The organism is Flavobacterium commune (genome assembly GCF_001857965.1).
Taxonomy (GTDB): domain Bacteria; phylum Bacteroidota; class Bacteroidia; order Flavobacteriales; family Flavobacteriaceae; genus Flavobacterium; species Flavobacterium commune.
This window is the reverse complement of record NZ_CP017774.1, coordinates 115,343-576,715: the sequence shown is the minus strand read 5'-3', so window position 1 is coordinate 576,715 and position 461,373 is coordinate 115,343. Positions and strand designations below refer to the sequence as shown.

Here is a 461,373-nt window from a genome sequence, read left to right as displayed (position 1 = left end):
AGGTCAACGGTTCGACTCCGTTATTCTCCACAATCTTTAAGAAGATAGAATAAAGAAAAAAGAATATAGACTAAATCTATTCTCTATTATCTGTATTGTCTATTCTAAAAAGAAAAAGTTCATTGACATATTGAGATAAAAAATATTAAAAAGTAGAAAGCGTTTTCTATTATTTATAATAGGAAACAAATAAAACGGTCTTGTTTTAATTAACAAGATTGGTACAATAAGCAAAATAAGGGCGTATGGGGGATGCCTAGGCTCTCAGAGGCGATGAAAGGCGTGATAAGCTGCGAAAAGCTACGGGGATCTGCACACAAGATTTGATCCGTAGATACCTGAATGGGGCAACCCACTATGTTGAAGACATAGTACACCGATAGGTGGGCAAACCCGCTGAACTGAAACATCTAAGTAGGCGGAGGAGAAGAAAACAAAAGTGATTCCGTAAGTAGTGGCGAGCGAACGCGGATTAGCCCAAACCAATGTTGTTACGGCAATGTTGGGGTTGTAGGACCACGAGATTTTATGCATGAAGAATTAGAATCTACTGGAAAGTAGAGCCAAAGAGAGTGATAGCCTCGTATAAGTAATGATTGTAATAGATAGTGGTATCCTGAGTAGGGCGGGGCACGTGAAACCCTGTCTGAATTTGGCGGGACCATCCGCTAAGGCTAAATACTCCTGAGAGACCGATAGTGAACCAGTACTGTGAAGGAAAGGTGAAAAGAACCGTGAATAACGGAGTGAAATAGATCCTGAAACCATACGCTTACAAGCGGTCGGAGCCCTTTTGTGGGGTGACGGCGTGCCTTTTGCATAATGAGCCTACGAGTTAACGTTGCTGGCAAGGATAAGTACTTCAGGTATGGATCCGTAGCGAAAGCGAGTCTGAATAGGGCGCTTTAGTCAGTAGTGTTAGACGCGAAACCGTGTGATCTACCCATGGGCAGGTTGAAGCTGTGGTAACACACAGTGGAGGACCGAACCGGTTGACGTTGAAAAGTCTTCGGATGACCTGTGGGTAGGGGTGAAAGGCCAATCAAACTCGGAAATAGCTCGTACTCCCCGAAATGCATTTAGGTGCAGCGCTAGATATAAGTTATATAGAGGTAGAGCTACTGATTGGATGCGGGGGCTTCACCGCCTACCAATTCCTGACAAACTCCGAATGCTATATAATGTTCTCTAGCAGTGAGGGCTTGGGTGCTAAGGTCCAAGTCCGAGAGGGAAAGAACCCAGACCATCAGCTAAGGTCCCCAAATATATGTTAAGTTGAAAGAACGCGGTTTGTCTGCCCAGACAGCTAGGATGTTGGCTTGGAAGCAGCCATTCATTTAAAGAGTGCGTAACAGCTCACTAGTCGAGCGGACGAGCATGGATAATAATCGGGCATAAACATATTACCGAAGCTATGGATTTTGCGTAAGCAAAGTGGTAGGGGAGCATTCCAGCAGGGTTGAAGGTGTATCGTAAGGTATGCTGGACTGGCTGGAAAAGAAAATGTAGGCATAAGTAACGATAATGCGGGCGAGAAACCCGCACACCGAAAGACTAAGGTTTCCACAGCTATGCTAATCAGCTGTGGGTTAGTCGGGACCTAAGGCGAACCCGAAAGGGACAGTCGATGGACCACGGGTTAATATTCCCGTACTACTGTTAACTGTGATGGGGTGACGGAGTGATGAAAGCGCCGCGAACTGACGGAATAGTTCGTTAAAGTACCTAGCTATATTCTCTATAGGCAAATCCGTAGAGAATGGTGAAATACGATAGTACACGGAGACTTCGGTTGAAGTGATAGTGCGCCTAAGGGCTTCCAAGAAAAACCTCTAAACTTCAGGTTAATAGTACCCGTACCGCAAACCGACACAGGTAGTCGAGATGAGAATTCTAAGGTGCTCGAGAGATTCATGGCTAAGGAATTAGGCAAAATAGACCCGTAACTTCGGGAGAAGGGTCGCCCGCCGTAAGGCGGGCCGCAGTGAAGAGGTCCAGGCGACTGTTTATCAAAAACACAGGGCTCTGCAAAATCGTAAGATGAAGTATAGGGCCTGACACCTGCCCGGTGCTGGAAGGTTAAGAGGAGATGTTATCTTCGGAGAAGCATTGAATTGAAGCCCCAGTAAACGGCGGCCGTAACTATAACGGTCCTAAGGTAGCGAAATTCCTTGTCGGGTAAGTTCCGACCTGCACGAATGGTGTAACGATCTGGACACTGTCTCAGCCATGAGCTCGGTGAAATTGTAGTAACGGTGAAGATGCCGTTTACCCGCAGTGGGACGAAAAGACCCTGTGCACCTTTACTATAGCTTAGTATTGACCTTGGATAAATGATGTGTAGGATAGGTTGGAGACTGTGAAGTGGCGTCGCCAGGCGTTGTGGAGTCATTGTTGAAATACAACCCTTTGTTTATCTGAGGCCTAACCCCCAACCGGGGGGACATTGCTTGGTGGGTAGTTTGACTGGGGTGGTCGCCTCCAAAAGAGTAACGGAGGCTTCTAAAGGTTCCCTCAGTACGCTTGGTAACCGTGCGAAGAGTGCAATGGCATAAGGGAGCTTGACTGAGAGACATACAGGTCGATCAGGTACGAAAGTAGAGCATAGTGATCCGGTGGTTCCGCATGGAAGGGCCATCGCTCAAAGGATAAAAGGTACGCCGGGGATAACAGGCTGATCTCCCCCAAGAGCTCATATCGACGGGGGGGTTTGGCACCTCGATGTCGGCTCGTCACATCCTGGGGCTGGAGAAGGTCCCAAGGGTTGGGCTGTTCGCCCATTAAAGTGGCACGCGAGCTGGGTTCAGAACGTCGTGAGACAGTTCGGTCTCTATCTACTGTGGGCGCAAGAAATTTGAGTGGATCTGATTCTAGTACGAGAGGACCGAATTGGACTAACCTCTAGTGTATCTGTTGTCACGCCAGTGGCACTGCAGAGTAGCTACGTTGGGAAGGGATAAGCGCTGAAAGCATATAAGCGCGAAACCCACCACAAGATGAGATTTCTTTTAAAGGTCGTGGGAGATGACCACGTTGATAGGCTATAGGTGTAAAGGCAGTAATGTCATAGCCGAGTAGTACTAATAACCTGTAAGCTTATGTACATCCGCTTGTCCCGATGTAAATCGGGACAGCAAACTTTCTAATGACAATTTAAATTATTTATCTCAGTATGTTAAGATATTTGCTCGACGCGAGCAGTTATGAGTTTTGAGTTATAAGTTAAGAGTTTAAAAACTGCAAACTATAAACTGTGAACTGAAAACTAACAACCTTAAGGTGGTTATTGCGGCGGGGCTCACCTCTTCCCATCCCGAACAGAGTAGTTAAGCCCGCCTGCGCAGATGGTACTGCAGTTTTGTGGGAGAGTATGTCGTCGCCTTTCTTTGAAAACCCCGATTCTAATGAAACGGGGTTTTTTATTCTTATTTTGCTTTTACTTATTTTTAAGTAAGATTAGGTACCTTAGCTCAGATGGTAGAGCAATGGACTGAAAATCCATGTGTCCCTGGTTCGATCCCTGGAGGTACCACATTAATGCTCGGATGGTGAAATTGGTAGACACGCTGGACTTAAAATCCAGTGAACAGCAATGTTCGTGCGGGTTCAAGTCCCGCTCTGAGTACTAAAAGCTTCAATTGGCTATGCTGATTGAAGTTTTTTTTTGGATTTTATGTAGGATTTGAGTTCGCGTTAGGGATGGAAGCGGTATCCTTTTGTGAGTGAAATTTATATTCCGGATAAGAACCAAAATTACCCGAACAAAAGATAAAGCGGACAGCCCGACCCGTAGGGTAACGCTAAAAAGAATAAAATTTTTATTTAAAAGTGTTTCCTACTCCTAAATCAGTTCGGTTGATTTTTTGTATTGTGCCATCTTCGTTAAAAAATAGGTTTTCAGCACATACCTGACGTTGTTTTTCGCCACATTCTGATTTGTTTTCTAGCCATCTGTGATAAAATAAAACCCATTTTCCTTTGTATTCTACAATAGAATGATGATTATTACTTTCGCCTTCTTGATCCATAATAATTCCTTGGTATTTCCAAGGACCTTTAGGAGATTTAGCAGTATAATAAGTTAGGATTCTGTTTTCTTCAGGCATGGTATAATAGTAAATTCCGTTTCTCTTAAAGACCCAAGGGCCTTCTCTTTTAGGTTTGTAACCTCCCAATCCATTTTATACATTTCGCCTTTTACGCTGAGTAAATCGTTATTCATTTCAGCAACTAAATAATCGCCACCACCATTAAAATAAATATAGCCTTTACCATCATCATCTATAAAAAGGCAAGGATCATTAGCATAAGGAGTTGTCCATAAAGGTTTTCCAATGGCATCTTTAAATGGACCAGTTGGAGAATCACTCACGGCAATACCAATTCCCATCCATTTGGTGCTGTTTTTTGGATTAACTCTATCTTTAAAACCTGTTCCAACCGGAAAACAGAAATAGTATTTACCATTTTTATAAGCACAGTCCGGTGCCCAGGCAAAATTGTCGGCCCAGCTAAGGTCTTTAACAGAAAAAATGACTCCGTGGTCAGTCCAATTGACTAAATAACTGGAAGAAAACGCATACCAGTCTTTCATGAAAAAATCGGTTTGACATTCTTCGTCATGTGAGGTGTACACATACATTTTTCCATCTTTCCACACGTGGGCTGAAGGATCGGCAGTGAATATATTACTGCCAAAGTTGAGCGGATTTTGGGAGTAGCTATTAGTGCTTAAAATTGTAATAAGTAGTGGGACTACAATTGAAAATACTTTTGTTTTATTCATATTTTTTTGTGGTTCATTGGTTGATTTGTAAATATACTTGATTTATTGTATGAAAATTAAGTCTGTTAGTTAACTTATTGATTAATGAAGTGGATTTTTTGCAAAAAAAAACCTCCCTTCAATAAAGTGAGGTTCATAAAATGATGAGATTGTAATTATTTTGTCTTAACCATATTGTATTTTTCGCTACTGCTTTTACCTGATTGTAATCCGGAGATTTGAGTTGTTAAACTGGTTTTGGATGTTTTTTTATAGCTGATTTTTTGAGGATAATCGTTTTTAAGATTTTCAAAAATTAGTTCGTTTTCAATATCTTCATTTAGTTGAAAACGAATAGGTTTGTTATCGTTTTGACCTATTATGGTTGTGGTATAATTTAAATTTTCTCCTTTTTGTTCCAGAATGATACTTTCGTTATGAATGGTGTCTTTGTCTTTTATAAAGAGTGATTTGGCTTTAAATGTGCTGTCGTTTACTTTTTCCCAATTTTCAGAAAGTGTACCAAGATTAGTTTTGTTTTCCCAATTTCCGATAAGCCAATCGGCTTTTTTTATTAAATCTTTTTCGGCATTATTGTTTTTTTTACAAGCCGAAGCAATCAAGAGTATTGATAGTAATAAAGTTATTTTTTGCATAATTAAATTGAATTGATTTTGTATCAAATTCAGAGTAAAATTAGTAAAAATACCAATAGGATTTCAAGAATGTTATTTAGCCATTTTTAACATTCTATACCCGTTTAAAAGGCTTATTTTTGCCCTCCAAATTGAAAGGGGCACAAATTAATGATTTTAGACTATTTTAATAATTTACGTCAATCGCCAAAAGGGTATCGATTGGCAACAACCGCATTTTTCTTCATTTCTGGTTTTGGATATTCTTCATGGGCATCGCGAATTCCTGCTATTAAAGCTCAATTGCATTTATCGGAAGCTGAATTTGGAGCTGTTTTATTTGCTTTTCCAATTGGGTTAATGCTTACGATGCCGTTTACGAAAAGAATTCTGAATCTTTTCAGTAGTCGTTATTGTATGTTGTCAGGAGCTGTTTTGTTTAATATTATTTTGACATTACCTGGTTTTGTGGCATATGTGTGGCAGTTGGTTCTTATTCTTTTGATTTTTGGAGCTTCACGAAATATTTTGAATTTGTCGATGAATGCACAGGCGCTGGAAGTGCAACGCTTGTATCCTAAATCGATTATGACCACTTTTCATGCTATTTGGAGTTTAGCCGGATTTGCAGGTGCAGGTTTGGGTTATGTTATGGTGACACAACATATTGATCCATCCTTTCATTTGTTAGGTATTGGAGTAGCTATGCTAGCGGTGGTGAGTTGTTTTTATCCGTTAACAATAGAGACTGAACCATCGAAAGAAGAAAGTAAGTTCTTTTCTATGCCCGATAAAAATCTGTTAAAGTTTGCCATTATTTGTTTTGTATCGATGGCTTGCGAAAACACTATGTATGATTGGAGTGGAATTTATTTTCAGAATGTATTGCATGCTTCGCAAAAGATTACAACTGCGGCTTTTGTCTTTTTTATGACTGCGGTTACCTTGGGACGTTTTTTAGGGGATTATGCGGTGATGCGTTTTGGAATCAAAAACATTCTGTTTTACAGCGCTATAATGATTAGCGTTGGTTTTTTGATTTGTTTTCTATTACCGTTTATTATTCCAACTATTATAGGTTTTATTCTAATAGGTGTTGGTGTTTCCTGTACTGTTCCATTGGTGTTTAGTATAGCCGGAAGATCAAAAAGTTTGAGTAGTGGTTCGGCATTGACTTCCATATCGACTATTGGTTATCTTGGTTTTTTAGTGGTTCCGCCGATGGTTGGTTTCATTTCGGAAGCTTTGAGTATGAAATGGGCTTTTTTGGTTATGGCACTTTTAGGGAGTGTTATGATTTTTATGGTAAATAAAATTTCGGAGGATAATTAATTCAGCTAAAACAGATTCCTAGCCCTGATGGAAGCGGCATCCTTTTTCTAGCTTTTTTTGCTAGAAAAAGATAGAGCGGACAGCAGGAAAAAGCTTCTGAAAAAATCTGAAATACTGAAACAAAATTGTGCAATCTTTTTTGTATTTTTGCACTCCAATTATAAGGAATACAACTATGTTAGACAGACTTCAAATAGTGAAACAACGTTTTGATGAGATTTCGGATTTAATTATCCAACCGGATGTTATTGCCGATCAAAAACGTTATGTGCAGTTGAATAAAGAATATAAAGATCTTAAGGCCTTGGCTGAAAAAAGAGATGAATATGTTCTTTTGATGGCTAATATTGACGAAGCAAATGAAATTATTGCTGACGGAAGTGATGCAGATATGACCGAAATGGCTAAAATGCAACTGGATGAGGCTAAAGAAAGATTGCCTATTCTTGAGGAAGAAATCAAATTTATGTTGATTCCTAAAGATCCTGAAGATGCTAAGAATGTTATGGTGGAAGTTCGTGCCGGAACGGGTGGGGATGAAGCTAGTATTTTTGCAGGTGATTTATTTAGAATGTACACCAAATATTGTGAAAGCCGTGGTTGGAGAACATCGGTTGTGGATATGAACGAGGGAACTTCAGGAGGATTTAAAGAGATTATTTTTGAAGTTACCGGAGAAGATGTTTATGGAACTTTGAAGTTTGAAGCGGGAGTTCACCGTGTACAACGTGTACCGCAAACAGAAACTCAGGGACGTGTACATACATCGGCTGCGACGGTTATGGTTTTACCGGAAGCTGAGGAATTTGATGTTCAAATTGATATGAATGATGTGCGTGTGGATTTCTTCTGTTCGTCAGGACCTGGAGGACAATCGGTAAATACGACTAAATCGGCGGTGCGTTTGACACACATCCCGACCGGATTAGTGGCACAATGTCAGGATCAGAAATCACAACACAAAAATAAAGATAAGGCTTTAAATGTATTGCGTTCTCGTTTGTACGAAATGGAATTGGCTAAAAAACAAGAAGAAGATGCTTCTAAAAGAACTTCTCAGGTAAGTTCCGGAGACCGTTCGGCAAAAATCAGAACTTATAATTATGCTCAGGGTCGTGTAACCGATCATAGAATTGGATTAACACTATACGATTTAGGAAATATCATGAATGGCGATATTCAGAAGATTGTAGATGAGTTACAATTAGTAAATAATACTGAAAAACTAAAAGAAGCCAGTGAGGTTTTCTAATAGTTTTCCGAGAGTTAATTAAAGATTATTTGTTAAGAAAAACATAATTTTTTTAATGGTATTAATAAGAAAAAGCACTTAATTTGCGTTATCAAATTAGGTGTTTTTTTTGCCCCCAATTTACTAACTAAAAATATTAAGTATGAAAAAGAGAATTTATCTTTCGTTGTTTGCTTTTGCAAGTTTATGCGCGGCAAATGCCCAGTCTTATTTAGGTTATGTTCATGATAATTATGCAGGTGTACAAGGTGTATTGTACAATCCTGCGTCTATTGTTGACTCTCGTTTTAAAACGGATATTAATTTGTTTTCAATTAGTTCTTCTGTTACTAACGACTTGTATGGCGTAAAGATTTTTGACGTTTTCAAAGACGGTTACGATTTTGATCTGGAGGCTAAAAAGAGTTTTAGTAACGCTAATAATGTGGCCTTTAATACAGATATTATGGGGCCATCTGTTATGTTTAACATCGCTCCAAAACATTCGTTAGCAATTTTTACAAGAGCAAGAGCTTTTATTAATGTTGTTGATGTAAACGGACAAGTAATTAATGATGTCACAAAAGATAATTCTTCTAGTTTTCCTGAGGCTCAGGTAGGAAGTTTTAACGGAGTTGGAAATTCATGGGGAGAATTAGGGCTTTCTTACGCTGCTGTTTTGTATCAAAGAGGTCAGCATTTCTTAAAAGGAGGTATTACTGCCAAGTATTTACAAGGTGTGGCTAATTATCATTTTAAGGGTACAAACATAACTATGGCGTATAATGATACCGGTTCGGATCTTACTAGTACCTATACTACATCTGGTAATGCTATTTACGGTTCAAGTCAGGATTTTTCACTTAGTTCAGATGTTGAAATTAATTCATCATCAAGAGGTTTTGGTGTTGATTTAGGTTTGGTTTACGAATGGAGACCGGAATACACTGCAGACAGGGCTGATATTAATGATTTGAAAGAAGTAAATAAATACAAGTTGCGTTTTGGTGTTTCGGTTACTGATATAGGTTCTATGAAATATGCAGATGGAGTTCGTAATGGTTATAATTTAGGAGGAGTATTTTCTCAGGATGATTTTGATGGTTATGATAGCTTTGATGATTTTATGGAAGGTGAATTTGGTCCAGGTACTACTGTTAACGGAGCAGTAAAATCTAATTTACCTACAGCTATTCATGCCGATGTGGACTGGAATATTCATAATAAATTCTATTTGAACGCTAATGCTGATTTTGGAGTAGTTAGCAAAACAAAATTAAATCAAAACAGTATTGCTAACCGTGTGAGTGTGACACCTCGTTACGAATCCAAATGGTTTAGTGCTTATGTTCCAATTTCGTATATGGATTATAGCAAACAGGCACAAGTGGGATTTGGTTTAAGAACAGGAGTGTTCTTCATTGGATCTGGTTCAATTCTATCTAATGCAGTTTCAAAAAGTTCAAGAGCTGCTGATATTCATTTAGGATTTAAGATTCCTGTATATCAAAAGAAAGCTAAAGATCAAGATGGAGACGGTATCTTAGATAAAGATGATGAATGTCCTACTGTAGCTGGTCCTGTTGAAAATAAAGGATGTCCATGGGGAGACAGAGACAATGATGGAATATTGGACAAAGATGATAAATGTCCGGACGTTGCCGGTCCTGCTGCTAATAATGGTTGTCCATGGGAAGATAAGGATAATGATGGTGTTTTAGACAAAGATGATAAATGTCCTACTGTTGCCGGTCCAAAAGAAAATGCAGGTTGCCCTTGGCCTGATACTGATGGAGATGGTGTTTTAGATAAAGACGATAAATGTCCAAAAGTAAAAGGAACTCTTGCTAATAATGGTTGTCCTGAAGTAACTACTGAAGTAATTAAAAAATTAAATGATTTCTCTAAATCTATTTTATTTGATTCTTCTAAAGCGACTATCAAACCAGAATCTAACAGTAAATTAGAAGAAATTGTAAAAGTGATGAACGAATACAGTAATGCTAATTTTAAATTAGAAGGACATACTGATAGTACTGGTAATGCTGCTAAAAACCTTCAATTATCTAAGGATAGAGCCGCTGCAGTAAAAGATTATTTAGTTGCTAAAGGTATTAGTGCTGACAGACTTTCGTCAGAAGGTTATGGAATCACTAAGCCAATTGCTTCTAACAAAACGGTAGAAGGAAGAGCTGAAAACCGTAGAGTTGAAATTATTCTGGTAAAATAATCATAGTTATTGCTATAAAAAAATGAGGCTTTCGGGCCTCATTTTTTTTTTTTTTTTGGGGAAAAAATTTAAAGTTTCTTTTTTAACAGAAATAAGAAGCTTTTTTATTCTAAAGTTTAAAACCGTAGGCCAGACGCAAAGCAACTTGACCTAATCCCTTATCGGGATTATCGTTTCTTAGGGCTGGAAAATCAGGTAAGTATTCGTAGCGAACACTTATATCAATGTATTTTGTGGCATATCCAATACCGGGACTTAACAATAAGGATTTGTCGTTGTAATCATTGGTTACTGCAAATGCAGCACCTGCTTCACCCATTAAATAGAATTTGTCTTTTAAAACAAAAGCCTTGAAACCTAATTTGGCAGGAATATAGCCCAAATCATTATTATCTCCTGTTACAAAAAGATTATTGAATCCGGTAGTGGCTGTAAGTGAATATTTTTTGGATAAATCATATTGTAAACGAACATCACCACCTACATTTAATTTATAAGGATCTTCAAATGGATAACCCACAGAAGCACCAATTCCTAATTTGAATTTTTGCTCGTAATTATCATTAGAAATGTCCTGTGCTAGAGCTTTAGTTGTACCAATTGTTAGCAAAGCCAGCATTGCTATTGTTTTAATTGATTTTATCATGATTGTTGTATTTGGGGTTACTTTTTATAGAATCGAAATAAAGAACTAGTTTTTCTTTCCTGTTTCGCTTTCAATTTTTGCTTTTCCATTGTGAAGAAATTGATGGGCATCATCTGAAACAGATTGGTATTTGGCATCTATTTTCTGAATCATCTTATCAAAGTCTTCTTTCATGTTATCTTTGAGTTCTCGCGATTTTTCTCTGATTTTTCTTCTGGTTTTTTTTCCGCTTTGCGGTGCAAACAGGATTCCTAAAATGGCTCCGGTTGCTAATCCGCCTATTACTCCTAATATTACTTTATTTGTTTTCATAATTATATCATTTAAGGGTTATTATTTAAAGTTGTTTTCCGCTAATAATTCGCATCAATACTGCAATAATTGCAATGACTAATAAAATGTGAATTAAGCTCCCTATACTATATACAAAGAAACCTAATGCCCAGAATACTACTAGCAATACAGCAGTTAGATAAAGTATATTTCCCATGATTGTATTTTTTAAATTAAACTTTTCTTAGAGTTTGAAACCTATGTACAAACTCAAAGCACTGTTTTTTGAGTCAGGAAAAGTATAGGTGTTTCCTCCAAAATTGCGTTCTTTTCCGATGGTTTGTAATCCATAATTGTAGCGAATTCCTAATGAAGTTGAGGCAAAATCAAAGCCAATTCCGGCTGCTAAACCATAATCCCATTTGTTTAAGTCATCGTTACTTATGTTTTCTTCAAAATCAAAAACACCAGTATTACTTTCATTTGTTGCATTTCCATCTATTAAATAGGCGGCATAAGGACCAAAATGAACATTAAAGTTAGGTGTAACATTTAATTTCAAGAGCACTGGCATTTCTAAATAATTTAGTTTTAGCCTTGTTGTTCCTGTAGCAAAGGCATTATCATAAATTAGTTCTGATCCTTTACGGGAATAGTTAAGCTCAGGTTGAATGGATACTGCTGACGAAACAGGTAAGTTGGCATACAAACCGGCATTGAAACTGGTTAGTATATTATTGTCATCAACATCTTCGGTGTAGAGATTGGTAAAATTAACACCTCCTTTAATTCCCATTGAAGGACTCAGTGATTGTGCTTTAGTAAAACTTACAAATGAAAAGCAAATCATTGCTGCTAAAAATAATCTTTTCATGATTTTATTTTTTTTGATTTATAAATAGATTTGAGAGTAGTTCCTAGGCTACATTACAAAGTTGCAATATCTTAGTATTAAAAGTGTTATAGGATATTTTGAGACTTTTATACAATTTCCATTTCGGTTTAAGTATGAAAAAACACCTCGTAAAAGGTGTTTGGATAATTGTATTTTATTATAAATAAAGCTTTACTGTTGATGTAGTTTTTGCTCTTTTTGAACAAGAGCAATATTATTTTGAATACTTGTAATACTTTCTGCAGCTACTGTTTTTAAAGCTTTGTTTTGAGTAGTTGTGGCAATTGTTTTGTACTGCTCTAATTCAGAAAGAAGTAAATCAGCGGTTTTTTTTAAGTATAAATAAGTGTTGGCTTCGCTGATAAAACTTTTTAAAGGTGTAGTATCATACAAGGTATTAGGAATGATGATAAAATTGTCTTTTGCAATTTTTTTTATTTTATTTTTTAGTAAAAGATGATCGTTTTCAACTTGTTTAAAAACAATATCACTACTGTTTTCTGCTTCCCGTTCTTGGGCTTTTTGAGTAATTGCCACTATTTTAAGGTTCGATTCGGCAATTTCAATCAAGACTTGTGCTTCTATTTTGGTATTTGTAGCACTCTTTTCAACTTTATTTTTTTTCTCACAAGATGTTACAATCAAACAACTGATGGAAAAAAGCATAAAGAATAAAATAATTTTATTACTTTTTAGAGTGCTCATTAGCTTGTTTTTATGCGAAATTAAATAAAATGACATCTATTTTAGTTATATGATTTTCTGATAATGTTATAGAATTGCAATTGCTTAAATGGGTAAATAAATCTCGAATTCAGCTCCCTGATTGACTTTTCCTTTTGCAAAAATGTAGCCTTTGTGGTTTTCGACAATTTTTTTACAAATAGCCAGTCCTACTCCGGTTCCGGGATATTCCTTTTTACCATGTAATCTATTGAAAAGCAAGAATATTTTTTCGGCATATTCCTGTTCAAATCCCAGTCCGTTGTCTTTGAAAGTAATTTTTAGGTATTCTTTTTTCGAATCGTCTTTTAATTTTGGAACTTTAAATGCTTTTACTTTTTTAGAATTAATATCCATAATAACTGCTTCATCGGTTTTTGAATATTTTAATGAATTACTTATAATATTAATAAAGAGTTGTTCCAGTTGGAACTGAATTCCCTGAATGCTGTGTAGTTTTTCGAAATGGATTACCGCTTTTTTCTCGGCTATATTTTCCGAAAGTTCGCTTAAGGCATTGGATACAACCTGATTTAAATCGACTTCTTCAAATCTTTTTTCTGAGCGATTGGTTCTGGAATATTGTAATAAGTCATCAATTAAAATGCGCATTCTGTTAGAAGCTTCCTGAATTTTTTCGAAATAACCCTTTGCTGTTTCCGACAATTGCTCTTTTTCCCGGTCTTCAATTCTGGAAATAAAAGTTTGAATTTTCCGAAGTGGTTCCTGTAAATCATGGCTGGCTACATGATTAAATTCAGTTAATTCCTTGTTGTTTTGTACTAATTCTTTATTTCTCAGCTCGATTAATTGGGTTTTGTTATAATCTTCGGTAATGTCCTGAGTGGTACCTATCATGTTTTTATTCCCCAATTTATCGATGAAAATTTTAGCTGTAGTTCTAAAATGACGAACTTCAAGCGTATCTTTTTTTAATATTCGATAATGGATAAGTGGCAGCATGGCTGATTCTTCGATTTCCTGAAAAGCAGCTGTAAAAATCTCTTTGTCATCAGGATGAATGAAGTTTAATAAATTTTCTAAATTAGCTTCAAAGGATTGCGGTTTACAACCCAGCAAACGAAATTTATTATCCGAAAAACTAAAGTTTTTGTCTTCGATATTAAGAACCCAGCTACCGTATTTCCCTAGTATTTCGGCTTGTTTACTCGATTCGTCAAATATTTTCAGTCTAATATTTTGAGTAACTAAGTCTTTGTAGTTTTTAATAATTCGCATATAACCCAAACCTAAAATCAGAATTGAAATTAAGAAAGTAGAAAATACAATTAAAGGTGTGTTAGAATTGTTGTATTTATAGAGTTTATCTTTGGTACTTAATAATTTATTTTCGGTACTGAGCATAGTGTCAATCTCATTTCTCAAGGAATCCATGACTATTTTTCCGTTTTTAAAATCGGTATTAAATTCGTCATTATTGGCAAAATTGTTTTTGAAATACGAAAAACGTTTGTCAACCAAATCGTAAATCCGAATGAGTTGTTGTTGCTTAACAGTGTCTGATTTTATGGTATTATTTAAGGACTGAAAAGTGAGATTTACATTTTTTCGGGCATTGATAAAAGGTTCTAAATAAGTAGAATCATTAGTAATAACATAGCCTCTATGCCCTGTTTCGGCATCTTTTATGTAGGATATAAGTTGACCTAATTCGATAGAAATGGCATAGGTATTCATAATCGAATCACTTATTTTATCCAATTCTTTAATGTGTCTGTAAGTGATAGACGCCAGAAAGATTAAGATAAAAAAGGCGATCAAAAATACGGATCGGATAAAGCCTATTGAATCGAATAATTTAGATTTAAACATAGTTTACATGCGTAATAAAAAATTATCTTTATTTAATCCCGAGGTGATATATTGCCAGTTCAAAGTCACTACTTCTGATAAAACTTCTTTTAGTTTTCCAAAATGATTTGGTTTTTTTATATAAATATTCGCTCCTAAAACAAAGGTGTTTTCGATATCTTCCTCAGAGGAAGAAGTCGAATAAATAGCAATTACAATATCTTTAAATTTGGGATTCGCTTTAATTTCTTTCAAACATTCTATGCCAGATTTTAGAGGCATATTTAAGTCTAAGAAAATAATATTAGGCAAAATCGTTTCGGGAGCATTAAGGAAATTCATCAAGGCCACGCCATCGTTTACCGTATTTACTACCGTATTGATTTTTAATTCCTCAAAAGCATCTGTAAAAAACAATCGGTCGTCTTCGTCATCATCGGCAAGAGTAATTAAGATAAAATCTTTTTGCATGGCTGTTTTTTTGGGGTTTAGTTGATATTTTGATTGTTAATTTCGCTGCGTTTTTTTAGTATTCTTTGAAAAGCCGAAGGTGTAATTCCGGTTGTGTTTTTAAATTGAGAACTCAAATGCGCTACACTTGAATAATTGAGTTTAAAAGCAATTTCGGTTAAGGTCAAATTATGGTGAGTAATGAGTTTTTTGACATATTCAATTTTTTGAAGAATGATAAAATTCTCAATCGAAGTGTAAGTAACTTCCGAAAAAAGATTAGAAAGGTATCCGTAACTATGGTTTAGTTTTTCAGCAAGATATACAGAACTTTTTACCGAAGGAATTTCGTCGTTGACTATCATTTCGATAATAGTTTCTTTGATTTTTTGTACAATTATATTTTTTTGATTTTCGATAATTTCAAATCCATATTCGTTTAATGTCGAATTTATTTTTTGATAAGTATCTGTATCAATGTTTTCTAAAAATAAAATTTCATTGGTATTAATAAGATTGTATTTGACGTTGAATACATCTAATTTCTCTTTTAAAATTTTCTTAATTAGAAAATGGCTGTCCGTTTTTAAAAATAATTTCAAGGCTATTATTTTAGGGTTTTAGTAAAAGTAATAAATAGCTTTATTAATTTATAGTTTTTCAAAGTTAGTTTTGCCTTAATTTACTTCTATTATAGAATTTTCAGAGAAACTTATACAATTCTTATATTAATTACAATTGGCTTTGTAACTTTGCGCTTTGAAAATAAAAATAAATGACTACACAACAGTTAATTGAACAAATCAGATTGAAAAAATCCTTCTTGTGCGTAGGATTAGATGTCGATTTGAATAAAATTCCTCAAAGTTTTTTAGAAAAAGAAGATCCTATTTTTGAATTCAATAAAGCAATAATTGATGCCACTCATGATTTGGCAGTTGCTTATAAACCCAATACTGCTTTTTTTGAAGCTTACGGTATAAAAGGATGGATTTCTTTGCAAAAAACGATTAATTATATCAACAATAATTATCCCGATATTTTTACCATTGCGGATGCTAAACGTGGCGATATTGGAAATACTTCATCCATGTATGCCAAAGCTTTTTTCGAAGATTTGAACTTTGATAGTATTACCGTTGCACCATATATGGGGAAAGATTCTGTAGAACCTTTTTTAGCTTTCGAAGACAAACATACTATTATGTTAGCCTTGACTTCTAACGAAGGTGCTTTTGATTTTCAAACCCTTGATGTTGATGGAACAGAACTATACAAACGCGTTTTAGAAACTTCTAAAACATGGAAGAATTCGGAGAATTTGATGTATGTAGTAGGAGCTACTAAAGCGGAGTATTTTACTGAGATAAGAAAAATTGTTCCCGATAGTTTCTTGTTAGTTCCGGGTGTTGGCGCGCAAGGAGGAAGTTTATCAGAAGTTTGTAAATACGGAATGAATGGCAATGTAGGATTACTAATTAATTCTTCAAGAGGAATTATTTATGCTTCTAAAGAAGCTGATTTTGCCGAGAAAGCAAGAGCTGAAGCTTTGAAAATGCAGCAGGAAATGGAAGCTATTTTGGAATCCAGAAAATAAAATTAGTTTCTAAATTGTATATAGAACCATTAAAGAGTATTGCTTTTTAATGGTTTTTTTAATTCAAATTTTAAATCGAATCAGTTGAAACAGTACTCATTAATCGACGATATTGGAACTCAGCATACTTTTGATAAAGTACCGCAACGGATTATTTCTTTAGTGCCTTCGCAAACGGAATTATTGGTTGATTTAGGATTGGAAGCTAAATTGGTTGGGATTACAAAATTTTGTATTCATCCAAAAGATTTACGAATTAAAAAACAAATTGTAGGCGGAACGAAAAAGGTAGATTATGATAAGATTAGAGCCTTAGCTCCCGATATTATTATTTGTAATAAAGAAGAAAACACTTTGGAAATAGTAGAAAATCTTCGTGAAATCTGTCACGTTTGGGTAACTGATATTATTAGCGTTGAAGATAATTTTAATATGATAAGCGATTTTGGAAATCTCTTTGATTGTGTTGCTGAAGCCGAAAATTGGAATAGAAAATTAGCTTTAGCTTTTAGTAATTTTAAAAGTTTTATAGCAACGAAGCCTGTGAAAAAAGTGGCTTATTTTATTTGGAAAAATCCTTATATGGTGGCGGGTTCAGGTAATTTTATTGATGAATTATTGCAATTAAATCATTTTGAAAACGCGTTTGCAAACCAACCAAGGTATCCTGAGATTGAACTCGAAAAATTAAATCCGGATGGAGATTTAAACTATGTTTTTTTGTCCTCAGAACCTTATCCTTTTAAAGAAAAAGATGCTTTAAAAATGGCAAATTACACTAATTCCGCAAAATGTATTTTTGTAGATGGTGAAATGTTTTCCTGGCACGGAAGCCGATTGTTAAAAGCTTTCGACTATTTTAAAGAATTACAACAAAAGTTATAATTCGCATTCTTCTAAAACTAATTCTTCCTGCTCATTTTTAGTTGCAGCAGTCTTTTTTTGTTTTATTTGAGTTAGAATTTTAAATTCTTCTTGTAGTTTTTCAATTTCACTCGTCTCTTTCAAAAGTCCATTCATAACAGTAAATTTTTCGCAAATTTACATTAAGACAATATTAAAAACCTAGTTTTTTAAGTTAAGTTTAGTAATTTAATGGAGTTTTGAGCTGAAAATTAAGAATAATACTAAACTTGTTGGAGAAGAAAAATGAGGTAACAATATTATTTTTAGAAAAAAGAACAAACTATATGTTTAAAAAAAGAAGTGCTAGTATTCAAAAATACTAGCACTTGTTTTAACTAACCAAAACCAAATATAATAAATAACCAGTTCATTACATTGCAAAGATGCCACATAACAGCGGGAAAAGCTGTTAAGGATATGTTATTACTTTGTTGGTTATAAGTTAAGATTTAAACATGTGTTTAACAAGTTTGATTAGCGTTTAAGAGAAAATAACGGTTTTGTTATTGTAAACCATTGTTTTACGTTCGGCATGCAGTTTTACAGCCCTTGCCAATACGCTGCGCTCCAAATCACGACCTTTTACAATAAAATCTTCGATGGAATGACTATGGGAAACTCTGGTAATGTCTTGTTCAATAATTGGTCCTTCATCCAATTCCTCAGTTACATAATGACTGGTAGCACCAATAATTTTTACTCCACGGGCAAAAGCCGAATGATAGGGCTTTGCTCCGGGAAATGCCGGTAAAAACGAGTGATGGATGTTGATGATTCTGTTTTTATACAACTCAATCAGTTTAGGTGTGATAATTTGCATGTATCGGGCTAATACAATAAAATTGACGTTGTATTCTTTCAACAAGGCTATTTGTTGTTTTTCACCTTCTTCTTTGATGTCTTTAGTGAAAGGAACATAATGAAACGGAATGTCAAAACGTTGTGCAACTCCTTTTAAATCCTCGTGATTACTAATAATTAACGGAATTTCAAGAGGTAATTCGCCGGCACTGTATCGTCCTAAAAGATCATATAAACAGTGGTCGTATTTAGAAATAAAAAGTGCCATTCTGGGTTTGTATTCCTGAGTATAAATTTCCCAGGACATATTGAATTTATCAGCCAGATTGGATTGGAAATCTTTTTTGATTAATTCTAAATCCCAGTTTTGAGTACTGAATTCACATTCTAAACGCATGAAAAATACATTTTCATTTTCGTCAACATGCTGATCCAGATAAATGATATTTCCTTCGATTCCTGCAATATAATTGGTTACAGAAGCGATAATTCCTTTCTGATCCTCGCAATGGATAAGTATTGTTATTTTTTGCATTTTATAATTATTTCATGATTTCAATAAAGTCTATTGAAATCAATTTTTATTGAAGTTCTAAAGGATTCAAAACTAAACTTATTTTTTAATAAAACAAATGCTGTTTCGCCTGTTTGTTTAGGTGCTTAACGCTTTTTATTTTTTGTCCTGTAAAGCAAAAACTCTTTGTAATAATGGCGATGTTCTGGCACTGATATTAGTTCGGATATTCTTTTCTTCAACCGCTACCATTTTAAAAACACCTTTCATAGCCTGATTGGTAACATAGTCAGTCAGGTCAGGATTTACCTTGCTTACTAACGGAATGCTATTGTATTTAGTGATGATGTTTTGCCATACTTTATCGGCACCAACTTTAGAAAAAGAGCTTTTTATAACAGGATTGAATTTTCCGTATAAAGAAGTAGAGGTAGTGTTTTGCAGGTAGCTTGTTGCTGAACTTTCATTTCCCATCAAAATCCCTCTTGCATCGGCAAAAGACATGTTTCTTACCGCATCAACAAAAATAGGTGTGGCTTCTTTTACCGCATCTTCGGCAGCGCGATTCAATACTTTTAATCCTTCATCGGCTAATGAATTGAGTCCAATTCTTCTCAACCCGGTATCAACCTTTCTTAACTCTTCCGGTAATAAGATTTTAACAGCTTCGTTTTTATAAAAACCATCTGTAGCGGTCAATTTGCTTACTTGTTTTGAAATTCCGTTATTCAAGGCTTCTTTTAATCCTCCCGAAATATCAATCATTCCAGTAGTTCCGGTTTGTGGCAGTTGACTTAAAACCTGTTGCATTTCGGCACAACTAATTAGAGTGAAGCAGATAAAGAATAATACGATTTTTTTCATAACTTTATGTGTATTTGATTTTGGTCAAAGATACACAAACATCGTTTTGTTTTGAAAAAGTGGCTTAATTCGTTCTGTATAAAACTAATTTTTGGGCTTAATTAATGAAATTGTAATTCAAATGAAAATCTACTATCCTAAAAATAAGATAAGAATTGTAACTGCAGCGGCTCTTTTTGACGGTCATGATGTGGCAATCAATATCATGCGTAGAATTATGCAAGCCAGTGGTGTGGAAGTAATTCATTTGGGACATAACAGAAGTGCAGCCGAAATAGTAAATACGGCCATTCAGGAAGATGTTAATGCCATTGCAATTACCTCTTACCAAGGAGGACATAATGAGTTTTTTAAATACATTTTTGATTTGCTTCAACAAAATGGGGCAACTCATATTAAGATATTTGGCGGTGGTGGCGGTGTTATTTTGCCTTCGGAAATTGCCGAATTGCAGGCTTATGGAATTACAGCGATTTATTCTCCTGATGATGGCAGAAAGATGGGATTGCAGGGAATGATTAATGATTTGCTCCAATATTCTGATTTCGCTATTGGGAATGTATTGCATGACGAAATAAGTCTACTTGAATCGAAAAGCGCATCAGCGATAGCAAGAATTATTTCGGCGGTCGAAAATTTTCCTGAAGTAGCTAAGCCTATTTTAGATTTGATTTCCAAAAAAAATGTCAACAGTAAAATCCCTGTTCTTGGAATTACAGGAACAGGAGGTGCCGGGAAATCTTCTTTGCTGGATGAGTTTGTTCGTCGTTTTTTGATTGATTTTCCGGAGAAAACCATCGGAATAATTTCCGTTGATCCATCCAAACGGAAAACAGGTGGCGCATTACTAGGCGATAGAATCCGAATGAATGCTATTAATAATTCCAGGGTTTACATGCGATCATTGGCTACCCGGGAATCCAACAGGGCTTTGTCAAAATCCATTCAGGATGCTATTCAGGTTTTAAAAGCGGCGCAATATGATATTATTATTGTTGAAACTTCAGGAATTGGTCAATCTGATACTGAGATTGTAGATTATGCCGATGTGACTTTGTATGTGATGACACCGGAGTTTGGAGCTGCTAGCCAACTTGAAAAAATCGATATGCTTGATTTTGCCGATGTGGTAGCGATCAATAAATTCGACAAACGAGGTGCTCTTGATGCATTGCGGGATGTGAAAAAACAATTTCAGCGCAATCATAATCTCTGGGATGCTGATGTAGATAATCTTCCAGTTTTTGGTACTATCGCATCACAGTTTAATGATTCGGGGATGAATAGATTGTATCAGGCGGTTATGCATACAATAGCCGAAAAAACAAAAGCCAATTTACATTCGACTTTTGAAGCTAAATCTGAGATTAGTGAGAAAGTTTATGTGATTCCTCCTCAAAGAACACGTTATCTGTCTGAAATTGTTGAAACGATTCGGGATTATGATGAAAACACAAAAAGCCAACAGGAAATTGCTCAAAAATTATATGGGATTTTTAAAACATTAGAGAGCGTTTGTGGTAAAGTACCGCTTGTCAATAAATCGGGAATTGAGGATGATTCCGTTTTTCCGACTGCTTTAGTGGAACACAATGACCAACGAATTTTTATAAATCTTTTATTGAATCAGTTTGAGAAGCTAAAAAAGGATTTAGAAGGGTATCATTGGGAAATTATTTCCAGCTGGAATGAAAAAATAAATAAATACAAAAATTCACTGTACACTTTTAAGGTTAGGGATAAAGAAATAAGCAGGACAACCTATACCGAGTCCTTATCTCATATTCAAATCCCCAAAGTTGTACTGCCTAAATATGAGGCTTGGGGAGATATTTTAAAGTGGTCTTTACAGGAAAATGTACCGGGGGAATTTCCTTTTACAGCCGGATTGTATCCTTTTAAAAGAGAAGGTGAAGATCCGTCCCGAATGTTTGCCGGAGAGGGTGGACCTGAACGAACGAACAGACGTTTTCATTATTTGAGTTCGGGATTTTTAGCCAAACGATTATCTACAGCTTTTGATAGTGTCACTTTATACGGTAACGATCCTGATATACGTCCCGATATTTATGGGAAAATAGGAAATGCAGGAGTTGCAGTTTGCTGTTTGGACGATGCTAAAAAATTATATTCCGGCTTTGATTTGCTTCATCCTATGACTTCTGTGAGTATGACTATTAATGGTCCGGCTCCCATTGTATTAGGTTTTTTTATGAATGCTGCAATTGATCAACAGTGCGAAATTTATATTAAAGCTAATCAATTAGAGAAAGAGGTCGAAGAGAAAATCAATCGCATTTTTGAAAATAAAGGGATTGAAAGACCACGTTATCAGGGTGATTTGCCGGAAGGGAATAATGGATTGGGATTAATGCTTCTGGGGGTAACGGGAGATGCTGTTTTGCCTTTGGAAGTGTATAACGAAATAAAAGCAAGGACTTTGTCACAAGTGCGTGGAACTGTTCAGGCTGATATTCTGAAAGAAGATCAGGCGCAAAATACCTGTATTTTTTCAACTGAGTTTGCCTTGCGATTGATGGGCGACGTACAAGAGTATTTTATAACTCATGATGTCCGAAACTTTTATTCGGTTTCAATTTCAGGTTATCATATTGCTGAAGCCGGAGCCAACCCCATTACCCAATTGGCTTTCACCTTAGCCAATGGATTTACTTATGTAGAATATTTCCTGAATCGCGGAATGGATATCAATGACTTTGGTCCTAATTTGTCTTTTTTCTTTTCCAATGGATTGGATCCTGAATATGCTGTAATTGGCAGGGTAGCGCGCAGAATTTGGGCGAAAGCCATGAAAAATAAATACCATGCCAATGAACGGGTTCAAATGTTGAAATACCACATTCAAACCTCAGGTCGTTCTCTTCATGCTCAGGAAGTTGATTTTAATGATATCCGAACTACTTTGCAGGCTTTATATGCCATTTATGACAATTGTAATTCTTTGCATACCAATGCTTACGATGAAGCCATCACTACACCCACCGAAGAATCAGTGCGCAGGGCAATGGCAATACAACTCATTATTAATAAAGAATTTGGATTAACTAAAAATGAAAATCCAATACAGGGTTCGTTTTTAATCGAAGCCTTGTCGGATTGGGTAGAAGTTGCAGTTATGGAGGAATTCGATAAAATTTCTGAGCGGGGAGGAGTTTTGGGAGCCATGGAAACCATGTATCAGCGATCTAAAATTCAGGAAGAAAGTCTGTATTATGAAAATTTAAAACATACCGGAGAACTGCCTATCATGGGAGTAAATACTTTTTTAAATACTAAAGGTTCGCCAACAATCATTCCTGCCGAAGTCATTAGGGCTACTGAGGAAGAAAAGCAATACCAGATTAAAATGCTGCACAATTTACAGCAACGAAATCAGGATAAGGTAAATGAACAATTGCAAGCCATAAAACATGCTGCGGTTAACAATGAGAATTTATTTAGTTATTTGATGGAAGCGACTAAAATATGTTCTTTAGGACAAATTACCTCGGCTTTGTTTGAGGTGGGAGGTCAGTATAGACGAAATATGTAAAAAAAATAGTTTGTTCTGAAAATAGCTCTTGATTATGTTTTAATTTATTGTTCTTTTATTATTATAAAAACGTATATTTGTTTAATGATATACTCAAATAGATGAACAATATAAAAAATGTTTTTAGTATAAAAGACCTTGAAAATCTTTCAGGTATTAAGGCGCATACCATTCGTATTTGGGAAAAAAGGTATCAGGTTCTTGAGCCTATGCGTACCGATACCAATATTCGTTTGTATGATTTAGTTAGTTTACAGAAACTGCTAAATATTACTTTTTTGCATGAGTATGGTTATAAAATTTCTAAAATTGCTAATTACTCAGAGGGAGAAATTCAGGCGTTGGTAAAGCAAATTATTTCAGCTAAAAATGCTAAGAATCATGCTATTAATGCTTTTAAAATGGCGATGATGAATTTTGATCAACAGCTTTTTTTAAACACTTACAATTGGTTAGCGGAAGAAAAGTCATTTAAAGAAATTTTTTATCAGGTATTTATTCCTCTTTTGGATGAAATTGGTTTGTTGTGGCAAACGGATACAATTTCACCTGCTCACGAGCATTTTATCAGCTATTTGATAAGGCAAAAAATCATTTTAAATTCCGAGAAGTTACAATTTTTAGAACCCAAAAAGCAAGACAAGGTTTTTGTGTTGTCACTTCCGTTGAATGAAATTCATGAATTAGGTTTAATGTATTTGCATTATGAAATACTTTTAGAAGGTTACAAAAGTATTTATTTAGGTGAGAGTATGCCAATCGATAGTTTGAAAGATTTGAAAAAACATTTTGATGCTATCGTATATGTTTCCTGCCTGACTGTAAAGCCTGACAGAGATCAGGTAAATGAGTATGTTCAGGAAATGGTAAACGAATTGTTAGATGAAAATACCGAGTTGTGGTTCACAGGACGTTTGGTTTCCTGTATTAATTCGGAAACACTTTTAGAGAAAGTGTCTGTTTTTAATTCTATGGCAGAATTAACATCAAGATTATAGTTTTGTTTAATATTTTTGTATATTTGTTAAACAAATGAAAAAGAAAATTACAATTATAGGCTCAGGGTTTTCCGCATTGTCTGCTGCTTGTTATTTGGCAAAAAGCGGACATGATGTTTTGGTTTTTGAAAAAAATGAATCCATTGGTGGTCGGGCAAGACAATTAAAAAAAGACGGTTTTACATTCGATATGGGACCCAGTTGGTATTGGATGCCGGATGTTTTTGAACGTTTTTTTGCCGATTTTGGAAAAAAGACAAGCGATTATTATGAGCTGGTAAAGTTGTCGCCAGCTTATAGGGTTTATTTTGGAATCAACGAGTTCATAGCTATAGCCGATAATCTGGACGAAATAGTTTCCACATTTGAAGCTATCGAAAAAGGAAGTGGAAGAGTGCTTCGTGAATTTATAGCCGAAGCCAAAAGTAATTATGATATTGCTATTAAAGATTTGGTGTATCGTCCGGGAGTTTCTCCACTAGAATTGGTCACTGTAGAAACCACTAAGAAAATCGGACAGTTTTTTAGCAACATCAGTCGGGATGTTCGCAAGAAATTCAAGAATGAAAGATTAATTCAAATATTAGAATTTCCCGTTTTGTTTCTTGGAGCCAAACCGTCTGATACGCCTTCTTTTTATAGTTTTATGAATTATGCCGACTTTGGTCTTGGAACCTGGCATCCAAAAACGGGAATGTTTGATGTGGTTCGGGCTATGGAAAGTTTAGCAACCGAATTAGGAGTGCAGTTTTTTGTCAATTCGAATATTGAAAAAATAATTGTCGAAAATAAAACAGCCATAGCTATCGTTGTCAATGGAGAAAGAATTGAATCTGATTTGGTTTTAAGTGGTGCCGATTACCATCACACCGAAAGCTTATTGGACAAAAAATATAGAATGTATTCGGAGCAATATTGGGAATCTCGTGTTTTTGCACCTTCGTCGTTGTTGTTTTATGTAGGTTTCAATAAAAAAATCGAAAACATTTCGCATCACGCCTTATTTTTTGACACTGATTTTTACCAGCACGCAAAAGATATTTATGACGAACCACAATGGCCAGTCGAACCGTTGTTTTATGCTAATTTTCCATCATTGACTGATAAAACGGCAGCACCGGACGGAATGGAGTCAGGGTTTTTCTTAGTGCCATTAGCACCGGGAATCAATGATACAGAAGCATTACGTTCAGCATATTTCGACAAAATTATAGATCGCTTTGAAAAGTTAACGCAGCAAAATATTAAAGAGAATATTATATTTAAGGAATCCTTTTGTAAGAACGATTTTGTAGAACAATACAATTCGTATAAAGGAAATGCTTACGGAATGGCGAATACTTTATTACAAACAGCTTTTTTAAGACCAAAACTAAAGAGTAAAAAAGTTCGTAACTTATATTTTACAGGACAATTAACCGTTCCTGGGCCTGGAGTTCCACCGGCATTAATTTCGGGAAAATTAGTGTCTGATTTGATAGATAAACAATTTCTAAAACAATATTTATGAAGCAATTATTTGACGATGTTTCTTTTAAATGCAGTAGGTTAGTGACTAAAAACTACAGTACTTCGTTTTCATTGGCGGTATATATGCTTTCGCCAAGCATCAGAGATGCTATTTACAGCATTTACGGATTTGTGCGTTTTGCAGACGAAATTGTCGATTCTTTTCATGGTTTTGACAAAGAAAATTTAATTAACGATTTCGAAAAAGAATATTACAAAGCCTATAATTCCGGCATAAGTTTGAATCCTATTTTGAATTCGTTCCAGCAAACGGTTAAGCAATATAATATTTCAGACGATTTGATTCAGGCTTTTTTGAAGAGCATGAAAATGGATTTAATCAAATTAGATTACAATTCTAAAGACGAATACGAAGAATACATTTACGGTTCAGCCGATGTGGTAGGCTTAATGTGTCTGAAAGTTTTTGTGTCCGGAAAAGAGCATAAATATGAGGAATTGAAAGACGAAGCTATGCGATTGGGCTCTGCTTTCCAAAAAGTAAATTTCCTTCGTGATTTAAAAGATGATAATTTGATTCTGAATCGGAATTATTTTCCGGGAGTCGATTTGAATTCTTTTGATGAAAATGCAAAAAAAGCCATCATTAATGAAATCAAAGAAGATTTCAGAATTGCCTATCAGGGAATTGTTAAATTGCCTATTGAAGCTAAATTTGGCGTTTACACGGCTTATGTGTATTATAAAAAGCTATTAAAAAAACTCGAAAACACACCATGTAAAGAGATTGGAAATGCCCGAATCCGGGTTTCTAATTATACTAAAGCTACGCTTTTAGCACAATCTTTCGTTACTTATAAGTTGCGACTGGTCGAATAAATAAACGATTTTAAACACTAAAAAATGATTTCATTTTTAATTACATTGGGCGTTTTTCTTTTTATGGAATGTGTCACCTGGCTCACGCACAAATACGTGATGCACGGGCTCATGTGGTATTTTCATGCCGATCATCACCAACCCAAGTACGAGCATATTTTTGAACGCAACGATATCTTTTTTGTCATTTTTGCCATTCCCAGTATCGTACTTTTTTACTTTGGTGTCGAGGGCGGAATCAACTATTTATTTTTCATCGGTCTGGGAATTACTATCTATGGTTTTTGTTATTTTATGATTCATGACGTTTTGATTCATCAGCGTTTCAAGTGGTTTAAAAACACTAAAAACAAATACCTGATTGGTTTACGCAAAGCCCATAAAGTACATCATAAACATTTGGGAAAAGAAGACGGAGAATGTTTCGGGATGCTTTTTGTACCATTTAAGTATTTTAAAATGTAGCATAATTAGGGCGTTACCTTTTTAAAAAACAAGAAAAATGTTTTTTAAAAAGGTCTGGCTATTCGTTACAATCTTTATGTTTTTAAAGAAAAAACATAAAGGATTTTCACTACTATCCCTAACGCAAACCTCACTTGGTCTAAAAAATAAACTCATGAAAGTATATTCTAAACAAACAGTTCAACATGTCAATGCTTCGATTGAAGAATGTTGGGCATTTTTTTCCAGTCCACGCAATCTGCAAAAAATAACTCCCAAAACTATGGGATTTCAAATCACTGATTTTGACGAAAAAAACATGTATGCCGGTCAAATCATTCAATACAAAGTTTCTCCGCTTTTGGGAATCAAATTACCTTGGGTTACTGAAATTACCATTGTTAAAGAAGGCAGTTATTTTATAGACGAACAACGTTTTGGGCCTTATGCTTTATGGCATCACAAACATTTTTTTGAACCGACTGAAAACGGCGTAAAAATGACCGATTTGGTTCATTATGCGTTGCCTTTTGGATTTCTTGGTCGTATGATGAATACTTTGGTTGTTAAACACAAACTCAAAGAAATATTTGAGTACAGGGAGAAAAAAGTTAACGAAATTTTCAATTCTAAATAATGGCAAAAACAGCGGTTTCTATTTTTTGGTTCAGACGTGATTTACGACTCGAAGATAACATTGGATTATTTCATGCTTTAAAATCTAATTTTCCGGTAATCCCATTATTTATTTTTGATGAAGCTATTCTGGATTCTTTACCTAAAGAAGATGCAAGGGTCGCTTTTATCCATGAATCACTTTCTAAAATAAATAGTCAACTTAATGAAATAGGAAGTTCTATTTTAATCAAAAAAGGAAAAACGGTAGTAGTTTGGAAGGAATTAATTAGTGAGTTCGATATAAAAGAAGTTTTTTTCAATAAAGATTACGAACCTTTTGCTATCAACCGCGACGAAGCCATTTGTCAATTATTAGAGACCAATAAAAGCATTAGCTATTCTTTTAAAGATCAGGTAATTTTTGAAGAAAAAGAAATCACAAAAGCTGATGGATTGCCCTATACGGTTTATACGCCTTATAAAAATAAATGGTTGGAGAAGTTTCAAACAATGACTCCGCTCAGGGAATATGATACTTCTGAGTTGTTTTCTAATTTTTATAAAAGCAATTTCAGTTTTCCTTCCTTGGAACAAATTGGTTTTGAAAAAAGCACAATAAGAGTAAAGCCATTTTCTCTCGATAATCTTAAGAATTATCAGGAAACCCGCGATTTTCCGGCGGTAGATTCCACTTCGTATTTGTCGCCACATTTGCGTTTTGGAACGGTAAGCATTCGAAAAATGGTCAATTTTGCAGCAAAAACAAATCAGGTTTTTTTGAGCGAATTGATTTGGCGTGAGTTTTTTATGCAAATTCTCTATCATTTTCCAAAAGTGGTGACCCAGAATTTTAAGTCCGATTATGATGGAATTCAATGGCGCAATAATGAGGAAGATTTTAAACGCTGGTGTGCCGGAAACACAGGTTATCCAATGGTCGATGCCGGAATGCGTCAGCTGAATGAAACAGGTTATATGCACAATCGTGTTCGTATGGTTGTTGCAAGTTTTTTGTGCAAACATTTGTTGATTCAATGGCAATGGGGCGAAGCTTATTTTGCCGAGAAATTATTGGATTATGATTTGTCGGCCAATGTGGGCAACTGGCAATGGGCAGCCGGAACAGGCTGTGATGCAGCCCCTTATTTCAGGGTTTTTAATCCTGATATTCAATTAAAAAAGTTTGACGAAAAAGGAATTTACATCCGTAAATGGATTCCTGAATTCGATTTGGGTTATGGCGAACCAATGGTCGATCATGCTATGGCAAGAGACAGAGCAGTTGCGACTTATAAGGCTGGAATTTTGAAGTAGTTAAAAAAAAATATAAAACCATTAAGGAATTAAGTTTCATTTAGTCTTTTGTGATTTAATTTCTTAAAGGTTAAAAAACTTATATGACTTTTTTGTTTTTATTTTGTTGTAAATCAAATTGTTGTTTTTTGTAGGTTTCAATTGTCCTTAGCTTTCGCAGTAGAGTGTCAAATGTTTGAAGAATACGCAAAAAGAAAAGCTGTTTGATCCGCCGCGGCGGAGAGTTCTTTTCTTTTAGTATTCGAAAACTAATTTGACCGACGAGGAAGCGTAAGACTTGATTTTTTTGTTTCTTTTTTGATCAAGCAAAGAAGAAAATTTGTAAACCAGATTTTGCTTTTAATAAAAACGTCATTGGTAACAAAGGAGGAACGACAAAAATGGGGTTATTTTATCAATCTTCGCAGCATTCCATTAAAAATAAACCCATGAAACGGTAAGACGGAATACCAATACAATTTTCCCCAAATGCCTCTGGGTCTAAAAGTCGCCGATTGATAAAGAGTGTTTCCAATGATTTTGAATTCCAGCCAGGCTTCACCTGGTAGTTTCATTTCGGCAAATAAAATTAATTTACCTTCTTCTTTATTGGCATACAAAACGCGCCAAAAATCCAATACATCTCCAGCGTGAATACTATGTTTATTGGTTCGTCCTCGTCTTAGTCCTACACCTCCAAATAATTTATCAATAAAACCTCTGATGTTCCACAGCCAATCCCCATAATACCAACCGGTTTCTCCACCAATAGACCAGATACGTTCAATAGTAAAATTCCGATTCACAATTTCCATTTTTCGTCTATCAATAAAACAATCTTTTTTAGGTACTTTCAGGTATTCCGAAATATTGTTGCTAAATCTTCCACTGATTAAGGAATCTTTCCAACTGGATGCTACTTGATCTTCTTCTACTTTTATCAAAGCTCTTGATAAAGCTTGCTCGTAAGTCATGGGTTGGACTCCTAATAAATCGTTGATTTTCGTATCTCGGCAAATCACTTTTACTTTCATGCTGCTGACTAAGGCTGTAGCGAGTTTGTACGAAGTTGAGGTAACAAAATACAACCAATAAGAAGATAATTTGGGAGTCATCACAGGAATTGTAAAAATCCATCTTTTTAGGTTTTTAGCTTTGGCAAAACCCAATAACATTTCTTTGTAGGTCAGAATATCAGGGCCGCCAATATCAAAACTCTGATGATAGGTTAGGGGATTCAGCAAGGATTTGGTCAGGAATTCCAAAACATCAGTTATAGCAATGGGCTGACATTTGGTATTGAGCCATTTTGGCGTAATCATTACAGGAAGTTTGTTTACTAAATCCCGAATAATTTCAAAAGAAGCACTGCCGGAACCCACAATAATTCCTGCTCTTAAGGTGGTTAATGCAAAAGTACCTGTGCCTAAAATAGTTTCCATATTTTTTCGGGAAGATAAATGTTTGGAGAGCGATTGGTCATTTACTATTCCGCTCAAATAAATTACTTGTTTGGCAGAAGTTTGATTGAGTCTTTCTACAAAATTTTTAGCCGAAATACTTTCTAACTCATCATAATTTGAAGCAGCACCCGACATGGAATGTATGAGATAATAAGCGGCATCAATATCGTTTGGGATGGCATTTAAACTTTGCTGATTTAGAAAATCAATTTCAATCACGCTGACGTTATTCTCAAATTCTTTGGGACAATAAAACCGGTTTTTATCTCTTACGCAACAAATAATCTCGTGTCCCTGCGCTACCAAAATAGGCAGGAGCCGTTTCCCGATGTAACCTGTTGCACCTGTTAAGAGAATTTTCATGGTTTTTAATTTAAAATTAGCTTAATTTATTAGAAACTAAACTGATAAATTCTTTTCTGGTTTTGTCTTTTTCAAAAGCACCCGTGAAAGAAGAAGTGGTGGTAACAGAATTTTGTTTTTGAATCCCTCGCATTTGCATGCACATATGTTGTGCTTCAATAACAACGGCAACACCAAGCGGGTTCAAGGCTTCCTGAATACAATTTTTAATTTGATCGGTCAACCGTTCCTGAACCTGCATTCTGCGGGCGTAGGCATCAACCACTCTTGGAATTTTACTCAGTCCTACAATTTTGCCATTCGGAATGTATGCTACATGAGCTTTTCCAAAAAAAGGCAACATATGGTGTTCACACATCGAATATACTTCGATGTCTTTTACCACAATCATTTGCTGGTGTTCTTCGGTAAATAAGGCTGATTTCAATATCTCTAACGGATCCAATCCGTAGCCATGAGTTAAATATTGCATGGCTTTGGCTACACGTTCCGGTGTTTTTTCTAGACCTTCTCTGGTTACATCTTCACCTAAATTATCAATGATTATTCTATAATTGTCTGCCAGTGATTCTGTTATTTCCGTATCGTATTGTTCGATTTTTTCGTAACTTTTCATTTCTTTTATCATGTTGTTTTGTATTTAAATTTTAAAAGTTACTATTCCATAATCCATTTCGAACACTTGCCCTGAAATAGATTTTGCTTTTTCTGAAATTAAAAAATCAGCCATATCGGCAACTTCTTCCGGTTTCAAATAGCTTTTCATCGGATGACGTTCTATCATGTTTTCTTTCATTCGATCATTTCTAAGAATATTAGCCGAGAGTGAAGTTTCAGTAATCGTAGGAGCAATGGCATTGATGCGTACTACTGAAGCCAATTCGGCTCCCAACGATTTTACCAGTCCTTCAACTCCTGATTTTGCCGTTGCAATACTGGCATGAAACGGCATTCCTAATTTGGCCGCCACTGTGCTAAATAAAAGAATCGATGGATGATTTCCTTTTTTCAATTGAGGCAAGTATTTCTGAATACATTTAACGGCTCCAATAACATTTATTTCAAAATCATTTCTAAAATCGTCTATGCTCAAACTGCCGATAGGTTTCAGGTTGATGGAACCGGGGCAATAGATTAAGGTGTCAATAGATTCAATTTCAGGAAGTACATCTTGTAATATGTCAATGCTGTAATGTTTAAGATTAGTATGTGTAGTATCAGGCGCATTTCTGCTGATGTTATAAATGAAATTAGTTGCTAGTTGTTGTTGCAGAATCGTATTTCCAATTCCTTTGCTGCCTCCTATGATGACGATGTTTTTCATGGTTGAAATACTTTTTTATCGAATTATCGTTTCGAAATTTTGTTGTTGTTAATTTGTCTCTGTCTGCTGCATTTAAAACGACCTTCATTGAAAATCCTCAGTTTTTCGTGTTTTGTTTTACGGCCTTGAACCCTTTCGCGCCACATTCTAAAACTAGAAGCTTTCATTTCGGTGCGCATCAGCTCGATAACTTCTTGTTCTTTTAGTCCGAATTGCAGTTGAATTGCTTCAAAAGTGGTTCGGTCTTCCCAGGCCATTTCTATAATACGGTCTTTGTCTAAATCAGTAAGTTCTTTTTTTGTAGTCACGATATTTTTTATTTGAATTTGAAATTTATTTTTGCTGTTGCAATTGGGACTTAATTATTATTCATTATCGCCAATATCCGCCATGGTGTGTAATTTCAGGATACGGAAACTTTCTTCTTTTACTAATGGATTCTTTTTCATTTTCCATAAAAAATCACTGGCAAATTTTCGTGTCCGTTCCATATCAACAATTGGTTTCGGATAGTTGATGCCTATTTCAAAATTGTTAAATTTTTGGTCTAAATAAGTCATTTTATAGGGTTCGTGTACAAATGCTGTTGGCAAATGACTTAACTCCGGTACCCATTTTTTTATAAATTCACCATCAGGATCGTGCTCGTAACTGTTTTTTATGGGATTGTAAATGCGTAACATATTGACTCCGGTTTCACCGGCCTGCATTTGCAACTGTGGAAAATGAATTCCGGGTTCAAAATCCAAGAACATTTGTGATAAATGTTGTGTCGCTTCCTGCCAGGGCTGCCATAAATTATGTGTGAAAAATGAAACTAACATGGCGCGCATTCTAAAGTTCAGATAACCGGTCTCATTCAGGCAGCGCATTGAAGCATCAATTAGCGGAAATCCTGTTTGTCCTGTTTTCCATGCTGAAATATAATCGGGTTTGATTTTCTTTTTTAGCAAATGAAAGCCTTTGTTGATACTTTCAAACTCCATGATTTCTTCCATTTCAAATTTTTGAATGAAATGTGCCTGCCAGGTAAGTCTGGATACAAAAGAATCGATTTGTTTTTTATGGCTGCAAGTCAATCTAAACGTTGCCACTTTTTGCAAAACTTGTCTGGATGATAGATTTCCCCAGGCAATGTAAGGAGATAATCTGCTGCAACTTCTTCTCGCTAATACAGGTTTTGAGATATGTGAACTATAATTGTAATAGCGTTCTTCAAGGAAATTTTCTAAATATTTATAGCCCATTGCACTGCCCCCTTTTTGGAAAACAGTATCTGGAATAGTTTCTAAATTCGTTTTTTCTAATGTCTTTTCGAGTTCATTTATTGCTTCCGAGGAGAGAAAATTTTCTGCTTTCGGATCAAAAATAAATAGGGGAGCGTTCATGTATTTTTCCCATTTAGAAACCCAATCGTTTCGGTCTTTCAATCCTCTGAAAATTCCATTGTTAATATTCTCGACCCAATTGATTTGATTGTTTTTACAAAATCGTTTGAAAGCTTTATCTCTTTCGTAAGTGATTTTTAAACCGGTTTCCTGATGCGAAAAAACAGTATCTATCTTGTAGAATTCCTGAAGCGTATTGAAAACAGCATTCACTTCTGAAGTTACTGCCAAAACATGGGTATTTGATTTTTTTAATTGTTTATTGATGTCAACAAGAGATTGTTTGATAAAATTCCAGTGCCTTGGGCTATAATGTGGATCATTTTCGAGTGATTTTTCAAATACATATAACAACAATGTAGGTTTACCTGACTGTACAGCATTAAAAATCGCTTCGTTATCCTGTAAACGAAGGTCTCTTTTAAACCAAACCACATTTATTTGTTCCTTTTGCATTTTTCACTACAATATTTGACTTCATCCCAAACTTTTTCCCATTTTTTCCGCCAATTAAAAGGTCGCTTGCAAACCAAACATATTTTTGACGGAAGATTTTCTTTTTTCATTATTTGTATTTTTCGAAAGCATTCACCACAATTTCTGCTTTCAAATCAAACATTAGGTTGTACAAACCAAAGAAGGTTCGGTTCATGTAAATAAAATGTTTCGAACCGCGATTCCCATTCATTTTTTTAAGATTGGTGTCTTTAGAAAAACGTTCACCCAATTGTGCTATGTTTTCAAAGAATACTTCATCCGAAAAATCGAAGGTTTCCGTTTGAAAGGGTTTAGTAAACAGCGATAACAAATCATAGAACATTTGCGTGAAATAGGCAATTTCTTCTTTGCTGTCATCGGTTCTAAGAATTTCCAATTCGAATAATTTTTCTCTAAAAAGCTTTTGGTTATCAATCACTTCCTTGTTGATTAACTCAAAGTACGGAATATAGAAATCAGTTGGAATTTGTTTCATACAACCAAAATCAAGAGCAACCAATTGGTTTTTGTCATTAATCAGAAAATTTCCGGGATGTGGATCGGCATGAACTTTTTTCAAAATGTGAATTTGATACATATAAAAATCCCATAAAGCCTGACCAATTTTATTGGCAATTTCAGGATCTGAATTTTTAAATTCCGATAAATGAACGCCAGTCATCCAATCCATCGTGATGATTTTCTCTGAAGAATATTCAGGATAATACTCCGGGAAAACCAGATTATCAATTTTTTTGCAAGCATCCACTACCTCCTGACTTTGTTTGAGTTCCAATAAATAATTGGTTTCCTCAATTAGTTTGTCTTCGACTTCTTTGAAATATTTATCAGAATCTTTTCCTTGTAGATTAAACATTCGGATAGCAATAGGTTTTACCAAAGCCAAATCGGACGAAATACTATTGGCAACACCCGGATATTGGATTTTTACCGCCAGTTTTTTGTTGTTTTTTACCGCCAAATGCACCTGACCAATACTCGCCGCATTAACCGAATTTGGATTGAACTCGTCAAAAATTTCATAAGGCGTTTTGCCAAAATTATTCTTGAAGGTTTTCAATACTAAAGGAGCCGAAAGGGGAGGAACTGAAAATTGGGACAAAGAAAATTTCTCAACATAAGCCTGTGGCAGGAAATTCTTGTCCATGCTTAGCATTTGGGCAACTTTTAAAGCGCTACCTTTTAAACTTTTTAGTCCATCATAAATATCTTCGGCATTTTCTTCATTGAGTTTATCGCGACTCAAATCAGAATTGACCATTTTTTCGCCGTAATATTTCAGGTAATTCACGCCTACTTTAGCTCCTGTTTGTACCAGTTTTGTAGCTCGCTCAATTTTTGAAGTTGGAATGTAGTCGATTGTTTTCATTATTTAGCTTGCATTTTTTCTTTAAAAATAAATTTCCCAAAATCGATAATGCTATTGATAGGTGCGGTATTCAGTAATTCGAAACTTAGTTTTACCGATTTTTCGATAAAAATGTCTGTTTTTTCAAAATTTGCTGATCCATCTTCGAGCCAAAATTTCAGTGTAAATAAAAATTGTATCCAAGCCGTTTCCTGAATAGCTTTTTCTTGAAAATTCTGAATTTTTTCTTGTTGAATTCGGAAGTCATCAGTAGTTATTTCTGCAATAAATTTTTTAAAGTGGGTTCTCAATCCTGAAAGTTTCATCAGGTTTTTTAACTGATTTTTGTCTTCATTCAAACTCATGCTTACATAACTTCTGTTAGCAGTGAGCAATTCGAAAAAAGTAAAATAAAAGCTCAGTAGTTTACTTTTCATATCGTATGATTCGTAATTACTGTCTTTGTGTAATAATTCGATGGTTTTTTCAAAAAACTGATTGTAAATTTCTTTTTCAATACTTTCTAAAGTTCCAAAAAATGAATAGAATTCTGTTTCTGTAAATCCATGATTTTTAGTGAATTGATATACTGATTTTGGTTTCTCATTGTTTTCTAAAGTAGCATCCATATACATGGAGACAATGGACTCTTTGCTTATTTTTGTTTTTTTAGTTGCCATGTTGCTTTCTGTTTTTTATTGGTTTATAAAGATACTAAAATGTTTAATGATTTTGTGTTAATGTTAAACAAAATATTTTTATCTTTGGTTAAGATGTAAAAACTATTGTAATGAAAAAGAATGTATTGATTACTGGCGGAACCGGATTTGTAGGCAGGCATTTGACTAATTTGCTGGTTGCAAATGGTTTTTCGGTATCTGTTTTGAGTAGAAGTAAAAGAGTAAATACTGCCAATGTTTTTTATTATAAGTGGGATGTGGAAAAGCAGTTTATTGAAGAAGAAGCGATTCAAAGGGCTGATTTTGTCATTCATTTGGCTGGAGCCAATATTGGTGAAAAACGCTGGACTAAAAAGCGCAAAGCAGAGATTTTATCCAGTAGAGAACAGGCCGCACAATTAATTTACAATTCATTATTAAAATGGAATAAGAATCTGGAAGCTTTTGTTTCGGCTTCGGCAGTGGGGATTTACGGAGCAATTAATGGTCGGGCAATTTGTAATGAAAATATGCAGCCTGCAAATGATTTTTTAGGATTGACTTGTCAAAAATGGGAAGCAGCAGCAAATCAATTTGAAAAACTAGGAATTCGTACCGTTAAAATTCGTACTGGTTTAGTTTTAGGAAAAGAGGATGGTTTTCTGAAAAAGTTAGTTCCTATTTTCAAATTAAGACTGGGTTCTGCTTTAGGTACAGGAAAGCAATATATGCCTTGGATTCATGTTGACGATTTGTGTCAAATTTACCTGGAAGTCATAAAAAATTCAATGTTCTCAGGAGCTTATAATGCTGCAATTACGGATGATACTACTAATGAATCATTTTCTAAAATATTGGCAAAAGTTTACGGATACAAAATTTGGTTGCCTAATGTGCCTGCAATGCTAATAAAAATAGCTCTGGGAGAAATGTCAAAACTGGTTCTAACAGGCAGAAGAGTTTCGAATGAAAAAATAAAACAATTGGGTTTTCAATTTCAGCATGAGGATTTAGAAACCGCAATCAAAGAGTGTTTGTTAAAATAAAATTACTTTAAATCGACGTTTAATGCTACGTTAACCGTTTTAGAAATTTTGTTTTTTACTATAAAAGGAATTTCAATTTTAAAATCCTCTGTGTTCAATGAGAAATGTGATTGAACAGCAATTGAATTAGTAGCCGTTTTATGAATTAATGCAAGAACTCTAATGTTTTTAGTCACGCCATGAATCTGGATTTTTCCTTTGATGTAATAACGCCCCGGAGTAGTATTGATTTTGTTGGCGGAAAATTTTTCAATCCCACCTTTAAAAACGGCTTTGGGATATTTTTTGCTTTCCATATAATTGGCATTAAAATGATCCTGCATCAAACTTCTTTCAAATTTGAAATCTTTGATGAATACAATAAAATGAATGTTATTGTTTTTTGTATTTAAAGTTCCAATAACCTGATTGTTTACCGCTTCAACAGCTTCGTAAAAAGGAACTGATGCTTCAAAAGTAATGTTTCCATTAGTTACTGTTTTTTTATCCTGAGCAACTATGGAAATACTGAAAATAAATAAAAATGCGAGTAGAAAATTTTTCATGGCAGCTTCATTTTTCTACTTAAAGTTAGAAAAAAAAGTCAAAAAATCCTAATAAAACTGCCGTGAAAATGAAGTAGAATAACGTTTTTTAATGCTTTTTATCTATTAATTTCAATCTATTAGATTATCATCTTTTTTTGCTCTTGCAATAATACTTTCCGGAAGTGCTTTTTTTGCTTTAGCACCCATTTTTTTGAGTTTTTCAACTCTGGTAATCAGGTTTCCGCTTCCTTCAACCAGTTTGTTCATGGCACCGCTGTATTCAATTTTGGTTTCATCGATTTTCTTTCCAATTTTGATTAAATCGGCTACAAAACCTTCAAATTTATCATACAAAGCTCCGGCCTGACGCGCAATTTCGAGTGCGTTTTCCTGTTGTTTTTGGTTAGTCCACATACTGTCAATAGTGCGCAAAGTGGCTAATAAAGTGGCAGGAGTTACAATTACAATATTCTTTTCGAATGCTTTATTGTATAAACTGGTGTCTTCGTTTAAAGCGATGGCAAAAGCGGGTTCGATAGGAATAAAAAGCAGTACAAAATCAGGACTTTCAATTTGGTACAAATCCTGATAATTTTTGTTGCCTAGTTGCTCCACGTGGCGTTTGATGGAATTGACATGCTCTTTTAAATAGCTGCTTTTTAAATCATCTTCCTCTTCATTGATGTATTTTTCATAAGCGGTCAACGAAACTTTAGAATCCACAATCATTTTTTTTCCATCGGGTAAATTAATCACGACATCAGGCATCACACGATTTCCATCTTCGGTAGCAAAACTTTGCTGTACTTCGTATTCACGCCCTTTTTCCAGACCTGATTTTTCCAGAACACGTTCTAAGACTAATTCGCCCCAGTTTCCTTGCATTTTACTGTCTCCTTTTAAGGCTTTAGTCAGGTTCAGGGTTTCTTTGCTCATTTGAATATTCATTTCGCGTAAGCCTAAAATTTGTTGGCGTAAAGCCGCATGATAATCGATGCTTTCTTTGTGGGTGTCTTCGACTTTCTTTTCGAATAACTGAATTTTATCCTGTAAAGGCGACAGGATATTTTTCATGTTTTCTTTGTTTTGTTCGGTAAATTTATTTGATTTCTCGTCTAATATTTTGTTGGCCAGATTTTCGAATTCTTTGGTGAATTTTTCCTGTAATTTCTCCACTTCGTCTTTTTGTTCTTTATTTCGTTCCCAAAGATTTTCAAAATCAACTTCTTTTTTCGAAAGCTGGATTGCCAAACTGTCTTTTTCGTTTCTGATGGCTTCTTTTTCCTGATTGATGATTGCTAATTGTTTTTCGAATTGCATTTTGTCATTCGAAAATTGCTCTTTCAATTGATTAATTTGCGAAGTTAGGGCAATTAGTTTTTCTTCTAAACTTGTTTTTTCGGACTGAAAACGGGCAGAAAAAATCAATTTTCCAATAAAAATTCCAATGGCGAGCGCAACAATAAAAGACAATAAAAAAGGAAACAAATCAGACATAGCTAAAGTTTATAAGTAGAGTAAGCAAAAATAGAGATTAATGCCGATTTTGAGCATTTTTTTATTCGAATCAAATTGTTTTTTTTTAAACTTTTCACGCAACCATTTTTAGAATGGCTTGTCTATTTAATAGTAAACAAAGTAGCGGTATGAGAAAAGTTAAGCATTTATTCTGGAGTGTTTTGATGCTCTTTCTTACTTTCTGTTCTTTGACAAATGACGGAAAGAATACTCAGGATAGTACTGCTATTGTGGGAACCTGGTATTGGCAGGAATCTAAAGGAGGAATTAGCGGAAAGGAAATAATAACGCCAAAAACCACAGGAGTAAATAAAAAATTAGTTTTTGCAGCCAATAAAAAAGTTACTGTTTTTACTAATGATATTGAAACAGGAAATTATACCTACAAAATAGCAAAAGGAAATAGTTTTTTAGACCATAAAGAGCATTATTTGCTGACTTTTAGTGAGATGAGTTATGTGATTCAGTATATAGACAAGCGGCGTTTGAGTATTCAGGATAATTTTGTTGATGGCTATGTTTTGACTTATACAAAGTAATTTTAAGTTATGAATGTTTAAATTTGTTAGCGTTGAACCGTTTTTAAGAGTTATTTTTTGAAAGAACCAATAGAGCATTATATAAGGCAATGTATTGAAAATGATAGAGGAGGACAACAGAAGATTTATCAGTTGTTTGCTCCTGTATTGTATGGTCTTTGCATCAAATACATGAAGAATGAAGAGGATGCCAAAGATGTTTTTCAGGAAGCATTTGTAATTGCTTTTCAAAAAATAAGTCAGTATCGGTTTGAAGGCAGTTTCGAAGGTTGGCTGAAACGTATTTTTATCAATAAACTGATAGAGACCCTCAATAAGAGAAAAAGGGAAATGCCTTTTTTGGATGTACTTCATCAGGAAGATTTTGTTGATGAAGAACAGGAGATAGATTCATTTTCGATACCCCAGGAAAAATTATTAGAATTCATTCAGCATTTACCCGATCAATACCGACTGGTTTTTAATCTTTATTTTTTCGAAAAAATGAAACACAAAGAAATTGCCAGTTTATTGAATATTTCCGAAGGAACTTCTAAATCCAATTTGAATCGGGCAAAAAGTAATTTACAAAAGAAAATATTAGCGTTAATGGCTTCAAAGGATGCTTAAAAATAGCAGTTATGAAAAAAGATAATATAGAAAAATTATTTTCTTCGTTAGAAGATTTTTCTAAAACTCCTCCGGATGATTTATGGAAAGGAATTGAGGAGAAATTAGATAATTCGAAAACTAAAAAGAGATTTCCTTTCTGGTGGTCTATAGCAGCAACTTTAGTTGTTGGATTAGGACTTTTGGCTACTTTTTATTCTCATCCTGATACCAATTCGATAACAATACCTGATGAATCTAAAAACGGAGTGGTCAATCAGTCAGGATCAACAAACGCTCAGGAAAAAGAGAATGTTGCGAATGAAGCAGAAGCAGCAAAGAATGATTTAGATAAGCCATTTTCAAATTCAAATGCGACTGTTGAAACTAAAACACAAGAGCCTGTAACTAACGCAAAATCATCTGTTATTAATTTGAATAATCGAAAAATAACCAATTCAAATACAGCGGCAGTAGCGGTAATTACAAACCCAAACACAGTTGTTTCAGCTAATAAAAATGCGGCTATACCTCAATCAAAAGAAATCAAAAGTGCTGAAAAAGTAGTTTTGACTCAGCCAAATCCAATTGCGGAACAAAATAAAAAGATAGTTGAAAAATTAGCTGTCGACGATAAAATAAAAGAAAAATCGGCAACAATTACAATTGAAGAAAAAGAAAATGCGTTGGCTGCAATAGAAAAAGAACTGCAAAAGAAAGACAAAACAGTTTCAACAACAGATAAGTGGTCGTTACAGCTTTTTGCAGGAATAAACAATTCGCAAAACATCAAGAATCAAAAATCTTTGGGAAATACAATTGAATCTCAAAGAGGACACAGCTATGGAGTGAAAACTAATTACAAACTCAATCGTCGCTGGGCGGTAAGCACTGGTTTGAAAGTGAGTGAATTGGGGCAGCAACTGGCTAATGTTTCTTATGTTAATTCGGCTAAAAGTTTGGTTAGTATTGCTAAAGAACCTATGAGTGCGCCTCAGTTAAAAGGTTCAATTGTTGCCAATACAAATTATTTGTTTATCCCAAAAACAGCCGATAATTCTAAAAATGTATTGAGTAGTAATAATTTTTACGAAACCGGAAATTTATCGCAACGCGTACAGTATCTGGAAATGCCAATAGAGATTTCTTATTCGATTTTAAACAAGGGAAAAACACATATTAATATGAATACCGGAGGCTTTGTGGGAAAAGCAATTTCTAATAAAGTCTTGCTCGACAATAGCTCCATAGGGGAAAATCAGGATATAAATGAGGTTGTTTTTGGAACGGTTTTGAGTAGTACTTTGCAATATGAATTATTCAAAAAGACAAAAGTTTTTGTAGAGCCCGGAATGAATTATTATACCCAGCCTGCGCAAAATCAAAATTTTAATCAATTCCAGTTGATTTTTAATTTTGGATTAAATGTGTCTTTTTAATTCGTTTTAAAATGGGTTAACACTGCGCTGATTTGTGTATTTTTGCGCAAATTTCATCTTTTAGCATGTCGCATCATCATTTTATTCTTCATAAACCCTATGGTTATTTGAGTCAGTTTATTTACGAATTGAAACGAAAAAAGAAATTATTAGGGGAATTACATGATTTTCCCGAAGGGACAATGGCTATTGGGCGATTAGACGAAGACTCCGAAGGTTTATTGTTGTTGACTACTGATGGAAAAATGAGTGAGTACATTCGTTCCCGAAAAGTCGATAAAGAATACTATGTTCAGGTGGATGGTATCATTACTCAGACAGCTATTGACGAAATAAAAAAAGGAGTCGAAATAGGTTTTAATGGAACTAAATACATTACAAAACCCTGCGAAGCCAGATTGATTCACAAAATCCCTAATTTTGGCGCAAGAGGTAAGAAAATCCGTGATGAACGTCATGGTCCTACTTCCTGGGCTTCGATAACAGTTAATGAGGGAAAATTTCGTCAGGTGCGAAAAATGACATCGGCTGTTGGTTTTCCTACTTTGCGTTTAGTGCGTGTGCGGATTGGCAATGTACATTTGAACAATTTGCAATCAGGAGAAGTGATTGAAGTTGAAAATTTCAATAGCAATGACAATAATCAAATAACAGAATAAACAAATCAATAATAATGCTTAACATCGTTTTAGTAGAACCTGAAATCCCTAATAATACTGGAAATATTGGTCGTTTGTGCGTAGGAACCGAAAGCCGTTTGCACCTGATTCATCCGTTTGGATTTGTAATCAACGATAAAAATTTGAAACGTTCCGGTTTAGATTATTGGGTGCATCTTGATGTTACCGAATATCAAAATGTAGCTGAATGGATGGCTCAGGTTTCTGATCAATCCCGTGTTTTCCTGATGAGTTCCCATGCTGAAAAATCTTATTTAGAAAATGAATTTCAGGATGGAGATTGGTTGGTTTTTGGTAAAGAAAGCGTTGGTTTGAGTCAAGAATTTCTGGAGTTATTCGATAAAAAGAATCAATTGACAATTCCGATGTCTTCTTTAATCCGAAGTTTTAATATTGCTAATTCGGTGGCTTTTGTGGTGGGAGAAGCGAAGAGACAGATTTCAGTAGGCAGAATTTAGATTTCAGAATACAGAAAATAGATTTTAGAATATAGAAAAAAGATTTCAAAACTAAGGACTAGGAACTACTAACTAAGGACTTAAAAAAAAACTAACTAATTATAAACTTTCCTTTTGTAGCATCAAAAACAATATGTTCGTCTTTGAACAAGGTATTGAAACTTCCTTTTGAAATAAAATTACAAGGTTCATCTTGGACTACAGTTTCAGGGGTCATGATAATCATTTCGTCACTCAGTTGAATCGCCATATCAATATCGTGGGTTGAAAATAAAATACATTTTTGAGTTTCCTGGGTAAGTTTTTTCAAGAGTTTAAATAAGGCTACTTTATGCAGTAAATCCAAATGGGTGGTGGGCTCGTCTAAAATAATCAGCGGAGTATCCTGTGCCAGCGCTCTTGCTACCAATACTTTTTGTAATTGTCCATCGCTGATTTCATAATGTCTTTTGGAAGCCAAATGTTCAATTTGCGTAAGCACTAAGGCGTGGTTTACTTTTTCAATATCTTCATCAGCTAAGGTGCCAATCCAGTTGGTATAAGGTTGTCTTCCTAAGGCGACTAATTCAAAAACGGTTAGATTACTTGGTGGTAATTTTTCGGTTAAGACAACGCTTAAGTTTTTGGCTAAAGCCAAAGCATTCATTTCGTGAATGTTTTTTCCGTTCAAGAAAACAGTTCCATTAATCGTTTTTTGAATTCCGGTAATGGTACGTAATAAGGTTGATTTTCCAATACCGTTAGCACCAACTAAAGCAATGAGTTTGCCTTTTTCTAAGGTCAAATCAATATTTGAAGCAATAACAGTCTGCTCTTTTTTATGAGTATAGCCAATGCTTATTTGCTTCGCTTGTAATATGATGTTGGAAGTACTCATTTTAATTATTCTACTAATGAAAATTGAGAATCGTATAAATTTTTATAATAACCGGATTCTTTGTTAATCAACTCTTGATGTGTTCCTTCTTCCACAATTAATCCTTTGTCCATAACCACAATTTTATCAGCATTGACAATGGTTGCCAGTCGGTGGGCAATAACAATCGAAGTTCTTCCTTTTGTGATCGTTTCGGTGGCACGCTGAATCAATTCTTCGGAATAGGTATCGATTGATGAGGTTGCTTCGTCCAAAATTAAAATACTTGGATTGCTTACATAAGCTCTTAAAAAAGCAATCAGTTGGCGTTGTCCTGAAGACAACATCACACCGCGTTCTTTTACGTCAAAATCATAATTATCAGGTAAACTCATAATAAAATTATGAACGCCTATTTCTTTTGCGGCAGCATACACTTTTTCTCTTGTAATTTCAGGATTGTTAAGCGTGATATTATTGTAAATGGTATCAGCAAATAAGAATACATCCTGCAAAACGATGGCGATTTGTTTTCTAAGGGAACTCAAAGTATAGTTTTCGATATTTTCGTTATCAATGCAAATTGTACCGCTTTTTATTTCGTAAAAACGATTCAATAAGTTGATAATAGTTGATTTTCCTGCTCCGGTTGAACCTACAATTGCAATTGTTTCGCCAGAGTTTACGCTTAAATCAATACCTTTTATTACTTCTTCATTTTCAATATAACTGAAACGAACGTCTTTAAATTGAATGTTTCCATCAAAAACAGGCGCTTCAATTTTCCCGGTATCCTGAATTTGATCTTGGGTATCAATAATTTCAAAAACACGATTGGCAGCAATCATTCCCAGTTGCATCTCGTTGAATTTATCCGCAATTTGGCGCAAAGGGTTGAATAACATCCCGATGAACATGGTATAAGAAAACAAATCTCCAAAAGTGGTAAAATTATCGCCATTCAGGATTTTGATTCCTCCGTACAACACAATAAATCCAAGTGTTAGTGACGAAATAATATCGGCAATAGGGAAGAAGATGGAGTTGTAAAGAATGGTTTTTATCCAGGCATTTTGATGTTTTTCGTTAATGTCTTTAAATTTTTCCGATTCAATTTCTTCACGGTTGAACAGTTGTACAATCTTCATTCCGGTAACGCGTTCCTGAACGAAAGTGTTCATGTTGGCAATTTGCGTTCGTACTTCTTCAAAAGCAACCTGCATTTTGCGTTGGAAAATTCGGGTAATAAAGACTAAAATTGGCATAGCAATAATCACAATCCAAGTCAGTTTCCAGTTCATGTAAAACATAAAAAGGAGTACCACGACCATTTTCATCAAGTCACTGATAATCATGAATAGACCTTGACTAAAAATACGTGCAATAGATTCAATATCAGAAACTGAACGGGTTACCAATTGGCCTACAGGAACCAAATCAAAATACTTCATTCGGAAACTCAAAATGTGTTTGAATAATTTAATGCGAATGTCTTTGACAATATCCTGTCCCAGCCAGTTTGCCCAATAGACAAAGTAAAATTGAGAAAATACCTCCAGTAAAAGTACAATTCCCATCAAGCTAACGTAAAATAAAAGTCCTTGAGCATCTTCGGTTTGGATATAATCATCAACTGTTCGTTTTAATAAATACGGGCGTAAAGCTGCAAAAACAGATAAGGAAATGGCAAAAATAACCACACCGTTATAACGCCATTGGTATGGCTTTGTGTATTGTAGTATTCGTTTGAATAATCGAGTGTCAAATGCTTTTGCTTTCATTTTTTTATTTTAGTCCTTTAGCTCTTAGTTTTTAGTACCTAGTCCTTAGTTTTTAGAATTTAAAACTAAGGACTAGGTACTAAGTACTAATTGTCTAAATAAGGATATTCAATTTTAGTTAAATACAATCCGTGAGCCGGTACCGAAAATCCCGCTTTTTCTCTGCTTTTACTTTCGATAATTGTATTAAAATCGGCTAATGTTATTTTGTGTAAACCAATATTAATCAAGGTTCCAACTATAGAGCGTACCATATTTCTCAAAAATCGATTGGCTGAAATGGTAAAAATTAGTTTGTTTCCTTCCTGTTTAGCTTCGCTCTGTTCGGCTCCGCCTCGAGTCCAGTAAGCTTCAAAAATAGTACAATCAAATGTGTTTACATCTGTTTTTACCTTAGAGAAACATTGAAAATCGGTGTGGTTAAGTAATAGTTTTGCTGCTTTATTCATCAAATCAACATCTAATTCTTGATGGAAATACCAACTTTGTTCTTGTGAAAAAGCGTCTTTAAAAACATTGATATGGTATTCATAAGTTCTTTTAGTCGCATCAAAACGACAGTGTGCTTCACTGTCAACAGGGAAAATTTGATAAATAACAATATCTTTAGGAAGATAAGAATTGAGTTTGTGAATTAATTTTGGAATGTCAAAAGCTGCTTCAAAATCAAAATGAGCGTACATTTCTCGGGCATGAACCCCGGTATCCGTGCGTCCGGCACCCATAAGGTTAATCTCGGAACTTAATAGAACCGAAAAAGCTTTATTCAGTGTTTCCTGTACCGAAGCGGCATTAGGCTGAATTTGCCAACCATGATATGGTGTTCCGTTATAGGCTAATTTTATAAAATATCTCAAGTTTTTAATCTCAAAGTTTAAGGATTTCAAAGGTACAAAAAAGTAACTAAGGTGCTTAGTGACTAAGATACTAAGTTTTTGTTAAGAGATGCCTGATGACGCATTTGATAACAGGACATTCGCTTTTAAAAAGTATTCGCTGCTGATTTTGTACCTAAAACTTTGAAATTATCTTTTTTTGAACCTAAGGAAAACCTAAGTACCTTAGCATCCGAGAATCTTAGACTCGAAGAAAATGAAAAAAATCCTTTTGCTTTCGGATACCCATAGTCATATTGATGATGCTATTTTAAAATATGTACAACAAGCCGATGAGGTTTGGCATGCGGGAGATATTGGTGATTTGGAGGTAACGGATACTATTAAAAAATTCAAGCCGTTGCGAGCTGTTTATGGTAATATTGATGATGCCCAGGCGCGTTTGGAATTTCCGTTACACAATCGTTTTATGTGCGAAGAAGTATCGGTTTGGATTACACATATTGGTGGTTATCCGGGTAAATACAATCCTAATATAAAAGCCGAAATAACGGCTAATCCACCACAATTGTTTATTTGTGGGCATTCGCACATTCTAAAAGTTATGTTTGATAAAAAACACAATCTTTTACACATGAATCCCGGAGCTTGTGGTAAAAGTGGTTTTCATCAAGTGCGTACCATGCTGCGTTTTGTAATTGAAGGTAATAAAATCAAAGATTTGGAAATTATCGAAATTGAAAAAAGAGTCTGATTAACTTTTGTAATCAATAGGAGCGATAATTTCAATTGTGGTTCCTTGATTGGGTTTAGAAATAATAGTAAACTTTCCTTCCATTGTGTTAATTCGGGCTTTAATTTGATTTAATCCAAATCCCTCTATGGTTTGGTATTGGTTGATTTCGAATCCTACGCCGTTGTCTTTTACTACAATATGCAGTTGTTTGTTGAGTTCTTTTAAATGCAGTTTTGCTTTATTAGCTTCGCTATGATTGGTAATGTTGTTTAATAATTCGCTAACAATAAAATACATTTTCATTTCGTAATCTTCATCATAGCGCGTTTCGTCCGAAACATCACTGGAATAATGAAAATGAATGGTTGAATTAGAATTCATTTCGCATAAATCATTTAAGGCATAAAATAAGCCAAAACGAGCCAATAAAGTTGGTAAGAGACGATGTGATAAATCTCTGATTTTGTAATGTGTTTGGATAAGGATAGCCTTTGTTTTTGTAATTTCCTCGCTATTGCTCTGGTTTTTTGTAGAAAAAATAGTCAGGTGCATGGCCGCCGAAGAAAGTAATGCGCTAATATTGTCATGCAAGAACGAAGCGATTTTTTTGCGCTCCATTTCTTGTCCGTTAATCGAAGCTGTAATGATGTTTTCCTGAATTTTACTTTCAATATCTTTGAGGTTGTTAGTTTGTTTCAGTTGTTTGTTTTGAAAATACAAATATGAAAAAACAATAAAAAGGAGTAATATCGTAATTATGATGATGCTGATAAATTTGTTTTTAGATTGTTTTTCTAATAAAATTTGGTGACTGGTTTTGTATTCTGTTTTAATGTTGTCAATTTCTCTTTTGTATTCATCAATTTCCAGATTGATTCCGGCAACATTAACTTTTTTTAATTTTTCTTCATCATTAAGTTTTGCGGTAAGTTCGTTGTAAGCATAAAGATTTTCATAGGCTTTTTTGAATTTTTTTATCTTGAATAAAAATTTAGAATATTCCTGATGAGCAAAAGATAAATCAGATTTTTCATTGCTTTTTTGTCCTAATTCGATGGCTTTTTCAAAATAATAATGTGCTTTTTGGGGATTGTTAGCGTGGGAGTAATACATACCGTTGAGCATATTTAGTGCCACAATAGTTGTTTCATCACCATGAATTCTATGGTGTTTATTGATGTATTTTAAGTAAGGAAGTCCTTTGTTGAATTTTCCAATGTCAAAATAAGCCCAGCTAATATTGAGTTTTGTGAAAAGAATTTCAGAGGAATCGGCAATTTTGCTGCTGTATTCTAATGATTTTTTATAATAATAAATTCCTTTGGCATATTCTTTTTTATCAAAACAATAAATGTTTCCCAAATTATTGTTGATCCAGTTTTTAAGATGATTATTGTTGGTTTTGTCAGCATAGATAAGTCCTTTTTTATAATAAAATAAAGCTTTTTCAAATTCGGCTAACTGGTCAAAATTAGCAGCAATGGTGTTGTAACATGCTGCGATTAAATTATTGTCTTTTAGTGCTATGGCTTGGCTTAAGGCTTGTCTGGAAAGAATTAATGATTTTTCGTAATTCTCGTTTTTCATTAATAGTGTAGCCTTTTGTGCTAAAGATTTTGTTTGTTTTTGCAAATTTTCTGCCTGTGAAAATAGGTTAGTCGTACTTAAAAAAAGTAGTAATAACAAGCTATAAATGCGTTTGTAAGGCATAGTGAAAAAGGAGAATGACTTTAAGGGTTGATGAGGTTGTGTTTCAAAGCAAATTTAACTAAGCCAACCATGTTTTTAGCTTTTAATTTTTTCATAATATTTTTGCGGTGGGTTTCTACGGTATTAGTGCTAATGAATAGTTGATCCGAGATTTCTTTTCCGCTATATTCCAATGCGATTAAAGTAATGATTTCTATTTCACGATTGCTTAATTGAAAATCAAGTTCGAGTTTGGTTTTGTTGAGTTTAGCATTATTTTTTGTAGCCGAAGAAAATATTTTTTCCCGCACCTGATCACAAAAATATTCTTCATTTTTATTGACGGTTTGTATGGCTTCCACAATGTTTTCGCATGCACATTGTTTAGTTAAATAACCACTGGCACCTAATTTCATAACTTCCTGAACGATTTTAACATCATCGTAAGCCGAAAGTACAATTACTTTGCATGGGTATCCTTTTTTAGCAAATTCTTTCAGTACTTCGATGCCATCTTTTTCGGGCATACTGATGTCTAAAACTAAAATATCGGTCGAGTTGTTCGTTACTTCTTCGTAAAGAACGGTTCCTTTTAAGGAAAAACCAACGACATTAAAGTAAGGAACAGCATTCAATAAAGTACGCATACCATTGATTAATACTTGATGATCGTCGGCTAAATGTATTCGTATTGGGGTTTCCATAGGTGATTTCTAATAAACCAAATGTATTGAAAAAAAAGACTACAAAAAAACCCGAATGTAAAATTCGGGTTTCCTTCGCACTAATAAATTAAAATTTATAGGTTTACCTCAATCGATCCACAGATTTTACAAGATCCTCATCCTTCTTGATCGCCTTATTAGCCAAAACTAATGCTACGATAGCAATGATAGGTAGAAACATCCCAATACCTTTCTCAGAAACTACAGGAGTTTCTCCAGATAAATTTAGTGAACGATATAAAAACAATCCTAATAAAATCAAATTTAATATGATATTCAATCTGTTAATCACAAATTGATTTTGTCTTTTCTTATAGGATAAAATGCTTAATACAGAAAGAGTGGTACTTAGTCCAAACAAAATAGCGTAAATCTGACTTTGCATAAAAAAGAAAGATTTGCCATTGCTCATAGTCCACAAAGGGAAAATAAAAGGCAAAACTCCTGTGATTACAAAGGCTAAAAGTAGATATAGGGTTTGAATTCGTTGTATCATTTGTATCAAAATTGCTCCACAAAAATATATTTTCTTTTTTTAAAATACTATTGTATGATTAAATTTTATTCGTATTATTGCAATATAATACCGTAAGCACTTCATACTGCGGTGGATTCAAAGTAAAAATACACCTATCTTTTTTTAAGATTCCCCAATTTAATTAAACTCATAGAACATTCATGTTTGATATTTCGGCATTAAAAGAAATGAAGCTTTCTGAGCTTCAACAAATAGCTAAGGCTGCTAAAACAATAAAATTTAACGGTGTAAAAAAAGATGCTCTTATTAGCAGTATTTTGGATTTTCAAAAATCTTTGGAAGCAACAGCTGTTGAGGAAAAAGTTAATCCTAAAACTGAAGATAAACCCAAGAGAGAGCGTATTGCTCCTGTTAAAAAGCAGGCTGCTCCTAAAATAGTTGCCAAGAATTCGTCAAAAAATCCAGAAGAATCAGTTGAAAATAATACTGAAAAACTTGATTTTCCTGTTGAAGATATAGCTGAAACAAAAGAAGAAAAAGGGGAAATAGCACAAGAGACAGCTGTTGAAAAAACAAAGGCAGTAAAATTTAATAAGGCTACTTACGAAAAGAAAATTGCTTTAAAAAAGAATAAAGAACAAAAAGAAACGGCAACTGAAAATTTGCTTGTTGAAGAAGTAAAACAGGAGGAATCAGCTACTGAAAATGAAGTTGTAGCTCCTGCTGCGCCACAAAAGAAAATAAATCCACACGAGCGTAAGCGAACTGACGAAGTAAATCAACAAAATAAGCAAAACCCGAATCAGAATCAAAACGGGAATCAAAATCCTAATTTTAAAAACAAGAAAAATAATTTTAGAGACGCTGATTTTGAATTCGACGGAATTATAGAAAGCGAAGGTGTTCTTGAAATGATGCCTGATGGTTACGGATTTTTGCGTTCTTCCGATTATAATTATTTGGCTTCTCCAGATGATATTTATTTGTCAACATCACAAATCAGATTGTTTGGTTTAAAAACAGGAGATACCGTAAAAGGTGTAGTAAGGCCTCCAAAAGAAGGAGAGAAATTTTTTCCTTTAGTGCGTGTGCTAAAAATTAACGGACACGATCCTCAGGTGGTTAGGGATCGAATTTCATTTGAGCATTTAACACCAATATTTCCATCAGAAAAATTCAAATTAGCCGAAAGAGACAGCAGTATTTCAACCCGAATTATCGATTTGTTTTCTCCAATAGGAAAAGGACAACGTGGTATGATTGTAGCCCAGCCTAAAACGGGTAAAACCATGTTGTTGAAAGAAATAGCAAACGCCATTGCGGCGAATCATCCTGAAGTATATCTTATCGTTTTATTGATTGATGAGCGACCTGAAGAGGTTACTGATATGCAGCGTTCGGTACGTGGTGAAGTAATAGCTTCAACATTTGACAGAGAGCCACAAGAACACGTTAAAATTGCAAATATCGTTCTTGAAAAATCAAAACGTTTGGTAGAATGTGGTCATGATGTAGTGATTTTGTTAGATTCGATTACACGTTTGGCCAGAGCTTATAATACAGTACAACCAGCCTCAGGAAAAGTATTGAGTGGGGGTGTAGATGCAAATGCTTTGCAAAAACCAAAACGTTTCTTTGGTGCTGCCCGTAATGTCGAAAAAGGTGGTTCGTTGAGTATTATTGCTACTGCATTGACAGAAACCGGTTCGAAAATGGATGAGGTTATCTTTGAAGAATTCAAAGGAACAGGTAATATGGAATTGCAATTGGATAGAAAAATTGCTAATAAACGAATTTTCCCTGCTATCGATTTGACTTCGTCAAGTACCCGAAGAGATGACTTGCTTCTTGATAAAGATACGCTACAAAGAATGTGGATTATGAGAAAATACCTTTCGGATATGAATCCAGTTGAAGCAATGGAATTTATAAACGATCGCTTTAAGAAAACCAGAAATAACGAGGAATTCCTGATTTCGATGAACGACTAGTTTTTCAGATTTCAGTCTAAAAAGTATAATAAAAAAGGGATTTCAAATTGAAATCCCTTTTCTATATCTGTAATCTAAATTCTGCTTTCTGCAGACTGAATTATGCTTTTCTTTCCAACAAAGCCATATAAAAACCGTCAAAACCAGATTCAGAGGCCAGAATTTTGTGGTCTTTAATGAAAGTGAATTGTTTTCCAATATCAGTAGTTAAAAAACGCTCTACTTGTTCTTGATTTTCAGAAGGAAGAATAGAACAGGTCGCATAAACCAGTTTTCCACCTGGTTTTACAATTTTAGAATAGCTTTCTAAAACTTCCGATTGTACTTTTCGAATATTGTCAATAAACTCCGGTTTCAATTTCCATTTAGCATCCGGATTTCTTTTTAAAACACCTAATCCGCTGCATGGAGCGTCAATCAGAACGCGGTCGGCTTTTTCATGCAGTTTTTTGATAACTTTGGTGGTGTCAATAATGCGATATTCAATGTTGAAAGCACTATTTCGTTTTGCTCTTAATTTTAATTGCTTTAGTTTACTTTCGTATAAATCCATAGCAATTAACTGCCCTTTGTTTTGCATTAAAGATGCAATATGTAAAGTCTTTCCACCCGCACCTGCGCAAGTATCAACAACTCTCATTCCTGGTTTTACATCCAGAAAAGCGGCTACTAACTGCGAATTGGCATCCTGAACTTCAAATAAACCTTGTTTGAAAGCATCGGTCATGAAAACATTAGCGCGTTCTTTTAAAACTAAAGCATCCGGTTGATCTTTTAGATATTCGGTTTCGATATCTAAATCCATCAAAATAGCTCTTAATGCTTCTTTAGTTGTTTTTAAAGTATTAGTTCTAAGAATTACTTTGGCAGGTTGGTTTTGAGCTGTGATTTCTTTAGCCCAAACTTTTTCTCCCAATTCTTTTACTCCCAATTCGTCCATCCAGTCTGGGATAGATTCTTTGAGCGGTCTGATTTTTGAAAGTTCATCAAAACGTCCTTTGATTTTTCGTTCAGGAGTTCCTTCCAGCTGACGCCAATCGGGAATTGGATAACCTCTTAAAACTGCCCAAACAGCAAACATTCTCCAAAGATTATCTCTGTCGAAAGGCTCTTTTACTTCGGCGATTTCGGAGTATAATCTTTTCCAACGAACAATTTCGTATATGGTTTCGGCTACAAATTTCCTGTCGGAACTTCCCCAACGCTTGTCTTTTTTTAATGCTCTTGCTACTACTTTATCGGCATATTCTCCTTCGTTAAATATCGCATTTAGAGAATCGATTGTAGTATATACTAAGTTTCTGTGTAATCTCATTTTTATTATTTGAGTTGCAAAGGTACTATTAAAAGATTTGAAAGTTAAATTAAAATTTCAATTCTGTTATTTCGTTTTATTTTAATTTTTCTTTGAAAAAGTCAATCGTTCTTGTCCAAGCCAAAGTAGCTGCTTTTTCATCATAACGAGGCGTGGTATTATTATGAAATCCGTGATTGACATTAGGGTAAATATAAGCTACGTTCGGAACTTTGTTTTTGTTTAAAATGGCTTCAAAGGCTGGCCAACCTTCGTTTACTCTAGTGTCTAAACCTGCATATTGTAATAACAAAGGAGTTTTGATTTGAGCGGCTTCTTCGGTTGTGGGTTGTCCACCATAAAAAGGGACAGCAGCGTTTAATGTTGGGATTTTTACCGCCATTAAATTAGCAATCCATCCGCCAAAACAAAAACCAACAACGCCGATATGTCCATTGCAATCAGGATGTGTTTTTAAATAATAGTAGGCTGCAATAAAATCTTCGAGCATTTCGTAACGGTCTCTTTTTTTCTGCATTTCTCTACCTTCGTCATCATTTCCGGGATAACCGCCTAATGGAGTTAAAGCGTCAGGCGCTAAGCTAATAAAGCCTTCAATTGCAGTGCGGCGTCCTACATCTTCAATATATGGATTCAAACCACGGTTTTCATGTACTACGATTACTCCTGATAATTTTTTATGGGTTTTGCCGGGTTTTGAAAGTAAACCTTTGATTTTTCCTCCACCTTTTGGAGAATTATAAGTGATGTAATCAGAGCTTATTCTGGGATCATCAGGTTGGATAGTGATTGAATTGACATAATCAGGCGTAATAAAACTCAATAGGGATGGCAGGGTGAGTGTGCCTACAGCAAATACAGAAAGTTTCTCAATAAATTGTCTGCGTTCAATTTTGTTGTGAGCGTAATCATCGTATAGGTCAAATATTTCCTGACTAATATCTTCTTTGGTTATTTTTTTCATGGTTGGATGAATTAATTTCAGAATAGCTTAAAAGTAATTATTTTTTCGATTGTTTTTAAAACAAAAAAAAACTCCTGAAAAACAGGAGCTTTTAGAAAATAACCGGAAAGGTTTTATAATTTGTATTTTAAACTAGCCATTATTTGACGAGGAGCAATTGGATTTACACTATAGTTTTCGTGAACTGTGTAATTCAACTCGTTAGTAATATTAGATAATCTACATAAGATTGAGATTTTTTTCCATTCGTAACCCACAGAAGCATCAACTGTGATATATCCTTTAACAGGGATTTCTCTGTCCCAAATTGCTAGAATTTGTTTGTTTTTTCCAGTTTCTGGGTCAATTTCAGTTTCTCCAGTATTTGGATTAATATAGTCTTCTAATCTGTATTGATTGTTCCAACCTCCAATTCTATCACCAATGTAGTTTCCTATAGCTCCTAAAGAAAGTCCTTTTAAAGTTCCTGTTGGGATAGTGTAGAAAAAGCTTAAATTGGCGGTATTTACAGGTGTTCTTGCTACACGATCTCCTTTAATAGCGTTTCCAACTGCTATAGGAGTATTTACATATCGCATATCATTGTAACTGTATCCTGCATTAATTTTAAATCCTTCAAATGGTTTTGCGGTAATATCGATTTCAATACCTTTACTTTTAGTTTCTCCGGCTAAAACTTTTAAGCTGGTATCAGTATTAGTAGTAACACCATCAGCTGCAAATGGAGAATTTTGTACTAAATTATTATTTGAAATTTGGTAAACGGTAACGTTTGTACTTAATATGCCTCTCCATAAATCAGTTTTAATACCAGCTTCATATTGGTCGATTATAGAAGGCTTAATTGGTTTTAAATCAACTGTTGTTCCAGTAGTATTTGGGTTAAATGAATTAGAGTAACTTGCGAATAATGAAATGTTTTTTGTTGGTTGCAATACTAATCCAACTTTTGGAGAAAAAGCGTTGTCTAAACGTTTTGGTGCAATAGTAGGAGTATTATCTTCAGGTTTTACTGTTTGAATTTTGTCTACAACTTTTTCTTTATATGTAGTCACTTCAGATTCTATCCAAGACCAACGAATTCCAGCTAAGATTTTAACATATTGATTTAATGAAATTAAATCTTGAAAATAAGTACCAAATCGTCGAGAGTCTGTGTTTAAAATTTGAGTTGCTCTTGAATTGTATGGCACAATTGTACTTTCAAGACTTGGATCATAAGTAAAAAGGTTGATCGTTTTAGCTTCAGTTGTTTGTATGTTACCAGCATTGTCATAAAAAGCAAAGGTATAGGCGGTTGCTAAGGAATTTTCCCAATCTGCTCCTGTGAAAATTTGATGTTTAATACTTCCTGTATTGAAAGTTCCTTGTAAACTTAATTGATTTCCAAAGATTCGTTCTTGATTTTTAGCTCTAGTAAGTCCTCTTTTCCAATCACCACGTATAGCATAAGTATCCAGATTGGATAATTGAGAAGTAGAAGTTTGACTTCTGTCATAATTTTGAAATGAACTATTAAAACTGAGTTTCCAATTTTTATTAAAATCATGGTTAAATAATACAGATGCACTAGCCGATTTTGTATTTCCATTTGACCAAAGTGCGCCAAAGTTAGCACTGCGATGGAAATTTAAAAATTCTTTACCAATAATTCCAGTACCAAAATCAGGAATCCAATCGGCACTTAAATAATCTCCTTGTACTGTAATATGTGTTTTCTCAGAGATGTTGAACAAGAATGAAGGGTTGAAATAGATGCGATCGTTTTTTATATAATTTCTAAAACTTTTTGAATTCTCGTAAGATCCTGTAAAACGATAAGCAATTGATTTATTTAACGGGCCATAAAAATCAATTGCAGGTTTATAAAAATCATAACTTCCGGCTTGCATTGTAATTTCGCCTCCTTTTGTGAATAAAGGAGTTTTTGTTACCAAATTTAAAATTCCTCCGGGTGTTACATTTCCATATAGCAGAGCCGATGCTCCTTTTAAAAATTCTACTCTTTCTAATGAGGAAACTTCAGGAATTGATCCAGAATTATAACGGAATCCGTTTTTTAGCATATTATTAGCTGACATGTCATAGCCTCTAGAAAAAAAAGATTCCTGAGCACCACCACGTGCGGAACTAACATAAACACCATTAGCGTTTTTAATGACTTCGCTTAAACGGATAGCTTGTTGTTGGCTTATGATTTCATTATCTATTACTTGAACACTTTGTGGTAAATCCATCGGTTTAATACCTGATCTTGAAGCCGAAACTGGTTTTTGTGGTTTGTTTCCGGTAACAACAATTTCCTTAAGAATTTGTCCTTTTTTATTTTTGATTGTATCGAAAGGAGATGAGATGGTTTCTTTTGAACTACTATAATCAGTTACAGAAGCTACTTCTTGTGCTTGAATACTCAGAGTGAATAGTATTGCTGTTAAGGGTAGTAAAACTCGTTTCATTTTGAACTTATTTGGATTTATTTAAAATAATGCCGCAAAAGTACAATCTGAATTTGGTTTCAGCAAGGATTATTTAGAATAAATAAAAACAAATAGTAACAAAATATTGGTAAATTGTATAATATTTGTTCTGCTATATTTTTTAAATCTAATTAAAAAATCATAAAGAAGAATTTTGTTTGCTTGTTTTTCAGTGATAATCAACATGTTGTGTTTTTTTTTTGCTATATATTTGGCTTATTTAGGAGTATTAAGATACTCTTTAAAGAAACTATAAAGAGTATTTAAACTAGAGGAAGTTTGTGGAATAGCATGTCCTTTTCCGTAGTTGATTAATGAAAATGTGGGAACACCTAAGTAGTCTAATTTGTCTTTTAGATGTGTAATTTGTTCCTGATAGTAAGGATCGTCATCAGTATTGTAAAAAAATAGTGTAGGGGCAGTTGCTTTGGTTTCAATCAAATAATAAGATCCCATAGATTCCCATAATTTTCGGTTATCGTCTAATTTTCCCCAAACCCAAGGACACCTTTGTTCCAGATTTTTATCACCATTATCCGGAGTGTTGTAAATAATTGTGTAATCAAAAACTCCGGGTCCAAGAGCAGCAGCTTGTACATCATCGGAAATATCAATATGAAATCCGGCGTTTTCCAGTTCTTTTACTTTTTTATCGCCTATAGCCATCGAGCCCGCTGTAGAACCTCTTGAAAAACCATAAATGCCTATTTTGTTTGAAAGTCCCATTTGTTTGCTAAAAAAGCGTAATGTTCGTATAGCTGATTTTACTTTTTGAGCCGCATCCGGATTGGTTTGAAATGATTTGTAGGCATCATTAGCACCGTTTATGGGTTTACCTTTTCCCCAAGGACAATATTTCGGATGATCGGCAATTGCCCAAGCCATGCCGTTAGCGGGAGCACCTTCGAGAAAAGAATCGTTAAAACCCGCAAATGAATAGGCGAGATTCACTCTTTGATCTTTGTATGCGTCTGTTAGCATTCCTTTGTTACTGTCATAAAACGCATGACTATTGCTGTATGAAAAAGATAAAATAGTAGGTACTTTGACTTTTGGATTGGCGGGATAAATAATGTCCATGTGTAAAGAGTCGCCAATTGTGTATTGTTCAGGCGTGTTGTAAACTTTAGGGTCATCAATACAATAGCTAACATCCCTGGCAATACGATACCCTTCGAATAAAACATAAGATTTGTACTGAGAGCAGTTTTTATAACCGCAAAAATTCCCGGCTGCTATAGAATCGTTAATCGCTATTATGTCTTCGTTTATTTTTAAAGCTTTGGCATTGCTGTTTTTGGAATAATCAAGTTCAATCACTCTATAGCCTTTAGATAACAACCAATTCACATCTTTTTTAATACTGTTTCTACCAATTTTTTTTACAGATAAATTTTTTAAGTAAACTACTGTCAGATAATTTCCGTTGTAGTCTTTAATCGGTTTTTTTGATTCAGTCGATAGGTATTCAATTTTTCCTCCGGTAACTTTACTGGTCCATTTTCCGGTAGTAGCCCATGAACTTATTGTTGCAATAAGACTGAGTAAAAAACTAAATAAATAATTTTTTGCTGAAAGAGTAGAAAAGGCGGCAGAAGTGGATTTCATTGTGTTTTGTTTCGAAAAACGGTTTTTTTTCTATTATGGAATTACAAAAATAACTTTTTATAGTTTGATTTGGATAGGCTTATTTAAATTTTAGTTCGATGATTTTCATAGATAACAATTTCCTAATGCAGACTCTTGCTTTAATTTGTATTTTTGTTAAATACTCAATTTATACCATGAAAAGAATATTTTTATTATTTACAACACTTGCAATTTTTAATGGAAATGCACAACAAAGACCTAAGTTGGTTGTTGGGATTGTTGTTGACCAAATGAAGACAGAATACCTTTATCGTTTTTCGGATGATTTTTCAGAGAATGGTTTTCGCCGTTTGATGAATGACGGTTATGTTTTTCATAATACACATTACAATTATATGCCTACTTATACAGGGCCGGGTCATGCTTCTGTTTATACAGGGACAACGCCGGCGGTTCACGGAATTGTTGGTAATACCTGGTTTGATAAATCCGTTGGTAAATCGAGATATTGTACTGAAGATGCTACGGTTTCTATTTTGGGAACAGGTGATTCGGATGAAGGGAAAATGTCTCCACTTAATTTGGAAAGCACTACAATAACTGACGAATTGCGTATGGCTACTAATTTTAAAGGAAAAGTTATTGGTATTAGTGTTAAAGATCGTGGTGCTATACTACCGGCCGGGCATTTTGCCAATTGGGCATTTTGGCTGAGCGATTCCGGAAATTTTATATCCAGTACTTTTTATGGGAAAGAATTACCAAAGTGGGTTGTTGATTTTAACGCTAAAAAGCATTATGAGGCCTATTTGAATAATGATTGGACTTTGTTGAAACCGGAATCAGTTTATGAGAAGAGTTTGTCTGATGATAATCCGTATGAAGGTCTTTTGTACGGGAGTGAAAAACCGGTTTTTCCGTATAACTTAAAAGAAATGTTTGCTGCAAAAGGAGCAAAAGTAATAAAATCAACTCCTTTTGGAAATGATATAGTAGCTGATTTTGCTAAAGAAACTATTACAAACGAGAATTTAGGAGTAGATAATGATACTGATTTTTTAGCAGTTAGTTTTTCTTCAACTGATTATATTGGACATTTAACAGGACCACGTTCCAGAGAAGTTCAGGACACTTATTTACGATTGGATCAAACTATTGCTGATTTTCTTGTTTTTTTAGATAAAAAAGTAGGTAAGGGAAATTATTTATTGTTTTTGACTTCCGATCATGCTGCTGCTGAAAATGTGAATTTCTTAAAAGACAATAAATATGCAGTAAATGCGGTTGATTATAAAAAGTTGACAACTCAATTACGCGATTTTTCTAAAACTACTTTCGGTGCCGATTTGGTTTTGAATTATTCAAATTTCAATTTGTTTTTCGATAAAAAGCAAATTCAGGAAAAAGGACTTTCTTTGGATAAAGTGAAATTGGCGTTCAAAGATTATTTGATGAATTTACCTCAAATAAAACGAGTTTATACTGAAGAAGAGATTTTGGCAGGAACAACTTCAGATTATTTTTTAACATATGTTACCAAAGGTTATGATCCAAAGCAAAATGGAGAATTGGTTATTCTTGATAAAGCGGGTTATATAGAGCATGAAGGAAAAGGAACTTCTCATGGAACTCCTTATAGTTATGATACCCATGTGCCATTGTTGTTTTACGGCTGGAATATTAAAAAAGGAGAATCTTTTGATAAAAAGGCAATTACCCAGATTGCACCGACAATTGCCCAAAAAATTAAAGTGACTTTCCCGAACGGAACAGAAGCAGATGTGCTAACAGAAGTTTTAGATAAATAGATGGTAAAAAAAAGGGACTTTTAATGAGTCCCTTTTTTTGGTTTTATTATTTAGCTAGTGCTACAGCAGCAGGTAATGGAATTTGATTTTTTAATAAATCTTCAAATGTTTCGTGCGCTCTGATTAAATGTCCTTCGCCATTAATCCATAATACTTCAGCTGGTTTGTATCTTGAATTGTAGTTAGAAGACATAGAGTAGCAATAAGCTCCTGCGTTTCTGAAACAAAGGATATCACCTTCGGCAATTTCCTGAATTCTACGGTTGCTTGCAAAAGTATCCGTTTCACAAATATATCCTACTACTGAGTAAAAACGCTCTTTTCCTTTTGGATTTGAAATGTTTTCAATATGGTGTGATGAACCGTAAAACATTGGACGGATTAAATGGTTGAATCCAGAATCAATTCCAGCAAAAACAGTAGAAGTAGTTTGTTTTACTACGTTTACTTTTGCTAAGAAGAAACCTGCTTCACTCACTAAAAATTTCCCAGGTTCGAAAATAAGTGTCAAATCTTTTCCATATTCAGCACAGAAAGCATTGAATCTTTTAGATAATTTTTTACCTAATTCCTCAATATCTGTTTCGATATCGTCTTTTTTGTAAGGAACTTTAAATCCACTTCCAAAATCTAAGAATTCAAGATTTTTGAAATTTCTTGCAGCATCAAATAAGATTTCAGCAGCATATAAGAATACTTCGATATCTAAAATATCAGAACCTGTGTGCATATGGATACCTGCAATGTTCATATTTGTGTTTTCAACAATGCGTACTAAATGCGGTAATTGGTGAACTGAAATACCAAATTTACTATCAATATGTCCTACTGAAATGTTTTCGTTTCCACCCGCCATAACGTGAGGATTGATACGGATACAAACCGGAACATGTGGGTGTTTTGCACCAAATTGCTCCAGAATAGATAGATTATCAATATTGATTTGAACACCTAAAGCGTGTACTTCTTCAATTTCTTCGAGAGAAACACCGTTTGGAGTAAAGAATATCTGATCAGGAGAATATCCTGCGTGAAGTCCTAATTGTACTTCCTGAATAGAAACTGCATCTAAACAAGATCCCAATTCTCTCAACAACTGAAGGATGGCAACGTTAGACAACGCCTTCATAGCATAATTGATACGTAGTTTTTCTACTTTAGAAAAAGCTTTCGTTAATCTCTCGTATTGTGATTTTATTTTTTCGGCATCATATACATATAATGGACTGCCAAATTGTTCAGCTAATTGAAGTAAGTCTTTTGATTGCATTGCTATTATTTTTACACAAATTTATTATTCTTTTATTGATACTACAATAGCTAAAAATATTTCTAACAAATTGTAACAAATTGTTTTAAAATAAACATACAACGTTGTAGTTAGTGTTTTTAACACAAAAGTAGATAAGATTATAAAACAAAAAAGGCTATCTGAAATTGCTTTCGGATAGCCTTTTTTAAGCTTATATAAGTATTACAATGGAGGTAAATCTCCACCTTCTTTAGTAGGAAGGTTTGTAGTTCCCATTAAGTATAAATCTACTTCTCTTGCAGCCTCACGACCTTCAGAAATAGCCCAAACAATTAATGATTGTCCTCTTCTCATATCTCCCGCAGTAAATACGTTTGGAACATTTGTTTGGTAATTGTTAGCTTTATAATTACTTCTGAAATCAGTTTCAAGACCTAATTGTTCAGCTAAAGTTTTCTCAGGACCTGTAAATCCTAGAGCTAATAAAGCTAAGTCACATGGCCAGATTTTTTCAGAACCTTCAATCTCGATTAATTGAGGAGCTTGTCCCGGAACCATTTTCCACTCTACGTTTACAGTTTTAAGGGCTGTCAATTTACCATTAGCATCCTTGATGAATTCTTTGGTATTGATTAACCAGTTTCTTTCAACACCTTCTTTGTGAGAAGAAGAAGTTTTTAACTGTAACGGCCAGTAAGGCCATGGAGTTGATTCGCTTCTTCCAACTGGTGGTTTTGGCATAATCTCGAAGTTAGTTACTGATTTAGCACCGTGACGGTTTGATGTACCCACACAGTCAGAACCTGTATCTCCACCACCAATTACGATTACGTCTTTTCCGGTAGCTAAAACCTGATTTTCAATTTTTTCTCCAAAAACAACTTTAGTTTGTTGAGTTAAGAAATCCATTGCCTGAACTACACCATCAGCATCAGCACCAGGAGTTGGTAAGCTTCTTCTTTGAGTAGCTCCACCACAAAGTACGATAGAATCAAATGCTTTCAAATCGTTGATGTCATAGTTTACCCCAACATTAGTATTTACTTTGAAAGTAATTCCTTCTGCTTCAAGGATGGCTACACGACGGTCGATAATTTCTTTTTCTAATTTGAAATTAGGAATTCCGTAACGCAATAATCCACCGATTGCATTATCTCTTTCAAAAACAGTTACAGTGTGTCCTGCTCTGTTTAATTGTTGTGCAGCTGCTAAACCTGCAGGTCCAGAACCAACAACAGCAACAGTTTTTCCTGTTCTTGTTTTAGGTGGCTGTGGTTTAATCCATCCTTCCTGGAAAGCGCGCTCCACAATATTTTTTTCTATGTTTTCAATAGAAATTGGCTCAGCAATAATTCCCAATACACATGCTTTTTCACATGGAGCAGGACATAAACGTCCTGTGAATTCAGGAAAATTATTTGTTGAATGTAGTATCCAAGAGGCTTTTTGCCATTCACCCTGATGTACCATGTGGTTGAAATCAGGGATTAAATTCCCTAATGGACATCCACTGTGGCAAAATGGAATACCACAATCCATACAACGTGATCCTTGTTTAGTAATTTCAGCTTCACTCAAAGGAACTGTAAATTCTTTATAATGTCCTACACGCTCTTGTACTGCTGTGTATGATTCATCTTGTCTTTCGAATTCTTTAAAACCTGTTACTTTTCCCATTGTGTTATGCTGTTAATTCTTCTACCATTTGTACCTCAGTTTCCAAACGCTTTAATGCTTTTTTGTATTCTGTAGGCATTACTTTTACAAAATTTTCTAAGCTTGTATTCCAATCATTTAATAATTCGATACCTTTTGTACTTTGAGTGTACTCAACATGTCTTGTTATTAAAGTTTTCAATTCATCAGCTTCGTTTCCTTCAACTGTTTCAAACTCGATGGTTTCAGTATTACATAAACCATTTTTGAATTTGTGCTCAGGATCGTAGATATAAGCGATACCACCACTCATACCTGCGGCAAAGTTTCTTCCTGTTTTACCAAGAACGACTACTTTTCCTCCAGTCATGTACTCACAACCGTGATCTCCCACACCTTCAACTACTGCTGTAGCACCTGAGTTACGAACTGCGAAACGCTCTCCTGCAATACCGTTGATGAAAGCTTCTCCTTCGATTGCTCCAAATAAACAAACGTTACCAACGATTATGTTTTCAGAGGCAACAAAAGTTGCTTTAGCTGGTTTCTTGATGATTAATTTAGCTCCGGATAATCCTTTTCCTAAATAGTCATTGGTGTTTCCTTCAACAGTAAAAGTCAATCCGTGTGCACTAAATGCTCCTAAACTTTGACCTGCAGAACCAGTGAAATTAATGTTTAAAGTATCTTCTGGTAAACCTAAGTGTCCGTATATTTTAGAAATCTCGTTACTAACAATAGCTCCCACTGAACGGTCGGTATTCTTAATAGGATAATCTAAAGTCATTTTTTCTTTTCTGTATAAAGCACGGTGAGAATCTTTCAAGATTTGGAAATCCATTACGTTGTCTAATCCGTGGTCTTGTTTCTCAGTGTTACGAACCGTCATGTATTTATACTGATCCGGTCTGTGTAGGATAGAAGATAAATCTAAACCTTTTGCTTTATAGTGTGTAATTGCTTTGTTAGAATTGATTTTGTGTGTTTGACCAATCATTTCCTCTAAAGTTCTGAATCCAAGTTGAGCCATGATACCTCTTAATTCTTCTGCAACATAGTAGAAGAAGTTAATTACGTGCTCAGGAGTTCCTTTAAAGTTTTTACGCAATTCTTTATCTTGAGTCGCAATACCTACTGGGCAAGTATTCAAGTGACATTTACGCATCATGATACATCCTGAAGCTACAAGTGGAGCGGTAGCAAAACCAAATTCTTCAGCACCTAATAAAGCAGCGATAGCTACGTCACGACCAGTTTTTAACTGTCCGTCACATTCTACAACGATACGGCTTCTTAGGTTGTTTAAGACTAAAGTTTGTTGTGCTTCAGCCAATCCAAGTTCCCAAGGAAGACCTGCGTGTTTCAATGAAGTTAATGGAGAAGCTCCAGTACCACCATCATAACCTGCAATTAATACAACGTCAGCTTTTGCTTTAGCAACACCTGCTGCAATTGTTCCAACACCAACTTCAGAAACCAGTTTCACGTTGATACGTGCTTCTCTGTTAGCGTTTTTCAAGTCGAAGATTAATTGAGCTAAATCCTCGATTGAGTAAATATCGTGGTGTGGCGGTGGCGAAATCAATCCTACGAAAGGAGTTGAGTTACGAGCCGATGCAATCCAAGGCAATACTTTTTCACCAGGTAATTGTCCACCTTCTCCAGGTTTTGCACCTTGAGCCATTTTAATTTGAATCTCTTTTGCACTAGACAAGTAGTGAGAAGTTACTCCAAAACGTCCAGAAGCTACTTGTTTGATAGCCGAGTTACGACTGTCACCGTTTACATCTGGTTGGAAACGAGTTCTGTCTTCTCCACCTTCACCTGAATTAGATTTTCCTCCAATACGGTTCATAGCGATAGCTAAGTTCTCGTGTGCTTCTCTGGAAATAGATCCGTATGACATCGCACCCGTTTTGAAACGTTTTACGATATCAGTCCATGGTTCTACTTCGTCTAATGGAATTGGATCTAAGTTGTCAAATTCAAATAAACCACGAATGGTCATTAAACTCTTAGCCTGATCGTTTACTGTTTTAGCATAAACATCATAACTAGCCTGGTCGCTTAAACGTACTGCTTGTTGCAATTTGGCAATAGTAGTAGGGTTGAACATGTGTCTTTCCCCGTTACGTCTCCATCTGTATTCACCTCCAATGTTTAATCCTAAACGGTTAGGAATTAATACATCCGGGTAAGCGTAGTTATATCTTTCGCTAATTTCTTTTTCAATTTCGTACAATCCGATACCTTCAATTCTTGAAGCAGTGTAAGGGAAGTATTTTTCAACAAATTTAGAGTTGAAACCAACAATTTCGAAAATTTGAGAACCTCTGTATGAGTGTAAAGTAGAGATTCCAATTTTGTTCATGATTTTTAAAAGACCTGAACCAATTGCTTTGTTGAAGTTGTCAACTGCTTTTTGTTCGCTAATTCCAGTGATGAAACCTTCCTGTACTTGTACACGAATGATTTCGTTAACCATATAAGGGTTGATAGCACTTGCTCCGTAACCAAATAAAGTTGCAAAATGGTGTGGCTCACGTGGTTCAGCTGATTCGATAATGATATCGAAGTAAGAACGCTTGCGCAAACGGTTCATTTGGTGGTGAACATAAGAACAAGCTAATAAAGCAGGGATTGGAGCAAATTCTTTATTTACACCTCTATCAGATAAGATAATGATGTTAGTTCCTCTGTCAACTGCTTTGCTGATTTGAGTGATAATGTCTTCTAAAGCATTTTCTAAACCATTTAAACCTTTTTCTTTTTTGTATAAGATTTCAATAGTTTCAGCTTTGAAATGATCGATATCAATATTTCTGATTTTTTCTAAGTCATCGTTAGAAATAACCGGATTTTGGATTCTTAATTTACGACATTGTTTGCTTGAAATATCAAAGATGTTTCTATCCTGTCCTAATGCTAAACTGATATCAGTTACAATTTCTTCACGGATACCATCCAAAGGTGGGTTAGTAACCTGAGCGAATAATTGTTTGAAATAGTTAGGGATTAATTGAGGTCTGTCTGACAATACAGCAAGAGGAGTATCGATACCCATTGAACCCAAAGCTTCTTTTCCAGCTTGAGCCATTGGTGTAATCATATCCTGAATATCCTCTAATGTATAGTTGAATAAACGCTCTCTTGTTTTTAAATCGATAGTTTCAATTGGACAAGCCTTAGTTGTAGTAGGAACGTCTTTAAGGTTTAAACGGTATTGTTTCAACCATTCCTGATAAGGTCTTTCAGAAACAATTTTGCTTTTGATTTCCTCATCATTGATGATACGTCCTTCGTTCATATCAACTAGGAACATTTTTCCTGGCTCTAATCTACCGTGGCTTTCTACATCTTCCGGATCAACAGTTACAACACCAATTTCTGATGCCATAATCAATTTACCACTCTTAGTTACAGTATAACGAGAAGGTCTTAAACCGTTACGGTCTAATAAAGCTCCTACGTAATCACCATCAGAGAAAGGTACAGAAGCTGGTCCGTCCCATGGCTCCATGATACAAGCATTGTATTCGTAGAATGCTTTTCTCTCGTCAGACATGGTTTTGTGTTTTTCCCATGCTTCAGGAATCATCATCATCATTACTTCAGGTAATGAACGTCCTGTATGTGTTAATAATTCAACAACCATATCCATAGAAGCAGAATCTGACTTACCTGGAAGAATGATTGGGAATAATTTTTCGATTTGTGGTCCAAAGACATCACTTTTCATGATTTCTTCACGAACACGCATTCTACTTACGTTACCTCTTAACGTATTGATCTCACCATTTTGACACATGTATCTAAAAGGTTGAGATAATTCCCATGTAGGCATTGTATTTGTAGAGAAACGTTGGTGAACTAACGCCAAACGAGTTACTAAATCCGTTTGTTGTAAGTCAGTATAATATGGCCCGATATCTTCAGGCATAATGATACCTTTATATATTAAGGTAGTAGTAGATAAACTAGGTACATAAAAATAAGAACTCTGTGAAACCTTAGAATTTGCAATTGCATGTTCTGTGATTTTACGAGCAGCATATAACTTTGCTTTGAAAGTAGTTTCGTCAATTGCTTCATTTTTACCAACAAAGATTTGCTCAATAGTAGGTTCAGAAGCAGCAGCGATTTCTCCTAATTGTGTAGAGTCAACAGGAACTTCTCTCCATCCAAGAACAGTAAGTCCTTGTGCTTTAATTTCTTTTTCAAATATGTCTTTGCAAAAAACGTATTGATTTTGGATTTTAGGTAAAAATACCATTCCAACAGCATATTCGCGTGGTGCAGGTAATTTGAAATCACAAACTCTATTGAAGTATTCGTGCGGAATGTCAATCAAAAGTCCAGCTCCATCTCCCGTTTTTCCATCAGCACTTACACCACCACGGTGCTCTAGTTTTACTAGGATTTCTAGTGCGTCATGAATAATTTGATTTGTTTTCTCACCTTTAAGGTTGCAGATAAAACCAGCTCCACAGTTTTCATGCTCGAATTCTGGCAAATAAAGGCCTTGTTCTTTAACTTTCATGCTTGATAATTTTTTTTACAAAAATAGATATTTCATTAAATATAATCCATCGATTTAGACTATTATGAGCTACTTTTACAGGAATAATAGAAAAATGTATTAATAATAACAATAATTGCATTATTTAAGCCATGTATTAGCAAATTGTTAATAATAGTTTGGTTTTAGCGTGTTATTTTGACAATTATTTCTGATTTTTTTAAATTCAATATTATAAAATTAAAGGTAAAAACGTCTGCTTGGTCGTTTTTATGCTGAGAAATCTTTTTTTTGATGAAAAAATAAAGGCAAAACCATCTTTTTTTAACTTTATTTATAAGATATTTTAAATCACTAAAAAGATTTTACTTTTAAGTTCGTTTTAGCTACTTTTGTCCGACTTATTTTCTGAAATACAATCAGATTCAGACAAATTCTATATTATGAACATACACGAATATCAAGGAAAAGAGATTTTAGCTAGCTATGGAGTTCGCGTTCAACGCGGAATCGTTGCTAATAGCCCAGTTGAAGCAGTTGCTGCTGCAAAACAATTAACTACCGAAACGGGAACGAGTTGGTATGTTGTAAAAGCCCAAATTCACGCTGGTGGACGTGGAAAAGGTGGTGGTGTGAAACTTGCCAAAGGAATTGACAAAGTGGAAGCTGTTGCAAGCGAAATTATCGGAATGCAATTAGTAACTCCTCAAACTTCTGCTGAGGGGAAAACCGTTCACAAAGTTTTAATTGCTGAGGATGTTTACTATCCTGGTGAATCTGAAACTTCTGAGTTTTATGTTTCTGTTTTATTGAACAGAGCTACAGGACGCAACATGATTATGTATTCTACTGAAGGTGGAATGGATATTGAAGAAGTTGCTGAGCATACGCCTCATTTAATTTTTACTGAAGAAATTGATCCAGCTGTTGGTTTGCAAGGTTTCCAGGCTAGAAGAATCGCTTTTAATTTAGGTGTTACTGGAAATGCTTTTAAAGAAATGGTGAAATTCATCGACTCTTTATATAAAGCATACATTGGTTCAGACGCTTCTATGTTTGAAATCAATCCGGTTTTAAAAACATCTGATAACAAAATTTTAGCGGTTGATGCTAAAGTAAATATTGACGATAACGCATTATACAGACAAAAAACGTATGCTGATATGCGTGATGTTCGTGAAGAAAATCCAATTGAAGTAGAAGCTAAAGAAGTAGGATTGAACTATGTGGATCTTGACGGTACTGTAGGATGTATGGTAAACGGAGCTGGTCTTGCAATGGCAACTATGGATTTAATTAAATATGCAGGTTTTGAACCAGCTAACTTCCTTGATGTAGGAGGAACTGCTGATGCTAAACGTGTGGAAACTGCTTTCCGTATTATCTTGAAAGATCCAAACGTAAAAGCAATTTTGATTAACATTTTTGGAGGAATCGTTCGTTGTGACCGTGTTGCTCAAGGTGTTGTTGATGCTTATAAAAACATGGGTGATGCTATTAAAGTGCCAATCATTGTTCGTTTGCAAGGTACAAATGCTGAAATTGCAAAAGAATTAATCGATAATTCAGGAATGCCAATTTTATCTGCAGTACAATTTCAGGAAGCTGCTGACCAAGTACAAGCTGCTCTTTCTTAATAAAAGAAGCTGGTTATATATTAGAAATCCTGTTCGCCGCGGCGAACAGGATTTTTTTTGTTTACTACATTCAGGTTTGGTGTTAATTCTTATATTAACTTAGTATTATCGGGCTAGTTGTAGTCTTTTTTTAGTGATTTGTTGTTTTTTATGAGATTAATGCAATTTTGAAGATATTTTTTTATAGGGCTTTCATTTTTAAGGCTGATAGTTTTTGTTACTGATAATAATTAAAAAAACAGTCTCTTTATCATTGAGTTAAGTAATTGTTTTTGTGGTTTTTATGTTGGGGTTCTGTAGTAATTTTGGACTGTAATTAAAAAACAAAGAAATCATGAAAAAATTATTTTTATCTGTTATTGTTACTTTATTGATGAGTACAGCTTTTGCTGCGGATAAGTCTCCAAATACAGCAAAAAATTTTGATGAGACTTATAAGGAATTAACTAAAATGTTGAATACTTATCCGAATTTTTCAGGATTAGACCATGAGGTTGTGGTAAAGGTACGAATTGCAATTAATGAAAAACATGAAATTGTGGTGATGAGCACTGACACAACTAACGATGATTTGAACTACTACATCAAGAATACCTTAAACTATCAAAAGCTATTTAGTGAAGAATTGCAGGCTGGTAGAGGACTTGTTTTCCTGGTTAAATTTGCCAAATAGTTTAAAGTAATTAAAAGATCAAAATCCCGGGCTTTAGTCCGGGATTTTTGTTTTTGGCTGTTTTTTTGTTGAATTATATTTAGTTATTGTGTTAAATTGGTTTGTTTTAGTGATTTTTTTCTTTGAATTTCTGTTTTTTGTGTGAATAGTAAAAATATAGTCCATTTTTTTTGTTGTGCTGTTATTTTTTATTCTTATAATTTTCTTAAATCGTAAATCGCACTGTATCAGTGAATTATTTGGTTTTTGAATGATTGCTTTTTTTACATTTACAATGAAATCGGATACAATTTAATTCTAATTAAAAACGAAGAAATCATGAAAAAATTAATTCTATCAGTTGTTGTTACTTTATTTTTAACAACAGCATTTGCAGCAAAGAAAACGCCTAACAATGAAACGGGAACTCTCGAAGCAACTTACAAAGAAATATCAAAATTGCTTAATAATTTCCCCTCCTTTAGTGGTTTGGATCAGGATGTTGTGGTAAAAGTGCGAATTGCAATTAACGAGAAAAATGAAATTGTGGTTATGAGCACTAACACTTCTGACGAAAGTTTGAACTATTACATCAAAAACACGCTGAACTATCAAAAGTTATCTGCAGTTGAATTAGGAGCAGGAAAGGGGCTTATTTTTTTAGTTAAGTTTACTAAGTAATGCAAAAGGGCAAAACGTAAAATCCCATCTGTGTTTGAAAACGAGATGGGATTTTTTATTTATAAAAGAATAAAAATCTAAGATTTTTTGTTCTTACCATTGTTAAATTTTACTTTTTCTACAACCTGAATTTTAGGAGTTGCTTTTTTAAAATTAGGCTTTTTCTTGAAGCCTGTTTTGCTTGTTTTTGCATCGCTTTTTGGTGCTTCTTTGTCTTTTATTGGAATTTCAGCCTTGTGTTTTGCTAAAACGTCTTTAGGGTTTTTAGGGTTTTCCTTGGTTCCGCGTAAGTGAATAACCAATCCATTTAAAAAATTGCGTAATACCTGATCGCCACATTCTACATAATTCGGATGTTTTTCGTCACGAAAAAAAGCACCTAATTCTGATTTGGAAATTCTAAAATCAACCAATTCTAATATTTCTACAATTTGGTCGTCACGCAACATCAAAGCTACGCGTAGTTTTTTAAAGATATCGTTGTTTGTCATCGTTGTATTTTTTACAAAGGTACATTATTATAGCATTGGCTACTCATCTTTGCTTTGGTATTGATTGAGGATTTCAATTATTTTATCCAAATCTTTCTTTTTATGATTGGCAGTGATGATAATCCGATTCAAATAATGGTCTTCTGATGTGTATTTGAAATTGGTGATGATTATTTTATGTGAAGCCAAAATAGTGTTGATATTCTCAATTTTTGGATAAATAACCGGATAATCTTTGTCGAAAAGAATGTTTTTACTTGGAAGTAATTTCGAATCGATATACGCTAAGTTTTTCTTTAATTTATGGTGTTGCTTCAGATACAAAGATTCAGCATCAGCCAGGGTTTTTACAAAGGCTGGATTCATGCCGGCACTGGCTACAAAAGTGTTGTTTTCTCTAATTTGCTGAATAAAATTATAATCGGAGGCAATTAGACCGCCTGATAATCCCATCGCTTTTCCTAATGAGGAAACCATGATTTTACGTTTGATATTGGACTGATTATTATTCGAAAAAATGCCACATCCATTAGTGCCTAAAATTCCCAACGAATGGGATTCATCAATAACTAAGGTAATTTCTTTGTGATTGGTGATTTCTTCTAAAAAAGAAAGTTCGACTGCTTTTACGGTATTGGTGGCAACGGCATCGGTCAGGATGGTAATTTTTTCCGGTTTTTCATCGAGTAAACGTGGGTTTAATTGATTATTGATAAAAAACGGAAGACTTTCGGCTTTTGAAATGGCAATATGAGTATCCGGGAAATGATAGAAGACATCTGTTTCTGATGCTAAGGTGTCAAGCACAATTTGTCCTGCCAACATTCCGGAGGAAACGGTAATTGCGGCTTTGGCTTTGATGAATTCAGTCAGAAAAGTTTCTCCTTTTTGGTAAGCAGTCAATTGGATATTGGCATTTCTGGAACTTCCGTAAGCTGAGCCCCAGCGGGCAATATTTTTACAGAGTGTCTTCTGGAATTTTTTATTTGGCGGTAAGCCTAAATAAGCTGTCCCGCCAAAATATAAATATTTTTCATTATCGATTTTTACAATACGATCCGGGAATTTAGTTACTTTCATCAATTGTTATTTTAAAACAACGCCTGTGCCATTTAGATGAGAATAGCCAATTTTTCCCTTTTCAATTTGTACTCCGCTGGCAATATCTTCTGTTAAAAGTAAGGCACCATCCATGTCAACATAATCCAATTGTGGTAATAAATGTGCGATAGCAGAAATTCCAACAGAAGATTCTGTCATGCAGCCTACCATGGTTTTTAATCCTAGTTTTTTGGCTTGTTGAATCATTCTTCGGGCAGGAGTCAAGCCTCCACATTTCACTAATTTGATATTTATCCCATGAAAATGATTGTAACATTTGGCAACATCTTGCTCAATAATACAACTTTCGTCAGCAATAATTGGTAAAACGGAATGTTTATAAACAATTTCGTGACCATTCCAGTCGTCTGCTTTTAGCGGTTGTTCGAGGAATTCAACGCCTAGTTTTTTTAATTCTATGGCGTTATTGAGTGTTTCTTCGATTTCCCAACCACAATTGGCATCAATTCTAAAAATAGCATCGGTATGTTCTCTAAGTGTTTTTACGATGGCAATATCTTCGCTGGTACCTAATTTTATTTTGTAGATAGGCCAGGGCAGTTCTTTCATTTTAGCCACCATTTTATCGATAGAATCAATTCCGATGGTATAATTAGTCAAAGGGTTTCTTTCGATGTTATAATCCCAAAGTTCATGCAGTTTTTTACCTTTTTTTCGGGCATACAAATCGGTGTAGGCCATATCCAGCGCACAAAGTGCAAACATATCATGCTTTAAGAAAGGATATACTTTTGTCCAGAATTCTTCGGGAGTTTCGTCAACAGAAGACTCTATTAGGGAACGTATTGCTTCTAAATCCTGTTTCATCATTGGTACACTAATGTTGTAATAAGGATTTGAAGTAGCTTCACCGTATCCTGAGAATCCGCCATTTTTTAATTGTACAATTAAGGAAGGCTGAATATCAATTGATTCTCTAGAGATTGTAAAGGTGTGCTTTAATTGTAGCTCGTATTCTCTTATGATCAATTCCATAATAGTCTCGTTTTATGATAAAATTAAGCTATATAAATGAAAAAAAAATGTCGGAAATGCAGAATTTTGATTTTCGGATTTTTTTAATCTCATTTTGAAGATATCATAAAAAAGTATATCGATAAAAACGGTTTGTTTAAAAAGTGGTTTTACTCTCTAAGTGTTTTTGTTCCTAAAAGTTAATTTTATGCTGTTTTTTGCTTTTTTATGTTGGAAAAAAAATGTGATTTTTCGATTAAATTGTTTAATCGAAGCTATTTTTTTGGGGTTTTATCATAAAAAATGATAAATTAGCTTAAATTATTTATGATATGGAAGCTTACGAAGAAAAAAAGAAATTGCTTTTAGAAATGATTGCCTTTGCAACAGTTGATGGTCAGTTGAGTAAAAAAGGCTATGATTTTTTATTTTTAATAGCTAACGAATTGAATTTTGAAAAAGGAGGGTTCATGGATTTATTGAGTCAGGAGATGCCTACTTTGCCGGATAACATGAAACTGAACCGAATCAAACAATTCTATCAGTTGCTTGTCTTTTTTCAAAATGACGGTGTGTTGTACAAACAAGATCCGGATTTAATTGTTCATATTGCCATAAGTATGGGATTAGATACCGATGCGATTAAAGTATTAATCAAAAAGGTAAAAAATGCTCCTAATACCATCATTTCAGATGATAATTTGTGGAAAATTTTTCAGGAAGAATAGACTTTTAAGCCAGTTGTTCCTGTAATTTCTTGATTTCATCACGCAATTTTGCGGCTTGCATAAAGTCCAGTTCTTTAGCGGCTTTTTCCATTGATTTTCGTTTTTCACGAATTAGTTTGTCGATTTCTGTTTTCGACAGGTATTGGTTTTCGGGTTCGGCCGCAGTAGGTATGGTATGTCCCAGTTCGTATTCTACCAAAGGATTTTTAGTAAAAGCACTGTCGATTTTCTTGTTCAATGCTTGCGGAACAATGTTATTGACAGTATTAAAATTAATCTGTTTGCTTCTTCTGTAATTGGTTTCGTCAATTGTTTTTTGCATGCTGTCGGTAATTTTATCCGCATACATAATCGCCTTTCCGTTCAGGTTTCGTGCAGCACGACCAACAGTTTGTGTCAGCGAACGATGAGAACGTAAAAATCCCTCCTTATCTGCATCCAAAATAGCAACCAAAGAAACTTCTGGTAAATCCAACCCTTCACGCAATAAGTTGACACCAATTAGCACATCAAAGATTCCTTTTCGTAAATCCTGCATGATTTCTATGCGTTCTAATGTATCTACATCCGAATGAATATAACGACAACGAATACTTACCTTAGTTAGATATTTGGCTAATTCTTCCGCCATTCTCTTGGTTAGAGTGGTTACTAAAACACGTTCGTCCAGTTCACAACGTTGCTGAATTTCTTCGATCAAATCGTCAATTTGATTCAAACTTGGACGAATTTCGATAACCGGATCCAATAATCCTGTAGGACGAATAATTTGTTCCACATAGACACCATCGCATTTTTGTAACTCATAATCAGCAGGTGTCGCCGAAACATAAATCACCTGATTTTGCATCGCTTCAAATTCGTCAAATTTTAACGGTCGGTTGTCCATGGCTGCGGGAAGTCTAAAGCCGTATTCCACCAAATTTTCTTTTCGGCTTCTGTCGCCTCCGTACATGGCGTGAACCTGAGAAAGTGTTACGTGACTTTCGTCAACGACCATCAGATAATCTTTTGGGAAATAATCCAACAAACAGAAAGGGCGTGTTCCGGCCTGTCTGCCGTCAAGATAACGAGAGTAATTTTCGATTCCGGAACAATAACCCAATTCCCGAATCATTTCTAAGTCAAAATTAGTTCTTTCTTCCAATCGTTTGGCTTCGAGATGTTTGCCTATTTCTTTGAAATAATCGACTTGTTTGACTAAATCCTGCTGGATTTCCCAAATAGCACCTTGCAACACATCTGGCGAAGTCACAAACATATTAGCCGGGTAAATGGTCAGTTTATCAAATCGTTCAATTACTTTCGAAGATTGAACATCAAAAGATTCTATTTCTTCGATTTCGTCACCAAAAAAGTGAATGCGATAGGCATCATCGGCATAACTTGGGAAAATTTCCACTGTATCGCCTTTAATTCTGAAATTCCCGGGTGTAAAATCGGCCTCGGTTCTGGAATATAAACTTTGTACTAAGGAGTGCAATAACTTGGTTCTCGAAATTTCCTGATCCCGTTCCAATGCAATTACGTTTTTCTGAAATTCCACGGGATTCCCGATACCGTACAAACAAGAAACCGAAGCTACCACCAGAATGTCTCTTCGTCCCGAAAGCAGCGAAGAAGTAGTGCTCAAACGCATCTTTTCCAGCTCTTCGTTGATGGATAAATCTTTTTCGATGAAAACGCCTGTAATAGGCATAAAAGCTTCAGGCTGGTAATAATCGTAATAAGAAACAAAATATTCTACGGCATTGTTGGGGAAGAACTGCTTGAATTCTGAGTACAATTGTGCTGCTAAAGTTTTGTTGTGCGCCAAAACCAGTGTAGGTCTTTGTACTTCCTGAATGACATTGGCCACCGTAAATGTTTTTCCCGAACCTGTAACACCTAAAAGTGTTTGGAATTGTTCGCCAGCTTCAATCCCTTGAGCTAATTTTTCAATTGCCTGAGGCTGGTCTCCTTTGGGTTGGTAATCCGATACGACTTGGAATTTCATTTGTTTTCTGTTGCAATGTTGGAAGTTGCAAAGTTACAAAGTTTATTGGCAACTTTGCTGATAGCTAAAATTAGAAGGATTTAGCATCGCATAGTTTTATTTTAACCATTTCCAACGTTTTGCCCAATCATCTAAAATAACATTTCGCCATTTTAATACTGTTTTCCCGCCTTGAATTTTTTCATCATATAAATTAATGTCCGATTTGTCACTGTACCAATGGTTTCCTAGTGGATAATCAGTTGAATGTTTTTTACCGGGCCATAAATTGCTAACGACAATATCTCCTTCAAGTCCGTTAATCTCAGCAATTTTAGATGTGAAACGATAATGCAAATTTTCGGCTTTTTTAGGAATGTATCTTATTGCATAATCGCCGTTGCCCAGATGATATCCAGGCCATTTTTGGATTGTTTTTCCGTATGGAATTTCCATCCAAAAACAAACTGAATCAGATGGGATTTCTATTTTTGGTCCTTTTAAATGAATTTCGATAATAGAACAAAATGCTACCGTATCTTTTAATGTGGTTGTTTGATTATAGATAGTTCTAGGGCTATAAGTAATTTTTTCAAAGCTACCTCCCCAACTTTCTCTTTCGGGTTTTTCGGGATTGCCATCCATCATATAAAAGAGAGAAGGAGAGTCACCCATTTTGATTTCGCCATCATAATAGTTTTTAAAATCCATTCCTAAATGACCGCCGCCCTGAATAACCCTGTTGTAATAATCCGAAGTGTTGATGGTGTCAGGTTCAGTATTGTTTGAAAAGAAACCATAATAACTGGAATTTACTTCGATAAAGAATAAGTTTGGAAAATTCTCTGCGATATAAGCATAACTATTAGCACTCCATTTTTTATTGGGTCCGCCTATCCAGTAAATTCTGATTTTATGTTGAATTTCCGGTGCATCATGCAAAGCCTGAGCAATATCTTCCAGTCCGCCCCAGTCTAAAATCCATAACGGATGCTCACTTTGTTTTTTAGCACATTTAATAATCCAGTCCGAACCTTCGGTTGCGGTTGTATATCCGGAAAAAGGAGCATTTCCTTTACGGCCTTGTTTGCAAATGGAACGTAGAAAATCCGGTTTGGCTAATTTTTTATTGTGTTTGTTCAGTTTAGGCAGGTCTTTTTCATAGATATCAATCATTCTTAGTATTTCTTTTTTATTGCCTTCTCCATAAGATGGTGACGAAACAAGCCCTTCAAATTGAAACAAATCGCTGTTCATAAGCAAATGAGTCATGGATTGATTGTCATCAGGATCGGTGCCGCCAATATCGGTACTAATTAAAATTCGGGGTTTTGAAGGTGTTGGACTTTGCGCTAAAATTAGGGTTTGCATCAAACAAAATAAGGCAACTAAAACTGGATTTTTCATAGTTTTAAAAAATAGTTATCTAATTAAGCTTGGCTAATATAGCTTATTTTTTGAATAAATAAAAAATAAAAGAAAGTAATCGAAAGTAATCGAAAGTTTTTTTGCTGAAATTTACCGCAAATTCAATCTAAAGTAAAAGCCAAAGAATTGCTGTGTTCCATTTATAAATAAAAAACAGTCGCTTTATTAAAAAATAAAACGACTGTGTAAAGTTTGTAAAACGTTGAATGTTTTGGTTATAATTTGACTATTTGATAGGTTTTACCTTTGGATGTTTTAAATGAAATTTTGTAGCCATTGTCAATTTTTTGTGAAACAATATCAGAATCTTTGATTTTCACCGGTACTTTTGTAATAATGATACATTCAGCACCATTTAATGATTTTACAGTGGCATTATTAAGTTGTTGTTTGCTCCAATCCATATCAATTTCAAATCCACCTCGGGCAATCAGTCCTTTTACGTTGCCTTCACTCCAGGCTTTAGGCAAGGCAGGCAATAATTGGATATAATTGGCTTGACTTTGCAAAAGCATTTCAGTCATACCCGCTGTACCCGCAAAATTTCCGTCAATTTGGAAAGGAGGATGTGCATCAAAAAAGTTAGGATAAGTTCCTCCCGCACCTGAATTTCCACTGGAAGGGTCAACGTAATTTAAAAGCTGTCTGATCAAAGAGTACGCATGATCGCCATCCTGTAATCTTGCCCACCAGTTGATTTTCCATCCTTTGCTCCATCCTGTTCCTTCGTCTCCGCGAACTTCAAGCGATTTTTTGGCAGCTTTAAAAAAGTCTGTTGTCAAAGGAGTTATTTCTCTTCCTGGATGCAAACCAAATAGGTGAGAGGCATGACGATGGTGGATATCTGTTTCTTCAAAATCCTTATACCATTCCATCAATGTTCCGTTTTTTCCAATTTGTAATGGATACAGTTTCGCTCGTTTTGCAATCAAGATTTCTCGGAAAGCTTTATCAGTTCCTAAAGTTTCGGATGCTTCAATTAAATTATCGAATAAATCTCTAATAATTGACATGTCCATCGTAGTAGCAACAGATACTGATTGTTCTTTGCCTTTACTGTCTTTGAATTTATTTTCAGGAGAAGTAGATGGAGCTGTAACTAAATAGCCGTTTTTATCTTCGACTAACCAGTCTAATGAAAAAAGTGCAGCATCTTTCATAACAGGATAGGCTTTTTCAGCCAGGAATTTTTTATCTCCTGTAAAACGGTAGTGCTCATAAAGATGTTGTGTGAGCCAGTTTCCGCCCATCCACCAGTTGGCCCAAACCGGGTCACCGTCACCTTTATCACCCACCGGATTACTCAATGCCCATAAATCGGAATTGTGATGAGCAACCCAACCATTCGCATTATAAAACTCGCGTGCAGTAGCTTTTCCGGTTTTAGCCAGACTTTGAATCCAGTCTAAAAGCGGTTGGTGCATTTCAGAAAGATTCGTTACTTCAGCTGGCCAATAATTCATTTGGGTATTGATGTTGATGGTGTAATTAGAACTCCATGGCGCACGAAGTTTTTGGTTCCAAATTCCCTGTAAATTAGCTGGAGGTCCGCCTGGACGTGAAGAAGAAATCAGCAAATATCTTCCGTATTGAAAATATAAAGTTTCTATTTTAGGATCATAAGCACCATTAGAATAGGCTTTCAATCGTTCGTTAGAAGGTAATTTTAATTTAATTGGAGTGTTCACCGTATCTTTTACAGCAAAAGAAACGCGATCGAAATAATGTTTGTAATCAGCAATATGGCTGTTGAATAATTGCGAATAGCTCTTTTTTACTGCTTTGTTGATTCGGTTCGAGGCAATTTTATTTTCATCTTTTCCGTCTTTATCCGGACATTTGTCAAATCCGTTGAAACTGGTTGCTGCAGCGATGTAAAGTATTACTTCACTCGCATTTTTAATTTTAATTTCTGAATCTGTTGTCGTTACACTTCCGTCTTTGTTAACCGCTTTGATACGATATTGATAACGCATACCATCACATCCTGTTGGATCTTCATATATTATAGGCTCTCTTCCTTTCACGTTATAATAAGAAGGATCTACGTTAGCAGGTGCTTTTCCGCTAATAATAAGTTCGTTGTTTCCTTTGGTTGCTGGACTGAATTTCAATTGACTTTTAGAAGAAACATCAAAAGTAAGTGCTCCTTTTTTATTTGCCGAAATTCTAACCAATAGTACATTGTCTGGGGCAGAAGTAAAAATTTCTCGGGTATATTCGACACCATTAATAATGAATTTTGTGGTTGCCAAAGCATTTTCAATATCCAAATCGCGATAATAAAACGTTGGTTTTGCATTATTGAAATTCTGTTTGATAAGAATATCACCTAAAGGTAAATACGATTGCGAATACAAGCCTTGCATTTTTCGGGTCAATTGATTGGCTTTAGAATAATCTTCCTCCTGAAGTAAGGCTTCCCTGATTTTTGGCAAATAGTTTTTTGATTCCGGGTTGACATTTGTTTTTACCGGACCGCCGCTCCATAAAGTACTCTCGTTTAGTTGTAAAAGTTCTTCTTCAACGCCTCCAAATATCATTGCTCCAATTCTTCCATTTCCTACAGGCAACGCTTCCACCCACTTTTCAGAAGGCTTGTCGTACCATAATTTTAAATCTTGCGTATTGGAATTGGTTTTGTTTTGAGCTTCACAAAAAGAAGCGAATAGAATTTGAACAGCTACAAATGAAACAATTTTCAGTTGATTTGGTTTTGTTTTATAAAAAATGGACATAAAAAGCTTGGTTTTTTAAAGATGTGGTTGAATAGTTTTAGGATTTTTATTTTGAGTTGCTAAAAATAACTAAAACTTACAAATTTAGAGCAAGTTGTGAGGGAATTTTAGAAATATTGGAATTTGCTAATCCTATTAAAAAGTAAATAGTTGTGGAGACGGAAAGGATTTCTGCTTCAGCGGGTAATTTTTTAAAAAAAATATTAGTTATCCTTTTTTGCCATTATTTTTGTTACTAAAGCAAATATCTTGGCTTTTTTAGCTTCCGAAATTTTATTTGTTTTACTTGTAGATATGACAGCATTGAATCTTTCAGATTCTTTACCTTTTACCGTAGGTGTGATTTTAATAGATGTTGCCATAATTTTCAATTTATAATGAAAATATAAATTATTTGCAAAGATGCAATTTTTAAGTTATTTAGGTTTTTATTGGGTTGTAGAATGTTGTTTTATTCCTCTAACGGTTTTTATTAGTTTCATTAGGTTTTGGATATGGAAAACCAACTTTGTCTAAGATTTCGAGTTTCCATTTATTCTTTTCATTATGCCATTTTTTACTTCTGTGCCTAAGTTGAGTTACTTTTTCTCTGTAAGATTTTATCAATTCTTTTTCAGTTTTGGTAATGTTTTTATTAGTAGGTTGAGATTCTATATGTTGTAACTCCTGCCAATTTTTTAATGTCTCTTCAACGCTTTCTCTATGTTTTTGTTTTTCCCATTCCCATTCAACTCCATTTCTTAAAAGTAAGTCACCAAGCATTTCTTCTCTAATTGGAGAAAGAAATTTTCTAATTTTACCTCTGCTACCTTTTAGTTTTAAAGTTATCTGATCATTAAGCCATTTTCCAACTTTAGTTGTTTGAGGAGGAACAGATTTATAATGAACTGATTCAATGTAATAATTTTCTAAAGCAGATAAATTTTCCAGCCATTCATCATCTTTGGGTCTGCTTCCGATATTAGATGAATCCCATAAGAAGTTGATGGAATTCATTTTTGTTTCTTCATAATCAGTCCATTCAGGTGGATAATTGCCTTTTCTTCTTTGTTTCTGAGTAGCACACCAAGTTCCTAATTTATAATATTTATTATTACTGTCTTTAAATTGTGGTACATGAGTGAATTTGCCAAATGGATCTACAATTTCTTTAAATTTTTTTAAATGTTCAAAATTATTATTCCAAGTCATTAGTCTTCTACGCTCTTTACCTTCACCAAAAGGAAAATCAACATCTAATAATCGCTCAAATATTTCTTCGGGTAATTCGTCGTTTTTAAAATAATCGGTCATTCTACGGTACCAATTATAGAGTTCTCTATCATCAGTATGATTGCTTACAACACCACTTGGGTCTTTGGTTTTGATATAGATAATATATCTTTCAATAAATTCATCAAAAATTTCGTATTCGCGTTTTGTGAAATTTATTTTTCTTAGTTTTGATTCTGATGTGATTTGTTCAAACCCTGAGTTTATATCAAATTCAGGAATAGTTAGTAATTCATTTTGAAATGGATTTTCACCATCGTTATTATTAGTTTCTTTTGTCGAATTTTCTAGTTTTTTTTGAGAATATATTAAATTATCTGAAACAAGTTTTTCAATTAATTCCGATGTTAGTCTTGAAAGGCGGTCTGAATTTAAGTTGAGTAATTCAGAAAAATTAGTTTTGATTTCACTAAGAAGTTTTTCGCCTTGTGTGTCAGTTTTAGTTTTGAAATCAATTTGAACAGACGCTTCTATATTGGTTTTAATCCCAGAATTTGTAAGATTTGAAGAACCAATAATAATCCTTGTGGAAATAGGTCCTTCAAAAAGATATATTTTAGGATGATAAGTAATGTAATCTCTTTTATCGTGAAATACATAGGTCTCAATGTTTTCTTTTAATAAAAGTTCAAGAGCTTCTTTTGAAGTTCCCATATTATCAACACCTATAAAAAAACGCAATTGAGAATAATTCTTTGAGGCTAATCTCAAATTTTTTAAAATTGTCATTACTCCTGATATAGCTGCAAATGCGACAAAACCGTTAAAACTATTGTACTTATTGTCAGCTAGTGAAGCTACTATTTGTTTCCCAACATTATATTTGTTTTCTGAGGCAAGGCCATGTCCTAAAAATTTCACTGTCATTAGTGTACGTCGTTCTTTAATATTTATAATTCATTAAAGTAGTTCTAATTTATCTTATTTGAACTGACTTAGAATCATATCCGCAGTTCATTAACTTCCGCTAATATATAATTTTACCCCCAATGGAGTAAGAAATTTTTTATTTAAAAAACAGGCTGTTCCGTTTCGAATTTCCAGTTTTTTTGTTGGGTTTCGGTAAGGAAAGTCCAGGCAAGAATGCGGCTGGTTTTTTGTCCTTGCGTCATATCAATGGTTTTTATTTGGGCAGCATTGACTTTGTTTAGGGTTTTGTACAGGCTTTTAAGATGCGATTGTTTAGATACCAAAGTAGTGAACCACAAGCATTGCATTGGGTAACGGGCACTTTCGTAAATCATTTGGGTAATGAAACCTAGCTCGCCACCATCGCACCACAATTCGGTATTTTGACCACCAAAATTCAAAACGGCTTTGGTGACTTTTTTATCCTGTAAATTATTGACTTTTCTAAGGCTGCCTTTACTGGCATCCTCAGCTGATTTATGAAAGGGCGGATTGCAAATTGTGAAAGCAAATTTATCTTCGGGGGTAATGATGTTTTTAAAAACAAACCGAGGTTCTAATTGTTGTTGCAAACTAATGGCTTCAATCAATTTTGGATTGGCTTCAATTATTTCGCTGCAATTGTTTAAAGCTTTTTCGTCTATATCAGTACCTACAAAGTTCCAGTTGTAAACTCCATTTCCAATAATTGGATAAATACAATTGGCTCCAACGCCAATATCAAGTCCTTCCACTTCAGCTCCTGTTGGAATAATTCCGTTGTTGCTTTCAGCCAATAAATCAGCGATGTGGTGGATGTAATCGGCTCTGCCTGGGATGGGTGGGCAAAGGTAATCTTGAGGAATATCCCAGTTTTGTATGTCGTAATAGCTAATTAATAATGCCTTGTTTAGGGTTTTTACAGCCAGCGGATTGCTAAAATCGATGGTTTCCCCCGAAGCATCGGAATGCTGTTCGTTGATGAAAACAAAGGATTTTAACTCAGAACATTTTTCGATGAGCAATTTAAAATCATAGCGCAATCGGTGTTGGTTTCTGGGATGTAAACTGATTTTTTCCGTAACTGTTTTGGACATTATTGTTTTTTTAATTTCGCTGCAAAGGTAGTTAATTAAAATGGGTTTAATGTTTGCAAATGGTTATTTTTTAGTGAATTAGGAGTTAAGTTGTATTTATAACACAGATTAAAGAAATTTGAATGATTTCTCTAATAAGCGTTTCTTTATGGTTAAGTATTAGTTTGTGTAAAAGATAAAAATATTTAAACCGTTAAGCGAGTTATGGAATTTAAGAACACTACAAACCTTAATTTTCTTAAATGCTTAAATGGTTGAAAAAAAAGAATGTTTATAACATTTACAGTAGCAATTATTTTATGAATTAATCCATGCATTCCATCAGCAATAAATCGCCTTCCTGGTGTTCGATAACGACTAATCCATCCTGACTGACATGATTGCTGCTGCCGCTGCGATAGCCAATAGTAAGGCTGTCATTTTTCAGAGGATAGAAAAGATTTTCGGAACGGATTCCTGTTACCTGACCTACTGGAATGAGCGAAATAGGGGTATTGGCTGTGTACCATTTTTCGAATCTTCTTGGTAATAGAAAAATTTTAGAATGGTCGTCTAAGATTACGATTTTCAGTTTGTCTCGGTATTGGACAATACTGGTTAGATTTGTAATGGTATGATCGGCTCTTTTTCCGGTTGCCCAAACCACATTTGCCGCAGGAATTTTTCTTTCGTATAAATAATCGAAAGCCTTTTCCAAATCGGTTTTTTCCTGATCGTGGGTATGCACAATTTCCAGCGGATATTGTTTTTCTTTGTAATAATAAGGATCAAAACCTCTGTCGAAATCTCCTAACAAAACATCAACTTTGATGTCGAGTTCCATCACGCGTTCAATGGCCGAATCTAATACAATTACCAGTGGTGACCATTCAAGTAATTGTCCTAATAATTCAGGATTACAGGCAGCACCATTGGCAATGATTAAAGCAGGTTCTTGATCGTCGCGAACAATGTGGTGTGATGACAAAGGAATGTAGATTTAGATTAATGATTTTGGCATTGAGTTAGCAAAGATAGCTATTTTTTTTACCGCAGATTACACTGATTTACACAGATTAATAGGTATTGGTTTTTAATACTATTGTACTTTTTTAAATAGTTGATTAAGTACTAGTGTTTTAAAATCTGCTGAATCTGCGTGAATAAAAATGTACGCAGGTTTAGCAGATTTAAATAGATTAACTCTTTGTTGGAAATATTCTCGATTTATTGTTGAAATATATTAAAATGCTGATTTAAAAACTATTGCACAACATAACGGCGCATGTCGGTTTCGCCAAGGGCAAAATAACCCAAAGCATAATTTTGAGGATTTGTACTATTCTTGATATTTCCTCTCACTGTGGCAGGAGGAGTCTGGAAAGGACTACCCGAATTAGAACCTACAATTCCAATTAGAATATTCATGTAATTGTAATATTGTTTAGATGCTCCAAAATGGGTCAAATCAATGACATCCCCTTTTTTTAAATCATCACTTTGTGAGCGACTAAAAAATTCGTTTCCCTGAAAAAAACGGTCATCATCAACATTATAACTTACTGTTGTTTCATTAGAATATTGATATTTATAGAGGTAGTAGTTGTCTTTCTCGGCAGGATCATTAAAGTAGGCTTTGATTTCGATTTCTTTTCCTGTAAAACCGCCTTCGTTGTTTTGTTCTATTCGGGTAATGGGAGCCAGGGATTGAAAAGTTTCGCTTGCGGTGTAGGTTTCACCATTGTGAATAATGGTCAAAGTGTAATTTTTGCCTATTTCAGGTTCAAAATCGGTACAAGCATATTCGCCTGTTTCCGGAATTTCTACAAAATTAAAAATGACGTTATCACTGTTGGTTATAGAAACATTGGCTCCGGTTACAATAGGAATTTCAGTGTCATAATAACCGGTGGTAGTGGTTAATTTTATTTTTTGAGCATTGCCTGTACTTCCTTTAATCCATACAATAGAAGCTTCGACAACTAATCGGGGTGGGGCTGTGTCTAATTTGACATCAACTACTTCTTCGCAGCTGCTAAAAAGGCTGATTAAGAGTAGTAAAAAGGGGAACAATATTTTCTTCATAATAGTATCTTTTTCGAAAGTAAATTTTTAGAATTTAAAATTATAACTCACCGCAGGAACAATTCCAAAAATGGATGTCTTTACGGCTTCATTTACTGCTGTATCTACATTTTGTCTAAAAGTAATAGAAGCAGCATTCTGGCGATTGTATAAATTGTAAATGCTGAAAACCCATTCACCTTTCCAGTTTCGGTCTTTGTTTTTAGCAGGAGTTAAGGTGGCAGAAATGTCTAAGTGATGGTAAGCAGGCAGGCGATTTCTGTTTCTTAAACCATAGCTTGGCACAAATACATCTCCATATTGATACCCACTATCAGGAAAAGTGACCGGTTGTCCGGATTGTAATGCAAAATTAGCTCCAAAATCCCATTTGTCATTCAAATGATAAGCCGAAGTTATCGCTAAATTATGTGTTTTGTCGTAAGCCGAATTGTACCACTTTCCGTAATTAATTCCTATTTCGTCAGTAGTTCTGCCCGGAGTTTGCTGCTCTGATTTAGACAAGGTGTACGAAATCCAGCCGTTTAATTGGCCAGTGTTTTTCTTCAGCATCAATTCCAAACCATAAGAACGCATTCTTCCGTTTAAGATAACTTGTTCGATAGCATTATTAGCAATTAAATCGGCACCATCAATATAATCAATACGATTTTGGATTTTTTTGTAATAACTTTCTATTTCAAGCGAATAATCGCCATTGCGAATGTTTTTAAAGTAACCAATAGCAACTTGATCGGCAATTTGTGGTTTGATGTAATTATCACTCGGCATCCAAATATCCAATGGAGTAGGAGAAGCGGTATTCGAAATTAATTGCAGGTATTGTACCATTCGGTTATAACTCGCTTTTAGTGCCTGGTCATCATTGAATTGGTATGAAACAGCAAAACGGGGTTCGAAGTTGTCAAAACTTTTTATGGTTTTGTTTTTACCGTAAAATTTTGTGTCGATAGGAGTTGCTTTTTCGTAAATCTGGAAATCCGAATTAAAAATTACCGGATTGTTGTTTTCGTATAAATTAATTGTAGAATTTCCTAAGCGGTAAAACATACTGTAACGCAAGCCATAAGCCAGACTCAGTTTTTTAGTGATTTTGTTTTCGGCTTCTATGTAGAGTGAGGGTTCAAAAGCATATTTTGGATCTAATTGTTCCGGAATTATTGTCGAAGTGTCATTAGAAGGTTTAATCGAACCGGGATTGAAATTGTAATAAATAGCATTGGCACCATAATTCAATTTGAAATTATCCGAAATATAATGCTTAAAATCATATTTGATATTGTAGTTTTTAATGCCCGAATCCCATTTAAAACCAATAAAATCAAGATCTAATCCGTAATAATAATCGCTATAGATTAAAGAGAGATTTGAAAACAGCTTATCAGAAAATAAATGATTCCAACGCAGGTTTAAAGTAGAGTTTCCGTAGATATTGCTGAAACTTTTGTTGATGGCAAAAACGTCACGACCAAAATAACCCGATAAATAAAGGTTATTGTTATCGTTAATTTTATAATTTAATTTAGTGTTCAAATCATAAAAATAAGCGGAGTTGTTTTTTTGTTCTTCGGATAATTTCAAAAATAAATGCGCATAAGAAGCTCTACCGCCAATTAAGAAAGAGCCTCTGTCTTTAACAATAGGACCTTCGGCAAGAAGTCGGCTGGAAATCAACCCGATTCCACCATTCATGTGAAATTCATTGCTGTTTCCGTCTTTTTGATAAATATCTAAAACCGAGGAAGCTCTTCCTCCAAAACGAGCCGGAATTCCGCCTTTGTACAATTTTAAATCCTTAATTGCATCCGGATTGAAAACAGAGAAAAATCCAAAAACATGCGAAGAATTATAGATGGTAGCTTCGTCCAAAAGAATCAAATTCTGGTCGGCACCACCACCACGAACATTAAATCCTGATGCGCCTTCGCCAGCATTAGTGACTCCTGGCAATAATAAAATGGATTTTATTACATCGACTTCTCCCAAAACAACCGGCATTTTTTTGATGGTAGCCATCGATAATTTGTTGACACTCATTTCAGGCGTTCGGGTATTGGCCTGTCCCTGATTAGTATTAATAATAACTTCGTTCAGTATTTCTCCACTTTCAGTCAGCGCCCAATTCATCTTAGTGTTTTTTGTCAGTGAAATGGATTTTTCTATGCTTTGGTAACCCAAATAACTGATGCTTAAATTCTGATTTCCCAGAGGAACACTTATCGAATAAAAACCATATTCGTTAGTAGTAGTTCCAATTTTTAAATCAGGGAAATAAAGGTTGACACCTATTAGGGTTTCGTTGTTTTTGGCATCGGTGATAATTCCACTTAGCGTAAATTTTTGCTGTGCAAAAGCAGTCATGCTAATTAACAGAAGCACAAAAAGAAAGTTTATTTTTTTTGTAATCATTTTAAGATGTTTGAATTGCAAAGGTCAATTATTAGTATAGAAAAGCCAACTGAACAGCTGTTAATTTATGTTTAATATTTTGTCGGTTTTTTACCTTAATCAAATTTCCGGAACAGCTAAAGCAGAATCGGATTTTTGTTCCGGGTTTTTCTTCAAATGTTGGTTCACACGATTCAATAATACAATGGATAAAGCAGATATTCCAATTATGATAAAACCTAAGCTGTTGTAATGTTCTAATGGACTAAAATTATCTTTTTGTACCACAATTGTTCCGGCAAAAGCAGCAGCTATTCCACCTGAAATTTGTTGTAATGACGAATTAATACTCATAAAAGCACCGCGGTCTTCTTTGGCAGGAACCGAAGTTACTAAGGCGGTTGAAGGAACCATTCGGCTCATAACTCCCATCATCATCAAAACATTGATAACGGCAACCAACCAAAACGGAGTTTCAGATAAATTGGTATAAACAGCAACAGTCAGGATTGTCCAAATCGAAGCAGCTGCAAATATTTTGAATTTATCTATTTTGTCGCTCATTTTACCTATAATCGGCATAATGATTAAAGTGGACATTCCTGCAATCATAAAAAGAAGCGGAAGTTGTTCTTCGGTAATTTTCAAATTATTAATTGCAAAAGCACTACCAAAAGGCATTAGCATAAATCCTCCAACAGAAAGCACTGCAGTTGCAGAAAATCCTATGCGGTATTCACGTTTACTGATGGTGTGAATTAAATGTTTGAACGCCGAATTTTCTTTTTGTATCGCAAGATGTTCGGTAAGTGGTTTTAGTTTTAATGCGATTAAAACAGCAATAAGTACTGCCAATGCAGCTACTGCCAAAAATGGTGCATGCCAGTCCCATTCGGTAGCGATGTAAAGTCCTAATGGAATTCCGAAAATCTGGCTTGCGCCAAAAGCCATTTGGATAAAACCCATCACACGACCGCGTTGTTGCATCGAAAATAAATCGGTTACAATTGCCATGGAAATAGAGCCTATAACCCCACCAAATAATCCCGTGATAATTCTGGCCGCTACCAGTAAAGGATAGGAGGTAACTACTCCGCATAGAATAGTTCCTAAAATAAACCCGGTGTAAAAGAAGAGCAGTAATTTTTTTCTGTCGAATTTATCGGCAAAACCTGCCGTGAGTAATCCTGAAATTCCGGCACTAAAGGCATAAGCCGAAACCACCAAACCAAAATGAGTTGGTTTTAGTTGCATGGTTTTCATTAAAATATCACCTAATGGCGACATGACCATAAAGTCTAAAATTACTGTAAATTGAGTAATCGCCAGAATGAAAATGGCAAACTTTTGATAGGAAGTAAAAGAAGGTGTTTGTTGAGAGGAGTTTTCCATTTTTATTATTCTGTTAATTCAGAACATTTAAAATCCTGTTCTGTTATCATTTTTATTATTTGTGAAGCATTTAGGGTTCTGCTTTCTATTCGCAATACCGAATCGATGTCTTCTAAATCAATATTCCATTGTTCAATTTCGGGGTTGGAATTTAAAACCTTGCTTATAATCATTTTGTCGTTTTCAGTTTTGATATTGGTACCAAAAATCAAAATATTATTAAAATCAGTTTCCATAAGGTGAAATTTTACGGTGTTAATGCTTTTAGGACTAATTCAAATGTTTCGTCGATTGTTTTTTTGTTGAGTTTAAAAGGGCCTCCTCCAAAGTTTTTACCATCTCTTTCAAATCGTAATAAGGAGTATAATGGACCATAAGCCACACTCCAGAATATTTCTTTTGAAATAGGAATTAATTCTTTTTTCTCCACTGAATTTCTGAAAAAGGAACCCATGATAATTTTGAAATCCAATAAGCTTTCTTCTAAAATATATTCTCCATAACTGGAGTGTGTGAGCAGTTCCCAACAACTGACTTCAAGTGGTTTGCTTTGTGCAAAACGGATTCTGTTTTCCCATTGTTTGTACAACCCTTCTTTGAATGACATTGAAGGAGAGAAATCTTTAGCCATTTCGTCAAAGAAGTTTTTCCCGATTTCGATTCCAATTTTTTTGATTAAATCGTCTTTGTCTGAATAATAGATGTACAAAGTAGCTACAGATATACTGCTTTCTTTGGCCAGACGGTTCATGCTGAAACCTTCGATTCCTTTTTCAACAAGTAGTGCAATGGCTTTTTGTTTAACGATTTCTTCTTTATTGCTGTCTCTTGTTCTCATTCTTTTTTGAATTATACGACAAAAGTATTAATTATAAGTGAATGTTCGTTTATTTATAAGTAAAATTTATTTTTGAAATACATAATTATTTGAAAACCATTAAGGTATTAAATTTTATTAAGCTTAATTTTTCTTAATCTCTTAATGGTTTAAAATGAAAAGTAAAATGTTCTACTTTAAAAAAAAATAGTTAAAAAAAAAGACAACCCGAAAGGGTTGTCTTTTGAATATTGGTATAAAAACGATTAAGCAGTTTTTAATGCTGAAATTTTATCTAAAATAGCATTTAAAGTTGTGCTTGGACGCATTGCTTTGCTTACTAAAGCAGGATTTGGTTGGTAGTAACCTCCAATTTCCTGAGCTTTTCCTTGAGCACCGATTAATTCTGCATCAATTTTAGCTTCGTTTTCAGTAAGTTCTTTTGCAATTGGAGCAAAGATAGCTTGTAAGTCAGCATCTTTGGTTTGAGCTGCCAATGCCTGAGCCCAGTATAAAGCTAAGTAAAAGTGAGAACCACGGTTGTCAATTTGACCTACTTTTCTAGCCGGAGATTTATCATTTTTCAGGAAAGCATCATTTGCCTGGTCTAAAGTTTCAGATAAAACAATAGCTTTTTCATTGTTTAGAGTTTGTCCTAAATGCTCTAATGAAGCGCCTAAAGCTAAAAATTCTCCTAATGAATCCCAACGTAAGTATCCTTCAGTTACAAATTGCTCAACGTGTTTAGGAGCTGATCCACCTGCGCCTGTTTCAAATAATCCACCACCATTCATTAATGGAACGATAGATAACATTTTTGCAGAAGTTCCAACTTCTAAAATAGGGAATAAATCAGTAAGGTAATCACGTAATACGTTTCCTGTTACTGAGATAGTATCCAATCCCTTGATGATTCTTTCTAATGTGAATTCAGTTGCAGCAATTGGGTTTAAGATACGGATATCTAATCCGGTTGTGTCGTAATCTTTCAAATATAAGTTTACTTTTTCGATTAATTGTCTGTCGTGCGCTCTGTTTTCATCTAACCAGAAAACAGCAGGAGTTGCAGATAAACGTGCTCTGTTTACAGCCAGTTTTACCCAGTCCTGAATAGGAGCGTCTTTAGCCTGACACATTCTGAAAATATCATTTGCTTCGACAGCTTGTTCCATTAAAACGTTTCCGTTTACATCAACCACACGAACAACTCCGTTAGCTGACATTTGGAAAGTTTTGTCATGAGAACCGTATTCTTCTGCTTTTTGAGCCATCAAACCTACGTTTGGAACAGATCCCATAGTTGTTGGGTCAAAAGCACCGTGTTTTTTACAGAAATCAATTGTAGCAGTATATACACCAGCGTAAGAACGGTCTGGGATAATAGCGATAGTATCTTGAGCTTTTCCTTCTTTGTTCCACATTTGACCAGAAGTACGAATCATTGCCGGCATAGAAGCATCAACAATTACGTCAGACGGTACGTGAAGGTTTGTAATTCCTTTATCAGAATTAACCATTGCTAAAGCTGGACCGTTTTCAATTGCCTGATCGATAGCAGCTTTTACTTCAGCTTCTTGTGCGTTACCTGCAATTTTTGCATATACATCACCTAAACCATTTTTGGTGTTTACTCCTAATTCAGCAAATAAAGCAGCGTATTTTTCGAAAACAGCTGCGAAATATACTTCAACGATAGCTCCAAAGATGATTGGGTCAGAAACCTTCATCATTGTAGCTTTTAAGTGAACAGAAAGTAAAACTCCTTGTGCTTTAGCTTCAGCAATTGTTTTAGCAACAAAAGATTTCAAAGCATTCAAGTGCATTACTGAACTATCGATAATTTCACCGGCTTTCAATGGAGTGCTTGCTTTAAGAACAGTAGTTGTACCGTCTTGTGCAACAAATTCGATTTTTACATCAGTAGCTTCAGCCACAGTAAGTGATTGCTCACTTCCGTAAAAATCTCCGCTTTCCATAGAAGCAACTGCTGTTTTAGAATCAGCAGACCAAGCACCCATTGAATGAGGATTTGCTTTAGCGTAATTTTTTACCGCTTTTGGAGCTCTACGGTCAGAGTTTCCTTCACGTAAAACAGGGTTTACAGCAGAACCTAATATTTTAGCATATTTAGCTTTGATTGCTGCTTCGGCGTCGTTTTGTGGAGCTTCCGGGTAATCAGGAACTTTGTATCCGTGAGCTTGCAATTCAGCAATAGCCCCTTTTAATTGAGGAACAGATGCAGAAACGTTTGGTAATTTGATGATGTTTGCTTCTGGAGCAGTAGCTAGTTTTCCTAATTCAGCCAAAGAATCTTTTACTCTTTGCTCCTCAGTCAAAAACTCAGGGAAATTAGCAAGGATACGGGCAGCAACAGAAATATCTTCTGTTTCAATTTCGATTCCGGCTGTAGCAGTAAAAGCTTCAACAATAGGTAAAAACGAATAAGTAGCTAACAAAGGTGCTTCGTCAGTTAATGTGTAAACAATCTTTGATTTTTGTGTCATTTTTTTTATTTTATAATCGTAACTCTTCGGCGAAGAATGTGAAATGTATTGTTTGCTTTGAATAAAGCGGTGCAAAGATATGTAAATCAGACTAAAATACAGTCCCGTTTGTTATAGAAATAGCGGAATTATGGGATAACTAACGACAAGGCTTTAAAATGTTATTTTTTTAAAGAATGGCTGTTTATTTGAGAATGTTATTCTTTTTGAATAAAGTCAAAAAAAAAGTCCCGACATTGTCGGGACTTTTATGATAAAGAGATAATTTATTATCTTCTTTTGTCTTTGATTTTTGCTTTCTTACCAGTAAGTTCTCTGAAGTAGAAAATTCTAGCTCTACGTACAGCACCTTTCTTATTGATTTCAATTTTTTGTAAAGCTGGCAAGTTGATAGGGAAGATACGCTCAACACCTACTGATCCAGACATTTTACGAATTGTAAAAGTTTCAGTACTTCCAGTACCTCTTCTTTGGATTACAACTCCTTTAAAGAACTGAGTTCTAGTTTTTTCACCCTCTTTAATTTCGTAGTAAACTGTGATAGTATCTCCAGCTCCGAATTCAGGGAAATCTTTTCTTGTAACAAATTCGCTATTAACGAAATCTACTAAATTTGCCATTTTAAATGCTAATTATGGTTTGAAATCTAATCAACATTCACGGGTATCGCCAGAGGTTAATTAAATGTGGGCGCGAAATTACAACTTTTGTTTTAAATTACAAATTTTATTTTAAGTATTCAGTGGTCAGTTTTAGTGTTTAGTTAGTTAGGTTGTTCAAAAAACGATTTGATAAGACTGATCACTAAAAACTGAATACTGCAAACTACTCCTCCAATAAATCCGGGCGTCTGTTTTTAGTGTGTTTATATGCCATGTCCTCTCTCCATTTGTCAATTTTAGCAAAATTTCCGCTGGTTAATACTTCGGGGACTTTCCATCCTTTGTAATCGGCTGGGCGGGTATATATTGGTCCTGACAATAAACCATCCTGAAAACTATCGGTCAAAGCTGAGGTTTCATCACTCAAAACACCAGGGATTAATCGGATTAAGGCATCAGATAAAACTAAGGCTCCTAATTCGCCTCCGCTTAAAACATAATCGCCAATAGAAATTTCTTTGGTAATAAAATGATCACGAACTCTTTGATCTACTCCTTTATAATGTCCGCAAAGAATAATAATGTTTTCATACATCGACATGGTATTGGCCATTTTTTGGTTCAAAGTTTCTCCATCAGGCGACATATAAATAATTTCGTCATAACTTCTTTCGCTTTTTAAATGCGTAATACAATCGTCAATAGGTTGTACTGTCATGACCATTCCTGCTCCACCGCCATAAGGATAATCATCCACGCTTTTTTGCTTGTTGATGGTGTAATCTCTTAAATTATGGATATGAACTTCTACGAGGCCTTTGTCAATAGCACGCTTCATAATTGAAGCTTCAAACGGACTGCGTAGCAATTCAGGTAAAACAGTAATAATGTCAATTCGCATGAGTTTTTGTCTAAGTTTTGAAGTCGCAAAGGTACAAAGATTTCAATAGTAAGTTGAAACCCAAATTCCAAATTTCCAAATTCCCTATTTAATTTGTAATTTTGCGCACAATAAAAAAATAACAACAATGGAAAACGGAATATACGCTAAATTCAATACCTCAAAAGGTTCGGTTTTAGTAAAATTAACTCACGACCTGACACCCGGAACAGTTGGTAACTTTGTAGCTTTGGCTGAAGGAAACCTGGAAAACAAAGTAAAACCACAAGGTGTAAAATATTATGATGGTTTAACTTTTCATAGAGTAATTCCTGATTTTATGATTCAGGGAGGTTGTCCTCTTGGTTCAGGAACAGGAGATCCTGGGTATAAATTTGACGATGAGTTTCATCCAAGTTTAAAACACGATAAACCGGGAGTTTTAGCTATGGCTAATGCAGGACCTGGCACAAATGGTTCTCAATTTTACATTACCCACGTACCAACTTCCTGGTTAGATGGAAAGCACACTGTTTTTGGTCATGTTTTAGAGGGTCAGGATGTTGTTGACGCAGTTGCTCAAGGAGATGTTTTAGAAACTTTAGAAATTATCAGAGTGGGTGAAGAAGCTCAAAAATGGAATGCTGTTGAGGCTTTCAGAGTTTTTGAAGGAAACCGTAAAAAACGTATCGAAGCTGAAAAAGCGGCTGCTGAAGAAGCTATGGAGAAATTAGCTGCCGGATTTGAAAAAACAGAAAGCGGTTTGCGTTACCAATTTATCCAAAGAGGTGAAGGTAAAAAAGCTGAAAACGGAAAAACAGTTTCAGTTCACTATACAGGACAATTACCTGATGGAAAGGTTTTTGATAGCTCTTACCCACGTAAAAAACCAATCGAATTTCCATTAGGAAGAGGAAATGTAATCGAAGGATGGGATGAAGGTATTGCTTTGTTACAAGTAGGGGATAAAGCTCGTTTTGTGATTCCTGCTCATTTAGGATACGGATCTCGTGGTGCCGGAGGTGTAATCCCACCAAACGCTACTTTGATTTTTGACGTTGAATTAATGGATGTAAAATAGTTCTTACGATTGACTGATTATAAGATTAAAATCTCATCTTGTTGTGAAAAAACGAGGTGGGGTTTTTTTTTGGGATTGAATTTTTGATATAAAAAAACACCTTCAAAAATGAGGTGTTTGAAAGCTATAAACTAGGTGTTTTTAGAATTAGTTACTGCAATTACTTTTAGTGTTTTAATTCCGGATGGTAATTGCCATTCCACTTCGTCATTTTCTTTAAAACCAATTACTGCCACACATAATGGCGCTAAAATAGATACTTTTCCTTCGTTGATATTAGATTGAGATGGCATAACAATTTGAATATTCATTTGTTTTTTGGTCTTTACATCTTCAATAATAACATGAGAATTAATTCTGATGATGTCTTCGTCTAAAGTGTTTTCGTCACTAATAATCGCGCGATCTAATTCTTGTGTCAGTAATGCAATTTCTCGAATATTGTTGCTGTCTTTGGCTTTTTTTGTTAATTCACGAAGAATATTGTAATCTGTAATTGTTAAAATAGGAGTGGGTTTCATAATAATAAATTTTAAAAGATTATTTGTAAAATAGAATATCTTATCCCTGTTACTAAAATGTTTTAGCAATGGAGATAAAAAAATATAAGACAATGATTAATTCGATGGAGAATCCCAATCAAACAAAAATGAAATTAAAGAAATTAATCCTCCGCCTCGAAGAAAAATGATATGAGCGGAGGCCTAATTAATAAAGGCTTTGTTGTGAGGAAAAAGTGCAGCAACGTTTTGTTTTCTTGGAGAAGAAAACAAAAAACTAGATGTTGTAGCAAGTGTAATAGTAATCATAATTGATAATTTTCCTGAAGACAAAGTTAGTTAAAGATTTGTATTTATGCTGTTATTTCCATTTGATATTACAGCCAATACTCGGTTTTTGGTTTGGATTAATACTTCGGTTGTATAAAACACCATCTATGGCACCTCGTAAATCACTACCGCTTAACGGAATTCCGTTTCCGGGACGGCTATCGTCCAGTTGCCCGCGATAGACTAATTTGTCTTGGTTGTCAAACAAATAAAAATCGGGAGTACAGGCGGCATTATAGGCTTTGGCAACTTCCTGAGTTTCGTCATACAAATAAGGGAATTCAAAATTGTTCTCGAAAGCATATTCTGTCATCAATTCGGGGGCATCCTGAGGGTAATTTACCACATCGTTACTCGAAATTGCAATGATACCAATTCCCTGCACTCTATAATCGTTGGCAATTCGAACGACTTCTTCAATTACATGATGCACAAATGGACAATGATTGCAAATAAAAAATACCAATGTTCCTTTGTCTCCTTTTAAATCAGCAAAGGAATAAGTATGAGTATTGGATTTGGTATCTTTTAGATAAAATTCAGGAGCTATAGTCCCTAAATCGAGCATGTTTGACGGAGTTCGTGCCATTGTTTTGTGATTTGTTTCCAGAGTTTAAAGTTACTAAAATAGCTGACTATTTAAATAGGAAAAACTAATTTTGAATTGGTAATGATTTCAAAAAAAAATATAATTGATTTATGGAGAATAATTTGACTTGGGCTGAATTTGAAAAAGTAGCTATGTATGTTGGGACAATTATAGCTGTAAATGATTTTCCTGAAGCAAGAAAGCCAGCTTTTCAATTGACTATTGATTTTGGTGAAGAAATTGGAATCAGGAAAACCTCGGCACAAATCACCAAAAGGTATACTAAAGAGGAACTTTTAAACCGCCAAATTGTTGCGGTGGTTAATTTTCCTAAAAAGCAAATAGGGAAATTTATGAGCGAATGTCTTGTTTTAGGAGCAGTTGGAGAAGAAGGAGATGTTATCCTTTTAGCTCCTGATTTTAAGGTTGAAAACGGTTTGCGAATAGGTTGAATTTAATCATAAATTACACGAATTATCGCAAATTAGTTAGTGAGAATTCGTGTAATCTGTGGTTTGTTAAAATTGAATTTATTTTTCTATTGGTAAATTATAATCTTGTCCCCATTCAGTCCAGGAGCCATCATAAATGGCTTTTGGCTGATTATTTGAAATTAATTCGTAAGCAATGAGATTAATGCAGGCTGTAATACCTGAACCACAGGAAAAATATAAGTTTTGATCCTGATGCGGTAAAATTTGTTTTAGTTCTTCTTTAGGTAAAAAATGACCGTCTTTTAAAACTTTTGAAAAAGGAACATTTACGGCATTCGGGATATGTCCGCTTCTTAAACCTTCACGAGGTTCTTCGGTCTCGGCATTAAATCTGTCGGCTGAACGGGCGTCAATTACAATAGCTTCTTTTGAAGTAATATTATGTAAAACCTGAAATTTGTTTTTAAACATATCAGCTTTAAAATGAGCTTCAAAATCACCTTCTTTAAATGATTTTAAAGCTACTTTTTCAATTGCAAATCCTTCTTTTTCCCAGGCAGGAAATCCGCCATCTAAAACCCAGACATTTTCGTGTCCCATGCTTTTGAATAAATACCATGCTCTAGGGCTGGAGTAGATTCCTTTGGTGTCATAAACCACAATTTTACTGTGTTTGCTGATTCCTAGTTTTCTTGCTTCGGTGGCAAAAGCCTGGGGTTGGGGTAGGGTATTGGGTAAAGGAATTGAAGTGTCGCTAAATTTATTTTTAATGTCAAAAGTACGTGCCCCGGCGATTTGTAAATCATGAGGCGGAGCATCTAAAACAGCATCCAGAATGATTAGTTCAGGATTGTTAATGTTTTCTTGGAGCCAACTTACGGATACAATTGGGATTTTCATATTGATGTTATTTTAATTGGAAAATAAGGACTACTAAGATACGAAATTGTGAAGTTTTCTTATTCCAATTTTTATATAAATAAAAAGTCCAAAAACCGAATGATTTTTGGACTTGATGTAAAATTTGTTTGATGTGATTAAATGTCATCAAAATCAATATCGGTAAAGCTTGATACTCCGGGAACAGTCTCTTCAGCAGTTACTCTTTCAGTAGCATATTCTTTTTTGAAATCTTTTTGGTGTCTTTCAGAGATTACTTCTTCGCCTTTGTGGTTTAAAACATAAGAAGTCATTTCTTCCAGGATCTCGGTAAAAGCAGCAAAATCTTCTTTGTATAAATATATTTTATGTTTTTTGAAATGGAACGATCCGTCCTCTTCTGTAAATTTTTTGCTTTCGGTAATGGTAATATAATAATCATCCGCTTTTGTAGCTCTCACATCGAAGAAATAGGTTCTTCTTCCTGCACGTAAAACTTTAGAAAAGATTTCTTCTTTTTCTAACATGTCATTTTCTCTCATAATCCGTTCTATACAATAATATGGTTGTTAATTGGAAACCAAAAATGATAAAAATATATTTATTAAGCAAGATTTAAAGTAATTCTTTTTCAGAAAGTTGTTTTAAATAGAGTGATGCATAATAGCCTTCCTGATTTATTAACTGGTTATGAGTGCCTTGTTGAATGATTTTTCCATCTTCGAGAATAATTATTTTATCAGCATTTTTGGCAGATGAAACACGATGACTTACAATTATGGTAGTTTTGTCTTTGCAAATAGCATTTAGATTGTTTAAAATTGCTTCTTCGGTTTCGGTATCCACTGCCGATAAACAGTCGTCAAAAAGCAATATAGGAGGATTTTTAATAATGGCTCTCGCTATAGAAACACGCTGTTTTTGTCCGCCCGAAAGGGTAATTCCTCTTTCGCCAAGAATGGTGTCGTATTGCTTGTTGAACCCCATAATGTTGTCATGAACCACAGCATTTTTGGCAGCAGTGATTACTTCATCGATTTCGGCATCTTCTTTTCCGAATTTGATGTTGTTTTTAATACTGTCCGAGAATAAAAAAGCATCCTGAGGTACAATTCCGATACTGTTTCGCAAATCAAATAAGTTCAGGCGACTGATTTCCTTTTCGTCAATTTTTACTGCTCCATCGGTTACGTCGTACAAGCGGGAAATTAGAGATAAAATAGTCGATTTTCCGGAACCTGTTTTTCCAAGGATCGCCAGTGTTTCTCCTTTGTGTACTGTAAAGGAAATGTTTTGAAGTGCTTTGATATTTGTGTCTTCGTAAGTGTAGTTCACATTTTCGAATGTGATAGTTCCTTCTATTTTGGATTTTTCGGGATTGTTGTTTTTGATTTCAGGCTCGATTTTCAGGAATTCATTCAGTCTTTTTTGAGAAGCTTCGGCTTCCTGAACCATTGATGAAACCCAACCCAATGAAGCCACAGGCCAGGTTAGCATGTTGATATACAAAATAAATTCGGCAATGGTACCAATGCTTTTGATACTGCCATTGATGTACATAATTCCTCCAAAATAAACCACAACTAAGTTGCTGATTCCGATTAAGGCTAACATTAATGGACCAAATAAGGATTGAACTTTGGCTAAATCCAAACTTTTACTTTTACTTTCTAACGCCAGTGCGTGCATATTGTCCTGATGCTGGTTTTCTAATGAATAGGCTTTGATCACGCGAACTCCGGAGAATATTTCCTGCGTAAAACTCGAAACTTTGGATAGATATTGCTGAAAAGTAGTACTTCGAATATTGATTTCGGTACTTAATTTAAAAATAGCATAGGATAAAAGCGGTAAGGGTAAAAGTGTATATAAAGTAAGCAATGGCGAAACCCGATACATGAACAGAATTACAATAGCAAAACGAATAATGGTATTAATCGTGTACATAACAGCCGGTCCAACATACATTCTGACTTTAGAAATGTCTTCGCTTATGCGATTCATTAAATCGCCGGTACGATTTTGTTTGTAGAAATTTTGAGATAGGTTTTCGTATTGTTTAAAGACCTCGTTTTTTAAATCAAATTCAATATGACGTGACATTACAATCAGGGTTTGACGCATTAAAAAAGTCAAAAAACCGGCAATAATGGTCGTAGCAATAATGAGTAAAATATTGTTTACTAATTGGTCTTGAATAACCGAATTTGATATGGTTTTGTCTTTTGCAAAATTTTCAATAGCAGCAAACGATTGGCTGATTAATTTAGGCGTAAAAAGTGAAAATATTTGGGCAACAATTGTAAATACAATTCCTAAAATAAAACGGTATCTGTATTTGATGAAATATTTATTGAGATAGAGTAATTCTTTCATTTCTGGGCTGGGCTGAATTTTAGAAAAACAAAGATAAAGCTTTAAAAGTAATAATTGTTAGCGATCTGCTTGCTGTTAAGTCTCATTTAACGTTTCATTAGGTAAATTCATTAGCTCAAAATAAAGCCACGAATTCATAAATTTAATTTATTGAATGGAGGAATTTATAAGATATGTTGCTGATTTTAAATTTGGAAAATAAAATTAGTGAATTCGAGGCAACAACATAGGTGTTTTGTCCTGCTTTTTATGGCTTTAAATTTTATTTTGAAAAAGGAAATCCCTATTTTTGCAGACTAATTTTTTAAAAGTTCTTACAAGGTGGTAAATAGACGACACATTCGCGTTAAAGTTATGCAAACCATTTATGCGATGCATCAAAACGGCTCTGATAATTTGGAAAAGGAAGAAAAGTTTCTTTTTCACAGTATCGACAATATTCAGGATTTATACCTTACAATGATTTCTTCCTTGTTAGAAATATGTAAAAAAGAAACGCAGTTTTTGCATTTATCGAGTCAAAAACACTTAGCTACCGCAGCCGAACGCAATCCCAACGAAAAATTTATCAAGAACAGCATTTTTGAAATTCTTGCCGAAAACAATTCTTTAAGCATTGCTTTAGAAACCAGAAAAATCAATGCCTGGCATTTGCACGAAGATTACATCGCTTTATTATTAGCTTCAATAAAAGAGAGTTCTTTTTACCAAAAATACATGAGTAATCCGGCTCGTTCATTTGAAGAAGACCGACAATTAATCGTGGATTTATTTACCGAAGTAATTGTTCCAAATGAGAAATTATACGAATTCTTAGAAGACGATAAATTAACATGGATTGATGATATTCCGATGGTGAATACACAAATCATCAAACAATTGAAAGCCATGAAACCTATCGAAAACGATAATTTCAAAGTGCCAAAATTGTATAAAGACAATGAAGATAAGGATTTCGTTAAAGATTTGTTTCGTAAAACAGTATTGAATGAAGCCGAATTAGCAAAAGAATTTGTGGATAAAACGCCTAACTGGGATAGCGATAGAATTGCTGAGGTGGACACAATTATTTTAAAAATGGCTATTTGTGAATTTTTGAAATTTCCATCTATTCCGGTGAAAGTAACTTTGAACGAATATCTGGAATTAGCCAAAGAATATTCTACTCCTAAAAGTAGTATTTTTATCAACGGAATTTTAGATAATTTGGTTAAAGAATTAGAAACCAGTAAAAAAATGATAAAAGCCGGTCGCGGTTTAATGTAATAGTAAATAAATTAAAAAGAATTAAAAATTATGGGTCAATTAAATCAGTTTTTGCCGTTTATCCTAATGTTTGTGGTTATCTATTTCTTCATGATCAGACCACAACAAAAGAAAATGAAACAAGAAAAAGAATTTGAAGCTAGCTTAAAAGTAGGTGATAAAATCATTACTAAAAGTGGTCTTCACGGAAAAGTAGTTGAACTTGCTGATACTACTGTTGTTATTGAAACTATGGCTGGGAAATTAAAAATGGAGCGTTCTGCTATTTCTATGGAAATGAGTGCTTCACTAGCTAAAAAATAATACTAAGAGGAATCTTAAAATGTAAAAAGTCCCGTTTCCAATTGAGAACGGGACTTTTTTATGGGCTAAGGTTTTTAAAAGCAATTGAAATATTTTCTAAATCAGCGTTTGATTTTACAAAAATATTGGTTCGCTTTTACAAAGTTTTAAAATGATTAATTCAGGTTTAATAATTTATAGATAATCCTGTACCAAATCCCATGTCGCTGTCGTAATGCGAACGAATACCGATGTTTTTGGTGATTATATAGCGTAAATCAACCATGTATTCTTTGTCGGTGTTTACCATAAAACCGGCTCTTAATCTTTTGGAAACCGGAATGTCTTCGCGCATTAAGGAAAGACGGATTATTCCATCATGGTAAATTTCAGTTTGAAAGTTTACTAGCATTGGAAGTGTGTACATAACTCCCAGACTTATAGCATTTCGATTGTCTTTTTTGTTGACTTGTTTAAATAAATTGCTTTCTTGTTCATCGATTCCCATTTTGCGGTAACGCCAGTCAAAACCGATGAAAGGCATTAGCCACTGCATTTTTCCAATGTATCTTCCCAGATGTGTTTCTACTTCGTAACCGTGCATTTTGTTGTAACCTAAGCGCCATTCGGTACCTAGACTCCATCGTGATTTTTGGAGCATTGCTTCTCCGTCGATGCCATTGCTGGCAAAATCGCTTGTTGCCATTAAATGTGGCATGTCACTTTCTTTTTGCAACATTTTATAAGCTTCTTTTTTATTAGCTAATCTCGGATTTTTATAATCACCTACTTCAAACACTCTGTTCATTCCCGCCATCATGTGATACAAAATGTGACAATGAAAAAACCAATCGCCTTCTTCATTAGCCAGAAATTCGATAGTGTCTGTTTCCATTGGCATGATGTCTAATACATTTTTTAGCGGTGCATTATCGCCTTTACCGTTTAAAAGTCTAAAATCAAAACCGTGTAAATGGATAGGATGGCGCATCATCGAATTGTTGTAGAGTGTAATCCGGAGTATTTCGCCTTTTTTTACAGGAATTTTATCGGTTTCAGAAAGGATTTTATTATCCATACTCCACACATACCGATTCATATTTCCTGTAAGGATAAATTTAAGTTCTTTAACCGGAGTATCTTTTGGAAGTACAGTAGAATGTGGTGATTCTAACATGGCGTAGTTTAAGGTTTTGATTTCGCCTAAAGTATTCGCGTTGTAACGGTTGGGCTCGTTGTCCCTATTCATATTGTGCTGGCTGTGGTCTTTTTCTTTTTTAGTTTCTCCTGTAATTTCGGGATACATCACTACATTCATATCCATTTGATTGAGACTCATATTCATTCCCATATCATCAAGATCTCCGTTCATTTTCATCATGTCGTTCATCATCTTCATCCCTTCAAAGTATTTGAGACGAGGCAAAGCTCCCACGAACTCCTTAATTCCGTTTCCTATAAAATAACTCGACGAGTTGGTGCGGTCTTCGGTGGTAGCCATAAATTCATAGGATTTTCCATCTTCAGGAATAGTAATAACTACGTCATAAGTTTCTGAAACAGCAATAAGCAATCGGTCAACTTCAACGGGTTTAACATCATTTCCATCATTAGCAACTACCGTTATTTTTCCACCAGCATAACGAAGCCAGAAATAAGACGAAGCACCTCCGTTAGCAATACGCAGTCTTACTTTATCACCCGCTTTAAGCAATTTTCCGTTGATAGTTTTTAAAGTAGTTTCAGGATTACCGTTCATTAATATTTTTTCGTAATAGACATCGCTCACATCCATGGCCAACATTCGTTTCCATTCGTTAGTGAGTTTGGTTTTAAAATGACCTTCTCTGATGGCTTCGGCATAACTTTGTGTCGCACCTTTTTTAATCGCAGCCCAGTCATTGGCATTGCGCAACATTCGCTGAATATTATCCGGTTTTAGATTTGTCCATTCGCTTAGAATTATCGGAACAGCTGGTAAATTGTCAATGCCTTTTCGGAAAGTTGTATCATTTGCTTTTTTCAACATAATAAAATTACCATACATACCAATTTGCTCCTGAAATCCGGAATGCGAATGATACCAATGTGTTCCGTTTTGAATGATAGGAAAACGGTACGTGTAGGTTTCTCCTAGTTTTATAGGCATTTGGGTAAGGTAAGGAACACCATCTTCTTTATTTGGCAAAAACACACCGTGCCAATGCAAGGATGTATTTTCTTTGAGTTGATTATGAACAACAATTTCGGCAGTATCTCCTTCGGTAAATGTCAGCGTAGGCATTGGGATTTGCCCGTTTACAGCAATAGCTCTTTTTTCTTTTCCTGCGTAGTTTACAATCGTATCTTTTACGAATAAGTCATAATGGACTACTTTTTGGGAAAAAGTCAATTGTGCTGTAAATAATGCTAACGCAGTAATAAAGAGCTGTTTTTGTAATGAATAAATGGTGTCCATAATCTTGTTTTAATAGAATTGATATGCCAATTAGGATTATATTTTAGTTTCATTTTTCTTTTTGCTTGATCAAAAAAGAAACAAAAAAATCAAGTCTTACGCTTCCTCGTCGGTCAAATTATTTTGTTGCTACAACTGAACCACAATTCAGCATGGCAGCACCGTAATACGGATTTTTGATTTCTTTTTCGGTGCTTAACCAATAGGATTTTTTCATAGGACAGTATTGATAATATACTTTATGGTTGAGTTTTTCGGAGTTTTTTACAATGTCCCAAACTATAGTTGACACCGAATTAAAAGCTTCTCTTTGTTTCTCAATGTTGTTGGCTTTTAGCATTTTCCCGGTAGATTGTAGCAAATTTTCTTTTTGTTTAAAATTGTCATCCTCTTTAATGCTTTGGTATAATGAATTGATAGTTTGTTTAGCTGTTTTAGCATCGCTGCTGACTAAGGCATTTTTTACACTAATGTAATTAGTAACCAAGGCATTTGTATTTTGAGCAAAAACGGAATACCCAAACAGTAGTATTGCTGCTGATAATAAGTTCTTTTTCATGATGCTTGAATTTAATTGTTTAAAGATTCTATTTTAAAGCCTGCTTTTTGGACGGCTTCTATAATTTGTTGTTGGCTAATTGTGTTTGTTTTTACAGTCAGAATTTTGTCTTTGTTAGTGGTATCTACTTCCCAATCAGACAGACCTTCGATTTTATTTAGAAAGGGAGTAACTGTAGCTATGCAACCACCACAATTAATGTTAGTTTTGAATTGAAATGTTTTATGATTGTTTTCCATTTGATTTAAAATTTGATGTTCTTTATTGATACAAAGTTGGGTAAATTAGCGTTTGCATTTATTGCGTTATTTCCAGTTTTATTTATGATTTTTACGGTTTTATTTTTTCCATTTTAACCTTAAACTGTTGCTCACCACACTTAGGCTACTCAGCGCCATTGCTGCTCCGGCAATCATCGGGTTCAGTAAAAAACCGTTAATAGGGTAGAGGATTCCTGCCGCTATAGGAATGCCGATTAAATTGTATATAAATGCCCAAAAAAGGTTTTGCTTAATGGTTGTCACAGTTTGTCTGGACAATTTGATGGCCTGTGGTATTTTCATCAGGTCGGACGAAATGAGTGTCATTTTAGCAACGTCCATGGCAATATCACTCCCTTTTCCCATTGCAATACTTACATCGGCAGTTGCTAGGGCGGTACTGTCATTGATTCCGTCGCCTACCATGGCTACAATTTTTCCCTGATTTTGTAATTGTTTGACAAAATCGGCTTTGTGTTGCGGTAATACTTCTGCTTTGTAATGTTCAATTCCGGTTTGCTCTGCTATTGCTTTAGCAGTGGCTTCATTATCACCTGTAAGCATGTAGATTTCTACATCCATGGCTTTCAGTTGTTGAATAGCTGTTATTGATGTTTCCTTTATTTTGTCCGAAATAGCAATTACAGCCAGAGCTTTTGTGCTATTAGTAAACCATATTACAGTTTGCGCCTGATTGCTCCATTGATTACTTTGTTGCTGTAATTCGTCAGTAATGCTAATGTTATTTGTGGTTAATAATTTCGTATTCCCTACAAAATAAGTTTCGTCAGCATAAGTTGCTTTTGCTCCTTTCCCTGTAATACTTTCGAAAGAAAGTAATGGAATGTCTTTAATATCAGTAAAATAATGGACAACTGCTTCTGCTAAAGGATGTTCCGATTTTTTTTCGATACTCAACAGAATTTGCTTTGTCAGCGCATCTTCATTGAGCCATTTTATAGCAGTCACTTTGGGTTTGCCTTCGGTGATGGTTCCTGTTTTGTCTAAAACGATGGCATTAATCTTTTTAGCTAATTCGAGGCTTTCTGCATCTTTAATCAAAATTCCCTGTTCGGCAGCCTTGCCTACGCCTACAATGATAGCAGTGGGAGTGGCTAAACCTAAGGCACAGGGACAAGCAATTACCAATACGGTTACTGCGGCTAAAAGTCCGTGTACGATGCCGTTATTTCCGCCTAATAAAAGCCATAATATAAAAGTAAGCAGTGCGATTCCGATGACTATTGGAACAAAAACACCGGCAATTTTATCGACTAATTTTTGCACAGGAGCTTTACTTCCCTGAGCCTCTTGTACCATTTTGATTATTTGAGCCAGCAGGGTTTCTTTACCCACTTTTAAGGCTTTAAACTGGAAACTTCCTTTTTGATTGATCGTGCCTGCAAACACTTTTTCGTTGGTTGTTTTCAATACAGGAATAGGTTCACCGCTTAGCATACTTTCGTCAACATAAGAATTACCCGAAAGGACTATTCCGTCAACTGCAATTTTTTCACCCGGTTTTACCAGAATTGTATCTCCAGTGTTGACTTCTTCTATCGCAATTTCTTTTTGTTGCCCATCAGCCAAAATTAAAAATACGGTTTTAGGTTGTAATCCCATTAGTTTTTTAATAGCCGATGAGGTGTTTCCTTTGGCTTTTTCTTCCAATAATTTTCCCAAAAGAATAAAAGCAATTACTACCGAAGCCGCTTCAAAATACACATGGGCATGTAAGCCTCTTTGGTGCCAGAAATCAGCAAAAAACATGTTGAATACACTAAATAAATAAGCAATACCCGTACTCAAAGCCACCAGAGTATCCATATTAGCAGAGCGGTGTTGGATTTGTTTCCAGGCATTGATAAAGAAATCTTTTCCAAACCAAAGTACTACAGGAGTCGAAAATAACCACATGATTTCATTAGCGTAAGCGATATCCATTGCAAACATTCCAATGGCAACTACAGGAAGTGATAGTGCTACTGCCCATATTGTTTTTTGTTTTAGCAAATGGAAATTTTTCTCGTGAATTGCTTCCAGAGTCTCTTGCTGTGTTGTTTCGTTTTCTATCAATAAATCATAGCCGATTGATTGCACTGCTTTTTGCAAGGCTAAGTGATTGGTCATATTAGGCAGGTATTCTACCGATAGGGTTGCTGTGGCAAAATTGACGCTGGCATTCACAACACCGTCAATGGGTTTTACGATACTTTCGGCACTAATGGCGCAGGAAGCACAGGACATTCCTAAGACCGGAAAGTTGGTTTTTATTGTATTTTGATGATTTGTTGCCATGATGTGTAATTTGAATTATACATACAAAGTTGGCGATAAAATCAAAGAAGACTATTGTGTAATTTTGGGATTGATTTGTAAGATTTACAATTGATCCAAAGGTTTTCTTTTGTTTTCCTTGATTTGTTTGAAATAAGAAGGAGTAAGTCCGGTTACTTTTTTGAATTGATTACTCAAATATGCAACACTGGAATAATTGAGTTGGTATGCAATTTCGCTTAAAGACAATTGGTCGTAAACTAATAATTCTTTTACCCGTTCTATTTTTTGTGCAATAAAGTATTTTTCGATAGTAGTTCCCTCAATCTCCGAAAACAGATTCGACAAATAATTATAATCATGTTGGAGTTCGTCGCCGAGAACTTCCGATAAATTGTTTTTTAATCCGCTGTTCTGATGATGTACGAGTTGGATAATGGTGTTTTTTATCTTCTCAATAATCCGGCTTTTTTTGTCGTCTATGAGTTCAAATCCTAAGGGGCTTAAAATCTTATCGATGGTTGTTTTTTGTGCTTCGGATAATTCATTTTCGAATACAACTTCTCCTAATTTAATATGCTTAACAGCTAAATTTAATTTATCCATTTCATTTTGAACCACCAGAATACAGCGGTTGCAAACCATATTTTTGATAAAGAGAGTATTCATGTTTTATACTATGATTTAGACTATCAAAAATAAGCATTATGAATTCATTTATGTGATTTAGTCAGGAAATATTACGCTTAACATTAGTTTGTTTCATAATTCAAAATGCATTTTGACCGAAGGTAAGTAAGTTATTATCAGGATCGAGTATTGAAAATTCCTTTTGTCCCCAATGTTTGGTTTCTAAACGACCATTGGGATGAATTTCAACATTGTTATTTAAAAATTGCTGGTAAAGTTCTTCAATAGAATCGGTGCGAAAATAAACCTGACCGTAATTTTCACCCGGATTCAAATCTTTAAATTCAAAGAAATGCAACTGCACCTGGTCTTTTTGAATCATCAGGTAAAAATCATAATCAGCGTTTCCAAATTCTTCAAATCCCAATTTTTTTATATAAAAATCTTTGGTGCTATTTTTATCCCGCATCGGTAATTTAGGGTGAATATCCGTTAGCATAATTGAGTTTTTTAGATGATTTTTATTTTGCTTGCGTATTAATCCATTTGGTTATTTCATCTAATACCAATGGTGAAAATGTTTGTTCGATTGTTGCATATTCAGTTGGTACGCCTGTTTTACTCTCCTGAAATAAATGGTTTAGGTTAGGGAAAATCTTTGTCGTTACATTTGTATTTCCGGCTTTCGCCAATGCTTTTTTAATAGCCTCGATATTTTCGTTAGCCGGTACTTGTAAATCTTTTTCACCATTTAGTGCTAAAACAGGGCATTTTATTTTTTCTAATGCAGGAGCCGGATTGTATGTGATAAAATAGTGCATCCATGGAGTTGCTATTTGACTCACCTGAAGTTTTAGAAATTCGTCATCGCTCATTGCGGTTGGTTTTTCGTTTTTCGGATTGTCTTTTAAAACTGTTTTTAGGTAATTGCTCAAGTCAGTGTTGAGTTGTTCCAAACTGTTTGATTTATTTACAATGGCATAGGTTTTTCTGCTGATTAATTCATTTTTTTGCAAATCATTTTCACTAATTCCCGATGCTTTTCCAATTAGTTTTTGTTGCAGTAAAAGGATTTGGTCTCCCTGAATTCCGGGAGCAGCCAGCAAAACAATAAAGGCAATGTCTGTAGATTTATTGGCAACCATTGGTGCAATTAATCCGCCTTCGCTGTGTCCTATCAGTCCAATTTTATTGATTTCTTTTCGGGTTTTCAAATAAGCAACGGCACTTTCGACATCGGTTGCAAAATCTGCGGAAGTTGCGGTTTTAAAATTTCCTTTTGATTGTCCTACGCCCCGATCATCGTATCTGAGTACCGCAATTCCGTTTTTAGTCAAATAATCGGCAATTACAAGAAAGGGTTTGTGTCCTAATAATTCTTCATTTCTATTTTGTGGTCCACTGCCGGAAATCAAAATAACTGCCGGAAAGTTGCTTCCTTTTTTGGGTAATGTTAGCGTTCCTGCTAAATTAATATGAGCTTCGTGGTTTTGAAACGTGACTTCTTCTGAATAATAAGGATATGGTTTTTGAGGTTCTTGCGGTCTTTTTAAAATTTGTTTTTCAATGACTTTTCTAGACAAATTCATAGGAAAACCATGTCCGTTTTGTTTAAAAACACCTATAATTTCATCATCTTTTAATTCTCCATTGTACTCAATTCCTGCATTTGCAATATCAAATGTAATTTTTGAGTTTTCAAATGTGGTTTTAGTGACAGGAATACCTTTTGCATTTTGATCCGGGCTGTCCATCGTGGCACTATATCCGTCATCTGTTTTGGATACATTAAATACAAGACGAAATTGTGTGCCCTGCACTTTCAAAACACTATTCCATTGTCCTGTAATGTCCTGGGCTGTTACAGCAATTGAAGCTAATATTGCAATGAGTACTAAAAAAAATTTCGTCATATTCTTAAGTTTTAGGGAAGTATTTTTGGTGAACTACTTTACAGATGTTAGAAATTATCTTTTCACACAAGAGAGTATTTATATAAATAAAAAGCTGTTCAGCTTATAGTTTTATTAAATAGTCTTCTTTAATTCTTGTTTTTGAGCTTTTATAAATCCCTCTTTGTCTTTTTTTATTTCTTCCAGAATCGCTTTTCTGTCTGCAGGCAATTCAGAATATTTATCTGCCCATAAGTTTATTTCAATCATTAAAGGTAATAAATCAATTCCTTTTTGAGTGAGTTTGTATAGGACTTTTGCCTTACTATCAGGATGACTTAATTTACTGATGATGCCATTTTCTTCGAGCATTAATAATCTAGTAGCCAAAATATTGGTTGCTATTTTTTCATCTGACTTTAGAAAATCACCATAAGTGCATTGTTTGGACATCATTAAATCTCTGATAATGAGTAGTGACCATTTGTCTCCCCATACGTCCAGAGAGCAGCTAATTGGGCATTCGGATCTTTTTTTTGTAGTTGCCATAAAAATTATTTTATAAAATCACTTGCAAATCGAAAGTTGTTTATATATTTGTACTTGCAAAACGCAAGCAAATTTATGAATTTTAATTCAGTGTCACAATTAATAGAAAAATAATTTAAAACTATCAAACATGAAAACATCAGGAAATACCATTTTTATAAGCGGAGGAAGCGCAGGAATTGGATTAGCAATTGCTAAAAAGTTAAGTGCAGCAGGTAACAAAATTATTATCAATGGGCGTAATGAAGAACGATTGCAAAAAGCCTTAAAAGAATTAGACAATGCTGTTACCATACAAGGAGATTTATCGGTAGAAGCAGATCGAATTCGTATTGCAAAAGAATTAAAAGAAGATTATTTTGGTGTAAATATCATCATTAATAATGCTGGAGCCGCTTTTGGATATTTGCTAAGTGAAACGACTAATGCACATGAAAAAGCAGCTATAGAAATGAATACCAATTATTTTAGTGTGATTCATTTTACGGAATTGATGTTGCCACATTTACTAGAAAAACCAGCAGCAGCAGTGATAAATGTTTCTTCTATTGCAGTTTTTGGCAGTCATAAATTTTTACCTACTTATGGCGCTACAAAGGCAGCTTTGCATAGTTATACTGTGGCTTTAAGAGATACTTATGAAGAAGTAAAAAATGTACAAATTTATGAAGTATATCCACCATTGGTAAACACAGAATTCTCAGCTGAAATAGGTGGAGCTAATGGAATTCCAGCTTCAGAAGTAGCTGATGAATTGTTTTTAGCATTGGAAAAAAATCAATTTGATGTACCGGTAGGAGATACCAAACAGTTTTTTCAAAAATAATTTTTCTAACATGAAAATTACTTTCTTACATAAATAATAGACGATGAATTTAAAAGGAAAAAGAATTTTAATTACGGGAGGCGCTTCGGGGATAGGTTTGGAAGCAGCTAAGCAATTTTTAGCTTTAGGAGCAAAGGTTATCATTACCGGAAGAAATCAGGAGAAGTTAGATGCCGCTAAAAAATTATACCCACAATTGACGGCTATACAAAGCGATGCGGCAAATGCAGATGAAGCCCTCTTACTTTTTGATAAAGTTAAAGCAATGGGGGGTATTGATATTTTATACAATAATGCAGGAGTAGGAGTTCCTCCTTTAAATTTAGGTTTGACCAATGAAAAACATCTGGAAGGAGCTATTTATGAAATGGATGTAAATTATTTTGGAGTTATCCGTTTGAATAATCTTTTTCTGGATATGTTGAAATCTAGAAAAGAAAGTGCTATTATTAATACCTCTTCTATTTTAAGTTATGTGCCTTCATTATTGGAAGCAACTTATTCGGCTTCTAAGACGGCATTGGCATTTTACACTCAATTACTTAGAGAGCATTTAAAGATAACATACAGCAATGTGAAAGTATTTGAATTACTGCCACCATTGGTTGCTACAGAGATGACTGCAGAAAGAAATGAAAAGAAAATAAGTGCTGAAGAATTGGTAAAAGGCCTAATCGCTGGCTTAAAAAAAGACCAATATACCATTCGTGTGGGAGATACTAAAGTAGTTTATCTGTTGAATCGTCTTTTTCCAAAGTTTACTTTTGGCTTAATTAATCCAAAGAAAAGCCACCAATTTTTAAAATAATAATTATTCATAAATAAAGAAAAATGAAAGCATTTGTCATTAATAAATACAGCAAAAAAGAAGGTTTACAGTTTGCTAATGTAGCTATTCCTGAAGTGAAAGAGCATGATGTTCTGGTAGAAGTACATGCTTCGGGTTTGAATCTTTTGGACTCTAAAATAAAGTCGGGAGAATTCAAACTGATTTTGCCTTATAAGCTTCCACTAATTTTAGGACACGATGTAGCAGGAGTGATTACTAAGGTGGGAAAAAATGTAACAAAGTATAAAGTAGGTGATGCCGTTTATGCCAGAGTTGCTGATTTTCGCATAGGTACACTTGCCGAATTTATTGCTGTAGATGAAAAGGATGTAGCTTTAAAACCAAAGAATATTTCCATCGAAGAAGCGGCGTCCATACCATTAGTAGCTTTAACCGCCTGGCAGGCTCTTGTTGAAACTGCAAAGCTTCAAAAAGGACAAAAAGTATTTATTCAGGCAGGTTCGGGTGGTGTGGGAACTATCGCCATTCAGTTAGCAAAACATTTGGGAGCTACTGTAGCTACTACGGCCAGTGAAAAAAGTTTTGAAATGCTTAAAAACCTTGGAGCAGATGTTCTAATTGATTATAAAACACAAGATTTTGAAAATATTTTAAAGGAGTATGATTTGGTATTGAATAGTCAGGATGCCACTACTTTAGAAAAATCATTGCGAATTGTAAAACCGGGAGGAAAAGTAATCTCTATTTCCGGACCGCCTACAGCTGATTTTGCAAAGGCAATTGGAGCACCTTGGTTTGTCAAAATCATCTTGTCACTGCTAAGTTCCGGAATTCGTAAAAAAGCGGCAAAGCTGGGCGTGAACTATTCTTTTCTTTTTATGAAAGCTGACGGTGCACAACTAAGCCAAATTACATCCCTTATCGAATCGGGAGCTATAAAGCCTGTTTTAGATAAGACTTTCCCATTTGAACAAACGAATGATGCTTTAGCTTATGTTGAAAGTGGTCGTGCCAAAGGAAAAGTAGTGGTTAGAGTAAAGTAAGTTGTTCTGACTTGATTATATCTTCTTTGTAATTTTTTAGATTTTTAATGATTTAGGAAAGCCAAAACAGTTTCTCTTATTGAATAGTTGTATTTGTAAATTTAACTTTATACGGAAAATTTTCATCGTTGTCAGGCTTGTCATCCCACACATGGTTTCTGTGTTCGCTAGGAGCTCCCGTTACCACTAACCAAAGTTCTTTGGCTCCTTGAGGTATCATGATTTTGGCAGTACCTTGTTTGGCTTTTCTCATCTTACCATAAATAGCGGTGTCATTTTCATTAATAACAACAAAACCATAACGCCATCCTTCAATGGAAGACCATTGCCCATTTAATCCTTCGAAATCTACAGTGACTTTCGTTCCTGATTTCGGAACACTAAGTTGGATGGCATTGTAGCCATAAATGTGAGGAATTTGCTTGTTGGCTATTTTATAATAACCATTGTCAGCAACTTCAAGTGTTGTATGATGCCTGTGCTTTTTTTGATCTACAGAAGATAATCCTTTAATAAATGACTTATTGTGGACTCCCAAAGGATAATCCCAAGCAATATTTTTGCAGGCATATTCAAAAAACTCATCATTCAGTTGTTCCTGATTGATTCCTGTAATTCTTTTATAGGTTTGTAGCGGATGTTCAGGTACTTTAGCGCCTCGCCATAGTTTTCCTAAAAAATCAATTCCGTGTTTTTGTTTCCAAAATTCCATTAGATACATCGATTGGTATCTATAATCTTCATGTGAGAAATGCTTGTGTACATTTTCTAAGAAATGAGGAATCTCTCGTGTGAAACTGCTGTTATTGATTTGCCAAGACATGAATTGTGCACATTGTTCCCAAAATTGCCCCACATAATTTTGATCTCTAAAACCATAATTTCCGTCGCAGGCTGTTTGATATTGAAAAGTATGTCCAAACTCATGTGCTAGAGCAGAATCGGTTCTTAATGCCCAGGGATTAACCCATAAAGCCCCAATTACATTGTCATATCCCGCTCCGGTAGCCAACCATTCTTCCTGATAGCGGAGTATGATAATCATTCGGTATTGATCTGTTTTTGACTTTCCTTTTATCACAAATTGCATCGTGTCACGATAATAGGAATAATAATTTTCGGCCTTTGTCAATATTGTATTAATATCTACAGAAAGCTTGGTGTTAGCAACCTTGTCAGGATATTGCCCAAATCCCTTTTCCCAAAAAACAATAATGTTATCCGAAGAAGCACTTCTTTGATAACTCCATTCACTATCATTAGCATCAAAATCATTGTTTTTAAATTCAATTGGTATGTAGATTTCTTTTCCTCCGATGGGTTTTTCGCCAAAAGTATAGTTAAAATTTGCAGGAGCTGTTGTTTTTGAGTTAGAAGGAATGCTTGCAGTAGCACTAGAAAAACTTAAGATAATAGAAAATATAAAAAAGGATTTAAAGAAATGAAGTTGTTTCATGGTTTGTTTTTTTGTTACATATACTTACTTGGAGTATTTTTCTCTGGGCATTTTTCTCTGGTGCTCGATTGCATCGAGTACCTACTTACTTGTAATTACTATATAAAGCGTTTGCAACGCGGCTAATTTAACAACTTAACATAAAGGTTCTACATTTACATTACAAAAATTTCTCTGGTGCTCGATTGCATCGAGTACCTACTTACTTTGTTATCCCTAAATATAGCGTTTGCAACGCGGCTAATTTAACAACTTACCATAAAGGTTCTACATTTACATTACAAAAAACAGTGTTATCTTCTTCATAGTTTCTATAACTGCTATTGACATAATCTCTTTCATGAAAAACGATTTCGGCTTCTACAGGATTGTAATGTATATAATTTATTCTTTGTTCTATCTTTTCTAAAGTATCTAATATAATCGGATGAAAGCCATCCTGCCATAATTTGTAATCTTTCGCTCTTCCTGATTTTTGCGCTTCATAGCTAAATTTTCGCAACAACCATTCCCGTCTGCTTTCGGGATGTTCTTTGATAGCTTCTATTAGTTTCTTTGAAGTGAATTTTTTGAAATCCCGAATAACATTTTGCAACTCACCATCAAATGCTGTAGCAATTAAATGAATATGACTGCTCATATAAACATAGGCATGTACACTTAATCCTTTTTCTTTGATACAATAATTTAAAGAATCATCTAAGATGTTACAATAGATTGGTCTTATCAATAAATCTACCCAATCTACAATTGTTATCGTTATAAAAGTGGGTACGGTACTATCAATAACTTTATATTTCTCAGGCATCGTTTATTTGTTTAAGAATTATTTTTTATCGAGCCGCGTTGCAAACGCTACCATTTGTCTTTTTATGTAAGTAGGTACTCGATGCAATCGAGCACCAGGCGGGTACCGAAAATCCCCGCGATGGCGGTTACAGGCTGTTACTAGCAGTTTAATAATTCTTCAACGTGGTCAATTTTTATGACTTTCGTTTTGATTTTTAAATTTTCAAATGTTTTCTGTGCTTTATAATGACACTTGTCATCATTAGTTATAAAATAATTGCAATGTGAAGCATAAAAAGTGTGCATTGCGTCATCAAACATATTATTGTATTGCGCATCAGTCTTGAATCCGTGAAAATCCTGTTTGATAAAAGTATTTATTACTTTAGAATACTGTTGGTTTTCTCCGGTATAGTTATCCTTTAGCAATTCGAATGCGTTTTCAAGAATTTTTAGGTGAGGAGGAACGTCTTTATTCTCTTTCGGAATAGATTTTAATAGGTCAGGTTGGCTTTTTGCATTTTGAATTGCATATATTTTCAAAGACTTGTAAAAACCGTAATCCGATTTCATTTTTATATTCAAGTTAAATACATCTTCAATTAATGCAGCCTCAGTATTATGGATTTCTGATAACGGGAATATTGCAGCAAACATCGGATCTTTAAATGCTTTTCTCATTTTAGGAGGTAATGGATTTAGTCTTTTCAAAGCCATCGTCAATTGCATATGTGGATAATCTTTGATTAAATCCTGCCAAGTTTGAGGTTCCTCATTATAATCTGATTTTTTACTGTCAAAAAATTCTCTGACATTTCGTCTATGCCATAAAGCTTCTTTGTCGCCCCAATATTGACAAATACAAAGGTTCTTTGTAAAAGCATCAATTGTTGCCAAGTGTTTCTCGATGTATGCTGGATTTTTTAGATAACCGCGATGAAAATCGTTTAAATGCGCATTTGAATATGGCACTGAAATTTTATCCTTTACAATTAAATCATAAAGGATTTCATACTTTGCTTTTTCAGTAATATTCAGGTCGTCAATTTTCTCTAAACGATCGAATATATTCGTGTCTATGTAAACGTTCATCGTCTTTAAATTGCTAGTAACTCGTTTATATACTCAGTTTTCAGTCCTTTTGTTGAGCATATACAACATGTGGTTGTTGTATTTGCTCAACTTTAATTGAGTTTTATTTTTTACAAACATATAAAAAATAATCTTACAAATAATTTGATGCAGAATAAAAAAAAACGGCGTTTAAATGAACTTTAAACGCCGTCGTAGTTTTATATAAAAAAGGATAATTATCGAATCGCTTTTACAAAATCAGCAATTTTACTACTTCCATTTTCTTTAAGGTGAGTGATAAACGCACTACCAATAATAGCACCTTTAGCATATTGAGTAGCCTGGTTGAAGGTTTCGGCATTGTTGATTCCGAATCCTACAATTTGTGGGTTTTTTAAATTCAAATTGGCAATACGTTTGAAATAATCTTCCTGTACGTTGCCAAATCCTGCCTGCGAACCCGTAACACTTGCCGAACTCACCATGTAGATAAATCCGTTGGAAACGCTGTCTATAAAACGAATGCGCTCGTCAGAAGTTTGTGGTGTAATTAAAAACACATTAATCAAACCGTATTTGTCAAAAGTAGCTTTGTATTGCTCGGCATACACATCTACCGGTAAATCAGGAATGATTAGGCCGTCAATTCCAATTTCGGCGCATTTAGCACAAAAAGCATCTACGCCATATTGCAACATTGGGTTGAAATAGCCCATGATTACTAATGGAATCGATACCGTTTTACGGATGTCTTTTAATTGGTCAAATAAAATCTGGGAGGTCATCCCGTTTTCTAAAGCAGTTGTAGAACTCGCCTGGATAGTAGGACCATCGGCTAACGGATCGCTAAATGGCAAGCCAATTTCGATCATGTCAATGCCACTTTTTTCTAAGTCCTGGATAATTTGTACCGTATCGTTCAAGTTGGGATATCCCGCCGAAAAGTAGATGGAAAGTATCTTTTTGTCTTCTTGTAATTTTTGTTCGATTCTGTTCATTGTAAAGTTTCGATTTTTACCACAAATTGAGTTATCAATTTAAGCTTGTTTTTTGATGAACCATTAAGGGAATTAAGATAAGTTAAGTTTAAATTCTCTTAATTTTCTTAATGGTTAAATTATTTTAAACGTTAACTTTAAAAGTTAATGCTGTCAGTTTGTTTTTAATTGGTAACAATATACGCCCAGGCAGTTTGCAGGGATTCTAAGGTTACTTCGATGCGTTTGTAGTGCAAGCCTTCGTAGGTATCGGCCAGGTAAACGTCTTTTTCGGAAATATCATATACCACGCCGGTAACAATATCGTCAGGATTATTGGTAGCGACAATTATAGGATATTTTTCCAGTCCAAATTCCTCTTCAATTTCGATATAGTTAATTACAAAACCTATGAGTCTGTCAGGGGTTCCTTTTAAAGTGCGTCCAAAAATATTTTCCTGAATCTCTTTGTTTTTTAAGGTTCCGTATGCGAATAATTTTTCCATTTGTTCTGTTTTGAAAATTGAACGTTCTTGTTGTTTGCGTTAGGGATGGTAGTGGAGCTCTCCCGATTTTTATCGGGAAGCGGGAACGTACAGCCCGACCCGCCGCGGCGGGTAACGCCCTAATTATATTTTAAAATATTCTATGTAGTTATTCAAATCTTTATCGCCACGACCTGAAAGACAGATAACCACCACATCTTCGGGTTTGAATTTCTTGTCGTTTAATACTGCCAAAGCGTGTGAAGATTCAATAGCAGGAATGATTCCTTCCAGTTTACACAATTCAAGACCTGCATTCATGGCATCATCGTCAGTAACAGAGAAAAACTCCGCACGACCTGATTCGGCCAAATGTGCGTGCATAGGTCCTACGCCAGGATAATCCAAACCAGCCGAGATAGAATAAGGCTCGGTAATTTGTCCGTCAGGAGTTTGCATCAAAAGGGTTTTACAACCGTGGATGATACCTACTTTTCCAAGCTTACTTGTTGCAGCACTGTGTCCGGAATGGATTCCTTTTCCAGCTGCTTCAACCGCTATGATTCCTACCTCAGGTTCGTGTAAAAAGTGGTAAAAAGTTCCGGCAGCGTTACTACCACCACCAATACAAGCCACTACATAATCAGGATTTTCACGACCTTCTTTTTCTTTTAACTGCCATTTGATTTCCTCAGAGATCACACTTTGAAAACGGGTTACCATATCAGGATAAGGATGAGGTCCAATTGCAGAACCAATGATATAATGCGTATCCACAGGATTGTTAATCCAGTCGCGAATGGCTTCGTTAGTAGCGTCTTTTAGCGTTCTTGAACCCGAAAGCGCAGCGCGAACAGTTGCACCCAGCATTTTCATTCTGGCAACGTTTGGCGCCTGACGGGCAATGTCAATTTCGCCCATATATACAATACATTCCAAGCCCATTAAAGCACAAACTGTTGCCGTAGCCACACCGTGTTGTCCGGCACCAGTTTCGGCAATAATACGTTTTTTGCCTAGTTTTTTAGCGACAAGGATTTGTCCAATGGTATTGTTGATTTTGTGCGCTCCGGTATGATTTAAATCTTCTCTTTTCAGATAGATTTTAGTATTGTATTTTTCAGAAAGTCTTTTTGCAAAATACAATGGGCTGGGACGTCCTACATAATCTTTTAATAATTGGTCAAACTCAGCTTTAAATTCAGGTTCAGCTGTAATTTTTAGGTATTGTTGGCGTAATTCCTCCACATTAGGATATAACATTTCAGGAATGTAAGCTCCTCCAAACTGGCCATAATAGCCTTTTTCATCAACGTTGTATGACATTTTATATGTTTTAATTGGTATCAGTATCAATGCGTTTTAGTGCATCTTTACATAATTGTACGTTTTTTAATCCCGGTTCTATTTCAAATCTACTGTTTACATCAATGGCATAAACGGGTAAATTGGTTTTTAATATTGCATTGACAGCATCCATTTCTTCTATTCCTATTCCGCCACTCAGGAAGAAAGGTTTGTTCGAAGGGTAGTTTTCCAAAACTTTCCAGTCAAAGGTAGTTCCGTTTCCTCCGGGTAATTTTCCTTTGGTGTCAAAAAGAAAATAATCACATACGGCTTCAAATGGTGCCAGTACTGAGAAATCAAAATCATCGGCAACCGAAAAGACTTTTATGATTTCAATCGGAACTAATTTCAGATTCTGAAATTCAGTTTTCAAATTTAAACAAAATTCTACAGATTCTTTTCCGTGTAATTGCACGGCCTGCAAATCGTTTTTTTGAACTTTATCGATAATATTCTCGACGGTTTCATTGACAAAAACCCCTACTTTTTTGATAGATTGAGGCAAATTAGGAATATAGCCGTCAAAAAATCGAGCCGATTTTTCCCAAAATATAAATCCCATATAATCGGGTAGGAGCGAGCCTACTTCGAGAATATTATCGGGATATTTCATGCCACAGATTTTGGTTTTCATTTTGTTTTATTTTTTTTTAACCACAAAGTGTACTAAGTAGGCGCAAAGTTCACAAAGCTTTGTATTCTAATTTCTGCCTTCTGCCTTCTGAAATCTAATTTCTAACTTCTAACTTCTAACTTTTCAATGAATTCCGTCGCTGCTTTTCCGGCATTGTCGGTTTTCATAAAGTTTTCACCTATAAGGAAACCTTTGTAACCATAAGGTTTTAGTTCGTTGATAGCGTCAATTGAGCTGATACCGCTTTCGGAAACTTTTACAAATTCATCCGGGATTTGGTGAGCCAATTGCTTGCTGAAATCCAGACTTACTTCGAAAGTTTTTAGGTTTCTATTGTTTACCCCAATCATGTCTAATGTAGGCGTAATCGATTTTTCTAATTCTTCCTGGTTGTGAACTTCCAATAAAACTTCTAATCCCAGGCTTTTTGCAAATTCAGATAACGATTTGATTTCTTCGCGGGTTAAAACCGCTGCGATTAGCAAAATCAAATCGGCTCCATGAGCTTTGGCTTCAAGAATTTGGTATTCATCCACAATGAATTCTTTTCTCAATAACGGAATATTTACCGATGCTCTGGCTAATAATAAATCGTCTAAAGAACCGCCAAAGTATTTTCCGTCTGTTAGAACCGAAATTCCACAAGCACCGGCACTTTCGTATCCTTTTACCACTTCTTCCACCGTAAAACCATAATTGATTTCGGCCTTAGAAGGCGAACGACGTTTGTGCTCGGCAATGATTCCAGAGTTGCTGTTTCTTAAATTGTTGCTTAAAGAAATGGCCTTTTTTCCAAAGAAAACCGAAGCTTCCAGTTGGGAAACCGGAATGATTGATTTCTTAAGAATGACTTCTCTTTTTTTGTCAACTATGATTCTATCGAGTATATTCATTTTTTATTTACTTAAATCTTGTAATTTTTTCAAAGCGGTCAATCCTTTTCCAGAGAATAAACTTTCTTTGGCTTGTTCAAATCCTTCTAATGGAGTACATCCTGTAACTGTTGCGATTGCCATAGCCGCATTGGCACAAACCACATTGTTTTGCGCTTCAGTACCTTTTCCGGAAATAATATTCAAGAACATTTGAGCTGATTCTTCAACTGTGCTACCGCCTTCAATTTCGCTTTGTTGGATTAAACGAACACCAAAATCTTCGGGATTAATCATTCCTTCTGTGCTATGCGTAATCACTTTTGTAGCTCCTGTTAAAGATACTTCATCATAGCCATCTAAGGCATGAACTATAGTGAAATTGCTATCGGTATTTTGATAAAGATAAGCATACATTCTGGCTAATTCAAGGTTGAAAACCCCTAACAATTGGTTTTTAGGAAATGATGGATTAATCATTGGCCCCAGAATATTGAAAATGGTTCTCACTCCTAATTCTTTTCGGATAGGTCCCACATTTTTCATAGCAGGATGGAATAGGGGAGCGTGCAGAATACAAATTCCGGCCTGGTCCACACATTTTTTTAAGAAATCATAATCATTACTGAATTTAATTCCTAAACTTTCCATCACATTACTCGAACCCGTAATAGAAGAAACTCCGTAATTACCGTGTTTGGTTACTTTTATTCCTGCTCCGGCAGTTATAAAAGAAGCTAAAGTAGAAATGTTGAAAGTGTCCTTTCCGTCTCCTCCGGTACCTACTAAATCAATGGTGTTGTAATCGGATAAATCAATACGAACACATAATTCCTGAAGTGCTTCTCTAAATCCTGCTAATTCGTCAATACTAATGCTTCGCATCATATATACAGTTAAAAAAGCAGCAATTTGGCTCGGATTGTAACTTCCGTTAGAAATGTTAACCAAAACGTCTTTAGCTTCCTCTTTAGAAAGTAATTCGTTATTGATTAATCTGTTTAATATGTTTTTCATTATAAAGTTTTTTTGCCACTAGGGCACAAAGGCACAATGTTTTTTATAACTGATTACTGAAATCTGCAAACTGAAATCTAAGAATTTACCCAGTTCTCCAGCATTTTCTTTCCATTAGGAGTTAAAACACTTTCAGGGTGAAATTGCACTCCGCGAACATCAAATGTTTTGTGGCGCAAAGACATCACCTGACCATTTTCGTCAAAAGAAGTGGCTTCTAAAACATCTGGCAAGGTTGCATCAACAACCCATGAATGGTAGCGACCTACTTCAAATTCGTTATCTAATCCCTGGAATAAAATTTCGTCATCTACGACTGTTTTTACCAGTGTTGCCACCCCGTGATACACTTTGTCTAAATTAGAAAGCGTTCCTCCGTAAACCTCGCCAATGGCTTGCTGACCAAGGCAAACTCCGAAAATACTTTTGGTCGCGCCATATTTGGCAATAACCGGTTTTAATAAACCTGCCTCATCAGGAATTCCAGGTCCAGGAGAAAGAAGGATTTTGTCGAAATGAGCAATTTCGTCTAATTCAAATTCATCGTTTCTATATACTGTTACTTCACAATTTAAATCTTCCAGATAATGCACCAGATTGTAAGTGAAACTATCGTAATTATCTATAACTAATATTTTTTTCATTTTATCTAAAGTTGAGTGTTATGAGTTATGGGTTATGCGTTTTGCCGCTTAACATTTAACTCTTAACTTTTTGTCTGTCATTTAATTTTAAATAGTTTCTGCTAAATCCAAAGCCGCATTTAAGGCTCTCAATTTGTTATATACTTCTTGCATTTCGCTTTCTTCATCTGAACTGGCAACAATTCCAGCTCCAGCCTGAGAGTGTAATTGATGGTTTTTGCTCAGGAAAGTACGAATCATGATGGCATGGTTAAAGTTGCCTTCAAAATCCATAAAACCAATGGCGCCACCGTAAAAATTACGATTTGTTTTTTCGTAATCTTCTATTAATTGCATCGCTCTGTGTTTTGGAGCACCGCTTAAAGTTCCGGCCGGGAAGGTATCGGCAACTACCTGCATGGTGGTAGCATCCTCATGTAAATGTCCTGTTACTTTAGAAACCAGGTGAATAACATGAGAGAAAAACTGTACTTCTCTGTAACGCTCCACATTTACGTTATGACCATGACGACTCAAATCGTTACGGGCCAAATCAACTAACATGACGTGTTCGCTATTTTCTTTTTTATCTTCTGATAATTGTTTAGCCAAAACTGCATCTTTTTCATCATCGCCTGTTCTCTTGAATGTTCCTGCAATAGGATGAATTTCTGCTTTTCTGTTTTTTACGATAATTTGGGCTTCAGGCGAAGAACCAAATATTTTGAAATCGCCATAATCAAAAAAGAATAGGTAAGGGGATGGGTTGATGCTTCTTAAGGCTCTGTACACATTGAATTCATCTCCTTTGAAACCCTGGGTGAATCGTCTGGAAAGTACCAATTGGAACACATCTCCGCGGAAACAATGTTTTTTAGCCAAGGCTACATTGTGCTTGAATTCTTCATCAGTCAAATTAGAGAAACCTTCTCCTTCTTTCGAAAATTTATAGGAAGGAATGTTTCGGGATTGCATCAATTGTTCAATTTCGGCAATGTTGTTTCTATCGTCTAGGCTATGACAGAAAATATAAGCCTCATTTTTAAAATGATTGATGGCAATGATGTTTTGGTAAACCGCATAATACACATCAGGAATGGTATTGCTGTTTTCTTTTTTGGCGATAGTTACTTTTTCGAAATAACGAACCGCATCATAAGAAATGTATCCGAACAAACCATTATTGATGAATTTGAAATTGCTTTTCTCCGACTTAAATTGCCCTGAGAATTGCTGAATTACTTCCGGAATATTCGTTTGAGCATCGATAGCGATGGTTTCGGTAGTTCCGTCAGGGAATTGTTTGAAAATAGTTTCATTTTCAATCTTTATCGAAGCAATAGGATTGCAACAGATATAGGAAAAACTGTTGTCATTTCCGTGATAATCACTGCTTTCCAGCAAAAGACTATTAGGGAATTTATCTCTTATTTTAAAATACACGCTAACAGGAGTTATGGTGTCAGCCAATATTTGTTTGAATTTTGTATTTAATTTAAATTGTTTCAATTGGAATAAATTTAAAATTTGTAAGCATTTGTTTTAATCTCGTTCGGCACAAAAAAAGGCCTGTCGTGATGACAAGCCTTTTTATATTTATAGATAATAATACTATAGGAGCTTAGTTCACGACTATTGACGTAAATTGTTCCACCACCAAGTATTATTTGTAATTGTTTTCATATTGCAAATATATAAATGTAATTTGATTTTTCAAATTTTCAAGTATAAAATATTGTTTGGATTTGTTTGTAATTCATTTTAAAAGACCAGGTCAACTTTTAATTCAAACATATCATAAATGGTTTTATCGCCTAAATCATCAAAATAACTTCCCGAACCATATTTGATATCATACTTTGTTCGATCAATTTTTAAATTAGCTGTAGCTGTTTTTCCCTTAACAATCAAATCGAAAATTACAGGATGTGAAATACCTTTAATGGTTAGGGTAGCAATTACAGTATAAGTGTTGTTTGCTTTGCTGGTGATGTTTTTGAAAGTCAAAATAGAAGTTTTGAAGTTATAAATTCCAAAAAAATCATCGGATTTTAAGTGTCCTTCCAGTTTTGTTTTTGAACTTCCGGTTTGATCCGTGTTGTCAAGAGTGGTCATGTCAGCAACAAAATTCCCTCCGGTGACTTTGTTGTCTTTAAAAATAAGTTCACCTTCTTTAAATTTTATTGTTCCTTCATGTTCTCCGGTGATTTTTTTCCCTGTCCAGGTGATAATACTTTTAGCAACATCTATTTTTTTAGCCTGCGCTTTTGCGATTGTAAAAGAAAATAAGAAAATAACAGCCAGGAATAGTAGTTTTAAGGTTTTCATTTTATGTATGGTTTAAGTTAATACTAATTTTCTGTTTGTTGTTATTGTTGTAAGGTGTTCGTTTTCTCAAAGTTACAATAAAAGCACAAGATTTTGATTAAAAAAGCAATAAAAGCATGTTATGAATTGAAAAAAAATAAAAAAATAACCCCAACAAAAATGCTGGGGTTATTAAAGTAAAATGGGGATATGATTAGAATTTCAAAGCAACAGCTAATTCAAAATCGTCATTGATAGTTTTGTCTCCTAAACCTTGGAAGAAGTTTCCTGAACCGTATTTAATGTCATATTTAGTTCTGTCCACTTTGAATGCAGTTGTAGCAGTATTTCCTTTCACAGCTAGTTCAAAATTAACTGGTTTAGTGATTCCTTTGATAGTTAAATCGGCAGTTACAGCATAAACATCTTTAGCTTTTGCACCAATTTTTTTGATAACCAAAGTAGAAGTTGGGAATTTTTCAGTTCCAAAGAAATCGTCAGCTTTCAGGTGACCATTCAGTTTTCCTTGGTATTCTCCAGTTAAATCAGTAGCTGTTAGAGAAGTCATGTCAACAGTAAAACTACCACCAACTAGTTTTTTCCCTTTTAATACTACAGCTCCGTCTTTGAAGTTTACAGTTCCAGAGTGCTCTCCGGTTACTTTTTTACCTACCCATTTGATAGAAGATGCTTTTGCGTCAATTTTTTTAGTTTGTGCGTTTACTGAAATACCAGCCGCTGCTACGAATAATGCTATTGCAATTGTTTTTAAATTTTTCATTTTTGTTTGATTTAAATTTGATTAATAATTATAGAGTGATAAATAATTCGTCTTGTGATTTTCTAACTTTTTTATAATGTTGGGTGGCGTCTTCTTCGTGTCTGTAACCTAATGTTGCAATAAGTGAAGTGTTTAATCCCAGTTTTTCTAATCCTAAAATTTCGTTTACCTGTTCAGGAACAAATCCTTCCATTGGAGTAACGTCAATTTTTAATTCCGCAGCTGCATTCAACAAATTTCCTAAGGCTAAATAAGTTTGCTTGGCTGTCCAGATATTTTTAGAGTCTTCAGGAAGTGTTAGGATTTTTGATTTCATGAAATCGGAATACCCAGCTAATGAATCAACCGGAATGTTTCTGGTTTCACTAATATTGCTAATGTAATCGTCAATGTGTTGTTCGTCAAGTTGGGTTTCATTTGCAAAAATGATAAGGTGAGAAGCTTCAACTATTTGCGATTGTCCCCATGCAGCTGGCTGAATTTTAGCTCTTAATTCAGGACTCTCCACTATAATTACTTTATAAGGTTGTAATCCGTAAGAAGACGAACTCAAGCGGATTGCTTCTTTTAAAATGTTTAAATCTTCGTTTGAGATTTTTTTGGTAGCATCAAATTTCTTTGTTGCGTATCTCCAGTTTTGGTTTTCTATAAACTTGCTCATGATGTTGTTGTTGATTTCGGTATTTTTCTAATAATGTATTTAATTGTTCTAATTCTTCAGTGTTTAAATTACTGGTCAGGGCATTTTCGTGTTCTATTACTTTAGGATCTAATTCGCTTAAAACATCCAATCCTTTTTGGGTAATCAATACTTCTATTTTTCTTCGGTTGTCCGGACAGACATTTCGCGTTACTAATTCTTTTAATAATAATTTGTCAACTAAGCGGGTGGTATTGCTGGTTTTAGCAATCATTCGCTCCTGAATGACACACATATTAGCCGGATTCCCTTTTTGACCTCTAAGAATTCGCAATACGTTGTACTGTTCTCCTGATAAATCATATGGTTTTAAAACCTCATTAAACTTCTCACTCAGAATGTTTTGTGTGTACATGATGTTGAGAATAATTTTTTTAGAAAGGTTTAGTTCAACCGTACTTTTTATTTCATCTTCAATTTTCATTCCAGTTGTTTTTATTTGTTGGTACAAATGTATCACTTTTTTTATTTGTATATACAAATATATTGAAGTTTTTTTTAATTTTTTTTACTAGAAAAGGGTTAGTCCTAGTTTTTACGAGGGTTTGCCTAGTTTTTTTTAATCAAAAAAAATATTTAAAGTCTAATTCTTGTATTTTTTAGAAGTGTCAATAGCTATTGTTTTTGCTGCTTTTGGAAAATCAATGTATTTGTTTAAGTCTTTAATAGCAATAACTTTGTAGTTGTTTTTAGATAAATAATTAAGAAATTCTTTAAACAAATCAGGAGGAGTGTTTACCCATGGATGCTCGATGTCTGGAACTCCGTGAATGGTTAGTACCACAATTTTTCTGTTTTTGGCTTCCTGAAGAGCAGCGATAATTTGGTCTTTATTGGTAGCATTGATAGCCCAACTAGGAATTAAAAACGGATGGTCTTCTAAGGGATTATAGGATCTGCTGCCTCCGGCACGAGCTAAAATATAGCCTTGTTGCTGTAATGTAGCTATGGCATTAAGGCTGTAATCATAGCCGGGATAAGCAAAACTGAGCGGTTTTTTGATTTTCAGCGAATCGCATTTGTTTTCTATATACTGTAATTGTTGAATGAAATTTTCTTTAGACAGTTTGTTTACGTGTTTGTGCGATTGAGTGTGATTGCCTATTTCGAAACCCATTTTATCTAATTTTTTGATTTGCGTCCAATTCATATATTTAGAATTGTCGCGAAAATTAGGTGGGAATTCGCAGACAAAGAAAGTGGCTTTAAAACCATACTTTTTTAATAATGGAGCTACAATGCTGTATTGACTCACAGGCGCATCGTCAAAAGTTAATACGACCAATTTATCAGGGATTTGTCGTTTTAAAATTTGAGCTGATGAAAAATAAAATGCAAAAAGGAAGAAAAGCAAAACTATTGATTTTGATTCTAAAATGTGGTTTACTTTTCTTTTTTTTGACATTTTGTTATTTGTTTTTCGAAAATCAATTATCGCTCTAAGTGATGTTCTCCCGAACCAATGTTATCAATATAAAGATAATTTCCCTCTTCGGTAGCGGTTACTTCTTTGTTGTCTAATTTGATTGTAGTTCCGGTTTTCTCACATTTTGGTAAATATACTTTTGCAGCACTGTTATTAGGAATAGTAATTTTTAAATGATATTCAGCGTTAATGTAATTCCAGTCTACTTTTATATCTCCTTTATCAGTTGTATAAGTTCCTTTAGCAGAAGTCAGTTTATTTCCAAACCATAATGGTTTTATTTGGATTTTTTCGTGTTGTGGAGCTAAAGCGGTAATTCCTAAAATGTAATTTTGCATACCTAATAATCCAACTGCTCCCCAAGGATGTGACATGCTTTGGTTAGTTGTATTAGCATCCCATGATTCCCAAGTAGCAGTTCCTCCAAGAGAAATAGTTTTAGCCCAACCATCCCATTCAGTATTGGTATATAAATCAATCAGCTGTTCTCCTTCATCAGCTAAACCAAGAGATTCTGGTAACCACCGAAGACAAACCATTCCAATATTCATTTTTTGTTTCTTAATTTCATCAATTACTTGTTTTTTATTTGTTTCAGGAACAATTTTCAGTGCATAAGGAAGAATATTGGCATGTTGCGAAACATGAGTACTTACATTTTGAGCATTGGTAATTCCGTCAATATAAACCCCATTTTGATTGATTAAATGCGTATTTATGGCTTTTTTGATGGCTTCGGCTTTGTTGGCGTAAAGTGTTTTGTCAGCCTCATTACCTAAAACTGTGGCAATTTTCGAAATAATATTGAAATCTTCGTAAGCATAAGCATCAATAACTGTTCTGGATTCAACACTCATATCATAACCGTAACGCATGGTTGCCGGCCAATCGATGATTCCAAATTCATAAGGGCCTTTTCCTCCTTTTAGTTTATGAATTAATCCAGTGCTGTCATTTTTATAAGTACTGACGTAATCGGCAATTTTTTTCAAACGCGAATAATTGGATTTTAAAAATTCAATATTTGCTGTTTGAGTGTAATAATCCCAAACCCAAACTAAAAAAGATTGGGTAAAATCAGGAATGTCTCTTCCTCCATCTACATTTGGATAAACCGCATTCAATCGTCCGTCTGGCCAATATTGATCTTGAGATTGAAGAAATTGGTTCAAAGCACGCATATTCATCGTTCGGTCGTACATGACACTCATAGCAGGAACTGCTTGCGACCAACTGTCTAATAAAAATGCGCCTTTTTCTCTGGTAGGAGTATCTACAAAATCTTCCTGTGCTCCCAAAATCAAAGTGTGCGACATTAAATCCCAGGTTTTATTGAGCATCTCATTTGAAGATTCGAATGAAGAACGCGCTGCATCTAATTCGAAATGACGACTAATAAAACTTACATTATTTTGATTTAGTTCGTTTGGAGCATTGTCAATTTGTAAATAACGCATCCCAAAATAGACATGAGGATTGAAAACGGAATTATTTCCGCTTGGGATGTATTTAAAAGACAAATTGGTAGATTGATTCATTTTTGGATTTACAGTAGTACCATCCTCATTTAATTGGTAACCACCTAACATTTTAATCGTATCTCCGGCAATGCGTTCATTAAAATTAATTTTAAAACTACCCGCATATATTTTGCCTAAATCAATAATATATTTTCCGTTGCCTAGATTTTTTATTGCCGTTGGTTTGATTTCTTTTTCAATAACCCGGGTTAAATCAGATTGTAAAGTTCCGGTCCATGGAGCAGTAGGATGTGGACCAATTTCGATGGCATTGTTCCAATTAGAATCGTCTAATTTGGCGGTGTTCCAATTAGCAATAGCTTTTCGGTTGTCAACAAACTCGATTCTACCTACGCCTTCGCCACCACGTTGCGGTTGTCCTTGAATCCATTGCGAAGCCTGTGTTTGTTTCCAGCTTTTATCGGTTCCAATAATGGTTTTCGAGCCATCAGTATATTCGATAATGGTTTTTAAAATCATGCCACGGCTTCCAGTAGCGCGACCCTGACCACCACCATACCAGTGTGTAAGACAGCCCAATAGATTTACGGTGTTTTTCTTTAGTAAAGCAGTAACATCCCAGGCATTATAATAGCTGTATTGTGGATAATGATGATTGAATCCTTTTCCAACAAATTTTCCATTAACATACAATTCATAACTGTGGCAGGCAGAAATATAGGTGATTGCTTTTTTGATGGTTTTGTTCGGAAGACTGGTTTTTTTTCTAAAATAAGTATAATCGTCGTTGTCTTTAGAATCTCTTTTAATCCATTGTGCTGATGCCCAATCCGTATTCGTTAATAAACCGGTGGTGAAATTTGCAGGAGCCGAATAGGAACTCGCATTTCCATCTTTGTCCCAACAACGTACTTTCCAATAGTAAGTAGTGGCAGCTTTAAGAGTAATACCATTTAAATAAATATAATTCTGTTTTCTGGAATTGGTCTTTTTACTATTCCAAATATCAGCTTTGTTCGCTTTTAGATTAGCTAAGCTTGAAGAAACAATAATCTGGTAAGCCGATTGAATTTCGTTAGTATCGGGATCACTTAGATACCATCCAAAGTAGGGTTTGTCGTTTGTTCCGATAGGATTTTGTTTGTCAAAACTTCGCAGATTAAAAGGAGGATTTGGGTTGGCAGCATTGGTTTGGATAAACGAAAAAACTAGGAATAATAGAATTAAAAATTGTTTTATGGATTTCATTAATAGCAGTTTGTTATTTTTTAATTGGTTGCCAAAATATAAAAAATAATCGATTTAGCTTTCCTGCTTTTTTTGGTTTTTTAGCCTGATAGATTGTTAAGTTCAATTTAGTTTTCGTACAATAATAAACGGTTTCTGACCTTGTGTAATTCTGTTTGCAGGGCATCAATTTTTTGAAGTAAGTTTAGAACAATGTCAATCCCTTCAATATTTACGTCTAATTCTTTGTGCATGCGCACTATTTTTTCGATTTCATAAATCGAATCTTTGTGTATGTATTGGATGTTATCCACCAGCTGGATTTCTATTAGTCCGTTTTCGTTGAGATTATTAAAAAAGCCGATTTCCAGTTTGTAATGTTGGCAAAGTGTGTTTATCGGAATAAAGTTTTCGGTACTCATGATGTTCTTAATTTAGATAGTTCATTGAATAATTCAAGTTCTTTAGAAGAGAGATTTGTGGGGATTTTGATTTGGAATGTAATGTATAAATCGCCAAAATGACCTTCTTCTTTGTAAACGGGAAAACCTTTTCCTTTTAGTTTTACTTTGGTTCCGTTTTGTGTTCCCGGAGCTATATTTAGTTTTGCTTTTCCGTCAAAAGTGTTTACGGTAATTTCGCCGCCTAGTACTGCCTTGTACAAATCAACAGTAACGTTGGTGTACAAATTGTTTTTGTCTCTTTTAAAATCAGGATGATTTTTTATGGAGAAAGTAATGTACAAATCGCCTTTAGGGCCTCCGCCGATGCCGTCTCCACCATGTCCGGTTATTTTAATAGTTTGACCATTTTCAACTCCTGCGGGAATAGTAAAACGAATGTTTTGACCGTTGATGTTAATTGTGCGTTTGTGTGTGGTATAAACTTCTTTTAAATCCAAACTCAGTTCGGTGCTAAAATCGGTGCCTTTGTATTGTTGTTTTCTATGGCGACTTCTGCTGCTATTTCCAAATAAAGATTCGAAGAAATCAGAATAATCATCACCATCTCTGCCGTATGAATTAAAATCTTCATGAGGCTGACTTTGATTATAATATCTTTGATCTTGGTTGGCTTTTTCGTATTCGGCGGCGTGTTTCCAGTTTTCGCCATAAGCATCGTATTTTTTTCTTTTTTCGGTATTTCCTAACACTTCATTAGCCTCATTGATTTCTTTGAATTTTTTTTCAGCCTCTTTATCATTCGGGTTAATATCAGGATGGTACTTTCGAGCTAATTTTCGGTAGGCTTTTTTTATTTCAGCATCCGTTGCTTTTTTGTCAATTTCTAATACTTTGTAATAGTCTATAAATGCCATGTTGAATTGTTTTTAAGAATTACTATTCCGTTAGTGCTCTTATAGAATTTCCGACAGGAAACAGCAAGAAGAAACTTGATGTTGTGTTTATCTTGTTACTATAAATTTACTCAAATTTCAATTCAAATAGGACATCTAAAGACTTTATTTTTAGAATAAAAACAAAAAAAAATACCTGAACAAAAAATCGTTCAGGTATTTTAAATTTATGATCAAAAAGAATTATTCTTTGAAAATTTCAGCCATTAGTTTTTTATCGCCCACCAGCCATAACAAATCATTTTTTTCCAGAACAATGTTCGATTCGGGATTAAGCATGCGTTGCCCTTTTCGTTCTACACCTACTAATAAACCGTGAGTGCGCTCTCTTAGTTTAGATTGTCCTACGCTAAGTCCTATAAATTCTTCATTAGTCAATTCTATCTGACGTAAAATAATTTCGTCGGTGATAGTATTAGCAACTTCAACTTCGTGCTGGGTTAGAAATTTAGAAAATTCTTTTGTTTGAGCGTCGGTACCAATTACACAAATTTCATCCCCGGGAAACAAACGTTCATTTTTGTTTGGAATTTGAATAATAATTTCCCCTCGTTTAATGTAGGCAATATTAACGCCTACTAATTCTCTCATTTTTATTTCACGAAGCGTTTTCCCTGCCAAATTGGATTCTTTCGAAATTTCAAAAGTAGTCATGTGTCCGTCCCAGGGGTTTAGATTCGCATAACGACGGTCGATTTTCTTTTGTTCTCTGTCGTTGAGGTTTGTCAGGAAATGATTTTCAATTTTGTGGTATTGCTCGTGCAATTGTTTAGGAAATAGCAAGTAGATTACAATGGCCATTACTAAAGCAAAAATGGCAATTAAAGGTGAGAAAAAGATATTTAATAAAAATCCAATATAAAACACTGCTAATCCCATACGGATAAAGAATAGCATCAAAATAGGTCCGCGGTATTTTCGTTCTTCAAATAACTGATCGACTTCTTTTACTGCTACACGACGCAGTGAAAGTGCCCATAAAAAAGGAGAAATGATAACAATAGTAATTAATGCGGCAATGGCATTACCAAATTTAGAGTTTTCAACTAAAGGCAACACATATTTTGAAGACAGCAAAATAACCGAAGTAATAATGATGGTATGAAGCACAATCTGGAGTAAATGAGCTCTAATAACTACTTGCCAGGTGCTTACGGAACGAATGGCCTGAGCATTGGCACTATATCTATCGATTCTTCTAATCCATTTTCGGGGTAATTTTTTTTCTAAATAGCCCGCAAAAGGATCGGCCATTTTTACTAAAAAAGGAGTGGTAAAAGTAGTTACTGCCGAAACCGCTACAACAATGGGATATAAAAAATCACTAGTTACTTTTAAGCTTATTCCAAGAGAAGCAATGATAAATGAAAATTCACCAATTTGCGCTAAACTCATTCCTGTTTGCACAGATTGTCGAAGGGGCTGACCGGATAATAAGGCACCAAATGTAGAACTTAGTGCTTTTCCAAAAATAGTTACCAGAGTGATAATACTAACCGGAACTGCATAGGTAATTAAAGTATCGGGATCGATAAGCATTCCCACTGATACAAAAAATACAGCACCAAATAAATCTTTTACCGGTTTTACTAAATGTTCAATGTGTTCTGCCTGAGTGGTTTCGGCAATAATAGAACCCATGATAAAAGCACCCAGCGCAGGAGAAAAACCTACATTGGCGGCTAAACCTACCATCATCAAACACAATGCTAATGAAATAATAAGCAGCATTTCATCAGTTAAAAGATGTTTTGCTTTTTTTAGTATAGTAGGAATAATAAAAATTCCACCTAAAAACCAAATAATTAAGAAGAAAACTAATTTAAAAATAGATTGTAATAATGAAGTTCCTGAAATTTGGTCACTTACAGCAACTGTCGATAACAAAACCAGCATTACAATGGCTACAATGTCTTCGACAATCAAAGCACCAAAAACGTTTCCCGCAAATTTTTGTGATTTAACGCCTAATTCGTCAAAGGTTTTAAGAATAATTGTTGTAGATGAAATAGAAAGTGTGGCTCCCAGAAATATACTATTCATCGTGGACCAGCCCATCCATTGTCCTACTAAAAAACCAATACACACCATTGCTATAATTTGGGTTAGGGCGGTAATAGAGGAGGTGCCACCTACTTTCATTAGCTTTTTAAAACTAAATTCCAATCCCAGACTAAACAGTAAAAAGATGATTCCAATTTCAGCCCAAATTTCAACACTCTTAATGTCTTTTATTGAAGGGAAAAAATCAAAATGGTTTCCTGCCAAAAATCCGGCAATCAGATAACCTAAAACTAAGGGTTGTTTTAATTTTTTAAAGATTAAAACCGCAATTCCCGCAGTCATAAGAATTAAACCTAAATCGCTAATTAAAGGCTTTAAATGGTGTGATGCCTCAGCAACTGCCGATACTGTACTCATATATTATTCTTTATTATTGCAATTATGCTAAATATAGTAAAAGGACTTTTGTTGTGCAATTTTATTATGTAATTAACACATATTTATAAAAAAAGCTATCGATTAAGATAGCTTTTTGAAAGAAATGTGTTTTTTATAATTAGATTCCTAAAAAGTTGCTTGGCGTAATTTGAAGTAATTCGGCTTTAATAGCATCCGAAACTTCTAATGTGCCAATGAATTCATGAATTGATTTTTTAGTAATCGCTTCGTTGGTTCTGGTTAAACCTTTCAAAGCTTCATAAGGATTTGGATACCCCTCACGACGTAAAATCGTTTGGATAGCCTCAGCCACTACAGCCCAGTTGTTTTCTAAATCTTCGTGGAATTTAGCTTCGTTCAATAACAATTTGTTCAATCCTTTTAAAGTAGCTTCAAAAGCAATGATAGTGTGTCCCATTGGAACACCAATATTTCTTAAAACGGTACTATCCGTTAAATCACGTTGCAATCTTGAAATAGGCAATTTAGCTGATAAATGTTCGAAAATAGCGTTGGCAATTCCTAAGTTTCCTTCTGAGTTTTCAAAATCAATAGGGTTTACTTTATGTGGCATAGCCGATGAACCAATTTCTCCTGCTTTGATTTTTTGTTTGAAATATTCCATCGAAACATAAGTCCAGATATCGCGGTCTAAATCGATGATGATGGTGTTGATTCTTTTTAACGCATCAAAAAATGCTGCAAAATGGTCGTAATGCTCAATTTGCGTTGTTGGGAAAGAATGGTGTAATCCAAGATTTTCTTCTACGAATTTAGTTCCAAATTGTTTCCAGTCAATTTGTGGATAAGCTACGTGGTGCGCATTGTAGTTTCCGGTTGCTCCACCAAATTTAGCCGCAAACGGAATGTTGAATAACAAACGCATTTGCTCTTCAATACGCTCAACAAAAACCGCAATTTCTTTTCCTAAACGGGTAGGAGAAGCCGGTTGTCCGTGAGTACGTGCCAGCATTGGAACGTCTGCCCATTCTGTACTTAATTCTTTTAATTTTGAAATTAAAGTAATTAATGATGGCATATATACTTTCTCAAAAGCATCTTTTGTAGAAAGTGGAATAGCTGTATTGTTTATATCCTGAGAAGTCAATCCAAAGTGGATGAATTCTTTGTGTTCTGATAAACCTAATTTCTCAAAGGCATCTTTGATAAAATATTCAACGGCTTTAACATCGTGATTGGTTACTTTTTCAGTTTCTTTTATCCAAAGCGCATCTGCAGTAGAGAAATTTTTATAAATGGCACGTAAACTGTCGAAAATAGCAGGATTTACGTTTTTTAATTGTGGCAAAGGAACTTCGCACAAAGTAATAAAATATTCAATTTCTACCAGTACACGGTACTTGATTAAGGCTTCTTCAGAGAAAAAAGGGGCTAATGAAAGGGTCTTATTTCTATATCTTCCATCAATTGGAGAAATAGCATTCAATTCGTTTAAAGTCGTCATTGTATTGTTATTTTTTCGAAAGGCACAAATATAGACAGAATTTTAGGAATTTCGGGCTATTTTAGAATTGATTTTCATGATAATAAAAATGGAACGCAGATGAAGCGGATTTTTACAGATTATCACAGATTGAGTTTTTAAAAAGTCATTGAAAATTGGTTTTATAGACTGTTTTTTTAGCCACGAATGCACGAATAATTCCTTCTGTTATGACACAAATAATCAATGAATTTAATTGTAATTAGTGAAATTTAAAATGTCTAATTCAAAAAATAATTAGTGAATTTGTGGCAAAAACTCAATTGGTATTAGTAACGTATAGTTGTTTTACCTTATTGAAATTCGGCTAGTAATCTATTTTTTAAGAACGGGATTCCCTCTGTGGCCTGCAAGGGAATTGTCTCCAACGGGTTTTTAAGATTAGGAATATAGGCTGGTTTAGGATCAATATAAAAAACAGGGATATTTGCAGGTACAAAATCAATTAATCCTGCCGCAGGATACACCTGTAACGAAGTCCCGATAACGGCAAAATAATCGGCGGTTTCAGTTATGGCAATGGCTTCATCAAAAGCAGGAACCGCCTCACCAAACCACACAATATGCGGGCGTAATTGGTATTTTTGACTGTCTACGTCGCCTAGTTTTAAATCACCTTCCCACTCTAAAATGAATTTGGAATTTTTGGTACTTCTTACTTTTAAAAGTTCGCCATGCAAATGCAACACTTTTTTGCTTCCGGCGCGTTCGTGTAAATCGTCTACATTTTGAGTAATAATATGAACGTCAAAATGAATTTGAAGCTGGGATAATTCTTTATGACCTAAATTAGGTTTTACTTCCTTGAGTTGGCGTCTTCTCTGGTTATAAAAATCCAAGACCAATTCGGGATTTTTTCGCCATCCCTCCGGCGAAGCTACATCCATGATGTCATGTCCTTCCCAAAGACCATTGCTGTCTCTAAAAGTTTTTAAGCCACTTTCGGCACTGATGCCCGCTCCGGTTAAAACAACTAATTTTTTTTTCATGTTTATTTGAGGGATATTATGAATTCTTAATATAAAAAATTAACCGCAAATTACACAAATTAACACAAATTAATTAGTGCTAATTTGTGTTTAATAAATAGCAGAACGAGTTTGTAAATAAACTTTAGTTTTCAATCATAAAGAAATAGTTGTGTTCGTGGCTTTTTTCTTTTTTACTATTTTTGCCGACAAAATAAAGAAACATAATGATTGATATTGATTACCTCACTTACCTTGAAACCATATTAACGGATAATCGTAAAGAGCGTTTTTTAGAAGTATTGGAAAAACGAACCAAGCATTTTACGGTTGCTGTAGAAGACGTTTATCAGTTGCACAATACCTCTGCGGTAATGCGCAGTTGCGAGGTTTTTGGGATTCAGGAATTGAATGTTATCGAAGAACGTTTTGGAAAACGAATCGACAAACAAATTGCGATGGGAGCTCAAAAATGGGTCGATATCAACAGACATGATTCGGTTTCCGGTTGTATTGCTTCTTTGAAAGAGCAGGGCTACCAAATTATCGCCACAACTCCACACGAACAGGATTGTACACTGGAAAAGTTTGATATTTCAAAACCCAGCGCCATATTTTTTGGAACCGAAAAAGAAGGATTATCGGAAGAGGTGATGCAAAATGCCGATGGTTACCTGAAAATTCCAATGGTTGGTTTTACCGAGAGTTTGAATATTTCAGTTTCGGCTGCGATTATTATTCAGGATTTAACCAATAGACTGAGACGCTCGGACATCGACTGGAAATTATCAGCAGATGAAATTCTGGAAAAGCGTTTGGATTGGACCCGAAAATCGATAAAAGATATTAAACGAATTGAAGCGAGATATTTTGAAGAAAATCCTAAAGTTTGAGTTTTAACCACAAAGCACACAAAGAATTGTTAGCTAGGTTTAAATAAAAACGCAAAGTTCGCAAAGCTTTGTGTCCTTTGCGTTTTCATAACACAACTTACAAAAAAAACTTAGCGAACTTTGCGGTAAAAATATATTTCTATTTCTTTATAAACATAATTAATCCCAACACGCTTACAATTAAAATACAAAGTGCAGCCAAAACCATTGTCAGGTCGCGGATGTTTTTCCCGGCCCAGTCCATAAACAAAAATTTGTGTAAAATGGCAAAGGAATAACCTTCAACCATATCTGAGTTTTTTACGATGGCGGCTAATCTTGATGTTGCGGTTTCTATAAAATAAGTTGTTTTCCCGGGAGTGTCATAAGCCAGTTTTATTACAGGCAGGCGTTTGTTGACAAAACCGTATTCCCGGTTTTCAAAATTAGTAATCACCTTCGATTCTAATAATTTTACGTTTTCTAATGAAACTTCAGATTCATCGGGGATTTCCGGAGACATCATTTCGCAACAAGCAGCTTTTGGAGCACCATCGGTAAAATAAAAGGCCAGAAATTCAGCGTATTGTAAGTCCAGATTTGGAACAATTTTGTTTGTTGTAGCATTGATATAGACTACTTCAGTTTTTGGACCTTCTTTTTTATTCCATTTCGAATTCGAATCCGGTTTTGGTTTTTTGAATTTCCCGGTTTCTTTTTCTTCCAGTTGACAACGGTAATAAATGCTGTCATTAAAGCTTATAAGACTCGCATTTTGAAAACGATTCCAGTCTAAATCGAGTTTGTTATTCGCTAATCCAATTTCCTTGGTTTTAAAAGTTGGCTCGTAAACCATTTGATCCAGCGTGTAAGGGTCCCATTTGGTTGTAGCGTGATAAGCACCGCTAAAAGCAAAGGTTAGCGTGAAAAGCGAAACCCAAATCCCAATTTGGCGATGGTATTTTCGGATGCCTTTTTTAGACTCTAAGCTGTCTGTTTTTTTGAACTGTTTCCAGAAAAATCCATAAATCACAATACCGCTAATGGCCGAAAATCCAATGATAGACAACAAGAAAATCATCGTGATAATACGGATACTATTGTTACTGATAGCATCGATAAACGACCAGTTGTGAAAAACATCAAAAAACCAAATGAAAAATTGTCTCGATGTAGGATTGTAAGTGGCTAATTTACTGGATGAAGTTTCTACATACACTTCCATAGTATCAGCACGATCCAGAGTTACTTTGTAAACTGGCAAATAACGATTGACATATTTGTACTGATTGTCAAATTCGGTGATGATTTCGCTCTTTTTTACAGTGCTTTTTTGATCGTCTAAGAAATAACGTGACAACCATTCGGCATAGATTTCGTCTCCGTTTTTGAGTTCTTTTCCGTTTGAAGTGTCAAAATACAATAAATCGCCAATCAGGTTTTTTACCTGATAAAAAGTAGTATTGTTAAAAGAAACAATTCGGAAATTGACAAACTGCTGAATTTTGTTTTTTTCTAAAACTTCCTGAATAGAAAGCGGTAATTTTTCTTGTGCAATAGTTTCAAAAGCTAATTTATCATTAGCAATTTCAGGTTTGAAAAAATGCGCCATAAACGGGTGCATCAGTCCTGATAAAGTCCAGAAAATAACAGGAATGATGGTGATAATCCCAATGGTACGATGCCATTGGTACATATTCTGTTTGATTTTTTTGACTATTTTAGAGTCTTTCTTCTTGTTGTTTTTCTTGCTCATTTTAGGATATTCATCATTAAGAAGTTAAGCTTAAAACTTAAATTTTCTTAATTTCTTAATGGTTTAATTTTTTAAGTTGTTGAAATTATTTTTTTAATGAAAAATTATATTGTATTCCCAATAAAAAAGTTCTGGGAGCAGCTGCCAAATAAGCAGGTTGTGATGTGCTAAGGTTAGCCCTGGATACGTTGTAAGCATATAATTTATCGGTTAAGTTGATGATGTTTCCGTAAATTTCAATGCCTTTCCATTGGTAGCCGGCTCTAAAATTAAAGACATCGTAACCCGAATATTTTACAGTGTTAACCTGGTCTTGGTAATAACTGCTTACAAGTTGCCATTCGAGGGCAGTTCTGAAATTGGGTAACCAATTTGGGTAATAACTGATTTCTGAATTACCGGACCATCTGGGTGCATTAGGCATTTCTTTTCCGTTTAGATTTTGTAAAGCATCAGTAGATTTGTCCGAAACTTGAAAATCAATAAAGGTATGTTGTGCGTAAGTTCCTCCTAATCTGAAATTTATTTGTTGTGAGGGTTTGTAGCTTACTCCAAATTCAATTCCCTTATGGCGTGTTTCTCCGGCCGAACGATAGTCGGTATCATTGTTTTCCAGTCTGACATTTAATAATTCGTTTTTACCATCCATGTAATACAGGGCATAGTCAAAATTTAATTTGTTTTCAAACAAAGAAATCCAGCCTCCAATTTCATAATTTTCAAAAGTAGCCGGTTTTAAATTGTAATAAAACTCAGCCGGAATTCCTGTGATTCCACCAGTTCGGGGTTTGGCTCTAAAAATCGAAGTGATGTTGGGCGGTGAAAATCCCTGTGAATAATTGCCATAAAATCCGGCATTGTCAAACGGATTGTAATTAGCTCCAACTTTAAACGTAAATCGATCATATATTTTATCACCTGTAGATTGGTCTAAAGCGTTGGTATAATCCACTTTCATATTGTCGTAACGACCACCTAATGATATAATAAATTTTTCGAAAGGATTAAAACTCAATTGTGCATATCCGGCAGCATTATAAATATCAGCAGTATAATCGGATATTTTTACATCAGGACGTTCGGCTATCACTTCATAATTGTTTACGGTCAATCCACCCGGATTTAAGTTGGCTTTTAAATCCGTTCGGTATGCCCAATAGCTTACCGGCGAAAAATCATAAAGTGCTCCCGCAACCAATTTTGTGTTTAGGAAGTCAAATTTTTGAGTGTGTTGTCCAACAAGTCCGTAACTTTTAAAATTATTCGAATTGATTTCTCCATAGGCTAATTCAGGATTGTTATTTTGCGTTGGATAATAAATATCTTTTTTAGTTGGATCGGCACTCCAGCGAATTCCATAAGAAGGATTTTGTCCTAGTTTATTGTCTCTGTGATAAGCCGTCAAATAGCTACTTGCGTTTTCATTCCAGTCGTGTTCCAGTGTCAATCTGGTGCGCAAAGCATCCGATTTTCTATAGGTGAAATCAGAAGTACTTTTGTAATCCCGATTGTAAAAATCATTTTCATTAACACCACCACTCATATCCGAATAGTATTTTCCCCACATCGTATTGCTGATTAATCGGGTATTTGGATTGATATTGTAATCAATTCGGATGTTCAAATTGTCTTTGTTGTAATCTGAAAAAGTCATCCAGCCGTTTTCCTGTAAGCTGGAAATTCCTGCAATATGAAAACCAATTTTTCCAATGGTAGCTCCACCGGCAGCCTGAAATCTTTTGTATCCCCATTGATCAGCCTGAATACCAAATTTGAATTCGGGATTAAAAGAAGGTTTTTGTGAAATCAAATTAATCGTTCCGCCTACAGCTTCAGGACCATAAAGTGATGAAACAGGGCCTTTAACCACTTCGATACTTTCCAGATTGAACTGATTGATTTCTAATAAAGCGTTGTGATTAAAAATTCCCATGGGACGAATAGGCAAACCGTCTTCAAGGTATAAATAATAAGCATTAGTAGTCATAGGTTGGCGAATAGCCATCATGTGTTGTTCGTTTCCCAGATTTACCATTAACGCTCCGGGAGTTTTATTTACCAGTTCATAAGCAGCTACAGCCTTGGTTTCGTTGATGGTTTTAGCGGTTAATTTGCTAATGGCAACTGGGGTTTCCTTACGTTGTGTGGCAGTACGATTGGCAGTTACAAAAACATTGTCTAATTCTACAACTTTAGTGGTATCGATTTTATTTTTGTTTTGAGCAAGAACAAATTGGCTTATGATAAGGAAAGCCAAGAATATATTTTTCATTTTAAATGATATAAATTTTAAAAATAGGATTGATTTCTTGGATTTCATCCAAGAAAAGTCAGTTCAATAAGTATTGAAAAGCGATTTTAGAATTTATATCAAATAGGAAGGAGGTCGAAAGGAAGAAAGAGTAACCGAAACGGTTTTCTTTTCCAGAGTATAGAAGTTAGGTTTTTCTATAGGTGTAACTGTGATTGTTTTAAAATCAGCGAAAACAATGTTTTGAATGAAAACTAAATCTACTTTGTTATCCAGATTGTTTTGCATCTTTTTTTCGTTGTCGTCGTATTTTTTAAGGCTTTTTTGCAATTCGCATCGACCATTACAACTGTTGTTTACCAATTTTCGTTGTACACAAATGGTTTTTGCTATTTCGTCCTGATTGAGTTTGAATGAGGTGTAAACAAAGAAACTACCAAAAGAGGGTAGTAGTAAAAGAATAGAAAGTACTATGCTAAATAATGACTTCAAAAAGTGCTTTTTTGTTTCCGAATGCAAAAGTAGGGATAAATATTTTTTTAGGGCGTTTTTTTAACAGAAAATCCTTGAGCATTACCGCAATCTTGCCATTCCGAAGAATGAGGAATCTCATTAAGTAACTCGACAAAGTATTTCGCTTAGGTTATTTGCTTATTGTTGTGGGCACAGAATGTAATTCTGCGATCGGGATTATTTACAACTACAATCATATTGTTTAGCAACTTCTTCACAAGTAAGATCTTCTTGACTGTGAATATTTAATTGAGAACAAGGAATTTTGTCATCATCTTTTGAACAGGAAATAGTATTCATTCCGATTAATATTCCAAATAGTAAAATTAGTTTTTTCATAAGTTTATGTTTGAGTATAATGGTATGCTGTTTTAATTTATGGGTTTCTTTTACAATTTTCAGTTTATTTATTGTATTAGCTAAGTGTGATTTCTTCGCTATCGCTCGTAATGACTTAAACCGCGTACTATGTCATTGCGAGGAACGAAGCAATCTCATCCAGTAATTCTACAAAGTTGTTTATCGTTGTGGGCACAGAATACAATGCTGCTAACGTTTGTATAAATCCGAGTGGTCGAGGCTAGGTTTAGGTTTTGCAACAGCTAAATAGATTTTAAAAATAAGACTTATAATTGGAATGAAATTTATAATAATTAAGGTTGTATTTATATTTAGATCTCTTAATCTTCTTGTAGCTACAGCTTGCATTGGGATAAATTGTAGCAATAAGATTAAATCGACATAAAATAAATTTAGTATTTCTTCATTATCTAAATTTATTCTGGAATATAAATCAATCATAATTATTTGTAAAATGCTGTAAATCAGGAAATAGATTCCAAACTCAATTCTTCCAGATTTTCCAGAAAAAGAAGAATAGAAAAACAATATGTTTTTCAAATGGTTTATCATACTAACTTTTTTTATTGTTGCGGGCACAAGCATGACGCTTGCGCTAGCTGGGTTATTTGCTTATTGTTGTGGGCACAGAATGTAATTCTGCGCTAACGTTTGTACATATCCGGGCGAGCGGGATTATTTACAACTACAATCATATTGTTTAGCAACTTCTTCACAAGTAAGATCTTCATGACTGTGAATATTTAATTGAGAACAAGGAATTTTGTCATCATCTTTTGAACAGGAAATACTATTCATTCCGATTAATATTCCAAATAGTAAAATTAGTTTTTTCATAAGCTTATGTTTGAGTATGATGGTATGCTGTTTTAATTTATGGGTTTCTTTTAAAAGTTTCAGTTTATTTATTGTCTTAGCTAAGTGTGATTGCTTCGCTATCGCTCGCAATGACTTAAATTGCGTACTATGTCATTGCGAGGAACGAAGCAATCTCATCCAGTAACTCTACAAAGTGTTTTGCTCATTGTTGCGGGCACAGAATGAAATTCTGCGGTAATCGTTTGTTTATAACTGGGCAATTGAGGCTCTTTTTGTTTTCCAATCTTTCGAAATAGCTGCCAATAATAACCAAGGTTCAATTATTATATTTATCAAAGCATGAGAAATTATACAAGGACCAACATTTCTATTACCAATCAAATATACAATTGCTAATAATGTTCCGAGAAGAAAAGTTGAAATAAAAGCTCCAAATAAAAATTTCTTATCTCTGCTAAAAATTACCCAAGCGATATGTATTAATGCAAACAGAATACCTGAAATTAGTATTTGAATAATTATGCCATATCCTTTAGAATCTAATACATCCATCAACCACTGTCTAAATACCAATTCCTCAATCAAACCTCCTATTACTGATAGTAGTCCTATTAATTTAAATAAAGAAACTTCCTTTTGCATTTCATAAACAAAAGGTATCTTTTTAAAAGTATATAAAACATATAATAAAGTCACTACTAAAGCAGTAATCCATGCATACCAAGGCGCTAAATTATTTTCGTCTAATCCAATATTATTGAATATTACCAATCGATATCCAAGCATCTGCATTAATAACGGAATGAACATGGGAATCGACATTGATATCAATATAAGTGCAGTTTTTCTTCTTTGTGAAGTTTTCATTATGTATTTACTTTAGAATGAATTTCAAATATATACAAATTATCTTATAAATAGAATAAATTCTAACCTAGCCCCGATAGAGCCGATATCCTCGAGTCTCGACCTTTCGGGACCAAGAGATAAAGGCGATAGCGGGAGGGATGCTCATAGAAAACCTAAAAAGTACTGCTCCTAAAACAAAAAAATCCCCGACTTTCATCGAGGATTTTCTTTATTTATGCTGTCAGCTGTCAGCTTTCTGAAAACTATTCGTTAACAATAACCCATTCTCCAGTTGCTAATAAAGCTTCTGCTTTTTTGTATTTCATAGATTCCGTTTTTCCGGTAGCTATTTGTTGTAAAGTTACGGTATCGTTGCGATTGATTTTTGGCATTTCTCTTACGATAGTTTCCGTTACCTGACGTTGTTGTGTTTCGCCAGCTTCACGGTTAGCGCTTTCGCTATTTGGAATTTCGTCTTTAGTCAATTGTAATTTTTCTTTTGGACGAACTACTTCTCTGGCTTCTTCAATTTCCGGAGCCGATTGCTGTGGTAAATCTCCTTTGAACAAGAATGAAATTACCTCTTTGTTGATTCCGTTCAACATGCTGTTGAATAAATTGAAAGCTTCGAATTTATAGATAAGCAATGGATCTTTTTGTTCGTGAACAGCTAATTGAACCGATTGTTTCAATTCGTCCATTTTGCGCAAGTGTTTTTTCCAGGCTTCATCCACAATAGATAGTGTAATGTTTTTCTCGAAATCGGCTACTAATTGTCTTCCTTCTGTTTCGTAAGCTTTTTTCAAATCAGTTACCACGCTTAGGGTTTTTACACCGTCAGTAAACGGAACGATAATGCGCTCAAACTGATTGTTTGGATCTTCGAAAATGTTTTTCACGATAGGGAAAGCTTCTCTGGCGCTGCGCTCACATTTTTCAGTATAGTATTTTAAAGCTTCTTTGTAAACTTTTCCGGTTAACTCGATTTCGTTTAATTTCTGGAATTCAGCCTCAGTTACCGGAGAGGTGATAGAGAAATAACGGATTAGATCAAATTCGAAAGTTTTGTAATCATTAGCAGCTTTGGTATTTTGAACAAATAATTCGCAGGTATCATACAACATATTAGCGATATCCAGTTTCAAACGCTCACCAAACAAAGCATGACGACGACGTTTGTAAACTACTTCACGTTGTGCATTCATTACGTCATCGTATTCTAATAAACGTTTACGAACCCCAAAGTTGTTTTCTTCTACTTTTTTCTGAGCACGCTCGATAGATTTAGTCATCATCGAATGTTGGATTACTTCACCTTCTTCCAATCCCATTCTGTCCATTACTTTGGCTACTCTTTCAGAACCAAATAAACGCATAAGGTTATCTTCCAAAGAAACATAAAATTGAGAACTTCCCGGATCTCCCTGACGCCCGGCACGACCACGTAACTGACGATCCACACGACGTGAATCATGACGCTCAGTACCTACAATGGCTAATCCACCGGCAGCTTTTACCTCTGGAGATAATTTAATATCGGTACCACGACCCGCCATGTTAGTAGCAATCGTTACCACACCGGCTTTTCCTGCTTCTTCAACAATTTGAGCTTCCTGCTTGTGCATTTTAGCATTCAATACGTTGTGAGTTACACCACGCATTTTCAACATACGGCTTAATAATTCAGAGATTTCAACAGAAGTTGTACCGATAAGAACCGGACGACCTGCTTTAGATAATTCGGTTACATCTTCGATAACGGCATTGAATTTTTCACGAGTTGTTTTATAGATAAAATCTTCTTTGTCTTTTCTTGCAATTGGACGGTTTGTTGGAATTTCAACCACGTCCAATTTGTAGATTTGCCACAATTCGCCTGCTTCAGTAACAGCAGTACCGGTCATACCGCCCAGTTTGTTGTACATTCTGAAGTAGTTTTGCAAAGTTACCGTTGCAAAAGTTTGGGTAGCAGCCTCGATTTTTACGTTCTCTTTAGCCTCAATAGCCTGGTGTAATCCGTCAGAATAACGACGACCGTCCATGATACGTCCTGTTTGCTCATCGACAATCAAAATTTTGTTGTCCATGATTACGTATTCTACATCTTTTTCGAATAAAGTATAGGCTTTTAAAAGCTGCGTTAAAGTATGGATACGCTCGCTTTTGATACCAAAGTCCTGGAATAATCTTTCTTTTTCTTCGGCTTCAGCGTCTTTGTCTAATTTTTTCTTTTCGATATTGGCAATTTCAGTTCCAATGTCCGGTAAAACGAAAAAGTCAGCATCAGTATCTCCTGAAAGGAATTTTATTCCGTTATCAGTCAATTCTACCTGATTGTTTTTTTCTTCGATAACAAAGTACAATGCTTCGTCAACCTTTGGCATTTCGCGGTTGTTGTCCTGCATGTATTGGTTTTCGGTTTTTTGAAGTAATTGTTTGATTCCTTCTTCACTTAAAAACTTAATCAAAGCTTTGTTTTTAGGTAAGCTTCTGTAAGCTCTTAAAAGCATGAAACCACCATCTTTAGTGTTTCCTTCTTTGATTAGTTTTTTAGCCTCAGTTAAGAAACCTGTTGCTAATTGACGTTGCAATCCAACAAGGGTTTCGATTTTTGGTTTTAATTCGTTGAACTCGTGACGGTCTCCTTGTGGAACCGGACCAGAAATAATCAATGGTGTACGGGCATCATCAATCAATACAGAATCTACCTCATCGACAATAGCGTAGTTGTGTTTTCTTTGTACCAAATCAGATGGCGAATGTGCCATGTTGTCTCTAAGGTAATCGAAACCAAATTCGTTATTGGTACCATAAGTAATATCAGCATCGTATGCTTTTTTTCTGCCTTCTGAGTTCGGTTGGTGATTGTCAATACAGTCAACAGTCAAACCGTGGAATTCAAATAAAGGTGCTTTCCAGGTGCTATCACGTTTAGCCAAATAGTCATTCACCGTTACTAAGTGAACTCCGTTTCCGGTCAATGCGTTTAAGTACAACGGTAATGTAGCTACTAAAGTTTTACCTTCACCTGTTTGCATTTCGGCAATTTTACCTTGGTGTAAAACCATACCACCTATTAATTGCACATCATAGTGAATCATATCCCAGGTAATTTCTTTACCGGCAGCGTTCCATTTGTTTAACCAAATAGCCTTGTCCCCTTCAATGGAAACATAGGTTTTTGTAGCTGAAAATTCGCGGTCTTTTGCAGTAGCAGTAACCGTGATTTCTTCGTTTTCTTTGAAACGTCTGGCAGTTTCTTTTACCACAGCAAAAGCTTCCGGAAGAATATCCATTAAGGTTTTTTCAGAAATAGTATAAGCCTCTTTTTCAAGATTATCAATCTCTACATAAATATCTTCTCTTTTATCAATATCCTCAATGCTTTCTACCTCAGCTTTTAAAGCTTCTATTTTGTTGTCAGCAGCAGCACGGGCTTGTTTGATGGCATCTTTAAAATAGATAGTTCTTCCTCTAAGTTCGTCATTAGACAAAGCAGTCAGGCTGCTTTCAAAAGTTTTTATTTTATTAATATAGGGTTGTAAAGCTTTAACATCCTTCTCCGATTTGTCTCCGACAAAAGCTTTAATAATGCTGTTTATGAAACTCATAATAGGTTTGTATTTCTAATTAATTATATCTCTATGTTGAACCAAAAAAAAAGCCTCTTTTGAGACTTTTTCTTAGTTTTTTTAATATTCATCCTCATTCCAAAGATAATCTTCGTCAGTAGGGTAATCCGGCCAAATTTCTTCCATTGACTCATATATCTCGCCTTCATCTTCAATAGATTGTAGGTTCTCTACTACTTCTAATGGAGCTCCTGCACGTATAGCGTAATCAATAAGTTCGTCTTTGTTAGCAGGCCACGGTGCATCACTAAGATAGGATGCTAATTCTAATGTCCAATACATCTTTTGTCGATTTAGTTTTGTGCAAAAATAAATTTTTTACTGAAAAAGACAAGTAAAAAACCATTTATTTTATGTTAAAGTTAAGAACGTTTTATTGATTGCTGATTTTTGAATTTATATTAACGATTTTTGATGTAAAAAGCGAATACATCTGAAATCAAAAATCGTTAATCTTCAATCTGAAATTTATTTCCTCGGTATCCATTTTACTTCCTCAGCGTTCAAATCAAGGGTCAACTTTCGTGCCAAGACAAAAAGGTAGTCAGAAAGTCGGTTTAAATAGCTGATTACTATTTCAGGAACAGTTTCGTTATGACTTAAATGTACTGTCAATCGTTCGGCACGGCGACAAATACAGCGTGCAATATGACAATGTGACACAGTAGGATGTCCGCCTGGTAAAACAAAATGCGTCATTTGAGGCAACTCCATTTCCATAGCATCAATTTCTTTTTCTAATAATTCGATATCAGCTTCAATAATTCCTAAGTTTTGCAATCGGGCTTTGCCGTTTTTTAAAACTGCTTTGTCTTCCGGTGTTGCCAAAATAGCTCCCACAGTAAACAGGCGATCCTGAATTTCAATCAGAGTTTCTTTGTAATGCGAATTGATGTCCTGATCCCGAATTAACCCGATATAAGAATTCAATTCGTCCACCGTTCCATAGCTTTCTATTCGGATATCATCTTTAGGAACTCGGGTTCCTCCAAAAAGTGAGGTTGTTCCTTTGTCTCCTGTTTTAGTATATATTTTCATTTTAAAAATTTTAGATTTTAGATTTCTGATTTTAGAATTACAGCATCAAATCTGCAATCTAAAATCTGCAATCTAAATTTATTTAGAGGTGTCGCTCTCAATCAAGCCGTCTCGCAAACGAATAACCCGGTGTGCATAGGCAGCAATTTCTTCTTCGTGTGTGACTAAGATTACGGTATTTCCATTGGCATGAATATCGTTAAAAAGATTCATGATTTCGATAGAAGTTTTAGAGTCGAGATTTCCTGTTGGTTCATCGGCAAGGATGATAGATGGTTTGTTGACCAAGGCACGAGCCACCGCTACACGCTGGCGTTGTCCTCCTGAAAGTTGGTTGGGTTGATGATCCATTCTGTCGGCCAGATTGACTTGTTGCAAAACTTCAACAGCTCTTTTATTACGTTCCGGTTTTGGATATCCGGCATAAATCATAGGTAATGCTACATTGTCTAAGGCAGTGGTTCGGGGCAATAAGTTGAATGTCTGGAAAACAAAACCTATTTCTTTATTGCGAATTTCGGCCAGTTCGTCATCTCTCATTTTGCTGACATCTTTTCCGTTTAAGATATAAGTTCCCGAAGTAGGAGTGTCCAAACAGCCTAAAAGGTTCATCAAAGTTGATTTTCCGGAACCTGAGGGTCCCATGAGTGCTACATATTCGCCTTTGTTGATTTCTAAATTAATTCCTTTTAAAACATAAACAATTTCGTTTCCCAACACAAAATTTCGTTTAATATTAGTTATTTTGATTAATGGTTTTGACATTTTTATATAAGATTTATCTGCTGTGATGAATCCAGCCTGATATTTAAGTTTTGGCTTAAAAGTACAAAAGACTTTTGAATTATCAGTATTTACCGTTTTTTAAAATTTTTGCTACATTTTATACTTAAAATATAATTTATTATAGTTGTCTGTTTTTGGTTGTATTTTGTATAATTCGGTTCTTTTTTAGTGGATTATCATAATTTATTTAATTAGTTGTATAATTTTTGGTTTGTTATTGAATATGATGCAATCCAATGTAGATTTGTTAAATAAATTTAAGAAAACAAAATTATGAAAAGAAGTATGTTGTTATTAGGAGTTGCGTTGATTGCCTTAGGATTTACATCTTGTAAAGACGAGAAAGAAGTTAAGGCGAAAAAAACTGTTGAAACATATGTAGTATATGTAGATTCGCTGGAAGATGTTTCTGCTGAAGATGTTAAAGCAAATTGGGAATCCATTGATGCTGTATATCAGTTAAGAGTAAGTGAGGCTGAAACTGCTTTAGTAAATCTAAAAGAGAGCGCTAAAGAAATGGAAGATATTAATGCAAGTAGAGCAAAATATGAAGCTTTAAAAGCAAAAATTGAAACGGCGAAAGCAACAGCTAATCCAGTGGTAAATTCTAAACAAAAATTGAGAAACACTTTGTTTGGAGATGGAAAAATTGGTGAAGATATGAGTTTTACCTGGGTAAATAAGGATAATATTTTAGGTGTATATGAATCTTTTTTTCAATCATATAAGGATAACAAAGAGTATTTTTCAAGAGAAGATTATAATGAAGTAAAGTTGATGTACGAAGGATTAGACAGTAGAAAAAATACGGTTGAAAAAGAAGGATTATCTTCAGATGATAATGCTAAAATTGCTTCTATAAAATTAAAATTTGCCCCTATGTTAAAGGTTAACCGAATAGGTGCTAAATCAGAAGAAATGGCTAAAGCCAAAGAGTAATTACTATAATGACAGGAAATTACTAGTAGGAAAATGACAATCAGTAATGGCTGTCATTTTTTTATACACGAATAATAAAATGTTCCTTAGGTTGTTCTCTTCTAAAGAATACTAATCCCCACTGAAAAGTGTCAATGGTTACCGTAACTTTTGGATGTTTTTTAATGATTTCCCAGGCTTCTTCCATTTCGGCTGACCAATGAATGTCGTCAAAAATCCAAACCGTATCGTTAGTAATTGTGGGTAATAAAAGTTCGAAATAATCTAAAGTAGCTGTTTTAGAGTGATTGCCGTCGAAGTAAATTAGATCATAGATCATAGATTTCAGATTGCAAATTTGCAGGTAATCTTTAAATTCAGTTGTGACACATTTTACATTAGAGGTGTTTAATGATTGCAATTGATTTTTTGCAATAGCCATTGTATTTGGACAACCTTCTAATGTTGTGATGGCAGCTTTTGTCCCGAGGCTTCGGGATCCTAAAGCCAGGGCAGAAGTGGCTAATCCTAATGATGTGCCTATTTCCAGAATATTTTCCGGCTGGAAATAGTTAGTGATACGATATAATAATTCGGCACGTTTTCTGGAAATTCCTGCTGTTTTTGCAATTTGATTAATGGGACGGATATTGGATACGAAAACTTTAGAACCAACACCAAAATCGGTTACTTCAATCGTGTTTTTATTTGCTAAAAGTGTATTTCGATATTGGTCTAAAATAGCATAATCGGCTTTTGGTTTTTTATCATAAAAACATTTGGTAATCAAACTGAAAACAAAAGGGGAGTGCACCGCATGTTCGTTTTTAGAATGCCAAAGGAATTTGAGATACGCTTTAATTTGGAAAAACATAACTAAGTGGAGTTTATGCCTGAATTATTTATGTTTTTTAATGTTTACTTTTCTAAAATCAATCGGGAAACCTTCATATTGCAATAGAATCCTACCTTCGGTAACCGTAGATTCGATACCTTGGTTCACTAGTTTTCCGTTTAGTTTCTGAGTGATTTTTCCATTTTTCGAAATAACAACTAAGGTGTTCCATTCTCCAATAGCTTTTTCGGCATCTGCAAAACGTTTAGAAACGACACTTTTTCCTGGAGTAGTTTTAGTTCCGTTAATGTTTAAAGTAACTTCCTGAAGAAAAACAAAATCTCCGGTTGCTCCTTCTTTTATTTGGAACTGGATTCCTTTTGGCCATAAAATATCAGGAGTTTCGGCAGGAACAAGGTACATTACACCGCTATTTTTGCTGTTGTTTTTTTTGACAAAATTAGCATCGGTATTCCATCGGTATTCAACTGTTAGTTCAAAATTACGAAACGATTGTTCCGACATTAGGTAGCCTGCTTTTGGGCCGTACATTCGAATCATATTATTTTCTACCGAAAAAAGATCAGCAGCATTGGTTTGTTTGCCTTTTTCTTCGCCAAAAGCATACCAGCCTTTTAAATCTTTTTGATTAAAAAGAGCAATGCGTTTTTGAGCATTACTGTTTTGTGTAAATACAAATAGGATGATAAAAAGGAAACGATAAATAGGATTCATAAGGATGTTTTTTATTTTCAGAAATTGGAAATACGACTAAATAAAATCTTCTCGAAGCGGAGTAAAGCTGTCTACCAATTTTACATATTCCGTTAAGGTTTGGATGCTGTGATTCAAATTTGATGCTACTTTGAAAACATCTCCTTCCTGTAAAAGATATTCTCTGTCTTCGATAAAAAACTTCAATGAACCCGCAGCCACATAAGTAATTTGTTCGTGAACATGTTTGTGCGGTGGATCAGGAACTTCCATTGGCCCGTTCAGGAATTCAATGATTGTTACCATTAAATGATCCAAATGAACCACTTTTCGCATTAAGGACGGATTTGAATTTACTGCTTCAAAACCTTCATTGTTTTTTATTACTTCCATAAGTATTTGTAAAATAGGAGGCTCAAAGTACTAAAATATTTTTCTATTACACAATTCATCTAGTTTTTATGTGTAAAAGCTTTTTGGATTGTGAATTGAAAAATTAACTATTTAATAAGAACATTTTTAGTGTCTTCCTGAATTAACCAAGGTCTTTTATCTTCTGATTTTACAGTTATTTTACAATTTGCAAAAGTAATAGCATCGGCATGTCTCACAAAAAAGCCAAACGCATTTGTATTCCCAAAATAACTGCCTTCTGGATATTTACCATCGTATTCCATAACAGTTTGATTGGTTGTTTGAATTCCTCCTTTCAATTCGAAATTTAGATTTTCAAAAGTTACATTCTGGATGTTATGTCCTTTGATTCCTGTAATTATCGAAGGATATTGTTGGGTGAAATTAGTTCCAGTTATATTTTTAAAATAAATATTTGAAATGGTTCCAATACGGGTTTTTCTATCAGGAACGGTTCTTTTTCTATCGGCTAACAGGATAAAAAAGGCCTGTCCGCAATTCGAAATTTGGCAATCGCGAAAATTTAAATTATCAATTACCGCTCCATCCATGGATTCTATACAGAAAGCTGAATTTTGATAGGCGTTTTTCAGTGTAAGTTCAGAAACATCAAAATTCATAAAACTTCCTAAACCATCGGTACCTAATTTAAAGCAATTTCCAGCTTTTACGTTTAGTTTGTCTAAGATACATCGTCTTACAATGATATCTTTACAGCCGTATTCGCTACCGCTTTTAAAACAAATACCATCATCTTCGGATTCAATATAGCTGTCTTCAATAAGTACTTTATGACAATCAACAATGTCTATACCATCACGATTGGGTGTAAGTTGCCCTGTGTTTACTTTTATTTTTTGAATAATAATATTTTCCGATTCAATGTAAACCTGAGTCCAGCAAGCAGGTTTTACAAGAGTTATGTTAGATACGGTAATGTTGTTACAACCTACAAATGCCATGATAGAAGGACGATCTTTTTCGGTACCTATTTCTTTTACATGCATCCAGGGCTCAAAATCACCTTGTCCGTTAATTGTTCCGCCTCCAGTGATGGTTACATTTTTTACTTTGTTCCCATAAATTAATCTTCTTTGGCAATCTTCGAGCATTCTGTTAGGGTATTTTGTGTCAATAAGATGATGTGGATAATCTTTTTCATTATCTGATTTTATTCCTAAAATAGTGGCTGAAGTATCAATTTTTAAGGTTAAATCGTTTACCAATAGCAGTTGTCCAGTTAAAAAGACACCTTTTTCTAAAAGTACTGTACCTCCTGTTTTTTTGCAGGCATCTATGGCTTTTTGGATGGCAGCTTGATCATTTGTTATTCCATCTCCTTTGGCACCAAAATCACGTGCATTATATATTGGTTTTTTGCTTTGTGCATAAATGAATATAAAAGAGAGTAAAAATAAAAGTGATATACTGTTTTTTTTCATGGTTTATAGAAATAGAGGTAATGATTTTAAGAAAATAAAAAAAAGGAGTCAGTTATTTAGGGCCGTCATAATTGTAATGAAAAAAATTAAATGCTGCAGAACCTCCATCATTTAATTCATTATAACTAAATAATGCTACCCGACTGCCTTTCCAATAACCAAATTCGGCATTAAAATCAGGTCCAATCGCTTTGAAATTTTTATTATCCGTACTATAAAAGAAATGATTTTTTTGCTGTATAAAGTCTAATTTCAATTTTAAGTAAATCGTTTTATTGGAAATCATAAATTCTTCGTACTTTTTGTCTTTTCCTTCAAAAAACAGATATAATTTTCCTTTATGATTTTTAACTCCAACAGAATTGTAAATTTTAGACATACTGCTTAAACCCGCTTTTTGTCCTGAAATCATATTGCTAACATCCATTTGAACCGTAACTTCTCCAGTATTTCCCATTACTTTTTGAGTCAAAGTATTGTGAGCTTCCATGATATTTGATGCTTTTTTAGCTTTTAATACCAAGTATCCTTTTTTATCTTTTAAAGACCAATTTGAATTTATTGGATTATGATTCCATTGCCATTGAAAGCCTAAGTGTGGAGTATTAAATTCATCATCCGATTGTGGAGCAATTATTGGAAAGTTACCTTTTATATTCGGTTTTTTCCATACAGAGACAGGTTCGCCAATACCATTTCGATCAATATCAATTCCAATAACTGGCCAGTCGTCATGCCAAAACATAGGCTGTAAATGTAATACACGACCTAAAGCACCTGCTGATTGAAAATGATAAAACCACCATTCACCATTTGGATTGTCGACAATTGCTCCTTGGTGTGGACCATTAATGGGAGTGCTTCCTTTTTCTAAAACGACTCTTTTTTCATAAGGGCCATAAATGTTTTTTGAACGTAAAATAGTTTGCCATCCTTCGGAAACTCCACCTTCCGGAATACTTAGATAATAATAATTATTGCGTTTGTAGATTTTTGTTCCTTCGGCTACAGGACCCGTATAAACAGTTTTGCCTTCATCCAATAATTTTGTTCCGTCAGCACTCATTTTATGAATAATGATGGGGCCGGCACCATGTACACTATGCCCAAGATACGCCTGACCATCATCATCCCAAAAAGGACAAGGATCTTCCCATTTTTCAATGTTTTTTACTAGTAGAAGTGGAGACCACGGACCTTCGGGATTATTGGCACTGGTCATAAATAATCCTTCATTGATAGTGCAAAAATAAACCCAGAATTTATTATCGTGAAAACGAATTGCCGGAGCCCAACTGCCTCCAGCGTATCTTTTAAAAGCATCGTAAGCAGGAAAATCTAGGCGATTGTATATTTGGCCAATAATTTTCCAATTAACCATATCCTCTGATTCCTGAATAGTCATTCCCATATAATGAAATTCAGAGCAAATCATGTAATATTTATTTCCAACCCGAATCACATCCGGGTCGGAATAATCAGCATTTATAATGGGATTAATATAAGTTCCATTTCCCTGATCTCCCCAAGAACCTCTTTTTTGACAATAGGTTAGTGTTGAAATAAGTACAATAAAATATAAAGAAATTAGATGGTATTTCATTTAGGAGAACATTATTTATCCCTATTTGGCATAGGTGTCAAATCGGTTAAATCGGTAATTTTTATGGGATTTCCGGTTTCAATACTGTTTCGGGCTGCGATACCGATTAGAACAGACATAGCACCGTCCCTGCTTCCTGCAGATCGTTCATATGGATCAGCAGTACCAGCTGTTCGGAATATTTTATCATGTAAACGTTGATCTCCACCTCCGTGTCCGCCTTTCTCTGTTGGGACAGTCACTTTTTCAAAATCTTTCCAAAGTTTATGCACTATAATGGTTTCATGGTTTGCTTCTTCCAATGCCGATTGTTCCATTTCTTTGGCATGCATTTCAGCCTGATCCACCTTTGTTTTTTTATCGTAAGGAATATCTAAAGATGCTTCTATTCGTCCTTTGGTTCCGTTAAAAGCTAATCTCCAGCCTTCAAAAGGGGAGTAGGTGGTAAGAGAGTAGTTTACAATAGCATTGTTGGCATATTTTATTTGTGCAGACATTTTATCATAAATATCAATTTCTTCCCTGAAAAGGCAGTTATCCCTGATGTAGCCATCGTATTTTTCATTGGCTACATATAAATCCATAGCTTGCTGGTCTTTGGTAATGTCATAATAGTAATCGCAAGTTGTTTTATGATCGCAATTTCTACAGTTTTTACCTCTAAATGGATTTGCTTTTCCATAATGTTCTAAATCGCCCAGGGCAAAAACTTCAGTTGGATCAGAATCAAGCCACCAATTTAATAAATCAAAATGGTGTGTAGCTTTGTGTACCCAAAGTGAGCCTCCGCTTTCTTTTTGACCATGCCATCTTCTGAAATAGGAAGCGCCATGATAGGTGTTTAGATACCAATGGAAATCAACAGAAGTGATTTTTCCAATCGTATTATTGGCTAATAGTTCTTTTATTTTAGTGCTATAAGGACTCCATCTGTAATTAAAGCCTACAATCAGATTTTTACCTGATTTTTTTTCAGCATTTAGAATTTCCTGGCATTTATTTTCATCGGTGGTCATCGGTTTTTCGGTAAGTACATCATAACCTGATTCTAATCCTTTAACGATAAACTGATGGTGTGTGGAATCTTTTGTGGTAACAATAATTAAATCAGGTTTGGTCTTTTTGAGCATATCGTCAAAATTTGCAAAAGTAGGGCAGTTCACCCCCATGAACTTTTTTGCATATTCCAATCTTCCCGGATTAATGTCACTGAGGCCTACAAATTCAAGAATATCTGAATATTCCTGAACTAATCTTTTACCCCAGAAACTAATGCCTCTGATTCCAGTTCCAACAAGGACAATTCGAAGTTTTTTAGTACTATCAAAATCAAAAGAACTGAGAGGAAATGCTGTATAAGCTGCAAGCATGCTTAAAGACGTTAAAAATTTTCTTCTTGTGACATCCATAAATTTTGGTTTTAATTAAGGTTGGTTAATAAATTCAATAACTGATTGGTTTTTTTAGGTTTTTAAATGTAATTAATTTATTGATAGTTTGTTAAGGCTGTTTTTGTTTTTTGCCTGAAGAAAATAAAAAAAAATCATCTGATATTTTTGGAATAATGGCAGATGATTTTTTGTATGTACAGAAATGATAATTTCTTAGGAGTTAACTAAACTAGTTTGTGTTGTTTCTTCAACCTCTGCTTTTTTTCTCCAATAATTGGCTAATAAAGAACCTGAAACATTCATCCACGGACTAAATACAGCTGATGCCAAACCTACGGTGGCTAATTTTCCCATGGATCCGGCAAGTCCCGAAGCCATTCCTCCGTTTTGTAAACCAACTTCAAAAGCGATGGTGCGACTACTGCTTTTGTCTAATCCACAAATACGACTCAGGTAATAACCAAAGAAATAACCGGCACTATTATGTAAGATAGCAACCAGGAAAAGGATAAAGCCTATTTGAATTAAATTATCCCTGCCGGCAGCGGTGGTTACCAAGGTGAAATAAATGATTCCAAACATCGAAAAATAGGGCATTAAACTATCAATTTTTGGATAAGCCTTATAGACTAAATGATAAGCTTTCCCTACTAAAAACGCTCCGGCTATAAAGCAACTGATTTCAATTAAATGACCAACAGTGCTATCGGTTTCATAGCTTAACGAATTGCTAAAAAAGAATAAGGTTATTAGCCAAATTGCAGATAGTATAGTTAAGAAATCAATTCTTTTTCGGGCTGTTTCTCCGTAGTTTTTAAGAATGTCATGAATCATAGCGGCTGCTAATGGAACTAGTACAATCTTGATAATTTCCATCATCATATTAAAAAACTGTACTTCGACCATAGTTCCGGCAAATATTTTCATTAAAAACGGAGTCATAACAGGAGCTGCCAAGGTTGAAATAGCAGTTACTGTAACGGATAAAACCAGGTTTCCTTTGGCAATATAGGTCATTACATTCGAAGCTAAACCGCTGCTGCAAGAACCAATTAGTATAATTCCCGCGGCAATTTCGGGTTCGAAGTGGAAGGTTTTTGCCAGAATAAAACCAGTAATAGGCATAATCGTAAAATGACCTAAAAGACCAATGATGACTCCTTTTCCTGATTTTCGAATGCCTGTAAAATCTTCAATACTCATTTGGGTTCCCATCCCAAACATTACCAACTGGATGATGATTAGTATGAGCCATTTGTTGCGTAAATCTATCGAACCAATATGTAAAAAGGTTTGCGGGTAAATCAATCCTGCACAAACCGCAGTGATAATCCAAAAAGTGTATTGGTAACCACTCAAGAGTTTGCTGTGTCCAATGCCAATGGCTAAACTCGAAAAAGCGGTAATTAAACTAATTTTCCAAATGTTGTCCATTTGGGAATACCAACCAATAGCAGCAAGGATAAATAAGATAGGACTGGCCCAAAGAAAAAATTTACGCATATAGTATGGTATTAAAAGTAAATTTCGGCTAATTTTTTCATTGCAATTCCCGGACTGGCTAAGATAGGAACTACTTTTTCAGCATCGCTTAAACCATCAACCACACGTGCCATTGAAGCCTGTGCCAAAACAATAACACCTACTTCCTGCATCAATTCTTTTAAGGCTTTGGCAACCATTTCGTCATGTTTTGCCGCATCGCCACTCATCAGGGCTTCGAAAGCGCCATCACATAATTTAGAAACAATGTTCACATTTTTTCCTGCTGCCAAGGCTCTTCTTCGTACCAAATCACTCGTTGGTTCCAGCGTAGTAGGCAAGGTAGCAATTACACCTATTTTATCACTTATTTGTACGGCTTCGTCAGCCATGGCCTGATCTACTCTGATTACAGGAACAGTACATAAAGTGGCTGCTGTTTCTATGGCTACGCCAATGGAAGAACAGGTTACCAAAATCACATCGGCTCCCGCTTCTTCGGCTGCTTTTACGTGGTTTACCACTCTGGCTGCCGTATTAGGCATTAGTTTTCCTTTTTTAATAACATCTTTAATTAGGCTGTCATCTACTATGTTGAAGGTTTCTACGCCACTTAAATGCTCCGAACTCAGTTGCTGAAATAAGGGTACTAGGGTTGCTGAGGTGTGGACGAATCCTAATGTTTTTGCTTTCATGATAATTTTTCTCCTTTTAATACTTTTATAAAATAGTCTGGAGCGCCTACCTGGCCTCCTTTAAAATTTAATTCTAATCCGTTTACATGTTCATCTTCCGAAATGGCTTTGCAAAGCGGTGCTCCGGGGGCTAATGGCGCAATCATTTCTAAGGCAAAAATTCCTAATTCGGATGCGGCATAACTCGAAGTATCGCCACCGGCAAAAAGGATTCTTTGCACTTTTATAGACTTTAAAACTTCTTTGATAATCTGTCCTAAAACACGACCGTAAATTTTACTGCTTTGTTTTTGGATTTCTTTATGGTTTAGACCGCTGTGTTTTAAATAATCTTCGGTTTCAGCAATTCTGGGGTCGTTAGTCCCAATGCTGGTGTGTAAAATAGTATTTTGTCTTTCTTTTAGTTTAGCAATAATTGCTGCCGCAACATCGGCAATGCTTTGTTCCTGATGGTCGTGATGCATGACCTTGCTTTCTAAAGCAATGCCTTCAAAACCATTTGTCAGGGCATATTCTATTTGGCTTCCCGTTACAGGCGAACAACTACCCGAAATAACAAGCAGGGGAGCGGCCTCACCAGGATGTTTGAATTCAAATTGGTTGTTAATTATCTTTTCATCTTTCCAGGCTAATCCCAATGCCATTTCGACTCCCGATGAACCTACAGAAAAAACGGTTTTTTCTTTAGCTAAGTGATGAAAAACTTCCCCAATGGTTTTTAAATGGCCATGATTCAATCCATCAAAAAATAGAATCTCTTTTTCTTCTTTGTTTTTAATTTCGTCTAAAATAGCTGCTGTACCCGCCTCAATGGTGTTGAGGTTGATAAGATCTATGGTTTTTGAAGTTTGCTTTGCCAAATGTAATCTCAGGTCGGCTTCATCGGCAGGAGTAACGGGATGTTTACTCATCGAAGGGTGACGGTCAATGCGATGGATTTCTCCATTTCCGGTGGTTCCCATTCGGGCAAATAAATTCCCAAACGCACAATACCTGCCCAAATGTGGTGCGGCAGGGGAGATTAAGGTCGTTTTTTGATTAAAAACCTCGCTCCCTATTTCGATGGCCTTGCCAATATTTCCAACGTGTGGTGCCGAATCAAAAGTCGAGCAAACCTTGTAATGAACCTGCTCCGGGAAAAAGTCTTTCAGTGTTTCGAATGCAGGATACAATTCGCCTTCCATTTCTAACGGAGACATCGAACGGCTTTTTCCTGCTAAACCAATAGCCTGGATACCGGGGAATAGTTCTAAATCTTTGTGAAGGGGATGACGAAGAAAAAGAACGGTTTTTATACCGGCTAAAGTCAGGAATTCCAAAGCATCCGTGGAGCCTGTGAAATCATCTCCATAGTATGCCAATAATAAAGGATGTTCTTTCATTATTTCGAGAATTTTTTTACTGATGCTGCAAATTCAGGATATTGTAATGCGGCTTCTTCTACAGATAAGCCATTAACGGCAGCTTTCCAGGCTTGTTGCAGGGCATTTACCCCCGCTGTTGCTCCCATAGGATGTGCTAAAATTCCGCCACCTGCCATATACAATAAATCGGTAGTTTGGGTTCTTCTATAGGTTTCCGGTGCCTGTCCGCCCCATTGTCCTGAAGAAACTACCGGTAAAGGATTGTTTTCACCAATAAATGGTTTTAAGCACGATTGTATAGAAGTCACCACTGAATCATCGGATTCCCAGAATTTATTCTGGATTCCGTTAACGTGCATTTGGTCAACACCGGCCATACGCCATATTTTTTGATAAGCCGGGAATTCAATTCCCAGTAACGGATGACGGTTTAACATTCCCCAACCATTTCTGTGTCCGTGGATAACCAAATCACCCTGGTCACAAATTTTCTTGGTAGCACTCAATCCCACGCTATTGATGCTAATCATGGCGCAAGTTCCTTCGTGTTTTTTGATCAAATCGTATTTTCGTTGCATTTCGTCAATTTCGTCGCTGATGTTGAATGCATACATTACTTTCTTACCAGTTTTTTGCGCATGATTGTTAATTACCTTCATGATAACGTTTACACGGTCGTCAAAAAGAGAGTTTGCGGTAGATCCCATCAATTCATCATCCTTGATAAAATCGATACCAGCGTCAATTAATGTTTTAACTAAAGCAGCAGTTTCATCAGGACTCATTCCTACACTTGGTTTAATAATAGTACCAATCATAGGTCTGTCACTCACACCGCAAGACAATTTAGAACCTTTGATTCCAAATTGTGGTCCTCTGTATTTATTTTTAAAAGAATCAGGAACATCAAAATCCATTAGTTTTAAACCTGTAAACTGACTGATTTCGTATAGATTTCCTTGTAAAGTACTAATAAGCACAGGCAAATTATAACCGAAATTCTCAATCGACCAACTCACCTTAACTTTAGCTCTTTGGTATTTTTTTCCTGGAATGCTGTTTCCCGGAATCGAAGGTTCATCAGCCGAATCTAATATTTCAATATTTTCTACGCGGGCAGCAAAGCGTTGTTTGAGCTCGGCGGTTTCTCCCGGAACGGATACAAAAGTTCCCGATGATTGTTCGCCGGCCAATACTGCTGCGGCTTGTTCTACTGCATAAGGGGTTTCGATGTAGTATTCTGCAAAAATTCTTTCCATTGGGTATTTATAAAATCTTATTTTTTTATTGATAAAATGTCTTTGTAATGGTCTAAAAATTAAACCAATTCTATTCAAACGGCATTATGTAAAAATAAGACTTAAAATTATAAATACAAGCGAATTTTAGTGTTTTCGAAAAAAATAAATAATATTCGAAAATAATAGTAAATAAAACCAAGCAAAAAAGCAACCCGATGAGGAGTTGCTTTTTGCCGGTATAGATTGGAGTTTATTTTAGAATTTTATTCAATAAGAATTTTTTTAGTGAATTCGCCTTTTGTAGTTTCAACTTTTACAATGTAAACACCTGGCTTTGTTTTTTTGATGTGAACTTGTATGTTGGATTGATTTCTGTTTTCTTCTATTTTCCAATTATCAACTTCAAGAGCGATGTCATTGTAAAGTCTTATTTTTTGAACTCTACAATCTTTAATTTGATTATTAATGTTGATATTGTTTGATTTTTGAATGTGAATAATCGTTAAATCAGCATTTGTTTCAGGTTCTGGCTCTGGTTCAGGAACTATTGTATCCACAGCAGGATTAAAAAAGCGCAATGAAAATCGGGTTTTATTTGTTCCGGCAGGGAGATTGATTTCAAAATTACTACCTTTAATATTGTTGTAAGTATTGGTTAAATTATCGTAAATATAAATAGGCTGGTTTGCATCGAAATTTTCCAAATCATCAATCATGAATTTTACAATTCCTTCGGCATCAATTTTTACACCAAGCGGATAGGAAGCAAATCGGTCAAAAGTACCTACTCCCTGGATAACTAAGGCGTTTTCCTGACATAAAAAATACATATCATTCGGTAGTCTGTCCATATTGAAAGCGTCATAACCAAAATCCATTTCGTTTGTTGCTTTGTTATCTATAAAACCCAGTAAAATTTGTCTATGGTAATCGTTGCGAGAGTTAAAGCCCAGACGGATTTTTTTGTATTTAGAATCAACTACCACATCATTTTCATTGGATCTTGAAGTAGTGGTTGAAGTTAATTTAGCCGTGTTACTAATTTTATACATAACATTAGAATTAGCAGCATCATCTTCTTTATGGAAACTTCTTTGATTGTTATCATATATGATTGTTCCTCCGCTAGCTGCTTTCCCTACTACAAAGAAAGCTTGTCCTACCGGAATAAAACGATTAGGAATTCCTCTTGATGGAGTTCCTAACTTACTAATGAAATCTACATTAGCTGATGATGGAGCTACACCTCCGGTTAAATTTCGAGTCGCATAGCCTCCTTGATAATCTCTTAAAACATGAGTGTTATTAGTAGCATAATGTTCCCAATAGTAAATAGTTCCTGTTATTGAATTGTTATTGTCGTTAATAAATGCTTCGCTATCAAGCGAACATGGATATGGATTTCCGGCTAATAATAATTGGTTTGCACTTACTGAATTAGTGTTAATTAGTCCGTTGTTAGGTTTACCCACAAAAGTGTAGTTTTGAGTTGTAGTGCCTGCACCGCTACCTTTCATAGTGTAACCTTGTCCAACTCTGACTGTTGAATTTTCGTTCATTTGAACCCAATTAGCATAAGCATTGGCATAATTATCAAATTTGTAAAGCCAATAACGAGCAATACTTATAGGACTTGTAGGAGAACCATTGTAACCGCTAACCCATTGAATGTTCCTTGGAGTAGTAGTTGTACCGTCTTTCATAACACTTGCAACAGTATAATTTTGATTATTGGTAGTCGTGTTTATTGTGCCTACCGGAGCGCTCCAATAGTTATAATTAAATAAGTTTGATTGTCCTTGCTGGTCTCTTTCTATTGAGCCGCTACTGTTGGTATCCAAAATACTTCCTTGGGTTTGTACTAATTGAGATTTGTTTACCAAATCAATTTTACCATTTAATTTTAAATAATGTGAAATTTCTATTTTGTTATCACTATTTGCAGTTAAGGTATTGCTGCTAACTAATAATCCTAATACAGTTTTATTTCCTGCAGTTGTAATATTATTATCTGTTTTAACAATGTTCCAGTCAATATAGCTGCTATTATCAACTGCTGTGGTATTAGGAATGTTCCAAACATCGCCGTGTGTCCAGGTATTACTGGATTCCCATGTTCCGTCTAAAATAGAAGTATAGGGAAGGGGGGCTGTTTCGGGTTGGGGTGTATAGATGTTTAATAATCTTCCATTTCGGGTATTAGTTGAAATATCTAATAAGTAGCCATTGCTTAAATCGGTTGCTTGAACCATTTGGTAGTAACCTTCTAAATTAGACCAGGTTAATCCGGGAATAGCTAAAGGAACTGTTGCTCCCATAACGGTATTATTATCGTTTTGAATTTTTTGATTCATCATTTGGCGTATTTGTGCATCGGTTAATGCTAAATTCCAAATGCGTAATTCCTGTGTCCATCCGCTAAAGAAATGAATAGGATTGTATGGGAAAACCGTATTTTGTGCCATGGCTCCCAGTATAAATTTGGCATTGTTATTAGCAATTGGGTTTGTTCCGGCTACAGCATTACGTACACTTACACCGTCAACATAAAGATTGTAATTACTTCCATCAAAAGTTACGGCAACATGATACCATCTTCCTGTGCTGATAGCATAGTTAGAACTAATCGAATTTCCGTTGTTCCAGTTGAATGAAAGAGTGTTATTAACTAATCTTAAATCGTAACCATCGTTTAAGTTGGAAGCATTTCGTTTAGACAAAATAGTTTGAATATTTCCATTTGTAGCTTCTGATTTTACCCAAACTTCGATACTGAAAGAACCATTGCTTAAATTAAAATTATCTTTAAAGTTAACATTATCATCTGTTCCGTCAAAGTCAAGATAGTTGCATGGATTTAATGTTATTTGTACATCATCACTAACATCAGGACATTCACCACCACCTGAAACAGTCCATCTCAAGGTATATACACCATTATTAGGACTAAAAAATTCTGAAGTCGGACTAGTGCTGTTTGAAAAAAGCTCTCCTCCACCAGCAGGGCCGCTTATGATAGACCAGTTTCCTGTTGCTCCTGCTGTTGCAGCTAGTTGTACTGATTCTAAACCACATGAAGCTATTTGGTCGTCTCCTGCTAATGCTGATAAACAAGAACTACCATCTATGTCAACTATAATCGATCCGTCAATAGGTTTAGCGCATTCGGAATTATCATAACCCTGAAAGAAATATTCGGTTGTAGAAGTTCCTGAAATAGCACCAATAGCTGTAATATATCCTGTTTCCAGTGATACTTCGGGACTGCAGCCTTCGTTTAAAATGATAATACAATTATCAGTTACATTAAGATCGAAGCTCAAGTCGGCGTAAATGTATTCCGGATGACCAGCGGTTATAGGTAAGGTACCTAGATTCCAGATGATACTGTTAGAGCCTGAATCATAATAAGGTAAATTGCTTGTCGTGAAACCATTGTAAGTGTGGGTTACAATAGTACTTCCCGGAGAGAAAACGGCTGTATTAGGAATAGGGATAGTTACTATCGTATTGTTGGTGGCTTCGGTTCCGCTGTTACTGATGTTTAAAGAATAGTTGATGGCCTGTCCGGGCAAAGCACTTAAGACAGGAGGATTCGTAACATTATTGATTGAGTTGACGCTTATTAAACCTTTAGGTTCCGGAACATAAGAGTCAACCGACATGGCAAAACCAAAAATTGTATAGACTTCGGAAGTGGATCCAAATCTAAAATTGGTAGAGGTTTGGTTGTTTCCAATAACTGTATTTCCTGCATTTGGAATAGTAAACATGCTAAAATCCACTCCGGTATTGTTTTGTAAAATAGGATTACTAGCTCCAACCGCTGGCTGAGGAAATATAGAAGAATTGAAGAAGTTGTTTGTTGTGTTTCCTGCGTGATTTAGGGTTAAATAGTTTGTGGCGTTGTAGGTATTTGGGTCTGCGTTTAATTTTTGTACAGCCAGATAATCGCCTGTTAAATTTCTATCACCTTCAGCTGCCATTACCCCCAGTTTCATATTTACATCACCAGAATCTACTGTGGTGAATCCTGAAATAGGGATGTTTCCAAATTCCCCAACTCCATTTAGTAGTCCGTTTATATAGGCATATCCATCAAAAAGAGTTACCGCACGACTTTTCATCACGGGATTTTCATATATAACTACCATAGTCCATCCTCCTGAATATCCTGGGTTTTGGGCATCAGAACCATTACTTCCTTCAACTAGAGCAATATCAGCTACGCTATAGGCTCCAGGGCCATGAGTTTTTACATAATCAGTAACTTCCTGATAGCCCACAAATATTCCGCCATAAGATGTTCCGGGGAAATAAACATTGGAATTGGCTGTTACCGTGGTGTATGAAGAAGCACCAGGACCTTTTAGTGAAATTACTTTTTTGTCGTAATTTTTATTTATAGAGTTAAAAACTTGAACATTTGCTATTGAATTTGAAGCGTCTTGATATTGGGCTTCTGATAATGTTTGAGATGTATTTCTGGTTATACTGTTGATTTTTAATACTGTGCCATCTAAGGGTAAAGAGTAAGGCGTACTAAATGTTGCTACTCCTGAATTATAAGATACAGATATATTATTTAACGATCCTCCGTTTATAGAAAGTTTTACTCTGTTTCCTCCATTATTATTGGTGAAATGAAAAGCATAGGTGTTTCCAAAAGAATTTGTAAAAGTATAAATTGGATAAAAATCATTAGAAGATCCTCCTCTAGTTATAGTTAATTTATAATTAGTATTTGTGATGTTTGTAGTTGCATTGTGGGTTACATTTTTTGAAGATTCCAAAGCTGTTTCTTTTGAAACCGTAAATGTATCTGTATTTTGTGATCTTCCAGTCCAATACAGACCAGCAAAAATGACAGTAGAACAATTTTGGAGGGCGCTATTTTCCCCTCCATTAGAAAGTTCCATGGTTGCCATAGAAGAATTCCAAGTATTGCTATCGCCGTCGATATCAACATATTTCATTGATTGTCCTTGGTTGTCACTATTTATAGAATAGTTTGAAAGGGTTAAGTTAGTATTCCCTAACATGGTGAAGTCTCCTTTTATATTATAAATGGTTTTTGCAGGAGTGGCCGCAGCAGTTCTTTGTGTAAAATTTACCTGAGGTGATGTAACCGTTTGCGCCTCCGTTTTGATAGAAAAACCTAACAAAATAAAGAGGAGTATTAAATAAAAATGGAGGTTTGTTTTTTTTGAGTAAAGGTGTTCCATAGTTTCTATTTAAGATTAGAACGAATCAGTTTTTGTTTCGATAAAAAAGCTATACTTTTTTCACGAAATAAAAATACTACCTTTTGATTTATTCGCCGATAAAAAGCAATAAAAATCGATAAAATGCATTTTTATTTATTAAAATTAAGAAAAAACTTTCTTTGTTGGATTTTGTGTATTCTGTTTTAAATTGTTGGTTTTTAGTTTTAACAGCTTGTAAAGGAGAGTGAAATGGTATCCTGTTTATAGATGGTTTTTTGTTGAGGTTTGAACAAAAAAAAGAGCCTGCCTTAACTAAAGACAAGCTCCTTTTTATTAGTAAATCAATAATCTATTCGTCGTCCGGTTCAATGTGAATCAGGACATGCCCTAATTCAGGGATTTCTTTTCGTAGAGTATCCTTTAAAATGTGAGCCAATTGATGTCCTTCTTTTACCGAAATTTCAGCACTTACAATTGCGTGTAAATCTACATGGTATTTCATCCCCGATTTTCTTATGAAGCATTTTTCGGTGTCGATAATTCCTTCTACCTGAGAAGCAACAACTCTAATATGTTCGATTAAATCATCATACAAATGTTCGTCCATAATTTCGCCCAGGGCGGGTCTGAAAATCAGGTAACTATTGTAAAAAATAAAACAGGAGGCAAAAAGTGCTGCCCAGTCATCAGCCGATTCATAACCTTTTCCTAAAACCAAAGCAATTGTAATTCCGATAAATGCTGCCACAGAAGTAATTGCATCACTACGATGATGCCAGGCATCGGCTTTTAACGAGGAACTATTGGTTTCGATGCTTCTTTTTATAACTAATTGAAAAGAATACTCTTTCCATAAAATTATAGCTCCTAAAATAAATAATGTCCAGGATTTAGGTAGTTCATGAGGTTGTTGAATATTGGCTATACTTTCGTAAGCAATAATGGTGGCAGAGGTAATTAAAAAACCAACAACCAAAAAAGTAATTAATGGTTCGGCACGACCATGTCCATAAGGATGATTTTCATCTGCCGGTCTATTGGAATACTTAATTCCAAATAAAACCAAAAACGATGCAAAAATATCCGTGGTAGATTCGATAGCGTCAGCAATTAAGGCATAAGAATTGCCAAAAAAACCTGCTAAGCCTTTTATAATTGCTAAGCAGGTATTTCCGATTAAGCTAAAGTAAGTTGCCTCAACGGCTTGCTGTTCTTTACTCATTTTAAATTTTATTCAACACGAACTATTTTAGCTCCAATGGCTCTTAAACGCTCATCGATGCGCTCATATCCTCGATCAATTTGTTCTATATTTTGTATTGTACTGGTTCCTTTTGCAGAAAGCGCAGCAATCAATAAAGAGATTCCCGCACGAATATCAGGAGATGACATAGTAGTTGCTTTCAAAGTTGATTTGAAATCATGTCCAATAACTACCGCTCTGTGTGGGTCACACAACATAATTTTAGCTCCCATATCAATCAATTTGTCCACGAAGAACAAACGGCTTTCAAACATTTTTTGGTGAATCAACACATCTCCTTTTGCCTGTGTTGCCACAACTAAAACAATACTCAATAAATCAGGTGTAAATCCTGGCCAAGGTGCATCGGCAATAGTTAAGATTGAACCATCGATATCTGTTTTAACTTCGTATCCATTTTCGTGAGTTGGAATATAAATATCATCACCACGACGCTCTAAAGTAATACCTAATTTTCTAAAAGTATTTGGAATCAATCCTAAATTGTCCCAGCTTACATTTTTAATTGTAATCTCACTTCTTGTCATAGCTGCAAGACCAATCCAGGAACCGATTTCAATCATATCAGGAAGAATTCTATGTTCGCAACCTCCAAGACTTTCAACACCTTCGATAGTCAATAAGTTAGATCCAACTCCGGTAATTTTAGCCCCCATCGAGTTCAACATCTTACAAAGTTGTTGTAAATAAGGCTCACAAGCAGCATTGTAAACTGTAGTTGTTCCTTTTGCTAAAACAGCAGCCATTACAATGTTTGCAGTTCCTGTTACAGATGCCTCGTCCAAAAGCATATCAGTTCCTTTAAGACCTTCTTCAGGAGATTCTACACCATAAAAATGGTCTTCTCTATTGTAACGGAATTTAGCTCCTAAATTGATAAAACCTTCAAAGTGGGTATCTAATCTTCTTCTTCCAATTTTGTCTCCACCCGGTTTTGGAATATATCCTTTTCCAAAACGTGCCAAAAGCGGTCCAACAATCATTATAGAACCTCTTAGTGCTCCACCTTCTTTTTTAAAAGCTTCCGTTTCTAAATAATCAACATTTACTTCATCAGCCTGGAACGTTATTGATCCCGGAGCTTTTCTCTCGATTTTAACTCCAAGATTTCCTAAAAGGGTAATCAATTTATTAATATCAATAATATCGGGAATATTGTTGATTGTTACTTTTTCAGAAGTTAAAAGTACAGCACATAAAATCTGTAATGCTTCGTTTTTTGCGCCTTGTGGAGTTATTTCTCCTTTTAAACGGATTCCTCCTTCAATTTTAAAAATTCCCATATTCTTTTTTTAAGGTTCTGATTTACGAGATTCTAAGGTTCTAAGTTTCTTTAAAAACGACTTATCAGCTTAGATACTTAGCAAATTTATTGTTGATTTTTTTGATTATTATTTTTTTGAAAAGGCTTTTGTTTTCCCTGGCCTTTATTGTTTTTATTACTTTGAATTTTAGGCTGTCCCTGAGAAGAAGTTTTATTCGACATTCTTTTATTGGTACGCAATAAATCGGTTGTATTAATCAATTCTTCTGAACTTTGTAGCAAATTCAATTTACCTCCTGATAATTCATAAAGATGTTCAAAAATCACATCGTCCTTTACGGTATCTTTATTCCAACTCAAATAGGATTTCTTCATGTGATTGGCAATTACTTTTACCAAAGCACTTTTCATTTCCCCTTCTTCCCATTTGTTGGCAACATCAATCATGTATTTGATGTTGTTACCATAATAACGGTATTTTGGGAAATTCTGAGGATATTTTAAAGTATCCGGTTTTAATTGCAATACTTCTCTGGAAGGAATAGGGTAGGGAGATTGTACATCTAATTTAAAATCAGACATTATAAAAAGCTGATCCCATAATTTATGTTGAAAGTCAGGTACATCTCTTAAATGCGGATTCAAACTTCCCATAACCTGAATGATGTATTTGGCAGCTTTATTTCTGGTTTCAGCGTCTTCAATTTCAGTAGCCTGATCGATTAATTTTTGTAAATGGCGTCCATACTCAGGAATAATCAAATGCGATCTTTCGGCATTATACTCTAAATGATGCACAACATCATTCGCATTTTCTTTAATATATTTCTGATTCATACTTGATTTTTTTAAAGCTTTATTCTAAAAAGCTTACACTGGATTGTTTTAATTTTTTTGGAAAAATTACAATGAAATAATTCCTTCTATAGTAGAGACTTCGATGTATTTATCGATTACAGCCTGAGGACTTTCCATTTGAACATCAACTGAAACACTGGTGAATTTCCCTGTTTTTGATTGAGTGGTTTTTATAACCGCACCTAAGCAATTAAAGGCTTGTTCTACTTGTTTGATTTTTTCAACGTCAGTTGGTACAATAAATTTGAATAAATATATTGCAGGCCAAGTATTGCTTTTTTCTAATTCGGTTTTTAATCTATCGAAAAATTCCTCAGTTTTCTTATCCATTTTGTTTTTAAAAATATAAAGCAAATATACAGTTTCAATTCTAAAATAGGAATTCTGGGCTATGATTTTTAGCAAAATCGTGATTTTGATTCGCTATATTTTTCAAAATCTAAATTAGTTTGAGTAAGTTTGTTGTTGATGCTGCTTTTTTTCGAATAAAAAAAGAAAAAAATACATTTAAAAAGCCGTTTTGATTATAAAAAACGAATTAACTTTTTTCAAAATTTGATGTCTGAAACTTTACAAATTCTAAAAAAATACTGGAACCACGATAGTTTTAGATTGCCCCAGGAAGAAATTATCGATTCCGTTTTAAACGGTCATGATACTTTTGCATTGATGCCTACAGGTGGCGGAAAATCCATTTGTTTCCAAATTCCTGCCATGATGAAAGAAGGAATTTGTTTGGTTATTTCTCCTCTGGTTGCCCTGATGAAAGATCAGGTTGCCAACTTGCAAAAACGTGACATCAAAGCCATTGCACTCACCGGCGGAATTAAAACGGATGAATTAATTGATTTACTGGATAATTGCCAATTTGGAAATTACAAATTCCTGTATTTATCTCCTGAACGTTTGCAGTCCGATTGGGTTTTGGAACGAATAAAAAATCTCCCTATCAATTTAATTGCTATTGATGAAGCACACTGTGTTTCGCAATGGGGGCATGATTTTCGACCTTCTTATTTGAAAATTTCGAATCTAAAACTTCATTTTCCTAACATTCCTTTTCTGGCGTTAACCGCAACTGCTACTCCAAAAGTAAAAGAAGATATTATTAAAGAATTAGGTCTCGAAAATCCTAAATGTTTTGAAAAATCTTTCGAAAGAAAAAACATTGCTTACATGGTTTTTGAAATAGAAGACAAACTTTTTAGAATAAAACAAATTCTAAGCAAAAACCCGCAGCCTTCCATTATATATGTGCGAAACAGAAGAGCCTGCATCGATACTGCAGAGCAACTTAACTCTTTAGGTTTTAAAGCGACTTATTATCATGGTGGACTTTCGACCAAAGATAAAAACAATAATATGCAACTTTGGATGGAAGAAAAAGCGCTGGTTATGGTTGCCACTAATGCTTTTGGAATGGGGATTGATAAAGCCAATGTAAAAACGGTAATTCATATTCAATTGCCTGAAAATCTTGAAAATTATTATCAGGAAGCAGGTCGTGCCGGCAGAAACGAAGAAAAAGCCTTTGCTGTTTTGCTGACAAATCCATCAGATGTTGCGCAAACCGAAAATCAGGTTATTTATACGCTTTCTAATAAACAATTTCTGAAAGAGGTTTTTATCAAAATGTGTAATTATTTTCAAATTGCCTATGGCGAAGGTATTAATGAGCAATATTCTTTTAACTTAAACCAATTTTGCAACCGATATAAATTTCCTGTTTTAAAAACCTACAATGCCATTCAGTTTTTAGACCGACAAGGGGTGATTAGCTTATCACAGGAATTCTCAGAAAAAATAAGTTTACAATTTATCATTCCTTCTAAAGAAGTCATTCGTTATACAAGTTTGAATCCTAACGACGAAGAAATTCTGCTGGCTATCCTGCGTACTTATCCGGGAGTTTATGATATGCAGACCAATTTTAATCTTCCGCTAATTGCCCGAAAATCAAAACACAGCGAAGCAGAAGTGCAAAACGTTTTAGAAAAACTGAAAGAAAAGGGGATTATCGATTATCATTCTAAAAATAACGACACTACTTTGATTTTTAACGAAATCAGGGAAGATGAAAGAACCATTAGCCGAATTGCCAAATACCTGGAAAATCAAAACCAACTAAAAAAAGAACAATTTGAAGCGGTTTTGAATTACATCAAGAAAGACAAAGTTTGCAAAAGCAAATTGATATTGGAGTATTTTGGCGAAAAAAAAGAAAGCAATTGCGGGATTTGCTCTTATTGTATTACACAGAAAAAGAAGAAAGAAAGCAAAGTTTCGCTTTCAGATGAAATACTAAATTTGCTAAAAACTGCCGATTTTAATTCGAGAGAAATTCAAATCAAGCTGAATAATCCTTCTGACGATGTTATCTTTGCACTTCAGGAATTATTAGAAAACGAAAGCATTCTGATAAAATCAAACAATAAATATAGCTTAAAACAATAATGGAAAAATTACGAATTGTATTTATGGGGACTCCTGACTTTGCGGTAGGAATCCTTGACCAAATAGTAAAAAACAACTATACTATAGTAGGTGTTATTACCGCTGCCGACAAACCGGCCGGTCGTGGACAAAAAATAAAATATTCGGCTGTAAAAGAATATGCTTTAGCAAATAATTTAAATTTACTGCAACCAACAAATCTAAAAGAGGAATCTTTCCTTGCCGAATTAAAATCGCTTAACGCTAATTTGCAAATTGTGGTTGCTTTTAGAATGTTACCAAAAGTAGTTTGGGAAATGCCTCAATTTGGAACATTCAACCTTCACGCTTCATTGTTGCCTAATTACCGAGGAGCAGCACCTATTAACTGGGCAATTATCAATGGAGAAACTAAAACAGGTGTTACTACATTCTTTATTGATGACAAAATAGATACCGGTGCCATGATTTTAAGTTCAGAAACTGAAATTGATCCGGATGAAAACGCAGGACAACTTCATGACCGTTTAATGAATTTAGGTAGCAGTACCGTTATTGATACTTTAGCATTAATAGAAGAAGGGAAAGTTGTTACAACTATTCAAACAGAAGATGCCGATATAAAGACGGCTTATAAACTCAACAAAGAAAACTGCAAGATTGACTGGAGTAAATCTTCGTTAGAAATCAATAATCTGATTAGAGGTTTAAGCCCTTATCCGGCTTCCTGGTGCTTTTTTACGGATAAAGGTCAGGAATGGAATGTAAAAATATATGAAGCTAAAATAATTTCAGAAACACACCGTTTTAGTATTGGAGCTATCATTAGTTCCAAAAAAGAATTGAAAATAGCAACAAAAGATGGCTTTATACAAGTGTTAAATTTACAATTTCCGGGCAAAAAGAGAATGACAACAGCTGAATTACTTAATGGAATTTCGTTTTCTGAAGAGGCAAGAGTGCTATAAACCCAATAAAAATAAGGTGTGAGCACTTAAAAACTCCAAAAACAAGCAGTGTTATGAACAAAAAACAGAAGTTATTAACAAAATACTGTAAAATCAAAGAAAACACTTGCAGGGTCTGTATTTACTGCTAAATTTGTGTATCGACAATTTATTTTTAACCAACAATTAATAACTATCATTATGAACAAATCAGAATTAATCGATGCTATCGCTGCTGACGCAGGAATTACTAAAGCTGCTGCAAAATTAGCTTTAGAATCATTTTTAGGTAATGTAGGTGGTACCTTGAAAAAAGGTGGAAAAGTATCTCTTGTAGGTTTCGGATCATGGTCAGTTTCTCCAAGAGCTGCTAGAGACGGAAGAAATCCTCAAACTGGAAAAACAATTCAAATCGCTGCTAAAAACGTTGTGAAATTCAAAGCTGGAGCTGAATTAGAAGGAGCTGTAAACTAAGAAATAAGTTTCAAAATCCATCAATATAAAAAACCCTCATTTGAGGGTTTTTTTATGCTTTTTAACGATTATGTTTGGAGTTTTTTATTTTTTTTTCTTAAATTTAATAAAAACTTAAGTAGTCATGATTTCAGAAAAATTAATAAAAGGACAATTACTTATTGCTGAGCCTTCTATCATTGGAGACTCATCATTTAATCGATCTGTGATTTTATTAGCCGATCATGACAAAGATGGGTCGGTTGGTTTTATCATCAACAAACCATTAAAATACACTATAAACGATTTAATTCCTGAGATAAATTCGCGTTTAAAAATTTATAATGGCGGTCCTGTCGAGCAAGATAATCTTTATTTTATTCACAATGTCCCTAATTTAATTCCTAATAGCATCGAAATCTCTAACGGAATATACTGGGGCGGCGATTTTGAATCGACCAAAGAACTCCTTAACAGCGGACGAATCAACAAAAACAATATTCGTTTTTTCTTAGGTTATACCGGTTGGTCCGAAAGTCAGTTGCAATCAGAGATGGATGCTAATTCCTGGATTATTGTTTCCAATACCTATAAAAATAAAATTATAGGTAAATCAGCTGCTCATTTTTGGAAAGAACAAATTATTGAATTAGGCGGAGATTATTTAATATGGTCTAATTCACCTGAAAATCCGTATCTGAACTAAACTACAGCGGCTATTTCTTCGTTTAGCTTAGTTAGTATTTCTTTAGAAAAATTCACGCCAAAAGTCTTTTTTCGATATTTTGTAATAGGCTGGATTCCTTTTATAACATTAGTAATAAACAATTCATCGGCTTTTTGAAGTTCAAACGGAGAAATCACTTCTTCTACTATTTCAATCTCTGCAATAGTTTTTGCTAATTTTAAAATTTGTTTACGCATTACACCATTCAGACAGCCTTCAGAAACCGGAGGAGTAATCAGTTTATTTCCTGACAACATAAAAAGATTTCCCTGAATAGCTTCCACTATGTTTTTACTGTCATTTAGCAACAGACAATTATCTAAAGCGTTTTCATTTGCAAAAATACTTGCTGTGACATTCAGGATTCTGTTTGTAGTTTTAATTGAAGATAATAACTGTTTTGTAATGTAAAAATCCTTAAACAAATCCACTTCATATTCTTTTTCCTCGAAAGAATAAGACACAGTTTCAATTGCTGAAGCATGAACTAAAAAAGAGATTGTATTGTTTGTAGGTAGATAGTAACCACCATCGTTTCTGTAAACTGTAATTCGGACTCTCGCGGAATTAGAAATCGATAATTTATCAGTTAATGAAAGTAATTGTTCTTCGAAATATTCCATGGTGAAATTCATTGGAATTTCCATTCGCACCACACGCATCGAAGCCATTAATCTGAAATAATGATCTTCTAAGTAAAGTACTTTTGAATTCACAATTTTAACCGTTTCAAAAACGGCATCTCCGTATAAAAAACCGCGGTTTTGTGTTAATATATTTGAATCTTGAGTTATTATAGTTCCGTTGAAATTAATCATAAAAAAAGCCCTGAGTTTTGTTCAGGGCAAATATAAGTCATAAATATAGAATTTCACTATACAGAACCTAAGAGATGTTTTAAATCTGAAATTTGATTTTCCCATAATTGTTTGGCTTCATCAATTTCGTCTTCTTCGGCAAAATCAATAATCATCAAAGAAACGTCTTTAGTCAGCTCATCCTCTAATATGTGTAATTCAAAAAAATAATCGGTATCCTTGCCTGCTGGGTCAATCCATTTGAACTTTACTTTTTCTCCTGATTTTTTAGATGCCAATCTTGCTTTTTCTTCAGAATCATTCCAAATGAAGGTGAAAAATTCCCCTCTGGAATTCACGTCATCAGCAAACCATTCAGACAAACCGGAAGGAGTAGAAATATATTGATATAATAATTGTGGCGAAGAATTTATAGGAAACTCAATTTCGTAACGTACTTTACTATCCATAGAGGCAAATTTATTTTTTTTTCGAATATATAGAATATAATGTCTAAAAAAAAACGTTTTTAAAAATATTTTTTTTCTTCATTTTATGCTTGCAGAGTTTAAATTTATTTCTATCTTTGCACCCGCAATCAGGAACAGTATTGACCTGAACATTTGGCGAGGTAGCTCAGTTGGTTAGAGCGCAGGATTCATAACCCTGAGGTCACGGGTTCAACTCCCGTCTTCGCTACAAAAACAAACCCTTAAACATCAATTGTTTAAGGGTTTTTTATTGGGATTTTGTTCTAAAAATACTGATTTTAAGAGGCAATTTTTAATTGTTTAAAGGATTATGAAATGGCTTAATTGGGCCGTAATTTATAGTGCGAAGATTCAATAAAAAAAGGTATAAATGACCTGAAAATCATTTATACCTTTTTCTTTGTCTAAAATGTTTGGCTTACAAGAACGATTGTATTGCTAAATCATAACTTTTCAGACCAAATCCTAATACTACGCCTTTGGCGTTTCCGGAAATATAGGATTGGTGTCTGAAACTTTCTCTGGAAAAAGTATTGGAAATATGTACTTCTACAACCGGAGTGCTGATTCCTTTTACAGCATCACCAATGCCTACAGAGGTGTGTGTGTAAGCGCCGGCATTCAGGATAATTCCGTCATAAGAAAAACCAAATTCCTGTATTTTATCAATTAGTTCGCCTTCAATATTACTTTGGTAGTAGTTGAATTCTATAGTTGGGAATTTCGTTTTTAATTCTTCAAAATATTCTTCGAAGGTTAGACTCCCGTAAATCTCAGGTTCGCGTTTTCCTAATAAGTTTAGGTTTGGGCCGTTTATAATGCTAATTTTCATTTTTAATCTTTTTGTAAAAATAAAAAACCGTCCTGAATTATCGGGACGGTTTTTGTTTTTATTTTCTATGTTTTTTAGAACATGATACCGGCTGACAACTGAATAGTTGAGTTTTTAATATCAGCGTCTTTAGTAGCTTCAGTTAGTCCAAGTCCGTAACGGGCTTGAATAAATAGATTTTTAGTGATATTAAGTCCTAAACCTCCTACTACGCCAAATTCAAATGTTTTAGAATCTTCTAAATCAACATTGTCTTTTTCGCTTAGTAAGAAAGATGCTTGTGGACCCAGTTCTAAATTTAAACTTTTGCTCAAACCTATTTTTGCTACAACAGGAATAGAAAGATAGCCTAATTCATTTTTGAATTCTTCTACAGCATTTTTATAAGTAGCTCCCTGGGTAGAGTATAAAAGCTCTGGTTGGATGGCAAAACCATCTAATAATTTTACTTCGGCTACTAAACCTGCGTGGTAACTGGTGATTGATTCTTTGCTTTCGAAAGCAGGAGGAGTGTCACCATTTTGATTAGCAAAATTGGCACCTGCTTTAACACCAAAACGAATACTTTGTGCCTGTAAAGTTGTACTAAGACCTAATACTACAATGGCAATTAAGAATACTTTTTTCATAATACTTTTTTTATTTAAGATTCGAGACTGTAAATATAAACAGTTTGATGTTTATTTTATTGTGTTCTTTTGTGAAATAAGCATTAAATACAAATGAATTTAATACTTTATTGAAAGAAAAAACTTGTTTTTGCCTTTTTATTACAATAGACCTAAAAAATCACGGAATTAGGTGAGAGACTTGTTTTTAGTTTATTGTAAATCAGTTGTTTGGGTTTTTTGTTTCTTTGCTGGTTTTAGTGTTTTTATGTTGGTTTTTTAACAATAATTTTGGTTTTATTGTGCTGATTATTGTAGGTTTGCACCTGAATTTTAACAAATATTAAAAATGAAAAAAATTATTTTGTCTGCTATGGCAGTATTAGCATTTACAATAACTAATGCGCAAGAAGTTAAATTTGGCGTTAAAGTTGGAGGTAACGTTTCTAGTTTAAATGTAAATGGAGGCGAGATTGGTGATATTGGTGTATTGAGGTTTAATTCAATTGTAGGTGTTCAAGCAGGTGGTTTTGCAGAAATTAAAGTAGCTAGCAATTTTGCTATTCAGCCAGAGGTTTTGTTTTCTACAGAAGGTTCTGAATTTGGCTTTGAAGGAACTGATGCAAAAATTAACCTTTCTTATGTTAATGTGCCAGTAATGGCTAAGTATTTTGCTTCAGAAAAAATTAGTTTACAGGTTGGTCCGCAAATTGGATTTTTAGTTGGTGCTAAAGGGAAAATGGGAGATGATAGTACTGATATTAAAGATAGTTTTAAGTCAATCAATTTTGGAGTTAATTTTGGTTTAGGATATGATATTAATGAAAAAGTTTTAATTGATTTTAGATACAATTTAGGGTTGTCCAATATTGCAGAGGAAGAATTTATGGGTGGTGATAGTAAAATGAAATCTTCTGCTTTTTCTTTGGCATTAGGTTATAAATTTTAATTTTTGGATATAATATTTAAAAAGACTATTCGAAAGAATGGTCTTTTTTTATGCTCGTAGTGTTCTTATTAAAATAATGTTAATAGTATTGTTGATAAGTTTTTAGTAGGATAAGTTTTTTTGTTTTGAATATTTGATAGTTTTATGTTAATAAATTACTAATTTAACAACTTAAACTATGAAAAAAATCATTTTAACAACAGCGGCAATTTTTGCATTTGGATTTGCAAATGCCCAAAGTGGAGCTTTTAAATTAGGAGCTCATGTAGGTTTGCCTACCGGAGATATGAAAGATATTAGTTCTGTGAATTTAGGAGCTGATTTGGCTTACACTTGGAGTGTAGCCGAAGGTTTAGATGCAGGTATTACTACAGGTTATACTACTTATTTAGGAAAAGATGGGTGGGATGATGCTAGTTTTATTCCTGTAGCAGCAACAGCACAATTTACTTTGACTAATAATTGGTTCATTGGAGCTGATTTAGGTTATGGTATTGGTGTTAATGATGGTAACGAGGGAGCTTTTATGTATCAGCCTAAATTTGGTTATCAAATGGAAAAAGCAGGCCTTTATGTTGCTTATAAGGGATTTTCTAAAGATGGATTTACTGTTTCATCAATTAATTTAGGTGTAAACTTTAAATTATAAATCTAAAATATTTTTAATGAAAACCTCTTCTGAAAAGGAGAGGTTTTTTTGTAGAAAAAATATTATATTTACGCTCTGAATTTAAAAAGATGAAAAAAATGAAAAAAACTATTTTATCAGTTGCTGCGGTTTTAGCATTTGGATTTGTAAATGCTCAAGAAACAAAATTTGGATTAAAAGCGGGTGTTGATTTTGCATCAATGCGTCATAAATTTGATGGAGTTAAAGTTAGTGAGAATGAAACCGGTTTTTATGCAGGTGGATTTGCAGATATTGCAGTTTCAGATAAGTTTCATTTACAGCCTGAACTATTGTATGTTTCGGTTAATGATATAAATCAGATTCAAATTCCCGTCCTGGCTAAGTTTATTGTCGTAGAAGATTTAAGTTTGTTAGCTGGTCCGGACTTTGGATTTCTTTTAGATGCTGGTGAGGGAACTAAAACTTTGAATTTTGGTTTAGACTTGGGACTTACATTTGATTTGAACGAGAATTTTTCATTAGATGGAAAGTATAACTTAGGATTGTCTAATTTAATCGAAGGAGGGGATAGCGATAATAGTTCTAAGTTAAGTGGTTTCTTTTTTGGTTTAAGTTATAAGTTTTAATATAAAAAAGGCAAAAATATTTAAAACCTCTTCTGAAAAGGAGAGGTTTTTTTATGTCTATAAAAGTCGTTTATTTGTAATATGAACTGGAATTCTTATATCAAAAGTTATCAATCTTATCTTAAAATAGAGCGTGGTTTGTCAAAGAATACTGTTGCTAATTATTCTTTCGATATTGAACGATTGTGTTTGTTTCTCTCTGAAAACAATATTGAAGTTTCTCCTTTAAAGATTGCTGAAGAAACGATTCAACAGTTCATCTACACTATTTCCGACCAATTGAATGCGCGTTCACAGGCCAGAATTATTTCAGGATTGAATAGTTTTTTTAGTTATTTGATTTTTGAGGATTATCGTGCTGACAATCCAATGGAGTTGATTGAATCGCCTAAAATAGGACGAAAATTACCCGATACTTTAGCGGTAGAAGAAATTGATGCCTTGATAGGGGCTATTGATTTGTCTTCGAATGAAGGAGAACGCAATCGCGCTATGTTAGAAACATTATATGGTTGTGGTTTGCGGGTTTCGGAGTTGGTTGCACTCAAAATATCTGATTTGTTTTTTGATGAAGGGTTTATCAAAATTACCGGAAAAGGAAATAAAGAACGCTTTGTACCTATTGCTAATTCGACGAAAAGATTCATTCTTCTTTATAAGGATCATGTAAGGGTAGGTGTTCCTGTCAAAAAAGAGCACAGTGATGTCTTATTCTTAAATAGAAGAGGGGCGCAATTGACAAGGGCGATGGTTTTTACGATCATCAACAATTTGGCAACCAAAATTAATTTAAACAAGAAAATCAGTCCACATACATTCAGGCATTCTTTTGCGACACATCTACTGGAAAATGGTGCCGATTTGCGGTCTATTCAGTTGATGCTTGGACATGAATCAATAACTACTACTGAAGTTTATTTGCATTTGGATCGAACATTTTTAGCCGAAGTATTGGAGAGTTGCCATCCTCGAAAAAACATGTAGTTAATTCCAATCCCGAAACTTCGGGACAAATTTCAATATCTTCTTTGGGTATTCAATAAAAAAAAACTCCAAATTCCAACAGTGTTTATTGGAATTTGGAGTTTAATCCCGATGCTATCGGGATTGGAATTTTATGTCTTATTTAGCAATATTTACTGCTCTGGTTTCTCTAATTACAGTTACTTTTACCTGTCCTGGGTAAGTCATTTCGGTTTGGATTTTTTGCGAAATTTCGAAAGATAAAGTCGCAGCATTATCATCAGAAACTTTTTCGCTTTCTACAATTACACGTAATTCTCTACCGGCTTGAATTGCATAAGCATTTTTAACTCCGTTGAATCCGTAAGCCACTTCTTCCAGATCTTTCAAACGTTGAATGTAAGAATCTAATACTTGTCTTCTTGCTCCCGGTCTTGCTCCTGAAATAGCATCACAAACCTGAATAATTGGAGATAAAAGAGATTTCATTTCAATCTCGTCATGGTGTGCTCCAATAGCGTTGCAAACCTCTTCTTTTTCGCCATATTTCTCAGCCCATTGCATACCTAATAAGGCGTGTGGTAAATCACTTTCAGTATCCGGCACCTTTCCGATATCGTGTAATAAACCGGCTCTTTTTGCCAGTTTAACGTTCAATCCTAATTCGGCAGCCATCAATCCGCAAAGTTTAGAAACTTCACGTGAGTGTTGTAATAAGTTTTGTCCGTAAGAAGAACGGTATTTCATACGTCCTACTACTTTTATCAATTCCGGATGTAAACCGTGAATTCCTAAATCGATAACGGTGCGTTTACCCACTTCGATAATTTCATCGTCAATTTGTTTGGCAGTTTTAGCAACCACTTCTTCAATGCGTGCCGGGTGAATACGTCCGTCAGTTACTAATTTGTGTAATGAAAGACGGGCAATTTCTCTTCTAACAGGGTCAAAGCAAGAAAGGATAATGGCTTCCGGAGTGTCATCAACAATGATTTCTACTCCTGTAGCAGCTTCTAAAGCTCTGATGTTACGACCTTCACGACCGATAATTCTACCTTTTACATCGTCAGATTCAATATTGAAAACAGAAACGCAGTTTTCTACCGCTTCTTCTGTTCCAACACGTTGAATAGTGTTGATGATGATTTTTTTAGCTTCTTGCTGAGCGGTTAGTTTAGCCTCTTCGATTGTATCCTGTATGTGAGACATGGCTGTAGTTTTTGCTTCAGCTTTTAATCCTTCGACTAGTTGTTCCTTAGCTTCTTCGGCTGATAAACCGGAGATTAATTCTAATTGTTGTAGTTGGCTTTTGTGCAGCTTGTCAACTTCTGCCTGTTTTTTGTCTAAAACTTCAATTTTAGCTTCAAATTCGGCTGTTTTTTTCTCAAAATCATCGTTGACTTTTTTAGCCTTAGATAATTCGTTAGAAATCTGAGATTCTTTGTCTCTGATTCTTTTTTCTACTTCTGCTACTTTTTTGTCACGAGCCAAAATCACCTGCTCGTGCTCTGATTTTAATTCGATAAACTTCTCTTTTGCCTGAAGGATTTTATCTTTTTTTATGTTTTCAGCTTCAAAGTTAGCGTCTTTCAAAATAGAAGCAGCTTCTTTTTTAGCGTTTTTAATTAGATTAGAGATGTTGCTTTTTTCTATGATTTTGGCAATGCCAAATCCTATTGCAATACCTATAATTCCCGAAATGATAATCGTTAATATGTCCATGTTTGTTTAAAAATTAATATATAAAAAAAAGCCTACATTAAGTTGTTTGTATAAACTCGTGAAGACAAGTTTTGAGCTAACTCGCTGTTCAAGCTTCCAAACTAAATTGGCTTGCTATAGTAACGATGATTTGCTCATTCTAAATTGTTAGTGTTGAGTTTACCAAATAATTAACTAATGTAGGCAGTATCTTAGTTGTTAAAGAACGTTGTTTTTTTAAAGATTTTCGTCTAAAATAGCATTAATTTTCTGAATTCTATCAATAGTTTCATCTCCATTGATAGCATTGTCAATCTGTTTTTGCTCTACCTGCGATGCAAATTGCAAAGCACACATGGCTAAAACGTCCTGTTTATCGCGAACGGCATAATTTTCTTCGAATTGCTTAATCATATTATCAATTTTTTTAGAAGCACTTCTAAGACCTTCTTCCTGTGAGGGATCTACCGTTAACGGATAGACTCTGTCTGCAATTGATATTTTAATTTTAAGCTTTTCGTCCATTGTTTATACTAATCTGATAACTGTGCTATGCAGTAATCAATTTCACGAATTAATGAATTTATTTTAAGCTTTGTATCTCTTTTGTTTTCGTCACTACCTAATAATGAATTGGCCATCTTAAGTGTTTCATACTGTGCCTTTAACGCTTCAATCTCCTGAGATTGTTTTTGTATGATTTGAGCAGATTTATTTAATTCGATAGTTAAATCCTGATTGTTTCGTTCTAAATTTTTTAATTTTAGAATAAGCTTTTCAACTTTATTTTCAAGAGTATCAATTATTTCTGCAATTACACTCATTATAAATCCTATTCATTACTTAATATTACAAATTTAGTATTAGTTTTTATTATTGCAATATTTTATTGTTTTTTTTATTATAAAATAATCAAAATGTTGTGTAGTAAATGGTTACAAAAATACTTTTTTTATAAAGCATTCCGGATTAGTTTTTTTATCTTAGCAAAAATGATTCGCATGAGATTTTTCCTTTTTTTTCTACTGATTTCTAGGGCAGTTATAGCTCAAACTACTTATCCAAAAGATTATTTTCAGTCTCCATTAGAGATTCCGATGCAATTATCGGGGAATTTTGGAGAATTAAGACCCAATCATTTTCATGCCGGTTTTGATTTTAAAACTTTACAAAAAGAAGGTTTAAATGTGCTGGCGGTGGCTGATGGTTATGTTTCCCGTATTAAAATTTCTCCTTTTGGAAACGGAAAAGCTATTTATATTAATCATCCTAATGGTTATACTACGGTGTATTGTCATTTGCAAAAAGCTACCGGGGCAATAGCCGAATATATTAAAAGCACTCATTATAAGGAACAAAATTTTGAAATTGAAATGTTTCCAAAGGCTAACGAATTAGTAGTAAAAAAGGGTGAAATTATCGGTTTGTCAGGAAATACAGGTTCTTCTGAAGGACCGCATTTGCATTTTGAATTTAGGGATACTCAAACCGAAAAAATTATTAATCCAATGTTGTTTGGGTTTGATAAAAATTTCAAAGACATTAAAAAACCAATAATTTCGGCGGTTTATGTTTATCCGTTAGAAGGAGCTACGGCTAATCAATCCAAGCGTCCATTGTTATTGAATTTAAATTTGCAAAAGGACGGAACGTATTTAGCCACAAAGGTTTTGGCTAATGGGAAAATTGGTTTTGGAATTACCGCTGATGATTATGATAATGTTTCTTTTAACAAAAACGGAGTTTATAAAGTTCAGTCTTATTTGAATGGAAAAGCTGCTTTTGGTTATCAGTTTGACACCTATTCCTTTGACGAAATGCGATACATAAATGCTTTGATTGATTATTCGCGTTATAAAAAAACATATCAAAGAGTTCAAAAATTGTTTATGAGTTCTCCTTTTAATTTGAGTATCATAAAAAAGGATGCTGACAATGGGATTGTAAATGTTATTCCTAATTTGAATTTAGTGTATCGAATTGAAGTTGCTGACTTTTTTGGAAACACCACAGTCGTGAATATTCCGATTGCTTTTGATTCATCTGTTCCGGTTATTGGGCAAGAAGTTATTGCTTCTAATTATTTTGTTAAATCCAAAAAGGACAATATTTTCTCTAAAGAGAATATGACGGCCAGTTTTCCGGCGGGAACTTTTTATGAAGATTTTGCAATGAATTTTGCTGTAAACGGTAATGTTTTAACGCTTCATGATGATAGCGTGCCGGTTCATTCCAGTTTTGAAATCGCTATAGAGAGTGATAAATATACTGAGGAACAGAAGAGCAAAGTGTATATAGCCAGTTTGAGTTCCGGTGGGAGTTTAGGTTATAATACTACATTTTCCAAAGGAAATCTTTATAGCACTAAAGTGCGCTCTTTGGGTAAATATACTTTAGCAATGGATACTACTCCGCCTGTAATTACAATTGCAAAGCCCATTGAAGGACGTTGGCTGAGTGCCGAAAAATCGATTCAACTTTCTATTAGAGATTCAGGTTCGGGTATAAAATCATACAATGGTTATTTGAATGGCAATTGGATTTTATTTGAATACGATGCAAAAACCAGAAAAATCACTCATAATTTTAGTGACGGGATTGTTGCCGAAGGAGCTAATGATTTAAAAGTTGTAGTAACCGACCAAGTAGGGAATGCAACTACATTTGAAAGCCGTTTTTTTAGAAGTCAAAAATAAAAGTGAGTATTTTGAACGATAAACTAGCTTTTGTTTTGGTATTCTTTTGTATTAGTTTTTCTTCTTTGGCGCAATTGGCCAAAGTAAAGGGAACTTTGCTTGATGCCCAAAATAAGCCTGTAAGTAATGTCAATATTTCGTTTTTAGGGCATTCGACCCAATCGAATGCAAAAGGTTTTTATACCATTAAAGTTCCTGTAAATAAAACAATCAATCTTGTTTTTAGTCATCTGACGTTTAAAAAAACGACTATTGCTTTATTGTTGAAAAATTCGGAAGATTACGAATTGAATTTGATAATGAATGAACACGAAGAAGAAATAGGCGAAATCATCATTACAAAAGATAAGAAAAGTCAAATTCAGGGAATTACAACAATCGCACCTGATGTAATCAAGAAGTTGCCAGGAGCTAATGCCGGAATCGAAAATGTATTGAAAACGTTAGCCGGAGTGAATTCAAACAATGAATTGAGTACGCAATATTCGGTTAGAGGTGGAAATTATGATGAGAACTTGGTTTATGTTAACGAAATAGAAGTTTATCGTCCTTTTTTAATTCGTTCCGGGCAACAGGAGGGTTTGAGTTTTACGAATACTGATTTGGTTCAAAATGTCAATTTTTCGGCAGGAGGATTTCAGGCTAAGTATGGCGATAAATTAGCTTCGGTTTTGGATATTACTTATCGGAATCCAACTCAGTTTGCAGCTGCTTTTGAATCGAGTTTTCTTGGCGGAAGCCTTGCTGTTGATGCCATATCTAAAAATAAAAAATGGACTGCTGTTACAGGAGTTCGTTATCGAAACAATAGCCTTTTGGTGAAAAGTCAGGAAACGCAAACGAATTATACACCTTCTTTTGTGGATGTTCAAACCAATGTTAATTTTAATGCTTCCGCAAAATGGCAATGGAGTTTTCTGGGGAATATTTCTCAGAATAAATACAATTATCAGCCTTTGATAAGAAAAACAAGATTTGGAACCATAGATCAGCCCATGGTGTTGACAGTGTTTTATGAAGGACAGGAAAAAGATAAATACGACACCTATTTTGGAGCTTTGAAAACGACTTTTCAAGCTTCTGATAAGTTGAAGTTGAAGTTTATTGGTTCGGTTTATCATACTTTGGAACAGGAATATTTTGATATTTTGGCACAATATCGTTTAGGAGAAAACGATGTAACTATTGGAAGTGAAACATATAATGATGTTTCTTATACCAGCGGAATTGGAACACAGTTAAATCATGCACGAAATGATTTGGATGCCATGATTGTAAATGCCGAAGTAAAAGGGGTATATGATTGGAAAAACAGCAATTTTGAATTTGGTGTGAAATATACCAGAGAATCTATTCGGGACAGGGTAGTGGAGTGGGAAGTAATTGATTCGGCAGGATTTTCGATTCATCCGCCAATTATCAATTTTGCCCCCAAAGACGAACCTTATACTTCTTTTACAGGCCCGTTGGTTCCGTATCAAAGTGTGTTTGCTGTTAATTTTAATACCATCAATCGGTTTTCGGCTTATGCACAATGGAGTGCCAAAACTAATCTGGAAAACGCACAACTTTGGTACACGGCAGGTGTTCGAATGCAAAATTGGGGAATCACAGGAACAAACGCTGATTCTTCGACAAATTCACAAACGGTTTTTAGTCCCAGAGTGCAATTGGCTTTAAAACCCAATTGGGAAAAGGATATGATTTTTAGAATTTCCGGTGGTTATTATTATCAGCCGCCTTTTTACAGAGAACTCAGGGATGCCGGTGGAGCGGTTCAGCCTAATGTAAAAGCGCAACAATCGGTTCAGCTGGTTCTTGGAAATGAATATGATTTTAAAATGTGGCAACGCCCTTTTAAATTGGTTTCGGAGTTGTATTATAAATCACTCAACGATATCAATACTTATACAATTGACAATGTCAGAATACGTTATGCTGCAAATAATGATGCCAAAGCTTATGCACAGGGATTGGATTTGAGATTAAATGGGGAATTTGTTCCCGGAACTGAATCATGGTTTAGTTTTGGTTATCTTAAAACAGAAGAAAACACCAATACCAAAGGTTATATTGCCCGACCAACAGATCAAAGACTGAAATTTGCTGTTTTGTTTCAAGATTATATGCCTAGTATTCCCAGTATGAAAGTGTATTTGAATTTGGTTTACAATACGGGATTGCCAGGAGGTTCCCCTTCTTATGCTGATCCTTATGTTTATCAAAATCGGTTGAATGATTATCGTAGGGCTGATATTGGTTTTTCAAAAGTTTTAACTGATGGAAACACAAAAAAGAAGAATTGGTTAGGCAATTTTAAAGAATTGTCTATTGGTTTGGAAATATTCAATTTGTTTAATAATCAAAACGCAATTACCAATACCTGGGTGCGTGATGTTTATTCGAAAAATGAATATGCGGTACCTAATTATATGACTACAAGAATGTTCAATTTGAAATTGAATGCTAAATTGTAATAAAGCAATTGTTTCGGGAGTTTTATTGTTGTAGGATTATGTCATAAATTAAGTTTAAAATTCAAAAGCATTTTTAAAAATCATTACATTTGAAAATATTTTAATATCACATTCGTATGAAAGCACTACCTATAGTCTTGATAAATATAGCCATCTTACTTTTGGTGAGTTGTAAAAAAGAAGTAGAAAAACCCAAAGTGATTTATAATTCTACTAACAACGATAAGTCGATGACTAAAATAGATTCGACTCAGATTGCTATTGCTGATTTACCAATTCAGATGGAAGGAACAAATTATTTGATTCATCCTGTTGGCGATTTAAGAGTCTATGAGAAAGGGACAAAAGTTAAGTATGGTTCTTCCAGTGTGATCGATTTGAGTTTTACAGTTTCTAATTTGGGTGACGATGAAATTACGGGTTATTTGCAAAATTTAAAGTTTCAAAAAATAGATTCTGATTCGATAAAATCATTAACTGATAAGCCTGCTTTGATTTTGACAGTTACGTATTTAAAAGCGATTGCCGATAAAACCAACAAGCAAATTTTAGTATATACCATGTATGATGTGGATACTAATAAGGATGGAAAATTAGATACAAGCGACATTAAATCTTTGTATTTGAGTGATATCAGTGGAGAAAATTTCACTAAAATTTCGGCTGATTTTCAGGAGTTAATCGATTGGAATTTAATCGAATCTAAAAATCGTTTGTATTTTAGAACGGTGGAAGACACCAACAAAAACGGGCAATTTGATAAAAATGATGTAGTACAATACGGCTACATTAATTTATTGGCTAAAGATTGGGAAGTTGTAAATTACGAACCTATTTAGTAGTTTTTAAATCAAAATATCGCTTTCTAAATCTGATTTTTCAATTGTAAAATCAAATCCTAATTCTTTTACTAACTGGATTACCAGGTTTTTGTACCAGTTTTCGGATTTAGGGTGAATGTAGATTTTCTCAATTAACTGATTGATATCTACATTGATTTTTAGACCATCATTCAGTTTTATTTTACCATCCGTAACATCAGTAATGATTCGTACTTCGCGTTCATACTGAAAACTTTTTCGTTTAAACAGAAAAGGAAAGAATAAATCATCAAAAGGAATGTATTCTTTCTTGTAATCGATATAATTTACTTCGCCTATATATTGTTTAAAATTATTCTCAGGATGCAAGGCTTTTTGCAATCTGCCAATGGTGGATTGAATGGCAAGACCTTCACTGTTTTGGGTGAAAATTTGCCACATGGCAAAAGATTCGTATTCGTTAATGTGCCAGCTGCTAATGGCTACTTTTTCCCGATGTGTTTTGTAATAATTGATGAAATCAGGATTGTCAATGGCTAATTTCTTGATTTCTTCGTAAGTAGGTTCGCTAAAAGTGCCTTCGTATTGATCTTCAAATTTGTCCGAACGGGACATGAATAACTTTTGCGAAAGCAATAAATCTAAAAACTTTGATAAATCCAGATATTTCCAAACTATAGTTTCGGTATCTTCAGGAAGTTTGATATTTGGATTATTATGATACATTTTTTTAGATTTAAAATGGTTGTATAAAGGTATTATTCGTTTTTAGAATCTAAAATAAAGCGGTATTAAATTATGATTATTTATTCGAATGATTGCATGGAAACTAATTTGTTATAAGTGCCATTTAATGCAATTAATTCTTCGTGTGAGCCTTGTTCTACTATCTTTCCTTTTTGCATCACAACAATCGTATCTGCTTTTTGAATGGTTGAAAGACGGTGCGCAATTACAATCGAAGTTCGGTTTTGCATCATGTTTTCCAGAGCTACTTGCACCAGTTTTTCGCTTTCGGTATCCAAAGCAGATGTTGCTTCGTCCAAAATCATAATTGGAGGATTTTTCAATACAGCACGGGCAATAGATAAACGTTGTTTTTGACCACCTGAAAGTTTGTTTCCGCTATCGCCAATGTTGGTGTCAATTCCTTTAGGTAAGTCTTTTACAAATTCATAAGCATTGGCAATTTTTAAAGCTTCAATAACGTCTTCGTCAGTTGCTTCCTGTTTTCCAAATTTGATATTCTCTTTGATAGAGCCATTGAACATTATGCTGTCCTGGGTTACTAATCCGGTTAAGCTGCGCAAGGAATTCATAGTAACGTCTTTAACGTTGTGACCGTCTATTTGTATTTCACCATTTTTAACATCGTAAAAGCGTGTCAATAGATTAGCAATAGTACTTTTTCCACTACCGGATTGTCCCACTAAGGCAACGGTTTTTCCTTTAGGTATAGTGAGGCTGAAGTTTTTTAATACAGCTTCATCTTCATAGGCAAACGTAATGTCTTTTAAGATGATTGAATCATGAAATCCGTCTAATGTAATAGCGTTAGGTTTGTCTTTAATTGTATTTTCGACTTCTAATACTTCAAAAACACGTTCGGCAGCTGCTAAACCATTTTTGACTTGATAAGACGCTTTAGAAATGGCTTTAGCCGGTGTTAAAATATTGTATGCTAATCCAATATAGGCAATAAATAAAGAACCGTCCAGTGATTTATCGACTAAAACTAAATTTCCACCGTAAAAAAGTAAAATAGAAATTACAATTATCCCTAGAAATTCAGACATCGGCGAAGCTAAATTGTTCTTCTTTCCAATACTATTAGTTATTTGGTATAATCGATTGATGGAATTATTAAAAGTTTGGGTAAAGAAACTTTCAGCATTGTATCCTTTTACCACTTTTAATCCCGTTAATGTTTCTTCGACAATTGAAATCAGATAACCGTTTTCTTGTTGCGCTTTTACTGATTTTCCTTTTAAAGATTTTCCGATTTTAGAAATAATATATCCCGAAACTGGAATGAAAAATAAGACAAACAAAGTTAGTTTCCAGCTAATGTTTATCATTGCGACCAAAGAGAATATGATGGTCAAAGGTTCTTTTACAATTAGTTCCAATACCATGAAAAAGGAGTTTTGTACTTCGTTTATGTCGCCTAGCATTCGTGCCATTACATCTCCTTTTCTTTTTTCAGAATAGTAGGGAATAGGTAAAGACACAATTTTCCTGAACATTTTTTCACGTAAATCTCTAAGAACTCCTGTTTTTAATTTGGTTAAATGTTGAAGTCCTAAATACCCAAATAAATTTTTAAATAAAAAGGTAATAACTACTAAAGATACCGTTAGTAGTAGTGCGTAATTAGGACCATATAATTCTGAATAATGGTTTACATAATAAAAAAGAATATGATTCAAATAGGTATCTATTTCAGATAATCCCTGATATTGAGGTAATTTGGTTATTTTTTCTCCATTATCAAAAAGTACTTTTAGTACAGGAAAAATCATAACCATTCCTATTGTTCCAAAAAGTGCATATAAAGTATTGTGAATAATGTTCCACACAATATGTATTTTGTACTTTTTTGCAAAAGGAATAATTTTTTTTAAATTTTGATCCATTATGTAGTTTTTTACCATTAAAACCCGATAGTTATTGAAAACATATCGGGTCTAATTGGAAAATTATCGAATTGTATTTATTTCAATTGCATTGCTGCAATGATGTTTTTTATTTTTTCGTCTAAGATGTTTTCTACTTCATTGAAGTTTTCTACGGCATCCAATTCAGTATTTACGCTGATGTAGAATTTGATTTTTGGTTCAGTTCCACTAGGTCTTGCACAAATTTTAGAACCGTCTTCAGTATAATAAATCAACACATTAGATTTTGGCATATCCATAATTGATTCTTCTCCGTCCAATAAATTTTTGGCAATAGATGATTGATAATCTTCGACCATAACAACACGTTGTCCGTTGATTTCTTTCAATGGATTTTCTCTCAGGTCAATCATCATTTGGTTGATTTCCTGTAAGCCTTCTATTCCTTTTTTAGTTAATGAAACGAGGTACTCTTTGAAAAATCCGTGGTCAACGTATAGTTTTAGTAATTCTTTGTAAACCGTGCTTCCGTTAGCTTTTGCTTGTGCTGCCACTTCGCAAATTAATAAGGTTGCAGCAACGGCATCTTTATCACGAACCGCATCGCCCACCATGTAGCCAAAACTTTCTTCTCCACCACCAATGAATTGTAGTTCAGGGAAATCTTTAATCATTTTGGCAATCCATTTGAAACCGGTTAAACCTACTTTGAAATTAACTCCATAAGCCGAAGCCAATTCCATAATCATAGGAGTAGAAACAATAGTAGAGCCTACAAATTGTTTTCCGTTTATTTTGCCTGCTTTTTTCCATTTTTCCAGTAAAAATGCAGTCATTAAAATCATCGTTTGATTTCCGTTCAATAAGGTCATTTCGCCTTCGTTATTACGAACAGCAATCCCTAAACGATCACAATCAGGGTCCGTACCAATAACAATATCGGCATTTGTTTTATCGGCAAGAGCCAATGCTAAAGTTAAAGCTTCCGGTTCTTCAGGATTTGGAGATTTTACGGTAGGGAAATCACCATTAGGAATAGCTTGTTCTTCAACAATATGTACGTTTTTGTAACCAGCTTGCACAAAAGTTTCAGGCATTACAGTAATAGAAGTCCCGTGAAGTGAAGTAAAAACAATGTTTAGATTGTCTTTTGCTTCAGCAGGAGTATTGAAACTAGCGTTTTCAATAGTTGATTTTATAAAAGCCTGGTCAACTTCTTCGTCAATATATTCAATCAAATCTTCATTTGCATCAAATTTGATTTCGTTATAATTTAATGATTCAATAGCATTGATAATCGCTTCGTCTTCCGGCGGAACAATTTGTCCTCCGTCTTGCCAATATACTTTGTATCCGTTGTATTCAGGTGGGTTATGTGAAGCAGTCAAAACAATTCCGCATTGGCAACCTAAATGTCTCAATGCAAAAGACAATTCTGGTGTAGGTCTCAGATCTGAAAAAAGGTAAACCTGAATTCCATTGGCCGAGAAAACATCAGCAACAACTTTTGCTAATGATTTACTGTTATGACGACAGTCGAAAGCAATAACGGCTTTAATAGCTTGGTTTGGAAAAACAGATTTCAAATAATTTGAAAGTCCCTGAGTGCTTTTTCCAAGCGTGTATTTATTGATTCGGTTGTTTCCAACACCCATAATACCGCGCATTCCTCCAGTTCCAAATTCTAAGTTTTTATAGAAACTCTCTTCAAGTTCTTTTGGTGAATTTGCGATTAATTTTTTAAGTTCTTCTTGAGTTGCGGCATCAAATGTTGGACCTTGCCACTCATTAACTGCATCTAAAATATGTTGTTTACTTTCCATTTTCTTGCGTTTTACAGTTTTAGTTTTTAGTTGGTCGTTTTTAGTTTTTCATTTATAAGAAATTAATCTCATTTGATATTTTGTAGCGTTCTTCATTGTTTTTAGTGCGTAAAATGATTTCACCTAAAAATCCCGCTAAAAATAATTGTGTTCCTAATATCATTGTGGTCAATGCGATGTAAAACCAAGGGTTGTTTGTTACTAAACTGTAACGCATGTTGTTGTACATGTGGTACAATTTAGAAAAACCAATATATCCCGCCAGTAAAAAACCAATAATAAACATTAAAGAACCAATGGCTCCGAATAAGTGCATAGGTCTTTTTCCAAAACGTGATAGGAACCAAATGGTGATTAAATCCAGGAAACCGTTGATGAAACGTTCCATGCCAAATTTGGTTTCACCGTATTTTCGAGCCTGATGTTGGACCACTTTTTCGCCAATTTTTCCAAATCCGGCATTTTTTGCCAAAACAGGAATGTATCGGTGCATTTCGCCAGAAACTTCGATGTTTTTTACTACCACATTTCGATACGCTTTTAATCCGCAGTTAAAATCATTTAATTCTACTCCCGAGGTTTTTCGGGCAGCCCAGTTAAATAATTTAGAAGGAAGATTTTTAGCCACAACCGAGTCGTAACGCTTTTTTTTCCACCCTGAAACCAAGTCAAAATTTTGTTGGGTAATCATTTCGTATAATCCCGGGATTTCATCGGGACTATCCTGTAGGTCGGCGTCCATGGTGATGATAACATCGCCTTGAGCTTTTGCAAAACCGGCATGTAAAGCCTGCGATTTACCGAAATTCTTCATGAATCGAATGCCTTTTACATGAGTGTTCTCGGTAGCAAATTCCTGGATAATAGACCAGGATTTGTCAGAACTTCCGTCGTCAAGAAATATAATTTCATAAGAATAACGGTTTTCCTGCATTACTTTAATAATCCAGGTATAAAGTTCTTGAAGTGATTCTTCTTCGTTGAGAAGTGGTATTAATATAGATAAATTCATCGATTTTTATTCTTGTGATGAGGGTTTGCTTTTAAAGAAAGCAGCCAAAATTAAACCAAAAATGGTGCAGAAAACAATATTAGATAAAGAACCTTTTAAGAGTCCTGAAACCGAAAATTGGTCGTTTTCTTTTAAATCAGCAATTGCTTTGTTGATTCCTTCTGCCGGGGCATTGAACTTTTCCATGGCAGCAATCATGTATTTAATAGTTAGTTCTTTGACGGTATCTTTGGCAGCAGGATCAAAAATATTAAATAGTATAATATTGAAAACAACTGAAATTGCAATTCCGATTAAAGCCGAGATAAAATAAGTAGTAAATGCGTCTTTGAAGGTAAAAATACCTTGAAATTCTTTTTTAGTTTTGACCAATAATCCAATGGCAATGATTAAATACAATGCTAAATTGGAAAAACCAATCCACGGTGATGTGAATAAATTTAAATCGATAGAATAGATTAAAGTGGTAATTAAAACGGAGGTTAAACCAGTGATAATTCCAAAAGTAATCCCGTTTTTTTTGATAGTTTCATGAATCATTGTCCGATGCTTTCAATTGAGCAACAAATATAGTAATTCCCTGTATATTGAAGAGTAAAAAACTGCTTTTAGGTATTTATATAAAAAAAAGAAATAAAGATTTGTTTATTGAAAAATAATTGTATTTTTGCATCCTCAAAATAATATAAATAAAAAGTTATAATTGATTTATACCTTTTCTGAAAAGGAAAGCTTCAAAATAAGTTATAACCAAACAAATAAAAAAGATTCAAGATGAAAAAAGGTGTACACCCAGAAAATTACAGATTAGTTGCTTTTAAAGACATGTCTAATGACGACGTTTTTATCACTAAATCTACAGCAGAAACTAAAGAAACAATCGTACACGAAGGTGTAGAATATCCAGTTGTAAAAATGGAGATCTCTAGAACTTCTCACCCTTTTTACACAGGTAAATCTAAACTTATCGATACTGCAGGACGTATTGATAAATTCAAAACTAAATATGCTAAACACATTAAATAATTTTAATTTGTTTTTTAATAAATCAAGCCTCCCTTTTGGGAGGCTTTTTTATTTTTATCTTTTTGAAAACTTTGTAACTTTGGCTCGGGTTTTAAGAAAAAACTCAATTAATAAATTTGACATCGTATGAATTATATACTTTTTGACGGACCGGCTCGTAATGCTTTATTGCCATTTACTTTTACCCGTCCGGTAGCGGATATTCTTATTGGGATTTTAACAATTCGTCAAAAATGGGAAAAATATTTAGGTTCAACTATTACTACTTTGACTGAGGAATATTTGTCTGATAAATATCCAATGGTGGAATTAGAAGAAAATGTGATGATTAATGCTTCTTTTCTTCCAAATGCAGTTCTGGCGGAAATGGTTTCGAATTTAGAATCCAATCAGGCTATTTTTAAAGGAGAAGAAGTGATTGCTTTTTATACTAATGACAGCCAGGATGAAGTAGATTTTGATAATTATGAAATTATCGAATTCAACGATGATTGTTTGATGTTGAATAATACCTGGGATATTTTTTCTAAAAATGACGCTGCTATTCGGGAAGATTTTGAGTTTTTAACCGAAGACAGAAAATCACAGCCTATTCCGAAGAGTGTCAATGTAATTGCGCCGGAAAATATCTTTATTGAAGAAGGAGCACAATTGGAATTTGTAACATTAAATGCTTCAACAGGTCCTATTTATATAGGAAAAGATACTTTGATAATGGAAGGTTCTTTAATTCGTGGGCCTTTTGCTTTGTGTGAAGGTGCTGTTGTTAAAATGGGGGCTAAGGTTTATGGTGCTACAACAGTTGGAACTTATTCTAAAATTGGAGGAGAGATTAATAATTCAGTTCTGTTTGCTTATTCAAATAAAGGACATGAAGGCTTTTTAGGGAATTCGGTTTTAGGCGAATGGTGTAATATTGGTGCTGATAGTAATAATTCGAACCTGAAAAACAATTATGAAGAGGTGAAATTGTGGAGCTATGAAACCGAAGGTTTTGCTAAAACAGGATTGCAGTTTTGCGGCTTGATGATGGGGGATCACAGTAAATGTGGAATCAATACTATGTTTAATACCGGAACTGTGGTAGGAGTGAGTTCGAATATTTTTGGTAGTGGCTTTCCTCGAAATTTTGTTCCGAGTTTTTCGTGGGGCGGAGCGGCAGGTTTTTCTACCTATGTGACTAAGAAAGCTTTTGATACGGCTAAATTGGTTATGGGAAGAAGAAATATTGAATTTGACGAAAAAGAAGCGGCTATTTTAGAGCATGTTTTTGAGGAAACTAAAAAGTGGCGAAAGGAATAGTTCGATAGTAAAATTTGGAAATAATTTAACCGCAGATTTGCAGATTTTTTAAATTGGCAAATTTGCGGTTTTTAGTTTTTTTGGAAAGTGAAATTACAATTGTCTAATTGTTTAATTAAGCTATCTTTGCATTTTTAATTTTTTTAGAATTTTGAAACTTCTTGCTTCTGACTTCTAACCTCTAACTTCAAACAATGATTACAATTAATGACATATCCGTGCAATTTGGCGGAACAACTTTATTTAGTGATGTTTCTTTTGCTATCAATGAGAACGATAAAATTGCCCTAATGGGTAAAAATGGTGCTGGAAAATCAACTTTGCTGAAAATTATTGCAGGAAATAGTAAGCCTTCAACGGGAAATATTTCGGCTCCTAAAGATGCGGTTGTGGCTTATTTGCCGCAGCATTTGTTGACTACAGACGGGGCAACGGTGATGGAAGAGGCTTCAAAAGCTTTTTCGGAAGTTTTTAGCATGAAAGCTGAAATTGACGAAATCAATGAGCAATTAACTATTCGTACCGATTACGAAAGCGACGATTATATGAAATTAATCGAAAGAGTTTCAGACTTAAGTGAGAAATTTTATGCTATCGAAGAAATTAATTACGAAGCTGAAGTAGAGAAAATCCTGAAAGGTTTGGGGTTTGTGAGTGAGGATTTTACACGCCAAACATCTGAGTTTTCAGGAGGATGGAGAATGCGTATCGAATTAGCGAAAATCTTATTGCGTAAACCCGATTTGATTTTGCTGGATGAGCCAACGAACCATATGGATATTGAAAGTATTCAGTGGTTAGAAGATTTTTTGATTAATTCGGCTAAGGCGGTGGTGGTTATTTCTCACGATAGGGCTTTTGTTGATAATATCACCAATCGTACTATTGAGGTAACAATGGGTAGGATTTACGATTATAAGGCGAAATATTCGCATTATTTAGAATTGCGTAAAGACCGTAGAATTCATCAGCAAAAAGCATACGACGAGCAACAAAAAATGATTGCAGATAACCGTGCTTTTATCGAGCGTTTTAAAGGAACTTTCTCTAAAACTGATGCGGTTCAGTCTCGTGTTAGAATGTTAGAAAAGTTAGAGATTGTTCAGGTGGATGAAGTAGATACTTCGGCTTTGAGATTGAAATTTCCTCCAGCTGCGCGTTCAGGGCAATATCCTGTTGTGGTTAAGGATTTGGCTAAATCTTACGGAGATCATGTGGTGTTTAAAGATGCCAATATTGTTATTGAAAGAGGTCAAAAAGTAGCTTTTGTAGGTAAAAATGGTGAAGGAAAATCTACGATGATTAAAGCCATCATGAAAGAAATTGGAATTGATGGTGGAAGCGTGGAAATTGGTCATAATGCTCAAATTGGGTATTTCGCTCAAAATCAAGCGTCATTATTAGATGAAAATGCTACTATTTTTGAAACGATTGATGCTATTGCTGTGGGTGATATCAGAACGCAAATCAAAAATATCCTGGGAGCATTTATGTTTCAGGGAGATGATATTACTAAGAAAGTAAAAGTGCTTTCAGGAGGGGAAAAAACACGTTTGGCAATGATTAAATTGTTGTTGGAACCTGTGAATTTGTTGATTCTGGATGAGCCTTCAAATCACCTGGATATGAAAACCAAAGATATTATTAAAGATGCTTTGCGTGATTTTGATGGAACTTTAATTCTGGTTTCTCACGATCGTGATTTCCTGGATGGTTTAGCAACTAAGGTTTTTGAATTTGGAAACAAAAGAGTAGTAGAGCATTTTGAAGATATTACTGGTTTCTTGGCGCACAAGAAAATGGATAGTATGAAAGAAATAGAAAAATAATTTTTTGAAATAAGTTTATAAAGGCATGAGTTGATTCTTATGCCTTTTTTTATTGCCTTTTGCAGAACAATTAAATTCTAATTCCTGGAGGGAGTAATTCTTTATAGGAAGGGTTCTTTTTGAAAAACTGAACTATTCTTGGGTAGGTAGGAACTATTTTGAGTCGTTGTTCGATGGCATTGTCTAAGATAGTTTTAATTAGGTTATCGATAAATTCTTCGTTTTTGAATTCTTCGGGAGTGTTTATTCTGGTTAGGAATATTTTTCTTTCCTGGAGAGAATATTCAATGGTGATAAGTCCTTCTGCTGTTGTGGTTTCAAATTGTCTTGCAAAACTGTTGTCTTTGACTTCTATTGTTGTAATTGGTTCCATAACTTTTATTTTTAAATTTAGGCTAAAAGGATTAGGCTTGGGGATTTTTTAGGGATACCCAATTTTTATAAACGAACCATTTGGTAGTGATTTTTAGAATAGATTTTGGAAGTGCAAAGTTAAGTGTTTGATAATCAAAATCAAATTGTTTTGGTGTTTCATTTTGTTATTAGTGAAGAAGGGTAGTTTTCTTGTGTGTAAAATTAGGTGTGCTGTATAAAAAACTTTAAATTAGTTTTTTAAGCAATATGAAATTTGAATTCTAAATATGAGTAAGATTCCAGTTTATTTTATGCCAGGATTAGCGGCAAATCCTTTGATTTTTGAAAGGATTAAGCTTGATGACACTCTGTTTGAAGTTCATTATTTAGAATGGGAAATTCCTAAGCCCAAAGAATCTTTAGGGGATTATGCTAAACGAATGGCATTAAAAATAAAAGAAGAAAATCCTGTTTTGATAGGCGTTTCTTTTGGCGGAATTGTGGTGCAGGAAATTGCAAAGTTTATTTCTGTCAGAAAACTGATTATTATTTCGAGTGTAAAAACAAAGTTCGAGTTTCCCGGACGAATCAGGTTTGCAAGAAAAACATTGGCGTATAAGTTGATTCCAATGCGTTTGATATTGCATTTTGGGAAGTTGGCGCAATTTGTATTTGGAGAGAAATTCTCGAATAGAATGAAATTGTATGATACTTTTTTATCGGTTAGGGATATTGGGTATTTGAATTGGGCGGTTGAGAAAGTAGTGCTTTGGAACTGTACAGTGGCTGATGAGCGCGTGATTCACATTCATGGTGATAAAGACTGGATGTTTCCTATTAAGAATATAGAGAAATGTATTGTTGTAGAAGGAGGGACTCATGTGATGATTTTTACCAAATACCGTTGGTTTAATACTCACTTATCTGATATTATTTTAGGGAGTAGTTTTAAAAATTCCAATCCTGAAGTTTCGGGATAAAATTTCAAATTTCAGTTTTTAGAGAGAAATTTTAATCAGATTGCTTCCTTCTTTGTAAAAAAAATCCCAAACTCTTAGAGTTTGGGATTTTGATATTGTTGTTTCAGAAAAAATTAGATTTTCTTCATTTGTTCTTTCATCATGTTGATTTGATCTTTCAACATATTTTGTTTGTCCAGCTTTTTAACTTCGCTAATCAAATTAGTTGCTTCTAATTTTCTACGGCGAGACAAGGCGATTCCTGCAAGATTTAATTTAGCTACAGCCAAATCCATATCCATAGACAATCCTAGTTCGATAGCTTTTTTGAAATATTTTTCAGACTGATTTATATTTGTTTGCGAAAGCATAATTCCGTGAAGATAGTTGAAGTATCCTTGTTGCTTTCTTATTAATGCCGATTCAGGATTTTTAATATGAGAAAGCCATTTTTGAGCACCTTCAAAATCTTGTTTTCTTAGTTTTAAGAAAGCCAGTAAGATGAATTCGTTTCTATAATAAAGAAAAACCGGGATTGCAGTTAGTAATAGTAAGAAGATTCCGTTTCCGATATTATTCTCTGTGAATTGCCAAATACTAGTAATTACGATAAGTCCGGCAATAATAAGTTTGATATTCTTGTTTAACATGATGGGTATATAATTTGTGTTTGCAAATATAGTAAAAGGAATTAAAAATATTTTTATAAAACTTCTTGCCAGAAAAAAAAGTCTTTGTATATTTGCACTCGGTTTTGGAATAACCACTATTTGAAAATAAAAAGATACATATAAATAAGTTTTAAAGATACAAAGCAATGAGCAAAAGAACGTTTCAACCATCGAAAAGAAAAAGAAGAAATAAACACGGATTTATGGACAGAATGGCTTCTGCTAATGGAAGAAAAGTTCTTGCGCGTAGAAGAGCTAAAGGAAGACATAAATTAACTGTTTCTAGCGAACCTAGACACAAAAAATAATGTTTGTATAAACATAAATAAGGGCGTTACTTTTTTTAGTACCGCCCTTTTTTATACCTTGTCGAAAATAAAACTCAAACTTAAGATTTATAGTGAGTTGCGTCATTTTAAACGGATAGTATTGAGAAATAAAAAACTTGAAAAAACAATAATTACATCATAATGCCAAAAGACACTTCAATAAAATCAGTTTTAATTATAGGTTCAGGTCCTATCGTTATTGGTCAAGCTTGCGAATTTGATTACGCAGGATCACAATCAGCACGTTCTATTCGTGAAGAAGGAATTGAGGTTATCCTTATTAATTCGAACCCTGCTACAATTATGACCGACCCTTCTATGGCGGATCATATTTATTTGAAGCCTTTAACTACAAAATCGATCATTGAAATCCTGAAAGAGCATCCGCAAATTGATGCTGTATTGCCTACAATGGGAGGACAAACAGCTCTTAACTTGTGTTTAGAGGCTCAGGAAAAAGGAATTTGGGATGATTTTGGGGTAAGATTGATTGGGGTTGATGTTAATGCCATTAATATTACTGAAGACAGAGATCAGTTTAAAGATCTTTTAAAGAAAATAGGTGTACCTACAGCTCCTGCTGAAATTTGTACTTCTTATTTAAGAGGAAAAGAAATTGCTCAGGAATTTGGTTTTCCATTAGTAATCCGTCCTTCGTTTACGCTTGGAGGAACAGGAGCTTCTATCGTTTACAAGCCAGAAGACTTTGATAGATTGTTAACTGCAGGACTTGAAGCATCGCCAATTCACGAAGTTTTGATTGACAAAGCTTTGATGGGATGGAAAGAATATGAATTAGAGCTTTTAAGAGATAAGAATGATAATGTTGTAATTATCTGTTCTATCGAAAATATGGATCCAATGGGAATTCATACCGGAGATTCAATTACAGTAGCGCCAGCGATGACATTATCGGATACTACTTTCCAAAAATTACGTGATTACGCTATCCTGATGATGCGTAGTATTGGAAATTTTGCCGGAGGATGTAATGTACAGTTTGCGGTTTCTCCTGACGAAAAAGAAGATATCGTAGCTATCGAAATCAACCCTCGTGTATCTCGTTCATCAGCTTTAGCTTCTAAAGCAACAGGTTATCCAATTGCAAAAATTGCATCTAAATTAGCTTTAGGGTATAACTTAGACGAGTTACAAAACCAAATTACAAAATCTACTTCGGCTTTATTCGAGCCAACATTGGATTATGTAATTGTAAAAATACCACGTTGGAACTTTGATAAATTTGAAGGTTCTGACAGAACTTTAGGACTTCAAATGAAATCAGTAGGTGAGGTAATGGGTATTGGACGTTCGTTCCAGGAAGCTTTACACAAAGCCACTCAATCATTGGAAATCAAAAGAAATGGTTTAGGAGCTGACGGAAAAGGATATACTAATTACGAACAAATCATTGAAAAACTAACTTATGCAAGTTGGGATCGTGTTTTTGTAATTTATGATGCTATCGCAATGGGAATTCCGTTGAGCCGTATCCACGAAATTACTAAAATCGATATGTGGTTCTTGAAACAATACGAAGAATTACATACACTTGAGAAAGAAATTGCTAAATATACAGTTGCAACTTTGCCAAAAGAATTGTTGCTTGAAGCGAAACAAAAAGGTTTTGCCGACAGACAAATTGCGCACATGATGGGATGTATGGAAAGCGAAGTTCACGCTTTACGTATGACCATGAACATTAGCCGTGTATTCAAACTGGTTGATACCTGTGCGGCTGAGTTTAAAGCAAAAACACCATACTATTATTCAACTTTTGAAGCTGAGATTGAAAAAGCAGACGGAACTCGTTATGTAGATAATGAAAGTGTAGTAACTGATAAAAAGAAAATCATTGTTTTAGGTTCAGGACCAAACCGTATCGGACAAGGAATTGAGTTTGATTACTCTTGTGTACACGGAGTTTTGGCTTCTAAAGAATGTGGTTACGAAACTATCATGATTAACTGTAACCCTGAAACGGTTTCGACTGACTTTGATACAGCTGATAAATTATACTTTGAACCAGTATTCTGGGAACATATTTACGACATTATCCAACACGAAAAACCGGAAGGTGTTATCGTTCAGTTGGGAGGTCAAACAGCTTTGAAATTAGCTGAGAAATTGTCTAAATACGGTGTGAAAATCATCGGAACTAGTTTTGATGCACTGGATTTAGCTGAAGACAGAGGACGTTTCTCTGACTTATTGACCGACTTGAAGATTCCTTTCCCTAAATTCGGAATTGCTGAAACAGCTGACGAAGCTTCGGCTTTAGCAGACCAATTGGATTTCCCATTATTGATTCGTCCTTCTTATGTATTGGGTGGTCAGGGAATGAAAATTGTAATCAACAAACAAGAATTAGAAGAGCACGTTGTTAACTTGCTAAAAACAATTCCGGGGAACAAATTACTTTTAGACCACTATTTAGATGGAGCTATCGAAGCAGAAGCAGATGCTATTTGTGACGCTGATGGAAATGTTTACATCATCGGAATTATGGAGCATATCGAGCCTTGTGGAGTTCACTCCGGAGATTCTAATGCAACCTTGCCTCCTTTTAACTTAGGAGAGTTTGTGATGCAACAAATCAAAGATCACACACAAAAAATTGCTGTAGCTTTGAAAACAGTTGGTTTAATCAATATCCAGTTTGCTATCAAAGATGATACGGTTTACATCATCGAAGCTAATCCAAGAGCGTCTCGTACCGTTCCATTTATTGCAAAAGCTTACGGAGAGCCTTATGTAAACTATGCAACTAAGGTAATGTTAGGACACAGTAAAGTAACTGATTTTGATTTTAATCCACAATTAAACGGATTTGCCATCAAACAACCGGTATTCTCTTTCAGTAAATTTCCTAACGTAAACAAAGCTTTAGGACCTGAGATGAAATCAACAGGAGAAAGCATCTTGTTTATTGATGACTTAAAAGACGATCAATTCTACGAATTGTATTCTAGAAGAAAAATGTATTTGAGTAAATAATCTCAGATTCTAAATATAGAAATAGGCTGTCCCACAAAGACAGCCTATTTTTTTGTTTTAAATTTTTGGAGCAGACATTCAATCTATTTAAGAAACTAAGTTCCTGCTGTTCGCTATATTCCCGATAACAAAAACTACGGCAAAAAATGCCTTGTTTTTCTAAATCGGGAGATACCGCTGCCATCAGGGCTAGATAGTATGATTGTTTTTCATAATGAAAACCCCAGCCAGTTTTGTCATTCCGAAGAATGAGGAATCTCATAAAGTAACTCGGTAAAATTACAAATCCGTGTTACAAGGAATGTTTTAGTGTGATTGCGTCGCTATCGCTCGCAATGACTTAAACCGCCTGGTGTGTCATTGCTTCATTCCGATAACTATAGGAATGAAGTGTTTTAAAATCTTCTCTATTACAAACCTAAATTAGGCAATACAAAAGATTTAGTATTAGGATGTAGCCTTATCCATAATCCCGGATTGGTATTTAATTGAAGTACTGCTTCTTCTTTATTGGAACTCAGCTGGGTATTAAGCACATTTGCGTAAGTTTTAATTTTAGAAGGAGCAGAATCGGCATCGACTACGGATTGAACAATCTTTTTGGCTTGTAATATCGCAGCTGGGCCTAAGGTGAGAATATACTCAGCAGATCTACATTCTTTTTCATCACTTTCATTTACAAGGCTTCCACCAGCTTTAAATTTGCTAATATGGTGCTCTAAAATAGTACTGGATATTGGGATTATCCCTGCAATATGATGGCTTTGTGCTCCAGAGAAAGGTTTAATATAAGCAAGATGTGATGCTTGATTTTCTTCCGGGCCATGACCAATAAAAAAGATATCCAAACCACCTAATTCTTCCAATTTTGTCAAATATTCTACGAGTGCCGACTCTATATCTTTGGTATCTGTTCGCATTGGGGTAAAGCTTTTTATTTTTTTGAAAAAAGCATCCCCTAAAATACGTTCAAAATCCCTGACAAAACTAAAACTATTATCCATGCTCAAAGGCGCAAGGGCATCCTGGGTGAAAACATTGAGTCTGGCAAGTAGATCGTCCTGTTGTGATGACTTAGCCAGTTCTCCCAGCAAACGATGCAATTCCTGAGCACCTCTACCGCCAAGAAGCGCAATATTAATATCACCTTCTTTTGATTTTACAGTGCTATAAAGTTCATTTAGCATTGCCTGACCCACTTCGGCCTCACTACTAAGCACAGTGGGGGTAATGCCATGATCCGTAAAATTAAATCCTTGTTCGCGCTCTTGAGACAACCAGATGTTATTGTTGTCTTCATATCTCGTAAATTTTGAGTTGATTGTCATTGTATTATTATTTATTCTGATTTTTTACTATAAAGTATGCATGGACTTTTATAATGATCTTTGTTAAGAACTAAGTTCACAGCCGCAAAGTTAGAAACTTTGCGGAGTTGGTTGTAACTAATTTTCAACACTCCAACTATCCACAAACTTGTCCTGCTGACGGAGGAAGCATCTTCGTGAGTAACTGGACAAAGTATATTATTTTGTCCAGTTTTTATTGATTATTTGCTCACTGTTGTGGGCACGGAAAGCATTTCCGCGCTTTTCTGGTTTTAACTGAATAGCAACTTTTTATATTGAGTATCTTTTGTTTCGTTTTTATCACGACTTCTTGTTGCGGGATACAATAGATAAATTTCGATTTCTCTTTTTCCTATTTTATAAATTAATTTTTGTCCGTTAGCAGAAATACTGTCTTCAATAATTGATAATTTATTTTGTTCAATCTTACATTTTAGAATTTCAAATGCCAATTTGTAAGTGCAACAAACTCTTCTTAAACTTTCATTTTCAATTATAACTTTATCTAATTTGCCATTTTCTACAATATTTTCGACGCAAATTAAATCATTGTCTTTCGTTGAGTTTTTCATTCGGCTTATTTTTGAGAAAATATCCAAAAAGCCAATTTTTTTTTCTTTTGAAAAATTTTCCTTATCAATTTTATTTTGTTCAGGAGATATTTCAGCGCATTTCGTTTTTGTTTTTTTTAGTTTATTCCATTCTGGAAAGATATTTTCCATTCTGTTCCAAAAATGATTTCTGGTTGAAGAATAAAAGAAAAAATGATCATCACTTTCATAGACTTCTTTTGGAGGAAATGTTCCAACAATAAGAGTTTTAATTCCATTCTGTATGAACCCAATTTCTATAGGATGATTTTCTACTTCTCTCATTTTAAAATATAGTTCTGAGCTTTCTGCTAACTCGTTTATATCCGAAACAAACCTTCGTATATACATCCAAAATCGGGTAGATTGGCGAAGTTTTATTTCGTTTTATTCTTTTTTCAAATATAGAAATTAAATCTTACAAACCACAACTTTACTCTTTTTGATTATTTATGTTTTTTGTGCTCCTCTCAGTAAAATAAGGCTTCCGAAGCAAAAATAATATTTCACGAATCTGCCAAAGTCAGATAAAATTTGTGTAATTTATTTTAGAATTAATATTGATGTTATTTCGTGTAATTGCTTCGCTTATTCGTTATCACTCGGGTCGTGGCAAAAATAAAACTCGTGAGTTTACCTTGTTACAAAAAGGATTTTCGATATCTTTTAGAGTCAATACTTTTGTCAGTCTGTCCCCAAGTTTCGGGTAATGCCATTAAGTTAAGGGATTGTAATTTTGTGTTTAAACCATCCCTCCTCTGGAGGAGTGTGTTATGCTAATTAATCGGTTTGTTTGATTTGAATTGCAATTGCCTTAATATGTTCTTCATCAGTTCCACAACAGCCCCCAAATACATTCAAATGCTTAAAGCTCTTTTTTAATTTCTTATGTTCCATGCCTAACTCTTGAGGATTTCCTCTATCTAGCTCGGTAGCTTCATCTAATTCTGAATGACTTTTACAGGAGGCGTTTGCTCTAATGCCCTTAATTCTGGAAGTCCACTCTTTGTTGCCTTTTTGAAGCTCATGAAAAAAATGTGTAGGATGAGCACAGTTAATCATATAATATATTGGCGGATTCAATGTACTATTGTCAACTTGTTTAATGGCTTCTTTTAAGTCCATTCCGCTAGGAAGTTTGCCGTCGGTTTCAACGGTAAAAGAAATTACAGTAGAGAGCTTGTTCGCATTTGCTGCAAGCGTTATGCCAATCGCTTCTTCAACATAATTCATTGTAATGGCAGAAATAACATCAACAGCTGTTTGACTAAGAATGTCTATTTGAGTTGAATGGTATTTTTGAGCTTCTTCTGCTGTCATTTTGTTTTCAGATTTGTATCCATCTCCTCGCGGTCCAATACATCCACTAATGAGGATATTGTTAATCTTGTTTTTAAATTCATTTTTTAAGTCAACCATAAGCAAGATTGCTTTGTTGTTAATTTCTGAAATTGATGACTTTGAATAACCTATGGTTTCTATCCAGTCGGGATTGGCACGCCAGGTAGGACTTTCTAAAATGAAATTCATTTCCATTTTCTCCGCAATATTTAAATAGCTTTTGTAGTAGTCCTTCAATACATTGTATCCTTGTTCGTCCTTTAATAAATCAAAAGCAGCAAAGGAAGGAAGTTTTAAGCCTTTTAAGAAAATTAGCGTTGTTTCCAAGCCTCCATCAGTTAAAAATAAATCTGAAGTTTTATGTGGTAGTTGTTTGCTATCTATCATGGTTTTAATTTTTTGCATTAACGTTTTGGTGATACAGTGGTTAAAAACCGATATTCAAAGCCGCAAAGTTGGAAATTTACCGAATCTGGATTTTTTTATATTTTAGTTTTATTTGTATTTCGAAAAAATTCCTGAATCGGTTGCTGTCCACAAACAGCATTTTTGACCACAGGCTTTTAGTGCGCTATTAGTCCAACTGTTACAGGTTTTAAAGATGCTATAACTTCCGTTTGCTTCATAAAAAGCATCGGTTTTACCATAATTAGCATCGGTTATTATTGGAATAAAATTACCCGAAGCATCTTTTTGAAAACTATTGGTAATATAAGTAATCAGGCGTTGGTATTGTTCTTTACTAATACGCATTGATTTGCAGTCGTTGCCTAATTTCATTTGCTTGTAATAAGTTGCATGAATAGCAGTGGTGCTTAATCCTGATACTGCCTTAAGTGCAACCGAAGCTTTTAGGTCAGACCATTCAGGAGTTTCCAGATAAAATCCTTTATCTCCCCAGCCCATCGCAATATAGTTGTAAGTGGAATCAGCCGCTTGGGTGTTTTTAAATTGAATTTGTTGACTCCAATCCATTTGCTCGCTTATTGTAGGCATTACAATATCGGTATGTACACCATTTGTCAGGATAAAAATTTCAACTTCCGGTTTTGTATCCGTTTCTTTTTCAATTGTTATTTTCGAAAGGAGGTAGGCTACGATTACGTACAGTAAAATAAGTCCCAAAAGGAATAAAACTAATTTTAAAAGAATTTTAAATGTATTTTTCAAGTTAATTTTTGATTGAAATTTAACCAAATTTAATTAAATAATTATGACTGTCCGCTAAGCGGACTAAATAAAAAAACAGGTCACAATCCCGATAGCTATCGGGACTGATTGAACAGATTTTCACTGATTATTATATGAAAATTTGTTTTTATCAGTTTAAATCTGTGTTATCCGTGTGTCATTTTCAAAATTGGTACAGTAACGGATTGTTATATAAAAAAAAGCTCCAAAATTGGAGCTTTTATTGATTCTAAAGATGTATTTCTCTCGGTTCTAAACGAGTTAAGTCCATATTTTCCGGAGTATGAAGTATCATTGGGAATTTTTCTATTTTCACCGAACTACTATCCAATCCAAAGGCACTTTCTTCGGATAAACTTAATTTCTTGATTAGGAAGTACGAATTCATGATGATGTTTTCGTGCCATTTTATATCGTTATCATTCGATAAAAATTTCTCTGAAAGCACAAATTTAAAGTCGCCAATAATGTTGTTCTTGTTCAGTGATTCATAACGGCTTCTAATATCTACTTCGCCATTTTTAACCATGTCTTTAATAACTTCTTTAAACATCAGGTTGATTTTTGTAGGTTCTCTAAATCCTAAATTAAAGTCAACACGATACATATCGTCTTTAAGTATTTCGGTCACTCTATACTCCGTTTTATAGGGTTCGGTCAGGATATTTACGTGTACAAACCAATAGATATCGGCTCTTTTAGGTCTTTTTTGAAGGATAGAGTACATTACTTTTTCTTCTATTTCATCAACTCTTCCGGCATTAGTCATATAAACTAAATGGGTGGCATATTTAGGAATACTCATGTCTACGCTTAACTCGCTCAATACTTTTATATAATCTTGAACTTTGACAATTTTAGTGTAGCTTTTAGTAATTTTTTTGGCTGTAAACCAAATTGACATTATCGAAATTAAAACAATTGCAATAATTAAGGTTACATAACCTCCATCGGCAAATTTAGTGATATTAGCGGCTAAAAAGCTTAATTCGATTAATAGGTAAATGGTAATTAATGGCACCATAAAGTACAATTTTACTCTTTTCATTATCAAATAAAAATTGAGTAAAATGGTGGTCATGATCATACATAAAATAATGGCTAAACCATAAGCATGCTCCATATTGCTGGATTCTTCAAAATGCAGAACGATTCCAACGCAACCTAAGAATAACAACCAGTTGATGGACGGAATATACAATTGTCCCTGTAATTCGGTTGGGTAATTGATTTTTACCTTTGGCCAAAAATTAAGTCGCATGGCCTCGTTTATTAAGGTGAACGAACCACTAATTAAAGCCTGTGAAGCAATAACTGCCGCTGTTGTTGCAATTACAATTCCGAAAGGCTGAAACCAATCGTCCATTATCAAATAGAAAGGATTTCCGTTTTTTCCGCCTAAACTTTGTAATGTTTCTCCTTCGTTAGTAATAAGGTAAGCTCCTTGTCCAAAATAGTTTAAGACCAAGGTTGATTTAACAAAAAGCCAACTGATACGGATGTTTTTTCTTCCGCAATGTCCCATGTCTGAATATAGTGCTTCGGCTCCTGTGGTACATAAAAAGACAAATCCAAGTACAAAAAATCCATCGGGATGAATTGTCAATAAATGATAAGCGTAGTATGGGTTGAAGGCTTTGAATACTTCGGGATGTTTAGCTATTTGAATAATACCTAATATACCAAGCATACTAAACCAGATAAGCATCATTGGAGCAAAGAATTTACCAACGAGTTTGGTTCCGAATTGTTGAATGGTAAAGAGTACAAATAAGATTCCGATAACAATGGGTACCGTGTTTATTTCAGGGTAATAGGTTCTAATACCTTCTACTGCAGAAGAAACCGAAACGGGAGGAGTTATAATTCCGTCGGCTAACAAGGCGCTACCTCCAATGATGGCGGGTACAATGAGCCATCTGATTTTGGTTTTTTTTACTAAGGCATACAGGGCAAAAATTCCACCTTCACCATGGTTGTCAGCATTTAAAGTAATGATAACGTATTTGATGGTAGTTTGCAAAGTTAGTGTCCAAAATACTGCTGATATTCCTCCCAGAACTTCATCGGCATTGATGGTGTGAGTTCCTAAAATAGCTTTCATTACGTATAGTGGAGAAGTACCAATATCACCGTATATAATTCCTAATGTAATTAATAAGCCTCCTAGCGTTAATTTGCTGTGTAAAGTTCTGTGTGCGCTCATGAATAATTTGGTAAAGGCATCAAATTTACTCATTTTTAAGTAAATCAAAACTTATTTATTTTAAAAAACAAAAAAACACGACCAATTGATCGTGTTTTAATAATAGCAGTTTATTTTGTTAGATTCTTCGGTTGTTATTTCTGGAAGAATTGTTGTTTTCCTGATTAGAACCTCTGCTTCTGCCAGATTCAGCTCTTTGTGGGGCAGCAGCCGGAGTGCTTGGTCTTGAATATGTCTCTCTGCTTTGACTGTTATCTCTTGTACTTTGTGCTGCTCTTTGTGAGCTGCTTTCTTGTCTGGGAGCATAAGATCTTGTTGACGGATTTTGCTGTGATGATGCGTTTTGTCTTGAATTTTCTGAGTTGTTTTGATTGTATGTTTTGCCAGATCCGCCTTGAGCTGAGTTTCCTCTAGAATAATTGTTATTACTATTGTTATTGTATGTTTTATTCGATTCTGTTTGTACTTTATTTCCTCTCGAATAATTACTATTACTATTGTATGTTCTATTAGGTTCAGTTTGCACTTTATTCTCTCTCGAATAATTGCTATTATTATTACTATTGTAATTTCTAGAGTTGTTGTTTTGTCTGGAAGCGGCTAATCGGTTATCATTATAGTCTCTTGTTGTGTTTTGTCTGGCTGTACTGCTGTTAGTTCTGTTTTGAGTATAATCTCTTGGTGTTTCTCTTCTTTGCGGAGCATTGTATTGTCTTCCGGTTGAATTCCTGCTATTTGAATAGTTGTTACTATATCTGGAACCTCTTCTTTGATCTAATTCGTAACGATTAGTATAATTGCTGTATCTTCTTGAAAAAGCATAGTTTGGATAACGTCTTTCATAAGCATAGGAACGTCTGGTGTTGTAAAGAGAAATGGCAATATTACTTCTTCTATAGCTTACATAATTGTAATAGTTGTTAAAATTTACACATAAATTAATATTGTTTCTGTATCTATATATAGGATAGGGTCTCCAGGCATAGTAGTATGACGGATAGTAATTCCAATACCAGTTAGATACATAAGGACGATAATTACTAGCCCAGAAAGAAGCATAAATTAATGGTGTAGTATAATAAACGGGTTCGTAAATGTAATTAGGTCCATACATATATTCGTTACCAATAAATTGTACTTGTACACTATTGTTGTTTCTTTCAATATCGATTGTTGCTACGTCCTGATAAACATCGCGATCTAAAACCGATTGAATAATTACTACGTGGGTATTGTATTCTACTGATTCTATTACACGCAAGTAATCGACTTCATTATCATTATTTAAGTCTAAATTAGAAATTTGTAGTTCAGGGTCGTTTAAACGTCTTTCAAAATCTTCTAGATTTCTGGAGTCTCCAAAAATAGATGCAACCGCTCTTAAATCGAGGTTGTCGCTAATTTCGTTACTCATTGCGTTTACTGAGCTTCTTTGAGCTTCTGTTTGTATGCTAAAAAAAGAAGCTATAAGGCTTAAGAATATTATTTTATTTTTCATGGCGACTGTATTTTTACATTTGATAATTTGCAATATCCAATTACTGTGCCAATTAATTTGAAGTGCTTTTGTATTTGAAAGATGCGCTATAATAACGCATAAATTAAGCTTATAGTATCAATGAAAAAGCCGTCTCGTTTTTTTTTAACAAGACGGCTTTTGCTGTATTTTTTAATGTTTTATCTTCTTTTTGATCTGTCTCCGTATTGTTGGAGTAATTTTCGATTAAAATCGTCTTCGGCTTTTTTTAATTTAATGATTTTTGTTGCCGGTAAAATAGCTCTTAGACTCTTGCTGAATTTTTTTCGCAATGAAAATAATTCCTCGTCGGTGGCTTCCATTTGCGAAAGCAGTAAAGCAGCATCTTTTTCACTCATTTTGCTGAGTGCATCATCACTGAATTTATGCTTATAGGTTTTCATTTTTTGATGTCTTATTTCAAATTGTTTGTTATCATAAGCATTGTAAAGAGGCCAGAATTTTTCTGACTCCTGAGAACTCAGATTGAGTTCAGTAGTTAAAAAAGCAACTTTTAAGGATTTAATTTGTTCCTTTTTATCGTTGAAATTTTCCTGAGCATAGAAGCTTAAAGAAAATAATAATAGTAGTGGTAAAATTTTTTTGAAATTCATCTTCTGCATTTTTATAATATTATTCAATAATATAATGTTCTAAATTGTTGTTGTTTATTAAGATTTCCTCAATAGTATTGTCTTCTAAAACAATATTTGTAGTGGTGTTAATGTTGTCAATATCTTCTTCGTCCAGTTCGTTAATTAAATCATATTGATTTACATTAGACTGATAACTTAAGTAATTTTCTAAAGTTACCGTATCAATTTCATTGGAACGGCTCGCATTATTTATAAGTGTTGGTATTGCTAAAGCTAAAACAAAAACAGCGGCAACCATCATAATAATTGTTTTTTTTCTTTGAAACAGCGAGATGGTTTTGGGTTCGTTTTTAGGCAATTGTTCGAGTAGATTTGCCGAGAAATTTTCGAAAAAATCATCCGGTGCTTTGAATCCTGACTCGATTTTAGGGTTGGTATTTAATTTGAATTCTTTCATGATAGCTATTTGACTAAATTAAATTGAAAAGGTTTAATTTGTGGTTAAAAGTGCTTCGATTTTTTTTACTGCATGATGGTAAGAGGCTTTTAGCGCACCCGCTGATGTGCCCAGAATTTCTGAGATTTCTTCGTATTTTAATTCTTCAAAATATTTCATTTTAAATACTAATTGTTGTTTTTCAGGAAGTGTTGCAATGGCTTTGTGCAACGCAATCTGAATGTCGTTTCCATCAAAATAAACATCGGCTTTAAGGTTGTCTATTGCTTTGTTTTGTAATGTTTCGGACGAAATTCCGCTTTTTTTAGCTTTTTGATTTAAAAAAGTCAAAGCTTCATTAGTAGCAATGCGGTACATCCAGGAAAATAATTTGCTTTCGCCTTTAAAGTTTTTAAGATTTTGAAAAACTTTAATAAAGGTATTTTGTAAAACGTCGGCGGCATCATCATGATCTAAAACGATGTTCCGAATATGATTGTACAACGGTTTTTGATAGGTATGCAACAATTTTTGAAAAGCATCGTTTTGCGTTTTCGGGTTTAACAATTGTTGTATGAATTCCTTTTCGTCCAGCAAGTTTTTTTATTAGGTTAGATACAATAAGTTACCCTAAGGTTTAATTGGTAAAAAAAGATTTTTTAAAATTCAGATTCTTCTTCCGGTTTTGGGTGAGATTCTACTGGAGGAATTTCGTTCGTTTCAGCTGGCTTATAAGTTTGCACCGGAGGAATTACTTTTGGTACAATAGGGATATAAACTTCAGTAAGCCATTTGGATGGGTTTTTGATTTCGTTTTTCCCCGAAGCATAAATTTCTAAATGTGAAAAAACAGGATTTGGAGTTAATTTATTCTGATTCAGATAATTTTCTGTTTTAGCATAAGCTGTTTTTAAGTGCGAATAGTCTCCTGTTAAACTGGTTTTTGCAGCTTCAAATGCATCCAGTTTTCCGGCTACAATATCACTTCCTGCACTTAAAAATATAGCGTCTTTAATACTTATACCAATTGTGATTTTAGCAAGCCCTTTTGCTGTATCATAAGTGTGGTAAAGGATAAAAGGTTTTCCGTTGATAACAATATTATTTTTTTCGCAAAAAGTAGTCAGCTTAGGAATTACAATTTTGAAGTTTTTGTTTATTTTGACTAGTTCACTGGTAAAAGTTTGTCCAATATAGTTCATAATTGGTTTTTTAACCACACCGTTGTTAACAGTCGAAAAAGTATTGATTTCGTAATCAAGTGCTTTGTCAAGATTCGCCAAACTTTTTTCGTAAATAGTCCCGATAATTTTATCTGCACCACCATTTAAAGCTGAATAAATTTTAAAGAAAAAGCTCATTTTTCCTTTGGTTTTCCAGGTTACTTTTGTACCACCAATAGTATCTTTAAAATTCCAGTAAACAGTCGAATGAGTCCCTTCAAATTTCATGCTTTGTACGATGCTGTCATTTTCTAGTACTCTGATAGTACGCATTTCTCCAACACCGTCTTTTCCTTCCCAGTTAAAAGAAGCTCCCTTGCCAATAGTATTTTGTGGGTAGTTTATTTTTATTTCCGGATCTTCGGATGTCCATGAACCAAAATCACTCCAGTTTCTATAATCATTAACATAATTATAAACGGATGTTTTAGGAGAATTAATAATCTTACTTCTTTCTACAAGGAAATCCCCTTTTTGTGTAGCAACGAATATAGATGATGCGACTAAGCTAAGTAAAAACAGAAGAAAGATATATTTTAAAATTCTCATAATAAATTGATTATTTTCTGTTGTAAAGTTAGAAATTTTATCAATATCCGAAGCTATGAGCGTAAAAATTATAAAAAAAGGTCTTTAGCTGCTAAAAATGAAAAGAATTGTTGAATTTTTCCTAATTGAACTTTAAGCTTGAATAAGAAAAAATACAGCCGAGAAGTGTAGTTTTTTGAATAACTTGTTGTTTTTGTGTATGTTGTGTTTTTTGTTGTTCTTAGTGAAGTTTAAGATTCCTTATGTGAAATGATTCGATTAATGTTTGAAGAATATTTTTATCAGAAATAAAATTCCAATGAAAATAAAGAAACCAATTAAGATTTTATAATTTCCCTTGTAAAATACTTTGTGTGTTTTGATGTCTTTTCGATAAGAAAAAATCATAACAATAATAAAAGCTATTAAAAAACAGACCGCAAATACTAATTGACCTTGGCTAAACATAATTTAAAAAATTTATTGCAAAAATAGTCAAATGTTTAGGATTAGTTACTAATTTGCGTTTCATTTAATCAATAATAATTATGCAAAAGCAAATCGATTCGGTAAAAGAATTTCATACAGCATTTGGAATAGGACACAGTGAAAATCCTATTGCCGATTTAGGGGAAACAAAAAAAACGCTTCGTTACCATTTGATGAAAGAAGAAAACGAAGAATATCTGGAAGCGGTTAAAAACAATGATTTGGTTGAAATTGCAGATGCTTTGGGAGACATGATGTATATTTTGTGCGGAACAATTATTGAACATGGACTTCAGGACAAAATAGAAGCTGTTTTTGATGAAATTCAAAGAAGTAATATGAGTAAGCTGGGAGAGGATGGAAAACCTATTTATCGTGAAGACGGAAAAGTAATGAAAGGTCCTAATTATTTTAAACCCGATTTCTCTAAAATATTGAGTGATTTTTAAGTGGATTTTTCACCCTTTGAGGACGTGGAAAAGGAAAATTTAGGTTTAAAATTAATATAAACAGTATATAATAAAAAAGGCTATTTTCGAATTTGAAAATCGCCTTTTTCTATATTCAAAATGTATGAAATTATATTTTTACAGTCCAGCCAAAAGTATCTTCAGCTAATTTGTGTTGGATGTTTGTTAATTTCTCTTTTAATTGCAATGCGATAGAATTTTCTATTTTAGGTAATTCAAAATATTCGTCTTTGTATGCAAATCCTTTTATAGGGCTTACTACAGCAGCTGTTCCTGCACCGAAAATTTCTTTTAAGCTACCATTTTTTACTCCTTCAATTAATTCGTCAACAAGAATTGAACGAACTTCAATGTTGATTCCTTCTCTTTTTGCCATGTCAATAAGGCTTTTTCTGGTAACTCCGTCTAAGATTCTTTCGCTTGTAGGAGCAGTAATCAAAGTATCGTTGATTCTAAAAAACACATTCATTGTTCCGGCTTCTTCCAGTTTGGTATGCGTTGCGTCATCAGTCCAGATAACTTGTTGGTAACCTTCCTGATTGGCTAAAGTAGTAGGATAGAATTGTCCTGCGTAGTTACCACCGGTTTTTGCAGCACCAATACCACCATTAGCTGCTCTACTGTAGTGCTCAGCAATAAGTACCTTAACTTCTCCTGAATAATAAGCTTTTGCAGGAGATAAGATAATCATGAATTTATATTCGTCAGAAGGATTAGCAACAACACCAAAACCAGTCGCAATCATAAAAGGACGGATGTAAAGCGTGTTTCCTAAACCTTTTTTAATCCAGGCTTCATCTAATTTCAATAATTGGTTAAGACCTTCCATGAATAATTGTTCAGGAACTTCAGGCATTGCCATTCTAACGGCTGAACTGTTAAAACGTTTTATGTTTTCATCAGGTCTAAAAAGCCAAATAGCATCATTATCATCTTTGTAGGCTTTCATTCCTTCAAAAATAGTTTGTCCGTAATGAAAAACTCTCGATGAAGGATCCATCAGGAATGGAGCATAAGGTTTAATAGTTGGGTTTTGCCATTCTCCATTTTTATAATCACATTCAAATAAATGATCAGTGAATACAGAACCAAAGGTTAAGTTGTCAAAATCTACTTCGTTAATTTTTGTATTAGGTGCTTTTATAATTTCAATTTTGTTGGCTTGAGTTGTACTCATAATAATATGTTTTTTTATTTTTTTGAATGTATAAATGAAGCTTAAGTATAAAATTTCACTTTATGATGAACTAAACTTTGATTCCTGCAAAATTAAATAAAAAAGGACAAAATACTTGTCAAAATTTTAATAATTGTTACTATTGAATAGGATTTTCGTATATTCAAAAAAAAACTAAAAAAAAGACAATCATTTCTATCAAATATGCAATAAATCAAAGGAATTTGGACTTGAGTATGGCACTTTTTGAGTAAATTTGGTTGCTGTTTAAAGCAGATTAAAAAATTAGTTAAGAAAATTGAAAAGAGAAATTATACAAACTCAAGATGGTTCGACAACGATTCATTTAGAGGAATGGAATGAAAGTTATCATTCCAAACACGGTGCCATTCAGGAAGCCAAACATGTTTTTATTAAAAACGGACTTTCGTTATTTAAAAATAAAAAGCTATCTATTTTAGAAATAGGTTTTGGTACCGGATTAAATGCGTTTATTAGTTTCTTAGAAGCTCAAAAAATGAATCAAATTATTGATTATCTCGGAGTAGAAGCTTATCCTGTTGCTGCTGAGGAAATTTTAGCAATGAATTATGTTGATGAATTAGATGCCGGAGAGCAATTAGCGGTATTTGAGAAAATGCACCAATCGGCTTGGAATGAAAAAATAGTTTTGGATAATCATTTTTCATTAACTAAAAGGCAACAATTTTTTCAGGATATTGATGATGTGGCACAGTTTGATTTGATTTATTTTGATGCTTTTGGGTATCGGGTGCAACCCGAATTGTGGAGTACAGCTATTTTTCAAAAAATGTATGATGCCCTTAAAGAAAATGGTGTTTTAGTGACTTATGCGGCCAGAGGAGTAGTCAAGCGAAGTATGATAGAAGTAGGTTTCAGAGTAGAAAAGTTAGAAGGACCTCCGGGGAAAAGAGAGATGTTTAGAGCTTTTAAATAAAGTTTGAATAAAAAACAGCTTTTTGAAATTTAACATAATAATTTTTTAAAAATACCGTTAAATAGATGTAAAGTATATTTTTAATTCTTAATTTTACAAAGCCTTGAATTAATGTTTAATCATTAAAGTTAATCTATTATGACCAAAATAATGTTTGATTATACAAAATCGATATTAGAAAGAGTTAGTTTTGATCCGGTACTCTTTTGTAAAGAACTGGAAAAAGCGGTAAAAACACTTCTACCTTATGAGTTGGAACAGTTAAAAGAGTGGCTGATGTCTTTCATAATAGAGAAACCAGAGTTAAAACCATCTTTAGTGATAGTAAATATTTGAATAAAAAAGGAATCTGAAATGATTCCTTTTTTTATGAAATAAACTTTGTTTTTCTAAAATTATGAGACTTACTAAAGTAGTTTTGTTTTTGTAAGTTAAAAATTTCTAAATTTTTAAGAAAATGTAATTCATCGTTTTTTATGTGTTTTTTAACTGTTTTGGATTTGTGAGTTAAAGCCCGTTTTTTGTAAATTACAATACTTTAATTTAGATAACTTTTAAAACTTTTAGATATGCCAAGAATGATATATGATTATACGAAATCGATACTGGAAAGAGTTAGTTTTGCACCTGATTTGTTTGTGAAAGAACTGAAAAAGGCAGTTCGAAATTTATTGCCACATGAGATTGAACATCTCCAAAAATGGCTTTTATATTACACAAAAGAAAAACCCGAATTGCAAAAGTGTCTTTTTGTAGTAGAGAGAAACTAAAATCATCAAATAGAGTCAGGATACCTGACTCTATTTTTTTTGAAGTGGACTTATAATTTGTACATTTTGGAAAACGATAGCTCCTTTTACAACTCCCGCTATAGTGCTTCTTAATGCTTCAATAATTTGGATTTTTAATTCACTCTTTGGATAAATAAGGCTGACTTCTCTGGCGGGTTTAGGTTCTGTAAAATGACGCAGTTTTACTTTGTCGGATTCTTTTAAGTCTAAAGTGTGTAAATAAGGTAAAAGTGTGGTTCCTAACCCTTCATCGGCAAGTTTTATTAAGGTTTCAAAACTTCCGCTTTCTATTTGAAAATGATTTCCTTCGCTTCTTGTGTTGTTTTTGCAAAGATTTAAAATACCGTCTCTAAAACAATGTCCATCCTGTAATAAAAGAATTTCATCAAGATTTAAGTCTTCGACTTCAATTTCCTTTTTTTGAAAATTATGATGATTTTCAGGAATATAAGCTACAAATGGTTCAAAGTATAGTACAATTTCTTTGATTTTTTCTTCCATCAACGGTGTAGCGGCAATGGCTGCGTCTAAATGACCATTATTTAATTTGGTAATAATTTCTTCGGTATTTAACTCCTCAATAATGAGTTTTACTTTTGGATGTTTTTTGATAAAATTATTTAAAAACATAGGTAATAAAGTGGGCATAATAGTAGGGATGATGCCCAGTCTGAATTCGCCACCTATGAAGCCTTTTTGTTGTTCAACAATATCCTGAATTCTATCAGCTTCGTTAACAATATTTTTTGCCTGATTTACTATTTTTTGACCAATATCCGTTAGTTGGATGGGTTTTTTAGTTCGGTCGAAAATTTGAATATTTAATTCTTCTTCAATTTTTTGAATTTGCATACTCAGGGTAGGTTGAGTTACAAAACATTTTTCGGCAGCCAGTGTGAAGTTTTTGTGTTCGGCTACAGCCAAAACATATTTAAGTTGGGTAATAGTCATGGATAGAATTTTTTGATGCAAATATAAAAACAATCAATTTGTTTGATAGTAAAAAAATCTTTTTTATCAGTTTTTTTTAAGTGCAGAACAGTATGAATTGCGTCTTTTGTTTGTTTAATTTTCTGAAAGTAAGATTGTTATATTGGTTTTGTTGGTTTTTTGTTTGTTGCTGTTAATTTTTTTTAAAAAAACATTGGTTTTTTTAAAATTTATATTTTTTTAGGTTTATTTTTGTTTATATGAAATCAATAGCACTTTTATTTTTATTTGTATTCATAGCTTTTCTATCAACTCCTACCGTTGTGAAGTTGATAGAAAAGTCAACTGATGTTGCTGTTTTTTATAGTTTGTCTGACGAAGAACACGTAAAAAAAGAGACAAAACATTTAGTGTATATTGTAACTTCTAATCTAACTTTTAAGGTAAAAAAAACAGGACTTAGAAGTTTAATACTTTTTGAGAATTTGTCTAAACATGACAATGTTTTACGCTCTGTAGTTACGCCTCCACCCGATAGGATATAATACTTTTATAAAAAAATTAGGATTGTACATACAGTTTGTTGTGGTACAATTTAGTATAATTTATTCATTAGTATTATGACAAAAAAAACCAATCTTTTTGCCAACCTTAAATCTGATTTTGCATCTGGTTTAGTGGTTTTCTTGGTAGCCTTACCATTGTGTTTAGGTATTGCAATGGCTTCGGGGGCACCATTATTTTCGGGTATTATTGCTGGCGTTATAGGAGGAATCGTGGTTGGCTATTTAAGTCAATCTCATATTAGTGTTACCGGGCCGGCGGCTGGATTAACAGCAATTGTATTAACGGCAATAACTAATTTGGGAGCTTTTGATATTTTCTTGACAGCTGTTTTTATTGCCGGTTTTATTCAATTAGCGTTAGGTTTTCTTAAAGCAGGGAGTATATCTAATTATTTTCCAACTAATGTAATTGAAGGAATGCTTGCGGGTATTGGAATTATTATTATTCTAAAACAGCTTCCACATGCTTTTGGCTATGATGCCGATTTTGAAGGAGATCAATCCTTTGCTCAAGTTGATGGAAATAATACGCTGTCTTCATTATTTCAGATTTTCGATCATTTTCATTTAGGAGCAATAATTGTAAGTTTGTTTTCATTGGCAATACTTATTTCCTGGGACAAAGTGGCTTTTTTAAAGAAATTCAAACTAGTTCCCGGAGCATTAATAGCTGTAATTTTTGGTATTGCTTTGAACCAGATTTTTATCAATTCAGGGAGTTCATTAGCTATTACTAAAGAGCATTTAGTGTCTTTGCCTATACCGGAATCATTAGAGGATTTTAAGGCAATTATTGTAGTTCCTAATTTTTCGCAAATTATCAATCCTGATGTTTGGACTGTAGCTGTAACAATTGCTATTGTGGCATCAGTCGAGACTTTATTGTGTATTGAGGCTTCCGACAGATTGGATCAGCAAAAACGATATACTAATACCAATGTCGAGTTAAAAGCCCAAGGAATAGGAAATATAGTAAGTTCTCTTTTGGGAGGATTACCCATGACATCGGTAGTGGTTCGTTCTTCGGCAAATAGTAATGCAGGAGCCAAATCAAAAATGTCAACCATAATCCATGGGGTATTTTTATTATTGAGCGTTTTAATTATTCCCGCAATTTTAAATAAAATTCCATTGGCTACATTAGCTACAATTTTAATCTTAGTCGGCTACCGATTAGCCAAACCGGCTACAATTAAACATTTCTGGGAAAAAGGAAAATATCAATTTGTTCCTTTTATAGCGACGATGGTTGCTGTTGTAGTGACTGATTTGTTAAAAGGAGTAATGCTGGGAATTATTATTAGTGTGATTTTTGTTTTAAAAGGAAATCTAAAAAAAGCATACAGTTTCAAAAAAGAAGAATACGAAGACGGAGATATTATTCATATCGACTTAGCACAGGAAGTTTCTTTTTTAAATAAGGCCGCCATTAAGCAAACACTAAATGATATTCCTGAAAATTCAAGAGTTGTTATTAACGCTCATGATACAGAGTATATTGCTCATGATGTTTTGGATTTAATTCGTGAGTTTAAAGAAATACGAGCTCATGATCAAAATATCAAAGTAAAATTGAAAGGTTTTAAAAAGGCCTATCAGTTAGAGAATACGGATGAAGTTTCAAATCATGTAACAATTGAGCATTATTATGATGTAGCAAAACGAATGATGGTTAAAAGAGAAGTTTTTTAAAACAATAAAGAATAAACCTGAGTATTACTGAAACAAAGTTAAATAGAGTAAATTAAAAATAGTATGGTTGATTTTTATAAAAAAATATTAGATAATAATAAAGAATGGGTCGTAAAATCATTAGAGAAAGATCCTAACTATTTTGCAGATTTAGCCAAAGGACAAACACCACCATTGTTGTGGATAGGATGTTCTGACAGTCGTGTGCCGGCAAATGAGATTATTGGAGCTAAGCCGGGAGAGGTTTTTGTACACCGAAATATTGCTAATATGGTTGTACATACCGATATGAATATGCTAAGTGTTTTGGATTATGCTGTGAATGTTTTAAAAGTAAAACACGTAATTGTTTGTGGACATTATGGTTGTGGAGGTATAAAAGCAGCTATGGGAAATCAGTCTATCGGGATTATTGATAATTGGATTCGACATATTAAAGATGTGTATCGTATGCACAATGTTTATTTAGATTCTATTCAAGATGAAACGGAGCGTTTTAACACCTTTGTAGAAATAAATGCTAAAGAGCAGGTTTTTGATTTAGCCAAAACATCGATTGTACAAAATGCCTGGAAAAACGGTCAGGATTTAACTCTGCACGGTTGGGTTTATGGTTTGAATTCCGGTTTTGTTACCGATTTAGAAGTGAATATTAGTTCAAATAAAGAACTGGATGAAGTCTATCAATTGAATTTATAAGTAAAAAATCGCCTCAAATGGCGATTTTTTTATTCATTATCTAAATTTTCATTAAAAGCAGAGGGGAGTAATTTTGGGATAAATTTTATCAGGATTGGAAGCAGTAAACTTCCACCGGGAAGTAAAAAAATAGTTAGCGAGGGTATCGTTTTACAAATATCCAATAGCTGTTTTTTTACTTTCTTTTTTTCTTTTTCGTCTAAATCTCTTCTTGTAGAATAAGCTAATAAAATCATTAATTCTTTACTTTGAATAATTTCTTTGAGTAGCCTGTTTTTATTACGACTAATTAATGTGATTACACTTTGTGTGGTTTGATCGTAAAAATGTTTTACCGGATTTGAATAATTAAAATAAGGAATTTCTTTTTTGTATTTAGTTATAAAAAGATCCGTATTTTGGATACTTTCAGATACGAAATCAGCTTGTATTTTGATGTTTTCGGCTAATTTATGTAAAAAATAAATCTCTTCATTTTCAATCTCGCCATCACTCCATAATGCCATTCCTGCCATATCAAGGAGATAATATTTTTCTAAATCAGAATTGAAGTAGTCCAAATTTAACTCGTCAATATTTTGGGTATTAATTTTAGAAAATTTGCTGTAACGTACTGAAGCTTCAAAGAGTTTGATTAATAAATCGTCATAATTTGATTTATTAGTCTTAATTTTTAGTGCCAATGTAACCACACTAATTACTGCTTCTTCAATTTTTTTTAGGTATTTCTCCGGGATTTTTCCATTAATCAAATATTGTCTAAAAGCTAAAATATCGATAAAAAGCAGTGCATTAGTTACAATATGAGAGAAGTTTTTATTTATAATGTCCACATTGGTTTGAACTCGGGTATCAATGATTCTCTCCAAGTTTAAAGAAGGAGCACCGTTAGGCAAAACTTTTTTGAACAAATTAAATCCCTGCGGATGCAAATCATCATAGAAATCCAGACATTTTTTGATAAAAGTATTCGAATCTACTTCCTTAGTGGTTAATCCGTAAATATGATACAGGGTATTTAATAAGGCAACTTTAGGGATTTCATTTTGAACCCAGCCTTTGGTGTCAACAAATACAGGTGTTTCAAACGAAATAATATGACCGTATATAAAACCGGTAGCTCTGGTTTTTTTATAAAATAAATCAGTATCCATGAAAACATGCTGTTTCGTGAATTCCTGCTTGATAAAAAATTTATCAATCCAGCCAGGTGCCGAAGGATTTATCATATTCTTATTTTGATGCTACAAAGCTATGTTTTTTTCTAGTTTTGATGTTATTTAAAAATGAAAAAACCATCTTAATTTTGTTAAATTAAGATGGTTTTAATCGGTGTTGAAAGACTATTCTTTATTTTATAATCCCCGAACAAGCTACCCTAGCTCCGGCATTTCCTGCTGGTTGAGAAGTAAAATCATCCGTTCCATCATGAACAATTAAACCTTTTCCTAATATGTCTTTAGTTTGATCGTCACAACCAATACACCATTCGTCGGTAGTCAAAGTGATTTTTCCGTTTCCTTTTTCATCAGCAGTGAAATTTCCAATATCTCCTTTGTGATATTCGCCAACTCCCCATTTACCGTGTTTTTTAAAGGTTGGATTCCAATGCCCTCCCGCCGAACTTCCATCAGCTGCCGAACAATCTGATTTTTCATGGATGTGAATAGCGTGAATTCCGGGTTTTAATCCTGATATTTTAGCTTCGAAAGTTACTTTGCCGTTTTTTTCAACAAAAGTAGCTGTTCCTGCAACACTGCTGTTGCTTTTAGCTTCGAATGCAATATTTAATTTTTTAGTATCAGCCGATTTATTTTGGGGTTTACACCCAACAAAAGCTGCACTAATAGCTAGTGTAAAAAGAATGAATTTTTTCATGATTTTGTAGAATAGGATTTAAACTATAAAAATACTATAAAAAGCATCGAAAATCAAAGTTAAATAACATTCTATTTTGATTTTTCCCCAACAAAATGGTTGGTTGGCGATTTAAATAAAATATTGAAGGACGTTAAACTACCGTAGATTCTGGTGATGTATTGTTGCAGTTCTATTTTTTCTATTTCTTCCAGATTACTCGAATTTACTTTTTGTTCCATTACACGTAAACGGTCTCTAACCATTACTATTTTATGGAAAAAAGTGTCAATCGGAATTTCCTTTGATGCTAAACCTGCCTGACCGGGTTCTAAAATTAGTTTCCCGCCTTTCCATTTGTCGCCTATGGGAACAATTTCGGAAACATCAGACCATTTTTTCAGAAGATTCCGTAAAGTGGTTTCTACTTCAGAGAAACTTATAGTATCAACTTCGTTTTCGGCGGCTTCAATAATTTCAAAAGTATCATTTAATGCTATTGTTTCTAATCCGTTTTCTATAAATGTAACCCAATAAGCGGTTGATGAAACATTGGTAATTACTCCTTTTCCGTATTGAGGATGTGCAATTCGGGATCCTATTCCTAATATTTTCATATGTCTTTGTTTTTATCTAAAATAGGAACAATTTTTGTGATTTCAAATAATCATTTATATTGATTGAAGTATTTTATTTAATCCATTTGTATTATTTTTATTTTAGTTTAAGTTGTTGTTTATCAAGGGTTCATTTGTTTTAATTTAAAAAATAAAATTATGAAAACACATAAAATAGCTGTTTTGATCTTGCTTTGTTTTAATATTTTGATTGGATTTTCTCAGGAAAAAACGAGAAGACAATTAAGAAGCGAAAAGAATTTAGAAAAGCAAACAGCAATAGAAAAGCTGATTGAAGCTAAAGAATTTCAATTTGTAGCCCGAAATTCGAATTCACAAACTTTTAGAATGATTGATTTGAGTATTATTCCCAATTTTGTCAAATTCAACCCCGATTTTATTAAAAGTGAAATGCCTTTTTTTGGAAGAGGATTTAGTGGCTTAGGTTATGGAGGTAGTGATACAGGGCTTAAATTTGAAGGAAAACCGGAAAGATTTTTAATCAGTAAAGTAAAGAAAGGTTATCAAATAGATGTGACTGTAAAAGGACAGCAAGATTTGTTTAATATGACATTATTTGTTTCTTTTCAGGGAAGTAGCACACTAACGATTATTAGTAATAATAGAGAATCTATTTCTTATTTTGGAGAAATTTCAGCTATTGAGAAAGAGAATAAGTAGGGTTTGTCAAACAAAAAAACCGTCCGTTTTTTGAAAACGAGACAGTTTTTTTATGCTTGATTTAGCTGGTTTATCTAAAAACAATATTTGTTTTCGGCAATAATTTTAGCACTAATAGTTCTTCTAATTTCGACAATGTTTGGCATATTGGTGTATTTGGTATAACGTCTCAATCCCATTAACATCATGCGTTGTTCATCGCCTTCGGCAAAAGAAATAATGCTTTCTTTTCCTTTTTGTGTGACAATATCTACGGCTTTATATAAATACAATTTTGCCATCGCAATTTGTTCTTTGATATTGGCCTCACCCTCTTTTTTTGCCAATTTTTCGGTTCTCAGAATACAAGATTCAGCCATGTAAATTTCGATTAAAATATCAGCAGAAGCAATCAATAATTGTTGGTGTTCGTCTAAATCAGGGCCGTATTTTTGAACTGCGCCACCGGCAACCATCAAGAAGGCTTTTTTCAATTTGCTGATCATTTCTTTTTCTTCAGAAAATAATTCGGAATAATCAGGAGTTTCAAATGACGGAATGCCCATTAAGTCTTCCTGCACTTTTGAAGCCGGACCTAATAAATCAACATGCCCTTTCATGGCTTTTTTAATCAGCATTCCTACTGAAAGCATTCGGTTGATTTCGTTTGTTCCCTCGTAAATTCGGGTAATTCTCGCATCACGCCAGGCACTTTCCATTGGTGTGTCTTCTGAGAATCCCATTCCACCAAAAATTTGAATTCCTTCGTCAGAACAATTTTGAATATCTTCAGAAACGGCTACTTTTAAAATGGCACATTCAATGGCAAATTCTTCCACGCCTTTTAATTCGGCTTCCTGATGTGGAGCACCTTCGCTTTCGCGAATAGCAATTCGCTCTTCGATACTTTTGGCGGCTCTGTAAACCGCACTTTCTCCAGCATAACAACTAGTAGCCATTTCGGCTAATTTGTATCGAATGGCACCAAATTTAGAAATAGGAACATTAAATTGGATTCTTTCATTCGAATATTTAGCAGATCCAGTAATGATTCTTCGTTGTGAATCTAAACAGGCTGCCGCCAATTTAATACGTCCAACATTCAGCGCGTTCATAGCGATTTTGAAACCATTTCCTCTTTCAGAAAGCATATTTTCTACAGGAACTTTGGTTTCGTTAAAGAATACCTGTCTTGTTGATGAAGCACGAATTCCTAATTTATGCTCTTCTTCATTGGTGGAAATTCCGTTTTCAGGATTGTTTTCGACAATGAAACCGGTAATGTTTTTATCATCTTCAATTCGGGCAAAAACAATAAAAAGCGAACAAAATCCGGCATTGGTAATCCACATTTTTTGCCCTGTAATTTTATAATGCGTTCCGTCTTCAGACAAAACAGCCTTTGTTTTTCCTGAATTAGCATCACTTCCAGCTCCGGGTTCGGTAAGGCAATAAGCGCCAAACCATTCGCCGGAAGCTAGTTTTGGAACATATTTTTGTTTTTGTTCTTCTGTTCCGTATAAGGTGATTGGCAATGTTCCAATTCCGGTATGCGCACCAAAAGCACTTGAAAAGGATCCTGTTGCCCCTGAAATGTAATCACAAACTAAAACCGTATCGACAAATCCCATTCCCATTCCGCCATAGGCTTCCGGAACAGAAATACTTAAAAGTCCCAATTCAGCGGCTTTGTGCATACATTCAACAGTAAATGCAAAGTCTCTTTTTTCAAAGCGGTCTTTGTTAGGCCAAAGTTCTTTGTCAACAAATTCTTTGACCATATCACGCATCATTCTTTGTTCTTCAGAGAAATCTTCCGGAATAAAAATGTCTTCGCATTTTGTTTCTTTAACTAAAAACTGACCACCACGAGTCACATTTTTTTCGATTGTATCTGCCATAGTCTATATTTTTTGTATGTTTTTAATTTATTGATTATTCTAAATCTTGTTATTTGGATGAAAGAAAGAATACTTTTGTCTATAATATTTCGTAAATCCCCGCAGCTCCTTGTCCAGTTCCAACACACATGGTCACCATACCGTATTTGTTGCCGCGGCGTTTCATTTCGTCAAATAACTGAACGGATAATTTAGCCCCTGTACACCCCAGAGGATGACCTAAGGCAATGGCACCTCCGTTTACGTTTACAATATCTGGATTCAAGTCTAATTCTCTAATTACGGCTAAGGATTGTGAAGCAAAGGCTTCGTTTAACTCAATCAAGTCGATATCTTTTAATTGTAATCCTGCTTGTTTTAATGCTTTTGGAATGGCTTTTACAGGGCCAATTCCCATAATTCTTGGTTCTACACCTGCAGAAGCATAATTTACTAATCGGGCTATGGGTGTTAAGTTTAATTCCTTTACCAATTCTTCGCTCATGATCAACACAAAGGCAGCACCGTCACTCATTTGAGATGAAGTTCCTGCTGTTACACTTCCGTCAGCAGCAAAAACCGGTCTTAATTTAGCTAATGCTTCTAGCGAAGTATCGGCTCTTGGTCCTTCATCTTTATTGACGGTATAAGATTTCGTTTCTTTTTTACCATTTGCATTAACAAAAGTTTGTTCTATAGTAATAGGAACAATTTGGTTGTCAAATTTGCCTTCAGCCTGAGCTTTCAATGCTTTTTGATGCGAATGATAAGCAAATAAATCCTGATCTTCTCTGGAGATATTGAATTGTTTGGCAACGGCTTCGGCTGTTAGTCCCATTCCCCAATAATAATCTTCGTGACCTGCTTTGGCAACGGCATAATCTGGAGTAGGTCGATAGCCGCCCATTGGGATAAAACTCATGCTTTCGGCACCACCGGCAATAATACAATCGGCCATTCCCGACTGGATTCGGGCAGTTGCCATTCCTATGGTTTCTATTCCTGAGGCACAATATCGGTTTACGGTGACTCCAGGAACATCGTTAATTTCTAATCCCATTAATGAAATGAGGCGTCCAAAATTCAATCCTTGTTCCGCTTCCGGCATGGCATTTCCTACCATGACATCATCAATGCGTTTTTTGTCGAAATCAGGCAATTCATTCATCATGTGTTGAATGGTTTCTGCTGCCAATTCATCAGGACGTTTGAAACGGAATACACCTTTTGGGGCTTTTCCCACGGCAGTTCGGTATGCTTTTACTATATAGGCTGTTTTCATATTTTTTTTATTTTTAAGAGTAGAGAATATAGAGTATAGAAAATAGACTTTATGCGTTTTCTGAAATCTATGTTCTATTCTCTTTGCTCTATTTTCTAATTTCGAAGTGGTTTCCCCGCTTTTAACATATACTGAATACGTTCTAGAGTTTTACGTTCAGTACAAAGAGATAAGAAAGCTTCTCTTTCTAAATCTAATAGATACTGTTCGGATACCAATGTCGGTTCGGATAAATCGCCACCAGCCATAACATAAGCCAGTTTGTTTGCAATTTTTTTATCGTGTTCTGAGATATATTTTCCAGCAACCATTTGGTCGGTTCCAACTAGAAACATACCCAATGCTTGTTTTCCTAATACTTTAATGTCGTTTCTACGAATCGGTTGGGTATAGCCAGCTTCAGCCATTAATAAGGCATGTTTTTTGGCTTCGGCAATTTGGCGGTCTTTATTTACTACAATAATATCCTTGCCGTGCTGTAAAAGTCCAGTATCAAATGCTTCATAAGCAGAAGTTGATACTTTTGCCATGGCAATGGTTAAGAAATATTCCTGTAATGTGTTGAGTTCAACATCATTTTTACGGAACAAATCAGATGCACGTAAAGTCAATTCTTTCGAACCACCGCCACCCGGTATCACACCAACACCAAATTCCACTAATCCCATATAGGTCTCTGCTGCAGCAACCACTTTATCGGCATGAAGACTCATTTCGCAGCCACCACCAAAAGTCATTCCGTGTGGTGCAACAACTACCGGAATAGAAGAGTAGCGAACACGCATCATGGTGTCTTGAAACAATTTGATAGCCATATTCAATTCGTCATATTCCTGTTCCACAGCCATCATAAATATCATTCCGATATTGGCACCAACCGAAAAATTAGCAGCTTGATTTCCAATAACTAATCCTGAATATTCTTTTTCGGCTAAATCAATTCCTTTGTTTATGGCTTGCAATACATCACCACCAATGGTATTCATTTTTGATTTGAATTCGATATTCAAAATTCCGTCGCCCAAATCTTCAATGATAGCGCCACTGTTGCTCCAGACTTTTTTGCTTTCGCGAATGTTGTTCAGGATAATAAAAGCATCTTGTCCAGGGACTTTAGTTTGTGATTTTCTTGCAATATCATAAAAATAAGTAGCACCTTCTTTCACAGAATAAAAACTGCTGCTTCCCGAAGCCAACATCTCATTTATCCAGGCAGCAGGAGTGTGTCCTTCAGCTTTTATCATTTCGATTCCTTTTTCAACTCCGATAGCATCCCAAATTTCGAATGGACCATTTTCCCAGCCAAAACCGGCTTTCATGGCATCGTCAATTTTGTATAATTCGTCTGAGATTTCAGGAACTCTATTGGAAACATAAGCAAATAAGGCAGAGAAGCTTTTTCTGTAAAATTCACCTGCTTTGTCTTGTCCTTTTATTAAAATTTTAAAACGATCAATAGGTTTATCAATGGTTTTTGTGAGTTCTAAAGTGGCGAACGATGCTTTTTTAGCTGCGCGATATTCCAAGGTATTCAAATCTAATGAAAGAATATCTTTGTCTACTTTTTTGTAAAAACCTTGTGCTGTTTTGCTTCCAAACCATTTGTTCTCGACCATTTTGGTGATGAATTCCGGAAGTTTAAATAACTCATGGGCTTCGTCCTCAGGACAGTTTTCATAAATTCCATTGGCAACATGAACCAAAGTATCTAAACCAACCACATCAACCGTTCTAAAAGTGGCCGATTTTGGTCGTCCAATTACAGGACCTGTTAATTTATCAACTTCTTCAATAGTCAGATTCATTTCTTTTACCAAATGAAACAAACTTTGGATTCCGAAAACTCCAATACGATTTCCAATGAATGCAGGAGTATCTTTGGCAATAACTGAAGTTTTTCCCAGAAATTTTTCTCCATAATTATTCAGGAAATCTAATACTTCGGCCGAAGTTTCTGGCCCCGGAATAATTTCGAATAATTTTAAGTAACGCGCAGGATTAAAAAAGTGTGTTCCGCAGAAGTGTTTTTGGAAATCTTCGCTTCTTCCTTCGCTCATAAAATGAATAGGAATTCCAGAAGTGTTTGAGGTAACCAATGTTCCTTTAGTTCGGTATTGATCAATTTGTTCGAAAACTAATTTTTTGATATCCAAACGTTCTACCACCACTTCTATAATCCAGTCTACATTAGCAATTTTTGCCATATCATCCGTGGTGTTTCCAGTGGTGATTCTGCTGGCAAATTTTGCGCTGTAAATAGGGGAAGGTTTTGATTTTAGGGAATTAGCCAAATGCTCATTGACAATTCGGTTTCTAACTATTTTACTTTCCAGAGTGAGTCCTTTTTTGCTTTCGGCTTCGGTGAGTTCTTTTGGAGCAATATCCAAAAGCAATACTTCGACGCCAATGTTTGCAAAATGAGAAGCAATTCCTGAACCCATGATTCCTGAACCAATTACGGCAACTTTTTTAATTGTGCGTTTCATAAGTTGTTACTATTTATTTTTATCTGAATATTATTTTAGCCATTTTACTTTATTTTTTGTCTTTTGTAATCCTGGCAATTTCATTTTCTTTGTTTTCAGATTGGTTAAATATTTCTTTATCCTGTATTAATTTGTTGATGGTTTCGGCTACTTCTATGAAGTTATCCCATTTTTCATCAGAGATGTGTTTTTTGATACTATCGTTAAACTGAATCACAGTGCTTTTTGATAGTGCTCTTTTCTCTTTGCCATAATCAGTAAGGTAAATTAATACCCCGCGGCCATCATTTGGATTTTTCTTTTTAATGATTAATCCTTTTTCTTCCATCGATTTCAAAGTGCGCGTCAGGCTGGTGGCTTCCATTCCCATTTTTGGTCCTAAGGCTGTTGATGGAGTTCCTTTTTCTTTGTCGATACTTAATAATGCAAATCCAGTTGCCATTGTGGCACCATATTTAGCAGCTTCTTCATTGTACATTCTGGAAACGGTCTGCCAAGTTGCTCTTAAGATGTAATCTATTGTTTTGTTTTTCATGTGGCAAGCTTATTAAGTTTCTCTTAAAAAGGAAATCTATTTTTTACCATAATCGTTTTATTTTAAAATAAAAATTATGATATTAACAGAGCTGTTGTTTCAAATGTAATAAAAAATAGTATGCGTGCATAATAAAAAACAGTTGTTTTTTTGTTAAAAAAATAATTGAAGTTAAAAAAAGAGCTTGTTTCGAATTTATGAAACAAGCTCTTATTATGTATTGCAGAAATGAATAGGATTTTTTAAAAACTATATATCTTTTGGTATAAATCCTGATATTTTTCCAGTATGTTTTTGCGTTTTAATTTGAGTGTTGGAGTCAATTCACCGCCATCAATAGACCAAACATCAGGAGTGAGTTCAAAACGTTTGATTTGTTCCCAGTGACCAAATTTAGTGTTGATGGTATCTACTTCCTGTTGGATGCGGGCAATAACTTTTTCGTTAGAAACAATTGCCTGATTTGTTTTTTCAAGATCAATTTTGTTTTTCACTGCCCAGTCGTATACAAAGTCAAAATTAGGCTGGATAAAAGCCCCTGGCATTTTTTGGCCTTCGCCAATAACCATAATTTGTTCTATAAAACGGGATTGCTTCATAGTATTTTCAATGAGCTGAGGTGCAATGTATTTTCCACCCGAAGTTTTGAACATTTCTTTTTTACGGTCGGTGATTTTTAAGAAACCATCCTGATCCATATTTCCAATGTCTCCCGTATGGAAATAACCATCTGTGATAACTTCGTTAGTTAGCGTTTCGTTTTTGTAGTAGCCCATCATTACATTAGGACCTTTGCAAAGAATTTCTCCGTCTTCGGCAATTTTTACTTCTACATTATCGATTACTTTTCCAACAGTTCCAATTCGGAAACCAAAATTTCTCATATCGTTTACGGCAATTACTGGAGAAGTTTCGGTTAGTCCATAGCCTTCCATAACAGGAATTCCTGCCGCTGCAAAAATTCGTGATAATCGGGTTTGTAAAGCGGCACTACCTGAAACCATTACTTCAAGCCTGCCACCAAGGCCTTCCTGCCATTTGCTGAAAATGAGTTTTCGGGCAATTTTAAGTTGGAATTCGTACCAAAATCCATTCGCTCCATAAGGTTCGTATCGCAATCCTAAATCGATAGCCCAGAAGAATAATTTTCTTTTAATTCCGCTTAGTTCGGCTCCTTTAGCATAAATTTTATCATATACTTTTTCGATTAATCTAGGAACAGCAGTAATTACGTTAGGTTGTACTTCTTTAATGTTTTCGCCAATTTTTTCTATGGATTCTCCAAAATAGATCGATACGCCATAATATTGGTATAAATACAAAACCATTCTTTCGAAAATATGGCAAATAGGTAAAAAGCTCAATGCACGACTCGCTCCTGCTTTGAAAGGAATTCTGGGAGCACTGCCTAAAACATTCGATACAATATTTTGGTGCGAAAGCATCACTCCTTTAGGATTTCCGGTTGTACCCGAAGTATAAATAATAGTTGCTAAATCTTCGGTTTTGATACTGTTTTTTCGAGCTTCTACTTCCTCTTGATTGCTTTCGTCTTCGCCAAGTACTGTTAATTCATTCCAATTTTTGCAATTGACAATAGTATTAAAACTGTAAATTTCCTTAAGATGGGGTAATTTGTTTTTAACAGAGTTTATTTTTTTGAATAGTTCTTCGTCAGAAACAAAGCAATAACTAGCCTCGCTATGATTCAGGATATATTGGTAATCCTGTTCAGAAATAGTAGGATAGATAGGGACTGTTTGTGCACCGGTTTGCAAAACACCAATATCAACAATATGCCATTCGGGCCTGTTATTAGAAGAAATGATGGCAATTTTATCGTCTTTTTTTATCCCCATTCGCAATAGTGCTCTGGAAATACTATTGGCTTTGGTAATATATTCTTGTGTCGAAATCTTTTCCCACACACCGTTTTGCTTTGAAGCTAAAGCGTCAGGAATTGAAGTAAACTCATCTTGTTGATGGTACGGAAAATCAAAAATTCGGGTGATTGAGGTCATGGTTATCGTTTTGGAATCCTAATGCAAAATATAAAAAAATAATCGAAGTTTTGTTGTTTAAAGTCTAAAATAAATGTGTTAAGTTTAATTTAATATGCTGAAAATAACAGTTTCTTTAATTGACTAATTTTTAGTTGATGAGTTTATTTATGTGTTTTTAACTATTTGATATTGAGGAGTTCATTTTTGTGTATTATTTTTTACTAATTTAAGGGTTCTTTTTTAGAGATGGTTATTGGGTATTTGTGTATAGTTTTTATCTATCGAAAAACATATTTCAATAAATTAATCATCGCTAAATTAGCATTGCAACTTTTAAAAAATAAAAAAATAAATAATTATGGAAAACACAAACAATTCAAACGGTGCGAGTAAATGTCCATTTTCAGGAAGTGCTCCAAAGCAAAGTGCAGGTAAGGGAACACAAAACCATAATTGGTGGCCTAATCAGTTAAAAGTTGATATTTTGCGTCAGCATTCATCAAAATCTAATCCAATGGATGAAGAATTTGATTATGTAGCAGCATTCAATTCATTGGATTTAGAAGCTGTGAAAAAAGATCTTCATGCTTTAATGACTGATTCTCAGGATTGGTGGCCAGCAGATTTTGGACATTATGGGCCATTTTTTATTCGTATGGCATGGCATAGTGCCGGTACCTATCGTGTACAGGACGGGCGTGGTGGTGCGGGTTCAGGACAGCAGCGTTTTGCTCCATTAAATTCATGGCCGGATAATGTATCTTTAGATAAGGCACGTCGTTTGATTTGGCCAATAAAACAAAAATATGGTAATAAGATTTCCTGGGCTGATTTAATGATCCTTACCGGAAATGTTGCTTTAGAATCTATGGGATTCAAAACATTGGGTTTTGCTGGTGGACGTGCTGATGTTTGGGAACCGGATATGGATGTATATTGGGGGTCTGAAAAAGTCTGGTTAGGTGGAGATATCCGCTATGCACATGGTTCTCATGGAGTAGATGGAGATGGGGTTGTTGCTTCGGATGATGATGCAGATGGAAAAGTTCATTCTCGTAGTTTAGAAAATCCTTTGGCTGCTGTTCAAATGGGATTAATTTATGTAAATCCAGAAGGACCAGACGGAAATCCGGATCCGGTTTTAGCAGCTCATGATATTAGAGATACTTTTGCCCGTATGGCAATGAATGATGAGGAAACGGTGGCATTAATTGCCGGTGGGCATACCTTTGGTAAAGCTCACGGAGCAGCTTCTACAGAACATGTGGGTAAAGAACCTGAAGCTTCGGGAATTGAAGAGCAGGGTTTTGGGTGGAATAATAGTTATGGATCAGGGAAAGGTGGGGATACCATCAGTTCAGGTCTCGAAGTTACCTGGACCAGTAAACCAACAGAATGGACCAACTTATATTTCGAATACTTATTAGATTTCGATTGGGAATTAACAAAAAGTCCTGCTGGTGCCCATCAATGGGTGGCAACAAATGTTGGTGCGATTACTCCAGATGCACACGATCCAAACAAAATGCATCAACCAACGATGCTGACAACCGATTTATCTTTACGGTTTGATCCTGAATACGCAAAAATATCAAAAAGATTTCGCGAAAATCCAGATCAATTTGCGGATGCTTTCGCAAAAGCCTGGTTCAAATTAACACACCGTGATATGGGGCCTCTTTCGCGATATTTAGGCCCAGATGTTCCTCAAGAAGTGTTTACATGGCAAGATCCTGTTCCAGCAGTAGATCATGAATTAATAAATGCTAATGATATAGAGATTTTAAAATCCCAAATTTCCGGATTAGGATTTTCAGTTTCAGAATTAGTGACTACAGCCTGGGCTTCGGCATCTACTTTTAGAGGTTCTGATAAACGTGGTGGTGCAAACGGTGCTCGCATTCGATTAGAACCACAAAAAAATTGGACAGTAAATAATCCGGTTCAACTAAATAAAGTTTTAACGGCTTTAGAAAATATTCAAAGTAAATTTAATACTGCAAATGTATCTAAGAAAGTATCTATTGCGGATTTAATTGTATTAGCGGGTAATGTGGCTGTAGAAAAAGCTGCTGCTGCTGCAGGAACAAATGTAACGGTACCATTTACAGCTGGTCGTACAGATGCTACTCAAGAACAAACAGATGTTGAATCGGTAGGGTATTTAGAACCTGTTGCTGATGGATTTAGAAATTACAGAAAAAACAAAAGTGCAGTTTCGACAGAAGAATTATTAATTGATAAAGCACAATTGTTAACCTTAACAGCTCCTGAACTCACTGTTTTAATTGGTGGATTGAGAGTTTTAGATACCAATTTTGATGGTTCTAAAAATGGTGTGCTAACAAATCGTCCAGGATATTTAACAACAGATTTCTTTGTTAATTTATTAGATATGGGAACAGCCTGGAAAGCAATGGATGAAAGTAAAGAAATTTATATTGGAACAGACCGTAAAACGGGTCAGCCAAAATGGACTGGAACTCGTGTGGATTTAGTATTTGGTTCTAACTCTGAGTTGAGAGCTATTGCTGAAGTATATGCAAGTGCTGATGCTCATAATAAATTTGTGAAAGATTTTGTGGCTGCCTGGAACAAAGTCATGAATTTAGACCGTTTTGATTTACTTTAGTTATTAATTTTTGTAAAAGACAAAATCCCGTATCGCTATTTTGAAACGATGCGGGATTTTTGATTTCTAATAATGTGTTTGTGCTTAAGCTATTTTGTAAATTTTAGTAATATCTTTCAAAATTTCGTCAAAATTAATTTCTAAGTCGATTAATTTTCCGGAATGAATGTCAAAAATCCAACCATACACTTTTAGGTTTCTTTCGCTATTTGCTTTTTGAACTTCGGCTGTTTTAATCACATTAATACATTGCTCCTGTACATTTAATTCAACTAATCTTTTGTATTTCTCGGATTCGTTAGTAATAGCGTCTAATTCTTGTTGGTGGATACGATACACGTCTCTAATATTTCTCAACCAGGGATTTAGAATTCCTAAATCAGATTGTTGCATTGCTGCCAATACACCACCACAACCATAATGGCCACAAATTACAATATGATTTACTTTTAAATGGCTTACCGCATAATTGATAACCGACATTGAGTTCAAGTCGGTATTAGGAACCATATTAGCAATGTTTCGGTGAACAAAAACCTCACCCGGTTGTAAACCCATTACTTCTTCGGCGGTTACACGACTATCTGAACAACCAATGTAAAGAATTTCAGGAGCTTGTCCGGCACCTAATTTGTCAAAATAAGTTTCATCTGCTTGCAGTTGTTTCGCGATCCACTTCTTGTTGTTTTCAAAAATTTGTTTGATGTCCATGTTTTGTATTTTTTTTCAAATATAAGGTGTAATTGTAATGTAAAAAAAGAAGACTCTTGTAATCTCACAAAAAAGTCCCATCTTTTTATATTGCTGTATGACAAGCTGGGTCTTTAGTAGGTAGGTAGCAACAATTATAATTGAATTAAAATATATTCAATATAAATTAGCTTTTTGTATTCTAAAAACAGGATTATAGTTTGAGCTTTCAGGATATATTTTGCAATCTTTGAACTCAAAAAAAAAGCTATATGAGTAAGACAAAATTAATAATCAATAATAATGGTTCAATAAAAATTGAAGGTGATTTCGAAATTATGGACTGTGATGGAAATGTTTACGGATTAGAAGGAAGAACAGCTTTAGGACTATGCCGTTGTGGATTATCTTCTAACAAACCTTTTTGTGATGGTTCGCACCGTAATAATTTTGCACATGAACCTAAGGCATTTGATTTGCCTCCAATGAAAAAATAGAATTTCACATTAACAAAAAGCTGCATTATGAAATGCAGCTTTTTTGTTTCTCTTTTAATTTAGATAATAATATAATGTTAGAAAAATATGAGGATGAAAGTAATAATTGATTTTTATAAGCCTTTATTAGTATCGAATGTTTTTTTTAATTGTATAGTTCTAGTTTCATATTTTGGACAATATAAAATGAATTTAGTGTTAGGAGCAATGATAGCTGCTATATGGAATATTATTCTCTTTTCGTCTGATGGATTTGATTCATGTGATTCTAAATTATTTTTAAATTCATCAAAAGTCATTTCGAATTTTTTTAAAAATAGATCATAAAAATAGTTAGGTAGTCCGCTAGTTTTGTGGTTGTTAAAGTTTATTTTGTTTTTAAGAGAAGGATTTTCTTTTTGCATTATATAAAAATCCGAAGCTGAATAGGATTTAATGACTTTGTTGTCAATTGAAAAATTAATTAATTTTAGATTTTCTTTTTCGTCAGAAAATTTTTGAATAATTAATTTGTTGAAACGATAATCTAGTAACTTATATTTTGATCCTCCAAGTTGAATTGTGTCGCCAATATTTGTAAGGTTTAAAGTTATTATGTCGTAGCCAGTCAGGAATGAAAGTTTGTAAGTGGTTTCGCCTTGAAATTTATCGAAAAGTTTTTCTGAAATGGTATCATTTACTAATCTTGAACGATGATTTATTTTTTTTGGTGTGAAAGTTGTAAAATCATTAGGAGATTTAATTTTTATTGAATCATTATTGTTGTCAAATAGTTTATAATCAGTTAATTCTATTTTGATGTTTTCAAATCCTACGTCTTTGAAATTATCCGATAATATTGCTGTTATATTTAATGCGTTCTTATCAAAGGTTTTAAAAATTTCTAATTTGGCAGATTTTTCAAATTCTTTAATGAAATTATCTATTTCTTGTTTGTTGAATTTTTTTTTAAAATAATCTTTTTCGTTGAATGTTTCTTTTTTAAATAAAAATTCATATTTTTTAACAAAGTCTTGATAATAATAGGTGTATATGGATTTAATTTCTTTTTCATTCAATTTTTTTTGAGAATAAGAAGATGTTATGAATAGTAGTAATAATAGTATTAGAGAATTTTTCATTTATGAAAGATTTTAATGTATGTTTTTTTGCTAACTTACAATTTTCTTACAAAATAAAAACACCCACAACAAAATAAGTTTTGTTGTGGGTATTTCTGTATTAAAAAAAATAATTAACGGTCTTAATTGAATACTGATTATCCTTCAATTTTAGCAGAAAGCTCAAACCATCGTTCTTCTTTGGTTTCTATCTTATTGATGATGTTTTCCAGTTCTTTTGCTTTTTTTTCGATGTCTGCGTCAGCTATTTTTCCTTCTGAAAATAATTGCTCGATTTTAGTTTTTTCAATTTCTAAATCTTTAATCTCTTTCTCGATTTTTTGATATTCTTTTTGCTCGTTGAAAGTTAGATTTCCAGTTGGATTTTTTTGTTTCCAATCTTTCTTTTCGGCTTTGTTTTCTTCTTTTTGCGCTACATCGGCACTGTCTTCATAGGCTCTGAAATCAGAATAGTTTCCAGGGAAATTTTCGACAACACCCTGACCTCTAAAGATAAATAAGTGGTCTACAATTTTATCCATAAAATAACGGTCGTGCGAAACTACCAATAAACAGCCAGGATAATCCAAAAGGAAACTTTCTAATACATTCAAAGTCACGATATCCAAATCGTTTGTAGGTTCATCCAGAATCAAAAAGTTAGGATTCTGAATCAAAACAGTACATAAATACAAACGTTTCAATTCGCCACCACTTAATTTGTCTACAAAATCATATTGTTTTTTAGCATCAAAAAGAAAACGTTCTAACAATTGGGAAGCCGAAATGATTCGTCCTTTTGCCAACGGAATAAATTCTCCGTATTCTTTGATAATGTCAATAACACGTTGACCCGCTTTTGGGTTGATACCACTTTGCGTATAATAGCCTATTTTTATGGTATCGCCTTTAACCACTCTTCCTGAATCTAAAGGTAAAGTTCCGGTTAATAAATTTAGGAAAGTCGATTTTCCGGTTCCGTTTTTACCAATAATTCCAATGCGCTCGCCACGTTGAAAATCGAAACTGAAGTTGTCTAAAATAACACGGTCTTTGAATTTCTTCGAAATTTTGTGAAGCTCGATAATCTTACTTCCCATGCGTTCCATGTTGATTTCAAGTTCTACTTTGTTTTCCTTACGGCGACTTTGCGCTTTTTCTTTGATGATGTAAAAATCATCCTGACGCGATTTAGACTTGGTAGTTCTTGCCTTTGGCTGACGGCGCATCCATTCTAATTCTTTTACAAATAAGTTTTGGGCTTTGTCCACACTGGCGTTTTCAGAAGCAATCCGTTCTTCTTTTTTCTCTAAATAATAAGAGTAATTTCCTTTGTATTGGTATAATTTACCGTTGTCTAATTCTAAAATTTCATTACAAACACGTTCTAAGAAAAAACGGTCGTGCGTAACCATAAACAAAGTGATATTTTCTTTGGCAAAATAAGATTCCAGCCATTCAATCATCTCCAAATCCAAGTGATTGGTAGGTTCGTCAAGAATCAATAAATCAGGGCGATTAATCAAAATGATGGCTAGGGAAAGACGCTTTTTTTGTCCTCCGGAAAGATTTTTTACCCTAAGTTTAAAATCTTCCAGTTTTAATTTAAACAAAATTTGTTTGTATTGGGTTTCAAAATCCCAGGCATTGTGCTGGTCCATAGCGTCAAAAGCTTTTTGATACGCTTCTTCGTCTTCCGGATTTTCCAATGCTTTTTCGTATTGTTCAATTACTTTTAAGGTTTCATTGTCCGAAGCAAAAATGCTTTCTTCAATAGTTAACTCGTCTTGTAAATTATTATCCTGCGATAGAAATGCCATTCTGATTCCTTTTCTTAAAACCACTTGTCCCGTATCAGGTTCGTCTAAACCATTGATAATGCTCATGATTGTGGTTTTTCCAGAGCCGTTTTTGGCTATAAAGGCAATTTTTTGGTCTTTGTTTATTCCAAAAGAAATGTTTTCAAAAAGAGTTCTTTCTCCAAAAGATTTGGATATATTTTCGACAGATAAATAATTCACAGTTGTAATTTTTTTGGCAAAAGTAAACTATTTGATTGATTTGCTACTAGTTTATTGTTTTAGGCAGTGGCTTTTGATTTTGAAGAAATGAATTCAAAAATGGACTTAAATTGATTTCATGCAGTTTTTGAGGAACGTTTAGGATTGGTTTTAGCTGTAAATGCTCGTTAGTCAGATAATAATGAATACCATCAAATGTAGCGATGCCTTCTATTTGATGAAAGGGGATTTTTAAATGTATTTTTCGTTTGTTTCCGGATAAAAAATCCGAATCCTTAAAATCATATAAAAGATACAAAAAGGTTTTTCCTGTTTTAGAATAGCCACACAGTACTATTAATTTTTTTTCTTCTAAATAGGTAGCACCAGTAATTAAGCCTTTGGTATTGAGTGTTTGTTTGTACTGTGCAATATGTTTTCCTGGTTGTTTAGGAAGTGTGTAAATACTGGTTTTCTTTTGATTCCATTGCTTATTGAATAAATAAATACTGTCTTTGGAAACAATAAAAGCTTCGCAGTCAAAATTGGTACTGTTTGTTTTTTGAATTGTAAAATCCTTTTGATCTGAATAATAAAATGAAATTGTATCAATTATGGGAGCATTCAGTAAGAAAGATTTTTTCTCAATTCTTAAAATATGTAAATCAGTTCGATTGCCTTGATAATTGTTGCCAAAATCACCCGCATAAATATAACTGCTGTCCTGTGAAATCTCCTCCCAATCGGTATTGGTTACTTTTTCGAGTTTGATTTTCTTTTGAATTTTCCCGTTGGTGTCTATTCCGTAAATGTCGGTGTCAGTATCATCATTCTGTGTCCATAATAAATTGTCGAAAGTAATCAAGCCAGAGGTTTCTATTAAAGTATCACTTAATTTCAGAGTGAATTCAGGTTTGATTTTGGTTTTTGGATACAGGCAACTTCCGTTATTAATGGTGGCCAGCGGGTTGTAGTTTTTAGAAAGAGGATCGGTACAACCTGAAATTTGTGATTGAATTTGGTTGATTGAAAACAGAAATAGTAATAAGAATACTTTTTTCAATGTGATGCAATAATTTAGGGAATTGGTTCTTTATAATACTTCAAAAGTAAGCGATTTTTGTGGATTGACTATTTAATCATCTCAATTGAGGCTTTCATGTTTTTAAAAAATGACTGTTTTTAGAAGTGAAAAAATTGAAAATAACACTTTTGCGAAGGCGGTTATCTTAAGTAAAGTTAATTTATTGTAAAAAACACTCTGTTAGAGAACTTGTTTTTTTGTCGAATTGGTAAAAAACGATGTGTTTAGGATTTGATTTTTATTAATAAGTAGATTATTATTTTGAAAATGAGTTGCTTGTTATAATTAATATAGGAAAGCTACATTTAATATAATTTATGTTTTAAGAATTTAGTAATTTCGCAAGCAGAAATTAAAAAACTACCTTTTAGGTTAACAATATGGCAAGATTCGAATTAAAGCTTCCGAGAATGGGAGAAAGTGTCGCAGAAGCAACCATTACAAACTGGTTGAAACAAGTAGGCGATAAAATTGAAGCCGATGAGGCAGTGCTGGAAGTTGCTACCGACAAAGTGGATAGTGAAGTACCTAGTGAGGTTTCCGGTGTTTTGATAGAGCAATTGTTTTCAAAAGATGATTTGGTTGAGGTAGGACAAACTATTGCGATCATTGAGACAGAAGGAGAAGAAGCGGTAGTGGAAGTTGAAATTGAAGAAACAATAGCTCCGGAAATAATTGAAGAAGTAACAAAAACGATAGAAATAGCAAAAGAAACAGTTGCTACTCCTGTAACAATAACTAATTCCGGTTCTGAGAAATTCTTTTCTCCGTTAGTAAAAAATATTGCTGCTGCCGAAGGTATTGGAATGGAAGAATTAGAAAAAATTCCGGGAACAGGAAGTGAAGGCAGAGTGACTAAGAATGATATTTTAGAATATCTGAAAAACAGAACGAATGCGCCTCAGGTTGAAGCTGCAAAAGAAGTTGTTGAGGTTGTTGAGGCAGTTTCTTCAAAATCAGTTGCACCGGTTTCTGTGAGCGGTGGAGACGAAATTATCGAAATGGACAGAATGCGAAAGTTGATTGCGGGTTATATGATTTCTTCCCAACAAACATCTGCTCATGTTTATTCTTTTATAGAAGTGGATATGACCAATATTGTAAAATGGCGTGAAAAGCATAAAAATGAATTTGAGAAAAGAGAAGGTGAAAAGCTGACTTTTACTCCAATTTTTATGGAAGCTGTTGCTAAGGCATTGAAAGATTATCCAGGAATGAATATTTCAGTTGATGGTGATTATATTATTAAAAAGAAAAATATCAATCTGGGTATGGCAGCTGCTTTGCCAAACGGTAATTTGATTGTTCCTGTAATTAAAAATGCAGATCAACTGAATTTGGTAGGTATGGCAAAAGCTGTAAACGATTTAGGAAATCGAGCAAAATTAGGAAAACTAAAACCGGACGAGACTAAAGGAGGGACTTATACCGTAACCAATGTTGGTTCTTTTGGAAGTATTTTTGGAACGCCAATTCTCAATCAGCCGGAAGTGGGGATTTTAGCTTTGGGTGCTATTCGAAAAGTACCGGCGGTAATTGAAACTCCGGAAGGTGATTTTATTGGAATTCGTCAGAAAATGTTTTTAACTCATGGTTATGATCATCGTATTATTGATGGCGCTTTAGGTGGAATGTTTGTGAAACGAGTTGCCGAATATTTAGAGAATTTTGATATTACAAGAACTATTTAGTTTTGAAATTTATATCAGCAAACCCGTCTCGTTTTAAAAACAAGACGGGTTTTCTTTTTTGAACTCTTGTTTAAATCAAACTCAAAACTTTATATTTGTAGCTATATATTATAAAAATGGAATTAAAACTCAATAGACCTATCTGCTTTTTTGATCTTGAAACTACAGGAATTGATATTGGAAAAGACAGAATTGTGGAAATCTCAATATTTAAAGTTTTTCCAAACGGAAATAAAGAAAGCAAAACCTGGCTGGTGAATCCTACGATTCCGATTCCACCGCAAACTACCGCTGTACATGGAATTACTGATGAAAAAGTAGCTAATGAACCTACATTTTCTGAACTGGCTTCTCAGGTTTATAATATGATTAAAGACAGTGATTTGGCTGGATTTAATTCCGATCGATTTGATATTCCGCTTTTGGCAGAAGAATTACTTCGTGCGGGAGTAGATTTTGATATGAAAAACAGAGTTTCTGTTGATGTTCAAACTATTTTTCATAAAATGGAAGAGCGTACTTTAAGTGCTGCTTTAAAGTTTTATTGTGGTAAAAGTTTAGAAAATGCCCATTCGGCAGAAGCGGATACAATAGCTACTTACGAAATATTGAAAGCACAGTTAGACCGTTATCCTGATTTGGAAAACGATATGAAATCCTTGTCTGAATTCACAACCAGAAAAAAAATAGCCGATTTTGCGGGGATGATTTCTTTTGATAAAGATGGAGATGAGATTTTTACTTTTGGGAAACATAAAGGAGTAAAAGTAGATGTTGTTTTAGAAAAAGAACCGGGCTATTTTAGTTGGGTTCAAAATGCTGATTTTCCTTTGTACACTAAAAAGGTATTGACCGCAATAAAATTAAGAAAGTTAAATACGAAATAAGTTTGTAGTTTGTGGTTTATAGTTTGTAGTTCTTTTTAGTAACTCAACAGGGAACCATAAACTAAAAACGATAAACTTGCAAGAATGAAGATAATTTGTATTGGTCGCAATTATGCCAGTCATATTGAAGAATTACAAAATGAGCGTCCAACTGAACCGGTGATTTTTATCAAGCCGGATTCGGCTATATTGTTAAAGCAACATCCTTTTGTGATTCCTGAATTTTCAGAAGATGTACAGCATGAAGTTGAGGTTATTGTAAAGATTAATAAGGTAGGGAAGTATATCGAACCTAAATTTGCTCATAAATATTATGATGAAATAAGTGTGGGGATTGATTTTACAGCCCGGGATTTGCAAAATGATTTAAAATCTAAAGGTTTGCCTTGGGAAAAAGCAAAAGCTTTTGATGGTTCGGCTGTGATTGGTGATTTTTTACCTAAAGAGCAATTTAGTTCGTTAGAAAATCTTACTTTTGAATTGAAAAATAATAATCAAACTGTTCAGGAAGGTAATGTTAATATGATGTTGTGGAAAATAGATGAGTTAATTGCTTATGTTTCACAATATTTTACATTAAAAATAGGAGATATTATTTTTACGGGAACGCCTAAAGGGGTTGCAAAGGTAGATCCCAACGACGTTTTGGAAGGATATTTAGAAGGACAAAAACTATTTAGAATACAAATAAAATAATGGCTTTAAACTACAACTTAGCAAAAGTATATGCAATCTCAGATAATGATCAAGAGTTTGTAAACGAAATTCTAACCTTGTTTGTAAATGATGTGCCGGAAGATTTGGCGCAAATTAAGGAAGGAATAAAAAAGAAAGATCACAAGCATGCCTATGCTTATGCACATAAAATCAAGCCAACATTAGATTTGTTGGGTATGACGGTAGCTTTTGAGGAAATTCTTCAAGTTGAAGCCTGGACTAAAGAAGAAGGGAAAAGAAAAGATATTGAGCATACTTTTGATAGCATAAAATCGCAGGTAAAAGAGGCAATTAAAGAAATTAAGAAAGACTTCGATTTGTAATTAAATCTTAATTTTTATTCAAAAAAAATACATAGGAATCAACACTCAATTTTTTGGGTGTTGATTTTATTTTATAAGGAACTCAAATTTTCAAAATGATATAATGAAAGCAACCATTGTTACTATAGGAGATGAAATTTTAATAGGTCAAATTATAGATACCAATTCGGGGTTTATTGCAAAATCCCTGGATAAAATAGGGGTAGAAATTCATGAGATGATTTCTATTAGTGATGATAAACAACATATTCTGGATACTTTTGAAAAATTGCAAAACAAAGTAGATTTGGTGATTATCACTGGTGGACTTGGCCCAACAAAAGATGATGTCACTAAAAAAACATTTTGCGATTATTTTGAAGATGAATTAATTGTGGATCAGGCGGTTTTAAAGCATGTGACACAATTAATTGAAGGTTTTTATAAACGAACCATTACACAAATCAATAAAGATCAGGCGTTAGTTCCATCCCGTTGCACAGTGCTTCATAATCAGGTGGGGACAGCTCCGGGAATGTGGATGAAAAAAGAAAATACGGTTTTTGTTTCGTTACCGGGAGTGCCATTCGAAATGAAATATCTGGTAGAAAATGAAATAATCCCCAAAGTGGTTAAAGAATACAATCGTCCTTATATTATTCATAAAACCATTCTTACGTATGGACAAGGCGAAAGTATGGTGGCGGAACGAATTGAAGATTGGGAAAACAGCTTGCCTGAATTTATCAAGTTGGCTTATTTGCCTGCTCCGGGAAGAGTGCGTTTGCGTCTTTCAGCCAGAGGAAAAGATAAAGAAGCATTGGAGAAAACAATTGATTCTTATGTGGAGTCTTTAGATGCGATTATCAATGATATTATTGTTGGTTTTGAAGAAGATGAAACTATTGAGGTTTTAGTGGGTAAAATGCTGAAAAAACAGCAAAAAACCATTGCAACAGCTGAGAGTTGTACGGGAGGTCAGATAGCGGCGAGTTTGTCATCGGTAGCGGGAGCTTCCAGTTATTTTAAAGGAAGTGTGGTTTCTTACGCAACTGAAACTAAGATAAATGTATTGGGGATTTCTGCTGATTTTATAGAAAAACACTCGGTTGTAAGTGCTGAGGTGGCTACGGCAATGGCTGTAAATGTTAAGAAGCTGATGAATACCGATTATGCACTTGCTACAACTGGAAATGCCGGACCGACAAAAGGAGATGAACAAGCCGAATTAGGAAGTGTTTTTATCGCTTTGGCTACTCCAAATGAGGTAATTGTGGAAGAGTTTAATTTTGGTCAACCACGTGAAAAAGTGATAGATAGAGCGTTGATTAAAAGCTTAGAAATACTAAAGAAAGAAATTTTTAAAAATGTCTTGTAATTTTTTTGTTGGAACCGTTTATTTTTCTTTTCTTTGCACCCTGATTTTGAATAACGAATATAAAATATAAGTATAATGTCAAGAGTTTGTGACCTTACAGGTAAAAGAGCGATGGTAGGAAATAACGTTTCTCACGCTATGAACAAAACTAAGAGAAAGTTTTCTGTGAACTTAGTTAAAAAGCGTTTTTATCTTCCAGAAGAAGATAGATGGATTACTCTTAGAGTAGCAGCATCTACGATAAAAACAATTAATAAAAATGGAATTTCTGCTGTTTTGAAAAAAGCACAGTCAGAAGGATTTATTAAATAATTCTTTTTTCCTAAATAAATATATAGCAAGATGGCAAAGAAAGGTAATAGAATCCAGGTAATTTTAGAATGTACTGAGCATAAAGCTTCAGGTGTTGCAGGTACTTCAAGATACATTACAACTAAGAACAAAAAGAATACTCCAGACAGATTGGAAATTAAAAAATTCAACCCTGTTTTGAAAAAAGTAACTGTTCACAAAGAAATTAAGTAATAATTAGAAATTTTGATAGAATCTCAATTGATTTCATAAGGGGTTTATTAAAATTAAAATAACATTTGAATCATGGCAAAGAAAACCGTAGCATCGTTACAAACTTCTTCAAAGAGATTATCAAAAGCCATTAAAATGGTTAAATCTCCAAAAACTGGCGCATATACTTTCGTAGAAACTATCGTTGCACCTGAATTAGTTGATGAATTCTTGAAAAAGAAATAATTCATAAAAGCATATATAGAAAAGCTACTTTCTTCAGGAAGTAGCTTTTTTATTTTCTATATTTACTCTTTGAAAGTGGTATTGGTATTTATTTGCTAATACTCTTGTTATTAATACTGTATATACGATGAGTTTTTTTAAAAGAATATTTTCTACAGAGAAAAAGGACCCGAGCATAAGCGAACAAGCGAAGCAAACCTTAGATAAAGGTTTGGAAAAAACAAAAACTACTTTCTTTTCTAAATTAAGTAAAGCAATAGTAGGGAAGTCTAAGGTTGATGATGATGTTTTGGATAACCTGGAAGAAATTCTGGTTTCTTCTGATGTAGGTGTTGATACTACTTTAAAAATAATAACCCGTATAGAAAAACGCGTTTCTGAAGACAAATATTTAGGTACTTCAGAACTGAATCAAATTCTACAAGAAGAAATTGCAGCTTTGCTATCAGAAACTAATACTGGTGAAGCAACTGAATTTGTGATTCCTGTTAATGTAAAACCATATGTTTTAATGGTTGTTGGTGTTAACGGAGTTGGAAAAACAACTACTATTGGAAAACTGGCTTACCAATTTAAAAAACAAGGTTACAAAGTAGTTCTTGGGGCAGCCGATACTTTTAGAGCTGCTGCTATTGACCAATTGCAAATTTGGGCTGATAGAGTTGATGTGCCAATAGTAAGACAGAATATGGGGTCTGACCCGGCTTCTGTGGCTTTTGATACGCTACAATCAGCTGTGGCACAAGATGCCGATATTGTAATTATTGACACTGCAGGACGTTTGCATAACAAAGTTAATTTGATGAATGAATTATCTAAAGTAAAACGCGTAATGCAAAAAGTAGTTGCCGATGCACCACATGATGTTTTATTGGTTCTTGATGGTTCAACTGGTCAAAATGCTTTTGAACAAGCCAAACAATTTACAGCAGCAACCGAAGTAACTTCATTAGCTGTGACTAAATTAGACGGTACTGCTAAAGGTGGTGTTGTTATTGGTATTTCGGATCAATTCCAAATTCCTGTAAAATACATTGGTGTTGGTGAAGGTATTGAAGATTTACAAGTCTTTAATAAATATGAATTTGTAGATTCTTTCTTTAAATAACAAAGATATGATTAAGAATATAGCTCCGATTTATCTGTATATGATAAGTGTGGTTTGTTTTGTGATAGCTAATATGGTTAGAGAACAATTATTAACGCTGTATTATATTCTATTGGTAATAGGCGTTGTATTATGTATTTTGGGTTTTAAAAATAGAATTCAAAATAAATCTTAATTCTTACTGATACAAGGCATTAATTTTTTGCCATAATTCATTGTCAAATCCAGATAAAGCAAATGAAGGATTGTCTGTGTTTGCTGCTTCTCCCATTCGTATAACTACCATTTTTTTACTTGGAATGACATAGATTTTCTGGTCATTTTTGCCCAATGCCATGAACATATCATTTGGTCCATTTGGAATGATACTTCCTGAAAATTGCAATTGAGTTTGTGGTAAATGGTAAGAACTTTTTCCGTTCAACCACCATAAATAACCGTATCCAAGATTAATATTTTGAGAAGTTGTGGTAGCTGCATTGAAAAAGGCTTCGTTTAAAATAGTGCTATATCCCCATTTACCTTTGTTTAACATCAGTAAACCAAAGCGAGCCATACTTCTAGTGGTGCTGAAATAAACAATATTGTTGTCTAGAGTTAACCAACTTCCATTCATTCCAATTTTATCTCTCAATTTAGTATTAAAATAATTCGCCCAGGTTTGTCCTGTAGCCTGAGCAATAACATCTTGCAATTTTACATATACATTATGATACGCCCAGCGTGTTCCTGCATCGGCTTTGTAGGTTAGGCTCGACGGAGAAACATCATCGCCATTGGCAATATCTTCAATTCCTGAAGTCATACTGAGTAAGTTTTTGCAAGTAATCAGGTTTTCTTTTGCTAAAGTTTCAGATGTCCATCCAGTGCCAATATAATCAGAAACTTTGTTGTTAATATTGATGAAACCCTCCTGTTCGGCAATACCTGTAACTGTTGAAGTCAGGGTTTTTCCGGCACTAGCCCAATACCAATTAGTGGTTGCTGAATGTCCATTGAAATAATTTTCCATGACAATGCGTCCGTTGACTAAGATCATAAAAGATTTAGAATGTTTAAGCTCTAAATAATCTAATAAGGGCTGGACTGCTTCCTGTTTCCATCCTAAATCAGCAATAGATTTGGTTTCCCAATTAGTTCCTGTCAGTGGAGGGAAGTAGAGGTTTTCTGTAGTATTTGAAGAAGAATTTTCAGGACTGCAATTTACAAGCAAGAAAAGACCTAGGATGCTAAGTATGATTTTAGACATGATTTTAGGGTATTGGTTCTAACTACTTTAAGACTAAAAATATAGAAAATAGTTTAAGTTGGTTTTGATTTTTTTATCAAAGTTAACTTTAATAAAGTTAACTTTGTTTTCGAAATAAAATCAGTTTTTATATTACTTTCGCTTCGTTTTGTAAAGGTTATAATTAAATAATTTAAGATGAAAAATGCTCTAAAAATTCTTTTTGTATGCTTGCTTTTTGTGTCATGCCAAAAAAAAATTACTCCTGAAGATATTGGTAAATTGAATGGATATTGGGAAATTGAGAAGGTGAGTTTTAAGGAAGGAGAGGATAAGGAATACAAGATGAATGAGAATTTTGATTTCTTTAAAATAGATGGAAATCAAGGGATTCGAAGAAAAGTAAGACCGCAATTTGACGGTACTTTTTTATTTAATGACGATTATGAAAAGGTGAAAGTACGATTTGTAGAAGATCATGTTTATTTAGATTATTCAACGGCTTATGCTAAATGGAGCGAAGAATTAGTGAGTATTTCAGATGATGAAATGACGATTAAGAATGATCAAAATAAAGAATATCAATATAAAAAAGCAGGACCAATAAATTTACTGGAAGATGGCGAAAAGACTAAATAACGAAAGTACGATAGGTGATGTTTTGAAGCAAATTATTCAGACCAATAAACTACAGTCAGGAATGGACGGAATTAACGTAAAAGAGGCCTGGCAAAATTTGATGGGAAATGGCGTAAACAGTTACACCCGTAATGTGGTTTTAAAAGGCAGTACTTTGTATGTGGAGTTAACATCATCAGTATTGCGGGAAGAATTAAGCCACGGAAAATCCAAAATTGTTGCGATGATTAATGAAGAATTGCGTCGCGATGTGGTGAAGGATGTGGTTCTTAGGTAGTGGTCAGTGTTCCGTTCCGATAATTATCGGGATTAGTAATCAGTTTTTATCAAATAGAAAATCCCGTCTTGTTCTAAAAAACGAGACGGGATTTCTTTTTTATCTGGGACTTTCAACTTCAACTGTGACTGAACACTAAAAGCTGAACACCGAATACTAAAATTGCTCTCTTCCTGAAAAGTGAAAAGCACTTTCGATAGCAGCATTTTCATCACTATCAGAACCGTGAACTGCATTTTCTCCCATTGAAGTAGCATATAATTTGCGGATAGTTCCTTCGGCTGCATCTGCCGGATTTGTAGCACCAATAAGTGTTCTGAAATCTAAAACGGCATTTTCTTTTTCTAATATAGCAGCAACAATTGGGCCGCAAGACATGAATTCTACCAGTTCTCCATAGAAAGGTCTTGCTGCGTGAACAGCATAAAAAGCTTGTGCATCAGTTACTGTAAGTTGGGTTAATTTTAGAGATACAATTCTAAATCCTGCATTTGTAATCATTGCAAGTATGTTTCCAATGTGTCCGTTAGCGACAGCATCGGGTTTAATCATGGTAAAGGTTCTGTTGGTTATCATTGTAAATTTCTTTTTTTATAAAAGTAGTTTTTTTAAAATGTAAAGCACTTTGATTTTGCAATAAATGCGTCATAAATACTGCTTTTTTTGTTAAATTTTAAAATACAATGATGTTAAAATGTTGTTCCAGAGGCTTAAGCTGTTCGAATAGTTTGCTAATCAAATGTTCGCCACTTTCTATATAGAATTCAGAAAAATTGGCTTGTCGTTCCTGTAAGCTTTGATTTGGAAATAATTCGTTTTGCAAATCGATGATGCGTGTCAAGGTATCTTTTAGCTTTATTTTTTCGGCTTTAAGCAAACGTTTTTCCAGTTTTTCAAGACCTTTCAGTTGTTTTACCTCCTGTGCTTTTACTGCTCCGGCAAAAGAAGGATCTGTTTTTGTTGTAATCTCGTTCAGGATATCGAATTGTGTTTTTAACTGTTCTTTTAGGTGTGACAAATCGATATCTATTTCTGATAATATCTGGGCTTTGTTGTTTACTAAATCAGCTTGTTTGGTGAATAAGTCGTTCCAACTAAGATTTAATTTATTTGCTTTTTTAATTTGTTTTTCACTGGCCAAAAGAACCGAATTACGAACTAAAAGTATTGGAAAGCTCACTTTTACCGCATCAAAAAAAGATTTTAATTCAAGCCAATAAGCGATTTCTCCGCCTCCGCCAATGTAGCAAAGATTAGGCAGGATTACTTCTTGATATAGCGGACGCACAATTACATTAGGGCTGAATTTTTCAGGATTGCTTTCCAAAAGTTTTAGAATTTCAATTTCAGAAAACTCAATTTTAGTATTGTTTACTTTGAAATTTCCATTTTCGAAAATAATTCGTTCTCGCAAATTATCTTCGATGTAGAACAAATTGATTTCTCTTGGATTTACCTGAACCGAATATTCCTTTAAATTTTCGATAGTTTCCAGTACTTTCTTGTGAGCGGTTTGATTCAATAATTCCTCTTTAATATAAGGTGCGAAATTCTTTTTCAAATCAGCATCATCGGCATCTATGATTACTAATCCATGTGTACCAAACAAAGCATTAGCTAAATAACGGGTTGCGTCAGCCAAATTAGAATGATTTAAATAAGCTCCTTCGAATATTTTTTTTAAGGTTTCGGCATTGGTGCTGTGTCCTAATTCCTGTTCGAAAATTTCGAAAAAATCATCTAAACCTTTGGTAGATAATCGTCCTACAGGTCCTGAACTAGCTGCGTTCCAACGAAATTTTCGTCCTTTAAAATTAAAGTAATTGATTTCTTCAAAATCGTGGTCTTCGGTTGCCATCCAATAAACGGGTACAAAATTATAAGCAGGGTATTTTACTTTTAATTCGGTGGTTAAATTGATTACAGAGATAATTTTGTATAGAAAATACAAAGGACCGGAAAACAAATTTAATTGATGTCCAGTAGTTACTGTAAAAGTGTTGTTGACTTTTAAAGATTCTATATTTTGCTGGGTTAGATGCGAAATTTCAATTCCGGCATATTGTTTTTGCAGAACAGAAACTAAGCTCGCTCTATGGCTATTATTAAAATTATTCTGTTTTTCGACTATTTGTGCTTCGAAGTTTTCAAATGTTGGAAACCGATTATATAAGGATTGTAACTTTGGATTTTGGTCTAAATAATCATTCATCAAAGGAGAGAAATATCCAGATTTTTGATAGCTGATACAGTCGTTGGGCATGTTTGAAATTGTTTTGAGTAAAATTACCAAAAAATATTGGAACTAAATATTTGTGGCATTCAAAAATAAGGAGGACTTTTGCAAGATTTTAAACCTAATTTCTTGATGATGAAAGAACAGTCAACTAAAATAAATTCTTTAAAACACGTACTTTTTGGTAGTTTGATTGGAACAACCATAGAGTTTTTTGACTTCTATATTTTTGCCAATGCAGCTGTTTTGGTTTTTCCGCAATTGTTTTTTCCGGGAACTGATAGTACCACTTCTACTTTAGAATCTTTGGCGACTTTTTCTATTGCTTTTTTATCCAGGCCTTTAGGTTCAGCAGTTTTTGGGCATTATGGAGATAAGGTAGGGCGAAAAGTTACTTTGGTTGTTGCTTTGTTAACCATGGGGATTTCGACAGTGAGTATTGGTTTTTTACCAAGTTATGCCAGTATTGGTATCTCTGCTCCTTTGTTGTTGATGCTTTGCCGATTTGGACAAGGTGTTGGATTAGGAGGCGAATGGGGAGGAGCGGTTTTATTGGCAATCGAAAATGCACCACCTAACAAACGTGCTTGGTACGGAATGTTTCCACAATTAGGAGCACCGATAGGTTTGCTACTTTCGGGAGGAACGTTTTTATTGCTAACCGATAACATGAGTAGTGCTGATTTTATGGATTATGGTTGGAGAATTCCATTTATTGCCAGTTCACTTTTAGTAATCGTAGGTTTTTATATTCGATTAAAAATTACCGAAACTCCGGCATTTGAGAATTCGAAAGAAGAACAAAAAGAGGTAAAAGTTCCTTTTTTAACTTTGATAAAATCGTATAAGAATCAGTTGATTTTTGGAACATTTGCTGCAATTACAACATTCTTAGTATTTTATTTAATGACCGTATTTACGTTGAGTTGGGCAACTTCCGATTTGGGATTTACTAAAAGAGATGCTTTGTTAATTCAGTTGTTTTCGGTGTTGTTTTTTGCTCTTTTTATTCCAATTTCTGCTTTGGTAGCAGATAAAATCGGAAGAAGGAAAATGTTGATTTACACCACAATTGCGATTGCTATTTTTGGATTTTTCTTCTCTTATTTTCTTAATTCAGGAAGTACGATTTTAGTGACTGCTTTTGTTTGTATGGGAATGTCTTTGATGGGATTCACTTATGGACCACTGGGAACTTTCTTGTCTGAATTGTTTCCTACAACCGTTCGTTATTCAGGAGCATCATTAACTTTTAATATGGCAGGAATCCTTGGAGCAGCTTTTGCCCCTATGGTCGCTATTTGGTTAGCATCTACTTATAGTTTGACTTATGTAGGTTTGTATCTCACTATTGCAGCTTGTATTTCATTGATTTCATTATTGGTGATTAGTAAAGAGGAACATAAGTTTTAAATTTTTTAACCACAAAGTTTATAAAGCTTTATACAAAGGGCGCAAATTTTTAAATTTTGCGCCCTTTGTATTTTATCGTTTGAGACTAAAATGCCCTTTAAATTCCTGACCATTTGCTCTGGTGACTGTGAACCAATAATCAGTAGCAGGAAGTTCCAGATTATTGAACAGGCCGTTCCAGGCGGCATCGGGTAATAGTACTTTTAATAGTTTTCCGTAACGGTCAAAGATTTGAATTCCGGTATTGGGTTTTAAATAAGCAAAATCAATTGTCCAGGTATCATTGTATCCATCATTATTGGGTGTAAAGAATTTTGGAAACGGAAGTTCATCAACATAATTAATGCATTCTGAAGTTGTAGCTCCGAGGATAGTAATTGTAACAGGAATTCTATCGCTTTCACAATTATTGATGTTTTCTGAAGCATAATAGGTAATTCCGTTTTCAAGCAAAGTGGATTCAGATAAATTTATCGAAGATGAAGCACTTTCAAACCAATTTATGTTTTGACCTGAAATGCTAATATCACTAATTTTTGCATTTTCCTGAACACAAAATGTTTGTGGGGAATTAGCAATTGGACGTTGAGTATCCTGAATTTTTACAGTAATAGCTACTCTTTCACTTTCGCAATTATTAAGTGTTTGTGTAGTATAATAGGTTTTGTTATTTTCTAATAAAGTGGTTTCTGCTAAAACAGTTCCATTGGTTGAATCTTCATACCATTTGATATTTGAGCCTGAAATGGAAAGATTGGCAATAGTCGCGTTTTCATCAATACAAAATAGTTGATTTTTATTTGCTGTTGGTAATGGAGTATTGTAAACTCTAATTAAAACTGGAGTTTTATCACTTTCACAACCTATAGTTTGTGAAGCGTAATAGATTTTGTTGTCTTCTAATAAAGTTGTATTTGGTAAACCGGCTGCGGCAAAATTGGTGTCATACCATTTTATATTTTGTCCTGTAATTTGGATATCGCTGAGTGCTGCATTTTCGCTTTTGCAAAAGGATTGATTTCCATTTGCTGTTGGAGCAGGAGGTGTATTAACAATTGAAACAGTAATTCCTATTCTTTCGCTTTCACAATTGTTTAGAGTTTGCGAAGCATAGTAGGTTTTGCCGTTTTGAAGATTGCTTGTAGTTGGCAGAAGATTTCCATTTGTAGAAGCGTCATACCATTTGATTTGGTTTCCTGTAATTTGAATGTTTGCAATTGTCGGATTTGAACCAGTACAAAACGACTGATTGATATTGGCTGTTGGAGCAGGGTTGTTTTGAATGTTTATTAAAACAGCTATTCTTTCACTTTCGCAACCGTTTATAGTTTGCGAAGCATAATAAGTAATGCCGTTTTGCAATAAAGTGGTATTAGGAATTAGATTTCCATTAGTTAAAGCATCATACCATTTTACGTTTTGTCCATTGATTACAATATTATTAATTGTCGCATTTTGTTGGATGCAGAAGGTTTGGGGAGAATTAATGATAGGTTTAGGGATTGAACTAAAAAAAGGAATTATAGTAGCTTTGTTTGCTTCAGAAATACATCCATTAGCATTTTTTATTTTAAGAAAATATTCTCCTGAATTTAAAAAAGTTGAAGTTGCTGAAGCATTCCATGAGCTACCATTGTCAAAACTATATTGATATGCGAACGCATTAATTGTGATTTTACCTTTGGAATTATTACAATCTGGTTGAGTAATACTATAGGTTGGAATGCTAGGATAATCTGTAGGTGGATTTATTTGAATTGTAATTGGTTCCGATTCACAGCCAACTGAGTTTTTAATCTTAATATTGTAGGGGCCAGATGGTAAGTTAGTTGCATCGGCACTCGTTGACCAACTTAATCCATTATTAAAACTATATGCGGCAGCAGCGGTTTGGATACTAATTGATCCAAAGGGATTTGTACAGCTTATTGGTTGAGTGACTGTGTAATTAGGTATTCCTATTGCATCAAGAGGAGGATTAATTGTTGCAGTAATTGTTTCAGAAGGGCAACCAACAGCACTATTTTTAATTTTTATAGAATAATCTCCCGGTGTTAAATCTGTAGCAGTAGAATTGGCAGACCAAGTAAGTCCATCATCAAAACTATATAGATTAGCATTAGTAGTTACAGTTATTTTTCCTTTGGAAGTTGTGCAGCTACTAGGTTGTTGGATTGAAATAGTTGGTTTTTGTGCTGGTAGATTTACATTGTAAAGAGTAACAGATTTATAATTCGATTCACATCCTAAATCATTTTTTATTTTTAAATAATAATTTCCGGGTACTAAGTTGGTAAAGCTTGCATTTGACGACCAAGAAGTACCATTGTCTATACTGTATTGAGAGGCAATTGTTGTAAAAGTTATGCTCCCTAATGATTCGCAATTTGGTTGTGTAATTGTATTTGTAGGTAAGTCGAGGTAAAATTTTGGAACATAAATATATTGATAATAGGATTTACAACCTAATTCATTTTTTATGTTTATTCCATAATATCCCTCATCTAAATTTGAAGCCGTTGGATTTGCGCTCCATGTTTGTCCATTATCAAAACTGTATAATGCTGCAGGCGTGGTAATTGTTATGCTTCCACCAACTCCACAACTAGGAGGAGTTGTACTATAACTAGGTCGGGGTAAATAAAAAGGGAAAAGTTGAACGAATGCAACTCCTGTTCCACAGCCTAAATTGTTTTTTGTAAGAACAGTATAATTTCCAGGAGATAAATTTGTGGCTGTATTGTACTGACTCCAGGTTCTGCCATCGTCAAAGCTATATTGGTCAGCAGGATTATTTATGATAATACTACCTTTGTTTTTGGATTCGCATGTAGGTTGAGTTATTTGTATATCTAATGGGGCATTGTCAAAAACATGAAAATTGATAGAATAACTAGATTCTGATATGCACCCTAATTCATTTTTTATTTTAGGATGGGGATAATAATGACCTGCAGGTAAATTTGAAACTGTTGGATTAGTTCCCCATGTTTCCCCACCATCAAAACTGTAAAATGGTGCCTGAGTAGTTACTGTAATACTACCACCTTTTCCACAAGATGGATAAATAACAGTATATTCTGCAGGTTTTAATTTGAGTGGGGTAAAATAAACCGGATAGCTTTGTGAGACACAGCCTTGTTTGTTTTTAATTTTTATTAAATATTTAAAACCTATGGGTAAATTTGATGCCGTTGGATTTGTAGTCCAGGTTGCTCCATCATTAAAACTGTAATAATCTGCAGGACTTGTTATTGTAATACTTCCTGTAGCATTTGCTTCACATGAAGTAGGTTGCGTAATAACATAATGAGGAGTGTCAAGATAGTACGAAAAGATATGTATGTTGAAAGGAAAGCTTTTACATCCTGTTTCATTTTTTATTACAATTTCATAATTACCTTCTTCCAGATTTGATTTTGTTGGATTTGTCCCCCATGTTTCCCCGCCATCAAAACTATAGAATGAAGCTGGAGTTGTAATTTTGATAGTTCCAGTTTTATTTTCACAACTGGGCTGTATAATTGTATAAGTAGGTATATTCAAATAGGATTCGTTTACATTGGAAGGTATGTATATCATCTTGTAATAGGATATACAGCCATAACTATCTTTGACTTTTAACGCATAAGAACTTCCACCAGGTAAATTTGTTGCGGTAGGGTTTGTCGTCCAATTTTTACCATCATCAAAACTATATTCAGCTGCAGCAGTAGTAATGGTAACACTAGCACCAGAATCACAAGTAGCCTCTTTAATAATTTTATATTCAGGGTAAAAGTCTAAATAAATATCTGGATAAACAGTTACATATTGCGGTATAGATGTACAACCCAATTCATCTTTGATCATTATTGGAAATGAAGAATATTCTGTTCCATTTTGAACTGTTATAGTTGGATTTTTTGTCCATGTTTCACCATTGTCAAAACTATATTCGAAAGCATTTGTAGTTATAGTTAAATTGCCATTTTTTTCGCAAGTTGGATTTGTTTTTGTGTAACTTGGAGTAGGTAAATGAAAAGGATAAATTGTAGCATAATTTCTTTCTGATTCACATCCAAGTTCATTTTTAGTTTTAATTATATAGCTACTGCCAACAGGTAAATTGCTTATTGTTTGATTATTTGTCCATGTTGCACCATCATCAAGGCTATATTGAACTGCAGTTTTTAAAAATGTTATACTGCCAGTTTTGTCACACTTATCAGGTTGCGTAATTTTAATCTCAGGATGTGGTATTGAAAATCGCTCAAAATATATTTGGTAAGTATTAGGTTTGGATTCACATCCAAATTCATTTTTAATTCTTATATTATAATACCCAGGAGCTAGGTTTGTCGCTGTTGGATTTGTTGTCCAGGTTTCTCCGTTATCAAAGCTATATTCTGAAGCAGGTGTAGTAATAGTAATACTTCCGCCTTCATTACATGTAGGTTGTGTTACAGTATAAGTTGGAGTATTAATATAATATTCGAAAAGAAAAACACTTTGTGCATAGGATTCACAATCTGAGTTGTTCTTTATTTTGATGAAATAATTACCGGGTGGTAAATTTGTTTTTGTGGCATTATTTCCCCAAGTCAATCCATCATCAAAACTATATTGGGATCCTGGAGTTGTTATAGTAATAGTTCCACCAGAACTACAAGTTGGTTGAATAATTGAAAATGTGGGTCTGTCTAGTAATGTTGGGATATCAATTGTTACAATTGTAGGTGTAGAGATACAACCGGAACTAGTTCTGGTTTGAATATAATATTTTCCATATTCCTTTGTGGTAAATTTGGCATCAGTTTGCCATACCAAGTCTTTAGAAGATAGGTAATAATCTTCTAAAGACAAGCCTTTTCTAAAACTATATTCCATTCCAGGGGCATTAACTTCAATATAACCGTTTGTGTCTTGACAAGAAGGTTGTACAACTGTTACAGAAGGATTAGGGATTGAATTATTAATGGTTAATTTTGAACTGATGAAACAATTATTTGTATCGGTAACTTTTACAGAATATTCCCCAAGATTAGATTTGTTGGAGGGGATTGAATAGGATTGATTAGTTGCCCCAACTATAGCGATGCCATTTTTATACCATTGAAATGTTGTTGATAAAGTCATGGCTTTATTAAGATTAGCTGTCAATACTAAATCGTTATTACAGAAAGTTCCAATCTGACTAATAGTAGCACCAAAACTTTCAGCAGTGTTTAATCTTAAATTATCATATAAAAAAGAAGGTTCATACGTTCCGCTAAATGTTGGTAAATAAATATAATCAAAAGAGGGGGGTAATACTTTTGATGGTCCAAGCATTATAGCATTAATGTCAATATTAGCGGTGAAATTGATCGTAATTTCACTCCAAACAGACTGGGGCTGGTATAAAATTTTTCCAATTTCAATCCAAGAAGGGTCAAAAGAATTAGGATCTGAATTTGTAGAAAGAGGAATGTTGTCTTTGTTTGAACATCCATAAAGTGTTACGTAAGTTGGTTCTAAAAAATTAGAATCCACGAATATATCTGTTGGTGATACATTCACTGTCATTAATGTTGCGATATTTAGAGTTAATTGGTATTCTATTCCTGATTGCAGTGGAGAGGCTAATTTGGTGGCTAAATATTCTTTATGATTATTTTTATAAACAGCTCGAACAATTCCTTTACCATCTGGGAGGTTTTGAAGATTTTTATTGTAAAGAGTGCTTTCTAAGGAATTACAATTTATGTAATCAGGAGAAGGAATTGTTCCTTTTGACCATGGACTTATAAAATTTAAATCATCAGAATTATCAGGGCAACCCGTTTTTTCTTCAAATGAATGATTCTGAAGTAGTGAAGTTGTTGCATTATTACAAATGCAATCAGTATCATTTAAATCAATTTTTTCATCACCATCATCATCGATTCCGTTGTCACAGATTTCTTGTGAAAAGCAAAAGCTAGTAAATAAAAATAATAATAAGAGTAGAGTTTTTTTCATAAATATTAATCTCTTAGAATAGTTTTCAAATGTAATCAAATACGCTCAAATGACAGTATTCTTTTTAATAGAAAATTAAGCTTTAAAAACTTTCAATCTCCATTAGAATAGAAACTAAAATTATCCCTTATTTTTGTAGCAAATACTATCATTTTGAAGCCAAAACTTTTCCTCATCACGCCGCCTTTTACCCAACTGAATACTCCTTATCCAGCAACTGCTTATATCAAAGGATTTTTGAATACCAAAGGAATAGAATCAGTTCAGGCAGATTTAGGGATTGAGGTGATTTTGAAATTGTTTTCGAAAGAAGGATTACAAGATTTATTTCAAACCAAAAGTCAACAACCTACAACGGATAATTGCAAGCGTATTTTTGCATTGCAGGATGAATATATTAAAACTATTGATTCGGTTATTGCTTTTTTGCAAGGAAAAAATCCAACCTTGGCTTTGCAGATATGTCAGGAAGATTATTTGCCTGAAGCTTCACGTTTTGCTCAGTTGGAAGAATTGGATTGGGCTTTTGGTACCATGGGAACTCAGGATAAGGCAAAGCATTTGGCAACTTTATATCTCGAAGACATCTCTGATTTTATTGTGGAATGTGTGGATGCTAATTTTGGTTTCAGCCGTTATGCTGAACGTTTGGGGCGCAGTGCCAATTCTTTTGACGAATTATATGACGCTTTACAACAAAAACCTACCTATATAGATAATATTCTTTTTTCGATTCTGAAAGAACGAATTGAAATCACTCAACCAACATTTTTTTTGATTTCTGTTCCATTTCCTGGGAATTTATATTCGGCTTTTCGATGTGCACAATGGGTGAAACAACATTTTCCGAACATTAAAATTTCAATGGGTGGCGGTTTTCCAAATACCGAATTACGTTCGCTTTCGGATGCTAGAGTTTTTGAGTTTTTTGATTTTATTACTTTGGATGACGGCGAAGTTCCTATTGAAGAATTAATTTCGAGTATTGAAAATCCAGATTATAATTCGTTTAAAAGAACTTTTCTTTTAGAAAATGGAAAAGTAGTTTATAAAAATAATTCCGCTAAATCGGATTACAAACAATCCCAAGTGGGTACACCGGATTATTCTGATTTGTTATTGGATAAATACATTTCGGTTATCGAAATTGTCAATCCTATGCACCGTATGTGGAGCGATGGGCGCTGGAATAAACTTACCATGGCGCATGGATGTTATTGGGGGAAATGTACTTTTTGTGATATTTCGTTAGATTATATTAAGGTTTACGAACCCGTAGCTGCCAGTTTGCTTTGTGATAGAATGGAAGAGATGATTACTCAAACGGGTGAAAATGGATTTCATTTTGTAGATGAAGCGGCACCACCAGCTTTGATGCGTGTATTAGCTCTTGAAATTCTTCGAAGAAAATTGTCAGTCACTTGGTGGACGAACATTCGATTCGAAAAAAGTTTTACTCAGGATTTAGCCTTATTATTGAAGGCTTCGGGTTGTATTGCTGTTTCGGGCGGACTTGAAGTGGCCTCTGATCGTTTGTTAAAATTGATTGACAAAGGTGTAACGGTGGAACAGGTGGCACGTGTAACCCGTAATTTTACCGAAGCTGGAATTATGGTTCATGCTTATTTGATGTATGGTTATCCTACGCAAACCGTTCAGGAAACAGTAGATAGTCTCGAAATGGTGCGTCAATTATTTGAAGCGGGAATTTTGCAATCAGGATTTTGGCATCAATTTGCCATGACAGCGCATAGTCCGGTAGGTATGTATCCGGAGAAATTTGGCGTGGTAAAAGAAACCGAAGCTATTGGGACTTTTGCCAATAATGATATTAATTATAAGGATTTAACAGGGATTGACCATGATAAATTCAGTTTCGGTTTAAAGAAATCATTGTTTAATTATATGCACGGAATCTGTTTTGACTATGAATTGCAGGAATGGTTTGATTTTAAAATTCCGAAAACAAAAATTCATCCCGATTTTATTTTTAATGCTTTAGAGTCTGATGTTGATTTTAATATAAAACCAAATGCAAAAGTAGTTTGGATCGGGGGAAAACCATCAGTTGAACATTTTATGAAGACTAAGAAAGGGAATTCCTGGGAAATGATGAGTTTGACTTTTCATGATAAAAAAGAAAGTTTTACAATTCAAACCAATAGAGGGGAAGGGGAATGGTTAGTAACAATATTGGAAAAGATTACAGTTTTTAACACTAAAATATATTCCTTTCAAGAGTTAAAAGCCGATTTTGAGTTAAATTTAGAAGATTTTGAATTGTTTTGGTATTCTAAGCCTATAAATTCACTACGGGAATTTGGGCTTTTAATTTTATGATAGATGAGTTGCTAACATCTTTTTATAATGAAAAACCTCCTTTTGGGAGGTTTTGTTGTTTTTTAATGTTTTTGTTGCGGAATTATCAAGCAGCATTTTTATGTTTGTATTGATTAACCCCTGTTTTTTTAGGGGGTAGTTTTGTTTTTAATTGGTTTTATATTGAGTTTTTGATGTTTTTTTAGCTTGTTTTTGTTTTTTAGTCTGTTTTTTAAGGGTGTTTGTGTTTTTTATCATGAGAATAATCATTTTTTTGCTATCGAAAAATAAGGAAAATGTATTTTTTTTTAATTGAATCCCGATTTTTGATAATTCGACGCTAAAAACGGCAAAAAGTTATATTATTTTATTTTTGTAAAAATAAAAGTTGATAAATTTGCTTCAACAAAAAGGAATAAAACTTGTTAAATATTGAGGATAATATGTTAATATTTCTTTTTGAGTAAAAATAATTTAAATAACCAAAACAAATTAAAACATGAAAAAAGTAATTTTTATTTTAGCTTTAGCGCTGACAGGAAGCATGACATTTGCACAAGACACCCCATTAGAAATTTCAGGTTCTGCTGATGTTTACTACAAATACGATTTTGCAAAAGCATCAAACATCGGGACAAGTTTTGCATCAGATCAGAATTCAGTGTCTTTGGGGATGATTGACATTGCTTTGAAAAAAACAACGGGTAAAACTTCTTTCGTGGGTGAAGTTTCTTTTGGACCAAGAGGACAATATCAATCGATTCTTAATGGAGATGGAACTCTATCAAATGAATCTAATTCATTCCACATTCAAAATTTGTATGTTACTTATGCTGCTACAGATAAATTAAGTTTTACAGCAGGTTACATGGGAACTTTTATTGGATATGAGGTGATTTCACCAGTAGCAAACTTCCATTATTCAACTTCTTATTTGTTTACTAATGGGCCATTCCAAAATGCGGGAATTAAAGCAAATTATGCAATCTCAGATAAAGTTGGCTTAATGGTAGGAGGTTTTAATAGTACTTGGAATTTTTATTCAGCTGACCCAATGAAAGGATTAAACGCAATTGGAGCTCAATTGTCTTTAACTCCAACAGAAGGTGTAAGTGCTTACCTGAACTTTATGGATGGTTCTGAAAGTGGTACTATTGTGGACTTAACAGCTACTTTCCAATTGTCTGAAAAATTCAAATTAGGTTTAAATGCAGCTGATTGGTCAGCACCTGGGGATAGTGACTTTGGTTATACAGGTGTAGCTTTATATCCATCAGTAGCGGTAACTGAAAACTTTGGTTTAGGATTACGTGCTGAGTATTTCAAAGCTAAAGAAAATAGTGCTATGTTTGGTTTGTCTGCTGATAATTCTGTAACAGCTTTCACTTTATCAGCTAACTTAAAAGCAGGAGGATTAACAGTTATCCCTGAATTCAGATTGGATTCTGCTAAAGATGATAATTTCTTTGAGTCAGATATGACTACTCCAACAAAATCTGCGGCTCAGGCTTCTATCGCTTTAGTTTATGGCTTCTAAGAATTGTCAAAATTCGAAATACAATAAATGATAATTTTTTTTTTTGCTGCCAAGGTTCATTTAATGAATCTTGGCAGTTTTTTATTGTCGATTTATTGTGTAGCTAAAAGTTGTTTGGTTTTGCTGTGCTAATCTGCCAAAGGAAAGATTAGTTTAATTAAGGGCAAAAAATAAAACGCATACATTTGCTCTGGGACAAGAAAAGAGGTATTCTAAAGCTTCATAATACCAATTTATAATTACCAAATAGTCAGATTTTTTTGGCATAATGCTAATATAATATGAATATAGTCCAATTTTTATTGGACTATATTGAATACATAATCGTTATAATTGATTTGGTGCGATTTAGGAATAAAAAAAGTTCTTTGAGGATTTCTCAAAGAACTTTTTTTGGCTTCAACTAAGATTTGTTTATTGTTTTAAATAAATAGAATAAATGGTGTTGATAGTGTTTTGATCTAAAACAGCATTGGCTTCTTCTGGTATATAGTGTAGTTTGAACGCTGTGATTGCTGCACTTAAGTTTTTTGTGTTGTAGCCAATAATTTGCAGTGCCAATTCGGCATTAAAATCAAAAGGGGCTAAGGGAAGTTCGTCGTCTTTCCATACTCCGAATCCGTTTTCGGCCAAAGTTTTCCATGGAAATAAGCCGCTTGGGTCTTTTTTTCGACTGGGAGCAATATCAGAATGACCAATTATGTTTTGAGCAGGAATATTGTAGTCTTTCTTCAATTTGCTCAAAAGAGCCATCAAGCTGGTAATTTGAGCTTCAGAAAAAGGTTCGCTACCATTGTTGTCTAATTCAATTCCTATGGAAGAAGAATTAATATCAGTGTTTTTTCCCCACGAACTTACTCCGGCATGCCAGGCGCGTAAATAATCGTTTAGCATGTGAACTACATGTCCGTCATCGGCAATTACATAATGTGCACTTACCTGGGTGCTGGTTTTAGTAAAGGTTTTAATTGTTTGCTGAAGTGAGTCCTGTGCAGTGTGGTGGATAATAATAAAATTAGGTTTTCTAAGATTGAAATTGACGGTACTTATCCATTCTGTGTATATGTTATTACTTAATTGTGTTGAGCCCACTTTGAAGATACTATCTTTAAAAGTATATAATTGTTTGCTGTAAACGCTATCGATACTTATAATTGTTTTGTTAACTACAGGTAAAGGTTCGGGGTCTTTAGCTGAAATTTGATCTTTGAAAGATTTTAGTTTTGTATCGTATTCTTTCTCGCTTTTTTTATAAGGATTAGTCGAGCATGATGCAATGATTAATGCAAAAATTAAATAGCTAAGATGTTTGTTCATTTTGAATCTATTTTTATTTAAAAAAAGGAAAACTATTCGTCTTCCTTTTTTGATTTTTTCTTTTTCTCTTTCTCTTTTTTGTTATTTCCGCCTTCTTCTTTTAGAGCTTTGTATTTTTGTCTTTGCTCTTCGTTTAAGTATTCGTTTACTTTTCTTTCGTTTATTTCAAAAAGAGCTTTTATTTCGTTAGACTTTTCTTGTTGACTCAATTTTTCGTCTTTCATTATTGCTGTTTGCGACTTTATAATGTCAGTATAAACATTTCCAATAGCAATAGTTTGCAATTCGTCAAGGTTTAATTGAGGTTTTAGTTTTTCCATTATCTTAGCAACCGTTACTTCAACCGGAATTTCTTTTGGTTTCATATCGGCTTGATTCATTTGGCTCATGCTATTTCTACCCATTCCATAACCACCATATCCGTTACCGTATCCGTTTCCGTAACCATATTGTGCAAAAGCTGTATTAAAGGATATAGTTATAAACGCTAATACAAAGAAAAATTGTGTCTTGTTCATAATTGTTTTTTTAGATAACTAAAATTATTTTTTATGCGGGTTCTCCATAAAGGTCAAATTCTGTTGCATCTATAATTTTAATCATAGCAAAATCGCCTGTTTTTAAATAATATTTTGAAGCGTCAATTAGTACTTCATTGTCAACATCCGGGCTGTCAAATTCGGTGCGACCAACAAAGTGTCCGCCTTCTTTTCTGTCAATGATACATTTGAATGTTTGTCCAATTTTTTCCTGATTCAAATCCCATGAAATCTGCGATTGTAATTCCATGATTTCATTGGCACGATCTTGTTTGATATCATCCGGAACATCATCTTCTAATAAATAAGCATGTGTGTTTTCTTCGTGAGAATAGGCAAAACATCCCATGCGGTCAAATTTCATTTCCTGAACAAAATCTTTCAAAATTTCGAAATCTTCCTGAGTTTCTCCCGGATAACCAACTATTAATGTTGTTCTGATGGCCATTCCCGGAACTGCTGCTCTAAAGTCTTTTAATAATTGAGTTGTTTTAGCCTGTGTGGTTCCACGACGCATCGATTTCAAAATAGAATCAGAAATATGTTGTAGCGGAATGTCAATATAATTGCAAATTTTAGGTTCGCGTTTCATTAAGTCCAATACATCCATTGGGAAACCGGTAGGGAAGGCATAATGCAAACGAATCCATTCGATTCCTTCTACTTTTGCCAATGCCTCTAATAATTCGGCAAGGTTGCGTTTTTTATAAATATCAAGACCATAGTAAGTTAAGTCCTGAGCAATCAAAATCAATTCTTTTACCCCATCTCGGGCTAAACCTTCGGCTTCTTTTACTAATTTTTCAATAGGTTGCGAAACGTGTGCACCACGCATAATTGGAATAGCGCAAAAACTACAAGGTCTGTCACAACCTTCGGCAATTTTTAAATAAGCATAATTTTTAGGGGTTGTTGTTAAACGCTCACCTAATAATTCATGTTTGTAATCTGCTCCCAAAGCTTTTAATAATTGGGGCAATTCGGTAGTTCCAAAAAACTGATCCACATTTGGGATTTCTTTTTCTAAATCAGGTCGGTATCGCTCTGACAAACATCCGGTTACAAAAACTTTGTCAACCAGGCCTTTTTCTTTCTTGTCGGCATATTCTAAAATCATATTTACCGATTCTGCTTTTGCATTATCAATAAATCCGCAAGTATTGATTACGATAATATTTCCTTCCTGATCAACTGGTGCTTCGTGTTCTACTTCTTTTCCGTTGGCGCGAAGTTGTCCCATTAATACCTCACTATCGTATATGTTTTTTGAACACCCTAAGGTAATTACGTTTATTTTGTTCTTTTTTAAAGACTTGGTTCTCATATTATTGTGTCCCGATTGTTCGGGAGGAGTGCAAAATTACGTTTTTTTATTCAAATTGTCCCGATAGCTATCGGGATTGTTTCGATTTAGCTGTTTTTTTGTAGTTGCATTAAAATTTGGAATTGTAATTTTTTAAAAGAAATTGTTTTTTACAGCTAAAAAAATAACCGTCTTGTTTGTGAAAGGTCAAGACGGTTATTTTTAGATTGTTTTTTTTAGAAATTATAATTCGAATAATAAACTAAAGGTAACAGTGTTGTTGATGGAGTTGATTTTAGCGCCATCAGTAAAACCTTGGCTAAAGAAAGCTTGTTGAGAATTTCTTTTTGTGTAAGCATAAGAAATATCAGCTCTTGTTCCTCCAAAATTATACCCCAGACCGGTTGAATAGCTGTTTAAATTGCCAACAGTTCTCTTGTCTTTGTATGGGCTTCCTTCAAAATGGTATCCAGCTCTAAGGCTTAATCTTTCAATTTTATATTCGCCACCTACTCTTACTTCTGAAACACCTTTTAAAGCATCTGAAATATCAGAGTTGATTAATCTGTTTCTGCTGTCCTCTTCTATCGAATATTTGATGTTACCATAATCTTTGTAACCGTAATCAAAGCTGATTAATCCTTTTTTGTTAAACACATAAGCAAAACTTCCTGTGATTTTTCCCGGAGTTCTTAGTCTATAGGTTCTGTAAATTACAGTGTTGTTTGAGTCGATATTGGTAAAAGTTATAGGAGGATTGTCGTTGTCTGTGTAGTCCTGGATGCTTGAAACTAAATTTTGTCTTAATTCATCATTTAGTTTGTTCCAAGTAGGAGATTGGTATGAAAGTCCCAAACGTACCTGGTCGTTCAATTTTCCAATAAGTCCTAATTGAAATGAAAATCCGGAGCCATAGGTGTAGATGTCGTTTTCAAATGAAGTATCCAGTAAGTCAACGATATTGTTGTTTAGATTGTCGTTTACTTCATAGAAATAAGTGTTTTGTCTAAAATCAGTAAAATGAGAGTTAAGTGTTGCTCCTATATAAAGTTGATCTTTATATGAAGTTGCAGCGTTAAAAGATAGTTTACCATTGTTTCCTTGAGATGTAATGGTGTTTTCGTGGTAGTAATTTCCGCCGGCAGGGACGTTAGAATTGTATTTAGTGTTGTCGTCGTTATATTCATCAGGATTGATTATGTAGCCTTCGTAACCTAAAAAAGCTTGCTGATCAGCGTAGTCTAATTGAAAGTAGTTAAAATCTGTAATGGTACTCAATGGGATACCTGCTTGATCTCTCTTTAAATTTTCATTTGCATAACTTAAAAAATATTCTGAAATATTGTTTGTAGGGTTGACTCCTTGTGAATATACAGAGTTGTTGAGGTTGTTAGTTTTTTCGTAATTTATTGCTAAAGCAATTTTAGTCCAATTGTTATTTGGGCTATGATTGTTAAAAACAAATACAGCACCAGCCTGGTTTAAATCGAATGAGTTGTCTTTTTCGGAAGTACGCTCCTCAAAATAATTAGATTTATTATTGATGTCAAAATTACTAAGGGAAAATGTTAGCTGGTTGTTAATAAAAACGGCACTACCGGCAGGGTTTGCGTTTAAAGAAGATAAATCGCCTCCTAAAGCTCCAAAAGCACCTCCCATAGCTCTATAGCGTGCGGTACCTGTGGTGTTGTCCTGTGCAAATCGCAAACCGCTTGTGATTTCCTGAGATTGTGCAGAGTTAAAAGCCAGCCCGGATAGTATTAAAAATAGATATTTTTTCATTTGAATGGTTTTTAGTTAAAAAGCTTGTTTGGGGTTATCTTCTACTTCCACCTGATGATCTTGAGCTTCCTCCGCTGCTGCTTCCACCACCGCCATAAGAAGATCTTCCACCACTGTCTCCACCATAAGAAGGGCTGCTGTAGGATCTTGAAGGTGTGTAGCTTTCGCTTCTGGAATATGTTCTACTTTGTTGGGTGTTGCTATTGTTGTTTTGGTATTGCGTAGCACCCCTTCTGTTAGTAGTTGTTTGAGGTGTGTTATTGTTGTTGTATGTTCTGGAATTTGTAAATGTAGAATTTCTGGTAGTCCCAATTCTGCTCGTAGAGTAGTTTCTGTTTGTGCTGTAGGTTCTTCTGTCTGTGGTGTAGTTTCTTGAGGAGTAAGATGAATTAATGGCTGGTGTGCCTCTTCTGCTTTGAGTGTTTGAATAGTATCTGGTGTTGTTAGGGCGGTTGTAATAATAGTAGTTGTCCCAGCCCCAATTGTTCCATCCGTAACCATAGTTCATTCCCCAGTTGTTCCACCCGAATCCGTAATTCCAGCCCCAATTATTCCAACCCCAGTTGTTCCAGCCGAATCCATAATTCATTCCCCAGTTGTTCCAGCCCCAATTATTCCAACCCCAGTTATTCCAGCCAAAACCATAATTCATTCCCCAATAGTCAGGGTAAACATTAATTATAGTTCCGGTTTGGTTGTTGCCCCAACCTGCATAACTTGAAGGTAAATTATTGTCAGCTGAATCGAAATCACTGTATTTGTCAATATCGGTAAAAACTTCAGGAGTTTCACTTTCTGTTTGTAGTGAGTTGAAATAATCTTTATAATAATTGCCTGAGGCAGTGTTTGTTTCTGTATTTCTGTTGTTTGAAGCGCCGTATATACCATCAGTTTCGTAATAGGAACTATTTTGATAAGAACCACAAGAAACCATAAAAAGGCTTAGTAATCCAATGTAGAGATAATTTTGCACTTCTTTGGATGAAAAAATATTAGTTTTCATATCTGTTAGGTTTTTTATTGTTGCACATTACAAAAATAGTTAGTTTTGCCAAACTATTTAGTTAAATAAAACAAAACAAAATTTGTGCCAAACTATTCAATATGAGTAAGAACCTTACTACACGATCAGAAGATTATTCAAAATGGTATAATGAGCTGGTTGTAAAGGCTGATTTAGCCGAAAATTCAGGAGTTAGAGGCTGTATGGTTATTAAACCTTATGGTTATGCGATTTGGGAAAAAATGCAAGCCGAGTTAGATAGAATGTTTAAGGAAACAGGACATCAAAATGCTTATTTTCCTCTGTTTGTTCCTAAAAGCATGTTTGAAGCCGAGGAGAAAAATGCCGAAGGTTTTGCTAAAGAATGTGCCGTGGTTACACATTATAGATTGAAAAATGATCCTGACAGACCAGGAAAATTAATGGTTGACCCAAATGCTAAGCTGGAAGAGGAACTTATTGTTCGTCCTACAAGTGAGGCAATTATTTGGTCAACTTATAAAGGGTGGGTGCAATCCTATAGAGATTTACCTTTGTTGATTAATCAATGGGCTAATGTGGTTCGATGGGAAATGCGTACTCGTTTGTTTTTAAGGACAGCCGAATTTTTATGGCAGGAAGGGCATACGGCTCATGCAACAAGAAAGGAAGCGATTGAGGAATCAGAGAAGATGATGAATGTTTATGCTGATTTTGTTCAAAATTTCATGGCGATTCCGGTTGTTAAAGGATTGAAAACCGAAACAGAGCGTTTTGCCGGTGCTGAAGAAACTTATTGTATTGAGGCTTTGATGCAGGATGGAAAAGCTCTTCAGGCAGGAACTTCGCACTTTTTGGGGCAAAATTTTGCTGAAGCATTTGATGTGAAGTTTGCTAATGCCGAAGGAAAACAGGAATATGTATGGGGAACTTCCTGGGGAGTTTCTACCCGATTGATGGGGGCTTTGGTGATGACGCATTCTGATGATCAGGGATTGGTATTGCCTCCTAATTTAGCGCCAATACAAGTAGTTATTGTTCCTATATATAAGACAGATGAGCAATTAGCTCAAATTACAGAGGAAGTAGAGAAATTGATGGCAGATTTGCGAAAACTTCGTATTTCGGTTAAGTTTGATGATAGGACTACGCAAAAGCCAGGTTTTAAATTTGCAGAATGGGAATTAAAAGGAGTTCCAGTGCGAATTGCTGTTGGTCCAAAAGATCTTGAAAACGGAACTTATGAAGTGGCAAGAAGAGATACTTTGACAAAAGAAGTGAAGTCTAAAGAAGGAATTGCGACTTTTATAAGTGATTTATTGGATCAAATCCAGGCAGATTTATTTAACAAGGCATTTAATTACAGAGAAACTCATATTACCGAAGTAAATAGTTTTGAAGAGTTTAAAGATGTTTTGGAGAATAAAGGAGGTTTTGTATCAGCACATTGGGATGGAACTGCGGCTACAGAAGAGAAGATTAAAGAGTTGACTAAGGCAACGATAAGATGTATTCCTTTGGATGGAGTTGAGGAGTCGGGAAGCTGTGTGTTTACTGGGAATCCTTCCGGAAGAAGAGTGTTTTTTGCAAAGGCATATTAAAAAAATATATTTTTTTTGAGTTAGCTATTGTGCAATTAAAAAACAGTTGTATCTTTGCAACCGCAATACAGAAATGCACAGCATAATGTAGCGCAATGGTCCGTTCGTCTATCGGTTAGGACGCCAGGTTTTCATCCTGGTAAGGGGGGTTCGATTCCCCCACGGACTACAAATGAAATATTGAAAATATCTTTCCTGAACTTTTTTAAAAGGAAAAATGGTCCGTTCGTCTATCGGTTAGGACGCCAGGTTTTCATCCTGGTAAGGGGGGTTCGATTCCCCCACGGACTACAAGTTTCTAGAAGGTAGAAAACTTAACTAACTTAGAGGAATAATTGGTCCGTTCGTCTAGGGGTTAGGACGCCAGGTTTTCATCCTGGTAACAGGGGTTCGATTCCCCTACGGACTACAGAATTAGTTGTGAAATAGTTTTATGAAATAAATAGCAAGTGTCTCTGGTGTTTATTTTATTAGTTAAAACCAAAGTGATTTCATTATGTTTAATGTAATTGTGGGAGGTTTTTCTTTTTTAGCTAATAGTTAAAATAATTATTACAATTAAAAAAAAAGTCAAAATGGCAAATCATAAGTCAGCTTTAAAAAGAATTAGAAGCAACGAGAAAAAAAGAGTATTAAACAGATACCAACACAAAACTACACGTAACGCCATTAAAGCTTTGCGTTTAGCTACTGATAAAGCGGATGCTACTGCTAAATTATCAAGTGTAATTTCAATGATTGATAAGTTAGCTAAAAAGAATGTTATTCATGATAATAAAGCTTCTAACTTAAAATCAAAATTAACTAAATTTGTTGCTAAATTGTAATTTTACAATTTTAAGATATAAAAAAACCTCGAAGAAATTCGAGGTTTTTTTATGGGCTAATTTTTTTTTTTATTCTGCTGCTCAGAGTTGTATTTTAGATTCTAAATACGTTAACATATTTGTGGTTATTGGTTTTGAAAGGAAATCAATAACCATTGGGTATTTTTTAGACTTTTCGTGGTCTTCAGGGTCTATTGTAGAAGATAAAACCACGATCTTGGTTGAGTTTACTTCTGCGTATTTATCGGTGCTGAAATTGTCCAGAAATTCCCAGCCATCCATAATAGGCATGTTTAGGTCTAGAAATATTAATTGAGGTAATTCTTTTGTTGCTTCTTTATTTATAATTGAGTTGAAGTATTCCAGTGCTTCTTCGCCGTTTTTAGCAGTAATAATAGTATTCGAAAAAGAGGCTTTGCTGATTACTTTTTTACATAACATAAGTGTTATTGGGTCGTCATCGACACATAGAATTAAATCTAACATGTTTTATTTGCTTTTAAATGTTAATGTAAATGTGGTTCCTTTGTTTACCTGGCTTTCGATATTGATGGTTCCTTTCATGGCTTCAACTTGCGATTTTACTAAGTAGAGTCCTAGTCCTTTGCTGTCAGGGTAATCGTGGAATCTCTGGTATAAGCCAAAAATTTTGTCTTTGTTTCTATTTAAATCAATACCTATTCCGTTATCTTTGAAAATGAGTTCTACGGTATTTCCGCTTTGTTGTGCTATTATGGTGATTTTTAAAGTTCTGTCGGTGGCTCTGTATTTTAGAGAGTTTGTGAGTAAGTTTAGCAAAATGCTTTCCATGTATGCTTTGTTGCTGTTAAGAACACTTACGTTTTCAATGTCTAATTTTAAGTATGGCTTAATTATTTCAATTTGATTGGATAATTGGCTGAAAACATTTTCGAAAACCTCTTTGAGTGAAATGTTTTCTTTTTCAATAGAGGTGTTGTCTTTAATTATCATGACTTTTGTTAAGTCTTCGATAGTTTCGTTTAATAAATGGGTTGATTTGCTAAAACCGTTGACAATCTCATTTAGTTCAGGGTCTTCAATTTCAATGTCTTCAATTAGATTTAGTAATCCGGTTAAGTTAGACATTGGTGCTCTCAGATTGTGAGAGGTGATATAAGAGAATTGTTTTAGGTCCTTATTGTTTTGTGTAAGTTCTTTAATGAGTTGTTCTTTTTCTTTTTCCTGATTTTTTTCTTCGGTTACATCTCTTTGAATGGATACCCAGTGAGATAATTCGTTTTCAGAATTGTAAATAGGAATCATTGTAAAACGCAACCAGAATTCGGTTTTGTTTTTTTTATAGCATCTTATTTCAAGTAAACCTTCTTCCTTGTTTTGAATTATTTGTATTATTTTCTTAATAACACTCAATTCGGTGTTGGGGCCTTTAAGGATATCAAGAGAATTGTTGATGATTTCTTCTGGTTGATATCCTGTCATTTGGGTAAATGCAGGGTTGGTGTAGATTATTTTTGGTAGTAATTTTTCGTTAAAAGTAGCTTCGGTAATTACTATGGATTCTTTGGTTTGTAAAATTACGGTTTCCAGTAATTTTAGTCTGAGTTCTTCTTCTTTTTGTTTGGTAACATCTTGGAGTGCTCCTATCATTCTGACGGCTTTTCCATTTTCATCTTTTAAAAGGAAACCTCGGTCTAATACGTATTTATAGGTGTTGTCTGCGCATTTAAACCGGTATTCATCTTGCCATTTTTCGGTTTTTTGTTCTATAAACGAATAGAGTCTTATTGACATTTTTATACTGTCTTCCGGATGGATGTTTCCAAACCACCAACTCGAACTGTCTCCAACCTGATCTTCTTCGTATCCAAAAATAGCTTTTATTCCTTTGCTCCAAATCATTTTGTCTTCCTGAATTTTCCAGTCCCAAATGGTATCACTTGTAGCTTTGGCAACAATGTCATACTTCTCATTTGATTCTTTTATTTCATTGTTGGTGTTTTCTAATTGTTCAAAAATTGTTTTGTTTTTGCTTTCGTTTTTAGATAATACATATTTAAAAGCAAATCCGGTTAAGAGGATCAAAAAGAAATCTTTGAAAAGGTTGAAAATGAGGTAATCTTCCTGGTTGAGGTATAAAGAGGTAATTTTATAAAGAAAAACCGCCAAAATTGAGGCAATAAGGATATATATTGTTGTTATTTGGGTGGTTTTATTTTTCATTAATCAAATATAATTAATAATTGTTAATAGCAAAATATCTATGAAAACTTATTTTTATTCGAAAATGATCCAGTCATGCTGTTAAATGTAAGTAAATTGTAAAGTGTTTGAGAAATATTTTTTATATCAAAATAAAGTGTACCTTTGCAGCCATTAAAAATCACAGATGGAAGCTATTAGAAACATTGCAATTATTGCCCACGTCGATCACGGTAAAACCACTTTGGTTGATAAAATTATGTATCATTGTCAGTTATTTCGTGACAACGAAAATACTGGAGATTTGATCCTTGATAACAACGACTTAGAGCGAGAAAGAGGTATTACCATTACTTCTAAAAACGTATCGGTTTCTTATAAAGGAACAAAAATTAATATTATTGATACTCCTGGTCACGCCGATTTTGGTGGAGAGGTAGAGCGTGTTTTGAACATGGCTGACGGAGTGTGTCTTTTGGTTGATGCCTTTGAAGGACCAATGCCACAAACGCGTTTTGTATTACAAAAAGCGATTGATTTAGGATTAAAACCTTGTGTTGTTATCAATAAAGTAGATAAAGAAAACTGTACTCCGGAAGAAGTACACGAAAAAGTTTTCGACTTAATGTTTGAATTAGGTGCTACTGAAGAACAATTAGATTTCCCTGCTGTTTACGGTTCTGCTAAAAACAACTGGATGTCTGATGATTGGAGAAATCAAACAGAAAACATTGAGCCATTATTGGACATGGTAATTGCTAATGTACCTGCTCCTAAGGTTTCTGAAGGAACGCCACAAATGTTAATTACTTCTTTAGACTTTTCTTCTTTTACGGGTCGTATCGCTATCGGTCGTTTGGAAAGAGGTGTTTTAAAAGAAGGTATGCCAATTTCTTTGGTAAAAAGAGATGGAAAAATCATCAAATCAAGAATTAAAGAATTACATACTTTTGAAGGTCTTGGACGTAAAAAAGTAGAAGAAGTTATAGCTGGTGATATTTGTGCGGTTGTAGGTGTTGAAGGTTTTGAAATTGGTGATACTATTGCTGATTTTGAAAATCCGGAAGCTTTACAAACTATCGCTATTGATGAGCCTACAATGAGCATGTTGTTTACTATTAACGATTCACCTTTCTTTGGTAAAGAAGGTAAATTTGTTACTTCCAGACATATTCGTGAGCGTTTGACAAAAGAATTAGAGAAAAACTTAGCGATGAGAGTTGCTGAGACTGATTCTGCTGATAAATTCATGGTTTTTGGTCGTGGTGTATTGCACTTGTCTGTTCTTATTGAAACAATGAGAAGAGAAGGGTATGAATTACAAATTGGTCAGCCACAAGTTATTATCAAAGAAGTTGATGGTGTAAAATGTGAGCCAATAGAGGAATTAACTATCGATTTACCGGAAAATCTTTCAGGTAGAGCTGTAGAATTTGTTTCTATCCGTAAAGGAGAAATGCTTTCTATGGAAGGTAAAGGAGAGCGTATGATTGTTAAATTCAACATTCCATCTCGTGGAATTATTGGATTGAGAAACCAATTGCTTACTGCTACTGCCGGTGAAGCTATTATGGCACACCGTTTCATTGGATACGAACCATACAAAGGAGAAATTCCTGGACGTAACAATGGTTCATTAATCTCTATGGAAAATGGAAAAGCAATTCCTTACTCTATCGATAAATTACAAGATCGTGGTAAATTCTTTGTTGATCCTAACGAAGATATTTACGAAGGACAAGTAATTGGTGAAAACACTCGTAGTGATGATATGACTGTTAACGTTACTAAAACGAAAAAACTGTCTAACGTTCGTTCTTCAGGAGCTGATGATAAAGCAAGAATTATTCCTGCTATCAAATTCTCTTTAGAAGAAGCTTTAGAATATATTCAAAAAGATGAGTATGTTGAAGTTACTCCAAAATCACTTCGTTTAAGAAAGATTTACTTATCTGAAACTGATAGAAAAAGATTTAAAATCTAATTTTTTAAATTCCAATATAAAAATCCCAAATTCAAAAGAGTTTGGGATTTTTTTTTATGATTGTTTTGCTTTGGAATTTGTTTTTTGTGTTTTGGAATTTCGTTATAATTATCTTTTCAAACTAAAATGTCCTTTAATTTCTTTACCATTTTCGAGTTTAGCGGTGTACCAATAATCATCTGCAGGTAGAGGAAGACTGTTAAAAGTGCCATCCCAGCCCTGACTTTGTGGATTAATGTCTTTTATTAATTTTCCAAAGCGATCAAAAATATGAATCACTGTTTTTGAATTGAATTCAGAATTGATTCCTTTGATATTCCAGTGATCGTTAAAACCATCATTGTTAGGTGTGAAAAATCTTGGAATACCTAAAATGGCAATAGTTTCATTGGTAATACCACAGCCATTTTTGTCTCTAATGTAAACTTCATGAATTCCGGCGGCTACATATTCGAAAAGGTTAGCATCCTGATAAAAATGGTTGCTGTCATCCAGACTGTATTCGTAATTTCCGGCTCCATTCACTAAAACTAAAACGGAGTTGTTATCGCTCAATTCGCTAATTTCGATATTGCTGATATGGGCAACATCTGAAGAAGTTACTGTAATTATTCTTGTCCGGCTACAACCCGATTGTGAAGTAACAGTAACACTGTATAAACCAGCGGTATTAACGTCTAAGGTGGGGTTTGTTTTGCCGATTAATATTTGATTGTCTTTTGTCCAAATGTAGCTATAGTTAGTTGTTGGACTGCCGTCGATTATTCCGGCAGTAAGTGTTACAAAGAAATTAGGCAGATTTTGACAAACGTAAACATCTGATAGGCGGCTGGTGTTGATGTCAATATCAGGTTTTGGATTTACTTTAAGAGTAATATGAGGTCCTATGCCGTAACAACTGTTGTCTAAATTACTGTCAACTCTAACCCATATTTTTTGTTCTTTAGGAGAAAGAATGTTTCGATAAGTTGTAGTGTTTGTTATTTCGTTTATTTCTGCTAAAGCATCTGTTTCGGTTTCGTAATATTTGATTATATAATTGTTTTTTGGATCTGGGAGTAAAGCCAGAATTGCCGTTTTGGCACTACTAAAATCGAACGCTGAAATTCCATCATAATCATCATGGGCAGCATCAATATAATCATCGCAATTTTCGAATGGAACATTGAAATTTGCCGGAATTTGAGTTGCCGAAACGATTAAGTTAATTTGTGCTACCGAAAAACAGTTGTTTGCATTTTCGATTCTGGACCAAATGATCGTTCCGTTATTGGCAATATAAGTTAATGGATTTGCAATTTTTTTAGTTGAATCGTTAGTGTTAGCTCCTATTAAAGTGGTAAAATAATTAAAGATTTCGTTTTGATAATTGCTTGAAATCTCATTGTTTTTTACTGTTAGATTAAAAGCTGATTTAGCATCTAAATCATCGTCACATTGTATGATACTTATATTGTTAACTACAGGTAGGGCTAGAATAGTTAAGGTGGTTTCGTTAGAAATCAATCCACAAGAATTCCCTGTTTTGTTTAGTATAACGCGGTATTTGTAGCCATTCATTGTTTGACTTACCGTATTAATGTTCAGCTTATTCGATGTTACACCAGAGAAGCTACCATTGTTTGTCAAGTTATTCCAGACAGTACCATTTGTAGATATTTGCCATTGATAACTATTGCCGCCGTTGTCGCTAATTGCAATTGAAGTGTTTTGATTTAAACAAGTTGGAGGTACAATAGGCTGGTTTGTAATAATTATTGGAGCTGCAATATTATAATTGGAATTTGGAGTAGTATAACCATTTGTAAGGCTTGTAACAACCCCGCTGGTATTTACAGTTGGAGGGAATACATTTCCTAATGTATTATTGTTAGTACTTGTAAAACCTGCTTCGATAACATCATTACACAAGTCGTTATCGCTATCAAGGTCTCTGTAATTTTTTATTCCGTCATTATCGGTATCAATGTTGGAGTTGCCTGTTTCTACGCTGTCATAAATTCCGTCATTATCGCTGTCTAAATCCAGATAATCAGAAACGCCATCATTGTCAGTATCTATAATTGATTTCGATTCGAAAATGTCAAACAGACCATTTCTATTTAAATCGGTAGTATTTAATGCAAAGTCGTTGCTTTGGCTTTCAGTTAGGTCAGGAATTTCGTCATTGTCACTATCAGTATCTAATTGGTCAGGAATTCCATCGCCATCGGTGTCTTTTGGTACGCAAACAGCAAAAAACTTTAATGTGCTCTTGTTTGCATCAGTATCGGAGAGATTTTTATGGGTAAAACTAATCGAATTAACCAAATGAGCTAAAAATTTAAAAGAGCCCGTTCCGGCTGCTAATGAAACAATTCCGTTTAATTGAAAGCGAATTTCAAATGAGGAATATTCGGTAACACCACTTTCATATATGCCATCGTAGTTAGTATCAATCAATAATTGATTATTTGGGTTGAGAACCGTAATGGTTTTGTTAACGTCGGTAGCAATAATATATTCTGCATTTGCATTTAATAAATCGGTTGGATTTGCAGCTGATACATATTCTATTCCAGTGCTTATTGGTTTAGAGAATGTTAATGTATATTTGGTAAAATTTCCTTTTCCAGCGGGGATTTCGGATATAAAACTGCCATCTGTATTTCCGGAAAATGGAATTCCATTGGCAATCGAAGATGTGTTTAGAGTTCCTGTATATGTATTCGAATAATTGCCAATTGTGATATTTCCCAAACTTAAATTAGAGATATTGATATTTTGGTTTCCGTAAGATTCGGTACAATTTGGAATTCCGTCATTGTCGTTATCAAGGTCTATGTTGTCGTTTACGGTATCATTGTCAATATCGGTAGGACAATTGCTTACCGGAATAATGTCAGAAAATATCGAAGTGTCACAATTAGAAATACTTCCTTTTACCTGATAAAATCCGGGTTGGGTAGGAGTATAGGTGTTGGAATTTGAATTGCTAATTAGCGTATTGTTAAAGTACCATTCGAAAGTATCGTAATTTAAAATACTATTTACAGTTAGGTTAAGATTAGGGATGCAGGAAGAATTTCCAGTAATAATGGCATCCGAAGTAATTTCAGGTTTAGTGTCAAAACCGGAATAGTAACCACCGTAAGTGGCAGCTCCATTGGTTCCAAAATAGGATACATAAACCTGTTTGTTAGATTTTATGCTAACATTACCATCAAGGTCTTTGATTGTGTAGCGAACATAATTTGAATTTCCTGTAATGCTAATAGGAGGGGTGCCTATAGGATTATTATTTATTAAAACATTGGCTCCGGTTTCGGTGATAATATTGATTCCGCCACTAAATGAAATATTACCTATCGATTCGATAAAAGGAATGTTGTCCACAATATTAGGAGTTGAGCAATTCAACGGAGGAACAAAAAACATATTTTGATTAGCCGAAGGTAAGTTGATTTGTTCATTAGTTTTAGGATCAAAAGCAGGAGCTAATCCGCCAATACTTTGATAAGCAAATGTTTTTTCGGAAGTGCTGACATATAAATTATTATTGATAAACTGGCTTCCGTCAATAGTTATATAGTCACCTGCATTGATAATTGTTGTGTATGGAGTTAAACTGCCGTTAAGATAGACAATCGTATTAGGATTATGAGCAATCAATAAAACACGTTCCAGTTCATTTGTTCCAATTCCCTTTACAAAAATATATTCTTTGCCAGTTTTTTCGAAAGAAACAATTTGGTCAAACCCAAGATCTCTTCCGTTTTCGGTACTATTACTTCCGCAAAAAGACCCTGAATTGATAACAATCGCTTTGTCTGACTGAACTAATGCGCCAATCATTTTAGCACTATTTGAAACAGTGTCTTCAGAGTTTTCTATGGCAAAAATATAACTTTCGTTTTTATTTAGATTGATGGTTACGGGGCCATTTACAGTTCTTCCATCAGCTAGAATTGTCCCGTTTGCTATGTTGGATATTGTAATTGTTGTATTGTTTTCGGTTGCAAGCAGGGAAGCAAAATTGAGTAGTGTTTTGTCACTATTTGAAGGGTTGAGCATAGCGCCTAGTCTAAATGTAGTTCCCAGAGCGCTGTTTCCTTTAGATACTAAACCGCCTGCATGATTGAACCTTTGATTATCGGGGTTGTAACCTGAATTAATTCTTACACTACAGTATATTAAATCATCGGCTTCAATAATGAATCCTTTGTTTATTGTTTTTCCAATAGCTGCTTTTGGTACCATTAGTTGTGTGTTGTTGCCGGATCCAATTGCATAGATGTATGGATTGCTGTTGTTGACCACAGCATTCGTAATTTGCCCGCCGATACTGATTATTCTCAGCGTAACATTTTTTGAGCTTGGAGTAGATATATATAAATAATGGTCTCCTGTTATTGTTTGTGAGTCTTGGCTGCTTAATGGCGGGATATAATGTGTTTTGCTAAATTGCGCAAAGCCATTTGTAGCTATTATCGTTAATAATATTGCGATTATTTTTCTCATTTGATAAAAATATTAAATAATTTTTATCTTTTTAATGAAAAATGACCTTTTATGTTTTTGCCGTCTTCAAAAATAAGATGGAACCAATAATCATCAGCAGGAAGCGCATAATTGTTAAAAGTGCCATTCCAACTCAAATTTGAAGAGTTAAATTCTTTTAATAATTTTCCGTAACGGTTAAAAATGGATATTGTAGCATGAGGAAGTTGTGATAAGTTTTTAATTGTCCAAAAATCATTGAAACCATCTCCGTTTGGTGTAAAATAATGGGGATAATCTAAAACATAAAAGCGGAAAGGAGCAGAAACACCGCATCCGTTTTTATCACGGGCATAGGCAAAATAGCTTCCTGCGGCAATGTTTAAAAATTCAGGACTGTCTTGGTAATAATTTCCGTCAATTGAAAATTCATAATTTCCGAAACCGGTATAATTAATAGTGGCAGTATTTTTATTTCCTGAAAAATTGGTTGTTTCTACCATTGTTATTGCAGCAATTTCAGATTTTACAACATGGAATTTTTTAGTCGCTTCGCAGTTGTAGGCATTGGTTACTGTTACAAAATAATCGCCAGGAGTAGTTATGGTAATACTATTGGTAGTTGCTCCCGTATTCCATAAATAGCTGGAAAAACCGGTGTTGACAGCTAGATCCATACTGGTACTACTGCATAAAGCTATATTCTCCTCTTGAAAGTTAGCCGGAGCAAAGGTTTTGACCTCAAGTATGACAGGGGTTATACCGTAACAGTCGGTTCCATTGATAATGCGGGCATAAATGGTTTGCTGATTCGGAATGTTGTTTGTAAATAGATTCGGAAGGGGATTGCTTTGTGTGTCGGCTGTCGCCATACTTGGATAGTAAACAACATTCAATCCATTGGGTAAACCATTTACTATTTGAGGAGAAACTTCATTATTTAAGTTAAATTCGCGAAATCCATCCTGAATGGCATTGTCATCACAAGTAATTATAGGAGATTGATTAGGTATTATAGCATTAGATAATTGCAATGTCAATTCGGCATAATTAGAGCAATTAAAGTTGTTGGAAACTTTGGCAATTAGCACCTGATTAGCCGATTTGTTGGTGTAATTTGTGGTGTTAAGAATGGCGTTAGTACCTGCTTTAGCATCTGTTAGATTTTCAAAATAACTTACAGCACTTAAGTTGGAATTGTTGTTTTTAATTTGGTTATCGGTTTTTGTTAAGTCAAAAACGGCTTTACTATCTCCATTAGTATCACATTGTATCAGAGTAGTGTTGTTTAAAACAATTTCAGGTGTGTACTCAACTTTAATTTGGTTTGAAACAGTACAACCGGATGGATTCAGAGTAACTTCAAGCTTGTAAGTTCCGGTGGTTTTTACAGTATAAGCCGGACTGGTTTCGGTGGGTAAAAGGACATTGTCTTTGTACCATTTGTAAGTGTAATTAGCTGGTAATTTAGTGTCAATAATATAATCCTCACCAAAACAAATAGCATTATTTGTGGCTAATAATTTGTCGGTTCCCAGGTTGATGATGGAATTAAAACTTGCTGATTCAATAAAAATAGCCGAATCAAAATAATTCACAGCATCATCACCAATGACTAATTTTATATGATAGGTGTTTCCAGCTATTACATTAGTACTTGCGTTAAAAACCTTGGTTTGTCCGGCATAATTAATAGGACTGTTATTTGTAGGGCTGGTATTAAATTGTCCAAAGTAGGATTCGTTGCTTGCCGGACATGATTTTTGTATTCCATTTAAATCCACAAAAGTAATAGCCGGATGAATATTGGTGGATGAAATGGGTATTGTAGTATTCGGAATTACGGCTAAGTTCTGATAAGCGGCCGTACTTCCTTTTTCTTTTATTAAAAAAGCAAAACCATCCGAATACCTACAAGGGAAATCTTCCTGATATTCATTTGAAGCAAATAAATAATTAAAACTAATGCTATTGGTTAACGGAATAAAATCAAATTCCAGATAAGTAGCATTGATAGATTTAATGTTTAAAGCCTGATCTAAATCGGGGTCGCCTAACCAGGAATTACTGCCTCCACCAAGATTTTTAACAAATGGACCTACCGATTCAGTACTACTCCAGGTACTTAAAACAATTCCGGATTGAAAAGGAAAATTAGCAGAATTATTTGTAAAAACTCCGTAGCTGTTTTTCCCGGGAACAAATGCGTCGCCTTGCACTTTTGGGTTTGTTATTTGCAAACAGGAACTGTTATTAGTCAATAGATTTACCAGTTCTAAAGCATTTTTAGTATCGTCAACAGCAATGGCTTGTGCCTGCAATTTTATGCCGGAGCAGTAGAGTGATAAACTGAGTAAAATGGTTTGCAGGACTTTCATAGTCTTACAAAGTTACTACAATTCTCTGTTTTTTAGTTACGGGGTTTTTGGATTAGCATTTTGTTTTAATCAAGCTCATTTTCAATTAGTAATGTAGCCTGTTTTAGTTTTTCGGAACTCAGTGGTTTTATAATGTAATCTTTTATTATCGGGTAGTTTTTGGTCATTTCTAAATCAGAAGGATCGATAGAAGAGGACACAATAAAAACAATTATTTTTTTTGCAAAAGTAATTCGTTCAAACTCGTCTAAAAATTGCCAGCCATCCAGTACAGGCATATTCAAATCCAATAAAATCACATCAGGAAGTTGAGCTGGATTGTTACTATTGTTTTTAAGTTCGTTTAACGCTGTTTGCGGATTGTAAAATGAGATGATTTCTTCGCAAAAATTATTTTTGGAGATAAGCATACTCATTAGTTTTATGGATAATTTGTCATCATCAATAAGGTAAGTTGTTTTATTTTTCATTAAAATACAATTTAAAATTGCTGCCTAATCCTGCTGTACTTTCTACTTCAATTTTACCTTTCATGGCTTCCATTTGGTTTTTTACGATGAATAATCCAAAACCTTTGGCATCTTCATTTTCATGAAAAGTTTTGTACATGCCAAATATTTTATGCTTGTATTTTTGAAGATTGATTCCTAATCCGTTGTCTTTGAAAGAAACAATATGGAATCCGTCCTCTGTTTTGCAACTGATATCTAACAAAGGAAGTCTCTCAGGAGATTGGTATTTTACAGCGTTGGTTAATAAATTATAGACAATGTTTTCCAGATAATCAGGGATAACATTGATGTTTAAATTAGCAGGAATATGGTGTGTAATACTAATTTTATCTTTGAAAGAATGGGTAATTTTCTCTATTTCTGATTTTAAATTGACTATTGTTTTCTTGGTTTTGCTATTTTTTTGAATAGTAATTACTTCGTTTAAATTTTCAATGGTCTTGGATAGTTTTTCGGTACCTTCTTTGAACATTTCGATAAAACTTAGTTTTTCATCGATTGTGTCGGTTTCATCAATAACGTTTAAAACCATTTGTAAATTACAGGTATGCGATCGGATGTTATGCGAAACAATATGTGCAAAATTTAAAAGTTTATTGTTTTGCTGATTGCTCACCTCTAATATGTTTTTGAGCTCAATTTCTTTTTCTTTTGTAGCGGTAATATCCCTTCCAATACCAATGAATTTGGTACAATTACCTTTAGAATCAAATATTGGAGTAATGTTTAATTCGAGCCAGTATTTCTTTTTATACTTGTTATAATTTTGAAAAACTACCTTGGTTTCTTGCTTCTTTTCCAGTGCCTGTTGGATTTTTTTTATCTTTTCAAAATTAGTTTCTATTCCAATAGAAATATAATTAGGTTTTTTCCCAATAATTTGTTCTAATGTTAAATCGGTTAAATTCATGTAGGCCTGATTCGCCCAGATGGCTTTTCCTTCAGCATTTGTAATAATGATACTGTCAGTAGTTTCAGAAGCAACAAGCGATAACAGACTCAAATTTTCAATGACATCATTAGCATTAGAAAATACAGAAGAGAATTTTTTGATAGCTAATTCTATTGCAATTGTCCGTTCTTGTTCTGTAGTAATATCTTTAAAAGTGCCGTGAATACGATGGAGTTGATTAGCCATAAATTCAACCTGACAGATACATTCTAAGTGTTTGATTGTTTTTTGAGCTGTAATTATTTGGAATTTTCCGCAAACAGGAATTTGATTCTCAATCGCTTTTTGTAGTAAAGATTTGAACTGGATTAGATTTTTTCGATTAAAAAAAACTAAAGTATTTTTAAAGTCAGGCATAAAATCCTCCGAAACTTCAAAGAAAGATTTTGTATTTGCATCAAAAAAAATACGATTGTTTTTTAGGTTAATATCCCAAATTCCAATTTCAAAAGTATCAATTGTTTGATTGTAAATTTCCTGTTTATCCATTATAAATGTTGTAATAAAGCCAAAAAAAATGATTTTAGGTTAGGGGGAAAATTCCAAATCAGTAAATTTAAAAAGCTTGTTTAAAATGTTTTAATGATGAGAAAATCATTATAAGAAAATAAAAATACCGAACAAACCCGCAGCACACAAATAAAATCGATGAACAGCATTCTTTTTTTCATTGGATTTTTATGTGTATTAAAATCATTTATTTCTAGCGGCTGGTAATCAGTAATTAAGTGATTTTTTAGGATTTAAAGGATTTTTTTGCTTTTCGTTCGTTTTGTAAAGTCTTTTCAAAATTTGCTTTGAAATAATTAATGTAAATTTGTATAAATAAACAGTTGCATGAGCGATATTTCCCCTTTGTTTAAAAAACCAACCTATCCTGTAAATCATTCTCTTTTGGATTATTTAGAACGCTTTGACAGGGTTTCTAAAGTGGCGATTTCTTATGAAGATTTGCTGCGTTTTTCAGGTTCAATTAATGTGTATGATAAATTTGATCAGGATACCTTATGGGTTAGGGTTTTTTACAGCGAATATGAAAGAAGTGAAATTGATTTGAATTTAAAGAAAATCTACTCTTTGCTGCATTCCGATGGAAATTCAGATATTATTAAGTTCCTAAATGTAGATGCAATTGACTACTGTACTTTTGGAAATTCAAAACCTTTCAGAATAAAAGTGCGTAATGTGTTGAACGATAACTACGTTCATTTTTACATTAAGAAAGCCGATGCTTCCCGTATTTACGGATTAGAATTAGAACATATTCTGTCTCCCGATAAAATCAATTTTCTGGTTTATCAGGATACATTAATTGAAGAACATATTATAGGTATTCCCGGCGATGTTTTTATGGAAACTTTACTCGAAAGTTGCTCAGAAACCGAAAAATCCCAAATAGCCAAAGAGTTTGTTAAATTCAACGAGCGCTGTATGATTAGGCTTTTAGGTGATATGCGTGCTTATAATTATGTGATTGTTCCTATTCACGATTTTGATCAGGTGGTTTATAAAATCAGGGCTATCGATTTTGATCAGCAATGTTACGAAGGGAATTTTAAAATTTACCGTCCACAATTTTTCAAAGAAAATTTTCCGATGATACAACTAATCAAGGAAAAATTGCAGGACAGTTCGATTGAACAATATAAACATGAAGAACGAGCGGCTTTAGCCAAGAGAATTCTTTCGGCCGAAACCCGAATCCAAAAAATATTGCGAATCATGTCTAATGATACCATAGCTCCCGAGGAGCATATTAAACAATTAAAGCTGGAGTTGTATCGTTATACAAACGATATGAACTTTAAAAACGCTACTTCTATGGGCTATGTTCTCAGTGCAGCTTTTAAGTTTGTCACCCGAAATTTCAAACATCCTGATATCTTTAAACCTGGTTTTTAAAACTATTATTGTAATGAAAAATATTTTTCCTATCGTTTTGTTATCTTCTTTATTTAGCTTTTGCCAAAGAGAATCTTCTGTTATTTCAGAGCTTTACACTTTACCCAAACAATTAAAAGAAGTTTCGGGAATTGTTTTTACCGAAAGTTCTAAGTTATTATGGACTCTGGAAGACAGCGGAAATGCAAATGAAATTTATGCAGTTGATAATCAGGGTAAATTAAAAAAAAGTATTAGCATTGCTCAAACCGAAAATATCGATTGGGAAGATATTACTAAAGACGGCCAGGGAAATTTGTATATAGGCGATTTTGGTAATAATGAAAATACAAGAAAAGATTTGGCGATTTATAAAATTGCCAAAGATTCTTTGCAAAACGAAAGTGTAATCCCTTCATATAAAATTAGTTTTGTTTACCCGGAACAAACGGAATTTCCTCCTAAAAAAACAAAACTTTTTTATGATGTTGAAGCTTTTGTCGAATATAAAAACAACTTTTATTTGTTTACCAAAAATAGGAGTAAAGGTTTTGACGGAACTACATTGTTATATAAAGTACCCAACAAAGCCGGATTTCATCAGGCTGAATTATTAGGAGAATTTAAAGCCGAAGGCGATTACCAAAATGCGGCTATAACCAGCGCAACCATTAGTCCCGATGGCAAAAAAGTAGTTTTGTTGAGTCATAGCAAAATATGGATTTTTCAAAATTTCACCTCCGATAATTTTTTCTCTGCTTCAGTAAACAAAGTCGATTTACAGCATTTTTCTCAAAAAGAAGCCATTTGTTTTAAAGACAATACAACGCTTTTAATAGCCGACGAAAAGACTAAAAAAATAGGTGGATTAGTCTATCAATTGGACTTAAGTGCTTTAAATTAAGATGATTGTCCGCTAGCGGACATGACCCACAGAGTAACGCGGACTAAATTGATAAACACGGATTTTTAAAAATACAATCTGTGATAATCTGCTAAAATCAGCTTAATCTGCGTGCCATTTTAAGAAAATAGTGATATAATATTAGAAACCAAATCCAATACCAAAACTAATTCGGGCTTCTTCATCAGCGCTTTTAAAATAGCTTAAACGCGCCGTTACGGTATTGATTCCGTTAAGCCATAAACCACCGCCCACAGATTGATGCCATTTGTTAGAGGCTTCTCCATCAAGCCAGACTCTTCCATAATCGTATCCTCCAAAAAAGCCATAAGACATTGGAATAAGACTGTTTTTTATTTTTCCAATAGAAAAACGAAGATCACTGCTTTGGAAAAAAGACTGATTGCCTATAAAACGTTGGTTTCTAAAACCTCTTAAATCATAGTCGCCGCCTAAAGCAGCTGCCTGATAAAATTCAAAATTATTGTTCAAAATCATTTTTCCTTTTAATAAAGTAGCAAATACAATTTTCCCCTGATGATCTATTTTGTGATTAAAATTGATTTTAGATTCTAATGTTGGGAAATTTTGCTTGTTGTTTTCCAGATTCATTTTCCAATTGGCAGCAATTAAAAATCCCATTCCCATTGTCGGCAGCGAAGGACTGTCGTAGTTTTCATAGCCATATTCAACAGTGGCTCCCGCAAATTGCTGATGATTGAAAATTTCAGGATTTACAATATTTGGAATCGAAATAAATCGACCGGCTGTATTTTCTACATCAAAATTCTCATAAGCAAGCTGGAAACTAATACGGCTTCCTAATCGTCCTATTTTTTCAATTTTAGGAGCAAATTTCAACATTCTGATATGTACTCTGTTGTAATCCATGCCGTTTATTTCGTCCACATTGGCAGTGTTATTTCCATAACCAAAATAATTTATGGCAAAGTTCGGGCTGGTAAATTGTGAGTCAAACCCAAAATTCCATTTCCCTATAAGTTTAGGAACATCTAAATGATAACCTAATTCAAAACCATCGGTCGCAAAATAGTAATTGGCTTTAAGAGTATGCTTTAAAGTATAAGGGTTTTGTTTGAAATGATTGATGGTATAATTAGCTATGATTCCTAATTTCACCCCATCATCGGGATTAAAACCTATAGTAGGCAAGCCAGAAAACGCATTGTATTTAGGTTTTTGATAGTTGTACAAGTTGGTTTCATAATCATCGGTTAAGATGGTTTTTGTTCTGGAATCAATGTCAAAATTGTTCTTTTTTGATTTGAAGTCAAGGATTGTAATGTTTTTTCCATTCGTAATAACATAGCTGTCATTATTTTGACCTCCAATTAATTTTATTTTTATCGCTGATTTTTGAGTGCCCTGAAAATCAAAAACATCCTCGTCGTCCAGTCCGTAAATCCAAATGTTTTTTGTCGAATGCGAATCGAATGTTTTACTGTAAAGCAGTTCTTTTCCCTCTTTTTTGATTCGCGATACAGTGATTTCGACTTTGTTTTTAGAAACAGGTTTGATGCTGAATTGGTCTTTTTTATTGGTACCAACAACAATTACCGTTTTTTGTAAAACCTTGTTGTATTGACTCGCATAGTCGGTTAATTCGGCTTTTCTAAGTTTTAATTTTTGTTTGATTGAAGCTATCGTTTCATCTTGGACTTCTGAAGGTAAATTGTCAAATGCACTATCAATAGTTACATCACTTAGATTTTCCTGAATAAATTTAGCCTGATTAATCCAGTCTTTTTCGGTTGCATTTTTTAGAAAAGCAACGTCTAACGGATAAGCTTCTCGATTAAACCATTTTACATTATCAATGTTATTTTTAAAGCTTTGCATGTGGCGAAGTGCGGGAATGTTCATCAAAAGTGATAACAAAGTACCATCGTATTTCGAAAAAGCCTGATCACGGTCGCGGGGAATGGGTTTGTAAATGATTTTATTTCCTATTTTGTATTCAGCCCAACGCCACTGGTCATAATGCCTGTCCCAGTCGCCAATGAGCATGTCAAACAAACGCGCTTTGATGTATTCGTTTTCGTCAACAGCGTATTTTTCGTCCTTTTGTAAGTTTTCGAGTAGTTCATCAGTTCCAATAATGGCTTCTGATTTTCCAAAATTAAGAAGTTCTTTTTGGCTATCCGTGGGTCTTTCTTCAACCAGGTATAATTCATTTCCAAAATCGGTATTGAATTCGCCCAATGCTTTTTGCTTTGGGATATAATAAAGGGCTGGATTGCTATGAAAAACGCCAATTTTGTCTGCCATGTTTCCTACTGCCAATGGTGTGTAAGGATGGGAAGTAGTGTAAAAATCATATAGAAAATTCTCAGCATAGGTGTTTTCAAATTCATTTTCTACATATTGGTCTTTGAAAGCGACACTTTGTAAAAATCGACTAGGACTTTTCTTTAGGGCACGCATAACATATTCTTTTCCTTCAGTATTTATAAGACGTAACGACTTAGATTGGTGACCGCCACCTGCTCTTGAAGGAGTTACACCATTAAAAAGGGTATTTAATGAAGCAGTTGGAACTTCGATTAATTGGCTGTAATATTCCCGATAATGTTTGCCTAAAAGGAAATTATGAAAAATGCTTTTGGAAGTCATTTCAGGACTATAAATGCTCGCTTTTGTAGTTGCTGCAAAAGAATTAGGATAATTGCTTATGGTTTCTTTTTTAGGTTCAAAGATTGTTTTTTCAAAGAGAACTTTGGTTTTGTTGTTTTCAATGCCAAAGTATTTAACGGTAGTTTTTCCGTTAGTATAGCTTGTTAAAGTTGCAAATCCGTTTTTACCATAAGAGAAATCATTAGGATTTATTGCTCTGGCAGCTTCTGATTTTGAGCCAGCACCACTAATAATTTGTTTGATGTTTTCATTTTCTATGTACTGCAAATTATGGTCGTGTCCCGAAACCAGAACTACATTGTCCTGGTTTTGTAAAAGTGTTTTCAGGCGTTTTACCAAGATTTGGTATTGCTTGTTTTGAATGTCCTGCGGACTAATTCCGGATGTTTTTCTAAAGAAATTGACAAATGAACCAATAATAGGTAAAGGAATTTTTTGTTCTAATGGAAATAGTTGTTTTTCCAGTGAAAATTGTCCACCATGTGTTCCGTTGCTCATCAAAGGATGATGAATTGCTACAACTACGGTTTTATCTTTGTTTTTGTTTAAAATACTTTCAAATTCTTCAAAAAAGTCTTCACGCGTTTTTATACTGCAATCGTCATTAATATTGGGGATTTTGTCCCAATCTTCCAGAAACCATTGGCTATCAATGGTAACTAAACAAAGTTGGTCATTTATTTTTTTATCATCAATAGGGCAGCTATTTGCAGGAAGAAATGCTTTTTTATCCCCCAGATAATTGTTTATTATTATTTCCTGACGTTTTAATCCGTTAATACCTGAATACCAATCGTGATTACCGGGAATAAAAATGGTTTTCCCTTTAAAATATTTAGAAAGAGCTAATTGAGTAGTTATTTTTTCTAATGCAATATCGTAAGCTGCTTTATCTTTTTCATCAGGCATTCCTTTTGGATAGATATTATCACCTAAAAACAATAGAGTAGCATTTTTATCGGATTGTTGAAGTTGTTCCTGTAAAGAGTGAAGCAATTTTTTAGCGTTATCTTCATCGGCATTTCCCGCATCACCAATTAAAAAAAAGCGATGTGCAATTTTTGTTGAATCCTTTTCGTTAATAAGCGTATTTCTTTTCGAATTGCTTCCCCATTGAGCATAATGGGTTGCACAGGAAGTGACTATTAATAAGGCGAAAAGTGAGAGAAAAAATATTTTAATTTTGTTGAATCGCATATCCGAAAACAATTTCATAATTTAGTAGTATAAAAATTTACCTATGAATCTTATAGAGCAAGCACAAGATTTTGTTTATAAATTACTCAAAGATAAACTTTCTGATTCATTTATTTATCACAATTTCAACCATACTTCTGATGTGGTTGAGGCTGTAAAAATACTTGCGTCACAAGAGAATTTAACTGAAGAAGAACTTGAAATGCTTGTGGTTGCGGCCTGGTTTCATGATACGGGTTATATTGATGGAGTTGAAAATCATGAAGAAAACAGTGTGAAAATTGCTGCGCAGTTTTTGGCAGATAAAGGAAAAACATCCACTTATATTGAACAGCTAAGTGCTTTAATCAGGGCAACTTTGTACTCTTATGAACCCCAAACTATTCTTGAAAAAATAATCAAAGATGCCGATTTTTATCATTTTACAAAGGAAAATTACTGCGATCGATGTGAATGTTTAAGAGCCGAATGGAAAATTGTCAAGCAAAAAGAAACTTCCGATTTAGAATGGGCTCGGGAAAATTTGAAAATGCTAACCGAATGCCATGAGTATTACACCAATTATGCAATTGCAAACTGGAAGGTTTTAAAGGATAAAAATGTAAGTTTGATTCAGCAGAAAATTAAAAAAATGGAAGAAGAGCAAGAAGAAAAAAAAGAGAAAAAAGAGAAAAAAGATAAATCCAAAAAAGAACCTAAAACCGCTAAACCCGATCGCGGAATTGATACGATGTTTAGGGTTACTTTGAACAATCATACCCGTTTGAGCGGAATAGCCGATAGCAAAGCCAATATTTTATTATCGGTAAATGCTATTATTATTTCTATTGCGTTATCTACCATTGTTCCTAAACTTGATAGTCCCAGCAATGCGCATTTGGTGGTTCCAACTTTTATTTTGCTTACATTTAGTGTTGTTTCTATTGTTTTTGCTATTCTTTCTACCCGACCTAAGGTTACTACCGGAACTTTTACAAGACAAGATATTGAAGAACAAAAAGTGAATTTGTTGTTCTTTGGTAATTTTTACAAAATGCCTTTGGAAGAATACGAATGGGCGGTTAACGAAATGATGAAAGACAACAGCTATTTATACAATTCGATGATTAAGGATTTGTATTTTTTAGGTATTGTTTTAGAACGAAAATACAAGCTGTTACGCATAACCTACAATATTTTTATGATTGGGATTATCGTTTCATTTCTGGCTTTTCTCCTTGCATTCAATGGTATTAGAGCCTAATGCAAGGTGTCTAGTAATTCTTTGTAAGTATATTGAGAGTCTATATTATCGTCCGAATTCATTACCTTAATTCGAATGGCTTTTAATCCATAAACTCCTTGTAAATCTTCCACTTCAAATTGTTCTATTTGGGGCTCAAGGACTTTTTTGAATTGTAAAAACTTGATGTATTTCAGGTATTCGGTTTCCTCAAATGAATGCGAATACACAATGGTAATTTTCTCTTTTTGAGTAATTCTTTCTTTCGTGTTTTTTATGTGCGCTTTGTCAATGCGTTTTTTTACCACTTCATAACGGGCATTGTAGGTACCGTCCACATCAAAACGTTTTTCGTCCATTCGGAATCGAATGGATATTGGAGAACTAAAAACTAAAATTAACGAACTCACCTCTAACTGACCGTAAGGTAGTACTTTTTTCAATCGATGGTGTGCTAATTCCATCTTGCATAAGGTTTGTAATTGCCACAATCTGAGATTGTTTAAATACATCAAATCAAAAGTTTGCGATGGTGTTATCGAAGCACCAATGTATAAATTGTGTTCTACACCATCGGTTTTAAAACGTTCAAAATAATGCGGGAAAATAGCCTGAGCTTCAGTTTGTTCATTATCTAAAACTGCTGCCATTTCTTTGTTGATGATAGACATGGCATCATCAAAACTTTTTCGGGCATCATAGAAAAGGTTTGTTTTAGGATCTAAGTTTTCGAAATAAGAATTGAGCAGTAGTTTGTCATCAGTATCAATAATGGCATTAGTCAAAAAAGGATGGATTTCTTTTTCGATATAATTTTGAATTTGCTGCTCGGTATCTGCTTTTAATTCTTTTCCTAGGTCTTCTTGATACGACTGTAATTCAAATTTGAGTTGCTCTGATAAAGGCAGTTTTTGTATGGATTTCGAATTTTCGAAAATAGAGATTAAATGATTCAATTGATTTTTTAAATCTTCTTTTACCGTATTATTTCTATGTTCTGATGAACTATTGATATCTATTTGACCATAAAGCGGATAGACTTCTTTAAAAACAATCTCTTTAAAAGTATGTTCTTTTTTTGAGTTATTAGTTTGTAAATATTTTTGTGCTTCAGCTTTAAATTTCCAATATACACTTGAGTGAATGGCAGTATATTCACGTTGGATTACAGCTTCAATCTGGTTTTTTAGATCGCTGTCATGACGTTCCAGAGTATCAACAATATTAGGAATAATCAGTTGAAGATTGTTAGCGTTAATACTGTTTAAACTCCTTGGTGTTGCCGAAACCAGTTCGATAATCCCTAATAATTTATTGTCTTTTACAACAGGAGTAAAAATGCAACTTTTGATGTTTTGATCCAGTAATATTTGAGCAAATCGTTCATTTCCGGGAATGCCGGCAAAAGCCTCGACATTGGAAATAGAAATTGTTTCTTTAGCTTCTAAGAGGGTATTTAGAGAACAACCTAAAAAAGCATTGCAGCATTCTATTTCGTCTTTATTTTGAAGAATGAAACTTTCTATGCTGTTTTTGTCTAAAGGTAATTTGGTGAACTTTTTTTCATCATCATTATAGAGACTGATTCCGATTCGTAAATCGGGAATTTTAAAAATGGATCTAAAAATGCTTTCTGAATTTTTGTTTTTTTCACTGCCTTCTTTGTCTCTTTTTAAAAGGTTACTTTTTAGATTGGAAATAGCACTTTCCTTGGTTGCATCAAATAAACTAACGATTCCAAATCCTTTTAAAACCCAACTTTCTAATGGGAATTTTTCCTTCCATAAGGCTATGTTGTCAAAGTTGTCCATTAATTCGTCGATTTCTTCCTGACTTAGACTTTTGGCATTTTCCGAAGGATAAATTTCGATAAAATCGGCATTGTAAAGAATGCGATAATGATGTAAAACACCATCAGTATCCGGAATATCATAGAAAAGGGGTTTGCTGTAATCAAAATTTTGATTGTAGTAAGCGTTTAAAATTAAAATGCAGCTGAGTACATAAAACTGATCGTCGCTAAAATCGCGGATGTTTAGGTCAAAATCCCCGGCGTTTTTTACTATTTTTTTAAATCGTTTGCTGTAATTGAAAGTGATATTCTGAAACGGAATTGTAACAGCTTTAATTTCATTATGAGTCAGAGCGGTAGGAAATAAATCGGCTAATAAGTTTTTAATGAGTTTTTTGTTATCAGTAATAATCGAAAAATCTTCTATTCCGGTTCTGAATTCTGGAATATGTTCAATTTCTTTTAGTAGTGACTTAGCATAATTAGAGCGATAATCAACATCTGATAGTGCAATTTCTTCCAGTGACTCAATGAGTTTATGAAAAGAAATTAAGGTTTTAAAAGGACTCTCTTTAAATAAATGACGATTCATTTCTACTTTTGTTAACTATACAAAAATAGTGAATTATGCCTTTTGATTGCTGTTGCAAATGCTAATTTGTTTTGGCTGCTAATGTTGTTTAGCAATTAGTTTTTTTTGATAAAAATTGACCAGAGCTTCGTTGACTTCTTTTAGTTCAGGTGTCAGAAAAGTGAGATTGCCTTCTTCGGTATTAGTTAATTCCATTTTGCAAACGGTGCATTTGTATTCCTTTAAATGGTTGGTAATATTTCTTGAAGTAATTATTTTGTGCCCAAATAGAGCGCATATTATTTTCTTGCTAACAATAAGCTTTTTCATTTCAAATAATTCCATAATAAAAGCAGGTTAATTTAGTTTGGGAGATATAAAAGTAGAAGATTATAGATAAAAATGCGTATAAAATCGATTAAAAGCACTTTTTGTTTAATTTATTTAAGTTTTAACTTATTTTTTTTGATTTGTTTAAAAAAAAATCTCCAACTGCCTGAGAAATTGGAGATAGAATGAATTGTAAAATCAAATTCTGAAATGAATTAAGATTTTTGTTCTTTATTAAAATAAACTAAGTAGTAATACATTTGTTTTTCTTCGTCCCATCCTTTTTCCACAAATTTCTCTGCACTTTCAGGATTAATGAAATCCATTTTTATCTGAATGTTTGTATCCAGATTAATAACGTTTTTGATTGATTTTCGGGCATCACTTACAGCTGCATTTGCAATTGGGAATGAGGTTACATCTTCGATGCTGTATTTTTCGCCTTTATCAACTTTGTAGTTTTTAAACTCAGGGATCAAATCAGGATTGTCTAAAACTTCGTTTAAGAAATTTTGTTCTTCAAACTGATCGTTTTTGGCAAAATAATTTACCGAACGGTTCATGAACATTACTTCTTCTTTTTTGTCTTCGGCTGGAAAAACGACATCTTTGGCAAAGTTTTGACAAAATTTCAAATATTTCTTAGTGATGAAATTTTCGTCTTCAAAAGCATCAACCGAAAGGAAATGTTCTAACCAATAACGTGCATCATAGCGGTTGCTGTCAACTGTTAAGATTTTAAAACCTTCTTCTTTTTTATGATTAAAGATCAAACAACCTTTGTCCAGCTTATTTAAATTGATTCCTTGTTGTAGAATCATTTCTAAATTAGATTCTTTTTCTTCAAATTGTAAAAAGTCGCTTTGTAACTCACTTTTGAAAATTCCGATAGCGTCAACCACATTGTTATCGATGTTGATGTTTGTTAGGTAAGTAACATAAACTTCTCCGTTTTTAATGTGTGGATGATTGGATTGTTCAAATAAGTGCTGCGTGATTTTTTTAGAAGTCTCATGCAAAGTACTTGGGTTGTCAAAAATTTCACAGGCATATTTGTACATGTCATTGTAATCCAAATCGACTTCATGGGCAAATTGGTAATAGTTTTCTTCTTTTTCTCTAAAAGGTTTAAAAAAGAATTCTTTTATAAGAGGCACAATTTCATCTTGTAGGTTGAAAGGTTGCTCCGATAAAAAGATAGCCTCATTTCGGCTTTTATTTCCTACTCTGTGAATAGAAAGCGTTTCGATGTGTGTGTTGAATAGGTTGATCATGTAGTTGTTTTGTTTTTAGATGCAAGAGCCAAGAAAAAAGACAGTTTTTTTGAGGTCTTTCATCTTGGCTCTTGATTTATGCTATTGGTTATATTTTAGTTCCAATTTTCTTCAAAGCCGTAATCTTCGTAACTGTCATCTCCTTCAAACATATCCATGTCGTCGTCGTCAAGGCCGTCTTCAAATTCGTCATAAAAATCATCAGCATTATCTGCTTCAAAGTTTTTTTCTAAAGCTTCATCAGGCATTTCGCCATGAGAAAACAAGGTTTCTGGATAGATTGCTCCCGCAGTTTGTTCTTCAATTGCGGCCAATTCTACTAAGAAAGTCCACATATTGATAAAATCATAAACATAAATAATTTTAGTATTTTCCTCGTCCAGAATGTCTGAAAGTTTATAATCACTCATGATACGTTGTTCGCCGGGAACATCACCGGTGTCAAAAAGTGAAATTTCATCTTCCTGATTCCAGGTTTCATCGCAAGTGTAAAAAGAAGCGACTTCCATACCATCAAATCCAAAAGAGTTGAAGATAGCGTTGTGTAAATCTTCTAAAGTATCATCATCAAGTATCGCGATATCTCTAAAAATATCTTCTTCTGCGTCTAAGATTACTCTAAATTTATAAACCATAATCGTTGTTTTTTATAAAAAGCCAAAGGTACATTTAATCCTTTTTAATCCCAATGCGATTCGTTAATTTTTATTAAAAAAACAATGAAGTATTTGATATATAATTAGTTGTTGCGTCTAAGGCGTTTGATGATTTTATGGTAACGTTTGTGATAAGTGCTGTGTGTAGGGTACTTACGGCTTGGTGTCATATTGTTGAAAATTAAAGCCGTAAAAAATAGAATTAGTACCCCGGTTAATACAGGAGAAAGTACATACCAATAACCTAAATCTTTGATTTTTTGTGTACCAATAATAGCAATCAGAGCTGTTGCTCCTCCGGGTGGATGTAGGGTTTTAGTTATTTGCATTAAAACAATCGATAAGGAAACAGCTAAAGGTGCGGCTATGTAAACGGTTTCAGGGAATAAATAATGAACAGTGACACCAATAAAGGCAGAAATTAAATGTCCGCCAATAAGATTGCGAGGCTGAGAAAAGGGACTTTCGATAATTCCATAAACCAGTACACTTGAAGCTCCGAAAGAACCAATAAGATACACCACATCCTGATGTGAAAATTGTTGACTTTGCGAATATGCAATAAGACCTATTCCGATAAATGATCCTATGAATGACCAAAAATGTTCTTTGTAATCAATTAATGTTTCCTTGTAAAGGATGTAACGGGTTTTGCGATAACCGCGTTTAATTTTAGAAGTTGGCATGATTTTTAAAATTTAAATACTGGGAACAAAGGTGTAAACCGTGTTAGGGTAAATCATTTTTGCGGTATATTTAGAAATTAAGCAAGCAGCTAATATTGGAAAAAATAAGGTGTAATTATTTGTTAGTCCACATACAAGGAAGATGGCGGTAAAAGGAGCGTGAATACTCGCACTCAATACAGCCGCCATACCAATTACCATAAAGTTTACAGGGATGATTTGTGTATCGAAAAAAGTATTAAGTACCGAAGCAACTAATATTCCCAGAAATGCTCCAATAAAAAGGCTGGGAGCAAAAACACCTCCATCGCCACCGGAAGCCAGTGTGATTGAAGTGACAATAGGTTTTAGAAGTAAAACGCCTATAAAAGTTAAAGCCAAAGTAAATGTTAAGGGAATTTCGTTATTGGCAGTAGTAATAGTTTTGATGGCATGATAACCTTCGCCATACAATTGAGGAAATATAAAAAGCGAAACGCTTAAAATTACCGATCCAATGATGATTTTGTAATAATGCGTTTCGATTTTTGCAAATTGCGATTTGAAAAACAATACGCATTTGGTAAGATAAACCGAATTGATTCCAGCCAAAATTCCCAATAAAATAAAGTAGGGAATTGCTCTTAAATGCCAGGTGTTTATTGATACAGTAAATAAAGGTTCTTCTTTTAAAAGTGTTAGCAGTCCAAAGGCTATAGATACAGCAATTAGATTTGAGATTACAAAAGCACGGGTTACTTTTCGCGAAATTACTTCCAGAGCAAATAAGATTCCGGCGATAGGGCTGCTGAATAAAGCAGTAATTCCGGCTGCAACTCCGGCGCAAATAAGTTCGGTTTTGTATTGGCGAAAAACATTTTCTTTTTGTTGTGCTACCGATCCTATGGTTGCAGTTGCCACAACGGTAGAAACTTCGATTCCGGTTGAACCACCAAAAATAACGGTTAATAATCCGTTTATGGTATGTGATGGAATTTTATAAGAAGGTAGGTTTTTGGTTTTTGAATTTGTGCTTTCAAAAACTTCTTTAATGCCTTTGTTTTCCTTTTTCTTGAACATATAAAGTCTCAGAAAATAAATAACTGATAAGCCAAAAACCGGAAATAAAATATAGAAAAAAGGGTTGGTGCTGGCTTGATGAAAAAATATCTCTTCGTAGTATTCGGTTATTTTTTTTAAACTAATCCCTAAAAAAGCTGAAAGAAAACCAATTAGGATAGAAACGATTATTAATTTTCGAAGTTTAATGAATTGATGATTTTTTTTGATTTGCGCCGTTTTATTCATCAGAAATTAAATTTGTATAACATATTGTTAAAAAGGACTGCAAATTTAGGTAAAAACAAATGAAATTTAAAAAACAAGCCGTGTTTTGTTATAATAAAATTTAGTTAAAAAAATTAAACTTCATAGAATTCAATTGGTAAGCGGTCAGGATCGGCTATGAAGGTAAATCGCTTTTGAGTGAATTCATCTATGCGAATGGGTTCTACATAAATGTTTTCGGATTCTAGGAAAGCGACTGTTTGATCCAAGTTTTCAACAGCAAAGGCTAAATGGCGTAATCCCTGAGCTTCTGGAGTTGAAGGTCTCGCAGGAGGATTTGGAAAAGAGAATAATTCAATGCAATAATTACCATTCAGTGCTAAATCGAGTTTGTATGATTTTCGTTCTTCACGATATACTTCACGAACAATTTGTAATCCCAGAATTTCAGTGTAAAACTGTTTTGATTTTTCGTAATCAGAACAAATAATGGCGATATGATGAATGTGTTTTAGGAGAATCATTTTTTGGAATGGCTAGATTATTCTTGATTTAGTTTTCGAATTACTTTGGCGGGATTACCAACAGCAAGTGAGTTGTCGGGAATATTTTTTGTAACAACCGAACCGGCTCCAATTACGCATCCTTTGCCAATAGTTATTCCCGGACAGATTACTGAATTACCACCTATCCAACAATCATCACCAATAGTTATCGGCAAGGCATTTTCAAGTGTTTTTCTGAGTTCGGCATCGAGTGGGTGAGTGGCGGTATAAAGTTGTACGCCGGGAGCAAAAAACACATTGGAGCCAATGGTAACTTTTGCGCAATCTAAAACAACACAATTGACGTTGAAATAGACGTTTTCTCCACAAGAAATATTGTAACCGTAATCACAATGAAAAGGAGGTTCGATGTATAAATTAGGACCTGCATTCGGAATTAATTCTTTTAAAATCTCTTTTGCTTTTTTGGTCAATCGGTATTCGGTTACGTTTAGGCGATGCAATAAATTTTTAGCTTTTCTTCGGTCTTTTATCAGAGTGGAATCTCCTGCTAAATAGTACTCGCCATCGATCATTTTTTCTTTTTCGGTTTTCATTTTTTCGAGTGTTTTATTGGGGTGTTTTTTGTTGTCTTTTTTAATGGTTTTTTGAGGCTGTTTTTTGTGTGAAAAACAGCTTGTTTTTTTGAGTTTTTTTATAGTCAAAACCGAGCTAAAAAATAGCTCTCTTTTTATTGTTTTTTTATTGGCTAATTCAAGGAAAACTGATTCGGATTTTTTGGGTTTTGATTTGTGTAAATATAATTTAAAAATGTAAAGCTTGTTGGTTTTTCGATAGAACTATTTTGGATTGAAATAGAATCAGCTGAGTTTGAAGAGGTGTTTTGTTGTGTTGTTTTTGATGGTTTATTTTGTTGAAATCGGGAAGGGGTACAGGTGTTTAATCCTTGTTTTTTTGAAGAAATAATGTTGGTTTTCAGAAGATTTTTTATTTAAAGTTATACTTTATGTAAATGTATTTAATTTTATTTTTATTTCTATTTTTTTTTATAAATTCAAATTTAAATGTTGCTGGATTAGAGTTTAATCCTTGAAAATCGAATACTTAATCTAATAGTTTATGTAATATATTTTAAAACACTGGAATTTAATTTTTTAATTATTTGTTATAGATTATTTCTATGGTTGGTTTTTGACTGTTTTTTTGAGGATTTACAGTTTTTTGTGAGAGTGTTTTGAATAAAAATATTCTTTTTTAGAAAAGGATTTCTAATTCTTGTTTTTTGAATTAACTTTTGTAAAAGTAATTTTAATTTTTGATTTATGCGTGTTTTTAAAAGGCTTTTTTGTATCTGATTTTTGAACTTTTATCTGGACTTTTTATCTGGTGTAAGGAGTGTTTTTTGAATACGATTTTTAGATGGTAAAATGTTTTGGTTTTGATTTAGTTTTTCGAAAAGCAAATTGTCCTGTTGTTTTTGGATTCATCTTTTTAATGGTTATTTTGAAATTTGATTATTTAGTATTGAGGTTTTGTTGAGAAAAAAGAAAGCAATTTATGTTGTGTGAAAGAGTGTTTTTTTATGCTCTTTTTTGATTGTTTTTTAGAGCTGTTTTTGGATGGTTTTTTAAGCGAATTTGTTATCGTTTTTTGTATGAAAGTGACTGAGATATTTGAGGGTTTTTTGAAGAAAAAAAGAGTGCTTTTTAGACTGAAAAAGAGTTGCTTTTTTTAGGTGATTTTTGAATTTTTTAATGTATTGTTTAGGTGATTTTTGGAGTGTTTTTTGGAGTAGTTTTTGATATAATGACTGTAATAATTTTTTGTTAATGCAGTGTAGAAAACAACTTAAAGATTGTAAATTCGTCTGATTGAAAAAAAATAAAAAACACATATGAAATATTTTGCGTTGTTCGCTTTTACAGTTCTTTTCTCTTTACAAATTCAGGCTCAAAAAGTAGTGGTTTACGATAATTATACTGCTTTAGAAAAAGCAGTTTTGAGTGATGTTAATACCACTTATGTAGTGAATTTTTGGGCTACCTGGTGCGCTCCTTGTGTGAAAGAATTACCTCATTTTGAACAGCTAAATTCCGAAAATAAAAAGGTTAAAGTAGTCCTTGTAAGTTTGGATTTTCAGAATCAATACGAAGCTAAATTGCTGCCTTTTTTGAAAAAGAAGGACATAAAATCAGAAGTAGTTTTGCTAACAGATAAGGATTATAACACCTGGCTTCCTGCTGTAGATAAAGATTGGTCAGGCTCAATTCCGGCAACTTTAATAATAAAAAATGGTAAAAAAGTATTTGTAGAAAAGATGTTTGCCAGCTACGATGAATTAAATCAGTATGTAAATTCAACTATCAATTAACAAATTTAACTATGAAAAAAATAGCAGCTCTCTTATTGTTTACCGCTGTCATTATTACGACTGCCTTTACTTCTATTGTACCAATACCTTACAAAATAGGTGATACGGCTACTGATTTTAAATTAAAATCGGTTGACGGCAAAATGTATGCTATGTCCGATTACAAGAGTGCAAAGGGCTTTATAGTAGTTTTTACTTGTAATCATTGCCCTTTTGCTGTAAAGTATGAAGATAGAATCAATGATTTGGCTAAAAAATACAAATCTAAAGGTTATATTTTATTAGCAATAAATCCAAATGATCCTGAAGTACAGCCTGAAGATAGCTATGAATTGATGAAAGTAAGAGCGAAAGAAAAAGGATTTGCTTTTCCTTATTTGCTTGATGAAGGACAAAAGATTTATCCGCAATATGGAGCTACTAAGACACCACATGTGTTTTTGTTAGATAAAAACCGTGTGGTAAAATACATTGGTGCAATAGATGATAATGTGGATAGTGCAAAAGATGTAAAAGAAAAATACCTTGAAAATGCTATTGCAGCTTTAGAAAGTGGAAAAACACCTTCGCCGGAAACAACAAAAGCAATTGGCTGTTCTATTAAGGCAAAAAAATAATTAGTATATATCTATCTTGTTTTAAAAGAGTAAAGGCCATCAGGTTTTTACTCTTTTTCTTTTATATATGTTTTTCTAATTACAATCAAAACAGGGATTAATAAGGAATAAATAATAAAAAACGGAATGATGAATTCAATCCAGTTCAGGGCGAGCATAACGGCGATTAGGAGTAATTGAAATCCTAATCCATAGAGTGAAACCAGGCTCATAAACCAGTTAGGAAAGCTTTTTAATTTAGAAGCACCATGATCCAGTTTGTAGATTATTTTGTCAAAACCACCGTAGGCAACAATGTAAATTTGGAATAAAAAACTAACCCATTTTTGACTTTCTCCCTTGAATGCTTTAGGGGTTTTGTTTTCGAAAATTTTACTGGTTTTGTCTCCGCCAACGGATTTATTTCTTAAAATCACATAATAGTAATTGTATAAAGTGCCTTGTAACTGGATGCAAAAAAAAGCAATTAAAGTGGTTTGAAAAGAACTGTCGGAAACATTGCAAATTGCTGCCAGAAATAAAAAGTTAAGCACAATGTCAAACAAGCTGTCCAAGTATCTTCCGGTATAGGAAGGTGTTTTTTTTATTCTGGCCAATTCTCCGTCAGCAGCATCGATTACCGATTTTAGGATAATAAAAAAGCAAGCCAAATAATAATGATCTTTCAAGATACAGTATATGGCTATAATCCCTGATACTCCAAAAAGCAGTGTAACATGAATAGGTGTAAATGAGGTGTTTTTTAGCGTATTGGCAATCCATTTCCCTGCCGATCTTCCATAATCAGAAAAATCAAGAAATTGGTTTTGTACAGCAAGTTTAGACATTTATAGAAATGAATAAGGAAATGCGACAATATAGTCTATAGTAAATATAGCTAAAAAATACTACTTAGACAATCGATGTAAGCTGAAAGTCATTGCTGTAAGTAAAAAGAAAGCTGTGATTTGATGTGCTAATCCTAACCATAAAGGCACGCTGAACAGTAAAGTGAAAACACCTAAACCAAATTGTATGAATACAATAATTACTAAGCTGTTGATTCCTTTTTGCTGAATTGCCGAAAGACTGTATTTTTTGCTTTTAAAATACAAAGCCAGAATAAGCCCCACCACTACATAAGCCATGGTTCGGTGTACAAACTGAACACCGCTTTTTCCTTCAACAAGATTGAGAAAAACTGTTTCCTGTTCGATAAAAACACTATCATGAATCAATTGTCCGTCACTCATTAAAGGCCAGTGATTGTGAATCAAACCAGCATTTAAACCAGCAACAAAGCCACCGTAGATGATTTGTATCAATAAAAAAACAAGTGTAATACGTGCCAGTTTTCTAAGTGGAATTATAACTTCTGTCTTGCTTGGATATAATAAATCCAAAGCAACCCAAAGTGTGTATGCAAAGGTAATGAAGGCAAAAGTTAAGTGAAGTGAAAGTCTAAAATGACTTACATCCGGATTGTCAATTAATCCGCTTCGAACCATAAACCAACCTAAAAAACCCTGAAAACCTCCCATGGCTAAAAGGATAATACATTTTTTGATGGTTTCGCCTGAAAGTCTTTTTTTGATTAGGAAATATACAAATGGAATAATAAAAACCATTCCGATGATTCGTCCAATAAAACGATGGAACCACTCCCAAAAATAGATAAACTTATAATCATCCAGTTGAAAATCATTATGAATGTTGATTTTTTTGTATTCGGGGAATTTCTTGTATTCTTCAAAAGCCGTATTCCATTTTGCTTCGGTCAATGGCGGAAAGGTGTCTGTTATTAAATGCCAATCGGTCATGGATAAACCGGAATTGGTTAATCTTGTGATTCCGCCCACGGTAACCATTAAAAATAAAAGGAAACATCCTGATAGTAACCAAATGATGACTGATTTGTCTTCTTTTTTCATTTTTAGTGTATTGTTAATCTGTTATTTCGTCACTTTTTTTAATCCTAATTTTTCGGCGCGTTTTAGAACAAATTGATATGCTGCCTCGTATTCGTTCGGAATTTCACCCTCTAAAATAGCTTCTTTTACCGCTTCTTTGAGAACGCCAATTTCTCTGGAAGGTTTTAAATCAAAAATTGCCATAATTTCTTCACCTGAAATAGGCGGTTGAAAATTACGAATGGAGTCTTTTTCTTCGACTTCTACAATTTTTTTACGAACTATTTCAAAATTTTTATGGTATTTTTTGAACTTAGCCGGGTTTTTGGTCGTGATGTCGGCTTCGCAAAGGGTCATTAAATCTTCAACATCTTCACCAGCATCAAAAACCAAACGACGTACAGCTGAATCGGTTACAATGTCCTGTGAAAGTACAATTGGTCGCGAACTCATAATTACCATTTTTTGAACAAATTTCATTTTTTGGTTCAATGGCATGTGCAGGCGTTCAAATAGTTTTTTAACCATTTTGCCACCCAAAAATTCGTGTCCGTGGAAAGTCCAGCCTTGTTTTTTATTAAATTTCTTAGTTGGTGCTTTACCAATGTCGTGCAATAAAGCGGCCCAGCGCAACCAAACGTCATCTGTGTTTGGGCAAATATTATCGACTACTTCAAGGGTGTGATAAAAGTTGTTTTTATGGGTTTGTCCTTCAATTTCTTCTACCTGATTTAAAGCGGTTAATTCGGGTAATAAAATATCTAAAAGTCCTGTTTTGTATAATAAAAGAAATCCAACAGATGGTTTTGGTGTCGAAAGAATCTTATTCAATTCATCAACAATTCGTTCTCCCGAAATGATTTTAATTCGTTCAGCATTGTTAGAGATGGATTGTAGTGAGTTTTCTTCAATTTCAAAGTTCAGTTGTGTAGCAAATCGGATGGCGCGCATCATTCGCAATGGATCATCTGAATAGGTGATGTCGGGATCTAATGGCGTTTTTAGAATTTTATTTTCCATGTCAATCAGACCTCCAAAAGGATCTAGCAAATCACCAAAATTATTTTCGTTTAATGATAATGCCAAGGCATTGATGGTGAAATCACGACGGTTTTGATCATCTTCTAATGTGCCGTTTTCGACAATAGGATTGCGACTGTCGTGGGTATATGATTCTTTTCTGGCTCCCACAAATTCGATTTCGGTATCTTCAAAACGCAGCATAGCTGTGCCATAAGTTTTAAAAACCTGGACTTTTGGTTTCTTTGGCAGTAATTCAGATACTTTTAAGGCTAATTCGATTCCGCTGCCTACGGCAACAATGTCGATGTCTTTTTTAAAATCACGTCCTAAGATTAAATCTCTGACAAAACCTCCAATGACATAGCTGTCAACCTGAAGTTCTTGAGAGGCTTGAGAGATAATTTTAAAAATAGGATTATGTAAGGAGTCTTTGTAGTTCATAATGATTTACCGCAGATTCGCAGATTTTTTTATTTTTTTGTGCGAACAATTCGTTTGTATTCTAAAGAAACAGAATTAAAATTTACTAATAATGCTAGTTCATTATCAGATACTTTTAAATAATTTAAGCATTGATTGTAATGACTATTGTTGAAACAATCTACAGTTTTAATTTCTAAAATAATTGAATTATAAAGTACAAAATCGGCATAAAACTTATGTTTTAAAATTGTGTTTTTGTAGTTAACTGAATATTCTTTTTCTCTTTCGTATGGAATGCTATTTTCATTGAATTCAAATTCCAAAGCATCTTTATATACAATTTCAGAGAAACCTTTTCCTAGATTTTTATGTACTTCAAATAAAATTCCAATGATTTTATAGGTTTCATCTGCGGATAAGTATTCTTCCATATTTTAAAAATTAAAATCTGCGAATCTGCGGTAAATACACTATTTACGTATCACTTTCACCTGACAATCATTCGTTAATTTGATGATTGTAGATGGTTTTCCGGCAATTTTATCGCGGTGCAAATTTACAACATAGTCCACACCTTTTATAATTTCCGGGCTAATATCTTTGAAGGCAATAGGAGTGGGCTGGCCTGAGATATTTGCCGAAGTAGATACCAATGGTTTTTTCATTCGCTCTAATAATTTGTAACAAAAAGGCTCTTTTACTAATCGAACTGCCAAAGTATTATCAGCGGCAATTACATTTTTAGCTACATTTCGGGGTTGGTCCAGGATTAGAGTTGTTGGTTTTTCAGATAAATCAATGATTTGCCAGGCAACTTCAGGAATTTCCTTGAAAACATTGTACAGCATTTTTTCGCCATTCATCAAAACAATCATGCTTTTTGTTTCCTCGCGCTGTTTTAATGCGTATATTTTGGCTACAGCTTCAGGATTGGTAGCATCACAACCAATTCCCCAAACCGTATCGGTAGGATAGAGGATGATACCGCCTTCTTTAATTATTTCGTAGGCTTTGTGGACTTCGGTATTGATATCTTGCATAAGAATTTTAAATAAAAGCAAAGGTATTCAATACAAGTTGTTTTAAGAAATATGTTTTCTGTTTTCGTAGAAAATAAAATTTGTATTTTTGAGCAAAATTTTACCCATGCAATTCCTTGTTTATTTACTAAGCTATCCCTTACTGATATTAATTTCGTTTTTACCGTTTAGATTGCTCTATGTTTTATCAGACATTGTTTTTGTATTTGTATATTATGTTTTTGGATACCGCAAGAAAGTAGTTCAGGCTAACTTATTATTGGCATTTCCTGATTATACTGATCATAGGCGTAAAGAAATTGAGATTAAATTCTACAAACACATGTGCGATATGTTTTTGGAGATGATGAAAACCATGTCGATTTCGCAGCAGGAAATGGAAGAACGTTTTGTTTTTAAAAACTTAGATGTTTATTTAGATTTAGAAAAAAAAGGAAAAAGTATCGCTATGATGATGGCTCATTATGCCAGCTATGAATGGGCGATATTGATGAATACTAAAATTAGTTTTGGAGCATTTGCTATTTATAAGCGATTGAGTAATCCTTATTTTGATAAATTAATACGTAAAATTCGCTCTAATTTTAAAACAAGACTTATTCATACAAGGGAAAGTGTTGGCGTTATTGAGCGAAATGAAATTCAAAAAAATAAAGGACTTTATGGATTTATAAGCGATCAGTCGCCAAGATCCAGAGGTAAGAGGCACTTAGGGCTTTTTATGGGAATTGAAGTACCTGTTTTTACAGGTGCCGAAATGCTTGCCAAAAGATTTGATATGAATGTAATTTATCTTAAAGTGACAAAAGTAAAAAGAGGTTTTTATGAAGCCGAAATTGAGATTCTTGCCGAAGATGTAAAAAACGTTCCCGATTATCAAATTACCGACCTGTTTTTAAAAAAGGTAGAAAATCAAATAATTGAAGCTCCGGAATATTATTTGTGGACTCATAAAAGATGGAAGCATCAATAAGAACATATTTAGGAGTTATTGTGTTTTTGAAAAGGACGTTTTATTAGTTGATTTTCGATTTTATTTCCAATAAATATATTTTAAAATATCCTTTCATCCTGTTCAAAACAGGAATTCTAAAGCCAAGTTCTTTTTTTATTACACCTATACAAGGTACACATTTACCACAAGGTTTATTTTTTTTAGGTTTATGACAAAACCAGCTTAGATCCATGATATCTTCCCAATAGTTTTTCTTGATAATAGTGAGCATTTCTTTTTTTGAATAAGTTATTACTGGAAAAGAAAAATATTTAAAAAGAGTGTCAATATTATTGTAAGTTCTTTTGTTTTTGGAGTTTTTATAGTCAGTTTGAAGATAGTTATCGGTTAAAAAATAAATGAAAGATTTGGGATCAGGGTTTTTATCTAAGCTTATTTCAATGTTGCTCAAATTGTATTTGATACAAAATTGTGCTAACCAGATATATTGACTTCCCATTCGTACCAGGGAATTGATGTATTGTGCACTTTGGGTTATCTCTTTGTTTATAATTATTTCTTTTTTTTCAATAAACCAAGTAGGTAAGATTAGTGAGTAAGCCTCAGGGTATTCTTTCTGGATTTTTATTTTAATTCTCTCAATAGCTTCGAGTTCATTATTTAAAGATTTTCGGTCTTTATCAATAATGTATATGGGTTGAACTGATTTTTTTTCGATTAGAATTATTTGTAAAAGTCTAAAAGTAGAATCCCATCCGCTGGTCCAAAGTAAATTATGAGTAGGCATTTTGTTTGTTTATGAAAACACTATAAAATGTTTCTGTATTTGATTTCACAAAAGTAGCTTATAATTATATAAAAAAGTAAGTTTTGTAGGGTGTTTTTTTTGTTAAAACGGATGCGTTTTGATTTTGTTATTTTCAACTGGAAAGACAATTGTAATTCTTTTTTTATAGAATAAAAAAACTTACTTTTGCGCATTTAGTAATTATCAAATAAAAGTTTCTTACTTTCAAACTAATATTTTATTTTTTCTAAAAAAAATGTCAAAAGATGGGTGGTGAAGTAGTTATTTTTTAACAAAATCTTGCCTCATAAGTAAAATAAAAAATAAATGAAAATACTTGTAACAGGAGCGGCTGGTTTTATAGCTTCACATTTGTGTGAAAGATTAATTGATTTAGGACACGAGGTTTTTGGGATTGATAACTTTAATAATTATTATAATCCGGAACTAAAAGAATTAAACGCAAATAAATTAAGTCTTAAAGGAGTTAAGATTTTTAGAAAAGATTTGAATGATGATCTCGCAGATGTTTTTAAAACACCATACGATTACATTTATCATTTGGCGGCACAACCTGGTATTTCAGCAACTACTCCTATAGAAGATTATATTACCAATAATATCAATGCTACACAAAGATTATTGGAAGCTACTCTAAAATACAATTCCGGTTTAAAATCTTTTATAAATATTGGTACTTCTTCAGTTTATGGTATAGTAGCTACTGTTGATGAAACAGTTTCTCCGGCACCAGTTTCTTATTATGGTGTGACTAAATTAGCTGCTGAGCAATTAGTATTAGGATTACAGCGTTTAGGAAAATTAAATGCTTGTTCTATGCGATTGTATTCAGTTTATGGTCCCAGAGAGCGTCCAGAAAAGCTGTACACTAAATTAATAGATAATTTATGTAATAATAAAGCTTTTCCTCTATTTGAAGGAAGTGAATTTCATGAGAGAAGTTTTACCTATGTAGGAGATATTGTTACAGGTTTAGTGGCAATTATAGGAAGAGAAAATGTTATTGATGGAGAGATCATTAATTTAGGTACTGATGAAGTCAATACAACTCAAGACGGTATTAAAGCTGTCGAAAAAATAATGAATAAAACACTAGTTATTGATAGACAGCCAGCAAGATGTGGCGACCAGCAACGTACTGCGGCTATAATAACAAAAGCCAGAGAAATTTTAGGATACACACCCAAGGTGTCTCTTTTTGAAGGATTAGAAGAACAAGTTAAATGGTATCAGGAAAATTTTGTTGAATACTAATTAAGTTATAAATTGATATTATACTTTAAAAGTTGTTTTTAACGAGTATAAATTAGGCTAGTCACTTAAGTTGATTAGCTGTAAAAAAGAAGTAAATGAATCTAATTATTCATTCTCAATATCAAAAATTCAAAGAAAACTTAGAGGTTTTTATTAAGGATTTTAATTCTAAAGGAATTCTTTTTGGTGATGGTAAAAGAAATAAAATAAAACTTTTTGAATTAGGTGAGAAAACAGTAAATATTAAATCGTTTAAGATTCCTAATTTGATTAATAAAATAGTTTATGCCTATTTTAGAAAATCAAAAGCGAGACGTTCTTATGATTTTGCTAATTTGTTGATAGAAAAAGGAATTGGGACTCCAGCTCCCATTGCTTATTTTGAAAATTCAAATTGGTTAGGATTAAAAGATAGTTATTATTTAAGCGAACATTTAGTAACAGAGCTTACTTATAGGGAATTAATTAAAAATTCGAATTATCCTGACTACGATACTATTCTTAGACAATTTACAAAGTTTACTTTTGATTTACATCAAAAAGGTATAGAGTTTTTAGATCATTCTCCAGGGAACACTTTGATTAAAAAAGTAGGAGATGATAAATATGACTTTTTTTTGGTTGACTTAAACAGAATGAATTTTCATCATCAAATGACCTTTGAACAGCGCATAAATAATTTTAGCCGTTTGACTCCTCAGGAAAAGATGGTTAGAATTATGAGTAATGAGTATTCAAAATTCTACACTGAACAATCAGAAGCTGAAATATTTAAAAAAATGTGGATGGCTACGAGTCAATTTCAAGAAAAATTTGCTCGAAAAAAAAGATTGAAAAAGAAATTAAAATTTTGGTAATCAATACTGATTTACCAAAATTTATAATAATTCAATAATTTTCTAACTTTATATTTTCTGATTAAATTCCAAGGTTTTGATTTTAAGTGAGATTTGTTTTTGTTGAGAAAAGCAATTGAGGCATCAATTATACGTGCGCTAGATTTTCCATCAAAATAAGGATGCGTGTATTCTATATAATCTCGAATGGCTTTCATTACATAATCAGGTTTTGTTAGTGCCAGATTTATTGCTTTTTCAATTTCATTAACCTCTGTGACATCAATTAGGTGTTCGAATGGTTTTTTAGTCCTAAAGGTGACAACAGGTTTTTCTTGTAATAAAAATTCAACAATAGCAGATGTTGTGTCAGAAAACATTATATCAGCTTTTATAAACAGAGGTGTCAAATCAGTAGTATCAAAATAATTGAAATTTTCATTTTCTAATTTTTTGAATTTTGATTTTACGTCCTCTTCTAGTTTAGGATGTAAAACACATAAAAATTGATATTTTCCGGTATTAGATAATCTTTTTATTTCTTCATAGACTAATTCATTTTTGGCTAGGCTCAATCTTGTTGTGAAAGTAGAAGAAATTAAAATTACAGGTTTTGGAGTTATTGTTTTTTGAACAATTGGGAACAGTGGGTCAACTTTTGACCATCCTGTTTCAATTATTTCAAAATAACCGTGTTTTTTTGCAAGTTGTTGGAAAATTTCAGTTGTAGAAGGACCTTGGGTAGTATATAAATCAAAAAAACCTCGAATTTTGAAATGAGCATTCATTTCCTGACGTTTATTTGATAAAAAGCCATGAAAAATTTGAACCTTAATTCCTGGGAAAAAATACGCCACATTGTCTGTAGCGGTTAAAACTATATCAGGATTGTATTCCATAACCTCTTTTACGGTATGGAGAATTTTTTCATTTTCAGAAAAATATTGTTTTGTATTCTCCAGATCAGAAAACCAATATATATTATAACCACGTCGTTCAATTTCTTCTTGTAGTGGTTTACCAATCGGAATACTGTAAGGATAGGAAATGTAGATAAGAAATTTATACATGGTTTTTTTTATGTGTGAATTTAGAAAATAGTTAGTTTTTATAGAGATAGTCGGTAATTTTACAGCTATATTATTTTGTTCGATTTTCTAACCAAGAAAGTAAATAGTTTAATACTGGTTCTGGGCAAATATCTAAACTTTGTAAGCCTAAAAAAAGTTTTTCTTTGGATTGAATGTTTAATTTGAATTTGTACCAAAATAAAGGTTTTTTAAAAGATCTAAAATACATTAATTGTAAGTCTTCTTTCAAAACGCAAGTTTTGTTTTTAATTTCAATATGATTAGCTAAGCCTTGTGGTGTAAATTGATTATTATTTCTGAATTTATGTCTTATGTTTTCTAAAAAAACAGCTTGGTTGTTATTGAAATAATGCTCAAAAGTTGATTTTCTCAGCGGATGAGGTGTATGCTTAAAGTTATAGTAGTTTTTAAAACCAATGAGTTGTGCTGCTTTTTGTTGTGCATTTTTATGCCCTATTCGCTCTTTTTTAAATTTTTTATAAAATAAATCAGAATCAAATTTTAGCCATTTTCCACGTAAAACAGGAAATCCATCTTTAAAAAAATCTTCAGGATTTGTTTGATTTATTAAAAAGAAGTCGTCATTAAAATAAATAAAATGTTCCGCTAAATCGGGTATTCTAAAAATACAGCTTTCAATAGGTCTGCAATTAAAAACAGGTAAATGTTCTTCGTAACCGGCAAAAATCACACTATGATCAATGATTTTTACTTTAGAGTAAGTGTCGTTTTTGTTTTTTAAAAAGTCTGGTGTTTGTTCGTCAGTAATGATGTAGATATGTCGAATATAAGATGCAAATTTTAATATCGAATCAATGGTAAATTGAATTTCATTTACTTGGTCAAAACGAGTCCTGAATTTTTTGTTCTTTATTTCTTTCTTATCGGTTAAATAAGGTAGTATTTTTTCTTTATGCCTTTCATCTCCACCATCAACCCATAAAATTACGGCGTCTATTGGTTGTTGGTCTTTGCTATTGTTGTTTTTCATATGTTTTTTGAGTCAAAAGGTATTTTTGTTACAGCTAAAGTTGTTAATTGAAATCGGTGATGTTTTTTTCTCCTTTTTTGAGTTTTGGAAGCTTAAAATAATCACCTATTATTTTATTGTATTGGTCGGGATAAAAATCTTTTCTTCCGTCTGCAGGATAAAACGTCATTTCGCCAAAAATAGTTTTTCCTTCAATAGAGTAGAAGTCCACACGGACAAATGGAATTTTATCAGCCAAGATTTCGGCAAGTTTTACCATTTCGTTAAAATTCTCCGGCATTTCAACTTCAGGAGCAGCACTCTTATCAGAGGATATTCGTTGGAAAGGCAAAGCTTTTAAATTCAAATCATAGAAGCCTTTTTGGTGATTTTCTGCACGATCAAGATGTATGTTGACAAATTTAGCAACGCCATCAAAGCAATAAAATTTATAATCGGTTAATGATATTTTTTTATCTTCTTTTAAAAATTTTTCGATTATTAATCGGGGTTTTACATCTTTATACGCCCATTCCTGACCAATGCGGTAATACTGATTTTTTCCTAGCCATTTTTTAAATAATTTATTGGCTTTAGAGAAGTCTAATTCTTCTTTGTTGAGGACAATTAAATTGTGACTGCTTGTGTGTGTGGCTTTCACAACAAATTGTTGTGGTAAATTAGCATAGGGAATGTCATTTGGGGTATTAAAAACACCATAAATTTCATTAAGATACTTTTTGCCTATTTTGTTTTCGACATACTCTCTTACTTCGTATTTATCTACCAGTTGATTTAATATTTTTGGATGATAATATACTTTATACCATTGGATTTTTTCATTAAATTCAAGTGGTTTTTCTAAATTTAGTTTCTTTCTAGTGTGGTATTCATAGTATATTTTAGCATAAAATTTAGGTGGTAAAAAACGCATTTTCCGCAAAAATTTTAGTCCTATCCTGTGTATGTTTTGTATCATTTTAAAGTATATAAGTTTATTTAGATATTACATTTTAATTACAGTTGTAGTGTTTTTTATTACAATATTTTGCTACACCAGATTAAATCTTTTTTTGTAATATACATGATGGTTTTGTTAATACAGTTTTTTATTTAACCAATTGATAATATATGTTTGCGTTTTGGTATTAGCCATCTCTAAACTTTGAAAAGTCATAAAAGCTTTTACTTTATTGATATCAAAAAGATATAATTTCAGTTTAACTAAATAGTAGTTTTTATAAGATCTGAAATAGGTTAATTTGGTTTGTTTTTGATAGACATAGCTATTATTTTTTATTTCTAAGTGATTAGCAAGTGTCTCAGTAATAAATTGATTATTGTTGTCTCTAAACTTATATGAAATATTGTGTTTTAGTATTTCATTTTTATCTTCAAAAAAATTAATTAAGATAGATTTTCGCATAGGAACAGGGGTGTGAAATCTTTTTAGAAACTTCTTTTTTCCATCGTTAGCCAGTTTAGCTCCTAACTGCATAGATTTTCTAAGGGTTCCTTTTTCCCACCTTTCTTTGTCTTTTTTAGAACTAAAGTATCTGTAATATAAGGCCTTTAATTTAGAGTTTTCGTAATAAGTTTCCCATCTACCTCTCAGGACAGGAAGTCCATTTATGAAGAAATCTTCAGGGTAGACTTTTCTCATTATGAAAAAATCATCATTAAAGAGTACATAATGTTCAGAAAGATTGGGTATTCTATGTATAAGACTTATGATAGAAGTAGAGTTGAAACTTGGTAGAAATTCTTCATAGTCTTTAAATAGTATTTTGTGGTCAACTATTTCTATGTTAATACCAGATGATTTACCTAATGCTTTTAAGGATTCAAAAGCATTAGGTACTTGTTCATCTGTAACTAGGTATATGTTTTTAAAAAAAGGAGCGTATTTAATAATAGATTTAATAGAAAAATTTATTTCGCCTATAGAATTAAACCGCGTCATTTCTTTTTTGTTGTCGAAATGAATTTTAACAGCTGCGTATTGATTTATTTTATTTTGCCAATTTGTATCATTACCATTAACCCAAGGAATTACTGCGTCAATATTAATATTTGATATACTTTCTTCCATATTTTATCAAAGACATTCTTTGTTTTAGTTGTTGGATGATTACTAAAAAGCAAAAAAAAGAATTATACCGCTACATCATATTCTCTTAACGCATTGTTTAGAGATGTTTTTAAATCAGTAGATGGTTTACGAGTACCAATGATTAAAGCACATGGAACTTGGTATTCCCCGGCAGCGAATTTTTTAGTATAACTTCCAGGAATTACAACTGAACGGGCAGGAACAAAACCTTTCATTTCAACTGGCTCATCCCCTGTGATATCGATAATTTTTGTTGAAGCAGTCAAACATACGTTAGCACCAAGAACGGCTTCTTTACCTACGTGAACTCCTTCTACAACAATACAACGAGAACCAATAAAAGCACCGTCTTCAATAATTACCGGAGCAGCTTGTAATGGTTCTAAAACACCACCAATACCAACACCACCACTCAAGTGAACGTCTTTACCAATTTGAGCGCAACTACCCACAGTTGCCCAAGTATCCACCATAGTTCCGGCATCAACATAAGCACCAATATTTACATAACTAGGCATCATGATTACTCCACTTGAAATAAATGAACCATAACGTGCAGAAGCACCTGGAACTACACGAACTCCTTTTTCGGCATAGTCTTTTTTCAATTCCATTTTGTCATGGTATTCGAAAATTCCGGCTTCCCAGGTTTCCATTTTTTGAATAGGGAAGTACATTACTACGGCTTTCTTAACCCATTCGTTTACTTGCCATCCATCACCTTTTGGTTCAGCAACACGCAATTTTCCTGAATCTAGTAATTCGATTACTTCTCTAATTGCATTAGTTGTAGTTTCTTCTTGCAATAAAGCTCTGTTTTCCCAAGCTTGTTCTATAATTGTTTGTAGATTGCTCATTGTATTAATATTGATTTTAATTTTATTTTTTTAAAGGATTACCGTAAGTTTTTAAATAGCTTTCGCCCAGTAATTGAGCACCACTTGTATTGAGATGGTCGGAATTTCTATAGACGATTGTATTGTTTAATTTGATTTTACATTTTCCATCTTTACACATTACTTTGTTCAAATCAATTATAACTATTGAAGGGAATTGTTGTTTTATTTTATCAATAATATAATGCTTTGGTCTTTTATATGCTGTTATGGAAAAATCTTTTTCGGCAAAATAAACGCTTCTTTTTGCTTTTACTAACTTAGCTCGGTGCAAATTTAAGTCAGTCATTTTTCTTAACGGGTCAAAAATAAATATTTTTTTTCCACTTTTTACTAATTCTCCTAAAGTCTTTAATGTGGCAAGATAGGTTTTTATGTTTTTAGGATGAGAAATTCCTTCCCAGTTAGCAGCAATAAAGATGTTTTTGAATTTTTTAGCATAATTCAAACGTTCAATAGCATATTTTTTAGGATAGGATTTTAAGCCGCCATTATTGTCAATATTATTCATAAGCGGATAGCCGCCGGCAGCACTGTCGTGGATGTATAAACCGGCGTCTTTGGCTAACACATCCAGAAAAGCTGCGGTGTGGTTAGCAAAAGAATCCCCAATGAGCATTCCGTCTAAAGTGTCTTTTTTAACACCAATAAAGCAATCTTCACAATTTCCTACTTTAAATTTATCAAAACACTGACCTCTTAATTTATTGGGATAGTTTTTTTTAGGGACAAATTCGGCTAATTCAGGTTCTCTTTCCGGAAAACCATCTTTAGCATCTAAAATCCCATAAATTAAAGCAACAACAACTAATGAAGGAACAAAAATAACTAATACCGTTTTTTTGAAATCAAATTTTAGAGTGGTTCTAAATGGTTGTTCAATAAATTTCCATGTAAGATATGAAAGAAGGAAAGTGACGATTAAAGCAGTAATTCTAATAGTTCCCTGAAGCTGGATTCCGGAGTATTTTATTAATACAAAAATGGGCCAATGCCATAAATACAATGAATAAGAAATTAAACCGATTCCAATCATTATTTTGTTTTCAATCAGTTTGTTTACAATTCCTTTGTTTGAGTTTGTTTTGCCTGTAAATAAAAGAAATGCTGTTCCTAGACAAGGCCAAAAAGCATTTAATCCGGGGAATAAACTACTGTTCGTTAATACAAATGCAGGTATAAGTATTAATAAAAGTCCAATAACGGAAAGGATATTGTTTTTAAGCTGACTTAAGTTAGGCAGTTTTTCCCAATACAGAGCAAGACAAGATCCTATAAGGAGTTCGAATAATCTGGCAGGCAATAGAAAATAAGCCATTCTTGGATTGCTGTAGCTTTGGTATATCGAGAATATAAGTCCAACTATGCAAAGTATAAAAATGATAAAAAAACGTTTTTGAGCATTTATTCTTTTGTGGAAAAAAAGTAATAAAGGAGGGAGTAGAAAATAAAATTGTTCCTCGACTGAAAGCGACCAAGTGTGTAAAAAAGGAATCAAGTCAGAACTTTCGGCAAAATAATCACCGGAATTAAAATACAGATGAAAGTTGTTAGAGCAAAGAAAAGTGTATAATAGGGTTCTGGAATAGGCTTCTAAATTGTTAGAAAACAAAATGAAATAAGCCGGAATAGTAATTATCAGCATGATAAAAACTAAAACAGGAATTATTCGTCTGATGCGACGCAAATAGAAATTTTTAAATGAAAAAGTGTTTTTTTGTATCTCTTTCTCAATTATTGAAGTAATTAAAAAGCCCGAAATAACAAAGAAAACATCAACACCAATAAAGCCTCCCGGGAATAGAGAAAATCCTGCATGGAAAATAATTACGAGTAATATAGCAATAGCTCTTAGACCATCAATATCGGGTCTGTAAGTGTTTTTTAGACTCATTAAAGTTAGTTTAAGGTTTTAATAGTTAAGTTTTTTTAATTAAGAAATTTCGGCAAATATATGTTTTTAAAATAGATGTTAATAGTGAAACTTTTCTTGTGCTTCTTTTTTAGACTTAATTAATTTGGTAATTTTATTCCATACCTTTGTTGAAAAAATAAAATGCCCAGAATTCTCGCCATAGACTACGGTCAAAAACGTACCGGAATTGCTGTTACCGATGAGATGCAAATTATAGCTTCGGGATTAACCACAATTCCCTCTTCCACAGCAATCGCTTTTTTGAAAGACTATTTTGCTAAAGAAAAAGTAGAATTGGTATTGATTGGCGAACCCAAACAAATGAATGGACAACCTTCGGAGAGTGCTTCTATTATAAAAGGATTTGTGACGCATTTTACCAATCATTTCCCGGATATGAAAATGCTGAGGGTTGACGAGCGATTTACTTCAAAAATGGCTTTTCAAACCATGATTGATAGTGGTTTGAAGAAAAAACAACGTCAGAATAAAGCCTTGATCGATGAGATTTCGGCAACAATTATGCTGCAAGACTACCTTTCGCGCAAAATGTTTTGATAATTCTTTGTTAAAGCGATTAAACTTAGTGATAAATGTAACTATTTACACTTTAAATAGTGTTTTTATTGTGATAATAATAAAGTAACTTTGCGCTTTCTAAAAAAATAGTTATGTCTGATACAACCATACGTTCAAATTCTGATGTAGTCCTTATTGGTGCTGGGATTATGAGTGCTACTTTAGGAGTAATTTTAAAAGAATTACAGCCTGATATTACAATTCAAATTTTTGAAAGATTAGATAATGCAGCGGCAGAGAGTTCTGATGCTTGGAATAATGCAGGTACAGGACATTCGGCTTTTTGTGAATTGAATTATACACCACAAAAAGAAGATGGGAGTATTGATCCTAAAAAAGCCATTAGTATTGCGGAATCTTTTGAGGTTTCACGTCAGTTTTGGGCTTATTTAGTAGAACAAAACAAAGTTGCATCGCCAGAGCAATTTATCAAAAGTATTCCACACATGAGTTTTGTTTGGGGGGATAAAAATGTAGATTTCTTAAAAAAGAGATTCGAAGTTTTACAAGCAAATCCTTTGTTTCAGGAAATGGCTTTCAGTACTGATTACAATCAGATAAAAGACTGGATGCCTTTGGTAATGGAAGACAGAAAAGTGGATGACAAAATTGCAGCAACTACTATGGAAATAGGAACTGATGTTAATTTTGGTGAATTGACCCGAAATATGTTTGCTTATTTGTCAGGATTAGAAGGGGTTAGCATTCATTTTGGACATGAAGTTAGAAAAATCAAAAAAAGAGAGAGTGGTAAGTGGCGTTTGAAAATAACTGATTTGGCAACCGGTGAGCGCAAAAGAGTATATACTAATTTTGTTTTTATTGGAGCAGGAGGAGGTTCGCTTCCGTTGTTGAATAAAGCAAATGTTCCCGAAGGCGATGGTTATGGCGGTTTTCCGGTAAGCGGACAATGGTTAAAATGTACCAATCCTGAGGTAATTGCAAAACATGAGGCTAAAGTATATGGTAAAGCCAGTGTAGGTGCACCACCTATGTCGGTACCACATATTGATTCCCGAATGATTAATGGTAAAAAAGAACTTCTTTTTGGACCTTTTGCCGGTTTTTCTACACGTTTCCTAAAAAATGGTAAATATTCTGATTTGCCTTTGTCTTTAAAACCAAGCAATGTAATGCCAATGCTTATTGCAGGTTATAAAAATATTCCGTTAACAAAATATCTTATTGAGCAGGTGCGTCAATCCCCACAGGACAGAATTAAAGCTTTACGTGAATATGTGCCAAGTGCCAGAAGTAAAGACTGGAAATTAGAACGTGCCGGACAAAGAGTACAGGTGATTAAGAAACACGAAAAAGAAGGTGGAGTACTTGAATTTGGTACCGAAATGATTACTACTGCCGATGGATCTTTATCTGTTTTACTGGGGGCTTCTCCCGGAGCTTCCACTGCTGTTTCAATTATGGTTGAATTAGTAGCAAAATGTTTTAAAGATAAAATTGATACTCCTGAATGGCAGGAAAAATTAAAACTGATGATTCCTTCTTACGGACAAAAATTAAATGAAAATCCGGAATTATTAAAAGAAGTGAGATCAAATACTGCTAAGGTTTTAAAAATAAAATAGCACTGTATTTATTTTAATTTATAAACAAGAAACCCAACTTATTGTTGGGTTTCTTGTTTTGTAGCCATTAACAACTGAGTTGTTTTTACAATGTTTTCAGACAAACTGGTCATCCATATTAATTGTTCAATGACCAATTGTGCTTCCTGCATTTTAATTTGATAAGCTTCTTCGTCAATCAGTTTGATTTGTTTTAATTCTTTGGCCCGAATGTTTTTCAATTCGGTTAATCTTTGATTAAAATCTTCATTTGAAGCAGCAGCAATTGCATCATAATTTGATTTACTTAGTAAGTTGATAGAATACTCCAGATTTTCAATTACTTTATCCACTACAACATTAAATGCTTTAGAGGCTTCGGTGGTTTTGTGCGACTGAATATAAGTTCCCAACGAAGCAATAGATGACAATAAGGAATGGTTTAGTACGGTGAGTTTGTATACCTGAGGCAATTTACTTTGTTTGGATTTTGGTTCTTGCAACATTCGCTGGAAAGAAGCCATTAAATTTCCAATTTCTATAAAAGCCTGTTTTCTGGCTAATCGGTATTCGGTAGGAACTTCTCCTTTTTCATTGTACAAAATAGAAATTTGTTTCAAATAATTTCGGTTGGCTTCTATAGCATCCTGAATGTAAACAGGAAGGCTTAAAAATTCCCAGGAAGGCCATAGAAAATAATTGGCAAGGAGGCATAAAGCAGCACCAACAATGGTATCCAGAATACGGTATTCGATAACATTGCCATTGTCAGGAGATAAAACACCATAAATCAGAACAACATAAATGGTAATAAAAGTTGCGCCAATTTTGTAATTACTGGGATTGAATGAAAAACCTAAGAGCATCGCAATAATAGCAATTGTACTGATAATATAAGAATCGTGAATGATGTATAAAATTCCAAAAGCGATAAAGCCGCCTGCTACAGTTCCGAAAATGCGGTGATAAGTACGTTCGTTTGTGAGTCCAAACCCCTGTTTCATAATAACTACTATGGTTAGGATAATCCAATAGACATTTTCTAAAGGAAGTACTTTACCAATCATGTAGCCTAATAGAATAGTAATGGTTATTCTGAGCGAATGTCTGAAAACGGTTGAGGAAAAGCTGAAATTTTCTACAAAAGTACTCAGCGGATAATACTGTGGCTTAATGAATTTTTCAATGTCCTTGTCCCTTCCTTTTAAATCTTTGGCGTTTATATTAGCGGTAAAAGCTCGTTCTAAAGTGATGATTTTTTCCACTTGTTTTTCGGCATAATGCAGCATAGTAATCAGCATTAAAACCTCTTCTGATGAAGAATCGGTTTTTAAATCTTTTTTGTAATCGCTAATGGTGTCTTCAAATAAATGTAAGTCTTCCATGAGATTATGTTCCGATTCGTAAGCTTTACTCTCCTGAATACTTTTAGATAGCAGTTTTAGGCTTTTACCTAAATTATAAGCAAGGTTTTGATAGGTTTCCAGAGCTCTTGGATAACCATCAAATTTTTGATGCAGTTTGTTGTGGTCAAATGAAGTGGAAATGGCAAGTTCGAGTATTTCAACTAAAGAGATAAAACTCAACAGTAATTTTCGGTTTTGACCTGAAGAACCTGATTTGGTTCGGCTGCTAATTAAAACTTCCCGGATATTTTCGTGTAAAACATTCAGTTCTACCTGTAAATGCAATTGTTTCTTGGTGATGGCTTTTCTATTCGAATTTAATTCCCAAAGATCGCCGCGCAATTTCAGGTATTTTGCCGTAAGTCGGATGCATTCTGCCATTTGTAATTCGACATAGCGATTGGGTTTTATATGAAAAAAAATAACAGAAATAAGGGTGTAAAATAAACCTCCGGCAAATAAAAGTCCTGAATAGTGGAGGATTTCCCAACCCGTATTCAAATGTGCAAAAGCCAGTGACAGGGATAATAAAGCCGAGAAAGATACCATCGTGGCACGTTGTCCGTACACTAAAATCATTGAAACATTAAAAATCAATAAAATTAGAACAGGGTAAAAAAGCCAGGGATAAGGATAGCAAAGATTGATAATCAAATTAACTCCGGCAATGATAAGCGAAGTAACCAGTAATCCGTTGATTTTATGTTTTAAATTACTGGGAATATCACTGGGAAAAGTAAAGAATGCTCCCAAAGCAATCGTGAAACCAATATGGAAATAACCTAAATATGAAAAAAATAGAACAGGCGAAACGGCGGCGATGGTTATTTTTAAAGCATTACTGAAATCAGTACCGGAAATAAACTTCTGAATTTTAGAAATCATAAATTAGGGATTATTTACAAAGGTATGAATTGTGCGATTTATCAATAGAATAAATGAAATTGTTTTTTAGGATAAATTTAAAACTACTATTTATCGGTATCTCTACTTAGCTTTGTCTAAAATTTTATTATTTTTGGCAATCCTAATTCAGGATAAAGAACCTTTTTGAGGTGAATAATATTTAATACAACAACAATGATTTTACCAATTGTAGGATATGGTGATCCGGTTTTGAGAAAAGTGTGTGAAGAAATTACACCTGAGTATCCAGATTTGAAAGAAACAATTGCCAATATGTATGAAACAATGTATAACGCATCGGGAGTAGGACTGGCAGCACCACAAGTAGGATTAGCAATTCGTTTATTTTTAGTAGATGCAACTCCTTTTAGTGATGACGAAGATTTAGCAGCCGATCAGCAAAAACAGTTAAAAGGTTTTAAACGTACTTTTATTAATGCAAAAATCATTAAGGAAGAAGGAAATGACTGGGCTTTTAACGAAGGTTGTTTGAGTATTCCTGATGTTCGAGAAGATGTGTATCGCAAAGAAAAAATTACGGTTGAATACTGCGAAGAAGATTTTGTAATGAAAACTGAAGTTTTTGACGGATTGATTGCCAGAGTTATTCAGCACGAATACGATCATATTGAGGGAATTTTATTTACCGATAAAATTTCGTCTTTGAAAAAGCGATTAATTAAAGGAAAGCTGAAAAATATCATGGAAGGAAAAACTTTCCAGGAGTACAGAATGCGTTTCTTTGGTAAAAAAGGAAGATAAAACTTTTGAAAATCCTGTTTTTGGTATTGTTTTTGACCAATAACAGCAGTAAAAAAATAAAAATGAATTCTTAATAATAATTTTAAAAGCATGAATTTAGAAAAAATATTAGCGATTTCCGGCAAGCCTGGTTTATATGTTTTAAAAGTACAAACACGTACAGGTTTTGTGGCAGAATCATTAACAGATGGAAAAAAAATCACAGTAAACTTAAAAAGTAATGTGAGTTTATTATCTGAAATTTCAGTTTACACTTATGAAGGTGAGAAACCATTGAAAGAAGTAATGGATGCTATTGCTGCTAAAGAAAATAATGGAGCTGCTATCTCACACAAAGAAGATAATGCTACTCTTGCGGCTTATTTCAAAGAAATTTTACCTACTTATGATGAAGAAAGAGTATATGCTTCTGATATTAAGAAAATTTTAAACTGGTACAATACTTTGCAGGCTAAAGGTTTAGTTGTTGAAGAAACTCCGGTTGAAGAGGTGGTTGAGGCTGCTGTTGTTGAAGAAGCTGCTGCTGAAAAACCAAAAAAAGCTAAAAAAGTAACAGAATAAATACTTTCTGAATTTTTATAATAATCCTGTGTTTTACTTAGTTTGAAACACAGGATTTCTTATTTTTACTCAAAACCAAATGCAATGAATACAAGACAAATCCAATTACAGGCTTTTGAACGATTGTTAGATATTATGGACGATTTACGTGAAAAATGCCCTTGGGATAAAAAGCAAACCATACAAACCCTCAGACATCTTACCATCGAGGAGACCTATGAATTAGGCGATGCTATTTTGGATAATGATTTGAATGAAGTCAAAAAAGAATTGGGCGATTTGTTACTGCATATTGTTTTTTATGCCAAAATAGGAAGCGAAACCAATAATTTTGACATAGCTGATGTTTGCAACGAAATTTGCGAAAAACTCATTCATCGTCACCCTCATATTTATGGTGATGTTGAGGTGAAAGACGAAGAGGAAGTCAAGCAAAATTGGGAAAAATTAAAACTCAAAGAAGGGAAAAAATCAGTTTTAGAAGGTGTTCCAAGGAGTTTGCCGGCATTGGTAAAAGCCAGCCGAATTCAGGATAAGGTAAAAGGTGTGGGCTTTGATTGGGAAGAATCGCATCAGGTTTGGGATAAGGTTCAGGAAGAATTACAGGAATTGCAAGATGAGGTACAAGCAGGCAATCAGGATGCCATTGAAGCTGAATTTGGCGATGTTTTGTTTTCGATGATTAATTATGCCCGTTTTCTGAATGTTAATCCCGAAGATGCCTTAGAACGAACTAATAAAAAATTTATTAAACGTTTTCAGTATTTAGAAAGCAAAGCCAATGATTTAGGAAAATCCCTAATGGATATGTCTTTGGCTGAAATGGATGTTTTTTGGGAAGAAGCGAAAAGAAGTTAGAAGTTAGAAGTTAGAAGTGGGGAGAAAGCAGTATTCAGAAGTCATAGGCAATGTTAGGAGTTAGAAGTTACTCACAAACTTGTCTTTTCAACGAAGGACAAATCTCATCAATTAGCTCGATAAAGTGCATACTATTTTGTAGAGATTTGATTATTTTGTTTGTGTGGTGTCAGGAGAGTGCTGAACGTTCTGGCCCTACAGCGGGTTTGGGGTTAAATACGCGAGGTTTTTCGGTTAAACACAAATTTTCCAAGTACAAAACCATCTTTAAATTCAACCTAATGCCCAAATCTCGTGTAACGGCTGTTGGCAGATCGTAACTTTTTTTAACTACCTAATTTTCCGTATCTCACATACTCCGAAAAATATAAAACAATTGTTTTTTTACCTTTTTTGTATGGATAAAATAATTCATATTCGCCATCGTGATTGCTATATCTTAATTCTTCACTTTTTCCGCTAAATACTTTGTCTAAATATTCTCTTTCTTCTTGAGTTGTTTTGTATAGATATTCTTTTTTATTTGCTTCAATTGTGTCGTTTAACTTTTCAAAATTACTTTGGTTAAATCCTAAATAAACAGGTGAACCATTTATACTATCCTTAACTAATAAATTTACACTTGGGAAATTTTTATCCGTTTCTGAATAGATTTCTAAAATATTACTTGTTTCATTTATATATTTTTCTGAAAATTCATAGTTAACTAATTTTGAACTATTCTTTTCGTTTTTCTCTAAAATTGATTTTGCAGATTTTATCAGCATTTTTTCTTTTTTGCTGGATGTTAAATAATCGCCACCAAATAATATTATTCCAATTATTGGAAAAATTATAAAAAGAATTAAATATGTTTTTTTATTCGATTTTGCATTATTTTCATCGTTATTTTTGGTTTCTGCAATTCTTGTCAGATTAAACATTACGTTTATAATTAATGAGCCAACCATTAAAGCAAGAATTCCCAAAACGCTCAAATAAAACGTTTCTGTCATATTTTCTCTAAAAACTTTTAATCCGAAAACTTGAATTATAATAAATGTAAAAACCCAATAAACTAATAGAACTATCGCTGTTATTCCAATTGCGTTACTCAGTTTTACAAGTTGTTTCGGTGTCATAATTTTATTTTTTGATTAATTTTATTTTTCGTTTTTTCGAGTGATATGTCTGCCAACGGTTTGCAGCTATCCGAAGGGCGGGACTTATACCACAAAACTTAATTTGAAAAACTAATGTTTGATTAACCAACGAACTGTCTTTGGAAAACGAAACCCCGCCTTTTGGGTAGTTGCTGTTATGTGTAGGCTTATTTATCGTCTTTCTTTTTCATCCCTTGTCCATATGCATAATCAAAACCAAATATTTTATTTTGACTTCTCAATTCATTTAATGTCCCTTCATTTTTGTCCGGTTTAGCTGTAAATTGTATGTCTGTTGTCGAACCACTAGCTGCAATTTTTAATAATTGTGAATTATCTAATGTTTCTGTCCGTCCACTAAAGTCTGCATGGTGTAAAATACCATAAATGCTAGATTGAGTTAAACCACTTTCGTATAGTTCGATGTATGGTTCTTGGTCAATTTCAGTTTTGTCAATTCGAAAATAATTTGCAAAATACATTATGGTATCCGCTGTACTTCCAGAAGCACCAATAGCAACAGAATTAACGCCAGTCATTCCTGCAGGAACAATCCCTAATTCATACGCTTTCTCTCCTGTAATAACTCGGTATTCCATTGGAGGACATATAGTAGCCCACATGTCTTTGTCAGGCTTTGCTTTAAAGTTTCTACTCAATTTATTTTTTGCCATAAATATTTTCTTAATTTATTTTTTCATTCCTCTGAGAAGATAAGGCGTTATGTTTTTCATAATTTCATTCACTGTCTCGTTAATCATTTCCTCCGTAATAATTGTTCCTTCAGGATATTTTCCTAATGAATTTTGAATTGCCCTCTCAAGTAATTCTCCTCTTTGGTGGTCGTCTTGTCGTTTTAAGCCAAGTGCTATGGAATGGTCAAATGATTTTTTAACTTTCTCAAATGGTTTTGCGTCTTTGTTCGTAAAAAACTCAAGTAAAGTCTTTTTATCGTAGTCAATTGTTACTTCCCGTTGAATGGGAACAACATTGACCAAGTCGAAGAAATATGTTTGTTTAATGTCTTGACCTTGATAGTTGTCATTGAGTAACACTAAATATTTATGTGTATTAAAATAGTCAACGTAACAATATAAAATACCTCCTTGTTTGTTTCCGACTAAATGAATAACGTGGGAACTTTCATCTGGTCTTAATTCATATAAATTGTCTTGGTAATGCATCCAAACAATTTCTTTTTGTTCTTCGCCTTTTATGTAAGGGATAAGATGTTTGATTTGTGCAGGGTCACCTTTGCAGTAAATAAAATAATTCGTTGCGCATTTGCAGATTGCCCTAAATACTTCATTGCCTCCAATTGTATTTTGAAAATGTAAAGCTTCGTCAAAGTGCTCTTCTCGCCATTGTGCGGACTTCATCGCTTCTTCAACGTCAAAGTGCGGATGTTTTTTTGCAATGCCAGTCAGTATTTCTCTTAATTCCTTTTCGCTCCTTGCTGTAATTGAAATATTTGTTTTGTCCCCGTCAACGGTTTTGTCTATGGTTGGTTTGGTAAGCTTTGGTTTGCCTCCAACTTCAAGGAGGTATTTTTCACCTGTAGATTTCTTGTTGCCAATAATTGGCTGCGGTTCACCTCGGTGTCTTTTTACCATAAGCATATTTGCCAAATTATTAAGTTGTTTGGCTAAAATTCCGTCAATGCTTTCTCCGAAGTCAGAATTGCATTTACTGCAAATTAACTCTTTCGATTTAAGTCGTCCACCAGCTGCATTGATAAGGATATGTTCGTCCGTTTCATTGTCGGCTGTAATTTCTATGTCGCATACGTAACAATTCATTGGTCTGTCTTTTTAAGCTTACACATAACGTCCCGCTGCCTGTGGCTGTTGTGGAAGTTCGTAACCTGAGTAGTTTCTGCTTTGCAGAAATATGATTGCGAAACGGTAATTCCACTAAACTCCACAATAGCCACAGACAGCTGTTATGCCTTCGGTTTTTTATTTATTCCAATTTTCGGTCAAACTTCCGCACCGTTTAAGTCGGAAGTAGTTAATTATTTTTTATTATGTCTAAAATAAAAGCTTTTTTTAGTTCTGATACGTTTTATTTGATAGAATATATTTTAAGTAAAGTTGCTCAATTCCTAGTCTATTCCTTTTTGATAGTCGGAACATTAGCTTTGATAAAATACCTTGTTAGTTGTCAATAAAATATTTAGTTATGAATCCAATTAAAAATGTTATTATAGCAATTACCCATCTAAATCTAATATCCCAATTATTAAGCCTCAAATTATCCCTAGTTAGGTTTCGGATTTCAGCTTCTTTTTGGCGTAAAGTTTTAGTGTATTCAGAATTTTCTTTTTGTAGTTTTAGATTTTCGATTTCTAAAACATCTTTAAATTCTGCTTTTTCTGATTTCAGTTTTTCTAATTCTAAATGTTTTATCCAACCTCCGTTTAATATTATTTCTTCTGCAAGTCCAGTTAAAAATAAATCTTTATGTTCATTTTCAAACAAAAGATTCTTTTCTATTAATATTCTATGTAAAGAGATACAATCGTTTGTGGGCAACGTATTTCCTTCTAAATTTTTTAACTCAAGTCGTCTTATTCTAAAGTTAGTTTTGTTTTTTATAAATTTAAGATTGTACTCAATTAATTCGTGTATGTTTTCCATTTTCGGTTCTTTTAAACTGAGGCATAACGTTTTCGGGCTTTGCGTTCGGGCGGGTTTACGAAGCACAAAGTTTAAATTTATTACTAAAGTTCATTAAAAGCACAAAGCTTCAAGTTTGCACATCAGCCCGCCTGACGCAAAACCCGTGTTATAGGCTGTGGTTACTTTGTCGTTAGTATAAATTGTCTAATGCCTTGTAGCATTAATGACACTTCTTCTGTCTTATATTCATGATATTTTCCGTGAGCAGCTTTATTTCGTAGGTCTAGCCAAGCAACAATTTGTTTTTGGTAAGCAGACGAATAAATACCTGCTTTGGCTAAATCAGCATTCATTAGGTCAGCTTTTTTGGGGCTTTTATTTCCTTTATTATTTGTTACTTCAACGTCAATGTTGTTTGAAATACAAAGTTCCCTTAAATGAACTTCTAAAGTTGAACCAATTAAAACAGCTGCGGGGTCTTTATAACCCTCAGTTAATAAATGGTCTGCCATTTCTAAATAGTCGGAAAAGACCTCTGATTGAACAATATTACTGAAAGATTTGAGGTAGTCATTTTGTAGGTCACTTTTTAACGCAGTAACAGTTCCTGCAATGTGTCTCAATTTATTTCCTTCGTGAATATTTGTTCGTTTCAACGTTGCTTCTGTGTCTTTATAATATTCTGAGTTGTCACCTACAATACGAGCAATTGCAGCTTTGGCTTTTGTCAATACAGATGATATTTCCTCAATGGTCACATTTCCAGATAAGTCGTCATATTGAGCCTTTGATTTTATTTTATTAAAATCACTCAAAATGTCGTCAAGTTGTTTTATGAAAAAGTCTTTATTCATTGTTTGTTCTCAATTTTGTTGGGTCGTCCTACCATAGCCTATAACGTTCTGGCGCTTGGCGAGGTTGGGGAATAAAGATGCGAGATTTTTCGGTTAAACACAAATTTTCCAAATACAAAACTAACTTTCCATTTAGCCTAAAACCCCAATCTCGCCAAACGGCTGTTAGCAGTTGTTTTTATTTTTCAGTTCTGTTTTAAATTTTATTTTTAGTTACTTTTTTAGACTTTTCAAAGTAATAATTGGCCTAAATATTACTTTTTCACAAGCGTAACAATTTTCAATTCTGTATTGTTCAAACTCGCCAAACTTTGTTTTGTAAAATTCATATCCATTTTTCTCAATTTCAAATTCTGCATAACAATAGGCAATAGGCAAATCTAATGGAGTATGAAACCAATCGATTCTTGATTTTTCATAAAACTTAAAGTTTCCATTTTTGTCTGTTTCGACACTTTCAGTTCTTAAATCTCTTGATTCATTCGAGCCAATTTCCTCATTTATGTAATATTCTTTTTCAATTCTGTAAACTGTTGCATTGTTAACGGGCTTATTATTTTCGTCAACTATTTTTCCTTCAATATTTGCTTCATAAATTACTTTCTGTGGATGAATGAAAATTCCAATTATTAAAATTAGAAGTATTAAAAAGAAAATTTTGGTTGATTTTTTCATTTTTTGGTTGTCGTTCACGTAAAATAACTGCTAACTCATAAATATACGCAACTCTAAAGATTGTGATTGTATTTAAAAGTCTTATTGTTAGTGTTTTATGTTTTTAACAACACAAAAAAACGTATTGCGTTTTTTTGTGTTGTCGCTACTTGTTTTTTTAAAGCATTCCAAAAATAAGAAAAATAATATTACAAATTATCCAGTGGACTAATTATCTTGCGAATATTTTTGTCAGTTACTTCGGTGTAAATTAAAGTGGTTTTAATGTCGTTATGCCCCAGGAGTTCTTGTATGAAACGAATATCGGTTCCTTGTTCTAACAAATGGGTTGCAAAACTGTGTCGCAAACTATGAATGCTTACTGATTTATTGATTTTTGCTTTCAATAGGGCGTTTCTAAATACTTGTTGTGCACTTCGGCAACTGTACTGACCGCCATTTTGTCCTTCAAACAAATAGATTTTAGGTTTGTATTCAATAAAATAATTGCGAAGTTGTGGTAATATACTTTCCGGTAAATTAACATAGCGGTCTTTTTTACCCTTGGCACGTTCAATAAAAACTTGCATCGATTTACTGTCGATGTCCTTGATTTTAAGATTTACAATTTCAGAAACTCTCAATCCTAAACCATAACAAAGCTTCAGCATGGTGTTGTGTTTTAGATTTGGAGTGACTTGAAATATTTTTTTTATATCGGGAGGAGCAATAGCTTTGGGTAATTTTAATGGTTTTTTTGGTCGTGGAATTTCGAGTAAAAATCGTTCTCTTCTTAAAACCTGCTCATAGTAAAATTTGATGGCATTAATACGGCTGTGAATGGTGGCTTCGGATAGTTGTAGTTCATTGATGCAATACAAGATGTAGTTGCGAATATCTTCTACAGAAGAATTTTCGGCAGGAATTCCTTTTAGATAATTTAAATAAATACCAAATTCATTGCGATAGGTTTTTAGCGTTGAATGGCTGTAACCTTTTAATTGTATTTCTTCAATAAACCGTTTCAAAACCAATTGATTGTTCTCTTGGATTTGTGATAATGCCGATTTTCCTTCGGAAATAGGTATTTTAAATCGAATTCTGTTTTCTTCTGTATCCGGTAGATGCCAAACCCCCATGGTTTGACTCCAGCGAGAGCCTTCGACTAGTTTGATTCGAGCTATTAATTCGGTATTTTTTTCGAAATAAACAGCTATTCTTTTGATGCCTCGGTGCGTGATTATTTTGGCTTCCCATTTCATAACTACTGCTTTGATTGCAAGGCAAACGCATGAGTTTTATTTTTGCCACGAATTACACGAAATAACACCAATTTTAATAACTCAAAAAAAATTACACTAATTTATTTTATCCGCCTTTGCCAGATTCGTGTAATTAATGACATCTCAATTTGTGTTATTTCGTGTAATTCGTAGCTGATTTTTTTAACTCTGAAACTGATACGTTTGCCCTGGCTTTGATTATACTAAAGTAGCTAATTACTCCTAGTTGTTGTAGGTTTATCAATTTTTTCTGTTAGGAAATAAGTTAAATTGTTAGCAGTTACTCTAGCCCGGGTAGTAGCTTGTCTCGTTATTTAGTCCAGAATCCGCATTAGGATTTTTTTGTTTTTTGGTTCCGCAGATTATCACAGATTATCACAGATTATCACAGATTATCACAGATTTTATGCTTAAAAAATAATTAAAAAAATCCGTTTGAATCCGTTTAATCTCTTTAGGTTTAATTCCTCGAAGCTCTGCTTCGTTTTTTACCGCAGATTATAATATGAAAATCTGCGAATCTGCGGTTGTTTTTCTAATACCTCTTGGGCTCTGCCCCGAGGCAGTTTATTCTGTGTTCCAATGCGTAGTCCAGATTTAAACAAGACAAAGATAGTGCGGATGTGATAGGTTGCGATAGCTATTGGAATAGCTCCAAAAAGAAAAATCTCCCTTCCATTTGAAATCCAAACGAAAGGGAGGTTTTAAGTATTGAGTTGCTCAATTTAGTTTTTAGTATCTATTTCTTTAGCTAGTTCAGGTTGGTTTTTGTTCATCATATTGGTAATGGTGATGTGCATCCAAACCAAACAGATAATAGAGAAAATCAGGATAAATATCCATGAACTAGACCATAAACCGGTAGATGTAAGCAGGTAACTGAAGATAATAGGACCAAAGAATCCTCCTAAACCTCCCAGTAATCCTACCATCCCGCCTACAATACCTACTTCGTTAGGAAAATATTCAGGAATGTGTTTGTAAACGGCAGCTTTTCCAATTCCCCATGAAATTCCAATTAAGATTACTAAAACCAGATAAACCCACATATTGGCATCAAAATTAATTTTGGTAATCCCTTTAGCTAATAATTCTTTTTTTGCTACATCTTGGTTTTCGCTTACTATTACTTCTTGCCAGGATGTTTTGGTTGGGAAAATATTAGAACCATCGGTAGTGATTTCTTTTTTTGCAATTACAGGAATGTCGGTATCACCTATTTTGATGTTGGTTGCTGAAATTTCAGTAACAACTCCTGCTTTTTTTGCCATAATTCCGGATCCGGCTGTTGTAATTTCCATTTTTGGCACCATTAATAAGGCACTAAAAAATACTGAAGTTCCCAGTACCCAGTACATAACCAGTCTGGCACCATATTTATCAGATAAATAACCTCCAAAGGCACGTATCACTCCTGAAGGCAGGCTGAACATAGTGGCAAACATTCCGCCCATAACTAAGCTTGTTTGATATACATTCATAAAGTTAGGTAACAACCATTGGGAATATGCCACAAAACAACCAAATACTAAAAAATAATAAGTTCCAAAACGCCATACACGAACATTTTTTAGAGTAGAAAGCATTTGCGGAATTGTTTTGGTCGATTGTTCTAATTTTTTGTTTTCAGCAAATAATAAGAAGATAAGTCCAATGATTAATAACGCAATTCCGTAGATAACAGGTAATAATTTCCATCCGTTTTCAGGATCGTCAACAGAAAATTGATTCAATAGAGTAGGAGCAATAAAAGTGGTAACTGCGGCTCCGGCATTTCCCATACCAAAAATCCCCAAGGCTCTACCTTGCCATTCTTTAGGATAAAATATCGATGTGTATCCGATACCTACGGCAAAACCTGTTCCAATCATTCCAAATAGAAAGCTTAAGAAAGCAAACATTGCAAAACTATCAGCAAATGGAAGAAGAAATAAAGGGATTGAACATAGTAATAATAAAGAGGCAAATACGTATTTACCACCATATTTATCAGTTAATATTCCAATAGGTAAACGCATTACAGATCCGGTTAAAATAGGAATTCCTAATAACCATCCTACTTGTACCACGCTCCAGTTGTAGATTCCTTTATCCACTAAATAAGTAACTAATACACCATTCAATGTCCAGCAGGCAAAGCATACTGTAAAGGCTAATGTATTGAGAAATAACATTCGGTGCGATTTTGATAATGAGTTTGTGCTTTCCATAATACTTATATTTTTCAACAAATTTACGTGGTTAAATCGGTTTAAAAGTTGCGAAAACGCAGGTTTTTAAAAATAATTAAGTATTTGTACGTATTTTTTATAAGTATTTTGTTCTATTGGTATGCGGCTGAAGTATTAGAGATGAATTCTGCTTTCGACTTGGTATTTCTGTATAAAAAAATCCTATTTTACAGTAAGTACCATAAAATAGGATTTTGAATTTCTTTAGGTTTAATTCCTCGAAGTTCTGCTTCGTTTTTTACCGCAGATTCGCAGATTATAATATGAAAATCTGCGAATCTGCGGTTGTTTTTCTAATACCTCGTGGGCTCTGCCCCGATGCAGTTTATTAAAAGGATAAATACTTCTTTATAATAGATTGTCGTTATATTAACGAATATTCGGTAGCCTTGTTAGAAAGCTCCATAAGGTTTTTTACTTTTAGTTTCTTCATTAGATTAAAACGATGCACTTCGGCAGTACGTTTACTAATTTCAAGTGCTTCGGCAATTTCTTTATTTCCTTTTCCGGATAATAAAAGAGTAAGAATTTCTTTTTCTCTTTTGGTGATAGTTAAATCTTCGGTAAGAGCCGGTTTTGGTTCTAAGGTTGTAGTAGTGTTACTGGTTAATTGATTGATAAGTATTGATGAAATATCACCGGTGAAATATTTACCACCATTAGCTACAGAGTGTAATGCTTTTAAAAATTCTTCTTTGCTAGAACCTTTTAGTAAATAACCATCGGCACCGGCTTTGATTGATTTTAAAACATATTCTTCTGATTCGTGCATAGAAAGCACAATGATTTTTACCGGATTATTTTGATTACGCAGTTTTTCAACCACTTCAATACCGGTATGATGAGGCATTCTAATATCTACAATTAATAAGTCAGGGTTGGTTGTAGTTACAACTTCTAATGCTTCCAGACCGTCGGTTGCTTCTCCCACAACAACTATGTTTTTTTCACTTTCTAAAAGCGATTTGATACCATCTCTTACAAAAAAATGATCATCTGCTAAAACAACTCGAATTGTTTGGTTCATAACTTACTTATTTTTAGAGTCTAAAATTTACGTATTTAATCTAATTCTGCGCAATTTACGTATTTTTTACGTATTTTTTTTCAAAATTATATCGGAATATTAAAAGTAATTCGGGTTCCTTCTCCCGGAATCGAATTGATAAAAGCTCTTCCGTTAATATATCGGACTCTTTCTTTCATAAATAATAATCCCATTCCGGATTCGCTGTTTCTCTTTTTTTCCACAGACGATACATCAAAACCCTTACCGTTATCATCCACGGTAATACTTAGTATTTTATTACTGTGCGAAAGTTGGACAATAATATGCGAAGACTCAGCATATTTTATGGCATTGTTGATGGCTTCCTGAGTCAGTCGGTAAATATTGATTTCGATTAAGGAATCCAAACGTTGATCAAATTCGGTTTTGTTGTAAAACTGAATGTTTTTCCCGGTTAGTTTTGTGAGTTCCAGAGTCAGTTTGGCAATCGAAGAAACAATTCCATGATCGCTCAATTCCGGCGGCATCAGGTTAAAAGTTGCCGTGCGAACCCCTTTGATAATATCTAATGATAATTTTTTGAGGTATTCGATTTTTTGAGCCGATTTTTCTTTGTCTTCTAAATTGATACTTTCCAGACTAAATTTCAAACCGGTAAGCATTTGACCGATACCATCGTGGATCTCCCTGGCAATTCGGTTTTGTTCGTTTTCCTGATTTTCAACTATTCGACTCGAAATAATTTTATGCTGATTGATTTTTTCAAGCGTATTTTCCCGATTCAATCGTTCGATTTCGATTTCTGCTTTTTTTCGAATACTGATATTAAAACAAATGACAAGTAATTCTAATTCTTCTTTTTTAATTCGAACAGGAATCATGGACATATCCAGCCAAAGTGGTTCGCCGTTTCGATTCGTGGTTTTTAATTCTCCTTGCCAGCCGCTTCGTTGTTTGTCGGCAATAATCCGGTCGATGTCCAGTTGTTCTTTTTCTACTGCTGTTAAGGCTTTAGAGAAACTTTTATCGGCATCAAAAGAGGGATTGTATTGCAATAATTTAGCAAATTTATCTCCCATGTGGATAATTTTTCCATGAGGACTTATTCGGCAATACAACAAGGTGTTTTCCATGGCATAATTCAGTGATTTTAATTCTTTCACTGAATTTTCTTTGATAGCACTAATAATTTCGGTGTCACGTGCCAGTTTTATGGCTCTTTTCTCAGAAGTTAGGAGTTTAGAAATTAGAAGCTCGATTTTTTTATTAGTAGGTTTAAAAATAAAGAGAAATTCTAAAAATAAAACCAGTAGTGTAAAGCTTAAAATAAGGTATTCTATATTTTGTTGTCGGGTAACTTTTTCTAAGGCCTCGTGTTCGTATTGCTCTACAATGCGGTTCATCTTCGAAAGAAAGATAGCAATATTGTCAAGTATGGTTTGTACTTCTTGCTGATCCTTAGGAGATTTTAAAAGAATTTGACTGTTCTCAAGATATTTTTTAGTTGATTTAATTATGATTGCAACATTAGGCTGCATGTCTTTATACAGCGCAATCATTTCGGGACTTTTTTCTTTAGGGAATTTCAGGCTGTCATTTCCTTTTTCTAAAGCATGATGTGTGAATTTCCAAAGTGCTAATGTTTTTTTTACCGCAGCAATCTCCTGATTAAAATTTAATTTGTTCGAAGAAGAATTTAAAATCAATATTTCTTTGGCTAATTTTTGACTCAGCATTCGTTGTTTTCCGGAAATATTAATCAATCGCGAATCATTAAGCTGACTTTTGATGTTGTGCTGAATGAGTAGCTGGCTTAAAAGAACCGTAATAGCAATAGTAATTAAGGCGAAAATGTACAGTCGCTTTAATTTTTTGAAGTTGAGTTTTTCAGATAACGCCTTGGTTTCTCTTGCCATAGTAAGTTAAATTACAATCCGATAGCGTCTTTAATTAGTTGGAGATTAGCAGGGCTGTAATTGATTTTTAAAGCCGCCTGATGTCCTTTGTCAGACATTTTATTCCAAGTTTTCAGAATGATGTTTTTAAGTTTTTCGGTATCGTGTTTTTCGACGAAAGGTTCTAAATAATGTTCTAAAAATACCAAACAGATTACATCTTCCAGTAATTGGGTTTCCTGGTCTTTTTTAAGTAGTTTTTTTTCGATTAAAAAAGAAACTCTGGCAATAAATTCAGGGTTGTATCCTGCTTTTTCTAAGATTTCGGCAGTAAGTTTAGCGTGAAATTTTTTCAGGTCTTCTCGCCATTTTAAATACCCCACACGATCCATTGGGTAAGATTCACGGGCGATTTTCCAGCGACAGATATGCTGTGCTTTAGCAGCAATTTGTACTTCTTCAGAAGCACTAGGAAAAAAATCCATAAGTTTCTCATACATTCTATTAGAGTATAATAGTTCTTTAGGGAAACTTATGGATTCGTGTATTTCTATATTAGGATCTTGTGCATTTTCAGCATCAATCCATTGGCTTGCTTGTTGGAATGGAGTTGTAGTCATTTGGAGTATTTTTTAATACTTCAAAGATACATATTTAATCGATAAACCCAATCAATACTTCGCCTTCAACAATTTTTACCGGATAAGTTGCAATTTTTAAATCGTCACCGCTTAAGTTGCTTCCGTCTTTCAAAGAGAAGGTTTTTTTGTGGATAGGACAGGCAATTTTTGGAGTGTCTTCTACAGAACCGATCATACCTCTTGAAAGTACCATTTCCATTTTATGAGGACATACATTTTGACAGGCATACCATTCGTTTCTTCTTTCGAAATTGATTACTGCAATTTGTTTGCCTTTGTATTTTACGCATCCGCCACCATCAGCTGGGAAATCAGCAGTTTTTCCTGCATTGAACCATACTTTTACATCATTTAGGGCAACTGTTTCATATTGGTCTAGTACGTTTTCCATGTTTTTTTGTTTTTGGTTTTTTTATTTTCCTGACTTTCAATTGAGTCAGGAAAACAAAAAAAGATTCATAAATTTTAAACTACTTTATTGAAAAAATTACCAAGCTTTAGGCATTTTTTGATCTCTAAGCGGTATGTATTCTATGTTGTCATCACGATCATCAGAGTTGGTAAAATGTCTGAAACGTTTCATCATTTCAGGATCTTCGATAGCTTGTTTCCATTCGCATTCAAAAGTGTCTACTAAACCTTGCATTTCAGCTTCAAGAGTAGCGTTGATTCCTAAACTATCGTTGATTACTACATTTTTCAAATAATCGATTCCGCCTTCCAGTTTTTCTAACCAGGTTGAAGTTCGAACTAATGGTCCGGCAGTACGGATGTAGTACATTAAGAAACGATCCATGTATTTGAAAACAGTTTCTTTGTCAATTTGCTCTGCTAAAAGAACAGCATGTTTAGGATTAGCTCCACCATTTCCACAGATGTATAAGTTCCATCCGCCTTCAACAGCAATTACACCAAAATCTTTTCCTCTAGCTTCAGCACATTCTCTAATACAAGCTGAAACTCCTCCTTTTAATTTGTGCGGAGAACGGATTCCTCTGTAACGGTTTTCTAATTCGATTGCTAATGTGGTACTGTCGTCCATTCCGTAACGGCACCAAGCATTACCAACACAACTTTTTACTGCTCTTAATGATTTTCCATAAGCATGACCGCTTTCAAAACCACTGTCGATTAATTTTTTCCAAATTGCAGGTAAGTCGTTTAGTTCAGCACCAAATAAATCCACACGTTGTGCACCTGTAATTTTAGTGTATAAATTGTATTCTTTAGCAACTTCACCAATAGCGATTAATTTCTCGGCAGTAACTTCACCACCGGCCATTCTAGGAACTACTGAATAAGTTCCGTTACGTTGAATATTGGCTAAGAATCTATCGTTAGAATCCTGAGATGTTACGTGCTTATTAGCTGTGTCATTATAAATACTAGAGAAGATAGAAGATAAAACCGGGCGACAAACTTCGCAACCATCACCTTTACCTATTGTTCCTAATACTTCGTTATGGTTGGTGAATTTGTTGATTTTTACAATATCATATAATTCTTGGCGAGTGTAAGCAAAATGCTCACATACCACATCTTTAACTTCTTTTCCTAATGATTTTTGAGCTTCTTTTACCAGATCAACCACCATTGGTTTACAACCACCACAACCTGAAGTTGCTTTGGTAAGTTTTACAACATCGCCTAAGGTTTCAGCAGTACCGTCAGTAATTGAGCAGCAGATACTTCCTTTAGTTACGTTTTCGCAAGAACAGATTACAGCTGTATCAGGTAAATCCATTGCGCTTCCCATTGATGAAGATTCTCCGCCTCTGGCACCTAGAATTAAGTCTTCCGGGTTTTTAGGGATAGCCATTCCGTTGCTGTAAATTTGGAATAAAGTATTGTAATCGCTAGAATCACCTACTAGGATTCCTCCTAAAAGTTTTGTTCCGTCCTTAGAGATGTTAACTCTTTTGTAAATTCCGCTTAGTTTATTTTCGTAAACAATAGGAGTTCCTTCTTGGTGTTCGATGAAAGGGTCACCAAAACTAGCTACTTCAACACCAATCAGCTTTAATTGAGTTGACATATCGATGCTTTCTCTCATGGTTTTTTCACCTTGCATGATTTGCTCGGCAGCAACATCGGCCATTTCATAACCAGGAGCTACTAATCCGTAAATCATGTGGTTATATAAAGCAACTTCACCAATAGCAAAGATGTTTGGATCAGAAGTTTGCATTTTGTTGTTCACCACAACACCACCTCGAACACCAACTTCAAGACCTGCGCCTCTTCCCAGTTCGTCTCTAGGCTTGATACCTGCTGAGATTACCAGCATATCCACTTTTAAAAGTTCTTCCTCTTCAAACATCATTCCGGTGATAGCATTTTCACCATCAATGAATTGAGTAGATTTACTTAGGTGTATTTTGATGTTTAATTCTTCAATTTTTGAACGCAACATGTTGCTGGCTCCTTTGTCTAATTGTCTAGGCATTAAACGTGGGGCAAATTCAACTACATGAGGATTTAGACCTAAATCGCGAACTGCTTTTGCAGCTTCAAGTCCAAGTAATCCTCCACCTAGTACAGCAGCTTCAGTTGAACCGTTTTGTTTTATTTTTTTGGCGTAAGCCATAATTGCGTCAAGATCTTCGATGGTTCTGTAAACAAAAACTCCTTCTTTTTCAACTCCTTCAATTGGCGGAACAAAAGCAGCCGATCCAGTTGCTAAAACCAAATAATCATAAGAATGAGTTTTCTCTAAATGAGTTGTAATTGTTTTATTTTCTTTATGAATATCAGTAACTAATTCAGAAGTGTTTAATATGATATTATTCTCTTCGTACCAGGTTGCAGTTGACATTGATAAATCATCAGCTGTTTTACCTGCAAAGTATTCACTAAGGTGAACACGGTCATAAGCACGTCTCGGTTCTTCACCAAATACGGTAATTTGATATTTTTCTTGTCCAGATTTTGAAACGAATTTTTCGCAAAATTTGAAGCCCACCATGCCGTTTCCGACTACAATTATTTTAATCATAATATCATTATTAAGTATTACGAAGCAAATATACGTATTAATACTTAATTTAAATACTTAATTATCGTTTTTGGTTGTTAATTGAGATATTATGAATAGTGAAGGGCTAAAATTTTAAAAATGTAAAAAAAGAGGTTTGTTTTTTTTAATTCCGAATCAATTCTTTCTCGGTTTTTGTTTTTAGGGGTGTTTTTTTTAGGGGTATTGTATAAAAAAGTGTTATAGAAATGGATTTTTGTAACTAAAACAACAAACTAAGTATCAAAAAAACATGCGTTTTGATACTTATTTTGTTGTTTTTAGTATATGTGTGAAACTGTTTTTAAGTAGGATTACTTAAGTGATGTGAAATATTTCTTTTGGAACCAAAAAGCAACATTGACTAATGCTATTAAAGCGGGAACTTCTACCAATGGACCAATTACACCTGCAAAAGCCTGACCGCTGTTGATGCCAAAAACGCCAATAGCAACAGCAATGGCCAGTTCGAAGTTGTTTCCTGTAGCTGTAAAAGCAATTGCGGTACTTTTAGAATAGTCGGCGCCAAAATATTTCCCGGTAAAGAAACTCACTATGAACATTATTGTAAAATAGATGACCAAAGGAATTGCAATGCGTATCACGTCCATCGGGATTTGAACAATCATTTCTCCTTTTAAACTAAACATAAGTATGATAGTAAAAAGTAATGCAATTAGTGTAATTGGCGAAATAACAGGAATGTATTTGTTTTGAAACCATTCTTCTCCTTTTAGGTAAATTAAAGTATATCTGCTCATTATTCCCAGAGCAAAGGGAATTCCGAGATAAACACCTACACTTTCGGCTATTTGGCCGATGCTAATGTTTACTTCAAATCCGTTGTAACCAAAATAGGGAGGAAGTATGGTAATAAAAATATAGGCATACACACTATAAAGCAATACCTGAAAAATACTGTTTAAGGCAATAAGTCCGGCAGCATATTCTCTGTTTCCATTAGCAAGATCGTTCCAAACAACAACCATGGCGATACATCTTGCCAGACCGATTAAGATAACCCCAATCATGTATTCGGGATAGCCGTTTAGAAAAATAAGTGCCAGAAAAAACATTAAGATGGGACCAATGATCCAGTTTAAAATTAGTGAAGCACTTAAAACTTTGACGTTTTTGAATACTTCGCCCATTTGTTCATACTTTACTTTGGCTAATGGCGGATACATCATTAAAATTAATCCAATAGCTAGTGGAATATTGGTAGTTCCGCTTGAAAATGAATTAATAAAGTTCATGCTGGACGGGATGAAATTTCCAATAGCAACTCCTAAAGCCATTGCTAAGAATATCCAAAGTGTTAAATAACTGTCCAGAAAACTTAATTTTTTTCGGGCTACAGCCGGTGTGCAATTATTTGCTGACATAGTTATTTTTTTATTTGTGAAAAAACATAAAACATTTCGGCTCCAATTTGGTTACTTCTTTCTTCGTATTTTTCAGCTTGTTGTGGAGTGTTGTCAAAAGCTTTAGGGTCTTCAAAAGTAATTGGTATGCGTTTTTCGGCTCCTGGAATAAATGGGCAGCCTTGGTCGGCACTTGAGCAGGTTAATATGGCTGCAAATTCAGACTGAGGGTTGAATTCGTTATCAAAGGTTTTGGAGAATCCAATGATTGGATGTGCGTTTTCGTTATATTTTATGGCGTAAACAGGATTGTTGCCTTCGGCAATGGTTTTGATTTGAAATCCTTGTTTTGCTAATGTTTGAGCTGCTATTGGGAATAAGGCTGTTGCTTCTGTTCCTCCTGAATAGCAAAATACATTTTTGATGTCATAATATGCGGCTGCGGTTTGAGACCATACTTGTGATAAATGACTTCTTCGGGAATTATGGGTACAAATCAGATTGAGTCTTATTTCCTGTTGGTTGTTTACTTTGTTTTGAATAAAATCAATTAAGGGTTGTAGAGTGGTTTTGCGCTCTTCGGATATATTTTGTAAATTAAAATGGTTAATTGTTTTTTCGATTTCCGGAAATAAGTTAATTTGAATTGATGTCATTTTTTATATTTTTTTAATTTTTATGAGTATTTGGTAGAAGTGTAGCTTTTTTATAATAGATATAACGGATTTTATCAAATTTTGAAGAAATCCGTTATATCTAAGGTGATTTTTGTTGTTAACAACAGCTTCCTCTAGGAGTACAACAGCTTGATTCGGTATTGATTTGAGATAATTTTATTTTTTGTTTTTCAGGAGGTATTCCGCATTGATCTTGTGCCAGGCAAGCGGTTTGTTTATGCAAAAGCATAAAATCTTTTCCATTAAAACCTAAATCGTATTTACCGATGGTTTCTTCGGTTTGGTATTCTACTTCTATTTCGAAATCCCCAATGCCTAATACTTTTTCGGATAGCGTAATGATATCCAATAATTTTTTAGGTTTTAAGCGGTGTTCAAAATCGTTGGCGTTCCATAATTGAAAATTGATTACCGTTTCATTTCGCACAGTACCTCCGCAGTCAATAAAGTTTTTTGTGATAAGACCTACTTCAGTTACATGAAAATGTTCAGGAACATAAGTTCCGTTTGGTAGTATAAACGCAACGGTTTGTGCTGTGTTTAATTGATTTTTGATTTCTGATAGTTTCATGATTTTGTAATTTTAAAATTAGCAACATTGATTTTTTTTGTTTTCTAAATAGGTGTTGACATGATTAAAAAAGAGTTTTATTTTTTCGAATCCGTTTTCGTCAAGGCAATAGCAAATGGTGTTACCTTCAAAATTACCTTTTATGAGTCCGGCATTTTTAAGTTCCTTGAGGTGTTGCGAAATGGTAGGCTGTGAGAGTGGTAACTCATTTACAATATCGCCACAAATGCAGCTGTCAACTTTTATAAGATATTCTATAATAGCAATTCGTGCCGGATGACCGATGGCTTTTGCTAGCATTGCAAGTTCGTTTTGTTGAATGGTAAAATGTTCTGTTTTAGTTGCTCCCATTGTTATATATTTATATTGCAATATTACGATATTGTTTTTGTTTTTTGGATAAAATAACGTTAAAAAAAAACTCCTCTTAGAAATTAATTTCTAAGAGGAGTTTTTGTGAGGTTTTAAAGCCTAGATTAGTTCTTTTGGAATTGCGTGAAAGCCAATAGATTTTACCATTGTTTCAATATCTTCAACACGAATTACTTTGTTTGTAAATACGGTAAATTCTTTTGGGAAAATAGAGTTGTTGATACTGACTTTTGTAATGCCATCGACTTTTAAGAGACTATTTTTTATTTCAATAAGTTCAGTTTCGTCATTAGCATTTGTGCCAAAAACTTTACCGTGTTCTCCCGGGATAATATTGTCTGTCAATAGGCTCATGATAGATGTGTTTAAATGAATATTGCTGTTAGTGTTTAATAGTTTTGTACATTAAATTTAAGCATTTATCTCTACAATAGCAATACTAATAGCTGTAATTCAATCACAGTATCAAGACAATGGAAGATTTATTTATTACTGATGGTTAAGTTTAAGTATCAATAGTATGATTTCATTTGATTTGTTTTGAGAAGTATTTTATAAAAAAGTAAACCCTCTTAGTTTGAAAAACTAAAAGGGTTTAAGTATTTGTTTTAAAAAATGGTTTATAACTTTGGGATATTGTTGGCAAGGGTTTCTATAAATTTCCCAATTGGACCTTTTACCATCATTGCCATCATAGGATTAAAACTACCTTCAAAATCAAGTTTTACAGTGCTTGAAGTTGCTGAAACCGAATCAATATTGGTAATCAATGTAAAAGGAACTTTATCATTTGCTGCACCAAAAATAATTTTGTTTGGAGCTGTTTTTTTGGTTACTTTTAGCTGGATTTCAGGCATTCCTTTTAGACCAAAAAGAAAAGAATCACCTCCAATAACTTCAAACTTAGCAATGTTTTCAGGCATTAATTTTTCGAAATTTTTCATATCGGTCAGTAAACTAAATAATTCCTCTGCCGATTTTTCAACCTTAACTTTTGGACTTTCTAAGTTCATAATATTGCTTTTATTTGCTTTCTACTTGTCCCCAAGTTGAAGGAGTAACGCTCCATTCTCTTAAAGTACTTTCTTCTTTTTCAGTAATATATTTTTTGGCTACAGCTAAATTCAGTAGGTTTTGGTAATTACTTAAAGTATATAAATCCAGTTTTGCGTTTTTGAAATTTTCTTCGGCAACATCAAATCCATAAGTAAAAATAGCAGCCATTCCTTTAATGTTAGCACCAGCAGCACGCAAGGCTTCAACAGCTAGTAAACTACTGTTTCCTGTACTGATTAAATCTTCTACTACAACTACATTTTGTCCTTTTTGAAGGAAACCTTCCACTTGGTTTTGGCGACCGTGTTTTTTAGGTTCCGGACGTACATAAACAAAAGGTAGTCCCATGCTTTCGGCAACCAGCATACCGATTCCGATAGCTCCGGTAGCTACTCCGGCAATAACGTCTGGTTTTCCAAATTGTTTTTCAATGTGTTTTGCAAATTCATCTCTCACATAATTTCTTATGGCTGGAAATGAAAGTATTAGACGGTTATCACAATATATAGGTGATTTCCATCCTGAAGCCCATGTAAAAGAATTTTCAGGATTCAATTTAATTGCATTTATTTGTAAAAGCAATTCGGCTGTTTTTTCGGCTGTATCTTTATTAAAAATCATAGTACAAATGTATAAAGTTTTTGTGAACGACAAACCACTTTTTTTGACAAATAAAATCTCAAAAGAAACAGATTTTAAGCTTTTTTTGTTGGAAAGTATTGATATTGAGCAGATTATTATCAAAATTTTTCAAAATAAAATTCAAAAAGCGTATCTCTATCATCCCGATGAAAAGGAGATTATGAAAACTCTAAAAGCTAAAATTCCAGTAAATAAAGCAGGTGGTGGATTAGTTTATAATAAAAAAGGGGAGGTTTTATTTATTTTTAGAAATGGGAAGTGGGATTTGCCAAAAGGCGGTGTCGAAAAAAAAGAGGAAATCGAGCAAACTGCCATGCGTGAAGTAGAAGAGGAAACAGGTGTGGGGCAATTGAAAATCACCAATAAGTTGCAAAAAACCTACCATGTTTTTAAGCGTAATGGGGTTTATAAGTTGAAAATTACGCATTGGTTCGAAATGTATTCTGACTTTGAAGGAACGCCACAAGGACAATTGGAAGAAGGAATTGAAAAAGTAGCCTGGATTCATCCAAATGATATTCCGGAAGTACTAAAAAACTCCTACGAGAACATCAAATTATTATTTGAAGAAGAAAATATTATTCGAAGTTAGAAGTTAGAAGTAGGAAGTTAGAAGTAATGAGTTAGAAAAACAGATTTTAGATTAAGAACGTAAACTTCTAATCTAAAATCTGTTTTTTTTTGACACTATCCCAAAAAGTGTGTAAGTTGAAAAGTTAAGGCTTCGTTTTTATAATCGGAGCCTTTTTTCAAATATAAGGGTAAATTGGTTTAAAACAATTCCCCAATTTTGAATAGGCATTGACCATTTTTTGGTCGCTTCTCTTAAAGCCAAAAATACCGATTTTAATACAGCATCATCTGTTGGGAACGACATTTTATTTTTAGTGTATTTTCTAATTTTTCCGTTTAAGTTCTCGATTAAATTTGTTGTATAAATGATTTTTCTAATTTCAATTGGAAAATCAAAAAATACGGTCAATTCATCCCAGTTATCTCGCCAGGATTTAATTGCATAAGAATATTTGGATTCCCATTTGTCTGCAAAATCGTTTAAAGCCAACTCTGCTGCTTGTTTTGTTGGAGCGTTATAAATATGTTTCATATCGGCAGTAAATTGTTTTCGGTCCTTCCAAACGACATATTTACAAGCATTTCTAATTTGATGAACCACGCAGATTTGTGTTTGAGATTCAGGGAAAACACTTCGGATTGTTTGAGTAAATCCATTTAAATTATCGGTAGCTGTAATAAGTATATCTTCAACGCCACGGGCTTTTAAATCAGTCAAGACACTCATCCAAAAGCTACTGCTTTCATTCTTACCAAGCCACATTCCTAAAACATCTTTTTTACCATCTCTGTTAAGCCCTACAGCTAAATAAATAGTTTTATTGATAACTTTCGAACCTTCTCTAACCTTAAAAACAATACCATCCATCCAAACAATTAAATAAAGCTCTTCTAGTGGCCTGTTTTGCCAAGTAACTACTTCATTTGTAATTGTGTTGGTAATACGTGATATAGTCGAAGAAGACACTTCAAAATTATATACCTCCTTGATCTGTTCTTCAATATCACTAACACTCATGCCTTTAGCATAAAGTGAGATGATGACATTTTCAATACCTTGGGCTATATTTTCTCTTTTAGGAACAAGCAGGGGATTAAAGGAAGAATCTCTGTCACGAGGAACTTTGATTTCTTGTTGACCAAAAGAGGTCTTTATTTTTTTAGTTCCGTGTCCGTTGCGATAATTACCCTTAGTGGTTTTATCGTGTTTTTCATTGTCTAAATGAGCATCAAGTTCGGCTTCGAGCATATGTTCAACAGCTCGTTTGTGCATCGTTTGAAAGAATGAGGTTAAATCTTCTGCATTCTTGAAGGATTTATAGAAATCCTTGTTGTTTAATAAGTCGTCTTTGTCAATCATAATTATGTAAGGTTAAAAATAACAAAAAGTTATTTCCGAAAAATATTTTTGAGCTTTTTAAAGGAGCTCAAATATTTTTCAGAATAACTTTTCAACTTACACAGTTAGTGAGACACTACCTTTTTTTTGTAGTGTTTCACTTCCCACTTCTAACTTCTGACTTCCCACTTCTTTTTTTTAAGTACCTTTGCGGCATGAATAAGAAACACCATTCCAATAATATACTATTAAATTTAGGTATCGACAGCCTAAATGAAATGCAGGAAGCAGCTCAGGAAATCATCCTGAATGAAAACAATGTTTTGTTGCTTTCACCCACAGGTTCCGGAAAAACTCTGGCTTTTTTACTGCCAGTTTTAGAAATGTTGCAACCTGAAATCCTTTCGGTACAATGTTTAATTTTAGTTCCATCGCGCGAATTAGGTTTACAAATTGAGCAGGTTTGGAAAAAAATGGGTACGGCATATAAGGTAAATGTTTGCTATGGCGGACATTCAATCGATACTGAAATTAAAAATTTAAGCAATCCGCCAGCTGTTTTAATAGGAACACCGGGTAGAATTGCCGATCATATTGAGCGAGGAAGTTTTAGATTGGATAAAATCCAGACTTTAATTTTGGACGAATTTGATAAGTCTTTGCAATTGGGTTTCCATGAGCAAATGTCTTTTATCATTGGAAAATTGGCTAAAGTCAACAAACGCGTTTTGGTTTCGGCAACTTCTGATATTGAGATTCCAAAATTTACCAGAGTGGTAAATCCGGCGGTTTTAGATTTTATACCGGAAACTGAAGAAGAATCAAATCTTTCTACGAAATTGGTTATTTCTAAGGAAAAAGATAAGCTGAATTCCCTGTTCCAGTTGATTTGTTCATTAAAATCTGAATCGGCGATTATTTTTTGTAATCACCGTGATGCTGCTGAACGAATTAGTGATACTTTGAACGAAAAAGGAATTTATTCTACCTATTATCATGGAGGAATGGATCAGGAAGAACGTGAACGCGCTTTGATTCAGTTTAGAAATGGTAGTGTCAGTTATTTGGTTACTACTGATTTAGCTGCCCGCGGACTGGATATTCCCGAAATGAATCACGTAATTCATTATCATTTGCCATTAAAAGAAGATGAATTTACCCACAGAAACGGACGTACAGCGCGTATGACTGCTACTGGAACGGCTTATATTATTGCACATGAATCCGAGAAAAAAATGGATTATGTGGATTATGAAAATACCGAAGTTTTTTCGGTAGAAAACGGAAAATCTTTGCCTAAACCGCCACAATTTCAAACCATTTATATTAGTGGTGGGAAAAAAAATAAGCTGAATAAAATTGATATTGTAGGTTTCTTTTCCCAAAAAGGAAAACTGGAAAAAGGCGATTTAGGATTGATAGAAGTGAAGGATTTTATTTCGTTTGCAGCTGTAAAATACTCTAAAGTAAAAGATTTGCTTCATCATATTAAGGACGAAAAAATGAAAGGCAAGAAATATAAAATTCAGGTTGCCCGAAATGTAATTAAGAAAGTAGAAGAGTAGTTCTTAGTTAGCAGAAGGCAGATTTCAGAATGCAGTTGGCAGACCGCAAAACAAGAAAGCAGATTTCAAATTAGAATTTTAATATTCTTAATCTGAAATCTACTTTTTTTACAAATTGCGTTCTGTATTCTGCCGACTGCTTTCTAGATTTTCTTCACGTACTGAGTGATAATTACAATTTGTTGACCATCCACTTTTCCTTCAATGTATTCGGCATTTTCATGGTCTAAACGGATGTTTCTTACCGCAGTCCCTTGTTTGGCTACCATACTAGAACCTTTTACTTTTAAGTCTTTTATCAAAACTACTGAATCTCCGTGTTCTAAAATTACACCGTTACTGTCTCTGTGGATGATTTTATTTTCGTCGTCTTCTCCTTCTCCGGTTGCTTTTGCCCATTCTAAAACATCTTCGTCAAGATACATCATGTCCAGTAATTCCTGTGGCCAACCCGCAGCACGCAAACGACTCAACATTCTCCAGGCTACAACTTGTACAGGAGTGTGTTCACTCCACATACTGTCGTTTAAGCATCTCCAGTGGTTTAAATCTTCGTTACCAGGATTTTCAATTTGGTCAACACAAGTAGCGCATGCCTGGACGGCTTCGTCAATTCCGCCTTTTTTTGTAGGAAGTACTTCGTACACTTTTAGGTTTTCGGTAGCTCCGCAAAGTTCACATTTTCCTCCGCTGCGTTTATTTAATTCTCTATCTATGCTCATTGTTTATTTTTTTTGGCGAAAGTACACTTATTGAGTGCTTTCTGCAAGTTTTGTTTTCAGTAACGAGTCCTTAGTTCTTAGTAATTAGTCCCTAGTTCTTAGTTTCAACTTCGGACTTTTAACTTAGTTTGTAATTTCGTTAATTCTAAAACAACGTTCTTTGCCTAAATACAGTGGATTGCCATGTTTTTCAGACCAAAAGCCATCTAAGAGATCTTTGGATAAACAACGATAGACTGCAACACCTTTATAAATATTGAAATCCTCTCCTTCGTAATTGAAATTGATTACAAGAATATTATCTCTAAAAAAACCGGTTCCTGTTTGGAGTTGACTATTATTAATGAGCCATTTGGCTATGATTCTTTTGTTAATGTCTAAACTTAAAGAAAGTGTTCCTTTGTAATTGTTTTCTTCGGCATCCTGATTGCTTCCTATAATTTGAAAGTTACCTGCCAGATCTTCGATGTTCATTGTTGTTTTACTTTTTTGTAGAATTCCTGCAAGAATACTATTTTCTGAGTAAAGAGCATAAAAAAAATCGAAGTTTTCAGGCTTCGATTTTTGTTGTAATAATAATAGGATTATGATTATGGGGCTTCTTTTTATAGAAATTGTAATACTCTATTTTATTTGAAATTTTATAAAGCTAATTACTTTAATTATTTTTTGCTGGAGAATATTTGTGGGTTGATGTTCACCATTAAATAAGCCCAGTTGTTAGTGGTGTCGTTCAAGCCACCTTTTAAGGCTACCATAGAATCAGAACCAAACATTTGAGAATATCCTGCAATAAGTGTAATGTCTTTACTTGCTTTGTAAACTGCTGTTACATCAACCTCAGTTCCCAGGTATTTATCATCAGTTGCATTCAATTCATTTGCAGTATAAAATAAATGAGGAGCAACAGACAAGTTCACTTTTTTGATGGGGAAGTCTAATTTTAAAGTAAGATCTTGTAAACCTACTGAGTTAGCGTGGTTTCCTACGTAGAAATAATCCATAAAACCATTAAAAGCGTGGTTTGTACCAAAAACAGGATTGAATGATTTAACCATTGTAGGAGAGGTACCTAGGTCTTTTCCTGATAAGAACTCATATCCTAAAGTAGCTTTGAATTTAGGCGAAAAAGCATATCCTAAATTAGCTGCTGTTTGCCAAGCCGAAACTTTGTTTGTTTCAATTTTTCCGGTTTGTCCGTAGAAACTAAAGTCAAGACTTAATTTTTTACCAGCATAATTAGCATAAGTACCAAATGTTTGGTAGTAATTTGTTTCTGCTTCTGTTAGCGTTTTCATGTATTCTCTTCCTATATTCAAGGCTAAAAAGCTTACTCCTAATTTTTTGATAGAAGTGTGGTACCAGGCATATTGAAAATCTTTAAAATCTAAATCACTTCCAAATGAAACTGAAGTAGGGAAGCTTGGAGTCGTTTTAGTTTCGTCTTTTGCATTTAATGCAAATCCTAAATCCAATTGGCTTTTAGCTCCTTTATATTTGAATAAAGCTGCATCAAAGCTACGTCCCTGATTTGCCCAATCTAATCCTCCAAAGATTCTTTGGTTATCATAAGATATTACTTGACGACCTACTTTAGTACTCCATTTATCAGTAAAACTGTATTGTGCCCATCCTTCAAACAGCACAAAACTGTTCGTTGCATTTGAAACACCTCCTGTAAGATGGTTTACAGCACCCCAGGTACGTACATTTTGTAAAGCCAATTTTACAGCTAATTTTTCATCTTTGTAATTTAAGTTTAATCTTGCACGATTTCCAACAAATGAAGTATGTTCAGTAGTAGGGGTTAATAATGTTCCAAAACCGTTTGTGTATTCATATCGGGGTCTGATTTGAATATCAGAACTGAACTCCTGAGCCATTGCCCCGGTACCTACTAATCCAATTATTGATAAAGAAAGTGTTTTAAGTAATTTCATAATCGTTGATTTTAAAGTTTTATATTAAATTGTTTTACATTGCAAATATACTTACGTAATTCTACTTACGCTTAACGTCTTGCGCAGTAAAAACCAGCTTTTTAAACCGACTTTGTTTATGTTTTAAAACAATAAAAAACAGGTGTAAAAACATAAAATTGAATTAATGTATTGTTTTTTATGTTTTTAAAAACACGCATACGTACTAAGTAAAATTTTACATTGTTAAAAATGTTTAAATTATACGTAGAAAAGGGATGAATTAAGGTATATAAAAGTTATCATTAAAAACTGTTCTCGATAGCTGCCTGTGGCATCAGGTATTTTTTATTTCTTCCGAAGCTTCATGATTAAGCAAAAACATTCAAACTAACGTTTTTAATAATTTCACCCAACGGCTTATAGAACAACAAAAAAAAGCCCGATAAAATCGGGCTTTAAGTAGTATAAAGATTTGCTGTATTGTGCAAATCAGTTTTATAATTGAATTTTATTGATACATTTTAAAATAATAATCGGCTGAGTTTTTCCCGCTTCCATACACTAAGAAAAACAAACAAACCATCAAAGTACCTAAGGCAAGAAATAAACTCTCAGATTGCATTTGCCCCATAAAATTTACTAAAACAGCACCTATTAAAATAGGTAATTGTGCTATGATAGCCCAACGGGTCAGTAACCCAAAAGCAATCATTATTCCTCCAATCATGTGGGCAGGAGTAATGTAGTGAACCATAAACATTCCCCCTCCAATTTTGTCAATAGGAGAAATCAAATCGACTAAATATTGAATATTAGTGATAAAATGGACTCCTTTTACGAATAAAAACACTCCAAGTGCAATTCGTACTAAATCTAAGCTGAAATAAGTGTGCGCATTGGCCCATTTATTTAATTCTTTTACGTTGTTCATATTGCTGTATGTTTAAAATTGGTTCTACTAAGTTAATGATTTTTAAAGAAATAGCGATGTTTGCTTGCGTTAAAAATCAATTGCAATTACAAAAATAAGTAGTAATGATAATTTCAAAAATCAATTATACTAGTCTAAACTACAGACAATTCAAATTCCATTTTGGTTATTGAAAAAAAATTATTGTTGTTTTTGGTTTAAAATCCAGTTCAGTTCAGGATCTTTTCCCTGAATTTGGTCTTCTAATGAAGGAATTATAGGTACATCAGGGTAAATACCATGTCCAAAGATTTCAGTTTGATAATAGGGAGCTATGTTCATTATTCCAATTCTAACTTTTAGTTTTGAATGCGGTAATGTTACAATTGGCATAAATCCGGCTACTGTACCGTTATAATCGCCACCCGTTTCTTCACCTAGAAATGTGGCTCTTTCACTGCCTTTTAAATTGGAAGATAAAATACTTGAAGCCGAAAAACTAGCTCCGTTTATCAATACATAAATTTTTCCTTTAAAGGCTTTTTTATCGATTTTTTGAGGTTGGGTTTCGGAGGAAATATAATTCTTGCCGTCTTTGTCTTTATGAACAGAAAACAGCAAATAACCGTAAACAAATGGCGAGAAAATGGCTTTTACAGCTTTTACAGGAAAAGAACCTTTGTTGAAATAAGCACCTTCAAACATACTGGCTCTGGAAACGACTTCTGATTTTTTTAAGAATACAAAAGTAGAGTCTGAGAGGTAGCTATAAAGATTAATGATTTCGCTTAATCGACCGCCACCGTTGTTTCTTAAATCGATAACTAGGGTTTGCGTATTTTGTTTTTGTATTTCGCTAAAACTTTCTTTGTAAAATTTTCTGAAATTCCCTTTTTTGAAGCCTTTAATTTTTAGAATAGCTACGCTACTGTCTTTTTGAAAAAAATCAAGTGTTCTAATAAAAGTATTGCTTAGTTTATCGTATCCGTTAATTCGTTTTTTTCTTCTCAAAGCCTGTTTTTTCTCTCTGCTGATTGCAGGAGTTTTAACAGCAGTTTTTTGAGTTAGTTTTTGAACTTTTTTTTCAATACTATCGAGTTTAAATCTTTTAATGGTAAAGGATTGAATACTATCATTTAATTTAAAAACGTATTTCAGACTGTCTTTTATTCCGTATTCGGTGGTAAAAGCCGAAATAAATCGTTTGGCGGCAATTTGTTTTTTATAAGTTGTATTAAAACCATCCGAACTGTAAAACTGATTGTATTCCTCAATAAGTTCTTTTGGTTTTATGCCGTTGACCGAAAAGACTTCAGTTCCCGCTGTTATTGATTTGTTGTACGATTTGTTTTTGATAACATATAATTTATTATTGTAAAAAGAAAAATCAAATTGTGAAAAGGGACCAATTCCTTTTTTTTGAATTGCTTTGGTTTCTTTTTTCGAAAATGCTTTTTCGGGAGCTAATACATAACTATGACCTTGTTTTATGTAAGCAACTACAGGACTGATTTTTTTATAAAACTCAAGTGGAGTCATTGCTTTATCAATAGTAGATTTCAAACTGTCAAAATGATGATTCAAACGTTCTTTACTGATGTAATAATCCAGTTTAGGATGGAGTTTTTGAATTTTTTTTTGAGCAAAATCAACGTCTTTTTTAAGTTGGTTTACTCCGATTTGTTGTTGCAAATGAGTATTGTTCTTTTTTATGCTGCTGCATTGCACAAAGAAAAATATAATAAAAAGGAGTGCGAATATTTTCTTCATTGTTTAGAAAAATCAATAGTTGAAACAAAGAGAACTCAATTGATAATTGGTAATCAGCTACTTTGAATTAATATTAGAAAGTTTCAAAAGTAGGTTTTTTAGTTAATGAAAGAAAGTTAATTCTAAATTTTCAAGATTTAGGATTTGTTGTAATAAATGTTCCTTTTACTCTAAAGGCAAGAGAAATAAGTTGTTACATTATTTTTTATTGGATAGTGAAAAAATTAATAAAAAATTGGCATTTAAAGTAAAGATTAGGTTTTATTTTTAAGTAATGATTATTGTTGTAGCAAATAGTTTTAAAGCATTTTGTTTTACTCAATAATTAGGCTTAGTAATTAATTAAATTTTAAGATTATGACAGAAGAATTTGCAATCATTGAGAAAGAAGATATAGCTTCTCTTAAGTTTCCAACAACCGATGTTCTTGACGATGATAATGAAATAAAAACAAGAATAAGCGATATTAATCGGGCTTTGTCTCTGGGCAATTTAGAACATTCAAAAATTAAAATCTTTTTTGAGGACAACGAATCCAAAAAGATAGTAGATACTACTGTTTGGGCGGTTACGGACAAAAATGTTATTTTAAAACAAGGAGTAATGATTCCTATTCACAGGATATACAAGTTGTTTTAGTTGTTTAGAATTGATGATTCCTTTGGTATTTTGGGATAAAAAACGGCGCAGGTCTCTATAGAGTTTGCGCCGTTTTTTATGCTTGTTTGATTGGTTATTTTGTAATTCAATTTTTTTGTCTTGCAATCACCGTTTTTACATTACTCTTTCATAAAGTATTTTTTATAAGTAAAGTATCCTCCAAAACCTATCAATAACAACCACCAAATTTGAAACAGAAATACAATAATATCAAGCAAAACATTCCATCCCGTTTTTAGTGAATCGAGTAGGCGAATTCCAATATTAGGTTTGTAATAGTTGTAATCTTTGGTATTGGCAACCATTTCCTGTTTTACCGATTCGCGTTGGTATATTTGAATCGATAAGGTGCTGAAATTAATTTGATCCTGTATCGAAAGGTTTTCCAGTTTAGCAGCATCTTTTTGTTCTTTTTGGTTTGCCAAATTATTTTCGGCTTCCATAACATCATTGATTTTTTTGCCTTTGCTGTCAATGGCTTTTTCAACTCTTTTTTCTTTAGCAGTACTTCGCTGTTGAGCGAGTTGGTTTGAAAGCATTTTTAGAGAAACATCATCTGCTTTAATAATGCGATAATCCAGAAAATCAATTTGCTTAGCAATGCACTTGATTACTGTATCCAGACGTTTGTTAGGTACTCTGATAGTGATGTTGTTTTCCACATTATAGCGGGTGGTTTCAAGGGTACTGTCCTGGCTTATTTTAGTTTCAAATTCATCAATAATGTTACTTTGTAAGTTGGTATAGGTTACAAAGCCATCAAATTTATTGATAATGTTTTCAATTGCGTAAGTAGTTTGAGGAACATTTTTTACTCTGAATTTTAAGTCGGCAGTACGCACAAATTTTCGGGTACTGTCTTTTTTTTCTACTGCGGCAGAAGAAGAAATTGCTGCTTCTGGAGTAACATGGTTTGTTGAGAGTTCTTCTGGTGCTTCAGCTTTTTTGCAGCTAATCAATAATGTCGTAAAAGTGAATAATAGCAAGCTACTTTTTACAATTTGGTTCATAGATTTATACTTTTAAAGTGGATGTTTTTTTGATTGGTTTTTCTTGAAATTTTTGTACTGAATTTCATATCAAATATAAGGTTTTTGAGTAAGAAAAATCTTTTTTAATATTTGTTTAACTAAGCAAAAGTTTTGTGTAATTTCTTCCGGAGAAACTATTTTTTTTTATTGTAATTTTACTTTTTAAAATTTTGCTTTGAGAACATCCTTTTTACAAGACATAACGCATCTCGTCGATATAAAAAAACAGCTTTTATTGTGGTCACAACAGTTTAGGGAAGTGACTTTTATGGATAGCAACCAGTATCAGCAAGACTATTCCAGCTACGATTGGATTCTGGCTGTTGATGCTTTTACTTCGATCAAAACAGACTATTTTAATGCTTTTGAAGATTTAAAGCAGTACCAACAAACCAGCAAAGATTGGTTATTTGGTTATTTGTCTTATGATTTAAAAAATGATACAGAGAACTTAGTTTCGAAAAATTTTGATGGATTAGAATTTCCTGATTTGTTTTTCTTTCAGCCCCAAAAACTATTTTTAGCCAAAGGAAAACAACTTGAAATTCGTTATTTGCATTTTTGTGATGATGAATTTGAATCCGATTGGGAAGAAATTAGAGGTATTGCGGTTAATTTTGAGACTTTAGAAACCAATATCACAATTCAACAACGAATTTCCGCAGAGGCATATCGCGAAAAAGTGTCTAAAATGCTGGAACACATTCATCATGGCGATTTGTATGAAGCTAATTTTTGCATGGAGTTTTATGCCGAAAATGCCCGAATTGATCCTTTGGATACTTTTTTAAAGTTGAATGAAATTTCGAAACCGCCTTTTGCCGTATTTTTTAAAAATCACAAACAATTTTTGTTATCTGCTTCGCCGGAGCGTTATTTAAAAAAAGACGGGGATTTGTTGATTTCTCAGCCGATAAAAGGAACAGCCAAACGATTTTTAGACCCAATTAAAGACGAAGAATCTAAAAATAAATTAGCGGCTGATGCTAAAGAACGTGCCGAAAATATTATGATAACCGATTTGGTTCGAAATGATTTATCTCATACGGCACAAAAAGGTTCGGTGCAAGTAACTGAATTGTGTGGTATTTACTCTTTCTTGCAAGTGCACCAAATGATTTCTACCATTACTTCAAAATTAGATGCACAATACGCTGCTGTAGATGCTTTAAGACATACTTTTCCAATGGGTAGTATGACAGGAGCACCCAAGATTTCGGTGATGAAAATTATCGAAGAACTGGAAGAAACTAAAAGAGGTTTGTACAGTGGAGCAGTGGGTTATTTTACTCCCGAAGGCAATTTTGATTTTAATGTGGTTATTCGAAGTATTTTGTACAATCAGCACAATCAGTATTTGTCTTTTTCGGTAGGAAGTGCCATTACTTCGCTTTCTGTTCCTGAGAAAGAATATGAAGAATGTTTACTCAAAGCCAAGGCCATGTTTGAAGTCTTAAAATAAATACTATGCTCGACAAACTCAAAAAACATATCAGTCAAAATTTTCCTTTTTTAGAAAAGAGCAAACTACTTATGGCTACCAGCGGGGGAATTGACAGTATGGTTATGGTTCATTTGTTTAGAGAATTACACTATTCTATTGCTTTAGCACATTGTAATTTTCAGTTAAGAGGATTAGAGAGTTTTGGTGATCAGAATTTTATTCAGGAATATGCTAATGAAAATGAAATTCCGCTTTTTTTGACTCAGTTTGATACCGAAACTTTTGCTCAAGATTACAAACTTTCAACACAAATTGCAGCCCGGGAATTGCGTTACAATTGGTTTTACGAATTGTTAGAAACCGAAAATTACGATTACATTTTAACGGCACATCATGCCGATGATACTATAGAAACTTTTTTAATCAATTTGAGTCGCGGAACCGGATTAGAAGGTTTGCTTGGAATTCCGGCTCAAAACGATAAAATTGTACGTCCGATTTTGCCTTTTACAAGAGCAGAAATTTTGGTTTATGCCAAAGAAAATAACATTCAATGGCGAGAAGACAGCAGCAATGCTTCGGATAAATATTTACGAAATAAAATCAGACATCATTTAGTTCCCTTGTTGAAAGAATTGAATCCGCAGTTTATGGAATCTTTTCAAAAAACGCAATCGCATTTAAAAGAATCTCAGGAATTAGTTGAAGATGCTGCTATTATGGTGTACCAGCAAGTAGCAAGAGAAGAAGGTGAAACCATAGTTTTTGATTTGAATCAGTTGCTAAGATTACCCAATTATAGATCCTATTTGTACCAATGGTTGCATGAATTTGGCTTTACTGCTTGGGAAGATATTTATGCTTTGGTCGAAAGTCAATCCGGGAAGCAGGTTTATGCTCCAAATTATCGTTTGTTGAAAGATAGAGAAGTATTGATGTTGAGTCCGATTCTTCAGGAAAAGGAAGTTGAGGTGTATTTTATAGAAAAAAATGTTAGAGAAGTTAATTTTCCCTTAAATCTTACTTTTTCTAGAGCAGACGACATTTCAGGAGCTTCAAATTCAATTATATTTGTTGACCAGGATAAATTGGTTTATCCATTGATTTTGAAACGATGGGAAGAAGGGGATTCTTTTCAGCCTTTTGGAATGAATGGAAAGTCTAAAAAACTGAGCAAACTTTTTAAAGACGAAAAATTATCTTTATTAGAAAAAGAAAATTGTTGGGTTTTATGGTCGGCAGATCAAATTGTCTGGGTGCTTGGTATTCGACAAGATGAACGATTTAAAATTGATAATTCTACAAAAAATATATTAAAAATAGCATTGCAATAATGAAAAAACTATTATTTCTACTTATCGCTTTTTTGGTTTTTACCAATGTCAATTCACAAATTTTAGATCCTGTAAAGTGGACAACTAAAATAGAACAAAAATCAGAAGGTGTTTTTGTATTGACTTTTAATGCGGTAATTGAGAAAGAATGGCACATGTATTCGCAGTTTACTCCCGATGGAGGGCCGCTGGCTATGGAGGTTGTTTTTAAAAATCAATCGGGAAATTTTAGTTTAATTGGCAAAGCCAAAGAAAGTAAAACCCGAACGGCTTATAACGATGTTTTTGAAGTAAACGAAACTTTTTTTGAAGGAAAAGCCCAAATTCAACAAGAAATTAAACTAACCAATCCAAAATTAAACAAGATTGAAGCGGAATTGAATTATCAGGTATGTAAAGAAGTATGTATTAATCAATCTAAGAAATTTACTTTCCAAATTCCCGCTAATAATGCAATTGTTGCTGTAACTCCGGGACAAGAAGAGAAGGTTTTGGATAAAGTAGTTCTGAATAAAAAAGCAGTTGATACTATAAAAACAGACTCGATAACTCCTGGTCTCGGCGAGAGCAATATTATTGAAAAATCTGAAAAAGAAGTTGTAGCAACAGCTCCCGAAAATACTCCAAGAAGTATTTGGTCCATTTTTATCATTGCTTTTTTATCCGGATTTGCAGCTTTATTGACACCTTGTGTATTTCCGATGATTCCTATGACGGTTAGTTTTTTTACCAAACAAAGTAAAACACGAGCCAAAGGAATTCGAAATGCTATTATTTACGGAATTTCGATTATTGTAATTTATGTGTTATTAGGAATTTTAATCACATGGATTTTTGGTGCCGATGCCTTAAATGCTTTGTCAACTAATGTTTGGTTTAATCTGTTATTTTTTGTGTTATTAGTAGTTTTTGCGGTTTCATTTTTAGGAGCTTTCGAAATTATGTTACCTAATTCCTGGGCCAATAAAGTGGATAGTCAGGCTGATAAAGGAGGAGTTATTGGAATTGTATTTATGGCATTAGCCTTGGCGGTTGTTTCTTTTTCCTGTACAGGACCTATTGTAGGAACATTGTTGGTTGAAGCTGCTTCCAATGGAGGAATTGCACCTATAATAGGAATGCTTGGTTTTTCATTGGCTTTGGCCTTGCCATTTATGTTATTTGCTATGTTTCCGGGTTGGTTGAATTCGTTACCTAAATCGGGAGGCTGGTTGAATACGGTAAAAGTATTTTTAGGATTCTTAGAATTGGCTTTGGCTTTTAAATTTTTATCGAATGCCGATTTGGTTTTGCAATTGCATATATTGGAAAGAGAAGTATTTTTAGCTATTTGGATAGCTATTTTTGGAGCTTTAGCCTTGTATTTATTTGGAAAGATAAGTTTACCGCATGATAGCCCGATTACGCACATTTCGGTTGGACGATTAGGCATGGGATTGTTGGTGTTAACTTTTACTATTTATTTAATTCCGGGACTTTGGGGAGCACCTTTGAAAATAATCAGCGCATTTCCACCACCAATGCAATACAGCGAAAGTCCAATGGGATTAAGTGTTTCGGGTGGAAATTCGGCTAAAATTGATTTGCCTGAAGGTGGAAAAATAGGTCCTCATGGGTTGCTTGTTTTTGATAATTACCAATATGGATTGGCTTACGCCAAAAAAGTAAACAAACCAATTATGCTTGATTTTACAGGGTTTGCTTGTGTGAATTGTCGAAAAATGGAAAACAATGTTTGGTCAGATGCCAAAGTTTTACCAATTTTAAAAGATAAAATTGTTCTCATATCATTATATGTAGATGATAAAAGGGATTTACCTAAAGAGCAGCAGTTTATTTCGCCAAGTACTGGTGAAGAAATAAAAACAATAGGAGAGAAGTGGACTGATTTTATGATTTCTAAATACAAAACCAATACGCAGCCTTTGTATGTATTAACCGATTTAGAAGGTAATAGTTTAAATACTGAAAATCCAACGATTAGTTATGTTGGTGTCGAAGAATATTACAATTGGTTGAAAGCTGGAATAGCTAAGTTTAAATAAAATGATTGTAGATTTTTGATTAAACGATTCTTGATTTCAGATTTTTATAGTCATTGAAAACAAATTATTTTTATAACTAACACAGAATCTGAAATCAAGAATCGTTAATCCGCATTCAAAAATCTAATTACCCCAACCACCCATCTCTATCCAAACTTCGGTATTGAATGGCTTCGGCAATGTGATTAGAAATTACATCTTCAGAGGCTTCTAAGTCGGCGATGGTGCGTGCTACTTTTAAAATTCGATCGTAGGCCCGGGCCGAAAGATTCAATCGTTCCATAGCATTTTTCAATAATGATTTTGAATCTTCGTCCAGTACACAATATTCTCTGATGTGTTTGGTACTCATTTGTGCATTGTAATGGATATTGTCCATTGTTTCAAATCGGGTAGATTGAATTTCGCGCGCTGCTGTTACTCTTTTTCGAATACTCATGCTGTTTTCGGTTTTTTGATTATCCGATAATTTTTCGAAAGGAACCGGCGTTACTTCAATATGAATGTCAATTCGGTCTAATAATGGTCCGGAGATTTTACTTAAATAACGTTGCATTTCATAAGGAGAAGCGGTTTGAGCGGCGTTTGGATCATTGAAAAATCCACTAGGACTCGGATTCATGCTGGCTACTAACATAAATGAAGAAGGATAAGTTACTGTAAATTTGGCTCTCGAAATAGTTACTTCCCTGTCTTCTAGAGGTTGGCGCATAACTTCAAGAACATCGCGTTTGAATTCGGGTAATTCATCTAAAAATAAAACGCCGTTATGTGCCATCGATATTTCTCCCGGTTGCGGATAACTGCCTCCGCCAACTAGCGCTACGTTTGAAATCGTGTGGTGCGGGCTGCGGAAAGGTCTTTGATTCATTAATCCAACTTCTTTGAGTTTTCCGGCTACACTATGAATTTTAGTGGTTTCCAGTGCTTCGTGCAAAGTCATTGGTGGAAGAATACTTGGTAAACGCTTTGCGAGCATTGTTTTTCCTGCTCCCGGAGGGCCAATTAATATGATATTATGTCCGCCGGCAGCGGCAATTTCCATACATCTTTTAATGCTTTCTTGTCCTTTAACATCAGAAAAATCAAATTCCGGGAAATCTAAATCTTTATAGAATTCGGCTCTGGTATCGATTTTTGTGGGTTCCAAATTGCCTTTTCCTTCAAAGAAATCAATGATTTCCTGTACATTTTCAATACCATAAACATCTAGTCCTTTTACTATGGCGGCTTCTTTTACATTTTGTTTCGGGAGAAAGAAACCTTTAAAACCTTCTTCTTTTGCTTTAATAGCTATGGGTAAAGCTCCTTTTATGGGTTGTAAACTTCCATCAAGTGATAATTCGCCCATAATAATGTATTGGTCAATTTCTTCTCCTTTAATTTGTCCTGAAGCAACAAGAATACCCAGAGCAAGAGTAAGGTCGTAAGCTGAACCTTCTTTGCGTAAATCGGCTGGAGCCATATTAATGGTAATTTTTTTACCGGGTAGCATATAAGAATTGTTTTTTAATGCAGCGGCAATTCGGTAACTACTTTCTTTTATCGCATTGTCAGGTAAACCAACTAAATGGTAGCCCACTCCTTTATCTATATTTACTTCAACTGTTATAGTTGTGGCTTCTACACCAAAAACGGCACTTCCATAGACTTTTACTAGCATATAGGATATTTTTTATTAAAAATAATAAATTTTAAAATACAAGAATACTGTGGTCTTAGATTTTAATTAAAAAAAAATGTAAATGCTTATTAATGTGCTTTGTTGGTTTTATTTTGAGACTATAATTTAATTATTATTAAGAGGTTTAAATATTTGATGCAATTTGTTTCTGAAATTTCGATTTTGGCAATGTAATAATTGGTTAAACGGATTTTATTTTGCGAAAAATAAAAAACAATAAGAATTTACGCTAAAAAATATCGAGTAAAATTTAATTTTGCTGAGAAAATCTTAAAAAAGTAAGTGTCGGAATTTAACAAATCGTTATTTTTTGCATATTTTGGAGGTAGTACCCATAAAATTATGGGGTCTAAAATGAATTAATAATAAAAGTAAAAACATTTACTGTTGTTTTTTAGGGGGTATGTTAGTTGTTTTATATTTTTGGTAAAAATTTAAACCAAAACAATATGAGAAAAATTAGTTTAAGTGTGATAATGATTGCGTTATTAGTCGTTACACTATTTTCAAGTTCTATTTTAACTGGAGTTACAGTTCCTGCAGAGGCAGCAAAATTTGATACAGGAGATACAGCCTGGATGATTGTTGCAACAGCTTTAGTATTAATCATGACTCCTGGATTAGGATTTTTCTACGGAGGTATGGTAGGTAAAAAAAATGTAATCAGTACAATGCTACAAAGTTTTGTTGCTATGCTTATTGTAACAATTTTATGGGTTGTTATTGGATTCAGTTTATCTTTTGGAACTTCTATAGGAGGAGTTATTGGAGATCCATCAGAGTTTTTAATGTTTCAAAATGTAGGTGTTTCAACAGCCTGGGGAACAATTCCTTTTATGTTGTTTGCATTGTTTCAGGCTAAATTTGCTATTATTACGCCAGCTTTGATTACAGGAGCTTTTGCTGAAAGAGTTCGTTTTTGGGCGTATATGTTATTTATGGTTTTATTTGTTCTATTTATTTATACTCCATTATGTCACATGACTTGGCATTCTGATGGATATTTCTTTAAAATGGGAGTATTGGATTTTGCAGGTGGTACAGTAGTACATATGAGTGCAGGATGGGCTGCTCTTGCAGGTGCAATCTTTTTAGGAAAAAGAAAAGTACAAAAAGTGAATCCTGCTCGTATCACTTACGTATTATTAGGTACAGCTTTATTATGGTTTGGATGGTTTGGATTCAATGCAGGTTCAGCTTTAGGTTCTAATGGATTAGCAGTTCAGGCTTTAGGAACAACTACAGTTGCTGCTGCTGCTGCAGGTATGGCTTGGGTATTTTTGGATAAAATATTAGGTCATAAATTATCTGCTATGGGAGCTTGTATTGGATCTGTTGTAGGTTTAGTAGCGATAACTCCAGCGGCTGGTTTTGTTAGTATTCCTCATGCAATTTTCATTGGATTGTTTAGTAGTATTGTAAGTAATATTTTGGTGAGTAAATTCCCTAAAGGAAAAATTGATGATGCTTTAGACGTATTTGCTTGTCACGGTGTTGGAGGTATGGTAGGTATGTTGTTAACAGGAGTTTTTGCTTCTAAAGACGTTAACCCAGCTGTTGTTGACCAAGGTCTTATCTTTGGTGAATCAACATTATTCATCAACCAATTAACAGCGTTAGTAATTGTATCTGTTTTTGCATTCTGTGCTTCTTATGCTTTATTCTTTATTGTGAACAAAATTACTCCATTAAGAGTTAGTGAGGATAAAGAAGAGTTAGGATTAGACATCTCTCAACACGGAGAATTTTTGTAGTCAACTACATTGATAATTTATTGTATATAATAATAAATACAATAATATAAAATAGAAAAAGCTTAGTTAAACATATAGTTTGACTAAGCTTTTTTTTGTTTAGTGTGATTTTAGTGTGCTAATTGTAAGTGTTTTATAAGCTAAAAGAGACTTGTTTGGTTTTGGGCTGTTTCAGGACGGGACAACATTATATAAAAAAAAGCTAACTTAAATTTCTTAAGTTAGCTTTTTTCTATTGATGTTTTTTAGTCTTTTATCTCAAACTTGCTCCAAGTTCTGTTTCAAAATTCTTTTGCAATTTGCCCATGATTTTGTCAATTTGAGCATCGGTAAGTGTTTTTGAATCGTCTTGAAGAATGAAGCTTAAAGCGTAGGATTTTTTACCTTCAGGAAGGTTTTTACCTTCGTAAACATCAAAAAGGTTGATGTCTTTCAATAGGCTTTTCTCTGTTTGTCTGGCAATTGCGTAAATACTGTCGTAGTTTACATTTTCATCAATCAGTAAGGCTAAATCTCTTCTTACCTCAGGATATTTAGTGATTTCAGTATATTTAATTTTGTTAGGAATAGTTTTTAAAATAGCTTCCCAATTAAAATCAGCATAAAAAACCTCTTGTTTGATTCCGAAGTGTTTTAGGATTGATTTTTTTACTACACCAAATTCTACCAACGTATTTTGAGTTGTTCCAATGGCAATTCCTTCAGAGAAAACATCCGATTTTACAGGGCTGTTTTGTATTTTTTGAATTCCTAATCTCGAAAAAATTCCTTCTACATAACCTTTGAATAAAAAGAAATCAGAAGGTTTTTGTGGATTAGTCCAGTTTTCCTGGTTTCTGTTTCCGGTTAAAAACAAAGTAAGATGTTTGTGTTCTTCATAGCCGGAAAGGAATTTATGGTATGATTTTCCAAATTCAAACAATCTTAAATCGGCATTTTTACGGTTAATGTTGTAAGCAATAGCTTCTAATCCCGAGAATAATAAAGATTGACGCATAGTTGCCAAATCATTACTCAATGGATTTAACATCGTTACATTGTGTTCTTCTTTTAGCATTTCTGAAAGTTGAACATAAGCAGACGTAGTCAATGAATTAGCCATTATTTCGTGGAATCCTTGTGAATTCAATTGATTTCCAACGATATTTTGCAACTTATAATCTTCGTTCCTTGGCGCGTTAAAAACAGTAGCGTTTACTTTATTCGAAAAATCAATTTTATTGTAACCGTAAACTCTTAGGATTTCTTCAATAACATCAATTTCCCTTTGAACATCAACGCGGTAAGCAGGAATAGTCAAACCTAAACCGGCATCCGAAACACTATTTATTTTAATATCTAATGATGCTAATATTTTTTTGATAATGTCTTTTGGGATTTGTTGTCCAATAATTTTATTGACTTTATCAAAATTTACAAATACTGAGAAATCTTCCACTTTTTTAGTGTAGATATCGATAAGATCAGAAGTGATTTGACCTCCGGCAACTTCCTGGATTAACAAAGCCGCACGTTTTAAGGCATAAGCTGTAATACTAGGATCGATTCCTCTTTCAAATCTAAAAGAGGCATCGGTATTTAATTGATGTCTTTTGGCTGTTTTTCTAACGCTTACAGGATTAAAATAAGCACTTTCTAAGAAGATAGAAGTCGTATTATCAGTCACTCCCGATTTTTGACCACCAAAAACCCCTGCAATACACATTGGACCTTTTTCGTCACAAATCATCAAATCTTCTTCGTGTAAGGTTCTTTCAACATCGTCTAAAGTGGTGAATTTTGTTCCAGCTTCGACCGTTTTTACATGAATTTTTCCGTTGATTTTTGCTGCATCAAAAGCGTGTAAAGGTTGTCCTAAATCATGTAAAACATAATTGGTTACATCGACAATATTGTTTTTTGGATTGATCCCAATAGCTTTTAAACGATCTTGTAACCAGGCTGGTGAAGGTTTTACCGTAATACCCGAAATGGTAACTCCACAATAACGAGGTGCTAATGCAGGTGAATCAACCTTAACGTCAATCTTTAAAGTACGCATGTCTACTCTAAAATTACTTACAGATGGCGTAATTAATTCGACACTAACCCCGTTTTGTAATAATCCGGCTCTCAAATCTCTCGCTGTACCTAAATGACTCATGGCATCGGCGCGATTTGGCGTTAAGCCTATTTCGAAAACTTCGTCATTTTCTATTTTGAAAACTTTGGCTGCCGGAGTTCCAGGAACTAAGGCATCATCCAAAACCATAATTCCGTCATGACCAGTTCCAAGACCTAATTCGTCTTCGGCACAAATCATTCCGTGGCTTTCCTGTCCGCGGATTTTTCCTTTTTTTATGGTAAATGAACTTCCTTCTTTATCATATAATACAGTACCAATAGTGGCTACAGGTACTTTTTGTCCCGCTGCCACATTCGAAGCTCCACATACAACCTGTATTGGAGTACCATTTCCTATGTCAACAGTTGTAACTTTTAGTCTGTCGGCATCAGGATGTGGTACACAAGTAAGTACATGACCTACTACAATACCTTCTAATCCTCCTTTTACAGATTGATATTTTTCAACAACTTCTACCTCAAGACCTAAATCAGTCAGTAATGCTGCTGTTTGTTCTGAATTCCAATCGGTTTTAATGAATTGTTTTAACCAGTTGTATGATATTTTCATTTGTAAATTTTAATAAGGCTGCAAATATAAACATTGTCAACCGAGCTTCAAAGTTATTAAACCGAGTTTTTGTTATTTAAAATCAATGTATTTTCGAAATTTTAAAATTAATTTTCAGAAAATCTAAATGATTTCTTCTACATGTTTTTTAATGTTTTCTGCAATTTTTTTGGTAGGTAGATCATTAGCATCCGTTCCAAATGGATCTTCAATTTCTTCGGCAATTAATTCTAAACTTGCCAAGACATAAAATATAAAAACCACTACAGGAATAACATAATATCCCAAAATAAAAACATAAGCAAAAGGCAGGGTAAGTACATAAATAAAAATGAATTTTTTTATAAATGCACTGTAAGAGTAGGGAATGGGGGTGTTTTTAATTCGCTCACAAGCCCCACAGATATCGGTGAAAGATTGCAGTTCGTTATTGATAATGATTAACTGGTCGCCGGTAATTTTTTTGGTAACATATAAATCATTGACTTTTTGGAACAACATTTTAGCCAGTTGATTAGGTTTGTGTTTGTGATGGTCAATTTCTAAATCAACATCATCAAACAATTGTTTTGCGGTATCACTATCGTCTAAATGTTTCTGCAAAATAGAAGCATAGCCGGGAATTATTTTTCTAAAAAAACTACGGTCACTTTCGGTGGTTAAAATTGCCGATAGTTTTAAGGCTAAATTTCGACTACTATTTACCAGAGCCCCCCACATTTTTCGTCCTTCCCACCAGCGGTCATAAGCTGTATTGGTTCGATAAGCCAGCAATAATGAAATGACAAAACCTAGCATACTGTGCATCACAGAAATGTTTTTTACATAACTGTTTTCGGGTAAATGCCAATATACGAGTTCTAAATAGCCAATAATTCCAGAGTATATTCCGATAAGGATCATTATTGGGAATAATTTTCGAATGGTATCTGCCTTACTGATAAAAAAGATAAAACGAATCCAATCTTTTGGGTTGTATGAAGTCATTGATGTATTTTTTTTGACAAAAATAAATTAAAAACTCATATTTCCGGCTAATTCTTTTAGTGCAATTTCGGATAATTTGGCTTGAAATTGTGCATTAGTATAACGCACAGTAGCATTTACAAAATTTAATTGAGCGGTTCTGAATTCTAATGTGGTTATGGTGCCAATATGAAATTTATCCAGTGTAATTGCCAGATTTTGCTTGGCAATTGCTTGATTGGTTTCTTCTAATTTAATAAGTTCTAAATTGGTTAAATAGGTTTGGTAGGCAGTTGCTAATTGGGTTTCCAAATTTAGGTTTTGTTGTTCAATTTGTAATTTGGCATTTTCAATTGCCAGATTGGCTATTTTTTCATTACGATGTTGGGCAAAACCATCAAACAAATTTAAGGAAGCGCTTAACCCATAATTAAATCCTCTTGAAGAAGACTGAGTGACAAAACCTAAACTGGATTCGGTTTCACTAAAGTTGTAAGCTGTATTGACTCTTATTGTAGGATATCGGGTAGCTTTTACTTGCTTTAATTGTAATTCGGCTACTCTTTTGTTGATAATTTGTGCCTGCAATTGCGGATTTTGTTTTTGTGCCAAATTACTTAATTCATCCAGTTTTAAATGAGCATCCACATTAAAAATAGTGCTTACCTGAAAATCTATTTTAGTATCTCTGGCTAGTATTTGATTCAAAAGAATTTTAGTATTGGCAAATAATTCTTTTTGTTTTAACAGCGTTACTTTGTCGGTATTCAAATCAACCTGAGCGTTTAAGACCTCTAGTTTTGAAGCCTTACCTATGCTAAATCGGTTTTGTGCTAAAGTTAATCGTTGATTAGAAATAACCAGTGTTGAGTCTAATGCAGCTAATTGCTGTTGTTGTTGTACTAAATCAAAATAAGTGGCATAAACATCGGCAATTTTAGTTAAAATGCTTAGTTTTAATTGCGATTCTCCGAGTTTTTGAAGTTCCTGAAATTGCTCTCTTTTGGCAAACATACTCATACCGTCAAAAATAGTCCAGCCTAGACTTACACCATAATTCAGACTGTTATTTTTAGCATTGTTTAAACTATTTTCTGTTCCGTCAAGACGAATTTGGGACAGGTTTTGAATGTTGTTGTTGTCAACTACATTTGCGGTTAGAGTAGGAAGCATTCCTGCATTTCCAATAGTATTATTGGTTTGGTTTACTTTCAAATTGTTAGCCGCAATTTTAATGTCGTAATTGTTTTCTAATGCTGTTTTTAGAGCATCTTCAATAGTTAATACTCCCTGAGCATTTGTTTTTACAATGCAAATCAAGAATAAAATGAGACTACGGATTACTATTTTTGTATTCATATTATGTTTTCCTTTTGCCACAATTTCAGGATTTTGTGACCAATAAATTATTTACTAGCTTTTTCGTATTCGTCAATACGGTCAAATTCAGGATAATGTTTCTTAGCTCGGGACCACATATAATAAAGTGCCGGAATAATAAATAAGGTCAATATTAGTGAAAATATAGTTCCTCCTACAATAACTACTCCCATCCCAATTCTACTGGTAGAAGCTGCTCCAAGCGACATTGCGATAGGCAAAGCTCCCAGCGCAATGGCTAAACTCGTCATTAAAATAGGTCTTAAACGAGCTTCCGAAGCTTCCATAATGGCCTCGTATTTGGATTTTCCCTGTTCCCGCAATTGATTAGCAAATTCGACAATTAAAATTCCGTTTTTAGTTACTAAACCAATGAGCATTACTGTTCCAATTTGGCTAAAAATATTCCAGGTCTGGTCAAATAACCATAATGAAAATAAGGCTCCGGCTACCGCCATTGGTACAGTAAGAATAATAATTAACGGATCTACAAAACTCTCAAATTGAGCTGCTAAAATCAAGAAGATTAATAATAAAGCCAGTCCGAAAGCGAAAGATGTATTGGAACTACTTTCGACAAAATCTCTGGATTCTCCTCCTAAATCGGTGGTGAAACTATCATCAAGAACTTTTGCTTTTATTTCGTTCATAGCATCAATTCCGTCGCTGATGCTTTTGCCGGGAGCCAAACCGGCTGAAATTGTTGCCGACATATAGCGGTTATTGTGATACAATTGTGGAGGGTTACTTTGTTCTTCAACACTTACCACATTGTCCATCTGAATCAATTCGCCTTTGTTGTTTTTAACAAATATCGAAGTTAAATCAAGCGGTTTTGAGCGGTCTTTTTGGTCAAATTGACCAATAACCTGATATTGTTTGCCGTTTTTAATAAAATAACCAAAACGCTGTCCGCTTAAGGATAGTTGTAAGGTTTGGGCAATATCAAGTATCGAAATGCCTAAACTTTCGGCTTTGTCGCGGTCGATAGTTACATTGATTTCGGGTTTATTGAATTTTAAATTGACATCAGTAATCGAAAAAACATCACTTTTGCCCACTTCTTCCATGAAAACGGGAATTTTTTCACGCAATTTTTCAAATGTTGGAGCCTGAATAATATATTGAATTGGCAAACCACCACGTCGGTTTACGGCAATTGTAGGCTGTTGGATAACCGATGTTTTAGCGTTTGGATATTGTTTAGTCCATTTGGATAATTTATCGGCAATATCTTTTTGCGAAGCTTCTCTTTCGGTAACATCTTTCAAGGTGAGTCTGACAAAGCCACTATTAATAGAAGCCGAACTAAATCCGGGAGATGATATCACTAAGCTTACTTTTTTTTCAGGAATGGAATCATCTACTAATTTTGAAATTTCCTGCATAAAACGATCGGTATATTCGTATGTAGAACCTTCAGGTGTGGTCATACGCATGGTAATCGAACTTCGGTCGTCATAAGGCGCTGTTTCTTTAGGCAACAAAGTGTAGAATAAATAAATAATTCCAAAACAAGCAATCAAAATTGGAAAACTAATCCATTTTTTATCCATAAAGGCCTTTAACGAATTAGCATAACCGCTATTTAATTTTTCGAAAAAAGGTTCGGTTCTAACATAAAAATCGGATTTTTTCTGTTCGCCTCCTTTCATCAAATAAGCATTTAGCATAGGGGTTAAAGTCAAGGCTACAAATGCCGAAATGAGTACTGCTGCACCAATGACAACCCCAAATTCCCTGAACAGTCTCCCAACAAAACCTTCTAAGAAGATAACAGGTAAAAATACCGCTGCTAAAGTTACCGAAATCGAAATTACGGCATAGAAAATTTCGTTAGAACCTTTTATAGCTGCTTCAATCGGCGACATACCTTCTTCGACTTTCTTAAAGATATTTTCGGTAACTACAATTCCGTCGTCAACTACAAGTCCGGTTGCTAAAACAATTGCTAAAAGCGTTAGGACATTTATTGAAAAACCAAAAAGCCACATAATAAAAAAGGTAGCAATCAACGAAACTGGAATATCAATCAAAGGTCGGAAAGCAATGGCCCAATCTCTAAAAAACAAGTAGATAATAATGATTACCAGAATGATAGAAATTCCTAAAGTTTCGGCAACTTCCAGCACTGATTTTTTTACAAAAGCAGTGTTATCCAGTGCAATATTGAGTTTGATGTCTTCGGGTAAATCTTTTTTTAAGGCTTCATATTTTTTATAAAACTCTGTTGAAATATCTAAATAGTTGGCTCCCGGCATAGGCACAATAGCCATACCAATCATTGGAAGTCCTGATGATGTTAGTTGTGTTTCGATGTTTTCGGCTCCCAGACTGGCTGTTCCTATATCACTAAAACGAACAATTTTGTCTCCTTCGGTTTTAATAATGATGTTGTTGAATTCTTCGGCACTGGATAAGTTTCCAATGGTTTTTACGGCTAATTCGGTATTGCTTCCGGTTAGTTTTCCTGATGGTAATTCTACATTTTGTGCATTTAAGGCATCGCGAACTTCGGCAACAGTACAGCCATAAGCGGCTAATTTTACGGGATCAATCCACAAACGCATGGCATAGCGTTTTTGTCCCCAAATTTGAACGCCGCTAACTCCCGGGATGGTTTCTAATCGTTGCGAAATGACATTTTCGGCATAATCGCTCAATTCTAATGAGTTTCTGCGGTCACTTTGAAGGGTCATCGAAATAATGGACTCACTATCAGCATCTGCTTTAGAAACTACTGGTGGAGCATCAATGTCTTTGGGTAAATTTCGAACAGCCTGAGATACTTTGTCACGCACGTCATTGGCAGCACTTTCAAGGTCTTTGTCCAAATTAAATTCGATGGTAATAATACTGCTTCCCTGATTACTGGACGAAGTAATGTTTCGGATACCATCGATGGAATTGACCGCTTTTTCGAGTGGTTCGGTAATTTGGGATTCAATAATATCCGAATTGGCTCCTGTATAATTCGTGCGAATAGAAACCTGTGCAGGATCAATCGAAGGGAATTCGCGAACTCCCAAAAAACTGTATCCTATTAAACCAAATAATATGATTAAAAGGTTCAAAACTATTGTCAAAACAGGTCTTCTTATGCTTGTGGTGGATAAACTCATGTGAGATTGTAGATTTATGATTTTAGAATTATGATTTATGATTTTAGAGTTTAGATATATAAATCATAACCCCAACACATAAATGAAATTTCTATTTTCTTACTTTTACTTTTATTGGAGCCTCATCTTTTAATGACATTACACCGCTGGTTATTAAAGTATCTCCTGCATTTAATCCTGAAAGTATTAAAATTGAAGAATCGGTCCTGGTAGTAGCTTCAACCATGACTTCTTTGGCTTTGCCCATATTTGAAATAAAAACTTTTTTACCATTCTGTACCGGTACAATAGCTTCTGTTGGGATAACAATAGCATCCTTAATGGTGCTTAATGGTAAATTTACATCAGCAAAAGTTCCAGGGAATAGTTTCCCATCAGTATTATCAGCAATAGCACGAATTTTCAACGTTCGAGTTGTAATCTCTACTTCGGGTTCAATAGCGTATATTTTTGCGGTATATTTATTTGTAGAACCTGAAACATTAATATCGATTACAGCACCCATTTTTACTTGTGCCGCATATTTTTCAGGAATCGAAAAACTGATTTTTACTTTTTCGACATTGACTAATTTGGCAACTAAAACGGTAGGAGTGATGTAAGTTCCCGGTGAAATGGAACGCAATCCGATTTTTCCCGAAAATGGTGCTCTTACTGCAGTTTTAGCAATTTGAGCCTTGATTAATTGACTTTGTGCTTTAGCCGAAGCATATTCTGCTCGGGCAATATCGTATTCTTCCTGACTTATTGCTTCTTTTTGTAGCAAAAGCTTAGCTCTTCTTTCATTTTCGGCTGCCAGTTTTTCTTTAGTAGTTGTTTGACTTAATTGCGCTCTTAGTTCAGAATCATTAACTTTAAAAAGCAGTTGTCCTTTACTGATATTACTCCCTTCTTTGAAGTTAATACTTTCTACAATTCCTGAAACTTCTGAGCGAATTTCTACTTGTTCATTGGCTTCAATAGAACCTGATAACGAAAGATTGTTCTCAAAAGTTTGTGGTTTTACTACAATTCCATTTACTGCAATTGGACTTTTTTTATCTGATTTGTCTTTACCGTTTTCAGAGTCGCTTTTGTTTTCGATGACCCTATAAGTAATGAAGGAACCTAATCCGATGATTAATAAAGCGTAAACTATGTTTTTAATTTTCATAAAAGTAGATTTTGTGGTAAAAAAGACTTTCTTAATGGGAATCTTTAGACTTTGCAAGTTAAAAGTAAATTTGATATTTGTAGGTACAACAATTTTATTTTAAACAAAATTTAACAAGTAGAAAGTGTGTTTTTTAATTGTCGCATCTTAATATGACATTTGTTTTAAAGAAAGGTTTATTTCCTTTTTTTAAAATTACTAAAAAAAAGTGCTGTTGTTTTGTATTATTGCTGTTAAGTTGTATTCTATCAGTTTTTTAACTAATATAATTCCAGATATTTTTTTTCTTAGTCAATTCCATATAGACTGCTCTCAAAACAGCATGTTCCGGTTTTTGTAAAGGTGCGTCGTCTGATAGAATTTTTATAGCATGTGCTCTGGCGAGCGATAATATTTCTCTGTCTTTAACAATGTCGGCAATTTGAAGGTTGAGTACGCCACTTTGTTGGGTTCCCATAAGGTTTCCTGGCCCACGAAGTTTTAAATCGACTTCGGCAATTTCAAAACCATCATTAGTGCGAACCATAGTTTCCATTCGGGTTTTGCTGTCGGAACTCAGTTTATGATCTGTAATTAGGATGCAATAACTTTGTTCTGCACCACGTCCTACGCGACCCCGCAATTGGTGCAGTTGCGAAAGTCCAAAACGTTCGGCACTTTCAATAATCATAACCGAAGCATTAGGAACATTTACGCCCACTTCAATTACAGTTGTAGCCACCATAATATTGGTTTTTCCTTCGGCAAAGCGTTTCATTTCGGCATCTTTATCCGCTGGTTTCATTTTGCCATGAACAATAGAAATAGCATAAGTTGGTAGTGGAAAATCTCTGGAAATACTTTCGTAACCGTCCATTAAATCTTTGTAATCCATTTTTTCCGATTCCTGAATCAATGGATACACAATATAGATTTGGCGGCCTAAAGCAATTTCGTCTCTGATAAATTTCCAAATTTTCAAGCGGTTGCTGTCATAACGATGCACGGTTTGAATGGGTTTTCGACCCGGAGGCAATTCGTCAATAACCGAAATATCTAAATCGCCATACAAACTCATCGCTAAAGTTCGCGGAATAGGAGTGGCGGTCATTACCAAAATATGTGGCGGAATATCGTTTTTTTTCCACAATCGGGAACGTTGTTCTACTCCAAAACGGTGTTGTTCGTCAATAATGGCTAAGCCCAAACTATGGAATTTTACTTTGTCCTCCAGCAGAGCGTGTGTGCCAATAAGGATTTGTAAACTACCATTTTCCAGTTCTTCATGAATGATTTTTCTATCTGAAGTTTTAGTTGAACCAGTAAGTATTTTTATATTTAAATTTAGTTTTTTAGCTAACTCAGAAAGTCCGATAAAATGTTGATTGGCTAAGATTTCTGTTGGTGCCATTAGGCAAGCCTGAAAACCGTTATCCATCGCCAGCAACATACTCATAAAAGCCACAATGGTTTTTCCCGAACCTACATCACCTTGTAATAAACGATTCATCTGGGCATTGGTTCCCATATCGGTTCGGATTTCTTTAATCACTCTTTTTTGAGCGTTAGTCAGTTCAAAAGGCAGATGATTTTGGTAAAATTCGTTGAAAAATTCGCCTACTTTGGTAAATGAATGTCCTTTTATTTTGTGTTTTTGAATCAGGTTTTTCATAATCAGTTGGATTTGGATGAAAAACAATTCTTCAAATTTTAATCGAAATTGAGCTTTCGCCAAGGCATCGGCACTTTTAGGAAAATGGATATTAAATAAGGCGGCATTCTTCGGAATTAACTTCAACTCTTGCGTTAAGTAATCAGGCAGGGTTTCTGTAAACAAGGCTTGTGTTTCCAAAAACAATTGTTGCATCATTTTGTTGATTACCCGGTTTGAAATCCCCCGATTAGTCAGGGTTTCGGTCGAAGGATAAACGGGTTGCATCGCCGAACGCAAACTTTTTTCGTGTTCGCTCCACAATTCGATTTCGGGATGCGCCATGTTGTACATGCCGTTAAACGAAGTACATTTTCCAAAAATCACTATGATTTGATTTAATTTCAAGGATTCTCTAATCCATTTGTGCCCTTGAAACCATACTAATTCCATCTGACCGGTGTCATCGATAAAAGTCGCCACGAGACGTTTTCTGCCTTTGGCAAATTCTACGGTTTTTATATTGATAATCTTCCCGATGATTTGTACTTCGGCTACATTGTTTTGTAATTCGTTAATTTTGTAATAACGGGTTCGGTCGATGTAGCGGTTGGGGTAAAAATTGAGTAAATCTGCATATTTATGAATCCCCAATTCCTTTCGAAGCAATTCGCCCCGACTAGGACCAACGCCTTTTAAGTATTCGATAGGAGTGAGCAGGAGATTGTTAGAGGACATGAATTGATTTTAGATTTTAGATTGCTGATTTTAGATTTTAGATTTCTTAGAAATCTTCAATTCGTCAAAGTCGCATCTTTCAATTTTAAGACGAAGATAGTTTATAATTGGGAATTCTGAAAATGCAAATTTTGGTTTTATTATCGCTTTATTTGATGATAATTTTAATTATCGTGTTATTTGATGATAATTTAAAATATCGTTTTATTTGGCGATAATTTTGTATCTTGCATCAAATTTTAAAATATGAAAGCAGTAATTACAGGGGATATTATGCACTCCAGAAAAGTCCTTTCGTCAGTATGGCTGACCGATTTGAAGGCTGTTTTGAAGAATTATGGCAATGAACCTAAAGATTGGGAAATTTATCGAGGAGATAGTTTTCAGTTGCTTGTACCCGCCGAAGATGCCCTCGAAATAGCATTATTGATTAAAGCTACAATCAAACAACACAAAGAGCTTGATGTTCGAATGGCAATAGGTGTGGGTAATGTTGATTATAGTGCTGATAAGATAACCGAATCGAATGGTACTGCTTTTATCAATTCAGGGGAATGTTTTGAAGGTTTGAAAAAAGAAACATTAGGAATACAAACGCCTTGGATAGAATTTAATTCAATTTTTGAAGTTATTCTTTCTTTTATGCTGATGATTGTTGATAACTGGACAAGTACATCTGCGGAGGTTATTAAAAAAGCATTTGAAAATCCTGAAATAAATCAAAATCAATTGGCTACGGTGCTGAATAAAAAAAGCCAAAGTTCGATAAGTGCTTCGTTAAAAAGAGCAGCTCATGAAGAATTGAAAAATATGATTGCATTTTATAAACAAGAAATCAAAAAACAATGGTAGCATTATTTTTAAGTTTGCTTTTGGCTCATTTGTTAGGTGATTTTTTGTTGCAGCCAACTGTCTGGGTAAAAGACAAGAAGAAGAAAAAAATCAAATCGAAGTATTTGTATTTTCATGTAGGATTACATTTTATATTATTGTTGATTACAACTCAGTTTAACAGCAATTATTTATTAGGAGTTGCTTTTGTGACTTTGAGTCACCTTGGAATTGATTGTGCCAAATTGTATTTCGAAAAAAAGAAAACGGAAAAACTTTGGTTTTTTGTCGATCAGCTGTTGCATTTGGTGGTGATTGCAGTAGTAGTAGTTTATTATTTTCCAGTTGAAATTTCTATAACAAGTTTGTACTCACAGCAAAATTTAGCTTTGATTACGGCCTTAGTTTCGGTAACTTATGTGAGTGCGATTGTTTTAAAAGTACTGTTGTCTAAATGGAGTGACCAACTTATTAAAACCGATGATACCAATAATGCAGGGAAATACATTGGAATTCTGGAACGACTTTTTATTTTCTTTTTTGTGGTGATGAATTTTTGGGAAGGAATCGGTTTTTTATTGGCTGCGAAATCTATTTTCAGGTTTGGTGATTTAAAAGAATCCAAAGATGTTCGTTTGACCGAATATATTTTGATAGGAACTTTGTTGAGTTTTGGATTCGGAATTTTATTTGCGATGCTTTATAAGGGACTTTTACAGATATAGTAAATTTTACCGCAAAGTTACGCTAAGATTTATAGAAGTTTTGCAAAGTTTTTTTTGATCTGTGAAAATCTGCGTGCTTATGTATTTTCACGCAGATTTAGCAGATTCTGACAAATTGTAAATATTGATTAGATTAAAATTTGTGGGCTAAAATAAAATTATTCTGGAATTTGTTGACTTAGACAATGTAAGGTTCCGAATCCCCAAATTAAATCAATTGCGCTTATGCCTATGATTTCTCTGTCCGGGAAACATTCCGCCAGAATATTTAAAGCCTTTCTATCATTTGGGTCATTAAAAGTTGGTACTAAAACACAATTGTTTAAAATTAAGAAATTAGCATAACTAGCCGGTAATCTTAAGTCTTCGAAATCCAGGCGTTTTGGCATGGGTAGAGCTACAATAACAGGTGGTTTTCCGTTTTCCAACTTGGTATTTTGTAAACGCTTCAAATTGTCCTGTAAAGGTTTGTAGTTAGGATCATTAGGATCAGTTTCTACGATGGTTACAATGGTGTCTTCGTTTACAAATCGAGCTAAATCGTCAATATGTCCATGAGTGTCGTCTCCTGCAATTCCATCGCCTAACCAAATTACATTAGTGACACCCAAGTATTCTTTAAAAACAGCTTCGTAATCTTGTTTAGTAAAACCGGCGTTACGCACCTGGATACTCGGGTGCATCAGGCATTCTTCCGAAGTTAATAGCGTTCCACGACCGTTTACATCAATGGCACCACCTTCTACAATTACTGGTTTTCCTTTATAGGTTACTTGTGTTAATGGTATTTTTAAGAAATCTGAAACAGTAGCAGGAACATGCTTGTCCAGTTGGAAGTTTTTGTATTTTGCCCAGCCGTTGAAGTTAAAGTTTAATCCCTCTCTTTTTCCGTTATTATACACTATGATAGGACCTGAATCACGCATCCAGCTTCTATTTGTTTTTTGGATGATAAATGAAACTTGTTCCAGATTTACTCTTGCTCTATCGAGCATATCGGTTACTTTGGCTTTTAGTTTTTCATCAATAACAACCAAAAACACTTTTTCATAAGTAGCCACTTTTTTGATGAATTCTACAAATGCCCATTGGATAGCTTCGTATTTTCCAGGCCAATCATTTCCATTGTGCGGAAAACAAAGTAAAATTCCCTCTTGTTTTTCCCATTCGGCGGGAAATCTTCTGTTTGTAGTTGTCATAAAAAAGCTAAAATTTAATGACCGCAAATATAAACATTCAATGGGAATTTAAAATGATGAGGCTAATTTAGCTTACAAAATAAAAAAATAACATTATTTTAAGAAATTGTAAGCTTATGTTGTTTTGGGTTTTAACTTTTTGGTAGTCAGATTGGTGCTACTTTTTTATGTATCCAATTAGGTCAAGAGATGAAGAAGAATCCAGAAAATATTGGGATTATATAACTTTAAAATAACAACTATAAGAATAATATGATTTATATTTGTGCTAAATTTTAAAAACAGAATATAAATTAAATAATCATGAAAAAGAAAATTGCAACCTTATCCTTATTCGTACTTTCATTTGCTGCTAGTGCACAAAATATGGGAACAGCTTCTACTGAAAAAACTGTTGATGTAAGTGCCTATAACAAATGGTCTATCGAATTAAATGGTGGTATTAATAAAACAACTGGTGCAATGACAGCAGGTTTTTATACAGATACACCTAATTTATTTCATGCAGATTTAGGAGTAAGGTATATGTTTAACCCAAAATTTGGTTTGAAGTTAGATTTTGGATACGATAAATTAAAAGAAGGAAAAGAGTCTTTTGCTTTTGATTCTAATTATTTCAGAACTGATTTACAAGGGGTAATCAATTTAGGAAGAGTTTTGAATTTTGAAACATGGACTAATAGAATAGGATTATTAGGGCATGGAGGTTTTGGAGTTTCAATGCTTACATCAGATGGATTTAATGGTGAAGATTATATGGCAAATGGAATTGCGGGATTAACTACTCAAGTTCGTTTATCTAATTCAGTTGCTTTAACAGCAGATTTCACAGGAATTATCAATGGTAATCAAACGTATAATTTTGACGGGATGTCACAAACAACCGCAAAAGCATTTAACGGAAGTATTTTTAACGCATCGTTAGGTCTTACTTTTTACTTAGGTAAAAATAAAAGACATGCTGACTGGATTGGTGAAGCTGACAGATTTGATGCTTTAGAAAATAGAGTATCTTTAATCGAAACAGCTCTTATTGATTCTGATAAAGACGGTGTAGCTGATTTATATGATTTGGAACCAAATTCTATTGCAGGTGTAGCTGTTAATACAAAAGGACAATCTATTGATAATAATAAAAATGGAGTTCCGGATGAAATGGAAAGTTATTTAGATGGCAGATACGCACAAAAGAATAGTAATCTTACTAACAGTACTGTTGAAGAATTAATTAATGGAGGATACGTAAATGTATATTTTGATTTTAATTCAGCTAAACCAACAAACGCTTCATTATCAGGAGTTGACTTTTTAGTTAAATATTTGAAAAATAACCCATCTAAAAGAGCGGATATCATAGGATATGCAGATGAGGTAGGTAATACAAGTTATAACCAACAATTATCTCAAAAAAGAGCTGAAGCGGTTAAAAATATTGTAACTAATGCTGGAATTGACGCTTCAAGATTAACTGTGAAAGGGAATGGAGAAGATACATCAGTGAATAAAAATTCTGCTGAAGCACGTCAAATCGTAAGAAGAGTTACTTTTAAAGTGAATTAATTTTTACAACTAAATAATAAAAAGGCTGTTTTGACTGTAAAGTTGAAACAGCCTTTTTTTTGCACCTTATTTTTTCATTAGTTTCTGATATCTTAACATTAAAGCAGGTTTTAGCTGCTGTTTTTCCTGTTTAAATTAAAGATTTCATAATGATGGCTTAATTCAAAAGCTTTGTTCGAAATATATTTTTGCTCCAAACAAATAAATTATAAAACATGAAAAATTTTGGAATTTCATTATTGGCTACTCTTTTTATTTTCTGTAGTTGCGAAAATGATAAAGCTGACAACAACAAGGAAATTGAAGTTAACGAAGATGTGGCAAGTTTTAAAGAAGTAGGTTCATTAAAAATAGGTGGTGAAGCAGCGGCTGAAATTAGTGCTTATGACGAAACAACTAAAAGACTTTTTACAGTAAACAACAGCGCAACGAATCAAATTGACATTATAGATTTATCGGATGCTACGAGTCCTAAAAAAATTGCATCGATTTATTTGTCTGATTACAACGGAGCTTCTAATAGTGTGGCTGTTTACGGTGGTAAGCTGGCTGTAGCCTTAGAATCGACAACTAATAAGCAAGCAAATGGAAAAGTTCTGGTCTTTAATACTTCTGATTATACTTTAATTAAAGAAATTACTGTGGGAGCGTTGCCTGATATGGTTACTTTTTCGCCTGACGGGAAATATATTATGACTGCTAACGAAGGTGAACCTAATGCTGATTATTCGGTAGATCCTGATGGGACAATTTCGATTATTGATGTTACTAATAATTATGCGGTAACAACTTTAAATTTTGCTGCTTTCGAAAGTCAGTTAGCTACTTTGAAAACCAAAGGATTTAGAGTTTCGAAAACAACTAAAAGTTTTGCTGCCGATATTGAGCCGGAATACATTACGATTTCAGATGATTCTAAAACGGCTTGGGTTACATTACAAGAAAATAACGGAGTGGCTAAAGTTGATTTGGCAAGCAAAACGATAAGTTCTGTTTTTGGATTAGGTTACAAAGATTTCAACACTGTCGAAAACGGAATTGATGTTAGTGATAAAGATTTAGCTGTTGCATTTACACCATGGAAACTAAAAGGATTGTTCATGCCTGATGCTGTTGCAAGTTACATAGTAAATGGAACGCCATATTTTATTACTGCCAACGAAGGTGATGCCAGAGAATATAATGGTTATTCGGATGTTGCCAGATTAAAATCATTGACTTTAGATCCAACTGTTTTTCCTGATGCAGCCACTTTGAAAACCGATGCTAAAATGGGACGTTTGAATTTAGTTTCCACAGAAGGTGATACAGATAATGATGGAGATTTAGACGAGTTAATTAGTTTTGGAGCACGTTCATTTACTATTTGGAACGGAAATTTCGGAAGTTTGGTTTTTGATAGTAAAAATGATTTGGATAAACGTTCAAATGATTTTGGTACTTATGATGACGCTCGTAGTGATGATAAAGGTTCAGAACCTGAAGCTGTGGTAGTAGCCAAAATGGGAAACAAAAATATTTTGTTTGTAGGTTTGGAAAGAACCGATACGGTAATGGTGTATGATATTACTAATCCATCGGCACCACAATATTTACAAAGTATAAAAACAGGTGATGCTCCAGAAGGTTTGCTGTTTATTCCTGCTTCTAAAAGTCCAAACAAAAGAAGTTTGTTAGTGGTAAGTAGTGAAGGTGATGGAGCAGTTAAGTTTTTTCAACCTGATTTGAATTAAAGAAAGTTGCTAAGAGTCTGAGATGCTAAGTTGCTAAGATTATATTTGGCTTTAGTTTAAACTTAGAGCCTTAGTATCTTAGCTTCGTAAAAAAAATCTACCAAAAGTAAGTAATTACAATTGGTAGATTTTTTTGTTTGTTATAAAAGAAATTAATCAATCGCTCTTTTAGTAATATCTCCAAAAGCATCAATTCTTCGGTCTCTAAAGAAAGGCCAGTTTTGACGCACATTTTCTTGTAAGTCTAAATCGACTTCGGCAATTAGAATTTCTTCTTTGTCGTGTGAGGCTTGTGCTAAAATTTCACCTTGTGGCCCAGCAATAAATGAAGCTCCCCAGAATTCAATTCCAGGAGTATCGGGTAAGTATTGTTCTAGACCAATTCGGTTAGCCGCAGCTACATAAACGCCATTGGCTACGGCATGTCCTTTCATAACGTTCATCCAGGCACCATATTGGTTTTCGCCATATTGTTCTTTTTCCTGTGGATGCCATCCAATTGCTGTTGGGTAAAACAATACTTCGGCACCTTTTAAGGCGGTAATTCGAGCTGCTTCCGGATACCATTGATCCCAACAGATTAATGTTCCAATATTTCCTTTTTGGGTTGGATTGTTTTTAAAACCTAAATCACCTGGAGTGAAATAGAATTTTTCGTAAAAAGCAGGATCGTCCGGAATGTGCATTTTGCGGTACAAACCAGCTTCTGTTCCATCGGTATCGATGATGTAGGCACTGTTGTGGTAAATTCCAGCCATTCTTTTTTCGAAGAAAGGAACAATAATTACCACTCCTAATTCTTTTGCTAATTCGCTAAAAGCAATGAAAGAAGTGCTGTACAATGGTTCTGCTAATGCAAAATTGTCAACATCCTCACTTTGACAGAAATAATGACTGCTATATAATTCAGGTAAAGAAATGACTTCGGCACCTTGTGCGGCTGCGTCTCTAACCCAGCTGATACATTTTTTTAGGTTATTTTCGGCAATATCATTCAAATTCAACTGAATAACGGCTATTTTGTATTTTTTATTTGGCATCGATAAAAATTTTAGACTGCAAAAGTAGGGATTTTTATGAAGAGTAGAAATGAAAATTTAGTTCCTATTGCTAAGGATTGCGAGATTTGAATTTCAATAAAAAGTGGATTTTACATTTATTTTTTAAAAATGTGTAGTTATTCAAAATTATATATAATTTTGTCAGAAAATTATAGATTTTGTTTTTTATGCTCAAAATATATCGAATTGCAGCTGTTTTAGTAGTGTTAATTACAATGCCGGGAGTTAATTCTTTAATGGCCAGTAATCTAAGTACTGTTGTGGAAACTACGGTTTTAGCACCTCCTACAGTCGATTTTAGTTTTACTAATAATAACAGCTGTTCAGATACGCCAATCACTTTTAATCCTATCGTAACTGGCGATGCGCCCTATACTTATTTATGGGATTTTGGAGATGGAACCACGTCTGTTGATAGTAATCCCACGCATAGTTTTACTGCTTTAGGTTGTGGAATTCAAAATTTTAGTGTCAAACTAACGGTTAGGGATAGAAACGGACTTGATAATTCAGTTACTAAATCTGTTTCAGTACAGCAAAAGCCCGATTTAAGGTTTGTTAACTTAAATTCGTCAAATTTTGAGCGATGTGGAGATAATAATTCGAATCCCAATTACACAATTGATGTAGATAACAGGTCAGCTTCCACGGCTTGTATTACTTCTTATAATATTGATTGGGGCGATGGAAGTACAGAAACTAATGTTGGTTTTCCTAAGCAACATACTTACACTAAATTAGGTTCATTTAATATGGTGATTACAGCTGTGGGAGCAAGCGGATGTAACAATCGAATTTCGTATATTGTAAAGAATTCCAATAATCCTGTGGGAGCTTTGATTTCTCCCGGAAATACAACCAATTTTTGTGTGCCTTTAGATGCTCCGATGGATTTTGCTATTGGATCCTGGGCATTGAATCCTTCCGACACAAGATATCAGATAAGTTATGGAGACGGAACAGCAAAGAACTTTACTCAATCGGATTTAGAAAGTTCAGTATATTATAATGCTGCAAATCCTACTGCTTCAAGAAATTTTCCCATTCCGCATACTTTTAGCCGTTTTAATTGTCCTGGCGGAAATACCGTTATTTTGACAATCTCTAATTCTTGTGGAAGCACTAATTTAACCGCAGGGCCTATTATTATTTTAGACAAACCTGTAGTAAGTTTTAGTACAACCAATATTGCCTGTGTTAATTCAGCTGTTTTTTTTAGTAATACTACCGTTGCAGGTTACACCAATGGTTGTAGTACTCAAAATGTTTACACCTGGAATTTTGGTGATGGAACAGCTGTTTCAAGAGAAGTTAGTCCTGCTCATGTTTACACTCGTCCCGGTACTTATACTGTGACTTTAGACGCCGTAACACCTTGTGGAGTAGGACAAAGATTTACTAGAACTGTTTGTGTAGAACCTGTTTTACAACCTAATTTTACCTTTGGGAGTGCCTGTGTTAATTCGAATACGCAAATAACCAATACTACTGATACAAGTCAGGCTTGTGGGCCTCAGAGTTATTATTGGGATATAATAAATTATTATGATCCTTATTGTAAAAATGAAAATCCGGGTTGGTATTTTACTGCAGGGACAGGTTCAAGGTCAAAAGATCCGGTAATTAATTTTACTGTTTCAGGAACTTACACCCTGCGATTAACAACGGTAAATTCATGTGGTATTGAAAGGGAAATGAGAAAAATCATTGAGGTCAAGAAACCACCAATCATTACTTTAGATCCTATTTCTGATTTTTGTAATTCGGCTACGATACGACCTGTGGCAAAAGTAGTTGAAAATTGTGCGCCAAGCTCAGAACTGACTTATTTATGGAGTTTTCAGGGAGGAACGCCATCGAGTTCTACTTCTTTAGATCCGGGACCAATTAATTATGCAAGCAGTGGAAATTATACCGCTACTTTAACAGTAAGCAATAGCTGTGGTTCAGATACAAAATCGAGGACTTTTTCTGTAAATACCGTTTTGTCGCCTATCATTGCTGCTAAATCAGATAAAATCTGTAGTGGTAGTTCTTTTACAATTACTCCAAGAAGCGGAGGAGGCGATAATGTACCCGCTGGAACAACTTATACTTGGTCAACACCTACAGTTTCACCTCTAGGTGCAATTAGTGGTGCATCGGCGCAGTCAAGTCCCAGAACCAATATAAGTCAGGCATTAACGAACAATACCAGTAATCGGGCTACTGTTACTTATACTGTTTCACCTACAGCAGGAAGTTGTCCAGGACCAAATTTTACAGTAACCATAATTGTAGATCCTTTGATTAATTCCAATCCTGTTATTAGAAATGCAACTTGTTTTGGTGCTACTGATGGTGCCATTAATTTAACAGTAAGAGGAGGAATTCCATTTACTACAGGAGATCCCTATCAGTTTTCTTGGACTGGTCCTAGTGGATTTAGAAGTACTGATGAGGATATTTCAAATTTAGTAGCCGGAACTTATAATTTGACTATTACTGATAATGGAAGTTGTCCGTTTTCAACAACTTATGTAGTCAATCAGCCAAACCAATTTGCTTTTACAGCTTCTAAAACAGATATTTCTTGTCATAATATGAATGACGGACAAATTAATTTGAATGTAAGCGGAGGCACAGCACCTTATACCTATGTCTGGACTAAAGACGGAAATCCATTTCCGGGAACAAACAATCTTAGAAATTTGGCAGAAGGTGTTTATCACGTAAAAATTACTGAGGTTCGAAATTGCAATGTTATTGAAGATACTTATACCATTGTTAATCCGCCTTTATTGGATGTTACTTTGGCCAGACAGCAGGATATTCTGTGTTATGGTTATGCTACAGGAGAAATTGATGTCAATGTAGCAGGAGGAAGAGCGGTAGAAACGAGTCCGGGAGTTTTTAATTATAGCTATTTCTGGACGGGACCTAACGGATTTACCAGTACGGCTAAGAATTTACGCAATGTACCCGCAGGAACTTATCGATTAAGAGTTACTGATAATTCGCGCTGTACTGATGATTTAGTGGTTGTTTTGACTCAAAATAGTGAAATAAAATTAACATATACTAAAACCGAAATCGCCTGTTATAATGATGCCAATGCATCTATCACCATTACTAATATCACAGGAGGTGTTCCGTTTACAACAGGGGAGCCTTATATTATTAAATGGAGTAATTTAGGGACAGGAAGAGTACAAAATAATTTATCGGCAGGAACTTATATTATTACTGTAGAAGATGCTTTAGGTTGTCCAAAAGTATTTCCCGTTATTATTGACAATGTTCCTGAATTTTCGATTACACCCGATGTGAAACAAATTAGCTGTTTTGGAGCTAAAGACGGTCACATCCGATTGAACTTAGTAGGAGGAGTGGCTCCTATAAAATTAGTTTGGAGTGATAATTCAACTGCCGGTGTAGAACGAAACAATCTACCTCCAGGAAGATATTCCGTAGTTATTACAGATAAAAAATTATGTAAGATTGAACAAAGCTTTATTATAAATGAACCTTTGCCTATTGAGTTAAGGGCTGATGTTTCCAATCCGTTGAGTTGTAATAATGCAAATACCGGAGCAATAAATTTAATTGTTACAGGAGGAACTCCACCATTTACTTATGCTTGGTCTAATGGAGCTACAACCAAAGATTTAATCAATTTGCCACCCGATAATTATATTGTTAATGTTACAGATGCCAATGGTTGTAAAGCTACCAATTCATGGAAAATCACCCGATTTGAACAATTAACACCTACCGTGGAAACGATAACCGATTATGATTGTGATACTAAATTTGTAAAGCAAACTTTTGTAGGTCGTGTAAAAGGAGGAATTCCGCCTTATACACTCAGTTGGTCTGACGGTGTGGTTAGCGGAAGCAATAACCAAATTATGAATACGAATAACAACGGATTGATTGTTTTTAGTGTTGAAGATAGTTTTGGCTGTAAAGAAGATTTCTCTTTTAGTGTTAATACACCTGTTTTAGGGAATCCTAATTTTTCTTTTGCTTCTTATGGACATGATGTTTACAACTTGTATTCTATTTTTGATGCTATTTTGTTTACCAATTTAGCAACAGGAGATTATACCAATATCTCTTGGGATTTTGGTGATGGTAATTTTTCTGACGAAGAAAATCCGTCCCATATTTATACCCGAGTAGGGACTTATACAGTCAAACAAATAGTGACTTATCCTTTTGGGTGCAAATATGAATATAATTCAACTATAAAGGTAGAAAAAGGCTATAGTGTCGAAATGCCAACAGCTTTTACTCCTAATAATGATGGAACTAATGATAGTTTTGCACCTGTATTCTTAGGTTTTGTTGAGGTGACTTTGCATATTTATGACACCTGGGGAAGTATGATTTACAGCGAAACAGGAGAAACCATCAAAGGATGGAATGGAAAAGTAAAAGATTTAGATGCCGAAAATGGGAATTATTATTTCAAAATGATGGGAAAAACATTCTACAATCATACCATTACTCAGGAAGGTACAGTTACATTAATCAAATAAAAGAGTACAATTACAAATGAAAATTAAATTAGTTATTATCTTGATTTCGTGTTTCTTTTATTCGAATGTTAAAGCACAGGATCCTGTTTTTACTCAATATTTTTTAGTTCCTGAAACCTTAAATCCGGCTTTTACCGGCTATATGGAAACTACTTACATGGGAATTATTCACAGAGAACAATGGCCTGATTTGAATTTAAAAATTGATACCGATTATGCGTTTATCAATACCTGGAGCGACGAAATGAACAGCGGACTGGGAGTTAGTTTTTTAAACCAAAGGGAGAGTGCTACCAATTATAATTTCTCGCAGTTGAATGCTAACTATGCTTACACAGTTCGAGTAAGTGACGAATGGGATTTTAGACCTGCAATCGAAGTAGGGTTTGGATCCAAATCTTTTGCTTTTCAGAATTTACTTTTAGAAGACCAAATTAATATTCGAACCGGGATTAACAATTCAACTTCAATAGATCCGGCATTAAGAAATGATAAGGTAGGTTTTTTTGATATTGGAGCAGCTATGGTTTTTAACACCGAAGATTTATGGATTGGTCTTTCTATGAAACACCTCAATAAACCCAACATTGCTTTTAATAAAGATGGAAACGTACCTTTGAATACCTTTTTCTCATTGAGTACAGGATACGAATTTCTTTTGGCAGATTATATCGACGTCCAATTTTTTCCTTATGCTACTAAGATGTTTGCAACGGCTAACTATATGCAGCAAGGTCGTTACAATCGTTTAGATATTGGTGCTTCCATACTATTCGAAAAGATGTTTTTTGGTGCTACTGCGGTTACTAATCCTGCTAAAAATGGTATAGACGGTCATTTGTTAACTTCCATGAATTTCTTTACAGGATTGCAGTACGATCACTTACGATTTGGACTTTCGTATGATATGAATACTACCAAAATAGGAAAAACAGGTGGTGTTTATGAATTGTCTTTGACTTATCAGTTTAATTTGGACAAAAAGTGTTTTGGTTGCCCTAATTATATTGGAAGATAATAAAGAAGTAAGTAATAAGAATAATTTATTGTCATAAAAATACTGCCATACCTTATATGGTCTTATTTGTTATTAAATGAGATACTAGAATAAAGTAAAAAACTTATATGACTTATGTGGTTTAAAAAAAACGACATTATTTCATTCCAGTTACTTATTGTTTTTTGCCAAAGATTTTTTTCAACAGATTTACAATTCCTAATACTACAAATCCAAAGACTAATCCAACAGTGAATTCTTTGATTATTGCTGGTAATTGTGGAGCAAAATGATGTAAAAAATCAATATTGTGTACAAAAATACCGCCAGCAACTAGAAGTAAAGCAATTGTCCCTATAACCGATAAACTTTTGATAACTTTTGGTAAAGCCTGTACCAGAACAGTACCTAAGGATTTTGTAAAACTTTGTTCTTTTGAACTCAGTTGAATTAGTTTTAAACCCGCTTCATCCATTCTGACAATTAACGCTACAATACCATAAACCCCAATGGTTGCAACTATTGCAATTATAGAAACCACAATTATTTGTTTGCTCAAAGGTTCTCCAATTACAGTACCTAGTGCAATGATGATAATTTCGACCGACAAAATAAAATCAGTTACAATAGCCGATTTTATTTTTCCTTTTTCAAGATTTAAAATTTCTTCTTCGCTCAGGGTTTCGTCCGTAATGGCCGCTGTGCTGTGGTGGCGATGAAATAGAAATTCATATATTTTTTCGGCACCTTCGTAAGCCAGATAAAGTCCTCCAATTACTAAAATGATAATGATAGCCATTGGTGAAAAAGCACTTAACAGAAAGGCTATGGGCAAAATAATTAATTTGTTGATAAAGGAACCTTTACCAATAGCCCATAAAACAGGAAGTTCTCTTGACGAAACAAATCCCGAAGCTTTTTCGGCATTTACTGCTAAATCATCGCCTAAAATACCGGCTGTTTTTTTAGCTGCCACCTTACTCATCACCGCAACATCATCCATAATTGCTGCGATATCATCTAATAGTGCGAAAAAACCTGATGCCATAAAATTTTTTTTGTTTATTTATTAGAGCGAAATTACTACTTTTTGATTGAATTTTAATGTAAAATTACTCTTCGTCATCAAAATTTAGAAAATCATCGGGATTAAAAGAAATGTCGTCATCCGGATCTTTGTCATGAGCACTTACTCCCGGCGGATTGAATAAACCCCAATCGTCTTTGATGTAATTCCAAACATCAAAACCGGCAACCCAGTCAATAAACAAGAGTCGGAATTCATCGATCTCATTTCTTAATAAATGAATGTAATCCTGGTCTGAAATAGCTTCTTCAAAGCGCAAACTTCCTGCCTGAACATAAAGTTCCCGTGCAGCTTTCCGAATGATAGTTGCGTTTTCCATTTTCAAATCATACAACTCCACTGCTTGAGCTCCAGCAATCTTAGCGGGGATTATCATGGCGTTTTCCATCATAAATCGAACCGTGGTTTCCTGAAGATATTCATTGTCAGCAGGAACAATTTCTATTAATCCTCGGGTAATTTTATAAATTTGCTCTGCTTTTTGATACAAAGGAAATTGTTCTAATTCATCTCGTTTCGACATTCGCTTTTTACTTTTTAGGATACGCAGGAAGAGGAACAAATTCGGTTTCGCCTTTTATTTTGTCAAATTTTTGTTCCGTCCAGTTTTGTTTGGCTTGCTCAATTAATGCTTTGTCTGTTGCAACAAAGTTCCAGTCGATAAATCGTTCTTCGGGATAGGCTTCACCACCAAAAATATAGATAGTCGAATTGGGTTTTATGGTAAATCCACAAAGGCTACTGTTTTTTGCCACTAATATTTGTTTAGGACCGTATTCGCTACCGTCGTTTTCAATTCCGCCTTCCAGAATATAAAGACCGGCTTCACCATACAGATGTTGCCCAATATTTAATTTTTTCTCTGTAACCGATTTTATCTCCAGCATGTACATCGGGCTATAGACCGGTACATTGGATTTTCTACCAAAAGCTTCTCCTGCAACCAATTTGAATTCGACATCATCTTCTTTCCACGAAGGAATTTCGCTGCTGTCAATATGAAAAAACTCTGGTTCCATTTGCTCCAAATGTTTGGGTAAGGCAACCCAAATTTGTAAGCCGTGCATGTTTTTTTCGGAATGGCGTAAATACTCAGGAGTGCGTTCGGAGTGTACAATGCCTTTTCCTGCGGTCATCCAGTTGACTTCGCCCGGTTTTATTTCGACTTCATTCCCCAGAGTGTCGCGGTGCATGATACTGCCTTCGAATAAAAAGGTAAGTGTAGAAAGACCAATATGCGGATGTGGCAAAACATCAAAATTCTGGCGTTCATTCATTTTTACAGGACCCATGTGATCGATATAAATAAAAGGCCCCACCATGCGTTTTTGGCGAAAAGGCAGCAATCGGCCTACCAGAAAGTTGCCTATATCGGCAGCACGTTCTTCGATAATGAGGTTGATATTAGACATGACATTTGGGTTTAAATCGTTTTTTATAATTTTTGTATTCTATTTTTTGTTACACTGAGCTTGTCGAAGTGCTTGTTTATTCACTAAGCGGAGTCCTCGACATTCCGAAAATTCGGCACATGCTGACAAAACTAAATTAAAAAGCTCTTAGTATTTTTGGTACAGATAACGGTTTAGATTGATTCAATTACACTTTCCAGCAATCTTCTCGATTTTGGTGTTGTTTCTAATCGGTTGAAATCCTCTTCAGCACCGTAACCTACGGCCATAGCAAAAAGAGGCTGGTGGCTGTTCATATTGAGAATGTCCTTATATTTATCTGCTTCAATACCTTCCATAGCAGTCGAATCCAGTCCTAATGCAGCACTGGCAGTTAAACCTACCCCCAGAGCAATATAGACTTGTTTGGCCAGCCAGGTTTTTAAATCGGCTTCCGGCATGCTTGCTTTCATTTGGTTGTACCAGTCTCTCCTAAATGCTGGCAATTCATTATCCACTACTTTTTGAAAAACGTCCAAATCATCTGCCACCGAAAAAACGACTAACAATTGCGCCTGGTTGATTTTCTCGGTATTGTGCATCGAAACAGCAGCTAATTTAGCTTTTATTTCGGTATTTTGTACAAAAGTAAATTTCCAGGGCTGGATGTTGATGGAAGAAGGGGTAAGGCGTAAAATTTCTTTTAAATCCTCGATTTTTTCCTGCGGAATGGATTTAGTAGCGTTGTATTGCTTGGCAGTATATCTTCGTTGAATTAAATCTAAAATATCCATGGTCTTTTTTACTAATTGAATAACTGCAAATTTAAGTTAATAATAGGTCTCTACAAATTGGATTAGGAAGATAACTAACGGAACTGATAGAAAAAATATAAGGTCTTGTATTAGGGGATAATGAAAGGGTGTGTTTTTCAAAACCATAATCTTTTTTGATGTTAATTTACCTTTAAGAGGTTTCTTGAGATGTTTAAGAATGTAGATGTAATTCTGTTATTTAGTACTTTTAAGAGGGATAATTATTAGTGGTTCAATTCCTGTCTTGTCACTTTGCAGGAATTATTGAACCGCGTGGTATTTGTAGGTAAATTATATTTTTTTTAATATAAAAAAAAGTGTTAAATCAATTGATTTAACACTTTTTTTGAAAGTGACCATGGAGGGATTTGAACCCTCACGCCCTTGCGAGCACCACCCCCTCAAGATGGCGAGTCTACCGTTTCTCCACATGGCCTAAAAGTAAAAAAGGTTAAGTAAATATTTACTTAACCTTTTGTGACCCGACTGGGGCTCGAACCCAGGACCCCATCATTAAAAGTGATGTGCTCTACCAACTGAGCTATCGAGTCAAATGCATCAGAAAACGTTTTTCAAGTGAATCACTTAATTTGTGACCCGACTGGGGCTCGAACCCAGGACCCCATCATTAAAAGTGATGTGCTCTACCAACTGAGCTATCGAGTCTTGCATCGTTCCCTGATTGCGGGTGCAAATATAAGACGTTTTTTTTATTATTTCCAAGCTATTTTATTATAAATTTGTCTTTTTTTAATAATAAATTTTAACACCTTAGTTTATAGGGTTTTATTCTATGAAGAAAATTATACTGTTGGGTTATATGGGTTGCGGAAAGTCAACTATCGCCAAAGAATTGTCTAAAAAACTGGAGATTCCTTTTATCGATTTGGATGAATTTATCGAAGAAAAGGTAAAAATGACCATCAAAACCATATTTGCCGAAAAGGGAGAAATCCATTTTAGGAGGTTAGAACATGAATGTTTTGTGGAATTACTGAATCTTCCCGAAGCAGTTATTATCGGATTAGGAGGGGGAACCCCTTGTTATGCCAATAATCATGAATTATTAAAAAGAGAAGATGTAGAGTCTATTTACCTAAAAGCCTCTATAGATACCCTGGTAGTTAGATTATCCTTAAATAAAAGCAATAGACCCCTTATCGCAAACAAAAACGATGTCGAGATGAAAGAGTTTATTGCTACTCATTTATTTGAAAGAAGTTATTATTACAATCAGGCGCAACATAGTGTTGTTGTAGATCAAAGAACTATTGCGCAGACAGTGGAGGATATTTTGGCAATTTTAGCTTAACCAGGCATAATTATCATTGTCCTGGTCAAATTCTACTCTAACGTGTTCTAATAAAGAAGTAGAAAGAGAAATCCCTTTAAAATCGGCTTTTACAGGATATTTTTTATGGTTTCGATCGACTAAGACCGCTGTTTTGAATTTTTTTAATGGCACATCCAAAAAGTGTTTTACTGCATAAATTAAGGTTGTGCCAGAATTCAACACATCATCAATAAGAATCAAACCTTTATTGGCATAGTTTTCGGCGGGAATGGAAGTTGTTATGGCTTGATTAGGATTTTGTTTATCAATGTGCACTTCACACAATAGGATTTTTAAGTCGGAAATAGTTTTTAATTCCTGAGCAATTTTTTCGGCAAATATATAGCCATTACTGGCAATTCCGGCAAGTACCACTTCTTCTTCGTCTATAAAGGTTTCATAGATTTGGTAAGCAATACGTTTTGTTTTGTGTTTAATTTCCAGGTTGGTTAGAATGATATTTTTGCTCATAAAATTATTTTTTTGCTAATATAGGTAAATTTAAATTCCAATTTTTAAATCCCAAATTCCCAAATTTCAGGATAAAAAAACAAAGTTGTACATACGTTTCTAAAAGTTTGAATTTGTAATTTTAATCTTCTTCGTCTTCATGATGAATTTCGTTTCCGTAGTCGTCAATATCCCTTCGGTCTTTTTTAGTTGGTCGTCCTGTTCCTGTTTTTCGATAATGTTCTTTGGATAATTTTAATAATTCCAAATGCTGATAGACTTCGGCAGGCGTATCGTTTCTTCGATAAATATCAACGAGTTTTGCACCCACACGATTTTCGGGAATGTCCAGAACTGTGATGATTTGTGTAATTTGGTCTTTTCTAAAAGTGATTTTATCGGTAGGAAAAACTTCTTTTGAGGGCTTTGCAACCACGCCATTTACAGTGATGTGATTTTTTTTACAGGCCTCCGTAACCATATTTCGGGTTTTGTAATATCGGACACACCATAAATATTTATCTATTCGCATAAAAATTGTAAAATCAGAGTTAAATAGTTTACAAAAATAAATCAATATTGTATCTTGCGCACTTAAAATTCAGCTATAATGAACAAATTTAAGTATTATTTTATTTTAATAATTACAAGCCTCTCTTTATTTTCATGTTCGAAAGACGATAATTCTTCTATTGAAGAAGTACCTCTTAGAGATTTTCAAGAACAGTTTACAATAGATAGTATTGCTATCAAAGAATACTTGGAGACTTATTATATAGATATTGCGGATCCTAATTTTGCTGATAATGATGTAATAATTAAAAAAATTACAAATTCTGGTACTCAACCATCCATAATGTCATATTTGAACAGCAGTACTTTTCCTAAATTATTGAAAAAAACTGTTGAATTACACGAAATAACATACGAAATCTATTATCTAGTTTTAAGAGAAGGAGTAGGAGAGAAACCAACTAATGTCGATGAGGTTTTGACATCCTACAGAGGAGATTATTTGTATCGTACAGTTGCTAAAGAAGCTGTGCCTGCTTCAGGTGATACTCCAGCACAACCAGCTGTGCCTTCTGAGCTTTTAGCAAGTCAATTTGAAGTACTAAGATACCCGCAATCTTTTTTTAATTTAACAGGTGTTATAACGGGTTGGAGCGAAGTTTTCCCTGAATTTAGAACAGGAGATACTCCTGTTTCAAATGGAGATGGAACAGTAACGCATACTAATTATGGGGCAGGAGTGATGTTTTTGCCTTCGGGATTAGCTTATTACAGTTCAGGGCAAGGGTCTATACCAAGTTATTCTCCATTGGTTTTTAGTTTTAAATTGTACGCAGTTAAAAGATCTGATTTAGATAATGACGGAATTCCTTCTTATCTAGAAGATATTGATGGTGATGGCTATTTAAGAGTTACTGAAACTGATGATTCTGATAAAGACGGCATTCCTGATTATTTGGATATTGATGATGATGGAGATAAATTTACTACCAGATCAGAAATAACAATAAATGGTGTTGTTACTCCTTTTGCATCAATTCCTGATTGTAGTGGGAATACAACTAATTCAAGCAGAAAGAAAAAGCATTTAGATTCAGCTTGTCACTAAATCTAGCTTTATCAAATAGAAAAAATCCCGTTTTGTACTGATGAACAAAACGGGATTTTTTTTTGCAATTGCTGCTTTATAGAATTACTCCTTTATCAACCAGTTTTTAAAGTCGTTAAATTCCTGAGGTGAAACTCCGTGACCAATTGGATATTCGTGATAAACAGATTTTACTGCTAAATTGTCTAAAAAAGCTTTGGTTTTTCGTGCCCATTCTATTGGAATTACCTGATCGACTGTTCCGTGGGCTGCGAATATTTTTAAATTAGAGAAATCATTGTTTTTATAATTTTCTTCAAATATGGGTTCGCTAATATAACCGCTCAAAGCAATTACTTTTTGAACTTTATCAGGGTGTGACAATGCTATAGCATTACTTAAAATAGCACCCTGGCTGAAGCCTAAAAGAGTGATGTTCTTTTCATCAATAGGATAATTAGCAACTAATTCTTCGATGAATTTTGCAATTAAATCACGAGATAATTTTGCTTGTTCGTGGTCAGAGAATTTGTTTTCATTGGCATCAAAATTAATAGCATACCAGGCATAACTTCCGTATTGCAAGTCATAAGGAGCACGAGCCGAAATAACATAATATTCTTCCGGTAATTCAGAGGCAAAGGAGAATAAGTCGGCTTCATTGCTTCCGTAACCGTGTAATAAAAGCAATAAAGGATTTTTTTCTGATTTTATTTTTGGTTCTCTGATGAGGTATTCTAGGGATAAATTCATTTTTTAAGCTAAACGTTTTTAAATATTTTTTGGAATTGTTCTCCTAAAATTGGAATTGGTTTCATTTGTCCTTGTAAAGCTCCCATAAATCCATAGATCCAAAGGATGAAATAAAACAAATAAAAAGCGGATGAAATCGTCCAACTATCAAAATATCCAATAAAATATCCAATTAAAAAAAAGGATAGAAAGATACCCAAGGCCTGACGGATATGGAAAGAAGCAAAAGGACTTTTTTTATCGGCGTTCATAAAAAGAGCAATGATTGCTCCAATAATAGTGAAATAGCTAATGATGGCTATGTTTTTACCTTCTTTATCTGGATTCATGATGTTTTATCTTAAAATTAATTGACCTTGATTTACAATTCCGTATGCTTTTCCTTTTGTTTGTATTCCTAAAAAGGCTGAGTTTTTAGATTTCGATAAAATAGCAGCTTTTGTAAAAGTACTTTCTCCTTCAGGATTGAACAGACTGATGTTGGCTGTAGCTCCTTCATTGATAGAAGCATTTTCAATTCCAAAAATCGTTTTCCCGCTAGTTAATTTTTCGATTACTTTTTCTAAAGGCAATACGTCCATTAAGGCTCCAAAAGCACTTTCTAGACCAATGGTTCCGTTTTTTGCCATATCAAATTCCATTTTCTTGTGTTCGATGTCAATAGGATTATGGTCAGTTGTAATCATGTCGATAGTATTGTCCAAGATCCCGTCTAGTAATGCCAGTCTGTCTTCTTCTGTTCTTAGAGGCGGAGTCACTTTATAGCGGGTATCAAAACTGTCTAATTTTTCATCGGTCATTGTTAGATGATGAACCGTTACACTACAGCTTACATTCAATCCTTTGGCTTTGGCCTCTTTGATTAATGCTACTGATTTTGCTGTAGAAATGGTTGGGATATGTAATTTTCCATCAGTATATTCGAGTAAGAATAAATTTCGGGCAACTTGTAATTCTTCTGCTAGATTAGGAATTCCTTTCAGTCCTAATCGGGTAGAAACTACTCCCTCGTTTACCACACCTTGTCCTTTTATATTAGAATCCTGAGAATAAGCAATCACTAATCCGTTGAAGTCCTGAGTGTATTGAAGAGCAATTTTTAACAAATTGGCATTTTCAAAACTTTTATTATAATCTCCAAAAGCAATCGCTCCGGCTTGTTTCATGTCAAACAATTCAGCCATGTCTTTTCCTTCGGCATTTTTAGTTAAGGCGCCAATAGGAAAAAGTGTTGTTGCGTGACCAATAGCTTTGGTTTTTACAAAATTAATTTGGGATTGATTGTCAATTACAGGGAAAGAATTGGGTTGTAAACCAATTCCGGTGAAACCGCTTTTTGCAGCAACCAACAATCCGTTAGCGATGGTTTCGCGATCTTCAAAACCAGGTTCGCCCAGAGAAACGCTGCTGTCAAACCAACCTTGAGATACATGAAGATTATCTAATTTTAGTTCTTCTGCCTGCTCTGGATTGGGTAAAGAAGCTCCGATTTTTTCAATTAATCCATCTACAATTAAAATATCTACCGTTTGATTGTGAAAAGAACTTTGAGGGTCGATAATTTTGGCGTTTCGGATAATTAGTTTCATATATAGAGAATATTTTATTTCAGGAATTTTATAATTGCCATTTCACATACCAGAAAGAGCAGTGCAAAGATAACAAACCATTTCCAAAGTTGATTATCCATTCGGTCGGTTTGTAGGGTATGAAAAACGCTTTCAATAGATTCGGCGGTGTTGTATTGTGATATGGAGTTGTTGTCCAAAGGGTTTAGATTACTTTCGCTTCTATTGTAATTAAAACTAATGTTTTCTACCCATTGTTTTTGATTGTAAATTTCAAAATTCCCTGCTTCCAAAGGCAAATCATTAAAAGTCATTTTGACTTTAGTATTCATGATTTGTTGAATAGGAATAAATTGTTCGTTCGAATTTTTAACTTCTAAAATAGCATCTTTTGATAATGTGGCATCAACAATAAAAGGAATTTGATTTCCAATAGTTAGTGCGTTTACACCATTGTTTTGGTTATATAATGCCATTTTGTAAAACGTAGGAACAATTAATGGCGATTGTTGAAAGTTGGAATTTTCGGTATTTATAGGTGCCGAAAAAACACAGACAGCCGATACGGGATTGAAGATTGCCGATAGAAAAGCACTTTGATCATCATAAAGCAAAGCCGCCGGACTGAAACTTGAAAAGGCAAACGAAGCCTTGGTAGAAGGATATTGGAAATTACTAATCTTATTTTCAAAAACATCTGAAAATAAAGGATGATTGAAGTTTATTTTACTAATTAGTTTTTCTGTATCCTGATAAGATTTGAATTGGATGTTTCCAAAATTCCCCAAAAAAGAATTTAGACTGCTAATCGAACTTTTTGCCGAAGGAATAACAATAAGATTACCGCCTTTTTGGACAAAAGCTTTTAAGGTAATTTGTAAAGCCTGTGGGATTTCGTCTAATTCATTTAAGATAATTCCGTCCTGTTTTTCAATGTTATTATAGTTTAACAGAGCCAATTCGGAATTGCTGTAATTGAATTCGTCATTGGTGTAAATGCGTTGTAAAAAGCTACTTTTTGAGGTTTCGCCAATGCTGATGATATTTGTTTTTTTGACTTTTGAAATACTGAAATAAAAGTTGTTATCATAAGCCAGACTATTATCAGAAATGGAAACATAACCTTGAAAAGCTTGCTTAGGGATGCTAAAATGCAATGATTTTTTCGGGCTTTCCAGATTAGAAACTGTTTTAGCAATCAGTTTATTTTGATTGTAAATTGCCACAGAAACCGGTTTTATCGCCTCGCCATAACTTGATAAAGCCACATTGATATCATAGAAATCAGCAGTCGTTTCATTGATAAAAACACTGTCAACAGCCACATTGTTTTTTTGTTCCGATTTTGGAATTATAAAATAACTGACATCATTTTTAGAAATACTTTTGAGTTGTTTTTGTTCAATTCCAATGGCATCTGTAATAATGATAATGTCCTTTTTTGCATTGGTAGGATGCGCATTTATTTTGGCTAACAAATGATCTAATTCAAATGGAATGGCACTGTATTTTAAATTTTGCAGCGTATTTCTAATCGATTTGATGTCGGTGTTCCAATAGCTTTCGGTATTGGTAAGCAATGAGAATTTAGTGTTTTCGGGAGTTTCTTCGAGTAATTCCTGTACGGCTCTTTTAAGTAATTCGCCTTTTTTTCCTTTGGCTTGCATACTGAAAGAATTGTCCAGAATAATATACATTTTATTCGAACGATTGCTGTGGTCTTTAGCATCAAAAAAAGGTTGGGCGAAAGCCAAAATAACAAAAGTAAGTAGCAATAAACGGCAGCAAAGCAGCAACCATTTTTTGAGTTGCGAGCTTTTTTGGGTTTGGATGGAAATCGATTTTAAGAACTGAACATTGGTAAAATATTCTTTTTTAAACCGACGAAATTGAAACAAATGAACCAAAACAGGTACAATCAATAAGAACAGAAAGTATAAAATTTCGGGATGTTTGAATTGCATTCTTGTTTTGGGTTTTATTTAATATCCAAAAATAGTTAAAACTATGCACTTTGCTTTTCGCTTCTGAGATTTTTTTAGTGACAGATTACACAGATTAATATGTATTTTAGCATTCACTAAAAATAAGAAAATGAAAAAAGACCTTCTAATTGTATTTATAGGATTGTTTTGTATTGGAGTTCAAGCTCAGGAAAACAAATTGAATTTACTCATAGGAACTTATACTAACAGCTGTGAAAGCAAAGGTATCTATGTTTATGATTTTGATACGAATACAGCTGAGTTTAGTTTTAAAAATGCCTCTTCAACGGTTGTTAGTCCTAGTTATTTGACTGTTTCTAAGGATAATCAATTTGTGTATGCTGTTAATGAGAATGGTGCTAATAGCGCAGTAAGTTCTTTTAAATTTGATGCAAAAAGTGGTGCAATAAACCTAATGAATCAGCAGGATTCTAAAGGTGCTGATCCTTGCTACATTATAAACGACGATAAAAATGTTATTGTTGCTAATTATTCCGGAGGAAATATTGCCGTTTTTGGAAAAAATGAAGATGGAAGTATTACTGCCGCTAAACAGCTAATTCAACATTTTGGTAAAGGAATAAATGTACAAAGACAAGAGAAACCTCATGTTCATATGGTGTATTTTTCACCCGATAAAAAGTTTGTTTTGGTAAATGATTTAGGAAATGACAAGGTGTATTCTTATGAGTACAATCCGAATTCAAATACTGAAGTTTTGAAAAATTTCGATAGCATTGCAGTGAAATCGGGTAGTGGACCCAGACATTTAACGTTTAGTAATGACGGAAAGCAGGTTTATTTATTGCAAGAATTAGACGGTAGCCTGACGACGTTTAATTATTTGAATGGAAAATTAAAAAAAATAGACGAAACCACTATTTTGGCAAAAGATTTCAAAGGAACTTTTAGTTCAGCCGATATTCATATTTCGCCTGACGGGAAATTTTTATATGCTTCCAACAGAGGAGAAGCCAATACGATTTCGATTTTTAAAGTTAAAAAGAATGGCAAGTTGGAATCATTGGGGCAAAACAGTACATTGGGAAAAGGACCGCGAAATTTTGCAATTGATCCTTCGGGGAATTTTCTTTTGGTTGCTCATCAATATTCGAATGATGTAGTAATTTTTAAAATTGATAAAACAACGGGAGCACTCGAAGACACAGGCAAAAGAATCTATTTGTGCGCTCCTGTTTGTCTGGTTTTTACTAAAATATAATTTTTGGATTGTATTATTATGAGTTTAGCATTGTCGCATTTTTTGTCTGAAAACAAAATTTTAGGAACTGAATCAAGGAAGACTTTACTAGGGTTTTGGAATAAAAATAAAATGCTTAAAACAAAAGAATTACTTTTAGGGTTTAAGCAAAAAGATTCCAATTTGTATTTTGTGAAAAAAGGATGTGTACGCCTGTTTGTGATAGATAAAAATGGAGAACAAATTAATATGGGTTTTGGTTATGAAAATTCATTGATTACTTGTTTTCAGACTTTTATTGAAGGAACGCCTTCGTTGATAAGCATAGAAGCTATTTTAGATACTGAATTAGTTGCTATTGCTAAATCGGATTTATTGCCGCTGATTCAAAGCAATTCTGAAATTGCGTTATGGTATCAATCTATGCTTGAGTCTACATTGACCGGGCATATTCAACGACAGGTGGAATTACTTACTTTAAAGCCTCAGGAACGTTATGCCGTTTTTATTAAAAGAAGTGGACATTTGATAAATAAAATTCCTTTAAAATATATTGCTTCTTATTTGATGATGAAACCGGAGACTTTAAGCAGAATTCGGGCTAAAATTTCTTGATTTGAATCAAGTAGGAATTCTTGTTTTAATTTCAAATTTGTGGATGTATAATATAAACAACATCGATTATGAAATTAGTTTCAGGGCAAAAAGCACCTTTATTTGTTACCAAAGATATTTTTGGAAACATCATAGATCTTAGTCAGATTGAGAATCAAAAAATTATTTTAAGTTTTTTTAGGTATGCCGAATGTCCAATGTGTAATGTTCAAATTGCCAAAATTATGCTGCAAAAAGAAAATTTTGCTAAACATAATTTGAAATTAATTACTGTTTTTGAATCTTCGGAAGAGAGTTTGAAAGCAAGTATTTATGACCGTCATTCTTTTGATTTTGTAATAATAGCCGATAGAAATAGGGAATTATATACCTTGTATGGAGTGCATCCTTCCTGGTTTAAAACAATACGTACTTTTTCGTTAAAAGCAATTCAAAATTTAAAGCTGGCTTTTAAAAATGAATTTAAAATTATGGGTAGAGTAGAAGGGACAATCAATCAAATCCCCGCTGATTTTTTAATTGGAAAAGATAAACAAATTGAAATAGCACATTATGGTAATAGTGTAATTGATCATTATCCTTTGGAGAAGTTGTTAAATTAGTTCAAAAAAATCCCTAACTTTCTTTGTCAGGGATTCTGTCTTTAAAACGATTTTTATGTTTTTATTTTAACCATTCATTTTAAACAATCCTTTATAGTTCTCCCAGTGCGAATAGATTAAGAAGATGTTGCCGAAAAGAATACCAATACCGATAGGCAGGTTGCTTGGAGTTAAAAAGTAATTAATGAGTACGATATTAATAATTACCGGGAAGATTACAATGTTAGCCAAGGTGGTGAATTTCCCTAACAGAAAAGAAAGTCCACATAAAAATTCAATTGATTTTGCTAATGGCATCAAGTAAGTTGATGCAATAAGACCAACTTGAAATGCTTTGAAATCACCTGTGGAAACAGGTTCAGGGCTTGGTAAAAAAAAGTAGCTGAGAGAAGTACAAAGGAATATAGCTCCCATTAATGTACGAATAATTAGGGTTGCAATTTTCATGATATATTGGTTTTATGGGTTAACAAATCATAAAATTCTGTTGCGGTTCAGCACTTTCATTGTTAGTTATAACTCATTCCTAAAAACCGTTTCAATCAGAAAAACCAGTATTTTAAAACTGTACAACGATGAGTATCGTGTTGTGTTTTTATATTGTATAGTAAATTTACAAAAAAATAAACTGATTTTTCTGATATTCGAAAATTATTATTTATAAAAATGTTAATTTAATATTCAATTGAGTGTTTCTTGTGAAAAAAGACGAGAATTAAGTTGGTTTTGGGAGACTTCCTCAATTTTGTCAATTCCGACGATAGAGGAATCTCATCACGTAACTCGACAAAGTTGCTCATCGTTGCGGGTATGGAAAGAATTTCCGCGCATTCGGGGATAAAGCTTTTATTTTGAAGCTAGGCAAGCAGGTGAATACTACATCATTGCTATAGAGGTTTATAAATTATGCTTATTAATAGCATAGAAAACAGATATATAATTGGAATTAAGCTAATAGTTGTCCAAACTATTTTAAATAATTTTGAAGTGTTTTTGTTGGATGAAATTTCTACAGAATTTATCAAGCCCCATATAAATGAAATTCCCTAAGAACAGTAAACAGTAATAATTCCAATTAGATAGATATATCTTAGATTTTCATTGTATTTGTAGTTTTGTGTTAAATGAGCTATGATGTTTGCAAAGATTGGTAATACACAAATAATCAGGGCAAATTTTTGATGTTTTTTTAGCATTTTAAACAAGTTTGGTTTTGTATAAATTAATTTGAGCATCTTGCATGTACTATTTTAAAAACTACAACTGCTATTATCGAGGATAAAAATGAAGACAAAAGAATTACGAAATCAAGTTTTGCATAATCTTTTCCCATTTCATCAAAAAATGGATTAAGTCCAAAATAAATGAGCGTGATAATATAAATTAAATTATTTGTTGCTATTGATAAATTTATTCCAATCGTTTTTTTTAGTCTTATTAGGTAGAGTATCAGTAAAGAAATAAGAGTGGCAATCATATTAGCTAGTAAAATTCCATAAGGTATCATTCCCACGTTTCCTCCAGGTAAACCAGAAATACTTAAATATAAAGATGTAAAAACCGGATTTATTATGCAATAAAAAATTAAGATTAGAATTATCTTGATGTAGTAATTCATTATGATTGTTATTTTTTAGGAATACAATTTTAGAAATAGAGTTTAATAACTCTCAAATATATTAAAATATTCCTACAAATAAAGATAAAAACTAACTTTAGAAAGCATTCTGATAAATAGCTATTTTTTTGTACTTTTGCAGCAAATTTTATAAAAAATATTCATGTTAACAGTAAATAATTTATCAGTTCAGTTTGGCAAGCGAATTTTATTCGACGAAGTAAATACCACTTTTACTCACGGTAACATCTATGGTGTCATTGGTGCTAACGGTGCTGGAAAATCTACCTTTCTTAAAATCATTTCGGGCGATATGGATCCTACTTCGGGTCATGTTCAGTTAGAGCCTGGAAAACGTATGTCGGTTTTAAACCAAAATCACAACATGTTTGATGAGCATACGGTTTTAGAAACCGTAATTATGGGAAATAAAGTCCTGTATGCTGTTAAGAAAGAAATGGACGAACTCTATTTAGATTATAACGATAAAAATGCCGACAGAATTGGAGAATTGCAAGTGCAATTTGAAGAGATGAACGGTTGGAATGCCGATTCGGATGCTGCTTCGATGTTGTCGAATTTAGGTATTGGCGAAGAACACCATTATACGTTGATGGCGGATATGGAAGGGAAAATGAAAGTTCGTGTGCTTTTGGCGCAGGCACTTTTTGGAAATCCTGATGTGTTGATTATGGATGAGCCTACTAACGACCTGGATTTTGAAACCATCGCATGGTTAGAAAATTTCCTTGCTAATTATGAAAATACAGTAATTGTGGTTTCTCACGACCGTCACTTCCTGGATGCTGTTTGTACGCATATTTCGGATATTGATTTTGGAAAAATCAACCATTATTCAGGAAACTATACGTTCTGGTACGAGTCTAGCCAGTTAGCGGCGAAACAAAGAGCGCAACAAAATAAAAAGGCAGAGGAGAAAAAAGCGGAATTGGAAGAGTTTATTCGTCGTTTTTCTGCGAATGTGGCGAAATCTAAACAAGCGACTTCCCGTAAAAAAATGATTTCGAAATTGAATATTTCTGAAATCAAGCCTTCAAGCCGTCGTTATCCTGCGATTATATTTGATCAGGAGCGTGAGGCAGGAGACCAGATTTTGAATGTTCAGAATTTAAGTGCTTCTATTGATGGAGAAATATTGTTCAAAGATGTGGATTTGAATATGGCAAAAGGAGACAAAATTGTTCTTTTCTCAAAAGATTCCCGTGCTACAACTGCTTTCTACGAAATTTTGAATGGAAATCAAAAACCGGATTCGGGAGAATTTGACTGGGGTGTAACTACAAATCAGGCTTATTTGCCGGTTGAAAATCATTCGTTTTTTGAGAATGATTTATCACTTGTAGACTGGTTGCGTCAATATGCAAAAACCGAAGAAGAGCGTGATGAGGTTTTTATTAGAGGATTTTTAGGGAAAATGATTTTCTCAGGAGAAGAAGCTTTAAAAACAAGTAATGTGTTGTCAGGAGGAGAAAAAGTGCGTTGTATGTTGTCCCGAATGATGATGGAACGTGCTAACATTTTGATGCTGGATGAACCTACAAACCACCTGGATTTGGAATCGATTACGGCTTTTAACAACTCATTGAAGAACTTCAAAGGTTCTGTAATTTTTACCACTCATGACCACGAGTTCGCACAAACTGTGGGTAACAGAGTAGTGGAGTTGACTCCTAATGGGGTAATTGACCGTTACATGACATTTGATGAGTATTTGGATGATGAAAAAATTCAGGAACAAAGAAAGAAAATGTACAATCTTTAATGGATTGGGAAAACAATAAGAAGATGCCGTCTCGATACTAATTTGAGACGGTTTTTTTTATGCTTTTTGAATAGAATTAAAAAAAGGGTTGAAAAAAAGTGCTATTTTTGCATGACCCAAGATAACACTTTACTATGACTCAAAAAGTTTTACTTAATTCCAAAGAAGTCAATATCATTCTTCATCGTTTGGCTTGTCAGCTAATTGAAAAACACCTTGATTTTAAAGATACTATTTTGATAGGTATTCAGCCCAGAGGAACTTTTTTAGCCAATCGTCTTAAGGAATTGTTGGAAAAAGAATATAATACTCCTGAAATACAATTAGGCTATTTGGATATTACTTTCTTTAGAGATGATTTTCGAAGAACCGAAAAACCATTGGAAGCCAATAAAACCAATATCAATTTTATCGTAGAAAATAAGAAAGTTATTTTCATTGATGATGTGTTGTACACCGGAAGAAGTATTAGAGCGGCTTTGACAGCTATTCAGTCTTTTGGAAGGCCTTCAGGAATTGAATTGTTAACATTGATTGATCGTCGTTTTAGTAGGGATTTACCAATTCAGCCTGACTATAGAGGAAGACAGGTGGATGCTATTAATGATGAGAAGGTAAAAGTGAGTTGGAAAGAAAATGATGGCGAAGACACCGTTTATCTGGTTACTAATTAAGTTAAAAAAGGAATCGTTTGTTGTTCATGGTTCATTGTTACTTTAAACTAAAAACCAAAAACAATAAACTACAAACAAATAAAAAACAATGAGCGAATTAAGCGTAAATCATTTATTAGGAATAAAATATATCAACAAAAATGATATTGACCTTATTTTTGAAACAGCCGATCATTTTAAAGAAGTCATTAATCGTCCTATAAAGAAAGTGCCTTCGTTACGAGATATTACCATTGCCAATATTTTTTTCGAAAATAGTACAAGAACCAAATTGTCATTTGAATTAGCCCAAAAACGATTATCAGCTGATGTGATTAGTTTTTCGGCAGCACAATCTTCGGTTAAAAAAGGAGAAACGCTTATTGATACCGTAAATAATATTCTTTCGATGAAAGTGGATATGGTGGTGATGCGTCACGCTAATCCCGGTGCTGCTTATTTTTTGTCTAAAAATGTAAAAGCCAGTATTGTAAATGCGGGTGACGGAGCTCACGAACATCCCACTCAGGCTTTGTTAGACAGTTATTCGATAAGAGAAAAATTAGGAGATGTAGCCGGAAAAAAAGTGGTGATTGTTGGGGATATTTTACATTCAAGAGTAGCCTTGTCTAATATTTATGCTTTGCAAATGCAAGGTGCCGAAGTAAAAGTTTGCGGTCCTAAAACATTGATTCCAAAATACATTGAATCTCTTGGCGTAAAAGTAGAACCTAATTTACGAAAAGCTTTAGAATGGTGCGATGTAGCCAATATGTTGCGCGTTCAAAACGAAAGAATGGACGTGAATTATTTTCCATCGACAAGAGAATATGCACAGCAATACGGGGTTGATAAAGCATTATTAGAGTCTTTGAACAAAGAAATTGTAATTATGCACCCGGGACCAATCAACAGAGGAGTGGAGATAACATCTGAGGTAGCCGATTCCGGACAATCGGTTATTTTGAACCAGGTAGAAAACGGAGTAGCTATTAGAATGGCGGTGATTTATCTTTTGGCATCAAAAATTCAGTAAGTAAAAAAAACTTAGTAACTTTAGATTTTTGTAATCTAACAATAAAATTTCAAAGCAATGAAAGTAGATCAAAAAGACCATACTATTACAATTAAGGATACTCAGGGTGATTTTACTTCTTTTTTGATGAAGGTTACACATCAGTATAAGAGTTATGAAAACCATAATATTATTATTGATCTTTTAGGTTATAAAGACGAAATACCGGTAAGCGAGTTGAAGTTGTTTTTGCCTCTGTCAAAAAAACATAAGAAGTCCAAAAAATCATTTGTTGTAGTGGTAGCCGATTTTGATTATAACGCATTACCTGAAAAATTTACTGTAGTTCCCTCTTTGTTAGAAGCTCATGATATTATTGAGATGGAAGAAATAGAGAGAGACTTAGGATTTTAGATTTTAAAGTTCAGATTTTAGGTTTTGAATGAATCTTAAATGTTACTTACTCAATCTAAAATTAATAATCTTAAATGAAATTAACTATTCTAGGCTGTTATGCAGCAACACCTCGCACAATTACCAATCCTACTGCTCAGATTTTAGAAATAAAAAACAGATTGTTTCTTATTGATTGTGGGGAGGGAACACAAGTCCAACTTCGGAAAAACAAAATCAAGTTTTCTAAGATTAACCAAATTTTCATTTCGCATTTGCATGGAGATCATTTTTATGGTTTAATCGGTTTAATTTCTACTTTTTCTTTACTAAATCGCAATAACGATTTACATATTTACGGTCCTAAAGGGATTAAGGAAATCATAATGTTGCAATTGCGATTATCCAATTCCTGGCCTAATTTTGGTCTGCATTTTCATGAATTAACATCAAAGGAAAGTGAAGTGATTTATGAGGATGAAAAAGTTTTGGTGAAAACCATACCATTAAAACATCGTATTTATACCAATGGATTTTTATTTCAGGAAAAAATAGATAAAAGAAAACTGAACATTGAAGCGGTCCAGAAGTACCAAATCGAGAAATGTTATTATCAGAATATAAAAAATGGTAAAGACATTCTTTTGGATAATGGAACTCTCATTCCTAATGTACAATTGACATTTGATCCTGAAATTCCCCGAAGTTATGCTTTTTGTTCAGATACAGCTTATAATGAAGCTATTTTGTTAATAATCGAAAAAGCCGACGTTTTGTACCACGAAGCTACTTTTTTGCAATCTGAGGAGAATTTAGCCGCTAAAACAATGCATTCAACAGCTATAGAAGCAGCTACTATTGCTAAAAAAGCTCAGGTAAAACAACTTATTTTAGGTCATTATTCTACCCGATATGACAATATCAATTTGTTTAAAGAAGAAGCTGAAACGGTTTTTCCTGCTATTTTATTGGCAGATGATGGCGTAAGCTTTGATTTATAGTTATAATACTAATTACAATATACAATGGAAGATTTAAGTAATTATAGAAGATCTTATGAAAAGAGTGAATTATTGGAATCTAATATTCCCGAAGATCCTATTAATCTTTTTCATCGTTGGTTTCACGAAGTGGAGGATTTTGGAGGAAATGAGGAAGTTAATGCCATGACTGTTTCTACTTTTGGTTTGGATGGTTTTCCAAAGGCAAGAGTTGTGTTATTGAAAAAATACAACGAAGAAGGATTTATTTTTTATACCAATTATAATTCAGAAAAAGGGAAAGCAATAGAGCAAAATTCTAATGTTTGTCTTTCTTTTTTTTGGCATTCGGCTGAACGTCAGGTTATCATCAAAGGAATTGCCGAAAAGACAACTGAAAATATATCTGATAATTATTTTGATTCCCGTCCAGAAGGGAGCAAGTTAGGAGCGGTTGTTTCAAATCAAAGCGAAGTTATTCCTTCCCGTGAATTTTTAGAAGATAATTTAAAAGAATTAGAAAAGACTTTTAGCAATAAATCTATCCCGAGACCGAAACATTGGGGAGGCTATCTTGTTCGTCCTGTGGAAGTTGAATTTTGGCAGGGAAGAGCCAATCGTTTGCATGACAGAATTCGTTATTCTCTTCAGGAGGATTACTCATGGAAAAAAGAACGATTATCGCCTTGATATGTAAGAAAAATTTCTTTTTTAGGTAAAAAAGATGTATTTCGTCGATTTTTTTTGTAGTTTACCGATAAAGTGTTGTATGTTTGAATAACAAATAAGAACACAAACTAACACATTTAAAGAGTTTGCCCCACAATCTACTTTAAACTTAAACTACTAGCTTATGAAAGTAAATTTACTCAAATTAATGTTGCTTTTAACAGTAATATTTACATTGGATTCTTGTTCATCTGATTCTTCAGAAGTAACTGCTGATTCAACTTCTGCGGTAATTGTAGAGAATTATACCTATAGTGCAACTGAGTTAGAAACTATGAAATTGATTAATGATTATAGAGTAAGTATAGGTTTGAATCCTTTAGAGATTATCAATCATATTTCATATAAATCTGAAGAGCATGATTATTATATGATTGATAATAATGTGGTAAGTCATGATGGTTTTGTAGATCGTTCTACAAATATTATGAAGTTATTAGGAGCTAAAACAGTAGGTGAGAATATTGCTTATAATTATAATAGTCCACAATCTGCTTTAAATGCTTGGTTGAATAGTCCTGCACACAAGAAAAATATTGAAGGGAATTATACTCATTTTGGAATTTCTATTCGATCTAATCAAACAACAGGAAAAAAATATTACACTAATATTTTTGCAAAAATTTAATTTTTTTGGTTTTTATTTAGTACCAAAGAGAATTTTTCCCCAAATCGATTCTCTTTTGGTATTAAAAAAAATAAAGAGGTTGTAAATCCCCAATTACAGCCTCTTTTTTTTTGCTTTTATTTTTTTGTAAGAAGTTGAAAAGTAGTTCTTTATTGCTTTTTTTATTCCGTAAGAAAAATTATTGGTAACATTTAATTAATGTTAAAATTACATTTGATTTTCTGTTTTTTTTTTGTGTAATCGATTAAACTTGTATGTTTGGCAGAACCAAAAAAAAATAAAACCAAAAAAAACCAACCAAAACTGTATGAAATTAAATTTATTGCCTAAAATAATGCTGTTATCGGCTTTATTTATGTTAAATTCCTGTGCATCTGATAATAAGGAGTCAGAGAACTTAAGTTCTAAAGTTAAACCAGAATTAGTTTTAAATTACACTTACAATGTTTCTGAATTAGAAACTATGGATTTAATTAATGATTATAGGGTCAGTATAGGCTTGAATCGTTTAGAAAAAATTAATCATATATCATTCAAATCAGAAGAGCATGATATTTATATGATTAATAATAAGGTTTTGAATCATTATGATTTTTATGCCCGTTCCGAAAATATAATGAAGGTTTTAGGAGCTAAGGCAGTTGCTGAGAATATTGCTTTTAATTACCATTCAGCAAAATCAGTTTTGAATGCCTGGTTAAACAGTCCTAAACACAGGGTGAATATTGTTGGTAATTTCACTCATTTTGGTTTAGCTATAAAAGAGGATTCTGCTACAGGTGAAAAATATTATACCAATATTTTTGCTAAATTATAATTGAGTTTGAGTTTGTGTTAAAGAGGCTGTTTTTGATTAAGCAGCCTCTTTTTTATTGTATGTGCTTAGAGTTGAAATTATTATTGACCAAAAGATATTTTTATGAATATGGCTGTCCGCAACTGGTATAAGAAACGAATAGTCATATTTATGAATATTGGTTTTGCAATAATCTTTATGATGCAAAAAAAACAGCTGCAAAATATTATAATTTGCAACTGTTTTAGTGTGGTTAGAATAAACGAATCTTCGTTATTTGTTTTTGATTGAATTAATTTTTTGTTTTAATTGCTCCATAATATAATTGGCTTTTTCATTTTCGCCAATAGCGTACAATGATTTTGCATATTGATCATAATATATTGCATCTAAATCCATTGTCATTGCAAATAATTCGCCATACCATTTAGCGGCTTTTCCCATGTTTAAATCAGTGTAGAAAGCATTACCTAATTTTTGAAACAAATCAATAGATTTGTATCCTTTCTCGGCGACTCTTTCGTAAGTTTTTGTAACATTTACATATGCGTAACTCTCGCCAACTCTTTCGGTGATAAAAACTTTTGGATTTTGAGAATATCCACTATAGGATAACAGACTTACTAAAATAAAAAAATAGATTTGGGGTATTTTCATATTCTAAATTTAAGTGTTTTTTTTGTCATAATACCGTTGTTTTTTTACATAAAAATTATTGTGTTGCTAATTTTTGTGTAATTAAGAGGATTTAAATTTAATAGAAATATCTATATATTTAATAAAAAGACTGTTTTTTTGAGCATTATTTTTAAAATTATTGGAATTTGTGTTTTTTTTAGTACAAGTATTTTAGAAATAATGCTCAAAAAAATGGATGTATTAGTTAAAGAGCAGTAATAATAAATTCGCTTCTTCGGTTCATTTGATGCTCTTCTTCTGTACATTTTACTCCGTCGGAACATTGGTTAACAAGTTGATTTTCACCATATCCTTTTCCAATTAATCGATTTGGATTTATTCCGTTTTTAATTAACCATGCAATAGTAGATTTGGCTCTTCTATCGGATAAAGATTCATTGTATTTAGAAGAACCACGACTATCAGTATGTGAGCGGATATCGAGTTTCATTTTTGGATATTCGTTCATAACATCTAATATTTTTTCGAGGTCTATAGCGGCTTCCACTCGAATATCGGATTTGTCAAAATCAAAATAAATCATTTTGATACCAAAACATTTACCTAAATCATCACCTACTGTTACTTTACATTTAGCTTTTTCCAATGCAAGCGGGAAATGTGTTTTTCCATTTTCTTTGGCAATAGTAACTTTTTCTTCAATGGTGGTATAATCTTCTTTTTCGGCTCTTACACTATATTTCTTTCCACATTCTACGGCAAAAGAATAGTTTCCTTTTTCATCAGAAGTTGTGGTGCTAACCAGATTATATTGACTGTCATACAAACTTAATTTGGTACCGGGTAATAGAATTTTAGATTCAATATCGGTTATTTCTCCATAAAGTAATTGTTCACAGATAAGTCTTTTGGTTTCTAAAAAATTATATATATCATCAAATCCCTGACCTCCGTCTCTGTTAGAACTTAGAAAACCTCTTCGGGATTTTGTATCGATTACATAAGCAAAGTCATCTTTTTGAGAATTTGCGTCGGCACCTATATTTTGAACTTCATTAAATGAACCGCTGGGATTGAGTTTTGAAACAAATATATCTAATCCTCCCAGACCGGGATGCCCATCTGAGGCAAAGTAGAGTTCGTTTTCATCGTTTATATGAGGGAAAGTTTCACGTCCGGATGTATTGATTGGATTACCTAAATTTTCGGGATTTCCAAAACTTCCGTCTTCGTTTATTTTAACTTTAAATATATCTGATTGTCCTAATGTTCCCGGCATATCCGAAGCAAAGTATAATGTTTTTTCGTCAGGACTTAATGAAGGATGGGCGGTGCTGTAATTATCACTATTAAAAGACAATTCGCTTGTATTAGTCCATTTTCCATCAACTAAAGTAGATTTGTATATTTTTACCAAATTGACGTTGTTTCCATCTCTTCCTTTTTTTCCTTCGAGATAGTTATTTCGTGTAAAATACATTGTATTTCCATCTTTTGTAAAAACGGGAGTGGCTTCGTGAAATTTAGTATTAATAGAGCGATTAAATTTCTTAGGATTTCCGGCAGTCATTTCGTCGCCTAAATCAGCGGTGTATATATTTGTAAAGAATTGATCAGTCCAGGAATGTTTTCTATGACCTAAACCTCCAGTATCTCTGGCGGTTGCAAAATAAATTTTGTTGTCATGGATTGTTGTTCCATAATCTGAATATTTAGAATTTATTCCGGCATTTTCAATTTTGTATCTTCCTGAGTTTTCTTTTATAGCATCAAGATAATTCTGGTTTTTTTTGAACAATTGTCCTCTATTATCATTGTTTGATAATTCTGTAAATTTATTCATTATCTCATTGGCTTTATTATTCTCACCAATTGAACGCAATGATTGGGCATAGCGGAAATAATATTCAGGTTCTAAGTCAGTGGTCATGGCAAATAATTCGCCATACCATTTAGCGGCTTTGTCTAATTCGGCATTGAAATAGTAAGCATTACCTAACTTTTGATACAGTATTGCCGATTTATATCCTTTTTCGACAACCCTTTCATAAGTTTTAATAGCATTAATATAGGCATAGCTGTCATATTTTTTGTCAGCTGAAGCCAAACTAGCTTTTTGTGAATAAATGTTGAATGAAAAAACACTTATTATAGCTACGCAAAGGAGTATATTTTTTTTCATAATATTTGTTTTTTATATGGATGGATCTAGGAGTTTTAATTTTTTTCGGTATTTGCCTCTATTTTTTGATTGAATATCTTCATCATTTCATTGGCTTCATCATTTTTATTAATAGATTTTAAAGAGCGGGCGTATCTAAAATAATATTCAGGTTCTAAATCAGTAATGGTATTCATTGAAAATAATTCCTGATACCATTTAGCCGCTTTGTCCAGTTCTTCATTAAAGTAATAGGCATTTCCTATTTTTTTTAACATATCGGCTGATTTGTATCCTTTTTCAATTACTCTCTCATAGGTTTTTAAAGGATCTATGTCTGAATAATTGGTTTTGTTTTTATTGGGTACAATTACTTTTTTTTCATTTTGCGAATAAATAGCACATGAAAAAATACTTATCATTATCATGTAAACAACTAAATAATTTTTCATAATAATAGGTTTTTAGTTCATGTTTTTAAGTCAATTAGTTATAAACCATTGTCTTTTTGATGGTATATTTTCATCATTTCATTAGCTTTATCTTTTTTATTGATAAATTTTAAAGATTGCGCATAACGGAAATAATATTCAGCTTCTAAATCAGAGGTCATATTGAATAATTCCTGATAGTATTTAGCGGCTTTGTCCAGTTTTCCTCTAAAATAATAGGCGTTTGCTAATTTTTTAAACATTTCAACCGATTTGAATCCTTTTCCAACAACTCTTTCATAGGTTTTTATAATATCAATATATTCAACGCCATTACTTGGATCTGTGTCTTCATATATTGGTTTTTCAGGTATATTTAAATTTACGGTTATATCTGAATTATAATTATTCTTAGGCATTGGTTTTAGTGAGTCAATTACGGATTTTTTTTTATCGTTAATGTATTGTCTTTTTATATCAAAAATGGGGGTCACAATTCGGGTATTGTTGGGACCTAAATCAGTTGTATTTATTAAACTTATGTCTGAAACTACATAGGTAACAGTGTAACCACCAAATGTCATATTGATTGTTTCTACTACTTTGTAGGATATTATGGTTTTTATTCGATTTGGTATTACTTCTGAACCTGTTAAAGACGTTTTTAAAGAATCTTTTATTTGATCAACAGATAATTTTAATTTTTGCGAATAGATAGTACATGAAAAAACACTTGCTATTATTAAGTAAAGAAAAATAGAATTCTCTATAATAATTGTTTTTAAAAGTGTCATGATTTCATTGTTTTTTTACTTAATTCATCACTGATTAAGTTGATAGGTCACACTTTTTTGGGCTAAATAAATGTCTAGAAAAATCTTGGAGTTGTAATTTTTTTATTGTTTTTGAAAATTTCGTATCTCAAGAAAATTTCATGTGAACCGGAATTGTAATTGTCTAATTTGGTCGTTTCTAAATCATATCCATAGCCAATATACATGGCATCAGAAACTTGGAAGCCAACCATGGCACTTACAGAAGCACTCCAGCGATAGGCAATACCGGCTGTTAATTTGTCAAAAAACATAAAATTACCAGAAACATCTACCTGTAAAGGAGATCCCTGCACCATTTTAGTTAATAAAGCAGGTTTGAATTTAAGATTATAACTTAAATCCATAACATAACCGGCAATTAAATAGTAAGTCATTTTTTCTTTAAAAAGAGCTACATCATTATCATCATAGCGATTTGATTCTATGAAGTTTGGGATTGATAAACCTACATAAGCTTTATCAGAATGAAGATATACTCCAGCACCAATATTAGGTGTAAATCTATTATTGAAGCCCTGTAATTTAGGATCACCACTATTTTCAGGATTTAGTTTATTAGGATCTAAATCAAATAAATTAGCTGTAGCTTTAATACCAAAAGATAGTTTTACAGTTTCAGAAGTTGGTATGGTGTAAGACAGGTCGGTAGATAATGTGTTTTCAGTAGTTGGACCAATTCTGTCATTAATAATCGATACACCTAAACCCAATCTGCTATTGTTAAAAGGAGTGTTAATAGAAACCGCATTAGTTGTAGGAGCTCCGTCTAATCCAACCCACTGGGTTCGATGCAGGGCAAATATACTCATTGCACCTCTCGAACCGGCATAAGCCGGATTTACATTTATAGTGTTGTACATGTACTGTGTAAATTGTGCATCTTGTTGTGCATAACTTACCACTGTTGTAAACATCAAACTGATTAGTAGTAATTTTGTTTTCATCTGACTTAAGTTTTATAATTACCTGAGGTTTGTTTAATAAAACCTCAGGTATTAGATTTGAGTTTTTTTATCTGGAAAGGTATAGGTAACCTTGTTCTCTTTTAGCGATATTCTCTCCTTGTAAATCTACAGCGGTATAGTTCAAGATATAGAAATAAGTTCCGGTAGGTAATCCAGCCGATTTGTCAACTGTAACTCTTCCCTCAGAAATACCTTTGAATGATACATCCTCATTGTTATATCCTCTGGCTTCATAAACCAGTACTCCCCAACGGTTGTAAATTTCGACAGTATTGCTAGGATAACAGATAACATCATCAATACCATCAATTTTAAATACTTCGTTAAAAGAATCTCCATTTGGAGTAAAAGCATTGTGAACTACTATAGTACCACAGCCTAAAACTTGTGCTTTTTCGACAACTACAGTATCCTCAGCACTAATAGTTGTGTTATTAGGACCTTGTCCATTGGCAGTAGCAGTATTGGTTACACTATCAGCTCTCATGTCATTTAATGTGATAGTATAGCTTTGAGAAAAAACCATTGATTCTCCGGGAGCAAGACTGAATGCTTGATTTGTAGTATCTAATCCGGTTAATGGATCTTTAACTATGATGTTATTAATTGTAACATTACCAGTATTAGTAACAGTTATAGTGTAGTTGATAACATCATCAATAAAGCTGTAAACTTCACTTTCGCTACCTCGACTAATGACAATAGCTGTTTTATCAACATTTAGTCCCGGATTTTGAGGAAGTGTTATAACTGTTGGTGTATCATTTTCGACAGTTGTTCCTGAAGTATCGGTTACGTTGTTGTTTTTTGGATCTTTTCCGGTTGCTAAAGCCGAGTTGGTTACTCTGCCAGCATTGATATCAGCCTGTGTTATGGTGTAAACTCCGGTAACCGAATTATTACTGGCAGCAGGAGCTAAACTAGCTATTGGATTTCCTGTTAATGCTAATCCAACTAATGGATCTGTGATGATGATATTACTGATGGTTACGTTTCCAGTATTAGTTACTGTAAAACTATAATTTATTTTTTCACCAACCTGAGCATAACCATCATTATTGGTATCATTAAATACAGCTGTTTTTACTAAGGCTATACTTGGAGATTGATTCAATTCCGTGATAGTACAATCAGTACATTCCGGGTTAACAGGACAAGAAGTACAAGGAGTTGGGTCAGACGAAGTATCTGTTACGTCATTTCCTTTAGGATCTTTTGCCGTAGCCAAAGCCAAATTGTAAACTACACCTTTGTTGATATCGTCCTGAGTAATAGTATGTGAAGCCGAGAAAGTAGTTGCATCTGTTGCACCGGGAGCCAGAGTTGCAATAGGTCCACCAGTTGCAGTTACATTATTATCAGTTACCGTTACGTTAGTTAAGGTTACATTACCAGTGTTTGTTATAACAAATTTGTATGATACTACATCACCCACATTTGTTTTGCCATCCTGATTGGTATCTACATAAGTTCCATCTTTAGTGATAGAGATACTTGGAGATTGATTCAATTCCGTGATAGTACAATCAGTACATTCTGGGTTAACAGGACAAGAAGTACAAGGAGTTGGGTCAGACGAAGTATCTGTTACGTCATTTCCTTTAGGATCTTTTGCCGTAGCCAAAGCCAAATTGTAAACTACACCTTTGTTGATATCGTCCTGAGTAATAGTATGTGAAGCCGAGAAAGTAGTTGCATCTGTTGCACCGGGAGCCAGAGTTGCAATAGGTCCACCAGTTACAGTTGCATTATTATCAGTTACCGTTACGTTAGTTAAGGTTACATTACCAGTGTTTGTTATAACAAATTTGTATGATACTACATCACCCACATTTGTTTTGCCATCCTGATTGGTATCTACATAAGTTCCATCTTTAGTGATAGAGATACTTGGAGATTGATTCAATTCCGTGATAGTACAATCAGTACATTCTGGGTTAACAGGACAAGAAGTACAAGGAGTTGGGTCAGACGAAGTATCTGTTACGTCATTTCCTTTAGGATCTTTGGCAGTAGCCAAAGCCAGATTGTACACAAATCCTGTGTTGAGGTCGTTTTGTGTAATAGTATGCGAAGCCGAGAAAGTAGTTGTATCAGTTGCTCCGGGAGCAAGAGAGGCAATAGGTCCACCGCTTACAACAGCATTGTTATCAGTAACTGTAATATTGGTTAAAGTCACATTTCCGGTATTAGTGATAACAAAGTTATAAGTTACTACATCACCCACATTTGTTTTACCATCCTGATTGGTATCTACATAAGTTCCATCTTTAGTGATAGAGATACTTGGAGATTGATTTAATTCCGTGATAGTACAATCAGTACATTCTGGGTTAACAGGACAAGAAGTACAAGGAGTAGGGTCAGACGAAGTATCTGTTACGTCATTTCCTTTAGGATCATTGGCAGTAGCCAAAGCCAGATTGTACACGTATCCTGTGTTAATGTCGTTTTGTGTGATAGTGTGCGAAGCCGAGAAAGTAGTTGTATCAGTTGCTCCGGGAGCAAGAGAGGCAATAGGTCCACCGTTTACAACAGCATTGTTATCGGTGACTGTAATATTGGTTAAAGTCACATTTCCGGTATTAGTGATAACAAAGTTATAAGCTACTACATCACCCACATTTGTTTTACCATCTTGATTAGAGTCAACATAGGTTGCATCTTTAAGTATTTGAATTCCGGATTCAGTGATGAAGTAAGTATAATTAGCAATACAACCGTTAGCATCTTTTATTTCAACATTATATTGACCTTTTGGTAAAGATGAAATATCTTCAGTTAAAGTTCCATTAGACCAGGTGAATGAATAAGGAACTGTTCCTCCGGTAGGGGTAATATTGATAGTTCCATTGCTACATCCTACACAATTATTGTTGTTGGTTATTATTGCTGTTGCAGTTAATGTAGCGTCAGGTTGGCTGATTGTTACCTGAGCAGTAGCGGTACAATTCTGTCCCTGGTTTCCCCCAGGAGCAGTAGCAGTTAAAGTATAAGTTCCTGCTACTAAGTTTGTATTTGAAACTATTTCATTATTTGCATTTGTAATCACTACAGTTGAATCTGGGCTGTTTGTTACCGCAATAGAACCGTTAGCTTCACCAAAGCAAGTTGCATTGGTGGCAATTCCGCTTACCGAAACGGCGATTTCAGGTTGGCCGATTGTTACCTGAGCAGTAGCGGTACAATTTTGTCCTTGGTTACCCCCAGGAGCAGTAGCAGTTAAAGTATAAGTTCCTGCTGCTAAGTTTGTATTCGAAACTATTTCATTATTTGCGTTTGTAATTACTACAGTTGAACCTGGGCTATTTATTACCGCAATAGAACCGTTAGCTTCACCAAAGCAAGTTACATTGGAGACAATTCCGCTTATTGAAACGACAACCTCAGGCTGAGTGATTGTTACAGCCTGAGTAGTAGTACATCCATTAGCATCTTTAACCGTTACAGTATAAGCACCCGCTGCAAGATTATTGAAAATTCCGCTGCTACCAAAAGTTGTACCATCAATGGCATAAGTATAAGGAGCCGTACCATTAGCACCAGCTACGGTTACACTACCAGTACTATTTCCATAACAATCTACATTAGATTGAGAAGAGATAGAAGCAGCAAGAGCTGCATTCGGCTGAGTGATTGTTACAGCCTGAGTAGTAGTACATCCATTAGCATCTTTAACCGTTACAGTATAAGCACCCGCTGCAAGATTATTGAAAATTCCGCTGCTACCAAAAGTTGTACCATCAATGGCATAAGTATAAGGAGCCGTACCATTAGCACCAGCTACGGTTACACTACCAGTGCTATTTCCATAACAATCTACATTAGATTGAGAAGAGATAGAAGCAGCAAGAGCTGCATTCGGCTGAGTGATTGTTACAGCCTGAGTAGTAGTACATCCATTAGCATCTTTAACCGTTACAGTATAAGCACCCGCTGCAAGATTATTGAAAATTCCGCTGCTACCAAAAGTTGTATCATCAATGGCATAAGTATAAGGAGCCGTACCATTAGCACCAGCTACGGTTACACTACCAGTACTATTTCCATAACAATCTACATTAGATTGAGAAGAGATAGAAGCAGCAAGAGCTGCATTCGGCTGAGTGATTGTTACAGCCTGAGTAGTAGTACATCCATTAGCATCTTTAACCGTTACAGTATAAGCACCCGCTGCAAGATTATTGAAAATTCCGCTGCTACCAAAAGTTGTACCATCAATGGCATAAGTATAAGGGGCCGTACCATTAGCACCAGCTACGGTTACACTACCAGTGCTATTTCCATAACAATCTACATTAGATTGAGAAGAGATAGAAGCAGTAAGAGCTGCGTTCGGCTGAGTGATTGTTACAGCCTGAGTAGTAGTACACTCATTAGCATCTTTAACCGTTACAGTATAAGCACCCGCTGCAAGATTATTGAAAATTCCGCTGCTACCAAAAGTTGTACCATCAATGGCATAAGTATAAGGAGCCGTACCATTAGCACCAGCTACAGTTACATTACCAGTGCTATTTCCATAACAATCTACATTAGATTGAGAAGAGATAGAAGCAGTAAGAGCTGCATTCGGCTGAGTGATTGTTACAGCCTGAGTTGTAGTACATCCATTAGCATCTTTAACCGTTACAGTATAAGCACCTGCTGCAAGATTATTGAAAGTTCCGCTGCTACCAAAAGTTGTACCATCAATGGCATAAGTATAAGGAGCCGTACCATTAGCACCAGCTACGGTTACACTACCAGTACTATTTCCATAACAATCTACATTAGATTGAGAAGAGATAGAAGCAGCAAGAGCTGCATTCGGCTGAGTGATTGTTACAGCCTGAGTAGTAGTACATCCATTAGCATCTTTAGCCGTTACAGTATAAGCACCCGCTGCAAGATTATTGAAAGTTCCGCTGCTACCAAAAGTTGTACCATCAATGGCATAAGTATAAGGAGCCGTACCATTAGCACCAGCTACAGTTACACTACCAGTACTATTTCCATAACAATCTACATTAGATTGAGAAGAGATAGAAGCAGCAAGAGCTGCATTCGGCTGAGTGATTGTTACAGCCTGAGTTGTAGTACATCCATTAGCATCTTTAACCGTTACAGTATAAGCACCCGCTGCAAGATTATTGAAAGTTCCGCTGCTACCAAAAGTTGTACCATCAATGGCATAAGTATAAGGAGCCGTACCATTAGCACCAGCTACGGTTACACTACCAGTGCTATTTCCATAACAATCTACATTAGATTGAGAAGAGATAGAAGCAGCAAGAGCTGCATTCGGCTGAGTGATTGTTACAGCCTGAGTAGTAGTACATCCATTAGCATCTTTAACCGTTACAGTATAAGCACCCGCTGCAAGATTATTGAAAGTTCCGCTGCTACCAAAAGTTGTACCATCAATGGCATAAGTATAAGGAGCCGTACCATTAGCACCAGCTACGGTTACACTACCAGTGCTATTTCCATAACAATCTACATTAGATTGAGAAGAGATAGAAGCAGCAAGAGCTGCATTCGGCTGAGTGATTGTTACAGCCTGAGTAGTAGTACATCCATTAGCATCTTTAACCGTTACAGTATAAGCACCCGCTGCAAGATTATTGAAAGTTCCGCTGCTACCAAAAGTTGTACCATCAATGGCATAAGTATAAGGAGCCGTACCATTAGCACCAGCTACAGTTACACTACCAGTGCTATTTCCATAACAATCTACATTAGATTGAGAAGAGATAGAAGCAGTAAGAGCTGCATTCGGCTGAGTGATTGTTACAGCCTGAGTAGTAGTACATCCATTAGCATCTTTAACCGTTACAGTATAAGCACCCGCTGCAAGATTATTGAAAGTTCCGCTGCTACCAAAAGTTGTACCATCAATGGCATAAGTATAAGGAGCCGTACCATTAGCACCAGCTACAGTTACACTACCAGTGCTATTTCCATAACAATCTACATTAGATTGAGAAGAGATAGAAGCAGTAAGAGCTGCATTCGGCTGAGTGATTGTTACAGCCTGAGTAGTAGTACATCCATTAGCATCTTTAACCGTTACAGTATAAGCACCCGCTGCAAGATTATTGAAAGTTCCGCTGCTACCAAAAGTTGTACCATCAATGGCATAAGTATAAGGAGCCGTACCATTAGCACCAGCTACGGTTACACTACCAGTACTATTTCCATAACAATCTACATTAGATTGAGAAGAGATAGAAGTAGCAAGAGCTGCATTCGGCTGAGTGATTGTTACAGCCTGAGTAGTAGTACATCCATTAGCATCTTTAACCGTTACAGTATAAGCACCCGCTGCAAGATTATTGAAAGTTCCGCTGCTACCAAAAGTTGTACCATCAATGGCATAAGTATAAGGAGCCGTACCATTAGCACCAGCTACGGTTACACTACCAGTGCTATTTCCATAACAATCTACATTAGATTGAGAAGAGATAGAAGCAGCAAGAGCTGCATTAGGTTGTGTTATGGTTATAGACTCGGTATCAGTACATCCTTTAGAATCAGTTACGGTAACGGTATAAGTTCCTGCAGTTAATCCGGAAGCTGTAGCTGTATTTTGAACAGGAGTTGTGTTCCAGCTAAAGGAATAATTGGCAGTTCCTCCTGTCGCAGATGCCGTTGCTTGACCATTATTTCCACCAAAGCAAGGTACATTAGTTGAAATATTGATAGCAGCAATTGGTGTAGGCGATACTGTTATTGTTGCTTCACTCGTAGCAATATTACTTCCACTACATAATCCTGTGTTTGAAAATACAGCTCTGTATTTGGTTGTTTGCGTAATATTTGTGGCAGTATAGCTTGTAGTTGTGTTAGTTATATCTGTCCAAATTGAAAAAGGACTTACAGAGGATTGCCATTTAACAATTGTAGAACCATTGGCAAGTCCGCTAACAGATAGTAGAGTACTGTTAATACCTGAACATACTGTTGCATCCGGAGTAACAGATCCTGTTAGAGGGATTCCGAAAGTAAGAGGAGTATCGGTACATCTACTGGAGTTGTCTGAATTACCACTAACGGAAGCGAGTTTGGTAATATTGATTAATCCAGGATTATTAATATCGCATATATTAAAATCGATACTTCCAAAAGGAATATTAAATTCTAAGAAAGAACCTCCACCACCGGCACATCCTGTGGCGCTTCCATTAAGAGCAGCTAGTCCGTTACTAATAGGAAGCAGCGTTTTGGTACTTCCATTTCCGGAATATAAATTAAAAGTAGATGCATTCGAATTTATTTCGATAATATATTCAGCACCGGCTACGGTTAACGACCCTCCAAAGCTATCTAAAGTTAATCCGGTTAAAGGGTTGTTATCGGTGTCTAAGTACAGTCTAAAAAGCGCTGCACCTGAATTACCAATATTCATTCCTAATCTTAAGACTTGATTCTGCGTATCAACTTTTGCTCGAATTGTTCCAATTTGACAGGTGGAGGAGGGGCTTGCTAAAATTTGTTGACTAAATACAATTCCTGTGGCGTATTCGTCTCCCACAGCTCCCGGACCAGGACAGTATTTACCATCAAAGGTATCTTGAGCGAAACCATTTGTGATGCTAAAAATGATTAGCGAGAAAAAAAATAGAATGGTTTGTTTCAACTTTTGAGAAGGTAGATTTGTTTCCATATTCTAATTATTTAAATAGTTGACAATAGAAATAGTAAGGCAATATTTAGATTAAGGGCAAGAATAGTGAATAATCTAAACTATGCTTGAATGCCCTATTTCCAAAATGTAGTAGGTTAAGAATATGGTAAATAAGAAGTAGATTAAAGGATGGGGCTTTAAAATGTTTATTTTAAATTAAAAATAAGATAACACAAATTGGATATTAATAATGATAATAAAAATATCTAAAATCTGTTTTGTAATTAAAAATAATAATTTGAAAACTAGTGAATTAAAATTATTGTGATTGGAATAATTTTAAAAGAATGTAGTATATGTTGTTTGTATTGGGGATAGAAGCAACATTTAGGGCTCGAATATTTTTATTTTTAAATAGCATCACAGTTTCTTATGATAAAAAAGTGAGGCTATTTTAAATGTTAAATTTTCTTTAGTGAAAAACTTATGATTAAATTTAAGAAGAATTAATGAAAGGGATTTTTTTAGTCTATAAATAACCTAAAAAGTCGTTTAAATGTAATTTTTTTAATTGTAAATAAATTCGGCTGTTGTTGTTTTAAATTGTAGCTTAATTTAGATATAAAAAAGAACCCCGAATGATTTATTTTCATTCGGGGTTCTTTTGGTATTTTTTAGAATTTTAATTTGTTATAAATCAGTAATGATAAATTCACTTCTACGATTCATTTGGTGCTCTTCTTCGGTACATTTTACACCGTCAGCGCATTTATTTACCAATTGATTTTCACCATAACCTTTTCCGGTTAATCGATTGGCATCAATACCGTTTTTAACTAACCAGGCAATAGTTGATTTGGCTCTTCGGTCAGATAGTGCTTCATTGTATTTGAAAGAAGCACGACTATCAGTATGAGAACGAATATCTAATTTCATTTTTGGATACTGATTTAAAACATCTAATATTTTTTCTAAATCCATTGCAGCCTCTGTTCTAATATTGGATTTATCCAGGTCAAAATAAATCATTTTTATACCAAAACATTTACCTAAATCATCACCAATGGTTACTTTACATTGGTCTTTTTCCAGAGCAATAGGCAAGTAAGTTTTTCCATTAGTTTTAGGGACAGTAATCTGTTTTTCATTACTGCTGTAATTTTCTTTTTCAGCTCTGACGGTATATAGTTTTCCACACTCTACAAGGAAGTTGTAGTCTCCATTTGCGTCAGCTTCTACATTCTTCAAAATACTCATTTTATTGTCAAACAAAGTTACTTTGGCATTAGGGATGGCGATATTTGATTCGGCATCAGTAATTTTTCCATATAATTCTTGTTCGCAAATTAATTTTCGGGTTTCTAAAAATTGATAGATGTCATCATATCCTTGACCTCCATCTCTATTGGAAGAAAAGAATCCTTTTCGGGATTTTGTATCAATAATGTAGGCAAAATCATCTTTTGGAGAGTTAGCCTCCATACCTATGTTTTCTACTTTATTAAGCGAACCATCATCATTAATTCGAGACATGAAAATATCTAATCCACCTACACCGGGATGTCCATCAGAGGCAAAGTAAAGTTCGTTTTCCTGACTAACAAACGGGAATGTTTCTCTTCCTTCAGTATTTATCGAAGAGCCTAAATTTACAGGAGTGGTAAACGAACCATCATCATTAATCTGTACTTTGAAAAGATCCGATAGACCTAATGTTCCCGGCATATCAGAGGCAAAGTATAATGTTTTTTCGTCGGGACTTAGGGTAGGGTGGGCTGTACTGTAGCTATCACTTGTGAAAGGCAGGGCTTGTATATTAGTCCATTTGTCAGCCTCTAAGGTTGCTTTGTATAATTTAACTAATGTAATTCCGTTTTCGTTTTTACCTTTTTTACCATCTACATAGTTGTTTCTGGTAAAATAAACTGTTTTTCCGTCTTTAGTAAAAACGGGAGTCGCTTCGTTGAATTTTGAATTTAACGATTTGTTAAATTTTACAGGATTGGCCGGAGACATTTCCTCACCTAAATCAGCACTGTATAAGTTTGTAAAATGCTGGTCTGTCCAAGTGTGTTTTCTTTGTCCTAAACTTCCGGTATCTCTTGCCGAAGTAAAGACAATTTTATTGTTATAAAAACTGGAACCATAATCAGAATATTGCGAGTTGATGGCTGCATTCTCTATTTTGTATCTTCCCGAATTGGCTTTTATCTCATCTAAATAGTTTGTGTTTTTTTTGAAAAGCTTGGCTCTACTATCATTATTTGAAATTTTATCAAATTGTTCTAAAATTTGATCAGCTTTTTTGTTTTCGTTAACGGCACGTAATGATTGAGCATAACGATAATAATAAGTAGGTTCGATTTCAGTTTCTGGCATGGCAAAAAGTTCGGCATACCATTTAACGGCTTTGTCTAATTCTCCATTAAAATAATAAGCATTACCTAACTTTTGAAACATAGGAGCCGATTTATATCCTTTCTCTGCTACTTTCTCATAGGTTTTAATGGCATCTATATAAGCATAGTTATCATAGTTTTTATCGGCATTGGCCAACTTAGCTTTTTGGGAATAAATGTTAAATGAAAAAACACTTACTATAGCCACGCAAAGGAGTATCTTTTTTTTCATGATAATAGTATTTAGAAGAATCTTGGAGTTGTAATTTTTTTGTTGTTTTTGAAAATTTCGTATCTCAAGAAAATTTCATGTGAACCGGAATTGTAATTGTCTAATTTGGTTGTTTCTAAATCATATCCATAACCGATATACATTGCTTCTGAAACCTGAAAACCAACCATGGCACTTGCAGAAGCACTCCATCGGTAAGCAAGTCCTAAAGTAAGTTTATCATTAAACATAAAGTTTCCGGACATATCTACTTGCAAAGGAGCACCCTGAACCATTTTAGTTAACAAAGCAGGTTTGAATTTAAGATTGTAACTTAAATCCATAACATAACCGGCAATTAAATAGTAAGTCATTTTTTCTTTAAAGAGTGCCACATCATTATCATCATAGCGATTTGATTCTATGAAGTTAGGTATCGAGAATCCTACATAAGCTTTATCAGAATGAAGATATATTCCAGCACCAATATTAGGTGTAAATCTATTATTGAAGCCCTGTAATTTAGGATCACCACTATGTTCTGGAGTAAGTTTATTAGGGTTTAAATCAAATAAATTGGCTGTAGCTTTAATACCAAAAGATAGTTTTACAGTTTCAGAAGTAGGTATGGTGTAAGACAGGTCGGTAGATAATGTGTTTTCAGTAGTTGGACCAATTTTATCATTGATAATTGTTACACCTAAACCTAATCTGCTATTGTTAAAAGGAGTATTGATAGAAACCGCATTAGTTGTAGGAGCTCCATCTAATCCAACCCACTGGGTTCGATGCAGGGCAAATATACTCATTGCACCTCTCGAACCGGCATAAGCAGGATTTACATTTATAGTGTTGTACATGTACTGTGTAAATTGTGCATCTTGTTGCGCATAACTTACCACTGCTGTAAACATCAAACTGATTAGTAGTAATTTTGTTTTCATCTGACTTGGTTTTATGACCAGAGGTTTTATTAAAACCTCTGGTATTAGATTTGAGTTTTTTATCTGGAAAGGTATAGGTATCCTTGTTTTTTGTTAGCTATTATTTCATTTTGTAAACCAACTGATGTATAGTTTAATATGTAGAAATAAGTTCCGGTAGGTAATCCAGCCGATTTGTCAACTGTAACTCTTCCCTCAGAAATACCTTTGAATGATACATCTTGGTTGTTATATCCTTTTGCTTCATAAACTAGTACACCCCATCTGTTGTAGATTTCTATAGTGTTTTCAGGGTAACAAAGAGTATCTTCAATGTTGTCAATTTTGAAGATTTCGTTGAAATTATCACCATTTGGAGTAAATGCATTATGAACTTCAATGGTTCCACAGCCTAATACAAAACTTTGATCAATTTTGATATTGATGACATAGTTAATTGGACAAGTTTCTGTTTCAATATTGTATTGGAAACTATAATCACCAGAAGCTACGTTGTTAGGGTCTAAAATACTTCCGTTTAAAGCCCCTGAATTATTTACATCAACCCAAGTTCCGTTAGATGGAGCGTCTTGAGGTAAATAAGTAGTTAAATCTACTGGAGTGCCATTTACACTATTGATAAAATCAGGAACATTAATTGTTGTAATATCTGGAACAATATTTACAATTACTTTCTGAGTTGTAGTAGTTGTATTTCCATTTCCATCATTGAAAGACCAAGTAATGATATGAGTACCCTGCGTATTGTAAGTTAAAGGATCATTAGTTGTTCCTGTTATAGTTCCTGAACAATTGTCTGTTGTAGTTGGAATAGTTGCCGTAGCAATACATTGTCCAATTACATCTGCTAAAACAGGAGTTACAGGAGCAGTTACATCTTTTATAATTACATTTTGATTAGCAGTTGTTGTATTACCATTACCATCATTGAAAGTCCATGTTACTATAGTTGTTCCCTGAGTTGTGATAGGGAATACCGTGGTTGTTGTTCCAGTGATCGTTCCTGCACAATTGTCTGTTGTAGTTGGAGCTACTGGAGTTCCGTTACAACCATTGATAGTTACATCAGCCAAAGTAGGTGTTAGAGGTGCAGTAGAGTCTTTTACAGTAATTATTTGAGATTTAGAAGATTCGTTACCACAAGCATCTTTAGCTGTCCAAGTTCTGGTCAACGTATAGTTACTAGCAAAAACTTCACTAATACCAGATTTTATTTCGTTGTATGTTACTACTACCGGAGTAGCATTACAATTATCGGTAGCAGTTAAAATGGCTGCCACAGGTACGTTTGAACATTCTACTGTTATATTAGCAGGAGCTTCGCTCAATATTGGAGCAGTTTTGTCTTCAACGCTAATAGTTTGTACATGAGTTGTAACATTATTACATAAATCAGTTGCGGTCCAAGTACGAGTCAGAGTATAAGCTCCGGCACAAGCACCATCAGTTTTCACTTCAGCAAATGTTACAGTTGCAGTACCACAATTATCAGTAGCAGTTAAAGTAACAGCCTGAGGAATTTCAGAACATTCTACAGTTACATCAGCAGGTAAAGCTTCAACAAAAACAGGTTTAGTTTTGTCTTCAACGCTAATAGTCTGTACATGAGTTGTAACATTATTACATAAATCAGTTGCGGTCCAAGTACGAGTCAGAGTATAAGCTCCGGCACAAGCACCATCAGTTTTTACTTCAGCAAATGTTACAGTTGCAGTACCACAATTATCAGTAGCAGTTAAAGTAGCCGCAGTTGGAATTTCAGAACATTCTACAGTTACATCAGCAGGTAAAGCTTCTACAAAAACAGGTTTAGTTTTGTCTTCAACGCTAATAGTCTGTACATGAGTTGTAACATTATTACATAAATCAGTTGCGGTCCAAGTACGAGTCAGAGTATAAGCTCCGGCACAAGCACCATCAGTTTTCACTTCAGCAAATGTTACAGTTGCAGTACCACAATTATCAGTAGCAGTTAAAGTAACAGCCTGAGGAATTTCAGAACATTCTGCAGTTACATCAGTAGGTAAAGCTTCAACAAAAACAGGTTTAGTTTTGTCTTCAACGCTAATAGTCTGTACATGAGTTGTAACATTATTACATAAATCAGTTGCGGTCCAAGTACGAGTCAGAGTATAAGCTCCGGCACAAGCACCATCAGTTTTTACTTCAGCGAATGTTACAGTTGCAGTACCACAATTATCAGTAGCAGTTAAAGTAACAGCCTGAGGAATTTCAGAACATTCTACAGTTACATTAGCAGGTAAAGCTTCTACAAAAACAGGTTTAGTTTTGTCTTCAACGCTAATAGTCTGTACATGAGTTGTAACATTATTACATAAATCAGTTGCCGTCCAAGTACGAGTCAGAGTATAAGCTCCGGCACAAGCACCATCAGTTTTTACTTCAGCAAATGTTACAGTTGCAGTACCACAATTATCAGTAGCAGTTAAAGTAGCCGCAGTTGGAATTTCAGAACATTCTACAGTTACATCAGCAGGTAAAGCTTCAACAAAAACAGGTTTAGTTTTGTCTTCAACGCTAATAGTCTGTACATGAGTTGTAACATTATTACATAAATCAGTTGCGGTCCAAGTACGAGTCAGAGTATAAGCTCCGGCACAAGCACCATCAGTTTTCACTTCAGCAAATGTTACAGTTGCAGTACCACAATTATCAGTAGCAGTTAAAGTAACAGCCTGAGGAATTTCAGAACATTCTACAGTTACATCAGCAGGTAAAGCTTCAACAAAAACAGGTTTAGTTTTGTCTTCAACGCTAATAGTTTGTACATGAGTTGTAACATTATTACATAAATCAGTTGCCGTCCAAGTACGAGTCAGAGTATAAGCTCCGGCACAAGCACCATCAGTTTTTACTTCAGCGAATGTTACAGTTGCAGTACCACAATTATCAGTAGCAGTTAAAGTAACAGCCTGAGGAATTTCAGAACATTCTACAGTTACATTAGCAGGTAAAGCTTCTACAAAAACAGGTTTAGTTTTGTCTTCAACACTAATAGTCTGTACATGAGTTGTAACATTATTACATAAATCAGTTGCCGTCCAAGTACGAGTCAGAGTATAAGCTCCGGCACAAGCACCATCAGTTTTCACTTCAGCAAATGTTACAGTTGCAGTACCACAATTATCAGTAGCAGTTAAAGTAACAGCCTGAGGAATTTCAGAACATTCTACAGTTACATTAGCAGGTAAAGCTTCTACAAAAACAGGTTTAGTTTTGTCTTCAACGCTAATAGTCTGTACATGAGTTGTAACATTATTACATAAATCAGTTGCCGTCCAAGTACGAGTCAGAGTATAAGCTCCGGCACAAGCACCATCAGTTTTTACTTCAGCGAATGTTACAGTTGCAGTACCACAATTATCAGTAGCAGTTAAAGTAACAGCCTGAGGAATTTCAGAACATTCTACAGTTACATTAGCAGGTAAAGCTTCTACAAAAACAGGTTTAGTTTTGTCTTCAACGCTAATAGTCTGTACATGAGTTGTAACATTATTACATAAATCAGTTGCCGTCCAAGTACGAGTCAGAGTATAAGCTCCGGCACAAGTACCATCAGTTTTCACTTCAGCAAATGTTACAGTTGCAGTACCACAATTATCAGTAGCAGTTAAAGTAACAGCCTGAGGAATTTCAGAACATTCTGCAGTTACATCAGCAGGTAAAGCTTCTACAAAAACAGGTTTAGTTTTGTCTTCAACGCTAATAGTCTGTACATGAGTTGTAACATTATTACATAAATCAGTTGCGGTCCAAGTACGAGTCAGAGTATAAGCTCCGGCACAAGCACCATCAGTTTTCACTTCAGCAAATGTTACAGTTGCAGTACCACAATTATCAGTAGCAGTTAAAGTAACAGCCTGAGGAATTTCAGAACATTCTGCAGTTACATCAGCAGGTAAAGCTTCTACAAAAACAGGTTTAGTTTTGTCTTCAACGCTAATAGTCTGTACATGAGTTGTAACATTATTACATAAATCAGTTGCCGTCCAAGTACGAGTCAGAGTATAAGCTCCGGCACAAGTACCATCAGTTTTCACTTCAGCAAATGTTACAGTTGCAGTACCACAATTATCAGTAGCAGTTAAAGTAACAGCCTGAGGAATTTCAGAACATTCTACAGTTACATTATCAGGTAAAGCTTCAACAAAAACAGGTTTAGTTTTGTCTTCAACGCTAATAGTCTGTACATGAGTTGTAACATTATTACATAAATCAGTTGCCGTCCAGGTACGAGTCAGAGTATAAGCTCCGGCACAAGCACCATCAGTTTTTACTTCAGCGAATGTTACAGTTGCAGTACCACAATTATCAGTAGCAGTTAAAGTAACAGCCTGAGGAATTTCAGAACATTCTACAGTTACATTAGCAGGTAAAGCTTCTACAAAAACAGGTTTAGTTTTGTCTTCAACGCTAATAGTCTGTACATGAGTTGTAACATTATTACATAAATCAGTTGCCGTCCAAGTACGAGTCAGAGTATAAGCTCCGGCACAAGCACCATCAGTTTTTACTTCAGCGAATGTTACAGTTGCAGTACCACAATTATCAGTAGCAGTTAAAGTAACAGCCTGAGGAATTTCAGAACATTCTGCAGTTACATCAGCAGGTAAAGCTTCTACAAAAACAGGTTTAGTTTTGTCTTCAACGCTAATAGTCTGTACATGAGTTGTAACATTATTACATAAATCAGTTGCGGTCCAAGTACGAGTCAGAGTATAAGCTCCGGCACAAGTACCATCAGTTTTCACTTCAGCAAATGTTACAGTTGCAGTACCACAATTATCAGTAGCAGTTAAAGTAACAGCCTGAGGAATTTCAGAACATTCTGCAGTTACATCAGCAGGTAAAGCTTCTACAAAAACAGGTTTAGTTTTGTCTTCAACGCTAATAGTCTGTACATGAGTTGTAACATTATTACATAAATCAGTTGCGGTCCAAGTACGAGTCAGAGTATAAGCTCTGGCACAAGCACCATCAGTTTTTACTTCAGCGAATGTTACAGTTGCAGTACCACAATTATCAGTAGCAGTTAAAGTAACAGCCTGAGGAATTTCAGAACATTCTACAGTTACATTAGCAGGTAAAGCTTCTACAAAAACAGGTTTAGTTTTGTCTTCAACGCTAATAGTCTGTACATGAGTTGTAACATTATTACATAAATCAGTTGCCGTCCAAGTACGAGTCAGAGTATAAGCTCCGGCACAAGTACCATCAGTTTTCACTTCAGCAAATGTTACAGTTGCAGTACCACAATTATCAGTAGCAGTTAAAGTAACAGCCTGAGGAATTTCAGAACATTCTGCAGTTACATCAGCAGGTAAAGCTTCTACAAAAACAGGTTTAGTTTTGTCTTCAACGCTAATAGTCTGTACATGAGTTGTAACATTATTACATAAATCAGTTGCGGTCCAAGTACGAGTCAGAGTATAAGCTCCGGCACAAGCACCATCAGTTTTCACTTCAGCAAATGTTACAGTTGCAGTACCACAATTATCAGTAGCAGTTAAAGTAACAGCCTGAGGAATTTCAGAACATTCTACAGTTACATTATCAGGTAAAGCTTCAACAAAAACAGGTTTAGTTTTGTCTTCAACAGTAATTATTTGAGATTTAGAAGATTCATTACCACAAGCATCTTTAGCCGTCCATGTTCTGGTCAAAGTATAGTTACTTGCACAAGTTTCACTGATATTAGATTTTACTTCATTGTAGGTTACTACCGGATTTACATCACAATTATCAGTTGCAGTTAAAGTAGCAGCAGTTGGAACAGCTGAGCATTCAACAGTTATATCAGCAGGAGCTTCACTCAATACAGGAGCAGTAACATCCTGAATTTTTATAGTTTGTGTAGCAGAAGCAGCATTTCCACATTGGTCAGTTACTGTCCAAGTTCTGGTTATTACTTTGTTGCTTGTACAAGCAGTAGCCGGAGTTAAACAAATACTGTTGAATTGAATACTTCCATTTACGCTGGCTTGTTTTTTAGAGTATATAAACCAGGTTCCATTCATCGAACCTGTTAAGTTTTCAAAACTAGAGACATAACTTGTAACTCCAGTAATTACATTTGGAGAAGACAATGCGCCATTTGGTGTAAAGTTTTGAGGAATATCCTGAGAAATTACATCGTTGTTATTCCATTGTGGGTTTCCTGAACTATTTGGATAGAATACAGGTAAGTACAATTCTTGGTCATTTGAATTAGCATCTTCACAAGCACCACCTGTACAATAAGGCCCAACTAAGACAACAGCTTGTCCACTAGGTGCAACCAAAGTAAATTCAGCTCTTCCTTTTCCTTGATTGGTCTCAAATGCAAGGGCAACTTTTTCAATATCTTTTGCAGTTAAGTTGTCAAAACCATTTACATTAAAGTAGAAATAGTTACCGTTTCCAGCATTAATATTAGTCTTAGCATCATTTCCAAAACAATTTGAGTCAATATAAGTAACAGTAGGGTTTTGATCACAAGCATCAGAAATATTAGTTACAGCACCTGTTGTAGTAGGATCTAAATTAGAAACACAATTTGCACCAGCATTAACAGTAATATCAGCAGGAACTGTAAAAGTAGGAGCAGTGATATCCTGAACATTAATTTTTTGTGATTTTGTTGCAGTGTTGCCACAATCGTCAATAGCTGTCCAAGTTCTTGTTACAGAATAAGATCCTGCACATTGACCTGGAGTTGTTACATCTTCAAAAGTCAAAGAAACAGATGTGTCTACATTGTCTGTAGCAGTTGCTTGAGCAAACTCAGGTTTTGAAGGACAATTAATTGTCGTTTCACTAGGTAATTGACTAATTACAGGAGGAGTACCATCACCATCAAGAATTGTTACATCAATAGTTGTAGTACAACCTTTAGCATCCGTTACCGTGAAAGTATGTAAACCAGCAGCAAGCCCTGTTTGAGCAGGAGTGATTGTATATCCGGCAGTCCCACCAGCAGGCGTAATAACTACCGAACCATCATTACCTCCTTTACAAGACACATTTACTTGGTTAGAAGCAGAAGCAGATAAAGCGTTAGTAGGTTCTGTTATAGTTACATCAATAGATGTAGTACAACCTTTAGCATCCGTTACCGTGAAAGTATGTAAACCAGCAGCAAGCCCTGTTTGAGCAGGAGTGATAGTGTATCCGGCAGTCCCACCAGCAGGCGTAATAACAACCGAACCGTTGTTACCCCCTTTACAAGAAACATTTACTTGATTAGAAGCAGTTGCAGATAAAGCGTTAGTTGGTTCCGTGATTGTTACATCAATAGTTGTAGTACAACCTTTAGCATCCGTTACCGTGAAAGTATGTAAACCAGCAGCAAGCCCTGTTTGAGCAGGAGTGATTGTATATCCGGCAGTCCCACCAGCAGGCGTAATAACTACCGAACCATCGTTACCACCTTTACAAGAAACATTTACTTGAGATCCTGCAGTTGCAGATAAAGCGTTAGTTGGTTCCGTGATTGTTACATCAATAGTTGTAGTACAACCTTTAGCATCCGTTACCGTGAAAGTATGTAAACCAGCAGCAAGCCCTGTTTGAGCAGGAGTGATTGTGTATCCGGCAGTCCCACCAGCAGGCGTAATAACTACCGAACCATCATTACCTCCTTTACAAGACACATTTACTTGGTTAGAAGCAGAAGCAGATAAAGCGTTAGTTGGTTCCGTGATTGTTACATCAATAGTTGTAGTACAACCTTTAGCATCCGTTACCGTGAAAGTATGTAAACCAGCAGCAAGCCCTGTTTGAGCAGGAGTGATAGTGTATCCGGCAGTCCCACCAGCAGGTGTAATAACAACCGAACCATCGTTACCTCCTTTACAAGACACATTTACTTGGTTAGAAGCAGAAGCAGATAAAGCGTTAGTTGGTTCCGTGATTGTTACATCAATAGTTGTAGTACAACCTTTAGCATCCGTTACCGTGAAAGTATGTAAACCAGCAGCAAGCCCTGTTTGAGCAGGAGTGATAGTGTATCCGGCAGTTCCACCAGCAGGCGTAATAACTACCGAACCATCATTACCTCCTTTACAAGACACATTTACTTGGTTAGAAGCAGAAGCAGATAAAGCGTTAGTTGGTTCCGTGATTGTTACATCAATAGTTGTAGTACAACCTTTAGCATCCGTTACCGTGAAAGTATGTAAACCAGCAGCAAGCCCTGTTTGAGCAGGAGTGATAGTGTATCCGGCAGTCCCACCAGCAGGCGTAATAACTACCGAACCATCGTTACCTCCTTTACAAGACACATTTACTTGGTTAGAAGCAGAAGCAGATAAAGCGTTAGTTGGTTCCGTGATTGTTACATCAATAGTTGTAGTACAACCTTTAGCATCCGTTACCGTGAAAGTATGTAAACCAGCAGCAAGCCCTGTTTGAGCAGGAGTGATAGTGTATCCGGCAGTCCCACCAGCAGGCGTAATAACAACCGAACCGTTGTTACCCCCTTTACAAGAAACATTTACTTGGTTAGAAGCAGAAGCAGATAAAGCGTTAGTTGGTTCCGTGATTGTTACATCAATAGTTGTAGTACAACCTTTAGCATCCGTTACCGTGAAAGTATGTAAACCAGCAGCAAGTCCTGTTTGAGCAGGAGTGATTGTGTATCCGGCAGTTCCACCAGCAGGCGTAATAACAACCGAACCGTTGTTACCCCCTTTACAAGAAACATTTACTTGGTTAGAAGCAGAAGCAGATAAAGCGTTAGTAGGTTCTGTTATAGTTACATCAATAGTTGTAGTACAACCTTTAGCATCCGTTACCGTGAAAGTATGTAAACCAGCAGCAAGCCCTGTTTGAGCAGGAGTGATAGTGTATCCGGCAGTCCCACCAGCAGGCGTAATAACAACCGAACCATTATTACCACCAAAACAAGAAACATTTACTTGGTTAGAAGCAGTAGCTGATAAAGCCGCATTAGGTTGAGTGATAGTTACATCGATAGTTGTCGAACAACCTTTAGCATCCGTTACAGTAAAAGTATGTAAACCAGCCGCAAGACCAGTTTGCGCAGGAGTGATTGTATATTCAGGAGTTCCACCAGCAGGTGTAATAACAACCGAACCGTTATTACCACCAAAACAAGAAACATTTACTTGGTTAGAAGCAGTAGCTGATAAAGCCGCATTAGGTTGAGTGATAGTTACATCGATAGTTGTCGAACAACCTTTAGCATCCGTTACAGTAAAAGTATGTAAACCAGCCGCAAGACCAGTTTGCGCAGGAGTGATTGTATATTCAGGAGTTCCACCAGCAGGTGTAATAACAACCGAACCGTTATTACCACCAAAACAAGAAACATTTACTTGGTTAGAAGCAGTAGCTGATAAAGCCGCATTAGGTTGAGTGATAGTTACATCGATAGTTGTCGAACAACCTTTAGCATCCGTTACAGTAAAAGTATGTAAACCAGCTGCAAGACCAGTTTGCGCAGGAGTGATTGTATATTCAGGAGTTCCACCAGCAGGTGTAATAACAACCGAACCATTATTACCACCAAAACAAGAAACATTTACTTGGTTAGAAGCAGTAGCTGATAAAGCCGCATTAGGTTGAGTGATAGTTACATCGATAGTTGTCGAACAACCTTTAGCATCCGTTACAGTAAAAGTATGTAAACCAGCTGCAAGACCAGTTTGCGCAGGAGTGATTGTATATTCAGGAGTTCCACCAGCAGGTGTAATAACAACCGAACCATTATTACCACCTTTACAAGAAACATTTACTTGAGATCCTGCAGTTGCAGATAAAGCGTTAGTTGGTTCCGTGATTGTTACATCAATAGTTGTAGTACAACCTTTAGCATCCGTTACCGTGAAAGTATGTAAACCAGCAGCAAGTCCTGTTTGAGCAGGAGTGATTGTGTATCCGGCAGTTCCACCAGCAGGCGTAATAACAACCGAACCGTTGTTACCCCCTTTACAAGACACATTTACTTGGTTAGAAGCAGAAGCAGATAAAGCGTTAGTTGGTTCCGTGATTGTTACATCAATAGTTGTAGTACAACCTTTAGCATCCGTTACCGTGAAAGTATGTAAACCAGCAGCAAGTCCTGTTTGAGCAGGAGTGATTGTATATCCGGCAGTCCCACCAGCAGGCGTAATAACTACCGAACCATCGTTACCACCTTTACAAGAAACATTTACTTGAGATCCTGCAGTTGCAGATAAAGCGTTAGTTGGTTCCGTGATTGTTACATCAATAGTTGTAGTACAACCTTTAGCATCCGTTACCGTGAAAGTATGTAAACCAGCAGCAAGTCCTGTTTGAGCAGGAGTGATAGTGTATCCGGCAGTTCCACCAGCAGGCGTAATAACAACCGAACCGTTGTTACCCCCTTTACAAGAAACATTTACTTGGTTAGAAGCAGAAGCTGATAAAGTACCAGGCTGTCCAACTGTAACAGAATTAGATTTTGACGAACAGTTATCTGTTACGGTTAAGGTATATTCACCAGCAGGAAGATTGTTTACCGTTGCAGTAGTTCCTACTACAATGTTAGAACTGTTTTTCCATGAATAATTTATTGTACCTACAGCACTCGTAACTGTGCCTGCAGTTACAGATCCAGTACTAGTTCCATAACAAGATACGTCGGTTTTGGATGAAACTCCAAGGTTTAATGTTGGATTTACCGTCACTGTAACTGTAAAAGTATTTCCTGTACAAGTTCCTGATTTTGGAGTTACTGTATATACTACATTTAAAGCTGAGCTAGTTGAATTAGTTAGAGTGCCACTTATGTTTGTTGCATTTGTTCCTGCTGTAGTTCCTGAAATTCCTGATACACTTGGAGCTGTCCAGCTATAAGTTGTTCCTACAGGTACTGTATTACCACTACCATCTGTAGGTGAAATATTAAATGAACCGCCACTACAAATTGAAGCAGTTTTGTTTGTAATAATTGGTGTTGTACAACAAGTTCCAACTAAAATACCTGATTTGATTTCAGAATCCGTCTTTTGAATTGTTGTTGCATCTTTTACATTTAATGTTACTGTTAAATTATTCGTACTTGTGGGAGTATATGTATAATTGTTATTAGAAGAATATGGAACAGTTGTAGTATTTACTCCATCATTAATGATCCATTGATACTGATATGGTGTAGTTCCACCTGTGGTTGTACTTGTAAATTTTATGTTTTCATACTGAGTTCCTCCGGGACAACTACGTTCCGTAATGAAATCAGCGCTTAACGGAGTAATAACCGTTACTATTGGATTTAGTTGGTTATTAGAGCATTGTGGACCTATATTGCAATTTCCTAAGTTACATACATTTTGGCCAGAAGAATTACCCCATCCAATTATTATTTTTTGTAGGCTTATTGTTGTGCCACAAGTCCATGAAATCACTTTGTTTGTAACATATACACTTCTACTTCCAGAACTTGTATTGGCTGAGTTACAAAAGCTTATGTTGTCTGTTTTTACGCCATTAACATGTATGTCAGCTTCAACAAGGAAGCCATATCTCGTGGTTGACTGCTGTTGTACGTTAATTTTAAGATAACCCTGTATTGCATCTCCAGTTGTACATGAGGTACTTAGTGGAGAATAAATATCATCAGGTCCAGTTGAATTTGGATTTAATGTTGTTGAAACAAGTTCTACCGATAATATTCTTTCATCACCTGATTGACAATTATTACAGTCGTATTTAGTTTGTGATATTAATGAGCTTGAACTGAGTAATAATAAAAACAGTAAAAAGTTGTTTTTAATAAAAACACTTATCAAATTCTGTTTTATTCTTTCTTTGAGTAGAGTTGTTTTCATACAATTAATTTTTAATTTATGATTTGGGTAATTTTAAATCTATAATTGTGATATTATATGTTGATTTATTGTTGATGTTTATTAACTATCATATAGATCATAAAGACCTTAATTTTTTATTCTGACGAAATTACAGACAAATACATGATTTGATATTTTTTCTCTATCAATAACCTAAAAACTCGTTAAATAGCTTTTTTTTCGATTATCTGCGCTATATTGACCTTTGATTTTGTAATAAAATCTACTTGTTTTTATATTTTGATCCGCTGTCTTGTTACAGTTGATTGTTTTTTTATATCTTAAAAATTAACATAAAACCATGTTAAAATTTTAATCAAACTTAGATTGTTTTTTTCTATCTACCAAACAAAACATCGATAAAGTGTAAAAAAACATCGGCAAAATGCATTTTTGTAGACTTATGCTTTCTTTTTTATGTTTGTAGAAATATTCTTGTTAGTCTTAAGGCTTATAATTTTATATAAAATTGTTTATGGTTTATTTAGAAAGAGATAACTGTAGTTTATAAAAAGCAAAAAATAAAATGGGAATCTTTCGCTTTTCTTTTGTAAATTGTAAGTTCGATTTCTGTTTTAGAATTAATTACAATTAAATTCGTTATCTATGAAAAATTTAGTATTAATCAGACATGCAAAATCAAATTGGGACATGCCATTAAAAGATATTGACAGACCTCTGGATCAGCGTGGTTTACAGGATGCTCATTTAGTTTCTTCAAAAATTCAAAAATATGTTCCCAAAAAGTATATCATTTGGAGTAGTCCAGCTAAAAGAGCCTCAGATACTGCTATAATATTTGCGCAAAATGTATTATACCCAATAGAAAATATCGTTTACAAAGACGATTTATACACTTTTGACGAAAAACAATTAGAGCATGTCATTAAATCTTGCGCTAATAAATTTGATAGTGTAATTCTTTTTGGTCATAATGCTGCAATTACAAATTTTGTTAATAAATTTGGAGATATATTTATAGATAATGTTCCTACAAGTGGATTTGTTTCTTTAGAATTTGAAACAGATAATTGGAGTGAAATAAATAAAGGTAAAACCAAAAAAATAATAATTCCAAAAGATTTTAAATAAAAAATGTTTGATCAAAAGTATATTGATAGAGAAAAAAGTTGGTTAGCATTTAACGCCAGAGTACTACAAGAAGCAGCCGATGATTCGGTACCATTATTAGATAGATTACGATTTTTAGGAATTTTTTCCAATAATTTAGATGAGTTTTTCAGAGTTCGGTTTGCGGCTGTCCGCAGGTTGAGTTTATCCGGAAAAACTGGAGAAAAAATATTAGGAGGGATTTCTGCTCAGCAATTAGTCAAAGATATAACTGAAATTGTAATTCAGCATCAGGCAGAAAGTTTGGCAATTCTTAAAGATATTGAATCTAAACTGGAGACTCAGAATATCTTTATCATTAACGAAAATGAAATTTCGACTGAACAGGAAATTTTCCTGAAAGATTTTTTTATTCAGACATTAAGTCCCGAATTAGTTACCATTATCCTGAATGATTTGGCCGAATTTCCTTTGTTGAAAGACAATATAGGTTATTTGGCCGTGAAATTAGTCATGAAAAAAAATGCGGCTGTTCATTATGCAATTATCGAAATTCCCAAAACAATCAATCGTTTTGTTGTTTTGCCGTCAAATGATCATAAGCAATATGTGATTCTTATTGATGATGTAATCCGACATAATTTAAAAAGTATTTTCAATATTTTTGATTGTGAAAGTATTGCTGCTCACATGATTAAAATTAGCAGAGATGCTCAATTGGATATCGATAGTGATATGAGCAAAAGTATGCTCGAAAAAATTTCTACCAGTGTTAAAGATAGAAGAATAGGGGAGCCGGTGCGTTTTATCTACGATCAGTTGATTGAAGAAGATACCTTGCAGTTTTTTCTGGATAAGATGAAAATTGTTTCTACTGATAGTATCATTCCGGGTGGACGCTACCATAACAGAAGAGATTATATGGAGTTTCCAAACTTAGGAAGATATGATTTACTTTATAAAAAAAATATAGCGTTACCTATTCCGGAACTCAATTTGGAAGGCAGTATTTTAGAAAAAATCAGTAAAAAAGACTATCTTTTGCATGCTCCTTATCAGTCATTTTCTTATTTAACTAAGTTTTTAAGAGAAGCTGCTTTGGATCCAAAGGTAACTTCGATAAAAATAACATTATACCGATTAGCTAAAAATTCCCAAATTATCAGTTCCTTAATTAATGCTGCTAAAAACGGAAAACAAGTTACAGTTCAGATAGAATTGCAAGCTCGTTTTGACGAAGCTTCAAATATTTCCTATGCTGAACAAATGCAAACTGAAGGAATTGATCTTATTTTTGGTATCAAAGGATTGAAAGTACATAGCAAAATATGTGTAGTTGAAAGAAATGAAAACGGAAAAACAAAACGTTACGGCTTTATTTCGACAGGAAATTTCAACGAAGCTACTGCTAAAATATACACTGATGTCACTCTTTTTACAGCACATCAGCAAATTCTAAAAGACATTTCAAAAATTTTCGATTTTTTTAATATCAATTATAGAGTACATCGTTACAAACATTTGATTGTTTCCCCTCATTATACCCGTTATCGATTTTATAAATTAATTGATAGGGAAATTTCGCATGCACTTGCGGGTCGTGTGGCTTATATGAAGTTGAAAATGAATAGTTTGTCTGATTTTGCCATGATTGATAAGTTGTATGAAGCCAGTAATGCCGGAGTTAAAATTCAGTTAGAAGTAAGAGGAATTTGTTCATTAATTCCGGGAATAAAAGGAATGAGCGAAAATATAGAAGCTATAAGTATTGTAGATAATTATCTGGAACATTCCCGTATTTATATTTTTGGAAATGGAGGTCAAACAGAAGTTTTTATTTCCTCAGCTGATTTCATGACCCGAAATTTAGATGGAAGGGTCGAAGTTACCTGTCCTATTTATGATCAGGATATTAAAAACGAATTGATTGAAAACTTTGATATAGGCTGGAAAGGAAATGTAAAAGCACGTTTTCATTCGTATAAATTAGATAATAAATACCGTAGTAATGATGGCGTAAATGTATTTAGAGCACAAATTGAAACGTATAAATACTATCAAAGAAAAGTAGGTTTATTAGAAGAAATTATTCTTTAGTGGTATTAAAACAGAAAAACTAATGATTAAAATTAAAAAATACGCAGCTATCGATATTGGTTCTAATGCCATGCGATTATTAGTTGTCAATATTGTGGAGCAAGAAGGGAAAGAGACTCAATTTAATAAAAGTTCCCTTGTACGTGTGCCAATTCGTTTGGGGCAGGATGCTTTTACAGTGGGAGAAATTTCTGCTGAAAATTCAGACCGAATGGTTGACGCCATGAAAGCATTTAATCTTTTAATGAAAGTGCATAAAGTTGAATCTTACAAAGCTTTTGCTACTTCGGCTATGCGTGAAGCCTATAATGGTAAAGAAGTTGTGGCACTTATCAAGAAAAAGGCCGATATAAAAATCGAAATTATCGATGGAAAAAAAGAAGCGGCTATTATTGCATCGACCGATTTGCACCATTTGTTAAAAACAGATAAGACCTACTTATTTGTTGATGTAGGTGGTGGTAGCACCGAATTCACCTTGTTTTCGGACGGTAAAATTGTTACTTCAAGGTCGTTTAAGGTAGGTACTGTGCGTTTGCTGAACGAAATGGTTCACGATGTGGTATGGGAAGAAATTGAAAAATGGATTAAAACCAATACAGCCGAATTTGATGAAGTTTCTCTGATAGGATCGGGAGGTAATATCAATAAATTATTCAAAATGTCCGGAAAAATGCAAGATAAACCCCTGTCTTATTTGTACATCAATTCGCAATACGCCTTTTTAAATTCGTTAACCTACAATCAGAGAATATCCGAATTAGGTTTGAATCCTGATCGTGCCGACGTAATTATTCCTGCTGTTCGTATTTATCTCAATGCGATGAAATGGAGTGGGGCCAGAAACATCTATGTTCCTAAAATTGGACTTTCGGATGGTATTGTTAAAGCCATGTATTTTGGTAAAATATAAATTATAATTATGAATAAAACGAGATTGGAAGCCTTTAGTGATGGTGTTTTAGCTATAATCATTACCATTATGGTCTTAGAATTAAAAGTTCCCGAAGGAGAACATTTTACCGATTTACTGACTCTTTTTCCTGTGTTTATTAGTTATGTGTTGAGTTTTATCTATGTTGGAATCTATTGGAATAATCATCATCATTTATTGCATAGTGCTAGCAAAGTTGATGGAAGAATTCTATGGGCTAATTTACATTTGCTTTTTTGGTTGTCATTAATTCCTGCTTCTACTGCCTGGATGGGTGAACATGATTTTGCAAAAGCTACTGTGACTGTTTACGGAATTGTACTTTTTATGTCGGCAATTGCTTTTGTTGTTTTGCAAAATACAATTATTTGTGCCGATGGTAAAGAATCCTTTTTAGCTAAAGCGGTAGGTAAGGATAGTAAAGGAAAGTTATCCCAGGCTTTGTATCTGTTAGCAATTGTGATTTCCTTTTTCAATGAGTGGATTTCTTTGGCGATTTATTTAACAGTTGCCTTAATGTGGTTAATTCCTGATACCCGTATAGAAAGTAAGATTTTAAACAGGGAGAAAAACTAAAATTTAAACATTTAAATCTAATCCAAATGTTGTTCTTAACAAATCAATATTTGGATTTATTTCATGTAAACGATTGTATCTGTCCTGATCGTTTAATGCTTTTTTGACAGCTACATTTTCATTCACGATTACTTCTATGGTAATGTTGTGATTGTGGAGATGACCTCTAAGATGTCCTAAAAGTCCATTCATTTCTTTTTCGAAATCCAATTTCGAACCTTCATTTGGTAATTCAATACTAATGGTCGTTCCGTTTAAAACAGGATCATTAATAAGTAATAAAGATTCCATGATTTTGAAACCTTTGTCTCCTAAACGTTTGGCGTAATTAGTCCATTGCAATAACATATCAGTTTCCGTAAAAGCTTCGGTAGGTAAGTCAACAGTTTCTCTTACTACAACTTTTTTGTTGTCTTCTAATGCTCTTTTGGCACGAATACTCGATAATGATAATGCTGAAAATTGTGGTCCTGTTGGTTCAGTTTTTTTTGGAATTTCAGCAGCTGGAGTAGTTTCAGTTACAACTTCTTTTTGGTGAATTTCAGGAGCAGAAACTGCTTTTTCAATAGGCTTAGATTGCTCAACTATAGAATAGTCGTTTTTTCTAAAATACGTTGGCGGAATTATAAAGGACTCAGCTTTTTTTTTTCTCCATCAAAAGTGATAGAGGCTAATTGCATCAGGCAAAGTTCAACAAGCAAACGTTGATTTTGACTTAATTTGTATTTTAAATCACATTCGTTGGCAATTGCAATTCCCTGTAAAAGAAATTCCTGAGAGCATTTTTGAGCCTGAACGCCATACATTTTTTGAGCCTGTTCACCTGCTTCTAATAAGCTTAAGGTGGAAGGTGTTTTGCTTACCAATAAATCTCTAAAGTGAGAAGCTAATCCGGCTACAAAATGATGTGCATCAAATCCTTTTGAAAGAATATCATTAAAAGCCATCAATAAATCAGGGATTTTATTTTCTAAGATTAAATCGGTTACACTAATGTAAGTTTCATAATCCAGAACATTTAGGTTTTCGGTAACGGCCTGACGGGTCAAATTGCTTCCACAATAAGAAACCACTCTGTCAAAAATAGACAAAGCATCACGCATAGCGCCATCGGCTTTTTGAGCTATAATGTGTAAAGCATCATCTTCAAAAACAATCCCTTGACTTTGTGCTACTTCGGCTAAATGTTCTTTAGCATCTTTTACGGTAATTCTTTTGAAATCAAATATTTGACAACGCGATAAAATCGTTGGAATGATTTTGTGTTTTTCGGTCGTAGCCAAAATGAAAATTGCATGCTTTGGTGGTTCTTCTAATGTTTTCAAAAAAGCATTAAAAGCCGCCGATGATAACATGTGCACCTCATCAATAATATAGACTTTGTATTTTCCGGTTTGTGGTGGGATACGAACCTGATCAATCAAATTACGAATATCATCCACTGAGTTGTTTGATGCCGCATCCAATTCGAAAACATTAAAAGCAAAGTCTTCGTTAGGATCATCATAACCAGGTTGATTGATTTTTCGAGCCAGAATTCTGGCACAAGTCGTTTTTCCAACACCTCTGGGACCAGTAAATAAAAGGGCAGAGGCCAAATGATTGTTTTCTATGGCATTCAATAAAGTATTGGTAATCGCCTTTTGTCCCACAACATCATTAAATGTTTGCGGACGGTACTTGCGAGCTGATACTATAAATTGTTCCATAGAAATTTTATTCGAAAGCAAATATAGGATTTGAAAAACCAAAAAGCAAATTCTGAATTCCAAATGCAAAAAAAATAAAAATCAATTGATTTTTACTATTGCTTCTAATTTTTTACTTCAATGAAAGAGTTATTTTTTTCTGGATTTAATACTAATATCTAACAAAATTTGCCCAGCTTCGGTAATAGAATTGGCAGCAAAACCGGATACATAAACCCCTTTTTTTCCAGTTTTACATTGTATGCCATATACTATTGCTTCGTCATCAGGATTTGATTCTCCTTCATAGCGATAGATGTGTTTGATTTCGTAATGATTTGGATTCTTTAAAATTTCATCTTCATGTTGATTGAAGTCATAATTGAATCCATTTTCGTTCAATTCGTCCAAAGCTTTTGAAACGGAATCGTAGTGGTATATATTTTTCATAATGTTAAAATATTAAGTTGAAACCAATATTAAATATAACTAATTTATTTTTAAACTGTTATGTAATGCTTGTTAAAAGTAGCTTTGTTAGGCTTGTTGGCCTAATTTAATTATTGTAATTTTGCGGGACAGACCGCCTTATCGCCGTTTTGTTCCCGATAGCTATCGGGACAAGAAGGAGGAAAGTCCGGACACCACAGAGAAGCATAGCGGGTAACACCCGTCATTCGCCGCGGCGAATAGGACAAGTGCAACAGAAAGTATGTACAGGTAATGCTGTAGTGAAACCAGGTAAACTCTATGCGGTGAAATACCAAGTATATCAGCATTTAAGGGTTTCTCGTCCGTTGTTGAAGGGTAGGTAGCTTGATCTTGTTGGTAACAACAAGGCTAGATAAATGATAAGGGTTCGCCTCGGCGAATACAGAATCCGGCTTATAGGTCTGTTTTTTTTATTTAAAACAAAAATAAAAACCATTAAGGAATTCAAATTTGTTAATGGTTTTCTTATGTTGTGTTGGTTGAAATTATTCTTCTTCGTCATCTTCAAAAGAATCGTCTTCAAATTCTTCATCCGATTCAAATTCGAAAAAACTAAAAATAGAACCACCATAACTTTTTTGAAAAGAGAAATTAGGCAAGTGGGCTAACTTAGTATATTTAGAATGTTCGATAACCATCATTCCATCCTGGTTAAGAATGTTTTTTTCGAAAACAAGTAACACTACTTTTTCAAAAGTGGCCTGGTCTAATCCATAAGGTGGATCGGCAAAAACAATATCAAACGAAGCATTGCATTTTTCGAGAAACTTAAAAACATCACTTTTGGTTGCAGCAATTGGAAAATCATATTCGGCAGCAGTTTGCTTGATGAATTTTACACAACCAAAATCGCCATCGACAGAAGTAATAGGCGAACTTCCGCGAGAAGCAAATTCGTAACTGATATTTCCGGTTCCAGCAAATAAGTCCAAAACTTTTAAACTGTCAAAACTAAAATGATTGTTTAAAACATTGAACAAAGCTTCCTTGGACATATCGGTTGTAGGGCGAACAGGTAAACCTTTTGGTGGGCTAATGCGTCTTCCTTTGTATTTTCCTGAAATAATTCTCATGAGTTGAAAAGTATAAAATGATTTCTGTTTTCGGCCTCAGAAAAATAATTGTTCCATCGCAAATCTTCCACATCAAGAAGTGAAACATTGCGGATGTATTTGTAAGCTATTTTAAAAAACGGACTTTCGGTAGTGATGTTCCCAATTAATTCCAAAGGGAAATTTTCGGGATTCATGTTCAGTTGTTCGGCAGTGAACAAAATGTAATAAATGAAATCTTCGGGAGTTTGGTATTCAAAAGAATTAAAAAGCAACAACTTTTGATTTTGAATCACCACAATTTCAAAATGAGTGGAATTAAAATGAACCATCATTTTTTTAGTGTCCACATTTTTAGAAGCATCTAATAATTTAGTGACTAAAATACTGTTGGCATGTTTGTATTCGAAAGAACCAAATTTGTCTATAAAGAAATTATTCATATTCACATACGGAATATAAACAGCATTGATTTCGTAATTGCTGATTTCGTCAAAAGCAAAAAAATCAGTTTCAAAAACTTTGGTATTGTATTGCAAATAGCTTCCCAGATAATTTTCGTCAAAAAGTGGAGTCGGAACAAAAGTCGATAGATTATTATTGTGAATGACAAGAACATCATCGTATTGTTCATTCAGTTCAGTATGTTCAGCAAAAGCATTGGCAAACAAATCTTCTATTTTTAAATTTTTGTCAAAATGGTCAAAATGGATTTCCTTGAATGAAGAAACAGTATTGTTAAGTGTATCAAAACAGCAAAAAGAAAGTCCGGTCAAGGAAACTTGAATGGAGAGTTTTTTATATTTCTTTTCGGTAATGTCCATTAATGAAGATTTTTTCTGCTTGGCAAACTTACAAATTTAAATAGCAATAACAATGTCAAAAGTCAATTTCAATACAATGCAGTTGCCGAAAGTTTTACCACAAAGAGTCACAAAGTAAAAGGAAAGATTCACTAAGTTTTTTTATAACCATAAATTTCAAAAACTTATATTCACTTTATGAATTTAGCTTTTCTTTTTGTACTATTTTAAAAACTTAAATGACTTATATGGTTTAAAAAGTATTTTCAGTTTAGAAGCATTTATCTGTAAAAATCTGTTAAATCTGCGTGCTAAAAAAACTATCTTTGAAGTTAAAATACAATTCATGATTTCCTCCCAGTTTTATAGTCTTTTAAAAAATAAATTTCCGTTTTCACCTACTTACAATCAGGATATTTTTTTTCAGAAGATTGCCATCTTTTTGACAGAAACTACTAATGATAGCATTTTTGTTCTTAAAGGATATGCTGGAACGGGGAAAACTACCGTCATTTCGACTATTGTAAATAACCTTTTAGAGATCAATAAAAAATATGTTTTGTTGGCTCCAACAGGTCGAGCTGCCAAAGTAATTGCTAATTATTCGAATAAAGCTGCTTTTACCATTCATAAGAAAATTTATTTTCCTAAGAAAAATTCAGGTGGTGGCCTGTCTTTTACGTTGCAACAAAACAAACATAAAAATACCATTTTTATAGTCGATGAAGCTTCGATGATTTCGGATGTGGATTCTGATTCAAAGATGTATGCCAATGGTTCCTTGCTTGACGATTTGATTTCGTATGTCTATTCAGGAACCAATTGCAAAATGATTCTTTTGGGAGATACTGCTCAGTTGCCTCCTGTAAATTTAGATATCAGTCCCGCATTAGACATTCGTACTTTGAGTATGAACTATAATAAGGAAGTCGATTATATCGAACTCGACGAAGTCATGCGTCAGGAAGAGAGTTCCGGGATTTTGCATAATGCGACCGAACTTCGGGAATTATTGAAAGATTCCTTCATTACCGATTTTCAGTTTAATGTTCGAAAATTCAAAGACATTGTTCGTTTGGTAGATGGATATGATATTCAGGATGCCATCAATTCGGCTTACAGTAATTATAGTATCGAAGATACCGCATTTATTGTTCGTTCGAATAAAAGAGCGAATCAATATAATGAGCAAATCAGATCTAAAATTCTCGATAAAGAAAGTGAATTGTCTACGGGAGATTTTTTGATGGTGGTTAAGAACAACTATTTTTGGCTGAAAGAATCAGACGAAGCCGGTTTTATTGCCAATGGTGATATTATCGAAATTTTGGAGATTTTTAATATCAAAGAATTGTACGGATTTAAGTTTGCCAAAGTAAAAATCCGAATGGTCGATTATCCGAATCAGATTCCGTTTGAAACGGTTTTATTATTGGACACTATAAAAAGCGAATCGCCATCGTTGACTTACGAAGAATCAAACCGATTATATCAGGAAGTCTTAAAAGACTACGAAGGCGAAACCAAATTCAAGCAATTCCAAAAAGTAAAAGCCAATGAATATTTCAACGGACTTCAGGTGAAATTTTCTTATGCCATTACTTGTCATAAATCGCAAGGAGGGCAGTGGAACACGGTTTTTATAGAACAACCGTATTTGCCTAACGGAATTGACCGGGATTACATTCGCTGGTTGTACACCGCCATGACTCGTGCCAAAAACAAATTATACCTAATAGGATTTAAAGACGAGAGCTTTGTAGATTAATTTTTAGAAATTAATATCGTCAAGAACAGAAGCATACCGATCATGAAAACCCTTCCGATAATTAGTATAAAAATGAAAAACCAGTATTATTAAGGTATTAGTTAAATTGTGGTCGCAAGCGAACAAATGTCGAACCATTTTATAGAGGATTTGGAGTGAATCAATTCTTTAATTTGTAATACTATCTGATAATGTTAAATTTATTTTTAACATTTTTAGCGTAAACGAAAATACAAGTTTGGAAAAAGAATTGAATGAATTAGAATTATTAGAGTACCATACAAGGACTATAACTACAGAGAGAAAGGAATTATTGAACTTGAATGACAAATTCATTTTTTTAATAGGACACTATCCCAAAAAGTGTGTAAGTTGAAAAGTTAAGGCTTCGTTTTTATAATCGGAGCCTTTTTTCAAATATAATGGTAAATTGGTTTAAAACAATTCCCCAATTTTGAATAGGCATTGACCATTTTTTGGTCGCTTCTCTTAAAGCCAAAAATACCGATTTTAATACAGCATCATCTGTTGGGAACGACATTTTATTTTTAGTGTATTTTCTAATTTTTCCGTTTAAGTTCTCGATTAAATTTGTTGTATAAATGATTTTTCTAATTTCAATTGGAAAATCAAAAAATACGGTCAATTCATCCCAGTTATCTCGCCAGGATTTAATTGCATAAGAATATTTGGATTCCCATTTGTCTGCAAAATCGTTTAAAGCCAACTCTGCTGCTTGTTTTGTTGGAACGTTATAAATATGTTTCATATCGGCAGTAAATTGTTTTCTATCCTTCCAAACAACATATTTACAAGCGTTTCTAATTTGATGAACCACACAGATTTGTGTTTGAGATTCAGGGAAAACACTTCGGATTGTTTGAGTAAATCCATTTAAATTATCGGTAGCTGTAATAAGTATATCTTCAACGCCACGGGCTTTTAAATCAGTCAAAACACTCATCCAAAAGCTACTGCTTTCATTCTTACCAAGCCACATTCCTAAAACATCTTTTTTACCATCTCTGTTAAGCCCTACAGCTAAATAAATAGTTTTATTGATAACTTTCGAACCTTCTCTAACCTTAAAAACAATACCATCCATCCAAACAATTAAATAAAGCTCTTCTAGTGGCCTGTTTTGCCAAGTAACTACTTCATTTGTAATTGTGTTGGTAATACGTGATATAGTCGAAGAAGACACTTCAAAATCATATACCTCCTTGATCTGTTCTTCAATATCACTAACACTCATGCCTTTAGCATAAAGTGAGATGATGACATTTTCAATACCTTGGGCTATATTTTCTCTTTTAGGAACAAGCAGGGGATTAAAGGAAGAATCTCTGTCACGAGGAACTTTGATTTCTTGTTGACCAAAAGAGGTCTTTATTTTTTTAGTTCCGTGTCCGTTGCGATAATTACCCTTAGTGGTTTTATCGTGTTTTTCATTGTCTAAATGAGCATCAAGTTCGGCTTCGAGCATATGTTCAACAGCTCGTTTGTGCATCGTTTGAAAGAATGAGGTTAAATCTTCTGCATTCTTGAAGGATTTATAGAAATCCTTGTTGTTTAATAAGTCGTCTTTGTCAATCATAATTATGTAAGGTTAAAAATAACAAAAAGTTATTTCCGAAAAATATTTTTGAGCTTTTTAAAGGAGCTCAAATATTTTTCAGAATAACTTTTCAACTTACACAGTTAGTGAGACACTACCTTTAATAGATTATAAATTTGTCCAAACTTTTGGTTTTAGATTATGATGGCTAATGTTTTATTGAACCCTGTTAGAGTTCAAAACTTTGACAGGGTTAATGATTTATTGAGATTGCTTCGTTTCAATAACTATCGGAACGAAGCAATGACTAATACTTAAACTTCTTCTGTTTCACTTTGATTCCTGAAAACCAATTGACCGTCAAAAGCGTCCAAAAGGATAATGCTATCGGTAGTGATTTTTCCAGCCAGAATTTCTTTAGACAGCTGGTTCAAAACCTCTCTTTGAATCACACGTTTTACTGGTCGGGCACCAAACTGCGGGTCAAATCCTTTTTCGGATAAATAATCGATAGCTTGCGGAGTGGCGTCCATAGTGATGCCTTGTTGTGCCAGCATTTTAGTAACCGATTTCAGTTGTAAACCTACAATTTGCGCAATATTAGCATTGCTCAACGGCGTAAACATCACGATTTCGTCAATACGGTTGATGAATTCGGGGCGAACGGTTTGTTTCAATAAGCCTAAAACTTCTACTTTGGCAGCTTCGGTTGCGGCTTCAAGACCACCTTTTAGATTTTCAAATTTCTCCTGAATAATCTGGCTTCCCATATTAGAAGTCATAATGATAATCGAGTTTTTAAAATCGGCCAAACGTCCTTTGTTGTCTGTCAAACGTCCTTCGTCCAACACTTGTAATAAGATGTTGAAGGTATCGGGATGTGCTTTTTCAATTTCATCCAACAGAATAACAGAATAGGGTTTTCTACGAACCGCTTCGGTTAATTGTCCGCCTTCGTCATAGCCTACATATCCCGGAGGCGCACCTACTAATCGGCTTACGGCATGGCGTTCTTGGTACTCACTCATATCAATACGTGTCATGGCATTTTCATCGTCAAATAAATATTCTGCCAGAGCTTTGGCCAATTCCGTTTTACCTACACCAGTTGTACCCAGGAACAAAAAGGTACCCACAGGTTTTTTCATGTCCTGCAATCCGGCACGGCTTCGGCGTACAGCATCACTCACAGCTTCAATGGCTTCTTCCTGACCTACCACACGACGGTGTAATTCTTCTTCCAGATGCAGGAGTTTTTCTCTTTCTCCCTGAAGCATTTTCACAACCGGAATTCCGGTCCATTTGGCCACCACTTCGGCAATGTCTTCCCGGGTAACTTCTTCTTTTATCAAAGAACTTCCACCGGATTGGTTTTCTTGTAATTCTTTACCAAAAGTTTCCAAACGCTCTTGAGCTTCTTTGATTTTTCCGTATCTTATTTCGGCTACTTTTCCGTAATCACCGTCACGTTCGGCACGTTCGGCTTCGTATTTAAAATCTTCAATTTCTTTTTTAACCGCCTGTATGTTTTCTACAATATCTTTCTCTGATTTCCATTTGGCAAAAATCTTGTTGCGCTCTTCTTTTAGGTTGGCTAATTCCATTCCTAAAATTTTGAGTTTGCTTTCATCGTTCTCCCGTTTGATGGCTTCAATTTCGATTTCTAATTGCATTACTTTTCGATCCAAAACATCCAGCTCTTCTGGTTTTGAATTGATTTCCATACGGATTTTAGAAGCGGCCTCGTCCATTAAGTCGATGGCTTTATCTGGTAAAAAACGGTTGGTAATATAACGTTGCGATAATTCCACAGCCGCAATAATTGCCTCGTCTTTAATTTGTACCTGATGATGGGTTTCATATTTTTCTTTAATACCACGCAGAATCGAAATGGCACTTTCGGTATCGGGTTCTTCAATCATTACTTTTTGAAAACGTCTTTCTAAGGCTTTGTCTTTTTCAAAATATTTTTGGTATTCGTCCAAGGTGGTTGCCCCAATAGCACGCAGTTCTCCACGTGCTAAAGCAGGTTTCAGGATATTAGCCGCATCCATCGCACCTTCACCACCTCCGGCACCAACGAGCGTGTGGATTTCGTCAATGAAAAGTACAATATCTCCTTCGGCAGAAGTTACTTCTTTCACCACTGATTTCAAGCGTTCTTCAAATTCTCCTTTGTATTTAGCACCCGCAATCAAAGCTCCCATGTCAAGCGAATACACAATTTTTTCCTTTAGGTTTTCAGGAACATCACCATCAACAATTCGGTGTGCTAATCCTTCGGCAATGGCGGTTTTACCCACACCAGGTTCTCCCACCAGCATTGGGTTGTTTTTTGTGCGTCGGGTTAAAATTTGTAATACACGTCGAATTTCTTCATCACGGCCAATAACGGGATCCAGTTTACCGCTACGGGCTAATTCGTTGAGGTTTTTAGCGTATTTGTTCAAGGAATTATAGGTTTCTTCGGCTGATGCTGAGGTTACTCTTTCGCCTTTACGCAATTCTTCGATTGTTACTTTCAATCCTTTTTCGGTAACGCCCTGATCTTTTAGAATCTGTGCTACTTTAGATTTGGAAGCAAAAATAGCTAAGATTAAATGTTCGATAGAAACGTATTCATCGTTCATTTTTTGCGCAATTATTTCGGCTTCGTTCAACGTTTTATTGGCTTCTCTGGAAAGCATGATGTCTCCACCCGAAACTTTAGGAAAACTTTGAATGGTGCTATCCAAAATTTGCAAAAATAAAGGCACATTGACATTGAGTTTTTTCAAAATAAAAGGTGCTACATTTTCATCTACTTCAAAAATAGCTTTGAAAATGTGTTCGTTTTCTATTTGTTGTTGACCATTGCTTTGAGCCAACTGTTGCGAAAGCTGAATGGCTTCCTGCGATTTAATTGTGAATTTATTGATGTTCATTTTGTTTTATAGATTTGGTTAAAACTAATTACTTAACTTTGCAGGAGTTGGGACAAATTATATTCCATAGTAAAATTACGGACAAAAAGACACAAAAAGAATGATTTTTATCAGTTTTAAATGTCAAAAAGTCAGAAAATAAGTCAAAATATGAGTTTTTTAAAAAATTTCTTTGGGAGTGAGGAAACTCCAAAACAACAGGAAAGCAAAATAAATTGGGAATTGCTAACAGATGTGGATCAGTTAGGTGAAATTATTTTTAATTCGAATGAGAAACCAGCGGTGATTTTTAAACACAGCACCCGTTGTAGTGTTAGCCGAATGGCGTTGAAACAGTTTGAAAACGAATTCAATTTAGGAGAAGAAGTTACGCCGTACTTTCTGGATTTGTTGAACTACCGTGAGATTTCGAATGAAATAGCTAATCGTTTTAATGTGTATCACGAGTCACCACAAATTCTTTTGATTAAAGATGGAAAATCAGTTTATGATGCTTCGCATTCGGATATTGATGCAGGAGATTTGAGTGATAAGTTGTAGTAATATAATAAATTAAAAGCCACGAATTCAGGAATTAATACATTATAATTCGTGAATTCGTAGCTTTTTTAGGTAGTGTCTCACTAACTGTGTAAGTTGAAAAGTTATTCTGAAAAATATTTGAGCTCCTTTAAAAAGCTCAAAAATATTTTTCGGAAATAACTTTTTGTTATTTTTAACCTTACATAATTATGATTGACAAAGACGACTTATTAAACAACAAGGATTTCTATAAATCCTTCAAGAATGCAGAAGATTTAACCTCATTCTTTCAAACGATGCACAAACGAGCTGTTGAACATATGCTCGAAGCCGAACTTGATGCTCATTTAGACAATGAAAAACACGATAAAACCACTAAGGGTAATTATCGCAACGGACACGGAACTAAAAAAATAAAGACCTCTTTTGGTCAACAAGAAATCAAAGTTCCTCGTGACAGAGATTCTTCCTTTAATCCCCTGCTTGTTCCTAAAAGAGAAAATATAGCCCAAGGTATTGAAAATGTCATCATCTCACTTTATGCTAAAGGCATGAGTGTTAGTAATATTGAAGAACAGATCAAGGAGGTATATGATTTTGAAGTGTCTTCTTCGACTATATCACGTATTACCAACACAATTACAAATGAAGTAGTTACTTGGCAAAACAGGCCACTAGAAGAGCTTTATTTAATTGTTTGGATGGATGGTATTGTTTTTAAGGTTAGAGAAGGTTCGAAAGTTATCAATAAAACTATTTATTTAGCTGTAGGGCTTAACAGAGATGGTAAAAAAGATGTTTTAGGAATGTGGCTTGGTAAGAATGAAAGCAGTAGCTTTTGGATGAGTGTTTTGACTGATTTAAAAGCCCGTGGCGTTGAAGATATACTTATTACAGCTACCGATAATTTAAATGGATTTACTCAAACAATCCGAAGTGTTTTCCCTGAATCTCAAACACAAATCTGCGTGGTTCATCAAATTAGAAATGCTTGTAAATATGTCGTTTGGAAGGATCGAAAACAATTTACTGCCGATATGAAACATATTTATAACGCTCCAACAAAACAAGCAGCAGAGTTGGCTTTAAACGATTTTGCAGACAAATGGGAATCCAAATATTCTTATGCAATTAAATCCTGGCGAGATAACTGGGATGAATTGACCGTATTTTTTGATTTTCCAATTGAAATTAGAAAAATCATTTATACAACAAATTTAATCGAGAACTTAAACGGAAAAATTAGAAAATACACTAAAAATAAAATGTCGTTCCCAACAGATGATGCTGTATTAAAATCGGTATTTTTGGCTTTAAGAGAAGCGACCAAAAAATGGTCAATGCCTATTCAAAATTGGGGAATTGTTTTAAACCAATTTACCCTTATATTTGAAAAAAGGCTCCGATTATAAAAACGAAGCCTTAACTTTTCAACTTACACACTTTTTGGGATAGTGTCCTTTTTTATTTGAATAAATCTCTCTTTTAATAAGCCAGATTCATTTTTTCTTTAATCTCATTCAAGCAAAGATTATTAATACTTCCTTCGTGTGAATGTTTTGTTGCTTTTGGTGATTTGTAATTTCCGGCTTCAATTTGCAAAGCTACTTCTTTGTAGGCATCTCTAAATGGGATTCCAGCCGAAACCATTTCGTTCAAAGTATCTACAGTAAATAGATAATCGTATTTTTTATCCTCTAAAATATTTTCTTTTACTTTAATATCCGGAATGGAGAAAATAGCAATATCCAAACAGGCTTTTAAGTTTTGAATCGCAGGGAAAACACCTTCTTTTAAAAGTTGTAAATCTCTGTGGTAACCACTTGGTAGGTTATTGGTAATTAAGGTTAATTCATATGGTAATGACTGAATCTTGTTGCATTTTCCACGAATTAACTCAAATACATCAGGATTTTTTTTATGAGGCATAATGCTGGATCCTGTAGTCAGATTTGCCGGTAAACCAATAAAATCAAAATTCTGGCTCATATATAAACAGACGTCATAAGCAAATTTTGAAAGCGTACCTGCAACACTTGCCATTGCAAAAGAAACTGTTTTCTCAGATTTTCCACGACTCATTTGTGCCGCAACGGAATTGTATTTTAAAGTGCTAAAACCCATTTCTTTTGTGGTAAAAGTTCTGTCAATAGGGAAGGAGCTACCATATCCTGCAGCAGAACCCAACGGATTTTGATCTACTACTTTTAAAGCAGCATTAAGCATACTCATATCGTCGATTAGACTTTCGGCATAAGCAGAAAACCACATTCCAAATGAACTAGGCATTGCAATTTGTAAATGTGTATAACCTGGTAGTAATACGTTTTGGTATTTTTCGGCAGAAGCCATCAATAAATCAAAAAGTGCTTTTACTTGCTGTTTTAATTGTAGAACTTCTTCTTTTAAGTACAGGTTCATATCCACTAAAACCTGATCATTACGAGAACGGGCGGTGTGTATTTTTTTTCCGGCATCGCCTACTTTTTGGGTAAGTAAATATTCAACTTTTGAATGTACATCTTCAAATGAATCTTCGATAGTAAAATTTCCAGCTTTGATATCTTCCTGAATTTCTGCCAATGCACCTAGTAAATCTTCACATTCCTGATGGGTAATCAAGCCGATTTTAGCAAGCATTTTTGCCTGAGCTATATTTCCTGTAACATCATGTTTGGCCAAAATCAAATCTAATTCACGATCGTTTCCAACAGTAAATAAATCGATTTGTTTATCTGTTGGTATTCCTTTTTCCCAAAGTTTCATAATTCTGTTTTTTGTTTTGCAGAGATACACTGAGAACACTCAGGGATTCGCAAAGTTTTTATTTTTTTGCCCCGATAGCAGCGAAAATCCTTTTATTTTTTTCTTTAAAAAATAAAAGATTGTAGCGAATAGCGGGATTAGCTACTTAATATTATTAAAAAAATCAGTTAGTATTTTGATATACAATTCGATTCCTTCTTCTATTTCGTTTACATATATAAATTCGTTAGCCGAGTGTGAGCGTAAGCTTTCTCCTGGCCCCAGTTTTAAAGACTTGCAATATAAAACCGATTGATCCGAAAGGGTAGGTGAGCCATAAGTGGTTCTTCCCAAAGCGATTCCTGCTTGTACCAATCCGTGTGAAACTGGGATTGATGAAGCGTTTAAGTGCATGGAGCGTGGAGTCACTTCAGCATTTACGTTTGCTCTTACTGTGTCTAAAATTTCGGTATTGTTGTAGCAATCATTCACACGAATATCGACAACCAAATGACATTCAGCAGGAACAACATTGTGTTGCTTTCCGGCGGTAACCTGGGTTACAGTCATTTTTACAGGTCCTAAAACCTCAGATATTTTCTCAAATTGATAGCTTTTAAACCATTCAATTACCGGCATGGCATTGTAAATAGGATTGTCAGGATTGTTGTGTGCAGCGTGACTTGCCGTCCCTTTAACAACCACATCTAATACCAATAATCCTTTTTCGGCTACGGCTAATTGCATTAAGGTTGGTTCACCAACAATGGCACATTCCAGTTCCGGTAAATGTTTTAGAATACTATTCAAACCATTTTTTCCGCTGCTTTCTTCCTCTGCGGTAGCTGCAACTACAATATTGTAAGGCAGGTTTTCATTGGCATAAAAATGAGTAAATGTGGCAATTAGCGAAACTAAACATCCTCCGGCATCGTTACTTCCCAGACCAAATAATTTTCCGTCTTCTACTTTTGCTTCAAATGGATCGTTAGTATAACCCTGGTTTGGTCTCACAGTATCGTGGTGCGAATTGAGTAAAAGTGTCGGTTTGGATTTATCAAAATGTTTATTGTAAGCCCAAACATTATTGTTTTCTCTTTCGAAAGGAATGTTATTCTGAGTAAACCAATTTTCGATTAAAAGTGCTGTTTGCTCTTCTTCACTCGAAAATGAAGGCGTCTGAATCAGTGATTTTAATAACGCAATGGCTTCTTGTATAAGAGTTTCTATGTTTTTCATATTTTATTTTTTTGCTACGAAGAGACAAAGTCGCAAAGTTTTAAATTATTTCTTTGTGTCTTGGCGTCTTTGTGGCAAATTAATTATAATTCTATACTCGTACAAATTGCCTCTGAGTTTTTCAACATTCTGTGATGGCCAATTTTAATTTTTTGAACTCCTTTAGACAAACTATTGAAACAGTTATCCAATTTAGGAATCATTCCCGAATGAATGGCTCCTTCTTCTTTTAATTGCGAATAAAGAGCAGAATTGATTTGGCGAATAACCGAATTTTCATCTTCAACATCGGTTAAAACTCCCGCTTTTTCGAAACAATAGTTCAAGGTTACTTCAAAAACTTCCGATGCTGCTATGGCTAATTCGCTCGCAATTGTATCGGCATTAGTGTTTAATAATTGTCCGTTTTTATCGTGTGTAATAGCACAGAAAACAGGAACAATTCCGCTATTGATTAAGGTTTCCAATAAAGGAGTATTCACTTTTTGAACATCGCCTACAAAACCGTAATCAATCGTTGGATGGTCTCTTTTAGTAGATTGAATTAAATTCCCGTCAGCTCCTGAAAATCCCATTGCATTGGTGTTATGAGCCTGTAATTGAGCAACAACATTTTTGTTGATTTCTCCGGCATAAATCATCACCACTACGTCAAGCATAGGTTTATCGGTAATTCTTCGTCCGTCAATCATCTGAGGAACTAAACCAATACTTTGCGCCATTTTAGTAGCCGATTTTCCGCCACCGTGAACCAAAATTTTATTTCCTTCAATCTTAGAAAAATCTGCTAAAAAATGAGCTAATTCCGTTGGATTATCTATGATGTTTCCACCAATTTTTATGATGGATAAGGATTGCTTACTTTTTTCCATTTTCCAATATTTTTTGCAAAACTAATTGAGCAGAATAGGTTCTGTTATTTGCTTGTTCGATGACAACAGAATTTTCGCTGTCAATTACTTCGTCAGTAACAATTACATTTCTTCTAACAGGCAAACAGTGCATGAATTTAGCATTATTAGTTAAAGCCATTTTCTCAGCAGTAACGGTCCAATTTGGGTCAGAATTAGTAATTTTTCCGTATTCTTTATAATTACTCCAGTTTTTAGCATAGATAAAATCAGCATTTTCGAAAGCCTTATTTTGATCGTATTCGATTTTGGAATCTTTGGTGATTTCCGGATTCAATTCGTAGCCTTCAGGATGCGTAATTACAAAATCCATATTTTCCTGCTTTTGCATCATTTCTACAAAAGAGTTTGGAACAGCCTGAGGCAAAGCTCTAGGATGTGGAGCCCAGGTTAAAACTACTTTTGCTCTGTGTTTGGTTTTGTGTTCTGCCATTGTAATTGCGTCGGCAAGGGATTGCATTGGGTGTCCCGTAGCACTTTCCATGTTTACAACCGGTACAGAAGCATATTTTAAGAAACCGGAAATTACGGTTTCGGCATTGTCTTTTTCTTTATCAACCAATCCTGCAAAAGCTCTAATCGCGATGATATCGCAATATTGAGAAACAACTGCTGCGGCTTCCTTGATGTGTTCCGATGAACCTTGATCCATAACAACTCCATCCTGGAATTCCAAAGTCCATCCTTCGCTGTTAAAATTCATTACAATCACGTTCATTCCCAAATTCATAGCCGCTTTTTGCGTACTCAAACGGGTTCTCAAACTAGAGTTGAAAAACAACATCCCTAAGGTTTTGTTTTTTCCCAGTTTTTTATTCTTAAGCGGATTTTTTTTGATTTTTAACGCTTGTTTCACCCATTTGTCAAGTGAATCGATGTTTTGTATGGATATAAAGTTCATTGTTCTTTATTTATTTGTACGCTGATTAAACGGATTCGCTATCGCGAAGACACAGATAAAAGCGGATTGTTGTATTTTTTGTTAATTGTACGCTTATTAAACGGATTCGCTATCGCGAAGTCACAGATAAGAGCAGATTATTTTAGATTTGCTGAAGCAAAAGTACGGATTTTATTTTCTGTCATTTTCAAATATTTTTCGTTTGAATTCTGGTTTTTTTCCAAAGTTTAAAAGAAGACCAACTTCACAGTCTGTAGCTCTTAAATAGTTTAGAATTTGATTTTCAAATTCTTTTACAATGTAATCAGCTGCTTTCAATTCGAGTATAATTTTATCTTCGACCATTAAATCAGCGAAATATTCTCCAACTTCAGTTCCTTTATAAAAAACAGGAATTCTTTTTTGAGGTTCAACTTTAAGCCCTTTGTTTTTTAATTCCAGATACAAAGAATTTTGATACACTTTTTCTAGAAATCCATAACCCAATTCATTATAAACTTCATAAAAAGTTTTAATAATTAGGTTTGTTAATTCTTCGTGTAATAATTCCATTTTAGAAAATCTGTTTTATCAGCGTTTTCGCTTTAGCGAATCTGTATAATCCGTGTCCTAGAATTATATAATCTTTGTAAATGCAATTTCATTTTTCAAGGCATTTAAGATAAAATTATCTTTCAAACCATTGATAATCCAGGTTTCAATATTAGCTTCTTTTGCGATGGCTACGGCTTCTATTTTTGATTGCATTCCGCCTGTTCCGTGTGACGATTTAGAATCTCCAATTTCTTTTTCCAAATCCTTCAACTCTTTTACTGATAAAATTGTTTCCGGAGTTCCTTTGTCCATTGATTCTTTAGTGTAAAAACCGTCGGTATTGGTGGCAATTATCAAAATATCTACTTTTAATAAAACAGCGGCCAAAGCGGCTAATTTATCGTTGTCACCAAATTTAATTTCATCCGTGGCTACCGTATCGTTTTCGTTGATAATGGGGATGTAATTGTTTTTAACTAATACGTTGATGGTATTGACAATGTTTTTTCGGGTTTGTTCTTTTTCGAAATCAGAATAAGAAAGCAAACACTGCGAAGTATTTAATCCTAAATCCTTGAAGTTTTCATTGTAAATCCGCATCAAATGAGGCTGACCAATAGAGGCTAAAGCTTGTTTTACAAAAACATCTTTGTCGTTATTGTCTAACTTTACAAATTGTTTTGCCGCAGCAATAGCACCTGAACTCACAATGATAAATTCGTATTCATCGTTTAAGGCGGCTATTTGCATACCAATGTCTTCAATCTTTCCTCTCGAAATATGATTGGTTTCTTTGGTTAGCGTATTGCTTCCTAATTTTAATAAAATTCTTTTTTTTGCCATGTTTTTTTAACCGCAAAGGGCTTTTTTTAACCACAAACCTGTCTGCCGACAGGCAGGGGACACTAAGTAATCGCAAAGTGCACAAAGTTTTTTATTCTTTTACTTTGTAAAAAAGTTCACAAAGTCATGTTTATATTTTTTACAGTTTGGGTTTTAAATCTGTAATCAAAAATCTTAAATCATTTTTGTTCTCGACTTCGCTCGAACTGACAACGGATTACTGCAAACTGAAATCTGGTTTCTGCTATCTAACTTGTCCGTCTCCGTAAATATACCATTTATTGGTTACCAAATGTTGTAAACCAATTGGTCCACGTTGGTGTAATTTATCCGTACTGATGGCTAATTCCCCGCCTAAACCAAATTGCCCTCCATCGGTGAAACGGGTAGAAGCGTTGTGATAAACGGATGAAGCATCAATGTTTTCCATAAATTCTTGTGCAATGGCTTTGTCTTCGGTAATAATTGAAGCCGAATGTCCGCCACAATATTTGTTGATTTTAGCAATCGCTTCTTGTTTAGAATCGATTGTTCCAATGACAATTTTGTAATCCAAAAACTCTTCGTACCAAATCAAATCGTTTTCTATTGCAGGCACCTGAGTTGCTTTTGCAAAAGCATCATCACCTAAAATAGTTACGTTGTATGCTTTTAGTTTGGCTACCAATTCATTAGCAAAACCTTCCCAATTTGGAACATTAGTATCAATTAAAACTTTATCTAAAGCATTACAAACTGATATGTTTGAAGTTTTTCCGTTAATGATAATTGCCATCGCTTTATCTAAATCAGCATCGGCATTTACATACACAAAATTATTCCCTCGACCGCTTACAATCACAGGACAACTGGCGTGTTTTTTAGTGAATTCAATCAGTTTTTCACCACCACGAGGTACAATTAAATCGACTCTTTGCGTTGGTTTTTCAAGAAAAGCCTGGGTTTGAACTCTGTCATAATTCAAATACTCCACCCAATCCGTACTTACGCCATTGCTTTCTAAGGCTTGGTGCCAAAGGCTCACAATTTTTTGGTTCGAAAGCAACGATTCTTTTCCACCTTTCAATAAAATTTTATTTCCTGATTTGAATGCGATTCCACCAGCTTCTACTGTTACGTCCGGACGGGATTCATAGATAATCAAAATTGTTCCAAAAGCAGCAGTCTTGTTGCTGATTTTCATTCCGTTTTCATGGGTGAATTCATAGCGAACCTGCCCCACAGGATCTTCCTGACCAGCCAATTGCTTCACAGAAAGAATCATTCCGTCTACTTTGGCATCGTCAACGAGTAGCCGTTTTTCCATAGCCAAATCTTCACCGTTATAATTGGCTAAATCTTGTTGATTGATGGCTTTCAAAGCTTCTCTTTCTTGTTCTAAAAGAGCCGCCATCGTAGTCAATACAGCGTTTCTTTTTTCTATGGATAAAATAGTACTCATTTTGTTTTATTTTTTAAGTTTAAAAAAACTTATGCTTTTAATTCGGCTAATGATTCCTGTAATGCAACGATAAATGCGTCAATTGCAGCAGTAGTGATCGTTAATGGTGGAAGAATTCTCAATAAGTTTTTATTGTTAGCTCCACCTGTAAA

Annotated in this window: 388 protein-coding genes, 10 tRNA genes, 2 rRNA genes and 1 other RNA gene (2 of these 401 only partly in view); 134 read left to right on the top strand and 267 right to left on the bottom strand. The window is 34.2% G+C overall.

The genetic code is table 11. The features are described 5' to 3' along the window. The 5 genes from BIW12_RS02400 to BIW12_RS02380 all read left to right on the top strand — a co-directional run. A tRNA-Ala gene (locus tag BIW12_RS02400) sits at positions 1 to 30 on the top strand; it begins 44 nt to the left of the window's first position. 194 nt (positions 31 to 224) lie between these two features. After that, a 23S ribosomal RNA gene (locus BIW12_RS02395) occupies positions 225 to 3,104 on the top strand. Between the two features lie 171 nt (positions 3,105 to 3,275). Next, a 5S ribosomal RNA gene (gene rrf, locus BIW12_RS02390) occupies positions 3,276 to 3,385 on the top strand. Between the two features lie 74 nt (positions 3,386 to 3,459). Further along, a tRNA-Phe gene (locus tag BIW12_RS02385) sits at positions 3,460 to 3,532 on the top strand. A 7-nt stretch (positions 3,533 to 3,539) separates the two neighbouring features. Further along, positions 3,540 to 3,625: transfer RNA gene (locus BIW12_RS02380), tRNA-Leu, on the top strand. Between the two features lie 193 nt (positions 3,626 to 3,818). On the opposite strand, the gene BIW12_RS16630 is transcribed toward BIW12_RS02380, so the two are convergent. The 3 genes from BIW12_RS16630 to BIW12_RS02370 all read right to left on the bottom strand — a co-directional run bounded on the left by BIW12_RS16630 (position 3,819) and on the right by BIW12_RS02370 (position 5,421). Beyond that, positions 3,819 to 4,106, bottom strand: a complete 288-nt coding sequence (locus BIW12_RS16630) for a glycoside hydrolase family protein (RefSeq protein WP_255510521.1) — start codon at positions 4,104 to 4,106, stop codon at positions 3,819 to 3,821. Continuing rightward, a complete protein-coding gene (locus tag BIW12_RS16625; RefSeq protein ID WP_198033443.1) occupies positions 4,082 to 4,786 on the bottom strand; it encodes a family 43 glycosylhydrolase in 705 nt (234 codons plus the stop codon). The genes BIW12_RS16630 and BIW12_RS16625 overlap by 25 nt, the downstream gene beginning before the upstream one ends. A gap of 155 nt (positions 4,787 to 4,941) precedes the next feature. After that, positions 4,942 to 5,421 (bottom strand): DUF6265 family protein, encoded by a 480-nt coding sequence (locus BIW12_RS02370; protein ID WP_232227129.1) that lies wholly within the window; start codon positions 5,419 to 5,421, stop codon positions 4,942 to 4,944. 150 nt (positions 5,422 to 5,571) lie between these two features. On the opposite strand from BIW12_RS02370, the gene BIW12_RS02365 reads away from it, so the two are divergent. The 3 genes from BIW12_RS02365 to BIW12_RS02355 all read left to right on the top strand — a co-directional run bounded on the left by BIW12_RS02365 (position 5,572) and on the right by BIW12_RS02355 (position 10,193). Continuing rightward, positions 5,572 to 6,732 (top strand): MFS transporter, encoded by a 1,161-nt coding sequence (locus tag BIW12_RS02365; protein WP_071183648.1) that lies wholly within the window; start codon positions 5,572 to 5,574, stop codon positions 6,730 to 6,732. A 175-nt stretch (positions 6,733 to 6,907) separates the two neighbouring features. Beyond that, entirely contained in the window at positions 6,908 to 7,984 is a 1,077-nt protein-coding gene (gene prfA, locus BIW12_RS02360) for a peptide chain release factor 1 (protein ID WP_071183647.1), read from the top strand. 142 nt (positions 7,985 to 8,126) lie between these two features. After that, entirely contained in the window at positions 8,127 to 10,193 is a 2,067-nt protein-coding gene (locus BIW12_RS02355; protein WP_071183646.1) for a DUF5723 family protein, read from the top strand. A gap of 109 nt (positions 10,194 to 10,302) precedes the next feature. Here the strand turns inward: BIW12_RS02355 and BIW12_RS02350 are convergent, their stop codons facing one another. From BIW12_RS02350 to BIW12_RS02320, 8 genes are all read right to left on the bottom strand, one after another. Next, positions 10,303 to 10,839, bottom strand: a complete 537-nt coding sequence (locus tag BIW12_RS02350) for an outer membrane beta-barrel protein (protein ID WP_071183645.1) — start codon at positions 10,837 to 10,839, stop codon at positions 10,303 to 10,305. A 45-nt stretch (positions 10,840 to 10,884) separates the two neighbouring features. Continuing rightward, entirely contained in the window at positions 10,885 to 11,151 is a 267-nt protein-coding gene (locus BIW12_RS02345; protein WP_071183644.1) for a YtxH domain-containing protein, read from the bottom strand. Positions 11,152 to 11,176: 25 nt separating this feature from the next. Further along, the gene (locus BIW12_RS16280) at positions 11,177 to 11,329 is read right to left on the bottom strand and encodes a lmo0937 family membrane protein (protein WP_140486467.1); all 153 of its coding nucleotides are present in this window, start codon (positions 11,327 to 11,329) and stop codon (positions 11,177 to 11,179) included. Positions 11,330 to 11,356: 27 nt separating this feature from the next. Beyond that, complete coding sequence (locus tag BIW12_RS02340) at positions 11,357 to 11,986, bottom strand: porin family protein (protein WP_071183643.1); 630 nt, start codon at positions 11,984 to 11,986, stop codon at positions 11,357 to 11,359. Between the two features lie 192 nt (positions 11,987 to 12,178). After that, entirely contained in the window at positions 12,179 to 12,712 is a 534-nt protein-coding gene (locus tag BIW12_RS02335) for a hypothetical protein (RefSeq protein WP_140486469.1), read from the bottom strand. An 84-nt stretch (positions 12,713 to 12,796) separates the two neighbouring features. After that, a complete protein-coding gene (locus tag BIW12_RS02330; protein ID WP_198033442.1) occupies positions 12,797 to 14,452 on the bottom strand; it encodes a sensor histidine kinase in 1,656 nt (551 codons plus the stop codon). 114 nt (positions 14,453 to 14,566) lie between these two features. Further along, the gene (locus tag BIW12_RS02325; protein WP_071183640.1) at positions 14,567 to 15,013 is read right to left on the bottom strand and encodes a response regulator; all 447 of its coding nucleotides are present in this window, start codon (positions 15,011 to 15,013) and stop codon (positions 14,567 to 14,569) included. A 17-nt stretch (positions 15,014 to 15,030) separates the two neighbouring features. After that, on the bottom strand, positions 15,031 to 15,594 hold the full coding sequence (locus tag BIW12_RS02320; protein WP_071183639.1) for a helix-turn-helix domain-containing protein: 564 nt from the start codon (positions 15,592 to 15,594) through the stop codon (positions 15,031 to 15,033). 173 nt (positions 15,595 to 15,767) lie between these two features. Between BIW12_RS02320 and pyrF the strand changes: the two genes are divergently transcribed. Both pyrF and BIW12_RS02310 read left to right on the top strand, forming a co-directional pair. Continuing rightward, positions 15,768 to 16,589 carry an orotidine-5'-phosphate decarboxylase gene (gene pyrF, locus BIW12_RS02315; RefSeq protein ID WP_071183638.1) on the top strand — a complete coding sequence of 274 codons (822 nt, stop codon included), beginning with the start codon at positions 15,768 to 15,770 and terminating at the stop codon, positions 16,587 to 16,589. Between the two features lie 84 nt (positions 16,590 to 16,673). Continuing rightward, positions 16,674 to 17,474 carry an ABC transporter substrate-binding protein gene (locus BIW12_RS02310; protein WP_071186079.1) on the top strand — a complete coding sequence of 267 codons (801 nt, stop codon included), beginning with the start codon at positions 16,674 to 16,676 and terminating at the stop codon, positions 17,472 to 17,474. Here BIW12_RS02310 and BIW12_RS16420 read toward each other — a convergent pair. The 3 genes from BIW12_RS16420 to BIW12_RS02300 all read right to left on the bottom strand — a co-directional run bounded on the left by BIW12_RS16420 (position 17,469) and on the right by BIW12_RS02300 (position 19,674). Beyond that, positions 17,469 to 17,609 carry a hypothetical protein gene (locus tag BIW12_RS16420; protein WP_181161663.1) on the bottom strand — a complete coding sequence of 47 codons (141 nt, stop codon included), beginning with the start codon at positions 17,607 to 17,609 and terminating at the stop codon, positions 17,469 to 17,471. The genes BIW12_RS02310 and BIW12_RS16420 overlap by 6 nt on opposite strands. A 367-nt stretch (positions 17,610 to 17,976) precedes the next feature. Then, a complete protein-coding gene (purU, locus tag BIW12_RS02305; RefSeq protein WP_071183637.1) occupies positions 17,977 to 18,831 on the bottom strand; it encodes a formyltetrahydrofolate deformylase in 855 nt (284 codons plus the stop codon). A 135-nt stretch (positions 18,832 to 18,966) separates the two neighbouring features. Continuing rightward, the gene (locus tag BIW12_RS02300) at positions 18,967 to 19,674 is read right to left on the bottom strand and encodes a DUF4197 domain-containing protein (RefSeq protein ID WP_071183636.1); all 708 of its coding nucleotides are present in this window, start codon (positions 19,672 to 19,674) and stop codon (positions 18,967 to 18,969) included. 121 nt (positions 19,675 to 19,795) lie between these two features. Here BIW12_RS02300 and BIW12_RS02295 point away from each other — a divergent pair, with 121 nt between their 5' ends. The 7 genes from BIW12_RS02295 to BIW12_RS02265 all read left to right on the top strand — a co-directional run bounded on the left by BIW12_RS02295 (position 19,796) and on the right by BIW12_RS02265 (position 28,950). After that, positions 19,796 to 23,227 carry a methylmalonyl-CoA mutase family protein gene (locus BIW12_RS02295; protein WP_071183635.1) on the top strand — a complete coding sequence of 1,144 codons (3,432 nt, stop codon included), beginning with the start codon at positions 19,796 to 19,798 and terminating at the stop codon, positions 23,225 to 23,227. Positions 23,228 to 23,328: 101 nt separating this feature from the next. Next, positions 23,329 to 24,225 carry a MerR family transcriptional regulator gene (locus tag BIW12_RS02290; protein WP_071183634.1) on the top strand — a complete coding sequence of 299 codons (897 nt, stop codon included), beginning with the start codon at positions 23,329 to 23,331 and terminating at the stop codon, positions 24,223 to 24,225. A gap of 34 nt (positions 24,226 to 24,259) precedes the next feature. Continuing rightward, positions 24,260 to 25,735, top strand: coding sequence for a phytoene desaturase family protein (locus tag BIW12_RS02285; RefSeq protein ID WP_071183633.1), 1,476 nt, complete (start codon positions 24,260 to 24,262; stop codon positions 25,733 to 25,735). Next, positions 25,732 to 26,574 carry a phytoene/squalene synthase family protein gene (locus BIW12_RS02280; RefSeq protein ID WP_071183632.1) on the top strand — a complete coding sequence of 281 codons (843 nt, stop codon included), beginning with the start codon at positions 25,732 to 25,734 and terminating at the stop codon, positions 26,572 to 26,574. Before BIW12_RS02285 ends, BIW12_RS02280 begins: the two co-directional genes overlap by 4 nt. 24 nt (positions 26,575 to 26,598) lie before the next feature. Further along, complete coding sequence (locus BIW12_RS02275) at positions 26,599 to 27,039, top strand: sterol desaturase family protein (protein WP_071183631.1); 441 nt, start codon at positions 26,599 to 26,601, stop codon at positions 27,037 to 27,039. A gap of 154 nt (positions 27,040 to 27,193) precedes the next feature. Continuing rightward, complete coding sequence (locus tag BIW12_RS02270) at positions 27,194 to 27,655, top strand: SRPBCC family protein (protein WP_071186077.1); 462 nt, start codon at positions 27,194 to 27,196, stop codon at positions 27,653 to 27,655. Next, positions 27,655 to 28,950 carry a cryptochrome/photolyase family protein gene (locus tag BIW12_RS02265; protein ID WP_071183630.1) on the top strand — a complete coding sequence of 432 codons (1,296 nt, stop codon included), beginning with the start codon at positions 27,655 to 27,657 and terminating at the stop codon, positions 28,948 to 28,950. The genes BIW12_RS02270 and BIW12_RS02265 overlap by 1 nt, the downstream gene beginning before the upstream one ends. 386 nt (positions 28,951 to 29,336) lie before the next feature. On the opposite strand, the gene BIW12_RS02260 is transcribed toward BIW12_RS02265, so the two are convergent. The 8 genes from BIW12_RS02260 to BIW12_RS02225 are packed head-to-tail and all read right to left on the bottom strand — an operon-like array spanning position 29,337 to position 35,993. After that, a complete protein-coding gene (locus tag BIW12_RS02260; RefSeq protein ID WP_071183629.1) occupies positions 29,337 to 30,755 on the bottom strand; it encodes an SDR family oxidoreductase in 1,419 nt (472 codons plus the stop codon). Between the two features lie 16 nt (positions 30,756 to 30,771). Beyond that, positions 30,772 to 31,383 (bottom strand): GTP cyclohydrolase I FolE, encoded by a 612-nt coding sequence (gene folE, locus BIW12_RS02255; RefSeq protein WP_232227126.1) that lies wholly within the window; start codon positions 31,381 to 31,383, stop codon positions 30,772 to 30,774. 12 nt (positions 31,384 to 31,395) lie between these two features. Then, positions 31,396 to 32,079, bottom strand: a complete 684-nt coding sequence (locus BIW12_RS02250; protein ID WP_071183628.1) for an SDR family oxidoreductase — start codon at positions 32,077 to 32,079, stop codon at positions 31,396 to 31,398. A 23-nt stretch (positions 32,080 to 32,102) separates the two neighbouring features. After that, the gene (locus BIW12_RS02245; protein WP_083382030.1) at positions 32,103 to 32,387 is read right to left on the bottom strand and encodes a TIGR03643 family protein; all 285 of its coding nucleotides are present in this window, start codon (positions 32,385 to 32,387) and stop codon (positions 32,103 to 32,105) included. A 57-nt stretch (positions 32,388 to 32,444) separates the two neighbouring features. After that, the gene (locus tag BIW12_RS02240) at positions 32,445 to 33,923 is read right to left on the bottom strand and encodes a cryptochrome/deoxyribodipyrimidine photo-lyase family protein (protein ID WP_071183627.1); all 1,479 of its coding nucleotides are present in this window, start codon (positions 33,921 to 33,923) and stop codon (positions 32,445 to 32,447) included. Further along, positions 33,905 to 34,033, bottom strand: coding sequence for a DUF2256 domain-containing protein (locus BIW12_RS02235; RefSeq protein WP_071183626.1), 129 nt, complete (start codon positions 34,031 to 34,033; stop codon positions 33,905 to 33,907). Before BIW12_RS02235 ends, BIW12_RS02240 begins: the two co-directional genes overlap by 19 nt. Next, positions 34,033 to 35,334, bottom strand: a complete 1,302-nt coding sequence (locus BIW12_RS02230; RefSeq protein ID WP_071183625.1) for an ABC1 kinase family protein — start codon at positions 35,332 to 35,334, stop codon at positions 34,033 to 34,035. The genes BIW12_RS02235 and BIW12_RS02230 overlap by 1 nt, the downstream gene beginning before the upstream one ends. Continuing rightward, entirely contained in the window at positions 35,334 to 35,993 is a 660-nt protein-coding gene (locus BIW12_RS02225) for a TetR family transcriptional regulator C-terminal domain-containing protein (protein WP_071183624.1), read from the bottom strand. The genes BIW12_RS02230 and BIW12_RS02225 overlap by 1 nt, the downstream gene beginning before the upstream one ends. A 110-nt stretch (positions 35,994 to 36,103) precedes the next feature. On the opposite strand from BIW12_RS02225, the gene BIW12_RS02220 reads away from it, so the two are divergent. After that, positions 36,104 to 37,018, top strand: a complete 915-nt coding sequence (locus BIW12_RS02220) for a TIGR01777 family oxidoreductase (RefSeq protein ID WP_071183623.1) — start codon at positions 36,104 to 36,106, stop codon at positions 37,016 to 37,018. A 2-nt stretch (positions 37,019 to 37,020) separates the two neighbouring features. On the opposite strand, the gene BIW12_RS02215 is transcribed toward BIW12_RS02220, so the two are convergent. Together BIW12_RS02215 and rmuC are read right to left on the bottom strand one after the other, a co-directional pair. After that, positions 37,021 to 37,563 carry a YceI family protein gene (locus tag BIW12_RS02215; RefSeq protein WP_071183622.1) on the bottom strand — a complete coding sequence of 181 codons (543 nt, stop codon included), beginning with the start codon at positions 37,561 to 37,563 and terminating at the stop codon, positions 37,021 to 37,023. A gap of 111 nt (positions 37,564 to 37,674) precedes the next feature. Continuing rightward, positions 37,675 to 39,042 (bottom strand): DNA recombination protein RmuC, encoded by a 1,368-nt coding sequence (gene rmuC, locus BIW12_RS02210; protein WP_071183621.1) that lies wholly within the window; start codon positions 39,040 to 39,042, stop codon positions 37,675 to 37,677. A gap of 149 nt (positions 39,043 to 39,191) precedes the next feature. On the opposite strand from rmuC, the gene BIW12_RS02205 reads away from it, so the two are divergent. The 5 genes from BIW12_RS02205 (at position 39,192) to BIW12_RS02185 (ending at position 42,767) form a co-directional block, all read left to right on the top strand. Beyond that, positions 39,192 to 39,602 (top strand): hypothetical protein, encoded by a 411-nt coding sequence (locus BIW12_RS02205; RefSeq protein WP_157499459.1) that lies wholly within the window; start codon positions 39,192 to 39,194, stop codon positions 39,600 to 39,602. 57 nt (positions 39,603 to 39,659) lie between these two features. Beyond that, the gene (locus BIW12_RS02200) at positions 39,660 to 40,211 is read left to right on the top strand and encodes an RNA polymerase sigma factor (RefSeq protein ID WP_071183620.1); all 552 of its coding nucleotides are present in this window, start codon (positions 39,660 to 39,662) and stop codon (positions 40,209 to 40,211) included. Between the two features lie 11 nt (positions 40,212 to 40,222). After that, positions 40,223 to 41,629 (top strand): hypothetical protein, encoded by a 1,407-nt coding sequence (locus BIW12_RS02195; RefSeq protein WP_071183619.1) that lies wholly within the window; start codon positions 40,223 to 40,225, stop codon positions 41,627 to 41,629. A gap of 65 nt (positions 41,630 to 41,694) precedes the next feature. Next, complete coding sequence (locus BIW12_RS02190) at positions 41,695 to 42,288, top strand: pseudouridine synthase (protein WP_071183618.1); 594 nt, start codon at positions 41,695 to 41,697, stop codon at positions 42,286 to 42,288. A 14-nt stretch (positions 42,289 to 42,302) separates the two neighbouring features. Next, positions 42,303 to 42,767 carry a tRNA (cytidine(34)-2'-O)-methyltransferase gene (locus tag BIW12_RS02185; protein ID WP_071183617.1) on the top strand — a complete coding sequence of 155 codons (465 nt, stop codon included), beginning with the start codon at positions 42,303 to 42,305 and terminating at the stop codon, positions 42,765 to 42,767. Positions 42,768 to 42,858: 91 nt separating this feature from the next. On the opposite strand, the gene BIW12_RS02180 is transcribed toward BIW12_RS02185, so the two are convergent. The 3 genes from BIW12_RS02180 to truA form a co-directional block, all read right to left on the bottom strand. Then, positions 42,859 to 43,644 carry an ABC transporter ATP-binding protein gene (locus BIW12_RS02180; protein ID WP_071183616.1) on the bottom strand — a complete coding sequence of 262 codons (786 nt, stop codon included), beginning with the start codon at positions 43,642 to 43,644 and terminating at the stop codon, positions 42,859 to 42,861. 5 nt (positions 43,645 to 43,649) lie between these two features. After that, entirely contained in the window at positions 43,650 to 45,404 is a 1,755-nt protein-coding gene (locus BIW12_RS02175) for an ABC transporter ATP-binding protein (RefSeq protein ID WP_071183615.1), read from the bottom strand. Between the two features lie 86 nt (positions 45,405 to 45,490). Further along, positions 45,491 to 46,261 carry a tRNA pseudouridine(38-40) synthase TruA gene (gene truA / locus BIW12_RS02170; protein ID WP_071183614.1) on the bottom strand — a complete coding sequence of 257 codons (771 nt, stop codon included), beginning with the start codon at positions 46,259 to 46,261 and terminating at the stop codon, positions 45,491 to 45,493. 235 nt (positions 46,262 to 46,496) lie between these two features. Here truA and BIW12_RS02165 point away from each other — a divergent pair, with 235 nt between their 5' ends. Then, entirely contained in the window at positions 46,497 to 46,994 is a 498-nt protein-coding gene (locus BIW12_RS02165; protein WP_071183613.1) for a metallophosphoesterase family protein, read from the top strand. Here the strand turns inward: BIW12_RS02165 and BIW12_RS02160 are convergent, their stop codons facing one another. The 3 genes from BIW12_RS02160 to BIW12_RS02150 form a co-directional block, all read right to left on the bottom strand. After that, positions 46,995 to 48,563, bottom strand: a complete 1,569-nt coding sequence (locus BIW12_RS02160) for a tetratricopeptide repeat-containing sensor histidine kinase (protein ID WP_232227124.1) — start codon at positions 48,561 to 48,563, stop codon at positions 46,995 to 46,997. It lies immediately after the preceding gene. A 143-nt stretch (positions 48,564 to 48,706) separates the two neighbouring features. Then, positions 48,707 to 49,369 (bottom strand): response regulator, encoded by a 663-nt coding sequence (locus BIW12_RS02155; RefSeq protein ID WP_071183611.1) that lies wholly within the window; start codon positions 49,367 to 49,369, stop codon positions 48,707 to 48,709. Positions 49,370 to 49,472: 103 nt separating this feature from the next. Next, the gene (locus BIW12_RS02150; protein WP_071183610.1) at positions 49,473 to 49,886 is read right to left on the bottom strand and encodes a DUF4293 domain-containing protein; all 414 of its coding nucleotides are present in this window, start codon (positions 49,884 to 49,886) and stop codon (positions 49,473 to 49,475) included. A gap of 182 nt (positions 49,887 to 50,068) precedes the next feature. On the opposite strand from BIW12_RS02150, the gene rho reads away from it, so the two are divergent. Further along, positions 50,069 to 51,859: a transcription termination factor Rho gene (gene rho, locus BIW12_RS02145; protein WP_071183609.1), complete on the top strand. Its 1,791-nt coding sequence runs from the start codon at positions 50,069 to 50,071 to the stop codon at positions 51,857 to 51,859. A gap of 100 nt (positions 51,860 to 51,959) precedes the next feature. On the opposite strand, the gene BIW12_RS02140 is transcribed toward rho, so the two are convergent. The 4 genes from BIW12_RS02140 to BIW12_RS02125 all read right to left on the bottom strand — a co-directional run bounded on the left by BIW12_RS02140 (position 51,960) and on the right by BIW12_RS02125 (position 58,223). After that, a complete protein-coding gene (locus BIW12_RS02140; RefSeq protein WP_071183608.1) occupies positions 51,960 to 53,174 on the bottom strand; it encodes an RsmB/NOP family class I SAM-dependent RNA methyltransferase in 1,215 nt (404 codons plus the stop codon). A 76-nt stretch (positions 53,175 to 53,250) separates the two neighbouring features. Beyond that, complete coding sequence (locus BIW12_RS02135; protein WP_071183607.1) at positions 53,251 to 54,138, bottom strand: dienelactone hydrolase family protein; 888 nt, start codon at positions 54,136 to 54,138, stop codon at positions 53,251 to 53,253. Positions 54,139 to 54,251: 113 nt separating this feature from the next. After that, a complete protein-coding gene (locus BIW12_RS02130; RefSeq protein ID WP_071183606.1) occupies positions 54,252 to 56,594 on the bottom strand; it encodes a TonB-dependent siderophore receptor in 2,343 nt (780 codons plus the stop codon). Between the two features lie 237 nt (positions 56,595 to 56,831). After that, positions 56,832 to 58,223 (bottom strand): alpha/beta hydrolase family protein, encoded by a 1,392-nt coding sequence (locus BIW12_RS02125; protein WP_071183605.1) that lies wholly within the window; start codon positions 58,221 to 58,223, stop codon positions 56,832 to 56,834. Positions 58,224 to 58,399: 176 nt separating this feature from the next. Between BIW12_RS02125 and pafA the strand changes: the two genes are divergently transcribed. Next, positions 58,400 to 60,013 carry an alkaline phosphatase PafA gene (pafA, locus tag BIW12_RS02120; RefSeq protein ID WP_071186068.1) on the top strand — a complete coding sequence of 538 codons (1,614 nt, stop codon included), beginning with the start codon at positions 58,400 to 58,402 and terminating at the stop codon, positions 60,011 to 60,013. Between the two features lie 46 nt (positions 60,014 to 60,059). Here the strand turns inward: pafA and lysA are convergent, their stop codons facing one another. From lysA to gltB, 3 genes are all read right to left on the bottom strand, one after another. Further along, a complete protein-coding gene (gene lysA / locus BIW12_RS02115) occupies positions 60,060 to 61,283 on the bottom strand; it encodes a diaminopimelate decarboxylase (RefSeq protein WP_071183604.1) in 1,224 nt (407 codons plus the stop codon). Positions 61,284 to 61,487: 204 nt separating this feature from the next. Further along, complete coding sequence (locus tag BIW12_RS02110; protein WP_071183603.1) at positions 61,488 to 62,942, bottom strand: glutamate synthase subunit beta; 1,455 nt, start codon at positions 62,940 to 62,942, stop codon at positions 61,488 to 61,490. Between the two features lie 4 nt (positions 62,943 to 62,946). Continuing rightward, positions 62,947 to 67,461 (bottom strand): glutamate synthase large subunit, encoded by a 4,515-nt coding sequence (gene gltB, locus BIW12_RS02105; protein WP_071183602.1) that lies wholly within the window; start codon positions 67,459 to 67,461, stop codon positions 62,947 to 62,949. A 422-nt stretch (positions 67,462 to 67,883) separates the two neighbouring features. On the opposite strand from gltB, the gene sucC reads away from it, so the two are divergent. From sucC to BIW12_RS02090, 3 genes are all read left to right on the top strand, one after another. Next, positions 67,884 to 69,077 (top strand): ADP-forming succinate--CoA ligase subunit beta, encoded by a 1,194-nt coding sequence (sucC, locus tag BIW12_RS02100; RefSeq protein ID WP_071183601.1) that lies wholly within the window; start codon positions 67,884 to 67,886, stop codon positions 69,075 to 69,077. Between the two features lie 334 nt (positions 69,078 to 69,411). After that, a complete protein-coding gene (locus tag BIW12_RS02095) occupies positions 69,412 to 69,750 on the top strand; it encodes a hypothetical protein (protein ID WP_071183600.1) in 339 nt (112 codons plus the stop codon). Between the two features lie 318 nt (positions 69,751 to 70,068). Next, positions 70,069 to 70,410, top strand: coding sequence for a hypothetical protein (locus tag BIW12_RS02090; protein ID WP_140486529.1), 342 nt, complete (start codon positions 70,069 to 70,071; stop codon positions 70,408 to 70,410). A gap of 77 nt (positions 70,411 to 70,487) precedes the next feature. Here BIW12_RS02090 and BIW12_RS02085 read toward each other — a convergent pair whose 3' ends face one another. Genes BIW12_RS02085 through BIW12_RS02075 form a run of 3 tightly spaced genes read right to left on the bottom strand, consistent with a single transcriptional unit; the run spans position 70,488 to position 72,998 of the window. Continuing rightward, complete coding sequence (locus BIW12_RS02085) at positions 70,488 to 70,901, bottom strand: DUF1456 family protein (protein ID WP_071183598.1); 414 nt, start codon at positions 70,899 to 70,901, stop codon at positions 70,488 to 70,490. A gap of 39 nt (positions 70,902 to 70,940) precedes the next feature. Then, entirely contained in the window at positions 70,941 to 71,981 is a 1,041-nt protein-coding gene (locus tag BIW12_RS02080) for an aminotransferase class I/II-fold pyridoxal phosphate-dependent enzyme (RefSeq protein WP_071183597.1), read from the bottom strand. A gap of 6 nt (positions 71,982 to 71,987) precedes the next feature. Next, on the bottom strand, positions 71,988 to 72,998 hold the full coding sequence (locus BIW12_RS02075) for a dipeptide epimerase (protein ID WP_071183596.1): 1,011 nt from the start codon (positions 72,996 to 72,998) through the stop codon (positions 71,988 to 71,990). A 311-nt stretch (positions 72,999 to 73,309) separates the two neighbouring features. On the opposite strand from BIW12_RS02075, the gene BIW12_RS02070 reads away from it, so the two are divergent. Next, positions 73,310 to 73,705, top strand: a complete 396-nt coding sequence (locus BIW12_RS02070; protein WP_071183595.1) for an excinuclease ABC subunit B — start codon at positions 73,310 to 73,312, stop codon at positions 73,703 to 73,705. A 4-nt stretch (positions 73,706 to 73,709) separates the two neighbouring features. Here the strand turns inward: BIW12_RS02070 and uvrB are convergent, their stop codons facing one another. The 15 genes from uvrB to trmD all read right to left on the bottom strand — a co-directional run bounded on the left by uvrB (position 73,710) and on the right by trmD (position 93,771). Continuing rightward, the gene (gene uvrB, locus BIW12_RS02065) at positions 73,710 to 75,701 is read right to left on the bottom strand and encodes an excinuclease ABC subunit UvrB (RefSeq protein WP_071183594.1); all 1,992 of its coding nucleotides are present in this window, start codon (positions 75,699 to 75,701) and stop codon (positions 73,710 to 73,712) included. A gap of 96 nt (positions 75,702 to 75,797) precedes the next feature. After that, a complete protein-coding gene (locus BIW12_RS02060; protein WP_071183593.1) occupies positions 75,798 to 77,087 on the bottom strand; it encodes a nucleoside hydrolase-like domain-containing protein in 1,290 nt (429 codons plus the stop codon). Between the two features lie 236 nt (positions 77,088 to 77,323). Next, positions 77,324 to 79,846 carry a glycoside hydrolase family 95 protein gene (locus BIW12_RS02055; protein WP_083382028.1) on the bottom strand — a complete coding sequence of 841 codons (2,523 nt, stop codon included), beginning with the start codon at positions 79,844 to 79,846 and terminating at the stop codon, positions 77,324 to 77,326. Positions 79,847 to 80,049: 203 nt separating this feature from the next. Continuing rightward, complete coding sequence (locus BIW12_RS16415) at positions 80,050 to 80,208, bottom strand: hypothetical protein (RefSeq protein WP_198033441.1); 159 nt, start codon at positions 80,206 to 80,208, stop codon at positions 80,050 to 80,052. 97 nt (positions 80,209 to 80,305) lie between these two features. Further along, positions 80,306 to 81,985, bottom strand: a complete 1,680-nt coding sequence (locus tag BIW12_RS02050) for a phospholipase D-like domain-containing protein (RefSeq protein ID WP_071183592.1) — start codon at positions 81,983 to 81,985, stop codon at positions 80,306 to 80,308. 143 nt (positions 81,986 to 82,128) lie between these two features. Beyond that, on the bottom strand, positions 82,129 to 83,103 hold the full coding sequence (gene rlmF / locus BIW12_RS02045; RefSeq protein ID WP_071183591.1) for a 23S rRNA (adenine(1618)-N(6))-methyltransferase RlmF: 975 nt from the start codon (positions 83,101 to 83,103) through the stop codon (positions 82,129 to 82,131). Positions 83,104 to 83,407: 304 nt separating this feature from the next. Then, a complete protein-coding gene (locus BIW12_RS02040; RefSeq protein ID WP_071183590.1) occupies positions 83,408 to 84,070 on the bottom strand; it encodes a thiamine diphosphokinase in 663 nt (220 codons plus the stop codon). A gap of 275 nt (positions 84,071 to 84,345) precedes the next feature. Beyond that, on the bottom strand, positions 84,346 to 85,167 hold the full coding sequence (locus BIW12_RS02035) for a DUF4249 domain-containing protein (RefSeq protein ID WP_071183589.1): 822 nt from the start codon (positions 85,165 to 85,167) through the stop codon (positions 84,346 to 84,348). A 27-nt stretch (positions 85,168 to 85,194) separates the two neighbouring features. After that, positions 85,195 to 87,576 carry a TonB-dependent receptor gene (locus tag BIW12_RS02030; protein WP_071183588.1) on the bottom strand — a complete coding sequence of 794 codons (2,382 nt, stop codon included), beginning with the start codon at positions 87,574 to 87,576 and terminating at the stop codon, positions 85,195 to 85,197. A gap of 99 nt (positions 87,577 to 87,675) precedes the next feature. After that, complete coding sequence (locus BIW12_RS02025; RefSeq protein WP_071183587.1) at positions 87,676 to 88,947, bottom strand: MFS transporter; 1,272 nt, start codon at positions 88,945 to 88,947, stop codon at positions 87,676 to 87,678. A gap of 5 nt (positions 88,948 to 88,952) precedes the next feature. Continuing rightward, positions 88,953 to 89,183 carry a hypothetical protein gene (locus BIW12_RS02020; protein ID WP_071183586.1) on the bottom strand — a complete coding sequence of 77 codons (231 nt, stop codon included), beginning with the start codon at positions 89,181 to 89,183 and terminating at the stop codon, positions 88,953 to 88,955. Positions 89,184 to 89,194: 11 nt separating this feature from the next. Further along, positions 89,195 to 89,785, bottom strand: a complete 591-nt coding sequence (locus tag BIW12_RS02015) for a TetR/AcrR family transcriptional regulator (protein ID WP_071183585.1) — start codon at positions 89,783 to 89,785, stop codon at positions 89,195 to 89,197. A gap of 245 nt (positions 89,786 to 90,030) precedes the next feature. Next, entirely contained in the window at positions 90,031 to 92,268 is a 2,238-nt protein-coding gene (locus BIW12_RS02010; RefSeq protein ID WP_071183584.1) for an NADP-dependent isocitrate dehydrogenase, read from the bottom strand. A gap of 269 nt (positions 92,269 to 92,537) precedes the next feature. Continuing rightward, on the bottom strand, positions 92,538 to 92,888 hold the full coding sequence (gene rplS / locus BIW12_RS02005) for a 50S ribosomal protein L19 (protein ID WP_071183583.1): 351 nt from the start codon (positions 92,886 to 92,888) through the stop codon (positions 92,538 to 92,540). 205 nt (positions 92,889 to 93,093) lie between these two features. Next, entirely contained in the window at positions 93,094 to 93,771 is a 678-nt protein-coding gene (trmD, locus tag BIW12_RS02000; protein WP_071183582.1) for a tRNA (guanosine(37)-N1)-methyltransferase TrmD, read from the bottom strand. A gap of 127 nt (positions 93,772 to 93,898) precedes the next feature. On the opposite strand from trmD, the gene BIW12_RS01995 reads away from it, so the two are divergent. Continuing rightward, on the top strand, positions 93,899 to 94,831 hold the full coding sequence (locus tag BIW12_RS01995; protein ID WP_071183581.1) for a peptidylprolyl isomerase: 933 nt from the start codon (positions 93,899 to 93,901) through the stop codon (positions 94,829 to 94,831). 131 nt (positions 94,832 to 94,962) lie between these two features. Here BIW12_RS01995 and BIW12_RS01990 read toward each other — a convergent pair whose 3' ends face one another. Together BIW12_RS01990 and BIW12_RS01985 are read right to left on the bottom strand one after the other, a co-directional pair. After that, positions 94,963 to 95,352: a GreA/GreB family elongation factor gene (locus tag BIW12_RS01990; RefSeq protein ID WP_071183580.1), complete on the bottom strand. Its 390-nt coding sequence runs from the start codon at positions 95,350 to 95,352 to the stop codon at positions 94,963 to 94,965. A 340-nt stretch (positions 95,353 to 95,692) separates the two neighbouring features. Then, a complete protein-coding gene (locus BIW12_RS01985) occupies positions 95,693 to 96,250 on the bottom strand; it encodes a thioredoxin family protein (protein ID WP_071183579.1) in 558 nt (185 codons plus the stop codon). A gap of 110 nt (positions 96,251 to 96,360) precedes the next feature. Between BIW12_RS01985 and BIW12_RS01980 the strand changes: the two genes are divergently transcribed. Then, positions 96,361 to 96,702: a tRNA-binding protein gene (locus BIW12_RS01980; RefSeq protein ID WP_071183578.1), complete on the top strand. Its 342-nt coding sequence runs from the start codon at positions 96,361 to 96,363 to the stop codon at positions 96,700 to 96,702. A 78-nt stretch (positions 96,703 to 96,780) separates the two neighbouring features. Here BIW12_RS01980 and BIW12_RS01975 read toward each other — a convergent pair whose 3' ends face one another. The 3 genes from BIW12_RS01975 to BIW12_RS01965 all read right to left on the bottom strand — a co-directional run bounded on the left by BIW12_RS01975 (position 96,781) and on the right by BIW12_RS01965 (position 99,939). Continuing rightward, entirely contained in the window at positions 96,781 to 97,584 is an 804-nt protein-coding gene (locus BIW12_RS01975) for a sulfurtransferase (RefSeq protein WP_071183577.1), read from the bottom strand. Between the two features lie 137 nt (positions 97,585 to 97,721). Then, positions 97,722 to 98,105, bottom strand: a complete 384-nt coding sequence (locus tag BIW12_RS01970) for a PUR family DNA/RNA-binding protein (protein WP_071183576.1) — start codon at positions 98,103 to 98,105, stop codon at positions 97,722 to 97,724. Positions 98,106 to 98,178: 73 nt separating this feature from the next. After that, positions 98,179 to 99,939 (bottom strand): ABC transporter ATP-binding protein, encoded by a 1,761-nt coding sequence (locus BIW12_RS01965; RefSeq protein WP_071183575.1) that lies wholly within the window; start codon positions 99,937 to 99,939, stop codon positions 98,179 to 98,181. Between the two features lie 354 nt (positions 99,940 to 100,293). On the opposite strand from BIW12_RS01965, the gene nusB reads away from it, so the two are divergent. Both nusB and yajC read left to right on the top strand, forming a co-directional pair. Further along, a complete protein-coding gene (gene nusB, locus BIW12_RS01960) occupies positions 100,294 to 101,205 on the top strand; it encodes a transcription antitermination factor NusB (RefSeq protein WP_071183574.1) in 912 nt (303 codons plus the stop codon). Between the two features lie 30 nt (positions 101,206 to 101,235). Then, positions 101,236 to 101,508, top strand: coding sequence for a preprotein translocase subunit YajC (gene yajC, locus BIW12_RS01955; protein ID WP_071183573.1), 273 nt, complete (start codon positions 101,236 to 101,238; stop codon positions 101,506 to 101,508). Positions 101,509 to 101,674: 166 nt separating this feature from the next. Here yajC and BIW12_RS01950 read toward each other — a convergent pair whose 3' ends face one another. The 8 genes from BIW12_RS01950 to BIW12_RS01915 all read right to left on the bottom strand — a co-directional run bounded on the left by BIW12_RS01950 (position 101,675) and on the right by BIW12_RS01915 (position 110,112). Then, positions 101,675 to 103,945 (bottom strand): multicopper oxidase domain-containing protein, encoded by a 2,271-nt coding sequence (locus tag BIW12_RS01950; protein WP_071183572.1) that lies wholly within the window; start codon positions 103,943 to 103,945, stop codon positions 101,675 to 101,677. 118 nt (positions 103,946 to 104,063) lie between these two features. Beyond that, positions 104,064 to 104,504: a DUF3347 domain-containing protein gene (locus BIW12_RS01945; protein WP_071183571.1), complete on the bottom strand. Its 441-nt coding sequence runs from the start codon at positions 104,502 to 104,504 to the stop codon at positions 104,064 to 104,066. An 11-nt stretch (positions 104,505 to 104,515) separates the two neighbouring features. Continuing rightward, positions 104,516 to 104,743 carry a heavy-metal-associated domain-containing protein gene (locus BIW12_RS01940; protein WP_071183570.1) on the bottom strand — a complete coding sequence of 76 codons (228 nt, stop codon included), beginning with the start codon at positions 104,741 to 104,743 and terminating at the stop codon, positions 104,516 to 104,518. A gap of 99 nt (positions 104,744 to 104,842) precedes the next feature. Beyond that, on the bottom strand, positions 104,843 to 107,062 hold the full coding sequence (locus BIW12_RS01935; RefSeq protein ID WP_071183569.1) for a heavy metal translocating P-type ATPase: 2,220 nt from the start codon (positions 107,060 to 107,062) through the stop codon (positions 104,843 to 104,845). Between the two features lie 84 nt (positions 107,063 to 107,146). After that, positions 107,147 to 107,710 (bottom strand): helix-turn-helix domain-containing protein, encoded by a 564-nt coding sequence (locus tag BIW12_RS01930; protein ID WP_071183568.1) that lies wholly within the window; start codon positions 107,708 to 107,710, stop codon positions 107,147 to 107,149. Positions 107,711 to 107,810: 100 nt separating this feature from the next. Further along, positions 107,811 to 108,170: a bleomycin resistance protein gene (locus tag BIW12_RS01925; RefSeq protein ID WP_071183567.1), complete on the bottom strand. Its 360-nt coding sequence runs from the start codon at positions 108,168 to 108,170 to the stop codon at positions 107,811 to 107,813. Between the two features lie 22 nt (positions 108,171 to 108,192). Beyond that, positions 108,193 to 109,584, bottom strand: a complete 1,392-nt coding sequence (locus BIW12_RS01920; protein ID WP_071183566.1) for an alpha/beta hydrolase family protein — start codon at positions 109,582 to 109,584, stop codon at positions 108,193 to 108,195. A gap of 114 nt (positions 109,585 to 109,698) precedes the next feature. Beyond that, positions 109,699 to 110,112 (bottom strand): winged helix-turn-helix transcriptional regulator, encoded by a 414-nt coding sequence (locus BIW12_RS01915; protein ID WP_071183565.1) that lies wholly within the window; start codon positions 110,110 to 110,112, stop codon positions 109,699 to 109,701. 130 nt (positions 110,113 to 110,242) lie between these two features. Here BIW12_RS01915 and BIW12_RS01910 point away from each other — a divergent pair, with 130 nt between their 5' ends. From BIW12_RS01910 to BIW12_RS01900, 3 genes are read left to right on the top strand one after another with little or no spacing between them, the layout of a single operon-like run. After that, the gene (locus BIW12_RS01910) at positions 110,243 to 110,938 is read left to right on the top strand and encodes an SDR family oxidoreductase (RefSeq protein ID WP_071183564.1); all 696 of its coding nucleotides are present in this window, start codon (positions 110,243 to 110,245) and stop codon (positions 110,936 to 110,938) included. Positions 110,939 to 110,981: 43 nt separating this feature from the next. Then, a complete protein-coding gene (locus BIW12_RS01905) occupies positions 110,982 to 111,746 on the top strand; it encodes an SDR family oxidoreductase (protein ID WP_071183563.1) in 765 nt (254 codons plus the stop codon). 23 nt (positions 111,747 to 111,769) lie between these two features. After that, positions 111,770 to 112,771: an NADP-dependent oxidoreductase gene (locus BIW12_RS01900; RefSeq protein WP_071183562.1), complete on the top strand. Its 1,002-nt coding sequence runs from the start codon at positions 111,770 to 111,772 to the stop codon at positions 112,769 to 112,771. 76 nt (positions 112,772 to 112,847) lie between these two features. On the opposite strand, the gene BIW12_RS01895 is transcribed toward BIW12_RS01900, so the two are convergent. The 22 genes from BIW12_RS01895 to BIW12_RS01790 all read right to left on the bottom strand — a co-directional run bounded on the left by BIW12_RS01895 (position 112,848) and on the right by BIW12_RS01790 (position 136,259). Then, complete coding sequence (locus BIW12_RS01895; RefSeq protein WP_071183561.1) at positions 112,848 to 114,227, bottom strand: DUF6055 domain-containing protein; 1,380 nt, start codon at positions 114,225 to 114,227, stop codon at positions 112,848 to 112,850. A 253-nt stretch (positions 114,228 to 114,480) separates the two neighbouring features. After that, positions 114,481 to 115,035, bottom strand: coding sequence for a transposase (locus BIW12_RS01890; RefSeq protein WP_071183560.1), 555 nt, complete (start codon positions 115,033 to 115,035; stop codon positions 114,481 to 114,483). A gap of 140 nt (positions 115,036 to 115,175) precedes the next feature. Beyond that, complete coding sequence (locus BIW12_RS01885; protein WP_071183559.1) at positions 115,176 to 116,108, bottom strand: hypothetical protein; 933 nt, start codon at positions 116,106 to 116,108, stop codon at positions 115,176 to 115,178. A 218-nt stretch (positions 116,109 to 116,326) separates the two neighbouring features. Continuing rightward, on the bottom strand, positions 116,327 to 117,088 hold the full coding sequence (gene trpA / locus BIW12_RS01880) for a tryptophan synthase subunit alpha (protein ID WP_071183558.1): 762 nt from the start codon (positions 117,086 to 117,088) through the stop codon (positions 116,327 to 116,329). 164 nt (positions 117,089 to 117,252) lie between these two features. Further along, positions 117,253 to 117,573 (bottom strand): gamma-glutamylcyclotransferase family protein, encoded by a 321-nt coding sequence (locus tag BIW12_RS01875; RefSeq protein ID WP_071183557.1) that lies wholly within the window; start codon positions 117,571 to 117,573, stop codon positions 117,253 to 117,255. Between the two features lie 123 nt (positions 117,574 to 117,696). Continuing rightward, the gene (trpB, locus tag BIW12_RS01870) at positions 117,697 to 118,878 is read right to left on the bottom strand and encodes a tryptophan synthase subunit beta (RefSeq protein ID WP_071183556.1); all 1,182 of its coding nucleotides are present in this window, start codon (positions 118,876 to 118,878) and stop codon (positions 117,697 to 117,699) included. A gap of 10 nt (positions 118,879 to 118,888) precedes the next feature. Further along, positions 118,889 to 119,533 carry a phosphoribosylanthranilate isomerase gene (locus BIW12_RS01865; protein WP_071183555.1) on the bottom strand — a complete coding sequence of 215 codons (645 nt, stop codon included), beginning with the start codon at positions 119,531 to 119,533 and terminating at the stop codon, positions 118,889 to 118,891. Between the two features lie 101 nt (positions 119,534 to 119,634). Continuing rightward, positions 119,635 to 120,426 (bottom strand): indole-3-glycerol phosphate synthase TrpC, encoded by a 792-nt coding sequence (trpC, locus tag BIW12_RS01860; protein WP_071183554.1) that lies wholly within the window; start codon positions 120,424 to 120,426, stop codon positions 119,635 to 119,637. A 3-nt stretch (positions 120,427 to 120,429) separates the two neighbouring features. Further along, positions 120,430 to 121,422, bottom strand: coding sequence for an anthranilate phosphoribosyltransferase (gene trpD, locus BIW12_RS01855; protein WP_071183553.1), 993 nt, complete (start codon positions 121,420 to 121,422; stop codon positions 120,430 to 120,432). 77 nt (positions 121,423 to 121,499) lie between these two features. Continuing rightward, entirely contained in the window at positions 121,500 to 122,066 is a 567-nt protein-coding gene (locus tag BIW12_RS01850) for an anthranilate synthase component II (protein WP_071183552.1), read from the bottom strand. An 87-nt stretch (positions 122,067 to 122,153) separates the two neighbouring features. After that, a complete protein-coding gene (locus BIW12_RS01845; RefSeq protein ID WP_071183551.1) occupies positions 122,154 to 123,554 on the bottom strand; it encodes an anthranilate synthase component I family protein in 1,401 nt (466 codons plus the stop codon). 252 nt (positions 123,555 to 123,806) lie between these two features. Further along, positions 123,807 to 124,373: a YceI family protein gene (locus tag BIW12_RS01840; RefSeq protein ID WP_071183550.1), complete on the bottom strand. Its 567-nt coding sequence runs from the start codon at positions 124,371 to 124,373 to the stop codon at positions 123,807 to 123,809. A gap of 193 nt (positions 124,374 to 124,566) precedes the next feature. Further along, the gene (locus tag BIW12_RS01835; protein ID WP_071183549.1) at positions 124,567 to 125,133 is read right to left on the bottom strand and encodes a YceI family protein; all 567 of its coding nucleotides are present in this window, start codon (positions 125,131 to 125,133) and stop codon (positions 124,567 to 124,569) included. A gap of 28 nt (positions 125,134 to 125,161) precedes the next feature. After that, positions 125,162 to 125,794: an NAD(P)H-dependent oxidoreductase gene (locus BIW12_RS01830; protein WP_071183548.1), complete on the bottom strand. Its 633-nt coding sequence runs from the start codon at positions 125,792 to 125,794 to the stop codon at positions 125,162 to 125,164. Continuing rightward, complete coding sequence (locus BIW12_RS01825) at positions 125,742 to 126,257, bottom strand: MarR family winged helix-turn-helix transcriptional regulator (RefSeq protein ID WP_071183547.1); 516 nt, start codon at positions 126,255 to 126,257, stop codon at positions 125,742 to 125,744. Before BIW12_RS01825 ends, BIW12_RS01830 begins: the two co-directional genes overlap by 53 nt. Before the next feature lie 159 nt (positions 126,258 to 126,416). Continuing rightward, positions 126,417 to 127,238: a polysaccharide deacetylase family protein gene (locus BIW12_RS01820; protein WP_083382027.1), complete on the bottom strand. Its 822-nt coding sequence runs from the start codon at positions 127,236 to 127,238 to the stop codon at positions 126,417 to 126,419. A 26-nt stretch (positions 127,239 to 127,264) separates the two neighbouring features. Further along, positions 127,265 to 129,988: a family 78 glycoside hydrolase catalytic domain gene (locus tag BIW12_RS01815; protein ID WP_071183546.1), complete on the bottom strand. Its 2,724-nt coding sequence runs from the start codon at positions 129,986 to 129,988 to the stop codon at positions 127,265 to 127,267. 107 nt (positions 129,989 to 130,095) lie between these two features. Beyond that, entirely contained in the window at positions 130,096 to 130,389 is a 294-nt protein-coding gene (locus BIW12_RS01810) for a chaperone modulator CbpM (RefSeq protein WP_181161664.1), read from the bottom strand. Next, the gene (locus BIW12_RS01805; RefSeq protein ID WP_071183544.1) at positions 130,386 to 131,285 is read right to left on the bottom strand and encodes a DnaJ C-terminal domain-containing protein; all 900 of its coding nucleotides are present in this window, start codon (positions 131,283 to 131,285) and stop codon (positions 130,386 to 130,388) included. Before BIW12_RS01805 ends, BIW12_RS01810 begins: the two co-directional genes overlap by 4 nt. Positions 131,286 to 131,507: 222 nt before the next feature. Beyond that, positions 131,508 to 133,745, bottom strand: coding sequence for a cation:proton antiporter domain-containing protein (locus BIW12_RS01800; protein WP_071183543.1), 2,238 nt, complete (start codon positions 133,743 to 133,745; stop codon positions 131,508 to 131,510). A gap of 139 nt (positions 133,746 to 133,884) precedes the next feature. After that, positions 133,885 to 135,231: an adenylosuccinate lyase gene (gene purB / locus BIW12_RS01795; protein WP_071183542.1), complete on the bottom strand. Its 1,347-nt coding sequence runs from the start codon at positions 135,229 to 135,231 to the stop codon at positions 133,885 to 133,887. A gap of 332 nt (positions 135,232 to 135,563) precedes the next feature. After that, complete coding sequence (locus BIW12_RS01790; RefSeq protein WP_071183541.1) at positions 135,564 to 136,259, bottom strand: SIR2 family NAD-dependent protein deacylase; 696 nt, start codon at positions 136,257 to 136,259, stop codon at positions 135,564 to 135,566. A 206-nt stretch (positions 136,260 to 136,465) separates the two neighbouring features. Between BIW12_RS01790 and BIW12_RS01785 the strand changes: the two genes are divergently transcribed. Further along, complete coding sequence (locus tag BIW12_RS01785; RefSeq protein ID WP_071183540.1) at positions 136,466 to 137,131, top strand: TrmH family RNA methyltransferase; 666 nt, start codon at positions 136,466 to 136,468, stop codon at positions 137,129 to 137,131. Between the two features lie 139 nt (positions 137,132 to 137,270). Here BIW12_RS01785 and BIW12_RS01780 read toward each other — a convergent pair whose 3' ends face one another. From BIW12_RS01780 to BIW12_RS01735, 11 genes are all read right to left on the bottom strand, one after another. After that, complete coding sequence (locus tag BIW12_RS01780) at positions 137,271 to 138,866, bottom strand: PepSY-associated TM helix domain-containing protein (RefSeq protein ID WP_071183539.1); 1,596 nt, start codon at positions 138,864 to 138,866, stop codon at positions 137,271 to 137,273. A gap of 85 nt (positions 138,867 to 138,951) precedes the next feature. Next, positions 138,952 to 141,138: a TonB-dependent receptor gene (locus tag BIW12_RS01775; protein WP_071183538.1), complete on the bottom strand. Its 2,187-nt coding sequence runs from the start codon at positions 141,136 to 141,138 to the stop codon at positions 138,952 to 138,954. Between the two features lie 93 nt (positions 141,139 to 141,231). Next, positions 141,232 to 141,609 (bottom strand): hypothetical protein, encoded by a 378-nt coding sequence (locus BIW12_RS01770; protein ID WP_232227122.1) that lies wholly within the window; start codon positions 141,607 to 141,609, stop codon positions 141,232 to 141,234. A 198-nt stretch (positions 141,610 to 141,807) separates the two neighbouring features. After that, positions 141,808 to 141,969 (bottom strand): hypothetical protein, encoded by a 162-nt coding sequence (locus BIW12_RS16275; protein ID WP_157499455.1) that lies wholly within the window; start codon positions 141,967 to 141,969, stop codon positions 141,808 to 141,810. Between the two features lie 210 nt (positions 141,970 to 142,179). Beyond that, positions 142,180 to 142,542, bottom strand: a complete 363-nt coding sequence (locus BIW12_RS01765; protein WP_071183536.1) for a DUF805 domain-containing protein — start codon at positions 142,540 to 142,542, stop codon at positions 142,180 to 142,182. 123 nt (positions 142,543 to 142,665) lie between these two features. Continuing rightward, on the bottom strand, positions 142,666 to 142,827 hold the full coding sequence (locus BIW12_RS16270; protein WP_157499453.1) for a hypothetical protein: 162 nt from the start codon (positions 142,825 to 142,827) through the stop codon (positions 142,666 to 142,668). 228 nt (positions 142,828 to 143,055) lie between these two features. Then, entirely contained in the window at positions 143,056 to 143,676 is a 621-nt protein-coding gene (locus tag BIW12_RS01755) for a CPBP family intramembrane glutamic endopeptidase (RefSeq protein ID WP_071183534.1), read from the bottom strand. Positions 143,677 to 143,921: 245 nt separating this feature from the next. Then, entirely contained in the window at positions 143,922 to 147,269 is a 3,348-nt protein-coding gene (gene secA / locus BIW12_RS01750; protein ID WP_071183533.1) for a preprotein translocase subunit SecA, read from the bottom strand. Positions 147,270 to 147,350: 81 nt separating this feature from the next. Next, complete coding sequence (locus BIW12_RS01745) at positions 147,351 to 147,572, bottom strand: DUF2795 domain-containing protein (RefSeq protein WP_007138072.1); 222 nt, start codon at positions 147,570 to 147,572, stop codon at positions 147,351 to 147,353. A gap of 186 nt (positions 147,573 to 147,758) precedes the next feature. Then, positions 147,759 to 148,328 (bottom strand): cob(I)yrinic acid a,c-diamide adenosyltransferase, encoded by a 570-nt coding sequence (locus tag BIW12_RS01740; RefSeq protein ID WP_071183532.1) that lies wholly within the window; start codon positions 148,326 to 148,328, stop codon positions 147,759 to 147,761. Between the two features lie 78 nt (positions 148,329 to 148,406). Next, on the bottom strand, positions 148,407 to 149,093 hold the full coding sequence (locus BIW12_RS01735) for an ABC transporter ATP-binding protein (protein ID WP_071183531.1): 687 nt from the start codon (positions 149,091 to 149,093) through the stop codon (positions 148,407 to 148,409). 294 nt (positions 149,094 to 149,387) lie between these two features. Between BIW12_RS01735 and BIW12_RS01730 the strand changes: the two genes are divergently transcribed. Further along, positions 149,388 to 150,053, top strand: coding sequence for a hypothetical protein (locus BIW12_RS01730; protein ID WP_071183530.1), 666 nt, complete (start codon positions 149,388 to 149,390; stop codon positions 150,051 to 150,053). 61 nt (positions 150,054 to 150,114) lie between these two features. On the opposite strand, the gene BIW12_RS01725 is transcribed toward BIW12_RS01730, so the two are convergent. The 15 genes from BIW12_RS01725 to BIW12_RS01655 form a co-directional block, all read right to left on the bottom strand. After that, positions 150,115 to 150,906, bottom strand: a complete 792-nt coding sequence (locus BIW12_RS01725; RefSeq protein WP_071183529.1) for an O-methyltransferase — start codon at positions 150,904 to 150,906, stop codon at positions 150,115 to 150,117. A gap of 24 nt (positions 150,907 to 150,930) precedes the next feature. Beyond that, a complete protein-coding gene (locus BIW12_RS01720; RefSeq protein ID WP_071183528.1) occupies positions 150,931 to 151,602 on the bottom strand; it encodes a 3-keto-disaccharide hydrolase in 672 nt (223 codons plus the stop codon). Between the two features lie 36 nt (positions 151,603 to 151,638). Further along, positions 151,639 to 151,974, bottom strand: coding sequence for a cupin domain-containing protein (locus tag BIW12_RS01715; RefSeq protein ID WP_071183527.1), 336 nt, complete (start codon positions 151,972 to 151,974; stop codon positions 151,639 to 151,641). A 107-nt stretch (positions 151,975 to 152,081) separates the two neighbouring features. After that, positions 152,082 to 153,437, bottom strand: a complete 1,356-nt coding sequence (locus BIW12_RS01710; RefSeq protein ID WP_071183526.1) for a glycoside hydrolase family 28 protein — start codon at positions 153,435 to 153,437, stop codon at positions 152,082 to 152,084. A 52-nt stretch (positions 153,438 to 153,489) separates the two neighbouring features. After that, a complete protein-coding gene (locus tag BIW12_RS01705; RefSeq protein WP_071183525.1) occupies positions 153,490 to 155,040 on the bottom strand; it encodes a glycoside hydrolase family 43 protein in 1,551 nt (516 codons plus the stop codon). Between the two features lie 11 nt (positions 155,041 to 155,051). Then, positions 155,052 to 156,449 carry a Gfo/Idh/MocA family oxidoreductase gene (locus BIW12_RS01700; protein ID WP_071183524.1) on the bottom strand — a complete coding sequence of 466 codons (1,398 nt, stop codon included), beginning with the start codon at positions 156,447 to 156,449 and terminating at the stop codon, positions 155,052 to 155,054. Between the two features lie 195 nt (positions 156,450 to 156,644). Next, positions 156,645 to 157,934 carry a bile acid:sodium symporter family protein gene (locus tag BIW12_RS01695; protein WP_071183523.1) on the bottom strand — a complete coding sequence of 430 codons (1,290 nt, stop codon included), beginning with the start codon at positions 157,932 to 157,934 and terminating at the stop codon, positions 156,645 to 156,647. A gap of 11 nt (positions 157,935 to 157,945) precedes the next feature. Further along, a complete protein-coding gene (locus BIW12_RS01690) occupies positions 157,946 to 158,608 on the bottom strand; it encodes an aspartate/glutamate racemase family protein (RefSeq protein WP_071183522.1) in 663 nt (220 codons plus the stop codon). Then, entirely contained in the window at positions 158,605 to 159,990 is a 1,386-nt protein-coding gene (locus tag BIW12_RS01685; protein ID WP_071183521.1) for a four-carbon acid sugar kinase family protein, read from the bottom strand. Before BIW12_RS01685 ends, BIW12_RS01690 begins: the two co-directional genes overlap by 4 nt. Continuing rightward, positions 159,990 to 161,231, bottom strand: coding sequence for a ribulose-bisphosphate carboxylase large subunit family protein (locus BIW12_RS01680; RefSeq protein ID WP_071183520.1), 1,242 nt, complete (start codon positions 161,229 to 161,231; stop codon positions 159,990 to 159,992). Before BIW12_RS01680 ends, BIW12_RS01685 begins: the two co-directional genes overlap by 1 nt. Positions 161,232 to 161,476: 245 nt before the next feature. Beyond that, positions 161,477 to 166,438 carry a LamG-like jellyroll fold domain-containing protein gene (locus tag BIW12_RS01675; protein ID WP_083382025.1) on the bottom strand — a complete coding sequence of 1,654 codons (4,962 nt, stop codon included), beginning with the start codon at positions 166,436 to 166,438 and terminating at the stop codon, positions 161,477 to 161,479. Between the two features lie 331 nt (positions 166,439 to 166,769). Beyond that, on the bottom strand, positions 166,770 to 167,642 hold the full coding sequence (locus BIW12_RS01670; protein ID WP_071183518.1) for a cation diffusion facilitator family transporter: 873 nt from the start codon (positions 167,640 to 167,642) through the stop codon (positions 166,770 to 166,772). A gap of 8 nt (positions 167,643 to 167,650) precedes the next feature. Further along, positions 167,651 to 168,967: a UDP-N-acetylglucosamine 1-carboxyvinyltransferase gene (murA, locus tag BIW12_RS01665; RefSeq protein ID WP_071183517.1), complete on the bottom strand. Its 1,317-nt coding sequence runs from the start codon at positions 168,965 to 168,967 to the stop codon at positions 167,651 to 167,653. Between the two features lie 86 nt (positions 168,968 to 169,053). Further along, positions 169,054 to 169,785 (bottom strand): DUF4290 domain-containing protein, encoded by a 732-nt coding sequence (locus BIW12_RS01660; RefSeq protein WP_071183516.1) that lies wholly within the window; start codon positions 169,783 to 169,785, stop codon positions 169,054 to 169,056. Between the two features lie 66 nt (positions 169,786 to 169,851). Next, a complete protein-coding gene (locus BIW12_RS01655; RefSeq protein ID WP_071186062.1) occupies positions 169,852 to 170,136 on the bottom strand; it encodes a DUF493 family protein in 285 nt (94 codons plus the stop codon). A 228-nt stretch (positions 170,137 to 170,364) separates the two neighbouring features. Between BIW12_RS01655 and BIW12_RS01650 the strand changes: the two genes are divergently transcribed. The 4 genes from BIW12_RS01650 (at position 170,365) to BIW12_RS01635 (ending at position 174,345) form a co-directional block, all read left to right on the top strand. Beyond that, positions 170,365 to 172,260: a RecQ family ATP-dependent DNA helicase gene (locus tag BIW12_RS01650; protein WP_071183515.1), complete on the top strand. Its 1,896-nt coding sequence runs from the start codon at positions 170,365 to 170,367 to the stop codon at positions 172,258 to 172,260. Beyond that, on the top strand, positions 172,260 to 173,207 hold the full coding sequence (gene fmt / locus BIW12_RS01645) for a methionyl-tRNA formyltransferase (protein ID WP_071183514.1): 948 nt from the start codon (positions 172,260 to 172,262) through the stop codon (positions 173,205 to 173,207). The genes BIW12_RS01650 and fmt overlap by 1 nt, the downstream gene beginning before the upstream one ends. 180 nt (positions 173,208 to 173,387) lie before the next feature. Continuing rightward, positions 173,388 to 173,660 carry an HU family DNA-binding protein gene (locus BIW12_RS01640; protein WP_071183513.1) on the top strand — a complete coding sequence of 91 codons (273 nt, stop codon included), beginning with the start codon at positions 173,388 to 173,390 and terminating at the stop codon, positions 173,658 to 173,660. Between the two features lie 124 nt (positions 173,661 to 173,784). Then, positions 173,785 to 174,345 carry a YqgE/AlgH family protein gene (locus BIW12_RS01635; RefSeq protein WP_071183512.1) on the top strand — a complete coding sequence of 187 codons (561 nt, stop codon included), beginning with the start codon at positions 173,785 to 173,787 and terminating at the stop codon, positions 174,343 to 174,345. Here BIW12_RS01635 and BIW12_RS01630 read toward each other — a convergent pair. Together BIW12_RS01630 and BIW12_RS01625 are read right to left on the bottom strand one after the other, a co-directional pair. Then, the gene (locus BIW12_RS01630; protein WP_071183511.1) at positions 174,342 to 175,184 is read right to left on the bottom strand and encodes an aminotransferase class IV; all 843 of its coding nucleotides are present in this window, start codon (positions 175,182 to 175,184) and stop codon (positions 174,342 to 174,344) included. The genes BIW12_RS01635 and BIW12_RS01630 overlap by 4 nt on opposite strands. 56 nt (positions 175,185 to 175,240) lie before the next feature. Continuing rightward, complete coding sequence (locus BIW12_RS01625) at positions 175,241 to 175,633, bottom strand: START-like domain-containing protein (RefSeq protein WP_071183510.1); 393 nt, start codon at positions 175,631 to 175,633, stop codon at positions 175,241 to 175,243. Between the two features lie 155 nt (positions 175,634 to 175,788). On the opposite strand from BIW12_RS01625, the gene BIW12_RS01620 reads away from it, so the two are divergent. Next, a tRNA-Met gene (locus BIW12_RS01620) sits at positions 175,789 to 175,862 on the top strand. A 210-nt stretch (positions 175,863 to 176,072) separates the two neighbouring features. On the opposite strand, the gene aroQ is transcribed toward BIW12_RS01620, so the two are convergent. Further along, positions 176,073 to 176,486: a type II 3-dehydroquinate dehydratase gene (gene aroQ / locus BIW12_RS01615; protein ID WP_071183509.1), complete on the bottom strand. Its 414-nt coding sequence runs from the start codon at positions 176,484 to 176,486 to the stop codon at positions 176,073 to 176,075. Positions 176,487 to 176,560: 74 nt separating this feature from the next. After that, entirely contained in the window at positions 176,561 to 177,115 is a 555-nt protein-coding gene (locus BIW12_RS01610) for a porin family protein (protein WP_071183508.1), read from the bottom strand. Positions 177,116 to 177,443: 328 nt separating this feature from the next. Here BIW12_RS01610 and BIW12_RS01605 point away from each other — a divergent pair, with 328 nt between their 5' ends. From BIW12_RS01605 to BIW12_RS01590, 4 genes are all read left to right on the top strand, one after another. After that, a complete protein-coding gene (locus tag BIW12_RS01605; RefSeq protein WP_071183507.1) occupies positions 177,444 to 178,043 on the top strand; it encodes a porin family protein in 600 nt (199 codons plus the stop codon). A gap of 178 nt (positions 178,044 to 178,221) precedes the next feature. After that, positions 178,222 to 178,692: a hypothetical protein gene (locus BIW12_RS01600; protein ID WP_071183506.1), complete on the top strand. Its 471-nt coding sequence runs from the start codon at positions 178,222 to 178,224 to the stop codon at positions 178,690 to 178,692. Positions 178,693 to 178,790: 98 nt separating this feature from the next. After that, entirely contained in the window at positions 178,791 to 179,300 is a 510-nt protein-coding gene (locus BIW12_RS01595; RefSeq protein ID WP_198033440.1) for an outer membrane beta-barrel protein, read from the top strand. Positions 179,301 to 179,381: 81 nt separating this feature from the next. Further along, complete coding sequence (locus tag BIW12_RS01590) at positions 179,382 to 180,284, top strand: site-specific tyrosine recombinase (protein ID WP_071183504.1); 903 nt, start codon at positions 179,382 to 179,384, stop codon at positions 180,282 to 180,284. A 138-nt stretch (positions 180,285 to 180,422) separates the two neighbouring features. On the opposite strand, the gene rny is transcribed toward BIW12_RS01590, so the two are convergent. From rny to BIW12_RS01570, 3 genes are all read right to left on the bottom strand, one after another. Continuing rightward, entirely contained in the window at positions 180,423 to 181,985 is a 1,563-nt protein-coding gene (rny, locus tag BIW12_RS01585; protein ID WP_071183503.1) for a ribonuclease Y, read from the bottom strand. Between the two features lie 216 nt (positions 181,986 to 182,201). Beyond that, a complete protein-coding gene (locus tag BIW12_RS01575; RefSeq protein WP_071183502.1) occupies positions 182,202 to 182,489 on the bottom strand; it encodes a cell division protein ZapA in 288 nt (95 codons plus the stop codon). A gap of 8 nt (positions 182,490 to 182,497) precedes the next feature. After that, positions 182,498 to 182,788 (bottom strand): hypothetical protein, encoded by a 291-nt coding sequence (locus tag BIW12_RS01570; RefSeq protein WP_071183501.1) that lies wholly within the window; start codon positions 182,786 to 182,788, stop codon positions 182,498 to 182,500. A 177-nt stretch (positions 182,789 to 182,965) separates the two neighbouring features. On the opposite strand from BIW12_RS01570, the gene BIW12_RS01565 reads away from it, so the two are divergent. The 3 genes from BIW12_RS01565 (at position 182,966) to BIW12_RS01555 (ending at position 187,976) form a co-directional block, all read left to right on the top strand. After that, entirely contained in the window at positions 182,966 to 184,660 is a 1,695-nt protein-coding gene (locus tag BIW12_RS01565) for a M23 family metallopeptidase (RefSeq protein WP_071183500.1), read from the top strand. An 8-nt stretch (positions 184,661 to 184,668) separates the two neighbouring features. Further along, entirely contained in the window at positions 184,669 to 187,137 is a 2,469-nt protein-coding gene (locus tag BIW12_RS01560; protein WP_198033461.1) for a TonB-dependent receptor, read from the top strand. A 116-nt stretch (positions 187,138 to 187,253) separates the two neighbouring features. Further along, positions 187,254 to 187,976: a CREC-EF hand family protein gene (locus BIW12_RS01555; RefSeq protein WP_071183499.1), complete on the top strand. Its 723-nt coding sequence runs from the start codon at positions 187,254 to 187,256 to the stop codon at positions 187,974 to 187,976. A 6-nt stretch (positions 187,977 to 187,982) separates the two neighbouring features. On the opposite strand, the gene BIW12_RS01550 is transcribed toward BIW12_RS01555, so the two are convergent. The 5 genes from BIW12_RS01550 to BIW12_RS01530 all read right to left on the bottom strand — a co-directional run bounded on the left by BIW12_RS01550 (position 187,983) and on the right by BIW12_RS01530 (position 193,951). Continuing rightward, complete coding sequence (locus BIW12_RS01550; RefSeq protein ID WP_071183498.1) at positions 187,983 to 188,684, bottom strand: DUF2971 domain-containing protein; 702 nt, start codon at positions 188,682 to 188,684, stop codon at positions 187,983 to 187,985. Positions 188,685 to 188,764: 80 nt separating this feature from the next. After that, positions 188,765 to 190,594 carry an ABC transporter ATP-binding protein gene (locus BIW12_RS01545; RefSeq protein WP_071186058.1) on the bottom strand — a complete coding sequence of 610 codons (1,830 nt, stop codon included), beginning with the start codon at positions 190,592 to 190,594 and terminating at the stop codon, positions 188,765 to 188,767. Positions 190,595 to 190,671: 77 nt separating this feature from the next. Beyond that, on the bottom strand, positions 190,672 to 192,399 hold the full coding sequence (locus BIW12_RS01540; protein WP_071183497.1) for a phospho-sugar mutase: 1,728 nt from the start codon (positions 192,397 to 192,399) through the stop codon (positions 190,672 to 190,674). A 52-nt stretch (positions 192,400 to 192,451) separates the two neighbouring features. Then, positions 192,452 to 193,411 (bottom strand): glycosyltransferase family 2 protein, encoded by a 960-nt coding sequence (locus BIW12_RS01535; RefSeq protein WP_071183496.1) that lies wholly within the window; start codon positions 193,409 to 193,411, stop codon positions 192,452 to 192,454. Positions 193,412 to 193,417: 6 nt separating this feature from the next. After that, complete coding sequence (locus BIW12_RS01530) at positions 193,418 to 193,951, bottom strand: DUF4199 domain-containing protein (RefSeq protein ID WP_071183495.1); 534 nt, start codon at positions 193,949 to 193,951, stop codon at positions 193,418 to 193,420. 234 nt (positions 193,952 to 194,185) lie between these two features. Between BIW12_RS01530 and BIW12_RS01525 the strand changes: the two genes are divergently transcribed. The 3 genes from BIW12_RS01525 (at position 194,186) to BIW12_RS01515 (ending at position 197,568) form a co-directional block, all read left to right on the top strand. Next, positions 194,186 to 194,437, top strand: coding sequence for a type B 50S ribosomal protein L31 (locus tag BIW12_RS01525; protein WP_026714974.1), 252 nt, complete (start codon positions 194,186 to 194,188; stop codon positions 194,435 to 194,437). 126 nt (positions 194,438 to 194,563) lie between these two features. Beyond that, the gene (locus BIW12_RS01520) at positions 194,564 to 195,739 is read left to right on the top strand and encodes a GlmU family protein (RefSeq protein ID WP_071183494.1); all 1,176 of its coding nucleotides are present in this window, start codon (positions 194,564 to 194,566) and stop codon (positions 195,737 to 195,739) included. Between the two features lie 194 nt (positions 195,740 to 195,933). Then, positions 195,934 to 197,568 (top strand): ABC-F family ATP-binding cassette domain-containing protein, encoded by a 1,635-nt coding sequence (locus BIW12_RS01515; protein ID WP_071183493.1) that lies wholly within the window; start codon positions 195,934 to 195,936, stop codon positions 197,566 to 197,568. A 70-nt stretch (positions 197,569 to 197,638) separates the two neighbouring features. Here the strand turns inward: BIW12_RS01515 and BIW12_RS01510 are convergent, their stop codons facing one another. Continuing rightward, positions 197,639 to 197,941: a GNAT family N-acetyltransferase gene (locus tag BIW12_RS01510; protein WP_232227121.1), complete on the bottom strand. Its 303-nt coding sequence runs from the start codon at positions 197,939 to 197,941 to the stop codon at positions 197,639 to 197,641. Positions 197,942 to 198,209: 268 nt separating this feature from the next. On the opposite strand from BIW12_RS01510, the gene BIW12_RS01505 reads away from it, so the two are divergent. Continuing rightward, positions 198,210 to 198,902: an alpha/beta hydrolase family protein gene (locus BIW12_RS01505; RefSeq protein ID WP_071183492.1), complete on the top strand. Its 693-nt coding sequence runs from the start codon at positions 198,210 to 198,212 to the stop codon at positions 198,900 to 198,902. 113 nt (positions 198,903 to 199,015) lie between these two features. Here the strand turns inward: BIW12_RS01505 and BIW12_RS01500 are convergent, their stop codons facing one another. Further along, the gene (locus tag BIW12_RS01500) at positions 199,016 to 199,531 is read right to left on the bottom strand and encodes a hypothetical protein (RefSeq protein ID WP_071183491.1); all 516 of its coding nucleotides are present in this window, start codon (positions 199,529 to 199,531) and stop codon (positions 199,016 to 199,018) included. Positions 199,532 to 199,698: 167 nt separating this feature from the next. Between BIW12_RS01500 and rpmH the strand changes: the two genes are divergently transcribed. Then, positions 199,699 to 199,860 (top strand): 50S ribosomal protein L34, encoded by a 162-nt coding sequence (gene rpmH / locus BIW12_RS01495; protein WP_008464848.1) that lies wholly within the window; start codon positions 199,699 to 199,701, stop codon positions 199,858 to 199,860. 162 nt (positions 199,861 to 200,022) lie between these two features. Then, entirely contained in the window at positions 200,023 to 202,878 is a 2,856-nt protein-coding gene (gene carB / locus BIW12_RS01490) for a carbamoyl-phosphate synthase large subunit (RefSeq protein WP_071183490.1), read from the top strand. A gap of 410 nt (positions 202,879 to 203,288) precedes the next feature. Here carB and BIW12_RS01480 read toward each other — a convergent pair whose 3' ends face one another. The 11 genes from BIW12_RS01480 to BIW12_RS16540 all read right to left on the bottom strand — a co-directional run bounded on the left by BIW12_RS01480 (position 203,289) and on the right by BIW12_RS16540 (position 214,322). Continuing rightward, entirely contained in the window at positions 203,289 to 204,206 is a 918-nt protein-coding gene (locus BIW12_RS01480) for a 6-phosphogluconolactonase (RefSeq protein ID WP_071183488.1), read from the bottom strand. Between the two features lie 272 nt (positions 204,207 to 204,478). Next, complete coding sequence (locus tag BIW12_RS01475) at positions 204,479 to 205,102, bottom strand: uracil-DNA glycosylase family protein (RefSeq protein WP_071183487.1); 624 nt, start codon at positions 205,100 to 205,102, stop codon at positions 204,479 to 204,481. Between the two features lie 495 nt (positions 205,103 to 205,597). Then, positions 205,598 to 206,545 carry a homocysteine S-methyltransferase family protein gene (locus tag BIW12_RS01470; RefSeq protein WP_071186054.1) on the bottom strand — a complete coding sequence of 316 codons (948 nt, stop codon included), beginning with the start codon at positions 206,543 to 206,545 and terminating at the stop codon, positions 205,598 to 205,600. A 108-nt stretch (positions 206,546 to 206,653) separates the two neighbouring features. Then, a complete protein-coding gene (locus BIW12_RS01465; protein WP_071186052.1) occupies positions 206,654 to 207,328 on the bottom strand; it encodes a TIGR02117 family protein in 675 nt (224 codons plus the stop codon). A gap of 250 nt (positions 207,329 to 207,578) precedes the next feature. Continuing rightward, the gene (locus BIW12_RS01460) at positions 207,579 to 209,555 is read right to left on the bottom strand and encodes a KUP/HAK/KT family potassium transporter (RefSeq protein WP_071186050.1); all 1,977 of its coding nucleotides are present in this window, start codon (positions 209,553 to 209,555) and stop codon (positions 207,579 to 207,581) included. A gap of 118 nt (positions 209,556 to 209,673) precedes the next feature. After that, positions 209,674 to 211,053 carry a hypothetical protein gene (locus tag BIW12_RS01455; protein ID WP_071183486.1) on the bottom strand — a complete coding sequence of 460 codons (1,380 nt, stop codon included), beginning with the start codon at positions 211,051 to 211,053 and terminating at the stop codon, positions 209,674 to 209,676. Positions 211,054 to 211,232: 179 nt separating this feature from the next. Next, entirely contained in the window at positions 211,233 to 211,685 is a 453-nt protein-coding gene (locus BIW12_RS01450) for a sensor of ECF-type sigma factor (RefSeq protein WP_071183485.1), read from the bottom strand. A gap of 19 nt (positions 211,686 to 211,704) precedes the next feature. Beyond that, entirely contained in the window at positions 211,705 to 212,124 is a 420-nt protein-coding gene (locus BIW12_RS01445; RefSeq protein ID WP_071183484.1) for a hypothetical protein, read from the bottom strand. Positions 212,125 to 212,157: 33 nt separating this feature from the next. Next, positions 212,158 to 212,700 (bottom strand): RNA polymerase sigma factor, encoded by a 543-nt coding sequence (locus BIW12_RS01440; RefSeq protein WP_071183483.1) that lies wholly within the window; start codon positions 212,698 to 212,700, stop codon positions 212,158 to 212,160. Positions 212,701 to 212,762: 62 nt separating this feature from the next. Beyond that, positions 212,763 to 213,875, bottom strand: coding sequence for an SRPBCC family protein (locus BIW12_RS01435; protein WP_071183482.1), 1,113 nt, complete (start codon positions 213,873 to 213,875; stop codon positions 212,763 to 212,765). 258 nt (positions 213,876 to 214,133) lie between these two features. Further along, positions 214,134 to 214,322 (bottom strand): hypothetical protein, encoded by a 189-nt coding sequence (locus tag BIW12_RS16540; RefSeq protein ID WP_071183481.1) that lies wholly within the window; start codon positions 214,320 to 214,322, stop codon positions 214,134 to 214,136. Positions 214,323 to 214,402: 80 nt separating this feature from the next. Between BIW12_RS16540 and BIW12_RS01425 the strand changes: the two genes are divergently transcribed. After that, complete coding sequence (locus BIW12_RS01425; RefSeq protein WP_071183480.1) at positions 214,403 to 214,792, top strand: pyrophosphohydrolase domain-containing protein; 390 nt, start codon at positions 214,403 to 214,405, stop codon at positions 214,790 to 214,792. A gap of 130 nt (positions 214,793 to 214,922) precedes the next feature. On the opposite strand, the gene BIW12_RS01420 is transcribed toward BIW12_RS01425, so the two are convergent. Beyond that, positions 214,923 to 215,990, bottom strand: coding sequence for a branched-chain amino acid aminotransferase (locus BIW12_RS01420; RefSeq protein WP_071183479.1), 1,068 nt, complete (start codon positions 215,988 to 215,990; stop codon positions 214,923 to 214,925). A gap of 298 nt (positions 215,991 to 216,288) precedes the next feature. Here BIW12_RS01420 and mnmD point away from each other — a divergent pair, with 298 nt between their 5' ends. From mnmD to BIW12_RS01405, 3 genes are all read left to right on the top strand, one after another. Beyond that, complete coding sequence (mnmD, locus tag BIW12_RS01415; protein ID WP_071183478.1) at positions 216,289 to 216,948, top strand: tRNA (5-methylaminomethyl-2-thiouridine)(34)-methyltransferase MnmD; 660 nt, start codon at positions 216,289 to 216,291, stop codon at positions 216,946 to 216,948. Positions 216,949 to 217,086: 138 nt separating this feature from the next. Then, entirely contained in the window at positions 217,087 to 217,284 is a 198-nt protein-coding gene (locus BIW12_RS01410) for a hypothetical protein (RefSeq protein WP_071183477.1), read from the top strand. A gap of 233 nt (positions 217,285 to 217,517) precedes the next feature. Further along, entirely contained in the window at positions 217,518 to 217,718 is a 201-nt protein-coding gene (locus BIW12_RS01405; protein ID WP_071183476.1) for a hypothetical protein, read from the top strand. Between the two features lie 30 nt (positions 217,719 to 217,748). Here BIW12_RS01405 and BIW12_RS01400 read toward each other — a convergent pair whose 3' ends face one another. Next, the gene (locus tag BIW12_RS01400; RefSeq protein WP_071183475.1) at positions 217,749 to 218,690 is read right to left on the bottom strand and encodes a LysR substrate-binding domain-containing protein; all 942 of its coding nucleotides are present in this window, start codon (positions 218,688 to 218,690) and stop codon (positions 217,749 to 217,751) included. A gap of 239 nt (positions 218,691 to 218,929) precedes the next feature. Between BIW12_RS01400 and BIW12_RS01395 the strand changes: the two genes are divergently transcribed. The 3 genes from BIW12_RS01395 (at position 218,930) to can (ending at position 221,626) form a co-directional block, all read left to right on the top strand. Next, positions 218,930 to 219,214, top strand: a complete 285-nt coding sequence (locus tag BIW12_RS01395; RefSeq protein ID WP_071183474.1) for a hypothetical protein — start codon at positions 218,930 to 218,932, stop codon at positions 219,212 to 219,214. 75 nt (positions 219,215 to 219,289) lie between these two features. Then, positions 219,290 to 220,927, top strand: a complete 1,638-nt coding sequence (locus BIW12_RS01390; RefSeq protein ID WP_071183473.1) for a SulP family inorganic anion transporter — start codon at positions 219,290 to 219,292, stop codon at positions 220,925 to 220,927. Positions 220,928 to 220,990: 63 nt separating this feature from the next. Beyond that, positions 220,991 to 221,626, top strand: a complete 636-nt coding sequence (can, locus tag BIW12_RS01385; protein WP_071183472.1) for a carbonate dehydratase — start codon at positions 220,991 to 220,993, stop codon at positions 221,624 to 221,626. A 29-nt stretch (positions 221,627 to 221,655) separates the two neighbouring features. Here can and BIW12_RS01380 read toward each other — a convergent pair whose 3' ends face one another. The 3 genes from BIW12_RS01380 to BIW12_RS01370 all read right to left on the bottom strand — a co-directional run bounded on the left by BIW12_RS01380 (position 221,656) and on the right by BIW12_RS01370 (position 224,100). After that, positions 221,656 to 222,855 carry an LETM1-related biofilm-associated protein gene (locus BIW12_RS01380; protein WP_071183471.1) on the bottom strand — a complete coding sequence of 400 codons (1,200 nt, stop codon included), beginning with the start codon at positions 222,853 to 222,855 and terminating at the stop codon, positions 221,656 to 221,658. A gap of 121 nt (positions 222,856 to 222,976) precedes the next feature. Then, the gene (locus BIW12_RS01375) at positions 222,977 to 223,504 is read right to left on the bottom strand and encodes a superoxide dismutase family protein (protein WP_071183470.1); all 528 of its coding nucleotides are present in this window, start codon (positions 223,502 to 223,504) and stop codon (positions 222,977 to 222,979) included. A 71-nt stretch (positions 223,505 to 223,575) separates the two neighbouring features. Then, complete coding sequence (locus BIW12_RS01370) at positions 223,576 to 224,100, bottom strand: hypothetical protein (RefSeq protein ID WP_071183469.1); 525 nt, start codon at positions 224,098 to 224,100, stop codon at positions 223,576 to 223,578. A gap of 159 nt (positions 224,101 to 224,259) precedes the next feature. On the opposite strand from BIW12_RS01370, the gene BIW12_RS01365 reads away from it, so the two are divergent. Further along, on the top strand, positions 224,260 to 224,781 hold the full coding sequence (locus BIW12_RS01365; RefSeq protein WP_071183468.1) for a DUF4251 domain-containing protein: 522 nt from the start codon (positions 224,260 to 224,262) through the stop codon (positions 224,779 to 224,781). 74 nt (positions 224,782 to 224,855) lie between these two features. On the opposite strand, the gene BIW12_RS01360 is transcribed toward BIW12_RS01365, so the two are convergent. The 5 genes from BIW12_RS01360 to BIW12_RS01340 all read right to left on the bottom strand — a co-directional run bounded on the left by BIW12_RS01360 (position 224,856) and on the right by BIW12_RS01340 (position 232,964). Next, a complete protein-coding gene (locus tag BIW12_RS01360) occupies positions 224,856 to 226,661 on the bottom strand; it encodes an acyl-CoA dehydrogenase family protein (protein WP_071183467.1) in 1,806 nt (601 codons plus the stop codon). 79 nt (positions 226,662 to 226,740) lie between these two features. Beyond that, positions 226,741 to 227,922, bottom strand: coding sequence for an acetyl-CoA C-acyltransferase (locus BIW12_RS01355; RefSeq protein WP_071183466.1), 1,182 nt, complete (start codon positions 227,920 to 227,922; stop codon positions 226,741 to 226,743). Positions 227,923 to 228,017: 95 nt separating this feature from the next. Further along, on the bottom strand, positions 228,018 to 230,408 hold the full coding sequence (locus BIW12_RS01350) for a 3-hydroxyacyl-CoA dehydrogenase/enoyl-CoA hydratase family protein (RefSeq protein WP_071183465.1): 2,391 nt from the start codon (positions 230,406 to 230,408) through the stop codon (positions 228,018 to 228,020). A gap of 49 nt (positions 230,409 to 230,457) precedes the next feature. After that, on the bottom strand, positions 230,458 to 230,943 hold the full coding sequence (locus BIW12_RS01345; RefSeq protein ID WP_071183464.1) for a MarR family winged helix-turn-helix transcriptional regulator: 486 nt from the start codon (positions 230,941 to 230,943) through the stop codon (positions 230,458 to 230,460). Positions 230,944 to 231,185: 242 nt separating this feature from the next. Further along, positions 231,186 to 232,964 (bottom strand): AMP-dependent synthetase/ligase, encoded by a 1,779-nt coding sequence (locus BIW12_RS01340; protein ID WP_071183463.1) that lies wholly within the window; start codon positions 232,962 to 232,964, stop codon positions 231,186 to 231,188. Positions 232,965 to 233,304: 340 nt separating this feature from the next. Between BIW12_RS01340 and katG the strand changes: the two genes are divergently transcribed. Continuing rightward, positions 233,305 to 235,578 (top strand): catalase/peroxidase HPI, encoded by a 2,274-nt coding sequence (gene katG, locus BIW12_RS01335; RefSeq protein WP_071183462.1) that lies wholly within the window; start codon positions 233,305 to 233,307, stop codon positions 235,576 to 235,578. Between the two features lie 84 nt (positions 235,579 to 235,662). Here the strand turns inward: katG and BIW12_RS01330 are convergent, their stop codons facing one another. Then, a complete protein-coding gene (locus tag BIW12_RS01330) occupies positions 235,663 to 236,289 on the bottom strand; it encodes a carbonic anhydrase (RefSeq protein WP_071183461.1) in 627 nt (208 codons plus the stop codon). Between the two features lie 251 nt (positions 236,290 to 236,540). Here BIW12_RS01330 and BIW12_RS01325 point away from each other — a divergent pair, with 251 nt between their 5' ends. Continuing rightward, positions 236,541 to 236,765 (top strand): CDGSH iron-sulfur domain-containing protein, encoded by a 225-nt coding sequence (locus BIW12_RS01325; RefSeq protein ID WP_071183460.1) that lies wholly within the window; start codon positions 236,541 to 236,543, stop codon positions 236,763 to 236,765. Positions 236,766 to 236,878: 113 nt separating this feature from the next. Here BIW12_RS01325 and BIW12_RS01320 read toward each other — a convergent pair whose 3' ends face one another. The 3 genes from BIW12_RS01320 to BIW12_RS01310 form a co-directional block, all read right to left on the bottom strand. Next, positions 236,879 to 237,886, bottom strand: a complete 1,008-nt coding sequence (locus BIW12_RS01320; RefSeq protein WP_157499451.1) for a hypothetical protein — start codon at positions 237,884 to 237,886, stop codon at positions 236,879 to 236,881. Between the two features lie 137 nt (positions 237,887 to 238,023). Next, positions 238,024 to 239,886 (bottom strand): ABC-F family ATP-binding cassette domain-containing protein, encoded by a 1,863-nt coding sequence (locus BIW12_RS01315; protein ID WP_071183458.1) that lies wholly within the window; start codon positions 239,884 to 239,886, stop codon positions 238,024 to 238,026. A 46-nt stretch (positions 239,887 to 239,932) separates the two neighbouring features. After that, on the bottom strand, positions 239,933 to 240,928 hold the full coding sequence (locus BIW12_RS01310; RefSeq protein WP_071183457.1) for a hypothetical protein: 996 nt from the start codon (positions 240,926 to 240,928) through the stop codon (positions 239,933 to 239,935). A gap of 401 nt (positions 240,929 to 241,329) precedes the next feature. Between BIW12_RS01310 and BIW12_RS01305 the strand changes: the two genes are divergently transcribed. From BIW12_RS01305 to ftsY, 9 genes are all read left to right on the top strand, one after another. Further along, positions 241,330 to 242,640 carry a dihydrolipoamide acetyltransferase family protein gene (locus BIW12_RS01305; RefSeq protein WP_071183456.1) on the top strand — a complete coding sequence of 437 codons (1,311 nt, stop codon included), beginning with the start codon at positions 241,330 to 241,332 and terminating at the stop codon, positions 242,638 to 242,640. 116 nt (positions 242,641 to 242,756) lie between these two features. Beyond that, positions 242,757 to 243,527: a 3'-5' exonuclease gene (locus BIW12_RS01300; protein ID WP_071183455.1), complete on the top strand. Its 771-nt coding sequence runs from the start codon at positions 242,757 to 242,759 to the stop codon at positions 243,525 to 243,527. Positions 243,528 to 243,611: 84 nt separating this feature from the next. Continuing rightward, the gene (locus BIW12_RS01295) at positions 243,612 to 244,223 is read left to right on the top strand and encodes a fumarylacetoacetate hydrolase family protein (RefSeq protein ID WP_071183454.1); all 612 of its coding nucleotides are present in this window, start codon (positions 243,612 to 243,614) and stop codon (positions 244,221 to 244,223) included. Then, positions 244,223 to 244,567 carry an Hpt domain-containing protein gene (locus tag BIW12_RS01290; protein ID WP_066324629.1) on the top strand — a complete coding sequence of 115 codons (345 nt, stop codon included), beginning with the start codon at positions 244,223 to 244,225 and terminating at the stop codon, positions 244,565 to 244,567. Before BIW12_RS01295 ends, BIW12_RS01290 begins: the two co-directional genes overlap by 1 nt. 103 nt (positions 244,568 to 244,670) lie before the next feature. Further along, positions 244,671 to 245,924, top strand: coding sequence for a competence/damage-inducible protein A (locus BIW12_RS01285; protein ID WP_071183453.1), 1,254 nt, complete (start codon positions 244,671 to 244,673; stop codon positions 245,922 to 245,924). 75 nt (positions 245,925 to 245,999) lie between these two features. After that, positions 246,000 to 246,236 (top strand): 50S ribosomal protein L28, encoded by a 237-nt coding sequence (gene rpmB, locus BIW12_RS01280; RefSeq protein WP_007805815.1) that lies wholly within the window; start codon positions 246,000 to 246,002, stop codon positions 246,234 to 246,236. A 30-nt stretch (positions 246,237 to 246,266) separates the two neighbouring features. Next, positions 246,267 to 246,449, top strand: a complete 183-nt coding sequence (gene rpmG, locus BIW12_RS01275; RefSeq protein WP_035660223.1) for a 50S ribosomal protein L33 — start codon at positions 246,267 to 246,269, stop codon at positions 246,447 to 246,449. 72 nt (positions 246,450 to 246,521) lie between these two features. Continuing rightward, entirely contained in the window at positions 246,522 to 246,674 is a 153-nt protein-coding gene (locus BIW12_RS16115) for a DUF4295 domain-containing protein (RefSeq protein WP_081824680.1), read from the top strand. Between the two features lie 127 nt (positions 246,675 to 246,801). Next, positions 246,802 to 247,782, top strand: coding sequence for a signal recognition particle-docking protein FtsY (ftsY, locus tag BIW12_RS01270; RefSeq protein ID WP_071183452.1), 981 nt, complete (start codon positions 246,802 to 246,804; stop codon positions 247,780 to 247,782). 178 nt (positions 247,783 to 247,960) lie between these two features. Here the strand turns inward: ftsY and BIW12_RS01265 are convergent, their stop codons facing one another. Further along, positions 247,961 to 249,031: a serine hydrolase domain-containing protein gene (locus tag BIW12_RS01265; protein ID WP_071183451.1), complete on the bottom strand. Its 1,071-nt coding sequence runs from the start codon at positions 249,029 to 249,031 to the stop codon at positions 247,961 to 247,963. A 177-nt stretch (positions 249,032 to 249,208) separates the two neighbouring features. Here BIW12_RS01265 and BIW12_RS01260 point away from each other — a divergent pair, with 177 nt between their 5' ends. Both BIW12_RS01260 and BIW12_RS01255 read left to right on the top strand, forming a co-directional pair. Then, complete coding sequence (locus BIW12_RS01260) at positions 249,209 to 249,649, top strand: hypothetical protein (RefSeq protein WP_071183450.1); 441 nt, start codon at positions 249,209 to 249,211, stop codon at positions 249,647 to 249,649. Then, the gene (locus BIW12_RS01255; protein ID WP_071183449.1) at positions 249,630 to 249,926 is read left to right on the top strand and encodes a DUF721 domain-containing protein; all 297 of its coding nucleotides are present in this window, start codon (positions 249,630 to 249,632) and stop codon (positions 249,924 to 249,926) included. The genes BIW12_RS01260 and BIW12_RS01255 overlap by 20 nt, the downstream gene beginning before the upstream one ends. 156 nt (positions 249,927 to 250,082) lie before the next feature. Here BIW12_RS01255 and BIW12_RS01250 read toward each other — a convergent pair whose 3' ends face one another. After that, a complete protein-coding gene (locus BIW12_RS01250) occupies positions 250,083 to 250,502 on the bottom strand; it encodes a nucleoside-diphosphate kinase (protein ID WP_071183448.1) in 420 nt (139 codons plus the stop codon). Between the two features lie 97 nt (positions 250,503 to 250,599). Further along, positions 250,600 to 252,189 (bottom strand): bacillithiol biosynthesis cysteine-adding enzyme BshC, encoded by a 1,590-nt coding sequence (bshC, locus tag BIW12_RS01245; RefSeq protein ID WP_071183447.1) that lies wholly within the window; start codon positions 252,187 to 252,189, stop codon positions 250,600 to 250,602. Between the two features lie 105 nt (positions 252,190 to 252,294). Here bshC and BIW12_RS01240 point away from each other — a divergent pair, with 105 nt between their 5' ends. Further along, positions 252,295 to 253,575, top strand: coding sequence for an MFS transporter (locus BIW12_RS01240; RefSeq protein WP_232227120.1), 1,281 nt, complete (start codon positions 252,295 to 252,297; stop codon positions 253,573 to 253,575). Between the two features lie 72 nt (positions 253,576 to 253,647). On the opposite strand, the gene BIW12_RS01235 is transcribed toward BIW12_RS01240, so the two are convergent. After that, positions 253,648 to 259,557, bottom strand: coding sequence for an Ig-like domain-containing protein (locus BIW12_RS01235; protein ID WP_071183445.1), 5,910 nt, complete (start codon positions 259,555 to 259,557; stop codon positions 253,648 to 253,650). 153 nt (positions 259,558 to 259,710) lie between these two features. Here BIW12_RS01235 and BIW12_RS01230 point away from each other — a divergent pair, with 153 nt between their 5' ends. Then, on the top strand, positions 259,711 to 261,897 hold the full coding sequence (locus BIW12_RS01230; RefSeq protein ID WP_071183444.1) for a B12-binding domain-containing radical SAM protein: 2,187 nt from the start codon (positions 259,711 to 259,713) through the stop codon (positions 261,895 to 261,897). A 478-nt stretch (positions 261,898 to 262,375) separates the two neighbouring features. Beyond that, positions 262,376 to 263,413, top strand: coding sequence for a porin (locus BIW12_RS01225; protein WP_071183443.1), 1,038 nt, complete (start codon positions 262,376 to 262,378; stop codon positions 263,411 to 263,413). Positions 263,414 to 263,827: 414 nt separating this feature from the next. Here the strand turns inward: BIW12_RS01225 and BIW12_RS01220 are convergent, their stop codons facing one another. From BIW12_RS01220 to BIW12_RS01200, 5 genes are all read right to left on the bottom strand, one after another. Next, positions 263,828 to 264,730: an N-acetylmuramoyl-L-alanine amidase gene (locus BIW12_RS01220; protein ID WP_071183442.1), complete on the bottom strand. Its 903-nt coding sequence runs from the start codon at positions 264,728 to 264,730 to the stop codon at positions 263,828 to 263,830. Positions 264,731 to 264,762: 32 nt separating this feature from the next. Continuing rightward, positions 264,763 to 265,248, bottom strand: a complete 486-nt coding sequence (locus BIW12_RS01215) for a hypothetical protein (RefSeq protein ID WP_071183441.1) — start codon at positions 265,246 to 265,248, stop codon at positions 264,763 to 264,765. A 31-nt stretch (positions 265,249 to 265,279) separates the two neighbouring features. Then, a complete protein-coding gene (gene rimO / locus BIW12_RS01210) occupies positions 265,280 to 266,593 on the bottom strand; it encodes a 30S ribosomal protein S12 methylthiotransferase RimO (RefSeq protein WP_071183440.1) in 1,314 nt (437 codons plus the stop codon). Between the two features lie 222 nt (positions 266,594 to 266,815). Further along, positions 266,816 to 268,354, bottom strand: coding sequence for an OmpP1/FadL family transporter (locus BIW12_RS01205; protein ID WP_071183439.1), 1,539 nt, complete (start codon positions 268,352 to 268,354; stop codon positions 266,816 to 266,818). Between the two features lie 34 nt (positions 268,355 to 268,388). Next, positions 268,389 to 269,357 carry a hypothetical protein gene (locus BIW12_RS01200; protein ID WP_071183438.1) on the bottom strand — a complete coding sequence of 323 codons (969 nt, stop codon included), beginning with the start codon at positions 269,355 to 269,357 and terminating at the stop codon, positions 268,389 to 268,391. Between the two features lie 101 nt (positions 269,358 to 269,458). Between BIW12_RS01200 and proS the strand changes: the two genes are divergently transcribed. The 5 genes from proS (at position 269,459) to rpsT (ending at position 271,764) form a co-directional block, all read left to right on the top strand. Continuing rightward, positions 269,459 to 270,937 (top strand): proline--tRNA ligase, encoded by a 1,479-nt coding sequence (proS, locus tag BIW12_RS01195; RefSeq protein ID WP_071183437.1) that lies wholly within the window; start codon positions 269,459 to 269,461, stop codon positions 270,935 to 270,937. 97 nt (positions 270,938 to 271,034) lie between these two features. Beyond that, positions 271,035 to 271,106: transfer RNA gene (locus tag BIW12_RS01190), tRNA-Glu, on the top strand. A gap of 50 nt (positions 271,107 to 271,156) precedes the next feature. Beyond that, positions 271,157 to 271,228, top strand: a tRNA-Glu gene (locus tag BIW12_RS01185). 46 nt (positions 271,229 to 271,274) lie between these two features. Then, positions 271,275 to 271,346, top strand: a tRNA-Glu gene (locus BIW12_RS01180). 166 nt (positions 271,347 to 271,512) lie between these two features. Beyond that, the gene (rpsT, locus tag BIW12_RS01175) at positions 271,513 to 271,764 is read left to right on the top strand and encodes a 30S ribosomal protein S20 (RefSeq protein ID WP_071183436.1); all 252 of its coding nucleotides are present in this window, start codon (positions 271,513 to 271,515) and stop codon (positions 271,762 to 271,764) included. Positions 271,765 to 271,845: 81 nt separating this feature from the next. Here the strand turns inward: rpsT and BIW12_RS01170 are convergent, their stop codons facing one another. Further along, the gene (locus BIW12_RS01170) at positions 271,846 to 272,250 is read right to left on the bottom strand and encodes a response regulator (RefSeq protein WP_071183435.1); all 405 of its coding nucleotides are present in this window, start codon (positions 272,248 to 272,250) and stop codon (positions 271,846 to 271,848) included. Positions 272,251 to 272,253: 3 nt separating this feature from the next. Then, a complete protein-coding gene (locus tag BIW12_RS01165) occupies positions 272,254 to 273,966 on the bottom strand; it encodes a sensor histidine kinase (protein WP_071183434.1) in 1,713 nt (570 codons plus the stop codon). A 166-nt stretch (positions 273,967 to 274,132) separates the two neighbouring features. Here BIW12_RS01165 and typA point away from each other — a divergent pair, with 166 nt between their 5' ends. Next, positions 274,133 to 275,929 (top strand): translational GTPase TypA, encoded by a 1,797-nt coding sequence (gene typA, locus BIW12_RS01160; RefSeq protein WP_071183433.1) that lies wholly within the window; start codon positions 274,133 to 274,135, stop codon positions 275,927 to 275,929. Between the two features lie 108 nt (positions 275,930 to 276,037). Here the strand turns inward: typA and BIW12_RS01155 are convergent, their stop codons facing one another. The 4 genes from BIW12_RS01155 to BIW12_RS01140 form a co-directional block, all read right to left on the bottom strand. Continuing rightward, positions 276,038 to 280,429, bottom strand: a complete 4,392-nt coding sequence (locus tag BIW12_RS01155; protein WP_071183432.1) for a T9SS type B sorting domain-containing protein — start codon at positions 280,427 to 280,429, stop codon at positions 276,038 to 276,040. 23 nt (positions 280,430 to 280,452) lie between these two features. Beyond that, complete coding sequence (locus tag BIW12_RS01150; protein WP_071183431.1) at positions 280,453 to 282,786, bottom strand: T9SS type B sorting domain-containing protein; 2,334 nt, start codon at positions 282,784 to 282,786, stop codon at positions 280,453 to 280,455. A 65-nt stretch (positions 282,787 to 282,851) separates the two neighbouring features. After that, the gene (locus BIW12_RS01145; protein ID WP_071183430.1) at positions 282,852 to 283,256 is read right to left on the bottom strand and encodes a response regulator; all 405 of its coding nucleotides are present in this window, start codon (positions 283,254 to 283,256) and stop codon (positions 282,852 to 282,854) included. Beyond that, positions 283,246 to 284,739, bottom strand: coding sequence for a PAS domain-containing sensor histidine kinase (locus BIW12_RS01140; RefSeq protein WP_071183429.1), 1,494 nt, complete (start codon positions 284,737 to 284,739; stop codon positions 283,246 to 283,248). The genes BIW12_RS01145 and BIW12_RS01140 overlap by 11 nt, the downstream gene beginning before the upstream one ends. A 348-nt stretch (positions 284,740 to 285,087) precedes the next feature. On the opposite strand from BIW12_RS01140, the gene BIW12_RS01135 reads away from it, so the two are divergent. Further along, complete coding sequence (locus BIW12_RS01135; RefSeq protein ID WP_071183428.1) at positions 285,088 to 286,152, top strand: hypothetical protein; 1,065 nt, start codon at positions 285,088 to 285,090, stop codon at positions 286,150 to 286,152. A gap of 13 nt (positions 286,153 to 286,165) precedes the next feature. Then, the gene (locus tag BIW12_RS01130; RefSeq protein ID WP_071183427.1) at positions 286,166 to 287,035 is read left to right on the top strand and encodes an SdiA-regulated/phytase-like domain-containing protein; all 870 of its coding nucleotides are present in this window, start codon (positions 286,166 to 286,168) and stop codon (positions 287,033 to 287,035) included. A gap of 141 nt (positions 287,036 to 287,176) precedes the next feature. Here BIW12_RS01130 and BIW12_RS01125 read toward each other — a convergent pair whose 3' ends face one another. Further along, on the bottom strand, positions 287,177 to 290,905 hold the full coding sequence (locus BIW12_RS01125) for a metallophosphoesterase (protein ID WP_071183426.1): 3,729 nt from the start codon (positions 290,903 to 290,905) through the stop codon (positions 287,177 to 287,179). Between the two features lie 25 nt (positions 290,906 to 290,930). On the opposite strand from BIW12_RS01125, the gene BIW12_RS01120 reads away from it, so the two are divergent. Then, positions 290,931 to 292,130 (top strand): Pycsar system effector family protein, encoded by a 1,200-nt coding sequence (locus tag BIW12_RS01120; protein WP_071183425.1) that lies wholly within the window; start codon positions 290,931 to 290,933, stop codon positions 292,128 to 292,130. Here the strand turns inward: BIW12_RS01120 and BIW12_RS01115 are convergent. The 8 genes from BIW12_RS01115 to BIW12_RS01080 form a co-directional block, all read right to left on the bottom strand. Beyond that, positions 292,127 to 294,493, bottom strand: coding sequence for a GAF domain-containing protein (locus tag BIW12_RS01115; protein ID WP_071183424.1), 2,367 nt, complete (start codon positions 294,491 to 294,493; stop codon positions 292,127 to 292,129). The genes BIW12_RS01120 and BIW12_RS01115 overlap by 4 nt on opposite strands. 78 nt (positions 294,494 to 294,571) lie before the next feature. After that, positions 294,572 to 294,817, bottom strand: coding sequence for a hypothetical protein (locus BIW12_RS01110; RefSeq protein WP_083382024.1), 246 nt, complete (start codon positions 294,815 to 294,817; stop codon positions 294,572 to 294,574). A 200-nt stretch (positions 294,818 to 295,017) separates the two neighbouring features. Beyond that, the gene (locus tag BIW12_RS01105; protein WP_071183423.1) at positions 295,018 to 296,076 is read right to left on the bottom strand and encodes a nucleoid-associated protein; all 1,059 of its coding nucleotides are present in this window, start codon (positions 296,074 to 296,076) and stop codon (positions 295,018 to 295,020) included. Positions 296,077 to 296,171: 95 nt separating this feature from the next. After that, positions 296,172 to 296,711 (bottom strand): IS1096 element passenger TnpR family protein, encoded by a 540-nt coding sequence (locus tag BIW12_RS01100; RefSeq protein WP_071183422.1) that lies wholly within the window; start codon positions 296,709 to 296,711, stop codon positions 296,172 to 296,174. A 104-nt stretch (positions 296,712 to 296,815) separates the two neighbouring features. Then, positions 296,816 to 297,418: an HPP family protein gene (locus BIW12_RS01095; RefSeq protein ID WP_071183421.1), complete on the bottom strand. Its 603-nt coding sequence runs from the start codon at positions 297,416 to 297,418 to the stop codon at positions 296,816 to 296,818. Between the two features lie 12 nt (positions 297,419 to 297,430). After that, entirely contained in the window at positions 297,431 to 298,705 is a 1,275-nt protein-coding gene (locus tag BIW12_RS01090; RefSeq protein WP_071183420.1) for a chloride channel protein, read from the bottom strand. Between the two features lie 113 nt (positions 298,706 to 298,818). Next, a complete protein-coding gene (gloA2, locus tag BIW12_RS01085; RefSeq protein WP_071183419.1) occupies positions 298,819 to 299,208 on the bottom strand; it encodes an SMU1112c/YaeR family gloxylase I-like metalloprotein in 390 nt (129 codons plus the stop codon). A 17-nt stretch (positions 299,209 to 299,225) separates the two neighbouring features. Beyond that, positions 299,226 to 299,786 (bottom strand): sugar O-acetyltransferase, encoded by a 561-nt coding sequence (locus tag BIW12_RS01080; protein ID WP_071186046.1) that lies wholly within the window; start codon positions 299,784 to 299,786, stop codon positions 299,226 to 299,228. Between the two features lie 1,298 nt (positions 299,787 to 301,084). Here BIW12_RS01080 and BIW12_RS01075 point away from each other — a divergent pair. Together BIW12_RS01075 and BIW12_RS01070 are read left to right on the top strand one after the other, a co-directional pair. Then, the gene (locus tag BIW12_RS01075) at positions 301,085 to 301,561 is read left to right on the top strand and encodes a TlpA family protein disulfide reductase (RefSeq protein WP_071183418.1); all 477 of its coding nucleotides are present in this window, start codon (positions 301,085 to 301,087) and stop codon (positions 301,559 to 301,561) included. 11 nt (positions 301,562 to 301,572) lie between these two features. Continuing rightward, positions 301,573 to 302,178, top strand: a complete 606-nt coding sequence (locus BIW12_RS01070; RefSeq protein WP_071183417.1) for a thioredoxin family protein — start codon at positions 301,573 to 301,575, stop codon at positions 302,176 to 302,178. A gap of 47 nt (positions 302,179 to 302,225) precedes the next feature. On the opposite strand, the gene BIW12_RS01065 is transcribed toward BIW12_RS01070, so the two are convergent. Genes BIW12_RS01065 through BIW12_RS01045 form a run of 5 tightly spaced genes read right to left on the bottom strand, consistent with a single transcriptional unit; the run spans position 302,226 to position 306,553 of the window. Then, positions 302,226 to 303,005 (bottom strand): CDP-alcohol phosphatidyltransferase family protein, encoded by a 780-nt coding sequence (locus BIW12_RS01065; RefSeq protein WP_071183416.1) that lies wholly within the window; start codon positions 303,003 to 303,005, stop codon positions 302,226 to 302,228. Positions 303,006 to 303,065: 60 nt separating this feature from the next. Then, on the bottom strand, positions 303,066 to 304,088 hold the full coding sequence (locus BIW12_RS01060; RefSeq protein WP_071183415.1) for a COX15/CtaA family protein: 1,023 nt from the start codon (positions 304,086 to 304,088) through the stop codon (positions 303,066 to 303,068). 21 nt (positions 304,089 to 304,109) lie between these two features. Continuing rightward, positions 304,110 to 305,531 (bottom strand): CCA tRNA nucleotidyltransferase, encoded by a 1,422-nt coding sequence (locus tag BIW12_RS01055; protein ID WP_071183414.1) that lies wholly within the window; start codon positions 305,529 to 305,531, stop codon positions 304,110 to 304,112. A 29-nt stretch (positions 305,532 to 305,560) separates the two neighbouring features. Then, positions 305,561 to 305,944: a GxxExxY protein gene (locus tag BIW12_RS01050; protein WP_071183413.1), complete on the bottom strand. Its 384-nt coding sequence runs from the start codon at positions 305,942 to 305,944 to the stop codon at positions 305,561 to 305,563. 39 nt (positions 305,945 to 305,983) lie between these two features. Next, the gene (locus BIW12_RS01045; protein WP_071183412.1) at positions 305,984 to 306,553 is read right to left on the bottom strand and encodes an L-threonylcarbamoyladenylate synthase; all 570 of its coding nucleotides are present in this window, start codon (positions 306,551 to 306,553) and stop codon (positions 305,984 to 305,986) included. 88 nt (positions 306,554 to 306,641) lie between these two features. On the opposite strand from BIW12_RS01045, the gene BIW12_RS01040 reads away from it, so the two are divergent. Then, complete coding sequence (locus BIW12_RS01040; RefSeq protein WP_317040844.1) at positions 306,642 to 307,526, top strand: lysophospholipid acyltransferase family protein; 885 nt, start codon at positions 306,642 to 306,644, stop codon at positions 307,524 to 307,526. Positions 307,527 to 307,569: 43 nt separating this feature from the next. Here BIW12_RS01040 and BIW12_RS01035 read toward each other — a convergent pair whose 3' ends face one another. Then, a complete protein-coding gene (locus tag BIW12_RS01035) occupies positions 307,570 to 308,295 on the bottom strand; it encodes a hypothetical protein (RefSeq protein WP_071183410.1) in 726 nt (241 codons plus the stop codon). A gap of 327 nt (positions 308,296 to 308,622) precedes the next feature. Between BIW12_RS01035 and BIW12_RS01030 the strand changes: the two genes are divergently transcribed. Then, positions 308,623 to 309,570, top strand: a complete 948-nt coding sequence (locus BIW12_RS01030) for an NAD-dependent epimerase/dehydratase family protein (protein WP_071183409.1) — start codon at positions 308,623 to 308,625, stop codon at positions 309,568 to 309,570. 95 nt (positions 309,571 to 309,665) lie between these two features. Continuing rightward, positions 309,666 to 310,427 (top strand): Kdo domain containing protein, encoded by a 762-nt coding sequence (locus BIW12_RS01025; RefSeq protein ID WP_071183408.1) that lies wholly within the window; start codon positions 309,666 to 309,668, stop codon positions 310,425 to 310,427. Between the two features lie 11 nt (positions 310,428 to 310,438). Here the strand turns inward: BIW12_RS01025 and BIW12_RS01020 are convergent, their stop codons facing one another. The 6 genes from BIW12_RS01020 to BIW12_RS00995 all read right to left on the bottom strand — a co-directional run bounded on the left by BIW12_RS01020 (position 310,439) and on the right by BIW12_RS00995 (position 317,370). Continuing rightward, positions 310,439 to 311,476, bottom strand: coding sequence for a CDP-glycerol glycerophosphotransferase family protein (locus BIW12_RS01020; RefSeq protein ID WP_083382023.1), 1,038 nt, complete (start codon positions 311,474 to 311,476; stop codon positions 310,439 to 310,441). Between the two features lie 70 nt (positions 311,477 to 311,546). Further along, on the bottom strand, positions 311,547 to 312,488 hold the full coding sequence (locus BIW12_RS01015) for a Stealth CR1 domain-containing protein (RefSeq protein WP_071183407.1): 942 nt from the start codon (positions 312,486 to 312,488) through the stop codon (positions 311,547 to 311,549). Positions 312,489 to 312,531: 43 nt separating this feature from the next. Then, complete coding sequence (locus BIW12_RS01010) at positions 312,532 to 313,401, bottom strand: ATP-grasp fold amidoligase family protein (protein WP_071183406.1); 870 nt, start codon at positions 313,399 to 313,401, stop codon at positions 312,532 to 312,534. A 162-nt stretch (positions 313,402 to 313,563) separates the two neighbouring features. After that, positions 313,564 to 314,559: a Stealth CR1 domain-containing protein gene (locus BIW12_RS01005; RefSeq protein WP_071183405.1), complete on the bottom strand. Its 996-nt coding sequence runs from the start codon at positions 314,557 to 314,559 to the stop codon at positions 313,564 to 313,566. A gap of 62 nt (positions 314,560 to 314,621) precedes the next feature. Beyond that, a complete protein-coding gene (locus BIW12_RS01000) occupies positions 314,622 to 315,437 on the bottom strand; it encodes a 2,3,4,5-tetrahydropyridine-2,6-dicarboxylate N-succinyltransferase (protein WP_071183404.1) in 816 nt (271 codons plus the stop codon). Between the two features lie 22 nt (positions 315,438 to 315,459). Beyond that, the gene (locus tag BIW12_RS00995) at positions 315,460 to 317,370 is read right to left on the bottom strand and encodes an acyltransferase family protein (RefSeq protein WP_071183403.1); all 1,911 of its coding nucleotides are present in this window, start codon (positions 317,368 to 317,370) and stop codon (positions 315,460 to 315,462) included. Between the two features lie 162 nt (positions 317,371 to 317,532). Between BIW12_RS00995 and ruvX the strand changes: the two genes are divergently transcribed. Beyond that, entirely contained in the window at positions 317,533 to 317,949 is a 417-nt protein-coding gene (gene ruvX / locus BIW12_RS00990) for a Holliday junction resolvase RuvX (protein ID WP_071183402.1), read from the top strand. A 113-nt stretch (positions 317,950 to 318,062) separates the two neighbouring features. Next, entirely contained in the window at positions 318,063 to 319,556 is a 1,494-nt protein-coding gene (locus BIW12_RS00985) for a malate:quinone oxidoreductase (protein WP_071183401.1), read from the top strand. Positions 319,557 to 319,594: 38 nt separating this feature from the next. On the opposite strand, the gene BIW12_RS00980 is transcribed toward BIW12_RS00985, so the two are convergent. After that, positions 319,595 to 321,826, bottom strand: coding sequence for an FUSC family protein (locus BIW12_RS00980; protein WP_071183400.1), 2,232 nt, complete (start codon positions 321,824 to 321,826; stop codon positions 319,595 to 319,597). 195 nt (positions 321,827 to 322,021) lie between these two features. Here BIW12_RS00980 and def point away from each other — a divergent pair, with 195 nt between their 5' ends. From def to mazG, 3 genes are all read left to right on the top strand, one after another. After that, positions 322,022 to 322,609: a peptide deformylase gene (gene def / locus BIW12_RS00975; protein ID WP_071183399.1), complete on the top strand. Its 588-nt coding sequence runs from the start codon at positions 322,022 to 322,024 to the stop codon at positions 322,607 to 322,609. Between the two features lie 90 nt (positions 322,610 to 322,699). Further along, positions 322,700 to 323,170 (top strand): DUF5606 family protein, encoded by a 471-nt coding sequence (locus BIW12_RS00970; RefSeq protein WP_071183398.1) that lies wholly within the window; start codon positions 322,700 to 322,702, stop codon positions 323,168 to 323,170. Positions 323,171 to 323,254: 84 nt separating this feature from the next. Further along, on the top strand, positions 323,255 to 324,028 hold the full coding sequence (gene mazG / locus BIW12_RS00965; protein ID WP_071183397.1) for a nucleoside triphosphate pyrophosphohydrolase: 774 nt from the start codon (positions 323,255 to 323,257) through the stop codon (positions 324,026 to 324,028). Positions 324,029 to 324,354: 326 nt separating this feature from the next. Here the strand turns inward: mazG and BIW12_RS00960 are convergent, their stop codons facing one another. The 20 genes from BIW12_RS00960 to pyrE all read right to left on the bottom strand — a co-directional run bounded on the left by BIW12_RS00960 (position 324,355) and on the right by pyrE (position 344,032). Next, on the bottom strand, positions 324,355 to 325,149 hold the full coding sequence (locus BIW12_RS00960) for a hypothetical protein (protein WP_071183396.1): 795 nt from the start codon (positions 325,147 to 325,149) through the stop codon (positions 324,355 to 324,357). Positions 325,150 to 325,337: 188 nt separating this feature from the next. Next, positions 325,338 to 325,829 (bottom strand): hypothetical protein, encoded by a 492-nt coding sequence (locus tag BIW12_RS00955; RefSeq protein ID WP_157499449.1) that lies wholly within the window; start codon positions 325,827 to 325,829, stop codon positions 325,338 to 325,340. A 30-nt stretch (positions 325,830 to 325,859) separates the two neighbouring features. After that, a complete protein-coding gene (locus BIW12_RS00950; protein WP_071183394.1) occupies positions 325,860 to 326,969 on the bottom strand; it encodes an HNH endonuclease in 1,110 nt (369 codons plus the stop codon). A gap of 357 nt (positions 326,970 to 327,326) precedes the next feature. After that, positions 327,327 to 327,809, bottom strand: a complete 483-nt coding sequence (locus BIW12_RS00945; RefSeq protein WP_157499447.1) for a hypothetical protein — start codon at positions 327,807 to 327,809, stop codon at positions 327,327 to 327,329. 161 nt (positions 327,810 to 327,970) lie between these two features. Continuing rightward, positions 327,971 to 328,645: a hypothetical protein gene (locus BIW12_RS00940; RefSeq protein ID WP_071183392.1), complete on the bottom strand. Its 675-nt coding sequence runs from the start codon at positions 328,643 to 328,645 to the stop codon at positions 327,971 to 327,973. 213 nt (positions 328,646 to 328,858) lie between these two features. After that, entirely contained in the window at positions 328,859 to 329,320 is a 462-nt protein-coding gene (locus BIW12_RS00935) for a hypothetical protein (RefSeq protein ID WP_071183391.1), read from the bottom strand. 188 nt (positions 329,321 to 329,508) lie between these two features. After that, the gene (locus tag BIW12_RS00930; RefSeq protein WP_071183390.1) at positions 329,509 to 330,561 is read right to left on the bottom strand and encodes a tyrosine-type recombinase/integrase; all 1,053 of its coding nucleotides are present in this window, start codon (positions 330,559 to 330,561) and stop codon (positions 329,509 to 329,511) included. Positions 330,562 to 331,307: 746 nt separating this feature from the next. After that, on the bottom strand, positions 331,308 to 332,792 hold the full coding sequence (locus BIW12_RS00925; protein ID WP_071183389.1) for an MFS transporter: 1,485 nt from the start codon (positions 332,790 to 332,792) through the stop codon (positions 331,308 to 331,310). Positions 332,793 to 333,177: 385 nt separating this feature from the next. Beyond that, positions 333,178 to 333,840 (bottom strand): response regulator transcription factor, encoded by a 663-nt coding sequence (locus tag BIW12_RS00920; RefSeq protein ID WP_071183388.1) that lies wholly within the window; start codon positions 333,838 to 333,840, stop codon positions 333,178 to 333,180. Positions 333,841 to 333,926: 86 nt separating this feature from the next. Then, on the bottom strand, positions 333,927 to 335,738 hold the full coding sequence (locus BIW12_RS00915) for a sensor histidine kinase (protein WP_071183387.1): 1,812 nt from the start codon (positions 335,736 to 335,738) through the stop codon (positions 333,927 to 333,929). A gap of 11 nt (positions 335,739 to 335,749) precedes the next feature. Next, positions 335,750 to 336,337, bottom strand: a complete 588-nt coding sequence (locus BIW12_RS00910; RefSeq protein WP_071183386.1) for a DUF4202 domain-containing protein — start codon at positions 336,335 to 336,337, stop codon at positions 335,750 to 335,752. A 34-nt stretch (positions 336,338 to 336,371) separates the two neighbouring features. Beyond that, positions 336,372 to 336,749: a nitrite reductase small subunit NirD gene (gene nirD / locus BIW12_RS00905; RefSeq protein WP_071183385.1), complete on the bottom strand. Its 378-nt coding sequence runs from the start codon at positions 336,747 to 336,749 to the stop codon at positions 336,372 to 336,374. A 96-nt stretch (positions 336,750 to 336,845) separates the two neighbouring features. Then, positions 336,846 to 339,353: a nitrite reductase large subunit NirB gene (gene nirB / locus BIW12_RS00900; RefSeq protein WP_071183384.1), complete on the bottom strand. Its 2,508-nt coding sequence runs from the start codon at positions 339,351 to 339,353 to the stop codon at positions 336,846 to 336,848. A 332-nt stretch (positions 339,354 to 339,685) separates the two neighbouring features. Beyond that, complete coding sequence (arsB, locus tag BIW12_RS00895; RefSeq protein ID WP_071183383.1) at positions 339,686 to 340,756, bottom strand: ACR3 family arsenite efflux transporter; 1,071 nt, start codon at positions 340,754 to 340,756, stop codon at positions 339,686 to 339,688. 2 nt (positions 340,757 to 340,758) lie between these two features. Continuing rightward, on the bottom strand, positions 340,759 to 341,391 hold the full coding sequence (locus tag BIW12_RS00890) for an arsenate-mycothiol transferase ArsC (RefSeq protein ID WP_071183382.1): 633 nt from the start codon (positions 341,389 to 341,391) through the stop codon (positions 340,759 to 340,761). Between the two features lie 118 nt (positions 341,392 to 341,509). After that, positions 341,510 to 341,983 carry a DUF6428 family protein gene (locus BIW12_RS00885; protein ID WP_071183381.1) on the bottom strand — a complete coding sequence of 158 codons (474 nt, stop codon included), beginning with the start codon at positions 341,981 to 341,983 and terminating at the stop codon, positions 341,510 to 341,512. An 18-nt stretch (positions 341,984 to 342,001) separates the two neighbouring features. Then, a complete protein-coding gene (locus BIW12_RS00880; protein ID WP_071183380.1) occupies positions 342,002 to 342,334 on the bottom strand; it encodes an ArsR/SmtB family transcription factor in 333 nt (110 codons plus the stop codon). A gap of 120 nt (positions 342,335 to 342,454) precedes the next feature. Then, on the bottom strand, positions 342,455 to 342,709 hold the full coding sequence (locus tag BIW12_RS00875; protein WP_071183379.1) for a heavy-metal-associated domain-containing protein: 255 nt from the start codon (positions 342,707 to 342,709) through the stop codon (positions 342,455 to 342,457). 266 nt (positions 342,710 to 342,975) lie between these two features. Continuing rightward, the gene (locus BIW12_RS00870; RefSeq protein ID WP_071183378.1) at positions 342,976 to 343,368 is read right to left on the bottom strand and encodes an SRPBCC family protein; all 393 of its coding nucleotides are present in this window, start codon (positions 343,366 to 343,368) and stop codon (positions 342,976 to 342,978) included. A gap of 10 nt (positions 343,369 to 343,378) precedes the next feature. Then, positions 343,379 to 344,032: an orotate phosphoribosyltransferase gene (gene pyrE, locus BIW12_RS00865; RefSeq protein WP_071183377.1), complete on the bottom strand. Its 654-nt coding sequence runs from the start codon at positions 344,030 to 344,032 to the stop codon at positions 343,379 to 343,381. A gap of 7 nt (positions 344,033 to 344,039) precedes the next feature. Here pyrE and BIW12_RS00860 point away from each other — a divergent pair, with 7 nt between their 5' ends. Continuing rightward, complete coding sequence (locus BIW12_RS00860) at positions 344,040 to 344,645, top strand: NUDIX hydrolase (protein WP_071183376.1); 606 nt, start codon at positions 344,040 to 344,042, stop codon at positions 344,643 to 344,645. Between the two features lie 138 nt (positions 344,646 to 344,783). Here the strand turns inward: BIW12_RS00860 and BIW12_RS00855 are convergent, their stop codons facing one another. Next, entirely contained in the window at positions 344,784 to 345,986 is a 1,203-nt protein-coding gene (locus tag BIW12_RS00855) for an IS256 family transposase (RefSeq protein ID WP_071183375.1), read from the bottom strand. 194 nt (positions 345,987 to 346,180) lie between these two features. On the opposite strand from BIW12_RS00855, the gene BIW12_RS00850 reads away from it, so the two are divergent. Next, positions 346,181 to 347,530: a DEAD/DEAH box helicase gene (locus BIW12_RS00850; protein WP_071183374.1), complete on the top strand. Its 1,350-nt coding sequence runs from the start codon at positions 346,181 to 346,183 to the stop codon at positions 347,528 to 347,530. A 143-nt stretch (positions 347,531 to 347,673) separates the two neighbouring features. On the opposite strand, the gene BIW12_RS00845 is transcribed toward BIW12_RS00850, so the two are convergent. The 5 genes from BIW12_RS00845 to BIW12_RS00825 all read right to left on the bottom strand — a co-directional run bounded on the left by BIW12_RS00845 (position 347,674) and on the right by BIW12_RS00825 (position 352,854). Continuing rightward, on the bottom strand, positions 347,674 to 348,252 hold the full coding sequence (locus BIW12_RS00845; protein WP_071183373.1) for a PhnA domain-containing protein: 579 nt from the start codon (positions 348,250 to 348,252) through the stop codon (positions 347,674 to 347,676). A 123-nt stretch (positions 348,253 to 348,375) separates the two neighbouring features. Further along, positions 348,376 to 348,726 carry a hypothetical protein gene (locus BIW12_RS00840; RefSeq protein WP_071183372.1) on the bottom strand — a complete coding sequence of 117 codons (351 nt, stop codon included), beginning with the start codon at positions 348,724 to 348,726 and terminating at the stop codon, positions 348,376 to 348,378. Between the two features lie 188 nt (positions 348,727 to 348,914). Further along, complete coding sequence (locus BIW12_RS00835; RefSeq protein ID WP_071183371.1) at positions 348,915 to 350,192, bottom strand: alginate export family protein; 1,278 nt, start codon at positions 350,190 to 350,192, stop codon at positions 348,915 to 348,917. Positions 350,193 to 350,682: 490 nt separating this feature from the next. Then, positions 350,683 to 351,105 (bottom strand): DoxX family protein, encoded by a 423-nt coding sequence (locus tag BIW12_RS00830; RefSeq protein WP_071183370.1) that lies wholly within the window; start codon positions 351,103 to 351,105, stop codon positions 350,683 to 350,685. A gap of 180 nt (positions 351,106 to 351,285) precedes the next feature. Continuing rightward, on the bottom strand, positions 351,286 to 352,854 hold the full coding sequence (locus tag BIW12_RS00825; RefSeq protein WP_071183369.1) for a S41 family peptidase: 1,569 nt from the start codon (positions 352,852 to 352,854) through the stop codon (positions 351,286 to 351,288). 357 nt (positions 352,855 to 353,211) lie between these two features. Between BIW12_RS00825 and BIW12_RS00820 the strand changes: the two genes are divergently transcribed. Then, positions 353,212 to 353,493, top strand: coding sequence for a hypothetical protein (locus tag BIW12_RS00820; protein WP_071183368.1), 282 nt, complete (start codon positions 353,212 to 353,214; stop codon positions 353,491 to 353,493). Positions 353,494 to 353,633: 140 nt separating this feature from the next. On the opposite strand, the gene BIW12_RS00815 is transcribed toward BIW12_RS00820, so the two are convergent. Next, positions 353,634 to 354,524, bottom strand: coding sequence for a DUF4349 domain-containing protein (locus BIW12_RS00815; protein WP_071183367.1), 891 nt, complete (start codon positions 354,522 to 354,524; stop codon positions 353,634 to 353,636). Positions 354,525 to 354,813: 289 nt separating this feature from the next. Here BIW12_RS00815 and BIW12_RS00810 point away from each other — a divergent pair, with 289 nt between their 5' ends. From BIW12_RS00810 to BIW12_RS00800, 3 genes are read left to right on the top strand one after another with little or no spacing between them, the layout of a single operon-like run. Then, positions 354,814 to 356,007 carry an anthranilate synthase component I family protein gene (locus BIW12_RS00810; RefSeq protein WP_394332091.1) on the top strand — a complete coding sequence of 398 codons (1,194 nt, stop codon included), beginning with the start codon at positions 354,814 to 354,816 and terminating at the stop codon, positions 356,005 to 356,007. Between the two features lie 5 nt (positions 356,008 to 356,012). Beyond that, positions 356,013 to 357,323 (top strand): tRNA lysidine(34) synthetase TilS, encoded by a 1,311-nt coding sequence (gene tilS, locus BIW12_RS00805; RefSeq protein ID WP_071183365.1) that lies wholly within the window; start codon positions 356,013 to 356,015, stop codon positions 357,321 to 357,323. Further along, positions 357,323 to 359,368: a protein-disulfide reductase DsbD family protein gene (locus BIW12_RS00800; RefSeq protein WP_071183364.1), complete on the top strand. Its 2,046-nt coding sequence runs from the start codon at positions 357,323 to 357,325 to the stop codon at positions 359,366 to 359,368. The genes tilS and BIW12_RS00800 overlap by 1 nt, the downstream gene beginning before the upstream one ends. A 127-nt stretch (positions 359,369 to 359,495) precedes the next feature. Here BIW12_RS00800 and BIW12_RS00795 read toward each other — a convergent pair whose 3' ends face one another. After that, complete coding sequence (locus BIW12_RS00795; protein WP_071183363.1) at positions 359,496 to 361,031, bottom strand: YifB family Mg chelatase-like AAA ATPase; 1,536 nt, start codon at positions 361,029 to 361,031, stop codon at positions 359,496 to 359,498. Between the two features lie 470 nt (positions 361,032 to 361,501). On the opposite strand from BIW12_RS00795, the gene BIW12_RS00790 reads away from it, so the two are divergent. Beyond that, complete coding sequence (locus tag BIW12_RS00790; RefSeq protein ID WP_071186042.1) at positions 361,502 to 362,806, top strand: ammonium transporter; 1,305 nt, start codon at positions 361,502 to 361,504, stop codon at positions 362,804 to 362,806. 253 nt (positions 362,807 to 363,059) lie between these two features. On the opposite strand, the gene pheT is transcribed toward BIW12_RS00790, so the two are convergent. From pheT to recG, 6 genes are all read right to left on the bottom strand, one after another. After that, positions 363,060 to 365,480 carry a phenylalanine--tRNA ligase subunit beta gene (gene pheT, locus BIW12_RS00785; RefSeq protein WP_071183362.1) on the bottom strand — a complete coding sequence of 807 codons (2,421 nt, stop codon included), beginning with the start codon at positions 365,478 to 365,480 and terminating at the stop codon, positions 363,060 to 363,062. 123 nt (positions 365,481 to 365,603) lie between these two features. Next, positions 365,604 to 366,467: a bestrophin family protein gene (locus BIW12_RS00780; protein ID WP_071183361.1), complete on the bottom strand. Its 864-nt coding sequence runs from the start codon at positions 366,465 to 366,467 to the stop codon at positions 365,604 to 365,606. A 27-nt stretch (positions 366,468 to 366,494) separates the two neighbouring features. Then, the gene (locus tag BIW12_RS00775; protein WP_071183360.1) at positions 366,495 to 367,805 is read right to left on the bottom strand and encodes a TolC family protein; all 1,311 of its coding nucleotides are present in this window, start codon (positions 367,803 to 367,805) and stop codon (positions 366,495 to 366,497) included. Positions 367,806 to 367,852: 47 nt separating this feature from the next. Next, positions 367,853 to 370,948: an efflux RND transporter permease subunit gene (locus BIW12_RS00770; protein ID WP_071183359.1), complete on the bottom strand. Its 3,096-nt coding sequence runs from the start codon at positions 370,946 to 370,948 to the stop codon at positions 367,853 to 367,855. Positions 370,949 to 371,039: 91 nt separating this feature from the next. Continuing rightward, positions 371,040 to 372,101 (bottom strand): efflux RND transporter periplasmic adaptor subunit, encoded by a 1,062-nt coding sequence (locus BIW12_RS00765; RefSeq protein ID WP_071183358.1) that lies wholly within the window; start codon positions 372,099 to 372,101, stop codon positions 371,040 to 371,042. Between the two features lie 256 nt (positions 372,102 to 372,357). Continuing rightward, the gene (gene recG, locus BIW12_RS00760) at positions 372,358 to 374,469 is read right to left on the bottom strand and encodes an ATP-dependent DNA helicase RecG (protein ID WP_071183357.1); all 2,112 of its coding nucleotides are present in this window, start codon (positions 374,467 to 374,469) and stop codon (positions 372,358 to 372,360) included. Positions 374,470 to 374,715: 246 nt separating this feature from the next. On the opposite strand from recG, the gene BIW12_RS00755 reads away from it, so the two are divergent. Together BIW12_RS00755 and BIW12_RS00750 are read left to right on the top strand one after the other, a co-directional pair. Next, the gene (locus BIW12_RS00755) at positions 374,716 to 375,321 is read left to right on the top strand and encodes a transcriptional regulator (protein WP_071183356.1); all 606 of its coding nucleotides are present in this window, start codon (positions 374,716 to 374,718) and stop codon (positions 375,319 to 375,321) included. Further along, positions 375,315 to 376,025: a DUF3307 domain-containing protein gene (locus tag BIW12_RS00750; protein ID WP_071183355.1), complete on the top strand. Its 711-nt coding sequence runs from the start codon at positions 375,315 to 375,317 to the stop codon at positions 376,023 to 376,025. Before BIW12_RS00755 ends, BIW12_RS00750 begins: the two co-directional genes overlap by 7 nt. 158 nt (positions 376,026 to 376,183) lie before the next feature. Here BIW12_RS00750 and BIW12_RS00745 read toward each other — a convergent pair whose 3' ends face one another. Continuing rightward, positions 376,184 to 377,224, bottom strand: a complete 1,041-nt coding sequence (locus BIW12_RS00745; RefSeq protein WP_071183354.1) for an agmatine deiminase family protein — start codon at positions 377,222 to 377,224, stop codon at positions 376,184 to 376,186. Between the two features lie 303 nt (positions 377,225 to 377,527). Here BIW12_RS00745 and BIW12_RS00740 point away from each other — a divergent pair, with 303 nt between their 5' ends. Both BIW12_RS00740 and BIW12_RS00735 read left to right on the top strand, forming a co-directional pair. Next, positions 377,528 to 378,784, top strand: a complete 1,257-nt coding sequence (locus BIW12_RS00740) for an OmpA family protein (protein WP_071183353.1) — start codon at positions 377,528 to 377,530, stop codon at positions 378,782 to 378,784. Positions 378,785 to 378,999: 215 nt separating this feature from the next. Then, complete coding sequence (locus tag BIW12_RS00735) at positions 379,000 to 380,517, top strand: choice-of-anchor I family protein (RefSeq protein ID WP_071183352.1); 1,518 nt, start codon at positions 379,000 to 379,002, stop codon at positions 380,515 to 380,517. A gap of 152 nt (positions 380,518 to 380,669) precedes the next feature. On the opposite strand, the gene BIW12_RS00730 is transcribed toward BIW12_RS00735, so the two are convergent. Continuing rightward, entirely contained in the window at positions 380,670 to 381,557 is an 888-nt protein-coding gene (locus BIW12_RS00730; RefSeq protein ID WP_071183351.1) for a carbon-nitrogen hydrolase, read from the bottom strand. Positions 381,558 to 381,745: 188 nt separating this feature from the next. Here BIW12_RS00730 and BIW12_RS00725 point away from each other — a divergent pair, with 188 nt between their 5' ends. Beyond that, the gene (locus BIW12_RS00725) at positions 381,746 to 386,101 is read left to right on the top strand and encodes a PKD domain-containing protein (RefSeq protein ID WP_071183350.1); all 4,356 of its coding nucleotides are present in this window, start codon (positions 381,746 to 381,748) and stop codon (positions 386,099 to 386,101) included. A 16-nt stretch (positions 386,102 to 386,117) separates the two neighbouring features. Next, positions 386,118 to 387,119 carry a PorP/SprF family type IX secretion system membrane protein gene (locus BIW12_RS00720; RefSeq protein ID WP_071183349.1) on the top strand — a complete coding sequence of 334 codons (1,002 nt, stop codon included), beginning with the start codon at positions 386,118 to 386,120 and terminating at the stop codon, positions 387,117 to 387,119. Between the two features lie 154 nt (positions 387,120 to 387,273). Here BIW12_RS00720 and BIW12_RS00715 read toward each other — a convergent pair whose 3' ends face one another. From BIW12_RS00715 to BIW12_RS00685, 7 genes are all read right to left on the bottom strand, one after another. Continuing rightward, a complete protein-coding gene (locus BIW12_RS00715) occupies positions 387,274 to 388,146 on the bottom strand; it encodes a DUF808 domain-containing protein (protein ID WP_071183348.1) in 873 nt (290 codons plus the stop codon). A 64-nt stretch (positions 388,147 to 388,210) separates the two neighbouring features. Next, on the bottom strand, positions 388,211 to 388,708 hold the full coding sequence (locus BIW12_RS00710) for a hypothetical protein (protein ID WP_071183347.1): 498 nt from the start codon (positions 388,706 to 388,708) through the stop codon (positions 388,211 to 388,213). Between the two features lie 7 nt (positions 388,709 to 388,715). Next, the gene (locus tag BIW12_RS00705) at positions 388,716 to 389,597 is read right to left on the bottom strand and encodes a pirin family protein (protein ID WP_071183346.1); all 882 of its coding nucleotides are present in this window, start codon (positions 389,595 to 389,597) and stop codon (positions 388,716 to 388,718) included. A gap of 173 nt (positions 389,598 to 389,770) precedes the next feature. Further along, the gene (locus tag BIW12_RS00700) at positions 389,771 to 390,370 is read right to left on the bottom strand and encodes a nitroreductase family protein (protein ID WP_071183345.1); all 600 of its coding nucleotides are present in this window, start codon (positions 390,368 to 390,370) and stop codon (positions 389,771 to 389,773) included. A 374-nt stretch (positions 390,371 to 390,744) separates the two neighbouring features. Further along, positions 390,745 to 390,827, bottom strand: a tRNA-Leu gene (locus BIW12_RS00695). 42 nt (positions 390,828 to 390,869) lie between these two features. After that, positions 390,870 to 390,942: transfer RNA gene (locus BIW12_RS00690), tRNA-Lys, on the bottom strand. 42 nt (positions 390,943 to 390,984) lie between these two features. After that, positions 390,985 to 391,057: transfer RNA gene (locus BIW12_RS00685), tRNA-Lys, on the bottom strand. Between the two features lie 127 nt (positions 391,058 to 391,184). On the opposite strand from BIW12_RS00685, the gene BIW12_RS00680 reads away from it, so the two are divergent. Then, positions 391,185 to 391,703, top strand: coding sequence for a shikimate kinase (locus BIW12_RS00680; protein WP_071183344.1), 519 nt, complete (start codon positions 391,185 to 391,187; stop codon positions 391,701 to 391,703). Here the strand turns inward: BIW12_RS00680 and BIW12_RS00675 are convergent. Further along, entirely contained in the window at positions 391,695 to 392,195 is a 501-nt protein-coding gene (locus BIW12_RS00675) for a phosphoribosyltransferase family protein (protein ID WP_071183343.1), read from the bottom strand. The two genes, BIW12_RS00680 and BIW12_RS00675, sit on opposite strands and share 9 nt — an antisense overlap. A gap of 121 nt (positions 392,196 to 392,316) precedes the next feature. Continuing rightward, positions 392,317 to 392,706: an RNA-binding S4 domain-containing protein gene (locus BIW12_RS00670; protein ID WP_071183342.1), complete on the bottom strand. Its 390-nt coding sequence runs from the start codon at positions 392,704 to 392,706 to the stop codon at positions 392,317 to 392,319. Positions 392,707 to 392,784: 78 nt separating this feature from the next. On the opposite strand from BIW12_RS00670, the gene BIW12_RS00665 reads away from it, so the two are divergent. Then, positions 392,785 to 393,795 carry an FKBP-type peptidyl-prolyl cis-trans isomerase gene (locus tag BIW12_RS00665; RefSeq protein ID WP_071183341.1) on the top strand — a complete coding sequence of 337 codons (1,011 nt, stop codon included), beginning with the start codon at positions 392,785 to 392,787 and terminating at the stop codon, positions 393,793 to 393,795. A gap of 84 nt (positions 393,796 to 393,879) precedes the next feature. Here BIW12_RS00665 and BIW12_RS00660 read toward each other — a convergent pair whose 3' ends face one another. Genes BIW12_RS00660 through BIW12_RS00645 form a run of 4 tightly spaced genes read right to left on the bottom strand, consistent with a single transcriptional unit; the run spans position 393,880 to position 398,059 of the window. Next, positions 393,880 to 394,527 carry an alpha/beta hydrolase gene (locus tag BIW12_RS00660; protein ID WP_071183340.1) on the bottom strand — a complete coding sequence of 216 codons (648 nt, stop codon included), beginning with the start codon at positions 394,525 to 394,527 and terminating at the stop codon, positions 393,880 to 393,882. An 8-nt stretch (positions 394,528 to 394,535) separates the two neighbouring features. Next, positions 394,536 to 394,856, bottom strand: coding sequence for a DUF4870 domain-containing protein (locus BIW12_RS00655; protein ID WP_071183339.1), 321 nt, complete (start codon positions 394,854 to 394,856; stop codon positions 394,536 to 394,538). A 6-nt stretch (positions 394,857 to 394,862) separates the two neighbouring features. Next, positions 394,863 to 396,116, bottom strand: coding sequence for a dihydroorotase (locus BIW12_RS00650; protein WP_071183338.1), 1,254 nt, complete (start codon positions 396,114 to 396,116; stop codon positions 394,863 to 394,865). Between the two features lie 14 nt (positions 396,117 to 396,130). Then, positions 396,131 to 398,059, bottom strand: coding sequence for a vWA domain-containing protein (locus BIW12_RS00645; protein ID WP_071183337.1), 1,929 nt, complete (start codon positions 398,057 to 398,059; stop codon positions 396,131 to 396,133). 130 nt (positions 398,060 to 398,189) lie between these two features. On the opposite strand from BIW12_RS00645, the gene BIW12_RS00640 reads away from it, so the two are divergent. The 3 genes from BIW12_RS00640 (at position 398,190) to BIW12_RS00630 (ending at position 400,498) form a co-directional block, all read left to right on the top strand. Next, positions 398,190 to 399,302 (top strand): lactonase family protein, encoded by a 1,113-nt coding sequence (locus tag BIW12_RS00640; RefSeq protein ID WP_071183336.1) that lies wholly within the window; start codon positions 398,190 to 398,192, stop codon positions 399,300 to 399,302. A gap of 111 nt (positions 399,303 to 399,413) precedes the next feature. Beyond that, the gene (locus BIW12_RS00635) at positions 399,414 to 399,896 is read left to right on the top strand and encodes a Crp/Fnr family transcriptional regulator (protein ID WP_181161666.1); all 483 of its coding nucleotides are present in this window, start codon (positions 399,414 to 399,416) and stop codon (positions 399,894 to 399,896) included. A 68-nt stretch (positions 399,897 to 399,964) separates the two neighbouring features. Beyond that, on the top strand, positions 399,965 to 400,498 hold the full coding sequence (locus BIW12_RS00630) for a redoxin domain-containing protein (RefSeq protein WP_071183334.1): 534 nt from the start codon (positions 399,965 to 399,967) through the stop codon (positions 400,496 to 400,498). Positions 400,499 to 400,564: 66 nt separating this feature from the next. Here BIW12_RS00630 and BIW12_RS00625 read toward each other — a convergent pair whose 3' ends face one another. Beyond that, positions 400,565 to 400,945, bottom strand: a complete 381-nt coding sequence (locus tag BIW12_RS00625; protein WP_071183333.1) for a DoxX family membrane protein — start codon at positions 400,943 to 400,945, stop codon at positions 400,565 to 400,567. A gap of 775 nt (positions 400,946 to 401,720) precedes the next feature. Next, the gene (locus tag BIW12_RS00615; RefSeq protein ID WP_071183331.1) at positions 401,721 to 402,116 is read right to left on the bottom strand and encodes a hypothetical protein; all 396 of its coding nucleotides are present in this window, start codon (positions 402,114 to 402,116) and stop codon (positions 401,721 to 401,723) included. A gap of 163 nt (positions 402,117 to 402,279) precedes the next feature. On the opposite strand from BIW12_RS00615, the gene BIW12_RS00610 reads away from it, so the two are divergent. The 8 genes from BIW12_RS00610 (at position 402,280) to BIW12_RS00575 (ending at position 409,114) form a co-directional block, all read left to right on the top strand. Continuing rightward, positions 402,280 to 403,899: an ABC-F family ATP-binding cassette domain-containing protein gene (locus tag BIW12_RS00610; protein ID WP_071183330.1), complete on the top strand. Its 1,620-nt coding sequence runs from the start codon at positions 402,280 to 402,282 to the stop codon at positions 403,897 to 403,899. 134 nt (positions 403,900 to 404,033) lie between these two features. After that, entirely contained in the window at positions 404,034 to 404,573 is a 540-nt protein-coding gene (gene pyrR / locus BIW12_RS00605) for a bifunctional pyr operon transcriptional regulator/uracil phosphoribosyltransferase PyrR (protein WP_071183329.1), read from the top strand. A gap of 88 nt (positions 404,574 to 404,661) precedes the next feature. Continuing rightward, the gene (locus tag BIW12_RS00600) at positions 404,662 to 405,588 is read left to right on the top strand and encodes an aspartate carbamoyltransferase catalytic subunit (protein WP_071183328.1); all 927 of its coding nucleotides are present in this window, start codon (positions 404,662 to 404,664) and stop codon (positions 405,586 to 405,588) included. Positions 405,589 to 405,645: 57 nt separating this feature from the next. Continuing rightward, entirely contained in the window at positions 405,646 to 405,981 is a 336-nt protein-coding gene (locus tag BIW12_RS00595; RefSeq protein WP_071183327.1) for a ribonuclease Z, read from the top strand. 74 nt (positions 405,982 to 406,055) lie between these two features. After that, complete coding sequence (locus tag BIW12_RS00590) at positions 406,056 to 406,961, top strand: ribonuclease Z (protein WP_071183326.1); 906 nt, start codon at positions 406,056 to 406,058, stop codon at positions 406,959 to 406,961. Between the two features lie 24 nt (positions 406,962 to 406,985). Next, entirely contained in the window at positions 406,986 to 407,630 is a 645-nt protein-coding gene (gene pdxH, locus BIW12_RS00585) for a pyridoxamine 5'-phosphate oxidase (RefSeq protein ID WP_071183325.1), read from the top strand. Positions 407,631 to 407,793: 163 nt separating this feature from the next. After that, the gene (locus BIW12_RS00580; RefSeq protein ID WP_071183324.1) at positions 407,794 to 408,297 is read left to right on the top strand and encodes a CAP domain-containing protein; all 504 of its coding nucleotides are present in this window, start codon (positions 407,794 to 407,796) and stop codon (positions 408,295 to 408,297) included. A 307-nt stretch (positions 408,298 to 408,604) separates the two neighbouring features. Then, on the top strand, positions 408,605 to 409,114 hold the full coding sequence (locus BIW12_RS00575; protein WP_071186040.1) for a CAP domain-containing protein: 510 nt from the start codon (positions 408,605 to 408,607) through the stop codon (positions 409,112 to 409,114). Positions 409,115 to 409,366: 252 nt separating this feature from the next. On the opposite strand, the gene BIW12_RS00570 is transcribed toward BIW12_RS00575, so the two are convergent. The 9 genes from BIW12_RS00570 to BIW12_RS00530 form a co-directional block, all read right to left on the bottom strand. Then, complete coding sequence (locus BIW12_RS00570) at positions 409,367 to 409,750, bottom strand: flagellar motor protein MotB (protein ID WP_071183323.1); 384 nt, start codon at positions 409,748 to 409,750, stop codon at positions 409,367 to 409,369. A gap of 226 nt (positions 409,751 to 409,976) precedes the next feature. Continuing rightward, on the bottom strand, positions 409,977 to 411,914 hold the full coding sequence (locus BIW12_RS00565) for an OmpA family protein (RefSeq protein ID WP_071183322.1): 1,938 nt from the start codon (positions 411,912 to 411,914) through the stop codon (positions 409,977 to 409,979). 35 nt (positions 411,915 to 411,949) lie between these two features. Beyond that, complete coding sequence (locus tag BIW12_RS00560) at positions 411,950 to 412,345, bottom strand: tetratricopeptide repeat protein (RefSeq protein ID WP_232227119.1); 396 nt, start codon at positions 412,343 to 412,345, stop codon at positions 411,950 to 411,952. A gap of 38 nt (positions 412,346 to 412,383) precedes the next feature. Next, the gene (locus tag BIW12_RS00555; RefSeq protein WP_083382020.1) at positions 412,384 to 413,118 is read right to left on the bottom strand and encodes a tetratricopeptide repeat protein; all 735 of its coding nucleotides are present in this window, start codon (positions 413,116 to 413,118) and stop codon (positions 412,384 to 412,386) included. A gap of 74 nt (positions 413,119 to 413,192) precedes the next feature. Then, complete coding sequence (locus tag BIW12_RS00550) at positions 413,193 to 414,104, bottom strand: PorP/SprF family type IX secretion system membrane protein (protein ID WP_071183321.1); 912 nt, start codon at positions 414,102 to 414,104, stop codon at positions 413,193 to 413,195. 67 nt (positions 414,105 to 414,171) lie between these two features. Next, positions 414,172 to 421,773, bottom strand: coding sequence for a DUF7507 domain-containing protein (locus BIW12_RS16265; RefSeq protein ID WP_071183320.1), 7,602 nt, complete (start codon positions 421,771 to 421,773; stop codon positions 414,172 to 414,174). 651 nt (positions 421,774 to 422,424) lie between these two features. Next, positions 422,425 to 424,365: an OmpA family protein gene (locus tag BIW12_RS00540; RefSeq protein WP_071183319.1), complete on the bottom strand. Its 1,941-nt coding sequence runs from the start codon at positions 424,363 to 424,365 to the stop codon at positions 422,425 to 422,427. 11 nt (positions 424,366 to 424,376) lie between these two features. Then, the gene (locus BIW12_RS00535; RefSeq protein ID WP_071183318.1) at positions 424,377 to 425,288 is read right to left on the bottom strand and encodes a PorP/SprF family type IX secretion system membrane protein; all 912 of its coding nucleotides are present in this window, start codon (positions 425,286 to 425,288) and stop codon (positions 424,377 to 424,379) included. Between the two features lie 59 nt (positions 425,289 to 425,347). Then, complete coding sequence (locus tag BIW12_RS00530; protein ID WP_071183317.1) at positions 425,348 to 437,101, bottom strand: HYR-like domain-containing protein; 11,754 nt, start codon at positions 437,099 to 437,101, stop codon at positions 425,348 to 425,350. A gap of 627 nt (positions 437,102 to 437,728) precedes the next feature. Between BIW12_RS00530 and BIW12_RS00525 the strand changes: the two genes are divergently transcribed. From BIW12_RS00525 to BIW12_RS00510, 4 genes are read left to right on the top strand one after another with little or no spacing between them, the layout of a single operon-like run. Next, positions 437,729 to 438,214: a SixA phosphatase family protein gene (locus BIW12_RS00525; RefSeq protein WP_071183316.1), complete on the top strand. Its 486-nt coding sequence runs from the start codon at positions 437,729 to 437,731 to the stop codon at positions 438,212 to 438,214. A 3-nt stretch (positions 438,215 to 438,217) separates the two neighbouring features. Beyond that, positions 438,218 to 440,290, top strand: a complete 2,073-nt coding sequence (ppk1, locus tag BIW12_RS00520; RefSeq protein ID WP_071183315.1) for a polyphosphate kinase 1 — start codon at positions 438,218 to 438,220, stop codon at positions 440,288 to 440,290. Between the two features lie 22 nt (positions 440,291 to 440,312). Further along, on the top strand, positions 440,313 to 441,203 hold the full coding sequence (locus BIW12_RS00515; protein ID WP_071183314.1) for a Ppx/GppA phosphatase family protein: 891 nt from the start codon (positions 440,313 to 440,315) through the stop codon (positions 441,201 to 441,203). Positions 441,204 to 441,212: 9 nt separating this feature from the next. Next, positions 441,213 to 441,800, top strand: coding sequence for a TMEM175 family protein (locus tag BIW12_RS00510; RefSeq protein WP_071183313.1), 588 nt, complete (start codon positions 441,213 to 441,215; stop codon positions 441,798 to 441,800). Between the two features lie 3 nt (positions 441,801 to 441,803). Here BIW12_RS00510 and BIW12_RS00505 read toward each other — a convergent pair whose 3' ends face one another. The 3 genes from BIW12_RS00505 to BIW12_RS00495 all read right to left on the bottom strand — a co-directional run bounded on the left by BIW12_RS00505 (position 441,804) and on the right by BIW12_RS00495 (position 443,938). Next, complete coding sequence (locus BIW12_RS00505; protein ID WP_140487932.1) at positions 441,804 to 442,148, bottom strand: DNA polymerase III; 345 nt, start codon at positions 442,146 to 442,148, stop codon at positions 441,804 to 441,806. A gap of 275 nt (positions 442,149 to 442,423) precedes the next feature. Beyond that, positions 442,424 to 443,509 carry a DNA polymerase III subunit gamma/tau gene (gene dnaX / locus BIW12_RS00500; RefSeq protein WP_071183311.1) on the bottom strand — a complete coding sequence of 362 codons (1,086 nt, stop codon included), beginning with the start codon at positions 443,507 to 443,509 and terminating at the stop codon, positions 442,424 to 442,426. Positions 443,510 to 443,638: 129 nt separating this feature from the next. Then, positions 443,639 to 443,938 carry a hypothetical protein gene (locus BIW12_RS00495; protein ID WP_071183310.1) on the bottom strand — a complete coding sequence of 100 codons (300 nt, stop codon included), beginning with the start codon at positions 443,936 to 443,938 and terminating at the stop codon, positions 443,639 to 443,641. A gap of 125 nt (positions 443,939 to 444,063) precedes the next feature. On the opposite strand from BIW12_RS00495, the gene rnpB reads away from it, so the two are divergent. Further along, an RNA gene (rnpB, locus tag BIW12_RS00490) (RNase P RNA component class A) lies at positions 444,064 to 444,392 on the top strand. A gap of 73 nt (positions 444,393 to 444,465) precedes the next feature. Here rnpB and BIW12_RS00485 read toward each other — a convergent pair. Beyond that, entirely contained in the window at positions 444,466 to 445,053 is a 588-nt protein-coding gene (locus BIW12_RS00485) for an RsmD family RNA methyltransferase (protein WP_071183309.1), read from the bottom strand. Further along, on the bottom strand, positions 445,050 to 445,856 hold the full coding sequence (locus BIW12_RS00480) for a DUF3822 family protein (RefSeq protein ID WP_071183308.1): 807 nt from the start codon (positions 445,854 to 445,856) through the stop codon (positions 445,050 to 445,052). Before BIW12_RS00480 ends, BIW12_RS00485 begins: the two co-directional genes overlap by 4 nt. Before the next feature lie 325 nt (positions 445,857 to 446,181). Here BIW12_RS00480 and BIW12_RS00475 point away from each other — a divergent pair, with 325 nt between their 5' ends. Next, on the top strand, positions 446,182 to 447,603 hold the full coding sequence (locus BIW12_RS00475; protein ID WP_071186034.1) for an ATP-dependent DNA helicase: 1,422 nt from the start codon (positions 446,182 to 446,184) through the stop codon (positions 447,601 to 447,603). A gap of 394 nt (positions 447,604 to 447,997) precedes the next feature. Here BIW12_RS00475 and BIW12_RS00470 read toward each other — a convergent pair whose 3' ends face one another. Beyond that, positions 447,998 to 449,200, bottom strand: a complete 1,203-nt coding sequence (locus BIW12_RS00470; protein WP_071183307.1) for an IS256 family transposase — start codon at positions 449,198 to 449,200, stop codon at positions 447,998 to 448,000. Between the two features lie 275 nt (positions 449,201 to 449,475). Continuing rightward, a complete protein-coding gene (gene clpB, locus BIW12_RS00465; RefSeq protein WP_071183306.1) occupies positions 449,476 to 452,085 on the bottom strand; it encodes an ATP-dependent chaperone ClpB in 2,610 nt (869 codons plus the stop codon). A gap of 150 nt (positions 452,086 to 452,235) precedes the next feature. Here clpB and ytxJ point away from each other — a divergent pair, with 150 nt between their 5' ends. Then, positions 452,236 to 452,625: a bacillithiol system redox-active protein YtxJ gene (ytxJ, locus tag BIW12_RS00460; RefSeq protein ID WP_071186033.1), complete on the top strand. Its 390-nt coding sequence runs from the start codon at positions 452,236 to 452,238 to the stop codon at positions 452,623 to 452,625. Between the two features lie 191 nt (positions 452,626 to 452,816). Further along, positions 452,817 to 454,019 carry an IS256 family transposase gene (locus BIW12_RS00455; protein WP_071183305.1) on the top strand — a complete coding sequence of 401 codons (1,203 nt, stop codon included), beginning with the start codon at positions 452,817 to 452,819 and terminating at the stop codon, positions 454,017 to 454,019. Positions 454,020 to 454,092: 73 nt separating this feature from the next. Here BIW12_RS00455 and argH read toward each other — a convergent pair whose 3' ends face one another. From argH to BIW12_RS00415, 8 genes are all read right to left on the bottom strand, one after another. Further along, on the bottom strand, positions 454,093 to 455,373 hold the full coding sequence (argH, locus tag BIW12_RS00450; protein ID WP_071183304.1) for an argininosuccinate lyase: 1,281 nt from the start codon (positions 455,371 to 455,373) through the stop codon (positions 454,093 to 454,095). A 141-nt stretch (positions 455,374 to 455,514) separates the two neighbouring features. Further along, the gene (locus BIW12_RS00445) at positions 455,515 to 456,591 is read right to left on the bottom strand and encodes a M20 family metallo-hydrolase (protein WP_071183303.1); all 1,077 of its coding nucleotides are present in this window, start codon (positions 456,589 to 456,591) and stop codon (positions 455,515 to 455,517) included. An 83-nt stretch (positions 456,592 to 456,674) separates the two neighbouring features. Next, complete coding sequence (gene argB / locus BIW12_RS00440) at positions 456,675 to 457,463, bottom strand: acetylglutamate kinase (RefSeq protein WP_071183302.1); 789 nt, start codon at positions 457,461 to 457,463, stop codon at positions 456,675 to 456,677. Then, positions 457,450 to 458,403, bottom strand: coding sequence for an N-acetylornithine carbamoyltransferase (locus tag BIW12_RS00435; protein ID WP_071183301.1), 954 nt, complete (start codon positions 458,401 to 458,403; stop codon positions 457,450 to 457,452). The genes argB and BIW12_RS00435 overlap by 14 nt, the downstream gene beginning before the upstream one ends. 171 nt (positions 458,404 to 458,574) lie before the next feature. After that, a complete protein-coding gene (locus BIW12_RS00430; RefSeq protein ID WP_071183300.1) occupies positions 458,575 to 458,955 on the bottom strand; it encodes a GxxExxY protein in 381 nt (126 codons plus the stop codon). A 63-nt stretch (positions 458,956 to 459,018) separates the two neighbouring features. Beyond that, on the bottom strand, positions 459,019 to 459,780 hold the full coding sequence (proB, locus tag BIW12_RS00425) for a glutamate 5-kinase (RefSeq protein ID WP_071183299.1): 762 nt from the start codon (positions 459,778 to 459,780) through the stop codon (positions 459,019 to 459,021). Between the two features lie 244 nt (positions 459,781 to 460,024). Further along, entirely contained in the window at positions 460,025 to 461,221 is a 1,197-nt protein-coding gene (locus tag BIW12_RS00420) for a glutamate-5-semialdehyde dehydrogenase (protein ID WP_071183298.1), read from the bottom strand. Positions 461,222 to 461,250: 29 nt separating this feature from the next. Next, positions 461,251 to 461,373, bottom strand: partial view of an aspartate aminotransferase family protein gene (locus BIW12_RS00415; RefSeq protein WP_071186032.1) — the final stretch only. The gene runs 1,017 nt beyond the window's last position; 123 of the gene's 1,140 nt are visible here — the last part of the coding sequence; the start codon falls outside the window, past its right edge; it ends in the stop codon at positions 461,251 to 461,253.

What these genes read in the sequence shown, in the direction of transcription:
- BIW12_RS16630 (WP_255510521.1), bottom strand. Translation starts at nt 4,106, where the DNA reads ATGCCTGAAGAAAACAGAATCCTAACTTATTATACTGCTAAATCTCCT.
- BIW12_RS16625 (WP_198033443.1), bottom strand. Translation starts at nt 4,786, where the DNA reads ATGAATAAAACAAAAGTATTTTCAATTGTAGTCCCACTACTTATTACA.
- BIW12_RS02370 (WP_232227129.1), bottom strand. Translation starts at nt 5,421, where the DNA reads ATGCAAAAAATAACTTTATTACTATCAATACTCTTGATTGCTTCGGCT.
- BIW12_RS02365 (WP_071183648.1), top strand. Translation starts at nt 5,572, where the DNA reads ATGATTTTAGACTATTTTAATAATTTACGTCAATCGCCAAAAGGGTAT.
- prfA (WP_071183647.1), top strand. Translation starts at nt 6,908, where the DNA reads ATGTTAGACAGACTTCAAATAGTGAAACAACGTTTTGATGAGATTTCG.
- BIW12_RS02355 (WP_071183646.1), top strand. Translation starts at nt 8,127, where the DNA reads ATGAAAAAGAGAATTTATCTTTCGTTGTTTGCTTTTGCAAGTTTATGC.
- BIW12_RS02350 (WP_071183645.1), bottom strand. Translation starts at nt 10,839, where the DNA reads ATGATAAAATCAATTAAAACAATAGCAATGCTGGCTTTGCTAACAATT.
- BIW12_RS02345 (WP_071183644.1), bottom strand. Translation starts at nt 11,151, where the DNA reads ATGAAAACAAATAAAGTAATATTAGGAGTAATAGGCGGATTAGCAACC.
- BIW12_RS16280 (WP_140486467.1), bottom strand. Translation starts at nt 11,329, where the DNA reads ATGGGAAATATACTTTATCTAACTGCTGTATTGCTAGTAGTATTCTGG.
- BIW12_RS02340 (WP_071183643.1), bottom strand. Translation starts at nt 11,986, where the DNA reads ATGAAAAGATTATTTTTAGCAGCAATGATTTGCTTTTCATTTGTAAGT.
- BIW12_RS02335 (WP_140486469.1), bottom strand. Translation starts at nt 12,712, where the DNA reads ATGAGCACTCTAAAAAGTAATAAAATTATTTTATTCTTTATGCTTTTT.
- BIW12_RS02325 (WP_071183640.1), bottom strand. Translation starts at nt 15,013, where the DNA reads ATGCAAAAAGATTTTATCTTAATTACTCTTGCCGATGATGACGAAGAC.
- pyrF (WP_071183638.1), top strand. Translation starts at nt 15,768, where the DNA reads ATGACTACACAACAGTTAATTGAACAAATCAGATTGAAAAAATCCTTC.
- BIW12_RS16420 (WP_181161663.1), bottom strand. Translation starts at nt 17,609, where the DNA reads ATGAATGGACTTTTGAAAGAGACGAGTGAAATTGAAAAACTACAAGAA.
- purU (WP_071183637.1), bottom strand. Translation starts at nt 18,831, where the DNA reads ATGCAAAAAATAACAATACTTATCCATTGCGAGGATCAGAAAGGAATT.
- BIW12_RS02300 (WP_071183636.1), bottom strand. Translation starts at nt 19,674, where the DNA reads ATGAAAAAAATCGTATTATTCTTTATCTGCTTCACTCTAATTAGTTGT.
- BIW12_RS02295 (WP_071183635.1), top strand. Translation starts at nt 19,796, where the DNA reads ATGAAAATCTACTATCCTAAAAATAAGATAAGAATTGTAACTGCAGCG.
- BIW12_RS02290 (WP_071183634.1), top strand. Translation starts at nt 23,329, where the DNA reads ATGAACAATATAAAAAATGTTTTTAGTATAAAAGACCTTGAAAATCTT.
- BIW12_RS02285 (WP_071183633.1), top strand. Translation starts at nt 24,260, where the DNA reads ATGAAAAAGAAAATTACAATTATAGGCTCAGGGTTTTCCGCATTGTCT.
- BIW12_RS02280 (WP_071183632.1), top strand. Translation starts at nt 25,732, where the DNA reads ATGAAGCAATTATTTGACGATGTTTCTTTTAAATGCAGTAGGTTAGTG.
- BIW12_RS02275 (WP_071183631.1), top strand. Translation starts at nt 26,599, where the DNA reads ATGATTTCATTTTTAATTACATTGGGCGTTTTTCTTTTTATGGAATGT.
- BIW12_RS02270 (WP_071186077.1), top strand. Translation starts at nt 27,194, where the DNA reads ATGAAAGTATATTCTAAACAAACAGTTCAACATGTCAATGCTTCGATT.
- BIW12_RS02265 (WP_071183630.1), top strand. Translation starts at nt 27,655, where the DNA reads ATGGCAAAAACAGCGGTTTCTATTTTTTGGTTCAGACGTGATTTACGA.
- BIW12_RS02260 (WP_071183629.1), bottom strand. Translation starts at nt 30,755, where the DNA reads ATGAAAATTCTCTTAACAGGTGCAACAGGTTACATCGGGAAACGGCTC.
- folE (WP_232227126.1), bottom strand. Translation starts at nt 31,383, where the DNA reads ATGATAAAAGAAATGAAAAGTTACGAAAAAATCGAACAATACGATACG.
- BIW12_RS02250 (WP_071183628.1), bottom strand. Translation starts at nt 32,079, where the DNA reads ATGAAAAACATCGTCATCATAGGAGGCAGCAAAGGAATTGGAAATACG.
- BIW12_RS02240 (WP_071183627.1), bottom strand. Translation starts at nt 33,923, where the DNA reads ATGCAAAAGGAACAAATAAATGTGGTTTGGTTTAAAAGAGACCTTCGT.
- BIW12_RS02235 (WP_071183626.1), bottom strand. Translation starts at nt 34,033, where the DNA reads ATGAAAAAAGAAAATCTTCCGTCAAAAATATGTTTGGTTTGCAAGCGA.
- BIW12_RS02230 (WP_071183625.1), bottom strand. Translation starts at nt 35,334, where the DNA reads ATGAAAACAATCGACTACATTCCAACTTCAAAAATTGAGCGAGCTACA.
- BIW12_RS02225 (WP_071183624.1), bottom strand. Translation starts at nt 35,993, where the DNA reads ATGGCAACTAAAAAAACAAAAATAAGCAAAGAGTCCATTGTCTCCATG.
- BIW12_RS02220 (WP_071183623.1), top strand. Translation starts at nt 36,104, where the DNA reads ATGAAAAAGAATGTATTGATTACTGGCGGAACCGGATTTGTAGGCAGG.
- BIW12_RS02215 (WP_071183622.1), bottom strand. Translation starts at nt 37,563, where the DNA reads ATGAAAAATTTTCTACTCGCATTTTTATTTATTTTCAGTATTTCCATA.
- rmuC (WP_071183621.1), bottom strand. Translation starts at nt 39,042, where the DNA reads ATGTCTGATTTGTTTCCTTTTTTATTGTCTTTTATTGTTGCGCTCGCC.
- BIW12_RS02205 (WP_157499459.1), top strand. Translation starts at nt 39,192, where the DNA reads ATGAGAAAAGTTAAGCATTTATTCTGGAGTGTTTTGATGCTCTTTCTT.
- BIW12_RS02195 (WP_071183619.1), top strand. Translation starts at nt 40,223, where the DNA reads ATGAAAAAAGATAATATAGAAAAATTATTTTCTTCGTTAGAAGATTTT.
- BIW12_RS02190 (WP_071183618.1), top strand. Translation starts at nt 41,695, where the DNA reads ATGTCGCATCATCATTTTATTCTTCATAAACCCTATGGTTATTTGAGT.
- BIW12_RS02185 (WP_071183617.1), top strand. Translation starts at nt 42,303, where the DNA reads ATGCTTAACATCGTTTTAGTAGAACCTGAAATCCCTAATAATACTGGA.
- BIW12_RS02180 (WP_071183616.1), bottom strand. Translation starts at nt 43,644, where the DNA reads ATGAGTACTTCCAACATCATATTACAAGCGAAGCAAATAAGCATTGGC.
- BIW12_RS02175 (WP_071183615.1), bottom strand. Translation starts at nt 45,404, where the DNA reads ATGAAAGCAAAAGCATTTGACACTCGATTATTCAAACGAATACTACAA.
- BIW12_RS02165 (WP_071183613.1), top strand. Translation starts at nt 46,497, where the DNA reads ATGAAAAAAATCCTTTTGCTTTCGGATACCCATAGTCATATTGATGAT.
- BIW12_RS02160 (WP_232227124.1), bottom strand. Translation starts at nt 48,563, where the DNA reads ATGAAAAACGAGAATTACGAAAAATCATTAATTCTTTCCAGACAAGCC.
- BIW12_RS02155 (WP_071183611.1), bottom strand. Translation starts at nt 49,369, where the DNA reads ATGGAAACCCCAATACGAATACATTTAGCCGACGATCATCAAGTATTA.
- BIW12_RS02150 (WP_071183610.1), bottom strand. Translation starts at nt 49,886, where the DNA reads ATGATACAACGAATTCAAACCCTATATCTACTTTTAGCCTTTGTAATC.
- rho (WP_071183609.1), top strand. Translation starts at nt 50,069, where the DNA reads ATGTTTGATATTTCGGCATTAAAAGAAATGAAGCTTTCTGAGCTTCAA.
- BIW12_RS02140 (WP_071183608.1), bottom strand. Translation starts at nt 53,174, where the DNA reads ATGAGATTACACAGAAACTTAGTATATACTACAATCGATTCTCTAAAT.
- BIW12_RS02135 (WP_071183607.1), bottom strand. Translation starts at nt 54,138, where the DNA reads ATGAAAAAAATAACCAAAGAAGATATTAGTCAGGAAATATTTGACCTA.
- BIW12_RS02130 (WP_071183606.1), bottom strand. Translation starts at nt 56,594, where the DNA reads ATGAAACGAGTTTTACTACCCTTAACAGCAATACTATTCACTCTGAGT.
- BIW12_RS02125 (WP_071183605.1), bottom strand. Translation starts at nt 58,223, where the DNA reads ATGAAATCCACTTCTGCCGCCTTTTCTACTCTTTCAGCAAAAAATTAT.
- pafA (WP_071186068.1), top strand. Translation starts at nt 58,400, where the DNA reads ATGAAAAGAATATTTTTATTATTTACAACACTTGCAATTTTTAATGGA.
- lysA (WP_071183604.1), bottom strand. Translation starts at nt 61,283, where the DNA reads ATGCAATCAAAAGACTTACTTCAATTAGCTGAACAATTTGGCAGTCCA.
- BIW12_RS02110 (WP_071183603.1), bottom strand. Translation starts at nt 62,942, where the DNA reads ATGGGAAAAGTAACAGGTTTTAAAGAATTCGAAAGACAAGATGAATCA.
- gltB (WP_071183602.1), bottom strand. Translation starts at nt 67,461, where the DNA reads ATGAAAGTTAAAGAACAAGGCCTTTATTTGCCAGAATTCGAGCATGAA.
- sucC (WP_071183601.1), top strand. Translation starts at nt 67,884, where the DNA reads ATGAACATACACGAATATCAAGGAAAAGAGATTTTAGCTAGCTATGGA.
- BIW12_RS02095 (WP_071183600.1), top strand. Translation starts at nt 69,412, where the DNA reads ATGAAAAAATTATTTTTATCTGTTATTGTTACTTTATTGATGAGTACA.
- BIW12_RS02090 (WP_140486529.1), top strand. Translation starts at nt 70,069, where the DNA reads ATGAAAAAATTAATTCTATCAGTTGTTGTTACTTTATTTTTAACAACA.
- BIW12_RS02085 (WP_071183598.1), bottom strand. Translation starts at nt 70,901, where the DNA reads ATGACAAACAACGATATCTTTAAAAAACTACGCGTAGCTTTGATGTTG.
- BIW12_RS02080 (WP_071183597.1), bottom strand. Translation starts at nt 71,981, where the DNA reads ATGAAAGTAACTAAATTCCCGGATCGTATTGTAAAAATCGATAATGAA.
- BIW12_RS02075 (WP_071183596.1), bottom strand. Translation starts at nt 72,998, where the DNA reads ATGGAATTGATCATAAGAGAATACGAGCTACAATTAAAGCACACCTTT.
- BIW12_RS02070 (WP_071183595.1), top strand. Translation starts at nt 73,310, where the DNA reads ATGGAAGCTTACGAAGAAAAAAAGAAATTGCTTTTAGAAATGATTGCC.
- uvrB (WP_071183594.1), bottom strand. Translation starts at nt 75,701, where the DNA reads ATGAAATTCCAAGTCGTATCGGATTACCAACCCAAAGGAGACCAGCCT.
- BIW12_RS02060 (WP_071183593.1), bottom strand. Translation starts at nt 77,087, where the DNA reads ATGAAAAATCCAGTTTTAGTTGCCTTATTTTGTTTGATGCAAACCCTA.
- BIW12_RS02055 (WP_083382028.1), bottom strand. Translation starts at nt 79,846, where the DNA reads ATGTCCATTTTTTATAAAACAAAACCAAATCAACTGAAAATTGTTTCA.
- BIW12_RS16415 (WP_198033441.1), bottom strand. Translation starts at nt 80,208, where the DNA reads ATGGCAACATCTATTAAAATCACACCTACGGTAAAAGGTAAAGAATCT.
- BIW12_RS02050 (WP_071183592.1), bottom strand. Translation starts at nt 81,985, where the DNA reads ATGACAGTGAAATTTTTAGGACATGGCCTTGCCTCAGAAAACAAATAT.
- rlmF (WP_071183591.1), bottom strand. Translation starts at nt 83,103, where the DNA reads ATGTCCAAAACAGTTACGGAAAAAATCAGTTTACATCCCAGAAACCAA.
- BIW12_RS02035 (WP_071183589.1), bottom strand. Translation starts at nt 85,167, where the DNA reads ATGAAGAAAATATTGTTCCCCTTTTTACTACTCTTAATCAGCCTTTTT.
- BIW12_RS02030 (WP_071183588.1), bottom strand. Translation starts at nt 87,576, where the DNA reads ATGATTACAAAAAAAATAAACTTTCTTTTTGTGCTTCTGTTAATTAGC.
- BIW12_RS02025 (WP_071183587.1), bottom strand. Translation starts at nt 88,947, where the DNA reads ATGGAAAACTCCTCTCAACAAACACCTTCTTTTACTTCCTATCAAAAG.
- BIW12_RS02020 (WP_071183586.1), bottom strand. Translation starts at nt 89,183, where the DNA reads ATGGAAACTGATTTTAATAATATTTTGATTTTTGGTACCAATATCAAA.
- BIW12_RS02015 (WP_071183585.1), bottom strand. Translation starts at nt 89,785, where the DNA reads ATGAGAACAAGAGACAGCAATAAAGAAGAAATCGTTAAACAAAAAGCC.
- BIW12_RS02010 (WP_071183584.1), bottom strand. Translation starts at nt 92,268, where the DNA reads ATGACACAAAAATCAAAGATTGTTTACACATTAACTGACGAAGCACCT.
- rplS (WP_071183583.1), bottom strand. Translation starts at nt 92,888, where the DNA reads ATGGCAAATTTAGTAGATTTCGTTAATAGCGAATTTGTTACAAGAAAA.
- trmD (WP_071183582.1), bottom strand. Translation starts at nt 93,771, where the DNA reads ATGCGAATTGACATTATTACTGTTTTACCTGAATTGCTACGCAGTCCG.
- BIW12_RS01995 (WP_071183581.1), top strand. Translation starts at nt 93,899, where the DNA reads ATGGAAAACGGAATATACGCTAAATTCAATACCTCAAAAGGTTCGGTT.
- BIW12_RS01990 (WP_071183580.1), bottom strand. Translation starts at nt 95,352, where the DNA reads ATGAAACCCACTCCTATTTTAACAATTACAGATTACAATATTCTTCGT.
- BIW12_RS01985 (WP_071183579.1), bottom strand. Translation starts at nt 96,250, where the DNA reads ATGGCACGAACTCCGTCAAACATGCTCGATTTAGGGACTATAGCTCCT.
- BIW12_RS01980 (WP_071183578.1), top strand. Translation starts at nt 96,361, where the DNA reads ATGGAGAATAATTTGACTTGGGCTGAATTTGAAAAAGTAGCTATGTAT.
- BIW12_RS01975 (WP_071183577.1), bottom strand. Translation starts at nt 97,584, where the DNA reads ATGAAAATCCCAATTGTATCCGTAAGTTGGCTCCAAGAAAACATTAAC.
- BIW12_RS01970 (WP_071183576.1), bottom strand. Translation starts at nt 98,105, where the DNA reads ATGAGAGAAAATGACATGTTAGAAAAAGAAGAAATCTTTTCTAAAGTT.
- BIW12_RS01965 (WP_071183575.1), bottom strand. Translation starts at nt 99,939, where the DNA reads ATGAAAGAATTACTCTATCTCAATAAATATTTCATCAAATACAGATAC.
- nusB (WP_071183574.1), top strand. Translation starts at nt 100,294, where the DNA reads ATGCAAACCATTTATGCGATGCATCAAAACGGCTCTGATAATTTGGAA.
- yajC (WP_071183573.1), top strand. Translation starts at nt 101,236, where the DNA reads ATGGGTCAATTAAATCAGTTTTTGCCGTTTATCCTAATGTTTGTGGTT.
- BIW12_RS01950 (WP_071183572.1), bottom strand. Translation starts at nt 103,945, where the DNA reads ATGGACACCATTTATTCATTACAAAAACAGCTCTTTATTACTGCGTTA.
- BIW12_RS01945 (WP_071183571.1), bottom strand. Translation starts at nt 104,504, where the DNA reads ATGAAAAAGAACTTATTATCAGCAGCAATACTACTGTTTGGGTATTCC.
- BIW12_RS01940 (WP_071183570.1), bottom strand. Translation starts at nt 104,743, where the DNA reads ATGGAAAACAATCATAAAACATTTCAATTCAAAACTAACATTAATTGT.
- BIW12_RS01935 (WP_071183569.1), bottom strand. Translation starts at nt 107,062, where the DNA reads ATGGCAACAAATCATCAAAATACAATAAAAACCAACTTTCCGGTCTTA.
- BIW12_RS01930 (WP_071183568.1), bottom strand. Translation starts at nt 107,710, where the DNA reads ATGAATACTCTCTTTATCAAAAATATGGTTTGCAACCGCTGTATTCTG.
- BIW12_RS01925 (WP_071183567.1), bottom strand. Translation starts at nt 108,170, where the DNA reads ATGCTAACGGATATTCACCCTAAATTACCGATGCGGGATAAAAATAGC.
- BIW12_RS01920 (WP_071183566.1), bottom strand. Translation starts at nt 109,584, where the DNA reads ATGACGAAATTTTTTTTAGTACTCATTGCAATATTAGCTTCAATTGCT.
- BIW12_RS01915 (WP_071183565.1), bottom strand. Translation starts at nt 110,112, where the DNA reads ATGGCAACTACAAAAAAAAGATCCGAATGCCCAATTAGCTGCTCTCTG.
- BIW12_RS01910 (WP_071183564.1), top strand. Translation starts at nt 110,243, where the DNA reads ATGAAAACATCAGGAAATACCATTTTTATAAGCGGAGGAAGCGCAGGA.
- BIW12_RS01905 (WP_071183563.1), top strand. Translation starts at nt 110,982, where the DNA reads ATGAATTTAAAAGGAAAAAGAATTTTAATTACGGGAGGCGCTTCGGGG.
- BIW12_RS01900 (WP_071183562.1), top strand. Translation starts at nt 111,770, where the DNA reads ATGAAAGCATTTGTCATTAATAAATACAGCAAAAAAGAAGGTTTACAG.
- BIW12_RS01895 (WP_071183561.1), bottom strand. Translation starts at nt 114,227, where the DNA reads ATGAAACAACTTCATTTCTTTAAATCCTTTTTTATATTTTCTATTATC.
- BIW12_RS01890 (WP_071183560.1), bottom strand. Translation starts at nt 115,035, where the DNA reads ATGCCTGAGAAATATAAAGTTATTGATAGTACCGTACCCACTTTTATA.
- BIW12_RS01885 (WP_071183559.1), bottom strand. Translation starts at nt 116,108, where the DNA reads ATGAACGTTTACATAGACACGAATATATTCGATCGTTTAGAGAAAATT.
- trpA (WP_071183558.1), bottom strand. Translation starts at nt 117,088, where the DNA reads ATGAACAGAATCGAACAAAAATTACAAGAAGACAAAAAGATACTTTCC.
- BIW12_RS01875 (WP_071183557.1), bottom strand. Translation starts at nt 117,573, where the DNA reads ATGGAAAAATTATTCGCATACGGAACCTTAAAAAACAAAGAGATTCAG.
- trpB (WP_071183556.1), bottom strand. Translation starts at nt 118,878, where the DNA reads ATGTCATACAACGTTGATGAAAAAGGCTATTATGGCCAGTTTGGAGGA.
- BIW12_RS01865 (WP_071183555.1), bottom strand. Translation starts at nt 119,533, where the DNA reads ATGAAAACCAAAATCTGTGGCATGAAATATCCCGATAATATTCTCGAA.
- trpC (WP_071183554.1), bottom strand. Translation starts at nt 120,426, where the DNA reads ATGAATATACTCGATAGAATCATAGTTGACAAAAAAAGAGAAGTCATT.
- trpD (WP_071183553.1), bottom strand. Translation starts at nt 121,422, where the DNA reads ATGAAAAACATATTAAACAGATTAATCAATAACGAATTACTTTCTAAA.
- BIW12_RS01850 (WP_071183552.1), bottom strand. Translation starts at nt 122,066, where the DNA reads ATGAAAAAAATATTAGTTATAGATAATTACGATAGTTTCACTTACAAT.
- BIW12_RS01840 (WP_071183550.1), bottom strand. Translation starts at nt 124,373, where the DNA reads ATGAAAACCTTAAAACTACTATTCCTGGCTGTTATTTTCTTATTTTCT.
- BIW12_RS01835 (WP_071183549.1), bottom strand. Translation starts at nt 125,133, where the DNA reads ATGAAAAATTTAAAAACAATTGCAATAGCATTATTCGTAGCAGCGGCT.
- BIW12_RS01830 (WP_071183548.1), bottom strand. Translation starts at nt 125,794, where the DNA reads ATGAGCAAGTTTATAGAAAACCAAAACTGGAGATACGCAACAAAGAAA.
- BIW12_RS01825 (WP_071183547.1), bottom strand. Translation starts at nt 126,257, where the DNA reads ATGAAAATTGAAGATGAAATAAAAAGTACGGTTGAACTAAACCTTTCT.
- BIW12_RS01820 (WP_083382027.1), bottom strand. Translation starts at nt 127,238, where the DNA reads ATGTCAAAAAAAAGAAAAGTAAACCACATTTTAGAATCAAAATCAATA.
- BIW12_RS01815 (WP_071183546.1), bottom strand. Translation starts at nt 129,988, where the DNA reads ATGAAATCCATAAAACAATTTTTAATTCTATTATTCCTAGTTTTTTCG.
- BIW12_RS01810 (WP_181161664.1), bottom strand. Translation starts at nt 130,389, where the DNA reads ATGAGTACCGAAAACTTTATTCCGATAAACACACTTTGCCAACATTAC.
- BIW12_RS01805 (WP_071183544.1), bottom strand. Translation starts at nt 131,285, where the DNA reads ATGGCATTTATAGACTATTACAAAGTATTAGAAATTGACAAAAAAGCA.
- BIW12_RS01800 (WP_071183543.1), bottom strand. Translation starts at nt 133,745, where the DNA reads ATGAGTACAGTATCGGCAGTTGCTGAGGCATCACACCATTTAAAGCCT.
- purB (WP_071183542.1), bottom strand. Translation starts at nt 135,231, where the DNA reads ATGACGACTTTAAACGAATTGAATGCTATTTCTCCAATTGATGGAAGA.
- BIW12_RS01790 (WP_071183541.1), bottom strand. Translation starts at nt 136,259, where the DNA reads ATGAAAAAAAAATTAGTTGTTTTAACCGGAGCGGGCATCAGTGCCGAA.
- BIW12_RS01785 (WP_071183540.1), top strand. Translation starts at nt 136,466, where the DNA reads ATGATTGATATTGATTACCTCACTTACCTTGAAACCATATTAACGGAT.
- BIW12_RS01780 (WP_071183539.1), bottom strand. Translation starts at nt 138,866, where the DNA reads ATGAGCAAGAAAAACAACAAGAAGAAAGACTCTAAAATAGTCAAAAAA.
- BIW12_RS01775 (WP_071183538.1), bottom strand. Translation starts at nt 141,138, where the DNA reads ATGAAAAATATATTCTTGGCTTTCCTTATCATAAGCCAATTTGTTCTT.
- BIW12_RS16275 (WP_157499455.1), bottom strand. Translation starts at nt 141,969, where the DNA reads ATGAAAAAACTAATTTTACTATTTGGAATATTAATCGGAATGAATACT.
- BIW12_RS01765 (WP_071183536.1), bottom strand. Translation starts at nt 142,542, where the DNA reads ATGATAAACCATTTGAAAAACATATTGTTTTTCTATTCTTCTTTTTCT.
- BIW12_RS16270 (WP_157499453.1), bottom strand. Translation starts at nt 142,827, where the DNA reads ATGAAAAAACTAATTTTACTATTTGGAATATTAATCGGAATGAATAGT.
- BIW12_RS01755 (WP_071183534.1), bottom strand. Translation starts at nt 143,676, where the DNA reads ATGAAAACTTCACAAAGAAGAAAAACTGCACTTATATTGATATCAATG.
- secA (WP_071183533.1), bottom strand. Translation starts at nt 147,269, where the DNA reads ATGAGTTTCATAAACAGCATTATTAAAGCTTTTGTCGGAGACAAATCG.
- BIW12_RS01745 (WP_007138072.1), bottom strand. Translation starts at nt 147,572, where the DNA reads ATGTATTGGACATTAGAATTAGCATCCTATCTTAGTGATGCACCGTGG.
- BIW12_RS01740 (WP_071183532.1), bottom strand. Translation starts at nt 148,328, where the DNA reads ATGAAAATATATACTAAAACAGGAGACAAAGGAACAACCTCACTTTTT.
- BIW12_RS01735 (WP_071183531.1), bottom strand. Translation starts at nt 149,093, where the DNA reads ATGTCAAAACCATTAATCAAAATAACTAATATTAAACGAAATTTTGTG.
- BIW12_RS01730 (WP_071183530.1), top strand. Translation starts at nt 149,388, where the DNA reads ATGAAAAGAAGTATGTTGTTATTAGGAGTTGCGTTGATTGCCTTAGGA.
- BIW12_RS01725 (WP_071183529.1), bottom strand. Translation starts at nt 150,906, where the DNA reads ATGTTTTTCCAAATTAAAGCGTATCTCAAATTCCTTTGGCATTCTAAA.
- BIW12_RS01720 (WP_071183528.1), bottom strand. Translation starts at nt 151,602, where the DNA reads ATGAATCCTATTTATCGTTTCCTTTTTATCATCCTATTTGTATTTACA.
- BIW12_RS01715 (WP_071183527.1), bottom strand. Translation starts at nt 151,974, where the DNA reads ATGGAAGTAATAAAAAACAATGAAGGTTTTGAAGCAGTAAATTCAAAT.
- BIW12_RS01710 (WP_071183526.1), bottom strand. Translation starts at nt 153,437, where the DNA reads ATGAAAAAAAACAGTATATCACTTTTATTTTTACTCTCTTTTATATTC.
- BIW12_RS01705 (WP_071183525.1), bottom strand. Translation starts at nt 155,040, where the DNA reads ATGAAATACCATCTAATTTCTTTATATTTTATTGTACTTATTTCAACA.
- BIW12_RS01700 (WP_071183524.1), bottom strand. Translation starts at nt 156,449, where the DNA reads ATGGATGTCACAAGAAGAAAATTTTTAACGTCTTTAAGCATGCTTGCA.
- BIW12_RS01695 (WP_071183523.1), bottom strand. Translation starts at nt 157,934, where the DNA reads ATGCGTAAATTTTTTCTTTGGGCCAGTCCTATCTTATTTATCCTTGCT.
- BIW12_RS01690 (WP_071183522.1), bottom strand. Translation starts at nt 158,608, where the DNA reads ATGAAAGCAAAAACATTAGGATTCGTCCACACCTCAGCAACCCTAGTA.
- BIW12_RS01685 (WP_071183521.1), bottom strand. Translation starts at nt 159,990, where the DNA reads ATGAAAGAACATCCTTTATTATTGGCATACTATGGAGATGATTTCACA.
- BIW12_RS01680 (WP_071183520.1), bottom strand. Translation starts at nt 161,231, where the DNA reads ATGGAAAGAATTTTTGCAGAATACTACATCGAAACCCCTTATGCAGTA.
- BIW12_RS01675 (WP_083382025.1), bottom strand. Translation starts at nt 166,438, where the DNA reads ATGGAACACCTTTACTCAAAAAAAACAAACCTCCATTTTTATTTAATA.
- BIW12_RS01670 (WP_071183518.1), bottom strand. Translation starts at nt 167,642, where the DNA reads ATGAGTAAAGAACAGCAAGCCGTTGAGGCAACTTACTTTAGCTTAATC.
- murA (WP_071183517.1), bottom strand. Translation starts at nt 168,967, where the DNA reads ATGGGAATTTTTAAAATTGAAGGAGGAATCCGTTTAAAAGGAGAAATA.
- BIW12_RS01660 (WP_071183516.1), bottom strand. Translation starts at nt 169,785, where the DNA reads ATGAATCAGAAATATATTAAAGAAAATGCGAATGATGTTGTGCATCAT.
- BIW12_RS01655 (WP_071186062.1), bottom strand. Translation starts at nt 170,136, where the DNA reads ATGGATAAGAAAACTGAGGAATTTTTCGATAGATTAAAAACCGAATTA.
- BIW12_RS01650 (WP_071183515.1), top strand. Translation starts at nt 170,365, where the DNA reads ATGTCTGAAACTTTACAAATTCTAAAAAAATACTGGAACCACGATAGT.
- fmt (WP_071183514.1), top strand. Translation starts at nt 172,260, where the DNA reads ATGGAAAAATTACGAATTGTATTTATGGGGACTCCTGACTTTGCGGTA.
- BIW12_RS01640 (WP_071183513.1), top strand. Translation starts at nt 173,388, where the DNA reads ATGAACAAATCAGAATTAATCGATGCTATCGCTGCTGACGCAGGAATT.
- BIW12_RS01635 (WP_071183512.1), top strand. Translation starts at nt 173,785, where the DNA reads ATGATTTCAGAAAAATTAATAAAAGGACAATTACTTATTGCTGAGCCT.
- BIW12_RS01630 (WP_071183511.1), bottom strand. Translation starts at nt 175,184, where the DNA reads ATGATTAATTTCAACGGAACTATAATAACTCAAGATTCAAATATATTA.
- BIW12_RS01625 (WP_071183510.1), bottom strand. Translation starts at nt 175,633, where the DNA reads ATGGATAGTAAAGTACGTTACGAAATTGAGTTTCCTATAAATTCTTCG.
- aroQ (WP_071183509.1), bottom strand. Translation starts at nt 176,486, where the DNA reads ATGAAAATTAGCATTATAAACGGCCCAAACCTAAACTTATTAGGAAAA.
- BIW12_RS01610 (WP_071183508.1), bottom strand. Translation starts at nt 177,115, where the DNA reads ATGAAAAAAGTATTCTTAATTGCCATTGTAGTATTAGGTCTTAGTACA.
- BIW12_RS01605 (WP_071183507.1), top strand. Translation starts at nt 177,444, where the DNA reads ATGAAAAAAATTATTTTGTCTGCTATGGCAGTATTAGCATTTACAATA.
- BIW12_RS01600 (WP_071183506.1), top strand. Translation starts at nt 178,222, where the DNA reads ATGAAAAAAATCATTTTAACAACAGCGGCAATTTTTGCATTTGGATTT.
- BIW12_RS01595 (WP_198033440.1), top strand. Translation starts at nt 178,791, where the DNA reads ATGAAAAAAACTATTTTATCAGTTGCTGCGGTTTTAGCATTTGGATTT.
- BIW12_RS01590 (WP_071183504.1), top strand. Translation starts at nt 179,382, where the DNA reads ATGAACTGGAATTCTTATATCAAAAGTTATCAATCTTATCTTAAAATA.
- rny (WP_071183503.1), bottom strand. Translation starts at nt 181,985, where the DNA reads ATGGACATATTAACGATTATCATTTCGGGAATTATAGGTATTGCAATA.
- BIW12_RS01575 (WP_071183502.1), bottom strand. Translation starts at nt 182,489, where the DNA reads ATGGACGAAAAGCTTAAAATTAAAATATCAATTGCAGACAGAGTCTAT.
- BIW12_RS01570 (WP_071183501.1), bottom strand. Translation starts at nt 182,788, where the DNA reads ATGAGTGTAATTGCAGAAATAATTGATACTCTTGAAAATAAAGTTGAA.
- BIW12_RS01565 (WP_071183500.1), top strand. Translation starts at nt 182,966, where the DNA reads ATGAGATTTTTCCTTTTTTTTCTACTGATTTCTAGGGCAGTTATAGCT.
- BIW12_RS01555 (WP_071183499.1), top strand. Translation starts at nt 187,254, where the DNA reads ATGAAAGCACTACCTATAGTCTTGATAAATATAGCCATCTTACTTTTG.
- BIW12_RS01550 (WP_071183498.1), bottom strand. Translation starts at nt 188,684, where the DNA reads ATGTATCATAATAATCCAAATATCAAACTTCCTGAAGATACCGAAACT.
- BIW12_RS01545 (WP_071186058.1), bottom strand. Translation starts at nt 190,594, where the DNA reads ATGGATCAAAATTTAAAAAAAATTATTCCTTTTGCAAAAAAGTACAAA.
- BIW12_RS01540 (WP_071183497.1), bottom strand. Translation starts at nt 192,399, where the DNA reads ATGGAAAGTAAACAACATATTTTAGATGCAGTTAATGAGTGGCAAGGT.
- BIW12_RS01535 (WP_071183496.1), bottom strand. Translation starts at nt 193,411, where the DNA reads ATGAATTTATCTATATTAATACCACTTCTCAACGAAGAAGAATCACTT.
- BIW12_RS01530 (WP_071183495.1), bottom strand. Translation starts at nt 193,951, where the DNA reads ATGATTCATGAAACTATCAAAAAAAACGGGATTACTTTTGGAATTATC.
- BIW12_RS01525 (WP_026714974.1), top strand. Translation starts at nt 194,186, where the DNA reads ATGAAAAAAGGTGTACACCCAGAAAATTACAGATTAGTTGCTTTTAAA.
- BIW12_RS01520 (WP_071183494.1), top strand. Translation starts at nt 194,564, where the DNA reads ATGAATTATATACTTTTTGACGGACCGGCTCGTAATGCTTTATTGCCA.
- BIW12_RS01515 (WP_071183493.1), top strand. Translation starts at nt 195,934, where the DNA reads ATGATTACAATTAATGACATATCCGTGCAATTTGGCGGAACAACTTTA.
- BIW12_RS01510 (WP_232227121.1), bottom strand. Translation starts at nt 197,941, where the DNA reads ATGGAACCAATTACAACAATAGAAGTCAAAGACAACAGTTTTGCAAGA.
- BIW12_RS01505 (WP_071183492.1), top strand. Translation starts at nt 198,210, where the DNA reads ATGAGTAAGATTCCAGTTTATTTTATGCCAGGATTAGCGGCAAATCCT.
- BIW12_RS01500 (WP_071183491.1), bottom strand. Translation starts at nt 199,531, where the DNA reads ATGTTAAACAAGAATATCAAACTTATTATTGCCGGACTTATCGTAATT.
- rpmH (WP_008464848.1), top strand. Translation starts at nt 199,699, where the DNA reads ATGAGCAAAAGAACGTTTCAACCATCGAAAAGAAAAAGAAGAAATAAA.
- carB (WP_071183490.1), top strand. Translation starts at nt 200,023, where the DNA reads ATGCCAAAAGACACTTCAATAAAATCAGTTTTAATTATAGGTTCAGGT.
- BIW12_RS01480 (WP_071183488.1), bottom strand. Translation starts at nt 204,206, where the DNA reads ATGACAATCAACTCAAAATTTACGAGATATGAAGACAACAATAACATC.
- BIW12_RS01475 (WP_071183487.1), bottom strand. Translation starts at nt 205,102, where the DNA reads ATGAGAGAAGTAGAAAATCATCCTATAGAAATTGGGTTCATACAGAAT.
- BIW12_RS01470 (WP_071186054.1), bottom strand. Translation starts at nt 206,545, where the DNA reads ATGATAGATAGCAAACAACTACCACATAAAACTTCAGATTTATTTTTA.
- BIW12_RS01460 (WP_071186050.1), bottom strand. Translation starts at nt 209,555, where the DNA reads ATGAGCGCACACAGAACTTTACACAGCAAATTAACGCTAGGAGGCTTA.
- BIW12_RS01455 (WP_071183486.1), bottom strand. Translation starts at nt 211,053, where the DNA reads ATGAAAAATAAAATAATATTCTTAAGCCTTATAGCTTCTTTTTTTAGC.
- BIW12_RS01450 (WP_071183485.1), bottom strand. Translation starts at nt 211,685, where the DNA reads ATGAATTTCAAAAAAATTTTACCACTACTATTATTATTTTCTTTAAGC.
- BIW12_RS01445 (WP_071183484.1), bottom strand. Translation starts at nt 212,124, where the DNA reads ATGAAAGAATTCAAATTAAATACCAACCCTAAAATCGAGTCAGGATTC.
- BIW12_RS01435 (WP_071183482.1), bottom strand. Translation starts at nt 213,875, where the DNA reads ATGAGAATTTTAAAATATATCTTTCTTCTGTTTTTACTTAGCTTAGTC.
- BIW12_RS16540 (WP_071183481.1), bottom strand. Translation starts at nt 214,322, where the DNA reads ATGTTTAGCCAAGGTCAATTAGTATTTGCGGTCTGTTTTTTAATAGCT.
- BIW12_RS01425 (WP_071183480.1), top strand. Translation starts at nt 214,403, where the DNA reads ATGCAAAAGCAAATCGATTCGGTAAAAGAATTTCATACAGCATTTGGA.
- BIW12_RS01420 (WP_071183479.1), bottom strand. Translation starts at nt 215,990, where the DNA reads ATGAGTACAACTCAAGCCAACAAAATTGAAATTATAAAAGCACCTAAT.
- BIW12_RS01410 (WP_071183477.1), top strand. Translation starts at nt 217,087, where the DNA reads ATGACCAAAATAATGTTTGATTATACAAAATCGATATTAGAAAGAGTT.
- BIW12_RS01405 (WP_071183476.1), top strand. Translation starts at nt 217,518, where the DNA reads ATGCCAAGAATGATATATGATTATACGAAATCGATACTGGAAAGAGTT.
- BIW12_RS01400 (WP_071183475.1), bottom strand. Translation starts at nt 218,690, where the DNA reads ATGACTATTACCCAACTTAAATATGTTTTGGCTGTAGCCGAACACAAA.
- BIW12_RS01395 (WP_071183474.1), top strand. Translation starts at nt 218,930, where the DNA reads ATGAAATCAATAGCACTTTTATTTTTATTTGTATTCATAGCTTTTCTA.
- BIW12_RS01390 (WP_071183473.1), top strand. Translation starts at nt 219,290, where the DNA reads ATGACAAAAAAAACCAATCTTTTTGCCAACCTTAAATCTGATTTTGCA.
- can (WP_071183472.1), top strand. Translation starts at nt 220,991, where the DNA reads ATGGTTGATTTTTATAAAAAAATATTAGATAATAATAAAGAATGGGTC.
- BIW12_RS01380 (WP_071183471.1), bottom strand. Translation starts at nt 222,855, where the DNA reads ATGATAAATCCTTCGGCACCTGGCTGGATTGATAAATTTTTTATCAAG.
- BIW12_RS01375 (WP_071183470.1), bottom strand. Translation starts at nt 223,504, where the DNA reads ATGAAAAAATTCATTCTTTTTACACTAGCTATTAGTGCAGCTTTTGTT.
- BIW12_RS01370 (WP_071183469.1), bottom strand. Translation starts at nt 224,100, where the DNA reads ATGAAAATATTAGGAATAGGATCCCGAATTGCACATCCTCAATACGGA.
- BIW12_RS01365 (WP_071183468.1), top strand. Translation starts at nt 224,260, where the DNA reads ATGAAAACACATAAAATAGCTGTTTTGATCTTGCTTTGTTTTAATATT.
- BIW12_RS01360 (WP_071183467.1), bottom strand. Translation starts at nt 226,661, where the DNA reads ATGGCAGATACAATCGAAAAAAATGTGACTCGTGGTGGTCAGTTTTTA.
- BIW12_RS01355 (WP_071183466.1), bottom strand. Translation starts at nt 227,922, where the DNA reads ATGAAAACAGCCTATATAGTAAAAGCATACCGAACTGCCGTGGGAAAA.
- BIW12_RS01350 (WP_071183465.1), bottom strand. Translation starts at nt 230,408, where the DNA reads ATGAAACGCACAATTAAAAAAGTTGCCGTAATTGGTTCAGGAATCATG.
- BIW12_RS01345 (WP_071183464.1), bottom strand. Translation starts at nt 230,943, where the DNA reads ATGAAAAACAAAACAATAGATTACATCTTAAGAGCAACTTGGCAGACC.
- BIW12_RS01340 (WP_071183463.1), bottom strand. Translation starts at nt 232,964, where the DNA reads ATGACCTCAATCACCCGAATTTTTGATTTTCCGTACCATCAACAAGAT.
- katG (WP_071183462.1), top strand. Translation starts at nt 233,305, where the DNA reads ATGGAAAACACAAACAATTCAAACGGTGCGAGTAAATGTCCATTTTCA.
- BIW12_RS01330 (WP_071183461.1), bottom strand. Translation starts at nt 236,289, where the DNA reads ATGGACATCAAACAAATTTTTGAAAACAACAAGAAGTGGATCGCGAAA.
- BIW12_RS01325 (WP_071183460.1), top strand. Translation starts at nt 236,541, where the DNA reads ATGAGTAAGACAAAATTAATAATCAATAATAATGGTTCAATAAAAATT.
- BIW12_RS01320 (WP_157499451.1), bottom strand. Translation starts at nt 237,886, where the DNA reads ATGAAAAATTCTCTAATACTATTATTACTACTATTCATAACATCTTCT.
- BIW12_RS01305 (WP_071183456.1), top strand. Translation starts at nt 241,330, where the DNA reads ATGGCAAGATTCGAATTAAAGCTTCCGAGAATGGGAGAAAGTGTCGCA.
- BIW12_RS01300 (WP_071183455.1), top strand. Translation starts at nt 242,757, where the DNA reads ATGGAATTAAAACTCAATAGACCTATCTGCTTTTTTGATCTTGAAACT.
- BIW12_RS01295 (WP_071183454.1), top strand. Translation starts at nt 243,612, where the DNA reads ATGAAGATAATTTGTATTGGTCGCAATTATGCCAGTCATATTGAAGAA.
- BIW12_RS01290 (WP_066324629.1), top strand. Translation starts at nt 244,223, where the DNA reads ATGGCTTTAAACTACAACTTAGCAAAAGTATATGCAATCTCAGATAAT.
- BIW12_RS01285 (WP_071183453.1), top strand. Translation starts at nt 244,671, where the DNA reads ATGAAAGCAACCATTGTTACTATAGGAGATGAAATTTTAATAGGTCAA.
- rpmB (WP_007805815.1), top strand. Translation starts at nt 246,000, where the DNA reads ATGTCAAGAGTTTGTGACCTTACAGGTAAAAGAGCGATGGTAGGAAAT.
- rpmG (WP_035660223.1), top strand. Translation starts at nt 246,267, where the DNA reads ATGGCAAAGAAAGGTAATAGAATCCAGGTAATTTTAGAATGTACTGAG.
- BIW12_RS16115 (WP_081824680.1), top strand. Translation starts at nt 246,522, where the DNA reads ATGGCAAAGAAAACCGTAGCATCGTTACAAACTTCTTCAAAGAGATTA.
- ftsY (WP_071183452.1), top strand. Translation starts at nt 246,802, where the DNA reads ATGAGTTTTTTTAAAAGAATATTTTCTACAGAGAAAAAGGACCCGAGC.
- BIW12_RS01265 (WP_071183451.1), bottom strand. Translation starts at nt 249,031, where the DNA reads ATGTCTAAAATCATACTTAGCATCCTAGGTCTTTTCTTGCTTGTAAAT.
- BIW12_RS01260 (WP_071183450.1), top strand. Translation starts at nt 249,209, where the DNA reads ATGAAAAATGCTCTAAAAATTCTTTTTGTATGCTTGCTTTTTGTGTCA.
- BIW12_RS01255 (WP_071183449.1), top strand. Translation starts at nt 249,630, where the DNA reads ATGGCGAAAAGACTAAATAACGAAAGTACGATAGGTGATGTTTTGAAG.
- BIW12_RS01250 (WP_071183448.1), bottom strand. Translation starts at nt 250,502, where the DNA reads ATGATAACCAACAGAACCTTTACCATGATTAAACCCGATGCTGTCGCT.
- bshC (WP_071183447.1), bottom strand. Translation starts at nt 252,189, where the DNA reads ATGCCCAACGACTGTATCAGCTATCAAAAATCTGGATATTTCTCTCCT.
- BIW12_RS01240 (WP_232227120.1), top strand. Translation starts at nt 252,295, where the DNA reads ATGATGAAAGAACAGTCAACTAAAATAAATTCTTTAAAACACGTACTT.
- BIW12_RS01235 (WP_071183445.1), bottom strand. Translation starts at nt 259,557, where the DNA reads ATGAAAAAAACTCTACTCTTATTATTATTTTTATTTACTAGCTTTTGC.
- BIW12_RS01225 (WP_071183443.1), top strand. Translation starts at nt 262,376, where the DNA reads ATGAAAAAAGTAATTTTTATTTTAGCTTTAGCGCTGACAGGAAGCATG.
- BIW12_RS01220 (WP_071183442.1), bottom strand. Translation starts at nt 264,730, where the DNA reads ATGAACAAACATCTTAGCTATTTAATTTTTGCATTAATCATTGCATCA.
- BIW12_RS01215 (WP_071183441.1), bottom strand. Translation starts at nt 265,248, where the DNA reads ATGAACAAGACACAATTTTTCTTTGTATTAGCGTTTATAACTATATCC.
- rimO (WP_071183440.1), bottom strand. Translation starts at nt 266,593, where the DNA reads ATGAGAACCAAGTCTTTAAAAAAGAACAAAATAAACGTAATTACCTTA.
- BIW12_RS01205 (WP_071183439.1), bottom strand. Translation starts at nt 268,354, where the DNA reads ATGAAAAAATATCTATTTTTAATACTATCCGGGCTGGCTTTTAACTCT.
- BIW12_RS01200 (WP_071183438.1), bottom strand. Translation starts at nt 269,357, where the DNA reads ATGAAAACTAATATTTTTTCATCCAAAGAAGTGCAAAATTATCTCTAC.
- proS (WP_071183437.1), top strand. Translation starts at nt 269,459, where the DNA reads ATGAGTAAGAACCTTACTACACGATCAGAAGATTATTCAAAATGGTAT.
- rpsT (WP_071183436.1), top strand. Translation starts at nt 271,513, where the DNA reads ATGGCAAATCATAAGTCAGCTTTAAAAAGAATTAGAAGCAACGAGAAA.
- BIW12_RS01170 (WP_071183435.1), bottom strand. Translation starts at nt 272,250, where the DNA reads ATGTTAGATTTAATTCTATGTGTCGATGACGACCCAATAACACTTATG.
- BIW12_RS01165 (WP_071183434.1), bottom strand. Translation starts at nt 273,966, where the DNA reads ATGAAAAATAAAACCACCCAAATAACAACAATATATATCCTTATTGCC.
- typA (WP_071183433.1), top strand. Translation starts at nt 274,133, where the DNA reads ATGGAAGCTATTAGAAACATTGCAATTATTGCCCACGTCGATCACGGT.
- BIW12_RS01155 (WP_071183432.1), bottom strand. Translation starts at nt 280,429, where the DNA reads ATGAGAAAAATAATCGCAATATTATTAACGATAATAGCTACAAATGGC.
- BIW12_RS01150 (WP_071183431.1), bottom strand. Translation starts at nt 282,786, where the DNA reads ATGAAAGTCCTGCAAACCATTTTACTCAGTTTATCACTCTACTGCTCC.
- BIW12_RS01145 (WP_071183430.1), bottom strand. Translation starts at nt 283,256, where the DNA reads ATGAAAAATAAAACAACTTACCTTATTGATGATGACAAATTATCCATA.
- BIW12_RS01140 (WP_071183429.1), bottom strand. Translation starts at nt 284,739, where the DNA reads ATGGATAAACAGGAAATTTACAATCAAACAATTGATACTTTTGAAATT.
- BIW12_RS01135 (WP_071183428.1), top strand. Translation starts at nt 285,088, where the DNA reads ATGAGCGATATTTCCCCTTTGTTTAAAAAACCAACCTATCCTGTAAAT.
- BIW12_RS01130 (WP_071183427.1), top strand. Translation starts at nt 286,166, where the DNA reads ATGAAAAATATTTTTCCTATCGTTTTGTTATCTTCTTTATTTAGCTTT.
- BIW12_RS01125 (WP_071183426.1), bottom strand. Translation starts at nt 290,905, where the DNA reads ATGAAATTGTTTTCGGATATGCGATTCAACAAAATTAAAATATTTTTT.
- BIW12_RS01120 (WP_071183425.1), top strand. Translation starts at nt 290,931, where the DNA reads ATGAATCTTATAGAGCAAGCACAAGATTTTGTTTATAAATTACTCAAA.
- BIW12_RS01115 (WP_071183424.1), bottom strand. Translation starts at nt 294,493, where the DNA reads ATGAATCGTCATTTATTTAAAGAGAGTCCTTTTAAAACCTTAATTTCT.
- BIW12_RS01110 (WP_083382024.1), bottom strand. Translation starts at nt 294,817, where the DNA reads ATGGAATTATTTGAAATGAAAAAGCTTATTGTTAGCAAGAAAATAATA.
- BIW12_RS01105 (WP_071183423.1), bottom strand. Translation starts at nt 296,076, where the DNA reads ATGATCAACCTATTCAACACACACATCGAAACGCTTTCTATTCACAGA.
- BIW12_RS01100 (WP_071183422.1), bottom strand. Translation starts at nt 296,711, where the DNA reads ATGGTTTATAAATTTAGAGTAATCTTAGACGCAGAAGAAGATATTTTT.
- BIW12_RS01095 (WP_071183421.1), bottom strand. Translation starts at nt 297,418, where the DNA reads ATGCCAACTTCTAAAATTAAACGCGGTTATCGCAAAACCCGTTACATC.
- BIW12_RS01090 (WP_071183420.1), bottom strand. Translation starts at nt 298,705, where the DNA reads ATGAATAAAACGGCGCAAATCAAAAAAAATCATCAATTCATTAAACTT.
- gloA2 (WP_071183419.1), bottom strand. Translation starts at nt 299,208, where the DNA reads ATGATTCTCCTAAAACACATTCATCATATCGCCATTATTTGTTCTGAT.
- BIW12_RS01080 (WP_071186046.1), bottom strand. Translation starts at nt 299,786, where the DNA reads ATGAAAACCGAAAAAGAAAAAATGATCGATGGCGAGTACTATTTAGCA.
- BIW12_RS01075 (WP_071183418.1), top strand. Translation starts at nt 301,085, where the DNA reads ATGAAATATTTTGCGTTGTTCGCTTTTACAGTTCTTTTCTCTTTACAA.
- BIW12_RS01070 (WP_071183417.1), top strand. Translation starts at nt 301,573, where the DNA reads ATGAAAAAAATAGCAGCTCTCTTATTGTTTACCGCTGTCATTATTACG.
- BIW12_RS01065 (WP_071183416.1), bottom strand. Translation starts at nt 303,005, where the DNA reads ATGTCTAAACTTGCTGTACAAAACCAATTTCTTGATTTTTCTGATTAT.
- BIW12_RS01060 (WP_071183415.1), bottom strand. Translation starts at nt 304,088, where the DNA reads ATGAAAAAAGAAGACAAATCAGTCATCATTTGGTTACTATCAGGATGT.
- BIW12_RS01055 (WP_071183414.1), bottom strand. Translation starts at nt 305,531, where the DNA reads ATGAACTACAAAGACTCCTTACATAATCCTATTTTTAAAATTATCTCT.
- BIW12_RS01050 (WP_071183413.1), bottom strand. Translation starts at nt 305,944, where the DNA reads ATGGAAGAATACTTATCCGCAGATGAAACCTATAAAATCATTGGAATT.
- BIW12_RS01045 (WP_071183412.1), bottom strand. Translation starts at nt 306,553, where the DNA reads ATGCAAGATATCAATACCGAAGTCCACAAAGCCTACGAAATAATTAAA.
- BIW12_RS01035 (WP_071183410.1), bottom strand. Translation starts at nt 308,295, where the DNA reads ATGCCTACTCATAATTTACTTTGGACCAGCGGATGGGATTCTACTTTT.
- BIW12_RS01030 (WP_071183409.1), top strand. Translation starts at nt 308,623, where the DNA reads ATGAAAATACTTGTAACAGGAGCGGCTGGTTTTATAGCTTCACATTTG.
- BIW12_RS01025 (WP_071183408.1), top strand. Translation starts at nt 309,666, where the DNA reads ATGAATCTAATTATTCATTCTCAATATCAAAAATTCAAAGAAAACTTA.
- BIW12_RS01020 (WP_083382023.1), bottom strand. Translation starts at nt 311,476, where the DNA reads ATGTATAAATTTCTTATCTACATTTCCTATCCTTACAGTATTCCGATT.
- BIW12_RS01015 (WP_071183407.1), bottom strand. Translation starts at nt 312,488, where the DNA reads ATGAAAAACAACAATAGCAAAGACCAACAACCAATAGACGCCGTAATT.
- BIW12_RS01010 (WP_071183406.1), bottom strand. Translation starts at nt 313,401, where the DNA reads ATGCGTTTTTTACCACCTAAATTTTATGCTAAAATATACTATGAATAC.
- BIW12_RS01005 (WP_071183405.1), bottom strand. Translation starts at nt 314,559, where the DNA reads ATGGAAGAAAGTATATCAAATATTAATATTGACGCAGTAATTCCTTGG.
- BIW12_RS01000 (WP_071183404.1), bottom strand. Translation starts at nt 315,437, where the DNA reads ATGAGCAATCTACAAACAATTATAGAACAAGCTTGGGAAAACAGAGCT.
- BIW12_RS00995 (WP_071183403.1), bottom strand. Translation starts at nt 317,370, where the DNA reads ATGAGTCTAAAAAACACTTACAGACCCGATATTGATGGTCTAAGAGCT.
- ruvX (WP_071183402.1), top strand. Translation starts at nt 317,533, where the DNA reads ATGCCCAGAATTCTCGCCATAGACTACGGTCAAAAACGTACCGGAATT.
- BIW12_RS00985 (WP_071183401.1), top strand. Translation starts at nt 318,063, where the DNA reads ATGTCTGATACAACCATACGTTCAAATTCTGATGTAGTCCTTATTGGT.
- BIW12_RS00980 (WP_071183400.1), bottom strand. Translation starts at nt 321,826, where the DNA reads ATGATTTCTAAAATTCAGAAGTTTATTTCCGGTACTGATTTCAGTAAT.
- def (WP_071183399.1), top strand. Translation starts at nt 322,022, where the DNA reads ATGATTTTACCAATTGTAGGATATGGTGATCCGGTTTTGAGAAAAGTG.
- BIW12_RS00970 (WP_071183398.1), top strand. Translation starts at nt 322,700, where the DNA reads ATGAATTTAGAAAAAATATTAGCGATTTCCGGCAAGCCTGGTTTATAT.
- mazG (WP_071183397.1), top strand. Translation starts at nt 323,255, where the DNA reads ATGAATACAAGACAAATCCAATTACAGGCTTTTGAACGATTGTTAGAT.
- BIW12_RS00960 (WP_071183396.1), bottom strand. Translation starts at nt 325,149, where the DNA reads ATGACACCGAAACAACTTGTAAAACTGAGTAACGCAATTGGAATAACA.
- BIW12_RS00950 (WP_071183394.1), bottom strand. Translation starts at nt 326,969, where the DNA reads ATGAATTGTTACGTATGCGACATAGAAATTACAGCCGACAATGAAACG.
- BIW12_RS00945 (WP_157499447.1), bottom strand. Translation starts at nt 327,809, where the DNA reads ATGGAAAACATACACGAATTAATTGAGTACAATCTTAAATTTATAAAA.
- BIW12_RS00940 (WP_071183392.1), bottom strand. Translation starts at nt 328,645, where the DNA reads ATGAATAAAGACTTTTTCATAAAACAACTTGACGACATTTTGAGTGAT.
- BIW12_RS00935 (WP_071183391.1), bottom strand. Translation starts at nt 329,320, where the DNA reads ATGAAAAAATCAACCAAAATTTTCTTTTTAATACTTCTAATTTTAATA.
- BIW12_RS00930 (WP_071183390.1), bottom strand. Translation starts at nt 330,561, where the DNA reads ATGAAATGGGAAGCCAAAATAATCACGCACCGAGGCATCAAAAGAATA.
- BIW12_RS00925 (WP_071183389.1), bottom strand. Translation starts at nt 332,792, where the DNA reads ATGGAAAGCACAAACTCATTATCAAAATCGCACCGAATGTTATTTCTC.
- BIW12_RS00920 (WP_071183388.1), bottom strand. Translation starts at nt 333,840, where the DNA reads ATGAACCAAACAATTCGAGTTGTTTTAGCAGATGATCATTTTTTTGTA.
- BIW12_RS00915 (WP_071183387.1), bottom strand. Translation starts at nt 335,738, where the DNA reads ATGGCAAGAGAAACCAAGGCGTTATCTGAAAAACTCAACTTCAAAAAA.
- BIW12_RS00910 (WP_071183386.1), bottom strand. Translation starts at nt 336,337, where the DNA reads ATGACTACAACTCCATTCCAACAAGCAAGCCAATGGATTGATGCTGAA.
- nirD (WP_071183385.1), bottom strand. Translation starts at nt 336,749, where the DNA reads ATGGAAAACGTACTAGACCAATATGAAACAGTTGCCCTAAATGATGTA.
- nirB (WP_071183384.1), bottom strand. Translation starts at nt 339,353, where the DNA reads ATGATTAAAATAATTGTAGTCGGAAACGGCATGGTGGGCTTCAAATTT.
- arsB (WP_071183383.1), bottom strand. Translation starts at nt 340,756, where the DNA reads ATGTCAGCAAATAATTGCACACCGGCTGTAGCCCGAAAAAAATTAAGT.
- BIW12_RS00890 (WP_071183382.1), bottom strand. Translation starts at nt 341,391, where the DNA reads ATGACATCAATTCAAATTAACTTATTTCCGGAAATCGAAAAAACAATT.
- BIW12_RS00885 (WP_071183381.1), bottom strand. Translation starts at nt 341,983, where the DNA reads ATGAAACTATCAGAAATCAAAAATCAATTAAACACAGCACAAACCGTT.
- BIW12_RS00880 (WP_071183380.1), bottom strand. Translation starts at nt 342,334, where the DNA reads ATGGGAGCAACTAAAACAGAACATTTTACCATTCAACAAAACGAACTT.
- BIW12_RS00875 (WP_071183379.1), bottom strand. Translation starts at nt 342,709, where the DNA reads ATGAGCCTATTGACAGACAATATTATCCCGGGAGAACACGGTAAAGTT.
- BIW12_RS00870 (WP_071183378.1), bottom strand. Translation starts at nt 343,368, where the DNA reads ATGAACTTAGAAAGTCCAAAAGTTAAGGTTGAAAAATCGGCAGAGGAA.
- pyrE (WP_071183377.1), bottom strand. Translation starts at nt 344,032, where the DNA reads ATGATTTTTAATAAAGATACAGCCGAAAAAACAGCCGAATTGCTTTTA.
- BIW12_RS00860 (WP_071183376.1), top strand. Translation starts at nt 344,040, where the DNA reads ATGTATAAAGTTTTTGTGAACGACAAACCACTTTTTTTGACAAATAAA.
- BIW12_RS00855 (WP_071183375.1), bottom strand. Translation starts at nt 345,986, where the DNA reads ATGATTGACAAAGACGACTTATTAAACAACAAGGATTTCTATAAATCC.
- BIW12_RS00850 (WP_071183374.1), top strand. Translation starts at nt 346,181, where the DNA reads ATGAATAAGAAACACCATTCCAATAATATACTATTAAATTTAGGTATC.
- BIW12_RS00845 (WP_071183373.1), bottom strand. Translation starts at nt 348,252, where the DNA reads ATGAGCATAGATAGAGAATTAAATAAACGCAGCGGAGGAAAATGTGAA.
- BIW12_RS00840 (WP_071183372.1), bottom strand. Translation starts at nt 348,726, where the DNA reads ATGAACATCGAAGATCTGGCAGGTAACTTTCAAATTATAGGAAGCAAT.
- BIW12_RS00835 (WP_071183371.1), bottom strand. Translation starts at nt 350,192, where the DNA reads ATGAAATTACTTAAAACACTTTCTTTATCAATAATTGGATTAGTAGGT.
- BIW12_RS00830 (WP_071183370.1), bottom strand. Translation starts at nt 351,105, where the DNA reads ATGAACAACGTAAAAGAATTAAATAAATGGGCCAATGCGCACACTTAT.
- BIW12_RS00825 (WP_071183369.1), bottom strand. Translation starts at nt 352,854, where the DNA reads ATGAAGAAAATATTCGCACTCCTTTTTATTATATTTTTCTTTGTGCAA.
- BIW12_RS00820 (WP_071183368.1), top strand. Translation starts at nt 353,212, where the DNA reads ATGACAGAAGAATTTGCAATCATTGAGAAAGAAGATATAGCTTCTCTT.
- BIW12_RS00815 (WP_071183367.1), bottom strand. Translation starts at nt 354,524, where the DNA reads ATGAACCAAATTGTAAAAAGTAGCTTGCTATTATTCACTTTTACGACA.
- BIW12_RS00810 (WP_394332091.1), top strand. Translation starts at nt 354,814, where the DNA reads ATGGATAGCAACCAGTATCAGCAAGACTATTCCAGCTACGATTGGATT.
- tilS (WP_071183365.1), top strand. Translation starts at nt 356,013, where the DNA reads ATGCTCGACAAACTCAAAAAACATATCAGTCAAAATTTTCCTTTTTTA.
- BIW12_RS00800 (WP_071183364.1), top strand. Translation starts at nt 357,323, where the DNA reads ATGAAAAAACTATTATTTCTACTTATCGCTTTTTTGGTTTTTACCAAT.
- BIW12_RS00795 (WP_071183363.1), bottom strand. Translation starts at nt 361,031, where the DNA reads ATGCTAGTAAAAGTCTATGGAAGTGCCGTTTTTGGTGTAGAAGCCACA.
- BIW12_RS00790 (WP_071186042.1), top strand. Translation starts at nt 361,502, where the DNA reads ATGAGAAAAATTAGTTTAAGTGTGATAATGATTGCGTTATTAGTCGTT.
- pheT (WP_071183362.1), bottom strand. Translation starts at nt 365,480, where the DNA reads ATGAAAATATCATACAACTGGTTAAAACAATTCATTAAAACCGATTGG.
- BIW12_RS00780 (WP_071183361.1), bottom strand. Translation starts at nt 366,467, where the DNA reads ATGACTTCATACAACCCAAAAGATTGGATTCGTTTTATCTTTTTTATC.
- BIW12_RS00775 (WP_071183360.1), bottom strand. Translation starts at nt 367,805, where the DNA reads ATGAATACAAAAATAGTAATCCGTAGTCTCATTTTATTCTTGATTTGC.
- BIW12_RS00770 (WP_071183359.1), bottom strand. Translation starts at nt 370,948, where the DNA reads ATGAGTTTATCCACCACAAGCATAAGAAGACCTGTTTTGACAATAGTT.
- BIW12_RS00765 (WP_071183358.1), bottom strand. Translation starts at nt 372,101, where the DNA reads ATGAAAATTAAAAACATAGTTTACGCTTTATTAATCATCGGATTAGGT.
- recG (WP_071183357.1), bottom strand. Translation starts at nt 374,469, where the DNA reads ATGTCCTCTAACAATCTCCTGCTCACTCCTATCGAATACTTAAAAGGC.
- BIW12_RS00755 (WP_071183356.1), top strand. Translation starts at nt 374,716, where the DNA reads ATGAAAGCAGTAATTACAGGGGATATTATGCACTCCAGAAAAGTCCTT.
- BIW12_RS00750 (WP_071183355.1), top strand. Translation starts at nt 375,315, where the DNA reads ATGGTAGCATTATTTTTAAGTTTGCTTTTGGCTCATTTGTTAGGTGAT.
- BIW12_RS00745 (WP_071183354.1), bottom strand. Translation starts at nt 377,224, where the DNA reads ATGACAACTACAAACAGAAGATTTCCCGCCGAATGGGAAAAACAAGAG.
- BIW12_RS00740 (WP_071183353.1), top strand. Translation starts at nt 377,528, where the DNA reads ATGAAAAAGAAAATTGCAACCTTATCCTTATTCGTACTTTCATTTGCT.
- BIW12_RS00735 (WP_071183352.1), top strand. Translation starts at nt 379,000, where the DNA reads ATGAAAAATTTTGGAATTTCATTATTGGCTACTCTTTTTATTTTCTGT.
- BIW12_RS00730 (WP_071183351.1), bottom strand. Translation starts at nt 381,557, where the DNA reads ATGCCAAATAAAAAATACAAAATAGCCGTTATTCAGTTGAATTTGAAT.
- BIW12_RS00725 (WP_071183350.1), top strand. Translation starts at nt 381,746, where the DNA reads ATGCTCAAAATATATCGAATTGCAGCTGTTTTAGTAGTGTTAATTACA.
- BIW12_RS00720 (WP_071183349.1), top strand. Translation starts at nt 386,118, where the DNA reads ATGAAAATTAAATTAGTTATTATCTTGATTTCGTGTTTCTTTTATTCG.
- BIW12_RS00715 (WP_071183348.1), bottom strand. Translation starts at nt 388,146, where the DNA reads ATGGCATCAGGTTTTTTCGCACTATTAGATGATATCGCAGCAATTATG.
- BIW12_RS00710 (WP_071183347.1), bottom strand. Translation starts at nt 388,708, where the DNA reads ATGTCGAAACGAGATGAATTAGAACAATTTCCTTTGTATCAAAAAGCA.
- BIW12_RS00705 (WP_071183346.1), bottom strand. Translation starts at nt 389,597, where the DNA reads ATGTCTAATATCAACCTCATTATCGAAGAACGTGCTGCCGATATAGGC.
- BIW12_RS00700 (WP_071183345.1), bottom strand. Translation starts at nt 390,370, where the DNA reads ATGGATATTTTAGATTTAATTCAACGAAGATATACTGCCAAGCAATAC.
- BIW12_RS00680 (WP_071183344.1), top strand. Translation starts at nt 391,185, where the DNA reads ATGAAGAAAATTATACTGTTGGGTTATATGGGTTGCGGAAAGTCAACT.
- BIW12_RS00675 (WP_071183343.1), bottom strand. Translation starts at nt 392,195, where the DNA reads ATGAGCAAAAATATCATTCTAACCAACCTGGAAATTAAACACAAAACA.
- BIW12_RS00670 (WP_071183342.1), bottom strand. Translation starts at nt 392,706, where the DNA reads ATGCGAATAGATAAATATTTATGGTGTGTCCGATATTACAAAACCCGA.
- BIW12_RS00665 (WP_071183341.1), top strand. Translation starts at nt 392,785, where the DNA reads ATGAACAAATTTAAGTATTATTTTATTTTAATAATTACAAGCCTCTCT.
- BIW12_RS00660 (WP_071183340.1), bottom strand. Translation starts at nt 394,527, where the DNA reads ATGAATTTATCCCTAGAATACCTCATCAGAGAACCAAAAATAAAATCA.
- BIW12_RS00655 (WP_071183339.1), bottom strand. Translation starts at nt 394,856, where the DNA reads ATGAATCCAGATAAAGAAGGTAAAAACATAGCCATCATTAGCTATTTC.
- BIW12_RS00650 (WP_071183338.1), bottom strand. Translation starts at nt 396,116, where the DNA reads ATGAAACTAATTATCCGAAACGCCAAAATTATCGACCCTCAAAGTTCT.
- BIW12_RS00645 (WP_071183337.1), bottom strand. Translation starts at nt 398,059, where the DNA reads ATGCAATTCAAACATCCCGAAATTTTATACTTTCTGTTCTTATTGATT.
- BIW12_RS00640 (WP_071183336.1), top strand. Translation starts at nt 398,190, where the DNA reads ATGAAAAAAGACCTTCTAATTGTATTTATAGGATTGTTTTGTATTGGA.
- BIW12_RS00635 (WP_181161666.1), top strand. Translation starts at nt 399,414, where the DNA reads ATGCTTAAAACAAAAGAATTACTTTTAGGGTTTAAGCAAAAAGATTCC.
- BIW12_RS00630 (WP_071183334.1), top strand. Translation starts at nt 399,965, where the DNA reads ATGAAATTAGTTTCAGGGCAAAAAGCACCTTTATTTGTTACCAAAGAT.
- BIW12_RS00625 (WP_071183333.1), bottom strand. Translation starts at nt 400,945, where the DNA reads ATGAAAATTGCAACCCTAATTATTCGTACATTAATGGGAGCTATATTC.
- BIW12_RS00615 (WP_071183331.1), bottom strand. Translation starts at nt 402,116, where the DNA reads ATGAATTACTACATCAAGATAATTCTAATCTTAATTTTTTATTGCATA.
- BIW12_RS00610 (WP_071183330.1), top strand. Translation starts at nt 402,280, where the DNA reads ATGTTAACAGTAAATAATTTATCAGTTCAGTTTGGCAAGCGAATTTTA.
- pyrR (WP_071183329.1), top strand. Translation starts at nt 404,034, where the DNA reads ATGACTCAAAAAGTTTTACTTAATTCCAAAGAAGTCAATATCATTCTT.
- BIW12_RS00600 (WP_071183328.1), top strand. Translation starts at nt 404,662, where the DNA reads ATGAGCGAATTAAGCGTAAATCATTTATTAGGAATAAAATATATCAAC.
- BIW12_RS00595 (WP_071183327.1), top strand. Translation starts at nt 405,646, where the DNA reads ATGAAAGTAGATCAAAAAGACCATACTATTACAATTAAGGATACTCAG.
- BIW12_RS00590 (WP_071183326.1), top strand. Translation starts at nt 406,056, where the DNA reads ATGAAATTAACTATTCTAGGCTGTTATGCAGCAACACCTCGCACAATT.
- pdxH (WP_071183325.1), top strand. Translation starts at nt 406,986, where the DNA reads ATGGAAGATTTAAGTAATTATAGAAGATCTTATGAAAAGAGTGAATTA.
- BIW12_RS00580 (WP_071183324.1), top strand. Translation starts at nt 407,794, where the DNA reads ATGAAAGTAAATTTACTCAAATTAATGTTGCTTTTAACAGTAATATTT.
- BIW12_RS00575 (WP_071186040.1), top strand. Translation starts at nt 408,605, where the DNA reads ATGAAATTAAATTTATTGCCTAAAATAATGCTGTTATCGGCTTTATTT.
- BIW12_RS00570 (WP_071183323.1), bottom strand. Translation starts at nt 409,750, where the DNA reads ATGAAAATACCCCAAATCTATTTTTTTATTTTAGTAAGTCTGTTATCC.
- BIW12_RS00565 (WP_071183322.1), bottom strand. Translation starts at nt 411,914, where the DNA reads ATGAAAAAAAATATACTCCTTTGCGTAGCTATAATAAGTGTTTTTTCA.
- BIW12_RS00560 (WP_232227119.1), bottom strand. Translation starts at nt 412,345, where the DNA reads ATGAAAAATTATTTAGTTGTTTACATGATAATGATAAGTATTTTTTCA.
- BIW12_RS00555 (WP_083382020.1), bottom strand. Translation starts at nt 413,118, where the DNA reads ATGACACTTTTAAAAACAATTATTATAGAGAATTCTATTTTTCTTTAC.
- BIW12_RS00550 (WP_071183321.1), bottom strand. Translation starts at nt 414,104, where the DNA reads ATGAAAACAAAATTACTACTAATCAGTTTGATGTTTACAACAGTGGTA.
- BIW12_RS16265 (WP_071183320.1), bottom strand. Translation starts at nt 421,773, where the DNA reads ATGGAAACAAATCTACCTTCTCAAAAGTTGAAACAAACCATTCTATTT.
- BIW12_RS00540 (WP_071183319.1), bottom strand. Translation starts at nt 424,365, where the DNA reads ATGAAAAAAAAGATACTCCTTTGCGTGGCTATAGTAAGTGTTTTTTCA.
- BIW12_RS00535 (WP_071183318.1), bottom strand. Translation starts at nt 425,288, where the DNA reads ATGAAAACAAAATTACTACTAATCAGTTTGATGTTTACAGCAGTGGTA.
- BIW12_RS00530 (WP_071183317.1), bottom strand. Translation starts at nt 437,101, where the DNA reads ATGAAAACAACTCTACTCAAAGAAAGAATAAAACAGAATTTGATAAGT.
- BIW12_RS00525 (WP_071183316.1), top strand. Translation starts at nt 437,729, where the DNA reads ATGAAAAATTTAGTATTAATCAGACATGCAAAATCAAATTGGGACATG.
- ppk1 (WP_071183315.1), top strand. Translation starts at nt 438,218, where the DNA reads ATGTTTGATCAAAAGTATATTGATAGAGAAAAAAGTTGGTTAGCATTT.
- BIW12_RS00515 (WP_071183314.1), top strand. Translation starts at nt 440,313, where the DNA reads ATGATTAAAATTAAAAAATACGCAGCTATCGATATTGGTTCTAATGCC.
- BIW12_RS00510 (WP_071183313.1), top strand. Translation starts at nt 441,213, where the DNA reads ATGAATAAAACGAGATTGGAAGCCTTTAGTGATGGTGTTTTAGCTATA.
- BIW12_RS00505 (WP_140487932.1), bottom strand. Translation starts at nt 442,148, where the DNA reads ATGTTATTGCAATGGACTAATTACGCCAAACGTTTAGGAGACAAAGGT.
- dnaX (WP_071183311.1), bottom strand. Translation starts at nt 443,509, where the DNA reads ATGGAACAATTTATAGTATCAGCTCGCAAGTACCGTCCGCAAACATTT.
- BIW12_RS00495 (WP_071183310.1), bottom strand. Translation starts at nt 443,938, where the DNA reads ATGAAAAATATATACCACTACGATTCCGTTTCAAAAGCTTTGGACGAA.
- BIW12_RS00485 (WP_071183309.1), bottom strand. Translation starts at nt 445,053, where the DNA reads ATGAGAATTATTTCAGGAAAATACAAAGGAAGACGCATTAGCCCACCA.
- BIW12_RS00480 (WP_071183308.1), bottom strand. Translation starts at nt 445,856, where the DNA reads ATGGACATTACCGAAAAGAAATATAAAAAACTCTCCATTCAAGTTTCC.
- BIW12_RS00475 (WP_071186034.1), top strand. Translation starts at nt 446,182, where the DNA reads ATGATTTCCTCCCAGTTTTATAGTCTTTTAAAAAATAAATTTCCGTTT.
- BIW12_RS00470 (WP_071183307.1), bottom strand. Translation starts at nt 449,200, where the DNA reads ATGATTGACAAAGACGACTTATTAAACAACAAGGATTTCTATAAATCC.
- clpB (WP_071183306.1), bottom strand. Translation starts at nt 452,085, where the DNA reads ATGAACATCAATAAATTCACAATTAAATCGCAGGAAGCCATTCAGCTT.
- ytxJ (WP_071186033.1), top strand. Translation starts at nt 452,236, where the DNA reads ATGAGTTTTTTAAAAAATTTCTTTGGGAGTGAGGAAACTCCAAAACAA.
- BIW12_RS00455 (WP_071183305.1), top strand. Translation starts at nt 452,817, where the DNA reads ATGATTGACAAAGACGACTTATTAAACAACAAGGATTTCTATAAATCC.
- argH (WP_071183304.1), bottom strand. Translation starts at nt 455,373, where the DNA reads ATGAAACTTTGGGAAAAAGGAATACCAACAGATAAACAAATCGATTTA.
- BIW12_RS00445 (WP_071183303.1), bottom strand. Translation starts at nt 456,591, where the DNA reads ATGAAAAACATAGAAACTCTTATACAAGAAGCCATTGCGTTATTAAAA.
- argB (WP_071183302.1), bottom strand. Translation starts at nt 457,463, where the DNA reads ATGGAAAAAAGTAAGCAATCCTTATCCATCATAAAAATTGGTGGAAAC.
- BIW12_RS00435 (WP_071183301.1), bottom strand. Translation starts at nt 458,403, where the DNA reads ATGAACTTTATATCCATACAAAACATCGATTCACTTGACAAATGGGTG.
- BIW12_RS00430 (WP_071183300.1), bottom strand. Translation starts at nt 458,955, where the DNA reads ATGGAATTATTACACGAAGAATTAACAAACCTAATTATTAAAACTTTT.
- proB (WP_071183299.1), bottom strand. Translation starts at nt 459,780, where the DNA reads ATGGCAAAAAAAAGAATTTTATTAAAATTAGGAAGCAATACGCTAACC.
- BIW12_RS00420 (WP_071183298.1), bottom strand. Translation starts at nt 461,221, where the DNA reads ATGAGTACTATTTTATCCATAGAAAAAAGAAACGCTGTATTGACTACG.